Annotated in this window: 392 protein-coding genes, 3 tRNA genes, 3 pseudogenes and 2 CRISPR repeat arrays (2 of these 400 running past the window's edge); of the genes and pseudogenes, 160 read left to right on the top strand and 238 right to left on the bottom strand. The window is 49.6% G+C overall.

Annotated features, from left to right (window positions below; translation table 11 throughout):
- From H6585_02245 to H6585_02215, 7 genes are all read right to left on the bottom strand, one after another.
- Window positions 1–321 carry the 5' portion of a hypothetical protein gene (locus H6585_02245; GenBank protein MCB9447148.1) on the bottom strand. The gene continues 147 nt to the left of window position 1, outside the view, so the window shows 321 of its 468 coding nt (coding positions 1–321); the start codon lies at window positions 319–321; its stop codon lies beyond the left edge, outside the window.
- A gap of 6 nt (window positions 322–327) precedes the next feature.
- Entirely contained in the window at window positions 328–810 is a 483-nt protein-coding gene (locus H6585_02240) for a GyrI-like domain-containing protein (protein ID MCB9447147.1), read from the bottom strand.
- Between the two features lie 18 nt (window positions 811–828).
- A complete protein-coding gene (locus H6585_02235) occupies window positions 829–2,049 on the bottom strand; it encodes an ABC transporter permease (GenBank protein MCB9447146.1) in 1,221 nt (406 codons plus the stop codon).
- Window positions 2,050–2,051: 2 nt separating this feature from the next.
- Window positions 2,052–3,263 carry an ABC transporter permease gene (locus H6585_02230; GenBank protein MCB9447145.1) on the bottom strand — a complete coding sequence of 404 codons (1,212 nt, stop codon included), beginning with the start codon at window positions 3,261–3,263 and terminating at the stop codon, window positions 2,052–2,054.
- Window positions 3,264–3,569: 306 nt separating this feature from the next.
- Window positions 3,570–4,013, bottom strand: coding sequence for a hypothetical protein (locus tag H6585_02225; protein MCB9447144.1), 444 nt, complete (start codon window positions 4,011–4,013; stop codon window positions 3,570–3,572).
- Between the two features lie 100 nt (window positions 4,014–4,113).
- Complete coding sequence (locus H6585_02220; protein MCB9447143.1) at window positions 4,114–4,494, bottom strand: diacylglycerol kinase family protein; 381 nt, start codon at window positions 4,492–4,494, stop codon at window positions 4,114–4,116.
- A gap of 107 nt (window positions 4,495–4,601) precedes the next feature.
- Window positions 4,602–4,955 (bottom strand): T9SS type A sorting domain-containing protein, encoded by a 354-nt coding sequence (locus H6585_02215; GenBank protein MCB9447142.1) that lies wholly within the window; start codon window positions 4,953–4,955, stop codon window positions 4,602–4,604.
- A gap of 597 nt (window positions 4,956–5,552) precedes the next feature.
- On the opposite strand from H6585_02215, the gene H6585_02210 reads away from it, so the two are divergent.
- On the top strand, window positions 5,553–6,422 hold the full coding sequence (locus tag H6585_02210; GenBank protein MCB9447141.1) for a PD40 domain-containing protein: 870 nt from the start codon (window positions 5,553–5,555) through the stop codon (window positions 6,420–6,422).
- A gap of 83 nt (window positions 6,423–6,505) precedes the next feature.
- Here H6585_02210 and H6585_02205 read toward each other — a convergent pair whose 3' ends face one another.
- Entirely contained in the window at window positions 6,506–7,408 is a 903-nt protein-coding gene (locus H6585_02205) for a DUF4419 domain-containing protein (protein MCB9447140.1), read from the bottom strand.
- Between the two features lie 64 nt (window positions 7,409–7,472).
- On the opposite strand from H6585_02205, the pseudogene H6585_02200 reads away from it, so the two are divergent.
- Window positions 7,473–8,827: pseudogene (locus H6585_02200) on the top strand (IS3 family transposase).
- Here H6585_02200 and H6585_02195 read toward each other — a convergent pair.
- The 7 genes from H6585_02195 to H6585_02165 all read right to left on the bottom strand — a co-directional run bounded on the left by H6585_02195 (window position 8,806) and on the right by H6585_02165 (window position 15,064).
- Window positions 8,806–9,408 (bottom strand): PEGA domain-containing protein, encoded by a 603-nt coding sequence (locus H6585_02195; protein ID MCB9447139.1) that lies wholly within the window; start codon window positions 9,406–9,408, stop codon window positions 8,806–8,808. The pseudogene H6585_02200 and the gene H6585_02195 overlap by 22 nt on opposite strands.
- Before the next feature lie 310 nt (window positions 9,409–9,718).
- A complete protein-coding gene (locus H6585_02190) occupies window positions 9,719–10,282 on the bottom strand; it encodes a hypothetical protein (protein MCB9447138.1) in 564 nt (187 codons plus the stop codon).
- Between the two features lie 151 nt (window positions 10,283–10,433).
- Complete coding sequence (locus H6585_02185) at window positions 10,434–11,357, bottom strand: hypothetical protein (GenBank protein MCB9447137.1); 924 nt, start codon at window positions 11,355–11,357, stop codon at window positions 10,434–10,436.
- 3 nt (window positions 11,358–11,360) lie between these two features.
- Entirely contained in the window at window positions 11,361–13,175 is a 1,815-nt protein-coding gene (locus H6585_02180; GenBank protein ID MCB9447136.1) for a hypothetical protein, read from the bottom strand.
- 112 nt (window positions 13,176–13,287) lie between these two features.
- Window positions 13,288–13,581, bottom strand: coding sequence for a hypothetical protein (locus tag H6585_02175; GenBank protein MCB9447135.1), 294 nt, complete (start codon window positions 13,579–13,581; stop codon window positions 13,288–13,290).
- A 4-nt stretch (window positions 13,582–13,585) separates the two neighbouring features.
- A complete protein-coding gene (locus H6585_02170; GenBank protein MCB9447134.1) occupies window positions 13,586–13,930 on the bottom strand; it encodes a hypothetical protein in 345 nt (114 codons plus the stop codon).
- 165 nt (window positions 13,931–14,095) lie between these two features.
- Entirely contained in the window at window positions 14,096–15,064 is a 969-nt protein-coding gene (locus H6585_02165) for a hypothetical protein (GenBank protein ID MCB9447133.1), read from the bottom strand.
- A 774-nt stretch (window positions 15,065–15,838) separates the two neighbouring features.
- Between H6585_02165 and H6585_02160 the strand changes: the two genes are divergently transcribed.
- The 4 genes from H6585_02160 (at window position 15,839) to H6585_02145 (ending at window position 19,517) form a co-directional block, all read left to right on the top strand.
- Window positions 15,839–16,962, top strand: a protein-coding gene (locus H6585_02160; GenBank protein MCB9447132.1) for an IS3 family transposase whose coding sequence is annotated in 2 segments (ribosomal slippage) — window positions 15,839–16,091 and window positions 16,091–16,962 — 1,125 coding nt in all. Because the reading frame shifts where the segments join, the coding sequence is not laid out codon by codon here.
- Window positions 16,963–17,013: 51 nt separating this feature from the next.
- On the top strand, window positions 17,014–17,406 hold the full coding sequence (locus H6585_02155) for a VOC family protein (GenBank protein ID MCB9447131.1): 393 nt from the start codon (window positions 17,014–17,016) through the stop codon (window positions 17,404–17,406).
- Window positions 17,407–17,571: 165 nt separating this feature from the next.
- Window positions 17,572–18,222: a methyltransferase domain-containing protein gene (locus H6585_02150; GenBank protein ID MCB9447130.1), complete on the top strand. Its 651-nt coding sequence runs from the start codon at window positions 17,572–17,574 to the stop codon at window positions 18,220–18,222.
- A 179-nt stretch (window positions 18,223–18,401) separates the two neighbouring features.
- Window positions 18,402–19,517 (top strand): RNA methyltransferase, encoded by a 1,116-nt coding sequence (locus H6585_02145; GenBank protein ID MCB9447129.1) that lies wholly within the window; start codon window positions 18,402–18,404, stop codon window positions 19,515–19,517.
- Here H6585_02145 and H6585_02140 read toward each other — a convergent pair.
- The 37 genes and pseudogenes from H6585_02140 to carA form a co-directional block, all read right to left on the bottom strand.
- Window positions 19,509–20,632, bottom strand: a protein-coding gene (locus H6585_02140) for an IS3 family transposase (GenBank protein MCB9447128.1) whose coding sequence is annotated in 2 segments (ribosomal slippage) — window positions 19,509–20,380 and window positions 20,380–20,632 — 1,125 coding nt in all. Because the reading frame shifts where the segments join, the coding sequence is not laid out codon by codon here. The genes H6585_02145 and H6585_02140 overlap by 9 nt on opposite strands.
- Window positions 20,633–20,859: 227 nt before the next feature.
- Window positions 20,860–21,732, bottom strand: a complete 873-nt coding sequence (locus H6585_02135; GenBank protein MCB9447127.1) for an SDR family oxidoreductase — start codon at window positions 21,730–21,732, stop codon at window positions 20,860–20,862.
- A gap of 21 nt (window positions 21,733–21,753) precedes the next feature.
- On the bottom strand, window positions 21,754–22,443 hold the full coding sequence (locus H6585_02130) for an NAD(P)-binding domain-containing protein (GenBank protein ID MCB9447126.1): 690 nt from the start codon (window positions 22,441–22,443) through the stop codon (window positions 21,754–21,756).
- A gap of 63 nt (window positions 22,444–22,506) precedes the next feature.
- Entirely contained in the window at window positions 22,507–22,866 is a 360-nt protein-coding gene (locus H6585_02125) for a MarR family transcriptional regulator (GenBank protein MCB9447125.1), read from the bottom strand.
- 243 nt (window positions 22,867–23,109) lie between these two features.
- Entirely contained in the window at window positions 23,110–23,949 is an 840-nt protein-coding gene (locus tag H6585_02120; GenBank protein ID MCB9447124.1) for an agmatine deiminase family protein, read from the bottom strand.
- Window positions 23,949–24,437 carry a hypothetical protein gene (locus H6585_02115; protein MCB9447123.1) on the bottom strand — a complete coding sequence of 163 codons (489 nt, stop codon included), beginning with the start codon at window positions 24,435–24,437 and terminating at the stop codon, window positions 23,949–23,951. The genes H6585_02120 and H6585_02115 overlap by 1 nt, the downstream gene beginning before the upstream one ends.
- Window positions 24,438–24,702: 265 nt before the next feature.
- Window positions 24,703–25,830, bottom strand: coding sequence for a site-specific DNA-methyltransferase (locus H6585_02110; protein ID MCB9447122.1), 1,128 nt, complete (start codon window positions 25,828–25,830; stop codon window positions 24,703–24,705).
- Window positions 25,827–27,194, bottom strand: coding sequence for a DNA double-strand break repair nuclease NurA (locus H6585_02105; protein ID MCB9447121.1), 1,368 nt, complete (start codon window positions 27,192–27,194; stop codon window positions 25,827–25,829). Before H6585_02105 ends, H6585_02110 begins: the two co-directional genes overlap by 4 nt.
- An 11-nt stretch (window positions 27,195–27,205) precedes the next feature.
- Window positions 27,206–29,311, bottom strand: a complete 2,106-nt coding sequence (locus H6585_02100; GenBank protein ID MCB9447120.1) for an ATP-binding protein — start codon at window positions 29,309–29,311, stop codon at window positions 27,206–27,208.
- Between the two features lie 642 nt (window positions 29,312–29,953).
- Window positions 29,954–31,308 (bottom strand): annotated as a pseudogene (locus H6585_02095) (IS3 family transposase).
- 983 nt (window positions 31,309–32,291) lie between these two features.
- Entirely contained in the window at window positions 32,292–33,011 is a 720-nt protein-coding gene (locus tag H6585_02090) for a hypothetical protein (GenBank protein MCB9447119.1), read from the bottom strand.
- Window positions 33,012–33,156: 145 nt separating this feature from the next.
- Window positions 33,157–33,795 (bottom strand): hypothetical protein, encoded by a 639-nt coding sequence (locus H6585_02085; GenBank protein MCB9447118.1) that lies wholly within the window; start codon window positions 33,793–33,795, stop codon window positions 33,157–33,159.
- A 150-nt stretch (window positions 33,796–33,945) separates the two neighbouring features.
- Window positions 33,946–35,736 (bottom strand): DUF262 domain-containing protein, encoded by a 1,791-nt coding sequence (locus tag H6585_02080; protein ID MCB9447117.1) that lies wholly within the window; start codon window positions 35,734–35,736, stop codon window positions 33,946–33,948.
- Between the two features lie 401 nt (window positions 35,737–36,137).
- Window positions 36,138–39,224, bottom strand: a complete 3,087-nt coding sequence (locus tag H6585_02075) for an efflux RND transporter permease subunit (protein MCB9447116.1) — start codon at window positions 39,222–39,224, stop codon at window positions 36,138–36,140.
- A gap of 12 nt (window positions 39,225–39,236) precedes the next feature.
- The gene (locus tag H6585_02070; protein MCB9447115.1) at window positions 39,237–40,292 is read right to left on the bottom strand and encodes an efflux RND transporter periplasmic adaptor subunit; all 1,056 of its coding nucleotides are present in this window, start codon (window positions 40,290–40,292) and stop codon (window positions 39,237–39,239) included.
- An 11-nt stretch (window positions 40,293–40,303) separates the two neighbouring features.
- Window positions 40,304–41,638 carry a TolC family protein gene (locus H6585_02065; protein ID MCB9447114.1) on the bottom strand — a complete coding sequence of 445 codons (1,335 nt, stop codon included), beginning with the start codon at window positions 41,636–41,638 and terminating at the stop codon, window positions 40,304–40,306.
- Between the two features lie 13 nt (window positions 41,639–41,651).
- Window positions 41,652–41,942, bottom strand: a complete 291-nt coding sequence (locus H6585_02060) for a hypothetical protein (protein MCB9447113.1) — start codon at window positions 41,940–41,942, stop codon at window positions 41,652–41,654.
- A complete protein-coding gene (locus tag H6585_02055) occupies window positions 41,939–42,400 on the bottom strand; it encodes a hypothetical protein (GenBank protein ID MCB9447112.1) in 462 nt (153 codons plus the stop codon). Before H6585_02055 ends, H6585_02060 begins: the two co-directional genes overlap by 4 nt.
- A gap of 1 nt (window position 42,401) precedes the next feature.
- Window positions 42,402–42,995, bottom strand: a complete 594-nt coding sequence (locus H6585_02050) for a TetR/AcrR family transcriptional regulator (GenBank protein MCB9447111.1) — start codon at window positions 42,993–42,995, stop codon at window positions 42,402–42,404.
- A gap of 11 nt (window positions 42,996–43,006) precedes the next feature.
- On the bottom strand, window positions 43,007–43,738 hold the full coding sequence (locus tag H6585_02045; GenBank protein MCB9447110.1) for a hypothetical protein: 732 nt from the start codon (window positions 43,736–43,738) through the stop codon (window positions 43,007–43,009).
- 7 nt (window positions 43,739–43,745) lie between these two features.
- Window positions 43,746–44,228, bottom strand: a complete 483-nt coding sequence (locus H6585_02040) for a DNA starvation/stationary phase protection protein (protein MCB9447109.1) — start codon at window positions 44,226–44,228, stop codon at window positions 43,746–43,748.
- A gap of 23 nt (window positions 44,229–44,251) precedes the next feature.
- Complete coding sequence (locus H6585_02035) at window positions 44,252–44,662, bottom strand: hypothetical protein (protein ID MCB9447108.1); 411 nt, start codon at window positions 44,660–44,662, stop codon at window positions 44,252–44,254.
- 490 nt (window positions 44,663–45,152) lie between these two features.
- Window positions 45,153–47,399 (bottom strand): nitric-oxide reductase large subunit, encoded by a 2,247-nt coding sequence (locus H6585_02030; protein ID MCB9447107.1) that lies wholly within the window; start codon window positions 47,397–47,399, stop codon window positions 45,153–45,155.
- A gap of 156 nt (window positions 47,400–47,555) precedes the next feature.
- Window positions 47,556–48,194 carry a hypothetical protein gene (locus H6585_02025; GenBank protein ID MCB9447106.1) on the bottom strand — a complete coding sequence of 213 codons (639 nt, stop codon included), beginning with the start codon at window positions 48,192–48,194 and terminating at the stop codon, window positions 47,556–47,558.
- Between the two features lie 372 nt (window positions 48,195–48,566).
- The gene (locus tag H6585_02020; GenBank protein MCB9447105.1) at window positions 48,567–49,424 is read right to left on the bottom strand and encodes a class I SAM-dependent methyltransferase; all 858 of its coding nucleotides are present in this window, start codon (window positions 49,422–49,424) and stop codon (window positions 48,567–48,569) included.
- Between the two features lie 11 nt (window positions 49,425–49,435).
- Window positions 49,436–52,489: a T9SS type A sorting domain-containing protein gene (locus H6585_02015; protein ID MCB9447104.1), complete on the bottom strand. Its 3,054-nt coding sequence runs from the start codon at window positions 52,487–52,489 to the stop codon at window positions 49,436–49,438.
- Window positions 52,490–52,923: 434 nt separating this feature from the next.
- Window positions 52,924–53,796, bottom strand: coding sequence for a hypothetical protein (locus H6585_02010; protein ID MCB9447103.1), 873 nt, complete (start codon window positions 53,794–53,796; stop codon window positions 52,924–52,926).
- Between the two features lie 45 nt (window positions 53,797–53,841).
- A complete protein-coding gene (locus tag H6585_02005) occupies window positions 53,842–55,002 on the bottom strand; it encodes a tyrosine-type recombinase/integrase (GenBank protein MCB9447102.1) in 1,161 nt (386 codons plus the stop codon).
- A 50-nt stretch (window positions 55,003–55,052) separates the two neighbouring features.
- Window positions 55,053–55,586: an ORF6N domain-containing protein gene (locus H6585_02000; protein ID MCB9447101.1), complete on the bottom strand. Its 534-nt coding sequence runs from the start codon at window positions 55,584–55,586 to the stop codon at window positions 55,053–55,055.
- A gap of 9 nt (window positions 55,587–55,595) precedes the next feature.
- Window positions 55,596–56,126, bottom strand: a complete 531-nt coding sequence (locus H6585_01995) for an ORF6N domain-containing protein (protein MCB9447100.1) — start codon at window positions 56,124–56,126, stop codon at window positions 55,596–55,598.
- 460 nt (window positions 56,127–56,586) lie between these two features.
- Complete coding sequence (locus H6585_01990) at window positions 56,587–57,120, bottom strand: cytochrome P460 family protein (GenBank protein ID MCB9447099.1); 534 nt, start codon at window positions 57,118–57,120, stop codon at window positions 56,587–56,589.
- Between the two features lie 545 nt (window positions 57,121–57,665).
- Entirely contained in the window at window positions 57,666–58,163 is a 498-nt protein-coding gene (locus tag H6585_01985) for a hypothetical protein (protein MCB9447098.1), read from the bottom strand.
- A gap of 398 nt (window positions 58,164–58,561) precedes the next feature.
- The gene (locus tag H6585_01980) at window positions 58,562–58,954 is read right to left on the bottom strand and encodes a DUF4345 domain-containing protein (GenBank protein ID MCB9447097.1); all 393 of its coding nucleotides are present in this window, start codon (window positions 58,952–58,954) and stop codon (window positions 58,562–58,564) included.
- Between the two features lie 157 nt (window positions 58,955–59,111).
- Complete coding sequence (locus H6585_01975; protein MCB9447096.1) at window positions 59,112–60,944, bottom strand: UbiD family decarboxylase; 1,833 nt, start codon at window positions 60,942–60,944, stop codon at window positions 59,112–59,114.
- A gap of 80 nt (window positions 60,945–61,024) precedes the next feature.
- The gene (locus H6585_01970) at window positions 61,025–61,675 is read right to left on the bottom strand and encodes a hypothetical protein (GenBank protein MCB9447095.1); all 651 of its coding nucleotides are present in this window, start codon (window positions 61,673–61,675) and stop codon (window positions 61,025–61,027) included.
- A 124-nt stretch (window positions 61,676–61,799) separates the two neighbouring features.
- Window positions 61,800–63,092 (bottom strand): phosphopyruvate hydratase, encoded by a 1,293-nt coding sequence (gene eno / locus H6585_01965; GenBank protein MCB9447094.1) that lies wholly within the window; start codon window positions 63,090–63,092, stop codon window positions 61,800–61,802.
- Between the two features lie 5 nt (window positions 63,093–63,097).
- Entirely contained in the window at window positions 63,098–64,216 is a 1,119-nt protein-coding gene (carA, locus tag H6585_01960) for a glutamine-hydrolyzing carbamoyl-phosphate synthase small subunit (GenBank protein MCB9447093.1), read from the bottom strand.
- 167 nt (window positions 64,217–64,383) lie between these two features.
- On the opposite strand from carA, the gene H6585_01955 reads away from it, so the two are divergent.
- Window positions 64,384–64,956: a DinB family protein gene (locus H6585_01955; GenBank protein ID MCB9447092.1), complete on the top strand. Its 573-nt coding sequence runs from the start codon at window positions 64,384–64,386 to the stop codon at window positions 64,954–64,956.
- Window positions 64,957–65,003: 47 nt separating this feature from the next.
- Here the strand turns inward: H6585_01955 and rplQ are convergent, their stop codons facing one another.
- From rplQ to H6585_01790, 33 genes are read right to left on the bottom strand one after another with little or no spacing between them, the layout of a single operon-like run.
- On the bottom strand, window positions 65,004–65,579 hold the full coding sequence (rplQ, locus tag H6585_01950) for a 50S ribosomal protein L17 (protein ID MCB9447091.1): 576 nt from the start codon (window positions 65,577–65,579) through the stop codon (window positions 65,004–65,006).
- A 35-nt stretch (window positions 65,580–65,614) separates the two neighbouring features.
- Window positions 65,615–66,607, bottom strand: coding sequence for a DNA-directed RNA polymerase subunit alpha (locus H6585_01945; GenBank protein ID MCB9447090.1), 993 nt, complete (start codon window positions 66,605–66,607; stop codon window positions 65,615–65,617).
- Between the two features lie 40 nt (window positions 66,608–66,647).
- Window positions 66,648–67,253 carry a 30S ribosomal protein S4 gene (gene rpsD, locus H6585_01940; GenBank protein MCB9447089.1) on the bottom strand — a complete coding sequence of 202 codons (606 nt, stop codon included), beginning with the start codon at window positions 67,251–67,253 and terminating at the stop codon, window positions 66,648–66,650.
- A gap of 43 nt (window positions 67,254–67,296) precedes the next feature.
- Entirely contained in the window at window positions 67,297–67,689 is a 393-nt protein-coding gene (gene rpsK / locus H6585_01935) for a 30S ribosomal protein S11 (protein ID MCB9447088.1), read from the bottom strand.
- Window positions 67,690–67,708: 19 nt separating this feature from the next.
- A complete protein-coding gene (gene rpsM, locus H6585_01930) occupies window positions 67,709–68,086 on the bottom strand; it encodes a 30S ribosomal protein S13 (GenBank protein ID MCB9447087.1) in 378 nt (125 codons plus the stop codon).
- Between the two features lie 40 nt (window positions 68,087–68,126).
- Window positions 68,127–68,243, bottom strand: a complete 117-nt coding sequence (gene rpmJ / locus H6585_01925) for a 50S ribosomal protein L36 (GenBank protein ID MCB9447086.1) — start codon at window positions 68,241–68,243, stop codon at window positions 68,127–68,129.
- A 13-nt stretch (window positions 68,244–68,256) separates the two neighbouring features.
- Window positions 68,257–68,472, bottom strand: coding sequence for a translation initiation factor IF-1 (gene infA, locus H6585_01920; protein MCB9447085.1), 216 nt, complete (start codon window positions 68,470–68,472; stop codon window positions 68,257–68,259).
- A complete protein-coding gene (gene map, locus H6585_01915; GenBank protein ID MCB9447084.1) occupies window positions 68,465–69,262 on the bottom strand; it encodes a type I methionyl aminopeptidase in 798 nt (265 codons plus the stop codon). Before map ends, infA begins: the two co-directional genes overlap by 8 nt.
- A gap of 9 nt (window positions 69,263–69,271) precedes the next feature.
- Window positions 69,272–70,612, bottom strand: a complete 1,341-nt coding sequence (gene secY, locus H6585_01910; protein MCB9447083.1) for a preprotein translocase subunit SecY — start codon at window positions 70,610–70,612, stop codon at window positions 69,272–69,274.
- Window positions 70,613–70,617: 5 nt separating this feature from the next.
- Entirely contained in the window at window positions 70,618–71,205 is a 588-nt protein-coding gene (gene rplO / locus H6585_01905; GenBank protein MCB9447082.1) for a 50S ribosomal protein L15, read from the bottom strand.
- An 11-nt stretch (window positions 71,206–71,216) separates the two neighbouring features.
- Window positions 71,217–71,399, bottom strand: a complete 183-nt coding sequence (gene rpmD / locus H6585_01900; GenBank protein ID MCB9447081.1) for a 50S ribosomal protein L30 — start codon at window positions 71,397–71,399, stop codon at window positions 71,217–71,219.
- Window positions 71,400–71,404: 5 nt separating this feature from the next.
- Window positions 71,405–71,923 carry a 30S ribosomal protein S5 gene (gene rpsE / locus H6585_01895; protein ID MCB9447080.1) on the bottom strand — a complete coding sequence of 173 codons (519 nt, stop codon included), beginning with the start codon at window positions 71,921–71,923 and terminating at the stop codon, window positions 71,405–71,407.
- Window positions 71,924–71,932: 9 nt separating this feature from the next.
- Complete coding sequence (locus H6585_01890; protein ID MCB9447079.1) at window positions 71,933–72,295, bottom strand: 50S ribosomal protein L18; 363 nt, start codon at window positions 72,293–72,295, stop codon at window positions 71,933–71,935.
- Window positions 72,296–72,302: 7 nt separating this feature from the next.
- On the bottom strand, window positions 72,303–72,857 hold the full coding sequence (gene rplF / locus H6585_01885; protein MCB9447078.1) for a 50S ribosomal protein L6: 555 nt from the start codon (window positions 72,855–72,857) through the stop codon (window positions 72,303–72,305).
- A gap of 21 nt (window positions 72,858–72,878) precedes the next feature.
- Window positions 72,879–73,277, bottom strand: a complete 399-nt coding sequence (gene rpsH / locus H6585_01880) for a 30S ribosomal protein S8 (protein ID MCB9447077.1) — start codon at window positions 73,275–73,277, stop codon at window positions 72,879–72,881.
- Window positions 73,278–73,300: 23 nt separating this feature from the next.
- A complete protein-coding gene (gene rpsN / locus H6585_01875) occupies window positions 73,301–73,570 on the bottom strand; it encodes a 30S ribosomal protein S14 (GenBank protein ID MCB9447076.1) in 270 nt (89 codons plus the stop codon).
- Between the two features lie 2 nt (window positions 73,571–73,572).
- Window positions 73,573–74,124: a 50S ribosomal protein L5 gene (gene rplE / locus H6585_01870; GenBank protein MCB9447075.1), complete on the bottom strand. Its 552-nt coding sequence runs from the start codon at window positions 74,122–74,124 to the stop codon at window positions 73,573–73,575.
- Window positions 74,121–74,441, bottom strand: coding sequence for a 50S ribosomal protein L24 (gene rplX / locus H6585_01865; protein ID MCB9447074.1), 321 nt, complete (start codon window positions 74,439–74,441; stop codon window positions 74,121–74,123). Before rplX ends, rplE begins: the two co-directional genes overlap by 4 nt.
- Window positions 74,442–74,453: 12 nt before the next feature.
- Window positions 74,454–74,822, bottom strand: coding sequence for a 50S ribosomal protein L14 (gene rplN, locus H6585_01860; GenBank protein ID MCB9447073.1), 369 nt, complete (start codon window positions 74,820–74,822; stop codon window positions 74,454–74,456).
- Window positions 74,823–74,851: 29 nt separating this feature from the next.
- Window positions 74,852–75,124 carry a 30S ribosomal protein S17 gene (gene rpsQ, locus H6585_01855; protein MCB9447072.1) on the bottom strand — a complete coding sequence of 91 codons (273 nt, stop codon included), beginning with the start codon at window positions 75,122–75,124 and terminating at the stop codon, window positions 74,852–74,854.
- Window positions 75,125–75,129: 5 nt separating this feature from the next.
- Window positions 75,130–75,345: a 50S ribosomal protein L29 gene (rpmC, locus tag H6585_01850; GenBank protein ID MCB9447071.1), complete on the bottom strand. Its 216-nt coding sequence runs from the start codon at window positions 75,343–75,345 to the stop codon at window positions 75,130–75,132.
- A gap of 8 nt (window positions 75,346–75,353) precedes the next feature.
- Complete coding sequence (rplP, locus tag H6585_01845) at window positions 75,354–75,779, bottom strand: 50S ribosomal protein L16 (protein ID MCB9447070.1); 426 nt, start codon at window positions 75,777–75,779, stop codon at window positions 75,354–75,356.
- Between the two features lie 29 nt (window positions 75,780–75,808).
- Window positions 75,809–76,519, bottom strand: coding sequence for a 30S ribosomal protein S3 (gene rpsC, locus H6585_01840; GenBank protein MCB9447069.1), 711 nt, complete (start codon window positions 76,517–76,519; stop codon window positions 75,809–75,811).
- Window positions 76,520–76,954, bottom strand: a complete 435-nt coding sequence (gene rplV, locus H6585_01835; GenBank protein ID MCB9447068.1) for a 50S ribosomal protein L22 — start codon at window positions 76,952–76,954, stop codon at window positions 76,520–76,522.
- A gap of 14 nt (window positions 76,955–76,968) precedes the next feature.
- On the bottom strand, window positions 76,969–77,244 hold the full coding sequence (gene rpsS / locus H6585_01830) for a 30S ribosomal protein S19 (GenBank protein MCB9447067.1): 276 nt from the start codon (window positions 77,242–77,244) through the stop codon (window positions 76,969–76,971).
- Window positions 77,245–77,247: 3 nt separating this feature from the next.
- On the bottom strand, window positions 77,248–78,072 hold the full coding sequence (gene rplB / locus H6585_01825; protein MCB9447066.1) for a 50S ribosomal protein L2: 825 nt from the start codon (window positions 78,070–78,072) through the stop codon (window positions 77,248–77,250).
- Between the two features lie 21 nt (window positions 78,073–78,093).
- Entirely contained in the window at window positions 78,094–78,384 is a 291-nt protein-coding gene (gene rplW, locus H6585_01820) for a 50S ribosomal protein L23 (GenBank protein ID MCB9447065.1), read from the bottom strand.
- 2 nt (window positions 78,385–78,386) lie between these two features.
- A complete protein-coding gene (gene rplD, locus H6585_01815) occupies window positions 78,387–79,016 on the bottom strand; it encodes a 50S ribosomal protein L4 (protein ID MCB9447064.1) in 630 nt (209 codons plus the stop codon).
- A gap of 17 nt (window positions 79,017–79,033) precedes the next feature.
- Window positions 79,034–79,651 (bottom strand): 50S ribosomal protein L3, encoded by a 618-nt coding sequence (gene rplC / locus H6585_01810; GenBank protein MCB9447063.1) that lies wholly within the window; start codon window positions 79,649–79,651, stop codon window positions 79,034–79,036.
- Window positions 79,652–79,675: 24 nt separating this feature from the next.
- The gene (rpsJ, locus tag H6585_01805) at window positions 79,676–79,981 is read right to left on the bottom strand and encodes a 30S ribosomal protein S10 (protein ID MCB9447062.1); all 306 of its coding nucleotides are present in this window, start codon (window positions 79,979–79,981) and stop codon (window positions 79,676–79,678) included.
- Window positions 79,982–79,985: 4 nt separating this feature from the next.
- Window positions 79,986–82,100: an elongation factor G gene (gene fusA, locus H6585_01800; protein MCB9447061.1), complete on the bottom strand. Its 2,115-nt coding sequence runs from the start codon at window positions 82,098–82,100 to the stop codon at window positions 79,986–79,988.
- Window positions 82,101–82,115: 15 nt separating this feature from the next.
- Window positions 82,116–82,583 carry a 30S ribosomal protein S7 gene (gene rpsG, locus H6585_01795; protein ID MCB9447060.1) on the bottom strand — a complete coding sequence of 156 codons (468 nt, stop codon included), beginning with the start codon at window positions 82,581–82,583 and terminating at the stop codon, window positions 82,116–82,118.
- 14 nt (window positions 82,584–82,597) lie between these two features.
- Window positions 82,598–82,981 (bottom strand): 30S ribosomal protein S12, encoded by a 384-nt coding sequence (locus H6585_01790; GenBank protein ID MCB9447059.1) that lies wholly within the window; start codon window positions 82,979–82,981, stop codon window positions 82,598–82,600.
- 254 nt (window positions 82,982–83,235) lie between these two features.
- Here H6585_01790 and H6585_01785 point away from each other — a divergent pair, with 254 nt between their 5' ends.
- The 11 genes from H6585_01785 to H6585_01735 all read left to right on the top strand — a co-directional run bounded on the left by H6585_01785 (window position 83,236) and on the right by H6585_01735 (window position 95,116).
- Window positions 83,236–85,524, top strand: a complete 2,289-nt coding sequence (locus H6585_01785; protein ID MCB9447058.1) for a UvrD-helicase domain-containing protein — start codon at window positions 83,236–83,238, stop codon at window positions 85,522–85,524.
- A gap of 134 nt (window positions 85,525–85,658) precedes the next feature.
- Window positions 85,659–86,348: a DUF4290 domain-containing protein gene (locus H6585_01780; protein ID MCB9447057.1), complete on the top strand. Its 690-nt coding sequence runs from the start codon at window positions 85,659–85,661 to the stop codon at window positions 86,346–86,348.
- Window positions 86,349–86,356: 8 nt separating this feature from the next.
- Window positions 86,357–87,664, top strand: a complete 1,308-nt coding sequence (gene murA / locus H6585_01775; GenBank protein MCB9447056.1) for a UDP-N-acetylglucosamine 1-carboxyvinyltransferase — start codon at window positions 86,357–86,359, stop codon at window positions 87,662–87,664.
- 39 nt (window positions 87,665–87,703) lie between these two features.
- A complete protein-coding gene (locus tag H6585_01770) occupies window positions 87,704–88,279 on the top strand; it encodes a redoxin domain-containing protein (protein MCB9447055.1) in 576 nt (191 codons plus the stop codon).
- Window positions 88,280–88,431: 152 nt separating this feature from the next.
- A complete protein-coding gene (locus tag H6585_01765; GenBank protein MCB9447054.1) occupies window positions 88,432–88,986 on the top strand; it encodes a nucleotide exchange factor GrpE in 555 nt (184 codons plus the stop codon).
- Between the two features lie 9 nt (window positions 88,987–88,995).
- Window positions 88,996–90,147 carry a molecular chaperone DnaJ gene (gene dnaJ, locus H6585_01760; protein MCB9447053.1) on the top strand — a complete coding sequence of 384 codons (1,152 nt, stop codon included), beginning with the start codon at window positions 88,996–88,998 and terminating at the stop codon, window positions 90,145–90,147.
- 34 nt (window positions 90,148–90,181) lie between these two features.
- Window positions 90,182–91,156: an ABC transporter ATP-binding protein gene (locus tag H6585_01755; protein MCB9447052.1), complete on the top strand. Its 975-nt coding sequence runs from the start codon at window positions 90,182–90,184 to the stop codon at window positions 91,154–91,156.
- Entirely contained in the window at window positions 91,153–92,487 is a 1,335-nt protein-coding gene (locus H6585_01750; GenBank protein MCB9447051.1) for an ABC transporter permease, read from the top strand. Before H6585_01755 ends, H6585_01750 begins: the two co-directional genes overlap by 4 nt.
- 63 nt (window positions 92,488–92,550) lie before the next feature.
- Entirely contained in the window at window positions 92,551–93,723 is a 1,173-nt protein-coding gene (locus H6585_01745; protein ID MCB9447050.1) for a sigma-54-dependent Fis family transcriptional regulator, read from the top strand.
- A 186-nt stretch (window positions 93,724–93,909) separates the two neighbouring features.
- Window positions 93,910–94,434, top strand: coding sequence for a hypothetical protein (locus tag H6585_01740; protein ID MCB9447049.1), 525 nt, complete (start codon window positions 93,910–93,912; stop codon window positions 94,432–94,434).
- Window positions 94,421–95,116, top strand: coding sequence for a nucleotidyl transferase AbiEii/AbiGii toxin family protein (locus H6585_01735; GenBank protein ID MCB9447048.1), 696 nt, complete (start codon window positions 94,421–94,423; stop codon window positions 95,114–95,116). The genes H6585_01740 and H6585_01735 overlap by 14 nt, the downstream gene beginning before the upstream one ends.
- A 51-nt stretch (window positions 95,117–95,167) precedes the next feature.
- Here the strand turns inward: H6585_01735 and alaS are convergent, their stop codons facing one another.
- Complete coding sequence (gene alaS / locus H6585_01730) at window positions 95,168–97,927, bottom strand: alanine--tRNA ligase (GenBank protein ID MCB9447047.1); 2,760 nt, start codon at window positions 97,925–97,927, stop codon at window positions 95,168–95,170.
- A 151-nt stretch (window positions 97,928–98,078) separates the two neighbouring features.
- Here alaS and H6585_01725 point away from each other — a divergent pair, with 151 nt between their 5' ends.
- Both H6585_01725 and H6585_01720 read left to right on the top strand, forming a co-directional pair.
- Window positions 98,079–99,047: a M23 family metallopeptidase gene (locus H6585_01725; protein MCB9447046.1), complete on the top strand. Its 969-nt coding sequence runs from the start codon at window positions 98,079–98,081 to the stop codon at window positions 99,045–99,047.
- Between the two features lie 23 nt (window positions 99,048–99,070).
- The gene (locus H6585_01720) at window positions 99,071–99,409 is read left to right on the top strand and encodes a MerR family transcriptional regulator (GenBank protein MCB9447045.1); all 339 of its coding nucleotides are present in this window, start codon (window positions 99,071–99,073) and stop codon (window positions 99,407–99,409) included.
- 262 nt (window positions 99,410–99,671) lie between these two features.
- Here H6585_01720 and rfaD read toward each other — a convergent pair whose 3' ends face one another.
- From rfaD to mqnB, 3 genes are read right to left on the bottom strand one after another with little or no spacing between them, the layout of a single operon-like run.
- The gene (gene rfaD / locus H6585_01715) at window positions 99,672–100,637 is read right to left on the bottom strand and encodes an ADP-glyceromanno-heptose 6-epimerase (protein ID MCB9447044.1); all 966 of its coding nucleotides are present in this window, start codon (window positions 100,635–100,637) and stop codon (window positions 99,672–99,674) included.
- Window positions 100,634–101,482, bottom strand: coding sequence for a 1,4-dihydroxy-6-naphthoate synthase (locus H6585_01710; GenBank protein MCB9447043.1), 849 nt, complete (start codon window positions 101,480–101,482; stop codon window positions 100,634–100,636). The genes rfaD and H6585_01710 overlap by 4 nt, the downstream gene beginning before the upstream one ends.
- The gene (mqnB, locus tag H6585_01705; GenBank protein ID MCB9447042.1) at window positions 101,479–102,117 is read right to left on the bottom strand and encodes a futalosine hydrolase; all 639 of its coding nucleotides are present in this window, start codon (window positions 102,115–102,117) and stop codon (window positions 101,479–101,481) included. Before mqnB ends, H6585_01710 begins: the two co-directional genes overlap by 4 nt.
- 95 nt (window positions 102,118–102,212) lie before the next feature.
- On the opposite strand from mqnB, the gene H6585_01700 reads away from it, so the two are divergent.
- The 4 genes from H6585_01700 to fabD are packed head-to-tail and all read left to right on the top strand — an operon-like array spanning window position 102,213 to window position 105,537.
- Window positions 102,213–103,517: an amino acid permease gene (locus tag H6585_01700; protein ID MCB9447041.1), complete on the top strand. Its 1,305-nt coding sequence runs from the start codon at window positions 102,213–102,215 to the stop codon at window positions 103,515–103,517.
- 40 nt (window positions 103,518–103,557) lie between these two features.
- On the top strand, window positions 103,558–103,971 hold the full coding sequence (locus tag H6585_01695) for a 6-carboxytetrahydropterin synthase (GenBank protein ID MCB9447040.1): 414 nt from the start codon (window positions 103,558–103,560) through the stop codon (window positions 103,969–103,971).
- A gap of 4 nt (window positions 103,972–103,975) precedes the next feature.
- The gene (gene folE / locus H6585_01690) at window positions 103,976–104,617 is read left to right on the top strand and encodes a GTP cyclohydrolase I FolE (protein ID MCB9447039.1); all 642 of its coding nucleotides are present in this window, start codon (window positions 103,976–103,978) and stop codon (window positions 104,615–104,617) included.
- A gap of 20 nt (window positions 104,618–104,637) precedes the next feature.
- Window positions 104,638–105,537 carry an ACP S-malonyltransferase gene (gene fabD, locus H6585_01685; protein MCB9447038.1) on the top strand — a complete coding sequence of 300 codons (900 nt, stop codon included), beginning with the start codon at window positions 104,638–104,640 and terminating at the stop codon, window positions 105,535–105,537.
- Here fabD and H6585_01680 read toward each other — a convergent pair.
- From H6585_01680 to H6585_01635, 10 genes are all read right to left on the bottom strand, one after another.
- Window positions 105,502–106,260, bottom strand: coding sequence for a capsular biosynthesis protein (locus tag H6585_01680; GenBank protein MCB9447037.1), 759 nt, complete (start codon window positions 106,258–106,260; stop codon window positions 105,502–105,504). The two genes, fabD and H6585_01680, sit on opposite strands and share 36 nt — an antisense overlap.
- Before the next feature lie 112 nt (window positions 106,261–106,372).
- Window positions 106,373–107,386, bottom strand: a complete 1,014-nt coding sequence (locus tag H6585_01675) for an SDR family oxidoreductase (protein ID MCB9447036.1) — start codon at window positions 107,384–107,386, stop codon at window positions 106,373–106,375.
- On the bottom strand, window positions 107,376–108,434 hold the full coding sequence (rfbB, locus tag H6585_01670) for a dTDP-glucose 4,6-dehydratase (GenBank protein MCB9447035.1): 1,059 nt from the start codon (window positions 108,432–108,434) through the stop codon (window positions 107,376–107,378). The genes H6585_01675 and rfbB overlap by 11 nt, the downstream gene beginning before the upstream one ends.
- Window positions 108,424–109,470, bottom strand: coding sequence for a UDP-glucose 4-epimerase GalE (galE, locus tag H6585_01665; GenBank protein ID MCB9447034.1), 1,047 nt, complete (start codon window positions 109,468–109,470; stop codon window positions 108,424–108,426). Before galE ends, rfbB begins: the two co-directional genes overlap by 11 nt.
- Before the next feature lie 2 nt (window positions 109,471–109,472).
- Window positions 109,473–110,762: a nucleotide sugar dehydrogenase gene (locus H6585_01660; protein ID MCB9447033.1), complete on the bottom strand. Its 1,290-nt coding sequence runs from the start codon at window positions 110,760–110,762 to the stop codon at window positions 109,473–109,475.
- Entirely contained in the window at window positions 110,752–111,825 is a 1,074-nt protein-coding gene (locus H6585_01655; GenBank protein MCB9447032.1) for a Gfo/Idh/MocA family oxidoreductase, read from the bottom strand. The genes H6585_01660 and H6585_01655 overlap by 11 nt, the downstream gene beginning before the upstream one ends.
- Window positions 111,822–112,403, bottom strand: a complete 582-nt coding sequence (locus H6585_01650) for an N-acetyltransferase (protein MCB9447031.1) — start codon at window positions 112,401–112,403, stop codon at window positions 111,822–111,824. Before H6585_01650 ends, H6585_01655 begins: the two co-directional genes overlap by 4 nt.
- Window positions 112,396–113,364, bottom strand: a complete 969-nt coding sequence (locus H6585_01645) for an SDR family oxidoreductase (GenBank protein MCB9447030.1) — start codon at window positions 113,362–113,364, stop codon at window positions 112,396–112,398. The genes H6585_01650 and H6585_01645 overlap by 8 nt, the downstream gene beginning before the upstream one ends.
- Window positions 113,357–114,676, bottom strand: a complete 1,320-nt coding sequence (locus H6585_01640) for a UDP-glucose/GDP-mannose dehydrogenase family protein (GenBank protein MCB9447029.1) — start codon at window positions 114,674–114,676, stop codon at window positions 113,357–113,359. Before H6585_01640 ends, H6585_01645 begins: the two co-directional genes overlap by 8 nt.
- 16 nt (window positions 114,677–114,692) lie before the next feature.
- Window positions 114,693–115,826 (bottom strand): DegT/DnrJ/EryC1/StrS family aminotransferase, encoded by a 1,134-nt coding sequence (locus H6585_01635; protein MCB9447028.1) that lies wholly within the window; start codon window positions 115,824–115,826, stop codon window positions 114,693–114,695.
- A 202-nt stretch (window positions 115,827–116,028) separates the two neighbouring features.
- Here H6585_01635 and H6585_01630 point away from each other — a divergent pair, with 202 nt between their 5' ends.
- Both H6585_01630 and H6585_01625 read left to right on the top strand, forming a co-directional pair.
- The gene (locus H6585_01630; GenBank protein ID MCB9447027.1) at window positions 116,029–116,814 is read left to right on the top strand and encodes a hypothetical protein; all 786 of its coding nucleotides are present in this window, start codon (window positions 116,029–116,031) and stop codon (window positions 116,812–116,814) included.
- A gap of 10 nt (window positions 116,815–116,824) precedes the next feature.
- Entirely contained in the window at window positions 116,825–118,060 is a 1,236-nt protein-coding gene (locus H6585_01625) for a 3-deoxy-D-manno-octulosonic acid transferase (protein ID MCB9447026.1), read from the top strand.
- A 47-nt stretch (window positions 118,061–118,107) separates the two neighbouring features.
- Here H6585_01625 and H6585_01620 read toward each other — a convergent pair whose 3' ends face one another.
- On the bottom strand, window positions 118,108–118,782 hold the full coding sequence (locus H6585_01620; GenBank protein ID MCB9447025.1) for a hypothetical protein: 675 nt from the start codon (window positions 118,780–118,782) through the stop codon (window positions 118,108–118,110).
- A gap of 129 nt (window positions 118,783–118,911) precedes the next feature.
- On the opposite strand from H6585_01620, the gene H6585_01615 reads away from it, so the two are divergent.
- The 4 genes from H6585_01615 (at window position 118,912) to H6585_01600 (ending at window position 122,144) form a co-directional block, all read left to right on the top strand.
- Window positions 118,912–120,711 (top strand): ATPase, encoded by a 1,800-nt coding sequence (locus tag H6585_01615; GenBank protein ID MCB9447024.1) that lies wholly within the window; start codon window positions 118,912–118,914, stop codon window positions 120,709–120,711.
- Window positions 120,712–120,850: 139 nt separating this feature from the next.
- Window positions 120,851–120,923, top strand: a tRNA-Gly gene (locus H6585_01610).
- A 184-nt stretch (window positions 120,924–121,107) separates the two neighbouring features.
- Window positions 121,108–121,191 (top strand) — tRNA-Leu (locus H6585_01605).
- 191 nt (window positions 121,192–121,382) lie between these two features.
- Window positions 121,383–122,144: an FRG domain-containing protein gene (locus tag H6585_01600; GenBank protein MCB9447023.1), complete on the top strand. Its 762-nt coding sequence runs from the start codon at window positions 121,383–121,385 to the stop codon at window positions 122,142–122,144.
- Window positions 122,145–122,166: 22 nt separating this feature from the next.
- Here the strand turns inward: H6585_01600 and H6585_01595 are convergent, their stop codons facing one another.
- Together H6585_01595 and H6585_01590 are read right to left on the bottom strand one after the other, a co-directional pair.
- Window positions 122,167–122,559, bottom strand: coding sequence for a DUF1311 domain-containing protein (locus tag H6585_01595; GenBank protein MCB9447022.1), 393 nt, complete (start codon window positions 122,557–122,559; stop codon window positions 122,167–122,169).
- A gap of 110 nt (window positions 122,560–122,669) precedes the next feature.
- Window positions 122,670–123,791: a Fic family protein gene (locus tag H6585_01590; GenBank protein MCB9447021.1), complete on the bottom strand. Its 1,122-nt coding sequence runs from the start codon at window positions 123,789–123,791 to the stop codon at window positions 122,670–122,672.
- Window positions 123,792–124,043: 252 nt separating this feature from the next.
- On the opposite strand from H6585_01590, the gene H6585_01585 reads away from it, so the two are divergent.
- The 5 genes from H6585_01585 to H6585_01565 all read left to right on the top strand — a co-directional run bounded on the left by H6585_01585 (window position 124,044) and on the right by H6585_01565 (window position 127,488).
- Entirely contained in the window at window positions 124,044–124,409 is a 366-nt protein-coding gene (locus H6585_01585; protein ID MCB9447020.1) for a DUF1801 domain-containing protein, read from the top strand.
- A 283-nt stretch (window positions 124,410–124,692) separates the two neighbouring features.
- Window positions 124,693–125,190 carry a hypothetical protein gene (locus tag H6585_01580; protein ID MCB9447019.1) on the top strand — a complete coding sequence of 166 codons (498 nt, stop codon included), beginning with the start codon at window positions 124,693–124,695 and terminating at the stop codon, window positions 125,188–125,190.
- Window positions 125,190–126,002, top strand: a complete 813-nt coding sequence (locus H6585_01575; protein MCB9447018.1) for a hypothetical protein — start codon at window positions 125,190–125,192, stop codon at window positions 126,000–126,002. The genes H6585_01580 and H6585_01575 overlap by 1 nt, the downstream gene beginning before the upstream one ends.
- Window positions 125,902–126,882 carry a hypothetical protein gene (locus H6585_01570; GenBank protein MCB9447017.1) on the top strand — a complete coding sequence of 327 codons (981 nt, stop codon included), beginning with the start codon at window positions 125,902–125,904 and terminating at the stop codon, window positions 126,880–126,882. Before H6585_01575 ends, H6585_01570 begins: the two co-directional genes overlap by 101 nt.
- Before the next feature lie 18 nt (window positions 126,883–126,900).
- Window positions 126,901–127,488 (top strand): hypothetical protein, encoded by a 588-nt coding sequence (locus H6585_01565; protein ID MCB9447016.1) that lies wholly within the window; start codon window positions 126,901–126,903, stop codon window positions 127,486–127,488.
- Between the two features lie 14 nt (window positions 127,489–127,502).
- Here the strand turns inward: H6585_01565 and H6585_01560 are convergent, their stop codons facing one another.
- Window positions 127,503–128,174 (bottom strand): hypothetical protein, encoded by a 672-nt coding sequence (locus H6585_01560; protein MCB9447015.1) that lies wholly within the window; start codon window positions 128,172–128,174, stop codon window positions 127,503–127,505.
- A 188-nt stretch (window positions 128,175–128,362) separates the two neighbouring features.
- On the opposite strand from H6585_01560, the gene H6585_01555 reads away from it, so the two are divergent.
- A complete protein-coding gene (locus tag H6585_01555) occupies window positions 128,363–129,058 on the top strand; it encodes a Crp/Fnr family transcriptional regulator (GenBank protein MCB9447014.1) in 696 nt (231 codons plus the stop codon).
- 389 nt (window positions 129,059–129,447) lie between these two features.
- Window positions 129,448–130,416: direct repeats of the CRISPR family, unit length 47 nt; unit sequence GTTGTGAATTGCTTTCAATCATTGATCTTTGACATACCTGATCCAAC.
- A gap of 29 nt (window positions 130,417–130,445) precedes the next feature.
- Window positions 130,446–131,106: a CRISPR direct-repeat array (repeat unit 47 nt; unit sequence GTTGTGAATTGCTTTCAATCATTGATCTTTGACATACCTGATCCAAC).
- A gap of 207 nt (window positions 131,107–131,313) precedes the next feature.
- Here H6585_01555 and cas2 read toward each other — a convergent pair.
- From cas2 to H6585_01525, 6 genes and pseudogenes are all read right to left on the bottom strand, one after another.
- Entirely contained in the window at window positions 131,314–131,649 is a 336-nt protein-coding gene (gene cas2, locus H6585_01550; protein MCB9447013.1) for a CRISPR-associated endonuclease Cas2, read from the bottom strand.
- Between the two features lies 1 nt (window position 131,650).
- Window positions 131,651–132,559, bottom strand: coding sequence for a type II CRISPR-associated endonuclease Cas1 (cas1, locus tag H6585_01545; protein ID MCB9447012.1), 909 nt, complete (start codon window positions 132,557–132,559; stop codon window positions 131,651–131,653).
- A gap of 6 nt (window positions 132,560–132,565) precedes the next feature.
- A complete protein-coding gene (locus H6585_01540) occupies window positions 132,566–137,200 on the bottom strand; it encodes a CRISPR-associated protein Csn1 (GenBank protein ID MCB9447011.1) in 4,635 nt (1,544 codons plus the stop codon).
- A gap of 509 nt (window positions 137,201–137,709) precedes the next feature.
- On the bottom strand, window positions 137,710–138,108 hold the full coding sequence (locus H6585_01535) for a hypothetical protein (GenBank protein MCB9447010.1): 399 nt from the start codon (window positions 138,106–138,108) through the stop codon (window positions 137,710–137,712).
- 78 nt (window positions 138,109–138,186) lie between these two features.
- On the bottom strand, window positions 138,187–139,701 hold the full coding sequence (locus H6585_01530) for an FMN-binding glutamate synthase family protein (GenBank protein ID MCB9447009.1): 1,515 nt from the start codon (window positions 139,699–139,701) through the stop codon (window positions 138,187–138,189).
- 290 nt (window positions 139,702–139,991) lie between these two features.
- Window positions 139,992–141,346 (bottom strand): annotated as a pseudogene (locus H6585_01525) (IS3 family transposase).
- A gap of 185 nt (window positions 141,347–141,531) precedes the next feature.
- Between H6585_01525 and H6585_01520 the strand changes: the two are divergent.
- Window positions 141,532–142,434 (top strand): TonB family protein, encoded by a 903-nt coding sequence (locus H6585_01520; protein ID MCB9447008.1) that lies wholly within the window; start codon window positions 141,532–141,534, stop codon window positions 142,432–142,434.
- A 113-nt stretch (window positions 142,435–142,547) separates the two neighbouring features.
- Here the strand turns inward: H6585_01520 and mutS are convergent, their stop codons facing one another.
- Entirely contained in the window at window positions 142,548–145,187 is a 2,640-nt protein-coding gene (mutS, locus tag H6585_01515) for a DNA mismatch repair protein MutS (protein MCB9447007.1), read from the bottom strand.
- A 100-nt stretch (window positions 145,188–145,287) separates the two neighbouring features.
- Between mutS and H6585_01510 the strand changes: the two genes are divergently transcribed.
- Genes H6585_01510 through H6585_01500 form a run of 3 tightly spaced genes read left to right on the top strand, consistent with a single transcriptional unit; the run spans window position 145,288 to window position 149,616 of the window.
- Complete coding sequence (locus H6585_01510) at window positions 145,288–145,833, top strand: RNA methyltransferase (protein ID MCB9447006.1); 546 nt, start codon at window positions 145,288–145,290, stop codon at window positions 145,831–145,833.
- A 38-nt stretch (window positions 145,834–145,871) separates the two neighbouring features.
- Entirely contained in the window at window positions 145,872–148,844 is a 2,973-nt protein-coding gene (locus tag H6585_01505; GenBank protein MCB9447005.1) for a histidine kinase, read from the top strand.
- A 19-nt stretch (window positions 148,845–148,863) separates the two neighbouring features.
- Window positions 148,864–149,616 carry a response regulator transcription factor gene (locus H6585_01500; protein ID MCB9447004.1) on the top strand — a complete coding sequence of 251 codons (753 nt, stop codon included), beginning with the start codon at window positions 148,864–148,866 and terminating at the stop codon, window positions 149,614–149,616.
- 685 nt (window positions 149,617–150,301) lie between these two features.
- Here H6585_01500 and H6585_01495 read toward each other — a convergent pair.
- The 3 genes from H6585_01495 to tgt form a co-directional block, all read right to left on the bottom strand.
- The gene (locus H6585_01495) at window positions 150,302–152,020 is read right to left on the bottom strand and encodes a hypothetical protein (GenBank protein ID MCB9447003.1); all 1,719 of its coding nucleotides are present in this window, start codon (window positions 152,018–152,020) and stop codon (window positions 150,302–150,304) included.
- 101 nt (window positions 152,021–152,121) lie between these two features.
- Window positions 152,122–152,616 (bottom strand): 2-amino-4-hydroxy-6-hydroxymethyldihydropteridine diphosphokinase, encoded by a 495-nt coding sequence (gene folK, locus H6585_01490; protein MCB9447002.1) that lies wholly within the window; start codon window positions 152,614–152,616, stop codon window positions 152,122–152,124.
- Window positions 152,613–153,743, bottom strand: coding sequence for a tRNA guanosine(34) transglycosylase Tgt (tgt, locus tag H6585_01485; protein MCB9447001.1), 1,131 nt, complete (start codon window positions 153,741–153,743; stop codon window positions 152,613–152,615). Before tgt ends, folK begins: the two co-directional genes overlap by 4 nt.
- A 59-nt stretch (window positions 153,744–153,802) precedes the next feature.
- Between tgt and H6585_01480 the strand changes: the two genes are divergently transcribed.
- Genes H6585_01480 through rsmG form a run of 3 tightly spaced genes read left to right on the top strand, consistent with a single transcriptional unit; the run spans window position 153,803 to window position 156,154 of the window.
- Window positions 153,803–154,918, top strand: coding sequence for a glycosyltransferase (locus tag H6585_01480; protein MCB9447000.1), 1,116 nt, complete (start codon window positions 153,803–153,805; stop codon window positions 154,916–154,918).
- Window positions 154,903–155,514 (top strand): sigma-70 family RNA polymerase sigma factor, encoded by a 612-nt coding sequence (locus H6585_01475; GenBank protein ID MCB9446999.1) that lies wholly within the window; start codon window positions 154,903–154,905, stop codon window positions 155,512–155,514. Before H6585_01480 ends, H6585_01475 begins: the two co-directional genes overlap by 16 nt.
- Window positions 155,515–155,533: 19 nt before the next feature.
- Window positions 155,534–156,154: a 16S rRNA (guanine(527)-N(7))-methyltransferase RsmG gene (rsmG, locus tag H6585_01470; protein MCB9446998.1), complete on the top strand. Its 621-nt coding sequence runs from the start codon at window positions 155,534–155,536 to the stop codon at window positions 156,152–156,154.
- Window positions 156,155–156,238: 84 nt separating this feature from the next.
- On the opposite strand, the gene H6585_01465 is transcribed toward rsmG, so the two are convergent.
- Entirely contained in the window at window positions 156,239–158,017 is a 1,779-nt protein-coding gene (locus H6585_01465) for an ATP-binding cassette domain-containing protein (protein ID MCB9446997.1), read from the bottom strand.
- Window positions 158,018–158,133: 116 nt separating this feature from the next.
- On the opposite strand from H6585_01465, the gene rpmH reads away from it, so the two are divergent.
- Window positions 158,134–158,283: a 50S ribosomal protein L34 gene (rpmH, locus tag H6585_01460; protein ID MCB9446996.1), complete on the top strand. Its 150-nt coding sequence runs from the start codon at window positions 158,134–158,136 to the stop codon at window positions 158,281–158,283.
- A gap of 49 nt (window positions 158,284–158,332) precedes the next feature.
- On the opposite strand, the gene H6585_01455 is transcribed toward rpmH, so the two are convergent.
- The gene (locus H6585_01455) at window positions 158,333–159,139 is read right to left on the bottom strand and encodes an alpha/beta hydrolase (protein ID MCB9446995.1); all 807 of its coding nucleotides are present in this window, start codon (window positions 159,137–159,139) and stop codon (window positions 158,333–158,335) included.
- 122 nt (window positions 159,140–159,261) lie between these two features.
- Here H6585_01455 and carB point away from each other — a divergent pair, with 122 nt between their 5' ends.
- Together carB and H6585_01445 are read left to right on the top strand one after the other, a co-directional pair.
- Window positions 159,262–162,096, top strand: a complete 2,835-nt coding sequence (carB, locus tag H6585_01450) for a carbamoyl-phosphate synthase large subunit (protein ID MCB9446994.1) — start codon at window positions 159,262–159,264, stop codon at window positions 162,094–162,096.
- A gap of 16 nt (window positions 162,097–162,112) precedes the next feature.
- Window positions 162,113–162,301 (top strand): hypothetical protein, encoded by a 189-nt coding sequence (locus tag H6585_01445; GenBank protein ID MCB9446993.1) that lies wholly within the window; start codon window positions 162,113–162,115, stop codon window positions 162,299–162,301.
- A gap of 11 nt (window positions 162,302–162,312) precedes the next feature.
- Here the strand turns inward: H6585_01445 and H6585_01440 are convergent, their stop codons facing one another.
- From H6585_01440 to H6585_01430, 3 genes are read right to left on the bottom strand one after another with little or no spacing between them, the layout of a single operon-like run.
- A complete protein-coding gene (locus H6585_01440) occupies window positions 162,313–162,867 on the bottom strand; it encodes a T9SS type A sorting domain-containing protein (protein ID MCB9446992.1) in 555 nt (184 codons plus the stop codon).
- A 7-nt stretch (window positions 162,868–162,874) separates the two neighbouring features.
- Window positions 162,875–163,702 (bottom strand): hypothetical protein, encoded by an 828-nt coding sequence (locus tag H6585_01435; GenBank protein ID MCB9446991.1) that lies wholly within the window; start codon window positions 163,700–163,702, stop codon window positions 162,875–162,877.
- A gap of 4 nt (window positions 163,703–163,706) precedes the next feature.
- On the bottom strand, window positions 163,707–164,945 hold the full coding sequence (locus H6585_01430; GenBank protein MCB9446990.1) for a hypothetical protein: 1,239 nt from the start codon (window positions 164,943–164,945) through the stop codon (window positions 163,707–163,709).
- A gap of 258 nt (window positions 164,946–165,203) precedes the next feature.
- Here H6585_01430 and H6585_01425 point away from each other — a divergent pair, with 258 nt between their 5' ends.
- Genes H6585_01425 through H6585_01405 form a run of 5 tightly spaced genes read left to right on the top strand, consistent with a single transcriptional unit; the run spans window position 165,204 to window position 171,564 of the window.
- The gene (locus tag H6585_01425) at window positions 165,204–167,657 is read left to right on the top strand and encodes a YfhO family protein (protein ID MCB9446989.1); all 2,454 of its coding nucleotides are present in this window, start codon (window positions 165,204–165,206) and stop codon (window positions 167,655–167,657) included.
- Window positions 167,654–168,976, top strand: coding sequence for a glycosyl transferase family 1 (locus H6585_01420; GenBank protein MCB9446988.1), 1,323 nt, complete (start codon window positions 167,654–167,656; stop codon window positions 168,974–168,976). The genes H6585_01425 and H6585_01420 overlap by 4 nt, the downstream gene beginning before the upstream one ends.
- A gap of 58 nt (window positions 168,977–169,034) precedes the next feature.
- Window positions 169,035–169,709: a class I SAM-dependent methyltransferase gene (locus H6585_01415; GenBank protein ID MCB9446987.1), complete on the top strand. Its 675-nt coding sequence runs from the start codon at window positions 169,035–169,037 to the stop codon at window positions 169,707–169,709.
- Window positions 169,710–169,732: 23 nt separating this feature from the next.
- Window positions 169,733–170,869 carry a glycosyltransferase family 4 protein gene (locus H6585_01410; protein ID MCB9446986.1) on the top strand — a complete coding sequence of 379 codons (1,137 nt, stop codon included), beginning with the start codon at window positions 169,733–169,735 and terminating at the stop codon, window positions 170,867–170,869.
- On the top strand, window positions 170,866–171,564 hold the full coding sequence (locus H6585_01405) for a hypothetical protein (GenBank protein MCB9446985.1): 699 nt from the start codon (window positions 170,866–170,868) through the stop codon (window positions 171,562–171,564). Before H6585_01410 ends, H6585_01405 begins: the two co-directional genes overlap by 4 nt.
- Here H6585_01405 and H6585_01400 read toward each other — a convergent pair.
- On the bottom strand, window positions 171,561–172,307 hold the full coding sequence (locus H6585_01400; protein MCB9446984.1) for a class I SAM-dependent methyltransferase: 747 nt from the start codon (window positions 172,305–172,307) through the stop codon (window positions 171,561–171,563). The genes H6585_01405 and H6585_01400 overlap by 4 nt on opposite strands.
- A 278-nt stretch (window positions 172,308–172,585) precedes the next feature.
- Between H6585_01400 and H6585_01395 the strand changes: the two genes are divergently transcribed.
- Window positions 172,586–174,064 carry an oligosaccharide flippase family protein gene (locus tag H6585_01395; GenBank protein MCB9446983.1) on the top strand — a complete coding sequence of 493 codons (1,479 nt, stop codon included), beginning with the start codon at window positions 172,586–172,588 and terminating at the stop codon, window positions 174,062–174,064.
- A gap of 46 nt (window positions 174,065–174,110) precedes the next feature.
- Here H6585_01395 and H6585_01390 read toward each other — a convergent pair whose 3' ends face one another.
- From H6585_01390 to H6585_01365, 6 genes are all read right to left on the bottom strand, one after another.
- Complete coding sequence (locus H6585_01390) at window positions 174,111–177,374, bottom strand: M1 family metallopeptidase (protein ID MCB9446982.1); 3,264 nt, start codon at window positions 177,372–177,374, stop codon at window positions 174,111–174,113.
- Between the two features lie 174 nt (window positions 177,375–177,548).
- Window positions 177,549–179,081: a PKD domain-containing protein gene (locus H6585_01385; protein ID MCB9446981.1), complete on the bottom strand. Its 1,533-nt coding sequence runs from the start codon at window positions 179,079–179,081 to the stop codon at window positions 177,549–177,551.
- 31 nt (window positions 179,082–179,112) lie between these two features.
- Window positions 179,113–179,697, bottom strand: coding sequence for a hypothetical protein (locus H6585_01380; protein MCB9446980.1), 585 nt, complete (start codon window positions 179,695–179,697; stop codon window positions 179,113–179,115).
- A 397-nt stretch (window positions 179,698–180,094) separates the two neighbouring features.
- Window positions 180,095–181,033 (bottom strand): YihY/virulence factor BrkB family protein, encoded by a 939-nt coding sequence (locus H6585_01375; protein MCB9446979.1) that lies wholly within the window; start codon window positions 181,031–181,033, stop codon window positions 180,095–180,097.
- Window positions 181,033–181,893 (bottom strand): carboxylating nicotinate-nucleotide diphosphorylase, encoded by an 861-nt coding sequence (gene nadC, locus H6585_01370; protein MCB9446978.1) that lies wholly within the window; start codon window positions 181,891–181,893, stop codon window positions 181,033–181,035. Before nadC ends, H6585_01375 begins: the two co-directional genes overlap by 1 nt.
- Window positions 181,894–181,909: 16 nt before the next feature.
- Window positions 181,910–182,314: a DUF4783 domain-containing protein gene (locus H6585_01365; GenBank protein ID MCB9446977.1), complete on the bottom strand. Its 405-nt coding sequence runs from the start codon at window positions 182,312–182,314 to the stop codon at window positions 181,910–181,912.
- A 239-nt stretch (window positions 182,315–182,553) separates the two neighbouring features.
- Here H6585_01365 and H6585_01360 point away from each other — a divergent pair, with 239 nt between their 5' ends.
- On the top strand, window positions 182,554–183,021 hold the full coding sequence (locus H6585_01360) for a 23S rRNA (pseudouridine(1915)-N(3))-methyltransferase RlmH (GenBank protein MCB9446976.1): 468 nt from the start codon (window positions 182,554–182,556) through the stop codon (window positions 183,019–183,021).
- 1 nt (window position 183,022) lies between these two features.
- Here the strand turns inward: H6585_01360 and H6585_01355 are convergent, their stop codons facing one another.
- Both H6585_01355 and H6585_01350 read right to left on the bottom strand, forming a co-directional pair.
- Complete coding sequence (locus tag H6585_01355; protein MCB9446975.1) at window positions 183,023–184,123, bottom strand: glycosyltransferase family 4 protein; 1,101 nt, start codon at window positions 184,121–184,123, stop codon at window positions 183,023–183,025.
- Entirely contained in the window at window positions 184,120–185,349 is a 1,230-nt protein-coding gene (locus H6585_01350) for a glycosyltransferase (GenBank protein ID MCB9446974.1), read from the bottom strand. Before H6585_01350 ends, H6585_01355 begins: the two co-directional genes overlap by 4 nt.
- A gap of 29 nt (window positions 185,350–185,378) precedes the next feature.
- Here H6585_01350 and H6585_01345 point away from each other — a divergent pair, with 29 nt between their 5' ends.
- Entirely contained in the window at window positions 185,379–186,785 is a 1,407-nt protein-coding gene (locus H6585_01345) for a hypothetical protein (GenBank protein ID MCB9446973.1), read from the top strand.
- Here the strand turns inward: H6585_01345 and H6585_01340 are convergent.
- Genes H6585_01340 through H6585_01325 form a run of 4 tightly spaced genes read right to left on the bottom strand, consistent with a single transcriptional unit; the run spans window position 186,721 to window position 191,936 of the window.
- Window positions 186,721–187,596, bottom strand: coding sequence for a class I SAM-dependent methyltransferase (locus H6585_01340; protein MCB9446972.1), 876 nt, complete (start codon window positions 187,594–187,596; stop codon window positions 186,721–186,723). The two genes, H6585_01345 and H6585_01340, sit on opposite strands and share 65 nt — an antisense overlap.
- Window positions 187,593–189,440 carry an asparagine synthase (glutamine-hydrolyzing) gene (gene asnB, locus H6585_01335; GenBank protein MCB9446971.1) on the bottom strand — a complete coding sequence of 616 codons (1,848 nt, stop codon included), beginning with the start codon at window positions 189,438–189,440 and terminating at the stop codon, window positions 187,593–187,595. The genes H6585_01340 and asnB overlap by 4 nt, the downstream gene beginning before the upstream one ends.
- A 2-nt stretch (window positions 189,441–189,442) precedes the next feature.
- Window positions 189,443–190,735, bottom strand: coding sequence for a hypothetical protein (locus H6585_01330; GenBank protein ID MCB9446970.1), 1,293 nt, complete (start codon window positions 190,733–190,735; stop codon window positions 189,443–189,445).
- Between the two features lies 1 nt (window position 190,736).
- A complete protein-coding gene (locus H6585_01325; protein MCB9446969.1) occupies window positions 190,737–191,936 on the bottom strand; it encodes a hypothetical protein in 1,200 nt (399 codons plus the stop codon).
- A gap of 228 nt (window positions 191,937–192,164) precedes the next feature.
- Here H6585_01325 and H6585_01320 point away from each other — a divergent pair, with 228 nt between their 5' ends.
- A complete protein-coding gene (locus H6585_01320) occupies window positions 192,165–192,902 on the top strand; it encodes a class I SAM-dependent methyltransferase (GenBank protein ID MCB9446968.1) in 738 nt (245 codons plus the stop codon).
- Window positions 192,903–192,914: 12 nt separating this feature from the next.
- Here the strand turns inward: H6585_01320 and H6585_01315 are convergent, their stop codons facing one another.
- From H6585_01315 to H6585_01295, 5 genes are all read right to left on the bottom strand, one after another.
- Window positions 192,915–194,072: a glycosyltransferase gene (locus H6585_01315; protein MCB9446967.1), complete on the bottom strand. Its 1,158-nt coding sequence runs from the start codon at window positions 194,070–194,072 to the stop codon at window positions 192,915–192,917.
- Between the two features lie 17 nt (window positions 194,073–194,089).
- Window positions 194,090–195,007, bottom strand: a complete 918-nt coding sequence (locus tag H6585_01310) for a glycosyltransferase family 2 protein (GenBank protein MCB9446966.1) — start codon at window positions 195,005–195,007, stop codon at window positions 194,090–194,092.
- A gap of 62 nt (window positions 195,008–195,069) precedes the next feature.
- Entirely contained in the window at window positions 195,070–195,786 is a 717-nt protein-coding gene (locus H6585_01305) for a class I SAM-dependent methyltransferase (GenBank protein ID MCB9446965.1), read from the bottom strand.
- Between the two features lie 248 nt (window positions 195,787–196,034).
- A complete protein-coding gene (locus tag H6585_01300; GenBank protein ID MCB9446964.1) occupies window positions 196,035–196,991 on the bottom strand; it encodes a GNAT family N-acetyltransferase in 957 nt (318 codons plus the stop codon).
- A 2-nt stretch (window positions 196,992–196,993) separates the two neighbouring features.
- Window positions 196,994–197,944, bottom strand: coding sequence for a polysaccharide deacetylase family protein (locus H6585_01295; GenBank protein MCB9446963.1), 951 nt, complete (start codon window positions 197,942–197,944; stop codon window positions 196,994–196,996).
- Between the two features lie 499 nt (window positions 197,945–198,443).
- Between H6585_01295 and H6585_01290 the strand changes: the two genes are divergently transcribed.
- Both H6585_01290 and H6585_01285 read left to right on the top strand, forming a co-directional pair.
- Window positions 198,444–199,901, top strand: a complete 1,458-nt coding sequence (locus tag H6585_01290) for a hypothetical protein (GenBank protein MCB9446962.1) — start codon at window positions 198,444–198,446, stop codon at window positions 199,899–199,901.
- A 4-nt stretch (window positions 199,902–199,905) separates the two neighbouring features.
- Complete coding sequence (locus H6585_01285) at window positions 199,906–201,000, top strand: acyltransferase (GenBank protein ID MCB9446961.1); 1,095 nt, start codon at window positions 199,906–199,908, stop codon at window positions 200,998–201,000.
- On the opposite strand, the gene H6585_01280 is transcribed toward H6585_01285, so the two are convergent.
- The 11 genes from H6585_01280 to H6585_01230 all read right to left on the bottom strand — a co-directional run bounded on the left by H6585_01280 (window position 200,997) and on the right by H6585_01230 (window position 211,779).
- Window positions 200,997–201,941 carry an FkbM family methyltransferase gene (locus H6585_01280; protein ID MCB9446960.1) on the bottom strand — a complete coding sequence of 315 codons (945 nt, stop codon included), beginning with the start codon at window positions 201,939–201,941 and terminating at the stop codon, window positions 200,997–200,999. The genes H6585_01285 and H6585_01280 overlap by 4 nt on opposite strands.
- 12 nt (window positions 201,942–201,953) lie before the next feature.
- Window positions 201,954–202,589, bottom strand: coding sequence for a hypothetical protein (locus H6585_01275; protein ID MCB9446959.1), 636 nt, complete (start codon window positions 202,587–202,589; stop codon window positions 201,954–201,956).
- Window positions 202,590–202,833: 244 nt separating this feature from the next.
- On the bottom strand, window positions 202,834–203,772 hold the full coding sequence (locus H6585_01270) for a glycosyltransferase (GenBank protein ID MCB9446958.1): 939 nt from the start codon (window positions 203,770–203,772) through the stop codon (window positions 202,834–202,836).
- Entirely contained in the window at window positions 203,765–204,598 is an 834-nt protein-coding gene (locus tag H6585_01265) for a hypothetical protein (GenBank protein ID MCB9446957.1), read from the bottom strand. Before H6585_01265 ends, H6585_01270 begins: the two co-directional genes overlap by 8 nt.
- Entirely contained in the window at window positions 204,598–205,473 is an 876-nt protein-coding gene (locus tag H6585_01260) for a glycosyltransferase family 2 protein (protein ID MCB9446956.1), read from the bottom strand. The genes H6585_01265 and H6585_01260 overlap by 1 nt, the downstream gene beginning before the upstream one ends.
- Window positions 205,455–206,417 carry a glycosyltransferase gene (locus tag H6585_01255; GenBank protein MCB9446955.1) on the bottom strand — a complete coding sequence of 321 codons (963 nt, stop codon included), beginning with the start codon at window positions 206,415–206,417 and terminating at the stop codon, window positions 205,455–205,457. Before H6585_01255 ends, H6585_01260 begins: the two co-directional genes overlap by 19 nt.
- 253 nt (window positions 206,418–206,670) lie before the next feature.
- Complete coding sequence (locus H6585_01250) at window positions 206,671–207,894, bottom strand: glycosyltransferase family 4 protein (GenBank protein MCB9446954.1); 1,224 nt, start codon at window positions 207,892–207,894, stop codon at window positions 206,671–206,673.
- The gene (locus H6585_01245) at window positions 207,891–208,787 is read right to left on the bottom strand and encodes a class I SAM-dependent methyltransferase (protein ID MCB9446953.1); all 897 of its coding nucleotides are present in this window, start codon (window positions 208,785–208,787) and stop codon (window positions 207,891–207,893) included. The genes H6585_01250 and H6585_01245 overlap by 4 nt, the downstream gene beginning before the upstream one ends.
- A gap of 17 nt (window positions 208,788–208,804) precedes the next feature.
- Window positions 208,805–209,548: a sulfotransferase domain-containing protein gene (locus H6585_01240; protein MCB9446952.1), complete on the bottom strand. Its 744-nt coding sequence runs from the start codon at window positions 209,546–209,548 to the stop codon at window positions 208,805–208,807.
- Between the two features lie 48 nt (window positions 209,549–209,596).
- Window positions 209,597–210,859, bottom strand: coding sequence for an ABC transporter ATP-binding protein (locus tag H6585_01235; protein ID MCB9446951.1), 1,263 nt, complete (start codon window positions 210,857–210,859; stop codon window positions 209,597–209,599).
- A gap of 83 nt (window positions 210,860–210,942) precedes the next feature.
- Window positions 210,943–211,779, bottom strand: coding sequence for an ABC transporter permease (locus tag H6585_01230; GenBank protein ID MCB9446950.1), 837 nt, complete (start codon window positions 211,777–211,779; stop codon window positions 210,943–210,945).
- A 217-nt stretch (window positions 211,780–211,996) separates the two neighbouring features.
- On the opposite strand from H6585_01230, the gene H6585_01225 reads away from it, so the two are divergent.
- The 6 genes from H6585_01225 (at window position 211,997) to H6585_01200 (ending at window position 230,804) form a co-directional block, all read left to right on the top strand.
- Window positions 211,997–223,633, top strand: coding sequence for a PKD domain-containing protein (locus H6585_01225; protein MCB9446949.1), 11,637 nt, complete (start codon window positions 211,997–211,999; stop codon window positions 223,631–223,633).
- A gap of 41 nt (window positions 223,634–223,674) precedes the next feature.
- Complete coding sequence (locus tag H6585_01220; GenBank protein MCB9446948.1) at window positions 223,675–224,268, top strand: non-canonical purine NTP diphosphatase; 594 nt, start codon at window positions 223,675–223,677, stop codon at window positions 224,266–224,268.
- A gap of 139 nt (window positions 224,269–224,407) precedes the next feature.
- Complete coding sequence (locus tag H6585_01215; GenBank protein MCB9446947.1) at window positions 224,408–227,080, top strand: D-alanine--D-alanine ligase; 2,673 nt, start codon at window positions 224,408–224,410, stop codon at window positions 227,078–227,080.
- Window positions 227,081–227,089: 9 nt separating this feature from the next.
- Window positions 227,090–227,929 (top strand): PASTA domain-containing protein, encoded by an 840-nt coding sequence (locus H6585_01210; protein ID MCB9446946.1) that lies wholly within the window; start codon window positions 227,090–227,092, stop codon window positions 227,927–227,929.
- A complete protein-coding gene (locus H6585_01205; protein MCB9446945.1) occupies window positions 227,926–229,740 on the top strand; it encodes a T9SS type A sorting domain-containing protein in 1,815 nt (604 codons plus the stop codon). The genes H6585_01210 and H6585_01205 overlap by 4 nt, the downstream gene beginning before the upstream one ends.
- Entirely contained in the window at window positions 229,737–230,804 is a 1,068-nt protein-coding gene (locus H6585_01200; GenBank protein ID MCB9446944.1) for an RluA family pseudouridine synthase, read from the top strand. Before H6585_01205 ends, H6585_01200 begins: the two co-directional genes overlap by 4 nt.
- Before the next feature lie 45 nt (window positions 230,805–230,849).
- On the opposite strand, the gene H6585_01195 is transcribed toward H6585_01200, so the two are convergent.
- Complete coding sequence (locus H6585_01195) at window positions 230,850–231,197, bottom strand: single-stranded DNA-binding protein (GenBank protein ID MCB9446943.1); 348 nt, start codon at window positions 231,195–231,197, stop codon at window positions 230,850–230,852.
- A gap of 204 nt (window positions 231,198–231,401) precedes the next feature.
- On the opposite strand from H6585_01195, the gene H6585_01190 reads away from it, so the two are divergent.
- A complete protein-coding gene (locus H6585_01190; GenBank protein ID MCB9446942.1) occupies window positions 231,402–231,806 on the top strand; it encodes a hypothetical protein in 405 nt (134 codons plus the stop codon).
- On the opposite strand, the gene mqnE is transcribed toward H6585_01190, so the two are convergent.
- The 3 genes from mqnE to H6585_01175 form a co-directional block, all read right to left on the bottom strand.
- Window positions 231,782–232,927 (bottom strand): aminofutalosine synthase MqnE, encoded by a 1,146-nt coding sequence (gene mqnE, locus H6585_01185; GenBank protein ID MCB9446941.1) that lies wholly within the window; start codon window positions 232,925–232,927, stop codon window positions 231,782–231,784. The two genes, H6585_01190 and mqnE, sit on opposite strands and share 25 nt — an antisense overlap.
- Window positions 232,928–233,039: 112 nt before the next feature.
- Complete coding sequence (locus tag H6585_01180; GenBank protein ID MCB9446940.1) at window positions 233,040–233,432, bottom strand: T9SS type A sorting domain-containing protein; 393 nt, start codon at window positions 233,430–233,432, stop codon at window positions 233,040–233,042.
- 49 nt (window positions 233,433–233,481) lie between these two features.
- On the bottom strand, window positions 233,482–235,077 hold the full coding sequence (locus H6585_01175; protein ID MCB9446939.1) for a hypothetical protein: 1,596 nt from the start codon (window positions 235,075–235,077) through the stop codon (window positions 233,482–233,484).
- Window positions 235,078–235,127: 50 nt separating this feature from the next.
- Between H6585_01175 and H6585_01170 the strand changes: the two genes are divergently transcribed.
- The 15 genes from H6585_01170 to H6585_01100 all read left to right on the top strand — a co-directional run bounded on the left by H6585_01170 (window position 235,128) and on the right by H6585_01100 (window position 248,709).
- A complete protein-coding gene (locus H6585_01170) occupies window positions 235,128–235,832 on the top strand; it encodes a response regulator transcription factor (protein MCB9446938.1) in 705 nt (234 codons plus the stop codon).
- Between the two features lie 254 nt (window positions 235,833–236,086).
- Complete coding sequence (locus tag H6585_01165) at window positions 236,087–238,207, top strand: HEPN domain-containing protein (GenBank protein ID MCB9446937.1); 2,121 nt, start codon at window positions 236,087–236,089, stop codon at window positions 238,205–238,207.
- A complete protein-coding gene (gene cobA, locus H6585_01160; GenBank protein ID MCB9446936.1) occupies window positions 238,185–238,964 on the top strand; it encodes a uroporphyrinogen-III C-methyltransferase in 780 nt (259 codons plus the stop codon). The genes H6585_01165 and cobA overlap by 23 nt, the downstream gene beginning before the upstream one ends.
- 1 nt (window position 238,965) lies before the next feature.
- Entirely contained in the window at window positions 238,966–239,559 is a 594-nt protein-coding gene (locus H6585_01155) for a bifunctional precorrin-2 dehydrogenase/sirohydrochlorin ferrochelatase (GenBank protein ID MCB9446935.1), read from the top strand.
- Window positions 239,556–240,491 carry a cysteine synthase family protein gene (locus H6585_01150; GenBank protein MCB9446934.1) on the top strand — a complete coding sequence of 312 codons (936 nt, stop codon included), beginning with the start codon at window positions 239,556–239,558 and terminating at the stop codon, window positions 240,489–240,491. The genes H6585_01155 and H6585_01150 overlap by 4 nt, the downstream gene beginning before the upstream one ends.
- The gene (locus tag H6585_01145; protein ID MCB9446933.1) at window positions 240,491–240,910 is read left to right on the top strand and encodes a M67 family metallopeptidase; all 420 of its coding nucleotides are present in this window, start codon (window positions 240,491–240,493) and stop codon (window positions 240,908–240,910) included. The genes H6585_01150 and H6585_01145 overlap by 1 nt, the downstream gene beginning before the upstream one ends.
- A 20-nt stretch (window positions 240,911–240,930) precedes the next feature.
- Complete coding sequence (locus H6585_01140; protein MCB9446932.1) at window positions 240,931–241,209, top strand: MoaD/ThiS family protein; 279 nt, start codon at window positions 240,931–240,933, stop codon at window positions 241,207–241,209.
- A 26-nt stretch (window positions 241,210–241,235) separates the two neighbouring features.
- Complete coding sequence (gene moeB, locus H6585_01135; protein ID MCB9446931.1) at window positions 241,236–242,393, top strand: molybdopterin-synthase adenylyltransferase MoeB; 1,158 nt, start codon at window positions 241,236–241,238, stop codon at window positions 242,391–242,393.
- Window positions 242,393–243,046 carry a phosphoadenylyl-sulfate reductase gene (locus tag H6585_01130; protein MCB9446930.1) on the top strand — a complete coding sequence of 218 codons (654 nt, stop codon included), beginning with the start codon at window positions 242,393–242,395 and terminating at the stop codon, window positions 243,044–243,046. The genes moeB and H6585_01130 overlap by 1 nt, the downstream gene beginning before the upstream one ends.
- Window positions 243,047–243,080: 34 nt before the next feature.
- Window positions 243,081–244,289 (top strand): homoserine dehydrogenase, encoded by a 1,209-nt coding sequence (locus tag H6585_01125; GenBank protein MCB9446929.1) that lies wholly within the window; start codon window positions 243,081–243,083, stop codon window positions 244,287–244,289.
- Between the two features lie 11 nt (window positions 244,290–244,300).
- Window positions 244,301–244,993: a hypothetical protein gene (locus H6585_01120; GenBank protein ID MCB9446928.1), complete on the top strand. Its 693-nt coding sequence runs from the start codon at window positions 244,301–244,303 to the stop codon at window positions 244,991–244,993.
- Between the two features lie 1,248 nt (window positions 244,994–246,241).
- Complete coding sequence (tnpA, locus tag H6585_01115; protein MCB9446927.1) at window positions 246,242–246,700, top strand: IS200/IS605 family transposase; 459 nt, start codon at window positions 246,242–246,244, stop codon at window positions 246,698–246,700.
- A 230-nt stretch (window positions 246,701–246,930) separates the two neighbouring features.
- Complete coding sequence (locus H6585_01110) at window positions 246,931–247,152, top strand: hypothetical protein (protein ID MCB9446926.1); 222 nt, start codon at window positions 246,931–246,933, stop codon at window positions 247,150–247,152.
- A gap of 384 nt (window positions 247,153–247,536) precedes the next feature.
- Complete coding sequence (locus H6585_01105; GenBank protein ID MCB9446925.1) at window positions 247,537–248,271, top strand: response regulator transcription factor; 735 nt, start codon at window positions 247,537–247,539, stop codon at window positions 248,269–248,271.
- A 246-nt stretch (window positions 248,272–248,517) separates the two neighbouring features.
- On the top strand, window positions 248,518–248,709 hold the full coding sequence (locus H6585_01100) for a DUF4177 domain-containing protein (GenBank protein ID MCB9446924.1): 192 nt from the start codon (window positions 248,518–248,520) through the stop codon (window positions 248,707–248,709).
- A 66-nt stretch (window positions 248,710–248,775) separates the two neighbouring features.
- Here H6585_01100 and crcB read toward each other — a convergent pair whose 3' ends face one another.
- The 5 genes from crcB to hpt all read right to left on the bottom strand — a co-directional run bounded on the left by crcB (window position 248,776) and on the right by hpt (window position 253,164).
- Window positions 248,776–249,198 carry a fluoride efflux transporter CrcB gene (crcB, locus tag H6585_01095; protein MCB9446923.1) on the bottom strand — a complete coding sequence of 141 codons (423 nt, stop codon included), beginning with the start codon at window positions 249,196–249,198 and terminating at the stop codon, window positions 248,776–248,778.
- Window positions 249,144–249,710, bottom strand: coding sequence for a phosphatase PAP2 family protein (locus H6585_01090; GenBank protein ID MCB9446922.1), 567 nt, complete (start codon window positions 249,708–249,710; stop codon window positions 249,144–249,146). The genes crcB and H6585_01090 overlap by 55 nt, the downstream gene beginning before the upstream one ends.
- Entirely contained in the window at window positions 249,707–250,714 is a 1,008-nt protein-coding gene (obgE, locus tag H6585_01085; GenBank protein ID MCB9446921.1) for a GTPase ObgE, read from the bottom strand. The genes H6585_01090 and obgE overlap by 4 nt, the downstream gene beginning before the upstream one ends.
- A gap of 15 nt (window positions 250,715–250,729) precedes the next feature.
- Window positions 250,730–251,314, bottom strand: a complete 585-nt coding sequence (locus tag H6585_01080; protein ID MCB9446920.1) for an adenylate kinase — start codon at window positions 251,312–251,314, stop codon at window positions 250,730–250,732.
- 1,280 nt (window positions 251,315–252,594) lie between these two features.
- Window positions 252,595–253,164 carry a hypoxanthine phosphoribosyltransferase gene (gene hpt / locus H6585_01075; protein MCB9446919.1) on the bottom strand — a complete coding sequence of 190 codons (570 nt, stop codon included), beginning with the start codon at window positions 253,162–253,164 and terminating at the stop codon, window positions 252,595–252,597.
- Between the two features lie 74 nt (window positions 253,165–253,238).
- On the opposite strand from hpt, the gene purE reads away from it, so the two are divergent.
- The 5 genes from purE (at window position 253,239) to H6585_01050 (ending at window position 261,776) form a co-directional block, all read left to right on the top strand.
- Entirely contained in the window at window positions 253,239–253,751 is a 513-nt protein-coding gene (gene purE, locus H6585_01070) for a 5-(carboxyamino)imidazole ribonucleotide mutase (GenBank protein MCB9446918.1), read from the top strand.
- Between the two features lie 88 nt (window positions 253,752–253,839).
- On the top strand, window positions 253,840–254,619 hold the full coding sequence (locus H6585_01065) for a hypothetical protein (protein ID MCB9446917.1): 780 nt from the start codon (window positions 253,840–253,842) through the stop codon (window positions 254,617–254,619).
- Entirely contained in the window at window positions 254,612–256,495 is a 1,884-nt protein-coding gene (locus H6585_01060) for a helix-hairpin-helix domain-containing protein (protein ID MCB9446916.1), read from the top strand. The genes H6585_01065 and H6585_01060 overlap by 8 nt, the downstream gene beginning before the upstream one ends.
- A 231-nt stretch (window positions 256,496–256,726) precedes the next feature.
- Entirely contained in the window at window positions 256,727–258,493 is a 1,767-nt protein-coding gene (locus tag H6585_01055) for a hypothetical protein (GenBank protein ID MCB9446915.1), read from the top strand.
- A gap of 10 nt (window positions 258,494–258,503) precedes the next feature.
- A complete protein-coding gene (locus H6585_01050; GenBank protein MCB9446914.1) occupies window positions 258,504–261,776 on the top strand; it encodes a SpoIIE family protein phosphatase in 3,273 nt (1,090 codons plus the stop codon).
- Window positions 261,777–261,782: 6 nt separating this feature from the next.
- Here H6585_01050 and H6585_01045 read toward each other — a convergent pair whose 3' ends face one another.
- Both H6585_01045 and aroB read right to left on the bottom strand, forming a co-directional pair.
- Window positions 261,783–263,045 carry a 3-phosphoshikimate 1-carboxyvinyltransferase gene (locus H6585_01045; protein MCB9446913.1) on the bottom strand — a complete coding sequence of 421 codons (1,263 nt, stop codon included), beginning with the start codon at window positions 263,043–263,045 and terminating at the stop codon, window positions 261,783–261,785.
- Window positions 263,042–264,136: a 3-dehydroquinate synthase gene (gene aroB, locus H6585_01040; protein MCB9446912.1), complete on the bottom strand. Its 1,095-nt coding sequence runs from the start codon at window positions 264,134–264,136 to the stop codon at window positions 263,042–263,044. The genes H6585_01045 and aroB overlap by 4 nt, the downstream gene beginning before the upstream one ends.
- Window positions 264,137–264,267: 131 nt before the next feature.
- On the opposite strand from aroB, the gene H6585_01035 reads away from it, so the two are divergent.
- Window positions 264,268–265,440 (top strand): proline dehydrogenase family protein, encoded by a 1,173-nt coding sequence (locus tag H6585_01035; protein ID MCB9446911.1) that lies wholly within the window; start codon window positions 264,268–264,270, stop codon window positions 265,438–265,440.
- Window positions 265,441–265,443: 3 nt separating this feature from the next.
- On the opposite strand, the gene H6585_01030 is transcribed toward H6585_01035, so the two are convergent.
- Genes H6585_01030 through H6585_01015 form a run of 4 tightly spaced genes read right to left on the bottom strand, consistent with a single transcriptional unit; the run spans window position 265,444 to window position 269,057 of the window.
- Window positions 265,444–265,836, bottom strand: coding sequence for a hypothetical protein (locus H6585_01030; protein MCB9446910.1), 393 nt, complete (start codon window positions 265,834–265,836; stop codon window positions 265,444–265,446).
- 20 nt (window positions 265,837–265,856) lie between these two features.
- A complete protein-coding gene (locus H6585_01025) occupies window positions 265,857–267,077 on the bottom strand; it encodes an alanine dehydrogenase (protein MCB9446909.1) in 1,221 nt (406 codons plus the stop codon).
- Complete coding sequence (gene tsaE / locus H6585_01020) at window positions 267,064–267,498, bottom strand: tRNA (adenosine(37)-N6)-threonylcarbamoyltransferase complex ATPase subunit type 1 TsaE (GenBank protein ID MCB9446908.1); 435 nt, start codon at window positions 267,496–267,498, stop codon at window positions 267,064–267,066. Before tsaE ends, H6585_01025 begins: the two co-directional genes overlap by 14 nt.
- Window positions 267,495–269,057, bottom strand: a complete 1,563-nt coding sequence (locus H6585_01015) for a PglZ domain-containing protein (GenBank protein ID MCB9446907.1) — start codon at window positions 269,055–269,057, stop codon at window positions 267,495–267,497. Before H6585_01015 ends, tsaE begins: the two co-directional genes overlap by 4 nt.
- Window positions 269,058–269,230: 173 nt before the next feature.
- Here H6585_01015 and H6585_01010 point away from each other — a divergent pair, with 173 nt between their 5' ends.
- Genes H6585_01010 through H6585_00975 form a run of 8 tightly spaced genes read left to right on the top strand, consistent with a single transcriptional unit; the run spans window position 269,231 to window position 277,143 of the window.
- A complete protein-coding gene (locus H6585_01010) occupies window positions 269,231–270,469 on the top strand; it encodes an HD domain-containing protein (GenBank protein ID MCB9446906.1) in 1,239 nt (412 codons plus the stop codon).
- A gap of 7 nt (window positions 270,470–270,476) precedes the next feature.
- A complete protein-coding gene (gene lpxD, locus H6585_01005; protein MCB9446905.1) occupies window positions 270,477–271,508 on the top strand; it encodes a UDP-3-O-(3-hydroxymyristoyl)glucosamine N-acyltransferase in 1,032 nt (343 codons plus the stop codon).
- 13 nt (window positions 271,509–271,521) lie between these two features.
- Window positions 271,522–272,913: a bifunctional UDP-3-O-[3-hydroxymyristoyl] N-acetylglucosamine deacetylase/3-hydroxyacyl-ACP dehydratase gene (locus H6585_01000; GenBank protein ID MCB9446904.1), complete on the top strand. Its 1,392-nt coding sequence runs from the start codon at window positions 271,522–271,524 to the stop codon at window positions 272,911–272,913.
- A gap of 1 nt (window position 272,914) precedes the next feature.
- Window positions 272,915–273,727 carry an acyl-ACP--UDP-N-acetylglucosamine O-acyltransferase gene (lpxA, locus tag H6585_00995; protein MCB9446903.1) on the top strand — a complete coding sequence of 271 codons (813 nt, stop codon included), beginning with the start codon at window positions 272,915–272,917 and terminating at the stop codon, window positions 273,725–273,727.
- A complete protein-coding gene (locus H6585_00990) occupies window positions 273,699–274,319 on the top strand; it encodes an ABC transporter ATP-binding protein (protein MCB9446902.1) in 621 nt (206 codons plus the stop codon). The genes lpxA and H6585_00990 overlap by 29 nt, the downstream gene beginning before the upstream one ends.
- Window positions 274,320–274,362: 43 nt before the next feature.
- Window positions 274,363–274,929, top strand: coding sequence for an elongation factor P (gene efp, locus H6585_00985; GenBank protein ID MCB9446901.1), 567 nt, complete (start codon window positions 274,363–274,365; stop codon window positions 274,927–274,929).
- A gap of 10 nt (window positions 274,930–274,939) precedes the next feature.
- Complete coding sequence (locus H6585_00980; GenBank protein ID MCB9446900.1) at window positions 274,940–275,875, top strand: UDP-3-O-(3-hydroxymyristoyl)glucosamine N-acyltransferase; 936 nt, start codon at window positions 274,940–274,942, stop codon at window positions 275,873–275,875.
- Window positions 275,872–277,143, top strand: coding sequence for a SpoIIE family protein phosphatase (locus tag H6585_00975; protein ID MCB9446899.1), 1,272 nt, complete (start codon window positions 275,872–275,874; stop codon window positions 277,141–277,143). Before H6585_00980 ends, H6585_00975 begins: the two co-directional genes overlap by 4 nt.
- Here H6585_00975 and H6585_00970 read toward each other — a convergent pair.
- The 4 genes from H6585_00970 to H6585_00955 all read right to left on the bottom strand — a co-directional run bounded on the left by H6585_00970 (window position 277,124) and on the right by H6585_00955 (window position 282,100).
- Window positions 277,124–278,590: an O-antigen ligase family protein gene (locus tag H6585_00970; protein MCB9446898.1), complete on the bottom strand. Its 1,467-nt coding sequence runs from the start codon at window positions 278,588–278,590 to the stop codon at window positions 277,124–277,126. The two genes, H6585_00975 and H6585_00970, sit on opposite strands and share 20 nt — an antisense overlap.
- A 5-nt stretch (window positions 278,591–278,595) precedes the next feature.
- Window positions 278,596–279,573: a hypothetical protein gene (locus H6585_00965; GenBank protein MCB9446897.1), complete on the bottom strand. Its 978-nt coding sequence runs from the start codon at window positions 279,571–279,573 to the stop codon at window positions 278,596–278,598.
- A complete protein-coding gene (locus H6585_00960; protein ID MCB9446896.1) occupies window positions 279,563–280,588 on the bottom strand; it encodes a hypothetical protein in 1,026 nt (341 codons plus the stop codon). The genes H6585_00965 and H6585_00960 overlap by 11 nt, the downstream gene beginning before the upstream one ends.
- Window positions 280,589–280,660: 72 nt before the next feature.
- Window positions 280,661–282,100, bottom strand: coding sequence for an oligosaccharide flippase family protein (locus H6585_00955; protein MCB9446895.1), 1,440 nt, complete (start codon window positions 282,098–282,100; stop codon window positions 280,661–280,663).
- 236 nt (window positions 282,101–282,336) lie between these two features.
- On the opposite strand from H6585_00955, the gene H6585_00950 reads away from it, so the two are divergent.
- The 5 genes from H6585_00950 to H6585_00930 all read left to right on the top strand — a co-directional run bounded on the left by H6585_00950 (window position 282,337) and on the right by H6585_00930 (window position 289,882).
- On the top strand, window positions 282,337–283,491 hold the full coding sequence (locus H6585_00950; GenBank protein ID MCB9446894.1) for a glycosyltransferase family 4 protein: 1,155 nt from the start codon (window positions 282,337–282,339) through the stop codon (window positions 283,489–283,491).
- Complete coding sequence (locus tag H6585_00945; GenBank protein ID MCB9446893.1) at window positions 283,469–284,068, top strand: ribonuclease HII; 600 nt, start codon at window positions 283,469–283,471, stop codon at window positions 284,066–284,068. The genes H6585_00950 and H6585_00945 overlap by 23 nt, the downstream gene beginning before the upstream one ends.
- 78 nt (window positions 284,069–284,146) lie before the next feature.
- Entirely contained in the window at window positions 284,147–286,768 is a 2,622-nt protein-coding gene (locus H6585_00940) for a hypothetical protein (protein MCB9446892.1), read from the top strand.
- Between the two features lie 103 nt (window positions 286,769–286,871).
- Entirely contained in the window at window positions 286,872–288,497 is a 1,626-nt protein-coding gene (locus H6585_00935; GenBank protein ID MCB9446891.1) for a hypothetical protein, read from the top strand.
- Window positions 288,494–289,882: a hypothetical protein gene (locus H6585_00930; protein MCB9446890.1), complete on the top strand. Its 1,389-nt coding sequence runs from the start codon at window positions 288,494–288,496 to the stop codon at window positions 289,880–289,882. The genes H6585_00935 and H6585_00930 overlap by 4 nt, the downstream gene beginning before the upstream one ends.
- Before the next feature lie 7 nt (window positions 289,883–289,889).
- Here H6585_00930 and H6585_00925 read toward each other — a convergent pair whose 3' ends face one another.
- Together H6585_00925 and H6585_00920 are read right to left on the bottom strand one after the other, a co-directional pair.
- Window positions 289,890–290,903: a glucosaminidase domain-containing protein gene (locus H6585_00925; GenBank protein MCB9446889.1), complete on the bottom strand. Its 1,014-nt coding sequence runs from the start codon at window positions 290,901–290,903 to the stop codon at window positions 289,890–289,892.
- An 83-nt stretch (window positions 290,904–290,986) separates the two neighbouring features.
- Window positions 290,987–291,907, bottom strand: coding sequence for a 1-aminocyclopropane-1-carboxylate deaminase/D-cysteine desulfhydrase (locus H6585_00920; protein MCB9446888.1), 921 nt, complete (start codon window positions 291,905–291,907; stop codon window positions 290,987–290,989).
- 44 nt (window positions 291,908–291,951) lie between these two features.
- Between H6585_00920 and H6585_00915 the strand changes: the two genes are divergently transcribed.
- The 6 genes from H6585_00915 (at window position 291,952) to H6585_00890 (ending at window position 299,726) form a co-directional block, all read left to right on the top strand.
- On the top strand, window positions 291,952–292,146 hold the full coding sequence (locus tag H6585_00915; protein MCB9446887.1) for a hypothetical protein: 195 nt from the start codon (window positions 291,952–291,954) through the stop codon (window positions 292,144–292,146).
- Window positions 292,147–292,165: 19 nt separating this feature from the next.
- Window positions 292,166–292,612, top strand: coding sequence for a hypothetical protein (locus tag H6585_00910; protein ID MCB9446886.1), 447 nt, complete (start codon window positions 292,166–292,168; stop codon window positions 292,610–292,612).
- A 144-nt stretch (window positions 292,613–292,756) separates the two neighbouring features.
- Window positions 292,757–293,773 (top strand): pyruvate dehydrogenase (acetyl-transferring) E1 component subunit alpha, encoded by a 1,017-nt coding sequence (pdhA, locus tag H6585_00905; GenBank protein ID MCB9446885.1) that lies wholly within the window; start codon window positions 292,757–292,759, stop codon window positions 293,771–293,773.
- Between the two features lie 27 nt (window positions 293,774–293,800).
- Window positions 293,801–295,087: a pyruvate dehydrogenase complex dihydrolipoamide acetyltransferase gene (locus H6585_00900; GenBank protein MCB9446884.1), complete on the top strand. Its 1,287-nt coding sequence runs from the start codon at window positions 293,801–293,803 to the stop codon at window positions 295,085–295,087.
- A gap of 7 nt (window positions 295,088–295,094) precedes the next feature.
- Window positions 295,095–297,221, top strand: coding sequence for an ATP-dependent DNA helicase RecG (gene recG / locus H6585_00895; GenBank protein ID MCB9446883.1), 2,127 nt, complete (start codon window positions 295,095–295,097; stop codon window positions 297,219–297,221).
- A 54-nt stretch (window positions 297,222–297,275) separates the two neighbouring features.
- Window positions 297,276–299,726 (top strand): phenylalanine--tRNA ligase subunit beta, encoded by a 2,451-nt coding sequence (locus H6585_00890; protein MCB9446882.1) that lies wholly within the window; start codon window positions 297,276–297,278, stop codon window positions 299,724–299,726.
- 23 nt (window positions 299,727–299,749) lie between these two features.
- Here H6585_00890 and proC read toward each other — a convergent pair whose 3' ends face one another.
- Genes proC through porU form a run of 4 tightly spaced genes read right to left on the bottom strand, consistent with a single transcriptional unit; the run spans window position 299,750 to window position 306,149 of the window.
- Complete coding sequence (proC, locus tag H6585_00885) at window positions 299,750–300,571, bottom strand: pyrroline-5-carboxylate reductase (protein MCB9446881.1); 822 nt, start codon at window positions 300,569–300,571, stop codon at window positions 299,750–299,752.
- A 44-nt stretch (window positions 300,572–300,615) separates the two neighbouring features.
- Window positions 300,616–301,092 (bottom strand): 2-C-methyl-D-erythritol 2,4-cyclodiphosphate synthase, encoded by a 477-nt coding sequence (locus H6585_00880; GenBank protein MCB9446880.1) that lies wholly within the window; start codon window positions 301,090–301,092, stop codon window positions 300,616–300,618.
- 1 nt (window position 301,093) lies between these two features.
- Entirely contained in the window at window positions 301,094–302,341 is a 1,248-nt protein-coding gene (gene porV / locus H6585_00875) for a type IX secretion system outer membrane channel protein PorV (GenBank protein MCB9446879.1), read from the bottom strand.
- A gap of 40 nt (window positions 302,342–302,381) precedes the next feature.
- On the bottom strand, window positions 302,382–306,149 hold the full coding sequence (porU, locus tag H6585_00870; protein MCB9446878.1) for a type IX secretion system sortase PorU: 3,768 nt from the start codon (window positions 306,147–306,149) through the stop codon (window positions 302,382–302,384).
- A 352-nt stretch (window positions 306,150–306,501) separates the two neighbouring features.
- Between porU and H6585_00865 the strand changes: the two genes are divergently transcribed.
- From H6585_00865 to H6585_00855, 3 genes are all read left to right on the top strand, one after another.
- A complete protein-coding gene (locus tag H6585_00865) occupies window positions 306,502–307,470 on the top strand; it encodes a type IX secretion system membrane protein PorP/SprF (protein MCB9446877.1) in 969 nt (322 codons plus the stop codon).
- 53 nt (window positions 307,471–307,523) lie between these two features.
- Window positions 307,524–308,969: an SUMF1/EgtB/PvdO family nonheme iron enzyme gene (locus tag H6585_00860; protein MCB9446876.1), complete on the top strand. Its 1,446-nt coding sequence runs from the start codon at window positions 307,524–307,526 to the stop codon at window positions 308,967–308,969.
- Window positions 308,970–309,137: 168 nt separating this feature from the next.
- Entirely contained in the window at window positions 309,138–310,385 is a 1,248-nt protein-coding gene (locus H6585_00855; GenBank protein MCB9446875.1) for a UDP-N-acetylmuramoyl-tripeptide--D-alanyl-D-alanine ligase, read from the top strand.
- Here the strand turns inward: H6585_00855 and H6585_00850 are convergent.
- The 3 genes from H6585_00850 to H6585_00840 are packed head-to-tail and all read right to left on the bottom strand — an operon-like array spanning window position 310,382 to window position 314,994.
- Window positions 310,382–311,476 (bottom strand): hypothetical protein, encoded by a 1,095-nt coding sequence (locus H6585_00850; GenBank protein MCB9446874.1) that lies wholly within the window; start codon window positions 311,474–311,476, stop codon window positions 310,382–310,384. The genes H6585_00855 and H6585_00850 overlap by 4 nt on opposite strands.
- A 4-nt stretch (window positions 311,477–311,480) precedes the next feature.
- On the bottom strand, window positions 311,481–313,814 hold the full coding sequence (locus tag H6585_00845) for an SLBB domain-containing protein (protein ID MCB9446873.1): 2,334 nt from the start codon (window positions 313,812–313,814) through the stop codon (window positions 311,481–311,483).
- 37 nt (window positions 313,815–313,851) lie between these two features.
- On the bottom strand, window positions 313,852–314,994 hold the full coding sequence (locus H6585_00840; GenBank protein MCB9446872.1) for an acyl-CoA dehydrogenase: 1,143 nt from the start codon (window positions 314,992–314,994) through the stop codon (window positions 313,852–313,854).
- A 154-nt stretch (window positions 314,995–315,148) separates the two neighbouring features.
- On the opposite strand from H6585_00840, the gene H6585_00835 reads away from it, so the two are divergent.
- Window positions 315,149–316,222 carry an anhydro-N-acetylmuramic acid kinase gene (locus H6585_00835; protein ID MCB9446871.1) on the top strand — a complete coding sequence of 358 codons (1,074 nt, stop codon included), beginning with the start codon at window positions 315,149–315,151 and terminating at the stop codon, window positions 316,220–316,222.
- Window positions 316,223–316,266: 44 nt separating this feature from the next.
- On the opposite strand, the gene H6585_00830 is transcribed toward H6585_00835, so the two are convergent.
- Window positions 316,267–316,548, bottom strand: coding sequence for a hypothetical protein (locus tag H6585_00830; GenBank protein ID MCB9446870.1), 282 nt, complete (start codon window positions 316,546–316,548; stop codon window positions 316,267–316,269).
- A gap of 283 nt (window positions 316,549–316,831) precedes the next feature.
- On the opposite strand from H6585_00830, the gene nhaD reads away from it, so the two are divergent.
- The 14 genes from nhaD to H6585_00760 all read left to right on the top strand — a co-directional run bounded on the left by nhaD (window position 316,832) and on the right by H6585_00760 (window position 333,331).
- Window positions 316,832–318,217, top strand: a complete 1,386-nt coding sequence (gene nhaD / locus H6585_00825; GenBank protein ID MCB9446869.1) for a sodium:proton antiporter NhaD — start codon at window positions 316,832–316,834, stop codon at window positions 318,215–318,217.
- A 235-nt stretch (window positions 318,218–318,452) separates the two neighbouring features.
- Complete coding sequence (locus H6585_00820) at window positions 318,453–319,112, top strand: MotA/TolQ/ExbB proton channel family protein (GenBank protein ID MCB9446868.1); 660 nt, start codon at window positions 318,453–318,455, stop codon at window positions 319,110–319,112.
- A gap of 6 nt (window positions 319,113–319,118) precedes the next feature.
- Window positions 319,119–319,517: a biopolymer transporter ExbD gene (locus H6585_00815; protein MCB9446867.1), complete on the top strand. Its 399-nt coding sequence runs from the start codon at window positions 319,119–319,121 to the stop codon at window positions 319,515–319,517.
- Between the two features lie 2 nt (window positions 319,518–319,519).
- The gene (locus H6585_00810; protein ID MCB9446866.1) at window positions 319,520–320,299 is read left to right on the top strand and encodes a hypothetical protein; all 780 of its coding nucleotides are present in this window, start codon (window positions 319,520–319,522) and stop codon (window positions 320,297–320,299) included.
- Window positions 320,300–320,491: 192 nt separating this feature from the next.
- Window positions 320,492–321,766 carry a bifunctional folylpolyglutamate synthase/dihydrofolate synthase gene (locus tag H6585_00805; GenBank protein ID MCB9446865.1) on the top strand — a complete coding sequence of 425 codons (1,275 nt, stop codon included), beginning with the start codon at window positions 320,492–320,494 and terminating at the stop codon, window positions 321,764–321,766.
- An 11-nt stretch (window positions 321,767–321,777) separates the two neighbouring features.
- Window positions 321,778–322,095 carry an antibiotic biosynthesis monooxygenase gene (locus tag H6585_00800; GenBank protein ID MCB9446864.1) on the top strand — a complete coding sequence of 106 codons (318 nt, stop codon included), beginning with the start codon at window positions 321,778–321,780 and terminating at the stop codon, window positions 322,093–322,095.
- A gap of 151 nt (window positions 322,096–322,246) precedes the next feature.
- Window positions 322,247–322,321 (top strand) — tRNA-Val (locus H6585_00795).
- A 297-nt stretch (window positions 322,322–322,618) separates the two neighbouring features.
- Window positions 322,619–323,056, top strand: a complete 438-nt coding sequence (tnpA, locus tag H6585_00790) for an IS200/IS605 family transposase (protein ID MCB9446863.1) — start codon at window positions 322,619–322,621, stop codon at window positions 323,054–323,056.
- Window positions 323,057–323,608: 552 nt separating this feature from the next.
- Window positions 323,609–324,052, top strand: a complete 444-nt coding sequence (locus H6585_00785) for a hypothetical protein (GenBank protein ID MCB9446862.1) — start codon at window positions 323,609–323,611, stop codon at window positions 324,050–324,052.
- Window positions 324,053–324,421: 369 nt separating this feature from the next.
- Window positions 324,422–324,838 (top strand): hypothetical protein, encoded by a 417-nt coding sequence (locus H6585_00780; GenBank protein MCB9446861.1) that lies wholly within the window; start codon window positions 324,422–324,424, stop codon window positions 324,836–324,838.
- Window positions 324,839–324,914: 76 nt separating this feature from the next.
- Window positions 324,915–327,248, top strand: coding sequence for a TonB-dependent receptor (locus H6585_00775; GenBank protein MCB9446860.1), 2,334 nt, complete (start codon window positions 324,915–324,917; stop codon window positions 327,246–327,248).
- 39 nt (window positions 327,249–327,287) lie between these two features.
- Window positions 327,288–328,520 carry an exo-alpha-sialidase gene (locus H6585_00770; GenBank protein MCB9446859.1) on the top strand — a complete coding sequence of 411 codons (1,233 nt, stop codon included), beginning with the start codon at window positions 327,288–327,290 and terminating at the stop codon, window positions 328,518–328,520.
- A gap of 332 nt (window positions 328,521–328,852) precedes the next feature.
- A complete protein-coding gene (locus H6585_00765; GenBank protein ID MCB9446858.1) occupies window positions 328,853–330,361 on the top strand; it encodes a hypothetical protein in 1,509 nt (502 codons plus the stop codon).
- Window positions 330,362–330,514: 153 nt separating this feature from the next.
- Window positions 330,515–333,331: an outer membrane beta-barrel protein gene (locus H6585_00760; protein MCB9446857.1), complete on the top strand. Its 2,817-nt coding sequence runs from the start codon at window positions 330,515–330,517 to the stop codon at window positions 333,329–333,331.
- A 99-nt stretch (window positions 333,332–333,430) separates the two neighbouring features.
- Here H6585_00760 and H6585_00755 read toward each other — a convergent pair whose 3' ends face one another.
- A complete protein-coding gene (locus H6585_00755) occupies window positions 333,431–333,670 on the bottom strand; it encodes a hypothetical protein (GenBank protein ID MCB9446856.1) in 240 nt (79 codons plus the stop codon).
- 161 nt (window positions 333,671–333,831) lie between these two features.
- Here H6585_00755 and H6585_00750 point away from each other — a divergent pair, with 161 nt between their 5' ends.
- From H6585_00750 to H6585_00735, 4 genes are all read left to right on the top strand, one after another.
- Complete coding sequence (locus H6585_00750) at window positions 333,832–334,524, top strand: response regulator transcription factor (protein MCB9446855.1); 693 nt, start codon at window positions 333,832–333,834, stop codon at window positions 334,522–334,524.
- Between the two features lie 27 nt (window positions 334,525–334,551).
- Window positions 334,552–334,995, top strand: coding sequence for an aminoacyl-tRNA hydrolase (arfB, locus tag H6585_00745; protein ID MCB9446854.1), 444 nt, complete (start codon window positions 334,552–334,554; stop codon window positions 334,993–334,995).
- Between the two features lie 76 nt (window positions 334,996–335,071).
- Window positions 335,072–337,159 (top strand): polyphosphate kinase 1, encoded by a 2,088-nt coding sequence (ppk1, locus tag H6585_00740; GenBank protein MCB9446853.1) that lies wholly within the window; start codon window positions 335,072–335,074, stop codon window positions 337,157–337,159.
- Between the two features lie 6 nt (window positions 337,160–337,165).
- Complete coding sequence (locus H6585_00735; GenBank protein ID MCB9446852.1) at window positions 337,166–338,065, top strand: exopolyphosphatase; 900 nt, start codon at window positions 337,166–337,168, stop codon at window positions 338,063–338,065.
- On the opposite strand, the gene H6585_00730 is transcribed toward H6585_00735, so the two are convergent.
- Window positions 338,066–339,073 carry an acyl transferase gene (locus H6585_00730; GenBank protein MCB9446851.1) on the bottom strand — a complete coding sequence of 336 codons (1,008 nt, stop codon included), beginning with the start codon at window positions 339,071–339,073 and terminating at the stop codon, window positions 338,066–338,068.
- An 89-nt stretch (window positions 339,074–339,162) separates the two neighbouring features.
- Between H6585_00730 and H6585_00725 the strand changes: the two genes are divergently transcribed.
- Window positions 339,163–339,639, top strand: a complete 477-nt coding sequence (locus H6585_00725; GenBank protein ID MCB9446850.1) for a hypothetical protein — start codon at window positions 339,163–339,165, stop codon at window positions 339,637–339,639.
- Here H6585_00725 and H6585_00720 read toward each other — a convergent pair whose 3' ends face one another.
- From H6585_00720 to H6585_00695, 6 genes are all read right to left on the bottom strand, one after another.
- The gene (locus tag H6585_00720; GenBank protein ID MCB9446849.1) at window positions 339,640–341,328 is read right to left on the bottom strand and encodes a Na/Pi cotransporter family protein; all 1,689 of its coding nucleotides are present in this window, start codon (window positions 341,326–341,328) and stop codon (window positions 339,640–339,642) included.
- A 118-nt stretch (window positions 341,329–341,446) separates the two neighbouring features.
- Window positions 341,447–342,115, bottom strand: a complete 669-nt coding sequence (phoU, locus tag H6585_00715) for a phosphate signaling complex protein PhoU (GenBank protein MCB9446848.1) — start codon at window positions 342,113–342,115, stop codon at window positions 341,447–341,449.
- Between the two features lie 17 nt (window positions 342,116–342,132).
- Complete coding sequence (locus tag H6585_00710) at window positions 342,133–342,978, bottom strand: phosphate ABC transporter ATP-binding protein (GenBank protein ID MCB9446847.1); 846 nt, start codon at window positions 342,976–342,978, stop codon at window positions 342,133–342,135.
- Window positions 342,972–343,829 carry a phosphate ABC transporter permease PstA gene (gene pstA, locus H6585_00705; protein MCB9446846.1) on the bottom strand — a complete coding sequence of 286 codons (858 nt, stop codon included), beginning with the start codon at window positions 343,827–343,829 and terminating at the stop codon, window positions 342,972–342,974. The genes H6585_00710 and pstA overlap by 7 nt, the downstream gene beginning before the upstream one ends.
- Complete coding sequence (pstC, locus tag H6585_00700) at window positions 343,822–344,697, bottom strand: phosphate ABC transporter permease subunit PstC (GenBank protein ID MCB9446845.1); 876 nt, start codon at window positions 344,695–344,697, stop codon at window positions 343,822–343,824. The genes pstA and pstC overlap by 8 nt, the downstream gene beginning before the upstream one ends.
- Window positions 344,698–344,745: 48 nt before the next feature.
- A complete protein-coding gene (locus tag H6585_00695; protein MCB9446844.1) occupies window positions 344,746–345,690 on the bottom strand; it encodes a PstS family phosphate ABC transporter substrate-binding protein in 945 nt (314 codons plus the stop codon).
- Window positions 345,691–345,930: 240 nt separating this feature from the next.
- Between H6585_00695 and H6585_00690 the strand changes: the two genes are divergently transcribed.
- From H6585_00690 to H6585_00680, 3 genes are all read left to right on the top strand, one after another.
- The gene (locus tag H6585_00690; protein MCB9446843.1) at window positions 345,931–347,142 is read left to right on the top strand and encodes an FmdC precursor; all 1,212 of its coding nucleotides are present in this window, start codon (window positions 345,931–345,933) and stop codon (window positions 347,140–347,142) included.
- A gap of 113 nt (window positions 347,143–347,255) precedes the next feature.
- Window positions 347,256–347,939 (top strand): response regulator transcription factor, encoded by a 684-nt coding sequence (locus H6585_00685; GenBank protein ID MCB9446842.1) that lies wholly within the window; start codon window positions 347,256–347,258, stop codon window positions 347,937–347,939.
- Between the two features lie 108 nt (window positions 347,940–348,047).
- Window positions 348,048–349,103 carry a sensor histidine kinase gene (locus H6585_00680; protein MCB9446841.1) on the top strand — a complete coding sequence of 352 codons (1,056 nt, stop codon included), beginning with the start codon at window positions 348,048–348,050 and terminating at the stop codon, window positions 349,101–349,103.
- 345 nt (window positions 349,104–349,448) lie between these two features.
- On the opposite strand, the gene H6585_00675 is transcribed toward H6585_00680, so the two are convergent.
- Window positions 349,449–349,892 (bottom strand): hypothetical protein, encoded by a 444-nt coding sequence (locus H6585_00675; protein ID MCB9446840.1) that lies wholly within the window; start codon window positions 349,890–349,892, stop codon window positions 349,449–349,451.
- Window positions 349,893–349,982: 90 nt separating this feature from the next.
- Window positions 349,983–351,056: a glycosyltransferase gene (locus tag H6585_00670; protein ID MCB9446839.1), complete on the bottom strand. Its 1,074-nt coding sequence runs from the start codon at window positions 351,054–351,056 to the stop codon at window positions 349,983–349,985.
- Window positions 351,057–351,110: 54 nt separating this feature from the next.
- On the opposite strand from H6585_00670, the gene trmB reads away from it, so the two are divergent.
- From trmB to H6585_00640, 6 genes are all read left to right on the top strand, one after another.
- Window positions 351,111–351,851 (top strand): tRNA (guanosine(46)-N7)-methyltransferase TrmB, encoded by a 741-nt coding sequence (gene trmB / locus H6585_00665; protein MCB9446838.1) that lies wholly within the window; start codon window positions 351,111–351,113, stop codon window positions 351,849–351,851.
- 135 nt (window positions 351,852–351,986) lie between these two features.
- Window positions 351,987–352,355, top strand: coding sequence for a helix-turn-helix domain-containing protein (locus H6585_00660; GenBank protein ID MCB9446837.1), 369 nt, complete (start codon window positions 351,987–351,989; stop codon window positions 352,353–352,355).
- Complete coding sequence (locus H6585_00655; GenBank protein MCB9446836.1) at window positions 352,352–352,720, top strand: MGMT family protein; 369 nt, start codon at window positions 352,352–352,354, stop codon at window positions 352,718–352,720. The genes H6585_00660 and H6585_00655 overlap by 4 nt, the downstream gene beginning before the upstream one ends.
- Window positions 352,721–352,879: 159 nt before the next feature.
- A complete protein-coding gene (locus H6585_00650) occupies window positions 352,880–353,986 on the top strand; it encodes an Mrp/NBP35 family ATP-binding protein (protein ID MCB9446835.1) in 1,107 nt (368 codons plus the stop codon).
- 20 nt (window positions 353,987–354,006) lie between these two features.
- Window positions 354,007–354,249, top strand: a complete 243-nt coding sequence (locus tag H6585_00645; GenBank protein ID MCB9446834.1) for a NifU family protein — start codon at window positions 354,007–354,009, stop codon at window positions 354,247–354,249.
- A 1-nt stretch (window position 354,250) separates the two neighbouring features.
- Entirely contained in the window at window positions 354,251–355,126 is an 876-nt protein-coding gene (locus H6585_00640; protein ID MCB9446833.1) for an SDR family oxidoreductase, read from the top strand.
- Window positions 355,127–355,136: 10 nt separating this feature from the next.
- Here H6585_00640 and H6585_00635 read toward each other — a convergent pair whose 3' ends face one another.
- Window positions 355,137–355,304 carry a hypothetical protein gene (locus tag H6585_00635; protein ID MCB9446832.1) on the bottom strand — a complete coding sequence of 56 codons (168 nt, stop codon included), beginning with the start codon at window positions 355,302–355,304 and terminating at the stop codon, window positions 355,137–355,139.
- A 78-nt stretch (window positions 355,305–355,382) separates the two neighbouring features.
- On the opposite strand from H6585_00635, the gene H6585_00630 reads away from it, so the two are divergent.
- Together H6585_00630 and H6585_00625 are read left to right on the top strand one after the other, a co-directional pair.
- Window positions 355,383–356,288, top strand: coding sequence for a TIGR01777 family protein (locus H6585_00630; GenBank protein ID MCB9446831.1), 906 nt, complete (start codon window positions 355,383–355,385; stop codon window positions 356,286–356,288).
- Between the two features lie 147 nt (window positions 356,289–356,435).
- The gene (locus H6585_00625) at window positions 356,436–359,750 is read left to right on the top strand and encodes a M4 family metallopeptidase (protein MCB9446830.1); all 3,315 of its coding nucleotides are present in this window, start codon (window positions 356,436–356,438) and stop codon (window positions 359,748–359,750) included.
- 54 nt (window positions 359,751–359,804) lie between these two features.
- Here the strand turns inward: H6585_00625 and H6585_00620 are convergent, their stop codons facing one another.
- The 4 genes from H6585_00620 to H6585_00605 all read right to left on the bottom strand — a co-directional run bounded on the left by H6585_00620 (window position 359,805) and on the right by H6585_00605 (window position 373,524).
- A complete protein-coding gene (locus H6585_00620) occupies window positions 359,805–360,785 on the bottom strand; it encodes a polyprenyl synthetase family protein (GenBank protein ID MCB9446829.1) in 981 nt (326 codons plus the stop codon).
- Window positions 360,778–361,641 carry a glucose-1-phosphate thymidylyltransferase RfbA gene (gene rfbA / locus H6585_00615; protein MCB9446828.1) on the bottom strand — a complete coding sequence of 288 codons (864 nt, stop codon included), beginning with the start codon at window positions 361,639–361,641 and terminating at the stop codon, window positions 360,778–360,780. Before rfbA ends, H6585_00620 begins: the two co-directional genes overlap by 8 nt.
- A gap of 47 nt (window positions 361,642–361,688) precedes the next feature.
- Window positions 361,689–364,118: an MMPL family transporter gene (locus H6585_00610; protein ID MCB9446827.1), complete on the bottom strand. Its 2,430-nt coding sequence runs from the start codon at window positions 364,116–364,118 to the stop codon at window positions 361,689–361,691.
- 112 nt (window positions 364,119–364,230) lie between these two features.
- Window positions 364,231–373,524 carry a gliding motility-associated C-terminal domain-containing protein gene (locus H6585_00605; GenBank protein ID MCB9446826.1) on the bottom strand — a complete coding sequence of 3,098 codons (9,294 nt, stop codon included), beginning with the start codon at window positions 373,522–373,524 and terminating at the stop codon, window positions 364,231–364,233.
- A gap of 254 nt (window positions 373,525–373,778) precedes the next feature.
- Between H6585_00605 and H6585_00600 the strand changes: the two genes are divergently transcribed.
- Both H6585_00600 and H6585_00595 read left to right on the top strand, forming a co-directional pair.
- Window positions 373,779–374,945 (top strand): hypothetical protein, encoded by a 1,167-nt coding sequence (locus tag H6585_00600; protein ID MCB9446825.1) that lies wholly within the window; start codon window positions 373,779–373,781, stop codon window positions 374,943–374,945.
- Window positions 374,946–374,951: 6 nt separating this feature from the next.
- Complete coding sequence (locus H6585_00595; protein ID MCB9446824.1) at window positions 374,952–375,980, top strand: SPASM domain-containing protein; 1,029 nt, start codon at window positions 374,952–374,954, stop codon at window positions 375,978–375,980.
- A gap of 2 nt (window positions 375,981–375,982) precedes the next feature.
- Here H6585_00595 and frr read toward each other — a convergent pair whose 3' ends face one another.
- The 11 genes from frr to pdxH form a co-directional block, all read right to left on the bottom strand.
- Window positions 375,983–376,546 (bottom strand): ribosome recycling factor, encoded by a 564-nt coding sequence (gene frr, locus H6585_00590; protein MCB9446823.1) that lies wholly within the window; start codon window positions 376,544–376,546, stop codon window positions 375,983–375,985.
- 60 nt (window positions 376,547–376,606) lie between these two features.
- Window positions 376,607–377,314 (bottom strand): UMP kinase, encoded by a 708-nt coding sequence (locus H6585_00585; GenBank protein MCB9446822.1) that lies wholly within the window; start codon window positions 377,312–377,314, stop codon window positions 376,607–376,609.
- 65 nt (window positions 377,315–377,379) lie between these two features.
- Window positions 377,380–378,216, bottom strand: a complete 837-nt coding sequence (locus H6585_00580; protein ID MCB9446821.1) for an elongation factor Ts — start codon at window positions 378,214–378,216, stop codon at window positions 377,380–377,382.
- 19 nt (window positions 378,217–378,235) lie between these two features.
- Complete coding sequence (gene rpsB, locus H6585_00575) at window positions 378,236–379,084, bottom strand: 30S ribosomal protein S2 (protein ID MCB9446820.1); 849 nt, start codon at window positions 379,082–379,084, stop codon at window positions 378,236–378,238.
- Between the two features lie 19 nt (window positions 379,085–379,103).
- Window positions 379,104–379,490, bottom strand: coding sequence for a 30S ribosomal protein S9 (rpsI, locus tag H6585_00570; protein MCB9446819.1), 387 nt, complete (start codon window positions 379,488–379,490; stop codon window positions 379,104–379,106).
- 2 nt (window positions 379,491–379,492) lie between these two features.
- Window positions 379,493–379,948, bottom strand: coding sequence for a 50S ribosomal protein L13 (gene rplM, locus H6585_00565; protein ID MCB9446818.1), 456 nt, complete (start codon window positions 379,946–379,948; stop codon window positions 379,493–379,495).
- Between the two features lie 112 nt (window positions 379,949–380,060).
- Window positions 380,061–381,254, bottom strand: a complete 1,194-nt coding sequence (kbl, locus tag H6585_00560; GenBank protein ID MCB9446817.1) for a glycine C-acetyltransferase — start codon at window positions 381,252–381,254, stop codon at window positions 380,061–380,063.
- 101 nt (window positions 381,255–381,355) lie between these two features.
- Entirely contained in the window at window positions 381,356–382,726 is a 1,371-nt protein-coding gene (gdhA, locus tag H6585_00555) for an NADP-specific glutamate dehydrogenase (protein ID MCB9446816.1), read from the bottom strand.
- Between the two features lie 110 nt (window positions 382,727–382,836).
- Window positions 382,837–383,595, bottom strand: coding sequence for a pirin family protein (locus H6585_00550; GenBank protein MCB9446815.1), 759 nt, complete (start codon window positions 383,593–383,595; stop codon window positions 382,837–382,839).
- Window positions 383,596–383,686: 91 nt separating this feature from the next.
- Complete coding sequence (locus tag H6585_00545; protein ID MCB9446814.1) at window positions 383,687–384,508, bottom strand: hypothetical protein; 822 nt, start codon at window positions 384,506–384,508, stop codon at window positions 383,687–383,689.
- 62 nt (window positions 384,509–384,570) lie between these two features.
- Entirely contained in the window at window positions 384,571–385,155 is a 585-nt protein-coding gene (pdxH, locus tag H6585_00540; GenBank protein ID MCB9446813.1) for a pyridoxamine 5'-phosphate oxidase, read from the bottom strand.
- 125 nt (window positions 385,156–385,280) lie between these two features.
- Here pdxH and H6585_00535 point away from each other — a divergent pair, with 125 nt between their 5' ends.
- A complete protein-coding gene (locus H6585_00535; protein MCB9446812.1) occupies window positions 385,281–386,015 on the top strand; it encodes a hemerythrin domain-containing protein in 735 nt (244 codons plus the stop codon).
- Here the strand turns inward: H6585_00535 and H6585_00530 are convergent.
- Window positions 386,009–387,742 (bottom strand): DEAD/DEAH box helicase, encoded by a 1,734-nt coding sequence (locus tag H6585_00530; GenBank protein ID MCB9446811.1) that lies wholly within the window; start codon window positions 387,740–387,742, stop codon window positions 386,009–386,011. The genes H6585_00535 and H6585_00530 overlap by 7 nt on opposite strands.
- Before the next feature lie 180 nt (window positions 387,743–387,922).
- Between H6585_00530 and H6585_00525 the strand changes: the two genes are divergently transcribed.
- On the top strand, window positions 387,923–390,895 hold the full coding sequence (locus H6585_00525; GenBank protein MCB9446810.1) for a sulfatase-like hydrolase/transferase: 2,973 nt from the start codon (window positions 387,923–387,925) through the stop codon (window positions 390,893–390,895).
- Window positions 390,896–390,897: 2 nt separating this feature from the next.
- Here the strand turns inward: H6585_00525 and H6585_00520 are convergent, their stop codons facing one another.
- The gene (locus H6585_00520; GenBank protein MCB9446809.1) at window positions 390,898–391,461 is read right to left on the bottom strand and encodes a GNAT family N-acetyltransferase; all 564 of its coding nucleotides are present in this window, start codon (window positions 391,459–391,461) and stop codon (window positions 390,898–390,900) included.
- 455 nt (window positions 391,462–391,916) lie between these two features.
- Here H6585_00520 and H6585_00515 point away from each other — a divergent pair, with 455 nt between their 5' ends.
- From H6585_00515 to H6585_00505, 3 genes are all read left to right on the top strand, one after another.
- Entirely contained in the window at window positions 391,917–394,586 is a 2,670-nt protein-coding gene (locus H6585_00515) for an adenosylcobalamin-dependent ribonucleoside-diphosphate reductase (protein ID MCB9446808.1), read from the top strand.
- A 152-nt stretch (window positions 394,587–394,738) separates the two neighbouring features.
- Window positions 394,739–396,496 carry a S8 family serine peptidase gene (locus H6585_00510; GenBank protein ID MCB9446807.1) on the top strand — a complete coding sequence of 586 codons (1,758 nt, stop codon included), beginning with the start codon at window positions 394,739–394,741 and terminating at the stop codon, window positions 396,494–396,496.
- A 49-nt stretch (window positions 396,497–396,545) separates the two neighbouring features.
- Window positions 396,546–397,106 (top strand): UbiX family flavin prenyltransferase, encoded by a 561-nt coding sequence (locus H6585_00505; GenBank protein ID MCB9446806.1) that lies wholly within the window; start codon window positions 396,546–396,548, stop codon window positions 397,104–397,106.
- On the opposite strand, the gene queG is transcribed toward H6585_00505, so the two are convergent.
- The 10 genes from queG to H6585_00455 form a co-directional block, all read right to left on the bottom strand.
- Window positions 397,103–398,050, bottom strand: coding sequence for a tRNA epoxyqueuosine(34) reductase QueG (gene queG / locus H6585_00500; GenBank protein ID MCB9446805.1), 948 nt, complete (start codon window positions 398,048–398,050; stop codon window positions 397,103–397,105). The two genes, H6585_00505 and queG, sit on opposite strands and share 4 nt — an antisense overlap.
- An 8-nt stretch (window positions 398,051–398,058) precedes the next feature.
- The gene (gene ruvB, locus H6585_00495) at window positions 398,059–399,090 is read right to left on the bottom strand and encodes a Holliday junction branch migration DNA helicase RuvB (GenBank protein MCB9446804.1); all 1,032 of its coding nucleotides are present in this window, start codon (window positions 399,088–399,090) and stop codon (window positions 398,059–398,061) included.
- A gap of 82 nt (window positions 399,091–399,172) precedes the next feature.
- Complete coding sequence (locus H6585_00490; protein MCB9446803.1) at window positions 399,173–400,960, bottom strand: cbb3-type cytochrome c oxidase subunit I; 1,788 nt, start codon at window positions 400,958–400,960, stop codon at window positions 399,173–399,175.
- 52 nt (window positions 400,961–401,012) lie between these two features.
- The gene (locus H6585_00485) at window positions 401,013–402,062 is read right to left on the bottom strand and encodes a cytochrome c oxidase subunit II (GenBank protein MCB9446802.1); all 1,050 of its coding nucleotides are present in this window, start codon (window positions 402,060–402,062) and stop codon (window positions 401,013–401,015) included.
- 77 nt (window positions 402,063–402,139) lie between these two features.
- Complete coding sequence (locus H6585_00480) at window positions 402,140–403,249, bottom strand: quinol:cytochrome C oxidoreductase (GenBank protein ID MCB9446801.1); 1,110 nt, start codon at window positions 403,247–403,249, stop codon at window positions 402,140–402,142.
- Window positions 403,250–403,314: 65 nt separating this feature from the next.
- Window positions 403,315–403,875 (bottom strand): cytochrome c, encoded by a 561-nt coding sequence (locus H6585_00475; GenBank protein ID MCB9446800.1) that lies wholly within the window; start codon window positions 403,873–403,875, stop codon window positions 403,315–403,317.
- 193 nt (window positions 403,876–404,068) lie between these two features.
- Window positions 404,069–404,593, bottom strand: coding sequence for a DUF3341 domain-containing protein (locus tag H6585_00470; GenBank protein ID MCB9446799.1), 525 nt, complete (start codon window positions 404,591–404,593; stop codon window positions 404,069–404,071).
- An 8-nt stretch (window positions 404,594–404,601) separates the two neighbouring features.
- Entirely contained in the window at window positions 404,602–405,984 is a 1,383-nt protein-coding gene (nrfD, locus tag H6585_00465; GenBank protein ID MCB9446798.1) for a polysulfide reductase NrfD, read from the bottom strand.
- A gap of 26 nt (window positions 405,985–406,010) precedes the next feature.
- The gene (locus H6585_00460; protein MCB9446797.1) at window positions 406,011–409,172 is read right to left on the bottom strand and encodes a TAT-variant-translocated molybdopterin oxidoreductase; all 3,162 of its coding nucleotides are present in this window, start codon (window positions 409,170–409,172) and stop codon (window positions 406,011–406,013) included.
- A gap of 26 nt (window positions 409,173–409,198) precedes the next feature.
- The gene (locus H6585_00455; GenBank protein MCB9446796.1) at window positions 409,199–410,452 is read right to left on the bottom strand and encodes a c-type cytochrome; all 1,254 of its coding nucleotides are present in this window, start codon (window positions 410,450–410,452) and stop codon (window positions 409,199–409,201) included.
- A gap of 306 nt (window positions 410,453–410,758) precedes the next feature.
- Here H6585_00455 and H6585_00450 point away from each other — a divergent pair, with 306 nt between their 5' ends.
- The gene (locus tag H6585_00450) at window positions 410,759–411,181 is read left to right on the top strand and encodes an SPOR domain-containing protein (protein MCB9446795.1); all 423 of its coding nucleotides are present in this window, start codon (window positions 410,759–410,761) and stop codon (window positions 411,179–411,181) included.
- 186 nt (window positions 411,182–411,367) lie between these two features.
- Here the strand turns inward: H6585_00450 and infB are convergent, their stop codons facing one another.
- The 4 genes from infB to H6585_00430 all read right to left on the bottom strand — a co-directional run bounded on the left by infB (window position 411,368) and on the right by H6585_00430 (window position 417,800).
- Entirely contained in the window at window positions 411,368–414,178 is a 2,811-nt protein-coding gene (gene infB, locus H6585_00445) for a translation initiation factor IF-2 (GenBank protein ID MCB9446794.1), read from the bottom strand.
- A 42-nt stretch (window positions 414,179–414,220) separates the two neighbouring features.
- Window positions 414,221–415,459, bottom strand: a complete 1,239-nt coding sequence (gene nusA / locus H6585_00440; protein MCB9446793.1) for a transcription termination/antitermination protein NusA — start codon at window positions 415,457–415,459, stop codon at window positions 414,221–414,223.
- Between the two features lie 31 nt (window positions 415,460–415,490).
- A complete protein-coding gene (gene rimP, locus H6585_00435) occupies window positions 415,491–415,949 on the bottom strand; it encodes a ribosome assembly cofactor RimP (GenBank protein ID MCB9446792.1) in 459 nt (152 codons plus the stop codon).
- Between the two features lie 120 nt (window positions 415,950–416,069).
- Window positions 416,070–417,800, bottom strand: coding sequence for a toxin-antitoxin system YwqK family antitoxin (locus tag H6585_00430; GenBank protein MCB9446791.1), 1,731 nt, complete (start codon window positions 417,798–417,800; stop codon window positions 416,070–416,072).
- A gap of 145 nt (window positions 417,801–417,945) precedes the next feature.
- Between H6585_00430 and H6585_00425 the strand changes: the two genes are divergently transcribed.
- Together H6585_00425 and H6585_00420 are read left to right on the top strand one after the other, a co-directional pair.
- On the top strand, window positions 417,946–418,563 hold the full coding sequence (locus H6585_00425) for a DUF502 domain-containing protein (GenBank protein ID MCB9446790.1): 618 nt from the start codon (window positions 417,946–417,948) through the stop codon (window positions 418,561–418,563).
- A gap of 45 nt (window positions 418,564–418,608) precedes the next feature.
- Window positions 418,609–419,289: a hypothetical protein gene (locus H6585_00420; GenBank protein MCB9446789.1), complete on the top strand. Its 681-nt coding sequence runs from the start codon at window positions 418,609–418,611 to the stop codon at window positions 419,287–419,289.
- Window positions 419,290–419,294: 5 nt separating this feature from the next.
- On the opposite strand, the gene H6585_00415 is transcribed toward H6585_00420, so the two are convergent.
- The 10 genes from H6585_00415 to H6585_00370 form a co-directional block, all read right to left on the bottom strand.
- Complete coding sequence (locus H6585_00415) at window positions 419,295–420,110, bottom strand: 4-(cytidine 5'-diphospho)-2-C-methyl-D-erythritol kinase (protein ID MCB9446788.1); 816 nt, start codon at window positions 420,108–420,110, stop codon at window positions 419,295–419,297.
- Window positions 420,111–420,782: 672 nt separating this feature from the next.
- Complete coding sequence (locus tag H6585_00410) at window positions 420,783–421,187, bottom strand: DUF3997 domain-containing protein (protein ID MCB9446787.1); 405 nt, start codon at window positions 421,185–421,187, stop codon at window positions 420,783–420,785.
- Between the two features lie 4 nt (window positions 421,188–421,191).
- Window positions 421,192–421,701 carry a hypothetical protein gene (locus tag H6585_00405; GenBank protein MCB9446786.1) on the bottom strand — a complete coding sequence of 170 codons (510 nt, stop codon included), beginning with the start codon at window positions 421,699–421,701 and terminating at the stop codon, window positions 421,192–421,194.
- Between the two features lie 36 nt (window positions 421,702–421,737).
- On the bottom strand, window positions 421,738–422,487 hold the full coding sequence (locus tag H6585_00400; GenBank protein ID MCB9446785.1) for a hypothetical protein: 750 nt from the start codon (window positions 422,485–422,487) through the stop codon (window positions 421,738–421,740).
- Window positions 422,488–422,557: 70 nt separating this feature from the next.
- Window positions 422,558–422,929, bottom strand: a complete 372-nt coding sequence (locus H6585_00395) for a hypothetical protein (GenBank protein MCB9446784.1) — start codon at window positions 422,927–422,929, stop codon at window positions 422,558–422,560.
- Between the two features lie 30 nt (window positions 422,930–422,959).
- On the bottom strand, window positions 422,960–423,169 hold the full coding sequence (locus tag H6585_00390; GenBank protein ID MCB9446783.1) for a hypothetical protein: 210 nt from the start codon (window positions 423,167–423,169) through the stop codon (window positions 422,960–422,962).
- Window positions 423,170–423,244: 75 nt separating this feature from the next.
- A complete protein-coding gene (locus H6585_00385; protein ID MCB9446782.1) occupies window positions 423,245–424,351 on the bottom strand; it encodes a Fic family protein in 1,107 nt (368 codons plus the stop codon).
- A 164-nt stretch (window positions 424,352–424,515) separates the two neighbouring features.
- Window positions 424,516–425,337, bottom strand: coding sequence for a hypothetical protein (locus H6585_00380; GenBank protein ID MCB9446781.1), 822 nt, complete (start codon window positions 425,335–425,337; stop codon window positions 424,516–424,518).
- 167 nt (window positions 425,338–425,504) lie between these two features.
- On the bottom strand, window positions 425,505–426,248 hold the full coding sequence (locus H6585_00375; GenBank protein MCB9446780.1) for a hypothetical protein: 744 nt from the start codon (window positions 426,246–426,248) through the stop codon (window positions 425,505–425,507).
- A gap of 175 nt (window positions 426,249–426,423) precedes the next feature.
- Complete coding sequence (locus H6585_00370) at window positions 426,424–426,990, bottom strand: hypothetical protein (protein MCB9446779.1); 567 nt, start codon at window positions 426,988–426,990, stop codon at window positions 426,424–426,426.
- A 201-nt stretch (window positions 426,991–427,191) separates the two neighbouring features.
- Between H6585_00370 and H6585_00365 the strand changes: the two genes are divergently transcribed.
- Window positions 427,192–428,196, top strand: a complete 1,005-nt coding sequence (locus H6585_00365; protein ID MCB9446778.1) for an acetyl-CoA carboxylase carboxyltransferase subunit alpha — start codon at window positions 427,192–427,194, stop codon at window positions 428,194–428,196.
- A gap of 91 nt (window positions 428,197–428,287) precedes the next feature.
- Here H6585_00365 and H6585_00360 read toward each other — a convergent pair whose 3' ends face one another.
- Window positions 428,288–429,580, bottom strand: a complete 1,293-nt coding sequence (locus H6585_00360) for a hypothetical protein (protein ID MCB9446777.1) — start codon at window positions 429,578–429,580, stop codon at window positions 428,288–428,290.
- A gap of 351 nt (window positions 429,581–429,931) precedes the next feature.
- Here H6585_00360 and dnaB point away from each other — a divergent pair, with 351 nt between their 5' ends.
- The 3 genes from dnaB to H6585_00345 all read left to right on the top strand — a co-directional run bounded on the left by dnaB (window position 429,932) and on the right by H6585_00345 (window position 433,037).
- Window positions 429,932–431,446, top strand: coding sequence for a replicative DNA helicase (dnaB, locus tag H6585_00355; protein ID MCB9446776.1), 1,515 nt, complete (start codon window positions 429,932–429,934; stop codon window positions 431,444–431,446).
- Between the two features lie 16 nt (window positions 431,447–431,462).
- On the top strand, window positions 431,463–432,722 hold the full coding sequence (locus H6585_00350) for an asparagine synthetase B (GenBank protein ID MCB9446775.1): 1,260 nt from the start codon (window positions 431,463–431,465) through the stop codon (window positions 432,720–432,722).
- Window positions 432,723–432,797: 75 nt separating this feature from the next.
- On the top strand, window positions 432,798–433,037 hold the full coding sequence (locus tag H6585_00345; protein MCB9446774.1) for a hypothetical protein: 240 nt from the start codon (window positions 432,798–432,800) through the stop codon (window positions 433,035–433,037).
- A gap of 400 nt (window positions 433,038–433,437) precedes the next feature.
- Here the strand turns inward: H6585_00345 and H6585_00340 are convergent, their stop codons facing one another.
- From H6585_00340 to H6585_00325, 4 genes are all read right to left on the bottom strand, one after another.
- Window positions 433,438–434,085, bottom strand: coding sequence for an alpha/beta hydrolase (locus H6585_00340; protein MCB9446773.1), 648 nt, complete (start codon window positions 434,083–434,085; stop codon window positions 433,438–433,440).
- Between the two features lie 10 nt (window positions 434,086–434,095).
- Window positions 434,096–435,937: a hypothetical protein gene (locus tag H6585_00335; protein ID MCB9446772.1), complete on the bottom strand. Its 1,842-nt coding sequence runs from the start codon at window positions 435,935–435,937 to the stop codon at window positions 434,096–434,098.
- Between the two features lie 45 nt (window positions 435,938–435,982).
- Entirely contained in the window at window positions 435,983–437,968 is a 1,986-nt protein-coding gene (locus H6585_00330; protein ID MCB9446771.1) for a DNA primase, read from the bottom strand.
- A 135-nt stretch (window positions 437,969–438,103) separates the two neighbouring features.
- A complete protein-coding gene (locus H6585_00325) occupies window positions 438,104–438,937 on the bottom strand; it encodes an alpha/beta hydrolase (GenBank protein ID MCB9446770.1) in 834 nt (277 codons plus the stop codon).
- A 315-nt stretch (window positions 438,938–439,252) separates the two neighbouring features.
- Here H6585_00325 and H6585_00320 point away from each other — a divergent pair, with 315 nt between their 5' ends.
- From H6585_00320 to H6585_00310, 3 genes are all read left to right on the top strand, one after another.
- Complete coding sequence (locus tag H6585_00320) at window positions 439,253–441,775, top strand: hypothetical protein (GenBank protein MCB9446769.1); 2,523 nt, start codon at window positions 439,253–439,255, stop codon at window positions 441,773–441,775.
- Between the two features lie 107 nt (window positions 441,776–441,882).
- Complete coding sequence (locus tag H6585_00315) at window positions 441,883–443,028, top strand: HAMP domain-containing histidine kinase (GenBank protein ID MCB9446768.1); 1,146 nt, start codon at window positions 441,883–441,885, stop codon at window positions 443,026–443,028.
- A gap of 340 nt (window positions 443,029–443,368) precedes the next feature.
- Window positions 443,369–445,558 carry a gliding motility-associated C-terminal domain-containing protein gene (locus H6585_00310; protein ID MCB9446767.1) on the top strand — a complete coding sequence of 730 codons (2,190 nt, stop codon included), beginning with the start codon at window positions 443,369–443,371 and terminating at the stop codon, window positions 445,556–445,558.
- Window positions 445,559–445,841: 283 nt separating this feature from the next.
- Here the strand turns inward: H6585_00310 and H6585_00305 are convergent, their stop codons facing one another.
- Both H6585_00305 and H6585_00300 read right to left on the bottom strand, forming a co-directional pair.
- Window positions 445,842–446,633, bottom strand: a complete 792-nt coding sequence (locus tag H6585_00305) for a hypothetical protein (protein ID MCB9446766.1) — start codon at window positions 446,631–446,633, stop codon at window positions 445,842–445,844.
- A gap of 13 nt (window positions 446,634–446,646) precedes the next feature.
- The gene (locus H6585_00300) at window positions 446,647–450,951 is read right to left on the bottom strand and encodes a PKD domain-containing protein (GenBank protein MCB9446765.1); all 4,305 of its coding nucleotides are present in this window, start codon (window positions 450,949–450,951) and stop codon (window positions 446,647–446,649) included.
- Between the two features lie 55 nt (window positions 450,952–451,006).
- Between H6585_00300 and H6585_00295 the strand changes: the two genes are divergently transcribed.
- The 3 genes from H6585_00295 (at window position 451,007) to H6585_00285 (ending at window position 456,697) form a co-directional block, all read left to right on the top strand.
- The gene (locus H6585_00295; protein ID MCB9446764.1) at window positions 451,007–452,044 is read left to right on the top strand and encodes a PorP/SprF family type IX secretion system membrane protein; all 1,038 of its coding nucleotides are present in this window, start codon (window positions 451,007–451,009) and stop codon (window positions 452,042–452,044) included.
- Between the two features lie 1,060 nt (window positions 452,045–453,104).
- Entirely contained in the window at window positions 453,105–454,139 is a 1,035-nt protein-coding gene (locus tag H6585_00290; GenBank protein MCB9446763.1) for an OmpA family protein, read from the top strand.
- A gap of 80 nt (window positions 454,140–454,219) precedes the next feature.
- Window positions 454,220–456,697, top strand: coding sequence for a bifunctional UDP-N-acetylmuramoyl-tripeptide:D-alanyl-D-alanine ligase/alanine racemase (locus H6585_00285; GenBank protein ID MCB9446762.1), 2,478 nt, complete (start codon window positions 454,220–454,222; stop codon window positions 456,695–456,697).
- Window positions 456,698–456,704: 7 nt separating this feature from the next.
- Here the strand turns inward: H6585_00285 and meaB are convergent, their stop codons facing one another.
- Window positions 456,705–457,607, bottom strand: a complete 903-nt coding sequence (meaB, locus tag H6585_00280; protein ID MCB9446761.1) for a methylmalonyl Co-A mutase-associated GTPase MeaB — start codon at window positions 457,605–457,607, stop codon at window positions 456,705–456,707.
- Window positions 457,608–457,696: 89 nt separating this feature from the next.
- Between meaB and H6585_00275 the strand changes: the two genes are divergently transcribed.
- Window positions 457,697–458,449, top strand: a complete 753-nt coding sequence (locus H6585_00275) for a glycosyltransferase family 2 protein (GenBank protein MCB9446760.1) — start codon at window positions 457,697–457,699, stop codon at window positions 458,447–458,449.
- Window positions 458,436–459,575, top strand: a complete 1,140-nt coding sequence (locus H6585_00270) for a glycosyltransferase (protein MCB9446759.1) — start codon at window positions 458,436–458,438, stop codon at window positions 459,573–459,575. Before H6585_00275 ends, H6585_00270 begins: the two co-directional genes overlap by 14 nt.
- Here the strand turns inward: H6585_00270 and H6585_00265 are convergent.
- Both H6585_00265 and H6585_00260 read right to left on the bottom strand, forming a co-directional pair.
- Complete coding sequence (locus tag H6585_00265; GenBank protein MCB9446758.1) at window positions 459,548–461,143, bottom strand: O-antigen ligase family protein; 1,596 nt, start codon at window positions 461,141–461,143, stop codon at window positions 459,548–459,550. The genes H6585_00270 and H6585_00265 overlap by 28 nt on opposite strands.
- 21 nt (window positions 461,144–461,164) lie before the next feature.
- Window positions 461,165–461,373: the 3' portion of a S41 family peptidase gene (locus H6585_00260; protein ID MCB9446757.1), read on the bottom strand. It continues 1,468 nt past the right edge of the window; the window shows 209 of its 1,677 coding nt (coding positions 1,469–1,677); its start codon lies off the right edge, out of view — the gene reads right to left on this strand; its stop codon occupies window positions 461,165–461,167.

Here is a 461,373-nt window from a genome sequence, read left to right as displayed (position 1 = left end):
CACCCGCACCACGTACAGTGTCCATGCCATGAAGTTTCCAAGCGGGCAACCCCACCATGTGATGGTATTCAGGAGCCCGTTGTTGCGTACCCTTTCATTTTTATTCAACCACATGGGCAGGGCCAGCAGGCACATCCATACGCCGTAGACAAGGGCAAAGAGAAACATCATCCGAACAACAGCCATTGAAGTCAGCCATTCGCTTTGGTAGTCGCGGTTGTTCCAGACCGAATAAATCGTACACACAACCACCATGGCGATCGACGGATACACCGCGGCATGCACATACCACCCCTTCAGACGCGAACGATAATCACCCATGTTGTTTCATTCCAAAGACCGGATCGGAATCCACACTTCCTCTTCCGAATCGGGTTCGTTGTTTTTGTATTTGGCGCCGAGGAGTTCGAAATGCGGACGGTTGTCCAGCATATACCCCGACGACGGCAACCAGGTGTGAAAGATATAACGGAAAGTCCGCTCACCTTCGCTGGCCGGTCCTTTGTGGATGAACACGGCATACAGGCCCTCCGGCAAAACAAGGGTATCCATGCCCTCCGGCACATCATCAAACGATGCCACCTCCGCAGCCGCCCACTTTTCAAAAGAAGCCTGGGGATCAAACCGGTGGAAGTCGTAGCTGAGGGGGAACACCTGCAAGGAAAAAAGGTCGGTATTCAATGCTTTCACTTCTCTTCTCCTGGGGCCGAATCCGCTCCACAGCGCAAACGTTTGGTTATCTGCCAATGACATGCGGATGTGCATGCCCACGAGTTTCTTTTCCTTCAGGGTTTCGATCCTGGGTTCCATGATTGGATGCTTGGGGGTTTAGATTTTGCGGATGGCTTCCACGGGTTTGAGGCGGAGTGCTTTCAGGGCCGGGTAGATGGCGGCAAGCACGGCCACCACGAATACCTGTACGACAATGTCCACGTAAAAGTGGGAGGCGATGGACGGGTACACCATGCTTCCGTAACCGAAGCTCTCAAGTCCTTGTCCGACCACAGCCAGATCAATGCCATGTGTTCCGAACCAGTAAATCGACAACCAGGCAACGAAGATGCCCACCGGGGCTCCGCACAAGGAGAGCAGGATGGTCTCGAGCATGATCATCCGGAAGACCCTGCCCTTGTTCATGCCCACCGCCATGAGGATGCCCAGTTCGCGGATGCGTTCCAGCACGGCCATCAGCATGGTATTCACAATACCGAAGGCGAGGGCCATCATGATGATGAAAACAAAAATCTGCATGCCCTGGTCGAACGCGCTGTTGAGCACCTTCAGATCGGGTGCCAGATCGGCCCACGATTCAGCCTGTACATCGGGATGTACTTTACGGAAATCACTGAGGACACCATTGACAGAATCGAGGCTGTTCAGTTTGACTGCCACCTCATCCACCATCTGATCATCGTTCACCAGCGCCTGCAAATCGCTTCTTCGCACGAACACATGCAGCTTGTCGTAACCGCTGTTGGCCGATCGATATACACCCACCACACGGAAGGCAGCAGCCACGATGTTCTTTTCCGGTCCCTGGAAACTGAGCACGATCTTCGAACGCAGCTTCACGTCGAGCATATCGGCCAGCTTGCTACTGATGATGACAGGATTCCGTCGGATGTCTTCGAAATACGTGCCTTCCTTCAGCTTCTGATCCAGGTGTGTGAGCAGTTGTTCTTCTTCCGGCACGATGCCATCGAGTTCCACGCCAGAGCTAGTGACCGACGACGCAGCCAGTGCCGGCACCACCAGGCGCGCCGTGGCGACTTTCACCCGGGGATCACGCTGCAGGTCGGCGGCGAGCTGCATGCCGTTTTCCAACCGGTATTTCAGGTCCTGATCTTCATCCCTGAATTGGGGATGATGCACCTGGAAATGGCCCAGCTGGTTTTCGATGGCATCGGAGATCCGTTGGGCGCTCATGCCCCATGAAAATGCGATCAGGAAGAGAGCCGCCCAGATACCCACCGACACGGCGCCCACGATCACCAGGCTCCGGGTGCGGTTGCGCCAGATGTTGCGCCAGGCTATTTTGAGCATCATCATGGTTAGCTTCGGGTGGCTTTAAGTGCGTTTAATTTGAGGATGCGTGCCAGCGGATAAAGCGCCAGCAGCAGGGTGATGCACAGCACGAGTTCGGCCTGTGCGGTGAAGATGGAAGGATCAAGCGAAGCGCGCATCACAGGTTCGAAGCCGTACGCAGCGAAGCTCTGGGCCGCATCTCCGGTAAAGCGGATCGGGTTTTCGTGGAGCCAGTATACCACGGGCACGCTCAAGGCAAAACCGGCGGCGGTACCGATCACCCCGATCAACAGGATTTCCAGCAGCACCATACGCACGATGCTGATGTGCCGCATGCCGATGGAAATCAGGATCCCGAATTCATGCTGGCGTTCGGCAAGCATCATCAGGAAGGTACCGAACAACCCGAAGGCGATGATCAGGTAAAGTACGCCGGCCATGATGAGACCGCCGGAATTATCGGCACGGATGGCCTGTACGAGGTCGGGCATCATCTCTTTCCAATCCATCACCGTGAGGCCTTCGGGCAAACCGGTCTCAAGGGCATGGCGTGCTCCGTTGATGTCGTTGCGGTTGTCGAGCATCATCACCACCGACGTCACCACGTCTCCGCCGAAGAGCCATTGGGCTTCTTTCAGGGGCAGGTAAATCATGCCCTTGTTGAGTTCGGGAGCCCCGAAATGAACAATGCCGGATATGGGGTATTTGCCGGCCGCGTTGGCGCCGTGGTATCCTTGTCCGAGCACGACCACGGTATCGCCGGTGTGAAGTTTCAGCACATCGGCCAGGCCTTCCGCGATGATCACGGAGCGGTCATCTGCGGAAAAGTAGCGGCCGTTGATAAGTTTACCGCCGAGTTGTGTTACGCTGTCTTCCATGGCCGGGTCGGTACCCACCACCATGGCGCTTTTGGTTTTGGTATCGCTGCTGGCCAGCACGTATGCTTCCAGGCGCGGGGTAAAACTCCGGATGTGACGGATGGAGCGGAGGTGTTGTTGCAGGGGGGCATCGAAGGTAAATCCTTTATCAATGGAGTGGGTGTCCCAGTAGTCGTTTCCCTGCAGCTGGAGGTAGCCGGTATAGTATCCGACCACGTTGTTGATCATGGTATCGTAGGTACCCAGCTGGAGGCACCGCATGGTGGTGGCCAGCACCACCGCGAGCATCACCGAAGTAAGGGTGATGATGGTACGCCGGTGATTGCGCCAAAGGTTACGCCATGCCAGTTTCCAGTACATCCGGTTGTTTGGGGATCACATTCCGTCCGGTAAAGTTAACCGAGTAAAGAATCCTTTTTCTATTAAGGCAGCTTTTTTTGCCAGAGGCAACGCCTTCTGAAAGAGTATGCCACGAAGACACGAAGACGCAAAGATTTACAAAGAAATGATCGATGAAGCACACCATACACCTTAGTGGCTTTGTGGCAAAAAATAACAGCCACGTAGGTAAAACCAGCTTTCTCCGCCAACCGGTGAATTCAGACAGACAAAAATAATCTCTGTTTAAGGCGGTGGGGTCCCAGGTAAACCCAAATTGAATGTACATCAATCCAGGATATCGGGCACGTTGGCGGGAAGCACAAAATACTCCACCACGTTGCGATCTGCCTTTTGTACATGTTCGGAAAAAGTGTTGAGGCTTTTTCTGAGGTGTACGGCAAACTCACGGTCGATGTGGTCGAGCAGTTGGTTGACTTCCGCAATCTGCATTTTAAGGGCATTCCTGCTGAAATTATTCAGGGGAATGTGTTGCTTCTGCAGCTCCTTCAATTGTACGGGAAACACCTTCTCCACCTCGGCATAATAAGGTTGAAGGATGGGGTCCGACGTAAAGGTGCGCAGGTGGGTCAGTTGTACGGCGTCGTTTTCCTGTGCCTTCTCCAACTTCTGTCCGGCTCCAATGGCAAGGATCGAAACCAGTGCGGGTGCTTTGAGGAGTATCTCCTTCTCCGCCTGACCCAATTCGAGAAATGCATTGGGTTGTTCCATGATCACTTTGGGTTTGGTATATGGTTCAAAGGTAACGGAACCTGTGATTAAATATCAACCCAATGGGTGTCGAATTGAAGGCAACCCTTGTTAAAAACAGTTAACGGAACCACGCCACCACCTTCGGTCCGAACACAATCAGGCCGATGACGGCAGCAGTGATGGCGGACAGGAGCACCGCGGCGGCGGCGATATCTTTGATGCGACCGATCCTGTCGTTCTTACCGGGCGAAACCACATCGGCCAGTTGTTCGATGGCGGTGTTGATGGCTTCTGTGATGAATACAAGTCCGACTGCAATCGCCACGGCCATCCATTCAAAAGAGGAAATGCGGAAGTAAAAACCGGCGGCCACAGCACACAGGGTTGCCACCAGGTGAATGCGGGCGTTGTGTTCATCCCGGATCAGCGCTTTGATACCGGCGAAGGCATAGCGGAAACTTGCCAGTCGTTTGCGGAGGGAGAACTTACCGTGTTTCATTTGTTTATTCCGGAAAACGGAATCAATCTACGCAAAAAAACGAAGGGGAAGCCCTGGCAGTGTGTGTCTGGCTTCCCCTTCTCAGGATACAGTGAACGGGCTGGTGGTTATTGAGCGGCGGTCATCATCTTGCAATCCCTGAAAATTCCGTTGGCGTTGTGAATTTCCACTTGATACACATAGTTTGCAGTTGAGAGTCCAAGTGAGGGTAGATTCAAGATGATTTGGTGTTGACCGGCCGCAAGCCTGCCGGAGTTCACTGTGGCCACCTTTCTTCCCTGCAGGTCATACAGGTCCACCCTTACATCTGATGCTTGCGTCAGCTGCAGCGGGATGGTTGTGTCGGTGTGATCATTCTTCCCCTCTTGCTGGTTCCCTGCCAGCATATTTCCCAACGGCACGAAAGAGGCTGCTCCAGCCCATCCTGAGCGTTTCAGGAATTCGCATCCGTTGTTTTTCATTGTAGGGGTTTTTGTTTGTAAGCGTCGGGACTTTGACGGCGGGGAATACGGGAGGTTTAATGGAGGGGGAAAAATTAGTCGTAAGTCTTTAGTCATAAGTCATTAGCTGTACACCACATCTATTATCTGCGGCTATCTGCGGCCTAAGAACATTCAACGTTGTGGCGTTCCGATGGAACGCTATGATTTCCAACTATACCATTTATCCACCAATGGAATGTTCCTAACGGAACATGACACCGGCCGATGTTTTTAGATCCTGGCCGACGGTTTCTGCTCCATCGGAGCAGCACATTGGTAGCAAGAAAGGTGGGTGGAAAATCAAGCGTGCCGTAGGTACGCCACAAAGAGTCGTAAGTCTTTAGTCGTTAGTCGTTAGTTGTTTCCGGCATCTGGATTCTAAAGTCTATTATCTATCAAACGCTCCAAAAATAAACCCTCTTTCGCCAAGGCTACGGGGGCGAAGCGAAAAACGAACTTCGAATTCGCAACCCGTCAAAATATCCCGTATCTTTGTAATTGAAGGATTACCTCTGTGCCTAAAAGCTTCCTCCGTAAAGGGTTGCTGAGGGAATGTCGAATTCGCAAGTGCAGATCATGAAGTGGGTAGCCTGTCTTTTCGTAGTGTTGCTAAACGGTTGTTCCAACGTTTACGAACTGGCCTTTGTGTCGGACCGCAACGGGCAATCGGATATCTACCTCACCGACATCAACGGCAAAGAGGTTCGCCAGCTTACCCAAACCAAGGATGTGGAATACGGACTTACCTGGACTTCAGACGGTACAGAGATTTACTATACCCTGTTTCTGCCGGAGGGAAGACAGGTCGGCCGCCTGGTGGTAGCCGACGGAAAAACATCCACCGTCCTCAATGACTCCACCCTGGTATCGCTGTGTGACGTATCCCGGAACAAGAAAAAACTTTTGGTAGCATCCAGAATACACCATGCAAAGGGCGAGTTGTATGTGTATGACATCCCCACCCAAACCTACACCCGACTAACCGACAACGATTTCTTCGAAGCCGGCGCAAAATTTTCTCCGGACGAGACGAGCGTCGTTGCGGCCATCCAAACCCAGAAACCGGGTCCCAACCACCCAGCCGGCATGGCGGAGATCTTCCGCATTGAGCTGTCTTCATTGACACCTGTTCAGCTCACCCACATGCATGCATTCAACGGTTTGCCCGACTGGTCGCCGGACGGAAGTCAGATCGCCTTTCACAGCTGTAACCAGGGCAAGTGCGACGTTTATGTAATGGAAGTCGATGGCTCCGGCCTGACCAACATCACCGCGGGAAAGGAAGACAACCGCTGGCCGCGGTGGACGCCGGACGGAAAATGGATCGCTTTCACCAAAAGTACCGATGGCAACTCCGATATCTGGTTCGCCTCACCGGACGGAGCCACGCTCAAACCGATCATCACCTCACCGGGCAGGGATGAGATAGCGGAGTGTAAACCTTAGTCGTTAGTCGTAAGTCTTTAGTCGTTAGTAAAAAGGATGATAGATGTGAGACTTGAGATTGTAGACACATTTCGTCCTTTTAATTACGGCAACACCACGTTCACCCGGCTGTTCGCCTTGATAAGCTTCTCGTGAAGCGGTTCTCCATCCGACGATACTTCATCATCCATCACATCCAGCACATTGACAAGCTTGTCCAGCGCCGGGAACCAGGCGTTTGGCAGGTGTCGGATCACCCGGGTGATGAATGCTTCCAGTTCCGGATGACCGGTATGTTGTTTGAGATGTGCTTCCGCCACCTTGCCATTGGAGAGGACCAGCACCTGAAGCGTATCTCCTGTGTAGAGCGCCGACGGAAATTCCGGGTGGCGGACGAGGGAGTCGCGGATAATTTTGCTTACAAATATCAATGACGGTGCGGAAGTCTTGAAACGCTTGATGTCGTATACGGCAGGTTTTTCGGGCACTTCAACAACCCTAGGCACCCAGTCGCCCGGGTCATGCTCCATTGCCTGCCATCCGCTGCTGAACCCTTCCTCCTTCACGGGCGGGGCATCCGCGTCACATACAGCCCAGGTGATGTCGGGCTGAAGGCTTTTGTCGGGGTATTGGCGGATGGTCATGAATCCGGCGAACACTTCCATTTTCCGGGTGGTGTTGTTGAAATAATCTTCCCATGTCACGGGTATGCTGGCAATGCCCGAGGGAAAGTTATCGGTGGAGAGGGTGGACAGCAGGTAGCGATCTCCTTGTAGAAATTCATTTGGCTTCAGCTCTTCCGATACACGCGAGCCCCCCATTTCCTCGTCGTATTCCATTTCTTCGAAGTTGCGCTCCTTGATATAAGGGAAGAATTTGATGATCCATCCGGAGATATAGTATGCGGCGTATTCGGTGGCAGATTTATAGATTCCCTGCCAGAAGTTGGTGTTCACTTGTCCAGCGTAAGCAAAATTCGGACTGTTAAGGTACAATAGTTTAGTCACAGTTTTTTACCTTGAAAGCTAGCTTTCAAGGTAAAAAACTGGAACCTTGAAAAACAGTCCAAACATGAAAAAGAAAGATCAAAGTCCCGAAGGGGTAGTCCGTGAGATCAAACGCAGGACCCGCCGCAAGTTCTCCGCAGAGGAGAAGATCCGAATCGTACTGGAAGGCCTCAAGGGCGAGCTATCCATTTCAGAGATATGTCGCCGTGAAGGTATTGCCGCCAACCTCTACTATCGCTGGAGCAAAGACTTCCTGGAAGCCGGTAAGAAACGGCTTTTAGGAGATACCCTCCGAGAGGCCAACACCACCGAAGTGGATCATTTCCGCAAGGAGAACAGCCAGCTGAAAGAAGTGGTCGCCGAGCTCACCCTGCAGAATAGGGTCCTAAAAAAAAGTTTGAGTGGGGACGCTTAAAAAGGCAGCGGTATATGCGATACAGTCAATCAGAGAAAATGGAGATCATTTCCATAGTGGAAAACAGTGATCTGAGCGTACGGGCCACCCTGAAAGAGCTGGACATTCCCAAGGCGACTTTCTATGACTGGTACGACCGGTATCTGCGGGAAGGGTTTGAAGGACTGGCTCCCAAGAAGCGGGCGGCAAGAAGCCAGTGGAACCGGATCCCCGATGAGAAACGCCAGGAGGTGGTAGAGCTGGCCCTGGACATGGAAGACCTCTCATCCAGAGAACTGGCCTGGCACATCGTAGATCACCGGGGCTGGTATATCAGCGAGTCCAGCGTGCATGCCATTCTCAAAGAAAGAGGGCTGATCACTGCACCGGCCTTTGTGGTGGATCATGCTGCCAACCAGTACAAAGACAAGACCTCCCGGGTCAACCAGATGTGGCAGACCGATTTCACTTACCTGAAAGTAGTGGGACACTGGGGATGGTATTACCTCTGCACGGTACTGGATGATTACTCCCGCTACGTGATCCATGCCGAACTATGCACCAACATGGCAGCCGATGACGTACAGCGCAATATCGATAAGGCCATTGAGATCACCGGTGTGGTTCCTGACAAAACCACACAGTCTCTCAAAGTACTCAGCGACAATGGCCCGTGTTACATCGCCAAAGACCTGGCTGACTTCTTCCAGGACAGAGAGATCAAGCATGTGCGCGGAAGAGTCCGTCATCCACAGACCCAGGGAAAGATCGAGCGCTGGCATCAGTCCATGAAGAATGTGATCAAGCTGGACAACTACTATTCACCCGATGAGTTGCGCCAGGCACTGGCTGAGTTCATTGAATATTACAACAACCGTAGATACCATGAATCACTGGAAAATCTCACCCCTGCCGACGTATTCTTCGGCAGGGATAAACAGATCCTGGCCAGACGAAAACAAATCAAAGAAAGAACCATGAAACAAAGAAGAAAATACCACCGTCAGCAAATGTTAAATCTATGACTTAAATTAGATCGCCTTTTGTCCGGATTTGTTTTAAGACGCACAATAGTGGGCTTTCTCTTGAATTTAATCAACGCCCTGTCTGGATAAATGGCAACTATTTCTCCTTCAACATTTTCATATTTGTCCTTCGTGAAAATCACTTTGTCACCATTTTTAAAGTCATAAGTTTTTGCAGGGTTGTAACCCGAAATTGGTGTAAGGTTGTAAACAATTTTATTTGGTCTTGGCTTGTAAATATTTCCAGTCGCAAAGTCAATTCCGAGCCAGATAACACCTGTACAAATGTCTAAAATAGTGTAGCCAACACTAACTTTTCTGGTCATGTTTATAGTTGCAGTTTCATAACCATCTGCTTTAATTTCAATTTTACTGTTTCCTTGTTTAGCATTTTTAGGAACTTTTACATTTGTCGGTGCGTCACCCACATAGTTGCCATTATAATATACTTTGGCATTGGGCGGTGTTCCGTTATGAACTCTTGAGGCATCCTTTGAACCACCAAGAATGGTAGCACAACTGGGTAATAATAAACTTACAGCAACCACTGTCGCTAAAAAAAATGTAACTCGATTTTTCATATTTCTCTGTTTAAAGATTAGTAAATTCTTTCTTACTCGTAAGGCTTTTCGGTTCCGCCCAGCATTTAAGGTTGCTGTCACCATTTTTTTGTCAGTCAGGTAGAGTCCAAATAATAATTCGGTGGTTCTCTTGTCTGCCCGCTATGTTTTTTTAAATGCACCCTAACGTTTGGCGGCTACCCGAAGGGCGGGACTTTTACCACAAAACTTGATTTGAAAAACTAATGTTTGATTAACCACTAAACTGTCCTTGGAACACGAAACCCCGTCTTTTGGGTAGGTGCTGTTATGCGGTCGTTTTTCTCCTTTGTCAATTGTCATATGCAAAGTCGTTTAATTCTAATAACTCTTTTTGAATTTGCGCCTCCCATTCCTTTTGTTTTGTCATGTCTGTTCCAAATTTTGTTTCACGGTCATAGTCAATACGTCTTTTTGAAAAATCAGTCATGATTTTATCGTTTAATTCCTTTGCTATTGCTGTTCCGTTGGCTATTTTTTTTCTATTCTCTCGTAAAGCTTTACGGAATTGACGAGTGTAAATTTCACAGATGTCGAATAGTGTCTGCTGATAAAGAAGAGATTGATTAACATTTACCGTTGTATCAATCCAAGATGCGGTTTTGATGATATAATTATGAACTTTTTTGTTGAAATTTTTTGTCAAAAAGTCGAAACCGCTTACTTGGTAGTCAACAGAAAATTGTGCGAAAGAAGATGTCGTTTCAAGTGATTTGGTTTTGATTGAAAAATCGTCCAATGTAAGTTTATGTGTTGCACTCCATTGTAAATTGTCTGGGTTGTTTTGCCCAAAAACAAAATTTGTCAATAGGAAAATTAATAAAAACAAAACTGTCTGTCTGCTAATTACTTTCATTGATATTTCCCTGTTTTGATGTGTCTTAAAATGCCGCATAACGGCTCTGGCTAAGAAACGTGCGGGTTTTGGAACGCAAATTTGTCAGCCGAGTACCGAGTTTTGTTATGTGTTTTAAGTTTCATTATACCTTGTCAGTCCGCATGTTTTCTTAGCCTTTGTTGGGCACTGGCCGTGTTCTATTTTTTAGTTCAGTTAATATCTCTGTCCAGTTACGGATTTTGTCCGGTAATATGTCAATGTTCGCAAAAACAAACTCCTCCATTTCTGTCGGGTTAACGAAATGAATGTTGTCTTGTTGGTCACCTAAATACTGTCCTTTTGTTGTTAGCAGGAAAACAGTCGAGTTGATGTTAGAATAGTCGTCCGTATGCAAGTCAACCCAACCGTTCTTTACTTGAACTACTGCCTTGTCGCCCGTGTCCTTTTGCCGTAATTCATATTCATAATTCATTGTGTCCGATTTGCACGAACTCGGAACCAACAGGTAGCCCTTTTCTTTTTGAAGATACAGTCCTAAAATGTCCTCACAGTCGTCTGATGAGAGAAGCGAAAAAATGTCTGGATTTTCAAGTTCTTTTATCTTGTATGTATCTGTACTTGTTAGCTTGTTGAAAATGAACATTGAGTAAATTCTCACTTGTTCGTCTGCTACTTTTTGAACTGTCCTTGCTGGAATAAAGCTGTTGACCACCTTGCCAGGGATTGCTTCCACCGTTCCTACTTTAATCCAGTTGCAGGAACGAACATTAACCATATCAGCTTTTTTGAAATGGCTTTCGTACTCGTAACGCCAATCACTTGTGATATGTCCGATATAGTAAACGCCTTGAATATCCCGAGTCCAAACCAAATCATCAATTTGCATTCTATTCTTTAGGGCGTTGACTGCTGGCCACCAACTTCTGTCGCCTTGGTTGTAATAGTGCTCCATTGCCAAGTCATAATATCTCTCCCAAGTCAATGGGGCACTATTATCATCTACTGGCCAACCAACGGCAACGATGCCATTTTCAAGGCAAAACTTTCTTGGAGTTTCACCGCCTGTTTTAAGATTTATTCGCCAAACATTCATCGGTTAACTCCATTGCTTTTTATGGTTTTCAATCGCTTCTTTTATTTGTGATTTTATTTCTGCAAAGTCCAACCCTGAAACACCTTCAACTTGTTCAGTCAAGTCCAGAAAGGTTTTGAGTTCTCCCTCTCTTGAGCCGAATTTCAAATAGTCTTTGAGGATGAAATCGTTGTAGCCGTTTACGGATGTTTTAACAAGGTCAACGAACTGGTCTTTATTCAGCCCTCCAACAAGCTCCTTGTTATGAAATTCCGAATTGAGGCGTTTCAATGTTCCGATTTCCAGTTTTAATACATTTTCCCAGTTCTTAACGTCTTGATAGTCATTGTCCGATGGTTCTTTTGCTAAATCATAGGCGGTTGAAACAAGTTGGTATTGTTGGGAAATGTCCGCAACGATTACCAAGTCCTCAATGGTTTCTTTGGTGGATTCAGGCAAGAAAGCGAGATTGTAAAATTTGTCATGAACGAATTGGACTTGCCCGAATTCATTGTTTTCTACCGACTTGGACAAGAAAGTGATTACCGCTTGGTTAATGTTGTCCTTTGTCGATTGTTCCAAGTCGGTTGAGTTGATTTCTATTTTGTCCAGACATTTTTTCGCTTCTGCTATGTTGTTGCTATTCGCTTGCTCGGTGGCGCATTGGGCAGATTCAATACTGTTTTGGTTGGCTTCAAGGGCTTTTTCGGTTTTGTGGTTTTGGTACCAGTTGTAGCCGAAAATGCCAAGTACAATCAGGGCTACAGCAATTACTCCAATGAGTATTGCCGTCTTTTTCTTGTCAAGAAGGTATGCGGTCTCTACGGCTTTTACTTCATTGTCAACGATGAATACTTCCCGTTCTTTTCCCTTGAATTTAAACGAAACACGGGCGATTGGCAAAACTTTCACATTGTAGCGTTCAAGCAAGTATTTTCCTTCGTCAGTAGGGTTAAGCGGTTTTAATTTTTCCTCATTCTGTCCGTTGATTGGGTCTTGATAAGTAATTTGAAAGTCAGCTTTTGATTTAGTTATCCATTTGTCCTTCGCTTTTTCAAATGGTGATAGAATGATGTTGTTGCTCAAAACCGATGAAGCAGTTTCAATCAATTCATATTTGAAAACCTCTCCCTTACCTGCACATTGATTACAGGTTACTTCACCTTTCCCATTACAGGTATCGCATCTTAGTTTGATGTAACCACTTGCTTGGCATTTAAGGCATTGTTCGGTTCGCTTTGTGACTGCACCACCGACTTTCCCTGCTTTACCGACTGTAACGCTTGGTAAATCAATAATACCTTTGCCTTTGCAATTAGGGCATTTATGGGCAACCTCTCCATGTCCTTGACATTTTCCGCAAGTTGTTTTGCCTGTCGTGTTGCAGGTATCGCAGTCTGATACTTTTCCGCTACCACTTCTTTTCCAACTTGTCGTTGTTTCCTGAAATTCGTTTTGTGCGGGTTTGTCCCATAGGTTTTCTAATGTGTCTCCAAGATTTTGATTGCTTGACGGCTCTTGTTTGGCGACTGTTTTCCTGCTCTCGTAATGATACTGGCTCTCAATGTAAAGGGCTTGTTTATTGTCAATGGAAAGGTGTAAGTTTTTAACGTCTAAGTCCTTACTGAAAAGTGGGTTCTTTTTTCTCCATTGTTCGATTAAGTCCTTTGCTTGTGTGTCGGTAATGCTTTTGTCCGATTTTACCTTTTCTGTCTCGGTGGCAATTTTGTCATTGAGAGCTTGGTCAAGGTCAACAAAGTCATTTCGTTTGATAACGTCTGCAAGAAATTTGGTGTCGACCGTACTGGTATTCTCCCTTACTGTGTTTGTTTTTGCCATGTGTCAATTTTCTTTTTTCGGCTTGTGCCCAACGGTCGCGTGTATGTGGCGTAGCCTGCCGATAGGTGGCTATGACATATACACAGTGTTAGGTAGCGTTTTTTTTACTTTTTTAGGTTAATAATCCGCAAATCAGCCCACCAATTAACCCCAATGCCATTATTGGTTTAAATGCCTTCGTTATCAAAGCATCTGGAAAACTCATTACTCCGCCAATTATTAATCCCTTCAACCAACCCTGTATTGGCAAGTCAATGTTGAAAATAATAAACCCAATAGAAAACCTATTTACAAATGAAGCAATAATTGCTTTTTGCTTATCTTCAAATTCCATAAAGAACATTGGTATTATTGAGGTAATTCCAAAAATTGTCCCAGCAATCAAACCTTTGATAATATTATTCATATTTTCAACTTTTTAATTCGTAGGCAGATTTTAGCCAACTTATCAATTCTTTGTCAACATCATTAAGTTTTTCCAATTTAACTATATGCTTAAATCTGTTAGCAGATATTTTTTCAATTTTTTGTATTCTTTCACTCTCAATTTCAAAGTTTGTGTGAATTTTCAACAAGAGGTAGTTTTTCCGTGAGTAAACTCCAGCAAATCCCGATTTACTGTCCAAATGAATGCTTGACTTTTTAGGTAATTGAGTTACTGTTCCAAATTTTTCGCATTCGGTTATTAGTTTCTCGTAGATTTTGGAAACTATTGGTTCTTTATTTATCAAGTGGTCATTAACCGTATATTCCATTTGTTTGTTTTTTCGTAATGCTACCTAACGTGCTGCAGCTAAGAAACGTGGGGCTTTCGGAGCGATTACCTGTCCACCGAAACGAGAAGTTGCTACGGAGAACAAACCTTGATTAAAGCACTATCCGCCCCATGTTTTCTTAGGTGCTGTTATAGCCTGTGGTTTTTATTCTCCATTCGGAATGTTCTTTTGTTTGCAATATTCTTCTATTTCAGTGTCATTTTCAAAGTAGCTGTCGCAAAATTCGTCAAGTTCCTTTTCTGTCGATTTATAATAGCGTTCTTGAGCAGTCATTAACTTGTCCGCTTGTTCAATGAAAGTTTCAAATTCTTTATTGATTTTACATAGTTTGTCAATCGTCTTAAAGTCCAAGTCTCTGTACTTTGGCGGAAACAAGACTTTGCTTTGATACGGATTTGAGTTTAGTTCGATAATTCCGATACCAAATGATTGGCTTAGTCTTTCCATTTCATCCGAAAGGCTGTCGCTAAACTCAAAAGCAACCAAGTATCCGTAATTTGCCCAACTTGAATTTGAAACGGCTTGAAAGAATGCCTTTTTGAGTTCTGAGTCGCTATTAATTTCCTTCTTTATTTCGTATGAACTGAGTTTGAAAGTGTCAACCCGATTTATTGATTTTAAAAAGTTTTGGCTGACTTTAGTCTGAAGGTTTAAAAACTTAATTCCAACCATATCTGGGTGTGTCCATATTTGGTTGTTGTCCTTGCCATATTTCGATTGTTCGTGAAAAATTGTCTTGGAGTAGATTTTTGTGTTTTTCAAATAGCTACTCAAAAGTTTATGTAGGTCTCGTTCTTCATACGATTTTACTTTAACTTTTGGGGTCTTGACGATATTCGTTTCTGTCGAGCCTGATAAGATTTCAATTCCAATGTCCTGTTCGTTTTTTGTCAAGTAGTAGGAATATGTTCCGCCTTCTTGTTTTATTCTCTTTACTCTTGTGTCTCCATTACGAATAAAGTCACCAAGTAAAGCCGAAACAGTCGAAGCAGGTGTTTTTGCTGTCCCAAAGTCATAGTAATTTTTAGCAACGATATGGTTGTAAACTTCCAAGTAGTTCGTCAGTCCGTTTATGTCGTCCAAGCTTTTTAAAATCGCTTCTTTTATTGTCATCTTATCAGTTTTTCATTTGTACTACGGTCTTTTTTACCATAGGCTATAACGTTTCGCGGCTAGGCATTGGGCGCTATCAAGGCAAAGACCTTTTCTTAGCTCAGCCGCTGATGAAATGTACGAAACTTTCCTTTTCCTTCGGGCTGCGCCTGATGCTTAACCGCTGTTAGGGCCGGTTGCCGTACCTGGAGCTTTAGCTCATTTGTACGATACAGGACGTTGCGATAAACCAAGACAATGAAATACTTAAACCCACCCATCAGTTAAACCCAGACGGGCGTGAGTGTAAGGGTGTTTTATTTGCGAACGACCTGAGCCCAATCGCAACCCCGGCAATATCTACAACGACCTTTCCGCACATGCTTGATGTGCTTATGACTTCTTGCAAGGACACAGCCCGGGGGACCAGGTTTTGCGCGGGCAGATTAAAACACGAAGGTAGGGGGGAAGCTTATTCAGGCAATGAGCGCTAACGGACAAGTATATGCAAAGTGGGCGATTGCGGGCTTCAAACTTATCAAACCGGGACGATTTTGAAGCGGGCTACAACCGTTGAATTTAATACAATCCCGCCCATTTTGTATATACAGTGTTAGGGCACGTTTTTTATTATTTGATTACACTTTCCTTTTATCTTTCCAAGCAGTCTGTTAAATTCTTGTTTTTCCTTATCTGTAAAATCTTCCAATATTTTATTTTCAGTATTTTCGATTGTCTGTAAGCTCCCCTAAAAACAGGACAGTTTAGAAATGTAGTAAATTTAAACTGTCAAGTATGAAAAAGAGCAAGTTTACCGCCCATCAAATTGTCAAGATCCTTCAGGAATATGAAGGAGGCAAAACGGCCGTTGAGGTATGTCGTGATCACGGCATCAGCCAGGCCACATTGTATAGCTGGAAGAAGAAATACGGAGGCATGGAAGCCAGTGACCTGAAGCGCTTGAAGGAGTTGGAAGAAGAGAATGCGAAGCTCAAGCGCATGTATGCAGAGTTGGCGCTGGATCACCAGATGGCCAAGGAGATCATCTCAAAAAAGCTTTAAAGCCCTGCCAGAAGCGATCGATTGCCAATGAACTATCCTGTTACGGTATCAGCAGGGCGTGCCGTGTATTGCAGGTATCACGATCGGTGATTTACTATGAATCGATCAAAGACGATAAGGTCATTGAAGACGCATTGCTAAGCAAAGCCGAAGCCCACCCCCGCGAGGGCTTTTGGAAGGCTTACGGGCGACTTCGCCTGGAAGGTGAATCGTGGAATCACAAAAGGGTTTACAGGGTATACAAAAAGCTTGGACTGTCCATGCGCAGAAAAACAAAGAAGCGATTGCCGGCCAGAGTAAAACGTCGATTGGAAGTTCCCCGGGAGTTGAATCACACTTGGTCCATCGACTTCATGCAAGACCGTTTGGAGAACGGCCGTAAGGTGCGTTGCTTTAATGTCATTGATGATGCCAACCGGGAGATTCTGGATGTAGAGATTGATTACTCACTGAAGAGCAAAAGGGTTATATGGGTATTGAATCACCTGATCAGGCGCAGAGAAAAGCCCAAGCGTATCAGAATGGATAACGGCCCGGAATTGGTTGCGCAGATTACTCAGCAATGGAGCGAGGCTCATCAGATTGAGTTCATCTATATCCAGCCCGGCAAGCCCACGCAGAACGCTTATGTAGAACGGTTCAATGGCTCCTATCGCAGAGGAGTACTGGATGCGCACATCTTCGAGAACCTGGATCAACTCCGGGTCGCTTCCCAGATATGGCAAGAAGATTATAACCATCACCGGCCACACGATGGTCTCAAAGGTCTGCCACCGGTGATGTACGCAGAAAAATTCCTTCAAGGGGCTAGCCCCTTGAAGGAATCATCAGAAGAAGATGAAAGTTTGTTAGTTTAGCGATGTCCTGAAAATGGGGAGCTTACAAACTGAAATTAAAGATTCTGCAATATGACAAAAATTGACCCAATAGTCGCTGTTAATGATGTTGATAAAAGTGCAAAATGGTATGAAAGAATATTTGGCTTCAAAAACTCATCACCAGAAGGACACGGTTTTGCCGTCCTTAAATCCAAAGCAAATGAAATCGTTCTTTGCCTTCATCAATGGGAAATGGATGACCATCCTACGATGACAGACCCAAGTATTACCCCAGGAAATGGCTTGATACTTTATTTTAGGACAAAGAATTTTGACACAATATATCAAATGGCTATAAATGAAGGTTGTAAATTAGAAGAAGATGTTCATTTAAATTCAAGACCAATGAAAAGAGAATTTTCTCTTCGTGACCCTGACGGATATTTCTTGACAATAAGCGAATTTCACGAATTTGAAAAATGAAATAAATTAAGCCAGTTGCCAACAAAAAATATAGTGCATTTGGCAGATGGTGCTAAAAATGAAAATGGTAGCAATAAATAAACATTGAAGTAAATTGAAAATTTGGAGTGTTGAAATGCCAAACGCACCATATTCAAACCGTTACCTGCAAGCTGAATAAACGAAATGGAAACCATTCAAGAAAAGCAAGACAAAGCAACAAAATATTATGACAGATTTTCAAAAGTCTATGATTGGATTTCTTCTAAATCTTATTACAGAAAACCAAGAGAATTTGCCATAGAACAACTGAATTTAGGACTGAACCAAACCGTTTTGAACATTCCGTGCGGAACTGGACAAAATTTTGAATATTACCAAAATATCCTTTCCAATTCTGGAACAGTAATCGGAATTGACATATCGAAAGGTATGCTCGAAAAGGCACAGGAAAAAATTGATGAAAATGAGTGGAAAAACATTCAGCTTTTCAAAGCGGACGCAACGAAAATTGATACTGAATGGGTAAAAATAAAATTGGGCCCTGAATTGAAATTTGACTCAATTTTTTGTGATTTGGGACTTTCAGGATTTCCAAATTGGGAAAGAGTAATTGACAACCTGATTACACTGTTAAAACCAAACGGAAAAATTGTGATAATGGACTGGTATATCAATAAACCAAGTTTTAGAGGTGCTTTTATAAAGTGGATTGGGAAAGGAGAAGTTAATCGACCATTGTATCAATATTTGGAAAATAAAGTAACTGATTTTAAGTTGGATAATTCTTTCAAAAGCGGACAAATGTTTGTAGCAAGTGGGATTAAAAAAGAATAAAGCCAGCAGGTAACAATGTATATAAAAAATAGGCGAATTAGTAATAAAATCAAAGGTTTTGGCTCGTATCAAAATTTGTGTTTAATCGAAAGTTTCGTGAATCGTAATCGCCTACTTTTCATATACTAACCGTTAGGGCACATTTTAAGACAGACACAAACAGCTTAGAAAGAACGAGGATGATAGAAGAAATAACTTCATTAAAAGACGAAAGAATACAGCTTGCAAAATCGGTCAATTCACAAAAAGGACGGATTGAAAAACAAAAATTCTTAATCGAAGGATTAGAAGCCATTGATTGGGCAATTGATTCGGGAATAGAGCTTGATTTTATTTTAATCTCCAATAAGCTAAAAGACTTTGAGGAAAAATATATAAAACATACAATTTTCAAGACTTCAGAAGGATTGCTAAAGAAAGTAACAGAAACAAATTATGTTGTTCCAGTTATTGCCATCGGAAATGTTAGAAAAGAAATTGGGAACACGGACTTTTGTGTTGTTTTGGACAATCTGAATGACTTTGGAAATATTGGGACCATAGTTCGTACTTGCCACGCTTTTGGAATTAACAATATTGTAAGTACAAAATCAGATTTTGATTTATTTCAAAAGAAAACGGTAGATGCTTCAAGAGGTCGTGTTTTCAGTACAAATTTAAAGACCTATAAAACCCCTGATGAGACTATAAAATTTCTAAAAGAAAATGATTATCAGATTGTAACCACTTCTCCACGAGGAACGCAGTTACAATCATTAGTTAAACTTAAAGATAAACCTGTTGCTTTGGTTGTTGGAAACGAAACACTCGGGGCATCTGATGAATTTATGAATAATGCGGATATTACGGTTCAGATTCCGATGTACAGCGAAGTTGAGAGCCTTAATGTTGGAGTTGCAACAGGAATAAGTATTTACGAATTGAAACTAAAACGAGTATTAGGAATGATTGAAAAACAGATAAAATCAACGCTTGGTAGAGAAATCAATGTAACTGCTATGCTGATAAGAGAAGCGTTGGATAAGGAATTGAAAAAAATTTCAAATCTTTCAAGCAATCAACTTGTCTTTATGATGGTGTTGAAATGTGACAGAACAATGAGTGTTTTAGATGCGCAGAAACAGTTTGGTATTCCTGACAGTGAGATTAAAAATCACTTTCAGCCGCTTTTAGAAAATGGATTTATAATCACTGATTCGTCTGAGAATTTAGTGATAACTGAAGCTGGTGTTGAAACTATTGGCAAACTCTGGACGACATGTAAGCTCCCCATTTTCAGGACATCGCTAAACTAACAAACTTTCATCTTCTTCTGATGATTCCTTCAAGGGGCTAGCCCCTTGAAGGAATTTTTCTGCGTACATCACCGGTGGCAGACCTTTGAGACCATCGTGTGGCCGGTGATGGTTATAATCTTCTTGCCATATCTGGGAAGCGACCCGGAGTTGATCCAGGTTCTCGAAGATGTGCGCATCCAGTACTCCTCTGCGATAGGAGCCATTGAACCGTTCTACATAAGCGTTCTGCGTGGGCTTGCCGGGCTGGATATAGATGAACTCAATCTGATGAGCCTCGCTCCATTGCTGAGTAATCTGCGCAACCAATTCCGGGCCGTTATCCATTCTGATACGCTTGGGCTTTTCTCTGCGCCTGATCAGGTGATTCAATACCCATATAACCCTTTTGCTCTTCAGTGAGTAATCAATCTCTACATCCAGAATCTCCCGGTTGGCATCATCAATGACATTAAAGCAACGCACCTTACGGCCGTTCTCCAAACGGTCTTGCATGAAGTCGATGGACCAAGTGTGATTCAACTCCCGGGGAACTTCCAATCGACGTTTTACTCTGGCCGGCAATCGCTTCTTTGTTTTTCTGCGCATGGACAGTCCAAGCTTTTTGTATACCCTGTAAACCCTTTTGTGATTCCACGATTCACCTTCCAGGCGAAGTCGCCCGTAAGCCTTCCAAAAGCCCTCGCGGGGGTGGGCTTCGGCTTTGCTTAGCAATGCGTCTTCAATGACCTTATCGTCTTTGATCGATTCATAGTAAATCACCGATCGTGATACCTGCAATACACGGCACGCCCTGCTGATACCGTAACAGGATAGTTCATTGGCAATCGATCGCTTCTGGCAGGGCTTTAAAGCTTTTTTGAGATGATCTCCTTGGCCATCTGGTGATCCAGCGCCAACTCTGCATACATGCGCTTGAGCTTCGCATTCTCTTCTTCCAACTCCTTCAAGCGCTTCAGGTCACTGGCTTCCATGCCTCCGTATTTCTTCTTCCAGCTATACAATGTGGCCTGGCTGATGCCGTGATCACGACATACCTCAACGGCCGTTTTGCCTCCTTCATATTCCTGAAGGATCTTGACAATTTGATGGGCGGTAAACTTGCTCTTTTTCATACTTGACAGTTTAAATTTACTACATTTCTAAACTGTCCTGTTTTTAGGGGAGCTTACAAGTTTACTTTTCAGCTTGTTGCCAACGGTTTCGTATAAAAGCAGTAGCGGCTTAAAAGTACATCACTTTCAAACCGCTACTAAGTTACTTAAACGCAAAGCAATTTATCAAAGGCACTTCACCCGCTATTGCTTTTATACAATGTTGTGCTTTCGTGCATTATTTCTATTTATGACTTCACAGTCAACATATTTTCCATTCCAAATGCAGAATAGATTCCTTGGGTTAATTGCTCGAATTGGTCGTTGTAATTTTGAATTCCATCTCTCCAACCCATAAAATCTACTATTGTTCTGAACGGACGCTGTTTAGCAGGTGTGTCGATTAATTGTGCTACAGCATCAGCCACTTTCTGTGGGTTTTGTTCAGGGGTATTTTTCAGTTGTTCTTCAAATCCAGCAGCTGCCATTGCTGGAACATTCATAAATTCTCCGTAACTGTCGTTTCGGCTACTGTCAGAAGGTGTCATTAAATTGGTCATGAACGTAGTTGGATATCCTCCTGGTTCAATAATGGCTGATTGTACACCAAAGCCAGATAACTCAACACGATAGTTCTCCGCCATTGCTTCAACAGCCCATTTAGCTGATTGATAGGGTCCATAAAATGGAAGTGCAATTCTTCCAAGTAAACTCGAAATGTGAATTATCAATCCACTCCCTTGCTTTCTTAAAGAAGGTAATGCAGCCCTGTTAACGCGTTGAACACCGATTACATTTACATCCAATATTTCTTTGAAATCTTCAGCAGTGAAATGCTCCTGCATCCCGGAAACACCTCTTCCGGCATTATTCACTACAACATCTAATCCTCCTAAGGCGTCAATGGCTTTTTGAACCCCATTGTTTACGCTATCGGTATCCGTTACATCCATTTCTATAATGGTCGCTCCGGCATTTTCAAGTTCTGTTGCTACCTCTTTGTTTTTTCCTTGAGGATTTCGCATAGTTGCTGCTACCTGATGTCCTTTTTTCAATAATGATAATACGGTTAGTTTTCCAAAGCCACCGCTAGCCCCTGTAATAATGATTTTCTTACTCATGTTATTTAATTTTTATAGTTATTATTTTGTTTGTTGTATATGAAAGTTAAAATTGGCATGACCGAGTGCACCCCATAGTCGCAACCAAATTGGAAGTAGCATTTCGGTTCCTCTCGCAGTAGTAATATCACCTAAATCAATGATGGTTTCTTGTTTCCACCCGATGGACTTTAACAAGCTAATTACTTTTTCCTTTGCGTTAGCATTATTGCCACTTACAAAGACATTATGATCGCCTGAAATACTTTCCGGATGCATCATTATAAAGGTGTTCATTGTATTTAAACTCTTTACCACCTTCAATTCTGGAAACTCTTTTTGAATTTGTTCCCCCAAAGAATCGGTATTGGATATAAAAAGGCTCGGAGGCATTCCGTTGGAAAAGTCAAGAGGGTTAGCAATATCCAATAGTACCTTTCCGTCTAGGTTTTTCTTTCCAACTTTTTCTAATACCTCAATGGCTGCTTTTCCACTTGTCGCATTGATTATTAATTCTGCATCTACTACCGATTCAGAAAAGCTTTTAAGCGAAACTGCTTCATGTTCTTTATACCAATCTGAAAATGACTTTCCTGTCATTTGATTTGGTTCTGTTCTTTGTTTTGTTTCTTCAGGGTTCCTTGTTCCCATTGTTACTGTATGGCCTAATTCCAATAGTCTAGATGCTATTGTTTGGCCTACCATACCTGTTCCTAAAACTGTAGTTTTCATTTTTTTTATTTATTGTTTAATTAAAAACATGTTTGTACATACAAATTATGTTTGGCAAAAAAATTATTCTAGCTTCTCATTCGATTCGTTTATCAATTCTGTTAATTTATTTGCTTTTGTTTCTCCAATTAGGTCTGCATAACGTTTGTATAAATTACGCCAAGCCTCTTTAATTTTTGGATGTAATTCCTCACTTTGTTTTGTAGGGTAAACTTCTGTAGTTCTTCCGACATGTTTTCTTTGCAAAAATCCTCTATACTCCATTTTTTCAATCAGCCGAGTAACTGTAGATGGAGTTAGTTGCATATGATGACTGATCTCTTTTGGTTGGATGCCTGGCTTTTCATTCACTGTCATCAAGAGAAAAGCATAAGAAGAAGTTAAGCCTGTAACAGCAAATTCTTCATCTGCTAGTTTAGTCATTATTCTGGCCAAGGCATTAGCCGAATAATATAAACACCCGCAATATTTTGACCTACATTTTTCCATTTGATGGAACAAATATAAAACTAATGTTTGTACATACAAATAAAATGAAAGATTTTTTACTTAAGGATTATTGGGTTAGTTTTTTCAGCATGAAGCACAACGGCCGTGTGTATGGCACGTTGCCGTCCCGAAGGGCGGCTATGTGCTATACACGATGTTGTAGCGCGTTTTTCTTTTTCATTTTTTAATGTTCCAGGAAATGCAGTTAAGGATACCTCCGTCTTTTGAAAGCTGATTGCTCTCAACGGGAACTATGGTCGTTCCTTGAAACAAGTCCTCAAATTGTTTTACAACTTGGTCGTCCTCTTTTCTCTTAAATGTCGGCACGAAGATGAAGCTGTCCATTTGCAGGTAGTTGATGTAATCACCTGTCGCATCATCGGTGTCCTGATTGTCAAAGATTGAGGTCGGTATTTCAATTATGTCAAGTCCAGTGTTGTGTAATGAAGCTTGAAGTGAACGCACAAACTCTTGGTCGGGTTCCTTCGAATAGTCATTGAGCAGTATCGTGTGCTCGTCAAGAAACCGAACCATTCCATCGCTGTGACCTGTAAAGTCGTCTGGCTGGGTAGGAATGAGAATGAGTTGGTCTATTTCAAGAAGTTCTGTGATTTTGTCGGTCAGTTGTTTGACAGAGTATTGAGGATTTTCCTCAATTACTCTTGTGGTCATTATGACCTTGTTTTTTGTCCTTGTTACATTACCGCCATCAGCAATGATGTCTGTCACCGAAGGCGAAAGGTCTATTTGTTTACAGATTAGTGAAGTATCGCTGATTGTCTTGTGATATTTCTTGGGCCTTAGATATTTCGGGTTGAATTTGAATTGTACAAATTCGCTTTCGCTAATCTGTATTGGCATAAAGTCAACGCACCAAACATCTTTGGTTTCTGGAAGGTAGTCGGGTTTGATGCCGTTTTCGTCAAGGGCTTTTTTGAAGTTCTGGAAAAACAGGGGGTAGTCCTTTTCGAGTAAAGCGGAGAGATAGAGTTTATTGGTTTCCTTGTCCGTTATCATTAGTCAGCTAACCTGTTTTTCCATATCTCGGCAATGCAATTGCCAATTTCTTCAAATTCTCTTTCAGTGAACTCGTCCGTCTTGGCGTTGTTACACCAATAGCAACAAAACACAAGATTGTCTGTCTCGTCATAAGGTTTGTTCGGTTCGCGTCTTTCAATCTCAAGTGTTCGTCCTCTTGTGGTCAGTCGTTTGGTTTGTATTTGCCCTTTGTCAATGAGAATTTTTATTTGTGACTCGTTAATATTGCAGTAGTGACATTTTCTGTCAGCGGTCATGTACCATTTTTGGAACTCCCAAAAGTCAATTTCAGAGCATTTCTTTGTCCAGAGTTGTCGGATTTTGGATAACTGTTCTCTTTCGTCCTTTAACTCGTCCCACCACTGAGATAGTTGTTTCCTGTCAACGCCCATTTCTTTCTCAATGTCAGCGTACTTTTTCTGATCGATAACTGCAAGTCGAAGAAATGTTTGTTGGTCTGTCGTCATTGTCCTTTTTTAAATGCGCTACAACGGTCAAGTATAAGAGCAGTAGCGGATTTCAAGGCGATTACCTGTCCGCCAACACAAAAGTTTATTAATTGCACAGACCTTGATTTTACCACTTCGCCCGCTATTGCTCTTATACAATGTTGGGCAATCGTGCTTTTTCTTTCCTGTCTGTGTGTTGGCTCAGACACACTCTTTGACAAGCTTTGGATCGTGCGTTGGCTTTGCGCGGCTTGGCAATGTGTGTGGCTGTTGAGCGTTGGATTCATTTCCTTGTCATTACTATATCTACTTCTCCTGGTTTCAAAGATTTGTCTCCATATAACTTGGTCTGTGTTTTCGTCTCTTTCGTCAGTGGTTTCTCAATAATTGTTACTTTATGGCTGGGGAAATGCTTCTTTAAAATTTCAAGTGTCGAGTTGAATGTAAAATCTCTCTTGTCTGTCCGCACATAAACAGTGCTTTTCCTTTTCATCATTTTGGCACAAAGTCCAAAAACATTGTCGAGCAAGTCATAATATTCTTGCTTGTTTACAAATCGTCCTTTGTGTTTATCTTTAAGTGTTTGTGGATTTTCAGAACCACCTAAAAGCCAAAGTCTCAACCACTGGTCAGCGTGATAGTCTGTTATTGAACAATACGGTGGTGAAGTGAACAGCAATGAAATTTTAATATCATTTTTTACAGCTCTTTCAGCAATGGTTACTAATTCATTCGAACTGTCTCCAAACACAACGGCACTCTCGGTAACTGTAGGCTTACCTTTCTCATAACGCCACTCGATTTTTTTGAGAATGAATTCACAAGGATTTATTTCAGGTGGTGTAGTCATTTTGTTTTTCTTCCACCATTGAACTGAGTAATTCATTCCCATTGATTTAGTCATTCTCATTTGATTGGAAAGTCCTTCGCCAAGTTTTGCGTGTAGGTAAATGAGAAGGATTGACATTAAAGTCGCATCAACATTATTGTTTCTCCAATCTAAATGAGTTCGGGCTGCTAACAGGAATTTAAGAACTTCGTCACAGTAGCAAATGCGATAAAATTCGGGCATTCGCTGTATAGAACGATTGTAATAGTTTCTCTTCCCGTAAATTTCAAGCAGTCGGTTTATGACTTCTTCCTTTTCTGCGGGATGAAGCTTTACAGTACCATACAACCAACCAACAGGATTAATTTCAACGCCTAAACTATTTCTACCTAAAACCCCACCTGCATAAATACTACTACATCTTCCCGCAAATGGGTCAATTATATAGTCACCCTTTTTTGAGTATCTTTCTACTACATCAAATGCGAATTCCAAAGGAAACATAGCATAATAAGGCCCAAACCTTGCCCAACGTGCTTCGGCAGTTCCAAAACCTTTCAATATTTTTTCCTTTGCAATCATTGTCCTGATTTCTCTCTTATCTCTTTTGCTATGTCTTCAAATATCCTTTTTCCTAAGTTCAATGGAATTGCTGCTTCTGCATGTGCCGAAACCAATGGTGAAACAGAATTCGGATACCTACTTGATACTAATTGGTCAAGTAAGTTCATCACATCAGCTAACCTTGTAAATTGGTCAGGATTTGCTGTGTCTAAGTTTCTTTGATATTCATTGAAGCAAGCCACAACAGGAACAATCTTTTGACCTGATGCTGCTTTATAGAAAAGTTTTCTGCCAAAATAGGTGTCTTGTCCGTATGGCTTGGGGCTTTCTGAAAATATGATATTTCGTTTTATATAGCCATCATTTAAGAGTAGGGCAGATTGTTTAGAAAATTTGTCTGTTACCCCGTCTTTGGTTGTATCTATTTCAATGAAATGATTAAAAAATGTTCCTGATTTTTCAATTCCAATTATCAAAAGGTCTTGACCATTTATTTTCCTTTGAAGGTCGTTCAGGCGAGTTAATTCGTAGCTAATAACCTTTGTCAACCAAGATGAAGTGCTAAAGACAGCCAAAGGGCCGTCCATTATAAATGCTACTCTCCGAAGTGTCGCTAACCACCCCTTTCGTTCAAAAGCCCTTAGAATATGAACAAGCCAAAGTTTTTCAAGGGTAGCCATAATTTGCCCGAACATTTCACCATTACTTCCACCTGGGTTCATTAGTTCATGCAATCGCAAAGCGTCCGTAGAAAAAAGTGGCTGACCTGAATGTGGACAGGTATATTCCCCGTAGTCATATGTCATTTCTTCTTCAACTCCTTCAATCGGACTTCTCGGTAAATTCTTTTCCTTAAAATGCTCCCGCTTTATCCGAAAAAGATGTTCGTAAGTGTCAAGCAAAGTTTCTCCATCTGTAAAAATGGTGTTGCTCAGAAGTTCTTCAAACAAAGCTCGTCTTAAAGAAGCCTTGGCATTCTTCTCTGTATCGAGAATTACATTACAACCGGGGAAAACACTTTCAATGGTTGATGCTTTTTCAGTTTCCCGAAATTTCTTTGGTTCTACAAATTCTTTTTTCTCTAATTCTCCTATTAGTTTTAGATCTATCAAAACCGATGCAATTGTAATGTAGCCAAATTCAGCACCGGGAAAACCGTTTTCCGCTTTTGCAGCTAAGTTACTTCCGTCAATTGCAAGAACTAAATCAGGCTGTAATGCGCTTTCAGGTAAGTCAGACTTATTGACTATTGAACCTTCAAAGTCTCCGGTTTCTTCTTCTTGTTGCCTTATTTTAAGTCGGTTTTGAAGTGATTTAACCTTTTCACTATCAAGTAACCGTCTTAAAGGCTCATAACTGGCAAATTCTCCTTCAAAACTCATATTGATAGCATTTAAACTTCAAACCTGTCCACTTGTACAGGAATGACAAATAGGTTACTTAATGTTTTTACTCTTAAAAAGCCTTTGTCTTGTGCTCGTCTTATTGATGGTTCAAAGTCTGCAAAATCATAATACTTGCATAGTTCCTTTGTTTCATCTGTATTGTTCAAGTGGCTAATAAACCAATTGGCAGTGTTTTTAAGAATGTTCTTTTGAATGCTACTCACTTCTTGAGTAGCATACACCATTCCGATGCGATATTTTGAGCCTTCCTTTGCAGTCCGAACCCATATATCTGATAAGTCCAAATCATTACCTGCGGGAAGAATATTGTGCGCTTCTTCAACGTAAACTAAGATTTCAGGAATGTTGGTCTCACCCTGAACAAATTTTCTTTGATTTTCTTTGAAAATTTTTGTCATTATGCGTGTTGCCGAAGATTTATTGAGTTCAGGTTCGCCACTTGATTGGTCAATTATTACCAATTTACCCTGAACAAGGTGGTTGTATATATCTTCTGCATAATCACTTGTTGTGTCCGCACTATGTTGTTCTGCCGCTTTACCGATTTTTCTGGTTCCGTTCGGATATTGGAAGATGCCTATAATTTTTTTCAAATCTTCATCAGCCCATCTGTCACCTGAACCATTTGGACGACTTACATAGGCGTTTTCAAAGGTTGTGTAATTGCTGCTACTATCTCGGATGAATTTATCTAATGCTTCAAATGCATTGGCAAGCTGTCCCCAAGAAGGGCTTGGGTTTGAAAATACTTGTGCTGCTGATACATATTCAGGGTTTGGTGGATTGTTATTCCGTCCTGTTTGCAGGGCAGTGAGCAAGTCTTGATTAAAAAGCCCCCTTGTGCTTGCTCTTAAACTTTGAGGAACTTGAAAGCCTGCTCTGGCTAACACTGAACGATAAGCTAATAATCGTCTATTGTAACGTGTTGTAGCACTTCGGTCATTGGGGTCAGGTTCATCAAAACTGACTTGGCAAAATTGCCTGATGTAATTAGTGCTATCTTCCGATAAGATGCTATCGATGATGCTTTTTCCAATTTGTGTATTACTTGTTTCAAAGAAATTTAGAAGCATTAAAGTTCGTTCAGGGTCATTCGGATGTCTTGTAATTCCATAGGTAACCACTTCGTCTGACTTTACTCCATTTGGCAAAAGTTGCCACACATTTTTTAGTGCGGAATTATTGTCCTGAACATTTTCATTTGCATACTCACCATTTGGGTCAAAAATAATTTGCCCTATTCTTAGAGGTTTATCGTTTGGATTTTCATTTGTCCTTAATTCAAACACGGATTTGGCAATAATTTTGGTCGTGTTTGATTTACCTGTTCGGGTCATACCGAATAATGCAGACTTTTGAGATAGCAAGTCCGCAGGATAGATATAAACAGGAACATCATCAATTTGCTGATATTTGCGATTTGTCGAAGCATATCGAACAAAACCAAGCTTTACTCTTTCGGTATTTCCATATTTTTCGATATGATCCTGAATACTTGTAGGGTCTGCGTAGTTTACGATTTGTTCAAGTGCCTGACCGTTTGGCTTATAGACTTTCAGTCCCCTGTTGGGATAGTAATTGGAAATATCGCTACCAAATTTCAGATTTAGAGGTGCTTCACCATTGTGTCCGTTTTCTTCGAGAAAGAATGTTCCAATAATTCGGCATTGAACACCTGCAAATCCAAGAATATTTTTAGTCCGCAAGTCCATTGAACCTGCGTCATCCCAATGTTTTTCAGTCTCTCCGCTAATTCTTTGAGCCGTTTCAACTCTTATTCTTTCTGCTTCTTTGTCTTGTGGCAATGCTGCTGCATCCATTACCCGCAAAAGAACAAATGAAGCATCTTCCTTTTTAAAGTCAATATCAGGTTTGCTTGGGTCTACTCGTGTTGCAATTAGGAAACTCAAACTTGGTATTCCACCAACTTTTTCTCTATAAAAGTCATGAATGATTACTCTCGCTGTTTCATAGTTAATTGAGTAGATGTCACCAACATATTGGTCAGCCTGAATTAGTTTTTGAAACCATTGTTGGCTTTCAACCTGTTTGTCGTTTTCTCGTCTTGAGTTCAGTCCTTGTTCTATGCTCATATTTACAATTTCTTCGTTGTCAAATTTAACTTTTCGTCCGTGCGTTGGCTAAAAAACAGGCTCTTTTGGTTTTTTAGCGTTGGCTTTACGTGTCGGCAAAAACCAAATGTGCCTGTTTGCGCGTTGGCTTCTTAGCATGTTGCCCAACGGCTCTGTGTATGAGCAGTAGCGGATTTCAAGGCGATTACCTGTCCGGCTACCACCAAAGTTAATTAAATACACTGACCTTGAATTTATCACTTCACCCGCTATTGCTTATACACTTTGTTGGGGCATCGTGCTTTTTTATTTTATTCTTATGTCCACATTGTCAACCGGTTAAATTGTCCGTAGCTGTTCTCTGTGCCATTGTCTTTGTCTCGTTTCAGTCGCGCGTGGGGCATTTTTGAAAATTTCTTTTTCTAGGGTGGACAGGCACACTCTTTGGCTGGCTTTGGTCTGCGGGTCGGCTCTGAGCGGCCAGCCAATGTGTGTGACTGATGCGTTGGCATTATTTAGAAAGTTGCATTATCCTGTACGCTCCCCTTGCTACTACAAGAAATACAATAGTCCCGATTATCAAATCCGGATAGCTTGAGTCTAACCAGTTCACCAGAATGTGCGTCTTAAAACAAATCCGGACAAAAGGCGATCTAATTTAAGTCATAGATTTAACATTTGCTGACGGTGGTATTTTCTTCTTTGTTTCATGGTTCTTTCTTTGATTTGTTTTCGTCTGGCCAGGATCTGTTTATCCCTGCCGAAGAATACGTCGGCAGGGGTGAGATTTTCCAGTGATTCATGGTATCTACGGTTGTTGTAATATTCAATGAACTCAGCCAGTGCCTGGCGCAACTCATCGGGTGAATAGTAGTTGTCCAGCTTGATCACATTCTTCATGGACTGATGCCAGCGCTCGATCTTTCCCTGGGTCTGTGGATGACGGACTCTTCCGCGCACATGCTTGATCTCTCTGTCCTGGAAGAAGTCAGCCAGGTCTTTGGCGATGTAACACGGGCCATTGTCGCTGAGTACTTTGAGAGACTGTGTGGTTTTGTCAGGAACCACACCGGTGATCTCAATGGCCTTATCGATATTGCGCTGTACGTCATCGGCTGCCATGTTGGTGCATAGTTCGGCATGGATCACGTAGCGGGAGTAATCATCCAGTACCGTGCAGAGGTAATACCATCCCCAGTGTCCCACTACTTTCAGGTAAGTGAAATCGGTCTGCCACATCTGGTTGACCCGGGAGGTCTTGTCTTTGTACTGGTTGGCAGCATGATCCACCACAAAGGCCGGTGCAGTGATCAGCCCTCTTTCTTTGAGAATGGCATGCACGCTGGACTCGCTGATATACCAGCCCCGGTGATCTACGATGTGCCAGGCCAGTTCTCTGGATGAGAGGTCTTCCATGTCCAGGGCCAGCTCTACCACCTCCTGGCGTTTCTCATCGGGGATCCGGTTCCACTGGCTTCTTGCCGCCCGCTTCTTGGGAGCCAGTCCTTCAAACCCTTCCCGCAGATACCGGTCGTACCAGTCATAGAAAGTCGCCTTGGGAATGTCCAGCTCTTTCAGGGTGGCCCGTACGCTCAGATCACTGTTTTCCACTATGGAAATGATCTCCATTTTCTCTGATTGACTGTATCGCATATACCGCTGCCTTTTTAAGCGTCCCCACTCAAACTTTTTTTTAGGACCCTATTCTGCAGGGTGAGCTCGGCGACCACTTCTTTCAGCTGGCTGTTCTCCTTGCGGAAATGATCCACTTCGGTGGTGTTGGCCTCTCGGAGGGTATCTCCTAAAAGCCGTTTCTTACCGGCTTCCAGGAAGTCTTTGCTCCAGCGATAGTAGAGGTTGGCGGCAATACCTTCACGGCGACATATCTCTGAAATGGATAGCTCGCCCTTGAGGCCTTCCAGTACGATTCTGATTTTCTCCTCAGCGGAGAACTTGCGGCGGGTCCTGCGTTTGATCTCACGGACTACCGCTTCGGGACTTTGATCTTTCTTTTTCATGTTTGGACTGTTTTTCAAGGTTCCGGTTTTTTACCTTGAAAGCTAGCTTTCAAGGTAAAAAACTGTGACTAAACTATTGTACCTTAACAGTCCGAATTTTGCTTACGCTGGACAATTGATAATGTTAAAAAAATAACTTGGCGGTGCGCAGCACCGCTTTCGGCATTTATGCCGAAAACACTTTAAACATTATCCAATCTTAGGCGGCTGCCAGATAGAACCGGAATATTGAAGGGAATTGAAGTTCTTGTAGAAGGTCAGTTGTGTTTCATGATTTTCGAATGGCTCCGAAAATAAAATAGCAACTGGAACTGTACATCCTAGACATGTTGTACAGGACATGAAAGGATTACATAGGTCATTGCAGCCATCTTCCTCATTCTCTATGGGTTGCTGGTTCTCTGTATCTGAATTGTGGATGGATGCTATACAGATGTCTTCGTTACCATAATCAATCACATCCATTATTGGCTGCACGTTGAGTGCAACGATGTAGATTGAAAGTATGATTGAGAGAATTTTCACAGTCGCAAAATTAACTAAAGTTGGTTAAATTCTCAGTATTAGGCGTTGGCAAAATTTGGCTCTTCCCGCTTTTTGTCGTGGTGGCTATGTGCGTTGGAAAAGCGGGATGTGCCAAATGTGCGTTGGCAGAAATTTTCAAAAATGTGAAGCGGGGGCTTTTTCTTTTTTCTTTCTTGTTAGTCATCATTGTCCTTGTCCGGTTACAAGGTTGGTCAAATCGAGTTAGTCCGGTCGTACAGTCGGTTTGTAAAACGATATGTCTTTTGTTACTCGTCATTGTCAATGTGTCCGTTGTCTTTTTTTGCATGTGCCCCAACGGTTCTCGGCTTGGCGATGTGGCGGATTTTCAGCACAAAAGTTCAATAGAATTACTGCTGTTGAACCTTGCACAAATGTTTCATAGAAGCACTTCAGCCGCCATATTGCCAAACCGATGTTATATGCCGCTTTTCTTTCTGTCATTGTGCTTTTAATATTTTGTCGGCAATGGTCAAACAGTTTTCAATTGTTCCACTCATTCCCATATTTTCCGTTTCAAGTTTGTGAAGTTTGTTTGCAATTTCTTGTCTGTCCGCTTTTGCTTTTACAAGTCCGAAGATTTCAGGAACGTAACCTTGATATTCGTCTCTTGGTGCAAGGTCATTAATGCCAATTGGGTCCCAGTCAAACCAAAGTATGTCGTCAATTTTTTTGTAAAGCAAAAAGTCTTTAGCTGATGTTAAGTTGTCTTTGAACTTCTTGTTGCGACTAAACAACAGAATTGCAGATTTAACTTCTTCTTCAAGTCTATTGTCGTCAAAATATTCTGTTGCTTTGAGAGCCAAACTTGCAATGTAGTGTCCACTGTCGCTGTCAAACGGAGCAGATTGTCCCGAAGCATTGTATGTTACTTTGGCTACAAGTTCTGCAAGTCTTAAATAATTTTCAGGTTCGTAATTTTTATTTTCAAGTCCGAATACTCTGATTTTGGTAAATTGTTTGTGAGCTTCTTTCCATCGGTCTTTGTCGTCTATGATTGGATAAAGTTCACTAATTGAAGTCGGAATGTTTTTTATGTAATGGTCAAAACGAGACAAAACAAGTCCTGCCCAACCTGGTCTAATGTCGTTAGGTATGTTCTCATAAATCTCTCGTCCGATTTTGATATTAGTTTTTATGTCGTATTGTTCTATCGTCATAAAGTGGCATATAACGGTTTGGCTAAAGCTAGTGCGGCTTTCCGTAAATTCCTAAAGAACCGAGATCGTCATCGTTAACCGCGTCTTTGTCTGCCGAAGACGAAATGGCCGCATTAGCTTTAGGTTTTGTTGGGCACAGTATTTTTTATTTCTCATTAAATACAACGTCAAATTCAGTAAAGGACAACTTCTCATTTTTAATCTTACTTATGTCTATATCCTCATCTGTCAGGAATTTTTGAAAGCTGTAAATTTTCTGTGAACTTGAGTTTTCGAATTCGTCAAATGGGATGCTCAGAATGAATTTCTGGTTGTTTTCAAAAACTCCAAACATATCATCTTCCAAATTCATCTTTTGTCGAAGTTGGTAATCATTGTATAGTACGTATGTCTTAGAATCTTCTTTACTTATTGAAAGTCCAACTGAGTTATCTGCGTAGTTATCGTCTTCAGGTGGAAATCCTAAAAACCAGTAAACCATATTGTGGTAATTGTAATGATCGGTCATTAAGTCTTTTGGTAACTTAATCACAGTCCAGTTACCTAGTTTGGCCTTTTCGAATTTGTACGTATGAACATTACCTGGTGCAGGAAGCTGTCCCCAGTCTTTCAATTTTTGTTCTACGGATTTAAGGTTTTCTCCTTTTACGAGAATATACCTTTCGAAATCTTCTGACTTGATAGTTTCATGCGTAAATTCATTGTTCCTTTTGTTTTCCTTTTTTTGATTAGAACCACATGAAAGTAAAGTCAGGAGCGTGAATAAAATTGTGATTGTCTTCATATTGTGCCCAACGGTCTCGGCTATGAACAGTTGGGGATTTTGAGCCCTAATTTTCAGTTTAGCACTGACTTTTGTTTTACGTTTATAGTTTCGTTTAATGACTTACGCCCCAATTGTTTATAGCCATTGTTGGCTGTTCGTTGTTTATTTTCAGAGTCCAAAATAATAATCTTTCATTTTGTTCGCCATTAACTTTCTTCGTTGCATTAGAAAGTCTTGGTAATCGTCAATATTCATTTCCATAATTTCTATTGGAACGCAATTTTGTTTTAGATTGTCCATAAGTTCAAGCTCGGTCGAAATTCCGCTAACTTGTTTGTTATTTTCAATCATTTGAGTTTTTATTTGCTCAAAATATTCTTTCGGTGGTTTGTTTCCGACTTTTATATTGATTTCCGACTGCATATAAACGTAATTAGCAATTTGATTGTATTTTCCTCTGTCCAATCCGTTTTTCTTCAAATAGTCTTTTGGGAACAAATGATGAATGTCGCCTCGAAGCGAAATCAAGTCGCTAATCAAAACGTCCTTTGATAAAAACCCTCTGTCGTTTGCTTTTACTTGTGAAGCGAGAAATACGTGAAAATAAGGACTACTTGCAACAGAAGTGTCTAAACTTTGTGGGAGTGAAGCGTTCCAATAAGCGTCCGAAAGTTCAGCTTCTTCACGTTCCATTAAAATTTCGTTGAACGGTTTGTTTGAAATTTGCTTGATGTCAAAGTCAAACGTGCTTTCAGGCGAACCTGAATATCGTCCTGTAAAAATTGAATATACAAACCAACGTCTAACATAGGTTTCAATATCAACCGAATTTACATTAAGGTCTTTTAGTTTCAAGTAAAGGATGTAAGCAAAGTTTATCGCATTTTGAGAACGAATGAGTTTTGGAGAAATAAATCCAGCCGATTTTATTATCATCAAAAACCGTTTAAAATTGGTTTCATTGATAAAATTCTCAACGCCATTTTTTAAAGTTTGAAATGATTTTTGTGCAATTTCGGATTCATATGTTCTTGTTTCAAAATTTCTACCTGAAAGTAAACTTACCAAGTCCGAAAGTCGTCCTCTATTAAATTGTGAAGTAAACGCAACACGGATTAAATCAGTATAATCTGGGTCGTAAAGGTCTTCGTTTTCAGTTTTTAGCCATTGCATTTTTTGAAAGTAAGTTGTTCTTGCAAATTCCTTATCGTTATCTACAATGTGCTTGTAAAAATCAGGAGCAATGGTTAAATGGCAAAAATAATCAATCGCTTTTCTCAATTCGTTTCCACCATTGTCGGTATCGGCTGCAATTTTACTCATCGCAAAATCGGCTTGGCTTAAAACAACTCCTTTTGAGTTGATTCGGATAAAGATTTCCGTAACCGTTTCAATGTCCAAATCGGAGGTTAATTCAATCATTCCTATTGGTTTTTTGACGATTCCGATGAGTTGCGAAAATGATTTTTCGATTAAATCTTCGTCAATTTCGGGATTCAATGCCGAGTAATCACGTACTAATTTCAATAAACTGATTTTTCCCGAAAATGCATCTGTAATGTCGTGAAGCCAAGTCTTATCTTTTAAAATTGCTGGATTTTGAACTTCAAAACGTTCTTCAATAGGATTGAATGCAATTTTGATTTTTACTCTTTGATAGGTTTTATTGATGACATATTGACCGAGAATTGCGGCAGTCAAAGCCGTTACTCTTTGTTGTCCGTCAATTAACACTTTTTTTCCCTCGCTTAAACTTCCGTCTTTGAGTTTTACATTTGGATTTCGCCAAGCAATGATGTAACCGACCGGATAACCTTGATAAAGGCTGTCCATTAAATCACGAACTTTTGAACTGTCCCAAACAAATGGTCTTTGAATTTCTGGAATTGCGATTTCGCCTGAATTTACCCAAGCCAAAATCGTTTCGATTAGGTGTTGGTTTACTGAATATTTTTGCATTAATTTTTTTCTATTTCTTTCGTGATTTTTCTTTTGGTGACGGTTCTTTTACAATGACAGCCAACGGTCAAGTATAAGAGCAGTAGCGGATTTAACGCACTAATTTTTCGGATAACAAGATACTTAATTAAAAGCAAAAACGGTTTAGCTGAGTACCCAAACCGCTATTGCTCTTATACAATGTTGTAAGCTGGCTTTCTTTCTTTTCAAGTCTTGGTAAGTCTCTTATAATGGTCATTTTAACTGTCTGATTTACTTTTTGTCTGGCTTTCTTGTCGGCAGGTTTTAAAAATTTTAGAAGGGAAGGGAATTTTAAAAAATAATTTTTCTTTGGGTGGTAAAGGTGTAAGCTCTTCCCGATTTTTCTTCGGGATGTGCTTACACCTGTGTGATGGCTATTTTCATCTGTTGAGCTTTTCTTTCGCGGTGTCCACTAAATAATAAACCATAGGAACTAAAAACACAGTCAAAACTAGGGATGATAGAAGCCCACCAATGATTACCCAAGCCAAACCGTTTTTCCATTCTGCTGCTGTTCCTGTTGCCATTGCAATAGGAAGCATACCAACTACCATTGAAAGCGTTGTCATTAGAATTGGTCGCATACGTCCTTTTCCTGCTATGATTAAGGCTTCTTTAAAATGTTTGCCTTCTGCTTTTAATTGATTAGTAAAATCCACAATTAGAATAGCATTTTTTACTACTAAGCCCATTAGCATAATTAACCCAAGCAAGGCAAATAAACTCAAATTGCTTAACGACAAATTCAAAGCGAAAAATGCTCCAATAGCTGCTACTGGAATAGAAAATAATACTACAAATGGATAAACAAAACTGTCGTAAAGTGCTACCATAATCAGGTATATCAGCAAAAACGAAATGAGTAAAACGGAACCTAATGCTCCAAAACTATCATTCTGTCTTTTGATGTCACTTCCCCAAGTCATTTGTATTCCGTTTGGCAATGGATTTTCTTTAAGATAAGCCACTACATCGTCTGCTACAGTTCCTGAAGGCCTTCCTAATGCGTCTGCGGTTAGTGTAACTGCTGGTTGGCGGTCTTTTCGTTCTAACAATGACGGAGAATTGTCTTGCTCTACGTTTGCAAACTGTGAAACTTCAACTGGTATCCCCATAGGGTTAATGATAGTAAGTTGTTGAACATCTTCAAAATTTCGTCTGCTAAATTCATCTAACCAAATTCTCACGGGATATTCAGTTCCGTTTTCGGTTAAAGTGGCATCATCATTTCCTGTAAAGGCAGTTCTTAGGTTTAATCCAACATAAGCGGTTGTTAAACCCAATCGTTGCATTTTATCTTGGTCGGGAATTATTTTGTATTCGGGACTACCTGCTTCAACGGATAAGCGAACATTATCCGCACCGGGAATTTTTTCTATTACTGTTTTCAATTCATCGCCTGTTTTCATCACCAAATCCAAATTGCTTCCGCTTAACGTAATTTCAATTGGTGCAGAACGTGGAATTAAACCCAATGCTGCCATTGAATAATTGATAGTCGGAAATTTTGACTTTAGTTCTTCCCGTAGATTTTTCATAAATGTTTCGGTAGGTAAATTATTCAATTCTTTTTTGGATTTTAATTGAATTGTAAATTCAGTTTTATTTGCTGAACCTACGCCTAAACTTCCAATGCCGGTGCTTGGACCGCCAATATTGCTGAATACAGTTGCTACTTCGGGTTGTTGAATAATGTATGTTTCAATTTTTTGAGCAATTAAATTGTTTTGATGTATAGATGTGGACTTATCAAATTCTAATACCATTTTAAATTTTCCTTGGTCGCCAGTTGATATTAATTCTTTACCGATAATTCCTTGTTTCATAATTCCTAAAGTCATTGCAAAAAGCACAATAACGATACCTGTAAAAGCTAATTTATGGCTCAATACCCATTCTAATCTTCGACCATACCATTCATTAAAGTTTTCTAATTGAACTTCAAACCAAAGCAAAAAACGATTAAAAAAATTGGTAGGTTGTAAGTCTTCTTTTTTACCAATACGAGAAGCCATCCAAGGCGTTAAAGTAAAACCAACCAATAAACTGGTGAGAGTGGAAGTTACTACTACAACCGAAAACTGTTTGAGCATATCAGCAACAAACACTTGTAGAAAAAGAATAGGTAAAAAAACTACAACGTCAACCAAGGTGATGGATAAAGCGGCAAAGCCAATTTCCATTCTACCATCCATTGCAGCCGTTCGTTTATCTTTTCCTCTGTCCAAATGTTTTTGAATGTTTTCTAAAACTACGGTAGCATCATCTACCAAAATACCGATGATTAAAGACATTGCAAGCAAGGTCATTAAGTTTAAGGTGTAACCCAAAAGCCACATCACGGCAAAGGCAGTAACTAAAGATGTTGGAATGGCAACCAAAACGATTAAGGAGTTTCTAAAACTTCTTAGAAATAAAAGCATTACTAACGACACCAATAATACTGCTAAGATTAAATCAAAAACAACGGAATTTACGGCTGCAATCGTGTTGTCGGTGCTATCGTCTGCAATAACAAACTTTACACCCGAAATTATATGTTGTTGTTCAATGGATTGTAATTTCTCCCGAACTGCTTTTGAAACATCTACTGCATTTGCATCGCCTTGTTTTTTCAACAGTAATCCAATCCCATCTTTTCCATTGTATCGACTGATGGAAGTCGTTTCTTTTATACCATCAATTACATCTGCTATGTCTTTTACATAAACTGGACTTCCTAAAACAGGCATAGCGACCTGGACATTTTTAATATCCTCAATAGATGTGAATTTTCCCGTTAAACGAACTGAATTACTTTCCTTATCGGTTTGCACCTTTCCTGCAGGTAAGTCTAAGCCAGAACGATTAATTGCTTCAACAACCTGAAGCATTGATATTTTATATAGTTTCAGCTTTTCCTGATCGATTTTAACTTGTATTTCTCTTTCCTCTCCTCCTAAAACAGTAATCTCTGCTACCCCTTTTATTTGCTGAATTTGTGGCAGATAATCATCTTTCATTTTCTGATAAAACTCGGTAGCAGACAAGTTACTTGTTGCACTGATAGACATTATCGGTAAATCATTGGGCGAAACTTTGCTCATTACAGGACTCAATATCTCGTCCGGTAAATCCTTCCGAATATTATCAATATAGCGTTGTGCATCTTGCATTGATTTGTCCAAGTCGGTTCCGTAGTTCAGATTCGCGATGATGATAGAAGCATTAGGCAATGATTTCGTAACCAAATAATCTACACCCTCCAAGTTGGATAAAGCATCTTCGATTTTTCGTGAAACAGATGTTTCTACTTCATTTGGTTCAGCACCCGGATAAACTGTTTTGATAACAACTACTGGCTGATTAAAATCAGGCATTAATTCGTAGCTCAAGTTTTTATACCCTATAAAACCTAATAAAGTAAGTACGCTGAAAAGCACTATGATCAGCGATGGACGTTTGATTGATATTTCTGTAATATTCATTTTTCGCTGATTTTATTTAACAGTTACATTCGCCCCATCAAAAAGATTGATTAAGCCATTTGTTACAATTACATCACCTTCATTTAATCCATTTGAAACAACTGCATTGTTCTGTATCTTTTTTGAAATAGTGATGCCTTGCAAAAGGGCTTTGCCATTTTTCACAACATAAACCTGGGGTTGGTTCTCTGTGCCTTTTATGGCAGATGACGGTATGATAATTCCATTTCCAGATGTCTCGCTTTTGAGTAAAACTTTACCAAACATCCCAGATTTTATTTTCAAATCTGATGTGTTATTTACCGTAATCTGAACAGGAAAACTACTGCCCATATTGGCTTTACTACCAATCATAGTAGTTTTTCCAGTCAATAAAATTTCAGAATAGGCATCTGCCGAAAGAGAATAGCTTTGATTTAATTTGAACTGGCTTAAATCTTTTTCGGGAACATTTACGGTGAATTTTAAAGTGGTAATGTCCGTTATTTGGAGCAATGGAACGCCTGGTGCAGCAAAAGCTCCTTCTTCACTTAATTTAGCAGTTACCACTCCGCTAAAAGGAGCTCTAATAGTGGTTTTGCTTATCTGCTCTAACAAAGTTGCTTTTTGAACTTTTGCAGATTTCAAACCTAATTCCGCCTTTTCCAATTGAACTCCTTGAATGGCATCTGCTTCAGCCAAAATGGTATAGCGGTTTACATCTGCTTCCAATCCTTCTATTTGCACTTCAATAGTTTGCAGTTGCAATTTCAGCAATGAATTATCCAATAGAATTAAAGGTTGTCCTTTGCTTACCACGCTTCCAGCATCAACTAAAATGGTATTGATTTTACCTTGTAGTTCAGCACTTATTTTGGTTTCCTTATTTGGTTGAAATGTTCCTGTATATGAAGATTCTGCATTTATAACTTCAAGTTGCAATGTATCTCCTTGAACATTTATAGCTTGTTCTTTATCGTATTGATAGACTCTTTCTTCCGCAATATTTTTGTTTGTTTTGAGCTTAAAAACAAATAATGCAACAATCACTACTGCGACTACAATACCTATTATTTTTTTCCAATTCATTTTGACTGATTTTAATTATTGAGTGAAATGTTTCCTGTAAGTTTTTTTAATTCTAGATCTGCTTTTAGGTAATCGATTACCGCAGTCAGGTAGGTTTGCTGTGCTTCGTGTAGTGCGTTGTCTGCAAGTAAAACATCCGTTAAGCTTGCCGTTCCTTGTTTCTGTTGAAGAACGGTTTGCTCATAGATTGTTTGAGCTAATTGAATTTGTTCAGTTGTGGTTTCTACGTTTTTTTTAGCGACTTCTCTTTGTAGTTTTGCATTTTCAACTTGCATATTGTTTTGCTCGGTAAGCATTCCAAATTGAAGTTCATTATTTTGGAGTTCAAGCGTTTTCTGATTGATTTTTCGTTGAGTAACTGTTCCGTTAAATAGTGAATAGGTCAATTGAATACCTGCAAAACCAATCGGATAAAAATCAAGAAAGGAAACAGGTTGTCCGTTATAGCCAAAGCCCGTTGTTCCATACATTCCAACAAGATTAAGCGAAGGCAAATACCTTGATTTATTGAGTGTGTTTATTTCACTCGACAATAATCGGTTTTGAGTTTTTATGATACGAATATCTAAAATGGATGCAGGAGTGTATTCATTTGTGTTTTGATATTGAATGTTTGCTTCAATTTGCAGATTTTGTTCGATAGAAATACCCACAGCAAATTTCAAAGCATTTAAAACTTGCTCGTATTTACTTTTGATGGTTTCTTTTTGGGTAGTTAATTGCGATACTTGCAATTTTACCTTGCTTACATCTGTTCCTTTGGCAAGCAATTGTTCATTGAGCAATTGCATATTCTTTAGAAGTCGTTCTGCATTAATCAGATTGCTGTCAATAAAAGCCAATTGATGATGCAGAATTTGGGCATTGTAATACAGATTTGAAATCTCAAAATAGATTTGTTCTTCCGTTTTTTGGTACTGCAAGTCTGTCAATTCCGAAGCGATTTTTGTGGTTTGAATGGCTCCGGAAATTTGTGGATTATACAATGGCATTGAGAGTTGCAAGTTTGCGTTGATGTTGTGAGGAACGCCAAATTTCATTGCTCTGAATTCTCCTTCGGGTAGTGCAGGATTAAAAGCATTCACAGGCAAAAGTTGGTAGGGCAGATTTGTAAAATATTTGTAATCGGCATTGACAGTTGCCTTTGGGATTAAATTAGCTTTCGCTTCTTTCGCTTTTTGCTCACCAATAGCCATTTTGTTTCGGCTCATTTGCAGGCTTTTATTATGAACCTGAGCAGTGTCAATACATTGTTGCAACGACCAAGTTTGTGCTTGTGCAGATTGCAATCCTATTATTATCAATAATAGAATAAAAGAAAGTTTGTGAACATTTACTAACTTCATTGATCAAATTTTTTTATTTCAATAATATGAGTTGAGATTTTTCGGAGGCATAAAGCCAATGTTTCAAATTGGGTGTGATGCTCAAATAATCTCCTTGTTCAAGTTGTATTTCCTGTTCGTTTTCATCTTCATAAGTCACGAAGCCACTCACGCATAGCAAAAGAGCAGGTGTTTTGGTAATGTGTTCTTTCAAAGTTCCATTTCGTACAAGTTGAATGGCGGTAGCTGTCCCAAGTTCGCCTTTGAATAAGTTTACTGCTGAAACTTCTTTTTCTTGTTGGTGTAATCCTATCAAATTTTTCATTGGAAATATTGATTGTATGTTGAAAATGATGTCTGAAGATTGGTAATAATTTTATTTGCTTCTTCTGCGGTTTCGGCATTTGACAGGGATTCTATTAATTCGATATGCGGATGCAGCCACTTATGCAATTCATCGTGGCTTTCGCCTTTCATTGTGCAACTTTTTATTAGCCCACTATTTTTTTCTTTAAGTTGGGCAGCTAAAGCTTGATAATCTTGGGATTGGCTTTCAATGTGTTGATTTAAAATACTTTCTGCTTCAAGGATAAACGGTTTCATTTCCTCATTCACAACCCATTTTACACCACTATTGAGTTTAAGGGCTTTACTTTCATCATCGTGCTGATGGTCATTGTGTTCGGCAACTTCTGTTTGATTATTCGATTTCTCGTTTGAAGCATTACCACAACCGTATAGTAATAAGCTACTAACGGCAAATGCTAAGATTAATTTATTCATTTTACTTTGTTTTTATGATTGTTAAAAGTGATAGTATCAAGTCATTTCCATTTCGAATAATGTCATATTGGAAATTAGCAACTCTCCATTTGTACATTTGAAGCCTAAAAGTACCCATCACGATATGAACTAAATCTTCAGAAGTAATGGAATTGGTGAAAATGTTTTTTTGCTGTCCTTCCAAAATAATGGGCATCAAATGTTTCATTTTTACCGCCATTATTTTTGATATGGTTTCGTTGATACGTTGGCTTTCTTCCATTAATCCGTCTGAAAAAACTGCCACTACAAAGTGAGGGTTCTTTTTAAAAAATGAAAATTGATTTTGAAATAGCGTTGTAAATTTTTCTTCGGGCGATTGTTCACTTAAAATTGCGTTTGTATAGCGTTCATCCATACTTTGAGCAAGATAATCAAGTAAGGCAATTATGATTTCTTCCTTGCTTGTAAAGTGTCTGTAAATGGCACTTTCAGAAAATTTCATTTCCTTAGCCAAATTCTTAATTGTTAGCCCACTTATCCCCGAAGCAGTCAATATTTTTCCTGCTGCTTCAATAATTTCAAGTTGTCTGTCAGAAATTGTTTCTGTTGTCATTTTTTCGCTTTTTAAAGTTCGCCTTTCTCACCATTTACCCATCGCATCATCATTACACGTTCCTGTGGAGTCTGCTTGAATGGGATATTTCCCGCTAATAAATTTAAAAAACGATCCCAAAGATTATCTTTTTTATTCGCTTCTTCTTCCATTTGAGCTAAAGCTGTCATATACTCTTGTTTGTATTGAATAGCATCTTCAATATGGTAAGATTTTGGAATGTGTTTTATAATCTCTTTTGTAAGGTCGTCAATCTCTTGTTTACTGAAATTTTCAAACATCTGTAGTTGAACAAATGCAGAATGACCGATGCCCTGAACAGTATAGATATTAGACTGAATAACAGCCCAAACTCCAAACCAATCCGCACTGTTCATCCCTGAAAAGTGGTCATCAGGATATTTGCCAATTTTTGTAAATATAGAAGAAACGGATTCCGTATTCGACAGAAAATCTTTATAAAGCTCCAAACTATCACTACTAGATTGGCTTTCAATCTTATTTTTAAAATAGGCTAATTGAGATTCAATTTTATCTTTCAAAGAAGCAATTAAATTTACATCTTCCTGAAATTTGCTTTTTCCTAAATCACTTCCAAACATTTTTACAATGTTGTTTGCCTCATCAAGCAAATGAGCTACTTTAACTCTTGCCGTGTTTAACGCTTCCCAATTGGAATTTAAACCTTCTGATAAATGTCTCAACTTAATTAAGGTTTCTAAGTTTTTGTTATTTGTTTCCATTGTCATATTATTTACTTTGTGTTAAAAAAGTTGAATACATCCATACTTGTTTTTCCTGAAAGCGAATGTAATCGCTCATTAAAGCATTTGTTCCTTCATCATTTGCATCAGAAGCTAATGCCAGAATTTCTCTTTGCATAACGATTGTTGTTTTAAATCCTTCAAGAATTTGTTCAACTGCAATCAAACCATCAGAAATTTTCTGGCTTTCTTTTATGGTTGATGTTTTAGCGTATTGAGAATAGCTATGTTCGGGCGTATGTCCCAATGTTAATATGCGTTCTGCTACTTCATCAATTTTTAGCAACAAATCATTGTAGAGTTCTTCAAATTTCAAATGCAGTTCAAAAAACTTTTCACCTTTAATGTTCCAGTGAAAGCCTCTTGTGTTTTGATAAAAAATTGAATAGTTTGCGAGTAACTCGTTTAATTTATTTGCCAATTCTTCGGCTTTGTCTTGGTGCAAACCAATTGAATTTAAATTTTTCATTTTATGTATTTTAAGTTTGTTAATTATTGAGTGATAGATTTCATTTTTAAAAACGCAACTCCTAACCAAATTACAGATGCGGTCATTGCAATTGCACCAATCAATACTAAAGCAGGAGGTAAGCCAAAATACACTTCTGTTAATATTCCTATTGGCATTAATAAACCCGTAAGTGCCAACCAAGAAATAGCTTTCACGTTTTGAAGTTTGTCTCTGAAATGTAGAAGGAAATAGCCAATTAGGATGTTTAGAAAGGCGAACAAGTTCCCGTGAACATGAGCCAGTCTGCTTTCAAAATGCTTGCCGATACTGTATGAGTTTACCCATTCTTCTTTACCCGGAGCGAAGTCACGCAGGTAGATTAATAGAAAGCCGTAAGCCATAAAAAGCCCCATTGTCAGGAAGCCAATTGCTATGTTATTTTTACCGTTCATCTTGTCGATATTTTAAAGTAAGTGAATATTCACTCTGCAAAGAAAAATGAATTGTTTTCACACTTGCAAGTTTTTTTTGAGAAAACCTTAAAATATGACGAAAATCATCTGGTGCGGTGGGTAATTGGCTCTTTTGGGGTTTGTATGTGTTTCAGGTTGTGTGAGGGGGCAAACCCCAAATGTGCCAATGTGTGGCTGGCTAAAAATATTTTTTAAAATGTGCGGTGGGAAAATTTTTAAAACAATCAGGGCGGTCTGTTTGTCGTTAAAGTCAGTCCGTAAGTTTATGTTAAAATGTCAAAGTTCGATTTTCAGATGTCTTGTTTTACGGAGTACTGTCGTTCTTTAAGCTTGCTTACAACGGTTTGTGTATGGTTAGTGGCGAATTTCGAAGTACCAAACTTTCGTTTAAGCACCATGTTGGACAAATGATTTAATCTTAATTGTACAGTACAAAACCGCCATTAACTATACACTTTGTTAGCCAACGTTAGTTTTCACTTTTCTTCAACGACCATCCGAATTTCAAACCAAAAACGAAATACGTCAAGGCAATAGAGCCAACTGCAAAAATCGTATCACCAATAAATCTTAACCATTTAAACATACGAATATAATCTTGCTGATTAAATTCTGCAGATCTTGCGTACCACATCCCTTCATCAACACTTGCAACAGTCTGTGCAAGTCCTACTGGTAGCACACTCAATAGAACCATGAGTAATAAGCCAATATTTAAAGACCAAAATGAAAACTTAATAACTAGCTCTTTCCATGGAAGTTGTTTTGAAAGACCTTTAAGTACAAATAGCATCAATCCTATTCCCAACATACCATAAACTCCAAACAATGCGGTATGTCCATGAACAGGAGTGGTGTTTAGTCCCTGCATATAGTATAGGGCAATTGGGGGATTAATCATAAATCCAAATATTCCCGCACCAAGCAAATTCCAAAATGCCACTGATATAAAAAAGTAAATGGGCCACTTGTAATTCTTAGTCCACTCAGTTGCCTTGCTAACTCTGTAATTATGATAGCCCTCATAACCCATAAAGACCAATGGGACGACTTCCAATGCACTAAAAGTAGCACCTAAAGCCAATACAGCCGTTGGGGTACCCGTAAAGTAGAGATGATGAAAAGTTCCAATTATTCCACCTGCTAAAAATATTGCGGCAGAAGCTATGGTTGCTTTTGTTGCAATTGCAATATTGATGATTTTCATTCTAACGAAAAGAAACGCAATTACTACTGTTGCAAAAACCTCAAAGAAGCCCTCCACCCAAAGATGTACAACCCACCATCGGAAATATTCAATAACAGAAAGATGAGTATGTTGTCCCCATGTTAAGCCCGCTCCATAGAAAAGGGCTATTGCGATAGAAGAAATAACAAATAGAATTAAGAGGTTTCTGTCTGCCGTTTTTCTTTTTAATGCTGGTGCAAGGGCACGTAGCATTAAGACTAACCAAAGCAATAAACCTATGAAAAGATAAATTTGCCAAAACCGCCCTAAATCAACGTATTCCAGCCCTTGATGCCCGAACCAAAAATTTGTGTTTAAATTGAAATGCTGCATCACACCCATCAACTGTCCAATTAAAGAACCAACTACAATCAGCAACAACGAGATAAAAAGGAAATTGACACCTAAGCGTTGAAACTTGGGTTCTACACCCGAAACTGCTGGTGCTATATATAAGCCTGTCGCAAGCCAAGAAGTAGCTATCCAAAAAATTGCGATTTGAACATGCCATGTACGAACTACAGTGTATGGAAGTATTTCAGATAAAGGGATGCCGTAAAACCCTTGCCCCTCTACACCATAATGGGCAGTAATGACACCCAAAATAACCTGCACAAGAATAAGAAGAGAGACTGTCCAAAAATATTTTAGAGTTGATTTCATTGAAGGGGTCGGATTCAATCCCTTCAATGGGTCTTTTGACGATAAATGTGATTCGTCAATTTCTTCTTCACGATTTTTTGCCTGATAGAACGCTAAAACACCTATACCTAACAACAACATAATTATACTGAACCCAGTCCATAGTACTAAAGAGCCCGTTGGCCTGTTTTCAATAAGTTTTTCAGGAGGCCAGTTGTTCGTGTAGGTTATACTTTCATCTGGTCTTTCTGTTGAGCATGCCCAGGAAGTCCAAAAGAAAAACGCATTTAACTGGTAGAGCTTCGTCTTATCCGAAAGCGTATTCTCTTTCATAGCATATTTTTCTCTCAAGACAGCTAATTCCTTGTCGTCAGAGAAAAGCTTTGAGTAATATTCAACATTATTCTTGATTGCATCTCGCCTAATTTCACTGATATGAAGAACTTCAATGGATTCATCAAAAGTGTTCTTTCTGATTTCCTTGGATAATCTTGCTTGTAGAGCAGCTTTCTGTTCTTCGTTTAATTGTTCGAAATCATTATTGAAATTTTGATTGCTCCATGTGTCAAGAATATAAACGGCTTCTCTATGAATCCAATCGGCATTCCAGTCTGGTGCCACATAAGCACCATGACCCCAAATTGTTCCCAACTCTTGGCCACCTATTGACTGCCAAACTCGTTGACCTTCTTGAATGTCTTGTTTTGTGAAAAGTATTGTTCCGTCAGTCGAAACAACTTTTTCGGGAATTGGGGGAGCTTGTCTATAAATTTCAATTCCATAGTATCCTAAAATGGCAAATGAAATCGTAACTACCAATATGAAGTAAATCCAAAGTTTTTTCATGATATGTTGTTTTTATGTTGGCTAACGGTTTGGCTAAAGCTAGTGCGGCTTTCCGTAAATTCCTAAAGAACCGAGATCGTCATCGTTAACCGCGTCTTTGTCTGCCGAAGACGAAATGGCCGCATTAGCTTTAGGTTTTGTTGGGCACAGTATTTTTTATTTCTCATTAAATACAACGTCAAATTCAGTAAAGGACAACTTCTCATTTTTAATCTTACTTATGTCTATATCCTCATCTGTCAGGAATTTTTGAAAGCTGTAAATTTTCTGTGAACTTGAGTTTTCGAATTCGTCAAATGGGATGCTCAGAATGAATTTCTGGTTGTTTTCAAAAACTCCAAACATATCATCTTCCAAATTCATCTTTTGTCGAAGTTGGTAATCATTGTATAGTACGTATGTCTTAGAATCTTCTTTACTTATTGAAAGTCCAACTGAGTTATCTGCGTAGTTATCGTCTTCAGGTGGAAATCCTAAAAACCAGTAAACCATATTGTGGTAATTGTAATGATCGGTCATTAAGTCTTTTGGTAACTTAATCACAGTCCAGTTACCTAGTTTGGCCTTTTCGAATTTGTACGTATGAACATTACCTGGTGCAGGAAGCTGTCCCCAGTCTTTCAATTTTTGTTCTACGGATTTAAGGTTTTCTCCTTTTACGAGAATATACCTTTCGAAATCTTCTGACTTGATAGTTTCATGCGTAAATTCATTGTTCCTTTTGTTTTCCTTTTTTTGATTAGAACCACATGAAAGTAAAGTCAGGAGCGTGAATAAAATTGTGATTGTCTTCATATTGTGCCCAACGGTTTGCGTGTATGTGCAGTAGCGGATTAGAAGCACATACTCTTCCGTTTGGCACAAAGTTTCTTAAATGCACAGACCTTCGATTTACCACTTCACCCGCTATTGCACATACACGCTGTTACCTGCTGGCCTTCTGTCCACCGTGTCGCTTTGTGCTTTGTCAAAATTGAGTTTCTGTGTCATTGTCCATTGTCTGTTGTTTGCATCGGATCGTGCGTTGGTGTATTTTTATTTTTTTTAGCGTTGGGATTTTTTTTTAACAATTTTTCTCTACATTGGCAAAGCGAGCTCTTTTGCAATTTTGGGTCTGTGCACTGGCTTGTGCGAATTGCAAAAGTGCTTGCTTTAGGAATGATATTTTTAATTTATCTGTAACCAAAATGACCCACCGTGTTTTTCTACATTAGTCAGGTTCGGATGATTCCACATAGGTGAAATAATCTTTGCCAGTTCTGCATCCTCACTTATAAAATAATTTGGCAAAATAGTTTTGAACTTCTCGGGATTTGCTAAAATAAATGCCGCAAGCATATACTGCTCGTTGTAAAATCTATCACACATAAATTGAGGATAATCAAAAGGAAGATATATGTCATGAATATGCACAATAACTCCTTTCTTTAAAAATGGAAGTAGCTCCAAAAAACAAATCATTGCATCAGAATTAGGAAAAACACGATGAGAATTATCAATGAATAAAATATCATTCTCAATTAATGATTCAATGATGAACTTATTATCAGACAAGTTTTCAAAAGGCTCTCTAATAACCCTGTCCGCTAAATGGTCTATATTGGCTCGAGGGAAAGGGTCAATGGAAATAATCTCAGTATTTAAATTGTTTTCTTTAATAGATTTTCGTGCTACTTTGGTCGAATTTCCTGAACCAATTTCAATGTATCTTGCGGGTTTATATTTTGCAATGATTCCATAAATACCAACAATATCAAGTCCCGGCAGAAAACCATTATTCCAAGTAGGGTTATTTTCATCTGTTTCATTACTTGAATCTTTAATTTCGTGCATTCTTTCAATATATTTTAAGAATGACTCTAAAAGGTCTTTGTACAAAGGTCTGTTCCTGTTTATTAAATCGAATAAAAGGGTATGGGCAGGATTACCATGCCCATACCTTGGTTTAGCAGTTACTTTGTATTCTAAATGAATGCTCTGAAATTTTGGTGATAGAAATCTATACACCGACTTGATTTTTTCCATCATTACTATTCTTATTTGTTTAAGATTATTTTACGAATTGAAACTGAATTTGAATTATTGATTATTTTCACTAAATAGATTCCTGTGGGATATTTTGAGAGGTCTATCTCTATTTTCCGTTGCGAATTGTATTTTTCGCTGTAAATGATTTGACCTCTTGGGTCAGAGATTTCAATAGATTCAATATCTTCTTTCTCTGACAAAATTTGTATTTTCCCATCAGAAGGATTGGGGAAAACGGTAATATCATTTTCAGATACAAAGGCAATAGAATCATTCTCTAAATCCATACCTGCCATTTTATAATTGGCCGGGCTATTTGTCTTATACATATTAACCAAATAATTCCCACAAAATTTGCGCATGGCTAGTAAATATTTTGGTTCGTTTGATTTTGCCTTTACAAGATAATATCTTGTATTACTACCTCCATTTGCAGCCAATGGCCAGTCATCAATAAAAGGAACACTATATTGCGGATTTGCAGACCAGTTCCAATTCCAACCGCTTTGGTCATTTTTCAAATCCATTGTGGTTGCCCATGCAGCAGTAGAATGAGTTTGTAAGAAAAATAATTCGTCTTTGTTGTCTGAATCCAAATTTCCTGCTAAAATTCTATCAGTAGTTAAGGGTGGATATGTCCATCCATTAAAATCATTTGCGCCATATGTACTCCATCCCCATTGCCAGTTGCCATTATCAAAATGGAAAAGCGTTGACCAACTATCAAATCCTAACATTTCAACTTTGCCATCCCCGTCAAAATCACCAGGTAGCATATTCGTTCTATATTGTCTTATTGCATGATTGCTTCCATAATCTGACCAGTCCCAAATAAAATTGCTGCCATTCCATTTGAATGTTGTCGTCCATCCATTTGGAAGGTCGCAACCAAATAGTTCATCTTTCCCATCCCCGTTAAAATCTCCTGCATAAAATTTGTCTTTATATGGCCTTATGGGATGTGAGGCATTTCCATTGTCAGACCAAGTCCACTGCCAATTACCGCTATTGAATTTGAATAATGTAGTCCAGCCGTTAATATCATTCCCAAGAAGTTCATCTTTTCCGTCACCGTCAAAGTCCCCAACAATAAAATTGTTACGGTACGGATATATTCCATTACCAGCAGATGATGAGCCATAATTGCTCCAATGCCATTCCCAATTATCATTTACATATTTTAAAACAGTAATCCAGTCATTTGTCCCACCAGTATATCCTACACATAATAATTCTTCTGTCCCATCTCCATCGAAATCGCCTGTGTAGAATAAATCTCCGTCCTTAACATTATGGCCATTAATATTGCCGCTTCCAAAGTTTGACCATGCAATATTCCATCCATTATTATAGTTTGGTGGAGTAGAAACAAACTTTAGAATTTTTACGTCCATTGGGCCGAAAGAAATAGGCAATTGCTTATTGGAAGCATACCCAACATAATATTGACTGCCAACAGTGCCATTTGTCGGATTTATATTTGAATTTCTGTTTACCTTATAACTGCTACTTGTTACAGGGTATTGATTATTATCAAATAGAACATTTACACCTGTCGAACTTTGGATTTGCTGATTGGAAGAATTTGAAAAATTTAGTGTTACTGAAACTGCAACATTCAAAGGATTTGTAATTATCATATAAGTTTCTGTTCCATTGCTTCTGATGGTATAGCGCAAGCCGTAATTTTCTGTTCGCTTCTCAGAAGGTAAATATGTTGGAATATAGGATATTGCAGCAGGAACGATACAATTCGGGTCAGCAAAATCGGTTTTTGTAGCAACTATTGTATTTGCATCTGTACTGATAATATTTTTGTTAGATAATAATCGCAGTTCTTGGGCAAGGTATGCAGTATAATTCCGATAGTTTGCAGGGAAATAGCTTCTGTCATATCTATTAGGTATAGATGGATTATTCCAGCTATTTGTTTCACCAGAGTTCCAAGAATAATTAATGTCCCAAAACCAAATACCTTTAGCTCCGTGAATAATTGATGTATATGCCTGAAACCAAAGCCAATTTGCATTTGGAATGCTAAGATTTGAATGGTAATGTGCTAAATAATTTGAGCCGACTGAAGTGCCTTCAATATTGATGACCTTATGAACTTCAGAAGAATAACTTTTTGCATAATCAATTGACTTAAATGCACCAAGGTAATGGAAGCCATTACTGAACATTCCAGAGTAATTTTGATTTATCCATCCTGATGATGGAAATTGTGTGTATGATCCTTCAAAAAATATATCCCTATTATCATTTTTGTTTAAGAGTTGAATATATTGCTGTGGATTAAATGATCCTTCACCATCGTTTGTATTAGCATTGATGTTTTTGTGGTGGTTGGCTTCCATCACAATCATTTTGTGATTTGTTATGCCTGCCGATGAAAGGGAATTTTTGAAATAAGAAATTGCGCTGTTGACATTTGTGGGAGGAGTTTCAACATTTTTAAAATAACTTGGATTACCCCAAACATTTCCCTGACAGTTATTTGCAAAATGTTGATAATGATAATAAGATGCTTCTTCGCATATATGATAACCCCAAATTATATCCTTATATGGAGAAACCTTGTAAATATTATTGATGAAATTATTTATGTTGGCACGAAAATAATTTTGAGAATAAGGGTTTTGACAAACTCCGATAGAATTACCGCAATTATCGTAAACATTTGTCCCATATCCTAAATAGTTACCATTTATATCAACAGTAGGTTTATAGTAATGTCCGGCACCTAATTCGACTTTGAAGTTGTTTGCTTGTGATAATTTCAAGTAACTTTTTAAGAAACTTTCAGAAATCCATTCATTTGGGGAATAAGTTTGATAAATATTAAATCCGTCATCAGATAAAATATTTAAAACACTTGTCTTATACCCATTGTCCAAAGGTGTTTCAAAAGGGAGTTCACATCCACTCACAATATGAGTTTTGCATGAGGTTGCACCGAATATTCCTACTTTGAATTCATTCGGCTTAATGGGCTGTTGCCCATAATTAGATATTGGAAATGCCAAGCTAATTCCAATAAGAATTGATAGAGGTTTTTTCATTTTATCTTGATTTTAAAGTTAAACTTATATTCATTTTTCTCCTATTTTCAAGGTTGGCAAAAAATGGCTCTTTTGGTTTTGCGAAGGGTCGGCTTGTGTATCGGGCAAAACGAAATGTGCCATTTGTGCATCTGGCTAAAATTGTTTTTAAAAAATGCGGTGGGAAAAAATAAAAATACAGAAGCGTGGGCTTTGGGGTCGGCTGTCTGTGGTTTCGTTTGTCCCGTTATGTTTTGCTGTCTTGTCATATCGTTCATTTTATGCACTGTCGTCTTTTTAGGCTTGCAGGTAACGGTTTGGCTATGAAATGTAGGGCTTTTCGAGCGCGTTTCTGTCCACCGGACGAAGTGCAGTTTGAAAAGACCGAAGCTTGCGGTTCGCACCGACTGCCCTATATTTTATAGCCTTTGTTACCCACAGGCTTTTTTTATTTATTAGTTCAACCAACTTATTCGGCTTTTAACAATTCGCTTTGTCCCTGGGGTTGTGTTCACGATTTGTAAATGTGCAGATTTCGGGTTATGGACATTTGCCATTGGAATCAACCACATACCTGCACAGCGAAAGCTCCTATCTAATGCAACAACAACTAAATACTTGCTGTCTTTGCCAACGAGATTATTAAGTCGTCTCGATTTACCCGTTCGTCTGCCACTTTCATAAACCCTTCTTGTCTTTATCTCGTATTTGATTCCTTTTTTATCATAGGCATCAACTCCTTTTTCATTTTTGTTTTCATTTAATGTGAGATTGAGTTCTTGGCTCGCGTAATATTCTCCAAGGTCTCCAACAATTCTTCTACTACGAATAATTTCTTCTGACTGTAATAAGCAATATAGCTCCCCAAATTTTTTGATTTCCTTTTGTTTGGAGGCTGGGAGTTTGACTTCTGAACCGTCAATTGAATTGTAAGTGATTGAGTTCAGGAACTTATTGCTAATACCAACTTTCCCTTTTGGAAGTTGTGTGGATTTAATTTGAATTATTCTTTTTGTCTCATAGTTTGGAGTGAAGTACACTATAACCAAGTAATCGATTGATTCAATGTCAAGATTGCCAATCCCGTAATTGACTTTATCTGATTCAATCACTTTCGCCTTTACTTGATATGTTTTCCCTTTGGTATCAATTCCGTCAACAGCTCTTGTAACTCTGTCCGTTTTTCTGAACTTAAATACTTCAGACGCTACATACTCTCCAATCTCGCCTGTGAAGCTGTCTGTCCTAATAATTCCAAGGTCAAACAGTTTGTCACTTTGATTGGCAAAGTCATTCAGGAGTTGTTTCTTTTTCTTGTTCAGCGGCATTTTTTAGCTTGTGGGTAACTGGTTATATCGCTCCAAAATTTACAACTATTCCCCCAATTCCCAGCGGATATCACTACCTTTTATCCCTTTATTCCCTTCCAGGTCACTGTGCCATGCCTGGCCTTCCATCAGCTGGTCAAACGGACTGGGAATGGTTCCCAGGTAGCGCTGACTGACATGTGTGTAAATCATTGTTGTTTCCGGTTTGCTGTGTCCCAGCAAAGCCTGCACATACCTCAAATCCGTTCCCGCCTCCAGCAAATGCGTGGCGTAACTGTGACGCAACATATGCGGTGTAACCCGCTTACGGATGCCCGCCCGCCTGGCTGCCTCCAACAGTACCTTCCGGATGCTTACCGCCGAATACATCTCCCGCCCCTGGCCATTGAACAAATATGTATTCGGTTTATATGCAACATAATAATTCCTCAGAAGAACCAATATTTTTTCCGAAAGGGTCACATACCGGTCCTTCCGCCCTTTGGCTTGCCTGACACGGATCTGCATCCTTCCCGAATCGATGTCTTCAATCCGCAATGCCAATAATTCACTTATACGCAAACCGGCCGCGTACAAAAGTCCCACAGCCGTACGGTGCTTCAGGTTTCGTATCGCCATCAGCAAGGCCAGTACTTCCTGTTTCGACAGCACCACCGGAAGCTTCCTTTCCTTCCTGGGCCTCTGAAGTGCCTCGATGTCCAGTGAGCGGTCCTGCGTCAGCGAATAAAACAATTTGATGGCTCCCACCAGTTGACGCTGGTAACTCACCGAATAGTTCTTCCCCACCACCACCTTGTGGTTGTAATCCTTCACGTGCTCCATGGTGATGTCCTTCGGCGTCAGTGTATGGTAGTGGGTGAAAAAGGATCGGATCATACCGCCGTATACCGCCACGGTACGTTCACCATACCGTTGTCCGGCCATCCATTCACAAAATCGCTCACATGCCTTTGCTGAAAGCGGGTGCATGGGTTTCGGCAACGCTTCGTCCAGCGGTTTCCGGTCCACCACCACACCCGGACCCACAGCCGCGATCAACCGTTCCAAATTCGACACGGAATAGGGCATGTGCCAGCACTTACGGGAAGCGCTCCACAAACATATCCCGGTTGACCTCACTTTACCGATCATCGGCCGGTCAAACGGAAACGAAATACGCACATGGGCCTTTCCCTTGTATCGGATCAGATCCAATGTTAACACCATAAGGCTTTTTGCTTTGGGTTTTCGGGTGATCCATCCCCAACTTATCATTTCTATTTCCCGATCCTGTATCCTACCTTCTCCACCGGCGTTTCCTTTTCCCTGATGAACTGGCGCAGGTAATCGAACAGCAGCTTTACCTTGTCGTCCTGATCGGTTATACGTTTCTCCAATTGTTCCATCTTCACCAGCAGGTCCGCGTGGGTCAGCATCATCTTGCGCATACGGGTAAAAATCCTCACGATACGGATGTTCATCTGAACCGCCCGATCGCTGTTCAAAACGCACGCCAGCATGGTTACTCCCTGTTCCGTGAAGCAAAATGGCCGATATCTCAATCCTTTCTTCTCTGAGTTGGAGGTCACAAATTGTGACCTCCAATGTTCCAGTTCTGTGGATGTCATTTCAAACATGAAATCCTCCGGAAACCTTTTTATGTTCCGGCGTACGGCTTGTTTCAATACTTTGGTCTCCACACCATACAACTCCGCCAGATCGCGGTCCAGCATCACCTTCTCACCGCGGATCAGGTAGATCTTATGCAGCAACACTTCATCGGGAACCAGTGATTCATTACGTTCAACCATGATCCATTTCTATTTTCCCATTCTATATCCCACCTTCTCCACCGGCGTTTCCTTTTCCCTGATGAACTGGCGTAGGTAGTCGAACAACAGCTTCACCTTTCCATCCTGGTCCGTCATACGTTTCTCCAGTTGTTCCATTTTCACCAACAGGTCTGCATGGGTCAGCATCATCTTGCGCATGCGGGTAAACAGGCGAATGATGTGTATGTTCGTGTGAATGGCCCGTTCACTGTGAAGTACGGTTGACAGCTGGGATATGCCTTGCTCGGTAAAAGCATAAGGAGGGTACTTGCTATGTGTACCTTGTTTTAAGGTGCCAAATTGGCACCTTAAAGTTTGATACTCCTCAGATGTCAATTGAAACATGAAATCCTCCGGGAACCGAATGATGTTTCGCCGAACCTGACGCTTCAACACCTTGGTCTCCACCCCGTACAACTCCGCCAGGTCACGATCCAGCATCACCTTCTCACCGCGGATCAGGTAGATCTTATGCAGCAACACTTCATCGGGAACAACGGAGGTATTCGGGATTGGCATGCGACAAAGATCGCTTTCTCGTTGTCCGGTTGTCGTCTCATGCAAGTTCGTACATCACTTTCTCCCGTTTAATAGAAATGAACGGTTTCGTAGCAAATGCTACAGGATAACAAGACGAAGGTGCAACCTTCGCCTAACATCAACCGGACATTGGTAAACTGTGAGGAAAAAGGGAATTGTTGGCGGGAACCCAATGCCAGCGGCATTGAATGTTTATAGAACATTGTATGGATGATGATGTACGACCCCAGCGGGGTCGCAGAATCTTTTCAACGTTCGTGTTTTCTATAAACGTTGAATCCCGTTGGGATTCTTGTATTCATCGATGGATGTTTATCCCGGTCATCACAGCTTGTCAACATAAACCGGTTAAACGGTTGTGCAGGAAACGTAGGAGGATAACAAGACGAAGGTGCAACCTTCGCCTAACAGCTGCGGACCTTTGGCAAGCTGCAATACACTAGGGAAAATATTTATTCATTAACATATAGTCAATGTTGTCGGTTTGGGAATGACAGCTTATGCAAGAGATGCCTTTTTTAGTTGCGGACTCTGCTACACTCCCGTCTGCATTTATATAGCCCCACACCCAACCCTTGTCATCTGCATCTGCACTTGACGCGTTTTTATACAGAATCGCATAGCGTTCAAGTGTTGTTGAATCGCCGAACAATTCTTTCACAATCAAGGATCCTTCCGGAAATGTCGCACCGGACATGATCTTACCGGTTGAATCCAGTTTTGTAGCGGCAATCATGTTATAGCGGGTTTTCAGAAACAGCTGCTGATGTCCGCTTCCGGCACTTCTGCTTAATACCGTACTTGAATTTTTGAACCAGGTAAAGCCACTTGTTACCTTGGCCATTTCGTATAGTTCTTTGTCCGTATCCGCAGCTGTGTCCGTGGTTTGTTCCTTCTTTTTACAAGAATGAATGATTCCTATGCCCATAACAAAAGCAGTTAGAACCATCATTGTTTGTAAGTTGTTTCTCATGCACATTCGCATTTATCTGTTGACTAGTTGCAGTGTACAATGGTCTATGCTTCTAAGGTATGCAACTATTCCCATAATTTCCACGGAACTCGTATCTGTAGCAAATGCTAAGGGATAACCAGACGAAGGTAAAACCTTCGCCTAACCTCCCACAACTTTTTGCAAACTACGATGAACTGCGGCACAAATTAACTTCCCCTTACGACTCCCGCAAAAATTCGCGCCATGCTTGGGAATATAGGCGCCAGCCTTGAAGCCGGAACCCAATGCCATCCGCATTGAAGGTCTGTTGAGAATCGTTTAGATATGATGATGTACGACCCCGTTGGGGTCGCAGAATTCTTCACTCATCGTGTTTTCTATAAACATTGAATCCCGTTGGGATTCCTTCTATTCATCGATGAATATATATCCCAATTCCTCTTCGCTTGGCAACATGAACGCGGTGAACAGGTTCGCAGCAAATGTCAAAGGATTACCCAAGACTGGTGCAACCTTTGTCTGACAGCTGCAGGCTTTTGGTAAGCTGCGATGGACTTGAGGTCTCATCCGACCAAGTTTGCAAACGGCATTGCTCCAAATTGTTTTATGTATTCGCTCAGCAATTGTTTTTCAATTTTTCTTGGGTCGTCATTTGGTGTCGGTTTCCAACAAAAAATCAAGGCTCTATGGTTCTTAAGTTGCCAAATTAATCTTCCGCCCCAGTGTCCAACGTTTTTAGTCTCTCCAAATCTTAGATATTGTCCAAGTCTTGAGCTTAATGTCGCCTGTCCCGCTGGGCTTCCTGCCTTTCCTATATAAAGAACTTGTGAATTTTCAACGTGATTAATTTTCAGTTCTTCTATTGAAACATTGGGGTCTTTCCCTTTGAAAAATCCACCCACTCCTGGGTTAATAAATTCCGTCTTCTTGAAAGTCGGATCAATTACTAAGTAAACTCCTTTCATTCTTGGAATACAGGATTTATCTGTCCAAAGTTCCGTGACAGTTACAAATCCTGTGAAACCATTTCTCCTTATGTCCTCTATATTATTGAAATTCATCGGCGGAATTTTTACTAACATCAACTGCTTTATTCAAAAATATACAACTTCCCCCATCCCACACCAAACCATCTCCCCACCATTCCCTTCCCCACCTTCTACCCACATTGGAGGTAACAATTTGTGACCTCCGACAAATCACCTTAAGGCGCCAATCTGGGAATTGTTGGCGGGAACCCAATGCCATTCGCATTGAACGTTTATAGCGCATTGTATAGAGATGAAAATGTACAACCCCGTTGGGGTCGCAGAATTCTTCACTCATCGTGTTTTCTGTAAACATTGAATCCCGTTGGGATTCTTCTATTCATCGATGAAAGTATGTCCCGGTTCTTCTTCGCTTGTTAACATGAACCGGGTTACCTATGCGATACCTACCCAACAACCCAACAGCATCCTCAATTCTCCTCCTTCGCAATCTTATGTTGCCAGTAAATAAAGAAGGGCGCCCCTACAATTTCAAGCACGGTGAATCCGACAAAAGGTATCGGAGGCACGCCTGTGAATACCATCGACAACAGCCTGCCCAGCCCACCGATGAAAATGGATATCCAGATGATTCGAAAAATCCTCTTTTCCTTTTCAATGGATCTGATGATGCTGAACATTGCCAATCCCAGCCCGATCCAAATGCCACTGAAAAATCTCAGGTTGCTGTCCAACAGCACAAAATGCGAATCAATGAGCCCCTCATAAATAGGGTCGTTGATGCCTGTGAATCCGATCAGTCCCGTAGCGATTGGGATCAATCCCAATACAGCCATGATGATTTGTAAATTTCTCTTGTTCATACACCCGATTGCCTACCTAAATGTATGGGCCAAATGTAAACCCCAGATGGCGCTTGAAACAATGTTCCAATATCTCCCCTCAACCACACACCCATACCCCTCACCGCCCCGGCACGGAGGATCAATTTCTAATTCCTAATTAATAATTCCTAATTATTTAAATCCTTCCCTCCAGCTCTCCGCCTTTTTTCCCCAGCGCATCCACCTTCGCCGCCACCGCCGGATCTTCTTCCAGCACGGGTGCATGGTGCGGCTTGATGCGGGCATCAATGACGAGGCTGCCACGGCATCCCCAGTGCTTGTTGTCGGTGAAGGCATCCACCCCGCCGATGTCATGCGACGGGTTGGAACGGGTGAAGGTCACCCAGAGGAAGTTGCCGTGGGAGGCGGCGGTGAACTCGCTGTCGTCACAGAGTACGACAAGGGGCAGGCCTTCCATGTTGCTGCCTGCCAGTGCCTGTTCGAGTTGGTGCATGTGTTGCACGCCGGCGGACCTGTCGGTATAGGGCGGACCGCTGATCGCCAGCACACCCGGGAACACCGTGCGGGGTTTTGAGAAGCCGGCAGATAGGTTCAGTCCCTCCGGAACAGCGTCCGTTAAGCTGCGTTTTTTCTCACCGGCTGCCGCCACCACCAGTTTGGATCCGCTGTTGAGGCCGTCGCCGCTGTAGTCGAGCGTATCGATGGTGGTTTGGGTATCGAAGTGCAGGTCGCGTTTCCAGTCGACCCGCTCCAGCATGTGCATGAAGAATGCCTGCACATCTTCCACGTCCAGGGAGGGGTTGTCTTCCCTGGCAGCGATCCACAGGTATTTGGAGAGCGACATCTGTCCGAACCCGAGGATGGCATGCGCCATGGTAAGGATCTCCTGCGGACGTCGTTCGTTGAGGTAAGGTGTGTAGCGTTCGCTGCCCACCGCCAGCAGCAGCGGATGTACGCCTGCTTCGTCGATGGCGTGTACGCGGTGCAGTCCGGGGATCTCTTTCGACACCACCGGCCCCACCAATTCGTGGATCATCGCACCGAAACTTGTGTCTTCCTGGGGTGGTCGCCCCACCACGGTGAACGGCCAGATGGCGCCTTTCCGGTGGTACACCTTGTGCACGCGCATGAGGGGGAACGGATGGGTAAGGCTGTAGTAACCGAGGTGGTCGCCGAACGGACCTTCCGGTTTGGTTTCGCCGGGGTGCAGTTCTCCGGTGATCACAAAGTCGGCATCTGCGGAAAGCACGTGTCCGTCTTTGCGGATGTACCTGAACCTTCTTCCGCCGAGCGCACCGGCAAAGGTGAGTTCGCTGATGCCTTCCGGAAGCGGCATCACGGCAGCGAAGGAATGCGAGGGAGGCCCGCCCACGAAGATGCTCACCTTCAGGGGCTGTCCGAGCTCATTCGCCTTCGATTGGTGCACGCCTATGCCGCGGTGGATCTGGTAGTGCAGGCCCATCTCCTTGTTGGGCACAAAGTCGTTACCGGCCATCTGCACGCGGTAGCATCCGAGGTTGGAATGCATCACGCCGGGTTGCATGGGGTCTTCGGTGAAAACCTGCGGCAGGAAAATATACGGACCGCCGTCCATCTGCCAGGCGCGGATCTGTGGCAGCTTGTCGAGCGTGGTTTCGCGGTAGAGGACGGGGCCCCTGCTTCGCTTCTTCGGCAGGGCGAATATGGCGTGCAGGGCGGACTCAAAATACCTGACCGGGTGCTTCAGTACCTTCCCCGGATCGGCTTTCATTTCAATCAGTGCCTTCACCTGGTCGAGCGTATCGCGGAAGATGAAACGGGTGCGGTTGATGTCGCCGAACAGGTTAGACACCGCAGGGAACTCGCTACCTTTTACGTTTTCGAAAAGGATGGCAGGACCTTTGGCTGCGAACACCCTTCGATGGATGGCCGCCATTTCCAGGTCGGGATCCACTTCGGTGCGGATGCGGACGAGGTGGCCATTTTTCTCAAGGTCGCGGATACAATCCTGCAGGGAGCGGTATGCCATGGGGTGTTCAGGGTTTGCTCACAAATGTAAGCAAAGCTGCCTTCCCGGTGGCATACGGTTCCGGGAAGGCAGTTCAATGGTTATTTTCCGATCCTGTACCTCAGTAACTTTCGCACAATGGTATTGGAGTTACCCATATAAAAGGCAACTTCTTCAACCACCCCTACATCTTTTACATGATGGCGGTAGGCATACCGGCTGGGGCCATACAAGGGGTTGGCCGGATTGAGGTATTCCACTTCATATTCAGCAGAGACTACGTCGGGATAACTTCCGGCAGGAACTGCAACCGGTCCGAGGTCATTGCGGATGCGCGTGGTGATAACCCACGAGCCGGGTACGGTATCTGCTTCCGCCACATCACCCCAATTTTGTTGCGCCAGCAGGATCTTACCATCCGAATTCACCATATATCCGGCAGAATCCCGGAACAGTTCAAAGGCACTTCCAAAAGGTGAGTTTGTTTTGACATGATGAAAGATGAGGCCCCGGATGACAATGGTATCATTCATCACATAATCGCTGTCGATGCGTGAATCAAGTACCACGTTATTGGTATCCAACAATTGCTGCTGGTAAATCCAATAGGTTCCCTCTTTCGTAGGACAATAGGCATCGCTGGTACCCAGGCTATCGATGACCGGCCCTGTGGGAATTTCAGGGAACTCTTTCTTTTTACAGGCAACTACCAGCAGGCAACCTGCCAGATAAATCAAAGGTTTGGCGTTCATGGCGTTTTAGCCGGAGAACGGGAGCATACCGGCGTACGTATACGTCAGATACGGGCAAATAAATATTCGGTACGCTTTTATGAGAAAGCGGTCATGCCCACCGGATGTGTAAAAAGAAGTTCGCTTACTTCCGTGCGAAGTAGAAGTTGCGGCCCTGGAAGTGTCCGCTGTCACCGAGTGATTCTTCGATGCGAAGCAGCTGGTTGTATTTGGCGATCCTGTCGGAACGGGAAGCCGAACCGGTTTTGATCTGGCCGGTTTTCAGGGCAACGGACAGGTCGGCGATGGTGGTGTCTTCCGTTTCACCGGAGCGATGGCTCATCACGGAGAAGTAGCCGTTGCGCTGGGCCATTTCCACGGCTGCCATGGTTTCCGACAGCGTACCGATCTGGTTTACCTTCACGAGAATGGAATTGGCAGCGCCGCGACCGATGCCTTCCGCCAATCTTTCGGCGTTGGTTACGAAGAGGTCGTCACCAACGAGTTGCACTTCTTCACCGAGTTCTTCGGTCAGTTCCACCCAGCCGGTCCAATCGTCCTCATCCAGTCCGTCTTCGATGGAGATGATGGGGTAACGGTTGGCCCAATCAGCCCAGAAGGTCACCATTTCGGATGACGTCAGGTATTCGCCGGACGACCATTTGAAGTGGTACTTTTTCTTTTTGGCGTCATAGAGTTCGGAAGCGGCAGCATCCATGGCGATGAAGATGTCTTCACCCGGACGATACCCGGCTTTTTCGATGGCCTGGATCACCACCTTCAGGGCTTCCTCGTTGGAAGCCAGGTTGGGTGCGAAGCCGCCTTCGTCGCCCACGTTGGTGGAATGTCCTTTATCTTTCAGTACCTTCTTGAGGCTGTGGAAGACCTCCGTTCCCATGCGCAGGGATTCGGAAAACGTTTCCGCGCCGGTGGGCATGATCATGAATTCCTGGAAATCGATTTTGTTGTCTGCGTGTGCGCCGCCGTTCAGGATGTTCATCATGGGAACCGGAAGTGTATTGGCGTTCACGCCACCCACGTAGCGGTACAGGGGTTGTCCGAGTTCTTCGGCTGCCGCACGTGCGCATGCCAGGGACACGCCCAGGATGGCATTGGCGCCGAGGTTGGCTTTGTTATCGCTTCCGTCCAGGGCCACCATGGTGCGGTCGATGGTGGTTTGGTCGAAGATGTACATGCCACGCAGTTCTTCGGCGAGCACGTTGTTCACGTTCTGCACGGCTTTGGTCACACCTTTGCCCATGTAACGGCCTTTGTCGCCGTCGCGCAGTTCAACCGCCTCATGTTTACCGGTGGATGCACCGGAAGGAACGGCTGCTCTGCCCTGCCCTCCTGCGTCTGTGAATACTTCCACCTCGATGGTGGGGTTGCCTCTTGAATCGAGAATCTGACGGGCGTGGATGGCGGCGATTTGTCCCATGGGTGCTATGCGTTGATGTTGGTGTTTTCTTTGATGTGGGTGATGAATTCCTCGAAGAGGTAACTGGCGTCATGCGGACCCGGAGATGCTTCCGGGTGGTACTGTACGGAGAATACTTTGTGTTTTTTCAGGCGGAAACCTTCGATGGTTTGATCGTTCAGGTTCACGTGGGTGACTTCGATGTCGGGGTTGCCTTTCACATCTTCGGCATCCACGCCGAACCCGTGGTTCTGTGAGGTGATCTCACATTTGCCGGAGGCCAGGTTCTTCACGGGGTGGTTGATGCCGCGGTGGCCGTGGTGCATTTTGTAGGTATGCAGTCCGTTTGCCAGTGCGATGATCTGGTGTCCCAGGCAGATGCCGAATACGGGCAATCCGCTTTCGATGATTTGTTTCATGGTATCCACCACGCCGGTTAACGGAGCGGGGTCGCCGGGGCCGTTGGAGATCATGAAGCCGTCGGGGCTCCAGGCCATGAGGTCTTCAAAAGATGTATCGTACGGAAACACCCTCAGGCTGCATCCTCGATCGGCCAGGCAGCGCAGGATGTTTTTCTTCACACCGAGGTCGAGCACGGCCACTTTGTAATCGGCGGTAGCCGGACCGAAGTCATAGGCTTCCTTGGTGGATACGCAGGAGACCAGTTCAAGTCCTTCCATGGAAGGCACGGCGGCCAGTTTCTTTTTAAGGGATTCGATATCGAGGTCGGAGGAAGAAATGATGGCGTTCATGGCGCCTTTGCTGCGGATGTGGCGAACCAACGCCCGTGTGTCCACATCGGTAATGGCGACCATGTTTTCTTCCAGGAAATAGTCCTGGATATCACCGGTGGCATCCTTACGCGAATACATGCTGGTGAAGTTGCGGCAAACGAGGCCGGCGATCTTCATGGAATCCGACTCCACTTCATCCTTATGCACGCCGTAGTTGCCGACATGCACGTTGGTGGTCACCATGATCTGTCCGAAATACGAGGGATCGGTAAAGACCTCCTGGTAGCCGGTCATGCCCGTATTAAAGCATATCTCTCCTGTCGCGATTCCAATTTTCCCAGCCGAGCGGCCATAAAAAACGGTACCGTCTTCAAGGAGCAGTACCGCCGGGGATTTTTCGAAGTATTTCATGTGCCTGGGTCGTGGTGGCTTTTATGTTTTTTGCGCCGCAAATATATGGAAAATAGCCGGTTTTCCACGAAGTCTTGCGCGCACTTTTTTCGAAACGGAAAGATAAGGATGGCGAATGGGATTCGCCACCGGATGTATTACCTTGCGGTACATTTTAATGACAAGCCATGCAGGACCCCGCATTTATTAAAGAAATTCAGCACAAAGCGCAATCATTATCGGAGCAGGTTTCGGCCGAATTCGGGTCGCTGGACGGTGAGACGCTGAACATGCAGCCCGCTCCGAAAAAATGGAGTGTGGGAGAATGCCTGGATCACCTGATCACCACCAGCCGGAGCTATCACCCGCTGTTTACCAAGCTGGTGTCCGGAACCTATAAGCCCAACTGGTGGGAACATAGCAGTCCGTTCAGCGGGTACTTCGGCAGGTTGCTGATAGAATCCACCGGACCGGTTGTAAAGAAGCCTTACAAATCGCCGCCTGCCTTCCAATCGACCCGGAGCCGGGTACCTGCAGACATTGTGGAAGCCTTTCTTCGCGAATATCGGCAGTGGCAAGATTGGGTAGGACAGTTATCGGAACTGGATGTGGACAAAACCAGGGTAACCTCGCCAGCTTCAGGTTTGGTCACATATAGCCTGAGGGATTGCCTGACCATCATACAGGGTCACACCGAGCGGCATATCAACCAGGCGAGGCGGGCATTGGAAACAGTGGCCGCACATACCAACGAGCAATAAAAAAGGCGGTCAAAATGACCGCCTTATGAAGTTTTGTGAGGAATGATTTACTCCGCAGCTTTTTCCTCTCCGCCTTCGGATTTCTCTTCTTTCTTCTCTTCGGCTTTGGGAGCTGCTTCTTTCTTGGCTTCTGCCTTGGGTGCTTCTTCCACCTTGGCTTCTGCATCACCGGCGTCGGCCTTTTTCTTGGCGCTGCCACCTCTGCGGCTTCTGCGTGTGGTTGCCTTGGCTTGCTTATCGGTGCCGGCTGCGTTCAGGCGGGTTTCGTTGAAATCCACCAGTTCGATCAGGCACATTTCCGCATTGTCTCCTTTGCGGATACCGGTGCGCAGGATGCGGGTATAACCTCCCGGACGATCGGCGACTTTCACGGCCACTTCGCGGAAGAGTTCGGATACCGCGTATTTGTCCTGCAGGTAGCTGAACACCACACGACGGGAGTGTGTATTGTCGCTTTTCGACTTGGTGATCAACGGCTCCACGTAGGTTTTCAGCGCCTTGGCTTTGGCCAGTGTGGTATTGATCCGTTTGTGCTTGATCAGCGAGATGGCCATGTTCGCCAACATAGCTCTTCTATGTTGCGCCTTGCGGCCGAGGTTGTTGATTTTATCTCCGTGTCTCATCGTTAATTCCTCTATCTACAGTTAATGCGGTAATCTTAGTCCTTATCCAGTTTATATTTCGCCAGGTTCATGCCGAAGGTCAGGCCTTTGGAATGTACGAGGTCTTCGAGTTCGGTCAGGGACTTCTTTCCGAAATTTCTGAATTTAAGCAGGTCGTTTTTGTTGAAAGACACCAGGTCACCCAGGGTTTCAACATCGGCTGCTTTCAGGCAGTTCAGTGCACGAACAGACAGGTCCATATCAACCAGTTTGGTTTTCAGCAGCTGACGCATGTGCAATGAAGACTCGTCGAACTCTTCGGTTTCTGCCTTTTCTTCGGTATCGATGGTGATCTTCTCATCGGAGAACAGCATGAAGTGGTGGATGAGGATTTTGGCCGCTTCCTTGAGTGCATTCTTCGGATGAATAGAACCGTCGGTGGTCACATCCATTACGAGCTTCTCATAGTCGGTCTTCTGTTCCACACGGAAGTTCTCGATGCTGTAATTCACGTTCTTGATGGGTGTGAAGATGGCATCCACAGCGATCACACCGACAGCTTGTCCTTCCACCTTGTTTTCTTCGGCGGGTACATAGCCGCGACCTTTGTTGACAGTCACGTCAAAGTTCAGTTTCACACCGGGGTCCATGTTGCAAATCACCAGATCCGGATTCAGTACCTGGAATGCAGAAGTGTATTTACCGATGTCGCCGGCTGTGAGTTGTTTTTTTCCACTCACGGAAACATGCACCTTTTCTGTTTCGGTGGATTCGATCTGACGTTTGAAACGCACTTGTTTCAGGTTCAGGATGATGTCGGTCATATCTTCCACCACACCCTTGATGGTTGAGAACTCGTGGTCCACACCTTCGATGTGAACGGAGGTGATGGCAAATCCTTCAAGTGAAGACAGCAGAATGCGCCTGAGGGCGTTTCCGATGGTGATTCCGTAACCGGGTTCCAGGGGGCGGAATTCGAATTGCCCTCTTTGCTCGGTGGAATTCAGCATGATGATCTTATCAGGCTTCTGGAATGCTAAAATGGCCATGTGTATCTGTTGGTTATATGGTGGACTATAGGATCAGTGATTATTTGGAGTACAATTCCACAATCAGCTGCTCATTGATGTTCTCTGGGATCTGGTCACGTTCGGGAACTGCCAGCACCGTGCCTTTCAGGGTATCCGGATTCCACTCCAGCCAGGGAAACTCTTTGTTACCGGCTGCAATCGCTTCACGGATGGGTTGCATTTGACGTGACTTCTCACGGATGCTTATCACATCACCCACTTTCAGGCTGTATGAGGGAATGCTCACGATATCGCCATTCACGGTGATGTGACCATGGTTCACGAACTGGCGTGCAGCGCGACGGCTGGCTGCGAGTCCAAGGCGGAACACGGTGTTATCCAGGCGGGCTTCACAAAGCTGCAACAGGTTTTCACCAGTGATACCTTTTTTGCGGGATGCTTTCTCGAACAGGTTTGAAAACTGTTTTTCGAGGATGCCGTAGGTATACTTGGCCTTTTGCTTTTCACGCAACTGTACGGCGTATTCCGACTGCTTCATGCGGCGCTTCATCTGGCCATGCATGCCAGGGGGATAGTTTTTCTTATCCAGCACCTTGTCGGGCCCGAAAATGGGCTCCCCGAATTTTCTGGCGATCTTGGATTTAGGTCCTCTGTAACGTGCCATTCCTTGAGTCTTTCTTTATTTCGGTTTCTATGATTGCTAATGATTATACCCTTCTTTTCTTGGGCGGACGGCAGCCGTTGTGCGGCAGCGGGGTCACATCCACGATCTCTGTCACTTCGATACCAGAATTGTGAATGGTACGGATAGCGGACTCGCGGCCTGCACCTGGACCTTTCACATACACCTTCACCTTACGCAAGCCGAGGTCGTACGCTACTTTGGCCGCGTCGGATGCTGCTTGCTGAGCGGCATACGGTGTATTTTTCTTGGATCCTTTGAAGCCCATTTTTCCGGCGGATGACCAGGAAATCACCTGACCCTGAGCATTGGACAGTGAAACGATCACGTTGTTGAAAGAGGCGTGGATCGTTGCCCTTCCGTGCGATTCTACATGCACCGACCTCTTCTTCGTGGTTTTTGATGTGGATTTTGCCATGATGTTTACCTATATCCGTTTACTTGGTTGCCATCTTCTTGTTGGCAACGGTTTTTCTCTTTCCTTTTCTGGTACGTGCATTATTCTTGGTCGTCTGGCCACGTACGGGCAGGCCCAGTCGATGGCGGATGCCGCGATAGCAACCGATGTCCATCAAACGTTTGATGTTCAGCTGAACTTCGGAGCGAAGCGCACCTTCCACCTTGTATTTGTCCTGAACAATCTTGCGAATCAGGGTCGCCTCTTCATCGGACCAATCCTGTACCCTTGCATTTCTAGCCACACCCGCTTCATCGAGAATTTTCTGGGCGGTGCGACGTCCGATACCATAGATGTAGGTGAGGCTGATCTCTCCTTGTTTGTCCTTTGGAATGTCAATACCTGCAATACGTGCCATACGTTAGCTGTTGTTTTACCACGGCGTGAGCCGGATACATTTATCCTTGTCTTTGTTTGAACTTTGGGTTCTTTTTGTTAATCACATACAGCCTGCCTTTGCGTTTTACGATCTTGCACTCGGCGCTGCGTTTCTTGATGGAAGCTCTGACTTTCATAGTTCCTCCTGGTTTAGTATCTGTAACAAATTCTTCCTTTGGTCAGGTCATAGGGAGACATTTCTATCTTCACCCTATCACCTGGTAATATCTTGATGTAATGCATCCGCATTTTGCCTGAAATATGAGCGGTGATCATATGTCCGTTCTCCAGTTCCACGCGAAAGATCGCATTGGAAAGGGATTCCCTTACTACTCCATCCTGCTCTATGCTCGGCTGTTTAGCCATTCTTTATTTCTTCAGTTTTATTTTCAATCACTTCGTCAATCCATGCAAAGGTAGACAATACCTCTGCTTTGCCTTTTCCGATTGCCACGGTATGTTCGAAATGCGCTGACGGCTTTCCGTCTGTCGTGGTAATCGTCCATCCGTCGGCATGTTCCCGGATGCTACGTTTTCCCTGGTTCACCATCGGCTCAATGGCAATCACCATTCCCTCCGATAGCTTCACACCGTTTCCCCTGCGTCCGTAATTAGGAACCTCAGGTTCTTCGTGCAGGTTTTTTCCGATGCCGTGTCCGACCAACTCGCGTACCACTGTGAAGCCATTTGCTTCTGCATGGGACTGAACGGCGTATCCGATATCACCCAACCGGTTTCCGGCCACCGCCTTTTCAATTCCCTTGTCAAGGCTTTCCCGGGTCACCCTCAGCAGGAGGGCTACATCCGCAGGAACTTCGCCAATGGCAAAAGTAAAGGCCGAATCGCCGTAAAAACCGTTCTTCAACACCCCGCAGTCCACCGAAACAATATCCCCTTCCTGAAAAGGTTCGTTGTTCGGGATTCCGTGCACCACCTGTGCATTAGGTGACACACAGAGGGTATTTGGAAATCCCCGGTAACCCTTGAAAGCCGGCTCGCCTCCATGATCGCGGATCACGGTTTCGGCCACCTTATCAAGCTCGAGGGATGTTACACCCGGCTTAATCACCCTGGCGACCTCCGCCAAGGCTTTCGAAACAAGCAAAGAACTTTCTCTGATGAACGCTATTTCTTCTTCTGTCTTGTGATAGATCATACAGTCGAACTATGCCTGCACGGCTGTCGTCATTGAAGTAGGTGTTCCTCTTCCTTTGATCCTACCACTCTTCATCAGTCCATCATAATGCCTCATCAACAGGTGACTTTCGATCTGCTGGAGTGTATCCAGCACCACACCCACCAGAATCAGCAGGGAGGTTCCACCGTAGAAGTTGGCAAATTGGTTATTCACACCCGCAATAGCGGCAAACGCCGGCAGGATTGCAATTACCGCCAGGAAAATGGAACCCGGCAGGGTAATGCGTGAAAGTACGTTATCAAGGTATTCGGAAGTTTTTCTTCCAGGCTTTACACCCGGAATAAATCCGCCGTTCTTCTTCAGGTCATCAGCCATTTGCTGGGGATTCACGATAATGGCCGTGTAGAAGTATGTGAAGATGATGATCAGCATGGCGAACAGGAAGTTGTACCAGAAGCCATGTGTATTGGACAGCACCGCTGCCATTCCTGTCAGGTTTTCTGAAAACCCTGCGAGTGTAATGGGAACGAACATGATCGCCTGGGCAAAGATGATCGGCATAACACCGGCAGCATTCACTTTCAATGGGATGTATTGGCGTGCACCACCGTATTGACGGTTGCCCACAATCTTCCGGGCCACCTGAACGGGAATCTTCCTGGTACCCTGTACAAGCAGGATGGCGAACACGATCACCAGTAGCAACACCACCATTTCCACGAGCAGCATGATAGGACCTCCTTTTTCCATGCGCGCCGCAAATTCAGCGAAGAATGCAAACGGCAGACGGGCGATGATACCGATCATGATGATCAGAGAGATACCGTTACCGATACCTTTGTCGGTGATGCGCTCACCCAGCCACATGATAAACATGGTACCCGCCACCAGAATGATGGAAGATGAGATCCAAAAGAAAGCCATTGAATCATACATGATGGCTTCTTTGGGAAGCTGGGATGCCAGATAACCGGGGGCCTGACCCAAAGTAATCAGAACGGTCAGGTAACGCGTGATCTGGTTCATCTTGCGGCGACCGCTTTCACCGTCTTTCTGCAAGCGCTGGAAATACGGGATGGCGATCGTTAGCAGCTGTATCACAATGGAAGCCGAGATATAAGGCATAATACCAAGCGCGAAGACGGAAGCATTGGAGAATGCGCCACCTGAAAACATGTCCAGGATATCGATCAGTCCGCCACCCTTGGCTTGCGCCCTGGATGCTTCGAGGGCCGCCAGGTTTACACCCGGAAGCACTACGTAGGAGCCGATACGATAAACCAGAATGAACAGCAGCGTATTCAGGATCCGGATCTTCAGATCTTCAATCTTGAAGATATTGCGAATGGTATTGATGAAATCCTTCATGCGAATTATTCTGGCTTCTCAGCTAATACTTTTTCTTCTTTCTTTTTGGTCTTGGCTGCTGCCTTAGGGGCCGCATTGCTGGTTCCGTTGGTCTTGGTATGCTTCTGGAACTTCACCAGCTTCAGTTTCTGTGTAGCCTTCGGATTCACCACCACTGCTTTACCACCGGATTTTTCGATGGCTTCAACCGCAGCCTTGGAAAAGGCTTCCGCGCTTACCTCCAGCTTGGCCGACAGTTCACCACGACCGAGGATCTTGATGATGTCGTTCTTGGATGCAAGGCCATGGTTGATCAGCACTTCCTTATTCACAACGGTTTCCTTGTGTTGTTCGGCAAGTTGCTGAAGTGTATCCAGGTTGATGCCACGGAAAACGATGCGACCGGGGTTTTTGAATCCCACTTTGGGTACACGGCGCTGGAGGGGCATCTGACCACCTTCAAATCCCACTTTGCTTTTATAGCCAGAGCGTGATTTGGCACCTTTATGTCCGCGGGAAGCTGTTCCGCCATGTCCTGAACCCTGGCCACGGCCGAGGCGTTTCTTGGTTTTGTTGGCAGATCCCTGCGCCGGTTTTAGGTTATGTAAGTTCATTTCGCTTCGTATTATTTTTCAACAACTTCAACCAAATGTTTTACCGCCTGGATCATCCCCAGTGTTTGCGGAGTAGCTTCCACTTCCACTTCCTGATTTACCTTTTTCAGACCCAATGCAACGAGGGTTCTTTTTTGTCTTTCAGGACGGTCGATGGCGCTCTTTACCTGTTTTATTTTCACTTTGTTTGCCATTGCTCTTAACCATTAAAAACTTGTTCGAGTTCGAGGCCTCTGGTCTGGGCCACGGCATAAGCATCACGCATATTCAGCAGTGCATCGATGGTGGCCTTCACCACGTTGTGCGGGTTGGAAGAACCTTTGGACTTGGCCAATACGTTTTTGATACCCACGCTTTCGAGCACAGCACGCATGGCACCACCGGCGATTACTCCCGTACCATTGGATGCGGGTTTGAGGAGAATGAGGGCGCCACCGAATTTACCCACCTGCTCATGCGGCACGGTACCTTTCACGATGGGCACCTGGATGAGGTTTTTCTTGGCGTCGTCAATTCCTTTGGCGATGGCTTCGGTTACTTCCTTCGCTTTACCCAGGCCGTATCCCACCACACCATTCTCGTTACCCACCACTACGATGGCGGAGAAAGTGAAGGTACGACCGCCCTTGGTCACCTTGGTCACGCGTTGAATGCTAACGAGTTTATCTTTCAGTTCAATCTCGCTAGACTTGACTCTTTTTACGTTTGCTTGTGCCATTTTCCAATATTAGAATTTAAGTCCGCCTTCACGTGCTGCATCAGCCAGTGCCTTCACACGGCCGTGGTACAGGTAACCGCCTCGGTCGAATACCACGCTTTCTATGCCGGCATTCTTTGCCTTGGCTGCGATGGCTTCACCCACCAGACGCGCTTGTTCGGTTTTTGTGATCTTTCCTTTTCCGGAGATCTCCTTTTCGCGTGAAGACACGTGAGAAAGGGTTTTACCTTCCAGGTCGTCGATCAACTGTGCGTAGATCTCGGAGTTGCTGCGGAAAACTGACAGGCGTGGCCTTTCGGTCGTTCCCTTCACCACTTTTCGGATCCGTTTTTTGATCCGGCTTCTACGGTCTGCTTTGGTTTTTACTGTCATGTCTCAATTATTTAGAAGCTGTTTTACCTGCTTTTCTGCGGTACTGTCTGCCGATCACCTTGATACCTTTTCCTTTGTAAGGTTCGGGTTTCCTCAGTGAAACGATCTTGGCAACCACCTGACCCAACAATTGCTTGTCGTGACATGCCAGGAGGATACGGGGAGTCTGTCCCCTTTCGGCCTTGGTTTCCACCTTGATTTCTTTCGGAAGTTCGAAAGCCACGTTGTGTGAATAGCCAAGGCTGAGTTCCAGCAACTGACCTTTGGTGTTGGCGCGGTAACCCACACCCACCAGTTCCAGTTCTTCATTGTAGCCTTCGTGCACGCCTTTGACCATATTCTGGATCAGTGAGCGATACAAACCGTGCATGGCCCTGTGTTGCTTCTGGTCGGTCTGGCGGTTCACTACCACCTTATCTTCCTGAACTTCCACTTTGATGGCGGGATCAACGGCTTGTTGCAATTCACCTTTAGGGCCTTTGGCTGTGACCAGGTTCTTATCAGAAACCTGAATCTGAACGCCGCTTGGCAAGGTGATGGGTAATTTTCCAATTCGTGACATAACGCTTCCGCTTAATTCAGCTTAATAGATATAACACAATACTTCTCCGCCCACATTTTCCTTTCTGGCTTCCTTATCCGTCATCACACCTTTTGATGTGGAGAGGATGGCGATACCCAAACCGTTCATCACGCGGGGCATGGTTGATGTACCGGAGTACTTTCTCAGACCCGGTTTGCTCACCCTTTGCAGCTTGCGGATGGCAGGCTGTTTGGAAACCGGGTGATACTTCAGGGCGATCTTGATGGTACCCTGAGCGGTCGGGCCTTCCTCGAATTTATAGTCGAGGATATATCCTTTCTCGCGAAGGATCTTTGTCATTTCCTTCTTGATATTGGAGGCAGGAATTTCCACCACCCTTTTGCGGGCTCTTGCGGCGTTCCTGATACGGGTCAGAAAATCTGAAATGGTATCCGTCATGGCTTTGTCTTACTATATGATTCTTACCAGCTTGCTTTTGTAATACCGGGGATCTTTCCTTCAGCAGCAAGTTCCCTGAAAAGGACCCTCGAAATACCGAACTGCCTCATGTAGCCTTTCGGACGACCGGAAATGTTGCAGCGGTTGTGCAGACGTACCGGGGATGAGTTGCGGGGCAAACGGCTGAGGCCTACATAATCGCCTGCAGCTTTCAGAGCCGCCCTTTTTTCGGCGTATTGTGCGACCATACGCTGACGTTTTCTTTCTCTTGCTTTGATGGATTCCTTGGCCATAGTTATGCGTTTCTAAAAGGTAAACCGAATTCTTTCAGAAGGGCGAAAGCCTCTTCGTTGGATTGGGCAGACGTTACAAAAGTGATGTCCATGCCTGTGATCTTTGCCACTTTATCAATGTCGATCTCCGGGAAGATGATCTGCTCTGTGATACCGAGCGTATAGTTTCCCTGACCGTCAAAACCTTTGCGGCTGATTCCGCGGAAGTCACGGATACGGGGCAGTGCAACGGCCACCAGGCGGTCCAGGAATTCGTACATGCGATCTCCGCGCAGGGTCACCCTTGCACCGATGGGCATGCCTTTACGCAACTTGAAGTTGGAGATGTCCTTCTTCGATTTCGTTGCAACGGCTTTTTGTCCGGTGATCATGCTCATCTCAGTCAGCGCTGATTCGATCATTTTCTTGTCTGCAACCGCTGCACCTACACCCTGGTTGAGGGTGATTTTCTTCAGGCGCGGCACTTGCATAACGGACTTGTATCCGAATTGCTTCTGGAGGTTACCGGCAATTTCGTTGCGGTACTGCTCTTTCAATCTTGGTGCGTAATTCATGACTTAACGATCTCTCCGGTTTTTTTGAAATACCTGACTAGTTTTTCCTTTTCAAGTTTCCGACCCACACGCTGCGGTTTGCCTTTACCGTCAACCAACATTACGTTGGAGATATGAACGGGGGCTTCCTTCTTCACGATTCCACCCTGTGGGTTGGCCGCATTGGGTTTGGTGTGTTTGGAAATCATGTTCACACCCTCCACCAGTACGCGGTTCTTTTCAATCAGCACCGCAAGTACCCTGCCCTGCTGGCCTTTGGCTACACCTGAAATCACCATCACGGTGTCACCTTTTTTGATTTTATGTTTGGCTACCATAACGTTTGAATCTTAAAGCACCTCAGGTGCCAACGAAACAATCTTCATGAATTTCTTTTCACGCAGTTCACGTGCAACCGGACCGAAGATACGGGTACCTCTCATTTCACCTGCGTTGTTCAGCAATACAACAGCATTGTCATCAAAACGGATGTAAGAGCCGTCTTCCCTTCTTACCTCTTTGTTGGTGCGCACAACCACCGCTTGGGAAACGCTACCTTTTTTCACGTTGCCGGATGGAATTGCATTCTTGATCGAGACGACGATCTTGTCGCCCACGGATGCGTAACGCCTGCCTGTGCCACCGAGTACCCGGATGCAAAGCACCTCTTTGGCACCGCTGTTATCAGCTACGGTCAGTCTGGATTCCTGTTGTATCATCGCAATGAATAATTTATCTTTTAAACTCGTTACTTGGCCTTCTCCATGATCTCCACCAGTCTCCAGCGCTTGCTCTTGCTGATCGGGCGGGTTTCCATGATCTTCACCGTATCACCGATGTTAGATTCCTGCTTTTCATCGTGAGCCGTGAACTTTTTCGACTTCTTAATGAACTTCCCGTAAATCGGGTGTTTCATTTTCCGCTCAACCTTCACCACGATGGTTTTGCTCATCTTGTTGCTGGTGACCACTCCGACACGTTCCTTGCGGAGGTTACGCTTATCAACGACTTGTTCTGTCATGGCTCTTATTTTTTATCAGCGGTTTCCGCTGCGGCTTGCGTCCTTTTGTTCAATTCTGTTTTCAGGCGTGCAATGGTCCTGCGCGTGTACCTGATCTTCATCGGGTTTTCAATGGTAGCCACTGCATGGTTCATCACCAGCTTGCTAAGCAGGTCTTCCTGCTCCTCGATCTTATCTTTCAGATCGGATAATGCCAATTCTTTGATTACAGCTTGTTTCATGATCTTGCTTATTCCTGGTAATCCCTTCTGACAATGAACTTGGTTTTGATCGGAAGCTTTTGAGCCGCCAGGCGCATGGCTTCCTGCGCGAGTTCCTGAGATACGCCGTCTGCTTCAAACATGATGCGACCCGGCTTTACAACCGCCACGAAATATTCGGGGGCGCCTTTACCTTTACCCATACGTACTTCCGCGGGCTTCTTGGTAATAGGTTTATCAGGGAAGATGCGGATCCACAGTTGGCCTTCACGTTTCATATGACGGGTCACCGCAATACGTGCAGCTTCCAACTGCCGGCTGGTGATCCAGCCCGGTTCGAGGGCTTTGATGGCAAATGATCCGAAAGAGATCTGGTGTCCACGGCCGGAATTGCCGTCCAACGATCCCTTCAGCTTTTGCTGCCTCCTGTACTTGGTCCTTTTTGGCTGTAACATGACGTATATTCAGATTTCGATAATCAAACTTATTTGTTCCTGGAACCGCCTCCGCGAGGAGCTTTAGGCGATCCACCCTTTTGTTGCATGGCAGCGTTGGGCGACAGGTCGCGTTTGCCATAAACTTCACCTTTGCAAATCCACACCTTGATACCGATACGGCCATAGGTGGTATGTGCTTCACACAATGCATAGTCTACATCCGCACGGAAGGTATGCAAGGGAACACGTCCTTCACGGTATTTTTCGGTCCGGGCAATTTCAGCACCACCCAAACGACCGGCTGCCGCTACACGAATTCCCTCCGCGCCCATACGCATGGTAGAGGCAACCGCCATTTTCATGGCACGGCGGAAAGAGATACGGCCTTCGATTTGCTTGGCGATGCTTTCGGCCACCAGACGGGCATCCAGTTCGGGGCGTTTTACCTCGAAAATGTTAATCTGGATTTCCTTCCGGGTGATCTTCTTCAATTCTTCCTTCAGCTTGTCAACTTCCTTTCCTCCTTTACCGATAATGATTCCGGGACGGGCGGTGTGGATGGTCACGGTTACCAGCTTCAGTGTTCTTTCGATCACGATTTTGGCAATGCTGGCCTTGGAAAGACGTGCGTTGAGGTACTGGCGGATTTTGTAATCTTCCACCAGTTTCTCGGTGTAGTTCCGGCCTCCGTACCAATTGGAATCCCAACCGCGGATGATACCCAGCCTAAGGCTGATCGGATTTGACTTCTGTCCCATTTATTTCGCGTTTTCTTCTTTTTTAACTTCTTCTTTTTGTTCAATTGCCTCACGGGTTCCGAGTACCAGCGTAACGTGATTGGAACGCTTACGAACCCTGTGTGCACGACCTTGTGGTGCCGGGCTGATACGCTTCAGGGTGCGACCCTGATCCACATGAATCTCTTTCACAAAGAGGCTCTCGTCGGCGCGCTGGTCTGACTTCTGCTCGTAGTTCGCGATCGCAGATTTCAGCAACTTTTCCACCCTGCCAGCAGCATCCTTGGAGCTGTATTCCAAAATGCTCAGGGCTTTGTATACATCCAAACCGCGCACCATGTCAGCAACCAACCGCATCTTCCTGGGGGAAGTAGGGCAATTGTTCAGCTTGGCATAGTAGAGGCTTTTCTTCTCCTCTTTGATCGCATCAGCGCGTAATTTCTTTCTTGCTCCCATGATCCGTTAATGAATTAGGATTTGTCTTTTTTATGTCCTGCGTGACCACGGTACGTGCGTGTCGGCGCAAACTCACCAAGTTTATGACCCACCATGTTTTCCGTTACATACACAGGGATGAATTTATTTCCGTTGTGTACGGCGAAGGTCAATCCTACAAACTCGGGAGCGATCATTGATCGGCGGGACCATGTCTTGATCACTTTTTTATTTCCGCTGGCTACTTGTTCCAGGGAACGTTTTTCCAGCTTATGGTCGATAAAAGGGCCTTTTTTCAGGGAACGTGCCATGGCTTACTTCTTCCTTTTTTCTACAATGAAACGATTTGATGACTTCTTCTTGGAGCGGGTCTTGTATCCCTTGGCAGGTAAACCCTTTCTGGAACGTGGATGTCCACCTGAAGACTTACCTTCACCACCACCCATCGGGTGATCGACCGGGTTCATGGCCACACCTCTTGTGCGGGGGCGGCGTCCCAACCAACGGCTGCGACCGGCCTTACCTGAAACTTCCAATGATTTATCTGAGTTGGATGAAGCACCGATGGTTGCCAGGCAGCTGGTCAGTACCATGCGGGTTTCACCCGAAGGCAATTTGATGGTGGCGTATTTTCCTTCGCGGGCCACAAGCTGAGCGGAAGTTCCGGCACTGCGTGCAAGGGCCGCACCTGCGCCCGGATTCAGTTCGATGCTGCTCACAACGGTACCCAGTGGCACTTCTGCCAGAAAGAGGGCGTTGCCTGTTCTTGGCGCTGCACCTTTACCGGATACCACTTCCTGACCTACTTCCAGTCCGGCGGGAGCAATGATGTAACGCTTTTCACCATCGGCGTAGAACAACAGGGCGATACGTGCACTGCGGTTGGGATCGTACTCGATCGTTTTCACCGTTGCAGGGATGCCATGTTTATCACGTTTGAAGTCGACCACACGGTAACGTTTCTTATGACCACCGCCGATGTTGCGGACAGTCATTTTACCGGTGCGGTTACGGCCACCTGAACTCTTCTTCTTGGCCAACAACGACTTCTCGGGGCGATCGGTAGTGATCGCTTCGAAAGAGCTGATCACTTTGAAGCGCTGACCGGGCGTTACGGGTTTTAATTTTCTTAGTGCCATGATCCTTATCTAATCTTAATCTTATAAGTTGCTGTAAAAATCAATTGCTTCACCTGGAGCCAGGGATACAACCGCTTTCTTCACAGCATTGGTCCTTCCTGAAAAGAAACCGCGTTTGGTATAGCGGGACTTTGCCTTGCCTTTGTACTTCATGGTGTTCACAGAATCCACCTTGACTTTGTACATCGCCTCCACGGCCTTTTTGATCTCAACCTTGTTGGCTTTGGTGTCAACCAGAAAGCCATACTGATTCAGCTTTTCGGTTGCTGCCGTTTGCTTTTCGGTGATCAGTGGTTTGTAAATTACACTCATCGTTATTCGCTTAAGAGGTTATCAATCGCCTTCAGTGAACTTTCGGTAACCAGCAGTCCTTTGGCATTGAGGATATCATACGTATTGATATCACTTGCCTGAACCACCTGGGCGTTCTGCAGATTGCGTGCAGAAAGCAAAATGTTCTTATCCACCTTGTCGATCACAAGCAGCGACTTTCTGCCATCCACATTCAGGCTCTTCAGCATGTCGGCATACTGCTTGGTCTTGATGTTGTCGAAAGAAAAATCTTCCAGAACGGTCAGTTGATTGTCCTTTGCCTTATGAGCCAGTGCAGAGATCCTTGCAAGACGGCTGACCTTCTTGTTCAGTTTGTTGATGTAATTGCGGGGTTCCGGACCGAACACACGACCACCTCCTCTGAACAAAGGGTTGTTGATGCTACCCACACGGGCGCCGCCGCCGCCTTTTTGCTTGCGGAGTTTCTTCGTGCTACCCTTGATCTCGTTGCGCTCTTTCGCCTTGCTGGTACCTTGTCTGCGGTTGGCAAGGATCTGCTTTACGTCCAGGTAAATGGCATGGTCATTGGGCTCGATACCGAAGATGGCTTCGTTGAGCTTAACCTTTTTGCTCGTTTTTTTACCTTGAATATTTACTACCGTCAATTCCATGTGACCGTCAAATTTTATTATTTCTCAACCAGGACATAAGATCCTTTGGGGCCCGGGATCGCGCCGCTCACGATGAGCACGTTTTCTTCCGGAACTACTTTAACTACCTGTAGGTTCTGCACTTTTACACGTGCATGACCTGTTTGTCCTGCCATGCGCATTCCCTTGAATACCCTTGAAGGGAAAGAAGAAGCGCCTACCGAACCGGGGGCTCTCTGTCTATCGTGCTGTCCGTGCGTGCGGTCACCCACACCACTGAAACCATGCCTTTTCACAACGCCCTGAAAGCCTTTTCCTTTGCTTGTTCCAATCACATCAATCCAATCTCCCTCCTGGAAAATACCCACGGTTACGGCATCCCCTTCTTTTCCCGCTTCAGGAAAATCCCGGAACTCCACCACCTTGTGCTTGGGTGTAGCTTTGGTTTTGGCGAAGTGCCCTTTCTCGGCCTTCGTCACACTCTTTTCCTTCTTATCATCGAAGGCAAGCTGAACGGCTTCATATCCATCCTTTTCAGCGGTCTTCACCTGGGTGATCACACATGGACCGGCCTGAATCACCGTACATGCGATGTTCTTACCGTTTTCCAAAAACGTGCTGGTCATCCCCAGCTTTTTTCCAATAATACCTGCCATGGCTGTATCTTAAAAATGCAATCGTCAGACTTTGATTTCAACTTCCACTCCGCTGGGCAATTCCAGTTTCATGAGTGCATCAACCGTTTTGGAAGTTGTACTGTATATATCCATCAAACGCTTGTAGGCGTTCAACTGGAACTGGTTTCTTGCCTTCTTGTTGACGTGCGGCGACTTCAACACGGTGTAAATCCTTTTATGTGTAGGCAACGGGATCGGACCGCTTACCACGGCACCGGTTGACTTCACGGTTTTCACGATCTTCTCGGCGGACTTATCCACCAGGTTGTGATCGTAGGACTTCAGCTTGATTCTGATTCTTTGACTCATGAGATTAAACTTCTTCAGCTTTTTGACCTTTGACTTTTGATATCACATCATCCGCAATGTTACGCGGAACTTCAGCGTAGTGAGAAAATTCCATGGTAGAAGTGGCACGTCCTGAGGTCAGGGTACGCAACGTGGTCACATAACCGAACATTTCCGACAGAGGCACTTTCGCTTTCACCACCTGGGCACCTGCACGGGAATCCATACCTTCCATCTGACCACGGCGTCTGTTGAGGTCACCCACAACATCACCCATGTATTCATCCGGGGTTACAACTTCCACCTTCATGATGGGCTCCAACAACACCGGTCCGGCTTTCTTGCAAGCCTCACGGAACGCTGCACGTGCACAAATTTCGAACGACAGAGAATCAGAATCCACATCGTGGTAAGATCCGTCGAACAATTCCACCGAAAGGTTTTCCAAGGGGTAACCTGCCAATACGCCGGTTCCCATTGCGTTTTTGAAGCCCTTTTCAACGGACGGAATGAATTCGTTCGGAATGTTACCGCCTTTGATCTTGTTCACAAATTCGAGTCCGGGTACATCTTCTTCCTTCAGCGTGCGGGGACCTACCTTCACATAAATGTCGGCGAACTTACCGCGACCACCCGTTTGCTTCTTGTACAGCTCACGATGCTCAACCTGTTTGGTGATGGCTTCCTTGTAGGCAACCTGGGGTGCACCCTGGTTACATTCAACTTTGAACTCACGGCGCAGACGGTCCACGATGATATCCAGGTGCAGCTCACCCATACCACTGATCACGGTCTGACCGGTTTCTTCGTCGGTTTGTACCCGGAAGGTCGGATCTTCTTCAGCCAGTTTACCCAGCGCTACGCCGAGCTTATCCACATCGGCCTGTGTTTTGGGTTCAATGGCCAGTCCGATCACCGGATCAGGGAAGCTCATGCTTTCCAGTACGATCGGTGCCTTCTCATCACACAGGGTATCACCTGTGCGGATATCTTTGAAGCCAACAGCAGCGCCGATATCACCGGCTTCGATCTTTTCGATCGGGTTTTGCTTGTTGGAGTGCATCTGGAAGATACGGGAAATACGTTCTTTATTCTCCGACCTGGTGTTCAGGACGTAAGAGCCTGCTGAGAGGCTACCTGAGTACATCCGGAAAAATGCCAGACGGCCCACATACGGGTCGGTAGCAATCTTGAAGGCCAGGGCGGCCATCTTGTCGGAAGGATCTGCTTTTCTAACTTCTTCTGCACCGGTATCAGGATTTACTCCATGTACGGGTGGTACATCCAGCGGACTGGGCAGGAAAGTGGTCACTGCATCCAGCATGGTTTGTACACCTTTGTTCTTGAATGCAGATCCGCACATCATCGGAACGATGGTCATATCGATGGTGGCTTTGCGAATCGCCGCCGTGATCTCCTCTTCGGAGATAGAATCCGGATTATCAAAGAATTTTTCCAGCAGCTGATCATCGTATTCAGCTACCGACTCGATCAAGTGGCTTCTCCACTGATCAACGGTTTCCTTCAGGTCTTCCGGGATATCGATCACGTCATATTTGGCACCAAGAGATGCCTCGTCCCATACAATGGCCTGGTTGCGGATCAGGTCCACAACACCTTTGAAAGTTTCTTCGGCACCGATGGGAACTTGCAGGGGAACCGGTTTTGCGCTCAAACGGGTTTTGACTTGGTCAACCACATTGAAGAAATCGGCACCTGAACGGTCCATCTTGTTCACGAAAGCAATCCTCGGAACGTGGTACTTATTGGCCTGACGCCATACGGTTTCTGACTGGGGTTCAACACCACCCACGGCACAAAAAAGAGCCACAGCACCGTCAAGTACACGCAGGGAGCGCTCCACTTCAACGGTAAAATCTACGTGGCCCGGAGTATCAATCAGGTTGATCTTGAACTTCTCTCCTCTGTAAGTCCAGAAACATGTGGTAGCAGCGGAGGTAATGGTGATACCGCGCTCCTGTTCCTGCACCATCCAGTCCATGGTAGCCGCACCATCGTGCACCTCACCGATCTTATAATTCACACCGGTGTAGAACAGGATGCGCTCGGAAGTGGTGGTCTTACCGGCATCAATGTGCGCCATGATACCGATGTTCCTTGTTTGTTTAAGATTACTCATTGTTGCTTCTCCTGCTTAGAACCTGAAATGTGAAAACGCCTTGTTGGCTTCTGCCATGCGGTGTGTATCTTCCTTCTTCTTGAAGGCCGCTCCTTCTTCCTTTGACGCTGCAATGATCTCTTCAGCCAGTTTGTCGCTCATGTTGCGGCCTTTTCTCTCCCTTGAATACTTAATCAGCCATTTGATGCCCAGGGAAGTCTTCCTGCTCGGACGAACTTCCTGAGGAATCTGGAAGGTGGCTCCACCCACACGACGGCTTCTCACCTCAACCTGGGGAGTGACATTCGTCAGCGCCTTTTTCCAGATTTCCAGACCGTCTTCCTTGGTACGCTCACTCACACGCTCAATAGCACCGTAAAAAATCTCGTATGCGATGCTCTTCTTACCGCTCAACATCAGGTCGTTTACAAAACGTGTTACCAGGGTGTCCTTGAATTTTGGATCCGGCAGCAGATAATTCTTTTTTGCTCTTCCTTTTCTCATGGCTGAACTAACATTTATGCTTTAGGCGCTTTGGGTTTTTTTGCACCGTATTTTGACCTTCTTTGTTTGCGGCCTTCCACACCTGAAGTATCCAAGGTGCCCCGAACAATGTGGTAACGTACACCCGGAAGGTCCTTTACCCTACCTCCACGAACCAGCACGATGCTGTGTTCCTGCAGGTTATGACCTTCACCAGGGATATAAGCATTCACCTCTTTGCTGTTGGTCAGACGCACACGTGCAACTTTACGCATGGCCGAGTTGGGCTTCTTGGGCGTTGTGGTATATACGCGCACACAAACTCCTCTCCGTTGCGGACAGGAATCCAATGCCGGTGACTTGCTTTTGGAGACGATCGATTTACGTCCTTTCCTTACCAATTGCTGAATTGTAGGCATTCTCTTGTTTCTTTAATTTTCAGTATTCGGGGGCCTTTTATTCAAGTTTTCTCCCAATTTAGGGGCTGCAAAGGTACAAGGATTTTTTAAAAAACCAACATACCGGATGAAGATTTTCAATACATTCTTTTGTCCCATTTTCAAAGCACAACCTTCAGGTGATTTTTGTGGGCACCGGAACACGGAATCAACCATCGATGAACCCGTTGAAAAGTTTACTTGCCAGACCGTGCCAATGATGCTACTTTTGGGGCATGGGATACCTGGATCACCTGAATGATGCGCAACGCCACGCCATCGAATGCCTTGAAGGACCTGTCATGGTCATCGCCGGAGCCGGCTCCGGCAAAACCCGCGTGCTGACTTACCGCATCGTTCACCTGATGCGCAACGACGTGGATGCCTTTAACATCCTGGCCCTCACCTTCACCAATAAGGCTGCCCGTGAGATGAAAAACCGCATCATGGAGATTGTCGGTGATCACGAAGCCCGGAACCTATGGATGGGCACCTTCCACTCCGTATTCGCCCGCATCCTGCGCATGGAAGGCGAAAGGCTCGGCTACCCGTCCAACTTCACCATTTATGATACCGATGATTCCAAAAGCCTGCTGCGTAGCATCATCAAAGAAAGAAACCTTGATGACAAGGTATACCAGCCCGGCTACGTGTTGCATCGCATCTCTTCAGCCAAAAACAGCCTGATCTCGGTAGCCGAATACAAACAGGATCCCAATATTCAGTCTGACGATCATGCTTCAGGAAGAACCGAACTGGCTACCATCTTCCAGATTTATTCGGAAAGATGCTTCAAGGCGGGAGCCATGGACTTCGACGACATATTGGTGAACACCTACCGCCTGCTGAAAGAATTTCCGGAAGTTCTGCACAAGTATCAACACAAGTTCCGCTACATCATGGTGGATGAGTACCAGGATACCAACCACGCCCAGTACGCGATCATCAAAAAACTGGCCAGCGCTTACCAGAACATATGCGTAGTAGGGGATGACGCCCAAAGCATCTACGGCTTCCGTGGTGCAAACATTCAGAACATCCTTAATTTCGAAAAAGATTACCCGGATTTGCAGGTGTTCCGCCTCGAGCAGAACTACCGTTCCACCCAAACCATCGTGAATGCAGCCAACAGCCTGATATCGCACAATCGGGAACGGTTGCGCAAAGAAGTCTGGACCGCCAACGAAGCCGGCCAACCCATCCGCGTCATGCGGGCCCACAGCGACCAGGAAGAAGGCAAATGGGTCGCCCAATCGGTTTTTCAACTGAAGATGGAGGGCCAGCACCCAAACAGCGACTTCGCCGTGCTGTATCGCACCAATGCGCAATCGCGTGCCATGGAAGAAGCGTTCCGAAGACTCAACATACCTTATAAAATATACGGTGGCATCTCTTTTTACCAGCGCAAAGAGATCAAAGACCTGTTGGCTTATTTCAGGATGCTGATCAACCCGCATGACGAAGAAGCCCTGAAACGCATCATCAATTACCCGGCCCGCGGCATCGGGCAAACCACGGTAGACAAACTTGGTTTCCTGGCCACATCCAGTGGCAACAGCTACTGGGAGGTGTTACAGAACCCGGGCCTCCTGAACCAGCACTTCAACCGGGGGGTGCAATCCAAACTCAACGGCTTCTCGGCGCTGATCAAACATTTTCACGGGTTGCAGTCTTTAAAAGCAGCTTACGAAGTTGCGGAAGAGATTGCATCCACATCCGGGTTGATGAAAAGCCTTTATGACGACAAAACACCCGAGGGCATCAGCCGGTATGAGAACATCCAGGAATTGCTGAACGGGGTGCGTGCCTTTTGCGACAAAGAGGAACTGGATATGGTGACGGGTGAAGTAAGGCAGAAGACGTTGTCCGATTTCATGCAAGACATCGCCCTGCTGACCGATTCGGACAGGGACGATGAGGAAAACCCGGATCGGGTGCTGATGATGACCGTGCACGCAGCCAAGGGCCTTGAATTTCCCTATGTTTTTGTGGTTGGGATGGAAGAAAACCTCTTCCCTTCGCAACTGTCCGTTAATTCACGGGCCGACCTGGAAGAAGAAAGACGGTTGTTCTACGTGGCCATCACCCGGGCCAAGTCACGTGCATTTCTGTCGTACGCCACCTCCCGTTTTCGATGGGGCAATCTGGTACATTGCGAACCGAGCAGGTTCCTGGAAGAAATCGATGAGCAATACCTCGAACTCCCGAACATGCAGCAACGCAAAGCCATCCGCTCTGCCGTTGAAAGCGTGGAGAAACAATACCAGGTGAAGAAGAAAGAAGCCATCAACACCCTCCAACGAAAGCTGGTAAAGATTTCCAAGCCAACCCAGCCGGAGGCACCTTTTGAAGCAGATGATTCTTCCGCACTCCAAGCCGGCATGGAAGTCGAACACCAACGCTTTGGTAAAGGAAAAATCCTGAAGATCGAGGGCAGCGCCGAAAACCGGAAGGCGACCGTATTCTTTCCGGCCGCAGGACAAAAGCAATTGCTGCTAAAATATGCCAAGCTGAAGATCCGTTGAAGACTTCCCATGTTAGGACTCAGATGTTGTGATTATTTACCTATATTTGTGACCCGTCTGCCGGCTGGTAAACGGGCCGCGAAGCAAACAGGCTTGATTTTCTTCGCCTGAACAAACAAAGACTTTCTTATCAAATGGATCAAAAAGAAGCCAGACAACCCGCAAGTGTACCGGAATTGGAATACAACACCGAGAGAGGATTGATGATTATTCCGGAATACGGACGGAACATTCAGAAAATGGTCAATTATGCCTGCACCGTCGAAGACAAAACGCAGCGCAACAAAGTGGCACAATCCATCATCACGGTTATGGGTCAGCTGAACCCGCACCTGAGAGACATCAACGATTTCAAACATAAACTCTGGGATCACCTGTTCATCATTTCCAATTTCAACCTGGACGTGGACAGTCCGTATGAAAAACCTTCCCCCGATATCCTCGAATCCAAACCCGAACAAATGCGCTATCCGCAACACCACATGCGGTTCCGTCATTACGGGTTCACCATTGAAGAAATGATCCGGAAAGCAACGGAAATGGAAGAGGGTGAAAAGAAAGACGCCCTGGTAACCATCGTGGCCAATATGATGAAAAAGGCTTACCTGAGCTGGAACAAAGACAGCGTGAACGACCAGGACATCCTGGATCACCTGGACATGCTTTCACATGGTAAGCTCAAAATGAAAGATCCGAGCAGATTGACCAGCACCAACGAAATCCTGGCACAAGTGGGTGCCCAGAACAACAATTCCGGCGGCGGTCACAAGAAAGGCAAAAAGAAGCCGATGCAAAAAGGCAACCGCCCGCGCAAACGTCACTGATTTCCCGCATGGCTACCTTCGAAATCACCGGCGGTAAAAAGCTCCACGGCGAGCTGCAGCCACAAGGCGCAAAAAACGAAGCACTGCAGGTAATCTGCGCCGTTCTGCTCACCCCGGAAAAAGTCACCCTTCGCAACCTTCCTGACATCATCGATATCAACATCCTGATCGACCTGCTGGCCGACATGGGTGTGAAGATCAATCGGGTGGATCGCACCACATGTGAGTTTGAGGCGAAAGACATCAACCTCGAACACCTCAGTACCGAAGCCTTCAGAAAGAAAAGCAGCCGCATTCGCGGATCGGTCATGATCCTCGGTCCGCTCCTGGCGCGCTTCGGTAAAGCATTCGTTTCAAAACCCGGTGGCGACAAGATCGGCCGCAGAAGGCTTGATACCCACTTCCTGGGATTCCAAAACCTGGGTGCCCGGTTCGACTACGACAGCAGCATCAATTGCTACACCGTGCATGCCGATCATCTGAAGGGCACTTACATGCTGCTGGATGAAGCGTCGGTAACAGGCACAGCCAACATCGTTATGGCTGCATCTCTCGCCCGCGGAACCACAACCGTTTACAATGCCGCCTGCGAACCTTATCTGCAGCAACTTTGTTCCATGCTCAACCGCATGGGCGCGAAAATCAGCGGAATCGGTTCCAACCTCCTCACCATCGAAGGCACTGACCAACTGGGAGGCACAGAACATACCCTGCTCCCAGACATGATTGAAGTGGGTAGCTTCATAGGTCTGGCTGCCATGACGCAATCCGAGATCACCATCAAAAATACCGGATACGAACACCTGGGCATCATTCCACAAGTGTTCGGAAACCTGGGCATCCAATTCGAACGCAAGGGCGATGACATATACATTCCTGCACAAGATCACTACGAGATCGATGCTTTCATGGATGGCTCCATCATGACCATCGCCGATGCCCCCTGGCCGGGTTTCACACCCGACCTGCTAAGCATCGTGCTGGTGGTCGCCACCCAGGCAAAAGGCAGCGTACTCATCCATCAGAAGATGTTTGAGAGTCGCTTGTTCTTCGTGGATAAGCTGATCGACATGCGGGCACAAATCATCCTGTGTGATCCGCACCGCGCCACGGTAATCGGACTGAACCGGCTTCACCCGCTGAGGGGCATTGAAATGACCTCCCCGGATATCCGCGCTGGCGTGGCACTTCTGATTGCGGCACTTTCTGCCGAAGGCAAGAGCGTGATCCATAACATCGAACAGATTGACCGTGGTTACCAGCAGATCGATGCGAGATTGAATGCATTGGGTGCCGACATCCGGCGGGTGTCCTGATACATCCGCCACCTCCCGAAATTATCATTATATTTGCGCATGGCCTTGTTCAAACATCCGGCAACAACCGCCCTGGGTTCCATGGCGATCGCATTCCTGATCTTCGGGTTGATGCGACCGGACAGACCGGCCCATGCAGAAACCGCCCCGGTAGCTGTTTATGCCGGACCTGTTGACGTAGGAAGCAAAGCCCCCGACCTCAGTTTTGAAAACCCCGACGGAAAAACACTGTCCCTCTCTTCACTGAAAGGAAAGATCGTTCTGGTGGATTTCTGGGCTTCCTGGTGCCTTCCCTGCCGAAGGGAAAACCCGAACGTAGTGGAAGCTTACCACAAATACCACAAAGCCAAATTCAAGAAAGCAAAGGGTTTTGAAATCTTCAGTGTTTCTCTCGACAACAACAAAGACCGCTGGGTGAAAGCCATCGCTCAAGACGGCCTGGAGTGGGATTACCATGTCAGTGACCTGAAAGGATGGCAATCCGAAGCCGCAGTTATCTATGGCGTCAACTCCATTCCCTCCCAGTTCCTGATCAATGAAGACGGAGTGGTGATCGCCAAAAACCTGCGTGGCATTGACCTTCATTACGAATTGGACAAACTCGTCAAACACTGACCGTCCTGTCCCTTCGATTATCCCTCGGAATTCTCCCAAACTTTTTGATCTTTGCAAGCCCGTGACAATTGGCACCGCTGCATGCATGCCAGAACTGTCAATTTGGCGGCCATTGCACCACTGGCAAACTATTTGAACAGCTGGCCGGAGAAATGATCAATACCAACATGGAAGACAAAGAAGCGAAGAACAACACCGAAACAAACGAACAGGAAGCGCAACTGAAAGACCAGGCACAGCCTTCTCCATCCGAAGAACAAGCTGTGGAACCACAGGGAGATCAGTTGAAAGAATTAAACGACAAGTACCTGAGGCTCTATTCCGAGTTTGAGAACTTCCGGAAACGCACCATTCGCGAACGTGCGGATCTGATCAAAACGGCCGGAGAGGATGTTTTCCTGGCCCTTCTACCCATACTTGACGACTTTGAACGGGCGCTCCAATCCATTGAAGAAACAAAAGAAACAAAGGCAATCAGGGAAGGAATCGGACTGATCCATCACAAGCTTGTAAGTGCATTGGAGGGAAAAGGATTGCGCCCCATGAAATCCAAAGGGGAATCATTTGATGTGGAAAAGCACGAAGCCATATCGCAGGTGCCCGCACCCGACGAAGCTTCCAAAGGAAAAGTCATCGAAGAACTGGAAAAAGGATACACTTTGTATGATAAGGTGATCCGTTACGCAAAAGTGGTCATCGGCCAATAACATAGGAATATGTCAAAGCGAGATTATTACGATGTGCTGGGAGTTGATAAGAATGCCGGGGAAGCCGACATCAAAAAAGCTTACCGCAAACTTGCACTGAAGTACCATCCCGACAAAAACCCGGGCGACAAGGAAGCGGAGGAAAAATTCAAGGAAGCGGCCGAAGCCTATGAAGTGTTGAGCAACCCGGAAAAGCGCCAACGCTACAATCAGTTCGGCCATGCAGGCATGGGCGGTGCAGCGGGTGGCGGCTTCGGCGGCGGCATGAGCATGGACGATATCTTCAGTCAGTTCGGCGATATTTTCGGAGGACATAACCCGTTCGAATCATTCTTCGGCGGTGGTGGCGGAGGTCGCCGCTCTGCACGGGTGAACAGGGGAAGCAACATCCGTATCAAGGTTTCGCTGACCCTTCAGGAAATCGCGGAAGGTGTTGAGAAAAAAATCAAGGTAAGCAAATATGTCACCTGCCTTTCCTGCAAAGGAACAGGCGCAGAAGGCAGCGGTGGGTTCACCACCTGCAATACCTGCCACGGTACAGGCCAGGTCACCCGCATCGCCAATACCATCCTTGGGCAGATGCAGACCACCACCACATGCCCTCATTGCGGTGGTGAAGGCAAAACCATCACCAACAAATGCAACACCTGTTTCGGAGATGGCATCGTGAAGGGTGAAGAAGTGATCACCTTAAAGATCCCCGCCGGTGTGGAAGAAGGCATGCAGCTCAGCGTAAGCGGCAAGGGAAATGCCGGTCCGCGTGGTGGCATTCCCGGTGATCTTGTGGTGCTGATCGAAGAAAAGGAAGACCCCAACCTGATCCGTGACGGGGAGAATGTCATCCACCAAACCTATGTCAGTTTCATTGATGCGGCCCTGGGCACATCCATTGAAGTTCCTACAATCAGCGGCAAAGCCAAGATCAAAATCGCAGCCGGAACACAAAGCGGAAAGATCCTGCGTCTGAAAGGAAAAGGACTCACATCCCTGAATGGTTACGGGAAGGGAGATCAGCTGGTGGAGGTGAATGTGTACGTACCCGAAAACCTCAGTTCAGAAGAAAAATCCCTCCTTGAGAAACTCCGGGATTCGAAAAACTTCAAACCCGACAAAAAAATAGACCGCAAGAGTTTCTTCGATCGCATGCGGGAAAAGTTTTGAGGCATTCGCACGTTAATGTGTAAATTCGGCGGGTATGAGCAATCTTCTCAGGGTTCGGAACATCTCAAAAAGTTTCTCAGGACATCAGGCATTAACAGATGTAAGCCTGGATGTGCCCAATGGCAGCATCTTCGGATTGCTCGGACCGAACGGTGCGGGTAAAACCACCCTGATCCGCATCATCAACCAGATCTCCACACCAGATGAAGGCAAAGTGTATTTCGGTGCCGAACTGCTGAAGCCCAAACATGTTGAACAGATCGGTTATCTCCCCGAAGAGCGTGGACTGTACCGGAAAATGGAGGTTGGCGAACAAGCCCTTTACCTCGCCCGGTTAAAAGGCCTCGACAGGAAGGAAGCCCTTAACCGGTTGCGTTACTGGTTCGAAAAATTCGAGATCGAAAGCTGGTGGAAAAAGAAGATCGAAGACCTGTCGAAAGGTATGCAGCAGAAAATCCAGTTCATTACCACAGTGGTACATGAACCCAGGCTGCTGATCTTTGATGAACCCTTCACCGGTTTCGACCCCATCAACGCCAACCTCATCAAGGAGGAGATCCGCGAGTTGCAGAAGAAAGGTGCAACCATCATTTTTTCCACCCACAGGATGGAATCCGTGGAAGAACTTTGCGACCACATCGCACTCATCAATCGCTCAAAAAAAATCCTCGATGGATCCATCGAGGAGATCCGCAAGTCGTACCACTTCAACATGTACCGGGTTGAATTCAGCGGCCACTTGCTGGCATTCACCAACAGCCTTTGGGCCGGCGCCGAGGTGGTTGAAAATGGCGAACAAAACGGCCGCAGGGTGGTAACACTGCGTCTGTTGAACCAGAATACACCCAATGACGTGTTGAATGCGGTACTGCCCAATGTACAAGTGCACTCCTTTACGGAAGTGATCCCATCCATGAATGAAATCTTCATCAGCAAAGTGCAGGAAATGGGTGATGGCAACCCGGATCATGACACATTGAAGCCATCGGAAAACGGACAAGGATCATGAAAAACAACCTGGGCAAAATACCACTGATCATCAAACGGGAATACCTCACCCGTGTCCGGAAACGATCTTTCCTGATCATGACCCTGGTGGGCCCTTTGCTGATGGCAGCCCTGGTGCTTACCCCCTATTGGTTGAACAAGGTGGAAACCTCACACCGCACCATTGTTGTGGTAGACCAATCAGTGATGTTCCCGCCGAAATCCATGGCCAACTCGGAACAAATCTCTTTCGACTGGCGCTATCTCGACAAGAAATTTGAGGATGTGCACCGCATGTTCCGCGATTCCGACAACGTATCCATATTGGATATCCAGGGAGATCCCATGAAGGCAAATGCCATTGTGCTCTGGTCATCCAAACAGCCCGGACTGAGCGCCATCACCTATGTACAAAAAGAGGTGGAACAGCAGCTGGAAGATTATAAGATGATCAAACGCGACATTGATCCGGATGTGATTCGCGGCACCAAGACCCAGATCAACATCGTCAACAATGTAAACGGAGATAACTCGCTGTTGGAACAACGCATCATTGTGGGCATGGTTGGAGCCATGATCATCTATTTCTTCATCTTCCTTTTCGGTACCCAGATCATGCGGGGGGTGATGGAAGAAAAAACCAACCGCATCGTAGAAGTGATCATTTCTTCGGTGCGTCCCTTCCACCTGATGATGGGAAAAATTCTGGGGGTTTCCCTGGTCGGACTCACCCAGTTCGCTTTGTGGATTGTACTGAGCACTGTGGTATTGACCGGTGCCAAAACGGTGTTCGCAGAAAGGTATGATGCCAAAACAGTTGTGCAGGAATTCCAACAAAACCAAGCCACCCACCTGCAGGACAATGCATCCCCGAATGACGATAAGTCGCAAAAAATGTCAGTGGTTTTCCAATCCATCAGCAACATCAACTGGCCGGTTATCCTGGGCATGTTTGTCTTCTATTTTCTGGGCGGATACCTCCTCTACGGATCTCTATTCGCCGCCATCGGTTCTGCGGTAGACAGCGAAACGGATACCCAGCAATTCATGCTGCCGATGACCATACCCCTGATCATCGGCTTCACCATTGCCATGCAGGTCGGGCTCAATGACCCGACGGGCCCCCTGGCCACTTGGTGCTCCATCTTTCCGCTGACATCTCCGGTGGTGATGATGGTACGCATCCCGTTCGGTGTGCCTTGGTATGAATTGTTGTTTTCTGCCCTCATGCTGATCGGTGCATTCCTGGGAAGCACATGGCTTTCGGGCAGGATCTACCGCATCGGTATCCTGATGTACGGACAAAAAATAAGTTGGAAGGAACTGGGCAGATGGATCCGCATCCGCAACTGATCTTTCACTTACCGTATATTTGTTGATGTACCCACACGTCTCAAAACTTTAATAATGACCACCATGGCCAAGATCCTTGTAATTGATGATGAGAAGAGCATCCGCAATTCACTAAAAGACATCCTTGAGTACGAAAAGTTCGAGGTGGGTGAAGCCGCCGACGGAAAGGAAGGGATCGAAAAAGCCAAAGGAGAAAAGTTCGACGTGATCCTCTGCGACATCAAGATGCCCAAGATGGATGGCATGGAAGTACTCGAAACCCTGATCGAGGTCACACCCGAAACACCGGTGGTGATGATCTCCGGGCACGGCAACATCGACACGGCCGTAGATGCACTGAAAAAAGGCGCATATGACTACATTTCCAAACCGCTCGACCTGAACCGTCTCCTGGTGACGGTTCGCAATGCACTTGACCGCAAATCGCTGATCCAGGAGACCCGGGTGCTAAAAAAGAAGATCGCCAAAACGCACGACATGGTGGGCGATTCGAAGATGATGCAGGCCGTGAAAGACATGATCGACAAGGTAGCGGAAACCGATGCGCGCGTGCTGGTCACCGGTGAAAACGGAACCGGAAAAGAATTGGTGGCACGATGGATCCACGCCAAAAGCCACCGTTCCGGATCACCGCTGATCGAAGTCAACTGCGCTGCCATCCCATCCGAACTCATCGAAAGCGAGCTGTTCGGTCATGAAAAAGGTTCCTTCACTTCCGCGGTGAAACAACGCATCGGGAAGTTCGAACAGGCATCGGGTGGTACGCTCTTCCTGGACGAGATCGGCGACATGAGCTTGTCAGCCCAGGCCAAGGTGCTTCGTGCCCTGCAGGAAAACAAAATCACCCGTGTGGGCGGAGAAAAAGAGATTAAGGTGGATGTGCGCGTGATCGCCGCCACCAACAAAGACCTGCTGAAAGAGATCGAAGCCGGCAACTTCCGGGAAGACCTTTACCACCGCCTGAGTGTGATTGTAATCAAGGTACCGTCTCTCAACGAACGCCTGGAAGACATCCCGAAACTGGCTGAACATTTCTGTACACTCATCTGCGAAGAAGGCGGCATGAAAGAGAAGTCGTTTACCAAAGAAGCGATCAAAGAATTGCAAAAGATCCGGTGGACGGGAAACATCCGCGAGTTCAGGAATGTGGTGGAGCGACTGATCATCCTTTGTGGCGATAAAATCACCGACCAGGATGTGAAGAATTTCGCGCAGCCGCTGAGCGGACAGAAGTAGTCTTTAGTCGTAAGTCGCCAGTCTTTAGTACAACGCAACGCACAAGAAAACCCTTGATCGAATTTCCAGCCACCCGTCTGTAGGGAATGAAGAAATCACCTGTTCTTTCACGGTACTCATGCAACCTCTTATCTCAAATTTCTCATTTCGCGATATGCGAAATGAGAAATTTATTATATTTGCCCCATGAGAAAACACAACGGAATGCGGCCCCAGGATGTGGCAATTCTACTCAAGATCATCACCCTTTCAGATACATCCTGGAGATTGATTGACCTATCCAATTCAATGCGACTCAGCATATCGGAAATTTCCGAATCCCTGAACCGAAGCTGTATTGCTGGACTCATTGATCATAACAAGAAGAATGTGAACCGCCAGAATCTATTTGACTTCCTGCAACACGGTATCAGATATGTGTTTCCACAGAAACCCGGCACAATGACCCGGGGAATACCCACCGCCCATTCTCACCCTTTTATGAAAAAGCTTATCCTCAGTGATCTCGACTTCGTGTGGCCATACTCAAAGGGAAAAGCAATGGGACTGGAAATACAACCCTTTTACCCGAAACAAGTGGAAGCATCACAAGATGATGAGGCATTTTACAAACTATTGGCCCTTACAGATGTTCTCCGGGTAGGAAAAGTCAGGGAGATCAAATATGCCATTGATGAATTAAAAAAAGGCATCGTTAATGTTTCATCGTAACATCACCCGCATTAAAGCCGTCGCCAATGCGCTGGAAGAATTGAAGGAGAAAGTTGTTTTTGTCGGAGGTGCGACAATCTCCCTCTACCCAGACCAACCTGTACTGGAAACACGCCCTACAGACGATGTTGATGTAATCATTGAAATACTCAACTACAAGGAACGCATAGAATTGGAGGAGAAACTACATGCCATCGGCTTTACAAACGATATACAATCCGGCATTGTTTGCAGATATCGAATCAATGGGATCATTGTGGACATCATGCCAACAAATGATCCCTCGATCGGATTTCATAACAAATGGTATCCGGATGGGTTCAAAAACGCCATTTGGCACACAGTCGATCCCACCTGTATCATCCAAATACTTAGCGCACCTCATTTTATCGCCACCAAATTCGAGGCGTTTAAAGGCCGGGGGAAAAGCGACGGTAGAACCAGCCACGATTTTGAAGACATCATATATGTCCTGGAAAACAGAAGCACCATCTGGGAAGAAATGAACAGCGCAGAATTGGAGTTAAAGAAATACATACATTCAGAATTTACCGATCTACTGCGGAACCCTCATCACGCTGAATGGATTGAATGCCACACCTCTCCCGGTTCTCCTCCAGCCACCAACCACATCCTGACAGAAATACTCCGCTTCGCGCAGCCGCTGAACGGACAGAAGTAGTCTTTAGTCGTAAGTCGCTAGTCTTTAGAAAGAGAAGCGACCGGAAAATTCCTAATTCCTAATTCCTAATTCCTGATTCACCTTCTCCCTCGCCTTGTCCAGCGCCTTGTCCAGTCCGTCGGGATTTTTTCCGCCGGCCGTGGCAAAGAACGGCTGACCGCCGCCGCCGCCCTGTATCTCTGTTGCCAGTTCGCGCACCCATTGACCGGCATTCCAGTCTTTCGCTTTCACGAGGTCATCACTCACCATAACTGATAAAAGTGGTTTGCCATTGAATACGCTTCCCAGCACCATCACAAGGTTGGGGTATTCCTGGCGGAACGCAAAGGCCAGGTCTTTGATGGTGGATGCATCCGCATCATGGCGGGTGATCAGCACGCGCACATCTCCCGCTTCAGTGATCTGGCTATCGAGTGACTCACGGGCAGCACCTGATCTTTCCTTTCGGGCCGACTCCAGTTTGGCATTCACTTCCTGGATCTGTTGCCGGATGTTTTCTGCGCGGGATTTTTCTTCCGCATCATCCTCTGCAATCTGCTTTTCCAGCACGGCCAATTTCTGCTGGGCGCGCGCCAGCAGGTCGGGTGCGGACGCAAATCCGTCACCAGCCAGATCAAGCGAAATAAGCTCTTTCACGGCGCCCTCCACTTCCTGCCATGCGGTTTCCTTTTTGTGTTTTTCTTCTTCGAGATGCGCCCTGGCAGCATCACCCGTCACAGCCTCTATCCGGCGGATGCCGGCAGCCACCGATGATTCTTTGATGATCTCGAAAGCACCGATGTCGTTCGTGTTCTGCACGTGGATTCCTCCACACAGTTCCACCGAATCCCCGAACCGGATCACACGCACCTTATCGCCATACTTTTCACCGAACAACGCCATGGCACCCATGGCCTTCGCCTCGTCGATGGGAACGGCGCGGCGTTCATCCAGCGGACACGCCTTGTTGATCTCGGCCTTCACGAGTTGCGTGATCTGTTGCAACTCTTCGGCGCTCACTTTTTGAAAATGGGAGAAGTCGAACCTCAAATGTTCGGGGTCCACCAATGAACCCTTCTGCTCTACGTGGGTGCCCAAAACCTGACGCAGCGCGGCATGCAGCAAGTGGGTGGCAGAGTGATTGCGTGCGGTTGAACGACGTTTTGACGTGTCCACAACCGCTGCGAATGTTGCTTTCGGATCGGCGGGAAGCCTGTCTGTAAAATGCAGGATCAGGTCGTTTTCTTTTTTGGTATCGAGGATTTGCACCGAAGAACCGTTGGCTGTCAGGGTACCGGTATCTCCCACCTGGCCTCCGCCCTCGGCATAGAACGGGGTGTGGTCCAACACGATCTGAAACCCTTCCCTCCCCTTCGCTTTGTACGGGCGATAGCGGGTGATGTGGACCAGGTTCTCGGTTTGGTCATATCCCACAAAATCTTCCTGACCGGAAGGGTTCACTTCCACCCAATCGCCGGTTTCCATTTTACCGGCCTGGCGGGAGCGGTCTTTTTGTTCCTGCAGGGAGGCATTGTAAGCCGCTTCATCCAATCCTCCGAAACCCTTTTCTCTTGCCATCAGGGTAGTAAGATCCACCGGGAAACCGTAGGTGTCAAAAAGTTCAAAGGCGATGGGACCTGGGAACAACTGGTCGGATGCAGCTTTCAGGTTGGCACATGCTTTCTCAAAACGGTCAATCCCTTTTTCCAGGGTATTCAGGAAGTTGGATTCTTCTTCGCGAATAACTTCTGCGATGAGTGCCTGCTGTGCTTTCAACTCGGGAAATGCATCACCCATTTGTTTTGTCAGCACCGGAACGAGTTGGTGGATGAACGGCTCCTGGATGTTCAGGTAGCTGTACCCGTAACGGATGGCGCGGCGAAGGATGCGCCTGATCACATACCCGGCGCCGGTATTGGAAGGCAGCTGGCCATCAGCGATGGAGAAGGCCACGGCGCGCACGTGGTCGGAGATCACACGCAGGGCGATGTCGGTAGCTGTATCCTTTCCGTACTTCACACCCGTTTTCTTTTCCAATGCCTGGATCAGCGGCTGAAACACATCCGTATCGTAGTTTGAACGTTTTCCTTGCAGCACCATGCAGAGGCGTTCCAGGCCCATGCCGGTATCCACGTGTTTGGCGGGCAGGTTTTCCAGGCTACCGTCTTTCTTGCGGTTGAACTGGATGAACACCAGGTTCCAGATCTCTATTACCTGGGGGTGACCGGTGTTCACAAGGTCTTTGCCATCCTGTTGTTTTCTTTCTTCATCGCTGCGGATGTCAACGTGAATTTCTGAGCAGGGTCCGCACGGACCGGTATCGCCCATTTCCCAGAAATTATCCTTGCGGCTGAACTCGAGGATTCGATCTGTAGAGATGTGTTGGCTCCACAACCCGATGGCCTCGTCGTCTTTCGGTAAACCGTCTGTTTCATCGCCACCGAAAACGGTCACATACATGCGGGAGGTATCTATTTTGTAAACGTCGGTGAGCAGTTCCCACGCCCAATCTATGGCTTCCTTTTTAAAGTAATCACCGAACGACCAGTTGCCAAGCATCTCGAACATGGTGTGGTGGTAGGTATCCACACCCACCTCTTCCAGGTCGTTGTGCTTGCCGGATACACGCAGGCATTTTTGGGTGTCGGCCACGCGTTTGTCCTCCGGTTGCCGGTTGCCCAGGAAGTAATCCTTGAATTGGTTCATGCCGGCGTTGGTGAACAACAGGGTCGGATCGTTCTTAATCACCATAGGGGCAGAAGGCACGATGGCATGTTGCTTACCTTTAAAGAAGTCCAGGAACTGTTGCCGAATTTGAGAAGCGCTTAACATTTGGATCCGACCGGTTTGTATTGTTAATAATTTACTGACAGTCAACTGGCTGCACCGTTGACATATCGGACATATTGTTTATATTTGCCGTTAATGTAAAAAATACGGCCCTTCAGGGGCGCCAAAGGTAGGTAAAACTTGATGATTTGGCATGAGTAAGATAAAGTTCAAGTACAATCCGAAAACACTCGATTACGATGTCGTGCAAGTCACCTGGAAGCGCCGTTTACTGCGCTTTCTTTCATTTGCCTCGATCATTGTAGCCATTGCTGTGGTGCTGGTATTTGTGGTGCACCAGTATTTTCCTTCTCCGAAGGAACGTATGCTGATGCGTGAGAATGAAAACCTGGAGTTGCAGCTGAGCATGCTCAACAAGCGGGCTGATAACCTGACCTCGGTATTGAGTGACCTGCAGCACCGGGACGACGACATCTACCGTATGATTTTCGAAGCCGAACCCATTCCGGATGCCGTCAGGCAGGCAGGATTCGGTGGAGTGAACCGCTACCAGGATCTGAAGGGTTATTCGAATTCCGAGTTGATCATTGAGACCGCAAGCAAGCTGGATAAGGTGAGCAAGCAACTTTATATCCAGTCGAAATCGTACGACGATGTATTTGAAATGGCGAAGAACAAAACCGAGATGCTTGCATCCATTCCGGCCATTCAGCCCATCGCCAACAAAGACCTTGAACGGATGGCTTCCGGTTACGGGTACCGCCTCCACCCCATCTACAAAACCATGCGCATGCATACGGGCATGGACTTCACCGCTCCGCGCGGCACCGACATCTATGCAACAGGCGACGGTGTGGTAGAGCTTGCGGAAACAGGCAGCGGCTATGGCAAGCATGTGGTGATCAACCACGGTTATGATTACAAAACGCTGTATGGTCACATGTCCAAGATCCTGGTTCGGCAGGGAGAGAAGGTGAAGCGCGGACAGATCATCGGACTGGTAGGCAACACCGGCGTATCGGCCGGGCCGCACTGTCACTATGAAGTGATCAAGGCGGGCGTGAAAGTTAATCCCGTGAACTACTACTACAACGACCTGTCACAGGAAGAGTTTGACAAGATGATCGAGATGTCATCGCGTTCAAACCAGTCGTTCGATTAACGGTTCGTTGCCATTCATATCTCATGGCACCATACAAGGAACTTGAATCCGTAAAGCTGTACTACTCCATCGGCGAAGTCGCCCGGATGTTCGATGTCAACACGTCCCTGATCCGTTTCTGGGAAAAGGAATTCGACATCATCAAACCCAAGAAGAACAAAAAGGGCAACCGTCTTTTCACCAAGGAAGACGTGGACAATTTCAAACAGATCTACCAGCTGGTCAAGGAATCGGGCTTCACGCTCAACGGCGCCAAGCTGAAACTGAAGGAAATGAAATCCGTGGATACCGATAAGGATGGCCTGCGAAGCACCTTGTTGGGCATCCGTGAATCGCTGCTGGAATTGAAAGATAAGATCTGATTGATTTGACAATGAGGGAATATGCCGATTTGAAAATGGGCATTTATTCTGAGCGCATCATTCTACTTGCGGAAGTTATTTTAACCGCATAGACATTTAGATCACAATAGAAAGGCACATAGCCTATGTGTGCTATGTGCCTATGTGGTTCAAGTCCTTTTATCCCTTTATTTCTTCAGCCCTCCAAACTTTGCTTCCCTAAACATATAGTCTTTGGGGGCCTCCTATTTTCAAATTACCTCATTCACAAATTCTCAAATGATCACCACCGTTTCCCGCTCACCAGGTACTTCTGCACATAATCCTTTACCCCTGCTTCCAGTGAAGTGAACGGAACATCGTACCCGATGCCCTTCAGTTTTTCCATGGTGGCTTCGGTGAAATACTGGTACTTGTCGCGGATGTCTTCGGGGGTATCCACGAAAGTGATGTGTTCGGGTTTGCCTAACGCCGCGAACGTAGCCTTTGCCAGATCAAGGAAAGCGCGGGCGGTGCCGGTTCCCAGGTTATAAAGACCGGGATGCTTGCGGTCTTTCATGAGGAAGATGCAAACGTTCACCACATCCTTCACATAGATAAAGTCGCGCAGTTGTTTGCCGTCTTCATAGTCGGGCCGGTGGCTCCTGAACAACTTCACCTCTCCCTTTTCGCTGATCTGGTTGAAGGCATGGAAGATCACGGATGCCATGCGTCCTTTGTGGTATTCATTCGGACCGTAAACATTGAAGAACTTCAGTCCTGCCCAGAAGTAAGGCTTCTTTTCCTGTGACAGGGCCCACAGATCAAACTCCTGCTTGGAGTCGCCGTACGGATTGAGCGGTTTCAGCAGCGGCACTTTGGCGTGATCGTCTTCATAGCCATGCTCCCCGAGGCCAAATGTAGCAGCCGACGATGCATACACCAGGGGCAGGCCGAACTCCACACAAAGTTTCCATACCTCCTTGCTGTAGCTGACATTCAACCAGTCGAAGATCGACTTGTCAAACTCGGTGGTATCGGTGCGTGCGCCGAGGTGGAAGATGAACTGTACCTGGCTGTGGTTTTCCCTCAGCCATTGGGCGAACTGGTCGCGCTCCACCCTGGCGCTCAATTTTTTTCCGGCGAGGTTGGCCTCTTTGTCGGGATACGAGAAATCATCCACGGCCACCAAGTCGCCGAAGCCGGCTTCATGCAATCCAGCCAATAAACAACTTCCTATGAACCCTGCGGCTCCTGTAACAACGATCATGGCATTGAAGATATAAAGAGTTGGTCACATGGCGGAAAGGAGAGCACACGCTTGCCCACATCAAACATGGTTTCCACCGCTAGTTTTCCTTCCGTCCCCAGGTCACGGGAATAGTCGTTCACATACAAGGCAATGTGCTGCGCCTGCACCTTTTCATCCATTTCCTGGGCATGGCAACGTACGTACTCCCTGCTGGCTTCGGGGTGATCGAATGCATACTGCACGCTCTCCCCGATCAGCCTTTCTATGCGCATCAGCACATCGGCACCCAGGCTGCGTCTGGCAGCTATGCCGCCGAGCGGAATGGGCTTTCCGGTTTCCTTTTCCCAGAATTGTCCTAGGTCGGTATAGGCATGCAAACCTTTGTCTGCATAAGTGAACCTGTTTTCATGAATGATCACGCCCGCATCCACCTCACCTTTCAGAACGGCGCCCTCAATGTCTGAGAACAACACCTCCACCTTGTCTTTCACCTGCGGATAGGCCATGCTGAAAAGGAAATGGGCCGTGGTGTATTTTCCAGGAATGGCCACACGCCACGTTTCCGGATTTTTCTTTTTCATGAGGTCCGGATCGCGGCCGATCAGCAGGGGACCGCAATTGCGACCCAATGCACTTCCGGTTGCCAACATCACATAGGTATCGGCCACGTGGGCAAAGGCATGGTAACTGAGTTTGGTCACATCCAGTTCGCCGCGGAAAGCCAGCCGGTTGAGTTCTTCCACATCCGCCAGGCGGGGATTGAAATGGAGGCCTTCGGTGGAGATGCGTTCATGCACCAGCGCATCGAAGATAAATGTATCGTTGGGGCAGGGTGAAAAACCAAGGGTGAGGGTTTGTTTCATCGGCCTGCGTTTCGGATCAATTGTGTCAAAGTCTCATTCAGGCGCTGCACGGCGAGCGGCATCTGCCATGCATCCCTGTTGCGGCGTTCCACATAGTTGGAGATGGTGCGGAGTCCGAGATACGGCACACCCGCACGGTTGCAGGCATACATAACGGCTCCGGCCTCCATCGTTTCCACCTGGGCAGGCCATCGTTCACTGGCTTCCCGGATCGCATCGTCGTTTCCATGTACCGTATTCACGGTGATGCCGCGTACGGCGGGGAACACCTGCACATGATCCAGCAAGGGAATGGTTGCAGGCACCAGCATGCCAGAAGGTGTCAGACCGTCTTCATCCAGTCCCATTTCCACAAGGGGAAGAAAAGCATCTCCGTCCTGTGCGCCCAGTTCAGGGAACCCGTCTTCAACGATCACCACCACATCTCCGAGGGAAAGGTTGCGGTCGAAACTTCCGGCCACACCGGCATGCACCACCGCATCCGGTTTATGTACCGCCAAAGCTTCAGCCACAGAAACACCTGCTGCCACCATGCCCACACCTGTGATCAGAAAACGAACGTTTTCGGAAGCACCATGGGTCTGCATGGTTGCGGCAATTTCCATACCGGTTGCACTTACCAAGAGGATTCGCATGCGGCAAAGATAGGAAACTCCGCTACGCCGGGGAGGGCCTGTGGTTTTCACAGGAATCGATACCTTCGCCTGGCAGGACGGAACAATACGTTCAGATGGACCTCACACGCAAACGAAAAAAAGACCTGGGACTGGCCGAGCTGATCGCCATTGGCTTGGGCGGCATGGTGGGTGGCGGTATCTTCTCGATCCTGGGGATTTCAGTAGCCCATATCGGGCACGCCACACCGCTGGCTATTACGGCAGGTGGTATCCTGGCTTTCTTCGCCGCTTACTCTTACGTGAAGCTGGCGCTTCTGTACAAAGATGAAGGCGCCACCTATTCATTTTTCAGAAAGAGTTTCCCCAACTCAGCATTCTCAGCTTCGGTTATCGGATGGCTTGTTGTATTTGGTTACATCAGCACACTGGCGTTGTATGCCTTTACTTTCTCCTCCTACCTGTGCAGCATACTTCCCGTGGATGGGAATGGCTGGGCGGGCAAAGCGGTGGCCGGAGGAGTGATCGGACTTTTCGCCATGATCAACCTGGTTTCCGTGAAGGGCATGGGCAAAGCAGAAGACCTGTTGGTATACAGCAAGCTGATCATCCTCATTTTTATCTCCGGTATCCTGGCCGGCCGGGGTCAGGTCAGCAACCTGCAACCGCTGATTGAGCCGGGTACGCACATCGGTTCCATCCTGGTGATGGCTTCCATCACCTTTGTAGCGTACGAAGGGTTCCAGCTGATCATCCATGCCTACAATGAAATGGACGAACCGCAGCGTAACATACCCAGGGCCATATACAGCGCCATCGCGATTGCCACCTTGTTGTATGTGGGCATCGCCCTGGGAGCGCTGGCCACGATCCCCAAAGAAGTGATCATCCGCGACCAGGAATATGCGCTGGCCTCGGGTGCATCTGCCGTATTGGGAAAATTCGGATTGTTTGCCGTGATCCTCGGCGCGTTGCTGGCTACTTCCAGTGCGATCAGCGGAACCCTTTTCGGCGCCTCCCGGCTGATGGCGGTGATTGCAAACGACGGGTACTTTCCATCGGTGCTTAAAAAACGTTCAAAGGGTACCATTCCGGCGCCGGCCATTGTAACCATGTCTGTTTTGTCGTTTGTACTGATGTTAAGCGGCGGACTGGAAACCATCCTGGAATTCGGCAGCATCACGTTCATCCTGGTATCATTTCTCATGGCGGTGGCCAACTTCAAGATGCGCAGGCAAACCCATGCACAACCCTGGATGGCGGTGGCTGCCATGGCGGGTCTGCTAGGGGCTGCCATACTGATCGTGCGCTACGAATTCGACGAACAACCCGGGCAAATGTTGAGGATCCTGATGTTATACGGCATCCTGGCGCTGCTTGCCTGGTTGTATGCACGATGGAAAAAACGTAGCGAAATCTGAGGAGGCGCCCGACCACCTACTTTTTCTATATTTGTCTGTTATGATGCACATCACCCGCAGGGAGACGTTCAATGCGGCTCACCGGCTTTTTCTTCCGGAACTGAATGATGCCGAGAACATGGAGATCTTCGGCAAGTGTTCCAATCCCAATTGGCACGGGCACAACTACGTGTTATACGTGACGGTAAAAGGTGCCATCGACCCGAAAACCGGCTTCGTGGTGAACCTGAAAACTTTGAGTCAGCTGATCCGAAAGCAGGTCATTGAACATTTGGACCACAAAAATGTTAACCTGGATGTGGCTTTCATGAAAGGCATCATGCCATCCACGGAAAATCTGGCGAAGGCCATATGGAATCAGCTGGAACATGGCATTGCGGAACTCGGGTGCCGGTTGCACTGCATCCGTCTGCATGAGACAGAAAATAACTTTGTTGAATACTTTGGAGTGTAAACATATGAGTGAAGACAAGCGTCCACCTTACAACGACCCGGAAGAAAGCATCGGCTTTGAACGGTTGTACAAATACAACGAACAGATCATCTCAAGACTTTCCGATCATTACCGCGATATCATCGAATGTGTGGGAGAAGATCCGGAACGGGAAGGCTTAAAGAAAACCCCCGAACGGGTATCCAGGGCCATGCAGTTTCTGACCCACGGATACGACCTGGATCCGGCGTCTATCCTTCGCTCGGCCATGTTCCAGGAAGACTACAAGCAAATGGTGCTTGTGAAGGATATTGAACTGTATTCCCTGTGCGAACATCACATGCTTCCGTTTTTCGGGAAAGCGCATGTGGCCTACATCCCGAATGGCCACATTGTCGGGCTCAGCAAGATCCCCCGCGTCGTGGATGCGTATGCACGCCGCCTGCAGGTGCAGGAAAGGATGACGTATGAGATCCGCGACTGCCTGCAGGATACGCTCAGTCCGCTGGGTGTTGCCGTGGTGATCGAAGCATCTCATTTGTGCATGCAAATGCGCGGCATCCAGAAACAGAATTCCGTAACGACCACCTCCGCCTTTACGGGAGAATTCCTGAACGAGACCACACGCAAGGAATTCATCAGCCTGATCTCCGCCAAACTCAGTTAACCATCATTGAATCATCATACATGAAAGCATACGTATTTCCAGGGCAAGGCGCCCAGTTTCCCGGCATGGGTAAAGACCTTTATGAAGGATCGGCAGAAGCGAAGGATTTGTTTGAAAAAGCCAATGACATCCTCGGATTCCGCATTACCGACGTGATGTTTGAAGGAACGGATGAGGAACTCCGTCAGACGAAAGTTACCCAACCGGCCATTTTCCTGCACTCTGTTGTACTGGCACAGGTATTGGGTGATCAATTCAAACCTGATATGGTGGCCGGCCATTCACTGGGTGAATTCTCAGCCTTGGTGGCCAATAAAACTTTGACATTTGAAGATGGACTGAAACTGGTTTTGCAACGTGCTTTGGCCATGCAGAAAGCCTGCGAGGCTCGCCCTTCAACCATGGCCGCCATCCTGGGACTGGAAGACGAAGTGGTGGAAAAGGTATGTGCGGATATTGATGAGGTTGTTGTTGCAGCCAACTACAACTGTCCCGGACAGCTGGTGATCTCCGGTTCAATGGAGGGAATCTCACAAGCTTGCGACAAACTGAAGGAAGCGGGTGCCAAGCGGGCGCTACCGTTACCGGTAGGCGGTGCCTTCCACAGTCCGCTCATGGAACCTGCACGCCAGGAGCTTGAAGCTGCAATTGCATCCACAACATTCAACAATCCCATTTGTCCGGTATATCAGAACGTGACTGCCAGCGCTGTGCGCAATCCGGATGATATACGTAAAAACCTGGTGGCCCAGTTAACCGCCCCGGTAAAATGGACGCAAACGGTTCGCCGGATGTTGGCCGATGGCGCAAGCAGTTTCATTGAGGTAGGTCCCGGGAAAGTTCTTCAGGGATTGGTAAAGAAAGTCGACAAGGACGTGGAGGCCTTAAGCGCCATCGCCCCCTGGGTGGTACAAGGATGAATTGAGGAAGGCCTGATTCGACAACGCCTTTTGTAGCGACGGATGATCCAAGGCCGATTTCAGCAGGTCTACATGGTTGAGGCGATGGCAATCACTGCCAAGGAAATCCACACATCCGCTGTCAAGTAAGCCGGCTGCAATCTTTTTAGCAACCGGCCCATAGTGTCCGGTAAGGGCAACGGTGTTGATCTGCAACAGCAATCCTTTTTCCTTGAGTTCACAAATGGCATCCACGGTGTGGTAGTATGCATACCGTTCGGGGTGCGCCAAAATGGGCCTCAGGCCTGCCCCCAACAACTTGAATACCGTCTGGTGAAAGTTTTCCGGAACCTGGGTAAATGGCAACTCGATCAGGATGTAGTTGTCGCCGAAGGTCAGGAGTTCGTGTACGCCGATGGATTGATCGAATTCGTAGTCGACATAATATTCAGCCGCAGCATCCACATGAACCGGTATGTTTCTTTGAGCGAGTTCCTCCCTGACCTGTGCGAGACCTTCACGAATGATCTCCGGCGTATTGCGGTAGTAATCGCTCATAACATGAGGTGTGGTAACAACGGCGTTGTATCCCAGTTCATGCAAGGCTGCAATCATATTGACGGAATCTTCCATGGTAGCGGCCCCGTCATCAATACCAGGAATGAAATGGGAATGGATATCGGTTCCAAGGATGCCAAAGTCAAAATGTTCCTTTTTGACTTTTTCTCCAAAAAATTTCTTCAACAGCGACATGGTTGTATCAGGGTCAGGCGGGTTTTGAATTCAGTATTCACATTCAAAGATAGGCAACATGTATGCACATGTGCATCTATTCTTCAAAACCCGCAGGCTGATCTCAGGAAACTTTTTCTGAATGCAGGGCCTGAACCGTCGTTTTCAATCCTTCCATGAAAGACACCTCCGGTTCATAACCCAACGCCTGTCTGGCCCTGGAAATATCTGCGAGGGAATGCCTGACATCCGCCTGACGTTTGGCCCGGTATTGGGGCGACATGTTCTTCCCAAGCAATTTACTGATGAAGTCGAACACATCACGAATGGTTACGCTTTCACCCACGGCGATATTGAACACGTGCCCCGGGCCCTCCAGGTGGCGGGCGAACAGAGCTTTGATGTTGGCCTGCACTGCATTATCCACATAAGTAAAGTCGCGGGTTTGCAGGCCATCTCCGTTGATGAAAGGCGCTTCATTTCTTGACAATGCATTCATGAACACAGGGATCACGGCGGCATAGGGTCCTTCCGGACTCTGACGCGGACCGAACACGTTGAAATACCTCAGGCCGACCAGTTCCATGCCATAGCTTACGGCAAAAGCGTCGGCATATACTTCATTGACGCGCTTCGATACGGCATAGGGAGAAAGCGGAAAGCCGATAGAGTTTTCCTGTTTGGGTAATTTTTCGCTGTTACCGTACACAGAAGATGAACTGGCATATACCATACGTTTCACACCCGACTCACGGCTTGCGATGAGCACATTCATGAATCCGTTCACATTCACATCATGGGTGGTCTGAGGATCGTTGACTGAACGGGGAACGGATCCCAATGCTGCCTGGTGCAACACGTAATCCACTCCTTTGCATGCCTCCCTGCAAATATCTATGTTACGGATATCTCCCTCCATGAAGCGGAATGCAGGATGCTGAGAAAAGTCGGACAAGTTGTTTATGTACCCGGTACATAGGTTGTCAAGCACCCTCACTTCCCTGGCACCATTGGCCAACAGATAGGCCACGATGTGGGATCCGATAAAACCTGCGCCTCCGGTTACGAGGAAGGAGAGGTTGTCAAGCGTACCCGGGTGATAGGCACTTCTGCTGGTTGTCCTGGCTTCAATTCCCATACTGTTCCTGATAATAGCTTTGATAGGCACCTGTGGTGACATCATTCAGCCATGTTTCATTGTCGAGATACCAATCCACGGTTTTCTCCAATCCCTGTTCGAATGTAACGCTTGGTGCCCAGCCCAGCTCTTTGCAAAGCTTGTCAGCATCGATAGCATAACGCTGATCGTGGCCGGCGCGGTCTTTTACAAACCCGATGAGTTGTTCGGATGTACCTTCCGTCCGGCCCAGCTTGCGATCCATGATGCTACAGAGTAAACGGATCAGGTCGATGTTACGCCATTCGTTTTGGCCGCCTATGTTATACGTTTCACCGGTTTTACCCTGGTGATAGATAAGATCGATGGCAGCCGCATGGTCTTCCACAAAAAGCCAGTCGCGTATATTCTCTCCCTTCCCGTAAACGGGGATGGGGTTGTTCTCTCTGATCCTGTGGATGGCCAGGGGGATGAGTTTTTCAGGAAATTGATGAGAACCGTAGTTGTTGGAACAGTTGGAAACAACCACCGGTATCCCATAGGTATGATGGTAGGCCCGGACAAAATGATCCGAGCTGGCTTTTGATGCTGAGTACGGACTGCGGGGATCATAGGGCGTCTCCTCGGTAAAGAACCCTTCTGCCCCAAGTGAGCCATACACCTCATCGGTGGAGATGTGGTAGAATCGCTTACCTTCATATTTTTCCGCCCAATGGGTGCGTGCTGCATTCAGCAGATTCACAGTACCCAATACATTGGTATGCAGGAATGCCAGCGGATCGGAGATGGAACGATCTACATGCGATTCGGCAGCGAGGTGGATGATCCCATCGAAGCGATATTCGGTAAACAGATCTTCCAGAAGTGCGGTATCGAGGATGTTGCCTTTGACAAAAGCATAATTGGACGCATCCTCAACATCGGTCAGGTTTTGCAGATTTCCTGCATACGTAAGTGCGTCCAGGTTCACCACTTTATAACCGGAATATCGGGTTACCAGCCGGCGCACCACATGTGATCCGATAAAACCTGCACCACCGGTTACGAGTATGTTTTTGCTATCTGCCATTGATCACACTTAATTTGGTTAGCTCCTGCTGCCATTTCCATGAGGAGGCCAGCATCTCATCCAAACCAAGTTCTGCTTTCCAGTTCAGTTTTTTGGACGCCAGTGAAGTATCAGCCCAGATGGCCGGCACATCACCCGGTCTTCTGTCTACAATTTGGTAATTTACTTTTTTTCCGGTTGCCTTTTCAAAAGCAGCCACCACTTCGAGTACGGAATACCCTCTTCCCGTTCCAATATTAATGGCTTCAAACCCCAGGGAAGCATCTCTTGACTGTAACCTATGCAGACCGGCAACATGCGCTTTGGCCAGATCTTCCACATGAATATAATCCCGTACACAGGTCCCGTCATTGGTGGGATAATCTCCGCCAAAAATACGCAGAAAGGGTCTTGTACCATCTGCTGTTTGCGTAAGATATGGCAAGAGGTTTTCCGGCTCCTCCGGCGGTAACTCACCGATGAAACCTGAAGAATGGGCACCAATCGGGTTAAAATACCTCAATGACAATACACTGGCGGAGCCGGCGGCGGCGGCATCCCGGAGCATTTCTTCGCATATCACCTTGGTACGACCGTAGGGTGACTCGGCCCTGTTGGCCGAGGAGGCCTCGGTGACCGGTAACATCTCGGGGATACCGTATACGGTGCAGGATGATGAGAACACGATATTCGGCACCTGATGCTCCTGCATCATGCGCAACACATTCAATAGGGATACCAGGTTATTGGAATAATAGAGCAGCGGATTACGAACCGATTCACCCACTGCCTTCTTAGCCGCAAAATGAATGACTGCATCTACCTGTGGGAGATGTTCCCATTCCAATTTTAAAGCCGCCACATCGCACAATTCAACCTGCCTGAATTCCGGCCTGATGCCGGTGATCTTTTCAATTCCATCCAGGGCGATAACGGAAGAAGTGGACAAATTATCCAGGATGGTAACCCGGTATCCCTTCTGCAGCAGTTCAACCGTGGTATGGGACCCAATATATCCCATGCCACCGGTAACCACGATGTGTCCGGTTTGGTGCATATTTACAGACTCCAGTAATTGAGGTTGTTGATCTTGTTACGGTACAGTCCCTTCAGATCCACAATCAATCCGTCGTCAGCAAGTAGTTTTTTGAAATCCGCTTCCTTCATGTTCACATAGTCGGTATGGCTCACCGCCACCACGATGGCATGGTATGGGCCTTTTGCTTCCGGTACGAGCGGGAAGCCGTATTCCTCTTCGAGCTCTTCCGAAGAAGCATGCGGGTCCACCACGTCCACGTGTACACCGTACGTTTTGAATTCATTGATCACGTCGGCTACCTTAGAGTTACGGATGTCGCTTACATTCTCTTTGAAGGTAGCACCCATCACCAGTACCTTCGCCTTGCCGGCGGTAATGCCCAGTGTGGTGAGTCTTTTCACGGTTTGCTTGGCCACATAAAAACCCATGGAATCATTCACATAGCGACCTGAATTGATGATGCGGGCATGATATCCGAGTTCTTCCGCTTTGTAGGTCAGGTAGTAGGGATCAACGCCGATGCAGTGTCCGCCCACCAGTCCGGGGAAAAAGCGCAGGAAGTTCCATTTGGTTCCGGCGGCTTCGAGCACGTCGAATGTATTGATGCCCATCCTTGAGAAGATAATGGACAGCTCATTCATCAGGGCGATGTTCACGTCACGCTGGGTATTCTCAATGATCTTGGCAGCTTCTGCTACTTTGATGGTAGCGGCTTTGTGTACACCGGCTTCGACAATGATCTCATAAACGGCGGCCACCAGGTCAAGGGTCTCCGCATCGCTGCCGGAAACCACTTTGGTGATCCGGGTGATGGTATGTTCCTTGTCGCCCGGATTGATACGTTCAGGGCTGTATCCGATTTTGAAATCGGTACCGAATTTGAGTCCGGATTCCTGCTCCAGCACAGGCACGCAATCTTCCTCGGTACAACCGGGGTAAACTGTGGATTCGTACACCACCACATCACCTTTCTTGAGTACCTTCCCGATGGTAGAAGATGCACCCAGCAGGGGTTTCAGATCGGGTTGATTGTGTATGTTGATGGGCGTTGGAACAGCCACGATGAAGAATTTCACATCCTTCAGGTCATCCGGGTTAGCGGTGAAAAGGATATCGGTGCCTTCGAAGTCAGATGATTCCAGTTCCTGGCTCGGGTCTTCTCCGTTCCTCATCATCTCCACGCGTTTGGCGTTGATGTCAAAGCCGACCACACGGATTTTTTTAGCGAATTCGAGGGCGATGGGAAGTCCTACATATCCCAGCCCGATGACTGCCAGCGGCGCCTTTTTTTCAATCAGATCATTTAGCATGTTGTATTTCCTTTCTTTTGGTAAACACCTGGTCACGCAGGTTATAAATACGTTCGATGATATCCACCACTTTCAGTCCTTCGAGGGCATTGGTGGTTGCTGAAGTTTTGCCACGCAGTGTATCGATGACGTTATCGATCACAAAATGGTGGTTGGCAGCGGAGCCTTTGTATGTGCCGTAGTCATTGGCCGGCAGCGGGGCATCCAGTTTGGGCATGGTGTAGTTTTCGATGTGGCAGTAGTCCACATTGCCCATGTACTGTCCGCCCAGCTTCACGGTGCCTTTGCTACCGATGATGGTGATGCTGCTTTCGAAGTTGGCGTCCCATACTGCGGTTGAGTAGTTGAGGGATCCCATGCCACCGTTGAGAAACTGGAAGCTGATGGCGCCGGAATCTTCGAAGTCGGTGGTACCGCTGTGGGTAAAGTCGGCGAAGGTTCCGCGGATATCGGTGATATCGCCGAAGAGCCAGTACATGATATCGATGAAGTGGGAGAACTGGGTGTACAGTGTTCCGCCATCGAGGTCCTTGCGGCCCTTCCAGCCCTGCTTACCGTTGGGCAGGTAGTACCTCTCGTCGCGGTTCCAGTAGCAGTTCAGCTGCACGAGGTAGATGTCTCCGAGGAGGCCCTGTTCCACCACATCCTTGATCCACACGGACGGAGGTGAGTAGCGGTTCTGCATCACACAGAACACCTGTCGTGACTTCGTAAGGGCTGTTGATAGCACCCTTTCGCATTTCGCGGCTGACAGGCCCATGGGTTTTTCACACACCACGTGCTTGTTGTATTGCAGCGCAATGAAGGCCTGGTCAGCATGCAACCCGTTGGGGGTGCAGATGTTCACCACGTCTACATCGGGAAGCGCCTTGAGCATCTCCTCGATGTCGCTGAAGAAAGGGGTTTCATCATCATTCAGGTTCAGCGTTTCTTTGGGCCGAACATCGCATAATCCTGCCAGTCTGGCGTGCGGATTTCTTCTCACCATTTCCGCGTGGCGCTTGCCAATATGGCCGCAGCCTACGATTGCGAAGGAAATGGGTTTTTCATGGTCTGTACTCATTTTTTTCTGACGTTATCATTTTCCAATATGTAAACTTCACCGCTCTCGGGACACGTAGCTTCTCCTGATTCATTGAACAAAAGGCGGTGGCCATATTCACTCATCCACCCTGCACGGCGTGCCGGGTTTCCCACCATCAGGGCATAAGCCTTCACCGGTTTGGACACGACGGCGCCTGCTCCGATGAAGCAGTATTCACCCAGTTCGTGACCGCAGATGATGGTTGCATTGGCGCCGATGCTTGCGCCTTTGCGGACGATGGTTTTGCGATATTCATTTTTGCGTACGACCGCACTGCGCGGGTTAATGACATTTGTAAAAACCATGGAAGGTCCCAGGAACACGTCATCTTCGCAGATCACGCCGGTGTATATCGACACGTTGTTCTGGATCTTCACATTGTTTCCCAGGACGACGCCCGGGGACACCACCACATTCTGGCCGATGTTGCAATTCTTTCCGATCACACAATCCTTCATGATGTGGCTGAAGTGCCAGATGCGGGTGCCTTCTCCGATAGAGCAGCCATCGTCTACATAAGACGATTCATGGCACAGGTATTCTTTTGTCTCAGACATGTTTAACAGCAAATTCAGGTAACGTAAGGAAATATTCGAGGGTCTTTTTCAATCCTTCTGCACGGCCGATCTTCGGTTCCCATCCCAGGATCTCCCTTGCCTTGGTAATATCGGGCTGACGCTGCTTGGGATCGTCTACGGGGAGGTCTTTATGAATCAGTTTGCTTTTACCGTCGGTCAGTTTCAGCACCTCTTCGGCAAACTCCCTGATGGTGATCTCCTGCGGGTTGCCGATGTTCACCGGTTTGGGATAGTCGCTCATGAGCAGGCGCACGATGCCTTCCACCAGGTCGTCTACATAGCAGAAGGAGCGCGTTTGTGATCCGTCACCGAATACGGTCAGGTCTTCTCCGCGAAGGGCCTGGGCCATGAAGGCGGGAAGGGCGCGGCCGTCGTTCAGGCGCATGCGCGGACCGTAGGTATTGAATATCCTCACGATGCGTACCTCGAGGTTGTGGAACGTATGGTAGGCCATGGTGATGGCTTCCTGAAATCGTTTGGCTTCGTCGTAAACGCCGCGCGGGCCCACGGGGTTCACGTGCCCCCAGTATTCTTCGGGCTGGGGATGAACTTCGGGATCGCCATACACTTCAGAGGTGGAGGCGATGAGCATGCGTGCCTTTTTGGCTTTTGCCAGTCCGAGCAGGTTATGTGTGCCGAGTGAACCAACCTTCAGGGTTTGGATGGGCATTTTGAGGTAATCGATCGGGCTGGCGGGGGATGCGAAATGCAGGATATAATCGAGGTCTCCCGGCACGTGCACGAACTTGCTCACATCGTGGTGATAGTACTCAAAATTCGGGTGCGGGAAGAGGTGTTCGATGTTGCGGATGTTTCCGGTGAGGAGGTTATCCATCCCGATTACGTGCATGCCATCTGCCAGAAAGCGGTCACTCAGGTGAGAACCGATAAAGCCGGCGGCACCTGTTATCAATACACGTTTTTTCCTGCCTTCACTCATTGGGCAAAATGGTTTTACGTCCGATGCTTTCGTAGTGGAAACCTGTTTCCTTCATGCGTTCCAGGTCGTACAGGTTTCTTCCGTCAAAAATATACTTCCGGCGCATCTCCTGTGCCATCCGGCTGAAGTCCGGCGTGCGGAACACCGACCATTCGGTGGCAATCAGAAGTGCATCCGCATTTGTGAGTGCACTGTAAGGATCAGATGCATACGTAATGTTGTCGCCAAAGATTCGCTTCACATTTTCGGCAGCCTCCGGGTCATAGGCTGAAATGGTAGCGCCGGCGGCAAGCAGATCGGTGATGATCTCCAGTGCCGGGGCTTCCCGGATGTCGTCGGTATCGGGCTTGAATGCAAGTCCCCACAACGCAAAATGTTTTCCTTTCAGTTCGTTTCCGAACTCCTGGTATACTTTTTCGAGGAGGCGTTTCCTTTGTTTTTTGTTCAGCTCCATAACGGCTTTCAGGATGCCGAAGTCGTAGGCATGTTCTTCCGAGGTTCTTGCCAGTGCCATCACATCTTTCGGAAAGCAGCTTCCGCCGTACCCGATACCTGCGAACAGGAACCGTTTGCCTATGCGGTCATCGGAGCCGATACCCATGCGGATCTGGTCCACGTCGGCTCCCACCTTTTCGCACAGGTTGGCCACTTCGTTCATGAAGGAGATTTTGGTGGCGAGGAAAGCATTGGCTGCGTACTTGGTCAGTTCGGAGGATCGCTCATCCATGATAATGATGGGGTTGCCCTGGCGAACGTACGGACTGTAAAGTTCCTTCATGATCTTGGCGGCTTTCTCCGAAGAGGTACCTACCACCACGCGATCGGGTTTCATGAAATCATCCACAGCGAAGCCTTCTCTCAGGAATTCCGGATTGGAGACCACATCGAATTCTGCCTTTGCCAGGCGACCGATGGCCTCTTTCACCTTGTCTGATGTGCCCACCGGAACGGTACTTTTGGTCACAACCACCTTATAATCCTGCATGATCCTGCCGAGGTCTTCTGCCACACGTAGCACATAGGAAAGGTCTGCTGAGCCATCTTCACCGGGAGGCGTGGGCAATGCCATGAACACAACCTTTGCATTCTTCACGCCTTCCTCCAGGGAGGTGGTGAACGTAAGTCTGCCCTGTTTGATGTTGCGTTCGAACATCACATCCAGATCGGGTTCATAAATGGGCACTTCCCCTGCCTGCATGCGGGCTACCTTTTCCTTGTCAATATCCACGCATACGACCTGGTTGCCTGTTTCTGCCAGGCAGGTGCCTGTTACAAGTCCGACGTATCCGCTTCCGATTACTGCTACGTTCATGTGAAAAACCGGGAGGTCAGGATTGTGCTGTAAATGCCAGCACCTGTGAGGTTATGTAAGACAATTGTTCTTCATCCAATTCGGTGTGCATGGGCAGCGAGATCACGCGGCTGCAGAGATCCACCGTGTTGGGGAAATCTTCATCCCTGAGTCCGAGGTTGGCGTATGCCTTGTGGGCATGCAGGGGAACGGGATAATACACCATGGCGGGAATGCCTTTGGATTGCAGGAAGGCCTGCATTTCCTTGCGGTCCACACCGTTCAGTTTGAGGGTATACTGGTGAAACACGTGGTCGCTTTTGCCGAAGCGGGCCGGTGTCTGGATATGCGGATTGCCCGCAAAGGCTTTGTCGTAATAGGCCGCGGCCTTATTCCTGGCCTGGGCGTACGAATCAAGGTTGCGGAGTTTGATGCGGAGGATGGCGGCCTGCAGGCTGTCGAGCCTGGAATTCACGCCCACCTCATCATAGTAGTAACGTTCACGCTGACCGTGGTTGGCCATCATGCGGATGCGTCCGGCCAGTTCATCGCTTTGGGTGAACACGGCGCCGCCGTCACCGAAACAGCCGAGGTTCTTGCTGGGAAAAAAGGACGTACATCCGATTTCGCCCATGGTGCCTGACATGTAAGTATTGCCGTCTGTTGAGCGGAACCGTGAACCGATGGCCTGGGCATTGTCTTCCACGATGGGAATTCCATGCTTTTTGCCGATGGCCAGGAAGGCATCCATGTCGGCGCACTGGCCGAAAAGATGCACAGGTACAATGGCTTTTGTTTTGGGGGTGATGGCCGCTTCCACCTGCTCGGGGATGAGGTTGAAGGTATCCGGATCCACATCCACCAACACGGGCTTGATGCCCAGGAGCGCCACCACTTCCACGGTGGCTACGAAGGTAAAGTTGGATGTGATGACCTCATCGCCGGGTTGCAGGCCCAGCGCCATCAATGCGATCTGCAGGGCATCGGTGCCGTTGGCACACGGGATGACGTGCTTCACGCCGAGGTAGGTTTCCAGTTCAGACTGGAAGGCCTTTACTTCCGGTCCGTTGATAAATGCTGCACTTTCGATCACCCTGTTGAGGGCTTCGTCCACTTCCGACCGGATCTTGTCATACTGACCAACCAGGTCAACCATTTGAATGGCTTTCATCTGCTGTACTTTCTGTTGGATACGTTGCGTTTACTGCCACCGGGGGAGTCGGTCATCCAACCTGCGTGGTTCCTCAGAAATGTACGCATGAATCCGGCCGGCAACCTCGGAGAACGATTTGAAAATCAGCGCGAAGATAAAGAATAATTCGGTCCCCACCCTTGCCGTTGCATTCAATATGAAAAGTTTACATTTGCCCGACATGAAACCAACGATCCCATTTCGTCCGGCCCTGATCCTGCTGGCGCTCGGTTTCCTTGCCGGCCGGGTCCATGCCCAGGTATCCGTAAAGGATTCAGCCATTGCCACACCCATGATCTTCGCTGCCGGAGGCTACCAGCTTCCCGGCGTGGATATGGCCGATCGTTTCGGCGCCAATGCCAATATCGGCGGCGGGTTTCTTCAAAAACTCAAATCCGGTTTGTTGGTGGGCGCCGACGGAGCGTTTATGTTCAGCGACCGTGTGCGCGAAACCAATATCCTTGACAACATATCCACCCCGCCTGACGACAACGGTATCCGCCACATAATTGACGGCAACGGCACCTACTCGGAGATCTTCATGTACGAAAGGGGGTTCATCCTGTCGGCCCGGGTCGGATACCTGTACCCATGCTTAGGACCTAACAAAAACAGCGGCCTGGTGGCGCTGGCGGGCATCGGCTTCATGCAACACAAGATCCGCATAGAAAACAAAGACAACGACACCCCGCAACTGGCCGGAGACCTGGTCAAGGGGTACGACCGCCTGTCGAACGGACGTATGTTCAACCAGTTCATCGGTTACATGAACCTCAGCAACAACCACCTGGTTAATTTCTTCGCCGGACTGGAAGTCACCGAGGGCTTCACCCGGAACCGGCGTTCGGTGAACTACGACACCGGCAAACACGACGGAACCAAGCGCCTCGACATGCTGTACGGCCTTCGCTTCGGCTGGGTCCTTCCCCTCTACAGCCGGGCCCCTGAAAAAGTCTACTATTACTAGACAGCGACGAATGGAGGCCTTGTATCGCATCTCCATTTGGTTGTACGGACTGGTCATCCGGATGGCGGCTCCTGTTCATGAAAAAGCCAGGTTATGGCTCAGCGGGAGGAAAGAAACGTGGGGGTATCTGGAAAAAAAAATCCCTGCAGACAAAGAAGTGCACTGGTTTCATTGTGCGTCCCTCGGCGAATTCGAGCAGGGCAAGCCGGTGATGGAAGCCATGATGAACGCCCACCCCGAGGTTTTCATCCTGGTGACTTTCTTTTCACCTTCCGGCTATGTACCCCGCAAGAACCATCCCGTGGCTGATGCCGTCTGCTACCTTCCCGAAGACAAACCGGGGCATGTCAATTGTTTCCTCAACCTGGTGAAACCGAAACAGGCTTACTTCATCAAATACGAATTCTGGCACGGATACCTCCGGGAACTGAAACGTCGTAGCATTCCGGTCATCAACCTGTCGGGTGTGTTTCGTCCCAACCAGCGGTTTTTCAAATGGTATGGGGGATTCTTCTTCCGCGACCTGCAAGGATTCCGACACTTCTTCGTGCAGGATCATGCCTCCGCCCGGTGCCTGGAATCTGCGGGCATCAAGCAAGTGACCATCAGCGGCGATACGCGGTTCGACCGGGTGCGGGAAATAGCTGAAGCGTCGGAAACACTGCCACTGCTTGACGTTTTCGCACAGGACAGGAAAGTGGTGGTGGCCGGAAGCTGCTGGCCGACGGAAGAACACCTGATCTACCAGGTGATGAAAAGCGGACTGGATACGAAATGGGTGTTGGCGCCGCATGATGTGGGTTCGCATCACATTGATAGGATGGCCTCACGTCTGCCCCTCCCCTTCGTGCGTTATTCCGAAGCCACGCCGGAAACGTTGGCGCAGGCCCAGGTGCTGCTGGTGGATCAGGTAGGACTGCTATCCCGCATCTACAAATACGGGCATGCAGCCATTGTGGGAGGCGGGTTCAGCGGAAAGTTGCACAACATCCTGGAACCGGCCGCATTCGGACTGCCGGTGCTCTGGGGTCCCAGGCACAGACGTTTCTGGGAAGCGGAAGCCCTCATCGAAAAGGGTGGCGGATTTGTATTCACCGATGGTGTATCCCTTCTGAAAACCCTGACCTTCGTGCTGGAGGAACCTTTCGTCGGACAAATGGCCGGGGAGGTCAGCCGTCAGTTTGTACGCACAGGCTCGGGCGCCACCCGCATCATCATGGAACACCTGTTTCCCGTTACGGCATAAAAAAAGCCCCGCAGGTTGCAGGGCTTATGATATTGGGTGTAGCCGGTTTACAGGGCATCCTTCACCACCTGGGTGAGGTCCACGGATTTCTTTTGGAGCACGAACTTTCCATGCATGAAAGAACTGATGGGCCACCCATTCCAGAGGACATAATTGCCATTGTTGTCTTTGGTGTTGTAAACGGCCTCGGTCATGTCATCAAACTCCCAGATCATGGTGTTGTAATCATTCTCGAAGGTCACCTTCACATTCTGGAACTTGTGGTAGACGACCACATCCAGGTTATCCTGGGTAACGCCGATCAGGTCCAGCAGGGTGGTGAGCGCTTTCTGACCGGGCAAACCTTCCAGCTTCATTTCAATGGTAAAGCGGTCTACAGCGCCTCCTGCGACGAAGAACTCACCGCCGTTGAAATCAAGTCCGGCATAATTGAACACCTGGTCAATGGAGGCAGCGATGGTGGTGTACTTGCTGTTGCCATAGACCACATGCATGAACATGGGTCCGGCGGTGGAAATGATGGTATGATCGCTGCTCAGGTGAAAAGCGGTCACGGGAAAGGCTATTTTGCCGGTGATGGTATCTCCCGCCTCATCATAGGCGGCGGTTACCTGCCACACGCCTTCCATGGCGGATTTGGTGGCTACTTCGTCTTTTTCGGGTTCACAACCGATGAATCCCAACACGGCACAAACGCTCAACAGGGTGATGATCTTCTTCATAACGGACGCAGTTGGTTGGACGGAATCTGGTATACGCCCCGTCCGGGCTTTTGTTTCTCTTTCCCAATCACCGTGCCAAATCCCATGTTGGCAATTTTGACCATTTAAACGACATTTGCTCCCGGTACTATGTTTCGGCTCAAGGAAAAAACCCGGCTGTTTATCTACGACCGCCAGGAAACCGTGATGAAGGTTTTCAGCGTCGTAAGCTTTGTAATGGCGCTGCTTTCGATCGGGTTGCTGCTGTATTTTGACGGGTTTGATCTGTCGCCCGGTATGCGAACACTGGTACTGGGTACCATCAAAACCATCCTCGCGTATTTCGTGCTGGTATTCTGTCTTCGCTGGTTTTTTTCCATCGACCGGCTGACTTTTCTGCGAAGAAACTGGTTCGAAGCATTCCTGATGTTGTTGCTTGTGGTGGATGGTTTCAGTGTGTACATCCTCCAGCGCCCGATGATGGAATCACTGTTCCACAGCCTGGGCATCCGCAATTTCACCCCGGTTTACCTGCTGTTCATCCAATGTTACATCGTGGTGTTCGCCGGACTGGAGATCATCCGTTCGAATGTAGACATCGGCATGGTGCGCATCAAACCCTCCCTGGGTCTGGCCCTGTCCATCGGAATCATCACCCTGGTAGGGGCGGGATTGCTGATGATGCCGCAGATGACCACCGGTCGGAACGCCACCTTCCTGGAAGCCCTCTTCACGTCCATCAGCGCGGTGAGTGGTACGGGGCTGATCGTGGTAGACACCGCCACCTTCTTCACCACCAAAGGGCACTTTGTGATCATGGTGCTGATCCAGGTAGGCTCATTGGGCCTTGTGAGTTTCAGTACCTTCTTCCTCACGTACCTGGCTCAGGGTCTCAGTCTTCGTCACCAGCACCAGGTATCGGAGTTTTTCACCACCGACAGCAAGTTCAGGACCGAAGAACTCGTTCGGCAAATCATCTTTTACACGGTATTCATTGATGTACTTGGAGCGATAGTGATCTTCTTCCTGTGGGATCCAGCGGTGCCCTTCAAAAACCTGGGCGATAAAATGTTCGTGTCGATGTTCCATTCCGTATCGGCGTTTTGCAGCGCCGGGTTCTCTACGTTCAGCAACGGGATGTACACGGAATCAATCCGGCATTCCTACCTCCTGCACGTGGCGGTGTTCCTGCTTATTTTCGTGGGAAGCCTGGGTTATCCCACGCTGCACGACATGTTCGGCATCCGCAACGTGCGCGACCGGCTGCAGTTTGCGTGGCGCAAGCTCAGGCTCGACAGCCAGGTGTCATTGTACACCACCTTGTTCCTTGTCTTCTTCGGTGCCATCATGTTTTACCTGCTGGAGGCCAAGGGCACCCTACGGGGCATGGATGGCGGCGCGGCGGTGATTACCTCCCTGTTCCAGTCGATCCAAAGAACGGCAGGTTTCAATACGGTTGATATCGGGGCTTTGAATTCGGGTACGCTCATCGTGATCTGCTTTCTGATGTTCGTGGGCGGATCATCGGGCTCGGTGTGCGGAGGCATCCGTACCTCCACGTTTGCCATCATGTGCATCTCGGCCTGGAATGCGGTGAGGGGGAAGAATGTGATGACGATCGGCCACCGTCAGATCTCCAGCGACATGTACAACCGCGTGATATCGATCTTCTTCTTTGCCATCAGCCTCTGCCTGTTCAGCACCTTCCTGCTCACCATCACCGAGCCGGGCATCACGTTCAAGGCATTGATCTTTGAAACGATATCGGCTTTCGGCACGGCGGGACTCACAACCGGCATTACCAGCAGCATCTCCGATCCGGGCCGGTGGATCCTGGTGTTCACCATGTATGCCGGACGTGTGGGTACGCTAACGCTGGTACTGGCGCTCAGCGCCCAGAATGCCAAGCACCATGTAAAGTATCCGACGGCCCATATTATGGTGGGGTGACGCAGGATGAAACCGGACCTGCCGGATCTGGGTCTCCTCTCTTCCTGAAAACTTGTTTGGATGAAAAAAACTTTTCTATATTTGCATCCCCGTCGACGTGATGTATGCGGAAACGGCGGGTTTGTTCATTGAATCATATGCGGGAATAGCTCAGTTGGTAGAGCATAACCTTGCCAAGGTTAGGGTCGCCGGTTCGAGTCCGGTTTCCCGCTCACAAAAGCGCAGTCGATGAGATTGCGCTTTTTTTTTTTGCGCAGGAGGCACAGGATAGATCTTCGATCTTCCTGACACGAATACTCCCAATTAAGCTTTCTCTTCAGTATATTTGCCGCCGCTCCGTTTTGCTGGCTCACGGCATACTGTATGCTGTATGCAGTTGCTGTATGCTGAAAACCTGCCCGGGTGGTGGAATGGTAGACACGAGGGACTTAAAATCCCTTGCGCATTGCGCGCGTGCGGGTTCAAGTCCCGCCCCGGGTACAGATGAATGGAAAAGTCAAAGCGTCAGTTTTGGCTTTTTTGCTTCGAAGAATTGTTCCAGCTCGCTTGAAAAGAATTTTTCGAAGTAAAAAAGAAAATACACGAAGTGGATTTGACTTTTCCATTTTGACGCTGTCCGGAATGGGCCTCGCTGAAGGCAAGTCCCGCCCCGGGTACAATACAGCAAGATCGTGAATAAGGAGGTGAATAGTATTCAGGATATTCCGATTAATTCCTTCGACCATTTTGTCCAGCAAATTGGGACGGATGGGGAGAATATAAGGAATCAGGAAAACCGGCTCTGGCTGTTTCGCGGACAATCTGATGCATCCTGGCATCTTTATCCAACATTGGGTAGGTCACCCTATTTAGAACCCGAACTACTTGCAAAAGAGAAATCCTCGCTAAGCGAGTTCAAGCAAAAGGCCCTATCACATATCCCCATCGGATTTGACATAAAATCGGAATGGGATTGGCTGGCATTGGCCCAACATCATGGGCTTCCGACAAGATTGTTGGATTGGACTGAGAACCCACTGGTAGCTCTTTGGTTTGCTCTTTCAGACAAAGATGTCGAAGCTGGCAAAGTTGCTGTCTGGCTATTTGCTGCAGGAAAGAAAGACATTGTAGATACCACCACCACTGGAACACCCTTTGATCAGGGTAGTACCAAGATATTCAGGCCAAATCATATTGCAAGAAGGATAACTTCCCAATCAGGTTGGTTTACAGTTCACAAATACGACAAAACCAAAGATAGATTCCTCTCGCTCGACTCTATAAGAACATACAAAAAACACATAAAGAAGTATGTATTCACTATTGATTCCAACAAACGTAATGGATACTTGAGAAGACTGGATCAGATGGGAATCAATGGATATTCCATTTTCCCAGATTTGGATGGCCTATCATCATTTCTTGATTGGAAGAACTATAAGAAAAATGGCTAAGCTGAACGTTCTGCCCCAACCCTCATCTATCCAGTGTCAGCATCTCATAATATCCTTTTAGGCCCAATGCCCTTTCCCTCATGATTTCATAGGCACGCCCTGCGGCAACAACCCGCCACATCGTCCCCATCATATCGGTGTATAGCTGGTTCTTGAAAGCTATTTCCGCATCCCGGTATTCAGTCCATTGCTGCTGTGCCTGCTTAAGTTTCTCACCTTCCTCCTCGGTCAGTGTATCCATCAGAAGTTGAAGGTACATGTTCATTTCCACCTCCCATTCCTCACGTGCAACTGCACTGCATTGACACATGCCGTAGGTTGTTTGATTGGAATCGGTATCCAGGCAATGTTGCATTTTGATATCAATGGGGTATTGATCGCCGGGGTTGTCCTGGGCAAAAGATGGGACAACCATCAATGTAATAAGTATTAAAACAATTCCCGCTCTCATTTTTCCAAGAATATCATATTATTTGAAAATAGAATCTTACCGATATATCCCGAAATGACATTAACGAGTACCGATCAGGATTGAAGAATCCGAACAAGATCATCGTTGACGTAATATACTTCTCTGCCATCCACCTGCGCGGATAACACGCCCAAGTCCGTCAACTGAAGCATGTACTTGGTAAGGGTTGTTCTACTCCGAGCGCCCAGTATTTCTCCAACCAACTTTTGTTTGATATAAGGTTGTGAAAATAGTGCCTGATTCAATTCATAAGTATACCATTTCACCTTGGCATTTGCGTACTTGTACGTTGCTGCCATTTGCTCCAAAATCTCATCAATTTTCTGATTGGTTAGCTGTGCTGTTTGATGGACAGCACCGAGCATATATAAAAGCCAGGGTTTCCATGCGCCTCTTTGAGTAACTCCAGCCAGGCAGTGATAATACTCATCCTTGTGATGAATGATATACTTACTCAAATAGAGAACAGGATGGGATAACAGGTTTTGGTCTACCAGGTATAGCAGATTTAGTATACGTCCCGCTCTTCCGTTTCCATCCGTGAATGGGTGTATTGCCTCAAACTGATAGTGTGCAATTGCCATTTTCAACAATGGATCGAATGTACTATTTGATTTGAAAAATTGAAAAAGGTTATCCAGCTTATCCTCTATAATTCCCGATCCACGTGGTGGTGTATAAACTATTTCTCCCGGTTTGAATTCACTTTGCCCTCTTTTAATTACCACTTGTGATTGAGGTGGACGAATACCTTGCCGGGTATTTTTTATCTGCCGAAATATTTTTACCGCAACTGACTTATCAAATGTTTTCTTTTTAACCCATGTGTTGTAGCCTTCCCACAATGCCTCCCTATACCTTAATACCTCTTTCGTAGCTGGGTTTGCTGTATTTTCCTTAACCGTGTCTGATACGGCTTTGTATAGTTCATCTTCCGTGGTAAAGATATTTTCAATGGCAGTGGAACTTTGTGCTTCCTGTAAAGAAATGGTGTTAACAAGCATCAATGGGTTGGGCATTCGCTTAGTGTTTCCATTTAATTCAGCCAATGCTCTTGATGCCAAACCCCATTTGCTTAGAACCTCTTTATCAACTATCTTTTCAGAGGGTGGCAAATCTGGCAAGTCGTTAAATGGAATATTGCGATCAAACTTCACTGTTTTTGACTTGTTCATTTATTGGACATTTTTGGACATATATCAAAAATATGTTCATTTTTTAAATCCTCCAAACCATTTGTCCATTTTATTACAAAAAATGAACATGAGTGCAGAAAGCGTTCATTTACGTCAAATATTTAGATGTCTTGAAAACCAACACCACACGCTTCTACGACCGGATGATATACAACACGGTTGTATACCGGACGTAAGGTGGTGATATGATTTCGATGCATTAAATTGCCACAACATTCAACCCCTACACCCATGCCTACCTACAACAAAAAAGTCGACGAGCTCATCGCAAAAAAGAACAACCCGCTGACACCTGAAATTCAACGGGTGCGGGAGATCATCCTGAACGTGAGCGATGCCATCACCGAAGATGTGAAATGGAGTTCGCCCACCTTCGTCTACAAAGGCAACATCGCTTCCTTCTTCATGAATGCCAAAAAGCACGTGAGCCTGATGTTCCATTACGGGGCCAGCATCCCCGACAAATCCGGCCTGCTGGAAGGCGACGGAGAAGTGGCACGCTCGGCAATGTTCACCGACATGAAGGACATTGAAAAGAAAAAGAAGGCACTGGAACAGGTGATCAGGGAATGGATGAAGATGAAGGATGGGGAATAAGGGCAAGAGCAAGGGCAAGGGCAAGGGCAAGGGCAAGAGCAAGAGCAAGAGCAAGGGCAAGAGCAAGAGCAAGAGCAAGAGCAAGGGCAAGGGAAAATGGAAAAAGAGCAAAGAAGTAAAGGAGTAAAAAAGTAAGGAAGTAAAGAAGTAAGGAAGTAAAGAAGTAAGGGGGTAAAGGGGTAAAGGAGGAAAGGAGCAGATGACAAAAACACAAATGATATACCAGAGGAGAACGCATATAACACATAAACAGATATCTTCACATTCCAGTTGATTACCCCTGATGACTGAAGAGCAAACCCGACTCTGGACCCGTATCCACGCGTTTGAGATCGACGACGACACATCCGAATTCACCTTCACCGACCGCCTGGCACGCGAGAACGGATGGCCACTCGAGTACGCCATCAGAACCACAGAAGAGTATAAAAAATTCATCTTCCTGCTCTGCATCACCGATCACCCGTTGACCCCCTCCGACCAGGTAGACCAGGCCTGGCATCTCCACCTGATTTATACCCGCTCCTACTGGATTGACATGTGCAAAAACCTTCTCGGTCGCGACATTCATCACGGTCCCACCAAAGGAGGCCAGGCGGAAAAGGACAAATACAACGATTGGTACGCCGAAACCAAAAAGCGCTATGCGGAAGTTTTTAAGGACGAAGCCCCTGAGGACATCTGGCCATCAAGCAAAATTCGTTTCGGGGAATTGAACTTCACCCGGGTGAACCGACACCGGAACTGGGTGCTGCCCAAACCCACATTCAAGTTGCACTGATGGAATTGCTGTCGACCCTCACCCCTGCCGAAACCTTGCTGATCCAGCGACAGGACGATGCCGGTTTGCGCGACATCCTGAAGTTTACATTTATGGACCTTCTGCTCAAGCGGGTATTGCGCATCACCTATGCCAAGAGCAAGGCCCATCCGAGGGAAAGAGAGCGGACCAACATGTACATCGTTGCGGGAAAAAACCTGGAATCATACAAGGCCATGCCGCACGAAATGGTTTTCCTGGCACCGTACATAAAAAGCAAAACCATCCGCATCCTGTTCAAGCACCTGGTGACCATCGGCGTGCAAAATGCCGGTGACCGGCTCAAATTCATTAATAAACATCTTCTGACATCACCCGGTCTGGAAGGTCACTTCAAAAGAGGTCTCCCGCATTTCTTTCTCGGTAGGCTACGCCTGACAGCTTCGGGCACAAAAGCAAAACAGCAGATCGATGGTGCCATGAATCAACTGGAAAAAGAACTCCCCAACCTCATCCACAACGACAAAAGAAAGGCGTTGGAACTGCTGTTGACAATCAAAGGCAACATTTTTCTCATACCCAACATCGACTTTGATTTGCTGAAACAGATCGACCGGCACCTGATGGAAGAATTCGAACAACAGCAAAAAGGTTTCGACAGCGGGTGCAGCGGATGCGGATACTGGTACGACTTTGACTCCGGTTCCTTCGACAGCTCATATGACTCCGGTCATGGAAGCGGATGCGGCGGAGACAGCGGGTGCAGTGGTGACAGTGGATGTAGTGGATGTAGCGGATGTGGCGGGTGCAGTGGGTGTGGCGGATGCAGCTGATGTTTTACAATTAACAGATACGATCATGACTAAAAAATCAATCTTTTTACTCTCCCTTTTGTGTGCATGTACCCTGTTGAACGCGCAGGAATTCGTGAACGAGTTGAACGGCTTCAGGCTGGGCCAATTCAGGAAAACATCGGAAAATGAATTCGGCGCCGTCCTGGAAAAAGGCAAATTTGATGACGGATATGAATACCAGGCGCACATTGTTTCTCCTGACTCCACCGCCTACATGATCTTTGAGTATGCGCCGGAAGATACCGCTGTGATCTGGTCCATCCAGTTCACCGGCACCAACAGTGAAATGGATCCGGGATTCAAAGGACTGAAACTCGGCATGCCTGCATCGGAAGTGAAACGCATCGCCGGTCGCCCCGGCAGCAAGGAAAGCGCCGGCGAATACGGAGACCGCTGGGAGTATGAACACACAAATTTCTCTTTCGAGATTGATCTTGACGGTCGGTTGTCAAGCATCAAAATCATGAATGTTTATCCGAAAGAAAACACCAAAGTACCCGATCTTCCATCTTTTGAAAACACCCTTCACGCACTCACATCTGGCGACAACGAAACCATGATGGAAGCGCTGGCGCCGGGCATTGAAATATACACAGACAACCAGACCCTGTTCTTCACCCGGTCCGCACGCCATGAACGCTCCACCGATGCATCCGGTATTTTTAAAACGGTGCGTGAACTGATGAACGGCCTCGATCAGGTAGATATCAATGATCAGGAACAGTTCTCGATGGACATGCGCGTGGCACTCGGACAGGATCCCATGTGGGTGTTCAAGATCCTGAAAGGACATCGTGTCAAAGAAATTGTGATGAAAAACATCAACGGCAAATTTCTGGTCTGGGAGATCAGTGCCTGACCCAATCGCCAAAGAACGATGGCTGCTTACCTCGTGAAAGTTTTCCTGAATTCCGACCTGGTGGTGGGCTTCGGATTGTATTCACTGCTGTATATCATAACCAGAAGTTATTTACGTCAAAAGGAATGGCAAGCTGCATTTGACAGGGACGCCTGCCGGGTGGTGTCCATAGCCGGCTTGCTATGGTTCCTTGTGGTTTGCCACTATTTGCTGGCCCCTGCATATGAAACCGAAAGACGCGTTTTTGTGAGCCGGCTCACCGGCCCGTATTGGTTCGCGTACGGAGGTTTGGGTGCCAGTTGGTTCCTGTTAACCCAGTTGCTGTGGTTCCGTTTTTTGCGGCGTTCTTCTGTCTTCCGGATCTTGATCAGCACATGGCTGATCTCCCTTTTTTACTTTGAATATTTCGTGATATGGGTAACCAGCCTCCACAGGGATTTCCTGCCAAGCAGTTGGTCAACGCTGACGTACCCGCTGGTTTCCATCCTCTATTCTTTCCTGAAATTACTGGAATTCCTGGCCATCACCCTGATCTTTCATATTGCAACACTCAGGATCCGGCGCTTGTTCGCTCCGAAGCGCCAGCAACATCCACACGCATCCTGATTAACCGGGAAGGATCAGATGCGCCGCAGTTTCCTGATCACAATCAGGTGTGCGAACAACACCAGGGGCACCACTACCGTAGGCAGCAAGTGGAAGGGAAAGTACAACACCGCCACATTGGGCTGGTTCATGGAAATCAGCTGGAACGGTGTGGGTACCGCAAACAGGGCCGTGATCACCACATTCAGCAGCAACAGCAGGCACACCACGTTCCACACCAGCAGCATTTTCCTGTTCAACTTATGTGCACGGAAAGCCAGCACGGCAACGGGCAGGGCTGTGAGTCCGGACAGGATGTCAAAGTTGGTTCCTTCGAACGTCATGTAGCGCGAGACGGCACCCTGGTGATACAGCAACGCCAGCACCACCTCCACGGCAATGCGGATGGTGTGCATGGCAGTGAGCGTTTTCAGCGAAACCCCGTCGATGAACATCCTTCCCTTGCGCGTGTTGAACGCCACCACGATCATGAGGATGGCCGGCAACACACCCAACACCATGATCCGCGGCGGGATCGTCATCGCATCTTCATACACACCCGCATACCCGAGAACAGCCTGAAGGAGGGTCCAGCACACCGCAACCAACAGGAACGTTTTGGACCGGGATGCCAGGAAAAACCAGCATACGGTTACCAGGGTGGTGATCCCGAAAATCAGGGCGATGTATGCCGGGAATGGTGTCATGTTGTGATAAAGGTAGGGAAGACTTTGGACATCAGATGTGAGACTTTAGACGATAGACGTGAGACGTTAGACTTTAGACGATAGAAAGGGCTCATGGATACAAAAATCCCGGGGAATCTTTGTTTTTTTCACTCCTAACCCGGAACATTTGCATAACTTTTAACCTGCATTTCCTTTCATACAGGATTATGAAAAAGACCAAATCAACCCAGAAAACATTGGCAGGGAACAACCAATCCTTCCTGTATCAGCATTGCGGACCCGAATGGTACCCGCTTATAGAATTGTACAAGAAAACTTTTGAATTCCAGAAAGGAGAAAAGATATTCAAGGAAGGACAACAAGTGAATGGCATGTATGTTATCGATACAGGCAAAGTTAAAGTAATAGCTTCTTACGGGAAAGGCAAAGAACAACTCCTGCGGCTGGCCACCGATGGAGAAATCCTTGGTCACCGTGGATTGGGTGGAAACCACAAATATCCTGTATCCGCAACAGCTTTGACCCACACCACGGTTACCTTCATTCCTGACGAGATATTCAACAAATTATTAAAAGCCAATAACGGGCTTTGTTTTTATCTCATGAACTTTTTTGCCGAAGAGTTGCATCATTCGGAAGCAAACTCCAGGGAAATGTACAACACCAGCGTGAAGAAACGCATCGCGCGGGCCATCTTACTTAACTATGAAAAGTTCGGCATTGAAAGGAGTTCAAAACAACTTACCTATACCCTTTCCAGAAAAGACATCGCCAATTTGAGCGGCACTACCTACGAGTCTGTGGTGCGCACCCTAAGTGAATTCAACAAGAAAGGCATCATCAACCTGGACGGAAAGTCCATTGGCATTCCTGACAAGCAGGCATTGGAGAACATAAAATGAAGCACTGGCCAGTGTGTGCCATCTCACCCTCCCTTTGCTTCACTTCTGCATGCGATAGCGTGCTCCCATAGCGGTAAAGGTAAGGAAGACATTAAATAGCATAAGTGAGATTTTAGACGATAGATGATCGCAGCAAGTGAACTCTTTTTGTTGGCTGTTGCTGTATGCTGTTGCCGGTCGTATCAATGGCATCTGGCTATCTTTGGACTTGCTACTAACGACTAAAGACTTACGACTAGTTGCCTGAGTGTTAGGCGAAGGTTGTACCTTCGTCTGTATATCTTATAGCTTGCAGTTCCGCTGAAATGAAATGTATTTTCCTTTCGATGGGTATTGATCTTTGACATACCTGATCCAACGCTCACCAAAGAACTGATCGAAGCAATAAAGTTGTGAATTGCTTTCAATCATTGATCTTTGACATACCTGATCCAACGATCAGATCAGTTCATATATCACAAGGGAGGTTGTGAATTGCTTTCAATCATTGATCTTTGACATACCTGATCCAACCTACCATTTGGGAAGGAATAAATGAATCCGTTGTGAATTGCTTTCAATCATTGATCTTTGACATACCTGATCCAACCCAGAAAGGATTTTCGGTCGTTACTCTTACGTTGTGAATTGCTTTCAATCATTGATCTTTGACATACCTGATCCAACTTTGTAAAGGAGGTAGAGGTAAATTACCTGGTTGTGAATTGCTTTCAATCATTGATCTTTGACATACCTGATCCAACCAATAAGAAAAATGCGGCCCGCAAATTCGCGTTGTGAATTGCTTTCAATCATTGATCTTTGACATACCTGATCCAACAACTTCTTAAGGATGCAACCCGGTTATTTAGTTGTGAATTGCTTTCAATCATTGATCTTTGACATACCTGATCCAACTCGTTGTTCGTCTCTTTCTTTGTGTAACCGGTTGTGAATTGCTTTCAATCATTGATCTTTGACATACCTGATCCAACAGATAGATGCCGATGGTAATACCAGCGCTAGTTGTGAATTGCTTTCAATCATTGATCTTTGACATACCTGATCCAACGGCTTGCACAAAAGATGGTTGCTGAAGATGTTGTGAATTGCTTTCAATCATTGATCTTTGACATACCTGATCCAACAGAAGCTGGCGGGAATGAAGGCGGGTGAAGGTTGTGAATTGCTTTCAATCATTGATCTTTGACATACCTGATCCAACATTGTTGCAGGACTATCATTTGATATTCCTGTTGTGAATTGCTTTCAATCATTGATCTTTGACATACCTGATCCAACCAGCATCTTTTAATGATTCCAAAGCACCTGGTTGTGAATTGCTTTCAATCATTGATCTTTGACATACCTGATCCAACCGATCTGTTTTCCCGACCGGATGTAACCAGTTGTGAATTGCTTTCAATCATTGATCTTTGACATACCTGATCCAACCGATCGGAATACCATCATCATTGACAATGAGTTGTGAATTGCTTTCAATCATTGATCTTTGACATACCTGATCCAACATGCCGTGCAAAAAAACATTGACCTGATCAGTTGTGAATTGCTTTCAATCATTGATCTTTGACATACCTGATCCAACGCGGTCCCGGCAAATATGCCATTGGAAGAAGTTGTGAATTGCTTTCAATCATTGATCTTTGACATACCTGATCCAACGTGATCATCACAAATGATGATGGACATCAGGTTGTGAATTGCTTTCAATCATTGATCTTTGACATACCTGATCCAACTGCACGACATCTTGGGGCGGGGAATTACAGTTGTGAATTGCTTTCAATCATTGATCTTTGACATACCTGATCCAACGAGTTCATGGTGTGAAGTGAACGTGGCGAGTTGTGAATTGCTTTCAATCATTGATCTTTGACATACCTGATCCAACCGGGAGGTGCGGTGGATGTCACCTCAATTGGTTGTGAATTGCTTTCAATCATTGATCTTTGACATACCTGATCCAACTAGCCAGGGTTGGTGTTGTTGTTCCGATCCGTTGTGAATTGCTTTCAATCATTGATCTTTGACATACCTGATCCAACAGCATCTTTTAATGATTCCAAAGCATCTGGTTGTGAATTGCTTTCAATCATTGATCTTTGACATACCTGATCCAACGTACTTGGCTATATGCCTTGTGCGTAAAGGATTTCAGGTAAAATGACCCAAGCAAAAAATGGATCGGTATCCAAACCGGCTCTGTAAAAGGGCCGGTTTTTTTTGTTTCTAATTTGAAGGAGAACCGGCGGTCAGAACAATTCCAATTGTTGCGGCACTTCTACTTTTTCCCTGGGTTTGGTATTGTAAAAGATTTCCATGCGCCCGAACTGGTTATCGGTTACGGTGAGTATGTTCACACTTCCCTTGGGGGGCAAGGATTTTTTCACTCGCTTTCTGTGCACCTCCATGTTCTCTGAACTGGAACAATGGCGAACATATACGCTGAACTGCATCATGGTAAAGCCATCCTGGATCAGGCGCTTGCGAAACCCGGCCGCGTTGCGCCTGTCCCGCTTGGTTTCCGTGGGCAGATCAAAAAACACCATCATCCACATGATCCGGTAGGCGTTGAACCGTTCACTCATTTCATTCCAATACAGGCAGCATCAATTTGCGTTGATCTCCATTGAAGCAGCGTAACAAAGAAGCGGATGTCTCCGAAGCTGCGATCATCAACGGACGTTGCTTCCCATTCATCACAACTGTAAGGGTAGGAACGGTCAGCAACTTTTCTTTATGTGATTTTCCCAACACGTCAGGAACCTCATTCTCTTCTTCAACCATCCCAGCCACCAACTGGTCCACAAACGGACGGTAAGGTTCCATCATATCATCTGCTAAGCAATATTGGTTGTACCGGTTGTGGTGAAAAATGCCCAGCGTAGGCAGCAAGCCACTGCTTACCAGGCTGCGAGCCGTTACCGCTCTTAAGATGGCATATCCGTAATTCAGCAGGCTGTTCGGATACCCCGCGCCACGTCCCCGCGTAAATCCGGGATACCGTTCAAATAACCGTGGCCAGTAATACATGGCGGCCATGCCTTCGCGGTTATCCACGTCCCCGCTTTTAACTCCTTTTGCAGCCTCCAAAAGCATTTGCACTTCACCGCCGGCATTTGCCAGTACGGTGGCCTGGTTTGTAATCTTGGCTTTGACCACTTGCTGCCAAAGTTGTTTTTTCAAAGGCTGGCTGGCATCGGCCTGCTGCCGGAAACTCTCTGCTTGCGTGGTGTTGCCACACAGGTTCAGCATCATGCCCGTGGGGTGGTACTTTTCATCGCACGTAACGAGGGCTACGTTATTCGCCAGCAGTGCAGCGATCAATCCGTGTGTGATGGTAACGCGTGGATCTTCCAACACCAATGTTCCGATGTCTTCAATCGGCACGGTTTTCTCGACCTTCTCTCCCTCTTCATCCTTTTTTTCAAGCACCATTTGCTTTTGGCGAAGCGAAAGGTAAGCTGGTGATGTGATGGCAAGGGTGCGCTTGATCACTGCTTTCTATTTTACAAATCCTGTAATCCTTCCAACCCTATCTACAGTTAACTTCCAACAACAATCTTTAATCATATTTCCATCAATATCTCTTTCCATTTTATTTAATGGGGTAAATTCCTGCTTGTTTACAATGGTTGTAGCAACATCAGCCCTTATATAGAAACATTGATATGACGAAGCACTAACCATCTTATATATTCTTCCAATCTGTTCATTACTAAGATTCCTAAAATCAACCTTTCCAGGATTCTCTGCTTCTTCCTCAGTTGGCACATATACCAGGTCATTGGGTGAAAGTGAAAAAAGGAATGTGCCTTTTTCAGGATTGGGAGGAATGGGCGCGCGGTCTTTCTTTGGCAAACCCGCTACCTGCTTTTGGTGCTCCACCACCAGATTAAGCGGAATGGTATCATACTCTCTCTTCTGTTTCTCTTCGTTCCAATAGATGGCAAAAAAGAGGTTAGTTCCCTTAGCCGCCTCCACATACTTATCCTTCTTATTGCCAACATGACCTACACTGAACTTACCACCCACCTCGTAAACTCGAACCTTCCGTATAGGTTGGTGCGGTTTGCCGTCATTCAGGTTCTGCATATTCCGGTTCATTTCCTCCACGCCTTCCGGATTGAATGCCAAATCAAAGCGTTCACTACCTTTTTCATCCACATAATGCTTGACATGATTTTCAAGGATCTTCTGTATGCCGGTATCCGTAATACTATTCAATTGCTTGCGGGTAAAGGCATCCGTCAACTCCACTCTCACAGCCGTAGCCTCAATGATTTCATACATCTCAACACGCTCAACAACCTTTCCATTCATACTTACAGGATTCCCTTTCAAATGTTTTTTGGCTTTCTTCAAATCACCCCGATTGGCCTCAACCACCGCCTTTACCTGTTCCTTTATGTCTTTATCAACAATCATTTCCCAAGCATCCAATGCTGTATTTAGGGAAACAGTTGAGGAACGTTTCCGCTTTAGGCTCACTTTGCCTGAGACCGTATCTTTGTGCAATGGCTTTCGAATTGCCCAACTGTCTCCACGGACCTGTTGGACCAATTCCTTTTTGGGCTTGCCATTTTTACCCAATCGCAAATCTCCGTTCTCATCTTTATAGGACCAATACTTGTTACGGGTTTTATTGATAACGCGAAGATTCTGCTTGAAACTAACCACCAAGGCAGCCAGTTGATCTGCTGCATCAGTAGCAAAAGAAGGCCAAGGTGCGTGGTAGGATTTGGCCACCTTTCTTTTGAATATTTCACCCGTATTTCTATTAACTTTTTCTATTTCCTCCATCACCCTTAGCTTAGAAACCAAGGCATAATTGTTCCTTTCTGTATTCAACGAAGTGATATAGTTGACGTGGTCTTTGGTGGTACATGCTATAACCAGTGCATCCAAGGCATGGTGCCTGTGATCAATTCGTTTTTTGCTGAACCCTTTGGATATCGAATCAGGTACCTGAATCCGGAATGCATTGATACTGTTATCCCAATACCCATAGTCCTGCGAGTTGGTCAATTCATTCAGTCTTTGAAAACGCGGAGCCACCAACGCATTCCATTTATCATTCAGCCCCCAATCATTCCTAAGCACAGCAGTGATTGCTCCCGGTACGGTAACAATATTTTTGGAAGTAGCTTCCTGCTCATTTTCTTCCCGGACAAGGCAACTGAGCAAGCCTTTGACCAATTTACTGATATACCGTGAATCATTCATTTGCCGCTCTATAAAACCATCAGGAATGTCTTCGCTCAACAGCATTTTCAGCTTATTTCGATTGTTTTTAAAATAAGAACCACAATGATTTTTATACGTTTCAATGTCCAAAACATCCACAGTTTTACCATCCCCAAGATCCACCCTTTGACCACCATGGCTCTTGATGAAATCATATGCGATATCATTATCCTTCAACTCATTCACTGCACTCTCACAGATTACCTTATTGTTCAATGAGTCATCAAAATACCGTGACTGAGGTATGATATGCTCAATCTGATAATCCGTTGTAAAAAGCCTGCTCAAGGGAATAACTTTCCCGGTATAAGGAGAGACATAGCCCTGTTCCAACCAAAGTTTATATCGAATAATCTCCGACTTTGAGGGATTGGTATTCTTTCTAATCTTCAATACTTCATCTTCGCTGACCTCATCATATTGAACCGCTGCATTCTGGGAAACACCTTCTTCATATATTTTCAGAATTTCCTGATGGCTCGGAGAATGTGGTCGGACTTCACCCATTGTACTGGCATCTTCTTTTAATTCTTGCAGCAGCTTCTTAATACGTTCATTGGTATTTTGATTTTCAGTAATTCGGTCCGTCAACTTTTTTCTTTTATCCTTAGGGTTCTTGATCTCCCGACCAAGTTCCACATGAATCTCATCAAAAAACCTCTCGGAACCATTACCGTAATGTTGCCATATATCACGTACTACCCTGAGTGTTTCGGTCACCACTTGTTCCACAATCGGGTTACGCAAACTATGTTGCTTAAACTCCGAAAGATATTTATCTATATCGGCAGGCACATTCCATCGAACCATATTACCCGTTTCCGAGTGGCGGCCATACACCGCATAACAAGCCTGAAAAGTGTTCAGACCCTTCAAAGGATTTTTATCCTTAAAACCTATAAAACTCCTTAACAGCCGGGAGGTAATATCGTCATCAGCCACATCCTGAATCCTGTCTATGTCAAACTCAATGGAGTCCAACCGCTCCATGATGGACTCAACACGGCTTTTTGCTTCATCGGGCACTTCAGATTCTTTCCAATAGCGCCCCGTACGCATTAATGGCACCAACTTTTTCAGTGCTTTCTCTGAATAGCTACCATACTCGTTTTTAAAAGACGGCACTTTCCCGAATTGCTCCACGAAGGCATCTTTGTCAATCCCATTTTTACCAGCAAACTTCTTCAATGCTTTTTCAAACTCTACACCATCTTTTACTGAGTATATAATATGCCAGATGTGCTTTTCCATATCATCGGTTAGAAACTTATCCGCATCAATATCTGGTATCTTGTTCAATCGCGATAAAATCATCGCCCTGGTTTCACCACATGGATAAGACTTATCCTGAACATAATTCCAGCGGTAGGCATCCTTATCCGCTTTGGGAATCAATTTCTTATCAATAAAATATTTGATTATATCCTTCTGTTCAGTTTCCTTCCTGATTGACAAATAACCGAACAACTCCAGCCAAGCCTCATTAGTAGGTAGCAACGTTTGGGTCACATCCACATCTTCCGGATTTCCTTTTACATACAACTTCAGGTTCTTAAGAAATTGCCATAACCTGAACTCCTGAAAAAGCGGATGAGATCGTGGTATACCTTTCCTAAAGACTACATGCTCATTTCCATTGTCATCTTTATACCTGCTCCACTCGTACTGACAATTGGCAATCGTGGATTTTTTACTTTTTAAAGGACGCTGATAGAAGATAATATCCTCAGTTATCAGGTAAATCAACCCTTTGTCTTTTATATTAGTTTTATGCCCATCGTTATGTGGATACAATTCTTCAATGCATTTGTTGTAAACATCTTGGTCACCGAATATCGCATGATGTTTTGCTTGCTCAGTTAAGATTGCCTCAAGTTCCCGTCTATAATATTTTCGCTCAATGGTTCTCACCAACTTACCCCTTATCTTCTGTGTAGGGTTTTTCAGCAATGTATCATAGATAAACTCTCCAACACTCTGGCCTGATTCATCAATATCGTGCTCGCTTTTCTTTTTGATTGCAATCCAATCTTCCTCCGAATTCACAGCCCTGAAGCTTCGTTTGACCTCCCCATCTTTATCGCGTTTAAGAGAGCCATCCTTATCCAATTCAGTTGTAACAATAAACTCTTTTACTTTTCCCACCCAACCGTCTAGTGGGTCCTTGCTCTTTCTCTTATAGATCCATCCATTTTCAAGATGCACATCATACCACATATCCTTAGCCTTCTCACTGTTTGAATCTGAGCAGTCAACGCGCTCAACCTTTAATGCAAAAAATTCTTCCCGCTTGCCTTCATCTTCAACTTCAGCGTCTTCTCCCCTGAGTTGATAATAACCACGTTTCTGATTGAAATTAAGAATCAGCCAGGCCAGCTCTTCTTTGGAAATAGGCCGATGCAATGCTTTCTTACGCAAATAATACAAGGTCCAATCGTAAGGTATTTTGCCGTGATGACCACTGGCTTCAAATTCCCTTACCATCTCTAGAAAAGATTCCATGAAAAGAAAAACATGTTTTTCAGGTCGTGGTTTGGGGACATAGTTTAGTTTGATTTCCATACCATCTTTGAATTGCCCCAAGCGTTTCTGAAAGTCGATGGCTCTAGCGTAATGATCGGGGAGAAAGCCTAAAATATTCAACACCCTGTGCAATCTTTCCCTTCGAAGATGATCCCGCTCATATAGTCTTCGAACGCTTCTATGTTGGGTTCTTTCTGCGGTTTGAGATATTGAAACACCGCTACCAAATTTCCCTAAGATGTCTTGTGACATAGGTATAATGCGTGCCCCCAAAGCTTCAATCATACCTTCCTTCTTATCAAAGTCCTGATTCACCAATGCCCATCCGATGGAATTGGTGCCCAAATCAAGTCCTAGTATCCTTTTCATGCTTGACTCTTTATTATTGAACTATTATATTTGATGCTGAAAGCAATTCACAATAAGGATTATTCCGTTGTGAAAACATTCGAAGCGGCCCTCACGGGTCGTTTCTGTTTTATAACCCTACCTAATCGGTGAGGCTTTTTTTATTCCCATAAAAAAATCTGATAGCCGAATCTTACCCACACACCTCCCGCGCCCGGCCCTCCGCTTAAGAAAAATGGATGCTTAAAATTAGGTAAGTAGAATTAAAAAGCAAGCATGGGGTGCGGTTATTTTAGTTATATAGGTGATTACGCCTATTAGTCAAGGATGTCCATCCACTTGGAATCATTGTAGGTTATCCCGGCATCCACCCATATGACCGTGCTCATTTTTCAAAGCCACCACATTCCAAATCACTGCATGCTCTTACCTCTGTAAGGTTGTACACGAGGTTGGTTCATTTCATTTAAGCTTTATATCGAACTTGTCTTGGGGCGGGGATTCGTGTGCCCCGGGGAAGTCGTGAGTCTTTAGATGGCATCGACAGAAGGGTTGACGCGAACATCGTCCATGACAAACGCATCGCGATCATGCCAATCCTCGCCGGCCTCAACTTGAGACTTGTAAGAAGCTCCCTCCGGTCGTGTAAATGGTAATATGCTCCCGCTGGTCGCGTCAATGGCATCCGGCCATATATTGACTAATGACCATTGGCAATTGACTAATAACCCGTCCGTAACAAACTCATCGTAATCATGCCAGTCCTCGCCAGCACCAACTTGAGACTTGTAAGAAGCTCCCTCCGGTCGCGTAAATAGGCTGCGCCGTAATATGCTCCCTCTGGTCGCGTCAATGGCATCCGGCCATCTATTGGCTAATGACCATTGGCAATTGACCATTAACCAATCACCACGATCAATAACAATCATAGGCAACCAGGCTCAGGTATGCCGTGACTCAACCACAAACCACAAACCAGAAACTACAAACCACAAACCCACAAACCATCAAACCGTCACCGTCGGATAGATCTCCTCATACGTCATCACCTTGTGCATGCTTACCCGGCGGTTGATGTGGGCACGGGTCAGTTCATGCGGAGCGGATAATCCTGCCGCATCGATCAATTCAATGAAAGCCCGCAGGGTTTCGCGATGAAAGCTGGCCACCCGTTTGGCTTTGTCTTCCACAACCAGGCCTTTCATCAGTGATTTGTTTTGGGTGGTAACACCGGTGGGGCAGGTATTGTCATTGCATCTCAATGCCTGTATACATCCGAGGGCCAGCATCATGCCGCGGGCGCTGTTCACCATGTCGGCACCCAGGGCAATGACACGTGCCATGTGAAAACCGGTGAACACCTTTCCGGATGCGATGACCTTGATGTCCTGTTTCAATCCTTTTGCAGAAAGCACATCACATGCAAATGCCAATCCGTCTCTCAGCGGCATTCCCAGCGAATTGGAAAACTCAACAGGTGCCGCCCCGGTGCCGCCTTCTCCCCCATCTATGGTAATGAAATCGGGGCGTATGCCTGTCTGCAGCATGGCATCGCATAAGTCCACAAACTCTTGTTTCTTCCCGATGCATAACTTAAAACCTATGGGCTTGCCTCCGGACAATTCCCGCAGTCGGGCGATAAACTCCATGCATCCTTCGGGTGTTGAGAACGCCTTGTGTCCGGGAGGTGAATGCACATCGGTATGGGGTTTCACGCCGCGGATATCTGCGATCTCTTCGGTGTTCTTGCTGGCGGGCAGGATGCCACCGTGCCCGGGTTTGGCACCTTGGGAGATTTTAATCTCAATCATTTTCACCTGGGGCAATACCGATTTCTCTTTGAACAGATCCGGATCGAAGTTGCCGTCGTGGGTGCGGCATCCGAAGTAACCGGTACCGATTTGCCAGATCAGGTCACCGCCATGCTGCAGGTGATACGGACTGAGGCCTCCCTCACCCGTATTATGTGCAAAGCCCCCCATTTTTGCACCCAGGTTCAGGGCCTGTACCGCCCGCATGCTGAGTGCGCCGAAACTCATCGCCGATACATTCAGCATGCTTGCCGAATAGGGTTGTTTGCATTGCGCACCCCCTACTTTCACACGGTGTTCTTTTTCCAGTATACCCGACGAATGCGGGTAAATGGAATGGTCCATCCATTCATACCCTTCGCTGTATACTTCCATTTGGGTACCGAACGGTGTGGTATCGTTCACCTTCTTGGCACGCTGGTACACCATGGTGCGGTAGATGCGGTTGATCGGACGGCCTTCCGTATCGGTCTCCACGAAATACTGCATGATCTCGGGCCGGATTTTCTCGAGCATGTAGCGCATCTCGCCGATCACGGGAAAGTTGCGTTTGATGGCATGTTCTTTTTGAAGCAGGTCCACATAACCGATGATGACCAGGGGTGCAACAACCACAAAGGCCCACAAGAAATTCAGGTTGATAAAAGCCAGGGCCACCAGAAGGAGAGGAATGACAATGGAGAGGAGAATAAAAAGCTTGCGTTCGGTCATAGCGATCGGGTATTAGGAAGACGAAGGAAGGTTCAAAGGTATGAAGTGGGAGTGGTGAGTCGCAAGTCTTTAGTCGTTAGATGATCCCGGGATCGGTTTATTGCTCACCAAACCGGGCTCAACTTGAGACTTGTGACTTGAAACTTGAGACTCATCTGTTGCTCCCTGCGGTCGCGGCAATGGCAACCCGCCTATTGATTATTAACCGTACCTATTGTGATATATGCACACCTTCGTCCAATGCCTGTGCGTCTTAAAACAAATCCGGACAAAAGGCGATCTAATTTAAGTCATAGATTTAACATTTGTTGACGGTGGAATTTTCTTCTTTGTTTCATGGTTCTTTCTTTGGTTTGTTTTCGTCTGGCCAGGATCTGTTTATCCCTGCCGAAAAATACGTCGGCAGGCGTGAGATTTTCCAGTGATTCATGGTACCTGCGGTTGTTGTAGTATCGGATAAATTCAGCCAGCGCCTGGCGCAATTCATCGGGTGAATAATAGTTGTCCAGCTTGATCACGTTCTTCATGGACTGATGCCAGCGTTCGATCTTTCCCTGGGTCTGCGGATGACGGACTCTTCCGCGTACGTGCTTGATCTCCCTGTCCTGGAAGAACTCAGCCAGGTCTTTGGCAATGTAGCACGGGCCATTATCGCTGAGCACTTTGAGAGACTGTGTGGTTTTGTCAGGAACCACCCCGGTGATCTCAATGGCCTTGTCGATATTGCGCTGTACGTCATCGGCTCCCATGTTGGTGCATAGTTCGGCATGGATCACGTAGCGGGAGTAATCATCCAGTACCGTGCAGAGGTAATACCATCCCCAGTGTCCCACTACTTTCAGGTAAGTGAAATCGGTCTGCCACATCTGGTTGACCCGGGAGGTCTTGTCTTTGTACTGGTTGGCAGCATGATCCACCACAAAGGCCGGTGCAGTGATCAGCCCTCTTTCTTTGAGAATGGCATGCACGCTGGACTCGCTGATATACCAGCCCCGGTGATCTACGATGTGCCAGGCCAGTTCTCTGGATGAGAGGTCTTCCATGTCCAGGGCCAGCTCTACCACCTCCTGGCGTTTCTCATCGGGGATCCGGTTCCACTGGCTTCTTGCCGCCCGCTTCTTGGGAGCCAGTCCTTCAAACCCTTCCCGCAGATACCGGTCGTACCAGTCATAGAAAGTCGCCTTGGGAATGTCCAGCTCTTTCAGGGTGGCCCGTACGCTCAGATCACTGTTTTCCACTATGGAAATGATCTCCATTTTCTCTGATTGACTGTATCGCATATACCGCTGCCTTTTTAAGCGTCCCCACTCAAACTTTTTTTTAGGACCCTATTCTGCAGGGTGAGCTCGGCGACCACTTCTTTCAGCTGGCTGTTCTCCTTGCGGAAATGATCCACTTCGGTGGTGTTGGCCTCTCGGAGGGTATCTCCTAAAAGCCGTTTCTTACCGGCTTCCAGGAAGTCTTTGCTCCAGCGATAGTAGAGGTTGGCGGCAATACCTTCACGGCGACATATCTCTGAAATGGATAGCTCGCCCTTGAGGCCTTCCAGTACGATTCGGATCTTCTCCTCTGCGGAGAACTTGCGGCGGGTCCTGCGTTTGATCTCACGGACTACCCCTTCGGGACTTTGATCTTTCTTTTTCATGTTTGGACTGTTTTTCAAGGTTCCAGTTTTTTACCTTGAAAGCTAGCTTTCAAGGTAAAAAACTGTGACTAAACTATTGTACCTTAACAGTCCGAATTTTGCTTACGCTGGACAAATAGTTGGGTTAGCTAACCGTACGTTATGTGTTGGAATCATGACGACGGTGACCCCTCGGTTAACCCACCATGACGCGAACGTGCTCGTGGTGTTTCCGGAACAGCAACACGCCGGAAACACACCCCACTCCAACCGGTTTCACACAATTCACCGAAACATCCCTGCGTTATCCTGTCGTACCCTCCTGGTCCCGCATCCACATTCAAGGACCGCATCCCATCATTTGTACCACACCTAAAAAGGAGGCCTACGCCATGCAAGAAGAGAAGAAGTATGTATCGCCCGTGTCGGGTGTACATGAGAAAAAACGCAAGACTTTCCTGATGATCGGGCTGATCACATCCATCAGCATGAGTCTGATCGCATTCCGATGGAAATTCCCGGAACGAAAACCGACGCTGCCGGAACTATCGGCGATGCACAGTGACCCGGAGTGGGACGTGCCTCCCGTTGTGCGTTACATCGAACCGGAGAAAAAGAAACAGGAGAAAGAAAAAACACCGTCTAAAAAATCAGATCAGATTGAAGTGGTGTCGGATGATGAGCCCATTGCAGATGACAAGCCTATCTTCGAAGTACCCACCGACACGTTCACTTTTCATGTGGTGATTAAAAAAGAGGAAGATGTTGCAGAAGACCTACCCCTTTGTTTCGGATGTACGGAAAAACAACCTCGTTTCCCGGGTGGGAATGAAAAGATAATTCCTTATATCAATCAACACATCCGGTTTCCTGCAAGGGATCTGGAGGAAGCAAACAGCGGTGATGTATTCATTGATTTCATCGTAGAAAAGGATGGCAGCATCAGCTCCGTTCAGGTGGTCGGGCGCAGGAAAAAGGTGTCCAAACAAATGGAAGAGGAAGCATTGCGTGTCATCCGGGAAATGCCCAGGTGGGAACCCGGGATGATGGCCGGTCACCCCGTACGGGTACGAATGACCGTTCCGATCAAATTTGTTGTACGAAGCTAAACCGAAAAGCCCCGCAGGTGCGGGGCTTTTTTATTTGATCCATTGAGGACAATGCGTGCTTTACACATCACCCACAACTTGCGACTTGAGACTTGAGACTCACGACTTGAGACTTATTTCCCCCCTACCACTTTCTTAATCTCATTCAGTTTCAGCAATGCCTCCACCGGCGTCAGGGTGTTCACATCCAGGTCCAGGATCTCATCACGTATCTGCTCCAGCACCGGATCATCCAGCTGGAAAAAGCTCAGCTGAATATCGTCTGCAGACGGTGGGGTGTGCTTCGCCTTCCGCGTGGGTGATGTTTCGACTTTGTCGTGCCGGTGGCTTTTCTCCAGCTCCTTCAGCATCTCATCGGCACGTTGCACCACTTGCCTGGGCATCCCGGCCATGCGGGCCACATGGATCCCAAAACTATGGGCGGTGCCCCCCGGTGCCAGTTTGCGCAGGAAAACCACCTTGTTGTTCACTTCCCGTACCGACACGTTGAAGTTGCGGATGCGGGGAAACTGTGCGGCCATGTCATTCAGCTCATGGTAGTGCGTAGCAAACAGGGTCTTCGGTTGCGCCGTTTTGTTCTCGTGCAGGTATTCGGTGATGGCCCATGCGATGGAGATGCCATCGTAGGTACTTGTTCCCCTACCGATCTCATCCAGCAACACCAGGCTTCGGGGCGAAAGGTTGTTGAGGATGCTGGCTGTCTCGTTCATTTCCACCATGAAAGTGGACTCTCCGGAAGAAATGTTATCCGAGGCACCCACGCGCGTGAAGATCTTATCGATGATGCCGAGCCCTGCCTGCGTGGCGGGCACATAGGATCCGATCTGGGCCATCAGCACGATCAATGCCGTTTGCCTGAGCAGGGCCGATTTACCCGCCATATTCGGACCGGTGATCACCATGATCTGCTGTTCAGCGGAATCAAGGTACACATCATTGGCAATGTAGGATTCACCCGGAGGCAGCAGGGATTCGATGACCGGGTGCCGCCCTCCTTTGATATCAATCACCTGGCTTTCGTCTACCAGGGGTTTGGTATAGTTGCGGCGTTTGGCAATGGCGGCAAATGACAACAAACAATCCAGCCGTGCAATCACAGCCGCGTTTTGTTGGATGATTTTCACATGATCGGCTAGCTGCAACACCAGCTCGTTGAACAAGCGGGCCTCGAGCGCCTGTATCTTTTCTTCCGCACCCAGGATTTTTTCTTCGTATGTTTTCAGTTCCTCGGTGATGTACCGTTCGGCGTTCACCAGGGTTTGTTTGCGGATCCAGCTGTCGGGCACCTTCGCTTTGTGCGCATTTGTGACTTCCAGGTAATACCCGAACACATTGTTGAATGCTACTTTCAGGGAAGGAATCCCGGTGCGTTCCATTTCACGTTGCTGGATGTTCAGCAAGTGTTCCTTGCCCGAACCGGAAATACTGCGCAACTCATCCAGCTCCGGCGAGATGCCTTCGCGGATAACTTTTCCTTTATGAAGCAATGCCGGCGGATCATCCACCAGGGTGGTGGCGATGCTGCCGATGACTTCGCTGCAATCGTTGATGGAGGCAGCCATCTTCTGCATATCCGGATGAGGTGCATCCATGCAGACCTGCCGGATGGGTTCCAATGCCTGTAGCGATCGGAGCAGCTGGCGCAACTCCCGCGGGCTCACCCTGGCGGCGGCTACCTTGGAGATCAGGCGTTCCAGGTCGCCCACCTTTCGGATCTCTTCCCTGAGAACGTCTGACATGTGCTCATGGGAGATGCATGCTTCTACTACGTCCAGCCGTTCCTGGATCGCTTTGATGTCTTTCAGCGGCAACGCCACCCATTTGCGCAGCGTACGCGATCCCATGGGTGTGAGGGTCCGGTCGATCACCTCCAGGAAAGACGTGGCGTCAGGATGTGGCGCATGAAAAAGTTCGAGGTTGCGGATGGTAAACCTGTCGAGCCATACATACTGTTGTTCATCAATGCGGGCGAGGGAGGTGATGTGACCTGTTTTGTCGTGCTGCGTTTCCGCCACATAATGCAAACATGCCCCGGCGGCGATGATGCCCAATTCCTGTTCTTCCACGCCGAAACCTTTGAATGAGCTGGTTTCGAACTGGCGGAGCAGGATGTCGCGTGCGAAGTCTTTGGTAAACACCCAATCGTCAAGCGGGAATGTAACGTACTGATCACCGAATGTGGATGTGAACAGTTTCCGTTGGCTCTTGAGGAACAACACTTCGCTGGGTGCGAAACCTTCGAGTACTTTCGAGACGTAATTCAACCCTCCTTCCGCCACCAGGAACTCACCCGTACTGATATCCAGGAACGCCACCCCTGCCCTGTCCTTCTCCACAAAAACACCGGCCAGAAAGTTGTTGGAAGCGTGATGCAATACCTCATCGTTCATGGTAACGCCGGGCGTAACAAGCTCGGTAACGCCTCTTTTGACGATGGTTTTGGTGGCCTTGGGATCTTCCAGCTGATCGCATATGGCCACACGCAGACCTGCGCGAACGAGTTTCGGCAAGTAGGTATCCAGTGAATGATGGGGAAATCCGGCCAGCTCCACTTCGGAAGCTGAACCGTTGGCTCGCTTGGTGAGCACAATGCCCAGGATCTGTGAGGCCCTGACTGCATCCGATCCGAATGTTTCGTAGAAATCACCCACCCGGAACAGCAACAATGCATCCGGGTGTTTGCCCTTGATCTCATTATATTGCTTCATCAAGGGGGTTTCTGTTACCTTCTTCTTATTTTTGACCTCTGCCATGGAACCGGATAAACCCTAAAGATAGCAGGATCAAAAGCATCCTCCCTGAATTCTTTTAAACAATCCTTCAACAAACCGGCCGGGCAACCTGAGCAAGCCAATGAAGAAATTGCAAAACGACGCACTGAACCGGTTGTCAGTATCCGAACACCAGGTTGCCGACAAACTTCCGGTGCGCATCATCCTTGATCGTGTGAGAAGCGCGCTGAATGTGGGCTCTGTTTTCCGCACCGCCGACGCATTCCGGTTGGAAGCTATCTACTGCTGCGGTATCACAGCCGTGCCTCCGCACAAAGAGATCCTGAAGACCGCCCTGGGCGCCACCGAAACCGTGAAGTGGGAACACCATGAAACCACCATCGATGCCATTCTTCGTGCACGTGGCGACGGATACCGCATCATCGGTATCGAGCAAACCGATCAAAGCATATCTCTGCCGGATGTAGAAACCACCGGCCAACCGCTGGCCCTGGTATTCGGACATGAAGTGGAGGGGGTACACATTGACGCACTGAAACTTTGTGATGAAGTGTGGGAAATTCCGCAGGCAGGCAGCAAACATTCCCTCAACATTTCGGTGGCTGCTGGCATTGTCGCATGGGAAGTGTTCCGGCAAAATCACCAAATACTTTCCGGCTCCAAGTGATTCCGACGCGGCAGCAACATACCCGTTACGTTTTCGCAATGGCCCTCACCTGCGCTTTCATGGTGATGTCCGTTGCCGTTCGCGCCCAGCATCCCGGCCATGTTTTCTACAATGTGAACGACGGGCTCCCCAGTTCGGACGTATACAACATCATACAAGACTCCAGGGGTTTCATCTGGTTCGCCACTTCCAACGGTGCAAGCAGATACAACGGGTACGAGTTCGAGACCTTTGACATGGACAAGGGGTTGCCGGACAACACGGTGTTCCGCATTTATGAAGACTACAAAGGTCGCATCTGGTTCATTCCGTTCAGCGGAAACCTGTCGTACCTGGATGGTGATACCGTGGTGGTATACCCGCACAACGACAAGATCCAGGAGGCATTCGAGGGCAAGTCAAAGAACAGGTACTACCTGTATGTCGACCATCATGACAACGTGTGGCTCAGCATCCTTCCCAACGGATATGCCATGATCACACCGTCGGGAAAGGTAACGCTGCAAACCAACCCCGGCGTGCTGCAAGCCTACATCCGTGAAGTGGAGCCCGGAGGGTACCTTCCCGGATACATTACGAGGTATTCATCACCTCGCCCCTACCGCATCTTCTTCAATTTTCAGAAGGGTGATCAGAACACGCAGATCTATCAGACTGAAAAATTCAAAGTCAGCAACCACCCCTTTTTCAAGATACTGAACGATACCACGTTTGCATTCAGCTTCTACAACAAACTGTACCTGACAAACCGTAGGCACATCCTGGATTCCGCGGTGATACCCCAGATGATCATCTGGATCAACAATGACCGGGATGGCCACATCTGGCTGGGTACGCACGGAGGTGGTCTGTATCGGTTGGATGCAAACAACCTGCATAACCCACCCCGGCACTACTTCGGCACGGAAATGATCACTTGCTTCATACAGGATTCCGAAGGCAATTACTGGTGCAGCGCCAGCGGCAAAGGTGTTTTCATGATCCCGTTTCTGCATATTCTGAACTATGATGCGTCCGACAGCATACCTGCCGATTACCTGCGTGCCATTGGTGTTGATCGCGGAGGTACCCTCTGGGGCGGATTTGGCAACGGTCGGCTGTTCCGGATCACACCGGAGGGCACCGAATGTTTTCCGTTGGTTTCTCATCGATCTCCTTCGCAAAAGAAAGAAGTGGTGATAGTAAAGTCGTTGAAAAACGGGCACATCGCCATCGTTACATTGTTGAACACCTATATCATAGATCCCTCAAGGATGCGGCCCGGAATTCCTATTTCTCCGGTTTCAGACTATGGCGGACTGTGTTTCATGGAACTTGGCAACGGACGCTTCCTGTGGGGCAGCAGCATAGGATTATCTACCTGGGAAAAAGACAAAAAGTTGGAACCCTATTCAGACAGCAGCGGAGCAATCATTCATGAACGCGTTCTATCGATCGCCGGCAAGGATCAATCGGATTTCTGGCTGGGTACGCTCGACAGGGTATGGCACTTTCACCAGGGGCATTTCAAAGAGATCACATCGGAATATCCAGCCTACAAAGGACGCGCGTTGGATATTGAACAGGACACAGAAGGTCGCACGTGGTTCGGTACCAAAGGCAACGGCGTCTACTTCATTGAGAACGATTCATTGCACCATCTCACCATCCATAGCGGGTTGGTCAGCAGCACTTGCCACCGCATTGTGCCCGATGGCAACAGTGTGTGGATGGCAACCAACAGGGGGCTCACACGCATGTCGTGGACGGGAAGAAGCCCGGAAGAAAATCCCCTGTTCGAACATATCAACTCATCCCGGGGGCTGGCAAGCGATGAAGTATTCTCCATTGCAGTCAGGGATGATGATGTATGGGTAGCTACGTCAAAGGGGTTGAGCAAGGTGAGTAAATCCCGGATGTCACCGCCAGCTTATTCACCGCCCATATTTATCACGGGCACATCCATCATGGGCAAGCCGGAGAACATCAGGAACGAAGAAGAATTGCCCTATTTCAAAAACACCATTGACATCCGGTTCCTGGGTTTGAACTTCAGGGAACATGGAGAAACCCGATACGGTTATAAGTTGGAAGGACTGGAAACCAAATGGAATTTTTCATCCGACCGGTCTGCCCGTTACCACGGACTGGAGCCCGGGCACTACCGTTTCATGGTAAGGGCCTTCACCAAAAACGGTATTGCCAGCAATCAACCGGCAACACTTACTTTCAACATCCTGCCGCCGGTATGGCAAACATTGTGGTTCCGGATCAGCGCCGTTACAGTGATCCTTGCAGGCATCTGGTTCTCGGTATACATGCGGATCCGCACCATCAAACGGAAAAGTGCCATGGAGACCCGGATCCTTGAAACACAGAAACGCGCCCTCGAACTGGAACAGTCGGCACTGCGGGCGCAAATGAATCCGCATTTCATTTTCAACAGCCTGAACTCCATACAAAGTTTTATCTCCGGGCACGATACCGCTTCGGCAGAGCGTTACCTCTCCAAATTCGCCCGGTTGATAAGGTTGATTCTGGAGAACTCCCGATCCAACTGCATCCCGCTGGAAAATGAGATCAGGACCCTTCAGTTTTACATGGAACTCGAGCAACTGCGCTTTCAAAACAAATTCGATTTCCGGTTCGACATCGACCCCGAGCTGGAACCGGAATTCGACATGATCCCTCCGATGATCATCCAGCCTGCCATTGAAAACGCCATCATTCATGGCATCATGCCGTTGAAAAAACCAGGCCTGATCACCATCACCATGAAGAAATCCGGGAACAACCTCTTGTGCACGGTAGAAGACAACGGTGTGGGAAGAACCCGGGCAGCCGAAGCAGGTCAGGGGAATGCCAAAGCCCATCACTCGGTGGGATTGCTGGTGACGCGGGAACGTCTCCAGAACCTGCACCTGAGCGCAGGCCAGCAAATCGACTTTCGGATTGAAGATATGTACAGGAACGGACAAGCATGTGGTACGAAAGTTGTTATTTTCATGCCCATCTTTGACACGAAAGAATAACCCCGGAAACTGCGCACACATGATCAGATCAGTTATTATTGATGACGAAGCAAATGGCATCAAAACCCTCACCAACCAGCTGGCAACCCATTGCCCGGATGTGGAAATACTTGGCACAGCCGATGGCGTGGAAAACGGGAAATACATCCTGGAAAAATACAGGCCCGACCTGGTATTCCTTGACATCCGGATGCAGGACGGAACCGGCTTCGACCTGCTAACCTCGCTTCCCGCCATTCCCTTTCATGTGGTGTTCACAACGGCATATGACGAATATGCGATCAAGGCCATCCGCTTTCATGCACTGGACTACCTGCTGAAACCGATTAACCCCGACGAGCTGATCGAAGCGATGAAACGGGCGGCTGAAACTCCGGTACCGAGCGACAACTTAAAGAACAACCTGCAGGTGGCAAAACAACTGTTGCGCGAAGAGAGGGTGGAAAAGATCGCCCTTCCGAATCACAACGGTATCGAACTGGTGAGCCTGAAAGACATCATCCGGTGCCAGGCTGATAACTACTACACCATTTTCTATCTCATTCACGCACGCAAGATCATGGTGAGCCGAACACTGAAGGAGTTCGACGAACTGCTGTCACCAGAAAATTTCCTGAGGGTTCATCAATCACACCTGATCAACCTGGCGCATGCCAATCGGTACAGCCGGGAGGACGGGGGAACAATTGTAATGTCAGACGACTGTTGCGTACCCATTTCCAGAAGAAAAAAGGAAATCGTGATGGAGGTTCTGGAGCGGATGACCCGATAGTGTTTGGGTTATTCCACATCCTACTTTGGTCACCGATCCCGCACATTCCCTATCATCTCACCCCTTCATCACCTATCCTGACCACTGACAACATCCTCTTTGCACAGGTCGTCGGTACCGGTTTATCAAAAACTCAGAAGGAAAGTTTCATGCCATTAACCATGCATGTTCATTGGGCTTAAGGGCAACATGCATCACCCGGCTCCCCACACCCGGTAACCTCTGCCGAACAAATTGCGTTTGATGGGTCCGGCTATAACATTTCGCGTACCGTCTGTCCACCTGACCTGACAGCCATACCCGACAGTACCTTCCGGGATGTATGCCACCTTCCGCGATCAAAATTTATCGCGATTGGTACTAGTGAGAAGATATGAAGGGAGAACCGATTGCGACACCCCGCAGGCACTGAGACCAAAGCCTGCGGGGATTTTTTTCTGTCCGCAGAAAAAATCCGCTCCCGTTTCTTTGGGATCTCCTACCACATACTGAATCATCTCCACCACATACCTACCTGTGTTTATATGTTTATGCAGATTGCAGATCTTGTGCCCGGTCCGCCTGAAATACATTCCCGTACTTCATCGGATCAGGGCTTCCCGAAGTGCGCGGGGAAGCCCTTTTGTTTGGATAAAAAAAAGCCCCGCCATAAGGCAGGGCTTTTTTATTTGATGTTCTATAAGAATCAGAGACCCTGGAAACCGGCGTCGCTGAAATATTTGTGGAACTCCATGTCTTCTTTCGCCATGGTTTTGAATTTGGCGTCGGCTGAGATGGCACTCTTCAGGTTTGAAAGCATTTCATCTTTGTTGCCGTTGCGGGCAGCAGCAATGGCCTTCAGGTAATAACCCAGGCCTGATTTTGCATCCTCCGTGGAGCAATCTACAGCCTTGATGCAACCGGCGGTGTTGCCGCTCAGCAGCTTGGCCAAGCCTGCATTGAACTCACAAGCTTCTCCGAAATATTTGTTGGCAGCTGCATAGTCACCCATGATGATGCTGCAGATACCCAGGTTGTAGTTGGTTTCGGCACCCGGGCTGGAAACGGATTTGTACAGTTCCAGCGCTTTGGCCATGTCACCTTTTTTGCGGGCAATGATACCCAGGTTGTTTTTCACAGCGGACTCGTCGGGCGCCAGAACCTGAGCCTTTTTGAATTCATTTTCCGCTTCGTCGTTCTTTTGCGCTTTCACCAGGCAGGCACCTACGTTGTTAGGACCTCTCCAGTCATCCGGGTACTTGGCAGCGAACTTTTTATAGATCTCAAGTTTCTGGCCTTCGTCATCAATCAGGGTAGCTGCATACAACACTTCGGTGTCGTTCAGTGTATCCATTTTGTTGATCACGTAGTCCTTCAATTGATCCTGGGTGAATTCCTTTTTCTTCACGGAAACACGAACTTCAGACCTTCTCAATTGAGGGAAAATATCCTTTTCCAGCATTTGGTAGTTGGAAGACACTTCTTTGATCTTCTTATCACGTGAAGAAGGATTCTGATCGCTTTTCACGATGTTCATCACTTCGCTCTTGGCGTCTAGGTCAGAACCTTCAAGGAGTTTCTTGAAACCATCCCAGTCACCGGCTTTGCTGGCTTCCTTCCAGAAATCATCCGATGCGGCTGCTTCCACCTTCTTCTTCTTCATCTCACCCTTGATGGTGTTAACGGCATTGTCAGCGCGTTTATCGGAAAGCTTTTGGTTCAGGTCATCCGCTCCTTCAGGAGAAGCCCAACCAACGGTGTTCACACTTTGGAAAGTACCTTCTTCCTTGATGTATTTGTTCACGAAATCGCGGAAATCATCCATTTGATCGCCACTTACTTCCGAAGAACGAACATTGGATTGGTTTTTGGCGAAGTACAGTTTTGCCAGGTGCACGATAGGAGGCATGTTCTCGTAGTTGTGAGGGCCTAACATGGGTTTCTCATCACTCTTCACCAGCAGAGGCGTCACGATGGTTCCTTCTCCGATCTTGCGTTCGGGGAAAGATTGTGACTTGCTTCCCATGGCGCCATCAATCTTCAGCACCAGTTCACAGTTCTTCATGCCGGCTTCATACTTCGTCTTATCACTGTAAGAGAAGCTTCCACCTTCGGCTTTCTTGATCACCTGTCCGTTGCCCTGGGCTTTCTCACCCTGCAACGTTACGGATTTAAGCTCTTTGGAACCGCCATCCTTATATTTCAAAACCGGGGTTGCTTTAATCACCACCTTTTTTTGGAAATATTTGGCAGGAATGTTTCCGTTGATAGCCACCCTCACGGTATCTCCATGCATTTCCAACGGATCAGGTTTTACCGTGATCTGAACGGTATCTGCCTTTTTGATCATGGTGCCCAAGCCGCCACAACTGGCCATTACAAATGCCAGTGCGATCGACAATGTGTAAACCACATGCTTTTTCATCGTGCTTGAATTAATAGAATAATGGGTTGATTAGCGTTTTATCTGGTGCAAGTATAGGCAATGTTTTTGAAAAACAAAACCTTTTGCCGGAGTTAAAGCTTCTAATTTCCAGTCAAATAGCATCTAACGGAACTTGCATCTTCACAATCCTCCAATAGGCTGCTAATCGTGCGATTGTGGACCGGATGTACTTGTGAACCTGCTATTTCCGCCAGGGGCACGAGGGCAAAACGCCGTTCGCACAGGGAGGCATGGGGAATTTCAAGGCCCGTTTCACGAATCACCTTGTCTGCATACAAAAGGATATCCGCATCCAGTTCCCTGGGTCCCCACCGGGTAGCAGGGGCACTTCTGCCCAAACTGGCCTCCATGCGTTTCAGTGTTTCCAGCAGCGCCCGATGGCCTAGTTCGGTGATCACGCACACTGCCTGGTTAAGGAAGTCAGCCTGGTCGGTTTTGCCCCAGGCGGCCGTTTCATATAAAGATGACGTCTTTGATAGTTCCCCGACGTGCTTTTCCAGGTATTCCCTGGCAGCCTGCAAATGAACTTCCCTGTCGCCGATGTTGCTGCCAAGCAGCAAATACACTTCGTTCATACCCGTTGCGTCAGTTTAGGCACCGTTGCCTGCTTCCACGCAGCGAATGTACCGGCCAGGATATGCTCCCTGGCGGTTTCCACCAGCCTCAGGTAAAAGCGCAGGTTGTGAACACTTGCAATCATCGCACCCAGGATTTCCCCGGAAACGTGTAAATGACGGAGGTACGACTTTGAATACGCCTGATCCACCCACGCATCACCGGCAGGATCAATCGGAGAAAAATCATCCTTCCACTTTTCATTGCGGATGTTGATCACACCATCCATGGTATAGAGCATCCCGTTGCGAGCGTTGCGGGTGGGCATCACACAATCGAACATATCTATGCCGAGGCTGATGCATTCCAACAGGTTCGCAGGTGTACCCACACCCATCAGGTACCGGGGTTTGTCTGCGGGCAGCATGCCACAAACCTGCTCGGTCATGGCATACATATCTTCATGAGGCTCGCCTACCGACAGGCCACCGATGGCATTTCCGTCGCATTCCATCGAGGCCACCACTTCGGCCGACCGTCTGCGCAAGTCAGGGTACACACTGCCCTGCACGATGGGGAAAAGCGCCTGACCGTACCCGTATAGATTTTCGGTTTCCCTGAAACGTTGTACACACCTGTTCAGCCAGCGGTGTGTCATCTCCATCGATTTGGCCGCATCCTCATATGCGCACGGATATGGCGTACATTCATCGAAGGCCATGATGATATCGGCACCGATCTCACGTTGCACATCAATGGCCTTTTCGGGTGTGAAAAAATGGCGGGATCCATCGATATGGGAAGTGAACATGGCGCCTTCTTCGGTGATCTTTCGAATCGCCGAAAGGGAATACACCTGGTAACCTCCACTGTCGGTCAGAATGGGGCCATCCCAGTTCATGAAGCGGTGGAGTCCGCCCGCCTTTTTCAGCACATCCATGCCCGGGCGCAGATACAGATGGTAGGTATTACCGAGAATGATCTGGGCCCTGATGTCCTGCTTCAGCTCCCGCTGATGCACCGCCTTCACGGTGGCAGCCGTACCTACCGGCATAAAAATCGGGGTGCGAATCGGGCCGTGATCGGTTTCAAGGGTACCCGCTCGCGCCTGCGTGGTGGCATCCGATTTTTCGAGGGTGAATTTCATGGGCTGGTTCAGGGCGGCCAAAGATAGCAATTGCAGAGGATTACCTTACTTTTGCCACAATGACGACGGAATCCGCCCTGCTATATTCCTTTGCCACCCTGTGCCTGGTACAGGTCGTTTACTTCCTGTTTGTCTTCCGGAAACTGGCCGCCTACCGCCCACAAGATGAACCGGCCACACCTCACGATCAGGCGGTCTCCGTAATCATTTGCGCACACAACGAACGTGAAAATCTGAAAGTCAACCTGCCCCTGGTGCTGAATCAAGGTCACACCGTGTTTGAAGTCGTTGTAGTGGATGACCAATCCACCGACGGTACATCCGAATGGCTGGCGGATATGGCAAAGCATCATGACAAGCTCAGGGTGGTTCCACACCTGGGAGAAGGCGGGCGCGGAAAGAAATTCCCCTTAACCACGGGCATCAAAGCCGCACAACATGAAATCCTTTTGCTGACCGACGCCGATTGCAGGCCCTCAGGTGAGGATTGGGTCACACGCATGACGGCACCCCTGACCCGCAACCTGGATATGGTACTGGGGTACGGCCCCTATGAGAAAAGGAAAGGATGGGTCAACATGCTCGTGCGGTTCGACACTTTTCTAACCGCCCTTCAATATATTTCCTTCGCACTTTCAGGAAGACCCTATATGGGCGTCGGCAGGAACCTGGCTTATAAAAAGAAATTGTTCGACAACGCCGGCGGATTCTCTTCTCACCTGCATCGGCTGTCGGGAGACGACGACCTCTTTGTTAACCAGGCAGCACGCATGGGAAAGGTCGCCGTACGTATGCACCCGGATGCACGCACATTTAGCATGCCATCCCGGCATTGGTCTGAATGGATTCATCAAAAAAGACGACATTTTTCCGTTGGTCCCGATTACAAGACCCTGGATAAAATTTTACTGGGCGGATATCTTTCCAGTCAAACATTTTTTTACCTTCTCGCCGTGGGACTCCCTTTGTACGGAATCCTGCAACCAGTCTATTATATCGCACTATCGCTCAGGATGATCTGCATGCTAATGATATTTAAATTGTGCATGAACAAATTGGGAGTAAGTGATTTATTTTTAATTTCGCCTGTGCTTGACCTCTTCTTTGCGTTCTTTTATCCGGTCATCTTTTTAACAGGATTCGTACACAAAACCCATTCATGGAAGACGGATTAGAGCATCTTTCCGAAAAGGCCATGCTTGATTTCAAGCTGGTGCAAAAGGCCATTCACGAAAAAGATCAGCAGGCATATGCCAAGCTGATGGATCGCTATCGTGACTCCATTTACTTCATGTTGCTGAAAATGGTCAACAACAAGGATGACGCCGATGATTTGACCATCGAGGCATTCGGGAAAGCTTTCAAGAATTTGCACCAATACACCCCCAACTACGCGTTCAGCACCTGGTTGTTTAAGATCGCATCCAACAACTGCATCGACTTCATCCGCAAGAAAAAGAAGAACATGCTGTCGATCGATCGCCGGTATGAAAATGACGAAGGCGGTGAGATGTCCATCGATCTCAAATCGGAATTCCTGGATCCCGAAGAGAAGATGATGAAGAAGCAAAAGATCAAGGTGATGCGGGAAGTGGTGGAAAAACTGAAACCGCGCTACCGCACCCTGGTGGAACTGCGCTACTTCAAGGAATACTCATACGAAGAGATCGCCGAGCAGCTTGACATCCCCCTGGGAACCGTGAAGGCACAACTCTTCCGCGCAAGGGAATTCCTGTACAACATCATGAAGAACACAGAGGGCAGCCTCTGATCTCCTTCCCTTTTCCGAGGTGGAGCTCATCCCCACATATTTTCCCGCGTTATCAACCGCGCAGGTTGAATCGTTTGAGGCATTGATGCAATTGTTCACTTATTGGAATGAACGCGTCAACCTCATCTCACGCAAAGACATCCAACACCTGGAAGAGCACCACATCCTGCATTCCCTGGGCATCGCCAAAGCCATTTCCTTCAAAGCCGGTAGCCGCGTAGCCGACCTTGGAACAGGGGGCGGCTTACCCGCATTGCCACTGGCCATCCTATTCCCGGATACCCTGTTTGTGCCTGTGGATTCAATCGGGAAGAAGATCCGTGTGGTCAGTGAAATGGCAAAAGAACTGAAACTGGCCAATGTTGAACCGGTGAACAGCCGCTTCGAAAACGTACCGCAAACATTCGATTTTGTTGTTTCCCGGGCAGTGGCTCCTTTTCACAACCTGCTGCAGTGGACGAAGGGAAAAGTTTCGCCAGCGCAAAGGAACGACCTTCCGAACGGACTGCTATGCCTGAAAGGGTTATCGGACGAAACGCAGCTGATCGAAACCGGATACCCATATCACATGCATCCGTTGTCGGATTATTTCCGCGAAGCATTCTTCGCCACCAAGGCTGTTTTTCACGTAGCCCTCTGAGCTATGTTGACAAACACTTTTTACCATGGTACAGGCAAGGTACGCAACCGGTGAAAGTGGTCGCGGGTCATAAAACAACATCACTCAAGCCATTTCAAACTGCAGCTTGCTGAGATGGGCATACAACCCATCGGGATTCCGAATGAGTTCTTCGTGGGTTCCGCTTTCTACCACCTTGCCGGCTTCCAGCACAATGATCTTATCGGCATTGCGAACAGTAGCCAGGCGGTGAGCAATGATGATCGATGTACGACCCACCATTAACTTGTCGAGTGCGTCCTGCACCAGGCGTTCGGATTCGGAATCCAATGAACTGGTGGCCTCATCCAGGATCAGTATAGTGGGGTTCTTCAGCAATGCACGGGCAATGGCGATGCGCTGACGCTGGCCACCCGACAACTGCACCCCGCGTTCACCTACGATGGTATCAAAACCATCAGGGAATGTTTCAATGAAGTTGAGTGCATTGGCGCCGGCTGCGGCATCCCTGATCTCCTGCTCAGTGGCACCCGGCCTTCCGTAGGAGATGTTCTCGCGGATGGTGCCGCCGAACAACAGCACCTCCTGCGGCACAATGCCCATGTTGCTTCTGAGCGCGTGCAGGGTAAGTTGGGTGGTATCCTTTCCGTCGATTCGTATCTGTCCTGAATCCGGGTTGTAGAACCGCAGCAGAAGCGCTGTGATGGTAGACTTACCCGCGCCACTGGGACCGACAATAGCTACCCTTTCGCCTTTACCTACCTTGAAGGAGACATCGTCAAGTACAACCACATCGGGTCTGCTGGGATAGGAAAAATGTACGTGATCGAATTCCACTTCACCGCTCAAATGAAGCGGCTGCGGGTTCTCCTCCACGAGGTCCCACTCAGATTCCCCTTCCTGGAGTTCACGGATTCTTTCGGTGGCACCAAGCGCTTTCAATATCTGCGCATACTGATCGGCAATGCCGCCTGTGGACGCGCCCACAAAGATGGTATACAGCATGAACTGGATGAGCAGTTTCATGTCCATGGTTCCCTCACCGATCATTTGTATGCCTTTCCACAGGATGGCTACAATGGAGCCAAACATGCAAAAGATGATGAAAGACACAAAGAAACCACGCCACACGGCGCCTTTCATGGCTTTGCTAACCACCCGGTTGGTGCTGTCGCGGTAACGCAGGAACTCAAACAGCTCATTGGTATATGCTTTCACACTGGCGATGCCCTGCATGGTTTCATCGAGAATGGTATTGGATACCGCAATCTCATCCTGTACGCTTGTTGAAATTTTCTTGATGAACCGACCGAACAAAACGGCAACGATCGCAACAGGAGGAATAATGGAAACCATGATCAGTGTAAGCTTCCACGATGTGATCAACAGAAGGGCGATCCCTCCGATGATAATGATGAACTGGCGAAGAAATTCGGCAATGTTTGTGGTGAGGGTGGTTTGCAACTGGGTGATGTCTGTAGCCACCATGCTGTTCATTTCACCCACCCTTCGCTGGGAGAAGAATGACATGGGCTTTGCCAGCAGCTTTTCATAGGTGTTCTGCCTGAGATCCGCCAGCAAACGTTCGGTGACATGCACGAAAAGATAAATCCGGCAGTAAGAGAATACCGCTTGCAGGAAGAACAACACCAGCAGAAAAAGTGCCGCCCTATTAATGTCTTGCGTCAAAGCCGCTTGCGCCGTACCCATCAGGTCACCCATCATTTTGGGAAATGCCAGGGCGGTAGCGCTGGTCAGGAGCAGGAAAAAAAGACCTGCCACAAAACGGAACCTGTACGGTCGGAGGTAGCGGTACAGCCACCGGGCCTCTTTCCAGGATGCTTTCTTCTTCTGAGCATCCGTATCTTTGTCCTTACGGGCCATGGGGGCAAAGGTATGGGGAATTGCCCTTTCACCAAACCTTCATCGCAATATTTGCAAATGTTTTTTTTGCACTTAACCAAAAAGGGTGTATTTTTGCCCTCCTAATTAGAATAGCGATGAAACGTACATTTCAACCCTCGGTAAGGAAACGCAAGAACAAACACGGCTTCCGTGAAAGAATGTCCACTGCGAATGGACGCAAGGTATTGGCATCCCGCAGGGCCAAGGGTCGCAAGAAACTGACCGTTAGTGACGAAAAGCGATAAGCGTTTTCGCAACTATATATCATCCGAAAGGGCAGCAACCGCTGCCCTTTTATTTTTTCCGGAATTCCGGAAGCTGACCGAACACGCCCGATTTAATCAGGTCATGACCTTCCTCCAGGAGGATCACCTTCGCTTCCGGCAGGTAACGGGCCAGTCGTGCAGGTATGATCCTGTCGCGGGTACCGAACACCAGGTAACAGGCAAGACCCTCCCTGACCAATTCCCTCACCTGTTGCAGGTCGGGCTCGAAGGGCATCAGCGTGCACCAAACATCGTCCAGCATTTTGCGCTTCTTCATGCTGTTGAGCTGAAGATCAAGGAATTTTTTCACCGACGGGCGGATCAGTCCGAGCCATGCAGCCAGTCGGACCATCATAAAAAACCATGCGGGTCTGCGCAGGGTGGCCTTGAAAAGCATACGGGCCGGACCCGGATGCGTGGCCAGGCGGTTCCAGAACATCGAACGCAAACCGTCGGGAGCGATCAGCACCAGGCCTTTGATACTGGGTATACAGCCGGCCAGGGTCAATGCCACCCGGCCTCCGATGCTGTATCCGATCAGCCCTACATGTTGTACCTGCATCCGTTCCCGGATCTTGTCGATCCAGGCGCAAACCTCATCCACGGGAAGCTGCCGGGGCTCGGCCAAAAGGGTATCTCCCTGGTAAGGAAGATCCACACAAACCAACCGGATACCCAACGCAACGGCGTCTGCCGACCATACCCTGAAGTCAGACGCCGGCCGGCCGTATCCGGGGAATGCGATCCACACATCTCCGCCATCTCCCAGCACCTCACAACTTACGGTGTTCCCGTTATGATCAAATTGCAACTGCATACCACCTGCATCACTCATTCGATGCATGTTGATCAAATCGTTGAAAAATAAGGGTAAAACCCCATCGTCATTCCGCCAAAAACCGTAAATTCGCACCCGGCTTTTTGCAGGCCCAAAGATACGTTGAATCTTTCTCATCTATGCCCAAAGACACATCCATCAAATCAGTCCTGATCATCGGAAGCGGTCCCATCATCATCGGACAAGCATGTGAATTCGATTATTCCGGATCTCAGGCATCACGCTCCCTGAAAGAAGAAGGGATCGAAGTTTCCCTCATTAACTCCAACCCGGCCACCATCATGACCGACAAGGTCACGGCGGACCACATCTACCTCCTTCCCCTCGAACTGGCATCCATCGAACAGATCCTGCAGGAGCGGCACATCGATGCGGTGCTTCCCACCATGGGTGGCCAAACGGCGCTGAACCTTTGTAAGGAAGCAGCCGAGGCCGGTGTGTGGGAGAAATACAACGTACGCATCATCGGGGTGGACATCGATGCCATCGAAACCACAGAGAACCGGGAAGCCTTCCGCAAACTCATGGTTGACATCGGCGTGGGTGTGGCACCTTCTCAAATCGCAACTTCCTTCCTGGAAGGAAAAGAAATCGCACAAAGACTGGGCTTCCCGCTGGTGATCCGCCCATCCTATACGCTCGGAGGTACAGGTGGCGCTTTCGTACACGACAAGTCGGAATTCGAAACACTGCTGAACCGCGGACTGCACGCTTCACCCATTCACGAAGTACTGATCGAAAGAGCGGTGTTCGGATGGAAGGAGTACGAGCTTGAATTGCTGCGTGACAGCAACGACAACGTAACCATCATTTGTTCCATCGAGAACATGGACCCAATGGGTGTGCATACCGGCGACTCCATCACGGTGGCTCCGGCAATGACCCTTTCCGACCGCACGTATCAAAGGATGCGCGACATGGCCATTCAAATGATGCGCGCCATCGGTGATTTCGCAGGTGGCTGCAACGTGCAGTTCGCCGTGAATCCGGAAAACGACGACATCATCGCCATCGAGATCAACCCGCGCGTATCCCGTTCTTCCGCACTGGCATCCAAGGCCACCGGATATCCCATCGCCAAGATCGCCGCCAAACTGGCGATCGGCTACAACCTCGACGAGCTTCAGAACCAGATCACCAAAAACACCTCCGCCTATTTCGAACCGACGCTCGACTATGTGATCGTGAAGATCCCCCGCTGGAACTTTGACAAGTTCCATGGCAGCAACCGGGAACTCGGACTCCAGATGAAATCCGTCGGAGAAGTCATGGGCATCGGCCGCAGCTTTATTGAAGCGCTGCAAAAGGCTTGTCAGTCCCTGGAGATCAACCGCAACGGACTGGGTGCCGACGGCAAAAACTGGGTGAAGGTGCAGGATGTGATCGACAGCCTGGAACACCCGTCATGGGATCGCCTGTTCCACCTGCGCGATGCACTTGATTTCGGACTGCCCATCAAAACCATCGTGAAACACACTGGCATGGACCGCTGGTTCCTGCTTCAGATCCAGCAATTGGTGAAAACCGAACAGGAGATCCGCCGCTATTCACTGGAAAGCATTTCACGCGACTTCATGCTCGATATCAAACAAAAGGGATACTCAGACGCCCAGATCGCATACCTGCTCGGCAATGTAACGGAAGACGAGGTGTACGCACGACGTCGGGAACTGGGTGTTCGCAGGGTGTACAAAATGGTGGATACATGCGCTGCAGAATTCGAAGCGCAAACGCCTTACTACTACTCCACCTTCGAAAACAACATCAACCAGCAGGCCGAGAACGAATCCATCGTGAGCGACCGCAAGAAGATCCTGGTGCTGGGCAGCGGCCCGAACCGCATCGGTCAGGGCATCGAATTCGACTACAGCTGTGTACACGGCATCCTCGCCGCCAAGGAATCGGGCTACGAAGCGATCATGGTGAACTGCAACCCCGAAACGGTATCCACCGACTTCGACATCGCCGATAAACTCTACTTCGAACCGATCTTTTGGGAACACATCCGCGAGATCATCGACCATGAACAACCCGAAGGCGTGATTGTGCAGCTGGGCGGACAAACCGCACTCAAACTGGCGGAACTGCTGGACAAGAACGGCATCAAGATCATCGGCACCAGTTACAACGACATGGACCTGGCCGAAGACCGCGGCCGCTTCTCCGACCTGCTGAAAGAACTCGACATCCCCTACCCGAAATACGGTGTGGCCCTTACCGCCGAAGAAGCGATCCAGGTGGCCAACCAGGTGGGATACCCGGTGTTGGTCAGACCTTCCTACGTACTGGGAGGCCAGGGCATGAGCATCGTCATCAACGACGACGAACTCGAAGGCAAGGTGATCAAACTGCTGAAGAGCATCCCAGGTAACCGCATCCTGATCGACCATTTCCTCGACCGCGCGGAAGAAGCCGAAGTGGATGTGATCTGCGACGGTGAAGACATCTGCATCATCGGTATGATGGAACACATCGAACCCGCAGGTATTCACTCGGGAGATTCCTACGCTGTACTCCCGCCATTCAGCCTGAGCGAAAATGTGATCCAGCAAATGGAGGCATACAGCCGCAAACTGGCCATTGCATTGAAGGTTCGCGGCCTGCTGAACATCCAGTTCGCGGTGAAAGACGAAAAGGTATATGTGATCGAGGCCAACCCGCGTGCATCACGCACCGTGCCGTTCATTGCCAAGGCATACGGCGTTCCGTTTGTGAACATTGCTGCGAAGGTGATGCTGGGTGAAAAGAAACTGAAGGACTTTGACATCAAACCGGTCCGGAACGGCTACGCGATTAAAGAACCCGTGTTCAGCTTCGACAAGTTCCCGAATGTAAACAAGGAACTGGGGCCGGAAATGAAAGCCACTGGCGAAGCCATCCGCTTCATCAAAGACCTGAAAGATCCTTACTTCCGTCATCTGTACAACGAAAAGTCCATGTACCTGAGCCAGTAGTGCCAGGCCGAAACCCTTGAAAACAATACTTATCATCCTGGGCATTTACCTGGTTTACCGGCTGATCACACAGACGGGAAGCAGGAATGCGTCCGGTTCTTCCGAACAAGAAAAGAAGGAAGGTGATGTAACGGTACACGGTACCACCAAGGGCAGCAGGTTCAACAAAAAAGGCGAATACGTGGATTACGAGGAAGTGGAATAGGGGCTCCGCCGCTACCTTTTAACCACCCTTTGCCTGTACACCCCGAAAGCATCCCGGAGTTCCACCAGGTAAATACCAGGCACCAGGCTTTGGGTATCCAGGATGAAGCGATCTCCGCTCACGCCGGCTTTCTCCGCCACCACCTGGCCCTGCATGTCGCAAACTCTGTATCTACCATTCTCTACCTTTTTTTCGCTGGTAATGACAACTGTTTCATGGAAGGGTGACGGGTACACATGAAGGGAGGATGCATCGGACAACACAGGTGCGTAAGTGTTCACTTCGGTGCCCACCCACACGGTCAGCACTGCCACACCGCAATACTGGTCGGTAACGGTTACGGTATACGAACCGCTGTCGAGACCACTGATGTCTTCCGTGGTTGCGGTGAATCCGCCGGGCCCCGACCAGTTGAACTGGTAAGGCGCCACGCCTCCGGTTACGGTAATATCAACCTGCCCGTTGGAAAGACCTGGTGAGGTTTCCGTTACAACCGCGGTTACATCATCGGCAAAGGCCGGCAGAAAGACTGTCAGCAAAACGAGAAAAGACATGTACTTTTTCATGGCGTCATCAGAATAAGGGAACGGACTTCCGGCGCATGATAAAATCCAGGGTTTGTGACTGGTTCCATGCGTCGTTGGTCAGGTACCGAACGGTTTGGTCGTCTCTGTTAAGGATCAGAAGGCCATCAGCCAGACTGCGCCCACTGAGCGTACCGGCTGGATGTACGGCGAATTCATTCAGCTGAAACGCTTCTCCCGAAGCAAGCATCAGGTATATATTTTCTTTGTTGTTAAAAACGGAAAAGAAAGACGGGTAAGGAAACGCCTGCCAATCTCCATGCTCCCACACATGCCCGTTGTACTTCCATATGATCAGTTCACCCCGATTGGCAAGGGCGAACAGATAGGTGGAGTCGTTGAGGGTGATCCCGTCATAGTGAAAATTCTCCCGTTGGTTGGAGCGGGCCACCATATTGCGGTATGGTTCGTTATCCGCGAAGGGAGGAAAATCGGCACCGATCAGCAACCGGTCACCGGCGGGAGGCGCCTGTGATGTCGCTGGCAATTGTTCGAGATCGAATCGCTTCAGGGCCTCATTCCTGTCGTTCAGCGGATGATCGATGTCGCTGTATACGTAACATTGTTGTTTCCGCACATCCCAGGCCAGCGGCGTGGCCGGATCCGACAAGTGCCTTCCGGCCGGGATCGCAAATGCATCGCCATTCTTCAGTGTATCAGCCGTGCGTCCGGTATGCAACGTGGCCAGTTGGGTCTCATCATCCACTGTGATGAAATAGTAGTGACCGTCGTGAATGATCACCTTGCGTTCCGCAGGCTGCGCGTGAACGGCGTGTACGCCAATCAAACAAAAACCTATGAGTGCATACCTCATCATACGGTCAGTAAGTTTCAATCTCTGTTCTGAATTCCATCTGGCCGAGGTCATCGGTCATCAGCATGATGTAGGTACCACTTTGCTGGTAACGCATGCCCCACCCGCTCACGGCCTTGTTCACGATGTCTTGCAGTGAATCAAACATCACACCGTAAGAAGGATCGTAGTACTTCCCGTCGATCCATGTAATCTGGTGGTTGTTGAACCAGCTTGGCGGATCGGGTTGACAGGAGCCCGGGATGCCCAGGGAGTCATGCACATCCTCGGTGTCGAAATTGTAGGATGTCTTTGTGCCGTTGAACAGGCTGGTGTACGTATTCTTAAACGGGAACAAAGGGCAGGTAGACGAAGCGCTGGGTGTTCCGAAGTTCCAGTCGTGCACCAGGAAACGGTTCACCAGGTGCCCGCATGCATTTTGTTCATTGGGCGTGATGTACACATAGTTGTTGTTGCGGGAGATACCCTGAATTTTCAGGGAAGCCAGGAACAGTTGTGCGAATGTGTAGCACTCACCATTGTGGTATTTCAACAGCGTGGAGAGTGTGACGTTGGGGCTGTCCCAGGTTTTGTAATAGTGCAGGCTGTCGCCCTGGAAGTCGAGCACGTTCTGGTCGGTGAATTCATTCCACACCTGGGCGATGATGGACGTTTCATCGGAGGCATCCTTGGCATTCCGGCAACTGAGATCATACACGGTATGATACCACTGAAACCGGTTGGTGGATGACATGGGGGTGGTGAAGGTCACGTAGAGCGTATTCTCGCTTGTGCCTGCATCCCGCCAGTTCACGCCATCGAACGAGAGCTCCCATCGGATGGTGAACGGGTGGAAGTAATCAACCTTACCGCTTGCGAACGCAGATGCAGATTGGGTGGATGGATAGGTCATGGCAAAACGGTTGCCTGACGGACCCGAAACATTCACTTCTTTGGCAGGGAACAACATTGAATCAGGCGTGGCACCCCTGAGCCATAGGGTTGCCGGCGCCTTGTCACATTCCATGTAAAATGATGCACCTACGGAAGGCGTGTTGCCACTCACATACGCCACGGGATACTGTACGGTTCGTAACTCGCTCCATTGGGGCGTGGTGTAGGATCCGCTGCCGTCATCGCGGTATATGGTGAGGTTGTTTCCTCCGAAGGTAACGCTCTCGAGGTGCACATCGGGGTAGGAAAAATTCTGCCCGAATGAAGCGGAGGAAGCACAAAGCAAGAGCCCTAACACGCGAAGTGTTTTCATAATGATGGTTTTTCAGCTGGGAGAAGGCGGCGTCAACACACCCTCAAAATCTCTACGTGCATACAATGTAATAAAATATTCGCATCAATTTCACATTGCATATCACCTGTATGGGTCCAAACGCGGGTTAGACGCCATGCCATCCGAACCGTTTAATTTCATCCGGAATCGGGCATGTGGCGGTCACATAAAAACCATCAGGGGTGCCGGCAGGCTTCTTATTTCTTTCTTATCTTCACCCGCAAATCTGCTGGGCTTATGCGCAATTTCGATTTCAAAAAATTGCTGCCACATCTGGTAGCGATTGTGGTGTTCCTGCTAGTGGTTCTGATTCAATGCAAACCGGTGTTTGAGGGAAAGGAACTCATGCAAAGCGACATCATCCACTACAGGGGCATGTCGAAAGAACTGGTTGACTTTAAAAAGGAGACCGGGGAACGTACCTTCTGGGTGAACAACATGTTTTCCGGTATGCCCTCCTACCTGATCAGTGCCGATTTCCAGGGCAACATGATCGGATCCTTGCACAAGATACTCACACTGGGTCTGCCCCGGCCAGCCTCATTCATCCTGCTTTATTTCATGGGTTTCTACCTGCTGCTGATCGTGCTGCGTGTTAAACCCTCCATTGCCATAGCAGGCGCGCTTGCGTTCGGACTTGCATCTTACAACTTCATCATCCTGGAAGCGGGCCACACCAGCAAGGCCAATGCAATCGGGTACATGGCGCCCGTTGCCGCCGGCGTGATCCTGATGTTCCAGCGAAGACTGCTCGCCGGTTTCCTGATGACCGCCATCTTCCTTTCACTGGAAATCAAAATGAACCACCCGCAGATCACCTATTACCTGGTATTGACATTGGGTATTTTCTGGCTGATCGAAGCGGTACAATCCTGGAAGAAAAAAGTACTGCCCCTGTTCGCCAGGCAAACCGGGCTGCTGGCGCTCGCGGGTATGCTGGCACTGGGAACCAATGCAGCCGGCCTGTGGGCTACCTATTCTTATTCGAAGCACTCCATTCGCGGGCCATCGGAACTGACCCTGAACGGGGAGCACGACAAAACATCCGGGCTTGACAAATCATACGCCACCCAATGGAGTTATGGCGTGGCCGAAAGTTTCACCCTGCTGGTTCCGAATTTCATGGGTGGCGCGTCGGGCGCACCACTTGACAAATCATCCGCCACCTACAAGGCCCTGCACAATGCGGGGGTACCCAATGCGGATAAGATCATCGAGCACCTTCCCCTGTATTGGGGAAGCCAGCCCTTCACATCGGGACCGGTGTATGTGGGCGCCATCATATGCTTCCTCTTCGTATTATCAATCATGATATTGAAAGGCCCCGTTCGTATCTGGCTGGTATCAGCAACCGTTCTTTCACTGATGCTGGCCTGGGGTAAAAACTTCAGCTTCTTAACCGATCTGTTCCTGAACCATTTTCCCGCCTACAACAAGTTCAGGGCAGTTTCCATGACGTTGGTGATCGCCAGCCTGACCATGCCGCTGGCGGGGATGCTGGCGCTGCGAAAAATCCAGAACGGTGAAGTGGATAAGGATGAATTGTGGAAAAAGATCAAGCTGGCATTTTATATCACGGGCGGACTGGCCCTTTTCATTGCCTTGCTCGGTCCGAGCTTTTTCTCGTTCACTTCGGATGGAGATGCACAACTCAGAAGTGCCGGATGGCCCGGTTACCTGATGGATGCCTTTGTTCAAGACAGGCAAAACCTCATGCGCATGGATGCGTTTCGCTCGTTTGTATTCATCCTGCTTACCGCCGGTGTTTTGTACTTCGCATTTGTCAAAACCACCCTCAAACGGAATACGGCAGGGTGGTTGCTTGCATTGCTTGTGATCGTTGACATGTGGCCGATCGATTGGCGTTACCTTACCTATGACGACTTCGTGCCCGCCAACCAAATGGAGCAGCCCTACCAACCCAGCCAGGCCGACCTGCAGATCAGCCAGGACCACAACGGTTACTACCGTGTATTCAACACCACACGGGCACTGGATCAGGACAGCGAGACCTCCTATTGGCACAAATCCCTTGGCGGTTACCACGGCGCCAAACTGCGGCGTTACCAAGAACTCATCTCCTACCAGATTTCCAAAGGGAACATGCAGGTATTGAACATGCTGAACACAAGGTACCTGATTGTGCCGGGCCAGGACAAACAACCAATGGCCCAACGAAATCCGGGTGCACTGGGCAACGCATGGTTTGTGAACGATGTGAAACTTGTGGCGAATGCCGACTCCGAAATGACTGCCCTCAGCAACTTTCAACCGGCAAATACCGCCATCGTAGACAAGCGTTTTTCCGATAACGTGCAGGGCTGGCAGCCGGGAAAAGACGAAAGTGCTACGATCAACCTGACCAAATACGCACCGAACCAACTCACTTTCGAATCATCCTGTTCAAAGGAACAACTAGCCGTGTTCAGTGACATCTACTATGCGGATGGATGGAATGCATATGTGGATGGAAAGCCCGCACCTCACTTCAGGGCCGACTATGTTCTGCGCGCCATGCGCATTCCTTCCGGGACCCATCAGATCGAGTTCAAATTCGAACCGGTTCAGGTGCCGGTTGGCGAGAAGATATCCTGGGCAAGTTCGGGTATATTGATCCTGCTGGCCATCGGACTGTTGTTCAAAATGAACAAACAAAACCCGGCGGAGTCAGACGAGGAAAAGCAGGAATGAAACGGGTCCTGATCATTACCTACTATTGGCCGCCCAGCGGTAGTTCAGGCGTACAACGCTGGCTGAAATTCGCCAAATACCTTCCTGAGTTCGGGTGGCAGCCCGTAATTTACACCCCGGAAAACCCCGATGCACCCGAAACCGATGCGACATTGATGAAGGATGTCGCAAAAGACCTGGAAGTGATCAAAACCCCGATCTGGGAACCCTACCAGCTCTTCAAGAAACTCACCGGAAGAAAAAAAGAAGAGAAGGTGAATGCTGGCACCTATTTCGATGATGGAAAACAGGGGCTGGTTGACAAGTGCATGCTGTGGATCCGGGGGAACCTGATGATACCCGATCCTAGGGTGTTCTGGGTCAGACCTTCCGTGAAGTACCTCCGCAACTACCTGAACACACACCCGGTGGATGCCATCGTTACAACCGGTCCACCCCAAAGCATGCACCTGATCGGCCTGGGATTGAAGAAAGCATTTCCCGCTTTACCATGGCTCGCTGATTTCCGTGACCCCTGGTCGGGTGTGGATATCCTCGATAAGTTTTTCATCACCAAACGCGCTTTACGCAAGCATACCCGGTTGGAGCAACAGGTCTTCCGGCATGCAAACGCCTTCACCTCCGTGTCACCCACCTGGGCGGCGGAAATGACCGCTAACGGCGCAAAGAACACGCAGTGCATCACCAATGGGTACGACGAAAACGACTTCATCAACTACCGGCCCAAGTCATCGGGCAGGTTCGTCATCAGCCACATTGGCGTACTGAATTCTTTCCGGAGTCCGCAGGTGATTTGGGATGCCCTCGCTAGCACCTGCAAAACCCGCCCGACTTTCGGAGATCAGCTGGAGATCCGCCTGGCAGGCACCATCGATCCGGGCATCCGGGCTTACCTTGAAAATCATCCGGTACTGAAAGACAAGGTGAAATTTCTCGGATACCTTCCGCATCAGGAAGCCATCAGGCAATATGAAGAATCGGACGTACTGATGTTGTTGCTCAATAAATCGGCAACGGTTAAAGGTAACATCCCGGGCAAGCTGTTCGAATTGCTGGCAACCGGGCGCATCATCCTGACCCTGGGAGACACAACCGGCGACCTGGCAGGTATCCTCAAAACATCACAATCAGGCTATATGTTTGAATATGATGATACCAAAGGCGTGCAGCAAGCGGTGGAAGAACTCGCATCACGGACACAAGAGACCGGATGGTCCGTGAATGCATCCGGCGACTTCACGCAATACGCCCGACGCCACCTGACAGGCCGTGTGGCGGAGCTATTGAATGATCTTTGTATATCCTCCGGAAACAGGTAAAGAACCCCTCAAAATTATTTGGGTTATTTTTGACTGATATTCGGTAAATGCCCAGCTGATGCAAACCTTATTGAAACTCATACCCGATCCTGTAAAACGGAAAATGGCAAAAGCCTTCCGCAAACAAATGCAGGCATACTGGAATGGCCAGGATAAGAAGATGTACCGCGAAAACCTGAAGCAGGAAAACATCGCACACCTTCAAACCCTTGCAGACAGGGAAACACTTCTGGCCATATTGCCCAAACACGGAATAGTAGCGGAATTAGGCGTGAACAGGGGCGACTTCAGCGAAAAGATTCTTCAGATATGCCAACCTGAAAAACTGCATTTGGTTGACGTATGGGCCACCGAGCGATACCATCAGGGACTACGCACGGAAGTGGAACAGCGGTTTGAAAAGGAACGGGCAGAAGGCCGGGTGGAACTCAACCTGGGATTGTCTACGGACGTGGTGGAACAATTCCGGGATGAATATTTCGACTGGATCTATATTGATACCGATCATACCTACGATACCACCAAGGCGGAGTTGGAAAAATACCGGAGCAAAATCAAGCCCGACGGCATCATCGCAGGCCACGATTTCTGCGTGGGACATTGGAACAGCATGGCGCGCTATGGCGTGCAGGAAGCCGTGTATGAGTTTTGTAACAAATACAACTGGGAACTGGTGTACCTCACGATGGAGCTCACGGACCACCCCAGCTTTGCCGTACGCAAACGCAGGTAACAGCATCACAACCTTGGATCAAGGTGAACAAAACAACCGAACATACAACAGCCTCTGACCGGAAAAAGATCATTCACTTCCATGTGGTACTGGCATCTTTTTCGAGGAACGACATCCACCTGTTGTCACAATATCATGACGTGGAATCGTTCGTGTTCGATGGTGTGAAGAAATGGAAAGTTCCGTACCTATTCGTCAAACAATTCTTCTTCCTGTTGTTCAGGTTTAAAAAGCCAGACCTGTACATCAGTCAATTCGCCGGATATCATTCGTTTCTCCCGGCCATCTTTGGCAAGCTGTTCGGGATTCCGAGTCTGGTGATTCTGGGCGGATCCGATAGTGTTTCTTTCCCTTCCATTCAATATGGGAATTTCAATCGTGTGGTTTTCGGAAAATTCACGAAATGGTCGCTCATGTATTCCGATCATCTTTCGCCGGTGCATGAAAGCCTTGTAAACGGTGCATATACTTATGACGATGCTGATTACCCCAGGCAGGGATACCAATATTTCCATCCTAAAATCCACACACCTTATACGGTGCTCCGATACGGGTATGATCCTGAAAAATTCAAACCTGTTGGCGAACGACAACCCAACACATTTCTGACGGTAGGGTTCCTGAACAAACAAAACTATTACCGCAAGGGCATCGACCTGATCGTACAGGTGGCCCCTCATTTCCCCGAATGCAAGTTCCGCATCATCGGGTCTGCCAATGACGAGTACGCCCGTAACCTGCCTCCCAATGTGGAAATACTGGCGAAAGTGGCATATGACGAACTGCCCCGGTACTACTCCCAGGCAACCTACTACTTTCAGGTTTCCATCTGCGAAGGATTTCCCAGTGCCATCTGTGAAGCAATGTTGTGCGGCTGCATCCCGATCGGTTCAAACGTTGCAGCCATTCCCGAGATCATCGGAGATACGGGTTTCATCCTTAACAAGCGTGACGTGGAGGCATTCCGGAAACTGATCGAAACGGCGATGCATAGTGACACACAATCGTTATCCGCAAAAGCAAGGTCACAGATCATGCAACTTTGCCCCAAAGATGAACGCATGAAACTGGTGGAACTGGTGAACCAACTGATGCATGTACAGGCGGGTGCTGGCGAGCAGCATACGAAAGCGCCCTTACATCAAAAAGCAACCACATGATCGTAGGAAGGGGGTTGATCGCAGGGGCTTTTTCCCGGTATGAGCATGATACGAACGTAGTTATTTTTGCTTCGGGTGTATCCAATTCCCGGGAATCCGATCCCACCGCGTTTCAGCGTGAGAAGGATCTTCTCATGCCTTACCTCGGCAGAAAAGAATTGCTGGTCTACTTCAGTTCATGCAGCTTGTTCGATCCTTCGCTGAAGAACAGTCCGTACATCACCCACAAAAAAGAATTGGAATTGCTGATCTCTGAACGTGCGGCTTCATACCTGATCGTGCGGCTTCCGATCGTTGTAGGAAGATCAGATAACCCGAACACCCTGATCAATTTCCTGTACCACCAGATCCTTGAAAAGAAACGCTTCCAACTATACAGCCGGGCATGTCGCTACCTGATGGACATCGATGACGCCGCCAGATGGGTTTCACACATCATAGACAACAACCTGCTACGGAACCAGGTGATTAACATGTGCATCGGGGAAACAGTCCCGATCAGGGATGTGGTTATGTCCCTGGAAAAGATCACCGGCAAGCCGGCTGAATATGATGAAGTGAACAAAGGTGAATGTTACAGGGTGGATTGTGATGTATTCAACCGGCTGACACAGACAGAAGGTGCTGTTTATCCTGAAGATTATTTCGATAGGGTTTTGCGAAAATACCTGGCCACGGAACGGGTCAGGACTTAACGTTTCACAAACATACGACCGGTGGCATCGATGCGATGCAACAGCGGTTTCAATCCTTCTTCAGCCAAAAACTGATCGGTGGCTTCCCGCGCACCTTTCCAATAGCCGTAGTCATCCAGTATTACCACCCCGTTTTTCACCACTTTCGGGTACAAATGTTTGAGGATATGATATGTGGATTCGTACCAGTCGGTATCAACCCTGAGCAGTGCAATGTCTCCGGGCATATTTTGCGGAATGGTATCCTCCACCTTTCCTTTGATGAAATGAAGTTTGTCTGCAGGATACCCGGTTGAGGTCATGTTCTTTTTCACCAGATCGATGGGGGCATAGCACCATTCGTTGTGATCCTGCTTCTGGCTCCGCTGCCACTCCCCTTCAGCGCTTTCATCGAAGTAACTGATGTCTTTATCCGTTGGGGCGCTCATGCCTTCAAAGGTATCGTACAGGTGCATGTTACGCGTTGTATCGCCGCATTTCTGAAGCGTGATAGCAGCGTTCATAGAACTCCCCCCCCGCCATACACCACATTCAACCACATCTCCAGCAACTCCGTTATCCACAAGGTATCGGATGGAATTATACAGGGCATACATGCGCTCCGCAGATGTCATGGTTTGTTGCCGGCATGCAGACAACACCTCGAAAAATTCCGGCTCCATGTCAGCAGGAAAATCCAGGCGTTGTTTCATAATGATTTTGACGCCCATGTTTTCGAAAACGCGTTTCACAAGTTTCTTCATAGCCCCTTGTTCCTAAATTTTGCGCAAAATAGAGATAAAAATTCTTAACGGCGTTAAATTAGATGCGCCAAAGGAGCGAATATGAACAAATCCGGAAGCGGACCATACCTGCAAAAAAGAATCTGTATTTTTTGTTGTGGGATTAACAAAATGTGGAACAAACAAATGGCAGGATCTGGCAAAAGGAATGTGAAGCAGTCAGCCCGGCCATGGCACATCTGGCGGGTTCAAAGCCTGCCATATGGAACCACCCCAACTCGTCCGTTAGATTCTGACACATGGGCATTGTAAGAAAGCAAGCCACCAAAAACCTCATCATCCATTACATCGGGATGATTGTGGGATATGTAAATACGGTTCTGCTGTTTCCACATATCCTTAACCCTGATCAGTTCGGACTGACACGCGTTCTATTAGCGCTGGGGGTGCTGTTTGCACAGTTCTCGCAACTCGGATCCAACCAGATCCTGTTGCGTTTTTTCCCAGGTTTAAAGGAAGATCCCAAACGGATGAAAGGTCTGGTGATGATGTGCCTGGTGATCCCTCTGGTGGGATTTCTGGTGATCTCCGGTATCTCTTTGATTTGGAAAGATGCCTTGATCGGATACTATTCGAGTCGCTCCTCTATGCTGGCCGAACACCTGGGCTTTCTGTTCCCTCTGGTTTTGTTCTCTCTCCTGATCACATCCCTGGACGCATATTTGCAAAGTCTATTTAAGACCGCACTCGTTACATTTCTCAACCAGTTTTTAATCCGCGTGGTATGGATGGTGCTGATCATCATGTACAAGTATGCCTGGTTGGATTTCGACACATTTCTGTACCTGTTCGTGTTTGCGTATGCCCTGATGTTGCTGATTGTGTTGATTTATCTGCTTGCCATCTCCGCATTCCCCATCTCCGCACATGTCAAATTTCCATCCAAGCATGAATTCAGGGCCATGATGGCCTATGGAAGTTTCTCGTTCATCAGCGGAATGTCAGGCTTGTTCATGTCCCAGATCGATACCATCCTGGTTGGGCTGATGCTGGGGTTGCGTGAAGCGGGCATTTATGCAGTGGGGATTTACATCGGCAACCTGATCTCGATCCCCTTCCAGGCATTGAACCGTATTTCATGGCCGTTGTTCGCAGAAAAATGGAAGCTTGGATTGATACGGGATATCGAGGATAACTACAGCAAGAGCTCCATCAATCTCACCATCATTTCGGGTTTTCTGTTCAGCTGTATCTGGTTGAACATTGATTTTATCGAATCTTTTCTGCCCGCAGGATTTGAAGCAAGCTACTGGGTTATTCTGCTGACCGGATTGTCAAAATTCAGCAACAGCGCGTGGGGAACCAATGGTCTGATACTGGTGTCGTCAGCAAGATACAGGGTGGATACCTTCATTACCGTGGGTGCAGCATTAACGGGCCTTCTATTAAACCTGCTTTTCATCCCTCTCTGGGGCACAAGCGGCGCTGCCTTTGCCATGCTGGTATCTGTTTTCCTCTGCGATCTCAGCAGATACATTGCCATATGGAAATACTTTCGGATACAACCCTTCGGAAAGGGTACTGCATTGACACTGCTTTTCTGGGTGGCCATGTATTTCCTGATCACCGGTATTCCATGGCCTGCTGGTTTCGGGATAGGAAACGTGATCCTCAAGGTACTGATACTCGGAGCGTGCTTGCTTGTTTTCTTATTCAAATCCGGTGTCTCATCGGATTTGGAAGAGGGGATCAGAAAATATATCCCCGGATTTAAATAAACCACCGGGAATATCCGGAGCGCGCTTGCGCATTAACGGTAACACGCTAGAACGCCCGGTTCACCCCTACCACGTAACGCATTTGCACATACTCGGGTGATACAGCCGGAGTCCGGTTCAGGAAAAACGGCATATCGAACCGGAACGTCAACGGTTCAACCATTTCCAGGGGCGTCCACTTCTTCACGGTCAACGCAAAGCCGAGACCACCATCGGCACGAACGTCAGCCATTTGTAAGGTAGCGCCCGCGGCGGATGCATTGATCCAGCCGGCATCACCGAACAGGTACGGTGTAAGTGAAAGATATTCCTTCAGGAACTTGGGTTTGAAACGAATGTATTTATCAAACTCCAGTTCTCCGTTGAATGCCACTCCGGTTTGTCCTTTATATACCGCCTTCACATCAGCTGAATTGTTGCCTTGCGCCACAAGGTAACCGGCATACCCCCTCAGGTTGAGGCCTCCTCCGTACTGAATATGGCCCAGGTCATCCGTGAAGCCCATGATCCGGTCATCATAATAGGGCAATGACCGCATGAACTTGTTCTCCATCATCTCCTCGGGATTGGCGCCTGCCAGGAACAAAGATGACTCGGAGGCCCAATTGGCCCCCATGCCCCACTGAAAGAAAGTACGGGTGCGGAGATTGAATTTGGCGATGTGGTTGTTATTCACCGACGAGAGGCGCAGGTAGGAATAGTCGTAATCGCTGCCGAACGTACTTGAACGCAGCAACAATTCCACATCACCGTCTCCATGCTTGTATTTGTAAGTATGCTCGATGCCTATCTGCAAGGTATTGTTAAAGTACACGTCCTTATGCGTGGGTGACATTGACCATTCGTTGGGATACAACAGGTAATGGAGATCGGTACTGTCCATACGCGACATGCTCTTTGCTTCTGCAAAAAGCGTGGTGCGATTGCGGTTGAGTTTTTTCGACAACCTGGTTTTCAGCAGGTGCAGTCCGTCAAGGTGACGTGCCGTCAGTTCAATCTCCGAATCCTTGAACGACTTCCCCAGTGGCGTGGAATAGATCACATTCCACGATAGGTCATCGAAACTGTTGATATCCGCTTCCCTGGGAAACTGGCTCTGGAACAACCCGGTGTTGATCCATGCGCTCACATGCAATTTGTGATAATGGTTCAGGTACTGACCGTTCAGGTGGAAGCCGGCTTTCACGCCATCAAAACCGTTGTACCAGAAATCAGGACGTCCGTACAACTCATAACGACCCCACTCCGGCAGGTTGCGGATGCGTGCATCGTAGTTCAATTCCACCGGGAAGCGCTTGGAGTTGTCCAACTTATATTTATCCGCCAGTATGCCCGACGGGTCAATGATCACATCGTCGATGCCTCCCGGAATGGTGACCCGGGCCTCATACACCGGGTTCAGGTTTCCCCTGCCGTACCATTTGGGTAACACGGTGGCCTCCGTTTGTTTGATGAACCAGGTATTGGGAATGTGGTAATCATATTGTTTGCCATCAAGTGCGATCACACGGAAATCGACGGGCATTTCCATCTCGCCTTTGCGCCTGAAGCGAATGATGTATTCATCGGGTTTGTTCCCCTTGCGAATACCGCGCACGGCGTAATCGATGGTTTTGGATGTTTCGATCCATTCGTCAAAAAACCAGTTCAGATCTACGTGGGTAAAGCGAATAATGGATTCACGGAAGTCCTCTACATACGGATGGCAAATCTTCCACTGTTCAAAATAGTGTGCCATGGCAGATCGGAACAGGTCTTTCCCCAGTACATATTCCAGGTTCATGAGCATGGATCCGGTCTTGTAGTACACATTCCGGTATCCTTGTCCGCTTTCAGGGAATGCGGAAAAATCATCGGAGTGGGTGTTCAGCGTAGAGAGGTCTTCCTGGGTGGTGGAGATGATATATGGATACAGTCCCCGTCTCCATGTCACCAGATCAGGTTTCCTGTACTTGTTCACATATTCGTACTTGCTCTTTCCGGCGGGGATGGTATCACCCTCCAGCTGCAACAGGGAAAATACGGTCAACCAGGTGGTGAAACCTTCATCAAGCATGGCACGGTAGGTTTCATTGTTGCCCACCTGACCGAAAAACCAATTGTGCCCTATCTCATGGCAGAGAAGGGTACGATACCCGGGATCTCCGCCATTGTCAAGTGTAAGCATGGGATACTCCATTCCATCCCTGGCATCCGCCACCACCATTTTATGGTACGTGTACATGCCGATGTTTTGCGAATAGACGCGAATGATCTCCGCAGCATACGCCGCGGCATTCTGCCACCTCGATGCGTGTGGTTCCTGGGCAACGGCCACACAACGGATTCCATTCCATTCAGCCTCGCCAATTCGGTAAGTGGGGTCTGCGGTAAAGGCGAAGTCGTGCACATTTTCGGCATGGTACTTCCACGTTTTCCGTTGGGTACTGTCGTAAGGCGTGATCACGGAAGCTGCTTCACCCCATGGCTTATCCTTGAAGTTCTCGATCTTGAGTTTCTCTGCCAGGTCATCGGGCAACACTTCTTTCCGGTTCAGCAGGTTGCCGGTTGCTTCAACAACCATGTTGGAGGCGAAATCCAGCTCCACATCATAAGTTCCGAAATCACCGTAGAATTCCCTTCCCAGGTGTTGATCTGTGGTCCAGCCGAATTTCCTGTCGTACACTGAAATCCTGGGATACCAATGTACTCCGTCGTAATGTTTGTTCCCATCGGTGATCCACATTTTCATGCGACGGCGCATGGCTGAAGAAAGCGCACCGCCCCTTCCGTCGTACAAGCCGTAATAGGTTCTGAATGCAATATCAAATGTAACGGAAGCACCGGGCTTCAGGGGTTTGGTAAGATATACCTTAACCACCGTGTTGTCGTATTCCACGCGCAGGTCTTGCCCATTCGACTTCATCATCATCAGCTTGGTGCCCAAGCCGTTTTTCTCGTAGCCGTTAAACTCCGGGGTTTCTCCGTTGGCCCTGATCAACTGATCATAGTACGAACCGGGCTGAAAAGCATTCTGGTATAGATGGAAGTACACAAAGGTGAGCTCATCCGGTGAGTTGTTGGTGTACACCAGTTGCTCCGAACCCTCTATCACATCCTGTTGTTCATCAATCTTCGCCTTGATGGTGTAATGTACATCCTGCTGCCAGTAGTCCTGGAAAGGTTTCCGGTTCTTCCAGTAATTCGGGTTGGAGCGGGTGGCGTAGGTATCCGGTGGATGCAGCGGATCATAGGTCTGTGCATTCGCTTCGTGGGTGGTCAGAAGGGCCGGTATCAGGCCTGCAAACAACAAGGAAATGAATCGTAACATGTCATCGGATTTGATAAACGAATGTACGATAAATTCACTTGGTTGCACGACGAAGATCCATTACCTCACACACAACAAAGGAAGCCAACGGGCGACATCCGTGCACTGCGGATCCAAACAAAAAAAGGGCCATCCGAAGACAGCCCTTCTCACGATAAACACGGGTAATGACGCTTACCGATGCATCTTACTGATCATGCGGTTGTATGAATGACCATCTACGCGCAGCGACAGCATATAATTGCCGTTGGCCACATCGCGCATATCCACGGTTTGTTGCTGGGATCCGGCAGGGGAGGTTCCCAAATTCTTTTCAAACACCTGCCTGCCCATAAGGTCGTAGACCAAGATGGAGGTGTTGGCCTGTGAAGAAAGTGAGAAAGAAACCTGGTACACACCGTTACCGGGGTTGGAAGAAATACCGAGCAACGGATCTTCCATGTCCTGAACACCGGTGGCCAACTCGCATCCCTGTTCGCGCACTTTCCAGTCGTAGAAGAAATAGTAGTAGTCCAGCTCGGTGGGGGTGGCTGTGGATGACTTGATGCTGAGTACTCCTGGCAATGTATAAGGATATGAGGGACCTGCGCTGTTCCTATACAGATTGGGTGTTCCGTTGATACCGATGTGGTAATCCGTACCTACGGCGAGGTCGAAATCAAGGGTCACACGGCTTTCGCCGTCGGGGATATTCACGGTTTTGCTTTGCAGCACCTTGTCGTTCGCATCCCGCAACTCGATGGTGCGGTTACCGGAACCCTGGGCATACACTTTAACAGAAGACAGCACACAGGCTTTTGTCACATCGAAAATCAATGCCTGGTCACCGGTATAATTGGCTCCGCTACCAAAAGTATTATCGGTTGGCCCGACTGTTTTATCAGGATAGGGAACACCCTGTCCGACGGTGATGGGAATGTTTTGGTTATCGCTGCCGTTCGCATTGCTTACGGTCAGGGTCACATCATAATTACCGGGTGCGGAAAACGTATGGGTTGGATTCTGAAGGCTGGACGTGGAACCATCTTTGAAATCCCACAGCCAGGTATCAGGGTTTCCCTGGGAATTATCTGTAAACTGAACGGTAAGGCTTCCGCAACCCGAACTTTTATCTGTAGCTACATCGGCAACGGGCATGCTACCGCCGGGCATATCGGTGACTTCCAAACCTTCTTTCCAGGTACCCGAACTTCCGCTGATCACGATGGAGCTGCCACCGCTGTAGTTGTTGGTGGTTGTGCCATTCCACGGATCCATCACTGTGAGTTTACTGGTGTTTGTGTTGTAACCACAACCGACCACCACGTGACCGCCTCCGGCGTTCCACATGACCCCGATGATGAAAGGACGTTCATCACCAAGTATGCCGGTGATCTGTGAAACAGAAAGCGGACCTGAATAGAGATCGCTGTGCACGGGACCGAAATGAGACAGGATGTCTTGTATCGGCTGCATTTCATTGGTTTGGTTACAGCCACCGGGAGAATTGCAGCAGCTGCTTTTGCTCCAGTTGTAATTGTTGATCTCACACTGGCTGACCGCGGTGCTGTAGTACCGCAGGATACACTCGCTGTTGGCTGCCCAGCACCAGTTGGTTTGTTCCTGATCAACCTGGTCTACACCTGCCGTATAGGTTTGTGCGGTCGCAGACAAACCGGCGATGCACATCAGGCCGGCAATCATGAAAAGCGTTCTGAAGTTTTTCATAGGAATCCTTTTTGATGTTGATCTGTAGAGATTATTTGGATGGGGTTGATACTGCCTTCACCAATTCGGGCAGTGTGTAGGACGATTGGTTGGATCCCACCTGTGACAGATATGCCTTGGCGGATGGCAGCGGGAAAAAGCTGGCCCGCTCGGCAGATGCACCTTGTTGCTGGTACGCTGCAAAAGAGCACTTGTGCACATAATCATTCAACAGGATCCGGTTGGCATCTCCGGCCACATGAAGTTCTTTTTCCAGGTGATCGAGCCCTTCGGCCAGGATCGGAGCCCCCACCGACTGGATACCCATTTTACCATCTACCTCACCCACGGTTAACATGGCCCTGCAGGTTCCGTCAACCATCACCGCCACATAGTAGAACTGTGTGGGGGATATGTTGCCGTTCTCATCCACCGCCATGATCTGATAAGTGGCACCTAAGGTTGCCCTGGAAAATTCTTCCCGGTTGTTAAAGCCGTGTTGCTTTTCCAGTCCTTGGGGAATGTAATCCAGATAGGAGGTCATGCCGTTCCTGGCCACCTCCGATACCTGTGTGTTTTGTGAAAATCCGTGCAATGAAGCACAGATCATCAATAAAAGCATCCATCGTTTTTTCATGGCATAATAAATATTGGTTATGTACTGAATAGGAACACTCTGTTTCGCGGGTACAGGGCTGCAAACTGCTAAATGCATGCAATGCACACCTTGATAACATGATGAATTTTGAATCCAATCAACCGACTGATGGACGTACAACCGGCCGTTAAGCATCACTCACTTATCAATCACCTGACACACTCTTACGGGAAGGCTTTGAATGCAACCACCTTCCCTCACTTGGTGATTTCACTCAATATGTTCAATCGCGAAAAGGAAGTCAAAGAATTCTTCGGTTCCTTTTTCTACTTCCGACCGGGAATGAATTCACGTAAAATACTGACTACTTGAAATCTGTGTAAAGAAATCCTAAAATTTTCGAAAAGGATTTGGGCTATTTTCGAATGCCGTGGTTTCAGGAACGATGGCTGGCAGAACGGATACTTGCGTTCAGTTCAAATCCGATGAGCAGGATGATGGAGTTAAAATAAATGAACAGCATCAATACGATGATGGTACCCAGTGAACCGTAGAGTTTGTTGTACTGTCCGAAATTATTCACGAAGTAACCGAAGAAAAGTGAAACGACGATGGAGAACAGGCTGGCGGCCGTGCCACCTGCAGAGATGAAGCGCCATTGGGATTTGGCTGAAGGCCCCAGGTAGTAGATGAATGATATGGCGAAGAAATAGAGGGCCAGTACGGTGATCCACTTGCCGGTCTCGAACAGGTAGATGCTCCACTCTGCCTGAATCCAACCCTCTCCTATCAGCCAATTCAACAAAAAGCGACCGAAGATGATCAATGAGATGGAGGTCAGCAGCAGGGTAGACAAAATCAGCAACAGAAAGATGGAGACAAGACGTTGCTTGACAAAATTCCGCGACTCAAGCGTATGAAAGGTTTGGTTGAAATTATGGATCATCGCATTGATGCCATTGGTAGAGAAATACAGCATGGAGAGAAAACCGATGGACAGCAACCCACCCCTTTTATCGCTTAGGATATCCTGGATTGTTTCCCTGGAAGCATCATATACGTTGGCTGGTAATACGCTGCCCAGGAGTTCCATGAGCTGATCCTGGAAATTCTCTATCGGGATATATGGAATCAGTGTGAAGAAAAAGATGATGGCAGGAAACAATGCCAGGAAAAAATGGAAGGCCATGGAAGAGGCCCGCGTGGTAATTGAGCTTTTTTGCAATCCCTGAATAAAGAATCCCGCCACGTCGTAAAGGGGCAGCTTATCAAAACCGGGAAGTACAATCTTTTTGGAAAGTTCAAGAACAGCCGCAACAAGCTTCAGCTCGAGGATAAACTTCAGCAGCTTTCGCTCCTTGGGTTTTTCTTGCATCAAACCAGGGTTTTCAGGCTCAGATCCAGGCAAACGACAGAATGTGTAAGACTGCCCGAAGATACGAAATCCACACCTGTATCCCGATATTCCCTCACGTTGTGAAGACCGATATTCCCGGACGCCTCACTGGGCATACGCCCGGCGATCAGCGACACAGCTTCCTTCAGGATGGGAATCGGAAAGTTATCCAACAGAATGCGATCCACATACCCGTATCCGGCAATGGCTGAGACTTCTTCCAGGGTCCTGGCCTCAACCACAATTTTCAGGTTCAACCGTTTTGCATCCCTGTATGCCAGCACCCGGTCGATGGCCTGAATTACCCCCCCACAGAAATCAATGTGGTTGTCTTTGATGAGGAACATATCATCCAATCCGAAGCGGTGATTCACGCCACCTCCGATGTGAACGGCCCACTTCTCAAGCGCCCGCAGTCCAGGCGTGGTTTTGCGTGTATCCAGTACCTGCACGGGGGTACCGGCCAGAACATCCACCATGGCACGGGTGGTCGTTGCAATGCCACTCAATCGCTGCATGAAATTGAGTACAAGACGCTCGGCTGAAAGAAGGGATGCGGCAGGACCCGAGACTGTCAGGATGCGATCGCCTGATTGAACGGCAGCACCATCAACTACATTTGCCTGCCATTTGATGCCGGTATCAACCGTGTGAAATATTTGCCGGGAGAGTTCCACCCCGGCAATAACACCAGGTGCCTTGGCTATCAGTTCGGCCTTACCTTGGGTGCCAGACGGCAAGCATGCCAGGGAAGTATGATCTCCTTCACCGATATCTTCTCTGAGGGTCCGTTCGATCAGGGCCTGAACTTCATCTGCGGACAGATGTGGAAACTGCATGTTCACTTGGGAAGTATCACTCTTTGCTGCCATCGAGCTCAAAACTAAGGGCGTCGATGAGGAAACGGTCGCCCGCTTTCTTCAGCAGGAAATAAGTACGGTAAGCCTTGTTTCCCGAAATATAACGCCCGATGGCGTATTGGGATCCATCTCTGGAAGCACCCTTGTGCATGATACTGAAACTCTCCGGGGGGTTCTTGATGAAGAAGTCTTTGAGGATCAGTGAAGCTTGTTCTTTGCTGTATGCATCTTCTTCGTCACCGATGGTTAAGGTAACGGTATAGTTCAAATACCTGGATAGTTCTTTCGAACTTCCGGCCTTGATGGCGGAGGAGATGTCATCGGTCACATCCGTGATACCTGAAGACATAGCCATGCCTGAGACAAACAACCACCCGATTACACAAAGCAACGATTTCATTCGATACGGTTTCTATACATCCTCAGGATTACAGGGTTTGCGCGTCAACGGCAAATGCCCGACGGGACCAAGATACCCATTTCCTGATTTTCATACTTTCAGCAAAAACCAAGCCAACAATATGGGTTCCAATCCATGCGCATTCGAAAATAGGTATTTTCTGTCAGCAATGCCTATGAACAGCTTATTTCTGAACTTGCTTCCTTATTTTCGTTCCGGCATTCCCATACCGGCTTTCTATGAAAATCACGCTTATTCTGATCGGTGAAACGGATGACCCGCATCTGGCGGCGTTGATGCAAGACTATGAAAAACGTCTTCGCCGGGTGGCGCAAGTGCAGGTTGTAATCCGTTCCAACAAAAAGATTAAAAGTAGCTTACCCGCTGACATGTGCAGGCTTGAAGGCGAACTGGTCTTACAGGCCGTGGAAGCACAGGATCAGGTGATCCTGCTTGACAATAACGGGCAAATGTATTCCTCCGAAGGATTTGCCGAATTCCTCCAGGCAAAAATGAACCGATCCGTGAAAAACCTGGTTTTCGTGGTGGGAGGCGCTTATGGTTTTTCGGATGAAGTGAAACGGCGGGCGCAGGGCACTTTCTCCTTGTCCAGGATGACCTTCACACACCAGATGGTACGAGTGATTTTTCTGGAACAGCTCTACCGGGCGTTCACGATCTTGCGCAACGAACCTTACCATCATTGAATCAGGTTCTGTTGATCAGGCGGTCGATCAGTTCCAGGTAATGGGGCCCGATGGCCTGCAGGGAAAATCGGTCTTCAACGGTTTTTCTGCCGGCAGTTCCCAGCTGTTTCCGCAACGTTTCCGACTCGATCAGACGAGACAGCTTTTCCAACCAATCCTGTTGGGAGGATGCCAGAAAACCGTTCACGCCATCAGTGATGATATCCGCATTCACACCCACCGGCGACATCACTGCGGGTATACCCATTGACATGTATTGAAGTCCTTTGAAACCGCATTTACCGCGGGCCCAGTCATTATCCGGCAACGGCATCAGGCCGATATCAAATGTGGCAAGATCCTGTATTTCGGAGTGTTTGTTCCATTTTACGAATTCAACATCAAACCCTTCCATACATGGAGGCACATCGGCAATGACCCTGAACCTCACCCGATCACCCCACCTGGTTTTGAGTTCTTTCAGGGCAGGCACCGCTTCATCGTAATGCTTCAGGGTGGTGGAAGTACCCGTCCAGCCAACCCGAACTGTTCCTTCAGACGGCCTGGTGGCGGCCGGAAGGTGGTAGTTCACATCGATGGTGGTTGGGATTAAATGCACATTCGGGTTGAATCGTTTCGCGTAATTGGCAAGGTAGGTATTGCCTGCAAAAACGGCATTGGACATGGCGATGATCTCATCCGTTTTGGAGGGTCGTTTCAGCCAGGCCAAACGTTCGTTGCCCTCGGAAACATCCTGCAACCAGATGGCATCATCGAAGTCCATTACCACGGGTGTATCCGACTTTCTGAGCATGCGCTCGAACACGGTTGATCCGAGCATAATCGCTTCCCTGTAGACGATAATCAAATCGAAATGATTCGCCTTGAGTACATCGTCCAGGCGGCGCAAAAAGCTTTTGAAGATGATGGCGGTTTTGCGCAGGTAGTTGCCCCGGCTGTAAAACACCTTGTCATCTTTCTCATCGATGATGTGTGAGTGTGTGATCTCGTAGCCATTGGCCTCCAGCAACGGCATGTATTGTTCAAACCTGAAGCGCTGCCCCGGCGACCGTCCCGGGCGATGTGCTGCAATATACAGGATCCTCCGTTTCTCTCCGTTCATCTGCGATTCGCTATGGCCTGATATATTTCCCTGTACTTTTTCACTCCGGTTTCTAACGAAAAATGGCGGACAGCGGTTTCCCGTAGTCGTTCCCCGGGAAAAGCGCAGACGGTGTCAATGGTCTTCATCCACTTTGCGAATCCATGCTTGCTGAGATCTGTAATGGCCGGAGATTCGAACAATTCACGGTACACCAGGTCCACGTCACCCACTCCGGCGTTGCAAACGATGGGTATACCGGACGCCAGCAATTCACCCATTTTGGTTGGGGAGGATGCCTTTTTTGAATAGCACGGACGAATGAAGAAAATACCGAGATCAAACACATGAATGGCTGAAGCCACTTCCTGCCGTGGCAAAAATGCAACATGTATGCGGCTGGCATCCACACCACGCTGTTGCGCCATGTCCTTGATCATTTCCGGAGGGTCAGGTGTAATAAAAAGGAACCGGGCGTGGGGTTTGGTTGTTAAGAGCTCACGAAAAAAATCCAGCATCTCAGGCAGCATGTACCATGTTCCGACAGAACCGAGGTAACCCAGAACGAATGCATCATCGGGCAACCCGAACCGGTTTCGCCAGGCCCGCGAAGCCTCCCGGTCATGATGGTTGTTAAAAAGATCCATATCCGCACAACAAGGGATCACCTGAATGGGCGGGAACGCAGCTCCCGCAAGGCTCCATTGCAGCATTTCCTGCCGGCCGTTCTCGGTCAGTGATACCACGGCGTCTGCTGTTGTAATGAATTCCTTTTCCTTCTTTTTGAAATACTTGTAAACCCGTTTGATTGCAGGATTCTTGAGGTTCCAGATACCACCTTCCACCCTTTCATCGGCCCAGAAACCGCGCATATCAAACAAGAAAGGAACACCGAACCTGCGTTTCATTTCTACACCTGCGAGTGCAGCAATATAGCTCCGGCAGTGAACAAGATCAAACAGTTGTCTTTTGTGGATTTCATAGGCCGTTTGTTTCATCCTGTGCAAGTCCCACAGGGTGGACAAAACGGGCGGCCATTTGGTATATGTAAGGGGTGTCCATCCTATACCGTGTTCGTTCATCAGCTTATCCACATCGGCTTTCCGTCGCCGGTATGCATCTTCCTTTTCGAAGCTTATGATATGGAAATGATTCCCTGCCGCAGCAAGTCCGATCACATATGGCAACACCTGCGAACCACCGAGGGGATCGGTTAAACCGTCATAAGTGATGTAGAGAATTTTCATACCTTTAACTGAAAGTTGCCAGCTGCCAGATGTATCACGTTTCCTTCCTCGATTTCATCTTTTCAATTCCCTATCTGGTAACACTTCTATTGCTGGGCAATTTTATAAAAACCAGCAATAAGATTGATGCACATTTGAAAAAATACTTCTTTACGGGATTTACACTCAAATTAATCGGCGTATTGGGATTTTGCTTTGTTTACCTCTATGTATACGGTGGAGGAGATACAGTGAATTACTTCCGAGGAGCCGATGTCATAATCAACCTGGCCAAGCAAAACACATCTGTGGCCCTCTCGATCCTGTCTGGCAATCTTTCCTACCACAACTATACATATTTCAATCATACCACCGGTTGGCCGGCCTGGTATATGTGGATTGATGCGAACACCTTTTCGGTATCCCGCCTTACCTCTCTGTTTGCCCTACTTGGTGTTCAGAATTTTTTTGCCACAAGCCTGCTCGTTGCGTCCGCAACCTACATTGGCATATGGAAGTTTTATCGGCTGGCGTGTGAACATTTTCCTCATTTGCACAAACAATTCGCATATGCCGTTTTGTATTTCCCCTCTCTTATATTCTGGGGTTCCGGCATCATGAAAGACTCATTCACACTCAGCTGTGCTTGTTGGCTGACATACAATTTCTACCAGATTGCCATTAAGAGACAACGGGTTCTGCCCAACATCCTGATGCTTCTGTGTAATCTCTATATTATTCTCAACATGAAGGCGTACGTGTTAATCACCTTGATGCCGGGACTGGCCCTGTGGTATTATTCACATACGATTTCGAACATCAAACTTCAGATCATCAAATGGTCGGTACTCCCTGTCCTGTTGTTCATCATTTTCATATCGTTGTCGTATATGATTCGCAACTTACAACATGCAATGGGTGACTATGGCAGCGTGGATACAATGCTGCAAAAAGCGAAGGTAATCCAGGGCGACCTGTTGCGCGCTGAGCAATACGGCAGCAACAGTTATTACATCGGTCAATTGGACGGAACATTGGGAAATGCCCTTTCCCGCATTCCCATTTCTGTTTTTACCGCTTTATACCGACCGTTGCCGAACGAGATCGGCAGCATCATGATGGTATTGTCAGTAGTCGAAAACATTTTCCTGCTGATGGTAACCGCAGGTATTTTATGGCGCACAAAAATTATCGGAATCATCGCGATCATCAGGCAAAATACATTCATACAGTTTACCCTGGCATACACCTTGGTATTTGCATTTGGCGTAGGACTTGCCAGCACCAACTTTGGAGCACTTGTGAGGTATAAGATTCCTATGGTGCCACACTTCCTCGTTACCATTGTGGTGTTGCACCACTTTTCAAAAAGAGCAGCTGGAGAACGTCTGATTAACGCCGAACAAAGTATCCCTTCAATGAGTCACCCAGACCCAGGCCATTCAACAAACCGTTGATTGCATTTTTTAGATTTCCCATCACCAAAGAACCACCGAAGGCTTTTCTTATTTTTTCATCCGTGCTCACAGGAGAAACCGCATTGGCGTTGGTATCATTTTGCATGCTGGTGCGACATCTGCTCACGCTTAAACCTGTAGTCAATACTTTTGTGGTGGTGAATCCTTCGCTCTCCGCAAGACGAATAAGCGTTGACCTGGTGAAATAGCTCAAATGTTCAGGATAGCCCAGCACGTTGTATTTTTCTCCCAATGCGTAACGAAGAAGGGAATTGAAATTCGGTGTTGTGATGTACAGCAAGCCTTTCGACCGTAAAAACAAACTGGCGGCGGAAACAAAATCGTGCACATTATGGAGATGCTCAATCACTTCAAAACTGGTTACCACATCAAACATACCCGGTGCAAACATGTCTTTGGAGACAGCACCCGATTTCATGTGAATTCCTTTTGAAGCGCAAATATTTACAGCCTGGGTTGAATACTCTGTTCCGTACACCTCCCAGCCTCTCTTTTTGGCTTCCTCCAGAAAATACCCGATGCCGCAACCCATATCCAGTAGCTTGCCTGTATTGCGAAAGGGCTCAAATGTATCCAGCAACCGATGATAGCTTTGAACCGTTAACGGCGACAGATAGTCATCACGGCCATATCCATCATAGTGGGAAATTAATGTGGCCTGATCGGGAATTTTTCTTGCAAAGACATGGCCGCAGTTGCTGCACTTGCAAAGATAATGGCGCTTGAATGCAGGTAAATCCTTCAACGCCTGTGCACCGCAAAGCGTACAATATTGATGGTACAGGTTCACAGTGAAAGTTCAGGTTTTACCTTATTTAAAAACTGTTGCATAACAATCATTAACCAGACGCGGTGGAAAAGGTAATCATTTCCTCTCCGGAAGGCATCTACATAACGTTTCACCTGTTGTATATCGAACAAACCAACTTCTTGTAACAGCCGATCAGACAGGTACTCATCAATCAGAAAAGACAAGTCTCCCTTCAGCCATCCGGCCAGGGGAATAGAGAACCCCCACTTCGGGCGATGCACCAATTCGGGCGGGAGGTAATCGGCCAACAATTCTTTCAACAGATATTTCTTAATCCGCCCGTGAACCTTAAGTGACGGATCGAGATTCATCGCATAGGTCACCACATTGTGGTCCAGCAAAGGAACCCTAACTTCCAGGGAGGCACGCATCGATGTCATGTCCACTTTTTCAAGCAAATCATCCTTGAGATAACCGTTCATATCAAACAGTGCCTGTTGCTCACAATCCGTCAACCTTCTTTTCAGCGGATGACCGGCAGGGAGAGTCGCATCAGGAACCGCATGCTTCAACAGGGGATGAATTTCTTTACGTGCAAAAAATCCTTGTTCCTGTGAAAAAAGATGATCGGACAATTCCTTGCGACTTGCACAATTCAGCAGGTGCGCCGCTTTCTGATACCGTTGATGTGACAAATTCCGCAGCATACCACTCAACGGTTTTCTACATCCCCACACCAACGGGTTTGCCAGTCGCCTTCTCCAATCGTACAGGCCATATCCCAAAAATAATTCATCTCCTCCGTCACCGGAAAGTGCAACGGTCACATGGTTCCCGGCATACCTGGACACCAGGTAAAACGGCAAAGCAGAGGTATCTGCAAAAGGCTGATCGAAATGTGCCATCACATCCGGCAGCAGGTCCCGGGCCTCTCGTTGGGTCACGTACAGTTCATGGTGATCGGTCTTCAGGGCATCAGCCACTTTTCTTGCAAAACCCGATTCGTCAAACGGTGCATTTTCGAATGCCACGGAAAACGTATTCAAGCTTCCTGGCATCAGCTCCGATGCAATAGCGGTTACCAGGCTGGAATCTGTTCCCCCGCTCAGGAATGCGCCTACCTTCACATCGCTGATCAACCGATACCCTACCGAATCGTAAAGTTTCTTTTTAAGTTCGGCTTTCGCCTGTTGTTCATCTTTCACCAGGTCCCGGGTCACAACGGCAGCGAGGTCCCAGTATGAATGTATGTTCCATTCACCGTTTTTCCAGGTACCCACGGAACCGGCCGGGAGTTTATGTATCTTTTCGAATACCGTATCCGGTTCGGGCACAAATCCCATATGCAGGAAAGACTGTATGTGCCGCATGGATACGGTTGCGGGTACTTCTGCTTGCATCAATGCCTTGAGTTCTGAAGCAAACGCAAGTGTTCCCGCTCCCTGGTAGTAATACAAAGGTTTGATACCCATCCTGTCACGACACAGGGTCAACACGCGATCCTGTTTGTCATAGATGGCAAAGGCGAACATGCCGTTCAGCCTAGGAACTACATCTATACCCCAAACACAGAATGCTTCCAGGATTACTTCCGTATCGCACGACGTACGCCAACTTATATCCAATTCGGAAGCAAGCTCCCGATAGTTATAGACTTCGCCGTTGTATACGATCACATACCGGCCGCATGCACTGGTCATGGGCTGCGCCGCCTGGTCCGAAAGATCAAGTATTTTCAGCCTTCTGTGTCCCAGATACACACCGGCCTCCGAATCCGTAAAATACCCGAATCCGTCCGGTCCCCGATGCATCAGCTGACTTGTCATCCGCTCCAGCTGGGCTTCCGCTCTTTTTACTGACAGAATACCTGCGATACCGCACATGATCAGATGCTGTTTAGGATACCTGCCAAAACTTCTGTTTGTTTCTTCCTGGAAAACCGTTCGACAATTTCCGGACGAATGGTAACCGGTTGCGACGTGTTGTTCAAAAAACCTTCAACATGGGTTACCAACACCGCATGTATCTCTTCAGGCGTTTCGGCCACACATCCGGGATCATAACGTTCCATTAGTTCTTCCAGGACGTCGTGGTCGTTCGGATAAACCAGTATGGGTTTCATCAAACCTATGTATTCAAAAACCTTGCTCGAAGGTATGCCTTTCTTGCCGAGATGAGCGATCATGACCAGCAACTGGGAGTTTTGCTGAATCGTTAGTGCCTCTTCTCTGCTCATCCGCTCTGTGATGATAACATTGGCTTCGTAGCCTTTCAATGCATACATAACCCTTGAAGCCTGCACCGTGTCGTACGCCAGTCCCGGGAAACATAGTTGGATGTGCACCTTATCCCTGTACATGTCGATCAAACCGGTCACTTCTTTCAAAAAGGTTTCAATGGGTTGTGATGGATACAGGGTGCCATTATAGGTAATCCTGAACGTTTCCGGATCCACCTCTGTTTGTTGCCTGTGCTTTTCAACCACCTCATCATAGCCATTCAACAGAAGCTCACCTCTCACACCGATATACCCGGCAATCTTTTGCACATAATGAGGGGAGACAGAAGTAATACAACTGGCGCTACCTACCCATTTGCGTTCCTGTCTCCTCATTCTTGGAAAGAGGAAGAGACGCTCAAAAGGAGTGTATTCGCTGATTTCGCTGGTGGTCCAGTCGTCCCTGTAATCGGCCACCCACTTCACCTTGTGTTTTCTGTACAGCATGTAACCGAAAAGAAACTGTTCAAAGGGCCGTGCGGAGACAACAACTTTGGAAACATCCGGATGAGCGGTCAGATAACGATCCGCCTCGATGTACATCGCATAAAAGGGCAACCTTGACGGCACAACCTGCTCTCCCAACCATTGCCACAGGGTAAAGAACTTGGAGATAAACCTCCATCGGGTACCGGACAACCGTGCATAAATCCGGTCCCTGAAGGTGATTTTAACGGGAACACTGATCACCTCGTAGCCCTGGGATGTCAGATGCTGAAGGTTACTGTCAGTAGGCACAGACATATCCCTGGCGGATCGGATGTCATGATCCCATCTTCGGGTGATCACAACGGGTTCATAACCGAACGCTTGGAGATGGTCTGCCCATCCGGCCGGGCGAAGGGAAGCCGGCATGTTGCAGGGTGGAAAAAAATAGGATATGATGAGTACCTTCTCCACGCTATTTGCCGAATATATGATGGTAGACAGACCTAAACAGCCGTGGATGATAGTTACCCGGTATACCGTCGGAAACCATGCTGCGATTGTGCCATAGCAAAACAATGGTATGACCGTACATCATGGCCCTGCTGATTTTTTCGAGTGCCAGTTCCTTTGCCTGTTTGCCATTGACCCGCAAATAGTCGCTGAAGGTACCGTCCATCAATGTAAGCGGATAGCTTTTCACTTGCATCACGGCCTGTTCCCTGAAACACCACATACGCGCCGGAAAACTTCTTCCTCCCCTGAACATAAGATCATCGGCGAAACCGAAACTATAATCTTCCTGTATGCCCAGCGGGTCCAAGGCAGATAGGTCATCTTGTCGGAAAAATTTCAGGTAATGCAACCTGGCCATCTGCGCGCGCCGGCCGAAAGTATTTTCAAAGGCCCCCATTTGACGCTTTAATCGCGCTGGTTGATATAAGGCATCGTATCCCGGATGCAAACCGAAAGCCACACCGGATTCATCCAACTGCCGGATAAAATGCCGCACCGCAGGCTGGGAAAAATCATTGCAAACATCATACTGTTCATCATCACGGGTCATCAGCCAAAAAGCGATGTTACGCACCGTCACATCACCACCGGCCAGGCCGTAGTTTTTTGCAAACATATCATCATTCAAATACGGATTGAACACCGGGTTACTGCGTCCCTTTCTTATAGACACCAGGTTGCGGATCATCCGACGCCAGTTCCCTTTGACCAATTGTTTGAACAATATCTTGAATGTACCGGTTGTTCCGACCGCATCCCAAATATTCAGTATATCAAAATCGCATGTGAACACCACCTCTTTCGGATGTATACCGGGGTTGGTTCCCAGCTGTATCCTCAGCAGGTCCCCAAGAACATCGGTCACGGGGTAGGTCAGGTATTTCCTGTGGTGCACATGTACCCCTTGCCCACTGACCCGTCCATGCCGATCAGGCTCAATATCCGCCGAAAGGTAGAATTCCGCCGAAAAGAAATGAATCAGCTTCAGCAGCGCCGCACGGGGGTGCCTGACATGAACCATTGCATGAATTTCTGTTATCGGCCTGGCCTGTTTCAGCATTTCCATCAGATCGTCCAGAAATTGCAGGTCGGCCTCATCACAGGCGGGCTGATTGAAGTCGAACCCGGCTTCCTCATAGAAGTTCGCACCGGATCTCACTCGAATGACCGCTTGTGATACATCGAGATCCAGGGGCGTTGTTATGCCCGCTAGTTCGGTAAGCAGATATGTAATGTGGTTTGTTGTTACCATAACCCTGCAACCCACCGGTAATTTCCATTCCTTTGCAAAAGGCGGGAGGCTTGAAAGGGCTAAAGTTGCGGAAAAAATGTGTGACTTATATTCATTTTCAGCATACCTTTGATTCACATCAAACCAACGCCGTCAGTGAGTACCAGGGTAAAACAGGATTTCGAAAGCTATTGGGCCCAAACGGATAATACATTTCACGCCAACCAGGACCAGGCGAGCCTGAATAAATATGCTGCCGAGATTTGTTACCTTGTTGGTTTCGGCCATCGGTTGTTGGACTGCGGATGCGGCAACGGTGATTTTCTTCCCGAGCTGAGCCGACACTTTAAAAAGATCACCGCTATTGACTTTTCAGAAAAAATGTTGGAAAAGGCATCCGAGCAATTGCAAAAAGAAGGAATCGGTCACGTCGAACTCATGCGCGGAGATATCAGGGATCTTAAAGAATTGTGCAAGAAGGAAACATTCGATGTCATTTTGTGCAATGCGGCATTGCAATATCTTACCGTAACCGAAGCGGAGCAATTTGTCCGCACATGCAAGGGTTTGCTGAATGAAAACGGCAAACTGGTGTTAATGAACATTCCCGACCGGAAGCTCAAATCACTCTACCTGACGAATCTCTATAAGGATGATGGATCGCGCAGTGATATGGCCATGTTCTTTCAATCCTTGCGCGCCCGCTTTTACCTGTTCCGGAAAAAACTTTTTTCGAACCGAAAAGGCGATTCGGCTCAGATCGGTACTTGGTTCACTTACCACGATTTCAAGAACATTGCCTCAAAATCCGGCATGAGCTGCTACTTCTCATACTCCATGTACCCGCCATACGGATATCGCTTTCATGTGGAAATGTATCCGCAACGATCCTGAACGGAGCATACATCAACCTTTCAACGCCGACATATAAACTTCCGCCAGTTGGGTTGAGACCCGGGATTCACTGAACCGTTCCATCATGTGCTTCCTCACAGATCTACCGTCAAATGCCGATACATTGTCGATGGCCTTCTGCAAGGCAGCAGCATAATCATTCTCATCCTTCACAAGTACCAGGTTGCTGTCGCCGCTGAAATCCCCTGGCCCGCCCGAATCCATCGCAACAACTTGCCGCTCCATTGCCAGTCCTTCCAGAACATTAAGGCCAAAGGTTTCAAAGCTGCTGGTGGAAACCACGATGTGTGATTGCTCCAGATGTACACGAACATCTTCGTGACTCATTTCCGCAAAGATCTCCACATGATCCTGTAGCTGCACATCCCGGATATATCTTAAGATGCGTTCCCGTTCGGGTCCTTTGCCGATGAGGGTAAGATGGAGGGGTGTGCGCTGCAAGAGTTCCCGGAATGTACGCAACAGCAGCAGGTGGTTCTTGTTCGGGGAGAATTCGGCCACATAAATCAGGCGTACCGGAGGAACGGAAGGAACCGGATCCGGTGGTAACTCAAACATTGGGGCAAGTACGTTGGGCACCACTTTGACCCGCTCAGGGTTGAGTTTGTACAGGTTCTTCAATTGGGCTCCCAGAAAGGTGCTGACCGGAATAACGGTGGCTGCATCATGGTACACCTTTTCAATCAGAAACCGTTCATAGGAATGTTGCCGGGGATATTGCAGCACCATCGACGAAGCATGTTCCGTGATCACATAGGAAAGTTGCCGCTTCGCAAGCAACACCGAAGCTCCGAAGCCTCCCATGAACACACAATGTGCGTGTGCCAGGTCCGGTGAACCGAATTGTTGGCAATACCGGTCATATGCCCGAACGATGGACCGCGCCATGCCGTTGAAATTCATTTGCGTGTACCCGGGTGCTTTGGAGCGAAGAGTCAACTCCAGTACCGGAAAATCATTCGTATGGTAAGCATGTACCTTATTCCCTTCAAAATAGTTAAGAATAGAAAACCTGCCGTTCCACATGGGAAACAAAACACCCACCTGAAAGCCCTTTTTTTGCATCATGCGGGCCTGCTCATCAATGAAGGTGGCATAAAAAGGGTTCTGTCGGGTTTTAAACCAGGATGGGATAAAGAGTATGTGCATACTTGCAGATCTTCCGTTCATGTTCGACTTCGAATGCCGAACAGCATCCATGGGATTTTCATCAACTCAAGTACCAGATATACGGAGGGTTTGTTCATCATACCCATGTACCACACAGAAAGCGATACCCGGAATTGACGATTGCATCTGGCCTGATAAAGAAACATTCTGTACTTGCTGTCTTTATACATCAGGATATCTGCCTGCGAGAGAAAAGGGCGGATGATTTCTTGGTGGTTTTGGTACAGATCATCTATGGCCTGGACGTACATACGAACATCTTTCAGCTTAACCACATTCAGCGACTGTTGTACCGAGCTGCCACTGTGTACGAACTGCAAGCTTGTATACCCGGGTAGCTGGTACACCGGATGAGCAGCAGCTATCCGTAACCATAAATGTGTATCCTCCCAAATCCTGAATCGCTCATCAAAAGGATTTCCGATGAGTATATCGCGGGAGATACAAACCTGGTCGGGTACAACAAATGTTGTCCATATTTCTTTCAGCAGGTTGGGTGCCGACATGTTCAGCAGGGGGTATTGCTGCAACCCGCCACCTTCGTGCCTGACTTCAAGTCCGGACACACACATCCCTGTCTTAAGTTGATGATCACCGATGTATTTCTGAAAGGATGCCAGGTGATCCGGATGGAAAACATCATCACTGTCCAGAAAGCAAATCCAAGAACCTTTCGATTCCCGAACGCCCCGGTTCCTGCTGGCGCTGCGTTCCTGGTTTTGCTGGTGCAGATAACGGATACGTGCATCATCAAATCGCTCAACAACGGTACGGGTCTCATCGGTGGAACCGTCATCTATGACAATGAGTTCCCAGTTGTTCTCCGTTTGTCCGAGCACACTCTCAATGGCCCTTCCAAGGGTACGTGCACGGTTATAGGTAGGAATAACAATGGAAAACAAGAGGGCGTTCATACGAGAAATGCAAACGGCACATATTGCCGGCGTTTGACCACATCACGCAACCGCGGTCAGGTTTACTTCTTTTTTTTAAACAGGTAGTGAGGGTTTTTGGCTACACATTCGAAATCCGGATGTACCAGAATTTCTTTCATCAAATCGGAGGAACCGAATCCGGCCTCATCCGAACTATCATCAAAAAACACATACCCGCCCGGGTCCAGAAACGTGGCAATATTTTCAAAATCCCGCTTTGCATATTCGTAGGTATGGTTTCCATCCACAAAAGCAAAGCTGATAGGCCCGCCGAGGTGTACATCCCTTCCAAAAAGATCTTTTGCCTGTTGTTTTTTGGACCACATATCAAAAAAATCATCGGAGAAAACCTCGATAGGATGCGGCAGGTTGTCTTTGGAAAAGAAAGACACGTTACGTTTGAAGGTATCCATGACAAATGATCTGTACTCGGTATGATCAATGCCGGAATGCCCTATCCTTCTTCCGGCTTCCGCACCTTCAAATATCCACCTGTCCGATGTAAACACTTTGTTGTGTTTGTTGTGTCTGGCCAGACAATAGGTGATCATGTTGGTGGACAAGCCGCAAAAAGAGCCGATCTCAATGATGGGGTTGTCTGTAGGAAGGTTGCGGATTGCCAGATCAAAGCAATACAGATTTCCTCTATCCATCATACCGGCATTGGCAAACGAAAGCCATTGAACATATTCGTCTTCCAATATTTTTCGCGAAGGTGTCTGATGCCCCCTCACTTTATGAAGAATCTTTCGAAGCAATATTCGGAGTGTATGGTTACTCCCGGTTATTCGCCTGTATGCACGAACCACACGGGAAAACCAAAGGTATTGTTTTTTTCGGATTCACGGAGAATGCCATTGGGTCGGAATTCGGAAGGCTGATTGCTTGGTTTTTTTTGAAAATATCGCCGGTAATGGCATGAATTCATAGCCAACATTTACCCGCTATGTTTCATCTTCCAAAACAAAAACATTTCAAAGGAATAAAGAACAGGCTTTGATAAAACTTAGAGTGCGTCGTGATCAAAAGAATGAATGGCCCAGAATGTACTTTTGTCAAATTGCTCCATTTCATTCTCCGAAGCATAAAAGATAAACGGAACCCTCTCATGAAGCGGACCTCTGTTAAAGGGATTCCGAATAAACCCGTACTTTTTCAAAAGCCTTGATTGCAAGGAATTTTCCTGTAAAAAAGCAACAATTCCTTTTGTATCCTTCCCCATGGCCGCCTTCAGGTAATTGAACAACTGTCTGCCCTTTCCTGATGGATCTGCATAAAAGTCAAACAGGATTAACTTGTCTTTCTGTTTGTAGTAGGTCAAGTAAGAGCAATATTCACTGCCATCCTTAACGGCAATGGTCTTATATACATGCAGTGGATTGGAAGTACGCCAGCAAAATATTTCCTTGTTCTTGAATGAATGAATCTGCGCATGCTCGTTGCTTTTTAAGGTCAGGTGCTCGATAACACCAAGATCTGAAACTTCTTCCACCATGGAAAAATCCCGGCCCGACAAACCGGTCAATAGCTTGGGGTAGAAATAATACCTGACCTTGAATATTTCCTTCCACCCAAACTTCAAAAAGCCCGGTGTGGATTCGCCTCCTCCGAAGCCTATGATGAACAATTTGTTTTGTTCCCTCAAAAGATCATAGCAATGCATAGCCAGCATCCTGAACAATCCTTTTCGCCTGTGGTTCGAGTGGGTCATGGTATCACATGACTGGTATATGACTCTCTTCTCACCGTTGATCACATACGTCTCAGGTATTACGCCGTAGTAAGCAGCTACTTCTCCTTTCTCATCCTTGGCGTAAAATCCTTCGGCAAAACCAGAGGGATTGTCTTTAAACTTCCACTCGAAATATGTAATATCCACCTCCATTCCGAAGCAATCCTGCATCAGCGGGATTAGGAGCGGGAAGTTCTCTCTTTCAAGCTTATGAATGGTATATCCGCTCATTGCTATTTCCTCATTCTGGCGTGAAAACGTTCCGCTCTCAGGATGGTCTCATGGATGGGGTCATCCATGAGATAAATCCTGCTGATCAGGTTGAATTCTCTGTTCACCTGAGAAATATCATTCACCTGATTGTCCACCAGAAGCATATACTTTACCCCTGATTTTTCAACAAATGCTTTTACCTGTTCGTTGTACTGTCCGTTGGGCAACGACAAGATATCAACTTCCCTGTTCAGCTTAATTCTTAATTCATCCAACGAAGCCCTGACCTCCGTTTCCATGGCAGTCATTCCTTCCACGGTGGTTAGTATATTATGGTTGTAGGTATGACTTCCCACATCAACATCATTGTTTGCCAGATAGATAATTTCCTCCCAGTTCATCATGCGATGATGCGATCGGATGTTGTATTGCGCTGCAAGCTGTGTGATGACATTTTTTCTTTTCTGTTCTCCTGTATTGAGCAGGTGATGGAAGAACTTGAGGTAGTACATCATCCAATTGCCCCCGAACTCTGACACTTTCTTTATTTCGGGATCGGTGGTGATGTTGTTTTCCTTAAGATGGTTGAATATATCATTCAACTTTTGGGTCCAGATGGTTTCGTTGCTATTCGCACATGCATTCACAATGTTATGGTTGGCCGGCAGTCCCATTCGCTGGAGAATAGGCATGGCATGTTGGATGAAATCGTAATACCCATCATCAAAACTTAAAATGAGTTTTGGTTTCGATGCGGGAACATGAATGTCTTTGAAAGATACCACGGTGTAGTACTTGCACACATACTCCAGCAGCAGCCGGAACGTCTCCGTTTGGATGGGATTGAAGAAATAATCCCTTTCATCTGAAATCCGGTGAAGGCAAAGCACCGATAGGGTATTTTTCTTGCCCAAACGCAACATGCCGGGCAGTCCCGCATGATACAAAGTCCGCAAAAGCAATTCCTTCATACAGTGGTATTATGTGTACCTGCGGAATGACCCTGAGTGCACAAATTGCAACGGATTTTAAAGTCACAAACAAAGATACGTTTCTGGCTGAAACGATGTCCGGCGTGAGTCTCAAATATACGGATGAAGCTTGCTGCTAAACCCAGCCGCAATTTCCTGAACCAAATACGTCAACACGGTTAAGGTTTGCTTTTATCTGTACTGATGCGCGGGCTGCCCTTGGGATAAATTCTCGATATTTACCAACTTCTATGGCAAGCACAAAAATACTTCCCGACGATGTGTCCGACGCACTTGAAAAGAAAACCATGCAGGTCGGCCACCGGCACCGTACCCGCCTGCAGTGAATACTTTGAAACAGGGTTCTGAGGCACCACCAGCAACACGTTTGATAATGATCCCCAACACAACTTCTCCATCATCTCTATGCATGCACGGATCACCAGCCATTTATGACATACACATGGGCAGGTAGATAAATTAATTACATTTAGCACATATGTCTTCAAAAACAAAATCCGCTTACCTTAAGGTGTTCGGCCCTCTTCTGGTCATCTTTTTCCTTTCATTCATAGAGTGGTGCATTGATGCTTACGTGGGCAATGGTGATGGCTATGTGGAATCCTACGGAATTGACATCTTTTTTCTCTCCGTACAAGCATTGCTGTTGGTGATGTTTTTGTTTCGGCTCACGGGAATGATTGGAAACAGAAAGCACCAATTCGTATTCCTATTAACCCTGATATTCCTGGCCCTTTGCTTTATCGCCGGAGAGACCACACTGAGGATCTTACGCTGGAAAGATTTACGTTCCTTGGATGGCTTGGCCGACTATGGCGACACATGGAAACTGCCCAGCCGCTCGCAAGTGAACGTATCGGGAGGTGGGTACCTGAAACCCGATTTCAAAACTTCCATCATCGGAGAAAACGGAGAACCGGTTGCTTATGCCACCAATGCATTCGGTTTCAGAAACAGTTACGAGGTTACCAAGAACAAGCCCTCTGGAACACAACGGATCCTCAGTTTGGGCGACAGTTTTAACGCAGGATACCGGATCGGCCAGACATCCACTTATGGTGCATTGATCGAACAATCATTGAACCGGATCCACCCTGACCGTAAACACGAAGTGCTGATCTCTTGCATTGAAGAACCTGTGACCGGGTTGTACTACCTGCAGCATGACGGCAAAGAATTTCAACCCGATGTGGTTCTCCTTGGTATCACCCTTGGAAATGACATTGCACAAAGTTACGTCAGCCTGCACCCTGATGGCATGTTTGCGGTGACCGATTCCGGGCTGCTGACCCTCGACACCAATCGCTATGAGAATTTCGGGTTCTCCTCCCTTGCAGATGAAAAGATCGGCAACGGATGTTTGCAAAACAAAGGAACCGGTGCGGGAGATGTGGCGATGAAGGTGCTGTCACATTCTCATTTCTTTCACTTTCTCCGCCATCTTTTTGATCCGGGTGTGGCCATCCTCAGCTGGTATGAGGCCAAAGGATATACATGGTACCCTCCCCAAACCCATGACCCTGCCCATGCGCTGGGTTATTTCATGAAGGAGTCCACCCCCTCGGTGGATAGTGCCTATGCCGTTCTCACTCACACATTGCTGCTTTACCGGCAATACTGCGAGCGCATCAATGCCCGCCTGGTGGTTGCGGTATTCCCTCAGCGGTTTCAGGTACAAGCAGAAGACTGGGAACAGACAATTCAACGCTACCATCTGAAAGCCGACTGCTTTGACCTCTTCAAGCCGAATACGGTCATCAAAGCTTTTTGCGAACAACACCGGATTCAGCTTGTAGACCCTACGGACGCCATGAAGAATGCACACATCAATACCCACATCCAGCTGTACATAAAAGGAGGCGACATGCACTGGAATGCCTCCGGCAACCGCGAATTCGCCGAATACTTCATACAATCCGTACCCGATCTTTATTGATTGCATGGTGAGCCAGCGCATACAAGGATTTGACACCCTCAGGGCAGTGGCCGCTTTAACGGTAGTCATAGGACACATCGCCCTGCTCAGTTATCCAGGATCGGGCACAACGGATACCACTTTTCAAACACCCTACGGACACATCGCGGTGGTACTGTTTTTTGTACTCAGCGGTTTTCTCATCACATACCTGCTTTTACAGGAAAAAGAAACCCACGGATCGATACATATTTACAAGTTCTACCTGAGACGCATTTTTCGCATATGGCCGGTGTACTACCTGGTGCTTCTCTCCTCGTACCTGCTTTTCGATGCCAACTATCCCGGAATCACCATCGGTTTGTGTCTGGGCATTTTCCCGAACATAGCCCATGCCCTGGATCAACAATGGCCTACAAGTCCGCAGATATGGTCCATCGGTGTAGAAGAACAATTTTACCTGGTATGGCCTTGGATCATCACATATTGCTCTCGCCGGAACCTGCTTCGTGTAAGCGTAGCTTTTGTCATACTTTACACGTTGTTGCCCAACATCATAACTTTTTTTCAAACATACGCAGTGCCGGATGCGGCCCGGGGTAATTTCTTCAACCGTTTTTTTTACAGCGACAAGTTCAACTGCATGAGCCTGGGTGGAATCATGGCTTACCTGCATATGTACCATATGTCATTTGTACAACGCACCCTTTCCAAAAGGTTGATCATATTGGTGATGTGCATTGCCGGGGTGCTTTGGTACGGAGGGTTTTACCTGCCTGCTTTCAACGATGAGTTTTTTGCCACCCTGTTTGGCATCGCTATACTCGGTATTGCCACCCATGGGAAATTAGGAGCAAAGCTGGAAACAAAACCGCTTGTTTTCCTTGGCAGGATCTCTTACGGCATATACATGTATCATTGGATCATCATTCTGTTGATGCTTCAATGGATGAGAAACAGCGACCTTCCCGTCTCCGTGTTTCTGCCTGTTATGTTCGGGGCGGGCGTGGGGCTGACCATCCTTGTTTCCTGGTTGTCATTTCAAACCATGGAACGTTTTTCGCTCAGGCTTGGTAAACGCTTTGGATCGGTCGAGACGACAAATAGAGAACGTCGCTAAGATACATCAGCGGAGCGGATGCCATTGAGCGTAATTTCCACCTTATCCGGACCGGGATATGCGGGCGACTTCATCACCAGTACGCCATCTACGGAGAACGACTCATCCATATTGGCAGATGCCACCACCTGGTATCCCAAACCAGACAGCGCATCCATACAAGACTGATGCAAAGCATTCGAATGTGTGGAAATGAACAGGTATCCCACCTTATGTTCCTTTAACATCTTGGAAGCACCTTCCAGCATGTCTCCTTCAAAGCCTTCGATATCGGAATGCAAAATATCCACAAAAGAAATGTGCTTCATCCTGCAGTAATCGTCAAGTGTAATCGTGTTGGTTGCAAAGTCACTTTGCGCCCCGATGCGAAACAAACTGAAATCCCCTTTGCGCTTGTTGAGCCGAAAGTTGTACTGTCCGGTATGAATTTTATCCAGCGCCGCTTCCACCATAAACGCCCTGCCATTGGTTTCGGACAGAAACCAGAGCGAATAGAAAGCCCAATAGGCACCCATCTCCACCATCACCGGCTGCTTTCCTTTCATGGCCTGCAGTATCTTTCCAAACACCAGTTCTTCCTGTGGTTCATGTACACCTTTGTTTCTCATCAATAAAGAAAGCATGCGCACATCATAGTAGCTGAGCAGATCCACTTCTACTCCGTTGTGCATCACCAAACGTCCTTTCCGGACCTTACCGGCATCGGCTGCGCGTGGAATCTTCAGGTTGTCGGCACATGACATGGTAACCGCAATCCTCTCTTCCCACGCAGCTGCATCGTATTCACCGGATAAAATCTCCAACGGGTCAATTCCCTTACCTACCCTCTCCAGTGCATGTTGGCGTACTTCATGCTGATGACGTCTTTGGAGGTATCCGTAAAAGTCGGACAGCACCAATGTCTTGTATAGTTTCCGTTTGAAAAGGGCAAGGGGATTCATTTCATTACCGTGTCAAAAGCTAACTACCTCCTGGAATTCCTCCAGTGCAGGCATGGAGGTAGCATAATGCATGTGATACAACAAAGCGTGTCCGACAAATGCCGCACAAATGGAAAAGGTGGAAGGCGGACCGGCAATATAATGGCACATTGACATCCTTACAAGGTCTTCCATTGCATTGCCACCGGATCGCTGAATGTACAGGCCCGGGATAGAAATATCCACGCTTTCATTACTAAAAACAACGAATGATGCGTTGGGCAGTATGCTTCGGATGTGGCTCACCAGTTTTTCATACACTTTCACCTCGTAGTAGTACCTGCCACCTTCAAAATCCTTAAAATCACCCAGGCGCATGTGTATCCCAACCAGCACCGTTTGATGTTTCTGGTCCATCACACTGTCGCGCCAGCGCTTCGCACTATCCATATAATACTGTTTAGGCATCATGTAGGCGATGATTTCCTTTCGGTGTTTTTCAACCAGCTGCGGATTACGGAATGACCACCCCTGGACCAGAACGGTGCGGTAAGGTTTATCCAAACCCAGATGGGGTTGGTTCAGCATGAATTCCTTTTTGGTGTGATCATACTTCCTCACATCCACAATGGCCACCTTTGCATTGGGCAACCTGGAAAGCTTATACATGAATTTGATCCTTACCGGGAAGAACAATTTTATAACCAGTTTATGGATCCAGGGTATTGTTGAAAAGTACACCCGCAACCTGCCCTTGATCGGCCATGCGAAATATGGGGCATATACATCAAAATGCGGATATACGAATTGATAGCCATACTCCTCGCAATAGGCAAAAAAACTTGCACTCAACAATAATCTGTTAGCCAATTGCCCTTTCTGATCAATGATTACTATTCGCACCGTTGTATCATCAAATTACCGGAACCAATGAGCGGAGGTCCGATTTCCACTTCACCCATTGTTCACGCAATGAAAGTTTACTTTTTTTCAGAAGTTCTGCCATATACCGGACCGATTCGTCTTCACCCCTTCGTTTGAATTCCCCGTACCAGTATAGGAGAAAATCATGACAACCTTTAATAATATCGGTTCTTCGCCGGTCATCCACCTGTGCCAGGAAGGATCGGTAACGTCCGTCAGCGGCCACCTGCTGCAGGTCATGTAACAAATCCGAAAGCAGGAGCGCTCTTTCCAATACCATTTGATTTCTGTGCTGTACGGTTTTTGAATCAGGATGTTCGATGAAATTCACAACAACCTGATCCACCACGCGTATGTTCGCGGTTGAATGCAGCAAAACAAACCGTATCCACATATCCAGGTCCATACACAGATGAAGGGTTTCATCCAATTGCCCCAGGCGTTGGATACATGTTTTGGAGAAAAATGTGGCCGGTTGATCGATCCTTGCATGTGAAAAAATCTGAAAATCATTTCCAAGGGGGGTTTGAGAAATCCAGGTTTGCTCCATACCAATAATCCTGGATTTGGCAGCAACGGCATGGGTTGTTCCCTGCTCATAGGCATCAGCGATGGCAGCGAACGCATCGTGCTCGTAGTAGTCGTCGCTGTTCAACCAATGTACGATGTCACCCTTTGCCTTGCCAAGCCCTTTGTTGATCGCATGTGTCTGACCGCGATCCGGCTCCGATACCCAATAGGCCAGATGGGGTTCGTACTTGCGCAGCATATCCGTCGTGCGATCGCTGCTCCCCCCGTCAATCACAATGAGTTCTTTTTCGGGGTAACCCTGATCCAGCACACTGCAAATGGCCTTTTCCAGGAACTCCGCTCTGTTCAATGTGGGTATGATGATGCTGAATCGCGGTTTGGTCATAACTTCAGGCAATGGCAGGGTGTTTCCAGCATATGTCAGGGATATATGCTTTCCAGGTATCGGGGTGAGTTTGGTAGGCATGGCATCCGAACGGAAGCTGACCGGCGGTAAGCGCCAATGTTCTTTCCGGTTTGTTGTCGGCAGCAAAGAAGGCAGAATCCACAGGAAGGGGTGCATGGAACCAGGTGAATTTTTCCGGCACTTTTATCGCCCAGAAAATATCTTCGTTGCGGTCGTACCGGTTAAACAAATGGAAGGTATTGTTCCCGAAAAAGTAAAAGTAAAGGGCCGGCAAAATACCTTTCCAGCCTTTTTCCATAAGGTTGGCGCGGAAAATATCCCTGAAGGAATAGATGGTGCGGAAAGACGAAAGCACTTTCAAGGATGCACCCACCTTACGTAACGAGAATCCCCCGTTGAGTGTAACCACAGGTATCCGCTCAGAAAATTTATCGGGCAAAATATCGTGCACCGGGGCACCCACATAATCATACCCACGATCGCACCAGCTCATCAGCTCATCACTGAACACAAATGCATCCGTTTGGCAAATGAGGATATGAGAATATGTTGAAAATGCACGGTAAAACCCAATGGATACCATCAACCTGTTATAACCGGTTAAGTCTTTGAAATACATTTCTGCAAAAGTGCATACCCGGATCTCAGGCCAGCGTGCGGTGTAATTGCTGTAGTCCATTCCCTTCGGCCCAACCAGGTAGCAATCGTACGCTGCCAGTTTATCCAAGTTATTGGTAAGGGCTGCCCATTCTTCAACAGGCAAATCCTCCCGGTAAACCGGAACCACCACCGCGGGATATGTTTCAGCGGGATTCATCAAATAAGTTTCATGATCATGGGTGCCGAAAACCCTACCCGTTCTCCCGATACCTGTTCCAGTTTCCGACCTTGTCTGTATATCCGTATGTTCATTCCGATTCCTCTGCCCTTTCGTGCGATCCATTCTCTGAAAAGCATTCGGGTTCCGGCTTTAAGTTCTTCCGCACTGCACAATCCGTCCTTCCACATTTGCCACAACATGTGGCCGTATTCGAGCAAATTGGTACCGGATTGCGAATGTTGTGAGCGTGCGCTTTGCGCATGATGCCTGAAATAGTTGCATTGTTCAGCACATTCTGCCACCTGCGTATTCCGCGCAATCCAACACCAGAAGAGCCAATCTCCATTGAGGCGGTAGGGCAGCACATGTTCACGGTACCGGAGCCAAAGATCTTTCCGAAACACAACGGCACTTGCATTGGGCACCGGATTGCTCAATGCCCAGTTCTGTTCGCGAACCGGCGATGCAGGTGTTTCATGACCGGGTTCCGGGATACCGGCCTCGTCCACAGATGCCGATCCCAGTATCACCATACCTACACCGTTATGAAAATGTTCACTGGCGATTTGCAAAAAGTCAGGGGTCGAAAAATCGTCACTTTCGGCAATCCAGATCCAGTCACCGGTGGCTGCATGAATACCTTTGTCCCACTGGAGAAAGGTGGAGCCGCTGTTTCGGGTATTGTAGAGCACCGCGGCGGTTTGAGGTTCTTTCCTGTATTTTTCCAACCATCCCCTGCTGTTGTCAGTGGAATTGTCATCCAGCAATATCACTTCAAAATCCCGGAACGACTGGAGATAAACAGATTTCAAACGTTGTTCCAGAAACCTGCCGTGGTTGTAGTTGGGGACGACTATGCTGACCTTCGGCATACGGTTATGTTTTGCTTCCAGGCACTGGCAAATGCTGCCATATCAAATGCATCGCGCGCCTGTTGACGCGCCTGTTCGGAAATTTGCAGGAACAAAGATGGATCGGTTAACATACGCAGGGCATCCAATGCCTGCTCTACAACCTGATCAGGTTCCGGAGAGATAAGGAATCCTGTACGGCGGTTCTCCACGTAGTCACGCACGAATCCGACGTCGGTTGCAACCGGTACCAGACCGAAAGTCATCGCCTCGGCCACCGCCTTCGGAAAACCTTCCGAAGAAGAAGTCAGCAGAAGTATGTGCGATTCATTCAGGATATCCTGCAACCTGCGTACATCATCAATGGTACCATAAAGATGAACATCTCTTTCCACCCCTGGATGATCTTGCGGCCTCGGGCCGATGGCGGCAAACGTGAACGGCAGATTTTCCGCCCGGGACGCCCTGGCAATCCGACAAAACAACCCGAAGCGTTTTTCCATGGAATCACGCCCCAGGAAAACCACCCGGGTACCATATGTCTTTTGAACAGGTTGCACCGCCAACGGCACACAGTGGGGTGTGACGGTAACTCTTTCCAGAAGATCCGGATTCAATCCGTTTGCGGCATAGCGCTCAGCCAGGAGTTGACGCAAGCCCTCGGTAACCGCTACACGCAGGTTGATCCGGGGCGTCATATCAATATTCAGGTATGCATCCTGTTTTTGAGAATCCGCAATGCTGTTGTGCACCACATCCATCACCGGTACGCGGGGAGAGATATGGGGCCAGACATCCTCAATCGATTCCCTGTGCCAGAAAATCACCACCGGAGATTTGGAATGATTGATGCGGGCGGAGATAAAACCCACAAAGAACGGCTTGACCCAATAGGCAAGACGGCTCGCTTCATAATAGTCACTCAGGAAGCGTACCCGCGCGTATTGTCTGAAACTTGGTAACATTGCCGTATCCACCTTTTTTGCCGCCTTATCCTTTAACCTTTCGTACCCCAACCACCTGTTGACCCGATATCGGACAAACAACTCCGAACTTTTGCGGGGAAGGGTTCGCAGAATATCCAGATGTACATGCTCGGTTCCTCCAACCGATGCCAACGGGATAAAAAAAAAGCGTGCTCACCTGTGCGCGGCGCCAACAACCAGCCGGCCAAACGGCCGCACGCGAAAAACAATTCTGATATGCGCGACTTCAGGTTCATGGATGGAGGATACGTTCAAAAACCTGTACATATTTCTCAGCGCACAGGTTCATGTCGAACTTGCGACCGGCCGCCAGGGCATAGTCCCGATGTTTGCTCAACAACCCTTTATCACAAAGATATTCTTCTATCGCATTGGCAAAAGCTTCCGGATCCGGAGGCTGGTGAGTCAGCGGAATGATCTTTCCCGCACGTTCACCGGAGCCGATATCGAGCATGTCGGCAATATCGCCTGCATCGGTTGATATGACCGGTTTGCCATTCATCAATGACTCAATAACAGTATTGGGAAGACTTTCAGCGGCATAATAGGTAGGAAACACCACCAGGTCCCATGTTCGCAACACGGGCTCAACATCTGCCAGGAAACCCAGGAATCTGATACGAGGTTCCGACACATATTTTTCTTTCAACGATGCGATATACGGGTGATCGGTATACCCGAGTTGAAGCTCGATATGATCATATCCTTTCTTCAACAACATTTCAAAAGCGTCAATAAGTACCTGCCATCCCTTGGCTTCAATCCCCCTGGCAAACAAGCCTATGATGAATGTGTGTTTTTCCACAGCCGCTTCTGTTCTGTCAGGTGGTGTATATCCATAATATATCTTCGTTATCGGTCCGGAAAACCCATGTCTGTCGGGCAGCAAGCGGTTTCGTTCAGACGCGAGCACAACCGCGCTCGTTTTTTTGAAAATGGTATGCGTTGCAAGGTCAAAGTGTTTTCTGTCATATACCACATTATCAACAACGATGTTCCCCTGCTGGTCTACCAAACGATTGTACTTTTCAAACGACCCGTGCATGGAGATCACAAATGGCATGGATCGAAGCTGTTTGGCAACGAATAAATCCGCCTCCCAGAGATGGGCATTCACAACCTGGATACCGTGTTTGCTGATTTGCTTCCTAAGGAACCTGCCTTCCAGGAATTGACGCATGCGCACCCTGGTATTCCGGATCCCGAAGCGGTTCAGAAGGCCGTTCACCCGCCACAGCAGATTGTCGGTTGCAGCACCCAACTGAAGGGTGTGCAAAAATGTAGGTGTAAAATCTTTGGCCACGTGATGTGCGATGAACGTACTCAGATCTTTCCGGGTAGGATAAACTTCATACAGAAAAACCTCATGCTGACGTGAAAGCATCCATGCCAGCCGCAGCATGAAGATCTCAGCACCACCGGTACCTATCTGATTTGTAACAAACAATATTCTCATCGTCGGGTGAATACGGCCATGATCACATCGGCTTTGTATCTTTTGGGAACAAACGGGTAGCATGTTCCCGCGAACCTACTCATGCTTCTCAGCACCGGAGGAAGCCGCGCCAGTTTCCTGCTCAGTTCGTTCACCAGAATAGGCCTTGCTTCCGGCTTGGGATGAGAATAGTGTACGTGGGTAAGGCGAATCGGAAACGCTTTTTCAATTCCTTTAAAAGCCTTCCGGCCCCAAAGCCCCATGTGATGAGGGGGTTTATCCAACGGATTGTATGGTTGTCCCATGAAATCGTGATTAGGGACAGTAAACAACAGATGACCACCTGGTTTCAAACATGCGATACAGGCATCTATAAAATCCTTCACATTCCAGATGTGTTCCAACAGATGAAAAGCACATACAACGTCAAACTTTTCTTGTGTGTGTTGGGCAAAATGCTCAACAACCTCCTGCTCAATCACAAGCTGTTTACGTCGGGCTTCATCAATGGCTTTCCGGTTCAACTCCAAGCCTATTCCCTTCGCCCCCGCAATAACCAGTTTTTCCAGAAAATTACCGTTTCCGCAACCTACCTCGAGTACCGAATCTCCAGGCTTCACATACGACAAGGCTTGACCGAAATCCCACTTCTGCTGCACATAGTACCAGGAGAATTCCTGCAACTGATCGTACACTTTTTCATCGGCGGAAAGCGAAAAAGGATAATAGAACCTGTAGTGCGTATCGGTACATTCATACACACTGATTTCTTTTATCTCATGAAAAAACCGTGAGATATCTATTCCGTAATCCCGGCTATAGTGATCCACAATGGAGACCGCCTCAAACGATTGAATTTTCCTGGCTGCCTTTCCGGTCAGCGGACTGTTTACGGTATTTGCGGTTGTATTCATAGATATGCGACAGGCCGTTACAGGCCGATCGAAGAGAAATCGATATTCGGAAAATAGCGGGTGAATGTTCGGATCCGTTCCATTTGTGCTTCCGACAAGTCGTGTTGCCCACGTCCTACAACCCCACGGTTAAACCGCATGTCATCACGGCCTGAAGAAGTCGCCAAGCTCTCATGTAACTTATGGTCGGGAATGCCTGAGCCCAGAAAATCGTGTATCTCACGGTAAACCTTTTCCGGATCAGCCACCAGTGATTCATATGTAAGCCACAATTGTTTATCGGTATTCTTATTTCTCTCCCAGGTGACCACAAAATTAACAACCCATGGCGTCAGAAAATCAATCACCATATCCAGTTGAGCCTCTTTATCCAGCTGAAAATAGTTCTGATCCGGAAAAATCATGAACCAATACTGATAACTTTCCCTATGCAGATGGTCATGAAAACTGATGATGATATCGTAGATATTCCGTGTGAGCACCAGGGGTCGTACCTTATATTTCTCCACAAGTTCCAGGTTATGGCTTGCGGCTTTCAGGTGCTGATGGATCACGTACCCGGATCCGTAATGATCAATCAGTTCGGGTTCATAAAAGTCCTGCTCCACCTGTCCGGGAGAACTGCGCAAGGTACCATAGCCATAGTTCAATTGCGCTGCCAGCATTTTGCTCAACCAGGTAGAACCCGACTTGGGCAGGCATGCAACCAAAACATATTTACTTGGCCCGGCAGGAAGATCCTCCGACCTGGCGGAGATCATATCGAGTATCGTTTGCTTTTTTTGTTTGTGCCAGAACATCTTGTTGACTTAGAAGTCGTTTCCGGATTTTTTAATGCCCCATTTCTGCGGAACATACACACCTTGCCTGCTCCCGTCATTCGGATAGCCGGAACCATAAAAATCTCCCCGTAAAACTGTAAACCTGAATGCATGTTCAACCGAATCGGCTATCTCCTTGTTGACCTTCAACGTTGCCAACACCGAGAACTCACCATACATGAAAGGTAAGGGTTCCAATTCACAAACCAGCGTACCGGTGGAGGTGTCGTGTTTGAACGGTGCGCCTGCCATCCGGTTATTGAGGGCGGTTACAAATTGATTATCGCCATTGTATATCGCAAGTCCCGCTTCCACCTCATATGAAGACGGTTTACCAGAAGCCTGATGTTTATAGGTAATTTCAAATCTCACCGGACTTCCGGATGTAACAGTGGTGGTTTCAAGACCATCCGACATGGAAATCATCCGGATCCGAACAATCAGGAACTGTCCGTTCCCTTCTCGGTTGGTCCTTTCCTCCAAGCCGATCACAGCATCCTTTTCCGCAAGACCTGCGAGATAAGAACCCACTACCTTGTCACGGTCATCAAACATTTCCAATCTCCCCGAACGCAACAACATGGCTTTGGTGCAAAATGCTTTCACGGCACCCAGATTATGGCTCACAAACAGCACAGTTCTTCCGTGTTTAACAATTTCATCCATTTTGCCCAGGCATTTTTTCTGGAAATCGGCATCACCTACAGCCAAAACTTCATCGATGATCAGGATATCCGGATTCAGGTGCGCCCCCACAGCAAAGGCCAAACGCACGTACATTCCACTGCTGTAACGCTTAACAGGCGTATCAATGAACTTACCCAAACCGCTGAACTCAACGATCTGATCAAACTTGGCTTTGACCTCTGCGCGGGTCATTCCCATGATGGTTCCGTTCAGAAAGATGTTTTCACGGCCAGTTAACTCGGGATGAAAGCCTGTGCCCACTTCCAGCAAAGACGACACCCTGCCAACCACTTCAATACGTCCGGTGGTAGGCTCCATGATACGTGACAAGATCTTGAGCAAGGTTGACTTTCCGGCGCCATTGTTACCAATAATTCCAACCGCCTGACCTTTCTCGATATTGAAAGACACATCCCTTAGCGCCCAAAATGCGTTCTCCTCCCGGCTATCAGCGGCAAACAGGTTGCGCATATACCGACCCATTCCGGGTGCCCTGGCCTGACCCAATTGAAATTCTTTGGAAACTTCCTTTGCAACAATGGCATCGTATGCAGACACTGTCATCGGTATTTCTTTATTTCTCGGTCGTAATTCATTTCCAATCCAAACATGTTTCATCCATGGGCATGATGCATGCATTCACAGACCTAAATAAGGTCAGCCATTAACCTTTCTGTCTTTTTGAAAAAATAAAGTCCACTCACAAAAATAAATGCTGTAATCCCAAATGATATATAGGTAAACACATGAAGCGCACCCGTTCCAAGGATGGCCCACCTGAACCCTTCCACAATACCTGCAACCGGGTTCAGAAAATAAATCGCCGTGGCCCATTCGGGTAAAGACTGGGTCACAACTTCCGCGGGATAGGCAACCGGGGAAATATACAACCCAAGTTGCACCAAAAAAGGAACCACATGCTGAAAATCCCTGTACCGAACGGTAATCGCACTCAGCCACAATCCCATACCAAGTGCTGAAACGACAGTAAGCACTACAAACACGGGCAAAAACACAAGGTGATGGGAGGGTTTGATGGCGTATATGAACAACAGCACAGCGATGAAGACAAGCGTTACCAGAAAATCGATCATTCCCACTGCAACTTTCGAAAAAGGTATAATCAGCCTTGGAAAATATATTTTCTGAATAATGTGCTGCGCGCCAATGATCGCATTGCCCGATTGGTTCAGGATAAAGGCAAAATAGGTCCAGGCCGACATTCCACACATAGCAAACAAAGGGTACGGTACGTTGCCCGTATCAATATGGAAGGCATGGCCGAATACCAGCGCAAAAATCAACAATGTGAACAAGGGTTGTACAACAACCCAAGCAAGCCCAAGGAATGTTTGCGCATACCGTACACGATAGTCCCGGTATGCTAGAAGGAGAAAAAGATCTTTGTATTGAAGCAATTCCCGGAGGTGAAGTTTGGGGATTCCTTTTGATGCTTCAATAATGACTCTTTTTTTGGCCTCCATCTACCAATGATTAGCGGGTAAAGATACAATTCTAGGAATTCCAACCGGAAATGGTACGGGACTCCTGCAACGAATAAAACCCTGGCACCCTTTGTTCGTATAAAGATCAGGCTGAAAATCAATGTCATGCCGATGGTGCATCCCGGGTTCATCAAATGACCTTGTCCTTAAAACAAATGTATTTATCTACTTTTACATCAAATCAATCACTTGTATCTTGTTGAGCCATATTAAAATATGCCTACTCACGGCGCTGTTTTGCGTTCTTCAAGGACATATTTGTAAAGGACAGGCGCCTCCCGAGCCGTCTTCGCTTTCCAACCTGCAATTGTGGTTGCGTTCCGATTCGGTCGCACGATCCAACGATACCGTCTCCACCATCTTTGACAGGTCTGGAAACGGACGCAATGCATCACAAGCAACCGATGCAAGCAAACCTCTATACATACCCGCCGAGCCAGGGGTCAATAACCATCCTTCCATCAAGTTCGACGGTTCCAATGATTTCATGACCGGTACTGGTGCCCTGGGTGGCATCACCAAGTATACCTTCTTCATGGTGTCGCGCATCAGGGCACACAAAAACTACAACTGGATCTTCCAGAATGCACCTGCTGGAACTTCCGCCAACTTCAGCATTTCAGGAAACTCCGCCGGTAAGTATTCCCATTGGGCCGTTGGGGGCGGTGGACAAGGCATGTTCAACAACGCCGTGGCAACTACCGATTACGATATCATCACCGTGGTCAGCAGCAACGATTCTACCCCCAAGGCCCGATTCTTCAAAGACGGTTTTGCCGAAGGAACAAACACTAACAGCACTTCTACTCATGCCGCCGACGGGTATACACTCGGACGGTGGAACGGAGGCGGGTCCAACTTCAACGGAGAGATCATCGAGATCATCCTCTACGACAGAAGGCTCTCTTCCGATGAAAGACAACAAGTTGAAAATTACCTCAGGTACCGTTACTTCCCAGCTCAGTACGTCGCTGATGTCGACCTGGGTACTGACATCAACCTCTCTTACGGTTTCTGTGACACCACGCTGGATGCCGGAAGCAACTATGTCTCTTACCTCTGGAACACGGGCGAAACAACCCAATCCATTCAGGTCAATGCTTCCGGTTCATACTCGGTCATGGTCACAGATACTTTCGGGCATGCTTCTTCCGATTCCATCAACGTTACATTCCCTTCTCTGAATTACCCCGCAACTTCTTCCATTTGTTTGAACGACAGTGTCCTGTTCAACCCGAACCTATCCGGTGACTATACCTACCTCTGGAGCGATGCACGAACCTCCGAACAGGTGTTCTTCTCGGTGCCGGGGGATGCATGGGTGGATATCTCCGATTCAAACGGGTGCACTGTCACTTCCGATACCATCGCTTTTACCGTGGATTCTTTCCCCAACTTCATCTCCCTGGGACCTGATACCGCCATCTGTAACGGCAACTTCATCGCACTCAAAATGGGCGATGAGTTGGTGGCATCTTATCTCTGGAGTTCCGCAAGTACAAACGACACAATCGTGCCCACAGCTTCGGGTACTTTCTGGGTCCAGGTGACCGATACCGCCGGTTGCATCGCATCAGACACCATCGACATCACCATCAACGGATCTGCCCCGGCTGCCGCTTTCTCCGCTGATACCGTCTGCCTGGGACTACCAACTACCTTCGCAGACCTGTCCTACTCTACCGATGCCAGCAACATCGATTCATGGCAATGGGATTTCGGTGATGGTAACACGGATACCATTGGTTCGCCGATTCATGCGTATGGTACATCGGGCACCTTCCTGGTGACGCTCACCGTAACCACCGACTCAGGGTGTGCAGCTCCGTTCACCAAACAGGTGTATGTGGCAAAAACTCCCGGCATCGATTCCATTTCCGTTGGGTTCACATGCATGAATGCGCCGCTGCCTTGTTCGGCTTTCGCTCAAACCGACTCCCTGGACAACATCATCCTATGGAGCTGGGACTTCGGCGATGGCAACCAGGCTACCGGTAAAGACACCGTTCATTCTTTCTCTTCACAAGGAAACTTCAACATCCATCATGTGATCTCTACACATTTCGGATGTAAAGACTCCACCGATTACAACATCGACATTACGGACCTTGCTACTCAAACACCGCTGCTGTATACACCCCCTTACGGCTTTGAAGATCCTGAAAGTGTCTCTCTTTCCTGGCAAACAAGTCCCTGCGGTTCAAGTTATGATCTGTTCATCGCTGATGATCCTGCTTTTACTTCAACGGTCCTGCGAGACAGTTCCCTGAACAACCCTGATTATACGGCTGTTCTACCCGGTGGATCTTACTATTGGAAAGTACGGTTCTTCGACGGCACCAATCACTCAAACTGGTCGGCTTCTTCATCTTTCTCTATTGTTTCTCCTGATCTCATTCCTGGAATAGCCCTCTGGTTGAGGTCCGATTCGGTCGCACGATCCAACGATACCGTCTCCACCATCTTCGACAGGTCTGGAAACGGACGCAATGCATCACAAGCAACCGATGCAAGCAAACCTCTATACATACCCGCCGAACCAGGGGTCAATAACCATCCTTCCATTCGGTTCGATGGAACAAATGATTTCATGACCGGTACTGGTGCCCTGGGTGGCATCACCAAGTATACCTTCTTCATGGTGTCGCGCATCAGGGCGCACAAAAGCTACAACTGGATCTTCCAGAATGCACCGGCCGGAACTTCCGCCAACTTCAGCATTTCAGGCAATGCTTCCGGTAAGTACTCTCATTGGGCCGTTGGGGGCGGTGGACAAGGCATGTTCAACAACGCCGTGGCAACTACCGATTACGATATCATCACCGTGGTCAGCAGCAACGATTCTACCCCCAAGGCCCGATTCTTCAAAGACGGTTTTGCCGAAGGAACAAACACTAACAGCACTTCTACTCATGCCGCCGACGGGTATACACTCGGACGGTGGAACGGAGGCGGGTCCAACTTCAACGGAGAGATCATCGAGATCATCCTCTACGACAGAAGGCTCTCTTCCGATGAAAGACAACAAGTTGAAAATTACCTCAGGTACCGTTACTTCCCAGCTCAGTACGTCGCTGATGTCGACCTGGGTACTGACATCAACCTCTCTTACGGTTTCTGTGACACCACGCTGGATGCCGGAAGCAACTATGTCTCTTACCTCTGGAACACGGGCGAAACAACCCAATCCATTCAGGTCAATGCTTCCGGTTCATACTCGGTCATGGTCACAGATACTTTCGGGCATGCTTCTTCCGATTCCATCAACGTTACATTCCCTTCTCTGAATTACCCCGCAACTTCTTCCATTTGTTTGAACGACAGTGTCCTGTTCAACCCGAACCTATCCGGTGACTATACCTACCTCTGGAGCGATGCACGAACCTCCGAACAGGTGTTCTTCTCGGTGCCGGGGGATGCATGGGTGGATATCTCCGATTCAAACGGGTGCACTGTCACTTCCGATACCATCGCTTTTACCGTGGATTCTTTCCCCAACTTCATCTCCCTGGGACCTGATACCGCCATCTGTAACGGCAACTTCATCGCACTCAAAATGGGCGATGAGTTGGTGGCATCTTATCTCTGGAGTTCCGCAAGTACAAACGACACAATCGTGCCCACAGCTTCGGGTACTTTCTGGGTCCAGGTGACCGATACCGCCGGTTGCATCGCATCAGACACCATCGACATCACCATCAACGGATCTGCCCCGGCTGCCGCTTTCTCCGCTGATACCGTCTGCCTGGGACTACCAACTACCTTCGCAGACCTGTCCTACTCTACCGATGCCAGCAACATCGATTCATGGCAATGGGATTTCGGTGATGGTAACACGGATACCATTGGTTCGCCGATTCATGCGTATGGTACATCGGGCACCTTCCTGGTGACGCTCACCGTAACCACCGACTCAGGGTGTGCAGCTCCGTTCACCAAACAGGTGTATGTGGCAAAAACTCCCGGCATCGATTCCATTTCCGTTGGGTTCACATGCATGAATGCGCCGCTGCCTTGTTCGGCTTTCGCTCAAACCGACTCCCTGGACAACATCATCCTATGGAGCTGGGACTTCGGCGATGGCAACCAGGCTACCGGTAAAGACACCGTTCATTCTTTCTCTTCACAAGGAAACTTCAACATCCATCATGTGATCTCTACACATTTCGGATGTAAAGACTCCACCGATTACAACATCGACATTACGGACCTTGCTACTCAAACACCGCTGCTGTATACACCCCCTTACGGCTTTGAAGATCCTGAAAGTGTCTCTCTTTCCTGGCAAACAAGTCCCTGCGGTTCAAGTTATGATCTGTTCATCGCTGATGATCCTGCTTTTACTTCAACGGTCCTGCGAGACAGTTCCCTGAACAACCCTGATTATACGGCTGTTCTACCCGGTGGATCTTACTATTGGAAAGTACGGTTCTTCGACGGCACCAATCACTCAAACTGGTCGGCTTCTTCATCTTTCTCTATTGTTTCTCCTGATCTCATTCCTGGAATAGCCCTCTGGTTGAGGTCCGATTCGGTCGCACGATCCAACGATACCGTCTCCACCATCTTCGACAGGTCTGGAAACGGACGCAATGCATCACAAGCAACCGATGCAAGCAAACCTCTATACATACCCGCCGAACCAGGGGTCAATAACCATCCTTCCATTCGGTTCGATGGAACAAATGATTTCATGACCGGTACTGGTGCCCTGGGTGGCATCACCAAGTATACCTTCTTCATGGTGTCGCGCATCAGGGCGCACAAAAGCTACAACTGGATCTTCCAGAATGCACCGGCCGGAACTTCCGCCAACTTCAGCATTTCAGGCAATGCTTCCGGTAAGTACTCTCATTGGGCCGTTGGGGGCGGTGGACAAGGCATGTTCAACAACGCCGTGGCAACTACCGATTACGATATCATCACCGTGGTCAGCAGCAACGATTCTACCCCCAAGGCCCGATTCTTCAAAGACGGTTTTGCCGAAGGAACAAACACTAACAGCACTTCTACTCATGCCGCCGACGGGTATACACTCGGACGGTGGAACGGAGGCGGGTCCAACTTCAACGGAGAGATCATCGAGATCATCCTCTACGACAGAAGGCTCTCTTCCGATGAAAGACAACAAGTTGAAAATTACCTCAGGTACCGTTACTTCCCAGCTCAGTACGTCGCTGATGTCGACCTGGGTACTGACATCAACCTCTCTTACGGTTTCTGTGACACCACGCTGGATGCCGGAAGCAACTATGTCTCTTACCTCTGGAACACGGGCGAAACAACCCAATCCATTCAGGTCAATGCTTCCGGTTCATACTCGGTCATGGTCACAGATACTTTCGGGCATGCTTCTTCCGATTCCATCAACGTTACATTCCCTTCTCTGAATTACCCCGCAACTTCTTCCATTTGTTTGAACGACAGTGTCCTGTTCAACCCGAACCTATCCGGTGACTATACCTACCTCTGGAGCGATGCACGAACCTCCGAACAGGTGTTCTTCTCGGTGCCGGGGGATGCATGGGTGGATATCTCCGATTCAAACGGGTGCACTGTCACTTCCGATACCATCGCTTTTACCGTGGATTCTTTCCCCAACTTCATCTCCCTGGGACCTGATACCGCCATCTGTAACGGCAACTTCATCGCACTCAAAATGGGCGATGAGTTGGTGGCATCTTATCTCTGGAGTTCCGCAAGTACAAACGACACAATCGTGCCCACAGCTTCGGGTACTTTCTGGGTCCAGGTGACCGATACCGCCGGTTGCATCGCATCAGACACCATCGACATCACCATCAACGGATCTGCCCCGGCTGCCGCTTTCTCCGCTGATACCGTCTGCCTGGGACTACCAACTACCTTCGCAGACCTGTCCTACTCTACCGATGCCAGCAACATCGATTCATGGCAATGGGATTTCGGTGATGCATCTACCGATTCGGTGCAGAATCCGCAACACACCTTCGCTTCAAAAGGAACTTTCAATGTGACACTCACCGTAACCACCGACTCGGGATGTGCCGGGTTGACTTCGAAAACCGTTTATGTTGCGCAACCTGCATATATTGATTCACTGGCCATAATGAATCTTTGCAGCGGTACGCAAACCACCTTTAACGGCTGGGCCTCAAAAGACTCCGTAGATGCCATCAACACATGGTTGTGGACATTCGGAGACGGATTTGTATCATCACAACAAGACACCGTACACACATATGCCACCAGCGGGTCATTCACACCACAATTGCAGGTAGCAACCGTGTTTGGATGTTCAGACTCGATGTCGCGGGCCATTGAAATCACGGATATCACCGCCACCGTACCCGGTTTAGTTCAGCCGCCTTACAACTACAATGCATTCAGCCCGGTTAACCTTCAATGGGAACAAAACCCATGTCTGGACATATACCAGGTGTGGGTCTCAACAGATGTAACATTTGCAGACAGTGCGTACTTCAATGACTCACTAACAAGCACGTTCGTTTCGGTGCCGCTTGCACCGGGCACATACTACTGGAAAGTACGTTACTCGGACGGCACATCCCTGTCGCCATGGTCAGCCGCGTCAGTATTTCATATTACCGATCCGCTTACCATTCCCGGACTTACCCTGTGGCTCAGGTCAGACTCCCTCTCCCTATCATCAGATACGGTGAATGCGGTCTTCGACCGGAGCGGGAACAGCTATGATGCCATGCAGACTTTACTGGGCAATCGTCCGTTGGTAAATCCCTCGGTTGCCAGCATCAACAACCACCCGTCGGTTGTATTCAACGGTAGCAATCAATACATGACCGGTACTGCATCGTTGGGTTACATGAAAAATTACTCCTTTTTCATCGTTTCAAAGATCACGACCCACAAGGATTATAACTGGATATACCAAAATGCACCCGCAGGTGTGTCCACCAGTTTCAGCCTGGCAGGCAGAGGAACTCAACGCTACAGCCACTGGGCGACAGGCGGAGGCGGCGGTGCGAATTTCAGCACCACCGTCGACAATCAGTTCCACATCGTTTCGATGGTATCATCCAACGATTCAATACCCAAAACCAGGTTTTACACCGACGGTATTGCCACCGGTTCGAATACCAACGCCACAACCACGCACAGTGCAGCGGGATACACCATTGGGCAGTGGAACGGCGGAGGTTCCAACTTCAATGGTGAAATTGCAGAGATCATTATTTATGATACTTTGCTTTCCGACGAGCAACGCTATCAGGTAGAAAATTACCTCAGAAACCGATACTTCCCTTCTACACTTGAACCGGATGTAAACCTGGGTCAGGATGTAAACGTAGCATATGGATATTGCGATACTACATTGGATGCCGGATCAGGGTTTATCACTTACCTCTGGAGCACGGGAGAAACATCACAATCCATACAGGCATACCAAACCGGCACCTACTGGGTAAGTGCGACAAACGATTACGGACATACTTCGAGGGACTCCATCACAGTTACATTCCCGGCCATTCAGATGCCAGCCCAGCTCCAATTCTGCCAGGGAGACAGCATCACCTGGAATCCGAACCTGACCGGTAACTATACCTTCAACTGGAGCAACGGAAGCACAAGTCAGGTTCTCACCACATCGGTACCGGGTAGCTACTTTACCGAGATCACCGATTCCAACGGATGTGTTACCTATTCAGACACACTCACATTTGTAATGGATAGCTTTCCCAGTCATACACGCCTGGGAAATGACACAACCCTCTGCAGCGGTAACAGCATTGGTTTGATTTCCGGCTACGATCAGGCCGTTGTTTACTTATGGAGTACGGGTGGCACCCATGATACGCTGGTGCTAACAACAAGTGGAAATTTCTGGGTGGAAGTTCATGACTCGCTCGGATGCATAGCCAGAGACACCATTGCGGTAACGGTAAACGGAACAGCACCCACCTCTTCCTTTTCAACGGATACGGTTTGTCTGGGTATGCCAACCCCATTCACAGACCAATCTCATCCGAACGATCCCAGCAACATCGTGAACTGGAACTGGGATTTCGGTGATGGTAACACAGATACCATTGGTTCGCCGATTCATGCGTATGGTACATCGGGCACCTTCCTGGTGACACTCACTGTAACCACCGACTCGGGGTGTGCAGCTCCGTTCACCAAACAGGTGTATGTCGCAAAACCTCCTGTCATCGATTCCATTTCCGTTGGGTTCACATGCATGAATGCGCCGCTGCCTTGTTCGGCTTTCGCTCAAACCGACTCCCTGGACAACATCATCCTATGGAGCTGGGACTTCGGCGATGGCAACATGGCTACCGGTAAAGACACCGTTCATTCTTTCTCTTCACAAGGAAACTTCAACATCCATCATGTGATCTCTACACATTTCGGATGTAAAGACTCCACCGATTACAACATCGACATTACGGACCTTGCTACTCAAACACCACTGCTGTATACACCCCCTTACGGCTTTGAAGATCCTGAAAGTGTCTCTCTTTCCTGGCAAACAAGTCCCTGCGGTTCAAGTTATGATCTGTTCATCGCTGATGATCCTGCTTTTACTTCAACGGTCCTGCGAGACAGTTCCCTGAACAACCCTGATTATACGGCTGTTCTACCCGGTGGATCTTACTATTGGAAAGTACGGTTCTTCGACGGCACCAATCACTCAAACTGGTCGGCTTCTTCATCTTTCTCTATTGTTTCTCCTGATCTCATTCCTGGAATAGCCCTCTGGTTGAGGTCCGATTCGGTGGCTCAAACAAACGATACCGTCTCCACCATCTTCGACAGGTCTGGAAACGGACGCAATGCATCACAAGCAACCGATGCAAGCAAACCTCTATACATACCCGCCGAACCAGGGGTCAATAACCATCCTTCCATTCGGTTCGATGGAACAAATGATTTCATGACCGGTACTGGTGCCCTGGGTGGCATCACCAAGTATACCTTCTTCATGGTGTCGCGCATCAGGGCGCACAAAAGCTACAACTGGATCTTCCAGAATGCACCGGCCGGAACTTCCGCCAACTTCAGCATTTCAGGCAATGCTTCCGGTAAGTATTCCCATTGGGCCGTTGGGGGCGGTGGACAAGGCATGTTCAACAACGCCGTGGCAACTACCGATTACGATATCATCACCGTGGTCAGCAGCAACGATTCTACCCCCAAGGCCCGATTCTTCAAAGACGGTTTTGCCGAAGGAACAAACACTAACAGCACTTCTACTCATGCCGCCGACGGGTATACACTCGGACGGTGGAACGGAGGCGGGTCCAACTTCAACGGAGAGATCATCGAGATCATCCTCTACGACAGAAGGCTCTCTTCCGATGAAAGATACCAGGTGGAAAATTACCTCCGGAAACGATACTTTCCTGCCAATGTCATACCTGACGTTACACTTGGATCCGACATCAACATCGTCTATGGTTTCTGTGACACCACACTGGACGCCGGAGCCGGATATGCTTCTTACCTATGGAGCACAGGAGACACCACGCAATCCATCAAAATAAATGCTTCCGGCACGTACTGGGTAGAAGTACAAAATCCTTACGCACACACATCCCGTGATACCGTAGAGGTGCAATTTACGCATCACATCAAGCCAAACGTATCCGCATTCTGTTTTGGAGACACCATTACCTGGGACCTGGAACTGGATCCCATTTACGACTATACCTGGAATACCGGCGACACCACCAGAAACCTGCAGATCACAGGACCGGGAACATACGTGGCAGACATGTACGATACACTGGGATGCCACTACCTGGATACCCTTACTTTACAAATGGATTCATTCCCGGCCATCATGTCACTCGGCCCCGACACCAACTTCTGCTCCGGCAATGAACTCTTTATCCAGATCGGCGGAGACAACGTTACCCAATACATGTGGTCAGACGGTTCCACCACCAAAGGCATGACGGTTCAAACCACAGGATCTTACTGGCTGGAAGCTGTTAACATCAACGGATGCGTGGCAAGAGACACCGTGGTGGTAGACAGCATCATCGGAAAAGCTCCGTTCACCCTGTTCTCATCCACCCAAACCTGCGAGAATCAGAGCACATCATTCTCAGACCTTTCGAGTGTCTCACCCCCGGATGCAATTAACATATGGCAATGGGATTTCGGTGACGGAAGCACCAGTACAAATATCAACCCGAATCACATGTATGCGGATACAGGATGGCATCACATCTCCCTGCATGTGGTAACCAATACCGGATGTACCGGAGATTACCTGGACTCGGTGCTAGTATACCCCAACCCGCTGGCACATTTTCAATCGCTGTTTGCATGCGAAAATGGTCCTACTCAATTCCACGACCAGAGCCAGAATTACCGGGGAGACGACCCTGTTACCGGTTGGGAATGGAGCTTTGGCGACGGCAACACGGGAACAGGTTCCGACCCGGTGCATGTGTACGGATTGGACTCAATATTCTCCGTGCAATTGATTGCGACCACAAATGCCAACTGCAAAGACACCACATATGGTAAAGTAACGGTCAGACCCTCACCGGAAGCCGCCTTTGAACACAGCGAGGTATGTGACGGTGAGATCATCCAGTTTGCCGACATTTCAATCATCCCTTTCCCATGGACATCCACAGGACGTACATGGACATTCGGAGACGGAAAACCGGGCAGCACCAATGCGAGCCCAGTGTACCTGTATGACCAGGCCGGTGAATACGAGGTAACATTGATTGTAACCGCCAACAGCGGATGCACCGACACCCTCCGGGAAAATGTGGTGATCCATGAATTACCCACTGCCTATTTCAGTGGAACCGATTTTTGTATGGGGGAAACATTCACCCTGCAAGATTCCAGCTATGTGGCATATGACAGCCTGGTTGATTTCAACTGGGTCTTTGAAGGACATGGCACAGCCACCGGAGACCAGGCCACATTTACGGTAGCGGATTCCGGCCGGTATGATGTGATGCTGGAAGTAACTTCCTCCGCCGGTTGTGTGGGCAGTACAACCCAACAGGTGGAAATCCATGGACCCCCATCACCCGACTTCACATTCGATCCCACCTACGGCGCACCACCGCTGAAGGTGAACTTCACCAATACAAGTGCTGGCGCAGTTAACTACCTGTGGAACTTTGGCGACAGCGGCACCAGCAAACAAAGCGACCCAAGCCACACATTCTCCGACATCCGGATCTACAACATCCAACTGATTGCAATTGACACCTATGGTTGCCTCGATTCCATTTCAAAATCGATCAAGGTGATGCAGCCCATCCTCGACCTGGCCGTTGTGAAGGTTTATACCACCACATCCGGCGGATACGTCAGCGTATCGGTAGATATGGTGAACTTCGGTACGAGGGACATCACCAGCGCCGACTTGCTGTTGCGCACAGACAATGGTCACTCCATCCGGGAACAATGGACCGGTCTGATACAAACAGGCGAACTGGTTCACTATACATTCGTAAGCGCACTGGAATTGCCTCCATCAGGTACCTTCTCGTATATATGTGCAGAGGCGCAAAACCCGAACGGAGAAACGGATGACGTTCCGTCCAACAACATTCAATGCCCGGCAGATGAACAGCAACCCCTGCTGCTGAATCCGTATCCGAACCCGGCAGATGATGAGGTACATCTCGACTTCATCCTGCCTACCGAGGGAGACGTGACACTGACCATCTACTACGCCGACGGCAAGCAAATGATCCAGGTGTTTGCCGGTGAAGCGCCTGCCGGTTTGAACCGGTTGACGTTCAGCGCACGTACTTTTGCCAAAGGATTCTACACCTGCCAGCTTACCTACGGCAGCCAGGTACTCCACAAACATTTCCTTAGAAAATAACCGCGGTCAGGTGTTTTCACACGATGCGTACCTTTGGTACCATGGAAATTGTATTTGCCACCAACAACCTCAACAAGCTGGAAGAGATCCGGCGGAAACTGGGAGATGATGTCACCGTCAGAAGCCTGTCAGATATCGGTTGCCGGGAAGAACTACCGGAAACCCACGAAACACTGGAAGAAAATGCACTTGAAAAAGCCCGTTACGTGGCCGACAAGTATGGGGTCAACTGCTTTGCAGACGATACCGGCCTGGAGATTGAAAGCCTGAATGGCAGACCCGGCGTATACTCAGCCAGGTATGCCGGACCTGAATGCCGCGCCGAAGACAACATGGCGCGGGTGCTGGAGGAAATGAAAGATCATACCAACCGCTCGGCATGCTTCCGTACGATTATTGCCCTGATCATGAACAGCAACCATCATCTCTTTGAAGGCAAAGTGAATGGAACCATCCTGGAACACAAACAAGGAGAAAAGGGTTTCGGATATGACCCGATCTTTCAGCCGGAAGGCCATGCCTTTTCTTTTGCGGAAATGACGATGGACGCTAAGAATCAGATCAGCCATCGTGCCAGGGCGGTGGAAAAACTGACCGCATTCCTGAAAGAATTACGGGTTACGAATGACGCATGATGAATGGCCATCCTTCACCAAAGCCATGGCACACGGGCAAACGACAAACCACAAACGACAAACCACAAACTCGGTAGGTTGTTAATCTCCGTCTGAGTACATTTGCACAAAGCCAAATCAGGTGTATACCGGCATGAAAATCAGGGTTGGAATTATTTTCGGTGGTGCGTCCAGGGAAAGGGAAGTTTCTTTCGCAGGCGGACGAACGGTGTATGACAATTTGAACAAATCCCTGTTCGAACCGGTACCGGTATTTGTTGACAGCTTCGGAAGATTCATCCTGCTCGAATGGCCTTACATATACAAAGGCAGCATCCGCGATTTCTACCCACCCTCTGACATGGTACCGGAGTCCGCCCATGGATTCCAGGTATACGCCGAAAGCATTACGGAACACAGCCATGGTGCGCTCACAGACAAATTGGGTAAACATATCGCCCCCGAACAACTGGCGGATCACATGGACATCGCCTTCCTGTGTTTGCACGGCACATATGGCGAAGACGGCAGGATTCAGGGCATGCTCGAATACCTGGGCATTCCCTATACCGGTTCGGGCATCCTTCCATCTTCCATCGCAATCGACAAGGTGGCTCAACGCAAATGGATGGACACCGCCGGTTTTCCATCACCCCGATACATGCAGGTAAGCAGGGAATCCTGGCGCGGGCAAAAAACAGATTTGTTCAGGGAAGCGGAAGAAAAAGTGGGCTTCCCCCTGGTGGTGAAATCAGCCCGGCAGGGATCTTCCATCGGGGTGAGCATCCTGATGGAAAATGATCCGGTTGCCTTTCAAAAAGCACTCGACAAAAGTTTTTTCTATCTGCAGCTCGAAAAGAAAGAGTGGGAAGATATTCAGGATAAGGTGCACTATATCAAACGCCTTTGTGATTTCAGGGAAAACCTGGGTTTGCCCTTGTTCTGCAACCGACAAATCATTCACCATCCCGATGCATTGCTGAAAACACTCACAAGCTGGTTTGATGAAAATAACACCCCCGCAACCCTGGAAAGTGTGGATGGTGAAGAAGACGTACTGATCGAAGCTTTCATTGAGGGCCGCGAGTTTTCCTGCATCGTGATACAAGACGAGAATGGCGCACCCATGGCATTACCGCCAACGGAAATACGCAAGCGCGGCAACCTGTTCGACTACCGTTCGAAATACCTGCCCGGGCTTTCGCGCAAGATCACACCCATTGATCTGCCAACAAACCAGATCAACGCCATCCGGCAGGCATGCGAACAACTGTTCGATGCATTGTTTTTTGATGTGTATGCCCGCATTGACGGATTTATCACACAAGAGGGAACCGTATTTCTGAACGATCCCAACACCACCTCCGGCATGATGCCGTCATCGTTCTTCTTTCACCAGGCAGCGGAAATCGGACTTAACCCCTCCCAATTCCTTAGCTACATCATCCAAACATCCCTCGTACAAAGGAAGCGGACATTCCGCCAAACCGGCGTATTGGATGGCTTGCTGAACAGAATGGACGAACTGCTGGCCGCCGAAAGAGCAGCGGAGGATGGAAAAACAAAAATCGCGGTCATCCTGGGAGGATACTCTTCTGAAAGGCACATTTCCGTGGAAAGCGGACGCAACGTATATGAAAAACTGGCGTCTTCCAGTACCTATCTCCCGGTTCCCATTTTCCTCACGGGGGATGAAAATGCCCACGCCCTTTACGAAATCCCGATCAACATTTTGTTGAAGGACAATGCCGATGACATCTGCGAAAAAGCCACGCATTTCCATATCCATGAAGTGATCAGGGATATCATCCAACGGGCTTCCGGCGTCACCCGTAAGTTCAGTCACCACGCATTCGATTTTGAGCCGAAGCAGATCAACTATGAAACGCTGAAGTCAAAAGTGGATGCCGTCTTCATCGCGCTTCATGGTCGCCCGGGAGAAGATGGTGCAGTACAAGCGGAACTGGAAAAACTGGGGCTTCCCTACAACGGTTCGGGCCCGGAAAGTTCCTCGGTTACGATAGACAAGTACAAAACCAACCAAATCCTCAGGGAACATGGCTTCCTCGTAGCCAACCACAGGCTGGTGGAAAAAGAAGAATGGGCAGCCGACCCGGCAGCCATGATGATGGACATCGAAAAGGGATTCAACTATCCCCTCATCGCCAAACCGGTGGACGACGGCTGCAGTTCGGCCGTGATCAAAATCAAAAACCGGGAGCAACTGGAAGCATACGCACGCACGTTCTTCCGCAGCGAGGATGAAATCTCGCCTTCCGATGCAAAAATGCTCGGTGTAACCAACCACGCGGAGTTCACACATAAGAAAACCTTCCTTGTGGAAAGCTTGATTTCCAAGGAAGGTGCGGACCACTTCCTGGAAATTACCGGTGGATTGCTTACGCACCTGGATCGCGACGGCCATATCCGTTACGAAGTGTTCGAGGCTTCTGAAGCACTTACCGAGGGAGATGTGCTTTCCCTGGAAGAAAAATTCCTCGCAGGTGAAGGTCAGAACATCACACCGGCGCGGTACAACTCCGATCCGAAGAAACGACAAGCCATATCCGATCAGGTGAGGGAGATTTTTGAAAAAGCGGCTTCCCTGCTGAACATACAAGGTTATGCAAGAATCGATGCCTTTGTAAGAACCTGGAAAGATGGAAAGGTGGAGGTAATATTTGTTGAAGTGAACTCGTTGCCAGGCATGACACCGGCAACATGTATCTTTCACCAAACAGCCATCAACGGGTACAAGCCATTTGAATTCATTGATAAAATTATGGAATTTGGGGCACTCAGAACCCAAATGAACAACCCAGTAAAAGCATAAAACCAAACCGTGCAATTGTTCCGATTCCTCACAAGCAAAGCGTTTTTTATCAACCTGTTGATCCTGGCCGGGATTGCGGCAGTATCGCTTTGGTTAACCATGAAATGGCTGGACAGCTATACGTTTCACGGCACATCGGTGGCCGTACCCGACTTCAAAGGGGTAAACATCGACAACCTGGATGAATTCGTTGCCGATAAAGAAGTGGGGTATGAGATCATCGACTCGGTATTTGACCTGTCTGCCAAAAAAGGAGCCGTACTCGATCAGAACCCCAAGGCGGATAGCCGGGTAAAGAAAGGCCGGAAGATTTACCTCACCGTAAATGCACAGCTCTCGGAAAGAATCCGTATGCCCGAATTGGCCGGTTTGAGCCTGCGACAAGCAAAGTCAATCCTGGCATCATACGACTTGCGCATTGATTCCGTGCAGATCGTTCCCAGCATTGAAAAAAATGCGGTGCTGAAGCAAATATACCGGGGTAAACCGATAAAGGCCGGCACTTCTGTGCCACGCGGTGCTTCCATCGTGCTGGTTGCCGGTGGCGGAATCGCCAGTGAAAAAACATTTGTTCCGCTGCTGTACGGTTTGACCCTCGAACAAGCCCGTGAAAAACTGGAAGCCAATTTCCTCAACCTGGGTGCCACCGTACCCGATCCGGACGGTGAGATCACAGATACTTCCCTGGCGGTGATCTACAACCAAACCCCAAAACCCACATGGGACCTAAATGTTTACCAGGGGTCATCGGTGGACGTTTACTATACCAACAATGCCAGCAAAGTACCTTCCGTAAAAATGCCGGCACCCTCCGATTCCACCCTAACCGATACAGAAAACCCGGAATGAAACAACTGATTTTCATATGCCTGGCATTGTGGTTACCGGCGGAACTATTCGGCCAGGAAGTGCTGATGAATCTGGATGTGAATCCCGCCTTGCAACAGGAACCGCCTGCGAATTCCATGCGGCTGCATGTCAACGACACATTGCCGCTGCCTTTTGTTGATGATTTCTCTCAGCAAAGTTCCCGCCCGTCATCCCTTCGTTGGAGTGATGCCTCGGTGTTCATCAACCCCGAATATGGCTACGATCCCATCACATTCGGAATGGCCACTTTCGACGGACTGGATGCCAAAGGGAAGCCTTACGACTTCACAAACCCCACCTCACACGGCTCCGCCGACACACTCACCTCGCTGCCCATCGCCATGGATACACTGGTGCCCGGCGACTCTGCATTCTTCAGCTTCTACTACCAGCCTACCGGGCGAGGCAATGCCCCGGAAAACAATGATTCGCTGCTGCTGCAGTTCTCCACGCCCGGGGTCGACTGGCACACGGTGTGGATGAAAGCAGGTAATGATACGAGCATCCACAGTTTCCATAAAGTGATTCTCACCATCAAAGACGCCAAATACTTTGAAAAGGGATTCCGCTTCCGGTTCCGCAACTATGCAACGCTATCAGGCAACATCGACCATTGGCACATTGATTATGTATATCTGTACATCCCGCAAGGACCGGGTGATACCCTGGCCAACGACATCGGGTGGACCGCCAGACCCACATCCTTTCTAAAAGATTACAGCTCCGTTCCGTGGAAACATTACCGCGACAACCCGATTGCCATGATGGCCGATACCGCTTATATACCGGTTCGCAACCTGAAAGATACGCTGGCCCTCATTGACATCGGGGCCAATATTCGTGACGCAGGCGGAAACGCCGTCAAAACCTACCCGGTAGGTGGTAACCTCATCACATCAAAAGGAATGCTGACCTACAAAATGCCGGTCAACTTCACATTCCCCGATAACGGCAAAGACAGCGCCGATTTCACCGTCACCTGTTTCAAAGGGAATTACAATGACCTCATCATTGACAATGATACCGTACGGGAAAACATCCACCTCTATAACTATTATGCCTATGATGACGGAACCGCCGAAAACGGGTACGGTCTGAATGCCGTCGGAGGTCGCATTGCCTATAAATTCACCACCCAGATCCCGGATACCCTGCGCGGGGTGCAGATGTATTGGAACCAGATGATCAACAACGTGAGCGGCATCTCATTCAAGCTTACGGTGTGGGATGGCGAAAACGAACCTGGTAACATCATTTATCAGGAAACAGGAAACCGACCAACGTATACAGACAGCCTGAACAAATTCCATACATACGTCCTCGACTCAGCCATCCAGATAACAGGCACTTTCTTCGTGGGATGGGTGCAGGTAACAACAGATCTCCTGAACCTCGGCCTGGATCGCAATAACCTGTCGAACGATCGCATGTTCTTCAATACAACCGGTAACTGGAGCAAATCACAGATTGCCGGTAGCTGGATGATACGGCCCGTCTTCGGAGATTCGCTGCCCCATACGGGTATCAAACCCAACGAAGCCACAACCCTGAACGGACTGCTGGTTTTTCCCAATCCCGCTAGTACACAACTGAATATCTCCTCCGACTGGCCGAACCAGACAAATGCCAGCTATGAAATCACGGATGTGGCAGGCCGGAGTATCCTGGCAAACACGTACAACCACCAACCCATTGACATTGCGGAACTGCCGGATGGCATTTTCTTCATCCGCCTGAAGCGTGATGACACCGGTGAGGTGAAACAAAGCCGGTTCATCAAAATAAACTGAAGCGATTGGAAGATTTTCTGACAGGAGACGACACCGAAGAACGGGAGTTTTATGAACACCACCGGTTCGAGGTGGACAAGGGCCAGGAACTGCTGCGGATTGACAAGTACCTGATGAACCGGCTGGAAAACACCAGTCGAAGCAAGATCCAATCTGCAGCTTCAGCGGGCAACATCCTGGTTAATCAGCAATCCATCAAATCCAACTATAAGGTCAAACCGGGGGATGTGGTCTCCATCGTACTGGCCCACCCGCCGCGTGACCGGGAACTGAAACCCGAGAACCTGCCCCTCAACATTGTGTATGAAGATGCGGATGTGGTAGTGATCAACAAAGCCGCCGGAATGGTGGTGCACCCCGGACACGGCAACTATACCGGAACCCTCGTCAATGCATTGGTCCATCACTTTCAAAACCTGCCAAGCATGGATGCCGATGAAGCAAGGCCCGGCCTGGTGCACAGACTTGACAAGAATACCACCGGCCTGATGGTGATCGCCAAGAATGAAATGGCCATGACCAAGCTGGCCAAGCAATTCTTTGACCGTACAATCGATAGAACCTACACCGCCCTGGTATGGGGCGATTTTGAAGAAGATGCAGGTACCATCACCGGTAACCTGGGCAGAAGCCTGAAGGACCGCAAGATCGTAACCGTATTTCCCGAAGGCGACCAGGGCAAACACGCCGTCACCCACTGGAAGGTGCTGGAACGTTTTCGCTATGTGACCCTGGTGGAATGCAAACTCGAAACCGGCCGAACCCACCAGATCCGTGTACATATGCAATACACCGGGCATCCGCTTTTCAATGACGACACATACGGAGGAAACCGCATCCTCAAGGGAACCACTTTCAACAAATACAGGCAATTCATTGAGAACTGCTTCACCCTGCTGCCACGCCACGCCCTCCATGCCCGTTCACTGGGCTTCACACATCCCACCACCGGCAAGAAACTTTTTTTCGACAGCGAACTACCGGACGATATGACACAGGTATTGGGAAAATGGCAACGCTACACAGGTGCCTCCACGGGCGACCAGGACGAGGTTGACGGATAAGAAGCGGCCGGAATCACGGCGAACCGATCCTCCGGCCACACCCATTTACCCCTGCTTTGTGTTGCTTCTCAGCGCCATCAGTTCATTCACGTGTACTTCCGTGAAATAGCGGGTTTGTCCTTCTTTATCCTCATATGTCCTGTATTTGAGCTTCCCCTCAATGGCCACTTCATTGCCCTTTTTCATGTACTTCTCAACGAATTCTGCGGTTTTCCCGAATGCCACTACATGGTGCCATTGGGTATCGGTTACCTTGTTTCCGCTTTCGTCTTTGAAAACCTCTGATGTGGCAACGGAGAATTTCGCCATTTTCCGTCCCTTGTCCAGGACCTTGATCTCAGGATCGTGACCGAGATTCCCGATCAGCTGCACCCTGTTTTTCAAATGATTCATATCCATAAGTTTTGGTTTGAGAATGCTGTGCCTCTTCCGGACACAGGGTACAAAGAAACCAGACTCAACCCGCCCAGTCGGTTGAGAAACAATTATAAACGGATATAAGCGACACCACCGATAAACCGGAACTTACGCATGTAACAACATCCAACACTTTCGCCCAACCAGTCGAAAGGTTTTTGCGACATTAAAAGAAAATCCATGGAACATGAATGCCTTGAATGCGGCGAACCTTTCAGCGGCAGGAGCGATAAAAAATATTGCTGCGATGCCTGCCGCAACCTGTACAACAACCGAGTGAACCTGCAAGAAAATCGCTATGTGAGGAAAATCAATGGCATTCTCGCCCGCAACCGGAGAATACTTGCCGCACTCCACGACCTGCCAAATGCCCGCCTGTACCGATCGGACCTGCTGCGATGCGGACTAGAACCCGCCTACTTCACCGGGTACAGTCAGAATGAAGACGGAACATTTCTGTACCGCTGTTATGAGTATACATATGTGATCGATAAAGACCGGGAAGTGCATATCGGCAAATCAACCGATCACACCAACGGGTTACAACAGGTGGCCGGATTTTACACCGCAATTGCAGCGCCGTAGTCCTTCACCACCCCATACAGCGTATCCCGCTCAATGGGGTGTTTGCCCGCCTGGCGGATCAGGGTCACCAGTTCTTCGGTGGTCAGCGTGGGAGATTGTTCCTCAGCACCTGCCATGGTGTAGATCTTTGTCGAATCGTCAATTGTACCGTCGATATCATCCACACCGAATGACAAGGAAATCTGTGCCGTATTGCGGCCGATCATGGGCCAGTAGGCCTTGATGTGGGAGAAATTGTCCATATAAATACGGGCGATCGCATAATTCCGCAGATCTTCCACAACCGACACTTCACCAAGGTCTGACATGGCGTTGCCCTGACTGCGGTACTTGAGTGGAATGAAGGTATTGAAGCCCCTGGTTTCATCCTGCATCCTGCGCAATTCATCCATGTGGTGGATGCGGTGTTCGAATTTTTCCAGATGCCCGTAAAGCATGGTGGCATTCGAGGGGATACCCAGCTGGTGCGCGGTGCGGTGGATCAGCAACCAGTTCTCAGCGCTGGCTTTGTCATCACAGATCTCCTTCCTCACGTCGGAGTGAAAAATCTCGGCGCCCCCACCCGGCAAGGAATCAAGCCCGGCTTCTTTGAGTTTCAGCAAACCTTCCTCCAGGGTGAGTTTGGCCTTACGAATCATGTATTCAAGTTCCACGGCAGTAAACGCCTTGATATGCAGGTCAGGTCGATAGCTGCGGATCTCACGCAGAAGGTCGCAAAAGAAATCCAGGTTAAGCTTGGGATGTACACCTCCCACAATGTGCACTTCGGTAATGGGCTTGCCGTCGTAGACCTTCACCATATCCATCATCTGCTGTTTGGTGAGCACCCATCCGTCTTCTTCCTGCTTGAGCAGGCGTGAATACGAACAGAATTTGCAGGTGAACACGCACAAGTTGGTGGGTTCGATGTGGAAATTGCGGTTGAAGAATGTGCGGTCGCCATGCAAACGATGACGCACGTGATCTGCGAGTACGCCCAGGTATCCCACCTCCGCCTGCTCATACAGCAGCAGGCCTTCTTCAGGTGTGATCCGTTCTTCAGCCTGCACCTTTGCAGCAATTTTCCTCAGATCTTCCGGAAGTTCACCGGAAGTCGCAAGCCATACAATATCTGCCGTCATGTGGATTTTGTTTGAAACAAAGGTACACGCTTCACGAAAATTACCCGGTCCGAAAGCGCAAAAAAAATCCGCACCACCCTTGAGGATGATGCGGAATAGCTATTCCATGACCTTAGCGTGCCAGGCGTATGCGTTCCAATTTTCTTTCCGTGGCTGTGCGGATCTCCGCAAAGTAGATCCCGTTGGGCTGTTCAGACAGGTCGATCCTGTATTTTCCACCCGTGCTGTTATATTCTTCAAAACGGGCCACCACAGTACCCAGTAGGTTGTATACCCTCACTTCCATGTTCACCTGTTGCGGAAAGGTAACTTCAAGGAAAATCACGTCGGTGGTTGGGTTGGGATACGTCTTAACCGACACTTCATTGTCCGGGGAAGAAGATACCGATACCCCCGCAAGCGTCTTTTCCGCACCCATGACCTGCAACACGGGCATGCTTAGCAACACCCACATGCAGCACGGCACGATCCACCGTAGCCTTATGTTTTGTACCATCCATCTCATAACCGATCCTTTTTACGCTTTCTATTAAAACGCTCCAACCCCGAAATGGTTACAGGTGAAGTGATGGATCCGGATGCCGGGCTTTGGTAAGTAGGTAGGGGCCCACCAGAACGATGCGTTCTCCCAGGCTGTCGAGGTATTGGCATTGGTCCACCCTGTCGATGCGGTAATCATAGGAAATGGGATCGGGTGGGTAATACAGGGCACGGTATGATATCACGGCTTCTTCCAGGGCATTTGATCTAAGGGCTTGCTCCGTATCCACCCCATAGATCAGCTTGAACTTTTCATACCATGGCAAAAGGAATGACGGTTCATGGATAATGGCCTTGAACCCGATCACTGAAGGCCGTTGCGCTTCACAAGCAAAGGATGTGTTATCCGGGCTGTACAGGAACAGGGCATCCTTGGGCGTATGTTCCCGGATCCATTCATGCATCTTAGCCAGGTCGCCATGGGGGTAGTTACCTATCTGGTAACGATCTTCCAACACCTTTCCGCTTACGGGTATGTCACCGGAATTGGTAAGCACCAGGAGGGCCAGCAGCGCACCCACCACCACCACATTCCTCAGGTAAGCCAGCACCGTGTACATGGATATCCAAAGCTGGATTGTTTTACTGATTACGATGGACAACAGGATGGCCGATATGGCTGCCAGCCAAATGGTGGTTTTGAACCACTGCAGCTTGCCGATGAACCGGAACCCGGGTACGGCTATGGCCAATGAATACAGTACCAATCCCAGCAAGATGATACCGATCATCAGGGACACACGGGGTTTTTCCACCTTCAGGCGGAACAGGTACATACATACCAGCGCCGCCAGCAGCAGTATTCCGAGCTTGACATATTCACGGGTGGGAAAGAGCGACGGCAAATAGTGGAGATAATTGCGAAAGCGGTACAGCAACTCATAATACAGATCGTGATCATAGGACACATGCATCCAGAACTGTCGGTACAGAATGGGCACCAGCATGGGGGCGGCACTCAGGATAAAGTACAAGGCTGTTTTCCCGGCAAGCTTCCATCGTTCATGTTTTTCAAAGATCAGGTTTACGCACATCAGCACCAGGAAGAGTTGCAACCCCACCAATACCTGAAACACAGATGCGAAACCCAACAACAACGACATCCATACCCACTTTTTCTCGAAGAATGCTGCCAGGCCACCAAGTGCAAATGCCTTCGCCAGGGTGGTACAGATCAGCGTGGGATCTTCAATGTGGTTCCCTCCCACCGTAAAATTGAAGAAGATGAACAGCACAAAGACGGGGCTCAGGTATGGGGCCAGCCGGTCCAGGCTGAAATAAGCCGTGATACGCATGATGGAGTAGGATGCGGCGCTGATACATAACAAGGTCAGTACGAAACACCATGCATCCAACGGCATCACCGCTGTCCCATACACGAGCAGATATACATATATGTCGCGGATGGTGAACTGCCGGGTGGCCATCTCCACAAAATAATCCCCATGGTAAAGAGAAGGATCCAATGCCTTATACACCAGCGGCAGATGTTCGGCCTGATCCCCGGAGTTGAACGCATACCCTTTCACAAGCAGGAAAAGACACGCGATGAACACGGAATACAGTCCGTAAGTAAGAAAGCTCTGAATGTATGGGTTTTTGACTTGCATACCTCCCAAACAAAAGTAACGTATTTTTACATCGCAAAACCGCTGGTAAAATGGCCCGGATATTATTGGCAGAAGACGAGGAAAACCTGAGGAAAACCCTGAAACTCAACCTGGAGCTGGAAGGCAATGAAGTGCTGACAGCCGGCAACGGGCACGAGGCTTTGCAGATCTTTCCTACAGCCCGTTTCGACCTGGTGATCCTGGATGTGATGATGCCGGAACTGGATGGCTTTGCCGTATGCCAGGCCATCCGTTTGCGAGACCGTGACACGCCCATCCTTTTTCTCACCGCCAGGAATGCGGGAACAGACAGGGTGCAGGGACTGAAACTTGGAGGTGACGATTATCTGGCCAAACCCTTCAACCTGGAAGAGTTATTGCTGAGGGTCCGGATCCTCACCCGCCGAAGAAACCGCTACCCATCGGATGTTTATGAGCGAAGCATTGGAGATGCATGTAACATCGGTCCGTTCCGGGTTAACTTCAAAACCTTTGAAATCATAGGCCCCGATGAGCAAACCCGCAAGATCACCCAGAAGGAAGTACTGCTGCTGAAACTCCTTACCGAACAAGAAAACGAAGTGGTATCGCGGGAACAAATCCTGGAAAAGGTTTGGGGTTATGATGTATTCCCATCTACCCGAACAATCGACAACTACATTGTGAACTTCAGGAAGTATTTCGGCGACGACCCGCGTGAACCAAGGTATTTCCATTCGGTAAGAGGCGTGGGGTACAAATTCACGGGAAAATAATGTGGGAATGGACTATTGTTTCGAATTATCAATTGCGTATATTTGCAACGAAAATTGTCTGAAATGAACTTTCAACCCGCGTATATCGTTCAACCTGCCTCAGCAACCAACATGTGTTGTTGTGCTTGTTGCTGCCTTGAAAAGCAGTCGGGAAACGGTATACCCAGGGCATAACAAAATATAAGAAAACCCTTAAAAGCCTTTCCTGACACACCTGGAAAGGCTTTTTTTTTGAATCCAACAAACCCATACATATGCAAAGTTTCAGGACAGAATTGGAAAACCCCATCGTTGAGAAAGACATCCTCGACCTGGAAAAGAAAATCCGCCTTTTCCGCGACGGCAAAATCGACGATGAAAAGTTCCGCAGCCTGCGTCTGGCACGCGGTATCTACGGCCAACGTCAGCCGGGGGTACAAATGATCCGCATCAAATTTCCCTTTGGGCGCATCACTACTGAACAGATCTACCGCCTGTCCGAAGTAAGCGATACCTTCTCCACCGGCAAGCTCCACCTCACCACCCGCCAGGATGTACAGATCCACTACGTAAGCCTGGATCGCACACCGGAGCTCTGGGCCGAACTCGAAAAAGATGCCATCACCATCCGGGAAGCCTGCGGAAACACCGTTCGCAACGTAACCGCTTCCCACCTGGCAGGCGTCGATCCCCAAGAACCTTTTGACGTATCCCCCTACGCCCAGGGAATCTTCGAATATTTCCTCCGCAAACCCTTCGGTCAGGAACTGGGAAGAAAGTTCAAGATCGCTCTCTCTTCTTCCGATGAAGACACGGCCTATACCTTCATGCACGACCTGGGTCTCATCCCCAAGATCAAAACCATCGATGGAAAAGAAGTGCGCGGATTCAAGGTGATGATCGGAGGCGGACTGGGCGCCCAGCCGTTCCCGGCGCTTGTGGCCTACGACTTCCTCCCCGAAGACGAGGTGATCCCCTTCATTGAAGCAACCATCCGCGTGTTCGACCGGCATGGTGAAAGAGCACGCCGCAACAAGGCGCGCATCAAATACCTGATCCATGAGATCGGCCTGGATGCCTTCATGCAACTTGTGGAAGCAGAACGCCCCGCCGTTCCAAACCAAAAAGTGGCTTTCAACCACAACGCCGTTCCGGAACCCACACCGCCGCCGGTATTCGCAGGTAACGGAACAGCCCCCAAAAACACCGACCTGTTCCAGGCGTGGAAGAAATCCAACGTGATCCCGCAAAAACAGGAAGGTTTTGTTGCCGTACAGATCAAGATCAAACTGGGTAACCTGACCACCGACCAGGCCAGGAAGTTCGCCGATATCGTAAAGCAATATGCCGCCAACGATATCCGCATCACCATCAACCAGGGGTTCCTGCTGCGCTATGTGCGTGAAGAAAGCCTGATCGCCCTGTACAATGCCCTTGACGAAATCGGGTTCACCGAATCAGGATTCGACAGCGTAGCCGACATCACCGCATGCCCAGGCACCGATACCTGCAACCTGGGTATCTCCAACAGCACAGCAACTGCGCTGGAACTGGAACGTGTGATCAGGGATGAATACCCCGACCTCATCTACAACCAGGACATCAAGATCAAGATCAGCGGCTGCATGAACTCATGCGGACAACACGGACTGGCCCAGATCGGTTTCCACGGAAGCTCCATCAAGAATGGCGACCATACCTTGCCGGCCCTCCAGTTGCTGCTCGGAGGTGGTATCGTGGGCGATGGCATCGGTCGCTTCGGCGACAAGATCATCAAGGTACCCAGCAAACGGGCACCCCAAGCGTTGCGCACCCTGCTGGATGACTATCATGGTAAGGCACAGGAAAACGAAAACTACAACACCTATTACGACCGCCAGGGGAAAGATTACTTCTACCAGCTTCTGAAGGAACTGGGCAACAAAGAGACTGTGACTGACGACGAATATATCGACTGGGGTAACTCAGCCCGCTATGTACAGGAAGTGGGTGTGGGCGAATGTGCCGGTGTGATGATCGACCTGGTACAAACCCTGCTTTTCGAAGCGGAAGAAAAAGCCGAATGGGCCGCTGAAGCACTGGCTGAAAAGCTCTATGCAGACAGCATGTACCATAGCTACAGCGCCATGGTGAGCGGTGCCAAAGCGTTGCTGACCTCCAAAGGTGCCAAGTGCAACACCCAGGCCGGTATCATCCGCGACTTCGATACGGAGTTCGTAGACAAAGGCCTGATCAAACTGGATCAGAGCTTCCAGAACGTGGCCCTTCGCATTCAACAACAAAAAGCAGACGCCGCCTTTGCACAGGATTACCTGAACATTGCAAAAGATTTCCTGCAACAACTACGTGCCGTAAGTACACAACCATCCAACAATGCCGTCAACACGCCATCCTGAGCAAGGTAAACTCACCCTCGTGGGTGCGGGTCCGGGTGACCCCGAGCTGATCACGCTGAAAGGTGTGAAGGCGCTCAGGGAAGCCGATGCCGTGCTGTACGATGCACTGGTGAACGAGTCGCTGCTGGACCATGCACGGCCCAATGCCCAACGCATCTTTGTGGGCAAGAAAGCAGGTAACCACGCCTATGCCCAGGAAGAGATCCACGCGCTGATCGCCCATTTATGCAAACAAGGATTGCATGTGGTTCGCCTGAAAGGTGGAGATCCGTTTGTGTTCGGGCGCGGATGGGAAGAATGGTCGTTCGCAGAAACACTCGGCTTTCCCGTGGAGATCGTGCCCGGCGTGACCAGCGCCATTGCGGTTCCGGAAAGCCTGGGCATCCCCATCACCAAACGACTCGAATCCGAAAGTTTCTGGGTGGTCACCGGTACCACATCCGGCAACCGCCTCTCCAAAGACATTAGGCTGGCTGCCCAATCATCGGCTACCGTGATCGTACTCATGGGACTCGGCAAGATCCGGCAAATCCTGCAACTTTTCAGCGAACAGGGTAAAGACAACGTTCCCGCCGCCGTGATCATGGAAGGCACCACCGATCATCAACAATGGGTAACCGGCCATGTGCACAACCTGGCTGAGCGCACCGAAGCCGCAGGCATCCAGTCACCCGCCATCATCGTGATCGGCGAAGTGGTGGCCGATATCCGAAAAGTGCATCCCGAACACATCAACCGCTCCGCAACAGAAAAATGATATGACCCTGCAGCACCCCAATACCCTCATGCCCATCTTCCTGAAACTGGAAGGTCGCCGCATACTTGTGGTGGGTGGCGGTGCGATCGGACTGGAAAAGATCGGTGCGTTGCTGCGGAATGATCCGAATGCACGCATCCATGTAGTGGCACCCGAGATCCGCGAAGAGATCCGGGAACTGGCTGCAACACGTACCATCACCCTCGAACAACAAGCCTACAACCGTTCACACATTGAACAGGCTGACCTGGTCTTCGCCGCCACCAGCCTCCGGGAAGTGAACGAACAGGTGGCAAAAGATGCCCGTGAGGTCAAGGTGCTGATCAACGTGGCGGATACGCCGGACCTATGCGATTTCTACATGTCGTCCATCGTACTGAAAGGTGACCTGAAGATCGCCATCTCCACCAACGGCAAATCACCCACGGTGGCCAAACGCCTGCGCGAATATTTTGAGAAATGGATCCCGGACGAAATCAACGAGGTGATGCAGAACCTGCATGTGCTGCGCGAAAAACTCCGGGGTGATTTCAGCCACAAGGTGAAAACCCTGAACGAAGCCACCAAAGTTTTTGAAGAGGAGGAAAACGCATGAGTACCCTCACCGCATCACAAACCGACCTCCTACGCCACAGCGAGGCACTGGCAACATTCGTGGGAAACACACCGCTGTTCCCCATCACACGCGTGTTCAGCAAACCCGGCGTACGCATCTTCGCCAAACTGGAATGGCAACAGATGGGACAAAGCGTGAAAGCCCGACCCGCCTTCCGCATCCTGCAGGAAGCCCTGCGTGCCGGACTCGTGTCTCCTGAAAAAGGATTGCTGGATGCCACCAGCGGCAACACCGGCATTGCTTATGCCACGTTCGGCGCCGCACTTGGCATCCCCGTAACCCTGTGCCTGCCCGAGAATGCCAGCGAGGAACGCAAGACCATCTTGAAATCACTCGGCGTGAACATCGTGTATACATCCCGTTTCGAAGGCACCGACGGCGCCCAGGAGAAGGCAAGGGAACTGATGAAGGAGCATCCCGACCGGTATTACTATGCCGACCAGTATGGAAACAACAACAACTGGCTCGCACACTACGAAACCACCGCACAGGAAGTGCTTGAACAAACATCTGGAACAATCACGCACTTCGTTGCCGGGTTAGGCACCACCGGAACATTCACCGGCACCGGCCGGAAACTGAAAGAAACGAATGCCGCCATTCAGCTGGTCGGACTGCAACCCGATACGGCCATGCACGGACTGGAAGGATGGAAACACCTGGAAACCGCTGTAGTACCCGCCATTTACGACAGTACACTTGCAGACGCCGTGCTGGACGTGGATACACTCGGTGCCTATGAACTGATCAAGGAAACCGCCCGCAAGGAAGGCCTGCTCATCAGTCCGTCGGCCGCAGCCAACCTCCAGGGTGCCATCAAGGTGGCCAACAGCATAGATAAAGGAACAATCGTGACGGTATTCGCAGACAATGGCGACAAGTACCACGATGTATACAAACAGATTTTCTGATGAATGTAAAGATCGATACCCACGCATTGAACACCATGCACCAGCATGCAACGGAAGCATTCCCCAACGAATGCTGCGGATTCATGTACGGCAGCGACGGCAATGAAAGGATCATCTCCCTCGCCCGCCCGGTAATCAATAGCAAGGACGGCGACCAACGCAGGCGCTTTGAGATCTCGGCGTTCGATTACATGAAAGCCGAACAGTATGCGATGGAAAACAACACCACCCTGCTGGGCGTGTACCATTCGCATCCGCAGCATCCGGCCATCCCGTCAGAACACGACCGCAAACAGGCCATGCCCTGGTTTTCTTATGTGATCGTTTCGGTGATGAACGGAACGGTGGATCACACACGCTCATGGCGCCTGAACGAAGAAAAACAGTTTGACGAAGAAGCTTTGGAAATCCCAGTATAATCAAGATAAAACAAAGAGAAATGGCAAAGTTGATCATCCCGACCCCGTTGAGAAAATTCACCGACAACCAATCATCTTATGTGGCGGAAGGACAAACCGTGAAGGAAGCCGTTGCCGCATTGACCCGGCAATACCCGGAAGTGGCCAACCACCTGCTGGATGAAAACGGCAACATCCGTTCCTTCATCAACATTTTTGTGGGCGACGAAAACATCCTCGCACTCCAGAAAGAACAGACCCCGGTGAGTGCCGACAGCGTGGTGAGCATTGTGCCCGCCATTGCAGGAGGAAGCCGTTGATAGGAATTTGAAAAAACAGACAGATCATGTCACACGAATCGATCACATTCAGTAAGGAAGAACTGGCCCGCTACGACCGGCACATCATCATTCCGGAATTTAACCTGGAAGGCCAGAAGAAGTTGAAAGCCGCCAAAGTGCTTGTCATCGGATCAGGCGGACTCGGAAGTCCGCTGCTCCAGTACCTCGCCGCTGCCGGCGTAGGCACCATCGGCATTGTGGATTATGATGTGGTGGACGACAGCAACCTGCAACGCCAGGTGCTTTTCACCGTTGATGACATTGGCAAACCCAAGGTGGAGGCGGCCAAACAACGCATCCTGGGCATCAACCCGTACATCACCGTACATACCTACAACACCCAGTTTCATTCATCGAATGCACTCGACATCATCAAGGATTACGACATCGTAGCCGACGGAACCGACAACTTCCCCACACGCTACCTGGTGAACGACGCCTGCGTGCTGGCCGGCAAAGTGAACGTGTATGGCTCCATCTTCCGGTTCGACGGACAGGTATCCGTGTTCAACTACACCGATGCCAATGGCCATACAGGTCCGAACTACCGCGACCTCTTCCCCACCCCACCTCCTCCGGGACTCGTACCCAGCTGTGCGGAAGGTGGCGTACTGGGCGTGCTGCCCGGCATCATCGGCAGCCTGCAGGCCAATGAAGTGATCAAGGTCATCACCGGACTCGGAGATGTGTTGGCAGGCAAACTCTACCTGTTCGATGCACTCAGCTTCGAAAGCCGTACGCTGAAAGTGGCGAAGAACCCTGAAACAAAGATCACCGGATTGATCGATTATGAACAATTTTGCGGACTCAAGGAAACCGCCAAAGAAACATCCAACGGCATGAAAGAGATCACGGTACAGGAACTCAAGGCATGGATGGATGCCAACGAAGACTTCCAGCTCATCGACGTGCGCGAACCACACGAATATGACATTGTGAACCTGGGCGGAGAGCTCGTTCCCCTGTCGCAACTGCCCAACATCAACCTGGACGAAAAGGTATCCAAGGACAAGAAGGTGGTGGTGCATTGCAAAATGGGCGGAAGAAGCGCAAAAGCGATCCAGTATATCATTGACAAGAACGGACAAAACAACCTGTATAACCTCGTGGGTGGCATCCTGGCCTATGCCAAGGAAATCGACCCGAGTCTACCAACCTATTGATGAACCTCGACGAACTCAATAAAAAGTACAAGGACCTCTCTTACGAAGAGCGCATCCTTACCCTCTACGACGATTTCCCGCCGGAGAAGGTGTTGCTGACCTCCTCGTTCGGAACTACTTCAGCTTTCCTGCTACACCTTTTCAGTCGCCTGCGGAAAGATCAGCCCGTACATTTCATCAACACCACCTACCTGTTCCAGGAAACACTGGATTACAAAGACGAACTCGTAACGATGTTCGGACTGAACGTGGTGGAGGTGAAACCCGAAGACTGGAAAAACGAATTCACCAAGAACGACGAAACCTGGACCAAGGACCCCGATCTGTGCTGCTCCATCAACAAAGTGGAGCCGCTCGAAAAGATCAAGGCCGAATACGACATCTGGGTTTCGGGTCTCATGGGTTACCAAAGCAAATTCCGAAAACGCCTCCCCATTTTCGAGAACAAACGCGGCATCATCAAGTTCTATCCGCTGATTGATGTGACGGAAGAACAACGTGATGCCTATATCGCCGAACACAAATTGCCGTTCCACCCGCTGAAGGAGGAAGGCTATGCGTCGGTGGGTTGTGCGCAGTGCACCGTCAAGGGAAAGAACCGCGAGGGACGCTGGGAAGGCTCATCCAAAACAGAGTGTGGATTACATTTATAAATCAATTACAACAGAGCTCAAGTAATCATTCATCATGGAGAACAAAGAAATTCAAATCGGCCTGTTCGGTTTCGGTTGTGTCGGACAAGGACTGTATGACGTGCTGAACATGTCACAAGGATTGGAAGCACGCATCGTGAAGTTTTGTGTGAAAGACAAGAACAAAAAACGATCAATCGATGCATCCAACTTCACCTACGACAAGGAAGACATCCTCGGAAGAAAAGACCTGGATGTGGTGGTGGAACTCATCGACAATGCAAACGATGCATTCGAGATCGTAAGCCGGGCAATGAAGAACGGCGTGAACGTGGTGACCGCCAACAAGAAGATGCTGGCAGAGAACTTTTCCGAACTGTACAAACTCCAGCAGGAAAACAACGTGGCCCTCATCTACGAAGGCTCGGCAGGGGGCAGCATTCCCATCATCCGCAACCTGGAAGAATATTACGACAATGAGTTGCTGTCCAGCCTCAGCGGTATCGTAAACGGTTCCACCAACTACATCCTCTCCAAGATGCAGTTCGATAACCTTACCTACGAGGACGCATTGAGGGAAGCCCAGGAAAACGGTTTTGCGGAAGCAGATCCCTGGCTGGACGTAGCAGGCTACGACGCGCTGTACAAACTCATCCTGTTGATCGTACATGCCTTCGGGGTAATCCTGAAACCCGAAGATGTGCTGAACGTAGGCATCCAGAACATCCGCATCCACGACATCTACTTCGCACGCGAAAAACAACTGCGCATCAAACTGCTGGCGTATGCACGCAAAGAAAACGACAAGATCCGTGCCTATGTGCTGCCCCACTTCGTGAGCCGTGAAAGCGAACTGTTCAACGTGAACTATGAATACAACGCCATTGAGGTGGAAGGCGCCTTCTCTGACAAACAGATGCTGGCAGGCAAGGGAGCCGGAAGTCACCCCACCGGCAGCGCGGTGCTTTCCGATATTTCTGCACTCACCTATAACTATCGCTATGGCTATAAGAAGCTGAAGAAAAACGGAGCCAACGGAACCGCGGAAGGCGCCAATGGCATCGTGGAAGATGATTTCCCGCTGAAGTGCTACATCCGTTTCTCCAACCCGGAATCGCTCAAAGAACTCGACATCCTCTCCATCGAAGAAGAATACCGCTCGGCGAAAACCAACTATGTGATCGCCAACGTTTCGTTCAAATCGCTGTTCAATCTGAAGGGCAACAAAGACACGGAACTGTTCGTGTGCGTGGTGGAAGACTAGGCTGCTGAACAATGACAGAATTGCGGCACCGGGCACAGGTACATGCTCTTAAAAGGGAAGGATACCTGGCCTACCTGACCCTGGAGGTTGAAAATAATTTCCGCTTCCGGGCCGGCCAGCATACCGTGTTGTACCTGAAGACCGAAGAGAGGGATATTCCGTTTTACTATTCCATCGCATCTTCACCGGGCATACTGCCCCATATTGAATTCCTGATCGGATGTCGCGACGGGGACCTCCGCACACACGGTCTCATCGAACACCTGTCACTGAACAAAGAAATAGAAATTACACCCGCCATGGGCAGCTTCATCCTGCCGGATCTCCTGCCCGAACGCCTGCTGTTCATTTCCGCCGGTACGGGTATCAGTCCGTTACGCGCCATGATGATTACCCTCCTTCACAATCACACCGGCCACCACATCAACCTGGTGCAAGGAGCAGGACTTGTATGCGACCTTCCCTACCATGAGGCATTCTCTGCGTTGGAAAAAAAACATCCTTATTTTCATTACCATCCGATCGTTTCCAAAGAAACATGGCAGGGGCCTCAGGGCAGGGTGCATGAACTCTACCCAGGATTGATATCGCCCGCCAACACAGCCGCATTTATTTGCGGGCCAAAGGAAATGGTGGAGGAAACAAGGGAGAAATTGGTTGGGTTAGGATTGGACGTTCAACAAATTTTCAAGGAGAAACACTAGTATGTTGTGCGACCCCTTCGGGGTCGTAGACTTTCCTTTCGCACGCGTTTGCTATAAACCTTGAATCCCGTTGGGATTCCTTCGTTCATCGCTGGATATATTCCGGGCACAGATCTACATCTAACCATTTTTTTTGGATTGTGATTTTCATGGCCGAGAAGCCAATGCTGAAGGCATTGAAGGTTTATTGAAAATTGCAATCAGGATGAAGATGTGCGACCCCGATGGGGTCGTAGAATCTTCGCATATCCGTCATTGCTATAAACATTGAATCCCGCTGGGATTCTTTCGTTCATCGCTGGATATTGTTCCCGGCACAGATCTACATCCAAACCATTTTTTTTTTGGATTGTGATTTTCATGGCCGAGAAGCCAATGCCGAAGGCATTGAAGGTTTATTGACGATTGCAATCAGGATGAAGATGTGCGACCCCGATGGGGTCGTAGAATCTTTACATATCCGTCATTGCTATAAACCTTGAATCCCGTTGGGATTCCTTCGTTCATCGCTGGATATGTTCCCGACACAGATCTACATCCAAACCATTTTTTGGATGGTGATTGGCATTAACGAAAGCCAATACCGAAGGCATTGAAGGTTTATTGACGATTGCAATCAGGATGAAGATGTGCGACCCCGATGGGGGCGTAGAATCTTTACATATCCGTCATTGCTATAAACATTGAATCCCGCTGGGATTCTTTCGTTCATCGCTGGATATGTTCCCGACACAGATCTACATCTAACCATTTTTGTGGATGGTGATTGGCATTGACAGAAGCCAATGCCGAAGGCATTGAAGGTTTATTGACGATTGCTATCAGGATGAAAAAGGTGCGACCCCGATGGGGGCGTAGAATCTTTACATATCCGTCATTGCTATAAACATTGAATCCCGCTGGGATTCTTTCGTTCATCGCTGGATATGTTCCCGACACAGATCTACATCTAACCATTTTTGTGGATGGTGATTGGCATTGACAGAAGCCAATGCCGAAGGCATTGAAGGTTTATAGCACAAATGAACACGGATGATAACCTGCGACCCCGAAGGGGTCGTACATCCCTCCGGTAAATTTGTTTTCCATAAACCATGTAAGCAAATAAGCCAATGTCACCGGCATCGAACATTTGCCGCACAATACGTCCGTAAGATCACCCGATATTCAAATGGGTTGTGGACTTTTCATTTCAGCATGCTTTTGATATGCCTTACATTCATTCTGAATTCTTTCATACATCAACCCATGTCCACCTACTCACAGATTTATATCCAAATTGTTTTTGCCGTCAAACACCGGGATGCCTTGATCCGGCCCGAATGGGAAGAACGCCTCTACCAATATATGACAGCCGTTATTCAAAACAAAGGACAAAAAATGATCGCCATCAACGGCATCCCGGATCACATCCATTTGTTCATCGGCATGAAACCCACTTGTTGCCTGTCCGATCTCATCCGCGAAGTAAAAAAGGTGAGTACACTTTTCATCAACGAACGCGGATTCACAAAATCAAAATTTCAATGGCAGGAAGGGTTTGGAGCATTTTCATACGGTCATTCTCAAATTGATCAGGTAACACGGTATGTGATGCGACAAAAAGAACATCATCGCAAAATCACATTTTACCAGGAGTATATGGATTTCCTTGAAAAATTTCAAGTGACTTATGATGAGAAATACCTCTTTGATCCGACGGAATAGCACCGCCATCGGGGATCGGTTCCGCCCGTGCCAACCAACCCTTTCACATCCGCCATCCAACATCTTCGGTATACCCGCCAACACTGTCCCTCCATATGTAAACATTATCATAATACACGGTCCAACATTTCGAAATGTGACCATCGTAGGTTTGTGCATCCTTCGGCTTGCTGATGAAAAACACCTCCATCTTTCATCAGCCTTTGTTCACATGATAAAGTTCCAAAGCCATGACCACACAATCGTTTACACAAGACATCCTGCGGGTAGAAGAAAAATTGCATTCTACAGCCCACATGGATCCTTACAAAGAATCAAACACTTACTTCAGTGAATCCCTGGTTGAAGAGCTGCTCAAAAAAATAGAAGACGAGCGAAAAATGAACAAGCTCTTCTGGAAGAAATTAACTACCCACTCATCCATAGGTACAGACGCACAATTGGCACTTTGAACGTTTCCTGAAGCAAACGAACGCCGTATTTCCGTCCCAATGTCGTTGCGCATGCGGCATCTTTTCCTTTTCGCAAGGCATTGATTTTTCATACAGTCAAACCATGCTTTCATAAAACCGGGACGCACCTTCATACATCCGGACACAGAAATATGCGCGAATCTCCGTAACATTCACTTTGATCATCCTCCAAGATCGACATGTTAACATACCAGTGGCCGTCACGCATAGGAACCTCCTTCAAGGGCTGTAATGAAGGTTGTAAAAAACGATCCGGCGGCTTTCCATACATCCCCGATCTCCTGAAAATAATTCTCCCGCTTCACGCCATCCCATTGGCATATTTTCCATGGGGATCAACTATCCATACGTACATAAGCAGTCATGATCAGAACCCTAATCGTAGATGACGAGGAAACCACCCGAAATGAAATCCGCAAAGAACTATCCACCCATTACCCGGAAGTAAGTATTGTCGGTGAAGCAACCTCCGCAACGGAAGCCCATCAGCTGATCGTTGAGTTCAAACCTGACTTGGTTTTTCTGGATGTTATGCTGGATAAAGGAAGCGGATTCGATCTGTTGTCTCGTTTTCCGGAACCCGCTTTTCATATAGTGCTGATCACGGCAAATAACGAGTACGCCCTGCATGCTTTCAATTACTGCAAGCTGCGCTACATTGTGAAACCTATCCGCCCGCATGCCCTGAAGTCTGTATTGGATGACCTCATACCGCAGGTGGCACTGCAACGGGGGCAATCTGAACAGGTTCATCCCCTTCCCGGTGAGCAAAGAACAAGAAAGACCATCACCGTAAATGTATCTGATGCGATACACGTGGTATCCATCGGAGATATCATCCGATGTGAAGCCGAAAAGAATTATACTTTCTTCAACATTTCCGATGGAAGAAAAATCCTGGTGGCAAAAACACTAAAGGAATATGACCAGGCACTTTCCGCCCAAGGCTTCATACGCATCCATCAATCACATCTGATCAACCTGGTATATGTGAAAACATATATCAAGAAAACCGGAATCATCGAACTTTCCAACGGAACATTGCTTCCTGTATCTATCCGTAAACGCGAACATTTGATCGCCGTACTTAGTCAATAGCTGTCTCAACGCTGACATTTAACAGATGAAGTGTTTGTTAGCCGTTCCGGATAATCAACAACAGAATACATCTGTTCCCGAGTGGTCAACAAATAATAAGTATCCTTTCCTGCACTTGCAGGATGTGCCGCATCGACCTAAAATTGTGTATCAAATCGGATGTGCAGTTGCGTCAACCACCAACGTTCTAGCACCGTTGGAATGGATTCTCCGTGCATTCGCAATTCATCACTTAAACACATCAACATGGCGAAAATTTACAAAGTGGATCCGCTGAAAACAGGATTTTTCAGCGGCTCACTCAATCCCAAGAAACTGGAGGAAAGACTGAACCAGGCATCAAAGGAAGGTTGGACATTCGACAAATCCATCCACGAAACAAAGGGAAAAATCCTGAAAAGGGAAGCACATTTCCTGGTCTTCACCAAGGAAGCATAGTCGATAGAACCACCCCTTGTGGTTGATCAACGCGCCGCGTGCAGGCACCATGCACCGGCGCGTTTTTTATGACACGGGATTCCTTGAAAGGATATACAGCAAACCCACACACGCCGATACACTGAGCAACACATTCATGACGGCCCAGCCCAGCTGGCCCTCGCGCATCAGCAGCACGGTTTCATGACTGAAGGTGGAGAAAGTGCTGAACCCGCCGCAGAATCCTACCAGCACCAACAGCTTCCAGGCCGTGTCCAGTTCCGGACGGGCGGAAAAGAATTTCACCATCACACCCAACACGAGGCAGCTGGCCATGTTGGCAATGAAGGTTGCATACGGATATCCGCTCCAGCCCATGGCCGATACCCACCGCGCCACGCCGTAACGCGCCAGGCTACCCATGCCGCCACCGAAGAATACCGCCAGCCAGCCGATCATCTGAAAGCGTATTTGTTCATGAACGCAAGGTACAATTTGCCGAAGACCCATGCCAGCATCCACCCCAGCAAGGCACCCCCCAACACATCAAACGGGTAGTGCTTGCCCACGTAGATGCGACTGTAGGATACCAGGCATGCCCATGCGATCAGCAAAGGATATACCCAACGTCGGTGTGATTTTAATATGTTTCCGAGAAAGAAAGCAGCAGTAAAACTGTTGGCTGCATGCGAGCTAACAAAACCGTACTTACCGCCACATCCCACCAGCATATGTATAAAAGGAAGCAAACGCGTTTCCTTGCAAGGCCTCAAACGTTGAAACACCTCCTTGAATCCATACCAACAGATCTGGTCCGACACAACAACAGCTACAACTGCAAACAACCACAACCACAGGGCGTTTTTTCCCAGCTTGTTGATGGACACATACATCAGGATGGCAGCAACAGGTATCCAGGCATAAGCGGATGTGACCGCCACCATCAGCTGGTCAAATCCCCGGGCATGGAACCCGTTCAGCAGCAGGAACAACCACTCGTCGAACCGCTGCAGGGCATTCATAAGGTCGGGTTTTCCACCGGGTCACTGTTCAGCGCCTTCCACAGCATGTCCTTCAGCTGATCCAGTCCTTGTCCGGTATGAGATGAAATGAAAATGTACGGCACATCCGGCAACTCGGCTTTCATCTCCTCCAACAATTCCTCATCCAGCATGTCGGACTTGGAGATGGCCAGGATGCGGGTTTTGTCCATCAGGTCGGGGTTGTGCATGTGGAGCTCGTTCAGCAGGATCTTGTACTCCTTGCGAATGTCCTTTGCATCGGCAGGTATCATGAACAGCAGGATGGAATTCCGTTCGATATGCCGGAGAAAACGCAAACCCAATCCTTTCCCTTCATGTGCACCTTCAATGATGCCAGGGATGTCGGCCATGATGAAGCTCTTGTGTTCATAGTACGGCACAATGCCCAGGTTGGGCACCAGCGTGGTAAAAGGATAGTCGCCGATTTCGGGTTTGGCCGCGGTGATTTTGGAAAGCAGGGTGGATTTACCGGCGTTGGGAAAACCCACCAGTCCGACATCCGCCAGCACTTTCAGCTCAAGTATTTTCCACTCTTCACGCCCCGGTTCACCGGGTTGGGCATGCCTGGGTGTTTGGTTGGTCGGCGTCTTGAAATGCGCATTTCCGAGCCCGCCCCTGCCGCCTGCCACCAAAATTTTTTCTTCGCCTTCTTCGGTGATCTCAAAATGCACCTCGCCGGATTCCGCATCACGGGCCACCGTACCCAGCGGCACTTCCAGGATCACGTCCCTGCCCATGGCGCCGGTTCTCAGCACACGGGATCCGTTCACGCCGGCCCCCGCGATTACATGCTTGCGGTATTTGAGCGGCAGGAGGGTCCAGAGCTGGCGGTTGCCACGCAGGATGATGTGCCCGCCACGTCCGCCGTCGCCACCGTCAGGGCCGCCTTTGGATGTGAACTTATCGCGATGAAAATGCGCCGATCCCGCCCCGCCCTTCCCGGAGCGACAGCAGATTTTTACATAGTCGACAAAGTTTGACAAGGGAGTGCGGTCGTATCAGGAAACCGTCTGGTAGCGGTCAATCGCTTTGCACAACGAACCGAAGATATCATCAATCGAGCCGATGCCGTGGATCACAATGCACTTTTGCTGGGCACTGTAGTAATCCTTGAGTACGGCTGTTTTCGAGTTGTATTCCTCGATGCGTTTTTCGATGATGGCCGGATCCTGGTCATCCGCCCGACCCGAATCTTTACCGCGGTTCAGCAACCTGCGCACCAATTCGTCTTTGTCCACCTCCAGCGCGAGCATGGTGGTGATGGGCGCATTCTTTTCATCCAGCAAACGATCGAGGGCCTCGGCCTGTGGGGCCGTGCGCGGAAAGCCGTCGAAAATAAACCCTTTGGCAGCGCGGTTGTTTTCGATTTTAGAACGGATCATACCGATCACCACTTCATCCGGAACAAGCTTACCTTCATCCATCAGGCCTTTTGCCTTCAGGCCAAGCTCCGTGCCGGCCGCGATCTCACTGCGGAGAATGTCGCCGGTCGACAGGTGAACAAGTTGATACTTTTCAATGAGTTTTGCAGCCTGGGTACCTTTGCCGGCACCCGGAGGTCCAAACAGCACAATATTTAACATGGCATTCTTTTTTGAGAAATCTAAGATACGACTTTCGGCTTTAGGGCCGCATCCCACCGGGAAAGGATGTTGTTTTTTCTGTAGCGGACGGTTCATCACCTGCCCGAACTACCGTCGGGTGTTCCGCTTTTAGCCCACCTTCGCTAAAGCTGCGGTGGGGCTAGCCGCTGCACCCTCGGCTATTTTGCAAATGTTCCGGCGTTGTCGCGGAATGTTCGACCCCGCTGGGGTCGCATGTCCCACCCTCGGGCATGCTTGCTATAAACCTTCAATGCCTTCGGCATTGGTTCCCGGCAATTGCAATCACTTTCCACTAAAATGGCCGGGACTTACGCCTGCGTCCAAACGTTTTCCAGCGATGCTCGATAGAATCCCAACGGGATTCAAGGTTTATAGAAATGATCAACGTTCGAAGATTCCACGACCCCAACGGGGTCGAACATCCCCGCATCCACCCAATCGTTCATAACCTTCAATGACTCCGGCATCGGCTCCCGGCAATTGCAATCATATTCCACTAAAATGGCCGGGATCCACACCTGCGCCCGAACGACATACAGCGATGTATGATAGAATCCCAACGGGATTCAAGGTTTATAGAAACAACGGGAATGGTGAAATTCCACGACCCCAACAGGGTCGAACATCCCCGCATCCACCCAATCATCTATAAACATTCATTGCCTCCGGCATCGGCTCCCGACAATTGCAATCACATTCCAAAGAATGGTCAGGAATTACGCCTGCGTCCAAACGTTATCCAGCGATGTACGATAGAATCCCAACGGGATTCAAGGTTTATAGAAACAATGGGCATGGTGAAATTCCACGACCCCAACGGGGTCGAACATCCCCGCATCCACCCAATCGTTCATAACCTTCAATGACTCCGGCATTGGCTCCCGACAATTGCAATCACTTTCCACTAAAATGGCCGGGATTTACGCCTGCGTCTAAACGTTTTCCAGCGATGCTCGATAGAATCCCAACGGGATTCAAGGTTTATAGAAATGATCAACGTTCGAAGATTCCACGACCCCAACGGGGTCGAACATCCCTGCACCAACCCAATCATCTATAAACATTCATTGCCTCCGGCATTGGTTCCCGGCAATTGCAATCACTTTCCACAAATATGGCCGGGACTTACGCCTGCGTCCAAACGTTATCCAGCGATGCACGATAGAATCCCAACGGGATTCAAGGTTTATAGAAACAATGGGCATGGTGAAATTCCACGACCCCAACGGGGTCGAACATCCCCGCATCTACGCAATCATCTATAAACGTTCCATGTCTCCGGCATCCGCTACCTTGTATACATGCGCCAGATGCCGTCCCATCTCATCATAATCCAATCCATATCCCACCACAAATTCCGGCGGAATATCAAAACCGACCATATCCACCCGCATCCTGTCCTTCAACACGTCCGGTTTGCATAGAAACGACGCCACACGCACCTGCACTGCACCATCGGACATCAGATCTTCCATCAGCCTGCTCAACGTCAATCCCGTGTCCACGATATCCTCGATAATGAGAAATGATTGTCCGGCCACCTCCCCGCCGTATGGCAATGGAACTTTCACCCGACCCGACGACCGGTCACCTTTGTATGACGACAATTGCACAAAATGCACCTCCAGCGAATAGGGCAGTTGGCGCAACAGATCGGCGGCAAACACGAAGGCGCCTTTCAACACCACCAACACCACGGGGCGTTCATCCCCCAGCAACTGCACAAGCTCGTGCCCCATTGCCGCCACCCGCTCCCGGATCTTTTCAGCGGTGATCATCAACTCAAATTGTTTGTCGCCCAGTCGGATGTAATTTGGTGTGGTTATCATGGCGTACCTGTGTTGAAAATTTTGGTGTGCCTAAAAACAGGATTCTGTTACCTTTGCCGCAAACCCAAAAATCTATGGAACCAAAAGTAAGCATAATCATGGGCAGCACTTCCGACATGCCCGTGATGCAGGAAGCAGCCAAGTTTCTGGATCAGATGGAAATTCCGTTTGAGATCAACGCCCTGAGCGCACACCGCACACCCGACCAGGTAGCGGAATACGCCAAAGGTTTATATGACCGCGGCGTGCGCGTGGTCATTGCCGGTGCCGGTGGCGCCGCCCACCTGCCAGGTGTGATGGCTGCCTTCACCACCCTCCCGGTGATAGGTGTTCCCTGCCGTTCACCCATTTCACTGGACGGATGGGATTCATTGCTGAGCATCGCACAAATGCCTCCGGGTATCCCCGTGGCCACCGTTGGCGTTGACGGAGCACAGAACGCAGGCATCCTCGCAGCACAAATCATCGCCACCGGTGATGCCGGCGTGCACGACAAGCTCAAAGGCTTCAAATCGAAACTGAAAGAGAAGATCGTGAAGGCGAACGAAGAACTCAAACAACACACCTTCAAGTTCCGGACGAACTAAATCCGTGTACAGACTTACGCATGTAAGTCCGCACATCACTTTCAACCACCGGCCAGAACGGTGAACCTAATTTAGCCGCATGCATCCCATGCGGCTTTTTTTATGTGCCTTCCTGGCAGGCTTCTGTATCACAGCTCCGGCACAGAACGAATATTCATGGCTATCCATGGATACCCGCCTGCCCCTCCATCAACCCGAACACCCCGCCATCTGGGGAATTCAGAAAGGCCATTACCTGCTCTGCCAACAGTCACTTCCCTACACACTCCCTTCCCTTTCAATCTCCCGCCTCGGCTGGACACATCAATCCACCTCCCAGGGCATCACCCTATTGTTGGAAAGGGAAGGTCCGGTCACCTACCGCCGCCTGTCCGTCACCTCTGCATACCGCAAACAACTGTCGCCAACGGTTGCCCTGGGCAGCGCATGGACAATCAACCGCATCACCCAATTTGAAGACAACCGGGCATTGCACAGCCTCCTTACCCGCTGGGAAATCGCCTGGAAGCCCAACGAACAATTCATGCTCACTTCCACTTGGTGCAACCCTCAATCCCTCTTCCAAAGTCAATCCACAGGAACCGCCCTTGGCATCAGTATTTGCTACAATGCCAACCGCAACGTACGCATCCTGGCCGATCTCAACGCCGGCCCAAACTCTACACCCACCGCAGGCTTCGCATGCGCCATTAGCCCGGCAGACCAGATTACCCTTTACCTGGGCAAACCGGGTGGTCCCTCTCTGCTTGCACTGGGGTCGGCATTTGACATCCACCCTTGCTCCTGCCAAATCACATGGACCATCCACCCCATCCTCGGCTCCAGTTTCACCTGTTCATTAATCCGCTATGTGGAAAAGCGTGTGTAAATATCTGCTGGGCTTACTTGTCACCGGCGCCGCATCCGGTCAGGTGCTCCCGGATGACGAAACCGTTCTACCGGACAAGAACAACACCTACGCCTGGGAAAACCAGGAGCCGATACAAGGCCGGAACACACCGCTTGACCTGAACACCGCCGATGAACAAGACCTGGAACAATTGCCCGGCATCAACGCCAACATGGCCGACGCCATCTTATGGTACAGGCGCACGTATGGCGACTTCTGCACGCTGTACGAACTGGCCTATATCCCCGAATTACCGGCTGACGTACTCCACCGCATCCTCCCCTTCGTTACTGTTGATCATCACCGTGACCCCGGCTGGCCAACACTTGCCCACCGCGGCCGGTGGAGCATCACTTCCAGGTACCAGCAGAAGTTCGTGCGACCTCAGGTGTCGGAACCATATGAGGGAAATGACCTGCGTATGTGGAGCCGCATCGAATACACATCCATGGACCGGTTAAGGGTGGCTTTAACAATGGACAAGGACCCGGGTGAATCCTTGCTCAGAACACATCGGCCAACTGTCGACTACACATCCGCATTCGTATACAAAACCTCCACCGGGGGCGTCGTGCGCCAATGGATCGTCGGCGATTACCAGTTGTCGTTCGGCCAGGGGCTCACCCTATGGACTGCCTTCTCCGCACCCTCCGAAGCACGTCTTCCCAAAACCGCCCGCCACATTCAGGCACATACCGGTAGTGACGAGAACCGCTTTCTCAGGGGCGCCGCCGCCACAGTCTCCTTCGGACCATGGCAGGTCACACCCTTCTTCTCCCTGAAGATGAACGACGCCCACCTCACATCCGACCATACCTTCTCCCGCTTTGTAGACGGCGGATACCATCGCACTGCTTCCGAACTGGCCGACCGGAAAACGGTACGCGTGACCCTGGCAGGTGCGAATGTCGCACACGTGTTTCGCTGGGGTGAATGGGGCATCGTGTCGATGCGGGAAGGGTACGACCGGTGGTGGATTCCTCCTGTTGATAAAGGCGTACCCACGTCACCTTCTGTAAAGTATACCCAAGCCACTGGCACGTACTGCACCGTGCGTTTCCGGCATGGCGACCTGTACGGGGAACAAAGCTTTACCCCGCACAGAGGTTCAGCCCTGCTGGCAGGCTTCGCCCTGCGGTCCGAAGCCTTCACCCTCGACGGTGTATTCCGGCAGATAAACAGCACCTACCGGAACCGCTACAGCGACATCATCCGCACATCCGATTCCGACGGTGCATGTCGCGCCGCTTTGTTCCGTCTACGCTTCATGGATGCCCACCGGGTTTCCACTTCTTTCCTGTCGGAATGGATGCAGCACACCGGGCTCACCGGCAACAGCACCGCACCCTACGGCGAATACAACTGGGGCATCCGGGAAGAACTCGGGTTCTGGTCCGGTAACCTCTACACATCCGCCTATGGCACCATGAACACGGAAAGCGGAGAACACCGCATCCGCATCAGACTACACGCCACCACACAGGTCACACCGCGTTGGCGCTACCAGGCGCGACTGGAAGTTACTGACCCGGGGCAACAGGCCGGCTACCTGGTATACCACGACTGGCGCTACCAGGCGGGCAACCTGACGGTTTATGGCCGCATCACCTGGTTTCATACACACGACTATGCACACCGGATCTATGCCTTCGAAAATGATGTAGGCAACACCTGGAGCGTACCATTCTTTTATGGTGAAGGTGCGAAAGTGTACATCGGCATCCAGCGAAAATGGCGTTGTTTCCAGCTCTGGTTCAAGTACGGACACATGCTTCAAACCACTGAATCGGTTGCCCTGAACCGGGTGACAGACGAAGGCAAAATACAACTGCGTCTTCTGTGGCCGAGACGATGAAACCATTTAAGGGGTTTTGAGTATAAGTACTCGCATTAAAAAAACTGAATTACAGCACTTTCGCTTGCCCGCATGGTTTCAATGTCTTCCAGATCCCTTGTGTTGACTGCCTTTCGCCCGAAATGGCTGCGTATGTTGTGCTGCGCTGTAGTGGCAGCATGGATGTTGTGTTCACCACATCAGGTGTATGCCCAACAGCTGGAAGCCGCATTATTGACTGTCAAAGTCAGCATGAACAAAAAAAGCCTGGATGGGGCTACTGTGACCATTAAGGGCGATAAAAAAACCGAAGCACCTAAGACAAAAAAGGGGAAAGTTGAATCCACACTGTTCCACAATGTCACTTATACCATAGAGGTCAGCCATCCCAGCGCATATACCATTTCATACACCATCGATACCAAGAGCATGCCGAAAAGCATTGCCGAGAACTACGATGAAATGGGCAATGCTCCGGCACTTGTCATCGACGCCGAGTTAATTGAAAAGATACCGGGCTTCGAGGCATCTTTGTTCAAACAACCCCTGCAGAAATGGTCCTTTGATAAGAAGAAAAAAGAATTTGCCATCGATCAGCAATATGACAACAGCGTCCGTTCTAGGTTGAATGAATACCTGGCAGCCGCCTCCGCCCAGGGCGAAGAAAAGACCAAGCTGATCGAAGCGATCAAGCAAAAAGAAGCGCCCAAGGAAGAACCGAAACCCGAAGCACCCAAGGAAGAGGAAAAGAAAGAAGAAGTTAAAAAGGAAGCCACAGAAGATGACAACGCCACAGAAGCCATCACACAGGGATCCTTTTTTCTGAACCTCACAGGTAAAGTCACCGAACTGGGGCGTCCCGTTATCGGGGCCAGCATCAACATCGAAACCAGCGGAAGCGGTGTTTCCGTGCGGCCCAAACGTACCGAGGACTCCAAGACCACGGATAAACGCGGCGCATTCTCCATCCCACTGCTGATGGGACAGGCGTATACCATCATCATTTTCAAGGATGGGTATTATTCCATGATCTATTATGTGGATTGCGGAAATAAGCGCACCGAATTCACCAAGTCGTATTCCCAGAACCTGGATGTGGAAATGCTCCGGTTAAACCGGTTCAAGAAACTGCAACCTCCCAAGAAGCTTGAACAGGCGTATGACAAACTGAATTACAAGAAAAGAAAGGATGAATTCCAGTTCGACGCTTTCTACGCCAAAACAGACCCGGATGCCAAAGCCTTCCACGAATTCTTTGACGATCTTAAAAAACAATGGGAAGAATATTACAAAACGCATGAACGCGATGCACCCGTTCAGGACGAACCGGAAACAGCCACCGTCAAACCCAAACAAACCGCTCCCGCCAAAGAAGAACCCAAGCAGGTAGAAGAAACGCCCATCCAGGCAGCCGTAAGCCCGGAAGATCAAAAGATCCGCAAAGACGTCAAGAACGAGGAAAAAGCGCGTGAGAACAAAGTAGTGAAGGAAGAAGAAGAGAGCAGACTTCGATCGGAAATGGAAGAACAGGCACGCCTGGCACGCGAGGAAGAAGAAAGACGCCTGAAAGCACGGCGCGAGGCCGAAGCCAAAGCGATGGTGAAGAAAATGGAAGAGGATGCCGAAGCCCGCGCGGTGGTAGAAGAACAGGCCCACCACGAAGCCGTAAGGCAAACCGAAGCGAAGAAAATCCAGGTGGTAAAAACCGCCTCCAACGTGGTGATCACCCAGGAACTGGCCAAAATCGAAAGGGAAGAGAAAATTCGTGAAGCCGAAGCAAAGGCCAAAGCCAACCCGGGACAAAAACCGGTGAAGCCCACCATCAAACCCAAAATCACCGTCAAAAATGAAGACGGCTACCTGTACGATACCAAAACCATTGCCATACGCTTCCCGGGAAAAGAGATCGTGCTGAAGGAAGTGACCAGCCTGTGGGGAAGCAAAACCTTTTATCTGAACGACGAAGAAATTCCTGAGGACGAGTTCAAAAAGTACTTGTCCCAATACCATATTCAATAACATGAGTCCTATGATGCGTAAACATTCAACAAAGAGAGCAAGATGCCTGGTGCCCCTGGCCTTGCTTTGCTTTGCCTGGATCGGAACACGGGCTCAGACCTCCAACTTCACCCACTACGGGGTAGAGAACGGTTTGAGTCAGACCCAGGTGCAGACCCTTGTCCAGGATGACCTGGGCAACCTTTGGATCGGCACAATGGCCGGACTGGCCAAATACGACGGCCGGAAGTTCACCGCCTACCGCAAAGACGACGGACTCTCCGAAGACTGGATCACGGCCGCTTATAAAGACCGTGAAGGAAACATCTGGCTGGGGCATTGGCTGGGTGGCGTAACCAAAATCGATCCCAAACCCATAAAACCCGAGATCACAGCCATCACCTCCGACTACTTCGGGCAGTTCAAAACCATCACCAGCATCCTGGAAGACAAAGACGGCAAAATGTGGTTCGGCACCGAAGGCTTCGGTATACTGGTCTACGACGGCACCGACCGGATCCACAACCTCAGTACCAAAACCACCGGACTGAGCAGCGATTTCATCTACAGCATGTGCACCGATCCGAAAGGCAACATCTGGATCGGAACCGACAACGGCATCTCCATCTACAACCAGGAAATGAAAGTGATGAATGCCGGAAGCTTCCAAACCCTGACCACGGAAAACGGACTGGTAAGCAAGAAAATCACCACAATCAACCTGCTGGGAGAAGATGAGATGTGGATCGGGACCGAAGACAAGGGCGCCCAGGTGATCAACATCGCCAAAGACCTTCAGGTTACACCCGGCGAAGTGTTGCCACCCAACATACTCGGCAGCTTCAATGTGCAGAGCGGCATGGCTTCCAACAACGTCACCTCCTTTGCCAAGGATCGCGAAAACCGCATTTGGATGGGAAGCCGCGACAAAGGTGTATCGGTTTTCACACCGGAGAAAAAAGACGGTAAAAAGGTTTCCCTGACCGCCGGTACGTTCAAGAATTATTCAGTGAAACAAGGACTGAACTACTACCGCATCAATACACTGCTGCACGACCGTGAAGACAACATGTGGATCGGAACACATATCGGCCTGAACCAATACCGGGGCGAGATGTTCCAGATCTTCGATGAAGACTATGGAATGGTCAACAACATCGTGTGGTCCATCATGCAGGATACCCGCGGCAACGTTTGGGTGGGTACCAACGGCGGTCTGTCGATGATCCCGAAAGACTCCATTCAGGGACACGTGAAAGACGACAGGCTGTTCACGAACTACACCACTGAAAACGGCCTCTCATCCAACGTGGTGCTTTGCCTGCATGAAGACAACTTCGGCAACATCTGGGCCGGAACCCGCAGCGGCGGTGCATGCAAGATCTACAAAGATGCCAAGGGCAAGGAACACATCGACGTGTACGACAAAAGCAACGGCCTCGCGGATACCGTCTATGCCATCAACTCAGACCACGAAGGAAACATCTGGTTCGGTACCAAGGAAGGTGCCAAGAAACTTGATAACGAAACCGGCAAGTTCACATCTTTCACAGCCCGTGACGGACTGGGAGGTAACACGGTCTATACCATTTTCAAAGACAGTCAGGGCGCCCTTTGGTTCGGCATCCTCGGGGGGTACCTCACCCATTACGACGGATACGAATTCAAGATCTATAAGGAAAGCGACGGACTGGAAAGCAAGTTCATCGTATGTATCACCGAAGACGAAAAGAGCAACATCTGGTTCGGCACCTATGGCAACGGCCTCTACAAATTCGACGGCCACTCGTTCTCCAACTATTCAGTGCGCGACGGACTCACATCCGATTCACCCTACCTGCTCGTCTGCGACGACATGAACAACCTCTGGATCGGTACCAGCCAGGGAATTGACAAATACGACCAGAAAAACCAACGCTTCACCCACTACGGTAAACAGGAAGGATTCCTCGGCATCGAAACCAATCGGAACGCCGTGTACAAAGACAGCCGCGGCGGTATCTGGTTCGGTACCATCATGGGGGCGGTGAAATACAACCCCAACAAGAACAAGGAAAACAAACAGGAACCCATTACCCGCATCACGGGCCTCAAGATCTTCCATAACGAAGTGGAATTCCCGCCCAAGAAGAATGCGTTCCACCCGGATAACAACCACCTGACGTTTACTTTCCTGGGCATCAGCCTCACCAACCCTGAAAAGGTACGTTACCGCTACCTCCTGGAAGGCAGCGACAACCATGCCTCACCGGAACAGGCCGACAACTACGCCATGTTCTCCAACCTGGGACCCGGTCATTACACATTGAAGGTATGGGCGTGCAACGGAGACAAGGAATGGAACAAAGAACCCGCCACCTACGCTTTCACCATCCTTACCCCATTCTACCAAACCTGGTGGTTCTTTACCCTATGTGTGATTGCCATGATCCTGCTGATCTATATCATCGTGGCCACACGCACCCGCAACCTGCAACGCATCCGCGTGGTGCTTGAAGAACAGGTAAACATCCGTACCCGCCAGCTGCAACAGCGCAACAAAGACATCATGGACAGCATCCGGTATGCAAAACGCATCCAGGAAGCCATCCTGCCGGACATGGAAATCGTACGCCGGTCCGTACCCGATTCGGTCATCTATTACAAACCCAAAGACATTGTCAGCGGCGACTTCTACTGGCTGGAAGACAAGCAGGACAAGGTGCTGTTTGCCGCAGTGGACTGCACGGGCCACGGGGTACCCGGTGCCTTCATGTCCATCGTGGGTCACAACATCCTGCAGAACGCCGTGGATGAACACCTCAAAACCAAGCCGGCAGCCATCCTGGATGAAATGAACAAAGGTGTGAGTGCCACCCTGCGTCAAACCTATGAGGAATCCAGCGTGAAAGACGGCATGGACATCGCCCTTTGTACATACGACCGGAAAACCCGTATCCTCGAATATGCCGGCGCTTACAACTCACTGTACCACGTTCGCAACGGAAAGTTGAATGTGATCAAAGGTGATAAGTTCCCAGTGGGCATCTTCATCGGTGAAGAGATGAAAAAGTTCACCAACCATAGCATCGAACTCCTGCCCGGTGACGTGATCTACATCGCTTCGGACGGTTATGCCGACCAGTTCGGAGGCCCGAAAGGCAAGAAGTTCAAGTACCAACGATTCCAGAAACTGCTGGTGGACATGCACCAGCTACCGATGCAGGAACAATACGAATTGCTGGACCAAACGATCGTCGATTGGATGGGTGACACCTACGAGCAGATCGATGACATCCTGGTGATGGGCGTGAAGTTTCCCTGATGAGGGTCAGTCCTGAACAGCGGCTTCGGAAATACTGAATCCCGCCGTAGTCAGATCCTGCCAGAAGTCGGGATAGGATTTGACCACCACGTCGGGTTCCTCTATCGCGACGGATCCTGTCTTGCACGCCAGCGGTGCAAATGCCATGGCCATGCGGTGATCTTCATACGTAGCGATCGAAATGCCGGGTTTGGCTTCGAATTGTTCGGGATGAATAATGATGCGCTGGTCTCCTTCCACTTCCACCCTCACATTGAACTTTCCCAACTCAACACGCAGCGCTTCGATGCGGTCGGTCTCCTTGATGCGCAAACTTTCAAGTCCGTCAAGTGTGGCCGGCACCTTTAACGCTGCAACAACCACGGCAACCGTTTGTGCCAGATCAGGGCAATCTATAAAATGATAATGGAAAGATGCCGGCAGATGTCCGCTCTGCTTCAACCGCACTCCTTTGGGAGTAAAGGTGGTGACCACACCCAGGGTGGAAAAAATCTCCACACACCGCGCATCTCCCTGCAGGCTATCGTCTCTGAGGCCCTCCAGTTCAACCTCGCCACCCGGAGTAAGGGCCACCAGCGCATACCAATAGGATGCCGAAGACCAATCCCCTTCCACCGTAAAATCACGGGGAACGTACTTGCCGGTACCCACACGGATGGTACCATCGCCCAACCAACCGGCATCCGCGCCGAAATACTTCAACATGTTCAGGGTCATCTGCAGGTACGGGCGTGAAATCACCTTGCCGCGAAAACTCAGTTCAAGTCCGTTGGTCAGGCACGGAGCGATCAACAGCAAAGCGCTGATGAACTGGCTGCTCACGCTGCCGTCCACTTCCAGTGCACCGCCCGGTAAATTTTTTGAAGTGATGCGAAGAGGCGGATAACCTTCCTTCCCGGCATATTGAATATCGGCGCCAAGTGTACGCAATGCATCCACCAGGATACCAATGGGCCGGCTTTGCATGCGTTCGGATCCTGTGATGATGCGTGTACTCCCTTCCTTACCATTCGCCTGTGCGCAGGCCAGGTATGCCGTCATGAAGCGCATGGTGGTGCCGGCAGGGCCCACGTCCAGTTCATTCGCATCGTGTTCCAGCAGGGAAACCAGGGTTTCGGTGTCTTTTGCTTTGGCAAGGTTGAGTACATCAAAAGCGTTGCGGCAGATGGCACGGATGATGAGTGCCCGGTTGCTTTCACTTTTTGAAGCGGTAAGGCGGATCCGGGTTGACAAGGAACCGGACGGTTGTTGAACGACGGCGGTTTTCATGGTTGCATGTGCTCGGTGTAATAGGCAAGCGCTGCTTCTACGTCTGCCCTTTCACAAAAGTCATCGTATCCGCATTGTCCGATCTTCCTGAGTAAACTGAAAGAGATCTTTCCGGATGTATTTTTCTTATCGTGGGCCATGATCGCCACCACATCTTCAACCGGTATTTTTTGTAAAGGATAAGCAGGATACACACCTTTGATATAGGAGGTGATGTTTTCAAGCTCTTCGATGGACAAACCGGTTTTCAGCGACAGGTGCGCTTCGCAGATCATACCGATCGCGATGGCTTCACCGTGCAACAGGTGTTCAACATCATTCACCAACGACCAGCTCTCAACGGCATGACCGATGGTATGCCCGAAATTAAGGATCTTCCGTAGGCCTTTTTCCAACGGATCTTCCAACACCACTTTGTTCTTGATGGCAACGGACCGGGCGATATGGACATGCGCATCGCCCAGTGAAAGTGGCGATGTACGGGTCAGTTCATCATAATAGTCATGGTCTGCAATCAGCCCATGCTTGATCATTTCCGCAAAACCTGAAATCTTCTGGCGGTCATCCAGGGTATCCAGGAAATGTGCATCGGCAAACACCCCTTCCGGCTGTCCGAACACACCGATCAGATTTTTCAAATGATGCAGATCGATACCCAACTTGCCCCCCACAGATGCATCCACCTGTGAAAGGAGGGTGGTCGGTACCTGGATAAAACTGATGCCGCGCTTGAATGTACAGGCAGCAAAGCCACCCATATCACCCACAACACCACCTCCGAGGTTGATCAACACCGAACGGCGGTCACATCCCATGTCATTCAGTTCATTCCAGATCGCTTCACATGTACCGATGTTTTTGAACTCTTCCCCGGCTGGGATCTCTATAATACGGTCTTTGAATGAAACGCCCACCGTCTTCTCCATATAAGGAAGACAATGTTTGCGGCTGTTCGAGTCTGCCAGCACAGCCACCTTCCGGCCGGCTTTTTCGTATGTTCGGATCAAATCTCCCAACACAACCAATGCCTCCGAACCGATACAAACTTTGTATCCTTCTGCCAGAACTTCCCTGAGTGGCGTTTCTTCCATAGCTGCAAAGATGGAAAAACCTTTTGAATAGGCGGATGGCACGGATGCGCAGTTTAATACCAAAGTATGCTAAAAAATACCCAACTGCAGCACGAATCCCTCCTATCTTTGCACCATTAACTTTGTGTGTGATGGTTCATTTGGATAATTCTGCAATAGCATTCCGGTACAAAGATGACCGGCAATTGAACACGGCCTATCGTTTGTTCAAAGCCATGAGCGTACCTTTCATGGCATCCGTTGGTAAAGGATTGATGCGCCTGGCGCTGTCTCTGCGTCTTCCCGTGACGGGACTGTTCAGGGCCACCATTTTCAGGCAATTCTGTGGGGGTGAATCCCTTCAGGAATGTTTGGGCAGCGTATCCACGTTGCACAAGTTCAATGTGATGTCGTACATCACCTATGCAGCCGAAGGAAAGGAAAATCAGACCGAATTCGAGCGTTCCGTAAAGGAGCTTGTACGCGTGATCTCTTCCATCAAAGATCAACCGGCCATTCCATTTGCCGTATTCAAGATCACGAGCATGGCTTCATATGATTTCCTGGAAAAGGTGAGCAGCGGTGTGCAACTGACCGAAGCGGAGCAGAAGGAATGGGAAGCTGTACGCCGTCGTGTGAATGCTGTCTGCAAAGCTGCCTCCGATGCCGGAAAGCCCATCAACGTTGACGCGGAAGAAACCTGGATACAGCCTGCGCTGGACCAGCTGACCGAAGAGATGATGGCAAAATACAACAGGGAACGCACGCTGGTATTCAATACATTTCAGATGTACAGGAAGGACCGCCTTGCATTTCTCCGCACCTCCTGGGAGAAAGCCAACCGGGAAGGCTATCATTTCGGCGCCAAACTGGTACGTGGTGCATACATGGAAAAGGAAAGGGTGCGCGCTGAACAGATGGGACACCCGTCTCCCATCCACGACACCAAGGAAGATACCGACAAGGCTTATGACGAAGCGGTTCGTTTCTGCCTGGACCACCTCGAAGGCAACCTGTTGCTGATGGGCACCCACAATGCCAACAGCATCACAAAACTCACCGAGGAGATGGAGAAAAGGAACATCTCCAAGGAAGATCCGCGCATCTTTACGGCGCAACTGCTGGGCATGAGTGACAACATCACTTTCAACATGGCCAACGAAGGATACCATTCAGTAAAATATGTGCCTTTCGGCCCGATCAGGGAAGTAATTCCTTACCTGCTGAGAAGGGCAGATGAAAACTCATCGGTACAGGACCAAACCGGTCGGGAACTGCACCTGCTCGAAAAAGAAATTCAAAGGAGAAAAACTGAACATAAATAAAGTTCAGCAACCACAACCGGGGTCTTTTGTGGGCATCGCCTCCAGTACAAAGCACTGGTCTTCGCACAGCCGGATCATCATGTAATCAAATTCCGCCGGCTGCTTCACATTCAGGCGGTAAACCGGGCATGGATCGGCTTGTGGCTGACTTTGACTGAAATCTATCTCCGAGGTTGCCGCAGCATGGCGGAAGGCTGCAGAATCAAGTGCGATGCACTTCAACAAGCATTCCACCTTCGGATCCATACCAAACGGAATGGTATCCAGTTGCGACCGGATGATATCCGAGGGCATCCATGCCGGCGCCTTGCGATCCCGCAACACCAACACGTACACCAGTCCGCATCCGAGGAAAACCCCGATCAGGTAAAACTGCAGCCGTCGTAAGAATTTCATGTGGGGGGGAAACGCTGTGGCTAGAAAGCCGCCACCAACAAGTCCAGGTTTTTATAGGGTAAATGAAATGTTTCTCCGAGGTACTTGCTGGTAAGGATGCCGTTGTACAGGTATACCCCGTTGCGCACGCCCTTGTTCCGGCGCAGGATCTGATCAATGCCACCGTTGTTGCCTACCTGTAGCAGGATGGGCGCAAAAATATTGCTGAGCGCCTGGGACGCCGTCTTGGAAACGCGGGAAGCGATGTTGGGAACGCAGTAGTGTACCACACCGTACTCACGATAAACGGGGTCTGCATGGGTGGTCACCTTGGATGTTTCCGAGCATCCGCCATGGTCAATGCTCACATCAATGATCACCGATCCCACCTTCATCTCGCTCACCATTTCTTCGGTAATCACGCACGGGGCTCGACCCTCGGTTGCGCGAATGGCACCCACCACCACATCGGCTTTACGCAGCACCTGCGCCAGAATATTCGGACGAAGGATGGACGTATAAATGCGAATGCCTAGGTCGTTCTGCAAACGCCGCAGTTTATAAATTGAATTGTCGAACACCTTGACCGAAGCACCGAGACCGAGTGCCGAACGTGCTGCGAACTCACCCACGGTTCCTGCTCCGAGAATGACCACTTCTGTAGGCGGGATGCCGGATATACCACCCATCATCATGCCCTGACCCTTGTTCACGTTGCTCAGATACTCAGCTGCGATGGAGATGGATGTATTGCCTGCGATCTCACTCATGGAGCGGATGACAGGGAAAATGCCGTCCTCGTCCATGATGCTTTCGTAGGCCAGGGCCGTCACCTTCCGCTCGATCAGCTTGCTCAGGAAGTCTTTGGGTTGAACGGCCAGTTGGAGGGTGGAGATCAGACACTGTTTGGGTTGAAGGTAGCCGATCTCAACCTCCGACGGAGGAGCTACCTTCATGATGATGTTTGATTTCTCGTAAACCTCCTTGGTGTCGTATACGATCTGGGCGCCCGCCTCGCTGTAATCGCGATCGTGGTAGTTGGCAAACTTACCGGCTTCCGATTCTATGATGACCGAGTGGCCGTTGTTCACCAGCAGTGAAACTGCCTCAGGCACCAGGGCAATGCGGTTTTCATCCGCTGATATTTCTTTGGGAATGCCTATGTTGAGCTGGCTGTTCCGGGTTGCCACTTCCAGCATTTCCTCCTGTGGCAGGAGTCCGAACTGGGCAATGGCTCGCATCGTATCACTAGATCTGCTCATCGCATTCCATGGTTATGTTTCGTCCGCACGTTGCTACTGAAATTTTCACTCTAACGGAATCAACCGGCAAAAGGTTATCAGCCACTTCCGGCCATTCAATAAAGCAAAAATAGCCGCTTAGGAGGTAATCTTCAAAACCGAGGTCAATCAGTTCGTTCTGCGACTTGATCCGGTAGAGATCCATATGGTACACCACCCCGTCTCCGGAAGGGCGGTATTCGTGGACAATGGGGTACGTTGGACTTTGAACTGCCTCCTGCACACCGAGGACCGAACAAATCTCTTTGATCAATTGGGTCTTACCCGCCCCAAGATCGCCGGCGAAAGTAAAAACACGCTTGCCCGGGTATGCCTCCATAAGGGCTTTCGCCACTTCCGGCATCCGTTCCAGGGCAACACAGGAGTATTCCTTTATCGTCATTTGGATGAAAGCACCACAAACGGCACGAGCATTTCTTCCAATGAAATGCCGCCATGCTGGAATGTGTTGCGGTAAAAATTCACATAGTAATTGTAGTTGTTGGGATAGGCAAAAAACTTATCTCCTTTTGCAAAGATAAAACGACTGCTCACATTGGTCTTCGGGAGGAAAGCTTTTTCGGGGTCCTCGATATCCAGCACGTCGGCAGCCTCGAATTTCAGGTTCTTACCGAGTTTATAGCGCAGGTTGGTGGATGTATTCTTGTCACCCACCACCTTGCTGGGTTCCTTGACGCGGATGGTACCATGGTCGGTGGTGATCACAAGCTTGTGGTCACGCCAATCGCCCTCGGCAAGCTGCCTGAACATATCCCGCAACGGTGAATGCTCGAGCCACGACAGGGTGAGTGAGCGATAAGCAGGTTCGTCATCGGCCAGTTCTCGGATCACTTCCATGTCAGTTCGGGCATGAGAGAGCATGTCCACGAAATTGTAAACCACCACATTGAAAACATTGTCCCTCAGGTTCTGCATGTTTTCAGCCAGTTTCTTCCCCGCGTTCAGGTTGAGGATCTTATGGTAGGAGAATTTTCCGCTGATGCCATTGCGTTTCAGGTTTTCACCCAGCAGTTCCTCTTCGAACCGGTTTTTGCTGCCCTCGTCCTGTTCTTCCACCCAGTATTGTGGGTACTTCTTGCGTATCTCGGATGGCATCAGGCCTGCAAAGAGCGCATTCCTTGCATAGTGTGTAGCGGTTGGGAGGATGCTACAATACAGCTCGTCGGCATCCGTACGGAAATGTTTGCCGAGCACATTGCTGATCACCCGCCATTGGTCATATCTCAGGTTGTCAATCAGCACAAGGAAAACCTTCTCGCCCTTTTTCAGCATCGGAAAAACCTTTTTCTGCAAAAGGTTGTGAGAAAGTACGGGGGTCGACTCATCGGGTTGCTTCAGCCAATCCACATAGTTCCGGTCCACAAAACGGCTGAACAGGTTATTGGCCTCGGCCTTCTGCTGCTTGATGATCTCCTGCATGTCGGGTTGATCTGACTGTTGCAATTCCAGGTCCCAGAAAGTCAGCTTGCGGTAAAGATCCATCCATTGATTCATGTCAAGCCGGTCACCAAGGGCCATCCCGATGGAACGGAATTCCTGTTGGTAGGACAAGGTGGTTTTTTCACTCACAAGCCTGCTTTCGTCGAGGGATTTTTTGAGGAGCAGGAGGATCTGTTTCGGATTAACGGGTTTCAGAAGGTATCCGGTGATGCGCGATCCGATGGCTTCTTCCATCAGGGACTCATCTTCGTTCTTGGTGATCATGATCACCGGCAGGTTCGGATCCAGGGCCTTGATCTTTTCCAGGGTTTCAATCCCGGAGAGGCCTGGCATGTTTTCATCGAGGAAAACAATGTCCATCGGTTGTTTCTCGAGGAGCTCCACGGCCTCTACCCCGTTGGTTGTGGTATGTACCTTGTATCCTTTTTCTTCGAGAAAGATCACATGGGGTTTCAGCAGGTCGATCTCATCATCGGCCCAAAGTATTTGGAATTGTTTCATGATTGGCTGTCAGATGTTAATAATTACAGGGATAAAATGCCTGACGCAACCATCACCCCCACTCAAATAATGCTTAATATCGTATTCTGTTTTGTGTGAATGTACAACTCGGGAATGTACAATTTATTGAATGATCGAAGTTACCGAATTAAAAATAAGCGCCAGGGTTTGTGATGAATCTGAAAGTATTCAATGACCCCATTTACGGCTTTGTCAGTTTACCGTTTCCCCTGATCGCAAAACTGATCGACCACCCGTATTTCCAGAGATTGCGCAGGATCCAGCAACTGGGCATGACCAACCTGGTTTACCCGGGTGCCTTACATACCCGCTTTCATCATGCGTTGGGAGCCATGCACCTGATGGGAGAAGCACTTGAGGTGTTAAGATCGAAAGGTGTTTCCATTTCTGACGAAGAAGCCCGGGCTGTGCAAATCGCGATCCTTCTGCATGACATCGGCCATGGCCCGTTTTCACACAGCCTTGAGTTCACCCTCATCGAGGGCGTTAACCATGAACACCTGACCGGAGTTTTCATGCGCGAGCTGGACCGCGAATTCAGCGGTGAACTGAAGCTGGCGATCCAAATCTTCCAGAACAAGTACAAGAAAAAGTTCCTGCATCAACTGGTATCCGGACAGCTCGACATGGATCGTTTGGACTACCTGAGCCGCGACAGCTTCTATACGGGTGTGGCAGAAGGCGTGGTTAGTACCCACAGGATCATCAAAATGCTCAACGTACATGGAGATCAGCTGGTGATCGACTCCAAGGGCATTTACTCCGTGGAAAAATTCATCATCGCCAGGCGATTGATGTATTGGCAGGTATACATGCATAAAACCGCTGTTGCCGGGGAAAAAATGTTGATAAACACCCTGAAAAGAGCCAAGGACCTTTCACTCAGCGGATCGGATGTTTTCGCTTCACCCGCCCTGAAATATTTCCTGTCACAGAAACTCACCACCCGATCATTCACCGGCAATTCAGATGCCCTGGAATGGTTTGCCAGACTGGACGACTATGATGTACTCTCTGCAGTGAAAGTATGGGAAAGTCATCCGGATTCCATCTTGAGTAATTTATCTAAAGGGTTGATAAACAGGAAACTATTCAAAATAAGGATCCAAAAGCAGCCTATCGGCAAAAAAATTATTGCCCAGATTGAAAAAAAGGCACAAAAATTGTACGGATTACGCGATTCGGAAGTCGCCTATTTCGTGGTTTCCGGCGAATTGGAGAACAATGCGTATCGCCCGATGGAAGAGAACATCTACATCCTTGCCAAGAACAAACAGGTTGCAGACATCGCAAAAGTCAGCGACAACCTGAATCTAACCGCCTTATCAGCCCCTGTCAGAAAGTACTTCGTTTGTTGCCCGGAAGCATGTCTGAAAGGAGTCAATATCTGAGCATAGCATGAAATTTACCGCCCAGGAAATCGCACAAGTGTTGAACGGTACGGTGGATGGAAATCCGGAAGAAACGGTTTCATCATTCAGCAAGATCGAAGAAGGCCAACCCGGCTCCCTGAGTTTCCTGGCCAATCCCAAATACACCCACTTTATTTACAGCACCCGGGCATCGGTGGTGTTGGTTAACAAAGATTTTCAACCGGAGCAATCCATCCAGGCCACATTGGTTCGGGTGGACAATGCGTATCAGTCTCTTGCCAAATTGCTGGAAATGTATGCCGCCTCCAAAGGCAGAAAATCCGGCATCCACCCCACAGCCGCCATCGCCGAAAGTGCATCGGTAGGCAACAATGTATACATCGGCGCCCATGCCTGTATCGGAGAAAATTGCCGGATCGGTGACAACGTGCAGCTTTACCCGGGAGTAATCCTGGGCGATCATGTATCTGTCGGAAATGACACCGTGCTGTATGCCGGGGTGAAGGTTTATGACGATTGCATCATAGGAAACGCGTGCACGCTGCACGGAGGTGTGGTGATAGGAGCAGACGGCTTCGGCTTCGCACCCAATACTGAAAACCAATACAACAAAGTGGCCCAGATCGGGAATGTGGTCATTGAAGATCATGTGGAGATCGGCGCCAACACCACCATCGACAGGGCCACCATGGGATCTACCCTGATCCGCAAAGGTGTAAAACTCGACAACCTCATCCAGATCGCACACAATGTGGAAATCGGCGAGAACACGGTGATCGCGGCTCAAACCGGCATCGCAGGTTCCACGCGCATCGGCTCCACATGCATGATCGGAGGACAGGTAGGTATCGTAGGACATATATCCATCGCCAACGGCGTGAAGATCGCCGCCCAATCTGGTGTAGGACAAGACATCACCGAAGAGGGCACCGTGGTTCAGGGCTCCCCAGCCTTCGCCATCGGAGATTACAAGAAATCATACGTATTGTTCCGCAAGCTGCCATCCATCAAACGAGAGCTGGAAGCGCTGGAAAATGAATTGAAAAATAAGGAATAGCTTCAAGTACAACATGGCAACACTTCAACACACCATTGCAAAACCGGTAACGGTATCCGGAAAGGGTTTACATACCGGAAAAACCGTTACGATGGTATTCAACCCGGCTCCGGAGAACCACGGTTTCCGATTTCGCAGAACCGACCTGGAAGGACAGCCGATCGTTCATGTGGATGTGAGCAACGTAGTGGATGTGTCCCGCGGAACCACACTGGAGGAAAATGGTGTGCGGATCTTCACCGTAGAACATACCCTGGCGGCATTGGCCGGCCTTGAGATTGACAACGTACTGATCGACCTTGACAACAGTGAGCCTCCCATCATGGACGGAAGCTCAGGTGCCTTCATGGATGCCCTGCTTACAGCCGGTGTCAAGGAACAAAAAGAAGAAAGAAAATTCTTCGAAATCTCCGAAAGCATTTCATTCGAAGACAAGGAAAAAGATGCCACCTTCATGGCCGTACCCGCAGATGAATTCAAGGTAACGGTGATGATCGACTACAACTCCCCGGTGCTTGGCACCCAACACGCCACCCTGAACCAGATCTCCGATTTCAAGGATGAGATCTCCACCAGCCGTACCTTCTGTTTCCTGCACGAACTCGAACACCTGCTGAAACAAAACCTGATCAAAGGTGGCGACCTGGACAACGCCATCGTGGTTGTAGACCGCGTGATGAATGACGAAGAGATCGACCACCTGGCGAAACTGTTTAACAAACCCAAGGTAAAGATCGAAAGAGAAGGAATTCTCAACAATGTTTCCCTGCGTCATAGCAATGAGCCCGCCAGGCACAAACTACTGGACGTGGTGGGAGACCTTGCGCTGCTTGGCATGCCCATCAAAGGGCACATCGTTGCCACCAAACCAGGACACGCCTCCAACGTCGCGTTTGCCAAAATGATCAAGAAACAGATGAAGGAAAAAAAATCAGGGCCTATGTTCAAATACGACCCCAACGCAACTCCCCTTTACGACACAAAGAAGATTGCTTCCATCCTTCCTCACAAACCTCCATTCCTGTTGGTTGACAAAATCCTGTCCATGGACCAGGAACACGTTGTAGGTTTGAAAAACGTGACCATGAATGAACCGTTTTTTCAGGGGCATTTTCCAGAAAATCCCGTGATGCCGGGTGTGCTTCAGATCGAAGCCATGGCCCAGACCGGAGGCATCTTTGCCCTGAATACGGTACCGGACCCCGAGAATTACTGGACGTATTTCATCAAAATCGATAATGTGAAATTTAAAAAGATGGTGGTTCCCGGAGACACCCTCATCTTTGAATTGCAGCTTCTCATGCCGATCCGGCGTGGCATCTGCCATATGAAGGGAATTGCATATGTGGGTGACCAAGTGGTTACTGAAGGAGAACTGATGGCACAATTAGTAAAAAAGAGCTGAAATGAACCAACCAACAGCCAACATCCATCCCAATGCCAAGATCGGCAAAGGGGTAACGATTGAACCCTTTGCTACCATTGACGATAATGTGGAGATTGGAGAGGGCACCTGGATCGGACCGAATGTGGTGATCATGAACGGATCCAGGATCGGAAAGAATTGCCGGATTTACCCGGGAGCAGTGATCGGATCCATTCCCCAGGATCTGAAGTTTGACGGGGAGAACACCCTCGCGGTGATAGGTGACAACACCACCGTGCGCGAATACGTGACCGTGAACCGCGGTACAAAAGCAAACAACCAGACAACGGTTGGCAGCAACTGCCTGCTGATGGCATATGTACACGTAGCACACGATTGCATCATCCACAACAATTGCATCCTGGCAAACGGTGTAACCCTGGCCGGACACATCGAAATATTTGACTACGCCATCATCGGCGGGCTCAGCGCCGTGCATCAGTTCGTAAAAATCGGTGCACACGTGATCATTTCAGGAGGAAGCCTGGTGAACAAGGATGTACCTCCCTTCACAAAAGCAGCCAGGGACCCCCTGTCTTATGCGGGCATCAATTCCATCGGACTGAGACGCCGCGGCTTCGAACCCGAAACCGTGAACCGCATCCAGGAATATTACAGGGTCATTTACCAAAGCGGAATGAACAACACCCAGGCCATAGAAAATGTGACCCAGCAGTTTCCCGCCTCACCGGAACGCGACGAGATCATTGCTTTCATCACCCAATCGGAACGCGGCATCATGAGGGGTTATACAAACACCAAAAATGAAAATCGCCTTAGAGAATATCTCTAAATCCTATTACAGGGATCCTGTTCTCAGCAACTTTTCATTCACACTCACTCAGCCGCATGCCTATGCGGTGCTGGGTCCGAACGGCTCGGGCAAATCCACCCTGTTGCAAATCATGACCGGGTATGTGACACCCTCTTCCGGGAAACTGAGCCATTTTCTGCATGACCGTCCTTTGCCGAAAACCGAGGTATTCAGACACCTATCCGCCGCCACACCCCTGCTTGAACTTCCCCAGGAACTTACGCTCACTGAATTCCTGGATTTCCACTTCAACATGAAGAAGATCCGCCCCGGATTCAATGTGGATGAGGTACTGAAACAGGCAAACCTCTCGCAAGCCAGGCACAAGGTCCTCCGCCATTTTTCATCCGGCATGCGTCAGAAAGTCAAGCTGCTCTCTGCCCTGCTGGCGGATACACCGGCTGTTTTCCTGGATGAACCGGCCACCAACCTTGATCGTCAGGGTACCGACTGGTACCGCGATCTGGTGACGCAGACACGGGCAAACCGTTTGGTGGTGATCGCCTCCAACACCAATGAATCCGAGTATGATTTTTGCGATCATGTCCTCAGAATGGAGGACTTTACGTAAATTGTACCCATCCAATCTTTCAATACCATTTGCAATTTCATTTATGGCAACAACAGCAGATTTCAGGAACGGCCTGTGCATTGAGTTCAACCACGGACTTTACCAGATCGTGGAGTTCCAGCATGTGAAACCCGGGAAAGGCCCCGCATTCGTGCGCACCAAGTTGAGAAACATCAGTACCGGCAAGGTGCTGGACAACACCTTCACCGCCGGTGTCAAGATCCAGACCGTACGCATTGAGAACCGGCCGCACCAGTTCCTCTACAAAGACGACGATGGCTATCACTTCATGCACAAAGACACGTTCGAACAGATCTTTCTGAAGGAAGAACTGATCAATGCACCCGACCTGCTCAAGGAAGGACAGGATGTGGAAATCCTCTTCCATGCAGACAATGAAACACCCCTTTCATGCGAACTCCCTCCATTTGTTGAGCTGGAGGTTACCTATACCGAACCCGGCATCAAAGGCGACACCGCCACCAATACGCTGAAACCAGCTACCGTGGAAACAGGTGCCTCCATCCAGGTACCGTTGTTCATTGACACCGGTGAAAGGATCAAGGTGGATACCCGTGATTACAAATACAGCGAACGTGTAAAGGCCTGATCCGGCTGGTATGAAATTCAAGCAGGCCCTCTCCCTTACCGAACTCGTCGAGATTACGGGCGCCAGGTTGGTAACCAAAACCGATACCCAGGCCACCGGAATCAACGAAATTCACATGGTGAACGAAGGAGACATCACTTACGTTGACCATCCGAAATACTATGCTTCCTGCTTGGCCTCTGCAGCCACCTTCATTCTGATCGACAAGGAAACGGAATGCCCGGAAGGAAAAGCGTTGCTCATCTGCAAAGATCCCTTTGAGGCTTATAACAGCCTGGTCAGAAAATTCAGTTCATCGCATCTCCAGGATGCGATGATCCATCCAGACACAGTGATCGGCGAAGGAACCTTCATCGCACCCGGTGTATACATCGGAGAGCATGTCACCATTGGCAAACATTGTCACATTCATCCGCACGTTTGCATTTATCCCCACACCACCATCGGTGATTATGTGGTCATTCATGCGAATACGGTGATCGGATCGGATCCGTTTTACTACAAAAAGAGACCCACCGGCTATGACAAGATGCTCCCGTGCGGATCCACCAGGATTGACGACCATGTGGAGATCGGTGCAGGATGTACCGTGGACCGCGGCGTATCCGGGGAGACATCCATCGGGGCGGGAACCAAAATCGATAACCTGGTACAGATCGGACACGATACCCGGATCGGGAAAAATTGCTTGTTTGCCGCACAGGTTGGCATCTCGGGTGTCGTCACCATCGGTGACCACGTGACCTTGTGGGGACAGGTAGGCATCCCCAGCAAACTCACCATCGGCGACCACGCGGTGGTGTTGGGGCAGTCGGGACTGACCAAATCCGTGAAAGGGCATGCCACCTATTTTGGAAGTCCGGCCGAAGAAGCCACGCAAAAGATGAGGGAAATTGCTAGCTTACGTCAACTACCCGACATTGTCAAAAAATTCGGGAAGAAATGAGTTTCTCTTTCAAAGACATCGAAAAGAGCAGGAACGAATACAAGTTCCTTGATTCCCTGCAATCGCTGCAAAAAGGCGATACCAAGGACATCATGCTGCTTTCGCTGTTGGAGGTAACCAAAGGCATCAACAACAACTTTTCCGAAAAACAGCTGCTCAGGATCTTCGAATATGTGCTGAACCAGCACATGAAAGTGGGCAAGCTCGTTCTGTTCAGATATGAAAGTCACTGGAAGTGCATCCTGCACTACGGTACCACTGATGAACACAAACAAATTGAAATTGAAAACGATTTGCTGTACCTCAAGTCACTCACGCATACAAGCAAATCACTCAAGGCATACCTGAACGTCTTTTCCACCATCATACCGGTATTCCACAAATCCAAACCCTTGGCTTACCTGTTGATCGGGGATATCCATTACGATGAAAAGCCGGAGGCTTTCCGTGAGAAACAAATCCCGTTTATCGAAGTCCTGACCAACATCATCGCGGTTGCGCTCGAAAACAAAGTACTGGCCCGGGAGCGCCTGAAACAGGAAAGGATCCGGAAAGAACTGGAACTGGCCGGAGAAATGCAGGCATTGCTGATCCCGAGTACACTGCCCTCCAACGAATACTATGAGATGGCAGCCATCTACCGCCCCAACCAGGAAGTGGGTGGTGATTACTACGACTTCAGTGAGAGAAGGGAAAACGAACTCAGCATGTGCATCGCCGATGTATCCGGAAAAGGGGTCTCAGCTGCGCTGCTGATGTCGAACTTCCAGGCCAACCTACGTGCCATCTACCGGCATACCGACAACCTGATTGACATGGTGACGGAGTTAAACACAGCCGTTATGGAAAGTGCAAGAGGCGAAAGGTTCATCACCTTTTTCATCGGCCTTTACAACAAAATCACCCGCACCTTCCGCTACATCAATGCCGGTCACAACCCACCCGTACTGCATCATGCCGACGGGGCCATGCTCCTGAAAACCGGATGCCCGGGCCTGGGCATGTTCGAATCCATCCCACACATCAAGGAAGGCGTTATTCAAATCCCGGAAGGCTCCACACTGGTATGTTATACCGATGGCATCATTGAACTGGAAGACGAACTGGGAAAAGATTTCGGGGTGGATGGTCTCACATCGGTCATCGACCGTTATGCCTACAAATCAGTGGATGAACTCAACAAACTGATTTTCGATCACCTCGACCTGCACAAAGGAGAGGGGTATTTTCTGGACGACGTAGCCCTGTTCAGCTGTCGCTTCTTTTAACCTCAGGTAATTGTTCCTTCACGCCCTGTTTATCATACAGGTCGATGGCCACGAGGATGGCCAGGAAACCCCAGAACGGGATAGAGGCCTTGTCTGTGTCCAGGAAGTTGTTCAGGAAACCATGAATCAGGTAAGATATCCACCCCAGGAAAATCACCGTGGCGAAGTTTCGTGAAACGGAAGAAGACCTCCTGAAATAGATCCTGGTGAACGTATGGATACCAGCCAGGATAATCAATATAAACGAGATCACCCCGAACACACCGCTTTCCGCCAATGGCCCGATGTACTCACTGTGGGCATTTCCTTTGTCTCCGGCATTGGTACTGATGATGGTTAACTCGGCAGACCGCTGAAACGGGGCATACTGGAAAGCATATGTGCCGGGACCCCATCCCACGAATGGACGTTCGGAGAACATCCTGAAAGCGGATTTCCACCGGTTGATGCGTTCCAGGTTGGAAGCATCGGTGGAAATATTATACATGGACTGCACGTGTTCAGAAAGCTTCTCAGACGAGTCTTGCCGGTTGGCTTCCATGCGAATCATGATCTGATCCTGGAAAACAAAAAACATGGTAATTACAATACCCACCAGGCCCAGCAGGTATTGAAAACGTACGCGCAACAACAATAGCACATACAACATAAGGATCACCCCCAGGCTTACCCAGGTGGCACGCGTATAAGACAACACAATGGCCGCCGTATACACCAGCAACAAACCCACCATCAGCATACGCCGGTCAAACGGCAGGTGCTTTCTGAAAGCGTTTGCCACGAGAAACGGAAAGAACATGGCCAACGCAGCACCATACGCCGTATGGTCATTGTAGAAAGGATTCATCACCCAGTGCGCCGCCTGCTCATTGAACTGAAACTTGATGTGCTGTGACCATGCAAACGCAATCACGAAGAGGGTAGCCAGGATGTACAACCAGAGAAAAATGCGGGCCCGATGACCGTTTCTGAAAATCATCACACCCAGGAAATAAAAACCCACCACGAACCACAACCTGGAGACCAGGAATTTCAGCGAAACCACAGGCATTTCACTGGTAAGGGTGGTGATAAAGATCCAAAGCAAATTGGCGCAGATGGCAATGGTCACGGGGTGCCGCATGATTTCCCGCGGCATCCGTTGGTTGCTGACAAGCCGCACCAGGAACAGGATAAGTACACCGAACATGATCGGCTCAGTGGGAAGGTTCATCCCAACCCCAAAAGAAATATCCGGAACGTTGACCGACAGGGGCGCCATGAATGTGACCAACAGCAGAAGGTAGTCCATATGGAACAACCCCAGCCAGATGATAAGCAATGCGATCGGAACCAGCAGAAACCAGTAGATGCCCGCCGAGATCAGCAAGCCATTCACCACGAGAAACAAAATGCTTACGCCATACACCAGGGCGCTCCGAACGGATTTTATGCCGGTTGCAGGCATGGGACTCAGGAAGCTTTTTCTTGCTGATAACTTTCCAGCCAAGCGATCACCAGGATGGCCAGGAAAAGAGACGCCAGCGTGGAGACCATTACGATCAGCCAGCGAACCGGATATGCCTTTTTATCCGGCAGTACGGGCCGCGTGACCACATTGGCATATGTTTGCTTGCGGTATGCTTCTTTCTCAGCATTCTCCAACTGGTTCTTCAGGTCGAGGTATTCTGTTCTGGCCCTCCAGGCGCGTTCGGAAAGTTCAACAAATTCTCCCCCCTTCTCCTTGAGGTTATCGATCATCTTTCGCATTTCCGTCGTTTCCGCTGAAGCTCCGCGTTGACTGAGCGCCCGATAATACCCCCGGAGTACTTCCTGGGTCTGCACCCCGTAATCCAGCAAACCGTATTGCATCCGAAGTTCCCTCATCCTATGTTCCAGGGTATCCTTCTCCGCGGATTTTTTGTTCATTTCCTCCCGGATGGTGTTCACCACTTCCTCCATCTTCTCCCTGCGCAACGATGCAATCTTCTTGTTGTAAAGGTCGATGATCTTGTTGCACATCTCCAGTGATTTCTCCGGCTCCCTGTCGTATACCTCAATGTTGATGGATTCAAACTCCGTTTTGCTGATGCTCACATTCGAACCATACTCCTTGCGCACCATGGATTTCACCGCCGGGTTATCGGGATCTATTTTGTAACGCTTGACCAGTTCGAAAGCCTTGATCATTTGTTCGGCAATGTCATCCGAACGCAACACCTGGATGGATTGCTCCACCTCCGATTCGCTTCCGAAGGTGGAAATGTTGGCAGGATAAATAACGGCGAACGACTTGTACTTGGGCTCGATGAAGAGAGAAGATGAGAACAGGGTCGACAGGGCGATGGCCAAGGCAGCTACAACCAGCAATTGCACTTTCCATCGGAGCAACAACCCCAGTATATCTTTGTTTCCTAAGCTGTCAACTTCCGGATTATCTTTATTTCGCATGGCGGATTCTCAGCTTTCTCCACTTTTCGATGATGGAGATGGTTAGCACACTCAGCAGGAATGTGGAAAATGTTGATACCAGCACAATCAACCATCGAATGGGGTACTTCTTGTGTTCCGCAGGAACCGCCTTGTTTACAACGAACTTGTAAGGCAAACTCTCTTCCATGTCTACCTTTACCTGTTCGTATTTTTCCTTCAACGCCCCCAAACGTTGGTATTCTTTATACAACTTATCACTCACCGCCACCTGCTGTGCGCCATATTTGGCCAATAGCTTAAACGTCTCATCGATCTCTTTCGCCACCTCCTTCTTCCCCTCGATGAGGGCCTGGGCACGCTGTTCCGTAAGCACTTCTGTTTGTGTCTGGAAATCGTATACACCAAGTGAGCGAAGCCAGGTAATCGTATCTTCCAACGATTTTACCTCGCGCTGCTTTGCAAGATACTCCTTTTCAATGATTGCGAAGGCATCCTTCACACGATCGCTATGGATGCGATGCCTGACCGAGTCGGACAAAGCGGCAATATCATTTGCTATGTCGGCGGCCATACCCGGCTTCTCATCCAGTACCTCAATCCGAACCGACATGAATTCGGTGCGTTCGAACAGGATATTTCCCTCGAACTCCTCGTACAAGCGGGTGTACGGGAAGCGACCGCTTTTATCAATCCCGTAGTGATCCATCAGTTGGTACTTGTCGATGATACGGTTTCGGATCTCATCCGACTGAAGGATCTGCAGCAACTGTTCTACCTGTTCTTCCTCACCGAACTCAAGGATATCACTCTTGGCATCATCACGACCCGAGAGCAATGCCTTGGAGATGGAGTTGGTCTTAACCGGAAATAAGATCACGGAGGAACTGTACTTGTCGTGCACCAGGTAAGAGGCGATGGCGGAAACGATCGCTGCAGCTATGGAAATAAACAGCAACGGGCGAAACCACCTGCCCAGAAACAGCAGCAGGTCACTGGATTCAAAGGCTTCTGAGCCAGTTTCTTTGCCTGTCATTGGTTGATCATTCGGTTAACGGTGGCCAAAGGTATGGATTTATTTGATTGAAGGAACCGGTTGAAACCCGTGTCAACCATACTTCAAAATCCTGTAAAGCATACGAATACTCAGCAGGCCCGTGAGGTAGGAAAGCAACACGCAGGCAACCAGCATACCAACCATGCTGTACAACCAATTGTAGGGCAACTGTGTGCTGAAGTAGCCGAGCACGGCAACCCCTGCAGCAAACAACAACAGCCTGAAAAGAAAAGACCATTTGATCTTGAACCGGAAAACCGATTGCGCAATGATCACCTGTGCCAGGGCCGTGAATACCTGCGTGATGAGGCTGGCATAGGCGGAACCAAGCGCCGCCATTCGGGGAATCAGATAAAGGTTAAGCCCTACATTGATGACAATGCCCAGCAAAGCCATCCCGTTGAGCTGTCTCAGGTTCCCGTTAGCGGTAAGGAGGGTACCGAATATATAGGTAGCGGACACCGCCACAAAGCAGAACATCAATACACCGAAAACACGGGCCGATTCATCCACCCGGTTATGGTACAACATACCCATCAGCTCCTGTCGGTAGAAATAACACGACAGGCCCAGCATGATGGCCGGTACGATCAGCAACCTGACCGAAAGGGTCACGATCTCATCCACCGGTTCATGCATGCGGATCATGCGGGAAAACATCGGCAGCAGGATGACCGCAAACAACATGGCGATCATGTTCGCCGCATCCAGCAAACGAAACCCGGCTGCATAGATACCCGACTGCTCCGCGCCATCAGGCAACAGGCGTTCCAGCATCACCGTATCAAGCCGGTTGTAAAATGACATCAGCAAAACCAGGATGGCGTAGGGCATGCTTTTCTTCACCACAGTCAGCACAAAGGGCCAGTCCCATTTCAGTACCAGTCCGTTCGCCCGTCGCCACACCACCCCCAAGGCTGCCAACGCCGTAAGTCCGTACGCCACGGTCTGCAAGTATACAAAGGTGTGAATGGTAAGCCGGACCCCGGGCACCCATTTGAGCAGAAGCAACCCGCAGAACAGAATCATCAGCGACCGGTCCAGCACACTGATCATGCTGTCGCTTTTAAAAAGATGAAGCCCTGCAATGTTGGAGCGCAGATACAAGGTAAGCGAGATGAGAAACTGGTTAAAGATGAGAAAGATCAACAGTTTCAGCTGGTCGGCGCTGTAGTCGATCGACAACCCGATGACCAGGCTCACGAGCAGGAACAACACCCCCAGCATCAACTTGAACACAAAGAGTCGGGCAACGTATTTGGTCAGAAGCAGGTTGTTCTGCGCAATGCTTCTGTTGTTGTAATTGGTCAGCCCGAAATCCAGCAGGATATTGAAAAGGAAGGAGAAGTTGAACAGGGCGAAATATTCACCGTAAATCTCCGGACCCACTTCATTCTGAACCGCACGGTCGATACCCAGCACCCAGAACGGCTTAATCAGCAGGTTCAGGAACAAGAGTAAAAGCAGGTTGGAAAAAAACTTCTTTTGCATAACAGCCTGTCAACTCGAATAGGTCTCGCAGAAACCCACGTTTGCCGCCCGGATTTTCCCCAAATCAGGGTCCGACAGATTGTCGCACAACTGCGTCTCCGGCCACGACCTCCGTTTCCTTGCGGCCTGCAAACTTACAAAGCGAATCCAATATATCCCATGATATCGTGACGGGATGGCACCTGCAGGTATCTCGGTATTGCAAATTCCCTACCTTTGGCCCTCATCACTCGAAGTTGAAAATCGCCGTCAATACAAGGTTGCTGCTCAAAAATCGCCTGGAAGGCATTGGGTGGTTTACAAAGGAAACCCTGGAACGCATCACGCGTCAGCATCCGGAGCATACCTTTTATTTCCTGTTCGACCGACCGTTTTCCGAAGAATTCATTTTCGCCGACAATGTTCACCCCCTGGTCTTGTCGCCGCAAGCCCGCCATCCGGTGCTGTTTTACATGTGGTTCGAATACTCGGTGACCAGGGCATTGCAGAAAACCGGCGCCGACCTGTTTCTCTCGCCCGACGGCTACCTATCGCTCAGAACAGATACGCCTTCGGTGGCGGTAATCCATGACCTGAACTTTGAACACCGGCCCATGGACCTGCCGTTTGTAGACAGGAAATACTACCATCATTTCTTTCCCCGGTTCGCACATAAGGCACGTCGCATTGCCACCGTGTCGCAATACTCCAAGCAAGACATCATCAATTGCTATGGTGTGGATGAAAACAAAATCGACGTGGTCTATAACGGTGCGAACGAATCGTATGCACCCGTAACCGAAACGGAACGGGAACACATTCGCCAGAAGTACACCGGCGGGAAACCCTACTTCCTGTTCATTGGGGCCCTGCTTCCCAGAAAAAACATCGCCCGGTTGTTCCAGGCATTCGACCTGTTCAAACAGGAAACCGGACTTCCGCATCAGTTGATGATCGTGGGGCAGAAGAAATGGTGGACGGATGAAATGGACAAATGCTATGAGGGAATGACCCATAAATCCGAAGTGGTATTCATGGGAAGGCGCCATCCGGATGAATTGAAATCCTTGCTGGCGGCAGCAGAAGCAATGACGTATGTGCCCCTGTTCGAGGGCTTCGGCATCCCCATCATCGAAGGCATGAGAAGCGGCGTACCGGTCATCTGCTCCGATACCACTTCCATGCCGGAAGTAGCCGGTGATGCCGCATTGCTGATTGACCCCTACTCGATCGAACAAATTAAAGATGCCATGAAAACAATCGCTTCCGACCGGCAGTTGTGGGAACAGATGAGCACAAAAGGTCAGGAACGCGCCCGGATGTTCTCCTGGCAGAAAACCAGCGAAAGGCTGTGGCAATGCCTTGAAAAAACCCTCAACCCGGCGTCGATTGTTACAGAAAAGATTCGGTGACACGAAACTGGAAGCCGGCTGTGACGAAGCCGGACGCGGATGCCTGGCCGGTCCAGTTTTCGCAGCTGCCGTGATCCTTCCGGAAGATTTTGAACATCCCGACCTGGACGACTCCAAAAAGCTGAGTGAAGCAGCCCGCGACAAGCTGCGGCCCTTCATTGAAAAACATGCCCTGAGTTATGCCGTTGGCATGGTGATGCCTGTAGAGATTGACCGGATCAACATCCTCAACGCCTCCTTTCTGGCCATGCACCGGGCGATTGAACAATTGCAAACCCTACCCACATTCCTCCTGATTGACGGAAACAGGTTCAAGCCTTACCCGAACATTCCCCATGAATGCATCATCAAAGGAGACGGGCGCTTTCAAAGCATCGCCGCTGCGTCTGTACTTGCAAAGACTTACCGGGACGCGTACATGAAGCAACTTTCAGAACAATACCCGGCTTATAACTGGCACCGCAACAAAGGATATCCAACAGGCGACCACCGCAACGCCATTGCACGTCACGGACCCACCCGCCATCACCGGAAGTCGTTCACCCTGTTGCCCGCGCAGGGGAAGTTGGCGCTGTAATGCAGGATACTTGTCAAAATAAGTTATAATTTTGAGGGCAAACCGCGACCAAACCTCTTGTTGGATCCGGTCCTTTGCATGCAGAAAACCATCCTCATCATCACCATGTCCGTCCTGCTCGTCGGGATCACCCTGGGTGGTTATCTTTTCTTCAAACAGGAAAGCCAGACCGGACCGGACCCTGTGGAAGCCATTCCGGCTACCGCCTCTTCCGTGATCCTTATTAAGGATGCCGGAGGACTTTACCAGACACTGACGCGTGAAACCACGTTTTGGGACAGCCTGGCCATACACACCGATCTATCATCTGCCGCCACCATGCTCCAAGAGTTGAACAGCATGCTGGAAAACCTGAAAGCAGAAGGATGGGACCACAGCACACCACCTTTGTACTTTTCATTTCACCGGCAGGGAGACACCCAGGCCAAGTGGCTTTTGAGTTGCTCATTCGGCAAATCGAAAACGCTGCTTGAAGCCCTCGACCTGCTTAGACAGAAGGCGGGAAACACATACACATGGAACAAAATTCCAACCGAAGGTGAAACCATCTTTGAAATCCAACACACGAAGAAGAGTGAAAAATTATACGCATGTGCAGCCGGTCCGCTCCTGCTGGTCAGCCGTCATGCGCATTTGATCGAAGCGGGTTTGCGCGCCCTTACTCAAAAGAACGGCCTGTCAAAACAATCGTCCTTCATGACCCTTCGTTCCACCGCGCTGGACAAGGCAGACGCCAGCTTCTTCATGTCTTTGAACGAAGGCAGGTATTGGATGAACCGTTGGTTGAACGATTCAACCGGTGAACTGGGAAGTTTTGTTCCAACGACACAAGGCTGGCTGGAAGCCGACCTCGACCTGCACACCGAAACGTTTCGCCTCTTCGGATTCATGCTACCGGACTCCGGACAAACGACACCCTACCCGAACATCCAGGGACTGGACAACGGCTATCCAAGGTTTGCCGAAGTACTGCCTTCTCAAACCCTTTGTTACGTTACCTTGCAGGGGGAAACCCCCTCCGGATCTTCCGAATGGGAGGGGGGCATGCTGGGCCGGGCCTCCGTGTTAACCGGCGACCATCCGGCATGGATCTCATTCTGGCAAACCGATGATACCGAAGCTGCCTTGCAATCATTGTCCGACGCCAGCGCCCCGTACCTGTACAAGGGCATCTATCCCATCCATCGCTTACGGTCCGACAGCCTCCCGGAAATACTGAAAACATATGCAATGGGACAAAGCAAATGGAAATTCGCTTCCGCCATGAACGACTATGTGCTGCTGGCTGAAGACTCTTCTTCCCTTGCGTTTGTTTTCGACCAGTACGAGGCTGATAATACCCTTCACCGCAACCTACCCTACAATCATTTCCTGGAAAACCTTTCTCCCAGCCAGGCCCTTACTTTGTTTATTCACCTGCCCGGACTGACACAGTGGCTACCCGCTTACACCCGGAAGGATTTCACCGATGACATCCGCGAGAACGAGGGTCTGCTGCAAAGCTTCGATGCCGTTGCCCTGCAAATAAACCCGGAAAAGGAGAAGGTCTACTTCAACCTCACAGGAAAATACCATCCGTACCGTGAGGAGGAAAGATCACGCCCGGTTGCGCACGTGGATGCCAGGCAGGTGGAGCTGGATGCGCCGGTTGCTGCAGGACCTTTCATCTGTAAGAACCATTATGACGGGTCAAGGGAAGTCATCGTTCAGGATGTGCAGAATCAGTTGTACCTGATCAATGCCCGGGGCGAAATCTTGTGGAAGAAATCGCTGCCCGAAAGGATCCTGGGTGAAGTAGAACAGGTAGACCGGTTCAGGAATGGAAAGCTGCAGATGATGTTCAACACACGCACGCAGATATTCCAAATCGATCGCAACGGGAAAGATGTGAAACCCTTCCCGATGACGTTGAACGTTCCGGCCTCCACCGGTATATCGGTATTCGATTATGACAACAAACGGGATTATCGCATCCTGATCCCCGGAGAAACCGGCACGCTGTCGAACATTGATATCGAAGGCAAGCTTACAAAAGGATGGGATTTCCAGAACGCCGGCAATACCTTCAATCACCCGGCAGACCATTTTACACTGGGACGCAAAGACTTCATCACCATCATTGACGCAGAAGGCAAAGTGTTTTTCCTGAACCGGAAAGGAGAACCCAGGTTCACGCTGCCGAACGAAACCCGGGTATCGGTGCGCAACCCACTGTTCTATGATGCAGGGCAGAAATGCATGATCTCCACAGATTCCACGGGGAACGTTATCCGTATCAGGGATGATGGCAGCACCGAAATCACAAGCCTGCCACCTGCCACCTCGCAACATCGTACATCCATCACGGATATCACGGGAGACGGCCTTTGCGAATTCCTGATCATGGACAAACAAAAGTTGCTCACATACAGCCACACGGGTGATCTTCTTTTTGAGTTCACCTTCGATCACCCGATCGATGAAGCACCGTCTGTGTTCTCCTTTTCCAATACCATCAAGAAAATCGGATTGGCAGATAACAAGGGTTCCAAGATATACCTCTTCAACCCCAACGGAAGCGTGGTACCCGGCTTCCCGCTCACAGGCCAGGGTGCATTCCGCATTCAGGACCTGGATCGCGACGGCAGTTTTGAGCTCATTACAAAAGGCACCGACAACAAACTTTTCATCTACACGCTCCCCCAGAACGCGGTGAACTGAACACATTTCGAACGCTTCCGATACCACCCGAAAAGCAAATTCCTGCATTTTGCGAACCTAAGACCACCGGTTACGTAGAATCGCCCATGTTCGAACGAATGCAATGAGAAAATCACCATCAAATCATCTGGCAACACTTGCCATATCCACTGTTCTTCTGGCGGGATGTACACAGGGATACCTGAATGTGGGAGAGCTTCAAAGTCCGGAATGGAACCCACAGTTGGCAGTACCCCTGATCAAAAGTGAACTCACCCTATCGGATGTACTGAGTTCGCTTGACACCACAGGCCTGATCCGCACAGACAGCAGCGGTTTCATCTCCCTCGTATTCGAAGGCAACCTGTCGTCTAACACCGCCCTGGACGTAATTCCCATCGCTGACCAGAGCACAACAAAATCGTTCGTGATGACCGGGCCGGACATCGTGAACCTGCAAACATTCGGCTCCTTCACATTCAATCAGAACATTGATCAATCCTTCCAGGTACAAGGCGATGAAGAACTGGACAGCATCGTATTCAAAACCGCCAAGCTCGAATTCGACATCACGTCCACTTTCCAGCACAGTGCCTCCCTGGTGCTTTCCATACCCGGACTGAAAAAGCAGGGGGTGCCTTTCAACAAAACCGTCTCCCTTGTATACAGCGGCGGAATTCCGGTAACCGTCACCCGCAGTTTCGACCTGGCCGGATACACTTTTGACCTGACCAAAGGCGGCACCACCGTGAACGCATTTGCCATGGGCATGCAACTGACCCTGGTGAACTCCGGGAATCCGGTACTGAACGGAGACCAGGCGGATATAGGAATCAGTTTCAAAGACCTGTCGTTCTCGGGTATATACGGCTATGTCGGGCAACACAACCTTTCATTGGACCAGGATACGGTGACCATCGACATTTTCAAAAACGTACTGGACGGCGAAGTATGGTTCGAAGATCCGCAGATCAACCTGACCGTACACAATTCCTATGGCGCGGAGATATCAGGAACATTCAATGTACTTGAAGCCTATAACAGCACCAAGGGTACCCTGCCCCTGACCGGCAGCGGCATTCCGAATCCACTTGTGTTCAATTATCCTACCCTTGCAGAAGCAGGCCAATCCAAATCCACCGAACTCAAACTCAACAAGAATACCTCCAACATACGTGAGATCATTGCACTGCTTCCCCAATACCTGATCCACCAGATTGATGCATCCGTGAACCCGGGAGGCAAACAGAACTACAACTTCGTATTGGATACAAGTTCGGTTGACATCGACTTCCAGGTGATCCTGCCGCTCTATGGCAGCGCCAACGGATTCGTTCTGAGGGATACCATCGGATTCAGCCTGGATCTGTTCTCGAACGACGAAAGCATGGAGGTTGAAAACCTGCTGTTCAAACTCATTGCAAGCAACGGTTTCCCCATCGATGTGGGCATGCAGGTTTATTTCACGGACAGCCTGTACCACACGCTTGACTCGTTGATTACACCCTACAAGGAAATTCTTCCATCGGCTGCGATCAACAGCGAAGGCAAAGTAGTGTCCCGCACATCCACCACCAGTTACATCGGGTTTGATACCACGCGGATAGCGCATATCACGGAAGCCAAATACATTCTATTGAATGCGGCCATGAATACAGGCAACGGAGGAAACCAATCGGTCAAGTTCTATTCGGATTACGGCCTGGGTATTCAGATGGGCGCACAAGCAAAACTCAAGGTGAAACCATGATCGCCAACAAAAAAATATTTTACCCGGCATTACTGGCTGTGATGCTGATAGGAACCGGCGCCAGGGCCCAAAGAAGCTTGTTGTTGAACTTCTGCGATTATATGCCGGCATCCATCCAAACCAACCCGTCGTTCTTCCCAAAGAACAAGATGTTCATCGGTCTGCCTGTTTTGTCTTCTATCTATATGAAAACAGGAACCAACAAGTTTGTGTACAGTGATCTCATCCGCTACAATGACATGGCCGAACTGGCCCTGGACCCGGATAACTTCATTTCCCGCCTCAAGCCACTGAACCTGCTGTCGGTCAACTTCGAAACCGATTTACTCTCGGGAGGAATGCGCCTCGGCAACTATTACATCAGTGGGTTCATCACCGAACGGATCGATTTTCATTTTGCTTTCCCCAAGGAAATGATGGAACTGGCCTACTATGGAAACGGTCATTTTCTCAACGAGACGGTGAACATGGACAACATCGGGCTTAACGTGAGTCATTTCAGGGATTATTCACTTGGGATTGCCCGGAAGTTCGACAAACTGGATGTAGGCGCCCGGTTCAGAATCCTCTATGGCATGGCCAATGTGACCACCCAAAAGAGCCACCTGAGCCTTTTCACCGACAGCACCGGCATTTACGATGTAACGGCAGCCACCGATTTCCAAATCAACACCTCCCTGCCTGATTTCGATGACGACCTGGATCCGCTTGATTACCTGGCCAACACCCGCAACAAAGGATACGCTTTCGATTTCGGGGGCACATACAGGCTCAACGACAAATTCACGTTCGCCCTCAGCGCAGTGGACCTGGGGTATATTTATTGGAAAGACAACATCAAGGACTATATCAGCAACGGATCGTTCACCTTCAGCGGATTTGATATCAGCAACTTTGTTACCGAAGACAATTCCGACGAGGATCCGTTCCAGTCGATCCTTGACTCTGCGAGCGATGCTTTCGAAGTCACCGACACCGTGATCAACTATCAAACGCATATGGCGCCGCGGCTTTACGCCAGTACCACATACAACCTGAGTGAGGGCAACCGGGTGGGCTTTTTGTACTCCGCTGAATTTTACAACCGCCGGATGTATCCGTCGTTCACATTGTACTTCTGTCAGGAAAATGACAACATTCTGAATTCAATGCTGAGCTATTCGGTCATCAATGGTGATTTCAAAAATCTGGGCGCCGGTTCAACGGTGCGTCTCGGACCGCTGCAAACCTATCTGCTGGTGGATAACCTCATAGGATTGTTGTATCCGCAACATACCCGGATGTTGCATGTCAAACTCGGCATGCACCTCACTTTCGGCACGAAAAAATACCGTGGTGAAAAATCAAACAGGGATGATGAATTTGCTCCCTCCGAAGGAGAATAGACGTCAGCTACTTCCTGGGTTTTTTCAAATGAATCAGCTGGCCGGTTGTCAGGACTTCTCCGGCCCGGATATCGTTGTATTTCAGCAGATGCTTTTCCTTCACACCGAACTGTTGTGAAATGTCATGGAGGGATTCCCCTTCCTTGACGGCATACGTTTCCTGCGTGGCTTTCCGCCGTTTCGGTTTGATGTAAACCCGCTCCCCTTCAGCCAATACATGATCTTTCGGGAGATCATTGTACCGTATGAGCTGCCAGATCTCCATGTCCATATCGGAAGCGATCCGGTAAAAAGTGTCTCCCTTGCGTGCAACTATAAACGGTGTGTTGTTCACATACGAAAGTTGTCTGCGGCTACCCAGCTCCACTTCTGAAATGATCTCACTGCCTCCTTCGTTGCTGATCTTGTGTTTCCGGCTTCTATTTTCCTTGCGCGTTTTGGAAGTTTCCTTGGCCTGTTTGGTTTCCTTGGCGAGCACCGGCGGGGTTTTGAGTCCCTGCGCAATGGCAACTTCATCGTACTGCTGAAGTCCGTTCTCTTCGATGATATGAATCAGGCGGGCGGCATACTGCGGGTTGGTGGCATAGCCGGCTTGCTTCAGCCCTTTCGCCCATCCTTTGTAGTCAGTCACCGACAAATCAAAAAGGAAAGCATAACGCTGCTTCCCCCGAAGGAATGCGGCATGGTCGTGGTATGAATCCAGCACGCTGCGGTATTTCCGGAAGCATTCGTGTTTCTGGTCGTCGTCTTCATGGATGGTGGGACCATCCCAATCGCTGTGGCACTTGATCCCGAAGTGGTTGTTCCCTTCCATGGCGAGGCGACTGTTTCCGTTACCGGATTCCAGCATGCCCTGGGCCAGGGTGATACTTGCCGGCACACCCATCTCAATCATGTTGGTGATGGCCATGTCTTTGTATCGGGTGATGTAGTCGGAGGCGGTCAGGGGTTGTCCTTCCGCCATAACACGTGCACCCAGGATCCATACCAGGCACAACGATATGAACGCTTGCTTTTTCATTCCAACTTATAAAGTTAGTTCCCCTCAATTGCAGTAGCTATAAGGTGTGCGGGCATTTTTCCACATCAGGCTGTTGATTTCAATCAGGGAATCCTGATTCCGAACCGTTCCCTGAACCCATTCCATCCCTGCAATCCTCCGGTGTGAATCGCCAACACACGACTCCCCGGAGGAACCACATCTTTCCGGATCAGGTCGAACAAACCGTACATCATCTTGGAGGTATACACCGGATCCAGGAGGATACCGGTATGTTGCCTGAAGGATCGGATGAAGTCGATTAACTCCGGGGTCCACCTGGCAAATCCCCCGAAATGATAGGCGTCCCACACCTGCCATCGGGGAATGACAGCCTTTTCCGGAGAGCGCTCAATGAACGACTGCACGCGACTCCCAAGGTTCTTGTCACCTTTTAACGCAGAAAAACCCCAGACCTGCACATCAGGAAGTACTGCACATAAGAGTCCGGCCAGGGTTGTGCCGGTTCCGCAGGGTGTTGCCAGTATATCAAATTCCTGACCCAACTCTTCAACAATCCCGGCCACGCCTGTCAGAGCCAATGGGTCTGAACCACCTTCAGGTATAACAAATGCATGGGGATGGGCCGATTGCAACTCAGCGAGCCAGTCCGCCTCATTCCGTTGTCTGTAAACACTCCGTTCCACGAACTTCAGTTTCATGCCGTTCGCACGCGCAGCCGTCAGGGTGGCATTCTCTGCAGAAACCGCATCCCCACGAATGATCCCCACGGTAGGTACTTGCAACATCCTCCCGGCGGCGGCCAATGCAGCAATGTGGTTGGAATAAGCGCCCCCGAGCGACAACAGTTCCGACTTACCGCTTTCCTGGAAAGCCTCAAGGAACGGAAGCAACTTCCGCCATTTGTTTCCCGACACTTCCGGATGGATCAGGTCATCGCGTTTCATGAAAAGCCGGATGCCTTTCATGGATACGTCGGGATGAAATATCTGCGTTAACGGACTGGGGAGCAAGGGTTCCTCCATGGACCGGAAAGGTACGATTTTGCAAATCTTCGTACCTTCATACCATGAATTCCGATGATCGTTTTACGAGGCTTGACCCGGAAGATTATTACCATTCCCCGGAGGGCTACCTGGTTTTTACCGAAGCCTATCACCTGAAAAGGGGATACTGTTGTCAGAATGGTTGTAAACATTGTCCGTACGGTTTCAACAAACCGTCGCACACAACCCGGAATAACAACGCGTCACCTCAGGAATGAAAACGGCATAAACCTTGTGATGAACAGACAAATGATCAGAAAGAACCTATCCTTCAGACCCGCCCTTTGGCTGATCTTGATTCTGGCCGCAGCCCTGCAGTCGTGTCAGCCCGAAGACAACAACCCCGATAACGGCAGCACCGACAACCGCGACAAATTCACCGGAACCTGGCATGTTTCCGAAAACAGCCAGGTTTATGGCACATCCGCCTACGACATCAACCTGCTCAAGAAAGGCAGTGATACCCTGATGACCATCGAAAACTTCTACAACCTGAATTTCTCTAACAAAGTAACCGTATCGCTCAATGGTTCGGGTACGGCCTTCAACATACCGGTACAGGTGGTATCGGGCCACACCATCAGCGGGAGCGGCCAGGTAACCGGCTCCTCTTCCATCCACTGGAACTACACGGTGAACGACGGCGGAGGCGATGACATCGTTACCGCCAACTATTCCAAATAACGTTTCCCGGTCAGGGCGATATAAAACGGGTTCCTAAAGCACCGGGGGATCTGATAGTCATTTATCCGAAAAGGGGCTTTAAAAGGCGCAATTTTATTTTACATTTGTAGGCCAAAATAAAACGGGCCAATATATTTTTGTTTTATGGGAAAAGTTGCCGAAAAGAAGAAGAGCCAGGTCTTTGATAAGAAGACTTATGTTGAGTGGTATGAGATCATGCTGCTCATGCGCAGGTTTGAAGAGAAGTCGAACCAACTCTACATCCAGCAAAAATTCGGAGGTTTCTGTCACCTGTATATAGGACAGGAAGCGGTTGCAGCCGGCACCATGTCGGCGATCGAAAAGGATGACAACATCATTACAGCCTACCGTGATCATGCCTTGCCCATGATCAAAGGCCTGGAAAGCAAATACATCATGGCCGAACTGTATGCCAGGGCCACCGGCTGTTCCAAAGGAAAAGGCGGTTCCATGCATATGTTCTCCAAACAACATCGCTTTTTCGGCGGCCACGGAATCGTAGGTGGTCAGATTCCCCTGGGAGCAGGCATCGCGTTTGCGGAAAAATACCAGGGCACAAAAAATATCACCCTGTGTTTCATGGGAGATGGTGCCATCCGCCAGGGTGCATACCACGAAACCCTGAACATGGCCATGACCTGGAAACTCCCGGTCATCTTCATCATCGAAAACAACAACTACGCCATGGGCACATCGGTTGCCCGCCAGTCCAACGTGGTTGACCTGTACAAGACCGGGCATGCCTATGAAATGCCTTCCAAGCCGGTGGATGGAATGACCTGTGAAGCGGTGCACGAAGCCATCGCCGAGGCAGCGGACCGGGCTCGCAAGGGAGAAGGTCCTACCCTCCTGGAAATGAAAACATACCGGTACAAAGGCCACTCGATGTCTGACCCTCAGAAGTACCGGACCAAGGAAGAAGTGGAAAAGTACAAATCCATTGACCCCGTGGAAATGGTACTGAACACCATCAAGGAAAAGAAGTACGCCACCGACAAGGAAATCGAAGCGATTGTGAAACGCGTGAACGAAGAAGTGGACGCAGCGGTTAAGTTTGCCGAAGAGTCTCCCTTCCCGGATCCTTCGGAACTGTACCAGGACGTGTACGTGCAAAAAGATTATCCCTTCATCATTGAATAACGCCCGATAGAGTAAATACTGCGCAAAATGGCTGAGATCGTTAGAATGCCCAAACTGAGTGACACCATGACCGAAGGTGTGGTGGCCGAGTGGCATAAAAAAGTGGGTGATGTAGTCAAATCCGGTGACCTGCTCGCCGAAATTGAAACTGACAAAGCCACCATGGAGTTTGAATCTTTCCAGGACGGCGTGCTGCTGCACATCGGCGTGGAAAAAGGAAAAGCAGCACCGGTAGACAGTGTGCTGGCCATCCTGGGCGAAAAAGGCGAGAACATTGACGCCATCCTCGAAGAAGAAAAGAAAAACGCACAAAAAGCTGCGGAAGCAGCCCCCCCTGCCGAAGAAAAACCGGCACCCAAATCAGAACCGGCACCGGCCAAACCTGCAACACCTGCGCCGGCGTCCACACCCGCACCAGCTGCAAAACCCGCCACCACCACCGTGGTGAGCATGCCAGCTGCCAGCAACGGCAAGATCAAAGTATCTCCCCTGGCCCGCACCATGGCCAAGGAAAAAGGCATCAATCTGGCGCTCGTGAAAGGTTCCGGCGATTACGGCCGCATCATCAAACGTGACATTGAGAACTTCACACCAGGCGGTGCCATGGCATTCACCGGTCGTGAAAGTTACCGCGAGGAAGCCGTGTCACAAATGAGAAAGACCATTGCAAGGCGACTGGCGGAAAGCAAATTCTCGGCCCCGCACTTCTACCTCACCATGGAAATTGACATGGATGCCGTGATGCAGGCGCGTAAATCCGTGAATGAGATAAGCCCCGTGAAGATCTCCTTCAATGATTTCGTGATCAAAGCGGTTTCCGCCGCGCTGAAAAAACACCCGAAAGTGAACTCATCCTGGCAGGGCGATACCATCCGCTACAACGACCACGTGCACATCGGCGTGGCGGTGGCCGTGGATGAAGGCCTGCTGGTACCTGTGGTGCGCTTCGCCGACGGCAAAACCCTGTCGCAAATCTCCACCGAAGTAAAGGAATACGCCGAAAAGGCCCGCAACAAAAAACTGCAGCCCGAAGACTGGGAAGGCAACACTTTCACCATCTCCAACCTGGGCATGTATGGCATCGAGGAATTCACCGCCATCATCAATCCGCCGGATGCATGCATCCTGGCCATTGGCGGAATCAAATCAGTTCCCGTTGTGAAGAACGGTCAAGTGGTACCCGGCAACACCATGAAAGTTACCCTATCCTGTGACCACAGGGTGGTAGACGGTGTAACCGGTTCCGAATTCCTTCTAACCGTGAAGAATTTGTTGGAAAACCCCGTCGTACTGCTGGGCGCATACTCCATCTGAACCCCGCATGGAAAACGGGAAAGATACCTCAACGAGTTCTTTCCTGTCCACACCCATTGAGTACCTGAAAGGTGTCGGACCTCAGCGGGCCGATACCCTCAAGAAGCAGATGCAGATCTTCATATTTGAAGACCTGTTGTACCTCTTCCCTTTCCGGTATATCGACCGTACCCGCTTTTATCCGGTCAAACAATTGCATGCCGACCTGCCCTACGTGCAGATGAAAGGCCAGATCCTTTCCTTCCAGTCGGTCGGACAGGGCCGCACAAAACGCCTGACCGCCAAGTTCGGTGATGATACCGGACAAGTGGACCTGGTGTGGTTCCAGGGCGTGAAATGGATCCAGGAAAAACTTCGCAAGAACGAAACCTACATCCTGTTCGGAAAGCCCTCACTCTATAAGAACACCCTGAACATTGCACACCCCGAACTGGAAACACTTGACGAATTCAAGAACTCACCTGCCGGCACCTTACAAGCCGTATATCCCAGCACCGAACTAATGAAACGCAAGGGTCTTGACAGCAAAGGCATCTGGAAATTACAACGCAACCTGTTCGAGCAGATCCGCGGCCACATCCCCGAAAACCTTCCCGCCGCAGTAAGGAGCGCCTATCATTTCCCATCGAGGGAAGAAGCCTTCCGTTCAATTCACTTCCCCGAAAATGCAGAGGAATGCAGCAAAGCCCAAAAGCGGTTGAAGTTCGAGGAACTGTTTTTCATCCAACTGCGCCTACTCAAAATCAAAACCCAACGAAGCCTGGAGAACAAAGGAATTGTCTTCGGTCATGTGGGCGAACTCTTCCACACCTTCTACAAAGAACACCTGCCCTTCTCTTTAACGGAAGCCCAGAAAAGGGTGATCCGTGAAATCCGGCAGGACATGGGAAGCGGCCACCAGATGAACCGGCTGTTACAGGGAGATGTGGGAAGTGGAAAAACCATGGTGGCCCTGCTTTCTATGCTGATCGCGCTGGACAACGGATACCAGGCCGCACTGATGGCACCCACCGAAATTCTGGCCATTCAACATGCCAACACCCTCCACCGGCAGTTGGAATCGATGGGCATTCAAACCGCACTGCTCACCGGGTCCACACGTAAAAAGGCACGCACCGAGATCCTGGCTGGCATCGCCGACGGATCCATTCGCATCCTGATCGGAACACATGCACTCCTCGAAGACCCTGTGGTGTTCCAAAAACTTGGCCTGGTGGTCATCGACGAACAACATCGCTTCGGGGTGGCACAACGTGCGAAACTTTGGCAGAAGGGAAATCATCCGCCACACATCCTTGTAATGACCGCCACGCCCATCCCAAGAACGCTTGCCATGACCCTGTACGGCGACCTTGATACGTCGGTGATCGATGAGTTGCCCCCGGGACGGAAACCCATCAAAACTACACACAGGTACGACTCCAGCCGGCTGGCAGTATTTGGTTTCATCCGGGATGAGATTGCAAAAGGCAGGCAGGTGTACATCGTATACCCCCTTATCCAGGAATCTGAAACGCAAGACTACAAAGACCTGGAAGACGGATTTGAAAGCATCCAGAAAGCATTCCCCCTTCCAACCTACCGGGTAAGCATTGTACATGGAAAAATGAAACCGGCAGACAAAGACATGGAAATGCAACGGTTCGCAAAGGGAGAAACACAAATCATGGTGGCCACCACGGTGATTGAAGTGGGAGTGGATGTGCCCAACGCATCCGTCATGGTGATCGAAAGCGCCGAACGCTTCGGCCTGTCACAGCTGCACCAGCTGCGCGGACGTGTGGGGCGGGGTGCCGAACATTCCTACTGCATCCTGATGACAGGAAACAAATTATCGGAAGATGCACGCACCCGTATCAAAACCATGGTGGGCACACAAGACGGCTTCAAAGTAGCCCAGGTAGACCTGGAACTCCGGGGCCCCGGTGACCTCAGCGGCACCCAGCAAAGCGGCATGCCAACACTGAAGATTGCTGACCTGGTGAAAGATCAGAACATCCTGGAACATGCCAGGCAATGGGCCGGCAAGATACTCGCCGACGATCCGAACCTGGCAACACCCGCACATCAATCTACCGCCGAAGCATTGCGACACCACGAAAAACGCAATCCGAACTGGAGCATGATCAGCTGAGGACCGCCATTCTTCGTGTTTTCTTACCTTTGACATTCATTTTTTCTCAAGCTTATGAAGATCTCACTGGATTGGCTGAAAACATTCATCTCGTTCGACCTGGACCCGGAAACGGTGGCAGCGTACCTGACGGATTGCGGACTGGAAGTGGAAAGCATGCATACGTTTCAGTCGGTCCCGGGCGGACTGGAAGGACTGATCACAGGACATGTGGTGGAAAAGTCCAAACACCCCAATGCCGATAAGCTGAGCCTGACCAAAGTAGATGCCGGAGGATCAGAGTTGTTGCAAATCGTATGCGGAGCGCCCAATGTGGCTGCAGGTCAGAAAGTGATCGTTGCACCTGTCAACTGCACCATCCACCCTGTCACCGGCGAGCCATTCACCATCAAGAAATCCAAAATACGCGGAGAAGTATCCGAAGGAATGCTATGTGCCGCTGATGAAGTAGGACTGGGAGAAGATCACTCGGGTATCCTGGTATTACCGGAAGATACGGCGGTAGGTGTGAAGGTGAAAGACCTGTTTGATGTAACCAGCGACGTGGTGTTCGAGATCGGACTAACCCCCAACCGCGGCGACGCTGCTTCCCATCTGGGCGTGGCACGCGACCTGCTCGCTGTACTGAAACACAAAGGTGTGCCTGTGGAATGGATCCACAAACCGGCATCTATACCAGAAAAAGAAAGGGGCAGCAAACACATTACCGTTGAACTGAAACGGCCGGATGCATGTCCGCGCTACAGTGGGGTAACCATTGAGAACATCCGTATCGCACCTTCACCGGCGTGGTTACAGAACCGGTTGAAAGCCATCGGCCTGAAACCCATCAGCAACGTGGTGGACATCACCAACTATGTGTTGCACGAATTGGGACAACCGCTTCATGCATTTGACGCCGATCAGATCAGAGGCGAAAAAGTGGTGGTGGAGTGTTTACCCGAAGGCACCCCGTTTGTTACCCTGGATGACAAAGAACGGAAGCTCCGCGCAGATGACCTCATGATCTGCGATGCGGAAGGCGGCATGTGCATCGGGGGTGTATTCGGAGGTATCGTTTCCGGCGTGTCCGATACCACCCGTTCGGTATTCCTTGAAAGCGCCTGTTTTCACCCTGGCTTCATCCGTCGTACCTCGTCACATCACGACCTGAAAACCGATGCGAGTTTCCGTTTTGAACGCGGCACCGATCCGGAAAACACCCTACAGGCACTGCGAAGGGCTGCCTCTTTGATTTGCGAACTGGCGGGTGGTACCATCACATCTGATACGGTTGACTTATACCCCGAGCGCATTGCACCTCGTCAAATCAACATCCGTTATGCCCGTGTACACCGGTTGTTGGGCAAACAGATACCACCGGAGGAAATCAGGCAGATCCTGGAAGCATTGCAGTTCGAATGGCTGGAAGATCGCCTGGACGGAGCATTGATTGCCGCACCTACTTTCAAAGTGGAAGTAACCCGGGAAGCAGATGTGATCGAGGAGGTACTGCGTATCTATGGTTGCAATTCCATTGAGGCTTCCACACATACACAAATCGGCTATGTGCATGAAAACCGGAGAACACCGGATCGCATCCGCAATGCAATGGCCGACCTGCTGGTGGCCAACGGATTCTCCGAGATCATGTGCAATTCCCTTACTTCGGAAAAACACCTGACGCTGTTTCCTCCGCCCGACCAGATGGAACCGGCACGCATCATCAACCCGTTGAGTTCCGACCTTAGTGTGATGCGCACCAGCATGCTCATCGGCGGATTGGAAACGTTGGTGTACAACATCAACCGAAAAAATCTTCAATTAAACCTCTTTGAGTTCGGCCGCACATATGCACGGACAAAAGATACCGTTGATGCGGATGCCTACCGGGAACAATCGTGGTTGGCACTTTACACCTCCGGCAATCGCCCGCTGCACCGTTGGTCAGGCAAAGAAGAGGAAGCGGGACTCATCTTCCTTAAAAGTTGTGTGGATCAGATTTTCCGGAAAGCCGGACTAGCAGGCGTCACCGGGACAGAGGCTGCATCTGTCGGATTTTCCGCCTGCCTGTCATATGCCGATCAAAAGGGTGAACTGGCAGTTGTTGGAGAGATTGCCCCTGCTGTTCGCAAGCACATGGACCTGAACCAACCCGCTTTCGGTGCTTTGATTCACTGGGAAGGATTGCTGGATCGCATGCGTGCTCTGGGCCCGATCACTTACAAAGAAGTTGGCAAATTCCCAGCCGTCCGCCGCGACCTGGCACTGCTGCTGAACAAATCCGCCTCATACGCAAGCCTGGAGGCCATTGCATGGAAGTACGGCAGCAAGTTGCTTCGGGAAGTAAGGTTGTTTGATGTGTTCGAAGGAGAGAAAATCGGGAAAGACAAAAAATCCTACGCCATCTCCTTCACCTTTCGGGATGATGAAAAAACCCTCACCGACGGATGGGTAGACCAAACCATGAAAAAACTTGCTGACGGATTCCGGAAAGAGGCTTCGGCCGAAGTGCGCGAATCCTGATCGGTTCGTTTTTGAAGAATTTCCTAATCCTTGCTGTAAAGAACACCCGCTTTGTTGGCGGAGGTGATGATGCCTTTGATCATGGCCGAACTGAAGCCCTGATGTTCCATTTCATTCAGACCGGCAATGGTGCACCCTTTTGGGGAAGTTACTTTGTCGATCTCCATTTCCGGGTGATGGCTTCTGCTAAGGATCAATGAAGCAGCCCCTTTGGCAGTCTGAGCCGCCATCTTGAGCGCTTCTTCCGCATGGAATCCGATCTCCGTTCCTCCCTGTGAAGCTGCGCGTACGGCACGAAGGAAGAATGCAATTCCACAAGCCACCAGTGCGGTTGCCGCGGTCATATACTCTTCTCCGATGATCACAGTCTCACCCACGGTATCAAACATGGATTTTGCAAGCGCTACATCTTGTTCGGGTGCATTCAAGGTTGACAAACAAGTCATGGATTCACCAATGGCAATGGCGGTATTTGGCATGGCGCGAACCACGCGGTTTTTACCGCCCAACAAATGCAGGATATCTTTCGATGACACACCTGTTACCAGAGAAATGATCAGTTGTTTACCTGCCTTAATCACCGGTTTGATTTCGGTCAATGCCGAATTGAATTGTTGTGGCAACACAGCCACTACAATGATATCAGCACCGACCACCGCCTTGGCATTTTCGGTAGATACATTGAAGCCTTCCTTCTTCAGGGCTTCCAGGTGGCTGGCACGGCGGCGGGTCAATGTGATTTTGGCAGCGTCGTATTTTTTTGACTTGGCCAGGCCCCGGGCAAGGGCTACACCCAAATTTCCCGCACCGATGATGGTGATCTTAAGTTGTTTGGTATCCTTCATGTGGAATGAATCTTTTCGATATGCGACGTGCAATGATACGGAATTCAGCCGGCAATGAGGGCGATGGCCTGCACGGACACCCCTTCTTCCCTGCCTTCAAACCCCAGCTTCTCAGTGGTTGTTGCCTTAACTGAAACACAACCTGTATCTATGCCAAGGATGCCGGCAAGTACTTGTCTCATTTCATCCAGGTAAGGTGCGATTTTCGGACGTTGAAGAGCTACGGTAGCATCAACATTCACCACACGGTAACCTTCATTCGCCAGGAGTCGCACAACATGTTCAAGAAGGATTTTGCTGTCTATGCCCTTGTATTGGTCCGAAGTATCGGGAAAGTGCTTGCCAATATCACCGAGTGCGGCGGCACCAAGAAGTGCATCACAAATGGCATGGATGAGCGTATCGGCATCGGAATGGCCCACGGCCCCTTTTTCATGGTCGATACGTATACCTCCCAACCAAAATGGGTGGTTGGTTTCCAGGCGATGGACATCGTAACCCAGACCTACTCGAAGATTCATGTTATTCTGTACCGCTGTTTTCAGCACCCAGTCCGCCAAAATCAAACACAAGCGTAAATCGCAATGTGTTCTCCAGGGGATGTTTTTGTTGGGTAGGAATGAGGTATGCAAAATCCAACCCGAACACGTGGTACTTCAGTCCGGCTCCGATGGTGAAGTATTTCCTGTTTCCCTTGGTGGCATCTTCATGAAAATATCCGGCACGAATGGCGAATTGGTTATCATACCAGTATTCGGAACCGAGGGAGAAATTGTATTCCTTCAATTCTTCGCTGAAACCACCCGGTGCATCATAGAACGATGCCATGATACCGCTGGCGATGGAACGATCCGGGTCATATCCTTTTTTAATTGTGCCATCTGAATTATAGATGGGGGGTGTAGGCACCAGCAATTTATTCACATCAACCAGGAACATTACTTTGTTAAAGTCATCCATTTTGATGAGCAGAGAGGTACCCATGCGACCGTTGATTGGGATAAAATCCCTGTCTGCATTCTGGGTGTAGGATATTTTAGCACCGACGTTGGTGATGGCAATACCGTATGCAAACATCACGTCACGGTTGAACATTTCTGTTTCCTTGCGGTAGTACCCTGAGACATCCGCTGCTACGGAGCGGCCTGCATGGCTTGGATTTCCATCGACAACAAACCCACCGGTCAGGTTGGAATAAATGTACCTGAGACTCAATCCTCCCGACCAGTTTTCGGAAAGCATGCGTGCGTAAGAAAAATCCACCGCAAATTCATTGGGGTTGAAGTTGCCTGTAACGTTACCCACGATATCGGTGAAGGTGATGTCTCCGAGTGAAAAATACCGGAGGGAACCTGCAACGGTTTGTGTAACTCGTCCGCCTTTCAGCACCTTGTAACCTGAAATATATGCGAGATTAATATCCGGAACGAGGGATCTCAGCCAGGGAATGTAAGACATTGAAAATCCCACATCACGACTGCTGCCTTTGCCTTTTTCCAGGGGCGTATCTTTGATAAATGCGAATTTGGCAGCATTCCAGTGACCTGAGTTGGGATCGGGTGTAGACGCGACGCCTGCATCACCCATTCCTCCTGCCCTTGCATCCGGGCCGATCATGAGAAAAGGAACCGCCGTTGTAATGGTATTGATGCCACCGGTAAGCGTATCAACGGTGAGCTGTGCCTTTGCAGAACCTGATACCAGAAGTCCGGAAAGAACGATGCAAGCAGCGGCAGCTTTTTCGAGTGATGTATTTGATTTATTTCTCATGAGGGAGGGCAAATATACGAAGCTTTATTATTTCTTATAATTATTTAAGAATCACCAGTTTTTCGAGTTTTTCCACATTGTTTCCGTCGGGTGAAGCAACCCGAAGTCGGTAAAGGTATACCCCTTTCCCGATGCGATCTCCAAAATCGTCAAGTCCGTTCCAGGCAATGGGTTCAGAACGAAATCCATCTGTGTTCATTTGCTGGTGGATGGTTTTGATCAAACGACCTCCCACTGTATATATCCGGATCTCCACATCCATGTCCGTTCCTGGCTGGTTGTGCTCGAAGTAAAAATCGGTATGCGTGGTAAACGGGTTGGGATAATTCAACACATGATCCAATGCCAGTTCGGCAGACTCGGATACCACGAATTCTGTATATACCTCCGATGATCGGTTGTACACATCCCACACCTTTAATTTGACTGAATGCGCGCCTGTCTCCAGGTTCTTGAAAGGATATTGGATACGCCCGCTTTGATACTGATCAAGGTCCGCTTCATAGTAGTCATTCAAAACAAGTGTCTTATCGGTTTGCCCATCCAACACGGCGGTGATATCATGCCCTACCCCATTGCCCACGGTATTCACACCACTGCTGTCAAATACCGTTGCCAGCAGAACCGGATTTTCATCTGTAATGCCGCCAAACACAAACTGCTCATTGTTCATATACAATTTGATTTCAGGACCGATTGTATCCACTGCCGAGCTATCCAATGACCCTCCAATCCAAAAATCCTGGTTGGAACCATGCGCATCCACTTTGGTATTTTCGGAATAATAGCTCAGGCGTCCCAGGCCATACTGATAGGCGATGTCTTTCGGAACAATGAAACTGAACGTGAATTCACCGTTGTTTACGCTTGCTTTACCCTTGTAGATAATGCGCTTTTGCACATTGAACTTGAACGGGCTTCCTCCGTCATTGGCAAGTGTTTTCACATTCTCACTTTTATCGTAAAGGGTGGGATAAATGATGCCATTGAATTTGGACATTTTATTTCCCAACGGATCCGCTACATACCCGGTAATGGTGACTTTTTCAAGTGCCCTCAAGGTGTCCGTATAGCTGACCCAAGGATGGCCGTTCAAACTCGTTGTAACGACCCTGTTTTCAGGATAAGACATACGCAAAGCCGGATCACCCAACAAAGTGAAATTTCTATTGTTGACAAGGGAGCCGCTTAGCACCTTGGTGATCCGATAGAGGTCGCCCATGCGAGGCATCTCACCATTCACTTCTTCAAAGAGGTTGCTCAGAAAATTCTTATTCAGCGCAAAATTAGGACCTGCATTTACCAGCCGTACTGTTGTGAAAAGTGCTACTCCTCCGCCATTCGGGTTCAGCAGCATGTACTCGCCTGCGGATGTCCGCTCGGGATCGTCAAAACGACTGAACTCACAGGTGGCCGTCATGAAAACAGGCAGACGACTGAGGTTCTGGTAAGATTTGATATCCGAAACGTTCAGTACCCGCTCATGTGCCCAGCCCAACTCTCCGCCATGCCCCGTGTAATTAACGAGCAGGGCACCTGATTCTATCCTTCTGTTAATGGCGTCGGTAACATCGGGATATCGATCACCTGCTGACGTTGAGAGTTGTTGGTACGAGTCAAAGAATATTTTGTCTATGTCATAATCATCGTAGGTGGTATCAATCATTGTAGCCAACTGATCCGATTGAGACATATGGAGATTGCCATCCTCATCATCAGCAACAAAACAAAGTACGTTGCGCCAATCTCCCAGAGATGCGGGGTCATGATAATGAATGATCTTATTGACAACCGCCTGGGCTTCGGTGACATTTTGCACCGGCAACCGTCCTACGCCAATGTCCACGAGATCCGGATCCTTCTCAAGCCATCTTCCTTCGTTGTCATCCAGCAAACCGAAATAATCATCCGACACATAAGACTGGGTGGGTGAAACGCTATTTGGGGACTGGTATGCGGTGATGAAGTTGGTATTCACCGGAAGGCGGCTCTTGGGATCATAGGACCCGTCTCCAAAAAGCATCAAATAACGCGGCGCCTGGTCAGGGGTGGAAGCCTGATCGTAAAACATCTTGACAAAATCGCGGATGGCACTCACATCCTGACTGCCGGAAGAAAATTCATTGAAAATCTGCGCAGGCGTAACGATAACGGAAGTCACCCCGTCATCCTGGAGATGAAAGTCAGCCAATTGCTGGGCCTGGTTCATAAAATCAGGTGCGGCAACGATCAGCATATCATAAGTACCTGTAGATGCCAGGCCGTGTAAATCCTGGTTGGCAACCGCTCCAAGCAGCACCGGAGTTGTAAATGACGACCCATTGAATGCAACAAATTTGCACAACGAATTGGCTGCCTGCCTGTACACCCATTCTCCTGACATGATGGTTCCTTGCAAATTAACCGGCTCAACAGGATTTGTCACATCCCATACCTGGATATTGGAAGATACATTGCCCAAGTGATATTCCGCTACTTCGCCCGTACCTATTGATTGCGCATCCTGAAACAACATCTGGTCTCCATACATGGATAGTTGGCGTCTCGCGTTCACGGCAATGTAGTTCAACCAACCGATTGAGGAAGCATTGTATTTATTGAAACTGACGTTCACCTGAAAATCAGAACTACTTGGCACAAATGTTTTGACCGTTTCCGACACCGACGCGTAATCATTGTAGTAAATGCCGCTCACAGCTGATACGGCCATAGGGAAAGACAATCCTACAGAAGGCACCGAAACGGTAAATGAACTGGGATTAACGATGGAACGTGCCGCTACGTTTGTGGTGATCGTCATATTGGCGCCTGGAACAAGGTTTGGAAAGGAAAAATCAAAATCGTAGTTGGTCAGGATGTCGAATACTTCTCCAAACCACATCCTACCTGATTTAAGCAGGTTTACCTGATCTGACTCATGGTATCCAAAATCATCAAATGAACTGACTGTCTTGGTCGGACTTAACGACGATGAGATTCGGTTGATCATGCGTTTACCCACTCCCCCTGACGCAGTGATGAAATAATAGGTATAATCGTCATAGAGGTGAACCTGATGAAGATACCGTTGCTTGGTGCTATCATAGTACCACTGATTGGGGTTTTCTCCATAAAAAAGGATGTAGTCTCCTGCATCAAACTTTCCGTCTGATTCTCCGGAAACAAAAATGGCCTTTTCAGGCAAATCGTCATACCGAGAGTCGGCATTGGCCTGTGGCAGCATCCCTCCCTCTTTTCCATAGATTTTAATATTTCGTGGATCGATGGTTTTAGGATCGATGCCTAAGGAGACCAGATCGGAGTACCCCAAATAAACGATGCCATTCCGGTTCACCGCTAGTTTGTACCAATCGCCGGAAGCAAGCACCGAATGAGGAGCATATGTTCGGGCCTGAACCTTTGAGACTGGCTTGGGAACCTTTCGGTATTCCAGGGAAAAATGCGCCAGTTTTTCCCACCCACCGGTAGCAGGGTTTTTACGAAACGGATTGATTTTCAGAATAATATAATCCTGCTTCCTCGAAATCGCTGTTTTCAATTCCGGCAAGGCATTCGTCGCTTCCGGGGTGAAGTTGGCAGCCGCAAGTTTACTCTCTTCCGGCCCCATTGGAATGTAGGTCGGAGACCAGCTTTCGGTCAACCAATTTGAACGGTTGTCACCTTCAATCACCTCCATATACAGCGGCATAACCTGATTATCCTCGTAATCAGCATGCTCACATGAGAAACGCGTAAGCTTCACCTCATCCGCAAGCTGTACGGTTTCCAATGGGGCCCATTTCACATCCCGCGTCAGCGTTTGCGCCATGATGTTCTTTAAGGGTGCCCCTAGCAATAAGCAACACAAAAACAATAACCTCCAATCGGACTTCATACCTCTATGATTCATTGAATGCGCAGAAAAACAGTGCATCCAAAACGGGCTAAATCAGCGAATATTGTAACTTTTGATATCACGACTGTTATATCATGTACCAGCGGTTTAAAAAGCGCATATTATGGATTGCACTCCGCCAATTTAATACAAATACCCAAAAAAATACAGAACATTGACTATTAGGAAAATTAGGTCTACATTTGTATATTGTGTTGGGAGTGCATAACTCTGAAACTTATTTTTGTTTAGTCCGTTGGAAGTACTTCTTGAGAACAAAGCTGTTATGAAAAAACTTTCTGTGTTGCTGTGTCTCATTGGCTTTCTTGGCGCCTTACCTACCAGTAAGGTATTCGCCCAGGATCCCGAGTTTACCCAGTTCTACGCCAACCCCCTCTATCTCAATCCTGCTTTTGCAGGTACAGGCAGATGTCCGCGTATCATTATGAACTATCGCAATCAATGGCCTGCCATTTCAGGAACCTACGTCACTTACAGTGCCTCTTATGACCAACACATCGACGTGTTGCAGGGAGGATTAGGGTTACTGGTACTGAATGACAAAGCCGGTCAGGCGACGTATAATGTGACCCATTTTGCGGGGATGTATTCATACCAACTCAATATCAGCCGGCAGTTTTCCGTCAAGGTGGGCTTCCAGGGTATGTACATCCAACGCAAGATTGATTGGGACAAGCTGAACTTCGGAGATCAGATTGATCCGAAATATGGTTTTGTTTTATCAACGAACGAAACGCGGCCTCCGGATAGCCGTGGTTACATAGACTTCTCTGCTGGAATTCTGGGATATTCCAAGAAATATTTCTTTGGCTTCGCGGCCCATCACCTGACAGAACCCGATGAGGCCTTCATTACCTCCGGATCCAGTAAACTTCCAATGAAATACACGGCCCACGCCGGAGCCTTGCTTCCGATGGACCGTGGCGAAGAGTCTTCCATTTCACCAAACATCCTATTTCAGAAACAAGGAGACTTCAAACAATTGAACCTTGGCCTGTACCTGAGTAAGGGTCCTTTGGTGGCCGGCCTCTGGTCGCGCATCATAGAAAGAGACGCATTGATCCTGGTGCTCGGATTCCAGGAGGGTATTGTTAAGTTCGGATATAGCTACGATGTGACCATTTCGAAATTAAGCAACGCCACGGCGGGAGCGCACGAGTTTAGTTTCCAGCTTCAATTCGAATGCAGGCCTAAAAAACGGAAATTCAGGACAATAAGCTGTCCTTCATTCTAGTTAATTTACTTACCACTCACTTTAAAAGGAAGGTTAATCAAATCAAGTAAGCCATGAACAGGAGACAAGTGTTTTCGGGATTCGCATGCGCATTGGGGGCGCTGATGCTGGCTTCCTGCGGAAAGGAGAAGTCTTCAGCTACAGGCTGGAACTACAACGATCCCAAAAATGGCGGTTTTGAAGTTGTTTATTACGAAGAACAAGAAACCGGACCAGGGCTCGTGCTGATTGAAGGCGGAACATTTGTTTTCGGCCGTGTTGAACAAGATTTCGTCTACGATTGGGATAACATACCACGAAGAACTACAGTATCGTCCTTTTATATGGACGAAACGGAAGTGGCAAACATACACTGGCTCGAGTATCTGTGGTGGTCAAACCGCGTCTTCGGTATGGACTACCCTGAAGTGATAAAAAGCCGTTTGCCGGATACCCTCGTTTGGCGTGAAAGACTCGCTTACAACGAACCCTACGTAGAACTTTACCTGCGCCATCCGGCCTATCATTTTTATCCTGTGGTAGGTGTAAGTTGGGTTCAGGCAAGCGACTTTTGCGCATGGCGTACTGACCGCGTAAATGAAATGATCATGATACGTGAAGGTATCCTGAAAACCAATCCTGACCAGATTAACGAAGACAACTTTAACACGGATGCGTACCTGGCTGGTCAATATGAAGGTCTTGTGAATGATCTGCTGACCGACTTGGATCCAAACAAGGATTTGCGCAAAGTACGCATGGAAGATGGAATCCTGCTCCCGAGGTATCGCTTGCCAACAGAAGCCGAATGGGAATACGCAGCTTTGGGCCTGATCGGAAACACTGTATGGGAGCGTGTTACAGAACGGCGACTCTATCCGTGGAATGGCCACATGGCTCGTAATCCGGATGAACGATACAAAGGATTGTTCCTTGCCAACTTCGTTCGCGGCCGTGGTGATATGATGGGTGTAGCAGGATACCTGAATGACAATGCGGACGTTACCTCACCTGTTCACTCTTATTGGCCCAACGATTATGGCCTGTACAACATGCCAGGTAACGTAAGTGAATGGGTGATGGATGTCTATCGTCCCCTTTCTCTTGAAGACCAGGATGAATTCCGTGCTTTCCGTGGAAACGTATTCAAAACACAGCTTCGCGACGAAGACGGATTCATTGCTGAAAAGGATAGTCTTGGTCGCGTCATCCAACGTGAAGTGAATGAAAAGGATGATAATCTTAGCAACCGTCGGAACTACCGCGTCGCTGATAATATCAACTACCTTGACGGGGACGAGGAAAGCGAAGTTACCTACAACTACGGTGTGGCTTCCATGCTAAATGACAAGGCCCGCGTATTTAAAGGTGGTTCGTGGAGAGACCGTCAGTATTGGCTGGTACCCGGAACCAGGAGATATCTGGATGAAAACCAATCAGCAGCAACGCTTGGTTTCCGCTGCGCCATGCACAGGGTAGGAAGTCCTACCGGATTTGGTGGTACACCCTACGGCAGATAATATTTTCTATTGTGAAGAAAACGGCATCCCTGAAAAGAGATGCCGTTTTTTTGTATCTGCTCGCATCAACCAAAACGGGTGGGAAATATGTATATTCCCCATTCATTTGCATAAACCATGACCCACCCAGATCTGCTCCGGCTGTACAATCAGTTCCTTGAACATCCTATGATCTGCACTGACACACGCCAGATTATCCCTGGATCCATATTCTTTGCTCTAAAAGGTGACCGCTTTGATGGCAATCAATACGCCGCCAAAGCGATATCAGGTGGATGTTCACTGGCAGTAGTCGACGACCCCAAAGTGGCTTCAGGGAATTCCTACCTGGTTGTTACCAACGTGCTTACTACGCTACAAGATCTGGCAAGGCACCATCGGAGGCAGTTTAACATTCCTGTTCTCGCCATCACCGGCTCCAATGGCAAAACTACCAGCAAAGAACTGATTTACGAAGTGATATCACGCAAATGGAATACCCTGGCCACAGTCGGAAATCTTAACAATCACATTGGTGTACCGCTGACATTGCTAAGACTGAAACAAGAAACTGAGTTTGCAATCATTGAGATGGGAGCAAACCACATCGGTGAGATCAAAACACTATGTGAAATAGCCGAACCAGGGTATGGTCTCATTACCAATATAGGCTTTGCACATCTTGAAGGGTTCGGCAGTCCGGAGGGTGTACTGAAAGCAAAAAGCGAGATGTATGACTACCTGCGCTCGCATCAGGGGACGTGTTTTGTAAATGCACAGGATGATACCCTTATGCATGCGAGTGAAACTTTATCGCGCATCACGTTTGGAGGAAACCAGTCCGTAATACAGGGCAGCATTCAGCCATCCGACGATTTAAAATTACATGTGGAATGGGTCTTAAACGGAGAGCATCATCACACCGGTACTCATCTAACCGGTGCATACAACCTATCCAACATTCTTGCGGCCATCGCCATCGGGCATCACTTTCAGGTTGATGTCAGCGAGATACACACCGCATTATCTAGCTACATCCCAACCAACAATCGGTCACAAATCATCAAAACAGAGACCAATACTGTTATCCTGGACGCTTATAATGCCAACCCCAGTAGCATGCAGGCTGCTTTGGAGTCTCTTAACATGCAGCGTCATCCGAATACCTGGGTATTTCTTGGCGATATGCTGGAACTCGGTGACCGGGCATTACAGGAACACACCCATATCCTTCACCTGCTTCAGGAAAAGAGAATGAAAAACGTGGTTTTAGTGGGCCCCCTTTTCCGGTCAGTAGCAAACCACCTGCCGTTTCATGTATTTGAAACGACCCAGGCTGCCAAGGAATGGATCCTGACCCATCCAATAAACAAGGCGCTGATCCTCATCAAAGGTTCAAGAAAAATGGGATTGGAAGCAATGGTTGAGGTGGTTTAAGAGGCCTTCGGTTCACTACCATGTATGGCATCCAGGTAGATCTTTCGAATGATGATCCAGCAGGATGCCAATAAACCACCAAAGATCAAACCCAGCAAAACGCCAGCCCACTCGGATAATTCAGAGGAATCAAGTGGCGGCACCGGAACGTCTATCACCTGAATAACGGGCGTTTGGTCCAAAAGAACCATTTTGGTCATTTCTAGATTCTTGACAATTTCGGCGTACATCACGTTCAGAATACTTACTTCCCTTCTTAAACGTATTTCAGCCAGAAACCCTTCAGCCTTTTGAATCAATTTATTTGAGTCCTCCCATTTGGCCAGTTGAGCTTCAGCAGAGGCTAGTGCATTTCTGACCGAATCTGCACGGTCCTCAATATACTTTAAAGTCTTCCTGGTCTTCTGGGTTTTATTGCCGATGTAGTATTCCGATACAGCTTCAATCAAGGACTCTGCAAAATTTTTCGCAAAATCAGGACTCTTAGAAACACAAGTTATGAGCAGAATATTGGCTTGTGCATTGGGCTTTTCAACGGTAAGTATTTTATGCCTGATCCTTTCGTACATCAATGTCATAACACTATCTGCCAACCTTGAATTAGGTTGATCTATAAAATTCGCAAACACCAACTCCTGCAACCCAGGGTCTGCGTTCTTATCTTCCGCCCACTTCTGTTTCCAATTGAATGATTGCAGCAAGCCATCCGCCAACGTCATTTGCTCTCCATTGATCCACGCATGTTTCATAAGGGCATTCTGCACTATGTGCCTGGATTTGATCAATTCCGAGATGTTATCCTCACTGATTGCAGACTCCCCACCCAAACCCATGTTCAAACCGAACTGATTCATCAGAGAAGAATATTTGGCCAGTACTCCGTTTGCCTGGGAATCATCAATGATAAAGGAAAGAGTAGCCGTATAATTGGGCGGATTGATCAACGCATAGACAAACCCCAACGCACCAAACCCCAACGCACAGACGACAACAATCAGCCACTTTCGCAGCAATTCCTTCCAGAACCCTGATATCTTATGAGCAATCTCCTTCAAGGAGATTTCATCGTTCACACGTTGTTCTTGCGACATAGCATTAATTAGCGACGCGATCGATCAGGATCCATAGGGTAAGCACACCCGTGGCCTTGATCGTGAAATTTTCGATCACCTTGTTCCAATCGGTTGGTTTGCGTTCCTCTTCAATAATTTGTGGCTTCCTTTTCACCACAATCCTTGACCCACGAACAACCCGGGGATATATCTTAAAGAGCCCGAAGTTCACCGGTTTTCTTTCAATTCCATTGGGATACTGAACAAATGTCGCACGTTTGAGACTGTTCTCATTGAAACCGCCCGCAAACTTCCGGATATAATAATTGGCCCTTCTCCCCATAAACGGTGCACTGATGGACTTGTCCAACGTGTTGCCAATTGCGCCGGAGATATGGATCAGATCAAGGGTTTTTGGAATGTGGATGGAATCTCCGTCATGCAATATCAGGTTGTAACGGGAGTTGGGGCGCTTCAACGCCGTAACCAGGTCAAGAAAAACAGTACCCAGGCTATCTGTGCTGCGGTACATCCTTACCCCTTTGGTAAATGCATAATCACGCAAACCACCGGCACGCTTAATCACTTCCGCAACCGATTCATCCTTTCTCAAAAGCGCATAGGTTCCCGGATACATCACCTCACCAGCCAGCACCACATTCTGCGGTGGCACAAAGTCGGGATTCGTACGCACAAAAATCTCATCAAACGGTTGAAGCCTGTAATCTTCATCATGTTGCCCAAGGCTCAGGTTACCGGCTACCGCCACTGTGTTAACCACCGCCTTCACAGGAACCACCCTATTGTTCTCGGTTTTGTAATCCACCACCCTGAAGATTTCAATCCGTTGATTAACCGCTTCGTTTTTCAGTCCCCCTGACATCAGAATGACATCCTTGAGGGACAAACCGGCACCGAATATATATTTACCGGGATTACGAACCGCCCCGAACACTTCCACCTGAAGATCGTCTTCAAAATCGAGGTTGCTCAGCACAATCACCTCATCCCTGCCCCGCAATGGAATGTCATCGGCCCCACCAGGGTTTTTCAGAATAGCATCCAGATTCAATGATATGTATTTACGAACATAATCCGAATCCAGGCGGATCAGGTACGAGCGGTCCGAATAGGCATCTGCATGCAATCCACCGGTTTTTCTCAGAAGGTCAGAAACCCGGTCACCTTCTTTTACTTCGTAATCTCCGGGGACTTTGAAGCCACCTATGGCCTTTACATTGTTCACGTAACCATCCTTAATCGGGTTCACAATCAATTGGTCTCCGTCATGCAGCTGAAAAGCCTCCGGATTTGCTTTGATTGAATCAAGGGGTATGCTGATAAGCACCTGCTCATTGTTCTGCACCCGGCTCAAGGAAATGTATGTACGATAAGCCTTTGCCTTAAAATCCCCGGCGAAGCGGATCGCATCCAGAATATTTTCGTTGCCCTTGATCTCATAGGTTTGGGGCCGATGTACCTCTCCCTGCACAGTGATGGATCTGCCCACCACGGGTACGAAAAGGAAATCGTTCTCTTGCAGGTAAATGGCTTTTTGTTTACCCGGATCCATCAGAAACTGATAGATATCCAAAGAATCAACATTGATTCCGTTCCTTCGCACCATGATATTCCGAAGACTTCCGCTAACCGTTGGTCCGCCCGCAGCATTCAACGCAAGGATACTTGAATTCAATGCACTGATGCTATACGTTCCCGGGTTTTCAACCTCACCCACAATGTGAACGCTGATGGTGCGGGCTGTTGCCAATGAAATCGCCATTTCCGAATTCTTAAGATCCAGTCTGCGGTTCAGTTGACTGGCCAACACCTTGCGTGCCTGGGCATAGGTCAGGTCTTTCAGATAGACCCTGCCCAACAGTTTATGGTTCACGTATCCGTCCTTCTCAATCCGAAGCACGGCGCTGAAGTCACTAAAACCCCACACAGAAATTCCAATCTCATCACCTGCATTCAGCACATAGTCATCCGGGGCATTGATCTCACGGTTTTTATTGTAGTATCCCAGGTTACCATTGCGGAAGAGGTTAAAACCATAAGGCAGACTGTCTTTCTGTTCCCGTATATCCAGCGAGTCCATATCCCCCAGGGCACTGGTGGCCTTTTGCAGCATGGTATCGGGTGACTCAATCCGGAAGTAATCGTTGGCAGATTTCGATGAATCGCCTGAACCGGGAGACTGTCGGTTCCGATAGTATTCCAGGATCTGCTCGTCGCTCATCCCGGCTTCTTTCAACTTGGCATACACTTCCGCTTTGTTTATGCCACCTGATGGAATGTTGTCCACCTGTGCATGTACGGTTCCCATCGCCAGCATGACGCCGACAGACAGCAGGGTTGCTATTTTTCCTTTCATAGTGCGTATTACCGGCACCTTACCGGAATCGTTCAAATTAACCTTTCAATACTGAACGAGAAATCACAATTTTCTGGATTTCCGAAGTACCCTCGTAGATTTGGGTGATCTTGGCATCACGCATCAGTCGTTCCACGTGATACTCCTTCACAAATCCATATCCGCCATGAACTTGGACCGCTTCAACGGTGGTTTCCATGGCTACGCGCGATGCGAATAATTTGGCCATTGACCCGGCCAGTGAATAATCGTTACCGGTGTCTTTCATCCACGCTGCTTTCAGGCAGAGCAATCTGGCTGCCTCTATTTCTGTAGCCATATCTGCCAACTTAAACTGGATGGCCTGGTGCTTGCTGATTTCTGTACCGAATGCTTTTCTTTCCTTGGAATAAGTGAGGGCCAGTTCATATGCACCCGATGCAATTCCCAAAGCCTGTGCTGCAATTCCTATGCGCCCACCTTCCAGGGTTTTCATCGCAAATTTAAAACCGAACCCATCTTCTCCGATCCGGTTCTCCTTGGGAACCTTCACATCGGTAAACATCAACGAATGTGTATCAGAGCCACGGATGCCCAGTTTGTTTTCCTTCGGACCGATCTCAAAACCAGGCATTCCTTTTTCAACAATCAAAGCGTTGATGCCACGATGACCGTCTTCAGGGCGTGTCTGTGCAATGACCAGATAGGTAGATGCGGTACCGCCGTTGGTGATCCAGTTCTTGGTACCGTTCAGCAGGTAATGATCTCCCTTATCTTCTGCAGTGGTTCGCTGGCTGGTGGCATCCGAGCCTGCTTCCGGTTCCGACAGACAAAAGGCTCCGATTTTTTCCCCCTTGGCCAGGGGCACGAGGTACTTCTGTTTTTGTTCTTCAGAACCATATTCTTCAAGGCCCCAGCAAACCAACGAGTTGTTTACTGACATCACCACCGAAGCCGAGGCATCCACCTTGGAAATCTCTTCCATAGCCAATACATAAGAAATGGCATCCAGTCCGCTTCCACCGTACTTCGGATCCACCATCATTCCAAGAAATCCAAGTTCTCCCAATTTCTTCACCTGTTCTGCAGGAAACTTCTGGTGCTCATCCCTTTCTATGACGCCGGGTTTCAGCTCTTCCTGCGCAAAATCCCTGGCAGCCTGACGTATCATCAATTGCTCTTCGGTGAGATTGAATTCCATAAATCCTTATAATTGTATTGATTATTAGCGAATTAAGGGAAGCAAAAGTAGCTTTTTATCCCATGCAATACTACACATTTCTGCGCAGATCACAGCAATCGCCCTGCATCCCGGTATTTTCGGGCATGTAGCCGGTTCACGCACACCCTCAAAAATGGAAAAAAATCAAACGGTTCTTGGTCTGGGACTGATGTCCGGAACGTCACTCGATGGCGTAGACCTGGCACTATGCCGGTTCGAACGAAACCCTACCGGTTGGCAATATGATCTCCTAGCTGCCGAAACTGAACGGTACCCTGATGAATGGGCAAACCGGTTGTCAACCGCACATGCGCTCGGAGGCAGGGACTTGATGCTATTAGACAGGTCTTACGGGAAGTGGCTCGGTCAATTGTGCCTTTCGTTCATACAACGCCAGGGCACGTCCATAGACATCATCGCATCTCACGGTCACACCCTATTCCACGAGCCCGGTATGGGGATGAATTGGCAGGTAGGGAATGGAAATGAAATCGCGGCGGTAACCGGTTGCACCGTAGCCTGTGATTTCCGGTCATTAGACGTTGCTTTGGGTGGACAGGGAGCTCCGCTTGTTCCCATTGGCGACCGGCTGTTGTTCGGATCATATGCAGCCTGCCTGAACCTGGGCGGCTTCGCCAATATTTCCTATGAAAAGAAGGGTAACAGGATGGCATTCGACATTACGGCTTGCAACGTCGTGTTCAATGCACTTGCCGGGGAGCATGGACAGCCATATGATGAGAACGGACAACTCGCACGATCCGGCCGAATCAATCATTCATTGCTGGATGCATTGAACAACCTCTCCCAGACACAAGGCAAATCCCTCGGACGGGAATGGTATCAGCAATCTATAGGGCCATTGATAGACCGGAAAGAGATCACTGCTGCAGATCGGGCGGCTACCTACATGAGGTACCTGGTTGCACAACTGGCCGGTAGCAGTTCTGAAGTACCCGCGGGTAAAATCCTGGTGACCGGCGGCGGTGCATACAATTCATTCCTGATGGAAGAACTCAACCGCATGCTGCCGAACAGGGTGGAGAAAGGAACCGATGAGCTGATCAACTTCAAGGAAGCCATTGTATTCGCTTTCCTGGGGGTACTCAGGATGCACGGAGAGGTCAACGTATTGCAATCTGTCACAGGTGGCAGGCGCGACAGTTCTTCCGGCATATTGATATCCGGAGATAAGAAAGGCAGGTGACCTTGCGGAACCTGCCTCTCGGGTAAAACCAGATTGTAGTCGGATCAATAATCGTCGAAATCCATCTCTTCCGAGTAGTTTTCGTCAAATCCTAACAGCTCGTCGTCGGAGAGATACTGAATGCGATCTTCCTCCTCATTCTCCTCTTCGTCTTCCTCTTCTTCCTCATAGCTTGCTTCGAAGTCATCGTCATCGTCATCCATGAAATTTTCGTCATCCTCATCATCGTCTTCCATCCGGGCTTTCTTGGGCAGGTCGAGTTCTTCGTCGCCCTTTACCTTTTTTGCGGCTTTACCGCTTGGCTTGTTGTTGCTTCCTTTTTTCATTGTGTTTACAGTTCCATACAATGGGCACTGCCCATGTCTTACAAATTTTTGCAAAAAAACGCTCTTTTCAAAAAAAACCCAAGCAATTCTACCATCCCCTTTTTCATGGCGATCAATAACCCTTATATACCTCCCAACAATGAATTCTCAGGATTCAACGCCCCCGGAGAAACCCGATCCGGCAACCAACCGGCACGGAAACACAACCCGTTCCGATGTTCCGGGGTGAACTTATCACCAGCTTTGTTACATTTGCGGGCATAAACTATCTAACAACTACGCTATGTATATTCTAATGGTGTTGGTATTTGTTCTGGGTTATGCAGCCATTGCCCTGGAGCATCCGTTGAAGATTGACAAAGCCGCATCTGCCCTGATCACGGGCGTACTGTGCTGGACGATTTACATCCTCGGAGCGGAAGGCATCGTGCATTATGACCAGATCCCCGCCACCTTGCTCGAACTGTTCAGCGAAGGCGGGAAGTCAATGGATCACCATGAAACCATCATCCATTACATCGCCGAATACCAGTTGTTGGAACACGTGGCGGAGATCGCCAGCATCCTGTTCTTCCTGCTGGGTGCCATGACCATTGTTGAAGTGGTGGATGCCCACGAAGGTTTCCGCCTGATCACCGACCGGGTACGCACCACCAACAAGGTGAAACTGCTTTGGATCATCAGCATACTCACTTTCTTTTTCTCCGCCCTGCTCGATAACCTGACCACAGCCATTGTGATGTCAGCATTGCTGAGAAAATTGATGAAAGACAAAGAAGACCTCTGGATTTTTGCCGGCATGGTAGTGCTTGCAGCCAATGCGGGTGGCGCCTGGTCGCCCATCGGTGACGTTACCACCATCATGCTGTGGATCGGCGGACAGGTAACTGCCATGAACATCATCCTGATGCTGCTGGCTCCGTCACTCGTATGCCTGCTGGTGCCCATGCTGATCGTATCCCTGTATATGAAAGGCAATGTCACCCGACCCATCGGTGGCGACGATGACCACGGCAACGACCCTACCAGCCAGTCCGAAAGAAAAATCGTATTCATCATGGGTGTGTGCGGACTCCTGTTCGTGCCGGTATTCAAAACCTTCACCCACCTGCCCCCGTTCATGGGCATGCTGCTGAGCCTGGGTGTGATGTGGATCACCACCGAGATCCTGCACCGTGGCAAACTGGCCGAAGAAAAAGCCGGGCAAACCGTTATCAGTGTGTTGAAAAAAGTAGACATCCCCACCATCTTCTTCTTTCTCGGAATCCTGAGTGCAGTGGCTGCGCTTCAATCTGCAGGTCACCTAACGGCACTTGCCGGTTTCCTGGAAAAATCGGTCGGCGACATCTATGCAATCAACATGATCATCGGACTTCTTTCCTCTGTGGTTGACAACGTACCATTGGTGGCCGGTGCCATGGGAATGTATGACCTGGGTCCCTATGTGCAGGGACAAGCCTATCCGGTAGACCATGCCTTTTGGGAATTCCTGGCATACTGCGCAGGTACGGGTGGCAGCTGCCTCATCATCGGATCCGCAGCAGGTGTGGCCATCATGGGCATCATGAAGATTGATTTCATCTGGTACCTGAAGAAGATTTCATGGCTGGCTTTCATCGGTTATATTTCCGGTGCGGTCACTTACATCGTGATGCAGTCCATGCACTGAAAAACCTGATTTTAATTGTTACCAAAGCCCCGGAAGAATCCGGGGCTTTTTGTTTTGCGATCACCGCGTATCACACTAAAATCAACAATTCAGTGTTTAAAAATACCAGGCGACCGGGACCACCGGGCATAGGTCCCGCCGTATTTTAGCATATTCCAATTTCTGCAAACTCAATCCAAAATCTTTGTTGCGTATGGCAATCTGGTTGCTTCAAATCACGGAAACTGCAAACACCATGGCCGAGGGGATGGGCGATGTGGTACAGGAAGAAAAGACCCTGAGCATCTTCTCCCTGCTTCTGAAAGGCGGATGGGTGATGATCCCGCTGGCGATCCTCTCCCTACTGGCCGTTTACATTTTCGTGGAACGCATGCTGGCCATCCGCAAGGCGTCGGATGAAGACACCCACTTCATGAACAACATCCGCGACTTCATCCACGACGGCCGGGTGGATTCCGCCAAGGAACTCTGCAAACGCACCGACAACCCCATCGCCCGTATGATTGAAAAGGGGATTTCCCGCCTGGGTCGCCCCTTGTCCGACATCAGCACCGCCATCGAAAACGTGGCGCGCCTCGAAGTCTTCAAACTTGAAAAAACACTGGCCACCATGGCCACCATCGCCGGTGCCGCCCCCATGCTGGGCTTCCTGGGTACGGTAATCGGGATGATACGCGCTTTCCATAACATGGCTACCGGGGGTGCCAATATCGAGGTGAATGCACTCGCAGGCGGTATTTATGAAGCCATGGTTACCACGGCAGCCGGCCTCACCATCGGAATTGTTGCGTATGTAGGATACAACATCCTTGTATCGCGCGTGGAAAAAATGGTGAACAAGATGGAAGCCCGTTCCATCGAATTCCTGGATGTGTTGCACGAACCTGCGAAATAATATACCATGGCGATCAAGTCGAGAAATAAGGTAGAAGTAGGATTCAGCATGTCGTCAATGACGGACATCGTGTTCCTGCTGCTCATTTTCTTCATGCTCACGTCCACCCTGGTCACAACCAATGCACTGAGGGTGGACCTACCATCCAACGACACCAAAATCACCAAAAGGGTGGAGAATGTGGCCATCACCATTACGTCTGACCTGAAGTATTATGTGGATAAAAAACCGGTGGCAGAAGGCCAACTAGAAACCGCGCTGCTGGCTGCCATGGCAAAAAACCCGGAAGCATCGGTAGTGTTGCACGCCGACCGGTCGATACCTCTTGACAATGCCGTGAAGGTGATGACCATCGCCAACAAGCACAAGTATAAATTCGTGCTGGCCACAACCCCGAACAAATAAACATGGCTGTAAGCTCAACAAATAGCGAAAGAACAGGCCTGCTCGTTACCCTTGGCATACACGGTCTGCTCCTGCTTTTGTTTTTGTTGTGGGGATTGCACTACATGGTGCCACCGCCGCCAGAGATCGTGCTTGAAGTTGACTTCGGTACAACCGAAGATGGTTTCGGCAATGTGGAAGAAACACCCGCCACACAGGAAAAGACCCAGCCGAAGGAAGTAACCGAAGCGGCCACAACATCCCCGCAACCGGAAGCACAACCGGAAGAGGTGCAAACCCAAACCACACCGTCACCAGTCACCCAAACCAAAACCACCCCCAAGCCCACCCCAAAACCGGTGGAGAAAGAACCCGATCCTCAGCCGAGCACCGCCCTGCAGAAAGCCCTGGAAAAAGCCAGGAATCAGCAGAAAAACGGCGGCAGTGAAGGGGAAACCACCGGAACGGGCAACCAGGGAGATCCGGAAGGAACAGATTCTAATGAAAAAGATGGTCCCCCAGGAGATTTTGTAAATGGTCATTATAGAAAAGTGGTCTCTAAGATCCTTCCAGAAACTGATTGCCCCATTGGCGCCTCGATAGAATTGATTGTGATGGAGATCATCGTGAACCAGGACGGAACCGTCATCCGGGCCAACCCGGTGTTGTCCAAATCCACCACTACAGACCCCTGCCTGGTCAAACGTGCCAGGGAAGCGGCTTTAAAGTCGAAATGGAACGCTGACTATAGTGCTCCCCCCCAACAAAAAGGTCAGTTCAAATATCGATTCGAGCCTAGCTGATCAGGTTCATGATTCCTGCGAAAGTGACCTTGCCACATGGAAGACATTTATGTTCGACCGGATGGAAGCCACCAAGGCACTAAGACGTCAAGAAAAAGAATGCATTCTTCTTACCTCGGTTTGTGCCTTTGTGCCTTCGTGGCATAAACCGATTGATGTAAATTCGGTGTAAAACACCAACTTTGCGGCGTGATGACCTACGCACAAACATTGGATTACCTGTTCAGCCACCTGCCTTCTTTCCAACGCATCGGTGCAGCCGCCTACAAAGCCGACATGGGCAACATCATGGTGTTGTGCGAACACCTCGGACATCCCGACAAAAAATTCCGCAGCATTCACATCGCCGGTACCAACGGCAAAGGGTCCGTGTCGCACATGCTGGCATCGGTATTCCAGGAAGCCGGTTACAAAACAGGATTGTATACATCGCCCCATCTGAAAGACTTCCGCGAGCGCATCCGCGTGAACGGCGCCTACATCCCCGAAGATGCTGTGGTGAGCTTCACCGAGAACATCCGCGAAACCATGGAGGAACTCCAACCTTCCTTCTTTGAAATCACCGTGGCCATGGCCTTTTCATATTTCGCCGATGAACAGGTAGACATCGCCATCGTGGAAACCGGCATGGGCGGACGGCTCGATTCAACCAACATCCTCTACCCCGACGTATCGGTCATCACCAACATCGGGTGGGACCACACCGCATTCCTGGGAAACACCCTGGAAGCCATCGCCGGCGAAAAGGCAGGCATCATCAAAGCCGGAGTGCCGGTGGTAGTCGGACAAACGCAAGAGGATATCCGGCATGTATTTGAGAAGGTGGCCGCCGAACGTGCAGCCCCACTGATCTTTGCGGATGCATCCGTGGAAGGACCAGCCGAAGCATCACAGCCGTGGACGTACGTCACTCAAGACAACGAAACCTACACCATCACACCCGGACTCGGAGGCGGATACCAGCGCGACAACGTACGAACGGTGCTGGCCACGATTCCCCTGCTTCGGGAGAAGGATTGGCAACTGAGTCAAGATCAGGTGGAGGCCGGCATCCGCAACGTGATGCACCATGCCCCGCTGCTGGGACGGTGGCAGGTGTTGCAGAAAGAGAACCCGACAGTGATCGCCGATGCCATGCACAACGTAGACGGCATCCGGGCTTCGCTAAAAGAGTTGGAACATCTTCCGCACAAACACCTGCACTTTGTATTCGGCACGGTGAAAGACAAAGCCGTTGCGGATGTGCTGCCCGTGCTGCCCCCGCATGCCACTTACTACCTCTGCCAGGCACAAATTCCCCGGGCCATGGATGCACAGGAATTGCTGAAGGCATTCACAGAAGCAGGACTTCATGCCTCAGCCTACCCAACGGTGAAAGACGCCCTGCAAGTTGCCAGGAAAAATGCCGGACCGGGAGATGTGGTTCTGGTCGGAGGCAGTATCTTCGTGGTGGCCGAAGTGCTGTAATCTCCACCGACATGATCGTCAACACACCTGCCCCACCCTACTACGCTGTGATCTTCACATCCCTTCGCACGGATGTAGACACCGACTACGCCGCCACCAACGATCACCTGCTGGAACTTGCGGGAGAGATTGACGGCTTCCTCGGCATGGAAGCGGCACGGGATGGCCTGGGCATCGCGGTGAGCTACTGGCGCGACCTGGAAGCGATTGACAAGTGGCGGAAGCACATGGACCACGGTGTGGCCAAACAACGAGGCCGCACGGAGTGGTACACGCACTACAAAATCCGCATCTGCAAGGTGGAATACGACCGTGAATTTTCAAAATGACAAAACTTGCGGAATTTGAATTTATATCTATATTTGCATCCCCTTATGGGAGCTTAGCTTTAGAAGCACAGAGCATCCCGCTTCAGGCGGGAGAGTCGCGGGTTCGAAGTCTGCTTCCAAAAAAATTAAAGTATCGTTCTATAACATATTTGGGAGCTTAGCTCAGCTGGTTCAGAGCATCTGCCTTACAAGCAGAGGGTCGGGGGTTCGAATCCCTCAGCTCCCACGGACAAATCAAAAAGCCACGCCCAAAGCGTGGTTTTTTTGTTGATACCTGTATCAAGCCAAGCTCTGCTTGAGCGCAGATATGGGTACCAACAAAAACCGGACTGGAAGGACGGACTTTTGATTTGCAGTTCTGAGACGCGAGGGATCACAAAGTAATCCCTCAGCTCCCACATTGATAACAAGAGGGCTGATTCATTTTTTGAATCAGCCTTTTTTATTGTCCCAATCGCTAGTTAAAACTATGCACTTTTAGTGCAAGACTTTCAGTTGCTACCCAGCTTCGTACATTTGGTGAATGGGTAATGAACAAAGACGAGGTAGCCATACGGTGTCTTGGCTGACGGCGCATGTGGTTTGGGTTACCAAATATAGATATGAGGTTTTGAAAGGCGATGTTCAAAAGCGTTGCCGTGACCTGATAAAGCAAATCTGTGATGCGGAGGATGTGAAAATCCTGAAAGGTGTTGTCAGCAAAGATCATGTTCATATGCACATAGAATACCCTCCATCTAAGAGCATCAGCAATATTGTAAAACGGTTGAAAGGAAGAACATCTCGCCGTCTACAGGAAGAATTTCCGGAGGTTGGGAAACGGTATTGGGGCCAACATTTCTGGGCGATAGGGTATGGAGTGTGGAGTACCGGAAACATCACAGATGACCTGGTTCAGGAATATCTTGAACATCACAGGGGCCCATCAAACAGTGACAACAATACCATTATCCTTGAATAAGAATTTCATTCGTCCCATGTTTCAACCTATGCACTTTTAGTGCATACGTGGTTTAGTACCCATGACCTACTACTTCTACATCCTCTACTCCAAAAAAGGAAGAAACGTATCGCTGAGAGCCGGAACCCAATGCCAACGGCATTGAATGTTTGTAGAAGATTGCACCGATAAGATGACGTGCGACCCCAACGGGGTCGTGCAATTTTCCTACGTTCCTGTTTGCTATAAACATTGAATCCCATTGGGATTCTTTCATTCATCATTGCGCCCAGCCCATCTTCTCAAGTTTGCCGTAGCTTGTAGGCGATGCAGTTAGGCGAAGGTTGCACCTTCGTCTTGCTATTCTGTAGCATCCGCTGCAGGAACCTGGCGGTTAGCGATTAGTTGTTCCGGTGTATGCCAATAACCAACAGCCAAGGGCTACCTTTCACAATATACATATACAAGAAACACGTATCTTGTATGTCTTATGTGGCAAAGGGCGTTTACAGTAACTGCAAGCTACGCGATAGACAGACGAAGGTGCAACCTTCGCCCAACCCACTGCCTGTCATGGCAGCAAGTTACAGGGAACGGGGGAATTTGCTGCCAAATTTTTTCCCTATACCTTCCCTCGAAACAAGTTCATTCTTCACACCTCGTCTTCCTATGAAAACGCCTATAACAACTGTTCTTTTGGCAATATTGGCATTGTTTTGTAGCACTTCCAAAGCACAGGTCAAAACCGGCGCTGATCATTTGATTGCCTCCCGTCGTTGTTTCAATGAATCCCTCGTGTTTGGCGCAAGTGGCTTTCTGCTTTCCCTAGCCTCTGCCTCCAGAGATGAAACAATGCTCATGAAGAAACCACTTCTCTATGCAGGAATTGGACTTGAAGTACTTTCCGCCGGATATTTATATACAACATTTTGGCACATCGGAGAGGCAGGTAAAGAAATGAAACGAGTGTCAGCGGCCATTTCTCCATACGGTTGTGTCTTACGACTAAGAATCTAGCTCAACATACTTTAATTACTTTACCAAGTCTTGTTTACATGCCTATAGGCATCCGCATATACCCAGATTGAATTAGGCAGTTATTTTTCCACCATATACTGCCGTCTTTACCGAAAGCTTAGCTCCTCCCTTCTTGCCTTATTCTTTCAGAATGGATAATCCCATACGGGAACCCAATGCCAACGGCATTGAATATTTATAGAAGATTGCACCGATAAGATGACGTGCGACCCCAACGGGGTCGTACAATTTTCCTATGTTCCTGTTTGCTATAAACATTGAATTCCGCTGGGATTCTTTCATTTATCGTTGCGCCCAGCCCATCTTCCCAAAAACCCATCCGACGAAACGCCCTCATCCATTTGCTGTATGCTCTTGCTGTTGCTCTTGCTGTACCCTACCTTTGCCCCCATGCTCATCAAGCGGATATGTGGCGTTGCACTGCTGTCGGTCTTCCTCTTCCAGACCTTCAGCCGCCTGGTGATCATGGTCGACTTCTACCTCAACCAGGATTATTTAGAGCAGGCCTTCTGTGTGAACAAAGACAAACCCCAGATGCACTGCCACGGAAAGTGCCACATGAAAAACATGCTGAAAAAGGAAGAAAAGAAGGAAACCTCACCCGCAAGTCCGTTCAAGGAAAAACGCGAAATCCAGCTCTTCTCCCAACGGAATGAACCAAACCATTTCGCAGACATCAACCGGGTCGGTAAAACCTTCACGCCTTACCGCCCCACCCACTCTCACCCGCATACCCGTGCGGTCTTCCACCCGCCCGCAGCCTGATCACATACACATTGTTTGTTCCGCCATCACGTGTGACGGAACCTGTTTATGTCATCAACATTTAGCTTGATTTACCATGAAATACATGACCATGGTAGGCGTGTTGCTGCTGTTCACCACACATGCATCCGCACAACATACCTACAGCGGGAAAGTATTTGATACCGAAACCCGCGAACCCCTGGCCGGTGTGAACATCACCGTACCCGGAACCACAACCGGTACCGTGACCGACCTCACCGGAACCTTTCAGCTGAACACCGAAAAATCAGCCGACAGCCTTCGGGCATCTTTTGTAGGCTATGCCACCCAAACCGTGAAAACAAACATCGGAAGCGGGATCCGCATAGGCCTCGATCCGTTCGTGCAGAACCTGCAGGCCGTAACCGTAACCGCCAGCCGCGACCAACAGCAGCGTAAAGACATCCCCGCCACCGTGAACCAACTGCCTGCGCAGGTGATCAACGAAACCAATGCCACCCAGTTTGCGCAATTGCTGAACAAGGTACCAGGATTGGTCATGCAGGACCTCAACAATGAACAGCATGCCATGAGCATCCGCCAGCCGATGAGCAAACGCCCGTACTTCCTTTACCTGGAAGACGGACTGCCCATCGCGCCCGTCGGCAACTTCAACCACAACCAGCTGATCGAAGTGAACATGCTCGGCATCCGCAACGTGGAGGTGATCAAGGGACCGGCCTCATCCATCTATGGCAGCAACGCCGTGGGTGGCGCCGTGAACTTCATCACCCAGTCGCCCACCGCTGTGCCCACGGCCACCATCGGAAGCCAGATGAACAACAGCGGCTACCGCCGGGTGGAGTTCTATGCCGGCAACTACATCACCCCGAAGTTCGGCCTCAGCATCGGTGGGTACATGGCCAACCAACGCGACAGCTGGCAGGCATACAGCGACCTCGACAAGCGTTCGATATCCGCCAAAGCCATCTACCACTTCAACCAGCACAACCACCTCACCGGGTATGTGACCTCCAACAACCTGGATACACAAACAGGCGGCAGCATCGACAGCGTTGGATTTTATTCAAGGCAATACCTCAGCAACAACGCTTTCTCCTACCGCAAGGTGAACGCCACCCGCGGGCGCATCACCCTGAACCATGAATGGGCCGGCAAAGCCACCACCGACGTATCCGCTTACTACGGTCAGAATGCGATCGGTCAGTTGCCCAGGTACCGCATCCGCAACGTGAACAAGTATGCCGCAAAAGGTGAGGAAAATGAAAACAGCTACCACAACTACGGATTGGTGGCGCAACACACGCAGCCGGTGAGCTGGCTTGCATCCAAACTGATCACAGGTGTGGCGGCAAACATCGCACCCAACGACTATTGGGCTACCTACCTGGATATCGGTCGGGATACCACAACCGGCTACTACACGGGCTTCACCCCACACCCAGATTCGCTGCTGGCCGATTACCGCACCAATCTGCTCGGCATCGGCGCCTATGCCCAGTTTGAAGCGAACCCCACGGAGAAACTCAAGGTGGTGGTCGGACTGCGTTACGACCAGCTCAGCTACGGCTATAACAACCACCTCTCCGCACAGGCGTATTCCGGTGTGCCGGACACGTCCATCACCAACGCCACGGTGTCGCCCAGGCTCGGACTTACCTACAGCCTCGGTGATCAGTCGGGCGTATATGCCAATTACAGCCACGGATTCGCGCCGCCCCAGGCATCCGACCTGTTCAACGGAACCAAGGTACCCACCCTGAAACCGGCTTCCTTCAACAGCTATGAAGCCGGCGGGTGGACGGCCCTCATGAAGGATAAACTCTACCTGGATGTTTGCATCTACCGGATGGAAGGCACCAATGAAATCATCTCTTTCCGCCTGCCCGACAACTCCACCGAAAACCGCAACTCCGGCAAAACCCTGCACCAGGGCATGGAATACAGCGTAACATGGAAACCGGCAACCGACGTGTTCCTGCGCATCGGAGGCAGCCAGGCCGTTCACAAATATGTGCGGTATGTTGTACAGGAAACCGCCGGCGGTGAGGTGGTCTCCTATGATGGAAAATACATGCCCGAAGCACCGGGTTTCATCGCCAATGCGGAAATCACCTGCAAGCCGAAAGCGGTGAAAGGCCTCCGTCTTTCACTGGAATGGCAAGGCATCGGTCCGTGGTACAAAAACGATGACAACACCAGCAGGTATGAAGACAAAACCCTGCTGATCCGCGGTGTGAGCCTGCTGAACCTGCGGGCCGGTTATGCCTTCAAAGGATTGGAGGTTTATGGAAACATCCTGAACCTGACCGACGAGTTGTTCGCCACCAGCGTCACACGCAGCAACAACAAAGACAGCTTTGCCGCCGGTGCGCCCAGGCTGGTCGTGCTCGGCTTCAAGTACACGATCACCGATGAAAAAGAATAAATGACACATACGGCCGGAAAGGCACACACAACTCCCACCATGAAATACGCCCTCACATTTTTATCCTGCACACTTCTCTTTGCATCCTGTCAGAACACCCAGGTGAACCCGGAGGATGTTCCGACAAACCCTGAATCGGTCGCCGTGGATTCATACCCATCCTCATGCCCATTCCTGACCAGGGATCCAAAAGGCAGGCCCGTACTCAGCTGGGTACGTCACCTCACCGACACAACCGCGGTGATGTGCTTCGCTATATCGGATGATGAAGACGATGCTTTCGGAAGCCCCGTGGTGGTGACACCCAGCACGGATGTACATCCGCACGGAGAGAACCTGCCCAAAATCATCTTCCGCCCCGACGGAAGCATCATTGCGATGTGGGGAAAGGCCAATCCGAGTCCGGCGAACAAGTACTGGGGACTGGTATCCTACGCCCAGTCGTGGGATAAGGGCAAGACATGGACCGAGGCCAAACCGTTGGTGCAAGACACCACCAGCCAGGACCAGCGCTATTTCGACATGGCCCTGCTGCCCAACGGTGAGGTGGCGACAATTTGGCTCGACAACCGCGAGGAAGTCAAAGCGGAAGGTTCCAGCTTATACTATGCGGTAACGGATGGACGAAAGGGATTTGCCAACGAAAAACCCATCGGCGCTTCGGTGTGTCCCTGCTGCCGGACCGACCTATATATAGATCCGCAGCACAACATCCATGTGGCGTACCGCGACATCATACAGGATTCGATCCGTGACATGGTGCATGCCGTGTCAACAGATAACGGTGCCACTTTCTCTGAAGCAAAGCGCATCAGCCCTGACAACTGGATCCTGAATGGTTGTCCGCACACCGGCCCTTCCATGGTTGCAACCGGAGACGTCCTTCATTTTGCCTGGTACACCGGTGGCGACCCGGCGGGTGTGTTCTATGCCCACTCCGAAGACGGGGGTGAAACATTCTCGGTACGCGACAGCGTGAGCGGTGTGGCATCATCCAAGCATCCACAGATCGCTGCCTTCGACAACGGCAACCTGATCATTGTTTGGGATGAGGTGGCGAAACAGGGCGAACACTTTGTGCCAAGGATCGGTTTGCAATTCAGAAACCCGCACGGAAACGTTCTGTACACCGAACACATCACCGAAGACGGGCCGGTGGCATTTCCAGTACTCCTGCCAAGGACCAATCAAACATTTGTACTTGCTTACACATACGGCACACCCGGATCAGAAAAGGTGAAGTACACTGTAAGGATGTATCCGAAGTGGTAAGCCCTTGTTTTTCTTTCTGAGAAGGTGACTTGCATGTAGCAACACCATCTGACAAATGCCACAAAGGGGCACTGCGCACATTCACAAATCAGTTCCAGCCGAACCTTTGTGTCTTTGTGCCTTAGTGGCAAAAAATCTCACCAACCGGCACATTCTTACTGCTTGAGGTGGCGCAATAGCGTTCATATTCAGGGCATACACGCGGTTGTGTTAACCCAACATAACCGCAAGGCGGAGATATCCTAAACCATCCGTAATGTCGATTTCACAATCAGGTAACATAGTGGCTATTCCTTTGCCCTCGTAACCTAAAACAAAATACCTCTAACAAGATGACAACACAAAAAGACAACACGAAGATGGTTTGGAAGGGACTGTCTTTGCTGTTTTTGGCAGCTGTACTGGTTACCTCCCAGGGCTGCTCAAAGAAAGAGGGTTGTACAGACCCCACTGCAAAAAACTACGATGCGGATGCTGAGAAAGATGATGGTTCCTGCGAAAAGGATGAGACCAGCACAGAAACTACCTTCACAGAAACCGTTGTTGGCAGCGATACGCTGGTAACCATTAAAGACAACGGAGAAGGTATCGGCACCATGACCCTTACCAAAAGCAAGACATGGATCCTGAACGGACTGGTGTTTGTGAACGAAGGACAAACACTGACCATTCAGGCCGGTACCGTGATCAAAGGTAAATCAGGTCAGGGTGAAAACGCCTCTGCACTGATCGTTGCACGCGGCGCCAAAATCAATGCCGTAGGTACAGCAGCCGATCCCATTATTTTCACAGCAGAATCGGACCAACTGAACGGCAACATCCCCACCTACACCCGTGGTTTGTGGGGCGGTGTGATCGTACTGGGTAAAGCCAAGCTGAATTCATCTCCCGGAGAAACAGCGGTAGAAGGTATTCCCACTACAGAGGCGCGCGGCCTTTACGGCGGTAGCGATGACACCGACAACTCAGGTACCATCAAATATGTATCCATCCGTCATGGTGGAACAGACATTGGCGAAGGCAACGAGATCAACGGTCTTACCCTTGGCGGTGTAGGCTCCGGAACCACCATCGATTACCTGGAAGTAATTGCCAACAATGACGATGGCATCGAATTCTTCGGGGGCACCGTGGGCGTGAAACACGCGGTACTCGCTTTCTGCGGTGACGACGGTTTTGATTACGACGAAGGTTTTCGTGGTAAAGGACAGTTCTGGGTAGTGATCCAGGAAACCAATGCCGGTGACCGCGGTGGTGAGCACGACGGCGGTACCGATCCTGAAGACGGCAGTCCTTATGCCCACCCGAAAATCTACAATGCTACTTATGTCGGAAAAGGCATCGCCGGTGGTAACCACTGTGTGACATTCCGTGACAATGCCGGTGGCGAATACCACAACAGCATTTTCGTAGGCTGGGGCAAAGGCATCGACGTTGAAAAACTGGCCAGCGGTGAAGATTCCTATGCACGCTTCGGTGCAGGTGAGTTGAAAATGGTTGGCAACGTATTCTATGATGTAGCCGTAGCCGGTACAGGCGCCACAGCTTCAGACCTCTTCAAAGTAACCCTGGGATCTGGTGCAACCGATGGCGGTGCACAGGCAGCCTGGGAAGCCAGCTTCGCCAGCAATAACAACAGCGTGGCCGATCCCGGTATCGTAACCACACTGACCGCCGGCAGCATGCTACTGGACCTGGTTCCTTCAAACACACTGCCTACCGGAACAGCTCCGAGTGACAGCTGGTTCACGGCAGTACAATACAAAGGCGCCTTCAAGAAAGGAACAACCGCCTGGATCAAAGGCTGGACCCTGATCGACGAAGACGGCTTCGTGAAATAGTGCTTCTTCATCATTACCAATTGCAGAACACCGCAGGGCACACCACCCTGCGGTGTTGCTGTTTGGGGGTACTTAACGTTTTGTTAACATTGGCCTAACCTACCGGCAACGGCATTGACCGAATTTTGTAACAAACAAAAAAGAAACATTGTGATGAAAGCAAAGCTGATCTTGCACGTTCTGGGAATCCTGATGGTATCACAGGTGGTTTATGCCCAGGAAGGAACCATCAGAGGTCGGGTCATCGACAGTTCTTCAAAGGAGTCGTTGTACGGTGCAGCCGTGTTTGTTGCCGGCACCACACAAGGCACATCAACCGATTTTGACGGAAAGTACACCCTTACCAACGTGCCTGCGGGAAAAGTCAAGCTGGTTTGCCAGTATATCTCTTACCAGGCCGATACCCAGGTTGTAGAAATCAAAGCCAACCAAACCAAGGAACTGAACTTCGGTCTTGGTCAGATGTCTTTCATGATCAATAATGTGAACATCACCGCCAAAGTCAACACCAAAACCGAAGGGTATGCCCGGGCACTTGAAAAGAAAGCCCCCACGGTAATGAACGTGCTGGGTGCCGAACAGATCGCCAAAGGCAGCGATGGCGACGCGGCTTCTGCATTGAAAAGGCTACCCGGTGCATCCGTAGAAGGCGGAAAATATGTATACGTCCGCGGCCTGAGTGATCGCTACAGCAAAACCACCCTGAACGGAGCCGAAATTCCTGGACTGGATCCCAACCGCAACTCGGTACAGGTAGATCTCTTCCCCACCAACCTCATTGAAAACATGAGTGTGGTGAAATCTTTCAGCCCGGATCTTCCCGGCAGCTTCACCGGCGGACTGGTGAACATCACCACCAAGGATTACCCGAGCCATTTCACCCTGCAGTACGGCGTGTCGCTCGGTTACAACCGCAACAGCAACCTCCGCAAGGACTTCCTCTCAGCCAACAAAGGCAAGACCGACTGGATGGGGTTTGACGACGGTACCCGCGCCATCCCCACAGCCATCGGCACCAAACCCGTTCCTGACCTTTACACAGACAACGACCTGCTGCAAACCATGACCCGGTCATTCAACAAAGAACTGACTCCCGTGCGCACACGCTCATTCCTGGACCAGGGTTATTCCTTCTCTATCGGCAACAAGGATTCCCTCTTCGGCAAAGAAATGGGCTACATCGCCGGCATTACTTATGGTCATGGCTACCAGATGTACCAGCACGGCGAAACCGGAAGGTACACACAAACAGGATCGGCCAACACCGTGGAAACCCTCAACAAGGAACTGTTGTTTGATGACACCAAAGGACAGGAAGAAGTAACCTGGGGTGCATTGGCCAGCATGTCGCTCCGGATGTCCGATAACGACAACATCGGCCTCATGGTGATGCGCAATCAGGACGGCATCAACTCCGCCCGTTACCTGGAAGGAGAAATCGCCAAAGATGCCAAAGGCCTTTACCAGCAAACCCGCACCCTCGGCTACAAAGAACGCAGCATCACCTCCGCCCAGCTCAAGGGCCAACACCTGTTGCAACACAATGCCGACGGTTTCAAAATGGACTGGCTTGCATCCTATACCCACTCCACCCAAATTGAACCCGATCTGCGCTTTGTGACCAACGATTACAGGATGACACAAACCGGACAGGACGCACCGGACACGTTGTTCTCATTGAATCCGTCCATTTACGGACCTCCCAGCCGATATTTCCGTGACCTCGAAGAAAACAACATCGACACGAAAGTGAATTTCGAATTGCCGGTCACCATCGCAGGACATGATGTGAAGTTCAAATCAGGATTATCGAATGTGCAGAAGCACCGCAACTTTGGCGAAAGACGCTTTGACTTCCGCTTTCAGGGCCTGAACTACCAGGGCGATATGGAGGCCTTCTTCGCGGATGAAAACATGGACCTGTCTACCACTTCCTTCGTATACATGCTGGATGCAAGCGAACGCCGCAACAGCTACATCGGTAACGAACGCGTAAGTGCAGCTTACGTGATGGGAGACGTGGAACTGAACAAATTCCGCATCATCACCGGACTCCGGTTCGAACAAACCAACATCGATGTAAAGAGCCTTAACCTGGACCTGCCCGCCGGCTACCTGAAAGGCAACGATCTGCTGCCCGCACTGAATGTGACCTACTTCCTGAAGAAAGACACCTCCAACCTTCGTTTTGCCTGCAGCCGCACATTGGCCCGACCCACTTTCCGTGAGCTGGCACCTTTCGCCTCGTTCGACTTCGTTGGCGACTATGTGATGGTGGGTAACCTGAACCTGGAAAGAACACTGGTCGACAACCTTGACCTGAGATGGGAACTTTATCCGAGCTCAGGTGAAGTGATCTCCTTCGGCGTTTTCGGAAAGCGTTTCCAGAACCCCATCGAACGCGCATTCAACCCTGTTTCCGCCAATCCCGAGCTGAACTACCGGAACGTGAAAGAAGCCATTGCCTACGGAGCTGAGGTGGAAGTCCGAAGGAACCTCTCCATGATCACACCTGCACTGAGCAACTTCAACATCGGCGGTAACCTCACCCTGGTGAAGTCTTCCGTGAGCATCGACAAACAGGAACTGGCCAACATTCGCGCCACCAACCCCAACCACCCGGATACCCGCGAGATGTTCGGACAAGCACCTTATGTAGTAAATGCAACCTTGGGTTATACCAATGATTCCACTGGCATCAGCGCCAACTTGAACTACAACGTATCGGGTCCGCGACTGGCAGTGATCGTTGTGGGCGGAACGCCGAACGTATATGAACAACCGGCCGGACAACTCGACTTCAACCTCTCCAAGAAAATCGGTAAGAAGATTTCCGTGAAGCTGGACGTCAAGAACATCCTGAATCCAGTGTTTCAGCAAACACAAACCTTCAAGGGAACCGACTACGTGTTCCAATCCTATAGGAAAGGCCTTGCATTCAAAGTCGGATTCAAATGCCTGATCCAGTAAGGCAGGTTCATTCCGAATGATCGTTGATTGAAATAAAAAGCCCCGTGTAATGCGGGGCTTATGTTTTGGGGAAAAGGTTCAAGTAAAAGGATCCGGAATTCACTTGTTTCCGTATTCCGAATCCCGGATGGCGGTGCCGTTGTCAATAATGGCATAGTCTTCAATCCCTTCATCCTGAAAGGATACATGGGACAGACCATTGTCCATCTGGTACTGGGAAAATCCCGCACCGGACAAACCGTCATCATCTTCATCACCGGCATCCAATCCAGACGCGACCGGGGCCGGTTCACCCGGGGAGAAAAACCGGGCTAAGTCGTCATTTTCTAAAAAAAGCATAATTCACTCTTATTGGTTTATGCAAAATTAAAGGGTTCGGGAGCCCCGGATGTTAAGCGGCTATTATGCTTTTGGCAATTCATCAACTTAACATCTCTGTAACAAAGGCTTTACATTGAGTTGATGCCCCGATTTTACATTCGCATCACAAACAAAATACGATGGGAACAGGCATACGCAACAAAATTCTACTGGTGGATGACGACCCCGATATCCGGACATTTCTCGGATACAACCTCCGAAAGGAAGGTTTCGTTGTGGCCGAAGCTGCATCAGGTGTGGAAGCACTCAAAGCCGCCCGATCCACCAAACCCGACCTCGTTATTCTGGACATCATGATGCCGGAAATGGATGGCGTGGAAACGTGTGTTCAACTCCGTGCCATCGATGAACTGGAACAACCCATTATCATCTTCCTGACGGCAAGGAATGAAGACTACTCACAAATAGCTGCCCTTGATGCCGGCGGTGACGACTATGTGACCAAACCGATCAAACCCCGGGTACTAATCAGCCGCATCCAGGCGCTTCTCCGAAGGGTTCATCAACCCGTGCATACCAACGGGCACACGATCCATGAAGGTGAAGAACCCGTTCTGAATGCAGATCGGTATACCGTGCAACATGCGGGCGAAGAATACAACCTGCCCAAAAAGGAATTTGAACTGCTTTCCCTCCTGATGTCGAAACCGGGCAAGGTGTTCACGCGCGGGTTCATCATGTCGCAGATCTGGGGAGAAGAAGTCTTCATCAGTGACCGCACCATTGATGTACATATCCGGAAACTGAGGAAGAAAGTAGGTAAGGATAAGATCCGGACGATCAAGGGCATCGGCTACACCTTCGGCAAATAAGGCCGGGAATAAGTAATTTGCAGGGTTATGACCCCGCAAACCCAAATAGACCCGAACGTTTTTTCGGTATTGAAGGAGATCCGGTACCGGACGAGCCGGAGCAGAGGCCCGGGCGGTCAGCATGTGAACAAAACGGAAAGCCGCGTGGAGCTTTGCTGGGATACTGCCACATCCGCCTGCTTCACCGCCGATCAGCTCAACCGGATCAAAAGAAAGCTGAAAACCCACATCCATGAGAACGGCATGTTTGTGATGGCATGTGAAGCACACCGTTCGCAACGGAAGAACAAAGAAACGGTCACCGCAAAGTTTCTGGAAATGATCCGGAAAGCGCTGATCAAACCAAAGAAAAGAATTCCGACACACACACCGATGAATGTGATCCGAAAACGAAAAGAAGAAAAGCAAAAAGCCTCTTTACGGAAACAATCCCGAAAGGCTGACAAAACGAACAAAACAGACACGCCATAAAATATCCGCTATCTGCCTCCGTAAAACTTGCCTACCTTTGACACACCTCCAAGCATCCCACTGACCCGGCATTTTCATGAAGTCCGCATCCAAAGCAAAATCCGTTAGCCACGCAGGCAAACTCCCTCCGTTGGTGAACAGGGAAATCAGCTGGCTGTCTTTCAACCGAAGGGTATTACAGGAAGCCGAGGACACCAGTGTGCCGGTGATCGAGCGCATGCGCTTTCTTGGGATTTTCTCCAACAACCTCGACGAGTTCTTCCGGGTGCGGGTAGCCACCGTCAGGCGCATGGTAACCCTGGGCAAAACCGACAAAGATTACGTGGGTCCAAAACCCAAGAAACTGCTGTCGGAAATTCAAACCGTGGTATTGTCCCTTCAGGAACGTTTCGGTCAGATATACAACCAACTTCTGGACGAACTGAAGAACGATCACATTTTCATGCTCACGGAAAAAGACCTGACTCCATCGCAGGGGCAATGGGTCAAAAGTTATTTCCAGGAAACAATCCGCCCGGCATTGACCCCCCTGATGCTGGACCACAAGCAACCGTTCCCGTACCTGCGTGACCGTACCATCTACCTCGCTGTATGCATGACCACCGCAGCAGGCAAGCACAAACTGGCTTTGATCGACCTGCCAACGCGGGTACTCCCCAGGTTCATCCAGCTGCCCAGAAGCGAGAACAACCAGTACATCATGCTCCTCGACGATGTGATCCGGTACTGCCTCGATGAAATGTTCTCCATCTTCCGCTACCAGGCCATCGAGGCATTCACCATCAAAATCACACGCGACGCAGAACTCGATATCGACCATGACATCTCCAAAAGCTTCCTGGAGAAAATGTCGAAAAGCCTGAAGCAACGCACCCGGGGAGATGCCGTTCGCTTTGTGTACGACCGAACATTGCCCGAACACTTCCTGGAGCATTTCAAGAAGAAAATGAAGCTGACCGATAACGACACCGTTATCCCGGGAGGCCGTTACCACAACTTCCGCGACTTCATGAAATTCCCCAACCCGGGAAAGAAGCTCATGGAATACAAAGCACTGAGACCTTTGCTTCATCGTGACCTGGAAGGACAGAACAGTGTGTTGAATGTGATCTCCAAGAAAGACGTACTGCTGCACTTCCCGTTCCAGTCATTCGGCCACATGATTGACCTGCTGCGGGAAGCAGCCATCGACCCGAAAGTGGTATCCATCCAGATTGCCACGTACCGGCTGGCCAAGAACAGCCACATCATCAACGCCCTGGCCAACGCCGCCCGGAACGGAAAGAAAGTAACCGTGATCATGGAACTCCAGGCACGTTTCGACGAAGAGGCCAACATCCGCTGGTCAAACATGCTGCAGGAAGAAGGCGTGAATGTGATGTTCAGCAGTCCGGGTCTGAAGGTACACTCCAAAATTTGCCTCATTACCCGCAAACAAGGACATGAGCATAAGTTGTATGCAACCGTCGGCACCGGAAACTTCAACGAAGTTACCGCCAGGGTATACTCCGACCACACCCTCATGACCAGTGACCCGAGGATCACCGAAGAGGTGCGCCAGGTATTCTACTTCCTGGAAAACAACTATAAGACCTTTCATCCGGAGCACCTGCTCGTATCGCCGTTTTCCACCCGGAAATCCATCATCCACCTGATCAGCCAGGAGATCAAACACGCAAAGGCAAAGAAGCCTGCATACATCATTCTCAAACTGAACAACCTTGTGGATACGGACATCATCCGGAAGCTGTATGCCGCCAGCCAGGCAGGCGTCAAGATCCAGCTGATCATACGCGGCGTATGTGCCCTTCAGGCCGGTGTGAAAGGATACAGCGAAAACATCAAAGCGATCAGCATTGTGGACCAATTCCTGGAACACTCCCGGGTATACATTTTCGGGAATGGTGGCCAGGAAAAAATTTTCATTTCTTCGGCAGACATGATGAAACGCAACCTCGACCACCGGGTGGAAGTCACCTGTCCGGTTTACGATCCCGCGCTGCAACAGGAATTGAAGGACATGATCCGCATCCAGCTTGAAGACAATGTCAAAGCCCGTATCCTGGATCCGCAGCAACGAAACAGATACGTTCAACACAGCGAAACCGCCTCCGTTCGGTCCCAGTTACATTTTTATCATTATCTTAAAGGGTCCAAATCGTAGTAAAGAATGTTGAAGATTCATCCGATCGCAGCCATTGACATAGGCTCGAACGCGATCCGCTTGCTGATTTCCCATGTCATCGAAGATTCCGATACCGTTCATTTTCGCAAAGCTTCACTCATAAGGGTTCCCGTTCGCCTCGGGCACGATGTATTCATCCACGGATCCATCCGTGAAGAAAAGATCAACAAACTGATCACCAGCTGCAAGGCCTTTTACAACCTAATGCAGGCATATGACGTGGAACAGTTCCGTGCGTGCGCCACATCAGCCATGCGGGAAGCTGCCAATTCAAGGGAGATCCTGGATCGCATCAAGCGGGAAGCAGGCATTGACGTGGAGGTAATCACCGGCGAAGAAGAAGCCCAGATCATCTATTCCACCCACATCGAACGCCTGCTTGAAAAAGACAAACCATCCATGTACGTGGATATCGGCGGCGGCAGCACCGAGATCACTTTTTTCAAAGGGCTGGATGTAAAAGCCTCCCGTTCATTCAATTTAGGCACGGTGCGCATGCTGGATGAAAAGGTGGATCCGGGTTTGATGGATGACCTCAAGTCATGGCTTCAGAAAAATTCCGCAGGCATCAAAGGCTTGCAAACCATCGGATCGGGTGGCACCATCAACAAAATTTCCAAAATGATTCCCACCCGGAAAAAGGACGGACAGATATTCAGTTACCATCAGTTCCGTGAAGTATATAACCTACTGAAAGACCTTTCTGTTGATGAGCGGATCACACGCACGGGCTTGGGTCCGGACCGCGCCGATGTGGTTATACCCGCAGCACAGATCATGTTATCGGTCATGAAATGGTCGGGCAGCAAATCGGTGATGGTTCCTAAGTTCGGACTGGCAGACGGCATGGTGCGTCTGTTGTTCGAACAGCGTGTCAACGCCTGATCAACCCGTATACATCAGGCTGCATCCCCGCACCTCGCTGGCATCCATCCGGCCCAGCACTTCAAAGCCCCCGTCAGGCAACAAACGTCCCACATCATCCGTCGCGATGAATGCACAGGTATCCAGGTTAGCCAGGTCAATCACATTGATGGCACCAGCTTTGCCGGTACGACACCACGCAAACGGGTCATCCTGTTCACGCACCATCACGTGCATCCAGGGCGGCGTGCGAAACACCCCTTGCCCGGTGGCATAGGCCTGGGAGAATAATTCCGTCATTCCGTACTCAGCGTGCACCGACTGCACCCCAAAAGCTTCTTTCAGTCGATGATGCAAGTCTTCCCGCACCAGTTCCACCTGGCGACCTTTCATACCGCCGGTCTCCACCAGCGTTGTATGTGCCAGTTGCATCGGATGCTGTTCAGCCAGATCAAGCAGGGCGAATGCCACACCGATCAGCCATACGGGCTGGCCTTCTTTTTCAAGAACAGCAAGCGCTTGTGCCAGTCCGGCGAGATCGTTTCCGAAGAACTTGCTTTGCGGGTGTCCACCCTGCTGCATCAGTCCGTTCACCATATACACCAGCGAAGAGTTACCACGCTCCAGGTAGGAAGGCAGCAGGGCCAGGATACAGTACCGGCCGGGGTCGCCGTAGAACTGCTCAAAGGTTTTGAGGAAACTGGTTTCGTACAACAACGGATCGGCCACGGCATGCCGGGAAGGCACCTGTCCGGTGGTGGAGCTGCTTTCAAAATAAAGTTGCGGTTCGAAGCTGCCGCACTGCACCTGGTGGGTTTTGAAGAATGAGATAGGCAAAAACGGAATCTGCTCGATGCGGTTCACGCGTGTGGTGTCTATGCCCAGGAGGCGGATGTACTGGGCGTAGAGCGCATTGGCCGATGCCTGGTATCGGAATACCGCCAGGGCAATGGCTTCAAATCCGTCCGGTGGGAGGTTGAAGACCAGGTGGCGAAGTTCTTCCGGGGAATATGAGGATCTCAGGGGCATGGTAGCTCAGGCTGCAAATGTACGAACCGCTGCGGGTGCGGTCCGCACGTCATCATAATATTTCGTAGCTTTAGGGGTTAAATGTAATCATGACGAAGGGGTTCCAAATAGCCGTTGTGGCCGGCGTGTTCGGGTTTGCCTCCTGCATCAAACCGAAGCAGTGCGATCCGACACCCAGCATCCAGTTCTCCGATTTCACCATCCTGGGAGACTCCGCCATCCTGGAATTCACCTTTGAAGACGGCGACGGCGACATTGGCCTGAAGGAGGGAGATACCGCCAAACCGTTCGACTTCAACCTGTACATGTCGTATTTTGAGAAGGTGAACGGCAAGTTTGTGAACATGGATTCCACACTGGCCATTCCTTTCCGCTTCCGGATCCCCTACCTTGAATCCGAGAATTCCGACCGTTGCCTGAGCGGAAACGTAAGTGTGGACATCACACCGATCTACAGGAACTCTTCTTCCCCGTACAGCGATACGATCAAATATTCGTTTTATCTGCTGGACCGTGCGCTGCGGAAAAGCAATGTGGCGGAGACCACGGAAATCATATCTCCCTGATTACTTCATCCCCATCAATGCCTCGGTGACATTGAACACGTGGTCTCCCATTTTCTCGAGGGACGCGTAAAGGTCGTTGTAGATGATGCCGCTGCGGAAATTGTATTCCCCTTTCTCCAGATCCTCCAGGTGCAGTTTGCGTAGCTGATCACGCAGGCGGTTGACGGCTATTTCGGCCTCATCGGCCTTGGTGAGTTTGATTTGCTCAAAGGGTTTTTCCAGGTTTTCGTTCATCACCACAAGGGCGTGGCGAACAAGTGCCAGCATTTCATCCAGGTGATCCCGTTGAGCAGGAGTAAACCATACCTTGTCCTGATGTTTTCGCTCTACCCACAAGGCCATTTGATAAACGATATCACCCACCCTTTCAAGGTCATTCACAACGCTCAGCATCCCACGTATACGGATGGAACTCTCCCGGCTGAGTTCACCCTGGGAAATGTTGCTCAGGTAGTCGGCCACCTCCACTTCGATGCGGTCGGTGATGTTCTCGTATTTCTGGATGCGTGTGAGTTGCCGGTTGAATTCCTTGTCGTTGGTTTCCCGCATCAGAGGCGGCAGCATGTCCAACATGCGCATCGTGAGCTGCCCGAACTTGGCAATTTCCTTTTTGGCTTCGAGGATGGATAATTCCGGTGTGGTCATGAGTCCGGACTCCAGGTACTCGAGTTTGTATTTCTCGTCCACATCTCCGCGGGAAGGCACCATTTTCACCACCAACTTCACCAGTTGCGGCACGAACCACACCAGCAACAGCACGTTGGACATATTGAATGCGGAGTGGAAGACCGCCAGTCCGGTGGGAATGGCATGGCTATCCGTGAATGGGGATCCCCATCCCATGTCAATCATAAAGTCATTGATTTTCGCCAGGTAAAACTTGTGTGCGAAGATCATCCAGCTCACCCCGATGATGTTGAACATGGAGTGGATGCGTGCAGAGCGTTTGGCATGCACGTTTCCTACAAAAGCAGCGATCTCGGCGGTGATGGTGGTGCCGATGTTTTCACCCAGGATCATGGGCGCCGCGATCTGGAACGGAATCCAACCCTGGAAACACATGGTTTGGGTCAGTGTCATGGCGGCGCTGGACGACTGCACCACGATGGTCAGAACCGTGCCCACACCAATGAACAGGAGGGTGGATAGGATGCCCATGTTGGAGTAATCGGCCAGGAACTGCAGCACTTCCGGGTTGTTCTTGATATCGGGTACAGAATCCTTCAACGCTTCCAGGCCCATGAACAACAAAGCAAACCCGATCAGGAATTCGCCCCAGAAACGCCAATTGCCCCGCTTGCTGAAAATCATGGGAAAGCCTACGGCGATGATGGGCAGTGCCAGTGCAACTACCTCGAATTTGAAACCGAGCTGGGCCACGATCCATCCGGTGATGGTGGTACCCACATTGGCACCCATCATGATACCGGCCGACTCCACCAAAGAAAGAAGTCCGGCATTTACAAAACTCACGGTCATCACCGTGGTAGCGGAAGATGACTGCACAAGACAGGTGATGATAAAACCTGTGAACACGCCCAGGAAGCGGTTCTTCGTCATTGTACCCAGGATCTGCCGCATTTTTGTGCCTGCGGCATGCTGCAGCCCTTCACTCATCACCTTCATGCCATAGATGAAGAATCCGAGCGCACCAATCAATCGCAACAACTCAACAATACCGAAGTTCATAAGCCTATTGAATAATAATAATAAGGCGGGGAAAATAGGCAGAAGTTCTCTATAAGCGGTGAGGTTCCTGGTGGATTTATTAACATTACGTTAACATTAGGAACGCCTTCAATCCTGTTTACTTCTCAAGCTTGGCGTGATGTTTCAGCACTTTGGCCTCCAGGTAGAAGATGATCTCCTCGGCAATGTTCTTGATCAGGTCGCCGGAACGTTCCAGCTTTCTGACAGAAGACAACAAGGGAATGATGACAGGCATATCTCCGGGATCTTTTGTTCCGAGCTGAATCGCTGTTTGTGTGGCCTCATGGTTGGCTTCGTTCAGGTGAAAGTCCTTGCTGAACACCTGACGTGCAAGGTGTGTATCTTCTTCCACGAAACCTTTCTTGACATCGTTGATCATGGAGATCACCATCAGAAACATTTCATCAATCCGGAAAGCATTCAAAAAATCGGCCGGTATTTTCGGGTTGCCGTGACTGATGTAGTGTGCGATCGATTCCGCATTGTCTCCAATTCTTTCCAGGTTTGAATTGATCTTCATCGAAGCCATTACAAAACGTAGATCTATGGCCACGGGGTTATACAGGGCAAGGATGTTCTCACAATCCTTGTCGATCTTCAGCTCCATTCCGTTCACCTTTTTCTCCAGCGCCAGTACTTCCTGCGCCAGGTCATACCGGTGTTCCATAACGGCCAACCGTGCCCGTTCGAGCTGACGACTGACCATATCCATCATTTCAACGATGGATTCATTCAGGAGGACCAATTCGGGTTGAAGATGTGACATATTAAAAGCATCAATGTTTAGCCGAAACGGCCGGTGATGTAGTTTTCCGTTTGTTCCGCTTCAGGGTTGGTAAATATTTTCTTGGTATCGCCATACTCCACCAGTTCGCCCATGTAAAAGAATGCGGTATAATCGCTGATACGTGCAGCCTGCTGCATATTATGTGTGACGATAACAATGGTGTATTGTTTCTTCAATTCGTAGATCAGCTCTTCTATTTTGGAAGTTGAAATGGGGTCCAGTGCAGAAGCGGGTTCGTCCATCAGGATCACCGACGGTTCTACCGCCAGGGTTCGGGCGATGCACAACCTTTGTTGCTGACCTCCGGATAAGGCCAATGCAGATCTTTTCAGGTCGTCTTTCACCTCATCCCACAGAGCAGCCTGACGAAGAGATAGCTCCACCTTTTCTTCGATGTAACGTTTGTCCTTCACGCCGTGAACCCGCAGGCCATAGGCTACATTGTCAAAAATGGTTTTGGGAAACGGGTTGGGTTTCTGGAACACCATGCCCACCTTCATCCGAAGCTCTTCCACCCGGGTATCCTTCCAGTAAATTTTTTTGCCATCCACGATGATCTCGCCTTTCAACTGAAAGCCATCTATGTAATCATTCATCCGGTTGAAGAGACGCAGGAAGGTGGATTTGCCGCAACCCGACGGCCCGATGAATGCGGTTACCGTATTCTGGTACATTCCAAGGTTGATATTTTTCAACGCGTGGAAATGACCATAGTATACATCTACGCTCTGCGCTTCCAACTTATATTTTTCCGAAGAACGGGCCTCGGAGGGTTGAACTTTCTTTTGTTCTTCCTTCACAACCTCAACATCCTCAACAATTTTTCTGCTATCTCTTACCATTTCACTTTCCTTTGCCAGCGGTTACGTAAATATATGGCTATTCCATTCATCAACAATGTAATCGCCAACAGCACAATGATGGCTGCCGCGGCATTGACAAGAAATTCCTTTTGCGGCCTGGACACCCAATTGAACACCTGGATGGGCAATACGGTGAATTCATCCATCGGGCCTTTAGGAACAAAAGGCACATATGCCAGCGCCCCGATCACAATCAGCGGTGCAGTTTCTCCCACAGCCCTTGACAAGGCGAGGATGGATCCGGTGATGATGCCACCCATGGATGCCGGAAGCATTTGGTGATAAATGGTCTGCCACTTGGTTGCTCCCATCGCCAGGGAAGCTTCCTTTACGGTTTTTGGAACCGCGCGTAGCGCTTCCCGTGTGGCCACAATCACGATCGGAAGGATCAACAGGCTCAATGTAAGGGCACCCGACAACAAGCTGTTTCCCAATCCCAGGACACGTCCGAATATCTGCAAACCCAACAAACCGTAAATCACCGAAGGCACACCGGCCAGGTTGGCGATGTTCACTTCAAGAAAGGAAGCCCACCTGCTTTTTTTTCCATACTCTTCGAGGTATATACCTGCCATTACACCAAGTGGAAATGCGATCATCGTTGTTAACCCGAGGATCCATGCGGTACCAGCCCATGCTGTTTTTATACCGGCTTTTGAGGCCCTGCGTGATGGCAAGCTGGTAAGGAAGTCAATATCCAGTCGGGGCAACCCATCCATCAGGATGTCTATGATAAAAACGGCGAGTACAACCAGGCCCAGCATGGTGCAACAAATGCCAAACACTTTGAAGGCTTTATCCTTGATCCGGTTGACCCTGGTGCTATTCATACTTCTGATGGAATCTCCTTTTGATCCAGAAACTGATGTTGTTCAGGATGAAGGTGAACACAAAAAGCGCCAGACCGGCGGCAAAAATGGTTTTGTATTCCAGCGACCCGTGCACCACATCCCCCAGGCACACCTGAACGATATAGGCCGTGATGGTTTCCACGGGCACGGTTGGGTCTGCTGTCAACCGCGGTTGTTGTCCGGCAGCGATCGCCACGATCATGGTTTCGCCGATGGCCCTGGATATGGCAAGAATCACAGAAACCACGATACCGGAAGAAGCGGCGGGTAACATCACCCGGAAAGAGGTTTGCAGGCGCGTGGACCCCATGCCGTAGGAAGCTTCACGGAGCGACTTGGGCACGGCATACAGCGCATCTTCACTCAGGGAAGAAACGAACGGAATGATCATGATACCCATGACAATACCGGCAGACATGGCATTGAAACCGGAGATATCAGGATCGATCTTTTGGAGGAAGGGCGTAACCACCATCAGCGCGAAAAAACCATACACCACCGTAGGCACGGCAGCCAGGATTTCCAGCATGGGTTTGACCGTGGTGCGAAAACTTTTCGGGGCATATTCACTCAGATAGATCGCAATGGTAAGACCAACGGGCAACGCGACAGCGATCGCAATCACAGTGGTAAGCAACGTACCGGAAATCAATGGAAGAATGCCATAGTGCTTGTTGGTGAACAATGGGGTCCATTCGGTATCCGTCAGGAAATCCCAAAGCGAAACCTCAGTGAAAAACCCCATCGACTCAACCAGCAGGATGGCAATAATTCCAAGGGTTGTAAGCACCGTGATGGCTGCAGCCAGGAACAATGCCCGCTCGATCAGGAATTCCTTCAGTTTCATGATGCTGTCACTTCTTCCGGGCAGATCACTGCGGTACCGGGGGATTGTTTATTGCGGATTAGCAGTTGCCGGTTTGAAGTTAGCAAAATCTGTTCTGGCTTTTTCATAATCCGCTTGAGGAAGGGGAATATAACCGACTTCCTTGGATATCTCAGGTGCTTGTTCAAGATAGAAATCCACAAAAGCCCTGACTTCCGGGCGCTGCGCCGCCGCACTGCTTACATAAATAAAGATAGGCCGGGACAACGGTGCATAGGTGCCACTTGAAACGGTTTCCATGTTGGGCTTTACCGCGGGGGCTCCGTTGTCACTCACACCTGCCAGCTTAAGTTTGTCCTGATTTTCCTCGTAATAGGCAAGTCCGAAAAAGCCAATCGCAAATTTATCACTGGCGATGCCTTGTACCAGCACATTGTCATCTTCACTTGCGGTAAAATCCCCGCGGCTGCTTCCGCTTTCGCCCACGATGGCCTCGGTGAAATAATCGTAAGTACCGGATGCCACACCCGGACCGAACAGATGAATCTCTTCATCCGGCCACCCTGCCCGTACCTGACTCCATTTGGTGATCACACCCTGTGCTGCGGGTTCCCATAACTTCTTCAGTTCTTCAACCGTGATATCATTCATCCAATCATTGGCCGGATTCACAACAACGGCCAATCCGTCATAGGCAATAGCCAGCGATACATACTCGATGTTATTCTCTTTGCACAATTCAACCTCTTTGTCTTTGATAGGACGTGATGCATCGTTGATATCTGTTTCACCCCTGCAAAATTTCTTAAAGCCCCCACCGGTTCCTGAAACACCCACGGTCACCCTTACCTCCGGTTGTTCATTCCTGAAGTCTTCCGCCACCGCTTCAGTGATAGGGTATACTGTGCTGGAACCATCTATCTTGACCGAACCGGCCAACTGGGAGTCACCCGCTTGGCTGTTCTCCTGTTTCTCACCCGAACATGATGCAACCAGCATACAAACCGAAGTCATCAATATACCCAGATTGATGGTGAAAAATGTGTGTCTTGTGCTCATCTCAACTTGCTTGATTAGATTGTTATGCGTTAGTTTTTTTGCAAATGTAGGGCATGTGTTCCGGTGGCAAAGCAGCACCGTGTTAAGCTTATGTTACCATTGCATTAATAAATCACGAATTCTTATCGGTGAGTCAACTTACAGAACACATTTTAGTCACATTTGCATAACAAAACCAATAGCAGAACAACGGGTATGACACACAACTTTACGCGCATGAATCAACTGCTGGCTGCCACATCCATCTTCCTATGTATGGCAGGAACCAGCACGGCACAAATCAAAACAAATGAAAAATTCGGGAAGGGCATACACATTGCCGCGGAAGACACTTCATTTTCTCTGAAATTCGCAACCCGCATTCAAACGCTTTATGAAGGACATTATATCGTCACCGACGATACCAGCATTACCGATCATTACAGCGACAAACTGCTGACACGCCGGGCACGATTGAAATTCGAAGGCTTTGCATTCAGTCCGAAGGTCACCTACAAAATGGAACTCGGACTCACCAACAGGGACCACGGAGGCGGGAACATCAGTCAAAGCAACAACACCGCCAACATCATCCTCGATGCCGTGGTGAAATGGGAGGTATGCAAAAACACACAGCTGTGGTTCGGACAAACCAAACTACCCGGCAACAGGGAACGGGTCGTGTCATCTCAATCTTTGCAATTCGTGGACCGCTCGCAGGTGAATTCAAACTTCAACATTGATCGCGACATGGGCATTCAATTGCATCATACATCAACTACAGGTAACGTAGTCATACGTGAAATCGCTTCCATTTCCATGGGCGAAGGACGTGACATTACAGCATCAAACAGCGGTGGTTACGACTATACGGGCCGGGTTGAAGTCCTTCCATTCGGTGAATTCACCGGCAAAGGAGATTACTTCCTGTCTGATCTGAAAAGAGAAGAAAAACCAAAGCTTGCACTGGGTATTACTTACGATTTCGACGACGATGCTACGCGTGAAGAAGGTCACCTGGGCAAATTCCTCTCCGCCTCAACCGACCTCAGCACCTTGTTGGCAGATGCCATTTTCAAATACAACGGGATTTGTGTTCTGGGCGAATTTGCGAACCGGACAAGCAGCACCAGCCCAGCAATTACAGACAGCACCGGCAACATTCTTCAAAGCTTCGTAACCGGAACAGGCGTGAATATGCAAGCCGGATATCTTTTCAAAAACAATGTAGAAGTCGCAGCCAGAACAACCATGATTAGTCCGGAAGTTGCCACTGGTCGCAACGGGATCCAGGAAACAACCCTGTGTGTCTCCAAATACATCGCCGGACATCATCTGAAAATCCAGAGTGACTTATCTTACAGAAAAGAAGACCATGTATCGGATGATTTGCTGATCTTCCGGTTCCAGGTTGAGTTGGGGCTCTAGCGATTTAATATCGGGTTCATATATCATTCATACATTGCAGGTGTTTTTCAAATGCTTTCAAAACACCTGCAATGTATACCGAAGCCAAAGAGCTGAATGGAAAATCAACGGTTATGGATGAAAATCGACAAAAAATACTGTTGGTGGATGATGAACCGGACATCCTGGAGTTCATCCGCTACAACCTGGAAAAGGAAGAATACGAGGTAAAGACCGCCTCCAACGGCAGGGATGCACTTCAGATCGCCAAATCCTTCCACCCCGACCTCATCATCCTGGATGTGATGATGCCAGAAATGGATGGCATCGAAACCTGTCATGAACTAAGAAAGATGGAAGACATCGGTAATACCCTGATCACCTTTCTTACTGCACGCAACGAAGATTATACCCTGATCGCCGGCCTGGAATCCGGCGCAGACGACTACATCACCAAGCCCATCAAACCCAGGGTGCTGGTGAGCCGGGTGAAAGCCCTGCTGCGTCGTCGTTCCCTGATCGCCGCCCATCCGAACGAAATCAAGGCCGGTCCCATTACCATCGATCTCCAGAAATACCTGGTCAGCCTCGACGGCCAGCCGATGGAATTGCCGAAGAAAGAGTTCGACCTGCTGTTCCTCCTCGCATCCGCACCCGGAAAGGTCTTCAAACGTGAAGAGATCCTTTCCTCCGTATGGGGCAACGACGTGATCGTCGGCGAACGCACCATCGACGTGCACATCCGCAAACTCCGCGAAAAATTGGGAGAACACCTGATCCGCACGGTAAAAGGCGTTGGGTACAAATTTGAATTTTAATGTAATTTAGAAATCAGGTTGAATCCGTGCCTATAACCGAAAATCCGGGAACACGGATGTGGTCGTGACAATGGAATTCAGGACAAGAACAGACTGACTCACCCGGTGATGCGAAACCAAAGCCCCCAACAAATATCCATCCGGTCGGCAGCTTTACTGGCAGCCATTGCCACTTTCATTTTTGTGATCGTTTGCCGGATCGATGATCATCTGGTTTCCCCTCTGGTCGTCATTATCTTCTTTCTACTCACATTCGCTACCGGCTTCTTCGTACTTCGCTACGTGATCGGGCAGTTCATTTACCGGAAGATCAAACTGATCTACAAAACCATCCAGAAAGAGAAATCCACCAAGTCGGGAAGAAAGGAAGAAGAGATCATCCACATGAATGAGGACTTCGTGGCCAGGATCAACCGCGACGTAGAGGCATGGGCGGATGACCGGAGAAAGGAAATCGACAAACTCGTGGCCGAGGAACAATACAGGAAAGAATTTCTCGGCAACGTTTCCCACGAACTGAAAACCCCCATCTTCAACATCCAGGGCTATGTGCTTACCCTGCTGGAAGGCGGACTCGAAGATCCCACCATCAACCGGGATTACCTGGAAAGAGCCGCCAAGAGCGTCGACCGCATGATCCACATCATCGAAGACCTCGAGTCCATTTCCCAGCTGGAAGTAGGGGAATTACAATTGTACTTCGAGAAATTCGACCTGGTGCAGATGGCCAAAGACATCCTGCACGCACAGGAAATGAGGGCGCAGGAATACAACATCACCCTGGGGTTAAAAGAGAATTACGACAAACCCATGGAGGCCTGGGCCGACAAAGACCGCATCCGGCAGGTATTCACCAACCTGGTGGTGAACAGCATCCGGTACGGAAGGGAAAACGGCCATACCGAAGTGCGCATCTACGACATGGATGAGAACTGGCTCGTGGAAGTGGCCGACAATGGCATCGGCATCCCCCCCGGTCACCTGTCGCGCATTTTCGAAAGATTCTACCGGGTGGATAAAAGCCGTTCACGCGAACGCGGCGGCACCGGCCTCGGGCTCTCCATCGTAAAACACATCATCGAGGCGCACGGACAAACCGTGAACGTACGCAGCACCGAAGGCGTGGGCTCCACGTTCTCATTTACGGTGAAGAAGGGACGTTAGAAAGACGTTAGATAATAGACGATAGACTGTCCAAAGTAAGATCAATGGACGGGATGCCATTTACGCGACCGAAGGGAGCATTTTGACAAGTCGCAAGTTTCAAGTCGCGAGTCTCAAGTTGGCCCTCATGAGGTGGTTAGCGACCTTCTTCATAGGTACTTTGCAATACGGATGGAAATCATCCGTGGAAATAATTGAAACGAAGCTGTGATTGTCGCGACCGAAGGGAGCTTTTGGCCATTTACGCGACCAACGGGAGCCATTTACGGCGCAGCCTATTGACACGACCGTAAGGGAGTACTTGACCGCGAAGCAACTTACGCGACCACCGGGAGCATTTCCCCGTCAATTCCGCTTGAAGGTGAATTGTCGGAGTTTATCCGGGGATACCTTAACGATCCTGGCATCCGGCTCCACAGGAAGTCCTTTGAATTCATTGTCCTTCTCGTATTGCAACACGAAATAACGTTTGATGGAGATGCCGGCGAGTTCAGCCTGAATGGCTGCACCGCCCATGGCTTGTGTTGGATCCAATTCCCCTTCCACCACCAGGGTATCCCCCATGAGGTGCCACTGGCGAATGGAAAAAGACAGGAACGGCAGGTACTTCTCTTCGTTGTTTTCGCGAATGCCTTCCCCGAAAAAACCTGTTCCATCCGGGCGAAGTTCCATGTCGATGTACTCTTGCTGTCCGAGGGCATTGGTACCCTTGTCGGCACGCCAGTTTCCCTGGATGCTTGCTCCACCCTGCTCACCTGAACCCGCATGGCCGACTGCAGACAGTGCCATGAAAATTCCCAGAAATAGAATGCGGTGCACCTTCATAGAAGTGAAGGTAGGAAATTCCGGGTGAAGGTCAAGGGAATGCCCACCCGTTTATCAACATGATTTCAACGAATCCACGAAACCTTTCACCACAGGTGTTAGGAGGTCCTCTCTTTTGAAATTCGCATCGGGGAGCTGTTTCAGAGAAGCCAAGGCCGCATCCAGTTGTAAGGAGTGCTGGCTGCACGCGACACCCCTGCCAAGCGTCATCCACCTTTCAGCCAGGTACTCCTGCTCGGTTTGTCCGGGTGTGGGAATTACGATGGCAGTACGCCCCAACCGGTCCAGGTCCATCAGCGTGGAATACCCCGAGCGGCAAATGATATGATCCGCCTCCAGCAGGGCCTTCTGCAACGCATCCGGTGGCAGGTGATCCATCCATTTCACATGTACGCCCACATCAGGTGGTGGTGATTTCGCCCACCCCCGAACCACCATATAAGGAGACGGTTGATCCTTCAACCAACGGGCAAGCACATGTTCCAGGATCGTACGTTGGGGTTCAGGGCCAGACAACACCACCAGTCCGCCCCCTTTCCGCGGCGGCTTCACATCGGGTGCGTTGAACCTTGACAGCGGCCCGACATAGCGGAGATTCGCCGGCAGGGGTTGCCCGTGTGACAAATCACCCGAGAGGTTGTTCTCACCCGGATCGTCCGGTACCCATATTTCCCGGAAATGCCGGATCATGCGCAGCTGCCAGCGATACAACGAACCGGCAAATGCCGGCGCCTGGATGTGGATCTGATGCGAGATGAAGACAGATGGGATGCGGTCACTCCACAAACCGTAGCGGTTATCGGAAACAACCGCATCCAGGTTGAAACGGGATACCTGTTCATCCAGCCAATGGTGTTCTTCCTTGATGGTACGCATCACCCGCGGCATTTGCCAGGCCATGGCCAGCGCCATCGGCGTACGTTGTGCATAGCGCACATCATAACCGGGAATTTCAAGGGCAGTCAGGTGCGGAAACACTTCCCGGAGAATGGCAAGTCCGGCGCCTGTGCCCGCCAGCACCACATCGGCACCCGCTTGCAGGAAACCATGAACCACCGGAATGCACCGGGTGGCATGACCGAGTCCCCAATCCAGCGGGGCGACCAATATGCGGGGTTGCTGCGACATATGCGGCGGTGCCAAAGGTAGGCGATCCGGGCGAAAGCCCCTATATTTGCGGCCATGGGAAGAAGCAAATTGTACCGGTATGCAGAGAACGACGCGTTGCCGAATGTGATCCAGCCGGGACGCCCGGAAGAAGCGGCAACATTCCTCCTGAAAGGCAAATGGAGCCGGGATCATTTCCACAACGAACAACCCCTCACCCTTGAACTCGGTTGCGGAAAAGGGGAATACACCCTGGGGATGGGCCGTGCCTTTCCCGACTGCAACTTCATCGGAGTAGACATCAAAGGGGCCCGTATCTGGCGTGGCGCCAAAACGGCCCTGAACGAAAACCTCGGGAACGTGGCTTTCCTGCGCACACCCATCGAACGCATCGAACAATGCTTCGGCAAAGATGAGGTAAGCGACATCTGGATCACCTTCCCCGACCCGCAACCCACCAGCCGCAGGGAAAAGAAACGGCTCACCGGACACGCCTTCCTTCACAGGTACCATAAGATCCTTCGGCCCGGCGGTCGCATCCACCTGAAAACCGACAGCGCCGAATTGTTCGCATACACCATGGAAGTACTGGAACACCTCCGCATCCGGCCTGAAATCGTATGCGAGGATGTACACGGTTCACTGGACGAGATCCCCGACATGGTGCGTTCCATCCGTACACATTATGAGCAGCTTTTTTTAGCAAAAGGAAAAAACATCCACTACCTGCGCTTCTCGTTGCCGGATGATTTGCCGCCTCCTCCGAAAAAGAAAAAGAAGCAAACCCAACACATTCAAGACACCATCAAGCCATGATTGATGGACCCGGATGTATAAAACAATCACACTCGACTAGGTTTTCTTACTTAGGTAAGTATTAATTACATTTGTGTAAATTAATTGTGATTCTCAACGGAAGGTGATGAAACAATTTTTTGTGACCATTGCCGCATGGGAATTCACATCGGACAGATCATCAGGAAACAGTTGGATACCGCAGGCATGAGCAAAACGGAATTTGCCCGCCGCATCAACACCACTTCCCAGAACGTGTATGGCATCTTCAAACGCAAGAGCATTGACACCGCGTTGCTGCAAAAGATCTCCGAAGTGTTGCGCTATGACTTCTTTCAGTACTACAGCAAACCCGGCGCAGCCATCGTGGAAGACGGCAAGAAAGATTATAAGCCATCGCAAACCGCTCCCGGAGACATTCCCGAACTGTTGAAGGAAGTGGAAAGCCTGCGCAAGGAAAATGCCTACCTGAAAGAGATCAACCAGCTGTTGCGCGAGAAGGTGAAGGCGCCGAAATCCAAATGAAGAAGTCACCTTCATCCCGCTCCACCTCCTCAGATTCCGACGATTTTTTTGAACGCGTATACGCCGTGGTTCGCCTGATCCCCGAAGGACGCGTGACCTCCTATGGCGCCATCGCCCGCTACCTGGGCAGTGGCCGCTCCGCTCGCATCGTGGGATGGGCCATGAACAATTGCCACCACCTCGAAGAACCCGTTCCCGCCCACCGCGTGGTGAACCGACAGGGCCTGCTTACCGGGAAGATGCACTTCGGCGGCACCGTGATGCAACAACTTCTGGAGAACGAGGGCATCACCGTGGAAGACGACCAGATCCTGGATTTTAAAAAGGTGTTCTGGGACCCTGTGACGGAGCTGGGGATAGAATAAGTCGCGAGTCGCAAGTCTCAAGTTGCATGGATCATTCACACCATGTCTCATTTTCAAATGGGCACATCAACACATTTTCAAATCATCCCGCCCTTTCTTATTTAGAACAATTCTTAATAAATAGTACCTTTACTCCTGAGAAAGCATCACACATTTACCATGGCCATTGACAAAGATGCAGTGCTGGATGCGCTGCGAAACGTAGACGATCCCGACCTCAAGAAAGACCTGGTGACCCTGGGCATGATCCGCGACCTGGAGATCTCCGGAAAGAAAGTGAAGTTCAGCGTGGTACTCACCACACCCGCATGCCCCATGAAAGAGATGATCCAACGGGCCTGCGAGAATGCCATCATTCATTTCGTAGATGCGGAAGCCGAGGTGGAAGTGAACATGACCTCGAACGTCACCTCCGGCCAGTCACAAGGCAAACCCGCGCTGGAAGGCATACGCAACATCATCGCCGTTGCATCAGGCAAAGGCGGCGTGGGCAAATCAACGGTTGCAGCCAACCTGGCAGCGGCCCTGGCCCGGCAAGGCGCCAAGGTAGGATTGATCGATGCCGATGTATACGGCCCGTCCATCCCCCTCATGTTCGACGTGCAATTCGAACGCCCGGGCATGGCCGAAGAAAACGGTAAAAAGAAAATGGCACCTGTCCAGAACTATGGTGTCAAACTCATGTCGATCGGCTTCTTCGCGGAAGCTTCCCAGGCAGTAGCCTGGCGCGGACCGATGGCCACAAAAGCCCTGCAGCAAATGATCAGCGACGTGGCATGGGGTGAACTCGACTACCTCCTGATCGACCTTCCTCCGGGAACCGGCGACATCCACCTCACCCTTGTGCAAACCCTTCCGCTGACCGGCGCCGTGGTGGTTACCACCCCCCAGAAACTGGCCGTGGCCGATGCACGAAAAGGCATCGCGATGTTCCGCATGCCACAGATCAACGTACCGGTACTCGGTCTTGTAGAAAACATGGCCTGGTTCTCCCCGGCCGATTTCCCAGACCATATCTATCACATTTTCGGAAAAGGCGGCGCAGAAACGCTTGCCGGTGAGTTCGACCTTCCCATCCTCGGACAGATCCCGCTTGTGCAATCCATCGGCGAAGCGTCGGAAGCCGGGAGGCCGGCTGCATTGCAGGAAGATACTTTCCAATCCCAGGCATTCCTCGAACTGGCCGGACGCGTAGCACAGGAAGTGGCCATCCGTAACGCCAACATGGCACCCACCGAACAGGTGCAGATGAAAACAGGTGTATGAGCACACCCAAACATACCGAGCTGATCGAGATCATCAGGAAGGAACTGGAGCTGATCCGGCCCTACCTGCAGGCGGATGACGGTGATGTTACACTCGAGGAAGTCACCGAAGATTTTGTGGTCAAGGTGAAACTGTGGGGCGCCTGCTGCGGTTGTTCGATGAGCCCGATGACCATGCGCGCCGGTATCGAAGAAGCCATGAAAAAAGCCGTTCCGCAAGTGAAGGAAGTCGTAGCTGTGAATGACTCCCGCAAGCATGAATAACATGGATGTTTCCCAACTGATGCTGCGCGAGGGCAGTCTCAACGGTCAGAAGATCGTAATTACCGGAGGAGGTACCGGACTGGGAAAATCAATGGCAGAAGCCTTCCTGCACCTGGGTGCGCATGTGGTGATCACCAGCAGGAAAATGGACGTGTTGGAAGCTACGGCCGAAGCACTTGATCAGATCTACCCATCGAAAATACAACCCGTCGTTTGTGATGTCAGGGACTACAGCCAGGTGGAAGCCATGCTGGAACAGGCAAACACAAACGGACCCGCTGTATCCGGACTGGTGAACAATGCCGCCGGCAACTTTATAAGTCCGACCGAAAAACTTTCCAACCGCGCCTTCGACGCCGTGGTGGACATCGTACTCAAAGGTTCTTACAACACCACCCTTGCATTCGGCAAGAAATGGATCGCCGACAAACAGCATGCGGTTGTACTGAATATTGTTACCACATATGCGTGGACAGGCTCGGCCTACGTGGTGCCTTCCGCCTGCGCAAAAGCCGGCGTGCTGGCGCTTACACGTTCACTGGCTGTGGAGTGGGCACCCTACCACATCCGGTTGAATGCCATCGCTCCGGGACCGTTTCCTACCAAAGGTGCATGGGAGCGGTTGTTCCCGGAAAGCGTGAAACAGATCATCAATCCCGAAGGACGTGTGCCGCTCGGACGCGCGGGAGAACACCATGAACTTGCCAACCTTGCTTCTTACCTGGTATCTGATTTCTCAGCATACATGACGGGGGAAGTGGTGACCATCGACGGAGGTGAATGGCTGAAAGGCGCCGGCCAGTTCAACGTGATGTCGGAGGTTCCCAAAGAACAATGGGACCTGATCTCCCAACAGATCCGGCAAAAGAAGTCGTAACCGGAACGCCTTACGTACGACGGTTTCCAAATACGTACGCGAACAGCGACAGCACCACCAGGAAGAAACAGATGGCGAGCACCAGGTTGTCTTCGCGGTGCATGTTGGTTTCTGCAAACAACAACACACTCCCCAGCAGCAATACAACAAGGCCGGTGTATTTTAAAATGGCTTTCATGAATACACGTATTTTTAACTTTATACATTCAAAGGTATCGATTGAAGAACGGGCCATCAAGTCCAATATGATATCCACATGAACATCCTGATCGCAGGCGGAACCGGACTGATCGGCAGGCACCTTGCCGTGCAATTGCATGCATCGGAGCATCAGGTGTTCGGGCTTAGCAGGCAACCCAAAGCCATACCGCCGTTCACGCGCATGTTCGCCTGGGATCCGGATCGGCACATCATTGACCAGGATGCTACAACAAACATCGATGTGGTCATTAACCTTGCGGGTAAAAGCTTATCTGACAACCGGTGGACCAACGCCAACCAACAGGAGATGATCAACAGCCGCGTGAATGCCACACTTACCTTATATGAAGCGTTGAAGGCAAATGATTCCAAACCTTCGCTGTATATCGGTGCATCAGCGGTTGGTTATTATCCTACCGAAAACCCGCAAGCCAACCACGTGGAGACCGATCCGCCTTCCGATAAGTTTCTCGGACAATGCTGTGTTCAATGGGAAGAAGCGCACGCCACGGTTTCCTCCCTCGGCATCCGGAGCGCCATCTTCCGGATCGGTGTTGTGCTGAGCAAAGAAGGTGGTGCTTTCCCGTTGTTGTACAAGCCTGTAAAACTGGGCCTGGGTGCCGCACTGGGCACAGGCCGCCAGGTACTCCCGTGGATTCACATAGACGACCTATGCCGGATGCTATCCTGGCCCATCAACAACACCCGCGTCCATGGAACCTACAATGCGGCAAGTCCGAACCCGACCACCCAGCTCGAATTCTCCCGTGCACTGGCAAAAGTTGCCGGCAAGCCTCACTTCCTGCCGGCCGTTCCGGCATTCCTGCTGAAGATAGTACTCGGACGAAAAGCCGTGATCGTACTTGAAGGAAGCAGCGTTTCCTGCGCCAAATGTTTGACCGACGGTTTCACCTTCGTACACACCGACCTGGAAGAATCTTGTCAGAACCTTGTAGAATAAGGGTAAAGTTTATATCGATCTGGCAAAATTTTATTGGGCCTATGTAGGATTTCCGGGAAAAAATTTTTTTCTTGCATTCTCCCCCAACAATTGCAGTTGAGTCTTTTCATTTCTCAAGTGAGTGATTTTTAACTAACCTGTTTTGCTATGAAAACAAGCATACCCACGGGATGTATTGCATCCCTGTGCATTCTTGCCATGAGCTCCGGCCTTCTTCACGCCCAGGAGATCACAGGGCAAGCTGCCGCAACCCTTGTCCCTGATGCGACCGTGGTCCGCGTGGATCCCAGTCGATCCAGCAGACCTTTGTTCGTCAGCTTCGACGACGCATCAGCGCGACACGCAAACAAATCCGGAATGGAACTCATCCTTTCCACCGTGCAAGCCAAACCCAGCGATGCCTATCAGTTGGTGAAAACCGAACCGGATGCAATGGGATACCAGCACGAAAAGTACCAACAGTTGTACAAAGGCATTCCTGTGCAGGGTGGAGAATTCCGGGCGCACGTCCTTAATGGAACCGTGCGGTCTATCAACGGATTGTACTATGACCTGGGTAACATCAACGTGACCCCTTCGGTGCCTGAAGCTTCGGCCCTCCAATCTGCCCTGGGCTTCGCCGGTGCCACCAAGTACATCTGGCAAGACCAGACGGAAATCGAAAACCTGAGAAAGGTTTTTGAAGATCCCACACTCGACTTCTCCCCGAAAGCCGAACTGTGGATCGTGGCGCCGAACTTCGACGCTTCTTCCGGTGATTTCCGGCTGGCCTACAAATACAACATCTGGGCCATGGAACCCGACGGCCGGTGGGAACTGTATGTGGATGCACAAACCGGAGAGATCATTGCCCGCAACGACCTCATCCATACAGCGGATGCGACCGGAACAGCCAAGACACGTTATGACGGCACACAAACCATCATCACCGACAGCTACAACGGCTCTTACCGCCTGCGCGAAGCCGGGCGTGGCAACGGTATCCAAACCTACAACGCCCAGCATGGCACTTCAACCGGAGGCGCTGTGGATTTCACCGATTCCGATAACAACTGGACCTCCACCGCCAATGCGGATGATGCAGGCACCAGCGCGCACTTCGCCGCTGAAATGATGTACGATTACCTGAAGAAACGCCACAACCGCAACAGCATTGATGGCAACGGCTTCAAACTGCTCGGTTATGTACACTGGGACAACGGATGGGTCAATGCCTCCTGGAACGGCCAGTACATGCGGTACGGTGATGGCAACGGTGATCCACTTACCACCATCGATATCGGTTGTCATGAAGTGGCACACGGGCTCACAAGCGAAAGCGCCAATCTCGTGTACCAGAATGAATCCGGTGCGTTGAACGAATCCTTCAGCGACATCTTCGGAACTGCGGTGGAATGGTACGCTACGCCCAGCCGCGGCGATTACCTGATTGCTGAAGACATCGGTGCCTTCCGCTCCATGAGCAATCCGAACACCTATTCAAACCCCGATACCTATAAAGGAACCTATTGGGAAACCAGCTCGAACGACAACGGCGGTGTACACACCAACAGCGGTGTACAAAACCATTGGTACTACCTGCTGTCGGAAGGAAAATCAGGAACCAACGACAACGGCAATGCATACCAGGTAACGGGCATCGGCCGTGAGAAAGCGGAAAACATCGCCTTCCGCAACCTGACGGTGTACCTGAGTTCCAACTCCAACTACGCTGATTCACGCTACTATTCATTGCAGGCAGCCAAAGATCTTTATGGTGATTGCTCCAATGAATATGCGCAAACCGCCAATGCATGGTATGCAGTGGGTGTGGGTGATCCCGTTCAGTGCAACGTGGCCCCCGAACCCGATTTCGTGGCCGACGTAACCGCCAGCTGCGACGGCAAGGTGCAGTTCACCGACAAGAGTACCTTCGCCCCTACTTCATGGGCATGGGATTTCGGTGACGGCGCTTCCTCCACACAACAAAACCCGTCTCACACATATACCGCCAGCGGTACCTTCACCGTGAAGCTGACCGCTACCAATGCCTATGGACAAAACACCGACACCAAGACGTCTTATGTGACCATCAGCCTGCTCAGTCCGCCCACCACTCAGGGCGACCAGGTCTGCGGCTCAGGTACGGTGAACCTTTCGGCTTCCGGTTCCGGTAACAAGTACAATTGGTACGACGCTGCCAACGGGGGCAACCTGCTGTACACCGGCAGCCCATACTCGCCTTCGGTGTCTTCCACAACCAGTTACTGGGTGGAGGCCGTGGATGAGAAGGCAAAGGTGAAAGGCGGGCCGGCCGATAACACCATCGGTACGGGTGGCTATTTCACCGCCAATGACCTGCGCGGTTTGTTCTTCGATGTAACTTCATCGGTATACCTGCGCACCGTGAAGGTGTATGCCAACACCGCAGGCGACCGCCTGATCGAGGTGCTGCAAGGCAGTGATACCGGTCCGGTATATGCTTCCAAAACCGTTACCATCCCTGCGGGTGAGAGCCGTGTGACCCTCGACTTCTACCTGCAACCCGGTACCAATTATTTCATCAAGTGTACCGGTGATCCGACCACCACGCCTTCAGACGTGGACCTCTACCGGAATGATGCCGGCAGTACCTTCCCCCTCAACGTAGGCGGTGTGGTGTCCATCACAGGTACCAATGCCGGTTCGGATGGATACTACTACTATTTCTACGACTGGGAGATCCAGGAGAAGGAATGCGTGAGCGAGCGCGTGGAAGTGGTGGCCACCGTGGATCCCAACGGTGTGAACCCGACCATCTCCGCAGACAATTCAACGGTGTGTGCAGGCGATGCGGTGAACATGGATGCCGGTAGCGGATATACCGCTTACCAATGGTCTACAGGTGCAACCACCCAGACTGTTACTGTGAACCCGACTGCCAATACCACTTACAGTGTAACGGTAACCGCCAGCGGCGGATGCACGGGCAACACCAGCACATCCATCAGCGTGAACCCGCTGCCGACCCCTACCATCACACAGGATGTCAACGGTACCCTGTTCATTTCGGGCATCACCGGAACACATACCTATCAGTGGTTCCGTGACGGCGCACTCATCAGCGGTGCTACCAACGATACTTACGTTCCGAATGTGAACGGCGTGTACACCGTGAAGGTGACCGACGCCAACGGTTGTACCGGCGAGTCTTCTCCGCTGACCGTGCTGAATGTAGGCATCGCACAGGTGGGACAGGATGTGGCCCTCAGGCTCTTCCCCAACCCTGCCGGTGACCAGGTGAACCTGAGCATCGAAGGAAAGGGTACACTTCAGATGGAAGTGATCAACCTGATCGGCGAGACAGTGATCGTGAAACGCAACCTGCCATCCGGCACACACAGGATCAGTCTGGCTGGTCTGCCCGACGGCGTGTACATGGTACGCTTGATCGCTACAGACACACAGGCGCAGAAAGTCATTCGTCTTGTGAAAGGGTTGTAAGAAGAATCCGAATGAAAACAGAAAAGCCTTCCGTCGCATGACGGGGGGCTTTTTTTATTTGGTTCTGCTGAGCAGGGCAGAAAAGTAACTCCGCATGGGTTCTTTCCGCTCATCGGGAACGGACACGGAGTCGAGTGACTGGAAAGCCTTCTGATGGTAACGTTTCATTTCTGAGAGCCCCATCTGATCCAGGGACAGGCTGAGAAAAAGATCACGGATCACGGCCACCTTCTCATCGGGTTGGTCATGGATGGCAGACCATTTTTTCAACAAAGCTTTTTGTTCCTCAGTGCCGTGTTTCAACACAGACAACCAGAACCATGTTTTTTTGTTGGCCAGGATATCTCCACCCACTTGTTTCCCCACTTCACCGCTATCACCAAAAACATCCAGCCAGTCGTCCATCAGCTGAAAAGCCAGTCCGTTGTACAAGCCGAATTCGTACAGCGCATCTGCATCCCTTTCAGACGCATCCGCCACGTACGCACCGATCTTCAAGCTGGCAGCGAGTAACACTGCCGTTTTCATGAGGATCATGTGCATGTATTCGTCCAGCGCCACGTCTTCCCTGGCTTCAAAGTCCATATCCAGCTGTTGTCCTTCGCATACTTCCAACGCAGTTTTGGAAAACAGTTTCATGACATTGCCATAGACCTCCGGGGCACATGCTTCAAATTGCTGGTATGCTTTCACCAGCATGGCGTCACCGGAAAGAATGGCTGTATTGATATTCCACCTCGCGTGCACGGTGGCCTTGTTACGCCTGAGCGGTGCCTGATCCATGATATCGTCATGCATCAGGGTGAAATTGTGAAAGAGTTCGATTCCGAGTGCGGGCGCAATGGCATCATACGGGTTGCCACCCATCAGGTCACATGCAGCCAGCACGAGCACGGGTCTGAGCCGCTTGCCACCCAGTCCGAGAATGTAACGAATGGGTTCGTACAAGCCTGCGGGTTCTACCCCGGGTTGGTATTGTTCACAGGCAATGGCGATCTCCTTTTGCCAATCCGAAATGGGGCTTGTATCAGGCATTGAGCAACTTCATGAGATAGGTTCCGTAACCGCTTTTTGTGAGCGGTTCTGCCAGTTGTACCAACGCATCATCGTTGATGTATTTCATGCGCCATGCCACTTCCTCCACACATCCGATTTTCAGCCCCTGGCGTTTCTCTATCACCTGCACATACTGACCTGCCTGCATCAGGGAATCAAAGGTGCCGGTATCCAGCCATGCCGTTCCGCGATCAAGCACCGCCACCTGGAGTTTGCCATCGGCCAGGTATTGCTTGTTCACATCTGTGATCTCGTATTCGCCGCGGGCACTGGGTTTCAGGTTCTTGGCAATGTCAACCACCCGGTTGTCGTAGAAGTAGAGTCCGGGCACCGCATAGCTCGACTTGGGTTTGGCAGGTTTCTCTTCGATGGACACTGCCACGCCGTTCGCGTCGAATTCCACTACCCCATACCTTTCGGGGTCTGACACATGGTAGGCGAATACGATCCCTCCGTCGGGATGCTGCATGGCCTGTAGTTTTTTGGACATGCCGGCGCCGTAAAAAATATTGTCGCCAAGGATCAGCGCCGCAGGATCGTTACCCACGAAATCAGCACCAATCACGAAGGCCTGTGCCAGTCCGTTCGGAACTTCCTGCACACGGTACTCAAAATTGCAACCCCATTGTGAGCCATCTCCCAGAAGTTGCTGGAAAAAGGGCATGTCATGTGGGGTGGAAATAATAAGCACATCACGGATACCTGCCAGCATCAGTGTGCTCAACGGGTAATACACCATGGGTTTATCGTATACCGGCATCAGTTGTTTGCTGATGACCTTGGTCAGCGGATGAAGGCGGGTACCGGAACCTCCGGCAAGTATAATTCCTTTCATTTTGTGGGCTTATGTAGCTGTATGCCGGCTATTGGCATGCAGAAATGTTACGATTCACCAGCCCTGGCTTCCCTGCTTGTTTCCTGCTCTCCAGAAAAGCGATGGATGGTCAATTCATTCAGATCAATGTCTTCCTCTTCGTCGTAGATCTCGATAAACGGTTCTTCCCTGAAAGCTTTGGATGTGATGGCTTTATCGAGTGAAAGCAACAAGGATGGTAGAAGAATCAGGTTAGAGAACATGGCGATCAGCAGGGTGATGGCGATCAACACACCCAGTGCCATGGTACCGCCAAACTTTGAAGCAGCAAAGATACCGAAGCCGAAGAACAGGATAATGGACGTATACATCATGCTAACGCCTACATCGCGTAACGCGGCGAGTACCGATTGTTTGATGTTGCCGTCATAGATCTTCAGCTCCTGCCGGTATTTTGCCAGGAAGTGAATGGTATCATCCACCGAAATTCCGAAAGCAATGCTGAATACAAGTACAGTAGAAGGTTTGATGGCGATGTCGAGATAACCCATGAGGGCGGCTGTCAGCAACAACGGGATCATGTTGGGCACAAGGGAAATGAGTACCATCCTGAAGGAACGGAACAACAAAGCCATGAAGAAGGAGATCAGCAATACGGCCAGAGTCACACTTACGAAGAGGCTGTTGACCAGGTAATCGGTGCCTTTGAGAAAAACGATGCTGGTACCGGTAAGCACCACTTTATACTTGCTGGGATCGAAGATGGAATCGATCTTCGGGCGGATGTCGTCGCGGATACGCTTGATCTGAGTGGTTCCGATATCGGCCATTTGTGCACTTACGCGGGTGATCTGCCGTGTGCTGTCAATGAAGGATTTCAGCGGATTCGAACCCGCAGAGTCCTTGGGAGCATATTTGGCGATGAAGCTCATCTCGCTGTCGCCCGTGGGCAGAGCGAACATTTTCGGGTTGCCGTTGTAATACGCCTGTTTCGAAAACTTCACCACATCCACCACCGAAAGAGGTCTTGAGAATTCCGGATACGAAGCGATCAGTTTCTGCAGTTGCTCGATTTTCTTCATCTTGTTCAACTGCATCACACCCTTCTTTTTGCCGGTATCAATGTAAACTTCAAAGGGCATCACACCGCTGAAATGTTCTTCGAAGAATTTCAGATCCACATATACCGGATCGTCCTTGGGAAGGTCATCCACAATGTTCCCGGTCGTATGCATTTTGGTGATTCCGATCACCACAACCACCAGCAGCGAAAATGTAAAACCGTAAACAAAAGCACGGCGCTTGCTGATAAGCAGGATCAGTCTCTCCACGAATGTCTTCACCCTTCGGTTGTCAAGGTGTTTGGTGTGCTTCTCCTCCGGCGGTTTCAGGTAACTGAAGATCGTGGGGATCATCAGCAGGGAGAGAAGGAAAATCATCATGATGTTGGTAGACGCCACAATTCCGAATTCCTTCAACACAGAACTTTCGGTGATGGAGAAGGTAGCGAATCCGCAGGCGGTGGTCACATTGGTCATCAGGATGGCGGATCCTATCTTGCGGATAACGCGGCTGAGACCTGTGATCTGGTTTCCGTGTTTCTTGTATTCCCTGTGGTAGGTATTGAGCAGGAAAATGCAGTTGGGTATGCCGATCACAATGATCAAGGGCGGAATCAGACCTGTAAGAATGGTAATCTTGTATCCCAGCAGTCCGATGGTTCCGAAAGACCATACTACACCGATGATCACCACCAGCATGGAAAAGACCACGGGCATGATGGAACGGAAAAACAGGAACAGGATGGTAGCGGTTACACCGATGGCCAGGAAAAGGAACAGGTTAAGCTCTTTCTTCACCTTGGCCGTGATGGCGGTTCGGATGAAAGGCAGACCGGAGTAGTGAACCTTGATGTTCCGATTGTTCTCAAAGGCCTGAGCATGCTTCACGATGTTATCCACGAGGGTGATGCGGGACTTGCTGTTCAGTTGGTTGCGATCCAGGGTGATGGCCATCAATGTGGCACCATTCTTCCGGTACAGGATGTCTTCGTAAAAAGGCAGGTTGTGAATGGCTTCCTTGATGCTGTCCACTTCAGCCTGGGTCTCGGGCCTGTGAGCAACCAATGGCTTGAACTCGAACTTCTTTTTCTCCTCATTCTTGGTAATGGTATACAAACGGGAGATGGATACCACTTCCTCAATGCCGTCTGTTTCCCGCAGTGTCTCACCCAGATCATACCATGCCTGGTAATTGGCCAGGTCATACATGTGGTCATTCTGAACACCGATCACGAGTACATTGCCGTCTTCCCCGAACAGGTCCTTGAACCGTTGGTATTCAATGCTGGTGGTATCGTCTTTGGGAAGCAGACTGGCAAACTCGTACGACAGCTGAACGGATGTCGCTTTGTATCCCATGAACACGGTGATCACACCGATGCTCAGCAAAACAGCCAGTCTGTTACGTAGTATAAAGGTGGAAAGGTATGCCCACATGGGGAAGGCAGATTTTTTCGTATCCGGGCAAAAGTAGGTAAAAATGGCTTGGGTAAAAAATAAAGGCCCGCACCATTGAGGTCCGGGCCTTTAGCTTTTGATCAGGGAATGATTACCGGTAATCCTTTTTGATCACCTGAACATACCCTTTCCAGTATTTATCTCCCCACGTAAGGATATAGTAATAGGTATCACCCTTCACGCCCTCCGCATCCCAGTCGTTCCTGTAATAGTCACTCTGGAACACCTTGATACCCCATCGGTTGAATACCTCCAGGCTCGCACCCTGTGGCAGGCCCCGGATAAAGAACACGTCATTGTATCCGGGCGATTCGGGATAAGGCGTGAACACGTTCGGGATTGTCACTTCAATGAACTTGATCACCACCGAATCCGACGCCATGGCACAACCGTTGGCACCTGAGCTGGTGAGTGTCAGCACCAGTGAATCCAGGTCATAATCCTTGGTACTTGGATAGTAGGTCGGGTTGAGGAATTGATCGCTAGGGCTGAATATTCCGGTACCGTTGCTGGTCCACACACCCGATGTGGCATTCACAATGGTTCCGGAAACCGTCACATACTTGGTTCCGATCGGAACCTCCTGGTCAATACTTACCGTTACGATGGCCTTGATTCCAACCGATACTTTCATGGTATCGGTGATGTTCTGGCAGGCACCCACCGCAGAAAGATAAATCTCGATGTTACTATCGGTGCTATCCGGCAAATAGATGACATTGGGTGACACGGAATCCGGCAAGAAGACACCATTGCCCGTGGTGGTCCACAAATAGCTTCCCGGCCCGTCGATTTGTCCGATCAGCAACAACGAATCTCCGCGACAAATACCTGTATCCGCCGGCAACGTCGGTTGCCCCGGTGAAATCACGGCTACGCTGTCGCCATCACCGATCTGACAGCCGTTGGCATCGGTCACGGTTACCTGATAGAAGAAAGTATCCAGTGGGGATACCACGATGCTGGGAGCTGTTGATGACAGGGCATCATTCCAGATATAAGTAAATCCGCCGGCTCCTCCGGATGCAACAGCAGTGAGAACAGCAGAATCTCCGAGACATACCACATTCGGAATGGCAGTCACACTCAGGGTAATTGCTCCCGGTTCGGTGATGGTCACGGAATCAACACCCATGCATGTTTTGGAATCCGTCACGGTAATTTTATAAGTTCCGGCACAGAGGCCTGTAGCCACCGAATCGGTTTGTCCGTTTGACCAGCTGAATGTGTATGGAGGCGAACCGCCCGTCATCGCGTAACGGACCGATCCATCGCAATCCTGGTAGCAGCTTACATGGCTGGTATCCAGGAATACACCTGTAAGAACCGTGGTTTCACTTACATCAGCCTGCGGAATCACTTTACAACCATTGGCATCCGTTACGATGACGAAATAGGTACCCTTACAAAGCCCTGTGGCGGTTGCAGTGGTTTGTGAAGATGCATCATCCCACAGGTATGTGTACGGGGGCAATCCTCCGCTCACCACCACGGTAGCGCCGCCTGAGCAAGCGCCATTGCATCCTACATTCTGCACCTGTACGGTATCCACTGAAGGGCCACCGGCATCACTCAGGGGAACCTTCTCTACCAGGGTACATCCGAGTGCATCAGTAATTGTAACGGTATAAATTCCCGAACAAAGGGCTTTGGCAGAATCCGTGGTCTGGCTCAGCGCATCACTCCAGAGATAGGTATACCCAGGTGTACCGCCTGTAGGTGAAACGATCACCACACCGTCGCAAACACCACAAGTTGCATCGATGCTGGATGAATTGGCAAGGATGACAGCGGGTTCAAAGATCAACAGGGAATCTTCCGATGTACAACCCATCGCGTCTGTGACAGTGACTTTGTATACACCCGCACACAAACCGGTGGCGATTGAATCGGTCTGACCATCGTTCCAGAGGTAGGTATAGGGAGATGTTCCACCGCTGGGTGTCACGGTTCCGGAACCGATGCATACACCGTTGCACGAGATCATTATCGAATCGGTGATATCAGCGATCAGTTGGTTGGGCTGTAACAAGGAGATGCTATCCACAAATGTACAACCACCGGCATCGGTAACGGTTACACTGTGCACCATGGCGCACAGTCCGGTTGCAGCACTATCGGTCTGCCCGTCCGTCCACAAGTAGCTATAAGGTGCAGTACCGCCGGCCGGCGTGATCGTGGCCATACCGGTACAGTTCCCGAAGCAGTTGATGTAGGTGGAATCTGTAAACGACGCGGTCAGCAACGAAGGCTGAATTACATTGATCGATACCGGCAACACACAACCCAGGGCATCGGTGATGGATACGATGTAATTCCCTGAACACAAACCGGTAATGCCTATGGTGGTTTCTCCGCTGTTCCACAAGTAAGTATACGGTGCGTTGCCGCCTGTCGGACTCAACAGGATCTCTCCATCACAGTTGCCGGAGCAGGTGATGTTGGTAACAGTCTCGCCTGCATCCGTCGGACCGCCGTTATCAATAAGTAAAATCGTATCCTGTGCGGTACATCCTGCTGCATCGGTAACGGTTACCTTATAAGTACCGGCACACAAACCGGTGGCGGTTGAATTGGTTTGCGCCGATATATCATCCCACAAATAGGCATAGGGAGCAGTACCTCCTGCGGGTGTTACCGTTGCGCTTCCATCGCACGCACCACAACTGGATCCGATGGTTGACGAGGTTGTGCTCAGGTCAAGGGGCTGAACAATGGTAACATTTGCCATTGTTGTACAACCGTTGACATCTGTAACCGTAACCGTGTACCCTTGTGCACACAAGCCGGTGGCAGTTGAATCGGTTTGTGCATCGCTCCATACATAGGTAAAGGGTGCCGTGCCGCCCGAAGGTGTAACTGTTGCCGTGCCGATGCAACCACCGTTACAACTCAGGTGGGTGGTATCGGTGATGGTTGCTGCCAGAACCACCGGTTCGGTGATGGTGATGCTATCAACGGATGTACATGTATTGGCATCCGTAACTGTAACGGTGTGTTTACCGGCACAGAGACCCGTGGCGATCGAATCGGTTTGACCATTGTTCCAAAGGAAGGTAAACGGAGGTGTTCCTCCGCTTCCGGCTGCGATTGCTGTGCCGTTACAGTTGCCGTTACAATCAACCTGGGTTGAACCGCTGAAGTTGATTGCCAGCAGGCTGGCTTCCGATACGGTTACCTGAACGGGCAGGATACAGCCCAATGCATCCGATACGGTTACGTTATAGGTACCAGCGCAAAGACCGGTGATGGAAGATGTGGTATGACTGGCAGCATCGTTCCACAGGTAGAGATAGGGTGGGTTTCCGCCTGCAGGCGTCAGCGCCACCTGACCGTCACAATTTCCGTTACAGGTTGCATCCGTTACCGTTTCACCGGCACCTGTCGGGCCACCGTTGTTGTTCAGTACCACAGATTTTGTAGATGTACATCCGTTGATATCTGTGATGGTCACGTTATAAATCGCTGCGCACAAACCGGTGGCAGTCGCCGATGTTTGTGATGACGCATCGTCCCATTGATATGTATAACCGGGGGTTCCGCCGCTGGGCGCGAGTGTAATCGAACCATCGCATACCCCGCATGTAGCCGCGCTCGTACTTGGGTTTCCTGTAATCACTGAAGGCTCGGAAATGGTCACACTATCGATTCCCGCACACCCGTTGGCATCGGTGATGGTTACCGTAAATACGCCGGCGCAGAGCCCGGTAGCAACTGAATCGGTTGTACCGTTGCTCCAGGAGAAACCATAGGGAGGTGTTCCGCCGAATGCACCTGGTGAAGCCGTACCGACACAAACGCCATTGCACTGCAGGTTGCTGGAGGCACTGATAGACGGAATCAGTGACGGTGGCTCGGTGATATCAATGGATCCTGTGGTCTGACAGCCCTTGGCATCTGTTACGGTTACACCAAATGTGCCGGCACACAGTCCGGTCGCAATAGAATCGGTTTGAGCAGAAGGATCATCCCATAGATAAGTGTAGGGGGCCGTTCCGCCGGAGGGTGTGATGGTAGCCGAACCAGTGCAGTTCCCGTTACAATCCACCTCGGTTGAGTCGGTGAAGGAAGCAGCCAGCACCGTGGGCTGGGTAACGGTCAGAATCACCGGCAGTGTACATCCTTTATTATCGGTAATGGAAACGCTCACCGTTCCCGCACACAGGCCTGTAGCGGTAGCACCGGTCTGGCTACCCGGATCATCCCACACATAGGTATAGGGTGGTTGTCCGCCAGACGGGCTCAATGCGATCTGTCCATTGCAAAGCCCGTTACAGGATACGTTGGTGATCGCGGCGCCGCTGTTGTTGGGTCCGTTTGTATTGGATACAAGCACCAACGTAGTGGCTGTACAGCCATTGTTATCAGTAACAGTAACATTAAACGAGCCTACACAAAGGCCGGTGCAGGTGCCCGAAGTACAGCCATTGGACCAGGCATAGCTATACGGTGAAACACCTCCCGTAGGAAGTGCAATCCCTATCCCGTTACAGGATCCGCAAGCTGCATTCACCACACCGGAATCTACTGCAAACACGGTTGGCTCGGTAATGGTCGTGCTATCAATCACATTACATCCGTTGGCATCAGTGATGGTCAACGTATAAGACCCTGCACACAATCCGGTCGCAATCGAATCGGTTTGACTACCGGACCAGAGGTAAGTGTAAGGCGGTGTTCCGCCGGAGGGTGCGAAGCTGGCGATTCCGCTGCATTCTCCATAGCAGGCATTTTGTGAGGCACCGGACAGGGCCATGGTGAGAAGTGTAGGTTCACTGATCACATCTCCTGCCGTGGCGGTACAGCCGTTGGCATCGGTAATGGTCACATCCATGGCACCTGCACACAGACCGGTGGCAGTTCTGGTGGTTTGGCCGTTCGTCCATAGATAGCTATACGGTGTTAATCCACCGGAGCCGGTCGCCTGCATCCTTCCGTCGCAATCCCCATTGCAAGTAGCATCGACTATTACTACCACTGCTGCAGTTAACACCAAGGGTTCGGTGATGGTTACGCTCTCCACATTCTGGCAACCATTGGCATCAGTAACTGTTACCGATATGGCTCCGGCGCAAAGACCGGTGGCGGTGCCATTGGTTTGGGCATTGCCCCAGAGATACGTATATGGCGGCATACCACCTGAAGGCGTAACCGTTGCATCACCATCACAATTGCCGTTGCATGATATGTGGGTGGTATCCGTGATGGATGTGGTAAGCAGGGTCGGTTCAGTGATGGTCAATGCAGCCACCGTCTGGCAGCTTTTCGCATCGGTTACGGTGACATTCACAAGCCCGGCACAAAGACCTGTGGCGGTGGAATCTGTTTGACCATTGCTCCACACATAGGTATAGGGTGTGGTACCGCCACCCGGCGTAACAATGGCTACACCATCGCACAAACCGTTACAGGACACATGGGTGGTATCGGTAATGGAAGCTGAGATCGGTGGAGGATCACTCAGCAATGATGATGCAATGCGGCTGCAACCGTTGTTATCGGTCATCGTCACAAAATAATTCCCCGCGCAAAGTCCGGTGATGGCATTGGCGGTTTTACCATTGCTCCACACGTAGGTATAGGGTGCCGTTCCACCGATGGGGGTTACGGTGAGTTGTCCGTTGCAGGAGCCGTTACAACTTGGCGCCACGGAAATGAACGCCTCTCCGGTAGGTCCACCGTTATCGTTCACCACAACGTTGGCTGTTGTATTACAACCTGCGGCATCGGTCACCGTCAGGTCATAAGATCCTGCCGAGACGCCTGTACATGTTGCCTGGGTACAACCGTTGCTCCAATTGTATGTGTAAGGAGAAGTTCCCCCGGTGGGTGCGGAAGAAACGGTACCATCTGCACTTGCGCATGAGGAATTCACTGAACCTTCATTGGCAAGCAGGTTGGCAGGTGAATCAATCACAACCGTATCCAGCACTTCACAAGCATTGACATCGGTTACGGTGAGATAATAGGTATTGGCGCACAACCCCGTAAGTGTTGCGGTGGTTGCTCCGCTGGACCAGGTATAGGTATACGGCGATTTACCACCGGAACCGCCTGCGGTAATGCCTCCATCGCATTGGCCAAAACAGGTAACATCGGTATGGCCGGAAAATGAATTGGTCAGAAGTGTAGGTTCGGTTACCGTTATTGTTTGGGTGCTGTTACAACCCACGGCACCGGTCACCGTCACCGTGTAGGTGCCCGCGCATACACCCGTGCAGGTGGCGGTAGTGCATCCTGAACTCCATGAATAGTTATAGGGAGGTGTACCACCGGAAGGCGTTGCGGTTACGGATCCATTGCATGCACTGTTACAGCTGGCTTCCGTGGAAGAAGCAACCACGGTAACAGGGTTAGTTACTCCGATGGTGAAATTGTTGTTGGATGTACATCCGTTTTTGTCGGTTACCGTTACCCCGTACGAACCCGGACAAAGGCCTGTGCAATTTGTGCCGGTACAGGCATTGCTCCAGACATATGAGTAAGGGGCAGCCCCGCCGGATGGAGCAAGTATGATGCTACCGTCACAGATTGCATTACACTGGGCGTTGGTAACCGTTTCATTCGGATCAACAATGTTGAGCCCCGGCACAGTAAGTGTTGCTGAAACCGTACAACCTGTGGCATCAGTAACGGTCACAGTATATCCGCCTGAACACAATCCGGTGCATGTTCCTGTTGTGCATCCGGTGCTCCATAAATAGTCATACGGTGCAGTTCCGGCGGAAGCGGTGAAGGTTCCCGAACCGTCGCAAACACCATTACAACTGACCGACACCACACTTGAATCCATTGCCGGGATGGGCGTAACTGGTACCTGGATGCTGTCTACAATCGTACAGGAATTGTTATCGGTCACGGTCACGTGATACCATCCTGAGCATAAACCGGTACACGTACCTGTTGTGCATCCTGAACTCCAGTTATAGGTATATCCGGGTGTACCACCGGACGGGGTGGTGGTGGCTGTTCCGTCGCAAGCACCTCCGCAACCCGGATCTGTTTTGGACATCACGGTGGAATAGACGGCTGGTTCGGTCAGGTTTACAGACGTACTTGCCGTACATCCTTTGGAATCTGTAACTGTAACTGCATTGTTGCCACTGCAGAGGTTGTTCGCATTGGCGGTGGTTTGGCCATTGGTCCACAGGTAGGTATAGGGCAGGGTACCACCGCCGCCCAGCACCGTGGCGGTTCCGGTGCATACATTGTAGCAAGCAAGGTTTGTACTGGCGGTGATGTTGGCGGTAAGTACACTCGGTTCGTTGATGGTGATGTTGCCCGTAACGGTACATCCATTGTTATCGGTAGCAGTTACCGTATACCCGGCAGCACAAAGGCCGGTGGCTGTGGCAGTCGTCTGACCATCCGACCAGAGATAAGTATATGGCATGGTGCCTCCGGCCACTGTCATGGTGGCGGTACCATTGCAACTTCCACCGCAAGTGGCGTCCGTAGATGCGGTTACACCACCCGTAAGTGCGGTAGGCTGAGCGATACCCGCGGTGGCAGTTGTGGTACAACCGTTGTTGTCTGTCACCGTCACGGTGAAGTTGCCTGCACATAACCCTGTAACGGTTGCGGTTGTTTTACCGTTGCTCCACAGGTAGGTATAGGGAGACGTGCCTCCGGACGGATTCGCAATTGCCTGTCCGTTACATGTACCGTTACACGATGCATTGGTTGGTGTGGTGCTGGCTGTCAGGTTGCTGGGTTGTGTAATGGTAACCGACGCGGTGGTTTGGCAACCATTGTTATCGGTAATGGTAACGTCATAGTTTCCCACGCAGAGGCTGGAAGCCGTGGAGTCGGTGGCCGCATTGCTCCATAAGTAGGTAAAGGGTGGCGTTCCTCCGGCCGGGGTGACGATAGCTATACCGGAGCAGTTGCTGAAGCATGCCACATGGGTGGTATCGGTAATGCTGGCGGTCAGAACCGGAGGTTCCGAGATGTTGTAGTTTTCAACGGAAGTACATCCGTTGTTGTCTGTCACCGTTACGCTGTAAGCACCCAGGCAAAGGGAGGAGATGGTATCGGTTGTTTCACCGCCGGGCGCCCAGACGTATGTATATGGTGCTGTTCCATCTTGAACATCAACACCTGCACCACCGTCACACAAACCACCGCAGGAAACATTGGTGGAATGTGGCGTGGTTGTAAGGGGCAATGGTTCGGAAATGTTCAGGCTGGCAATATCCTGGCAACCGTTCTTGTCTGTCACCGTCACGTTATAGGCGCCGGGACAAAGGTTAAACAATGTGTCGTTGGTGGTTGCATCACTCCACACAAAAGTGTAAGGGGTGGTGCCTCCGGAGGGGATTACATAGGCATATCCATCACATGCTCCGGAACAACTGATGTTGCTTTTGCCACCGTTGGCAGCCATAAGTCCCGGTTGTGAAATGGTAATGCCAATCTGGTCATTACATCCATTCGCATCAGTTACGGTAATTGTATAATCAGCCGCGCAAAGCCCGGTGCATGTTGACATGGTACAACCACTGCTCCACAAATAGGAATAAGGAGACGTGCCATCGATAGCAGTCACAGAACCTTCACCGTCACAAACACCGAAACAAGTGGCATCTTCCGGTGGGGGGGTGGCGAAGATCACCAGTTCAGCCGGATCAATAAATCCTTTTGATGCAAAAGTCTGACAATTGGGAGTGACGCCCAGGTCTGTCACCTTTACCGTATAGGTTCCGGGTCCGAGTCCGGTCAGGGAGTCGGCTGTTGAACCATCGTACAACCATTGATAAGTCAAAGGACCTGTCTCCCCGATCACCGAATCCACCCGCACAACACCATTTTTATATCCATTACAACTGGGTGCGGTATAAGACATCACCACAGTAAGCGGACAAACCGAATCCGGTGAATTTCCACCCGGGCCTGCGGAAAAAGCAGCCGGGATATAATCTGTTTTTCCTTTGAATGAAGACCCGGCCGGTTTGGAATCAAGCTTTGCGTAGTTCGCATTGTAGAAGCTGACACCTCCGTTGTATTGATTGACCAGGGATTCGGAGAGTTGAAGCCCGCCGTATATCTTCAATGTTGATTTGGAATCGCCGCTCAGAATGGCCTTGTGCTTGCGATCGCGCCATACGAATGACGCACAACTTGCCACACCTTCGACCACCACTTGCTCACCATCCTGAGTAAAGGATTTATCATCAAACACCACATCGTCGAATCGGCTAGGAAGCGACGCTCCTCCCCTGCCACCTGAAACCATCGACCAATGCTGCTGATCCTGCCAGTTCCCGGTACCTCCCACCCAGAATCGTACTTGACCGGTTGCCTCAACCGGAATCAGATAAAGACCAAGTAAAAGAATGGGCAGAAATGCCCGGAAACGTTTAAACAAGAGGATTTTGTTTTGCACGGACAGGTTGATTTTCAAAAATTCCCCTATTTTACTGAATTGAAGCAAAATAGTTTCAATGAGTTACTTTTCACCTAATTGCGTACAAAGTAGCAACTATTTCCAGGCCTGACAATTCAATCTGGTGAGCCTGTTCATTATTCCTTCCAAATGTTGATTACTTTAGACTCCGATATTGAGTCAAACCAATCCGAGGCCGGTCTTCTCCAGGGTTTTAACTTTGGTGTAAAATTTGCCCTGATTGATATAAAAACATGATGAACCGAACACTTTACATCTTCATTGGTGCACTGTTTCTGGTCACCGCGTGCACCACATCCAAAAAATACCTGACCCACGGCAACTACGAAATGGCTGTGCGGAAATCGGTACAGAAACTAAGGAAGCATCCGGAAAAACAGAAGGAAATTGATGTATTGCGGGAAGCTTACCGGAATGCCAACCAGATCGACCTGGATCGCATTTCCTACCTGCAAACCGAGGGAAGCCCGGAACGGTGGAATGAGATGTTCGACCGCTACAACCGTTTAAAGTCGCGCCAAAGCCAGGTGGCCACGTTACAGAACTATCCCAAAGATGCCATCGGGTTCAAGTCGGTGAACTACGACGACGAACTGGCGGAAACCAAGCGAAAAGCTGCCGAATACCTTTACACGCACGGCAAGAAGCTATTGGATTCCGGCACCAAGGAAGAAGCCCGTCAGGCATGGAATGAGTTCAACCAGATCAAAGGATTCTACGCCGATTATAAAGACGTGAACGCACTGCTGCAGCAATCCAAGAATGCGGGCATGTCATATGTGTTGTTATCCATCGACAACAAAAGCCAGGTGATTCTTCCCCAGAGTTATGACCAGGAACTGCGCAGGATCAGTCTTTCAGAACTGAACGGCCCCTGGATCAACTACCACGTAAAGCCTACGGGAGATCTGAAATACGACTACAAGATCCAGTTACTGATCAACAACATTGATGTTTCTCCGGAAAAGGAAAAGGAAATTCAACGGGAAGAAAAAGCCCGGATCAAGGACGGTTGGAAGTACAAACTGGACGCCAACGGGAATGTAATGAAAGACAGCCTGGGCAATGACATCAAGGAAGACAAGTACGTGAATGTGCATTGCATGGTGCTTGAATTGTTGCAATCCAAGGCTGCCATCATTACCGGCCACCTGAACTTTGTTGAAACCGCAACCGGGCAATTGATCAAAACAGAGCCCTTCTCCGTTGAATCGGTATTCGAAAATGCATCTGCGAAATTTGTGGGCGATAAAAGGGCATTGTCAAAAGAAAGTCAGGAGAAAGTCCAGCATCATCCTGTGCCGTTTCCGAACGACGGAGACATGGTGCTGATGACAGCCGATGCGATGAAGAACAAGATGAAGGAGATCATCTGGAACAGCAAGGGAATCTTCCGGTAACGGCTTATGGCAAGTATTGCAGCAACTCGTGATTCATTGAACATCCTGACCCGTTTCAACGGGCCACGCCTTCGCAATGCCGTGAAGGTATACCGTAGTTTTAAACAGGCACGGACAACCAAGAACCCGATCCATCCGGCGCTTCCTGTCAGCCTTTCATTCGAGCCAACCACAGCATGCAACCTGCGATGCCCTGAATGCCCGTCAGGGCTCAGATCCTTCTCCCGTCCAACCGGCAGACTTCAGACAGATCTGTTCCGGAAGGTGCTCGACGATGTATCTTCTCACGTTGCATACATGACCTTGTATTTCCAGGGGGAGCCTTACCTGAACCCGGATTTCCTGGAATTGGTGCAAATGGCATCCCAACGAAACATATACACAGCTACCTCCACCAATGCCCATTTCCTTGATGATGAACATGCACGTCGTACCGTGGAATCCGGATTAGACAGGCTGATCATCTCCATTGACGGCACCACACAGACATCGTATGAATCTTACAGGCGAGAGGGTTCGCTGGAAAAAGTACTGGAAGGAAGCCGCAACATCATCAAGTGGAAGAAAAAGCTTCGCTCCCAAACTCCCTATACCTTTTTCCAATTCCTGGTGGTGAAACCGAACGAGCACGAGATCCCGGTCATTCGTCAACTGGCCAAAGAAATCGGAGTGGATGATTTGCGATTGAAAACCGCCCAGGTGTATGATTTTGAAAACGGCAATCCGCTGATTCCGGATCAGGACAAATATTCAAGATACCGCAAGCTTGCCGATGGTAAGTATGCTGTCAAGAACAGCCTTGACGATCAGTGCTGGCGTATGTGGCACAGTTGTGTGATCACCTGGGACGGGCGTGTGGTACCATGCTGCTTCGACAAGGACGCCACCCACAACATGGGTAGTCTTCAGGAAAACTCATTCAGTGAGATCTGGAACGGAGCTGCCTACCAGAACTTCCGCAGAAGCCTGTTCTCTTCACGCTCGGAAATTGATATCTGTAAAAACTGCTCGGAGGGCACAAAAGTTTGGGGGTGACCTCAGACGGTCATGATCTCCTTTTCCTTCTGTTCGAGGTGGCCATCGATCTTGCGTGAGAACTGATCGGTCAGCTGCTGAATTTCATGCTCGGCATCTTTGGCCAGGTCTTCCGCTAGTCCGTTCTTCACCATGCCTTTGATGGCATCATTGGCTTCTCTGCGGATGTTTCTCAGGCTCACTTTTCCGTTTTCGCCTTCCGATTTGGTCTTCTTCACCAATTCCACCCGACGCTCTTCCGTGAGTGGCGGGATGCTGATGCGCACCAGGGCTCCATCATTCTGCGGATTGAAGCCCAGGTTGGATTCGCGGATGGCCTTTTCAATGGGTTCGATCATGGATTTTTCCCAGGGCTGAATGGTCAGTGTTTTGGGATCCGGTGCGGATACATTGGCCACCTGACTCAACGGGGTGCTGGTGCCGTAATAATCCACATGCACACTATCGAGCATGGTGGCATTGGCCCTTCCTGCACGTATTTTCAGAAGTTCGGCTTCCAGATGGTCGATGGATCTCGCCATTTGTTTTTTCGCATTTTCGATGCAGGCTTTTAATTCCGGAGTCATGGTGATGTGCAAATGATTTGCTCAAAAATAATAAAATCTGGGGATCGGCCGGTGGGGCGATCAAAACTCAACCAGTGTACCCACCGATTCGCCCTGAACAATCCTTGAGAGGTTTCCGGGGGCATTGATATCGAACACGATGATGGGCAGTTTGTTCTCATTGCACAGCGTAAAAGCCGTCATGTCCATCACGTTGAGTTCCTTTTCATACACCTCTGCAAAGGTTACCTTATCATACCGTGTAGCGGTTGCATCCTTCTCCGGATCGGCGGTATACACACCGTCAACGCGTGTGCCTTTCAGGATGATGTCTGCTTCGATCTCGATGGCACGCAGGGTAGCCGCCGTATCCGTGGTGAAATAGGGATTACCTGTGCCGGCTCCGAAGATAACCACCCGACCTTTTTCAAGGTGACGTACGGCGCGGCGACGGATAAAGGGCTCGCAGATCTGTTCCATTTTAATGGCAGAAAGCAGCCGGGTTTGTAAACCGATTGATTCCAGGGCTGATTGAAGTGCCATTCCATTGATGACTGTGGCCAGCATGCCCATGTAATCGGCATGTACGCGGTCAATGCCGCCTTTGGAAGCTTCGATACCGCGGAAAATATTTCCTCCCCCCACTACAACGGCCAGTTCAACACCCAGTTCAACCACCGATCTGATCTCGGATGCATACTGGTTCAGCCTGGTGTTATCAATGCCGAAACTCTTCTGGCCCATGAGGGCTTCTCCACTCAATTTTAACAGTACCCTTTTGTATTTCATGTATGTGTGCGAATAAGTTGGTGCAAAAAAAAAGAGAGAACTGAATCTCTCTTTTCAAATATTTCTTAGATGCCGAGGCCGACACGCCTGAAGGCGCTGACGGATAGGTCTTTGTTCACCTCTCCGAGGTATTGCCGTACGGTTTTCTTGGTGTCGCGAACGAAGTCCTGGTTCAGCAGCGTGCTCTCCTTGTAGAACTTGTTGAGTTTGCCCTGTGCGATCTTATCCAGCATGTCTTCCGGCTTACCTTCCTTACGTGCCAGTTCTCTGGCGATCTCCAGTTCCTGTTCAATCGTTTCAGCGCTTACATCTTCTTTATCCAGGGCGACGGGGTTCATGGCAGCTACCTGCATGGCCACTTCACGTGCCACTTTGCTCACGGCATCTCCGTCAGCGATGTTTACGCCCACGAGGGTAGCTAGCTTGTTACCGGGGTGGTTGTAGGCCACAACCCTTTCGGAATTGATCTGTTCGAAAGCGGTGATTTCGAGTTTCTCACCGATCTTGCCCATTTCGTCGGTAATGTTCGCTTCAATGGTTTTGCCGTTCGATTCCAGTTGCTTCAGTTCATCAATGCTTTTCACATTGTGGGCCAGTGCGGTTTCAGCGATGGAATTGGCGAGGTCGATGAAGTCCTGGTTCTTGGCCACAAAATCGGTCTCACAGTTCAATGCGATCAGGATACCTTTCTTTTCGTTGGCATCGGTCTTGGCAACCACATAACCTTCATTGGCTTCACGATCGGAACGCTTGTCAGCAATTTTCTGTCCTTTTTTGCGAAGGATTTCAATGGCTTTTTGAAAATCCCCACCGGCTTCGGTGAGTGCATTCTTGCAATCCATCATACCTGCACCGGTTTGCTGGCGCAGTTTGTTTACATCTGAAGCGGTAATTTGTGACATAACTTGTGGGGTACTGAAATTATTCTTCGCCTTCTACCTTAGCCACATCACCAGCGGCTTTCGGCTCTGCGTCTTTTTCTTCTTTTTCGGCTTTGGGAGCTGCTTTCTTAGCGATCTTGCCTTTTCCCTTATCGGCACCGGTTTCTTTCTCTGCAACCACAGCTTCCTTTTCCTTGTCTTTCTTACGCTCTGCAAGACCTTCCTTGATCGACTCAACCACGGATTCGACAATCAGGGTGATGGATTTGGCGGCGTCATCGTTTGCGGGGATCGGGAAATCCACTTCGGTCGGATCCGAGTTGGTATCCACGATAGCGAACGTAGGGATGTTCAGCTTTTTGGCTTCCTGCACTGCAATGTGCTCGCGCATGATATCCACCACGAACAAGGCGGCGGGCAGGCGGGTCAGGTCGGAAATGCTACCGAGTTCCTTCGTCAGCTTTTCTTTCTGGCGCTCCAGTTGAAGGCGCTCTCTCTTGGAAATGTTATCGTATGTTCCGTCGGTCTTCATCCGCTCGATGGAAGTAAGCTTGCGGATGGACTTGCGGATGGTGGCGAAGTTGGTAAGCATACCACCGGGCCAGCGTTCGGTCACGTAAGGCATGTTCACTTCTTTCACCAGGTCTGCAACGGCGGATTTGGCTTGCTTCTTGGTTGCAACGAACAGGATTTTCTTGCCGGATTTGGCCATTTGTTTCAGGGCCGACTTGGCAACTTCCGTCTTTGCGATGGTCTTGTTCAGGTCGATAATGTGGATGCCGTTCTTTTCCATAAAGATGAACGGTGCCATCTTTGGGTTCCACTTGCGTTTCAGGTGACCGAAGTGTGCGCCTGCATCCAGAAGTTCCTGTTGGGTCAGTTTTGACATAGGAATGGTGGGGGTTTTCTTAACGTTTGCTGAACTGGAATCTCTTTCTTGCCTTCCTTCTTCCGAATTTCTTTCTCTCAACCATGCGAGAATCGCGGGTCAACAAACCCTCGGGCTTCAATTTGGCTCTGAATTCGGGATTCACTTCACAAAGGGCCTTGCTGATGGCCAGACGGATCGCTTCCGCCTGTCCTTTGATACCACCGCCCTTTACATTCACAACCACATCGTACTTTCCTTTGCTTTCGGTCAGTTCGAAGGGTTGATTGATTTTTTGCACAAGCTCGGGAACGGTGAAGTATTCGTTTCCGTCCCTTTTATTGATGTAAAACACGCCTTCGCCTTCGCTCAGATAGAGCCTGGCGACGGAGGTTTTTCTTCTTCCAATGGTGTTGATGGTATCCATATTTATTTGATTGAGCTCAGGGCCAGTGGTTGTGGGTTTTGTCCAGCATGCTGATGTTCGGAACCGGCATATACGTGCAGGTTGCCGATGATGTGGTTACCCAGTTTGTTCTTAGGAAGCATTCCCCTTACGGCTTTTTCAATGACCATGGTAGGTTTATGATCCAGCATGTCTGCCACCTTGGTGATTTTCTGACCGCCGGGATAGCCGGAGTGACGGATGTACTCCTTGTCCTCCATTTTCTTACCGGTCAGTTTTACTTTTTCTGCATTGATCACAATCACATGATCACCGCAGTCCACGTGAGGGGTGAATCCGGTTTTGTGTTTCCCGCGCAAAACGAAAGCTACTTTGGAAGAAAGTCTTCCCAGCACCTCGTTTTCGGCATCAATCACAAACCACTCTTTCTTGACCGTTGCTTTGTTCAGCGAAACGGTTTTGTTGCTTATAGTATTCACTATTGCTAGGTTTCAGGTACTCTTTGTCTGTACTATGTCCACAAAATGGGCTGCGAAGATAATTCCTTTTTTTTAATGCTACAAGAGAACGCGCAACAAAATCCTTTAGATTTCACCTTGCGAGAACCCCGATTTCCTCTCCCACCTTCCTAAAGGCCTGAATCGCCTGATCCAGATGATGCGTTTCGTGTGCCGCCGATATCTGCACCCGGATGCGGGCCTGTTCTTTGGGTACCACCGGGTAAAAGAAACCGATCACATAGATTCCTTCGGCCAGCAGCCTTTCTGCAAACAGCTGGGCCACCTTGGCGTCATACAGCATAATGGGAACGATGGGATGAATGCCTTCCTTGATATCAAAACCGGCGTCTTTCATTCCTGCGCGGAAATAAGCGGTATTATCCATCAGTTTGTCTCTTAATGCCGTGGTTTCGCTGAGCAGGTCCATCACCCTGGACGCGGCACCCGCAATGGAAGGGGCCAGGGAGTTTGAGAAAAGGTAAGGGCGGGAACGTTGACGCAGCAGTTCCACAATTTCCTTCCGGCCGGACGTGAATCCGCCCATCGCACCGCCGAGGGCTTTACCCAAAGTGCTTGTGATGATATCTACCCGCCCCATCACACCGCAATGTTCATGGGTTCCCCGTCCGGTTTTTCCCACAAATCCGGTGGCATGGCTGTCATCCACCATCACCAACGCATCATACTTTTCTGCCAGATCGCAAACCTGATCCAGTTTGGCAATGTACCCATCCATCGAGAACACCCCGTCGGTCACGATCATCCGGAAGCGCTGTTCCTGGGCTGCTTTCAGTTTCTCCTCCAGATCGGCCATGTCATTGTTCTTGTACCGGTACCGTTGTGCTTTGCACAGTCTTACGCCATCAATGATGGATGCGTGGTTGAGTTCATCTGAAATCAGTGCGTCCTCAGGCCCCAGCAAGGGTTCGAACACACCGCCGTTGGCATCGAAACACGCAGCATACAGAATGGTATCCTCGGTACCCAGGAATTTGGATACCTTTTCTTCCAGTTCCTTATGTACGTCTTGTGTACCGCATATGAACCGAACCGAAGACATACCATATCCGCGTTTATCCAGTGTATGATGCGACGCCTGAATCACATCCGGGTGTGACGAGAGGCCCAGGTAGTTGTTTGCACAGAAGTTGATCACCGAGCGTCCGTCGGAGGTTTTGATTTCCGCCCCCTGGGGTGTGGCGATGATTCTTTCCTTTTTATACAGGCCTGCCTTTTCAATGGAAGCCAGTTCATCTTTCAGAAACTGCTGAAACTTACCGTACATAAGCAATGGGTTATTCGATGAGACAATACGGGGTAAAAAAAGAGCGGTGGCTACACAACCACCGCTCAAAAGTAAGCAATTTATCAGGCGATAAAACCTCTCTATACCAGGCCCTGATCGATCATGGAGTCGGCCACCTTTACGAAACCGGCGATGTTGGCGCCCTTGACGTAGTTGATGTATCCGCCGTCCTTTCCGTACTTCACGCACATTTCATGGATGCTCACCATGATGGCTTTCAGCCGGCTGTCCACTTCTTCACGTGTCCAGGAAAGACGCAGTGAGTTCTGGCTCATTTCGAGTCCGGATGTGGCCACACCACCGGCATTGGCCGCCTTACCCGGACCGAACATGATCTTGTTCTTCAGGAAAACATTCACCGCTTCAGGTGTGGAGGGCATGTTGGCGCCTTCGGCCACCGCTTTGCATCCCTGGTCTACCAGCTTCTGCGCTTCTTCACCGTTGAGTTCGTTCTGGGTGGCACAAGGCAGGGCAATGTCGCACTTCACTTCCCACGGGCGTTTGCCGGCTATGAAGTCGGCGCCGAACTTGTCGGCGTATTCGCGGATACGGCCCCTGCGCACATTTTTCAGGTCCATGATCCACGCCAGTTTTTCGCGATCGATGCCTTTTTTGTCGTAGATATATCCTTCGGAGTCGGACATGGTCAGCACCTTTCCTCCCAGATCCAGTACTTTCTCAACAGCGAACTGGGCCACGTTGCCCGAACCGGAAACCACCACGTTTTTTTCCTTGATGAGCTCACCGTGCACCTGCAGCATCTGCTCGGCAAAATACACACATCCGTAGCCGGTTGCTTCAGGGCGGATGAGACTTCCACCCCAGTTGGGCGACTTACCGGTGAGTACACCTGTAAACTCATTGCGAATGCGCTTGTACTGACCGAACAGGTAACCGATCTCGCGACCACCCACCCCGATATCACCGGCTGGAACGTCTGTATTGGCACCTATATGACGGGACAACTCGGTCATAAAGCTCTGGCAGAAGGCCATCACTTCATTGTCGCTTTTTCCCTTGGGATCGAAATCCGAACCACCTTTACCTCCGCCCATGGGGAGGGTGGTCAGGCTGTTCTTGAATACTTGTTCGAATGCGAGGAACTTCAGGATGCTGAGGTTCACGGAAGGATGGAAACGCAATCCGCCTTTATAAGGTCCGATGGCGCTGTTCATTTCAATGCGGAAGCCACGGTTGACATGGAACTGTCCTTTGTCGTCTTTCCAGGGCACGCGGAACATGATCACGCGCTCGGGTTCACAGATCCTTTCCAGGATCTTGGCATCCTTATACCTGGGATTTTCTTCCATATAAGGAATAACGGCCTCGGCCACTTCATGTACGGCTTGCAGAAATTCAGGCTCGTGACCGTTGCGGGCACGCACCTTTTCCATGAATTCCTCGACCAGGGCTTCATGGCCTTTTTTTACATCTTTGGTTGCGGTTTCCATACCTGTGATGTTGATTTTGATGGATGTTAAGGTTTGATTACGGATCAAATATAGAACTAATACAATCCGGTGTGGTAAAAATTCACACACGGAAATAGGGAATCTCTCACCTATTGCGCACTAGCCACCAATTCCTTATAGAGCTTGTATTCTACCTGTGGAGGAAACCGTAACACGAATATCCGGCACGGAGCATCGGTTTCCACTGATACGGAAGGCTGGTCACCGGCCAAGATAAAGTCACCTTCATTGCAAACCTGGCCATCGGCTTTCATGGTACCGGCCAACAAGAAAATACCGGCCGCCTGGCCGTTCAGTTCCAACCGGGTTTGCCATCCGGCGGGCGCGAGTATCTCTTCCATGGAAACACCTGGTGTCTTCATATCCATGGGCGCATCAGGTCCGCATACCCTCGTGTGGGTAGCACCGTCCTGGTTGGTTACCGGGAATGATGTTTTGGGATAATCGTTATAGGATGCCGGCCTTGAGATGGAAGCTTCGAGCCCGGGATCAAACCAGATCTGGAAGATTGCGGATCCGGGCAACAATTTCTCGGCATGGGTGATTCCATTCCCTGCACGGATGATCTGCGCGTCACCGGCATACAATGATTTCCATCCTTTCAGCTGGCTGTCGTAATGCTGGATCTCTCCTTCCAGCACATACGATACAATTTCAAAACCCCGATGGGGATGTTCACCGATCAAACCACCTTCAGGACTCCAGGCATGCGCCCAGTAGAATAGCACTGAAACGGGCTTCATTCGACCACCATCCTGCGGGAATCCGATAGGTTTGTTCTCCAGGATACGGCCTCCGTCAAAGGCACCTTTGGCCTGATCCTCTTTTGAATATATGGTTACCGCCATGATTTTTTTTCAATGTTAGTCATTTCCCGGCAAAGAGAAACAAAAAGCCCCGCCAATGGCGGGGCGATGAACCGGGGAGAAGAAATCCTGTTTATCTCAATACGATGTTGTAGACTTTGCCGCGATACTCAACAGTGGCCTGGTTGTCACAATTGCCATTGCCATAATCTGCCGTGATGGGATCGTTTCCTTCGGGTGTGAGTTCGAAGCTTCCGCTGGTGATCCAACGGCAATCGAGTTCCACGTGGAGCGGCTTGAGGATGCTTGCGCTGTAATTCTTGCCATTTGCACCCGTACCGCTGGCTGTGCCCGAGATCATATACTCATCATCCAACCAGTTAATGAGTGTGCTTTCACCGGCCACCCATTCGCGCTCGCGATCAGACTTCCATGTGGCGGTTTTTCCGTCGGGCGATGTCACGGTTCCATCAACACTGATGGCATAATAAAGGTTGTTGGATGCATTGCGGCCCATGTTGGTGACCGACTTGGTACCATCCACTTTGTAATCGTCTACATAATATCCGTCGGTGGTGATGGTATGCACCGAACCCTGTTCGCGGTACCTGCCGGAATAGCTCACAAGTATTTTACCGCGGCGTTTGCGACCGTCGTTGCAGGTGCAATTGGTGGTACCGAAATCAATGGTCAGCACATGCGGGGTAACTGTGGTATCATGGGTGATGGTGGCACAGGTGCCCATGATGGTTTGATCAATGCCGTTTTTGAAACTGATCAGGTTGCCGTCGGCTGCCTGGTCGGAAATGCTTTCCATGTCGCTGTACATGCGCTCGGCCAGGGCATTGTCATTGGCGGAAGAATAATCGTTGTCCTTTTCCTTTTGGCACGAGACCATGGTCAAACTCACCAAAGCAAAGGGAAGGAGGTTACGGAGGAGATGCGTTTTTTTCATTGGTTTGCTTTTTGGGATTTATTCCTGCACCTCCCCCAAACGCAAACTCTGTGCCAAAGGTTTTAGGGAGAGAGCCGCTCCATTTTCCAAACCCCTTGATCCATGCGGTATTCAAAGCGGTCGTGTAACCGAAAGGGGCGGTCGTGCCAGAACTCCATCCGGTCGGGGTGCAACCTGAAACCACCCCAATGAGGCGGACGCTCCACCGGTTTGTTGGCAAAACGGGCGGCAACCGAGGCCACTTTGCGCAACAGGGTGAACCTGGATTTGATCGGCCGGCTTTGTGCGGAGGCCCATGCACCCAGCTGGCTCTGGCGTGGCCGGGTAGCGAAGTAGTCGTCCGATTCTTCGGAACTCACCCTTTCAACCGGACCTTCTATGCGTACCTGCCTGCCCAATTCCTTCCAGTAAAACAACAGGAAAGCCTGGGGATTGGTGATCATCTCCATTGCCTTTCTGCTTTCGTAATTGGTGAAGAAAACGAACCCATCCGCATCGAATCCCTTCATCAGCACCATCCTTGCCGACGGCCGACCGGAGGGATCGGCCGTACAAAGACAAACGGCCTCCGGCATTGATTTCACACTGGCTTCAGCATCGCGGTACCACGACGCGAACTGTTTGATCGGATCAGCATCCATACGCATTCGGTTTGTACAAAAGTATAAACGTCCATGGGATATGGAAAGCCATCCGGCCACCTTTTCCATCATGCCCGGATTTTTGTAACTTTCACCCAACGTAGAAAGGCCAACCTCTTATAACCAAACAGATGCAAGCCATAGCACGAGACGAGCGAATCAAGGACCTGGTGCAAAAACACGAGTTCCTGCGCGACGTACTGAGCCGGTTCAATATCGACCAGGGTTTGTATGGCCTTTCCATTGTGGATGCGTGCAACGTGGTGGGTTTGAACGCCGACTTCCTGCTTACCGTACTCAGTGCCTATGGCAACCTCAATGCATTTCCGGAGAAAGAACTGCGGACCTTCCCGGTGACCACCATGCTCGACTTCCTCCAGAAAACACACCAGTACTACCGGTACAGGCGCATACCTGAAGGTGAGAAATACATCTTCGACATGATTCGTGAATCCATGAATCCCGACTCAAGACTGGACGAAGTCAACCGCAGGTTCACAGAAGTAAAAGACGAGATACTCGAGCACATCGAAGAAGAGGAAGCATCCCTGTTCCCCTACATCCTCTACCTATATAATATAGGGTACAACGAATACAACCTGGTGGAGCTTTACGAACTGATGGAAAAGAACACCATCTCCACGTTCGCCGCCGAACACGATGACATAGAAAGGCAACTGGGAGATGTGTTACAGATCCTCAAGAACTGTGACGACAAGGTTCACTCACTCCCATCCTACGCCAAAACCGTCCGTCACCTGGAAGGATTGATCAAGGATCTCACCATTCACAAATGGGTGGAGGAAAGGGTGCTGACACCTGCCGCCATGGAAATCGAAGCGAACATCCGGAAAGAGATTTACTGACCTTTCCTGTGCACTTTCTTTTTCATGTCTTTGCGCTTGCCCGCTTTTTTGCCTCCCCCTTTTGACGAACGCTTACCGGAAGATTCATGCAAATCAGGTGGAACAAAATCTGCCGCCAGTTCTTCCAGCCGGAGAGGCACTCCCTGGAACCGCACCTTTCTGAATGCTGCTTCCGCTTCATCCTTATGGGTCTTGTCCAGTTCAAAGAAAACATGGCTTTTCTTGATGGAGATGCGACCGATCTCCACGTTCTTGGTGGGCATGTGTTGATTCAGAAGTGCAAACAACCGTGCCGGGTTCAACTTGTTTTTGCTACCCAGGTTGAGATAGAACCAAGAAAAATCGAAACGCCCCTGCTTCTTCTTGCGGTCTTCGCGTGACACTTCTCTTTCATTCCCCACTTCGTGCAGCTTATCGGGCACATCCTTGTAATAGGAAAGGAAACGACTGAACTCCACCCAAACAAATCGCTTGATGAGTTCTTCCCTGCTCATCCATTCCCACTTGGATGCAATGGCGGGAAGGAAGTCGGCAATCTGTTCTTCGTTCACTTCCACCTTCTCCATCTTGTCGAGCACATTGTAGAGTTGCTTTTCACATATCTCTCTTGCACTCGGCACCTGCAATTGCTGCATGGGTTTACCGATCAGTTTTGTAAGATGTTTGATCCGGCCTTTCTCACGCACATGGATGATGGACAGGGCCCATCCGCGTTTTCCTCCCCTGCCGGTACGGCCGCTCCGGTGAATGTACACGGCATCGTCGTCGGGCAAGTTGTAGTTGATCACATGCGTGAGGTCGGTCACATCCAATCCGCGCGCAGCCACATCCGTGGCAACGAGCAACTGAAGCTGACGTTGACGGAACCGGTCCATCACATGGTCACGCTGCGCCTGACTGAGGTCACCGTGCAATGCATCCGCGTTGTAGCCTTCCTGGCTGAGTTTGGATGCGATGTCTTTGGTTTCGCTTCGGGTACGGCAAAAGATGATGGCGTAAATCTTCGGGTGCATATCTGCGATCCGCTTCAAAGCCAGGTAGCGGTCGCGGCCACCCACGAGGTAATAACCGTGACTCACATTTTCGGTGCTGATGTGTTCCTTGCTCACGTTCAGCTCAACGGCACCTTCCATGTACTTGCCGGCCAGCATGCGAATGTCTTTGGGCATGGTGGCCGAGAACAGCAGCGATTGGCGTTGCGGTGGCGCGGTTGCAAGGATGGCATCCAGGTCATCCTTGAATCCCATGGACAACATTTCATCGGCTTCATCCAATACCAGCCACTTGAGATTGGAAAGCTTCAGCACTTTCCGTTTGATGAGATCAAGTGTACGACCGGGTGTTCCCACCACCACCTGCGGACTTTTTTTCAGGGACCTGATCTGCACTTCCATGCTGGCACCACCGTACACGGCAGTCACATGAAACCCTTTCAGATGTTTCCCGAACGATTCCAGGTCACGGGTGATCTGCAGGCAAAGTTCACGGGTGGGACACAGCACGAGGGCCTGTACATCGCGGTCACCGGTGTTGATGTTTTGCAATACGGGCAAGCCGAAGCCAGCTGTTTTCCCTGTACCGGTTTGCGCAATGGCAATCAAGTCTTCTTCGCGGGTAAGCAGATGCGGAATGGTTTTTTGCTGGATGGGCGTGGGTTCAACAAAACCCAGGTCGGTAATGGCGGCAAGGATTTCCTCGCGCAGACCCATTTCGTCAAATCGGATCATCTTCTAAGCGGACTTTTGCTTTGTATGGCCGGGTGATCAACCGTGACCAACCCTGGCCGACCGCGTAGAAAACCCTCTCCCTTCAAAAGTTTTGCAAAGGAACGGCTTTTTTGTCGATTTATAAGTATGCTGCAACGATCCGGTCAAAAAGCTACTTTTGGACGGACAAGGAATCGGGACATGAAAACCTTCCATATCGTCTTCCAAATGATGATTGCCACCGGTTGCATGGCACTCATCGCCTCCTTTCTGCCGAAACGCTGGAAATGGTGCATCGCCGCGCCAGGTGCGGTTTTCCTTACGGCACAATGGGCGGCCCTTTACATGGAAGGTTCCTTTATCAACGAATGTTTCTGGGTACACCTTGATCTTTCGAACATCCGCATGACAGCGTCCTTCTTTTTTATGGAATGGATCGTTGCACTTCTTCTGGTGGCATTGCAAAGCATCTTATTATACAACCTGGCCAACAGGATCAGGCTGGGAACACCCATCCGGCTCACATGCATCGCCAGCCTGGTCGGCCTCAGCCTGAGTCACAATGGCATGGCCATGCAACTGACCGAACTCCCGGGAACACCGCCGGACCACGACATCCCTTTTGATGAAGCGCTTCGGAATGCAGGCCTGAATCCCGCCACTTTTGTGATGCCGAAAGACGTCAAAGCGGAAGCCGGGCAGAATGTAATCGTGATCTCACTGGAATCTTTCGAAGCCGGATTTCTCTCCGAAAAACTCGCGCACCTCACACCGAACCTGAGAAAGCTGGCAACCGACATGACCTATTATCACATGACGGAGAACGACGGCAGCAACTGGACGGCAGGCGCCATCTATACCATGGTGTACGGGCTCCCCTCCTTCTTCTACCATGGGGGCAACGAACTCTTTCAAAAAACCAGCGACATCCGGCTGACCGGATTGGGGCACGTGTTGCACAAAGCGGGATACGATGTAAAGTACATGATGGGACATAAAGAATTCGCCGGGATGGATGACCTGCTGACCGCGTCCGGATTCAAGGTGCTTTCGGAAAAAGACAGTCCGCATGCTTACCCGGCATGTGACTGGGGACTGCACGACAAAGACCTGTTCGACTGGGCCGGGGCGGAGATCAAATCACACCGCGGAAACAAGCAACCCTTTGCACTGTTCCTGTCGACCATCTCCACCCACCCTCCGGACGGCGTATATGATTCCCGCATCGAAAGCAGAATTGCACCCCAGCGGAGCCGGCTTGAAACCATGGCAGCCGCCACCGACGCATGGATCGGAGACCTGGTGGACACCCTCGCCAGGTACCACATGCTGGACAACACCACCCTATTCATCCTGCCCGATCACATCATGATGGGGTATACCGCCCGTGTGGTGCAGGATTTCCCGGAACCCAGGGAACTGTTCCTGATCACCAACGCAGACACAAACCTGTTACCCGTTAAACCTTCCGGGGTGCTGAGCAAACTGGACCTGCCGCGCATGATCCTGGCCGGTGCAGGCATTCACCACAATGCACGGTTCCTGAAAGATGATACTCAACAGGCAGATATCAACGCATGGATCGCCGGACACAAAGAAGCGATCCGTGACCTGAACGAAACCTCACTTACGGTATCGGGGTTTGCCAAGGGCATTGACATTGAACCGGGAAGCAACGGAGGCCTGCACATATGGTCGGAAAATGCGGATGCGGTCATCCTGAATCCAGGCAACAAAGACACCACCTTCAGCATCCGGCTCGACAACTGTTTCCGTCTTGTCTCAGCCACTCCCATGCATGCCCGGGATGCGTGGAAGCAATCCACCGACAACTGGCAGATCATCGTACAGAACAAACAGGGCATGTTGCATGCAACCCTTCGCAGGGGCACCCATGTTTGCCTGAATCAACTCAACCATAAGATCCGTTTCAGCGAAGACCAACTGCTTACCCTGCAAAAGTATTTCTATGCGGCAGGGCCCTTTCAGGGCGACACACTACAACAACCCCAACCTTGGGAAGACGTCATCTTTCTTGCTGCCGCAAAAAAGCCCTACCGACCATCCACCCTCCCGTCACAAATCTGTCTTGGCAACACCTCTTACCGGTTGAATAACGGCATCAACATGTTGGTGCAAAAACCGGATGGGTTCACCGTTCGGCATTTCCAGGCGAACGATGCGGAAGCTTTAATAAGGTTGACCGAACAGGAACTTGCAGCAGGGCGGTTCTTCGCGCTCGCGGGCGACAGCACATGGGCACATACGGAAACAGGCGATTCTCTGCTAAGAAAGAACGGGTTGCCCAAACTGGCCGGATGGAAAAGCAACACATGTTATCTTGCCTTCGGGTACGGAGGCCTGATCAGCGAGTACACGGATACGGCGCAGCTGGCATTTGTATTTCCGCGTTACATTCACATGCAACAAACGAAACAGGAGATCATGAACAAGGCTTCTGACAAAGAAAGGTTCATCGCTCATGCCGGCGGCATGATTGACGGTCACAGGTATACCAATTCGCTGGAAGCGCTTGACAAAAGTTATGGGGCGGGTTTCCGCCTTTTCGAGCTCGACATCCGGCAAACCTCAGACGGTGTGTTTGTGGCGGCGCACGATTGGGGTGGTTGGAGAAAGATCACGGGATACAAAGGCGACCTTCCTCCGGACCATGCCACTTTCATGTCCTTTCCCATCTACGGCCAATACCATCCCCTGGACATGCAGGCCATCAACGCATGGTTCCGGCAGCACCCGGATGCCGTGCTGGTGACCGACAAGGTCAATGACCCCGTTGCATTCGCCGCACAATTCACAGACCGCAAAAGGCTGATGATGGAACTCTTCTCCGTAGACGCGGTGAAGCAAGGCATACATACGGGCATACGTGCGGTACTTGTAACGGAGGAGGTACTGTACGCCCTGCCCGGAGATCACATCACCGCGTTGAAAAACCTGCACGCCACCCATGTGGCGGTATCAAGGATAACGGCTGCCGCGGATCCGGATTTGTTCCGTGCCCTGCAACAGGCAGGCATCAAAACCTATGTATACCACCTGAACCAGATCCCGGGCAAAGACGAAGGATATGTGGTGCGGCACGAACTCGATAACGTATATGGGATGTATGCAGACGAATGGACATTCCCGGATGCAGACACAAACATTCCGTAATCCTATGCTTTCCGTTTCAGGTACTCATCCCTGAGCATGCCATAATAGATGGTATCCCTCCGGCGGCCATGTGTCATCAGCATGTGGCTTCTCAGAATCCCTTCTTCAACCGCACCGATCCTCAACAGGGCATTCCGTGAATGCGGATTCAGCACGTCGGTTTTCCACTCCACCCGCTGCATGTTCCAGGTGTTGAACGCATGGTCGAGCATGAGGATTTTCATGCGGTCGTTCACCCCTTTCCCCTGGGCGGGTTTTCCGAGCCACGTCCAGCCGATCTCCACCCTTTGATCACGTGTGGAGATGTTACCGAAAGAGGTTGAGCCGAGCACCTGGCCGGTGGTAGCATCCACAACGGTGAACGGAATCCGGGTGCCTGCCTGTTGTGCCGACATGGCGTCCTGCACCCACCGATCAAGCACATCGCGTATGGACAGGTCGGCGGTGAACCAGGTCCACATACCGGCTACCTGCGTGAGTGGCCAGAACAGGTCGGCATCGCCGGATTGCATGGGGCGAAGTACGATCCTGTCGTCTTGTAAAGTTATATAGGTATCCTGCTGCATGCGGCAACAAAGATACGGGAGATCGGGGCAGGAAATGGACGTTGTATTTTCAGTAAGGAATTTTTCGTAAACCGACAATAGAAAACTGCTATGTTGAAAAATCATCAACGCAAAATCAAGCTTTCTTGAATTTTTCCGATTCCGTTTTTGAGGCTGGACGTGCCCTGAGACGACCATAATTTTTTTCACACCCAGTTTGTTTATAAAAATCAAAAGGCATCGTCGGAGCTTGTCGAGTATTTTTGATTTTTGTAAAGCTGAGATTATCCAAGGAAAATTCCTGTACATGTGTTGATGTGATGTCAGGAATTGCCGTTACCGTATCTAACCGGTCTTTGTTACACTGAATTGAAACTTGATTTTGACAAAAATTGAGGATGGAATACTCCCCTCTTTTTGTTCCGAAATCCCGAAATTGCATATAAGCCTATACACCCGAAAAACCGTTCCGAATTATGCCCGAAATCAAAGATCCCAGCCAGACCCTGACCCTCGATTTGCACCTGGAATCTGCAACCGCCGAGAGCCCGGTTGCGAAACAGCCAGAACAAGAAGTGAAAAAAGAAAACAAACCCACCCGGACATTGGCAGGTCCTTACTCTTACGAGGAGGCGCTTGCCAAAACCATCGCCTATTTCAGGGGCGATGAACTGGCAGCCAATGTATGGATCAACAAGTATGCCCTGAAAGATTCGGCGGGCAATATCTTCGAAGCCACCCCGGACGACATGCACCGCAGGATGGCCTCCGAGATCGCCAGGGTGGAAGCCAAATATCCCAAGCCGTTTAAGGAAGAAGAGATCTTCGAAGTATTACAGAACTTCAAATACATCATTCCCCAGGGTGGGCCGATGACAGGTATCGGGAATGATTTCCAGATCGCTTCTCTGTCCAATTGTTTCGTGATCGGGCACGGCAACAATGCGGATTCGTATGGCGGCATTCTCATGATCGACCAGGAGCAGGTTCAGCTGATGAAGCGACGCGGAGGTGTGGGTCACGACCTTTCTCATATTCGTCCGAAGGGAAGTCCAGTAATGAACAGCGCCCTTTCTTCCACCGGTATCGTTCCTTTCATGGAGCGTTATTCCAACTCCACCCGTGAGGTGGCCCAGGATGGCCGTCGTGGTGCGCTCATGCTGAGCATTTCCATCAAACACCCGGACGCCGAGAACTTCATCGACGCCAAGATGGACGGCACCAAAGTAACCGGCGCGAACGTATCTGTACGCATCGACGATGACTTCATGAAAGCCGCCGTATCCGGTGAGCCTTACACACAACAATATCCCATCAACGCCGACAAACCGGAGTACAAAAAAGAGATCGACGCTTCCGCGCTGTGGAAAAAGATCATCCACAATGCATGGAAATCGGCTGAGCCCGGTATTCTTTTCTGGGACACAATCGCCCGTGAATCCGTGCCCGATTGCTATGCCGACCTCGGTTTCCGTACCGTGTCCACCAACCCCTGCGGTGAAATTCCGCTTTGTCCGTACGACAGTTGCCGCCTCCTGGCCGTGAACCTTTACAGCTATGTAAAGAACCCGTTCACACAGGAAGCCGCCTTCGACTTTCCGCTGTTCCGCAAACATGTACGCATGGCGCAAAGGATGATGGATGACATCATCGACCTGGAACTTGAAAAGATCGATGCCATCATTGAGAAAATCCATAAAGATCCTGAAGAGGAAGAAATCAAACGGGTTGAATCCAACCTGTGGCAGAACATCCGCAAGAAGTGCATTGAAGGCCGTCGCACCGGCGTGGGCATCACCGCCGAAGGTGACATGCTGGCCGCCCTTAACATCACTTACGGTTCCGATGATTCCATCAAATTCGCCGAAAGGATCCACAAGACCATCGCGCTCGAAGCCTACCGTTCTTCCGTTGACATGGCCAAGGAAAGAGGCGCCTTCCCGATCTACGATCCGGTGCGTGAGGAAAAGAACCCGTTCATCAACCGCATCAAGCAAGCCGACCCGGCCCTGTATGACGACATGATCAAATACGGCCGTCGGAACATTTCCCTGCTTACCATCGCACCCACCGGCACCACCAGCCTCATGTCGCAAACCACCTCCGGTATCGAGCCGGTGTTCATGGTGGCTTACAAGCGTCGTCGCAAAGTAAACCCGAACGACAAGAACGTACGTGTGGATTTCGTGGACGAAGTGGGAGACACCTGGGAAGAGTACCACGTATTCCATCACCACTTCATCACCTGGTTCAAAGCCAACGGCTACAACGAAGAGCAGGTGAAAGCCATGAGCGATGAAGAACTGAATGCGCTTGTACAGAAGTCGCCCTATTACAAAGCCACAGCCAACGATGTCGACTGGCTGGCCAAAGTGAAACTGCAAGGCACCGTTCAGAAGTGGGTGGACCACTCGATCAGTGTGACCGTGAACGTACCCAACGAGGTGACCGAAGAGCTGGTGGCCAAGATCTACCAGACAGGATGGGAAAGCGGTTGCAAGGGCATCACCGTATACCGCGACGGTTCACGTTCAGGCGTACTGGTAACCGATGACAAAAAGAAAAAGAAGAAGGAAGGCGAAGAGGTGATCATCGCCGAGTCCAAAGCCCCCAAGCGCCCCAAGACCCTCGAAGCATCCGTTGTCCGTTTCCAGAACAACAACGAGAAATGGATGGCCGTGGTGGGATTGCTGAACGACCGCCCCTATGAGATATTCACCGGTCGCATCGAGGATGTGTTCTCCCTTCCTTCCTGGGTTGAAAAAGGATGGGTGATCAAAAGCCGCACGGAAGACGGCAACTCCCGTTACGATTTCCAGTTCCAGGACAAGGAAGGCTACAAGGTAACCATCGAAGGTCTGTCCCGATCCTTCAACCAGGAATACTGGAACTATGCAAAACTGATCTCCGGTGTGATCCGCCACGGCATGCCATTGCCGTTCGTGGTGCACATGGTATCCGGCCTCAACCTGAACGAAGAACACCTGAACACCTGGAAAAATGGTGTGGTAAGGGCATTGAAACGTTTCATCCCCGATGGTACGGCTCCCGTTGACAATGAATGTCCGGAGTGCGGTCAGGCCACCCTCGTTTACGAGGAAGGTTGCCTGAACTGTAAAAGCTGCGGGCATACCAAATGCGGATAGTCGCACCTTTTGTTCATGATCAGAAGGGGAATGTGCAACTCACATTCCCCTTTTGTTTTCAGGTACCGGTTTGCGATTCTTGGCGCCTTTTCCTATCTTGCACCATCCCCAGCCTTTGGTCATCAAACAATTTCAAACTTTAACTGTGTAAGATGAAACGTCATCTGTCTATCTGCCTGTCCATCGGTTTGTTCTTCACGCAACCGCAGGCCTTCGCAACGAATGATAACTGGACCGACAAAGTGGACCCGGTCCTGATGTCCAAAGCAGCCAACGGTGGCGCTGTTGAAATGATGGTGATCATGGCGGAACAAGCCGACTTGTCTGCTGCCCGCTACATGAACACCAAAGAAGAAAAAGGCAACTTCGTTTTCCATACCCTGCAGGATCTTTCTACCCACACCCAACCCGTTGTGTGGGAAAAACTGGAGTCACTGCACGCCCCCTATCATTCCTATTTCATCGTGAATGCCGTATGGACCAAAGGTGACATCGACGTGATCCGGGCCATGGCCGAAATGCCACAGGTGAGCCAGGTGATTGAGAATGCCCGCTACACCGTGCAGCAGCCGGTGCAGGTTGGCGTTCCTTCCTATGACGATCCGAACACCAAAACCAACGCCGTGGAATGGGCCATTTCCCTTGTGAAAGCCGACCAGGTATGGGGCATGGGCTACAAGGGCCAGGGTGCGGTTGTCGGCGGACAAGACAGCGGGTACGAATGGGACCATCCCGCCATCAAAGGCAAATACCGCGGCTGGAATGGGTCCAGCGCCGATCACAACCACAACTGGCATGATGCCATCCAAACCGGTAACGGCGGCAGCTGCGGAACCGCTTCCACCGAACCCTGTGACGACCACGGTCACGGAACCCATACCATGGGCACCATGGTGGGCGACGACGGCGCAGGTAACCAGGTAGGCATGGCACCCGATGCAGAATGGATCGGATGCAGGAACATGGACCAGGGCGCCGGTACATTCGCCACCTATGCCGAATGCTTCGAATGGTTCATCGCCCCTACCGACCTCAACGATCAGAACCCTATGCCTTCCAAGTCACCGGATGTGATCAACAACTCCTGGGGATGCCCCACGGATGAAGGCTGCAACACCAGCAACTTCGAAGCCATGCGTGTCATTGTCAGCAATGTGAAAGACGCAGGTATCGTGGTGGTGGCTTCCGCAGGCAACAGCGGGCCCAGCTGCAACACGGTTGAAGATCCTCCCGCCATGTATGACGAAAGCTTTTCGGTGGGCTCCACCACCAGCAGCGACAACATGTCGTCTTTCAGCAGCCGCGGCAACGTGACCGTTGATGGAAGCAACCGCATGAAACCCGACATCAGTGCACCCGGATCCGACATCCGCTCAAGCTATCCCGGAGGTGGCTATACTTCGATGAGCGGCACCAGCATGGCCGGTCCGCACGTAGCCGGCCTTGTGGCCCTCATGATCTCTGCCAACCCCGACCTGGCAGGTAAGGTGGACATCATCGAAGACATCATCGAAAAAACAGCTGTGAAACTTTCCGTGAATGAAACCTGCGGAGGTGTTTCCTCCAGCACAGTTCCGAACAACACGTTCGGATACGGCCGCATCAATGCACTGGACGCCATCAATGAGGTCGTCCTGACCGTCGGACAGCTCAACCCGGAATCACAGGGAAAAGCAAAGGTATTCCCCAACCCCATGCACAACAACAGCGTGGTGTATGTGCCGGTGAACGGCAGCTCCATCGCCTATGTACGCATCACAGACCTCAACGGCCAGCTGGTGCGCACAATTCCGGGCAATGGCGGGTTCAGCGTAAACCTCGGTTCATCCGGCCTTGCCGCCGGTGCATACCTGCTGGAAGCCGTCACCGAAAACAATTCCGTGTTCCGCGAAAAACTGATCGTGCAATAGCCGCTTTCGGGTTGCCTCTTTCGCGGCTCCCCATTACCTTTGACGGGCCATGAAGAAAAAACTCGTGATCGGTATCACCGGTGCCAGCGGCGCCCCGTACGCCAAGGCCCTGATTGAAAAGGTGGCCACCCTGCAAAACCAGGTGGAGGCCTGCGGACTGGTCATGTCCGAGAGCGCCAAAGTGGTATGGGAAACGGAACTGGGCAAGAACATTCCGATGAATTTCCCATTCCCCATCTATGCCCGCGACAACTTCATGGCGCCCTTTGCCTCCGGATCAGCCGGATATGAAGCCATGATCATTTGTCCTTGCTCAACAGGAACCATGGGCCGCATCGCCGGCGGAATCTCCAATGACCTGATGACCCGTGCAGCCGACGTGATGCTGAAGGAGCGTCGCAAACTGGTACTCGTGCTTCGTGAAACACCCCTGAACCTGGTTCATATCCGCAACATGGAAACCATTACGCTGGCAGGCGGCATCATTTGCCCCGCCAGTCCTTCGTTTTACAGTCAACCCGAAACCGTCGATGCATTGGTGAACACCGTGGTAGACCGGGCGCTGCAACTCGCAGGATTCGATGCAAAGGGGTTCCGATGGGGCAGCTAGTCGCCCGGGCTTTGCAGGAATTTCAGGTTTTGCCTGATTCCCTCGTATTTTCTTCTTTTCAGTGCGGAAGTTCCGAATACGCGGTTGAATACATCCTCCGTCATTTCATACCAATCATCAGCCGACCACTGCATCACTTCGGGCACCGGTTCCAGACCGGGGTTCCGATGGGGTGTTGAGAAACGGTTCCAGGGGCATACATCCTGGCACACATCGCATCCGAACATCCAATCGGACCAGGCGCCTTGCATGGATGCCGGAATGGCCTCCTTCAGTTCGATGGTATAATGGGAGATGCATCGGCTCCCATCCACCACGAAGGGCGCTACAATCGCCTGGGTTGGGCACGCATCGATGCAACGTGTGCAACTGCCGCAATGATCGGTTGCCGGGTGATCGGGTTCCAGTTCCAGGTCGCAGATGATTTCCGCTATGAAAAAGAACGACCCTTCTCCTTTGCGGATGAGGTTGCTGTTCTTCCCGATCCAGCCCAGGCCTGAACGCGCCGCCCAGGCTTTGTCGAGTACAGGTGCCGAATCCACGAACACACGTCCGTCGAAATGCCCCAGTTCTTCCTGCATGCGCTGCACGAGGTTAAACAACATGTCTTTGATCACGCGGTGGTAATCTTTCCGGCTGTACGCGTATGTGGAAATTCGTGGCACATCGGGCGGTTGCGTTTCCCGGGAATGGTAGTTCACCAGCAGCGAAATCACCGAGCGGGCGCCGGGAACCAGTTGGCGGGGATCCAGGCGCTTATCGAAATGTTGCTCCATGTACGCCATGGTGCCATGCATGCCCTGTTTCAGCCAGCGTTCGAGGCGGGGTGCTTCTGCTTCGAGGAATGTAGCAGTGGCGATGCCGCAATGATCGAAGCCGGCATCACGGGCCAGGGACCTGACGCGTTCGCTGTGGGTGCCGGCACGGAGTTGGCGCTCGGTCATCGGAACGACTAACTGTTAAAGAGATCTCCTTGTCCGCGGTTGACCGGGGTGACGCCCAGGTGGCGATAAGCGCGGTCGGTCACTATGCGTCCCCGCGGCGTACGGGCGAGGTATCCTTCCTGGATCAGGAAGGGCTCATACACTTCTTCCAGGGTATCGGGTTCTTCGCTGACGGCCGTGGCGATGGTTGACAAGCCCACGGGGCCTCCCTTGAACTTTTCGATGATGGTGGAAAGGATCTTGTTGTCCATCTCGTCCAGGCCATGTGCATCCACCTTAAGCGCCTTCAACGAGAACGTGGTGATGTCCATATCGATCACACCCTCCCCTTTCACCTGGGCGAAGTCCCGTACCCTTCTAAGCAGGGCATTGGCGATACGCGGGGTGCCACGGCTTCTTCCGGCGATCTCCAGGGCGGCATCTTCATAGATCTTGATCTGGAGGATACCGGCCGAGCGTTTCACGATGTGTGACAATTGTTTGGCATCGTAATATGCCAGGCGGCTGTTGATACCGAACCTGGCTCTCAGGGGCGAGGTCAGCAAACCGGAGCGGGTAGTGGCCCCGATGAGTGTGAACGGGTTCAGGCTGATCTGTACCGAGCGGGCATTCGGACCGGTATCGATCATGATATCGATCACAAAGTCTTCCATGGCCGAATAGAGGTACTCTTCCACCACCGGACTCAGGCGATGAATCTCGTCGATGAACAGCACATCGTTCACCTCCAGGTTGGTGAGGAGGCCTGCCAGGTCACCGGGCTTTTCGAGTACGGGGCCTGATGACATCTTAAGGTTCACACCCAGTTCATTGGCCACGATGTGTGCCAGCGTTGTTTTTCCCAATCCCGGAGGACCGTGCAGCAACACATGATCCAGCGACTCGTCGCGCAACCGGGCGGCCTCCACGAACACCATCAGGTTGTCCACCACCTCCTGCTGACCTGTGAAATCGTCGAAGCTTTTGGGGCGCAATACCTTTTCAAGGTCGTTGTCGACCGGCTGAAGGCGTTCTTTGTTGGGATCTAGGTTGTCGTTCATACACCGTGCCGCTGGTCCTTAAAAGTAAAAAAAATCCCCCGTAGGTACGGGGGATGGGATGTTTTGTAGCAGAACCAGGCGTTTAGTGGCCTTCATCCGACTCACCTGCAGCGAGAGGAACCGTTTGCGGTATGAAGTCCTGATCGTGGCCGGGTTTGCTGTAATCATACGGCCAGCGGTGAATTTCCGGGATGGGGCCGGGCCAGTTTCCGTGAATGTGCTCAACGGGAGCGGTCCACTCCAGGGTATTGGAATTCCATGGGTTCTGGCTTGCCTTGCGACCGAGGTACTGGCTGTAAAAGAAATTGAAGATGAAAATGCCCTGGGAAATGGCCCCCATGATGGCAAAGAAGGTGATGATCTGGCTCAGGTCCCTGAAACCGTCGAACATCGGGAATGCATCATAGTTAAAATACCGTCGAGGATATCCTGCCATACCTGCGTAGTGCATGGGGAAGAACACACCGTACACCGAAATAATCGTCAGCCAGAAGTGCAGGTAACCTAGTTTCTTGTTCATCATGCGGCCGAACATGCGGGGGAACCAGTGGTACACGCCTGCAAACATACCGAAGATAGCAGACATCCCCATTACGATGTGGAAGTGGGCCACCACGAAGTAGGTATCATGCACGTTGATATCAAGCGCCGAATCGGCGAGGATGATACCTGTCACGCCACCGGTGATGAAAGTGGATACCAATCCCGTGGCAAACAGCATGGCCGGCGAGAACTGGATGTTTCCTTTCCACAGGGTGGTGAGGTAGTTAAACACCTTCACGGCGGAAGGGATGGCGATCAACAGGGTGGTGAATACGAATACGGAACCCAGGAAGGGGCTCATACCGGTCACGTACATGTGGTGTCCCCATACGATGAACGACAGGAAGCCGATCACAAGCATGGAACCGATCATGGCGCGGTAACCGAAGATAGGTTTGCGTGCCTGCGTGGAGATCACTTCGGAAGCGATACCCAGTGCGGGCAGCAGTACGATGTATACCTCGGGGTGTCCCAGGAACCAGAACAAGTGCTGGTACAGGATGGGGTTACCTCCTTCATGTGCGAGCGGGCCGCTGCCGATGAAAATGTCGGACAGGTAGAAGCTGGTGCCGAAGCTGCGGTCGAAGATCAGCAGCAGGGCGGCTGAGAGCAGCACCGGGAAAGACAGTACACCAAGGATGGCGGTGATCAGGAATGCCCAGATGGTCAGGGGCAGCCGGGTCATTTTCATGCCTTTGGTACGCAGGTTCACAATGGTTACGATGTAGTTCAGACCTCCCAGCAGGGCAGATACAATGAAGAGGGCCATGCTGATCAGCCAGAGGGTCATACCCAAGCCTGAACCGGGAATGGCTTGTTCAAGTGCACTGAGGGGCGGATAAACGGTCCATCCACCTGATGCGGGACCTGTTTGCACGAAGCAGGAGATCACCATGATCATGCTGGACAGGAAGAAGAACCAGTAAGATAGCATATTCAGGAAGCCGGAAGCCATGTCACGCGCTCCCACCTGAAAAGGGATGAGCAGGTTACTGAAAGTTCCTGACAGACCACCTGTGAGTACCATGAACACCATGATGGTTCCGTGGATGGTTACCAGGCCCAGATACATCTGCGGATCCAGTTTACCATCCGGCGCCCAGCGGTCACCGAGGAAAAAGTTCAGGATGGCAAACTTTTCTCCGGGATAGGCCAGTTGCAGGCGGAAAAAGGTAGACATCAGCATACCGATCACAGCCATCACAATTGCAGTTAACAGGAACTGCTTGGAGATCATTTTATGATCCATACTGAACACGTACTTGGAAATCCAGTGCTCCTTGTGATGGTGATGATGGTGGGCGTTTGCGTGGCTATCAGCAGACATATCTATCAATTAAGGTAACGTGGTTCTTTATAAATGGGCAAATGTGCCGTGATTACTTCGTTGTATTATCAATGAAGGTGGATTGCTGGGCAAGCCATGCATTGAACTCTTCCTCGGTTTCCACCACAACCTTCAGTTGCATATTGTTGTGCGCTGTTCCGCAGATCTTGTTGCAGAGCAGGAGGTAATCGAACTGCACATCTTCTTCTCCCGGCAGGCGCTCGTGGCGCAGCTCATTGATCTTCGCATATTTATTAATCACGAAAGGGTCCTGGCGCATTTCCGCCGTGGTTTTCGTGGGTGTGAACGCAAACTGGGTGGTCATACCCGGAACACAGTTCATCTGCACACGGAAGTGCGGCAGGTAGGCGCTGTGAATCACGTCACGTGAGCGGAAGGTCAGCAACACCGGTTTGTTCACCGGCAGGTGCAGTTCCTTGGTAATCTTGTCATCCGCATTGTGTGCATCGGTTGAATCGAGGCCCAGAACATTTGCGGGGGTGATCAGGCGATAGCTGGCTTTACCGAATGCTTTATCGGCGCCGGCATAGTGTGCGGTCCAGTCGAACTGTTTGGCATACAACTCAATCTTCAGGTACTCATCCGGTGCATACTTGGTGGTACTCATGGTGCTGTTCCAGATGGTCAGACCATAGGTGATAAGTCCGGCCAGGGCGATCATCGGGGTGATGGTCCAGGCAACTTCCAGTTTGTTGTTATGCGGGTAGAAAGTGGCTTTGCCGTTCTTGCGTCCGTAGTAGCGGAAAGCAAAAAAGAACAGCAGGATGTTGGTGATGAAAAACACGATGGCAATGATCACCAGGTTAAGGTGCATCATATCATCGATGCCTTGTCCGTGTTCTGAGGCGGGAGCAGGAAGCAGGAAATCCTTGTACCTGGCGGTCAGCCAGATCACGAATCCGAAGAAGGCGATCATGAAGAGGAAATAGAGTGTACCATTGGTTCGGTTTTCTCCTTCCGTTGACACTTCATTCTCATTGCCCTTACCCTGCAATTCTGCGGAGAGGTCAAGGACCTTCACTAGCTGAACCCCTGCAATGATCAGCAAGATGATACCGAGAGAGATCAAGAATCCAATCATGGTCAATTTTTTTTAGATCGCGTGCTTTATAAATCCGGGCAAGCCCTTATGCGTGTATGAATGTTTTTCCTAATTAATCAATAGTGGTGATGCAGGCTTTCTTCCAGGAAAGCATGGTTTTTCACCACAATGGGATGTTTGGCAAGGGCTTTCTGTACAACAAAGATGAACAGTCCCAGGAAGCCGAGGAACATTCCATATTCTATAAATCCGATATGCCCGTGTTCGTGACCCATGACACCCGGCATCACCAACAATTGCAAATCCATCCAGTGCCCAACGAAAACGATCGAGCCAACTCCTACCAGCAATCCGGGTTGCCTTTTCGCATCCCTGGACATCAGCACATAGAAGGGCACGAAGAAGTTCACCAGCAGCATGCCGAAGAACGGCAACGGGTAGTTCTCAACCCTTTCAATGAAGTAGGTCATTTCTTCAGGCAAACCGGCATACCAGTAGAGCAGCCACTGAGATACCCAGAGGTATGTCCACGCCATGCTGGTTGCGAACATCCATTTACCCATATCGTGCAGGTGGCTTTCATTGACCTGCGGGAGGTATCCGCGGCTTTTCAGATAGATGATGAACAGCAACATGAACGTGGTACCGCTCACCCACATACCCATCATCACATACCAGCCGTACAGGGTGCTGAACCAGTGTGCATCCACTGACATCAGCCAGTCCCAGGCAGAGGTACTGGAAGTCACAGCGAAAAACACCATGAAGATGGCCGACGCCTTGATACATTTTTTATGAAAAGACTCACCGGTCAGATCTTGTTGCAGGGAATAGTTTCTCAGCACCCGGGCCGCCAGGATCCATCCGGCCACATAGGCCACGGAACGGATGTAGAAAAAGGGCGCATTCAGGTATGCCGATTTCATTTGCAACACCGGATCATGCTCAACCGCCTCGTGATCCATCCAGTGGTAAAGATGGTGGTTGGCCAGTGCAATCACGATGAGCAACAGGGGACCACCGATATAAAGGTACTGAGACATGGCTTCAGGGATACGCTTGATCACAGCCGACCATCCGGATTCGGTGAGGTACTGGAGGGCGATGAAGAAAACCCCGAAAAGGCCCAGCGCCATGAAGAAAAAATTATCCACGAGCAGGTTGGACCATGCGCGCTTCGGATCGGCTACGAATGCAGCTACAACTGCAATTGCACCCACGGCCATCAAACCGAAGCTGACTTTATTCTTTTGTATGTATTGGTTCTCCATAATACTTTCCCAATTATGCTTTATTTACCGGTTGCAGGTGCTGCTGCAGGCGCTGCGGAAGCAGGTGCTGCATCAGCCGGTGCGACATCAGAACCTGCGGCAGCCGTACCGGTGGATTCAGCACTTGCCTTCGGTCCTTGCAGGGTTTGGATAAAATGAATGATTTTCCAGCGTTGTTCAGGTTCCAGTTGTGACGCGTGGCTTCCCATCAGGTTCTTGCCATATGTGATTGTATGGAACATTTTCCCTTCCGGCAGATCCTTCAAAGCAGGAGAATCGTATGCCGGGGGTGCGGGAAATTTGTCATTCTTGATGATGGTACCATCGCCCTTGCCGTTTTTACCATGGCAATGCGAACAGAATTTCAGGAAAAGTTCTTTTCCTTCCGCCAGGTTTTCTTCGGTCAGTGGAACGGGGTTTTTCAACTGCTGACCCGCCATCTCATATCCTTCCGGCGTGTTCGGATAGGCATAAGGCATGTGTCCTCTTGCAATTGAACCGTGTGCCGGCACCTGGGCGGTCATCCCTTCAGGAAGGATGGGGTTTTCGGAATATGTCTCGTACGACGGAGACCGGTACATGTCCATGTCTGCCGTATACTCAATGCGAGGTGTCTCGTGCTTCAGGGAAGGATCGTACTCCCTCGTGGGGTTCTGCCCACACGACATCAGGCCTAGAACCGGCACAGCATACAGGCATGCTGCCACAAATCCTTTGCTCAGGTCGTTCGGGATCAATATGCTTTTCATAGGTTTCATTCTTGGCTTCGTCACCTTATGATTTTGTATTCACTTCAAATGCGCCCGAACGGGTCAGTACATCCTTGATGGTGGCCTCTTCTTCATCAGTCCAGGCATCCATTTCCAGGCAGAATTTATCGTCGGTCGTACGCTTGTCGGGGTTCTTGGGGCTCACTCCCGGCAACAACCAGCTTCTCAGCAAAAAGGTAATCGCCATTCCATGTGCGGCGAGCAGTACACCTGACTCGAATGTCACCGGAATGAAGGACGTGAAGTTTTCACGGAACGAATAGCTGGGCTTGCCACCGATGTCCATGGGCCAGTCCACGATGCTCATGAAATACGTCATCAGCAGGGCCAGGCTCACGCCGGTCATGCCATAGATGAATGAGCAGATGGCGAGGCGCGTGCGGGGAATTCCCATAGCGGTATCCAGGCCGTGAACAGGGTAAGGTGTGTATGCCTCTGCAATATCAAAGCCCTTTTCACGCAAGGCTTTCACACCGTCAATCAATTTGTGGTCATCGTCGAACAGACCGTATATTTTCTTGTTCGTCATGGCAGAAATTATTCGGGAATCACGTTCAAATATTGGTTACCGGTTCCTTTCAGGATCGACTTGGTTTCACTCTGTGCAATCACCGGGAATACGCGGGCGAACAGCAGGAACAACACAAAGAATATTCCGATGGTTCCGATGTAGATTCCAATTTCAGTAAATGTCGGGTGGAACATCGTCCAGCTGCTGGGCAGGAAATCGCGGTGCAGCGAGGTTACGATGATCACGAAACGTTCGAACCACATACCGATGTTCACGATGATGGACAGTACGAAAGTAAAGGTGAGGCTTCTTCTCCACTTGGTTACCCAGAACAGCTGCGGGCTCACCACGTTGCAGGTCATCATGCAGGCATAGGCCCACCAGTAAGGACCGGTGGCGCGGTTGATGAAGGCATAGTTTTCATAAGGCACACCTGAATACCACGACACGAACAGTTCGGTGATATAGGCCACACCCACCATGGAACCGGTAAGCATGATGATCTTGTTCATGTACTCCACATGCGAGATGGTGATGTAATCTTCCAGGTGCATCACTTTCCGCATGATCAGCGACAAGGTCAACACCATGGCAAATCCCGAGAACAACGCACCGAGTACGAAGTAAGGCGGGAAGATGGTGGTATGCCACCCGGGGATCACCGCCGTGGCGAAGTCCATACTTACAATGGAGTGAACCGAGAACACCAGCGGAGTGGCCAGTCCGGCCAACACCAATGATACTTCCTCAAAGCGCTGCCAATCCTTGGCGCGTCCGCTCCATCCGAAGCTGAGGATGCTGTAAATCTTTTGGGTCACCGGTTTCACGGCCCTGTCGCGGATCATGGCAAAGTCGGGCAGGAGGCCGATGTACCAGAACACGAGTGAAACCGAGAAATACGTTGAGATCGCGAATACGTCCCACAGCAGTGGCGAGTTAAAGTTCACCCACAGTGAGCCCAACTGGTTCGGCAGCGGAAGCGCATAAAAGGCCAACCAAGGACGCCCCATGTGCAGGATCGGAAACTGGGCCGCCATGATCACAGCGAAGATCGTCATGGCTTCTGCAGACCGGTTGATGGCCATGCGCCAGCGGGAACGGAAAAGCAACAGTACGGCGGAGATCAGCGTACCAGCGTGACCGATACCGATCCACCAAACGAAGTTGGTGATGTCCCAGGCCCAACCGATGGTGCGGTTCACACCCCAGGTACCGATACCGCGTCCTACGGTATACACAATGCAACCGATTCCCCAAAGGGCGGCCACAACAGCCACGGTGAATACGATGTACCAGAGGCGGCTGGCTTTGCCTTCCACAGACCTGGCCACATCTTCCGTGATCTGGTGCAGATCCTTGTTCCCTTTGATAAGGGGCTTACGAATGGTGGTTTGTACTGCTTCGCTCATAGCGTAGTAATCTTTATCTATTTTAATTATGCGTCACCGGTGTTCCTGACCTTGGTCATGTACTGCACGGACGGTTTCACGTTCAATTCTTCAAGCAGGTAATAGGTCCTCGGATCGTCGGCGAGTTTGGCCACTTCCGAATCCGGATCCGCCACGTTACCGAAACGGATGGCGTGTGTCGGGCACACGGCGCTGCAGGCGGTCTGGATCTCACCGTCTTTCACGGTACGGCCTTCCTTCTTCGCGTTCAGCTTGCCTTCCTGGATGCGCTGGATGCACATGGAGCATTTTTCCATCACACCACGGGAACGTACCACCACATCCGGGTTGAGCACCATGCGGCCCAGTTCGTTCTGTGAAGGGTTCACATCACGGAACTCTGTATCGCGCGGGTAGCTGAACCAGTTGAAGCGACGTACCTTGAAAGGACAGTTGTTCTGACAGTATTTCGTACCCACGCAACGGTTGTAGGTCATCTGGTTGAGACCTTCGGAACTGTGTGTGGTGGCAGCCACCGGACACACGTTCTCGCAGGGAGCGTGGTTGCAGTGCTGACACATCACGGGTTGGAAGGTCACTTTCGGGTATTCCGACGGACGTTCCATCCGGTGGTACATCTGGATGTTATTGAGACCTTCTTCCTTGGCCCTTGCTTTGGTATAATCACTGCTGTAATAGCGGTCGATGCGGATCCAGTGCATTTCACGCGATCTGCGGATCTCATCCTTACCCACAACAGCCACGTTGTTCTCGGAAATACAGCTGACCACACAGGCACCGCATCCGATGCATGAATTCAGGTCAACAGACAGGTTCCAATGGAAGATATTCTTCGGGTGCTCTTTCCACATATCCACTTCCGACGGCAGCTTGTGTTCGTGCTCCACCGTGGCGACGGTCACCTGTTCATTGCCTGAAGAAGGGTCGGACACATAAGCGGCAAGTGACGTTTCACGGATGATACCCGTCTCAGCCGAATCCCTGCCCATGATGGTGTGATGGGTTTGGGTGGTGGCCAGGTGCATCTTATCTACCGAACCGCTTACACTGCAATCAGTGGCATGATATGAGAAGCCATTCGCACCCAGGCTGGTCAGCGGGTATGCATCTACGCCTACGTTTTCACCGGCGCGACCCACAACCGTACGGCCGTATCCGAGCGCAAGCCCTACGGTACCTACGGTCTGACCTGGCTGTGGATATACGGGTGCTTTTATTTTTTTATTTCCAACGGTCACTTCCACCACATCGGCCATTTCTTCCTGGCCCAGGATGGTGTTCAGACCGAGTTCATCCATCTGCACGGGGTTCATGGTAACATAGTTATCCCAGCAAACCTTCGATACCGGATCGGGCAGTTCCTGCAACCAGGGGTTGTTGGCGTACATACCATTTCCTACACCGGTCTTTTCGTAAATCACCAGCTCGAACGAACCTGATTTGCCCATGGCCGTAGCGGCTGTAGCTGCGGCAGACATGTTGCCTGCAAAGGCCATTGCTTCGGTTGCGGCTGGAGCTGAAGTGGAGAATACACCGTCGTGCACAGACTGGTTCCAGAATGCATCGAACAGGATCTCTTTGGTTTGTGCGGCGAACTGGTTGGCTTGCCAGTTGCTGCGGATGAAATCGTAATAGGTGCTGTTGCTGCCCGACCATTTCAACAGGCTTTCCTGCCACTGGCGGGTTTTGAACAGCGGGTTGATGGTGGGTTGGCACAGGCTGTATTCACCTGCGTAAGGATTGTAGTCATTCCATGACTCCAGGAAATTGTGGTCCGGACAAACATAGCCGGCCACGCTGGATGTTTCATCGAGTGTCGGGCTGAAGGAAACGGTCAGTTCCACCTTTTTGAGGGCGGCTTTGAACGCTTCGGTATCGGGCAATGTGTAAGCGGGGTTCACACCCTGCATGATGAGCGCACCCACCTTACCTGCGTTCATGTCGCTGATCAGGGAGGCTACGCCTGCATCGTCGCTTTGGAATTGCAGGCTCGGGCTGTTGATGTCTACGGTTGTGCCGTAGTTACCCAGCATCTGGTTGATGCCGCATACGAGGCTTTGTACGGATGGGTCGTTGCTGCCGCATACCACGAGGGAAGCACCTTTGTTTTTCAACAGGTGTGCTGCTGCGGATTTGATATCGGCGTCAAACGGAAGTCCGGAACCACCGCTCACCTGCTGGCCGCCGGTTGCGGAGGCCACGGCATTGTAAAGGGCAACGATCAGGGCGCCTACCTGTGAAGGCTTCACGGGAACGCGTTCATCGGCATTGGAACCGGTAACGGAAAGATGGCTTTCAAACTGGATGTGTTTGGAAATGGTCTTTCCTTTTTTCAGGTTACGGCCCTGGCCGTACTGGTACATGAATTCGATCGGCGACACCCACGTGGCGAGGAAGTCGGCCGCTACGCTCACGATGGTTTTTGCCATGTTGAAACGGTAGGCGGGAACGGCTGCTTTGCCGAAGCAATCCTGGTGGGCTTTGATAATGCCATACCTGGACACCGCGTCATAGGTTACCACACCTGCACCTGAAGGCTGTGTGCTTCCGTCTTCCGCGGGGGCACCGGCGTAGGCGGCCACGAACTGGTCGATGGCTTTGCGGCTGCTCGGGCTGGCCAGGGAGGAAGTGAGGACGCGAACGGATTTGCCGCTGGCAACCACGCTTTTCAGTTTGTCGGAGATCTCCTTGTCTACTGTGGTCCAGTCGCTGTCTTTTCCACCTGTCAAAGGATTGCGCAGGCGCGACTCATCATATAAAGAAAGGATGGCTGCCTGCACACGGGCGTTGATGACACCGTTGGAAACGGATGACATCTTGTTGCCTTCGATCTTGATGGGACGGCCTTCGCGTGTTTTCACGAGCACGCTGCAATAGTCGTTGCCATCGAAATAGGAAGACGCATACCAGTTGGCCACGCCGGGGGTCACTTCTTCCGGTTTGATCACATAAGGTATGGCTTTGGTTACGGGCGCTTCACAGGCGGCCAGGGAGGCGGCTGTGATCCCGAAACCGAGATACTTTAAAAAGTCACGGCGGCTGGTGGGTGCGATTTGCACCTGCTCACTGCTGAGAAACTCATCGACCGGCAGATGTTCTGCAAATTCATTGTCCCTCGCTTTTACGAAGCTGGGATCTTCGGTCAATTCTTCGATGCCTTTCCAGTATGTCTTATTCATGTTTGTCATTACCCGACAAGGTTTTTCGATTCGGATTAATAGTGGCAGCGGGCGCACTCGGTACCACCCAATTCCTCAACGGTGATCTTACCGTCCTTCATGAACTTGCTCAGTTGCTCTTCGGTCAGCTGGTCATGTACATGGTCGTAATAAGGATTGCCTTCCATCTTCACGGGTTCGTTGCGGTGGCAATCGATACACCATCCCATCACGAGCGTGGATTCCTGGTGCAGCACCTGCATCTCTTCCACTTTACCGTGGCAGCGTTGACAGGGCAGCTTGCCCACCACCACGTGTTGGGAGTGGTTGAAGTAGGCCAGGTCCGGCAGGTTATGCACTTTCACCCATTGCACAGGCTGCGGGTTGTCGCCGTACTCACCTGTTTCCGGATCGTAGTCGAGGTACTTATAGATCTTAGCGATTTCGGTTGTGCCGGTACGTGAACCTTCCTTGATGAACTTGTGGCAGTTCATGCACACGTTCAAAGAAGGAATACCTGCGGTCTTGCTCTTTTCCGCACCTGAGTGGCAGTATACACAGTTGATGCCGTTCTTACCTGCGTGCAGGTCGTGCGGGAACGCGATGGGCTGGATGGGTTCATAGCCCTGGTGTACGCCGATCCAGATGGCGGAGTACCACAGCTGACGCATGCCCAGTGCCACCAGCAGCAAAACGATGAGGGCGAACGAACGTTTGTTATGAGTGATCCAGTGACCGATGGACTTGAAGACGCCCATGCCATGACGGGCGGGCAATGGAATTTTGTCGGCGGCGGCTTCCTGGAGTGCGCTCTTGGTGGAACGCAGGAACCAGATCACCAGCAGCAATACGGCACATGCGATGGCCAGGGAAATCAGCAGGGTGTTGTCCGCCGGTGCTTCAGTCGGTTTTTCATCAACTACTTTCTGCTCAACCGGTGGCTTGTAATCCTTAATATAATCCAGGATGGCATTGATCTCTTCTTTGTTCACAGCCTGGGGCGGCATGATCGTCCCTTTGTTGGCATTAAAGACTTCAACGGCATAACCGTCTCCGGCCTTCACCAGCTCCTGGGAGTTGGTGATCCATTTAACGAGCCAATCACGATCCGGGGCGCGTGTTTCCACATCCTTCAGATCCGGTCCGATCAGTGGCCCTTTGCCAATGGTGTGGCACGATTTACAATTCGCTTTGAAAATCTCCTCACCATTCGGTTGTGCCTGGCTCACAGACACGCCGGTGATCATCAGGAAAAGCAGGAGATGCAGCGCCAATCTGAGCTTGGATACCCACTTAAACAGGTTGCGCATATTGGATATTTTGCGTAGAAAATAGGACTTTATAACAGGTGGCAAATTTAGAACAATCGGGATTTTTTAATGTAGGGGAACACAAAAATTACCTAATTTATATTCATTCTAAATAAGCGTCGATGCGGCATCAGATCAGTCGTCTAAGGTTTCGACTCATTGGTGGATCGTGAAGCATTTTTCAACCTGTTAATAAGACCACTTGAATTTCGGTTCCCATGACATTCAGCACACACTTTTTCATTACGGCGCGGAAATTGCCTGAACCATGAATATATGTACCTTGCAGCCTGATTGAAAACAGCCATGCGCATCATTTGTACCATACTCTTTATCTGTATCGCCGGTGCTTCCTCTGCGCAGGTGAACATGACCGGCCGGGATTCTTCGAATGCGCCCACCGACCGGGCGAACCGTTTGCTGGAGAAATACGTGGAAGACTGTAAGCGGAAAGGTACCGTGGAAGGCTTCCGGGTGCAGGTGTTTTTCGGATCGGGGGTTCAGGCGAAGAACCAGGCGAACGAAGCCAAATCCAAGGTGCTGGTGAAATACCCCGACCTTCCGGTGTATGTGAAATGGGAATCTCCGAATTACCTGGTACGTGTTGGAAATTGCCGCAACCGGCTGGAAGCGGAAAAACTCAAGCATGAAGTTTCCGTGGATTTTCCGGGATGCTTCATTGTGAAAGACCAGATTGAGCCAGCGCCGGAAGCCGAACCCCAGCGCTGATATTCCTTTACGTCTTTAAAGCCAGCTCTGAAACGTATACCCCACCGGCCAGACAAAGAATCTTCCTTCAAAGACGAAGAATGCCACAAAGGTACAAAGACACTAAGATGCACTTTGTGCATGTTTCGGTCAGATTCAGAATTGGTGAACCTTTGTGCCTTCGGGTCTTTGTGGCAAACCACAAACTTATTTAACAGGTACGATTTCGTATCCTTCGATGATATCGCCTTCTTTGATATCATTGAAGTTCTCGATCCCGAGTCCGCACTCATAACCGGTGGCCACTTCCTTCACGTCTTCCTTGAAGCGTTTGAGTGATGCCAGCTTGCCGGTATACACCACGATGCCGTCGCGGATGATCCGGACCTGGGTGTTGCGGTTGATCTTTCCATCGAGCACCATACATCCGGCGATGGTACCTACGCGGGAGATCTTGAACACATCGCGAACTTCCACGTTGCATACCACTTCTTCCTTCATTTCCGGTGCAAGCATACCTTCCATGGCCGACTTCACCTCGTTGATGGCGTCGTAGATCACGGAATACAGGCGGATATCGATCTCTTCCTTTTCGGCCAGCTTGCGGGCGTTGAGGCTCGGGCGGATCTGGAAACCGACGATGACGGCGTTGGACGCGCTGGCGAGCAGTACATCCGACTCGGTGATCTGACCCACGGATTTGTGGATCACATTCACCTGGATCTTATCGGTGGAAAGTTTCAGCAATGAATCTGAGAGGGCTTCCACGGAGCCATCCACATCCCCTTTCACGATCACGTTCAATTCCTGGAAGTCGCCGATGGCCAGGCGTCGGCCGATCTCATCCAGTGTGATGTGTTTCTGGGCGCGAATGCCCTGTTCGCGTTGCAACTGCAAACGCTTGTTGGCGATCTCACGTGCTTTTCTTTCCTCGTCCATCGCGTTGAACTTGTCGCCGGCTTGCGGAGCGCCGGTAAGACCGAGGATTTGGACGGGGGTTGAGGGTCCGGCCACATCAATGGTCTGACCTCTTTCATTGAACAATGCTTTTACACGACCGTAGTGACATCCTGCCAGGAGGATATCACCCACCCGGAGGCTTCCGGTTTGCACCAGCAGTGTACATACGTAACCGCGACCACGGTCGAGTGTGGCTTCAATTACCGTACCTGCAGCACGGCGATCGGGGTTGGCTTTCAGGTCGAGCATTTCTGCTTCCAGCAGCACCTTGTCAAGCAGTTCTTCCACACCCTTTCCGGTTTTGGCGGAAATGTCGTGGCTTTGGTATTTACCACCCCACTCTTCCACCAGGAAGTTGCGTGCCGCCAGTGCTTCCTTGATCCTGTCGGGGTTGGCGTTGGGTTTATCCACCTTGTTGATGGCAAACACAAGTGGCACGCCGGCTGCCTGTGCGTGGTTGATCGCTTCCACGGTTTGGGGCATGATGCTGTCGTCTGCGGCGATCACGATGATGGCCACGTCGGTTACCTGGGCACCGCGGGCACGCATGGCGGTGAAAGCTTCGTGACCCGGCGTATCCAGGAAGGTGATCTTGCGGTTGTCTTTCAGTTCAACGGCGTATGCACCGATGTGCTGGGTGATACCACCGGCCTCACCGGCGATCACGTTGGCTTTGCGCACGTAGTCGAGCAACGACGTTTTACCGTGATCCACGTGACCCATTACGGTAACGATGGGCGGGCGTGGTTTCAATTTGGTTTCGTCCTCTTCTTCCTGTTCTTCGCGGATGGCTTCCTGCAGGTCGGCGCTGATGAACTCGATCTTGTATCCGAACTCATCTGCGATGATCGACAGGGTTTCGGCGTCGAGGCGTTGGTTGATGGAGAGGAAGAGTCCGAGCGACATACCTGCGGAGATGATCTCGTTCACCTGAACATTCATCATCTTCGCCAGTTCGCTGGCTGACACGAACTCGGTCACCTTGAGGATGCGGCTTTCTTCTTCGGCGCGCTCCATGTCCTGCTGCATCTGTTCACTGATGGCCTGGCGTTTCTGCCTGCGGTACTTGGAGCTTTTCGATTTGCCGCCGCTGCTGAGGCGTGCGAGTGTGTCTTTGATCTGGGCTTTGATTTCCTCTTCATTCGGCTCGGATTTGACCACTTTTCCGGGGCCTTTCTTTCCGCGCTGGCCGCCACCACCGGGGCCACGCTGTCCACCACCGCCGCTACCCGGAGGTACGGGTGCATTCTCGGAGGCGATGCGTTTGCGTTTCCGCTTCTTGTTCTTCTTATCGATATCCGAATCGGACGAAGAGGCGACCGGTTTCTTGACCGGTTCCGGCAAGTCGATCTTACCCACGATGGTGGGACCTTCGAGTTTGTTGGCCCTGGCCTTGATCACATGATCTTCCGGGTCAGCTTGCTTGGGCTCTTCTTTCTTTTCTTCCTCCGGTTTGGCTTCCGCGGCGGGTGTTTCTCCTACGGGTGCCTCCACCACGGGCTCTTCTGCCGGGGGGGCCACTTCGGGTTGTGCCGGTTCTTTCTTTTCTTCTTCGGCTACCGGTTCTTCCTTCTTTTCCTCGGCGACTTCCTTTGCGGGGGCTTCTTCTACGGGTTCGGATTCTTTCTTCGGTTCCGCTTTGGTGGTTTTAGCCGCAGGTTTTTGCTCTTCGGGTTCCGGTTCTTTTTTGGGTTCCGGTTCCTCCTTCTCTACTTCTAACTCTTCCTCTTCAGGCACACCCGCCACCTGAACGTTGGCGATCATGATCTCATCCTGATCGCCAGATTTCGCATCCCGTTCCTTGCCCGACTTTTCGTCGAGGCTGATGGTTTCCCGTTTGGGTTTTTTCAGGTCCACCAACTGGGACGCTTCCTTGAGGGTTCTTTCTGACTGGAATTCGCGCAGCAGCATTTCATAAGCCTCGGTGTTCAGCTTACTGTTGGGGTTCGCCTCCACCTTCAGGCCTTTCTTGTCAAGAAACTCAACAATGGTTGCGATACCGATGTTCAGTTCCCTGGCTACTTTGCTTAATCTCTTTGCTGCGGTTTCTTCTGACATATTCAAATGCGGGTTTTGTATGGAATTGATGGAACTCAGGGTTTACTCATCAAATTCCGATTGCAGGATGCTGATCACTTCCTTGATGGTTTCTTCTTCAAGGTCGGTGCGTTGCAGCAGGTCGTTCACGCCCAGTTCGAGTACGCTCTTGGCGGTGTCACAACCGATGTTCTTCAACTCATCGATGATCCATCCTTCAATTTCATCTGTGAATTCTTCGAGATCCACATCTTCGCTATCCGAGTCGGTATCGCGGTATACATCGATCTCATAACCGGTGAGTTTACCGGCCAGTTTGATATTGTGTCCGCCTTTTCCGATGGCCAGGCTCACCTGGTCGGGTTTCAGGAACACTTCGGCCCGTTTGGTTTCTTCCTTGATGTTGATGGAAGAGATTTTGGCGGGGCTGAGTGAGCGGGTGATGAACAGCGGGATGTTGTTGGTGAAGTTGATCACGTCGATGTTCTCGTTGCGCAGTTCGCGTACGATGCCATGGATGCGTGATCCTTTCATACCCACGCAGGCGCCTACGGGGTCGATGCGGTCGTCATAGGATTCCACGGCCACCTTGGCGCGTTCGCCCGGTTCCCTGACGATCTTCTTGATGGTGATGAGGCCGTCGAAGATTTCGGGTACTTCGAGTTCGAACAGGCGTTCGAGGAATACGGGTGAAGTACGGGACAGGATGATAACGGGGCTGTTGTTCTTCATGTCCACACGCAGCACGATGGCGCGGATGGAATCTCCTTTCTTGAAATAATCCGAGGGGATCTGTTCGGATTTGGGGAGGATGAGTTCATTGCCTTCGTCGTCGAGCACGAGGATCTCACGTTTCCAGATCTGGTATACTTCACCGGTTACGATTTCACCTACGCGGTCTTTGTACTTTTTGTAGATGCCGTCTTTTTCCAGTTCCAGGATGCGGGAAACAAGGTTCTGGCGGGCGGCGAGGATGGCGCGGCGGCCGAAGTCGCTGAAGCGGACTTCTTCCGACACATCTTCACCGATCTCAAAGTCGGGCTCGATCCTGAGGGCTTCTTTGAGGGGGATCTGGGTACTGTGATCTTCCACTTCATCGTCCGGAACAATGGTTCTGTTCCTCCAGGCCTCGAGGTCACCCTTGTCAATATTGATTACGATATCGAAGTTTTCGTCGGTACCATACCTTCTCTTCAGCATGTTCCGGAAAACTTCCTCCAGGATGCTCATCATGGTTTCCCTGTCAATGTTCTTCAGGTCCTTAAACTCCCCGAAGGACTCGATCAGATTCACGTTTTGCATAACCGTTACTGCATTGGTTTTTAAAACACTGTTAAAAAGCGAGCGCCACTTTGGCTGCGCTGATATCCGCCATCGCCAGGTTCAGCGAAACCGCTTCCTCCGATGATTGTGCCCCGGCCTTTTTCTTTTTGCTTTTCGGCTTCAGCACGATATGTTCGTCGGTGACCGATTCCAGCGTACCTGTGGTCACTGTTCCGTCTTTCAATTGTACTTCCAGGTTCCGCCCGATGTTCTTTTGATATTGTCTCAGCAGGCGGAGGGGCTGACCCAGACCGGGGGATGACACTTCAAGTGCGTAATCTTCCTGGTCGCGATCAAACCTTTGCAGGATGAACCGGTTGATCTCCGCGCACTGGTCGATGGTTACGCCTTCGTCTCCATCGATCAGCACCTTCACGCGGTTGGTGGGTTGCACATCGACTTCCACGATAAACAGCGGACTTCCGGTCAACTTCTCTTCCAACGCCTGTACAAGATCGGTGCGGTTCATGCCTTTATTTTCGGGAAATAAAAGAGGGGACGTCGGTCCCCTCTTTTTGATTTTCTCCATATTTCCGCTGCAAATATAGCGAATTTGGTCACACACGCAAATACCCGCGCGACTTTTTCATCATTCCTGTTTCACCTTGATTCCGTTCTTGAACCACACTTTCTTCACCACATTTCCTTTCTCGTCGTAGTAGGTGTGGAGGCCGTCCTGCACACCATTTTTATAAGGTCCTTTGTCGCGCACCACGTTGCCGTATTCGTACCATGTGGTTCGGGTACCTTCCAGCCTGCCGTTCACGTAATGATCTTCCTGGAACTTGTTTCCGTTGCCATACCAATAGGTGCAGGTACCGTCTTTCGTTCCGTTCCTGAAGGTTTCTGTGCTTTTGGTTTTGCCGTCTTCGAACCAGTACGTCCATGTGCCGTCCTGGATACCCTCCTTATAAGTACCTTCCTTTTCCTTGTTGCCCTTTTCGTACCAGTAGCTCCACAGGCCGGTCTTCACCTTGTTCGCATAGTCTCCGGCATAGTTGGGTTTTCCGTTTTCGTACCAGCCTTCCCAGTGACCGTCCATGATGCCTGCCTTGAAGGAGCCTTTGTCTTTCACCTTTCCGGATTCGTACCAGGAGATCCAGTCGCCTTCTTCCCTGTCGTTCATAAAAGGACCTTCCTGCATTTTCTGTCCGCCTTCGAACCACCAGGTCCACATGCCTGATTTCAGGTTCTCGTGGTAGGAACCCTTTTTCCACATTTGTCCGTTGCGGTACCAGAAGGTCCAGTCGCCTTCCTGCATGTCTTTCTGAAAACTGCCTTCTGACTTTTTTGATCCGTCGTCGTAGTTGTACTTCCACAGACCGGTGCGCAGGTCGGCTTCAAAATCACCTTCCATGTCCACCTTCCCGTTTTCGAACCACCAGGTCCAGGTGCCTTTCTTTTTATCGGCGTGGTAATTTCCTTCGGCCTGTTGGGTACCGTCGGGGTATTTGGCATAGAAGGGGCCTTCAAGTTTGCCATCCTTGTATTGGGCCGATTCGATGACCGATCCTTCCTCGTTGTAGCGTTGGGCTTCGCCGTTCAGCTTGCCGTTCCCGTAAGGCTTCTTCCGGCTGGGCTTTCCGTTCGGGTAAAGCTCGACCATTGTTCCGTTGCCGTCTTTCACCCATTGCTTGCCGTTCTGATCCCAAAAAGCCAGCAGGCCATCTTCCTTGTTATCCACATACCGGACCTCGTCTTTTTGCTGACCCGAGGTATACCAGGTAAGCCATACGCCCGACTTTTTGCCCATGTCAAATGCGCCTTCCTGTTCCTTATTCCCGTCACGGTACCACAGGGTGAAATGCCCGTCCAGTGTGTCGTTTTTAAATGCCCCTTCGTTTTCTTTCTGACCATTGTCGTACCAGTTGATGTAGGTGCCGTTGCGTTTGCCCAGGTGGTATTGTTCTTCGCTTTTCTGTTTGCCGTTTTCGTGCCAGGTTTGCCAGGTGCTGTCGGCAAAGCCGTTGAGGAAGTACTGCAGCTCGGATACCTGTCCGCCTGTATAGTAATACGTCCACACGCTGTCGGCCCTTCCGTGTTGATAGTGTTCCAGGCTGCGAAGCTGACCGGTCTTGTACCAGGATTTCCATATCCCCTCTTCCCTGCCTTCCTTGAAACGACCCTGCTTCATCATGTTGCCGTTTTCATACCAGGTGGTGTAACTGCCGTGTTGCACGCCGTCTTTGAATTCGATTTCACTTTTCGGTTTTCCGTTTTCCCATTGTGTGCTCACCTTCTGTGCAAATCCCGGTGTCACGCAGATCAACAGAAGTAAAAACAGGAAAGTGGTGGTGTGTGTGTGATGCGATGGCTTCATGGTACTGGTATGACGGGCGCTGTTGTTTGAAAATTGCTTCGTGGTAAGATTCCGCCCTGAGTCAAAATTAAAAATGATTCTCAAATGCCCTAAGAATCGGCAGGGACGTTTCAACTTCATAACTGCTATCTTTGAAAAAAATCTCATGAAAAAGTTCGTCACCTACTTTTTCCAGGGACTGCTCTACACCGCACCGCTTGCCATCACGGTATATGTGGTGATCATAGGTGTGCAATTCATGGACCACCTGATTCCGTTCGACATTCCCGGGCTGGGCATTGCCGTGTTGCTGGCCGGTGTTACACTGATCGGGTACCTGACCTCGTCATACATCGTGGAATCGTTGTTTGATGCCCTGGAGCGCCTGCTGAACCGTACGCCGCTGATCAAGCTTATCTACAGTTCCATCCGCGACCTGTTATCGGCCTTCGTGGGCAAGGAAAAGCGATTCGACCAACCGGTGCTGGTGCGCATCAGCGCCGATGCGGAGTTGATGAAACTGGGCTTCATCACCCAGAAAGACCTTTCCCGGCTGGGCATCGACGAGAACCTGGTAGCGGTGTACCTGCCCCACTCGTATGCCTTTTCCGGAAACCTTTTCATCGTTTCAGCCGACCGGGTGAAACCGTTGGACGCCAACCCGGCCGAAGTGATGAAATTCATTGTATCGGGAGGGGTTTCGCTGGGTTCGGAGAACGCGCATCCGGGAAATGAAAAAAATGCGGAGCTGCCATCGGATACATCCAAGCCGAAAAATGCTTAGATTTAGGTCAGGCATTCATCCATAACCATCCAATTTCCTACGCTTATGAAACGCACATTGACCCTGGCCATATCCCTGTTTACAATGGCAACCTACGCCCAGAAGATCAAAGTATCGGAAGGCAGCGCCAAATACGCCGACGGCAGCCACAACTCCTTTCTCGTGACCATTTACGAAGCGACCCAGGACGACGTGGAAAAAGAATGGAAAAGCATTATGAAAGGCTACAAGGCCAAAGTCGCTGCCAAAGACGAGATCTTCGCCGACAACGCCCTTATCAAATCGATCTCCGAGAACACCCTCGACGTGTATGCGAAGGCGACCAAGCAAAAAGACAACTCCATCCTGTTCACCGTGGCGGTTGACATGGGCGGCGCCTATATGAGTTCATCCGCACATCCGACCGAGTACAAGATCATGGAAAAGATCGTGAATGACTTCGCGGTGAAGACCACCAAAGATGCCATCGCCGACATCGTCAAAAAAGAAGAGAAGACCTATTCGGTTCTCGAAAAGGAACAGGAAGAACTGGTGAGCAAGAATGAGCGTTCCCACAAAGACATCGAGAACTACAAGTCTGAAATCGAGAAGCTCAAGAAAAGCATCGAGCAGGCCGAGAAAGACATTGAGCAGAACGTGAAGGACCAGGAGAAGAAGAAGGAAGAAGTGGCCAAGCAAAAGAAGGTGGTGGAAGACGTGACGGCCAGGCAGAAGGCGGTGAACTAACCTTCTTACAACACCATCCGTTTGGATATGCCGGGGAATTCCGTTTCCCGGTCCGCAGGCATTTCCCGGAACAGTCCGTACACCGCAGAACCGCTTCCGCTCATGGATGCGTACACCGCGCCGGCATCATACAATCCGCGTTTGATCTCCGCCAATACCGGATGCGCCGGAAACACCGATGCCTCGAAATCATTCACCACCGTATCCTTCCAGGTGTCCACGGGTTGTTTCAGGCACGACATGAGGTCCTGTCCATCCGTATGTTCCCGCGGCTTCACCCCGGCGAAAGCCTCCGCCGTGGAGATATGCACATCCGGGTACACGATGCACACATGCCATCCGCCCAGGTTCACCTCCGCCTCTTCCAGGAACTCACCCCGGCCGGTTACCCGGCACGGTTGGTTGCGGATGAAAAACGGACAATCCGATCCCAGCTTTTCCGCGTAAGCCTCCAGTTGCCGGCGGTCCAGTCCGAGCTTGCACACCTCATTGATCGTGCGCAGGGCGAAGGCCGCATCGGCGGATCCGCCTCCGAGTCCGGCGCCTGATGGAATGCACTTGTGAAGGTGAATGCCCAGCGGTGGGATGTCAAAATCCTTCGCCAGCAGGTCCCTGGCTTTTTCCACCAGGTTGGTGCCCGGTTGCAGCGGCAGACCGGTTTGCACGAAGCCCTGCTGTACCGCGTGTCCGGCGGGAAGCACTTCCAGTGCATCTTCCCAGGGCACGGGGCAGAACAGGCTTTCCAGGTCGTGGTAGCCGTCGGGCCGGCGCCGGATAATGCGCAGGCCGATGTTGATCTTGGCGTTTGGGAAAACGAGCATAGGTGGGTAAAGGTAAGGGTTATGGGTGTTTGTTGAAGCGGATGGGAGCAACCAATGGCTTTGCCATGTTTGAACCACATAGGCACAGAGTACATTTTCTATTGTGACCTCTGTGCCTATGTGGTTCAAAACATCATTGCGGTAGCCTTAGGACATGGATGGAGCAGGATAGGTAGCGGATGGCTGATCGTTCTACCGGACTGCCGTCCCGCTATCCGCTGTACCCTTTTCGGTTTCGGTCAGTTGAATGCTGACCCAACTACAAACAACAAACCAGAAACAACCCGCCTACGCTGCGCTGCGGACGGGCAAGCAAACTTCTTCAAAGGGTGCCCTGCCTGCCGTTGCACAGGCCTTCGTGTCGGCAGGCAAGGAATCAAGAACGATAGATGCCCTTCGCCGGATGTTGGCACGCGGGGCTTACCCTGCACAGTCCCATCCGGCACAGCACCATCGCGCTATGCTGCGCACCCTATCGTTCCCATCCGCACGCCATCGTCAGGCTTGGGCTTTGTCGCGTGGGGTGGTGGTTTGGAAAAGTAATTCGGACACCGGAAGTATTGTGTGGTGTGATGGAGCAGGATGGGTAGCGGATGCTACAGGATAGAAAGACGAAGATGCAACCTACGCCTAACGTGCCTTACCATTTGGCATACCAGGGAGAACTGGATTTCATTCCAATCTTTCCAACTCCAGATGAATCCGGTTGTCTTTTAAGTAGGCTATAAACAAATCATAACTGTCGAATTCAATTGTATTTTCTTCGACGGTTTTTGCATCCGGTATTGAATCGTAGTTGTTTTTTATCACCCAATATTTGTAATCATTCTGTTGTCGTTTGTTTCCGGATTTAGCTATGATCCAGTGGGCGTCATGGGCAATTTCCAGCACCGTCATTGGAACAATTTGTGTACCCGTTGTTGCACAACTTTCTTTTTGGTAAAGTATTCTTCTGTCCACGTTGTTATACTCGGACAGATACATGTTGTTGCCCAGGAAATCTTCTTTCGCACTTATGCAGCAGGCCATGAGCGCACATGCGAAAACCATGAACAGAAGCACACCATTTGCTTTCATTTTTTTAACGTTTCAATCCAGAAACACGGGCTTTTCTCCTTTTCAATGCGTTCACCAATGCCTCATTCGTATCGACGATGAATTGCTCTTTTGTTGTTTTGGACTTATCATAAAAGCAAAGTCCGTTTGTATGCGTTTCCCAAAGGACGATGTAGTCACGGTAAGCTTCCCCTAAATCGTACCTGTCCTTATCATCATCAAATCCAATGGCCCTTTGCAGCGTCTCATATCCATCATAAGGGTCCAATCTTCCGGCGATGATTTCATCTGCATAGTAGTCAACGATGGTCATCTTCGCCTCGGAGGTATCAGGTAACTGCAATTGCATATCCTCAAGGGCTTTTGTAAAATAGCCGCGAAGCACAAAGCGGTTTTCGTTTTCACTAAGCCCGGCCATGATGGTCAGGTTTTCACTTTCCAATCCCTCCGAGAGTGCACTTATACCGATGTCAGGAATGTCTTTATCGGTCAAATACCCGATGACGTAGGCTGCCAGTTTTTGTTTGAAGGTCATTTTGCAAAAGTGATGCGACGCTCCTTGCTCACATTTTTATAATGAATATCTGATCATGAGCAATTCATCCTTGGGTCTGTCCAAATCGAAATCAGCACTGAATTCATGGTTTTGCACTTCTCTGAGTATCCCACCTGAAATGTGCAAATACCTTTTGCCATTTTCCTTTTCCGTTATCCTGAATCCGTAAGGCAAGAACTCCTTCACCTCCCCAAGTTGGGGGTTCAACTTTTCCATATTTGCAACGAGTTCGTTCTTGTCATATTTGGCTGCCGAGGTATCGTTCAGGAATGGTTTGATTTCCTGAAACTGATTTGTTTTTATCAGTTCCACGATTTTGTTCACCGTTGACATTCTGCCTGCGACCAGATCGAGTTGTTCCATGGGATACGTATACGTCATTTCTCCACCGTCTTTGAATGTGAGGACGGTATGTATCTCATGATAATGATCCTTTTCTTCCTTCAGGTTTTTATAAAATATATATGCCACATTGGAAGCCGGCAATTGAGCCATGTTTGCATATTTTTCGACTATCTCGCTTTGGCTCATTTCAAGCTCAAAATACTTTTCCTTTCCCTGGTCGGTTGAAGCTGAAACACCAACGGCATATTTGCATTGCCCACCATAGAATGCAAGAATCTCCTTAATTCCTTTGTCTTCGTTATCCGTAATGCTCACAAAATTTGAAAGCATAGTAGTCTTCTGTTCACCTTCTTTTTTCTCCGCGCAACCGAAGAAGAATGCCGTTAGTCCAAATAGAAGAATGATTGATTTTGATTTCATTTGGGTTTATTGATATGTAACAACAGGAAGCGTATATCGCATACTGCAAGATAAAGAAACGAACCACAACCTACGCCCAACAAAACAGGAAACAACCATCAAACGATATATTTTTCAGGTCTGTCCTTTGCAAGTCGCCATCCTCAACTTCAATATCCCTGAACTGCCTTTGTCCACCGTTGTATCTGGCGAGCAGGTCTGTGTCGGTTAGCGTCATCATATCGGAACCAATCCTTCTTAGGTCAATCCGTAAAATCCACAAGATGTTCTTAACGGGGTTATGATTCTCCAGTCCGAATAGGTCCACCTCGCAGTCGAATAAAACCAAAACACGATCGTCTCTTTTATCTATGATGGTGCCGGCCTGACCGATTAATTTCCGGTAATTTTCTTTCGGGTCAACCTTACGAACGGGTGAACCGGTACCGGAAAATGTGTTCAATATAACGCGGTCGTTGATTTCCACTTACCATTATTTTTTTAACCTGCTTCCGCACCAGGGACAATATTCATTTCGAATGCCGGATGTGCCTCCGTCATGAATGATGAGTCTGTAATCGCCGGTTTTATCGCTATAGTCAATCAGGGTATCCGGACAATCATATTTCCTTGCATGCTGCGTGCAGTGGTGAGTGGAGTGGTACGCCATCATGTCACAGCATTTGGTGTTGGCATCGGTCATGATTTATATAATAAGTATGGAGTGCAATCTTCGTCGAAGATACCCCCCCGCATCATTCGTTGCTGCGTCACATGACTATTCCCATTCGAAGTCTGCCAGTTCATAATTCGCATTTCGCCCACCTTCTTTTGTCGGCTGAAGGATACCTTTTGCCACCAGGTCTTTTATGTCACGCAAAGCGGTATCTGTTGATGTTTTGGTGATTTTTGCCCACTTGGATGTTTGCAATTTTCCATCGAATCCGTCAAACAGTTTGTTGAGCATTCGTCGTTGACGTTCATTGATGGGCGTGTGTTCGTGCAGTTTCCAGAACTCCGCTTTACGGATTACTTTCCGGGTGGTGTTTTCGGTAGCGAGCATCGCCTTTTTGAGGCAATGCAAAAACCAATCGAGCCATTCGGTAATGTCGCCCGTGCTGTGTTGCACATCCTGCAATACTTTGTAATACTGTTTTCGCTCGGTCAATATCTGACTTGACATGCTGTAAAAGCGTTCTCCGCTGCCTTCTGCCCGGGCCAGCAACATATCGGTGATGGCCCTTCCGATTCTTCCGTTTCCGTCATCAAAGGGATGAATGATGATGAACCAAAAGTGAGCGATGGCTGCTTTCAGCACAGGGTCCAAACTGTTGTCTTTGTTGAACCAGTCCAGAAACGTTTTCATTTCCGTTTTTACGCGCTCCGGCTTTACTGCCTGGTAATGCACTTTCTCTTTTCCCATTGCCCCCGACACCACCTGCATTTCTCCGGTGCGGTATTTTCCCACTTCTATTTTGTACGGACCGCTGTATCCCGTGGGGAAGAGTGCTGCGTGCCAGCCAAACAAACGTTTCTGGGTCAAAGGCTGGTTGAAACGCTGGGTGGCATCCAACATCATTTCCACGGTGCCTTCTACGTGGCGACTGCTTGGTACAAGTCCGGCGGTGTTGATGCCCAAGCGTCTGGCAATGGACGAACGCACCTGGTCATAGTTGAGCATTTCACCTTCTATTTCCGATGATTTAACCACGTCCAATGTCAATGCGGTCAGCGTGGCTTCTTCCTTGGCAGAAAAACCGAGGGCGTTCATCTGCCCGATGATTTTGCCTTGCATCAGGCGAACCTCTCCGAACACGGCATTGATGGCTTTGTCTTGCCAGGTAAAGGCCGTCCAGTTCTTTTGTTCATAGATATATTTCGCCATTGCTCAAACGCTATGCGACAAATATACATTTTTTTACCGCATATTTGCGGTGATTAATTGGACTTTTTACCGCATAAGAAAGGGGGGTGTTGGGATGGAGCAGGATGGCAAATTCCAAAAAATAAGGAGACAAACGTGCGGGCTTTGGCTTACGTCTGTCTTGGTCAATATGAGTTAACCACTGCCAATATTGATTGATTAATGTCGTCATAAAGTTGTGCTGAAAGTTCATCATATCTATTCTCATCCTCTTTGTTGTCAAAGCCGATGTCGTTCCAAGAACCCATACCACCAAAAACCCAAGCACAGCCCGCGGCAAATAAAACTTGTTGTGCCTTCAATGAGTAATTGCCGACAACAATTAAATCCTTGTGATAATAATTTTCTTTGGGGCTAGCACTTGACAGCACTTCCTTAGCTTTATTAAACTGCTCCATCCAATACTGATTTTCTAATTGAGAAGCGAAGGAAGCAATCTCCGTCAATGTTTGGCTAATTTTTTTCTTGACACCATCCAGATTCACTTTTATATCAGTCGTCCTGTTGTGTGGTGCTATCAAATCATAACTTACTTTCCAAATGTTATGGTCAGGTGCATTTGGATCCTTCACCTCCCATCTCCCGACCCAATAATCAGAATAGCTGTCAAAAATTGTCTCAATTAACCACGTCCCACCACCACCAACCAAGCCAGCCAATTTGTGGTCTTTAGCAAAACTTTGATCCTTGGAATATTGAAAGTAAAGTCTAATTTTTTTGCAGCTGTCTTTTTTCAGCATCTTAAACCAATCTATTGGCGTGACTGCAACAATGGTTTCCTTCGGTTTAGAAAAGAAGAAAGTTTTCCTGAGCGCCAAAAAATCCACTGATCTGCAAAACTGAAAAGTCGTGTTTGCCGGGTAAAAGTCGTCAGGTAAACTTCCTGTCGTCAAATAAGCATTGCCGTATGTTGCCAATGCAATAAGTTGTGCCAAATTTCCTGTCATCTCTTGCTGTCAACTAAAGCATCCGGACAATCATATTTGCTTGTATGCTGCGTGCAGTGGTGGGTGGAGTGGTACGCCATTGTGTCGCAGCATTTGGGGGTTATATCAGTCATAATTTAAAGATAAAACAGATGTGCAACCTGCTCCTAATATGCGAACCTTACCCGTTACCGCTGCCATCCTTCAATCTTATAATTTTCCATGAATAGTTTTCGCTCCTGTCCACCTTTATCGGGCTTAAACCAAACCTCAAATCTTGCGGCATACGGTTTACCCCAATCGCCCTCGTAAATGGTGAAATGTGTTGTCGTACCAAATTTAAGTATACTGTCCGTTGGATTGTAAATTTTGACTGCACTTCGTTCAGGGAGCCAATCTGTGGAAAGAGCATACTCCTGGGTAATCTCAAAGGCTTTAAGATAAATTGTCCCGGCTTCAATTTTGCCTGTCCAGAAGTCGTACTCATATAATCCTGGCTGAAACGAATTGTAAAGCTGAAAATCTCCTGTGTACTTGGTCCATGCCGGAACACTATCCTGCCTTTGATTTCTTAACGCCAGGTCAACTGGTATGTCAAGTTGTATGTCCGTTGGAATCTTCAAATTGTCAGCCCATTTGTCACCGTCCACTGTTTCCAAGAAAAACGAGAATAAGACGTATACCACAAATGCAGCAATGGTTCCACCAAAGAACAGTCCGGTCAGGATCGCTTTTAACCATCGCTTTTTTATCAATTGATATACGATGGAGATAACAAGTCCGAGCATACCCGACCCGAAAAGCATGAAGCTAAACCACCCGAAAATGTTGTTCTGGATGAATTCACTTGCTACAACAAGCCCGAGGGTGAAACCAGAAAACAGAATGGGTTTCCACCATTTGTCGAAGCAATATGTGAAGAACTTCGTCATGGTGGTTTAGCGGGTGTCAGCCATACAGTCGAGTGTAATGTATGAATTGTTCTCTTACACGGGCAGCTTATGTAGCGAATGCTACAGGATAAAAAGACGAAGGTACAACCTTCGCCTAACGCCTAACTAATAGTTGCAAATCTATGGTGACTCAAAGTGTAATGTGTTTATCTTACTATTTAATTTTCATTGTTGTTATGCTGTCTTGCCCATCCATATACTGAGTCATTTGAAACAGTCCGTTCTTTATTTTTTTGATTGTGTTTTGCGGAATACAGCGATTGATTTGCCCGCTTGCTACCGTATCCCATTTGTTGATCCTGTAAGTATAGACCCATTGCGTTCCGAGACAGCTGTTAAACCAGCCTGGAATTACAAGTAACTCATCCGTCTTGTTACCGTCTAAGTCACCCGCATTAAAAATGATTGCACCATTTGCTTCATAAGGAATTGTCAAGGTGTCTATGCTGTCGGAGAAGGCGATTTTAGTGATGCATTTTTCGCAGTGACCCAAATTATCCATCGATGGAGGAACAACGGTTGCCAAATCCTGATGACTGTCCCCATTAAAGTCACCAGCAGTCGAGATTAGACTGTCAGGCTGCAAATACCGTCTATTGGTTGATTCAGGTATGTTGTCATTGGCCAAAGTGTCATCCCGTGGGTTATTGGTCTGAACGGCAGAAGGCCCACAACCGTTCAATAGTAAAATTGTCAGTGAAAAGATGAATGGTCGCATCATTTGAAAGTACTTGCCAATCGGTTATCCCGTCTCAAAATCTACAACAATTCCTTCACTCCCCCATCATACACCCTTTACTTCCTTACTTCCTTACTTCCTTACTTCATTACCTCCTTACCCCCTTACCCCCTATCCCTCACCCCTCTGGCACTTCCCCACCGGATTTTGTACCTTGCGGGGCTTTAGCCATCATCCATCATCATGATATACCTGGAATTCGAAAAGCCGATTGAAGAACTGATGACCCAACTGGACAAGATCCGGGAGGTCAAGTCCGAAGGAAGCGTGGATACCTCCGAAACGGAGAATCAGCTGCTCAAGAAGATCGACGAGACACGCAAGAAGGTATACGGCAACCTCACCGCCTGGCAGCGCGTGCAGCTGTCCAGACACCCCGAACGCCCCTACACCCTCAAGTATATTCAGGGCATGACCGACGAAGGCAGCTTCCTGGAGCTGCACGGCGACCGCACCGTGAAAGACGACAAAGCCATCGTGGGCGGGTTCGCTTCCATTGAAGGGCGCTCCATCATGTTCATCGGTCACCAGAAAGGGATCAACACCAAGATGCGCCAGTACCGTAACTTTGGTATGGCCAACCCCGAAGGGTACCGCAAGGCCCTCCGCCTGATGAAAATGGCGGAGAAGTTCAACAAACCCATCGTGACCTTAATAGATACCCCGGGCGCCTATCCCGGACTGGAAGCCGAGGAACGCGGACAAGGCGAAGCCATCGCACGCAACCTGCTTGAGATGACGCAGCTGCGCGTGCCCGTGATCTGCATCGTGATCGGTGAAGGCGCCTCCGGAGGTGCACTCGGCATCGGCATCGGCGACAAGGTGCTGATGATGGAAAACACCTGGTACAGCGTGATCTCCCCGGAGTCATGCTCCAGCATCCTGTGGCGCAGCTGGGACTTCAAGGAAAAAGCCGCCGAAGCCCTCAAGCTCACCGCCGAAGACATGCTGTCCAACAAACTCATCGACGGCATCATCAAAGAACCCCTGGGCGGTGCACACACCCACCCCGACGAAGCCATCGCCATCGTGAAAAAGGAAATCATGAAACACCTGGCCGTATTGGATGCCATGGCACCGGAAGACCGCATTCACGACCGCATCATGAAGTTCTCTGCGATGGGCCCCGTGATCGAAGGCGAGGAAGACCTGGAAAAAGAGCAGAAAGCAAAGGACAAGGCTTCCTGATTTGAACCACATAGACACATAGGTCACAATAGAAAAAACACATAGCCTATGTGTGTTATGTGCCTATGTGGTTCAAAAAACTTCCTGATCGCTATTTGTTCCAAAGCACCATCAGCTTCACAATGGAGTCGGACAGTATGACCTGGTTCACCGGCACGGCGCCCGCATAGGCATACCTGCCCAGCACCTGTCCCGAACCGGTGATCACTTCATCCGACGCACTGTCGTACGCCATGCATTGAACCGACACACCCGGGATGTAATCCACCAGACCCAAAGGGTTGTATGTGAACTTGCGAATGCCGTCGGCCATGGATACCAGGTAGGTGTTGGCATCCACCTGCACCGCGTCCGACAACACACCCGCCGGCAACGTATGCGGCTCCCAGAACCCGTTTTGTGACAAGGTATATTCCATGATCACACCCTGACCCGACCGGTTTCCAAACACCATCAGGTGATCGCTGTCGCGTGTGAACACCCGCACCACCGCAAAGTCGAGCAATGCCTCCTGCAACCCCACGCCGCCCACGGTGTTGATGAGCACGAACTTTTCCTTTCCGCCTACATTTTCCTTTTCCACACACACGAGCTTGTCGGCATGCTGGAAAAGAAAAACGGGCCGGTAACCTTCCGTAACCGTTGCATTGAACACGGCATTGCCGAAGAGGTCGAACCCGATGATGCGGCCATCGCGGTACAGGGCATAGCAGGTGCGGTCGTTCACATACACGCCTTCAAATGTATTCCAGGGTAGATTGGTTTGTCCGGACTTCAACCAGGCAAGCTGATGATCGCTAAGCCGGTACGCTTCAAGGTCGCCGGTAGCCCTGCCGCACAGGTACAGCTGGTGGTCCCAGGAGTTGATGGCCGCCGTGCTGTAGTCCCCGGTGCCGGTGATGACTTCCGTGGCAATACTGTCATACCGCACCACCACGGGTTTGCCATTGCGGTCGGTCAATGCATAAATGGCTTCTCTTTCCGGTGGAAATGCATGGATGTAAATCTCGCGGAAGCTGCGGGTTTCGTTGACACCATCCGATGCGTAGATCAATACAAAGTGTTTTCCCGAAAGCAGGTGCACATCATCCAGGGGGATGGACATGCGGATGCCCCTGCGTTTGTATTCCTCCACGGGTGTCACGGCCACCGGCAGCACGGCCACCAGCGATGGGTTCACAATGGATACACGAACGGATGTTAACTGCACGTCATCTTCCACCCAGGCATCCACTTCCACGCTATCGCCCACATCATAGGAAGAAGCCACGGCGGGTTGCGTCCATGTGACCACCGGATCGTTCACATCCTTGTCTTTGGCACACCCGAATAACAGCACGGCACACAGTGCGCACAGCAGGCGGTTCCGAATGACTTTCTTCATGGAAATCGTTGTCATAACTACCATCTCAGCGTTCAATTTAATAAAGAATCTAATCTCTGTGAAGGTGGAGTTAAAAAGAGGGCAAAGCCCTTAGGAATAAAATGCCACAAAGACGAATTTGTCTGTGAGATACTTTGTGTCTTCGTGCCTTTGTGGCAAAATACCCGGTTACCATTCAAATATCATCCTGGTTTGCAACATGGATTGCTGGTTATAAACTATATTTATAGTCGGTGCAATTGACATTCGATTTTATGCGTCTACTTATGAACAATTGTTTACAAAGCAGGTTAACCGAATGTTAAAATCTCACCCGATGGAGGGGTCATTCTTTTTCTACCTTTGGGGGCCATGGAAAATTTGAAGATCACAGACAGAGCCGCGAAACGGCGTAACGGACTTGCCGCCATCTCCACGATTGCGTCGGAGCACGGGAAGGTTCCGCCGCAGGCGGTTGAGTTGGAGGAAGCCCTGCTGGGCGCCCTGATGCTGGAGAAGGATGCGTTGAGTGCGGTGATCGACATCCTGCAGCCGGAGTGTTTCTACAAGGATGCGAACAGGATGATCTTCGAAGCCATCCAGCAACTGTTCAGCAAAGCGGAAGCCATCGACATCCTCACGGTAACCAACGAACTGAAAAAATCCGGCAACCTCGACGTGGCCGGCGGACCTTATTACATTTCCCAGCTGACCAACCGCGTGGCCTCCGCAGCCAACGTGGAATTCCACGCCCGTATCATCCTGCAGAAATACATCCAGCGTCAATTAATCTCGCTGGGTTCGGAAATGATCCGCGACGGTTTCGAGGAAACCAACGATGCCTTCGACCTGCTCGACAAAGCCGGCGAGAACCTGTTCAATATCACCGAACAAAACGTGCGCAAGAACTACGACCGCATGTCTACCCTGCTGAGCCAGGCCATCCGCGAGATCGAAGCCGCACGCAACCACACCGACGGACTCACGGGCGTACCCACCGGGTTCTCCAAACTCGACAGCGTGACTTCCGGCTGGCAACGCTCAGACCTCGATATCATCGCTGCCCGCCCCGGTATGGGTAAAACGGCATTCGTGTTGTCCATCGCCCGCAATGCCGCGGTTCAGTTCAATAAGCCTGTCGCCATCTTCTCCCTGGAAATGTCGTCGCTTCAATTGGTCAATCGTCTCATCGCGGCGGAAGCCCAACTCTCAGCTGAAAAGCTGAAGAAAGGCAACCTGGAAGACCACGAGTGGCAACAGCTGAATGCCAAGATCACCCGCCTGGCAGAAGCCCCGCTCTTCATCGACGATACACCCGCTCTTTCCGTTTTCGAATTGCGCGCAAAGGCACGTCGACTGAAACAACAGAACAACATCGAACTGATCATCGTGGATTACCTGCAGCTGATGACCGCCGGCGGCGACAGCAAAGGCAACCGCGAACAGGAGATCAGCACCATATCCCGCTCACTCAAGAGCATCGCCAAGGAACTGAATGTGCCGGTGATCGCACTGTCACAGCTCAGTCGCGCCGTTGAAAACCGCGGCGGTAGCAAACGTCCGCAACTGTCCGACCTTCGTGAATCGGGTGCCATCGAACAAGACGCCGACATGGTGATGTTCATCTACCGCCCCGAGTACTATGGACTGGACGTGGATGAAAACAACAACCCCACACGCGGACTGGCGGAGATCATCATCGCAAAACACCGTAACGGCGCACTTGTTGACGTTCCCCTGCGTTTTATTGATAAGTTGGCTAAATTTGAAGATTGGGAGACGAATGATTTCGATGCTCCCTTCCATTCGCATGAGGAAGGACCCAATACCATCACACGGTCATCACGCATGGATGACATTGAAGACGACGAGAACCAGCCGTTCTAAACGTTCGCTTCCATTCATCCTGCTCACGGCCTGCCTGTTCATTTCATTTGGACTGCAGGCAGCGTCCATCCTGATCCCGATGGACAAAGACGGCCAGAAGAACCACCTCAAAGCTTACGGCATCGCTTACTGGGTACTGCAGCACAACATCGAAGTCAAGTGGCTGCTGAACTACCGCGGCGGAAGTTTCCTGTGCGAGCGCAACAGCGCCATCGAGAACGAATGCGTCATCCGCGGTGTTTCCTATGAAATCCTTGCCGACGTACAGGTGACCCAGATCCTCAACGAAATCGCCGACCCGGAAGTGAACATGGATGTGATGAAGCTGGAGAAGGCCCCGAAGATCGCCGTGTACTCACCCAAGAACAAACAACCTTGGGATGATGCCGTGACCCTGGTGCTGACCTACGCCGAGATCCCCTATGATGTGGTGTACGATGAAGAGATCATTGAAGGAAAACTTCCACTGTACGACTGGCTGCACCTCCACCACGAAGACTTCACCGGACAGTACGGAAGGTTTTACCGCGCCTATGCCCAATACGCCTGGTACCAGGAACAGGTACGGGAAACCGAAGCGATGGCCCACCAGCTGGGATTCTCCAAAGTGTCGGAACTGAAGCTGGCGGTGGCCAAACACATCCGCGACTTCACCGCCGGTGGTGGCTTCCTGTTTGCCATGTGCTCCGCCACCGATTCGTATGACATCGCCCTGGCAGCGGAAGGGGTTGACATCTGCGAAAGCATGTTCGACGGAGATGCCGCCGACCCGCAGATGAACAGCAAACTGGATTACAGCAAATGTTTTGCATTCACCAATTTCCAGCTCTCCACCGATCCTTATCAGTACGAGTTCTCCAATATCGATAACAGTCCGAACTACCCCCCGCCCCGCGTGATCAACGAAAACCTCGACTACTTCACCCTGTTCGAGTTCTCTGCGAAGTGGGACCCTGTACCCACCATGTTGTGCCAGAACCACGAAATGGTGATCAAGGGCTTCATGGGGCAAACCACTGCATTCCGCAAACAATATGTAAAACCCACGGTGCTGGTGATGGGTGAAACCAAAGCGGCCAATGAAGTGAGATACATCCACGGGGAATACGGCAAAGGCACATGGACCTTCTATGGCGGACACGACCCGGAAGACTACCGCCACCTGGTGGGCGACCCGCCGACCGACCTCAGCCTGCATCCGAACTCACCCGGATACCGGCTGATCCTGAACAACATTTTGTTTCCGGCAGCAAAGAAGAAGAAGCAGAAGACGTGAGAAGGACCTTTTGCAACAATTACCTGGAAAATGCCGTAATTTGGGTGGTAAAGCAAGCATGAGCAACCTGAAGAGATGAACCTTCAAGCGGAAATCAAGTGGATCAAAACGGAATTGGACAAGGTGAAAGACCCTGCCCTTATCGAAGTATTCAAAAGCCTTTTGAACTACCGCAAAAAAGTAACCGAATCAGATTGGTGGGACAGACTCAGTGATGAAGAACGATCTGATATTGAAGCAGGAATAAGGGAAGCCAACCAGAACAAACTGATTACACACGAGGAAGTGATGGGCAACCCGCGCAAATGGCGTTAGAAATTGTTTGGACCCCTCAGGCTGCCAAAGGTTACAACCGCATATTGGAATACCTTGAATCCAACTGGACCGGGAAAGAGTTGGATGCCTTCCATAAGGATATTCATGGCTTCTTCAAAACACTCAGGACATACCCTGAACTACTCCCGGTTTCAAAGAAAAAGAAAATAAGAAGAGGCCCCTCAACCGATACACCATCATCACCTATCGAATCAAACCCCTCAAAGGTCAGATACAGATCCTTGATATGCGTGCATCAAAAGAATCACTTGATTAGCATCCGTTGACCGTTTTTCGATGTTCGTTTTTTGCAAGGCATTCCGGTTAATAACCTAAACTTGCCTGCCCGCCGTAGCCTTGGCGGAGGTGGGAAACTTGCCACGAAATTTTCCCCCCATTCCTAATCCCTAATTAATAATTCCAACGCTTCCTCCACTTCCCTGCTTTTGTTCAGCACCATGAAATGACCACCGCCGGGGATCAACGTCGCGTCTTTCACATACTGCACCGGGAAGATGCGGTCTTCCGTGCCGTGGATGTGTGATACACGCACCGACAGCTTCGGCGGTGTCCATTGCAGCACCTGTTCCACCGACCATCGCAGGAGGTATTTGTCGGCATGCCCGATCATGTCGCGCAGCAGGTCGGAGTCTTCCCGCGTTTCCAGTCCGAAGTAATAGTCCATCCCCTTTCTTGGGAAATGTTGCAATCCCGCCATTGGAAAAACCTTGTCCAACCTCACCTTGCTCACCCATTTCACAAACTTATGATACGCCTCCGGCGACCGCACACTGGATATAAGCACGATCTGCCGGCAAGTGATCATGCTTGCGATGGTTTGTGCCATGATACCGCCGAAAGACACGCCCACGATCCGCACGGGTTCGGATGTATCAATACCACGGATCATGCGTGATGCATAGTCGTGCAGGCTTTCATCTTTTTCCGGGATCAGCCACGGAAGGAATTTCATTTCAATGCCTGGAAGTTCCAGGTTTTTGAACACCCTGTGATCGGCACCCAATCCGCTGATGAAGTATACAAGCATGGGCCGGATATCAATCGAAGAAACGCCAGTTGAGTCCGAGCTTGAAGGCCCGGTCTGCCATCGGATGATGAGGTGTCAGGTAATACGTGTAAGGCAGCATGCCTTCATTGATGTGTTGCATCATCACAAACGCCCTCACCCGTTTGATGCGGAGGTCGATGAACACATCGGCGTAGGGATAGTCGCCCACTTCGCGTTCCCATTGCAGGTAAAACTGCCCGGTTGCCGGCATCCAGGCACGACCATAAAATCCGCTGTGGTAGGTTACATCCACGCCGATACGGGCAAGCAGCGCTTTTGAGAACAACCAGTTTTCATAATAGATGGATGACCGCAGCAGAAACTGTGGGAGGTGCAGCACATCGGTACCCACCTCCTTCTGGAAAACACCTTGCGCTTCCAGATTGATGTTGCGCCAGTTCACTTTCTTCTGCAAAGCTGCTTCCCACACCGTCACACCCGACGTCAATTGCGAAGGCATGGCAAACGCATCATAATACAGGTAACCGTTCACCTGCCGTATGCGCATACCCAACGTATCGCCCGGTGCACCGATGAATTGCATGCCTGCTCCCTGTTGTTGTTCCATGTTGTAATCAACCCGCACATGCCTCCATTGTTGGTGGTTGCCTGCATACTGTATCATCATCCAGGAAGGTCGGTGTTGGCCGGCGTCGGCCCACACCCGGAGGCTGTATTTTCCTTTCAGGGGTGTCAGGAAGGAAGCGGCGAACTGCAGGGCATCGGAATTGTATCCGTCAAGGCCGTAAGAGAGCGATGCTTCCGCGCGGCTTTTCCCGGGCTGCCATGCCGCATGTGCGTGAAGGGCGAGGTCTGTCAGGGTAGTATCCCCGCAGGGTCCGCGGAGTGTATGCTGATCATGACTGAATGTGGCACGGAATGCCATGGCCTGGCCCACCTCCCATCCCAATTCATTGCGCATGTGTTCCACGTGTACCGAATCCATGGTTCGGGTGGAATCAAGGAAGACCTGGTTGTAATATCCGGACGCGGGTGCATCATCATAATACCAGAAAGAAGACTTGTCAAAGGAAAACGCATGAAAGACATCCGACCTGCAACAGGTGTTCTCCGCACGAACCGAGTCCGGGGTTCCCTTGAAGTGCACCACCTGTTTGATCCGAAATCCGTTGTGCCGTTCACCGCTGCCTGCGCTGGCGAGGTTCACAGGGTAGGCATTGCGACTGGCATTCAGGTTTTGTTCGAAGATGGTATCGGATGTGAGTCCACCATTCTCAAGATGCACCACCTTGTTGATCACCGCTGCTCCGAAAGCGGAGTATTTGCCCGACCGGGCGCGGTACCATGTGCTGAAAGCGAAGGATGAATGGCCGGCCTGCTGGCGGCTGTAGAAGCCGGGCACATTGATCCGCCGGAACCGCACCGCCATGTTAAGGGTGGGCATGACCTGCTGGCTGTGAACCACCTCCAATACCTGTTCCTGCTTGGAACCCTGCACATAAAACAGATCGGTATAGGGAGACACCAACCGGTGGTACCGCACACGATCGGCGGTAAAGAGATAAGGAGCATACGGATCTTCCCTCAAAAGGAACGTCACTCCATTGTAAGGCCGGAACATCAAATTGTACACCGGACTGCCCACCTGGCCGAGGTGACCGTAGAAAGAACCACTGTGATACAAGGGATCATACCTTTGAAAAGAACCGAGGGTTGTATCGGGCCTGACCATGCTATCGGGATAGGCTGCGTAGAGCGCTTCCGTGGTATACCCTACGTTTTGTTCGATGCGGGTGGAATCGGTCTGTGCATGTACCGCTGAGGCCAGACACAAAGCCATCACAGCAACCAGCAACCGGGTGCGGGTCATAAACTTTGAGGGATGTAAAGACAAGTGGAAGCGCATGACATCACGTTACTTCAGGATCACCCTTTCCAGTTGGGAGGCGATCTGCACCTTCGCCAGGTTGAGCAGGTTTTGCATGGACATTACTTCGGCCAGTTCGGCATCGGACAAATCCTGTTTCAGTTTCTCCTGGTTCTGGTGGATCATGTCCATCACATGGTTTTGTTTCAGGCTGTATATGACCTTGTACACCGATTTCTTCAACACCATTTCTTCGGTTTCCACATTGATGCCCCGTTTCTCCCAGTTTTCGCTCAGTACATACCGGGAGCTCAGCAGGTCTATGGCGGTGGCAGAAACAGTCGGATCCGCGTGGCGGAAAAACTGCTTCTCATCCGGGACCTCACCATCGGATACAAGGCGACAGATCTCGTCAAATATCCTGCCATACCCTTCATGGCGCAGGCTGATGCCATCGGCCTGCAACTCACCGATCATGAAATTGGCTACCGTCATCGGCACCATTTCCGGCTTGTTGTCGGCCGGTTGTTCTTCCTCGGTTGACTTCTCTATCAGGATCTCGTTACCACCGTATTGAAGCAGCAAACGGATCAGTTCACGCTCCTGGTACATGCCGGTATCCTGCACCGGCGGCTCAAGGGAATGCACCCTGTTGTCGGGGGTACGTTCGGTATATTCGTCTTCTTCCGGCCACGGTGCCTCTTCCGATCGTTTGTATTTCTGGCGGCCCTTGTCGCGGCGGAGTTTGTTCAACTCACTCACCAGGGCTTGTTCCTCCACGTCGAGGATGCCAGCACACTCTTTCACGTAGACCGACCTCACGATGGCATCGGGGATAAGGGCGATGGTGCGTACGATGTCTTTGATGAGTCCGGCCTTTTTGATCGGGTCGCCTTTGGCTTCTTCCCAGAGGAGGCCTGTTTTGAAGGAGATGAAATCTTTGCTGTTGTCGCGGATGAAGGTTCGCACCTCATCACCGGGATGTTTTTTGGAAAACGAGTCGGGGTCTTCTCCATCGGGGAAAAGCACCACCTTCACATTCATGCCTTCCTGTAGGATGAGGTCGAGCCCGCGGAACGACGCTTTGATACCGGCGGCATCACCATCGTACAGGATCACGATGTTGGGGGTATAGCGACGGATCAACCGGATCTGTCCTTCGGTGAGGGAGGTTCCGGAAGAGGCCACCACGTTTTCCACGCCGGCCTGGTGCAGGGAAATCACATCGGTGTACCCTTCCACCAGGTAGCAGCTGTCTTCATCAACAATGGCTTTCCTGGCTTCGAACAAACCGTAGAGTACATTGCTTTTGTGGTAGATCTCACTCTCCGGAGAGTTGATGTATTTGGCTGTTTTCTTATCGGTACGAAGGGTACGTCCGCCGAACCCGATCACGCGGCCGGAGAGGTTGCGGATGGGAAACATCACACGCCCCCGGAAGCGATCGTGTCGCCGGCCGTCTTCACCGGAAAGCGTAAGTCCGGTCTGGTCCAGAAACTCGGGGTTGTAGCCCTGATCAGTGGCGGCCTTCAGCAATCCGTCCCACTTGTCGGGGGCGAAACCGATCAGGAAGCGCTCCATCATGTCAGGGCTAACACCTCTTTGACGGAGGTAGGTCAGCCCGATGGCTTTTCCTTCATCGGTCTCATGCAGGGTTTCGGTGAAGAAGCGTTGTGCGAATCCGGACACGATGTACAGGCTCTCGCGGGTGCGATCGGCCTCTTTCTGCTCATCGGTTTGTTCCTCCTCCGCCACTTCGATGCCGTATTTCTTTCCAAGGAAACGAACAGCTTCGGGGAACGACAGGTGCTCATGGTCCATCAGGAAGTTCACGGAGGTACCCGCTTTCCCGCATCCGAAACACTTGTAAATGCCTTTGGTAGGCGACACATTGAATGAGGGTGTTTTCTCGTCGTGGAACGGGCAAAGGCCGATGAGGTTGGTTCCGCGTTTCTTCAGGGAAACATAATCACCCACCACCTCTTCAATGCGGGCGGCTTCCAGGATCTGGTCGATGGTGGATTGCGGGATCATACAAGAAGGTAAAAATAGCAAAAGATAAGGGGTTGGCGGGCCTTTGTTACAAAAAACCTTCGTGGGTGAACAAGGCCTGTCAACAAAAAAAGGAGGTCGAACAGGACCTCCTTTTCTTATGCACGCAGCATGGATCTATTTCGTGTACTTTTCCAGGAAATCCTTCACCTGGTCGAAGTATCCGCTTTTGTTCGAGGTGAACGTTTGCTGATTGGTGACACCCGGCACCACGTACAGCACCGATTCTTTCTTCTTCGCTTTCACGAGGTCTTTAAGTTCATCCGGCCCGTCGATCGGGTCATTCTCACCCACGATGTAAAGGATGCCACGCAGGTGGATGCCTTTTTCGGCCACTGCATATTCGGGTTCCATCACATACTTGTTGTAACCGATGGGCAGCTTCAGGTCTTTGCCTTCCACCTGTTTCACCTTGTCCTTTTGCTTCTGGAAAGACACGTAGGTTCCGTCAGCGATGATGCGTTTGATCTTGGTGTTGTTAGCGCCCACGCCGATGGAAAGTCCGGCGCCGATGCCGATGCCATACAGGTCAACCGTGTACAGGGTGGCGTGGTACTTCTTCACCCAGCCGATGGCGGCGTCGAGGTCTTTGGAAAACTGGTGGTAGGTAAAGAAATCATTCTTGATGGCGAACTCATCGCTTTCTCCGTAGCCGCGGTAATCATAGGCCAGTACGTGGTATCCCAGGGTCAGGAATTGTGAAATGATCTCGAGGTTATCCGCCATGTTGCCGTCGCCGTCGTCGCTGACGATGACACATTTGGTGGATTCCTCAGCCGGTTTGAACCACCATCCGTTCAATGTCAGCTTATCGTCGGTTGGGATTTTCACCGTTTCATATTCGATGCCATATTCATCAGGGGTCACGCTATAGGTGCGCGACGGGTTCAGGGCAAAGCCGGCAGTATATGCCAGGCAACATCCGATCAGCAACAGGCCCGATTTTTTCATAACAATAGGGGTTTGTAGTTTCTAGTTTCTGGTTTGTAGTTTCTGGTCGCTTGCCCACCATGCATTGACAATCCGCCTTTCGCCAACATGACGAAAAACGAAAACCAATAACGATCAACGATCAACGAACAACCATGCCTTCCAAATATAGCAAAACACGGAAACAATCCATCACCTCATCCCAACCGGTTCACCAATAAGCCGTTCTTCCCCGGCGTTGTTCAGGTGGGCATGTTCAAAACTCATCCGGGATACCCAGCTTGAGCGTAGATATTCTTAGGAAATTTGAAAAAAGGAGGACGAAGAGTTGATCCTATGAAGGTATTGAAGCGCATAACCGCCATTACCGGCATTGTTGTTCTGCTGCTCATCCTTGTGGCATGGATCCTGGCGGTGGTATATGAAGATGACGTGAAGAAGTTGGTGTTGAACGAACTCAACCAGCACCTGACCACGGAGATCGAAGTAAAAGACATCGACCTCACCCTCCTCGAAAAATTCCCATACGCTTCTTTGCGCTTCACCGATATACTGGCAAAAGATGCCACCTCCGGCCAAAAGAAAGATTCGCTGCTTTACGCCCACAAACTGTTTCTGCAATTCAACCTGTTCGACCTGTTCAGCGAACATTACACCCTGAAAAAGGTAAGTGCGGAAACCGGCGTGGTGAAACTCCGCGTGCGATCCGATGGAACCGTCAACTATCATTTCTGGAAAGACGACACCACCTCTTCCGACAATGCTTTCACGATTGATCTGAAACAGGTGAACCTATCGGGCCTGCGATTTGAATATACCCATGCTCCAAGCGCCTTCGGCATGATGTTCCACGTGGACGAAAGTACCGTGAGCGGACAAGTCTCCAACAACGGGTACACCGCCCACTTGAAATGTGATCTGTTTCTCAACGACATGTATTCGGATACCACGCATATTCTCAGGGACAGAGACATCTCCATCAACACCGGCCTGGACGTCAGGAACCAGGAAGTGTATACATTCAAACGTGGCAAGTTGAAAGTAGATGAGTTGGAATGGCAGGACATACAGGTGACGTACACCGACAAGGAAGGGCATACACCCAAACTGGAAGCCACCGGGAAAGGCACCGACCTCCCCTGGAATGCGTTGCTGAAGAGCCTGCCGGTACAAGTACAGAACGTATTCAACGGCTATGAGACAGATGGCTTGGTTGATGTTCATTTCAATCTTGCCGGCAGGTTGGGCAAAGGCCAGAACCTGAGGTTGGATGCGGAATATATGATGAAGGAAGGCACCCTGGCGCTGACAGGGTCACCGGTGCGACTCAGCAACCTGCAGGTGGAGGGCACCCTGGCTTACATGGCTGAAGGAGGTCCGGCAAACAACGTGTTCTTCAAATCGGTAAGAGCCTCCCTCGAAGGCGATGCACTAACAGGCAGGGGTGTGATCGAGAACTTCGAACAACCACACCTTCAATGCACGGTGGAAGGCGCCCTTGACCTGAGCCACCTCCCGGTGCTCATCCGGATGGACACGGTGGAATCACTCCACGGACATGCCGGCATTCACCTCAATTACAACGGCCCCATCAATTCTCCCCACAACATGTCTCCCGATGAATGGAAACAAGTGGTTTTACTGGGCACCGCATCCCTACAAAATGTGGCGTTGAGCCTCAAGGGAAGCAAACATACGTTGAGCGATGTAAACGGCAAACTCATACTCCGCAACCCCGACCTGTCGGTTGACAGCCTGCATGCCATGCTCAACAACACACGGATTGACATGAACGGCGTACTGCGGAATTTCATGGGTTACGTGCTGTATCCCGACCAGGATCTGAACATTGAAGGCCGGGTGACCAGTCCGCTTGCCGACCTGAACGACCTGCTGAAATCGGATGTGTCCAAAGCCGCCACACCTTACCTCTTCGCCCTACCCGATCACGTGAACATGAACGTGGACATGAACATCGGAGAAGTGGTATTCAGAAGGTTCAAAGCTGCAAATGTAAACGGCAAGTTGCGCATGGAAAACCGTGTGCTTTATGCAGACCTGCTATCGATGCAGACGATGGGAGGAACCATAGAACTCAGCGGTTCGGCCGACAACCGTTCGCGCGACCATGTGGATGCCGATGTGCAGTCCAGCATCAGGAACATCCAGGTAAAGTACCTTTTCTACCAGGCTGAAAATTTCGGACAGGACCTGCTGCGTGACGAACACCTCCAGGGCAAAATGTCGGCCCGCGTGTCCATGCAGTCCACCTGGTCGGATCACCTGGATCTGGATCCGGCCAAACTGCGGGCGCACGGTTCGGTAAAAGTGGAAAACGGGGAACTGATCGACTTCAAACCGATGCTGTCACTGTCGCGCTTCATCAAGGTATCCGAACTGGAACACATCCGCTTTTCAACCCTTGAGAACGAAGTGGACATCCACGACCAAACCGTTTTCATTCCCTTGATGGACATCAAATCATCGGCCTTGAATGTAAGTGCATCCGGTAGCCATACATTTGATAACAAAATCGATTATCACTTCCGGGTACGGTTGAGTGACCTGCTGTCACGCAAAGCCAGAAAAGCGAAAAAGGAAAATGACGAATACGGGGTGGTGGAGGATGACGGTCTCGGCAGAACCAGTTTATACATCAGCATGACCGGTACGGCTGACAATCCGGAGATCAAATACGATCAGCAAGGTGTGAGGGAAAAGATCCGGGAGGATCTGAAAAAGGAAAAACAAAACCTGAAGAGCATCTTGCACGATGAGTTCCGTTTTCTTCACAAGGATACCATTCCGAAAACCCCGCCCAAGAAGGAAAAGAAGGAATTCGAGATCGAATGGGAATAGGTCAGGAATGCCTTCCTCAAATACCAATCCGCACATCCGTAAAAATCATATGCCCTGCCAGTCGCGGATTTGATTAAATTTACCGGCCTACGACTAGAGCCATCACCTTGAACATTTACACGCGCAAACAACAATGGAAGCTGCTACTGCTTATCACGGCGGTTTGCATCGGTTTGTCATCCCTGTGGTACACCAACAGCCTGATCGGCAAACTGGCTGACCAGGAGAGAAAGAAGGTGGAATTGTGGGCACAGGGCACGCGAAAAATTGCTGATACCAGCGACGATGCCGGAGATATCAGCATCCTGTTCGATGTAATCCAGAACAACGAAACCGTTCCGGTTATCCTCACCGATGAAGAAGGCAATGTGAACTCATGGCGGAACCTCGACTCGGTGCGGGCACAGGACCCGGCGTACCTGAAACACATGATCGAGGTGATGAAGGAAGAACACCCGCCGATTGAGGTGGACCTCATCAAAGGCAAGAACTACGTGTACTACCGGAACTCCACCATCCTCATGCAATTGAAGTATTACCCCCTGGTACAGCTGGCGGTTATTTCACTCTTCATCGTGGTGTCTTATTTTGCGTTCAGTTCTTCACGCAAAGCGGAGCAGAACCAGGTGTGGATCGGCATGGCGAAAGAAACGGCACATCAACTGGGCACGCCGTTATCTTCCCTGGTTGCATGGCTTGAACTGTTGAAACTGAAAGGGGTGGATGACAGCACCACGGCCGAACTTCAGAAAGATGTCAGCCGCCTGGAAACCATCACCGAAAGATTTTCAAAGATCGGTGCCATCCCCAAACTGGACCGCACCAACCTGATGGAAGTACTGCGGAATACGATGACCTATATGCAAAGCCGGTCGCCCAGGAAGGTATCCTTTGATATCCACAGCAAAGAAGAGGCGGTTCATGCACCGATCAATGCACCCCTTTTCGAATGGGTGGTGGAAAACCTGATCCGCAATGCCGTAGATGCCATGAGTGGCGAAGGGAAACTGAACATCACCGTCACCGACCAGCTGCAATATGTATACATCGACGTGTCGGATACGGGCAAAGGCATCCCAAAATCACAATACAAGTCGGTCTTTCAGCCAGGATTCACCACCAAGAAAACCGGGTGGGGACTCGGGCTTTCCCTCTCCAAGCGAATCATTGAGAATTACCACAAAGGAAAAATCTTTGTGAAACAATCCGACAGCGGCAAAGGAAGCACCTTCCGCATCGTATTGAAAAAGTAAGCATCCTTTAATTTTTAATCGAACAAGGGCTTTTTTCACGCATAAAGGCGCTTTCATCTTGCATCCTTGTGAAAAAAAACTTGCCTTAATCACAGACATGACCTACATTTGGACCCGTGTAGTGTATTAACCCCCTGTTGTCTGTGTTTGGAAGGTTGTGGTAAGTTCGGGGATTAATTCTTTGGTTTTAGTAAATGATTTTTTGGTGCGGATCAGCGACTGACCCGCACCAGGTATGTGTGTTATCCGGTGACTGTCGTCCGTCACCGGGGTGTGCAATTCGTACCGTGCCGTATCCGCGTCCTCCGCGGATATGAGCATGGCCCTAAAGCTTGGTGTCATGAAACAATTCACGTTCTTCATGGCGGTATTGACCGTCATTTCCGGATCGCCCTGTATGGGTCAGGTCTATATCAGCAACCCGTCGTTCGACGGAGGCAATGCAATACCTCCGGATTGGGAAGCCTGCGGCAACATTGATGTATACAACACAGGAGGTTCCACCGGAGGCAAGCATGTTGAAATCGGCACGTATGACACCTTCGGCAACGGCAACTTCACAGACCTCAATATCGGGCAGCAGCTCATTTGTCCGATGACAGCCGGCGACAACATCAGTTTTACCATTGATCTGAGGTCAGCAGATACCGCTGCTTCCGCCTATTACACCAACTCAGGTTACCTGGAGGTGTATTGCGGAAGCGATGCGTGCAATCCTTCCACCCTGCTGTGGACGTCTCCCCTCATCAACCATTACAACTGGCAAACCTACACGGTGAATTTCACCGCACCGTCGTCCTGCGACTACCTGGTCTTCAAGGTGCTTTGCACCGGATGCAACAGCAACTTTTTCGGCGGCGGCGGCGCAGGTATCCGGCTTGACAACATTGTTTCTACAGGTACCATCTGTGCACCCACCGTTACACTCGACAGCAACCTGGTTTGCGCAGGTGAATGCTTCGACCTGAAACCCGTTGTGAAAGGCGGCGAACCCCCGTTGACTTATGCATGGAGTGACGGACTGGGTTCGGGAACATCCACCAATGTTTGTCCGCCCGGCGACAGCTACTACAGCATCACCGTTACCGACAACCAGGGGCGTTCATCTTCCGCGACCAGCGTGGTGACCATTGACCCCGATCCGTTCTGCGGACAATCCCTGGAATGTCACAAAGAGGACTGCGCAGGGCCGTTCGGCACCTACTTCATCAACCCGACCAATACCCCCGTAACATACGCAGATGCCCAGGCGAACGGATGGTGCTATGAAATTGATCAAAGTGCTTTGCCTGCCGTGCTGTGCTTCGCGTTCAAGGCAGGTGATCCGAACGCCACCTTTGAACAGTTCAGCCTGCTCATCTCATATGAAAATTGTTCGGGAGGAAGCAGCATTAACGGAGGCTTCTACGCAGGTTTTCAAAACACAACGGTGATATCCAATTCCATCAACCAAAATGCCACAGGCGGTTCAACCGGTACATCGGGTGGTTGTTTTCAGGTGACCAACTACTTTGACATCGGGGGAGACGGCATACGGGAATGCGAGGAAGAGGGCACGTGGCATTATCCGGATTGCGACAAGGTAGCTAACGCCCTGGTAGGCGGTGTCAACTGCAACCTGCTTACGCCGGGAGATATTTACACCCACTGTTTTGACCTGAAGCCGAGCGCCTGCGGAAAGGTGTACATCTGCCCGATCTACAATTGCGGAAACGGATGTGTACCCGATCCGCCTTGTCTTGACATCGAGAACGTGGTCCGTACCACGGATGCCAGCTGCTTCGGCTCTGACGACGGCAGCGCCACGGCGCTGGTATGTGCCGATTCCCTATTCTCCTACGTGTGGTCTACAGGCGCCACCACCAAAAGCATTTTCAACCTGTCGCCTGCCAGTTACACAGTTACCATCACCGAAACCGAAACGGGATGTGACACCACCCGCACCCTGTCTATCAGCGAACCGCCGCAGATCATGGTGGATGCCGGGCTGACCAAAGACCTTTGCACAAACGAATCCTACAAGCTGGGCGGAACCCCTGTTGCCACCGGCGGCATGGGCAACTTCTCCTACCTGTGGTATCCGGCGCCGAACCTGGATGACCCCACCTTGTCGAATCCGACGGTATCGGGATTAACAGAACCGGTCACCTACACCGTAATCGCCACCGACTCCACGGGCTGTGCCGACAGTGCACAGGTACTCATTAACGGAAGGCTTTGCGACATCACCATTCCGAACGTATTCACACCGAACCACGAAGGACCAAACGACAACTTCGTGATCGATGGGATCGAGTACTTTCCCGGAAGCCGGTTGCTGGTGTTCAACAGGTGGGGAGAGAAAGTGTGGGAAAGCCAGAACTATCATAACGACTGGGACGGGCGGCACTGGAAGTCCCTCAACCGGCTGAATGAAGGCGTTTACTATTGGATCCTATACCTGAATGATCCGCTGACGCCGGGACCCGATGAAAACAACACCCGCCACGGTTGGGTGCACCTGATCCGCAACAACAACGACATCAATTAAAAAAATCGGCCTTCGGTGAAAGATCACCTTTGTTTATGAAGGCAAAGCCCTTTAAAAAGAATGCCACAAGGACACGAAGACACGAAGATATATGAAGCAATTCATCTACCTTTTTTATCAGACATAGTGTCTTTGTGCCTTGTGGCAAATACTACAACGGCATAGCTAAAAAAATGTGGACAGACGATGGACTTCCACGTATAGAAGAGTTGCAGTTGCCAGGTTGAAATAAAAAAAGCGTCCCGCATGTGCAGGACGCTTTTCTGTATGGATACAGGTTGGGTTACCCCTTGAACCTGCGGTCTACAAGATCAAAAAACTCTTCGGCACTTTCCTTGCCACCCCACTGGTATTTCTCCTTGAAAGGCTTCAGGTATGAATGTGCCGCTTCCAGGCTTTCGATGGCCGTGAGCGATTCCACCGCACCTTCATACTCATCCATGTTTCCACCGAACAGGTCATTGATGAAACGGAATCGATCGTGAATGCCGATGGCCGACTTCAGGTCCCTGATGGTTTTGCGACCCAGGTTGGATGCCAGCACTTCTTTTTCATTGCCCATCATATTATCAAGGATGGTCTTGCCGCCCTTTTTCTCTTTGGTCGGTTTTTCTGTTTTTTCCGTGCCGGTAAACAGATCACCCTGGGTCTTGGGAGCTTCCTCCGCTTCTTGCTCAACGGGTTCGGCGGGTTGTGTATCCGTTTTGGGTGTGTTCCGCACAGGTGGTATGGCCGTCGCTTCTTCGGAGTTTGCTTTATTGTTGGATGAAGATGGCGTGGTAGGTTCCATGATTCCGTAGCCGTGCGGCTTGTCCGGCACGGCAACTTCCGGTTTCTTTTCAGTCACCGCCACTTTTTCTTCCTCTTCCACATCATCGGATACGGAGGAAACCGCATCGTAACCACCCCGTAGAAATTTCAGGATGGCCATCTTTTCATACAATTCTCCGGAAATACTTAACAGCGTGTCCAGGTCTTGCGGTCCCAGGCTATCCACTTCCTGGATATGCCTGGTTTGTTTTTTCAAGTGATCCGCGAGTTCGCGGATCTCTTCGATCAGCTGTTTGGAATCCATAGCATCTGTCTCACTAACGCAGCAGGGTGATGTACCCTTTGAGGGACTTCACATCTCCACTGTAATACCTTCCTGTCACCAGGAATACATAGGTATCGGGGTTCTGTGGTTTCCCTTTGTAGGTTCCATCCCAACCGTCGTTGACATCGTGACTTTCAAAAACCAACTCGCCCCAGCGGTTGAATATTTTAAACGTCAGCAGTTCTTCAATGCCCCATCCTTTCACGTACACCACATCGTTGTTGCCGTCACCGTTGGGCGTGAAAGCTTTGGGTACATCCAGGCTGTATTCATCGATCACATCGATACACATGGAATCTGTCACCATGAAACAGGAACTGGAATCGGTTACCAGCACCGTATAGCAAATCGACTTCAGCGGTTTGGCTTCAGGATTCGGACAAGTACTGCATGTCAACCAGGTGGTAGGTGTCCATTGGTATGTGAATCCGTTTCCTCCGAACGCATCAATGTTGTCAATGAGTTCACCGATAATGATCGCCGTATCATTGGGAAGGGTAACAACGGGCTTGTGCTGTACGCGGACATCAATGCTGGTGGAATCGATACAGTTATGGTCATCGATGACAACCACCTGATAGGTGATGTCGTCCGGCAGGCTGAGTACCCACGGATTGGCAATGGATGTATCGCTCAGGTAATCGGAAGGCGTCCATATGTATGTAATACCACCGGTTGCCGTCATCTGGAAATTGCTTCCTTCACAAGCCACCGAATCATAATCAATGGTAATGATGGGTTTGAGATAGGCATGAACAACCTGCACCATGGTGTCCGTGCAACCGGTAGCCGAATTGCTGATGATCAGGCTCACATCGTAGTCGCCTTCCTGGTTATAGGTATGGGTGGGGTTGTTCTGGGAGGATGTGCTGCCGTCACCAAAATCCCACATCCATACGTCATGTCCGATCGAGGAATTGGTGAAAGTGGTGATAAGCGGTAGACAGGATGCCGTATCGCTGACACTGAACCCGGACATCACCTGGTGTATGAATATGGTGTCTTCGGCATATTGAACGCAACCGGAAACAGACTGGTAGATCATTTTCGGGTAAATGAGTCCGGTTTTCTGGTCATAAATGTGCGTGATGGTATCCCCGGTTCCCGGCAACACCAGACCATCCCCGAAATCCCAGCTCCATGAATCCACATCCAGTGTACTATCGATCACGAACGTGGCGGCCTCACCCAGGCAAATGGTATCGGGTGACAGGTGGAACAGGGCAAACGGACCGGTAACCGTGATGTATTGTGGGATCACCAACGTATCGGTACACCCATAGGTGGTGGTCACAATGAGGCTGACATCGTACGTGCCTGGCTGTGTATAATTATGTACAGGGTCCTGAAGCACTGAAATACTGCCGTCACCGAAATCCCATTGCCACTGGTTGATGTAGTTGGAAATGGAAGAATCACGGAAGTCGATTTGTTCAGGGTAGCAATCGGTAACCGTCTTGTTGCTTGAGATCAATGAGATCGGAATGCCTTGTACATGGATGTAATCGGTTTTGGTGATGGTGGAATCGCATCCGTCCGCATCCGTGATGGTCAGTTCCACGTGGAAATAACCCGTATCGGCGAAGACATGCCCCGGGTTCGGCTGAGAGGAGGTGGAACCATCACCGAAATCCCAGTAATAGGTAAAGGGTTGGGTTCCCGTAGTAGCATCCTGGAACGTCACACTATCACCACTACACAATTGGCGGTCGGTCACATTGAAAATGGGAATCGGCTGTTTGGAATTGATATAGTTGCTGCGCACCACGGTATCCTTACATCCTATTTTATCCGTCACGATCAGCGTCACGGTTTTCTTTCCGTTGGTGGTGAACACGTGTGTCGGATCTTGCTGACTTGAAGTACCACCGTCACCAAAATTCCACAACCAGGACACGACGGTGCTGTCGGAATAGGAACCATCGGTGAAATTCACGGGTAACGGAACACAACCCTGTATAGAATCCACTGCGAAGTCGGCATCCGGCCGGACCACATGCACTTGTCCGTACGCGGTATCAGGGCAGTTATGAATATCCTTCACGATCAGGCGGACCGGATACACTCCGGGGGTGGTGTATTTGTACGTGGGATTGGCTGCAGACGAACTGGAACCGTTTCCAAATGACCAGTTATACGTGCTGGCATCCTGGCTACCTGAACTGTTGAAATTCTGATTCAGTGGCCAACATCCAGCCACCGTATCATTGGTGATCACCGCATCAGGAACGGTTACATTGATGACCCCCGGTTCCACCCACATACATCCGGTGGAATCGTTGTACGCTGTCACCGATACATTGTAGGTGCCCCGGGCCGGAAAAACATGCAAGGGGTTCTTATTCACCGAATCAATGGCGCTGCCGTCACCGAAATCCCAATACCAGCGTTGTGCATCTTTTTCATCGGCTGTGAACTGATAGGTAAACGGATTGTCGCAATCGGCCGGTGCGCTGAAATGCCAGATAGGGCCGTTTACATACAACATGCTATCGATCTCCAATGTATCTTTACAGCCATTGTATGTGAGCACCAGGGTCACATCCATCCAGCCGGTATCCTGATACATGTGTGTAGGGTTCTGCTGGTTGTCTGACCCTCCATCTCCGAAGTCGATATATTCCCATTTATCAATCCTGGGATCACCGGTCAGGTCGGTGAAAACGGCGCCGGGCTGGGCACATACGGTATCTTCATCCACGGTGAAATTGGGTGGGATTTTGGTACCTACTTCGATCACGTGTGTAATGCTATCGGTACATCCGAGCTCGTTCACTACCACCAGTTTCACGGTATAATCGGTATCGTTCACGTAGATATTGGTCGGATTTTGCTGGGTGGAAGTATTCCCATCACCGAAATCCCAATACCAGTTTGTGATGGTGGAGTCGGACAATGTCAGGTCGGTGAAATCAACCTTGAGCGGTGCACAACCTTCGATGGTATCAGCAACAAAATTTACCGTCATCGGATTGATGACCACTGCAGCAGGTATGGTAACCACGTCTTTGCAACCGGATGCGGTGGTTACCGTCAGCGTAACCGTATAACTTCCTTTATTGGCGTAGGTATGTGAAGGATTTTGCTGGGTGGAAGTTCCTCCGTCGCCGAAATTCCATGACCACTTCACACCGCCGATGGTCAGGTCGGTGAAATCAACCGTATGCGGCACCTGGCAACCGTATGCCGGATCCACACTGAACGCAGCAGCCAGATCAATGATCTCAATCACTTTGGTAACTGTATCCTGACAGGTTCCTGTCGGATCCTTGGCGATCAGCGTTACGGTATAGGTGCCCGTGCCGGTATAGGTATGATTGGGATTTACTGCTGCGGTAGTTCCGCCATCTCCGAAGTTCCACAGGTAGTTGGTTGCCCCTGAAGATCCGTTGGTGAATGCAACGTTCTGGTTCACGCAGGCGGTATCGATGAATGTAAAATCCGCAATGGGGTCGTTGATCGTAATATAATTGGTTCTGATCAGGCTGTCCGTACATCCCTTGTTGTTGGTGACGTATAGCTTCACCGTATAGGTACCCGTATTGGTATAGGTATGATTGGGATTGGTTGCCGTGGATGTACCTCCATCTCCGAAGTTCCAGACGTAGGTCAGGCCCGTCCCGGTTGAATTGTTGGTGAACTTGACCACCAACGGCGGGCTGCATCCGATGGTCTTATCGGCCGTGAAGGTTGCGGTGGGGCCTTCTGTTACGGTCACATAATTATTCAAAAGGATGGTTTTGCTGCAACCGTTGGCATCCACCACCTGAAGGGAAACCGGGAATGTACCGGTGCTGTTGTATGTATGGATGGGGTTGGGGTTGGTACCATTGTCAACATTGCCATCACCATAATCCCATATCCAGGTGGTGATGGGTGCATCGCCAAGAATAACGGAATCATTGAAATGTGCGTTGAAAGGTGAACATCCGTTCGGGCCGCCATCAATGCTGAGATACGGATCCGGGTTTTTGAAAATGGTGATATAATTCACTTTAATAATCGTATCCTTATTTGTTCCATCAGACACGATCAGGGTTACCGTATACTTCCCGGGGGTTCCGTATGATGCTACCGGTGATTTGAGGGTGGATGTATTTCCGTTTCCGAAATCCCACTTCCAGGATGTAACAGGACCTGTGGACTGATCGGTGAAAACGACGGTTTGCGGACTGCAACCGGATTGGATGTTGGACGTAAACTTCGCGGTTACCTGTGCTTTGGTTTCACCTACGGAAAGTGCCATCACAAGGATCAATGCAAAAAAACGCGTTGTGTAACGAAAGATATTTTTCAATGTTTGAAGAGGTTTCTTAACTTTACTCACCCTTTGAATGTCAAATATAGGTAATTTGATCGCAAGGATATATAAGTTTTTCGTTGTTTTTCTGCTACTCGCGGTTTCAAACCGCGGATACGCGCAGGATGTCCATTTCTCTCAGTTTAACATGTCGCCGCTTACCCTGAATCCGGGGGAAACGGGGAATTTCGTCGGCGACTGCCGGGTGGTGAATAACCTCCGCCAGCAGTGGAAAGCCATCGGCATTCCTTACCAGACATTGGATCTGTCCTATGAGAAACAACTGTACCTCGGGGAACATCACCTGACCGCAGGCCTCATCCTCGTTCACGACAGGTCGGGCGACGCAGAACTCACCCTGAACAAGTTTTACCTCACGGCGAGCTATCACCGGAACATATTGGGTCAGGGACTGCACGCTGGAATGCAGATCGGATATGTGAAGAAAAGTTTCTCCATGGATGCGCTCACTTTTCCGAACCAATTCGACATTACACAGGGCATGTTTGTCAATGACAATCCTTCCCTTCCGAACAATGAACAATCTTATGGATTAGGAGAATCGCTGTCCTATCTGGATGCCAATGCCGGTATCGTATGGACCGGTCATTTCAACAAATTCCGTCCGGAAGCGGGCATTGCACTCTTTCATTTTATCTTTCCGAAAGAAACCTTCTTCGACAATGGAGATAACCACCTCAAACCAAGAACGGTGATTCACGGACAAGGTATCTATGACATCAATGAAACCTGGTATGGCAGACCGAAGTTGTTGTACATGCTTACCCGGAAGGCATCCGATGTGGTGGTTGGTGCCGACCTGGGATACAAACTGGGCACGAACAAATACAAAATCAAATCCATCTATGCAGGCGCAAACTACAGGGATGGTTTCTGGCGCAACAAGGACGCGATGATTGCCGTCGGTGGAATTGAATTCAACAGGGTTGACATCGGTCTCAGCTATGACGTGAACATCTCCGGACTTAAGATTGCTACCCAAAAACATGGCGCATTGGAATTTTCCTTCATTTATCGTTGCAAAAGTTCGCAGCCTCCAAAAATCACCATTCCCTGTGATCGCCTGTAAACACCTTCGTTTTCTTCCGCTTTTTCTGATTTGCTGGACAGCTTCCCTGGCACAACCGGTAGACAACATGCAAAAGCTGAAACCTGCAGCGCTCAAGAAGTATGGTCTCGGTGCAGCCCGCATCGGCGATACCTATTCCGCCATCGATCTGTTCTCACGGTACCTGGAACTCAAGCCGGAAGACATGAAGATCGCATATGAAAGGGCTCTGCAATACCGCAAAGCACGTGATTATGAAACCGCCCAGTCGGAATTCAAGAAAGTATACGAAGCCGATCCTGAGAAATACACAAAAGCCCTCTTCTACCAGGCGCAGATGATGAAAATGAACGGAGAGTATGAGGAATCCAAAAAACTCTTTGAAAAGTTCCAGAAAGAATACCGCGGCGCCAAAGATGAAAAGTTGTACCGCAACCTGACAAAAAATGAGATTCAGGGCTGCAAAGACGCACCCGACCTGATCAACAAACCATTGGACATCCTGATCTATCACCTGGACACGTCCATCAATAAGGCCCACGTGGAATTCAGTCCCGTATCGCTGACTGAATCACGCATGTTGTACGCCTCCCTTAAGTCCGATCAGGTAAACTTTTACCCGGGTGATTCAACCCACCAGATGCCGGTGCGTAAATTTTATACAGCTGAAAAAGAGGGAGACGACTGGAAAAGCAAGGGTGAATACGAAGGCCCTTTCAACCTTGAGAATGTGCAAACGGGCAATGGAGCCTTCTCCCCGGATGGTCAGGCATTCTTTTTTACCCGGTGTGAGAAAAATGAATATGATCGCGTTACCTGTTCCATTTACAGAAGTGAACTGAAAGACGGCAGCTGGTCTGAACCTGAGAAATTACCCAAACCCATCAACCATCCCAAATACACCAGCACGCAACCCACCGTCGGGAGCGACTCGAAAAGCGGTAGTGATATCCTGTATTTTGTTTCGGACAGGCCCGGTGGAAAAGGAGGCCTTGATATCTGGTATGCCGTGTACAATGCCAAACGAAAAGAATGGCAGTCCCCGAAACGGGCAGGCAGGCTCAACACCGAGGGTGATGAAATGACCCCTTCATACGATATTGAAACGCGCACCATGTACTTCAGTTCCGACGGGTACCCCAGCCTGGGCGGCCTTGACATTTTCAAAGTGCCGGGTGAAAAAAGCCGCTGGAAGAAAGCTGAGAACATGGGATATCCGCTGAACTCCAGCGCCGACGATTTGTATTATACCATCAGCAAAGACCGGTCGGAAGGATTCTTCGTATCAAACCGTCCCGGCGGCGTGGCATTGAAAAACCCCACCTGCTGTGATGACATCTACAGCCTGAAATGGACCAAGTACATCCGGGTTGCACTTGCCGGTAAGGTGTTTCAGGTGGATGATTCCTCCAAAGTGGAAAGCATAGAGCAAATACTGCAGAAGGGATCAAACGCCGACCAGGAAAAATTCAAACCCGTGGAACGTGCCGTTGTCTCTCTGTTTCTTCTGGATCCCTCGGGTGAAGAGGAGCCCATGTTCATCAAATCGGATACAACCGATGCAAACGGTGACTATTCCATTACCATGGAACAGGGCCAGGACTACCGGGTAACCATATCGAAGGATGAATACCTGTCACGTAGCAATAACTTTTCTACAAAATCCTTCACCAAGTCCGACACGCTCAAATGGAACGCCCCCATCGTGGCCATTCCGCCCGAACCGATTATCATCCGCAACATCTATTACCACTTCGATAAATCCAATCTGACTGATTCGGCTATGATGACGATTGATACCACGATCTACCGCATTATGACTGAGAACCCGGAGATTGTTGCAGAGATCAGTTCCCATACCGACAGCCGCGGTACGGATACATACAATGAAAAACTTTCCCAGAAGCGTGCCGAAAGCGTGGTAAAATACCTCATCTCCAAAGGCATTGCTTCCGAACGACTGAAAGCAAAAGGCTACGGTGAAAGTAAACCCCTCGCTCCTAACGAGAACCCCGACGGAAGTGACAACCCGGAAGGAAGAGCCAAAAACCGTCGTACTGAATTCAAGGTGATCGGTCGCATCAAAAATGTGTCCGACGTCAACTACAAGGAATAGTCTGCCCTTACCATTCCGTACTTCATTCGTTCCGCTTATCTTTACGATCAAGTGCCAACCCACCCATGAGCCATGCAGCGATAGGATATGACATCAGTGAGGTAGCCCGGATCATCGGCGCAGAAGCCACCATCCACAAACCGGCATTGATCCGTTACCTGGTCACCGATAGCAGGAAAGCCGGTGACCCGGACGCATCCCTGTTTTTTGCACTCAAAGGCACGGCCCACGATGGTCACGATTACGTGGAAGACCTGTTCCGCCAAGGATATCGGAATTTTGTAGTAAACACCCCTCCACCCAATCAGGAGATCATGGCCGCTGCCAACGTATTGGTGGTGAAAGAACCTTTACGTGCCCTCCAGGACCTGGCAGCGCATCACAGAAGCCAGTTCTCCATTCCTGTGATCGGCATCACCGGCAGCAATGGAAAAACCATCGTAAAAGAATGGTTGTTCCAGCTGATGCGGGAAGACAAGAACATCGTGCGAAGTCCCAAAAGTTATAACTCACAACTGGGTGCAGCATTATCTGTATGGAAATTGCATCCGGACAATGAACTGGCCATCTTCGAGGCCGGTATCTCCCAACCGGGTGAAATGAATTACCTGCGGAAGATCATCCGCCCCACCATCGGTCTCATCACAAACATCGGTCATGCCCATGATGAGAATTTTCGTGACCACAGTGAAAAGGCAAAGGAGAAAATCCGCTTGTTCGATGGATGTGAAACACTGGTGTACTGCAAAGATCACGAGATCATTCACAAGGAAGTAACACATGCCGAATTTCTGAAGAACACCCAGATGTTCACCTGGTCGAGGAAAACCAATGCCAACCTCGTTATTGCAAAAACCGAACAAACAGGCAACACCACATATATCAAAGGCATTTGCCAGAACAAATTTCTCAACATCACCATTCCTTTCACAGACCATGCCTCCGTTGAGAATGCCATTCACTGCTGGGCCATCCTGTTGCACCTGGGTTATGATCCGGAAGTGATCCGCAACCGGATGAAGTTCCTGCCTCCCGTTGCCATGCGTCTCGAACTGAAGGAAGGCATCAACGGGTGTTCCATCATCAATGACTTCTACAACTCCGACCTCGAATCACTCAACATCGCACTGGATTTTCTGAAACAACAGCAGCAACATGCAAAACGAACTGTAATCCTTTCCGACCTCCTGCAAAGCGGACAGCACAAGGAAAACCTCTATGGCGAAATTGCAGGTATGCTGGAAAAAAAGGGCATCCAGCGCCTGATCGGAATCGGTCCCGACATATCCAGCCAGGCGCCCCACTTCCCCATGGAAAAAAGTTTTTTCAGGGATACCCAGGATTTTCTCACTTCATTTCAGGAGTTGCAGTTTCATGATGAAACCATTCTGTTGAAAGGCGCCCGCCATTTCGGTTTTGAGCAGATCAGCCGTTTGTTGCAACAGAAAGCGCACGAGACCATCCTGGAGATCAACCTCACGGCACTGGTGCACAACCTGCAATATTTCCGCTCGCGACTCAACCCTGAAACCGGAATCATGGTGATGGTGAAAGCTTTCTCCTATGGAAGCGGTTCCTTTGAAGTGGCAAACATGCTCCAGTTTCATCGTGCCAATTACCTGGCGGTGGCTTATGCAGATGAGGGTGTAGCGTTGCGCAAGGCGGGCATCACCCTGCCGATCATGGTAATGAGCCCACAGCCCAGTACGTTCGATGCCATCTTCCTGCACAACCTGGAAGCCGAGATCTACAGCATGCAACTGCTTGACGCATTCATCCATGCCGCCACCCGCTTCTCGAAAGATCTGAACACCAAGGTACCCGTTCACATCAAACTCGACACCGGCATGCACCGCCTGGGCTTCCAGGAAGAAGACATCAACCAGATGATTGTGAAGATTCGCAACAGCAGGGCATTGCATATCAAATCGCTTTTCACCCACCTCGCCGCCAGCGAATCGTCTCATCATGACGAGTTCACACGCCTGCAGCTCGAACGGTTCGATCGCATGTGCGATACCATCTTGCCTCATTTTGCCTACCCCATACTGAAACATGCACTGAACACGGCCGGTATCCAACGGTTTCCGGATGCGCAATACGACATGGTACGCCTGGGCATCGGATTGTACGGCATGGACGTCAGCGGAAACGCAGGCAAAAACCTGCAACAGGTAGGCACACTCCGAACCACCATCAGTCAGATCAAACAGATCCGTTCAGGGGAAACCATCGGTTACGGACGCAGTGGGAAAGCCCTGCGTGATATGATCACCGCCACCATTCCCATCGGCTACGCAGACGGATATGACCGGCGCCTCGGAAACGGAAACGGTTACATGCTCATCGGTGGAAAGAAAGCTCCGACAGTCGGACACATTTGCATGGACATGTGCATGGTGGATGTGACAGGATTCAATGTATCGGAAGGCGATGAAGTGATCGTATTCGGTGAGCAATTGCCACTACCGGTTCTTTCCGATGCGGCTGACACCATCCCGTACGAATTGTTGACCGGCATTTCCGAACGGGTGAAACGGGTGTACGTGCAGGAATAACAATCCCTTAATATCCCCACGCCTCCACCAGCGCATAAATATTCACAGGACCTTTCGACACGGCATCGCGTACCTTTTGTCTGAGTTCCTCCGCATTCACATCCTTCATCCGGTTTTCCTGGATGATGCGCCATGCCTTCTCCGCATACAACGCAACCGTGTGATCATCCCGCTTCATGCGACGATGTGAACCGATCGCTTCCAAAATTTCCTGACACCCTACCCCCTTGATGGCGGTGGATTGAATAACCGGTGGTGCCCATGCTCCGTGAAACCGTTCATGCACCAACTCAACCAGATGTTTGGCAAACACACCCGCTCCTTCACGATCCGACTTGTTCACCACAAACACATCCGCAATCTCCATGATTCCGGATTTGATCGCCTGGATGTCATCTCCCGCCTCAGGAACAAGCACCAGCACGGTGGTATCAGCCAGACCGGCAATCTCCACCTCCGACTGTCCCACCCCTACGGTTTCCACAAAAATGTAGTCGAACGGAAAGGCACGCATCACATCGACCACCTCCAGGGTTTTGGCCGACAAACCACCCAGGGACCTGCGGCTGGCCAGGGAACGGATGAACACAAGATCACTCTCGAAGTGATCCGACATCCGGATGCGGTCTCCGAGCAGGGCACCCGAATGGAATGGCGAGGTGGGGTCCACCGCCACGACACCCACACTTTTGCCGGATGCGGTGAGCAGTGAGATCAGGGCATTGATCAATGTGCTTTTTCCTGCTCCGGGAGGGCCCGTAAAGCCCACCACGGGAATGTCCGGGGAAAAGGCCAGGTTGCGCAGCAGCTCTTCATATCCCGGCGTGGCGTTTTCAACCATTGAGATTGCACGGGCCAGCAAACGCTTATCGCCCTTGCGAATTCCTTCCGAATATTCCCTGATGTCCATGACGGCACAAAATAAGGAGAAATCGGGAATGCCTACCGGATACCCGAAAGATGCTCAGACTGATGGCTATTTGCTAACTTTACCCGAATATGGCAAGCATTTCAGCGGTCATCATCACATTCAACGAAGAGCGGAACATCGGTCGCTGCCTTGAATCCATACAGGGTCTTGCAGATGAGATCATCGTGGTTGATTCCCGCTCTACGGACAACACCAAACAACTGTGTGAATCAGCAGGTGCAAGGTTCATTGAACACGAATTCCGGGGCTACATCGAACAGAAGAACCTGGCCCTCACCTACGCAACCTGCGAATATGTGCTTTCGCTGGATGCGGATGAAGCCTTATCCGACCGGCTGAAACAAAACCTGGCAGGCATGAAGCCGAATCTCGATGCCGACGGATATACTTTCAACCGGCTGACCAACTACTGCGGGAAATGGATCCGGCATTGCGGATGGTACCCGGATACAAAAATGCGGCTCTTCCGGAGGGGCTCCGGACACTGGGCGGGCGTAAATCCCCATGACCGGTATGCACTGAACCCGGGTTTGCGCCAGGCATTCATTGCGGGCGATCTGTTGCATTACTCTTTTTACACCGTTGCCCAACACAAGGCGCAGGCGCGGAATTTCTCAGCCATCGGCGCACAAGCGCTGTACGACAAGGGTATTCGTTCGAACTGGCTGAAGATCCTGATTCATCCCATAGCCAAATTCGCGCGCAACTACCTGATCAAACTCGGATTCCTTGACGGATACAAAGGGCTGTTGATTTGCCTGATCTCGGCCCAGGCGACATACCGAAAATATCTGCAACTTAGAAAACTTGGCCGTACGTAAGCCCCATATCCGTCCGCAACCGGAAAGCCACATGGTTTTGCACATCGCTACCGCCCGCACCTGGCGGGGTGGTGAACAGCAAATGGCATATCTGGTGGAGGAGTTGGAGAAACAAGGCGTAGAGCAAACCGTGTTGTGTACAAAAAACAGTGCCGTTGAAACGTACTGCAGAGATCATGGAATTCCATTTGAAGCAATCGCCAGGCGAACATCCGTAAGTCTCCGGTTTGCACGACACATACGATCATTATGCCGGCACTTCGACGTGGAAGTGATTCATTGCCACGATGCGCATGCACACACATTTGCCGTGATGGCTGCAACGTTGTTCGGGAACCCTACTCCGGTTGTTATCAGCCGTCGGGTGGATTTCCCGGTTTCCAAAAGCCGGTTCTCCAGGTTCAAATACAACCATCATTGCATCCGGGCCATCCTCTGCGTATCTGATAAGATCCGCGAGATAACCGCACCCTCGCTCCGGAATCCATCGGTATTGCATACGGTGTACTCGGGCATTGACCTGGATCGTTTTGCGAACCCGCCCTCCGTTCCGGTTCTGCGCAAGGAGTTCGGCATTCCGGATGATCAACGGGTGGTGGCCAACGTTGCAGCGCTTGCACCCCACAAGGATTACTTTACATTCGTTGACACGGTGTCGGAACTTGTAAAGTCACATTTCCCCGCGCATTACTTCATCATTGGTGACGGGCCGCTCCGGAATGAGGTTGAAGCGTATATCCGTCAGAAAGAACTGGGGTCACACATCACCATGACCGGATTCAGGAAAGACATTCCCGCACTCTTACCCGGCATTGATGTATTCCTGATCACTTCCAAAACAGAAGGTTTGGGAACATCCATCCTGGATGCCTTTGCATGCGGGGTTCCGGTGGTGGCCACCGATGCCGGAGGTATACCGGAAATCGTAAGAGACGGTGAGACCGGCCTGCTTGCACCGGTTGGCAACCCCCTTGAACTTGCACGGCATGTACGCCAAATGGTTGAAAATGATGCATTGAGAAAGCGGTTGGTGGAAGGCGCCACACATCACCTGGCCGCATTCACCCGATCAGCCACAGCCGATGCCACCCTGAAGATCTACCGTTCGGCAGGTTTGGGTGTGTGATTTGCCTTGTGCCGGAACAGCAACAACGTATTGAAAAATGCAAAGAAGGTAACCCCTGCCTGCGTTTCCAGCGTGTCTTCATTGATCATGGACAACAGGGCGATGACCAGGAATGCCACGTACAGGTAATCCGGTCTGACGATTCGTATGGATAACGGGTATAGCAAACCAAAGACAAACACCAGCAAACCGAATACACCAAGGGTAACGGTAATAGAAATGTACTGGTTGTGCGGGCGACGAAGTTGCCAGCGGGGCGAGAGCGTTGTTTTCATGCGTGTGAATTCCGCCCTGAACTCCTGGTCGATATCTCCCGTGCCGATTCCGAACAACGGCGACATCCTTATCAGATGTGAGGAAGTCTTCCACAGTTCCAATCTGAGGCTGACCGAGTGTCCGTCTGCTTCACCGGTGGTTCTGTAACGATCCCATTCCCAACATATCCTTTCAATCCTCGATCCTACGTTTGCATGCCCCAGGTAGTGTGCATTCGCCACCCCGTTTTCAATGGCTTTGATTTCGGTTGAGGTAAGGGAAGCCACACCATCGGAATCTTTCCGCAACCCCTTGGATGACAAAAACCGGATCAGGGTCATCTGAAGGTCGTGGCCCTTCCGGTCCTGTCCGGGAATGCGAAGCAACGCCCTTTCATTCCATGCCTGCTCCAGTTCATTGTAACAGATATACATGTAAATGGGATGTCCGTTTTCGCGGGCAGGGTTCGCCGCATCATGGAAGTATGGATTGCCCCTTGGAGTTTGCGATTCGGCATGCTCCATGTCCGGCGCATCAACCGGCATGCTGTAATAAGTGCGAACCACACCAACCACATACCATGCAGGCAAAACCAGGCACATCACCGCCAGGGCTGCATACAACCACCTGAACCTTCCCCTGTATCTGTAGATAACCCAGCGTAGCATCATGAAGAAAGAAGCCAGCACCAGCACTGTAAGGCCGGTCATGGATTCGAGCAGGAAAAGGGTAGCGATGAGCACCCCGGCCATGGTCAGGTAAAGCATCTTTGCCACCATCGTCCGGGGGCGGGAAAGGAAATACACGATCACGAACACAGACAAACACATCATCAGTGCAAACCGGATGTGTGATATGTAGAGCGACAAATCCCGAACATCTACAACACGATCGGGCCCCCACCAGAAAAATGCTGCGAAACTCGACAGGCAGGAAACCAGCACTGCACATATGAATACATGCAGGATGCGTTCAAACCAATTGTTTTCTATGGCAGGAGAGGTAGTCAGTATCAGGGGAAGTAACAGCAACGGTAGCTTAATTCGTAAATCATCCGCCGCATAGTGAAAGTCGGTTGTGTAGATGAGCCCCACCACATGCAAAAAGTAAATGGCCGTGATGGAAAGTGCCAGTGGATTTCTGAAAAAACCGGTCACTGCATGGCGCCACTGTTTGCCCACCAGCCAGCTGATGAGCAGCAGGATCTGGCCCAGGCTCATCAGGAAGTTGGAAAGAGGAAGACCTGCTGCAACTAGCAGCAGGCCTGTATGAAATAAGTGACGATGTAAGGTCGGGAACTTGGGTTTTCCCACGGCCGTGCAGTTAATGAATGGCTATTCCTTTGGCGTGGTCGGCGCATCGTGAATGGCCAATACATCCTTGTATTCCTGTGTATTTTTCAGGACTTCCAATGCTTTCTGAACCTCAAGGTCTTTCTTGAGGCTTTCCTCAATACGACCCTTCTGATACCGGAACCTGGTGGCCAGTTCAACCTCCAGCAGGTCTTTGATCTCATCCTTATAGGTATGCAGATCGGAGGTTT

It is taken from the genome of Flavobacteriales bacterium, assembly GCA_020635855.1.
In the GTDB taxonomy this organism is placed as follows: Bacteria; Bacteroidota; Bacteroidia; order JACJYZ01; family JACJYZ01; genus JACJYZ01.
Note: the sequence above shows the minus strand (reverse complement) of the source record. Positions and strands in the feature narration are given on the sequence as shown.

What these genes read in the sequence shown, in the direction of transcription:
- H6585_02240 (MCB9447147.1), bottom strand. Translation starts at nt 810, where the DNA reads ATGGAACCCAGGATCGAAACCCTGAAGGAAAAGAAACTCGTGGGCATG.
- H6585_02235 (MCB9447146.1), bottom strand. Translation starts at nt 2,049, where the DNA reads ATGATGATGCTCAAAATAGCCTGGCGCAACATCTGGCGCAACCGCACC.
- H6585_02230 (MCB9447145.1), bottom strand. Translation starts at nt 3,263, where the DNA reads ATGTACTGGAAACTGGCATGGCGTAACCTTTGGCGCAATCACCGGCGT.
- H6585_02225 (MCB9447144.1), bottom strand. Translation starts at nt 4,013, where the DNA reads ATGGAACAACCCAATGCATTTCTCGAATTGGGTCAGGCGGAGAAGGAG.
- H6585_02220 (MCB9447143.1), bottom strand. Translation starts at nt 4,494, where the DNA reads ATGAAACACGGTAAGTTCTCCCTCCGCAAACGACTGGCAAGTTTCCGC.
- H6585_02215 (MCB9447142.1), bottom strand. Translation starts at nt 4,955, where the DNA reads ATGAAAAACAACGGATGCGAATTCCTGAAACGCTCAGGATGGGCTGGA.
- H6585_02210 (MCB9447141.1), top strand. Translation starts at nt 5,553, where the DNA reads ATGAAGTGGGTAGCCTGTCTTTTCGTAGTGTTGCTAAACGGTTGTTCC.
- H6585_02195 (MCB9447139.1), bottom strand. Translation starts at nt 9,408, where the DNA reads ATGAAAAATCGAGTTACATTTTTTTTAGCGACAGTGGTTGCTGTAAGT.
- H6585_02190 (MCB9447138.1), bottom strand. Translation starts at nt 10,282, where the DNA reads ATGAAAGTAATTAGCAGACAGACAGTTTTGTTTTTATTAATTTTCCTA.
- H6585_02185 (MCB9447137.1), bottom strand. Translation starts at nt 11,357, where the DNA reads ATGAATGTTTGGCGAATAAATCTTAAAACAGGCGGTGAAACTCCAAGA.
- H6585_02180 (MCB9447136.1), bottom strand. Translation starts at nt 13,175, where the DNA reads ATGGCAAAAACAAACACAGTAAGGGAGAATACCAGTACGGTCGACACC.
- H6585_02175 (MCB9447135.1), bottom strand. Translation starts at nt 13,581, where the DNA reads ATGAATAATATTATCAAAGGTTTGATTGCTGGGACAATTTTTGGAATT.
- H6585_02170 (MCB9447134.1), bottom strand. Translation starts at nt 13,930, where the DNA reads ATGGAATATACGGTTAATGACCACTTGATAAATAAAGAACCAATAGTT.
- H6585_02165 (MCB9447133.1), bottom strand. Translation starts at nt 15,064, where the DNA reads ATGACAATAAAAGAAGCGATTTTAAAAAGCTTGGACGACATAAACGGA.
- H6585_02155 (MCB9447131.1), top strand. Translation starts at nt 17,014, where the DNA reads ATGACAAAAATTGACCCAATAGTCGCTGTTAATGATGTTGATAAAAGT.
- H6585_02150 (MCB9447130.1), top strand. Translation starts at nt 17,572, where the DNA reads ATGGAAACCATTCAAGAAAAGCAAGACAAAGCAACAAAATATTATGAC.
- H6585_02145 (MCB9447129.1), top strand. Translation starts at nt 18,402, where the DNA reads ATGATAGAAGAAATAACTTCATTAAAAGACGAAAGAATACAGCTTGCA.
- H6585_02135 (MCB9447127.1), bottom strand. Translation starts at nt 21,732, where the DNA reads ATGAGTAAGAAAATCATTATTACAGGGGCTAGCGGTGGCTTTGGAAAA.
- H6585_02130 (MCB9447126.1), bottom strand. Translation starts at nt 22,443, where the DNA reads ATGAAAACTACAGTTTTAGGAACAGGTATGGTAGGCCAAACAATAGCA.
- H6585_02125 (MCB9447125.1), bottom strand. Translation starts at nt 22,866, where the DNA reads ATGACTAAACTAGCAGATGAAGAATTTGCTGTTACAGGCTTAACTTCT.
- H6585_02120 (MCB9447124.1), bottom strand. Translation starts at nt 23,949, where the DNA reads ATGATAACGGACAAGGAAACCAATAAACTCTATCTCTCCGCTTTACTC.
- H6585_02115 (MCB9447123.1), bottom strand. Translation starts at nt 24,437, where the DNA reads ATGACGACAGACCAACAAACATTTCTTCGACTTGCAGTTATCGATCAG.
- H6585_02110 (MCB9447122.1), bottom strand. Translation starts at nt 25,830, where the DNA reads ATGATTGCAAAGGAAAAAATATTGAAAGGTTTTGGAACTGCCGAAGCA.
- H6585_02105 (MCB9447121.1), bottom strand. Translation starts at nt 27,194, where the DNA reads ATGAGTTTTGAAGGAGAATTTGCCAGTTATGAGCCTTTAAGACGGTTA.
- H6585_02100 (MCB9447120.1), bottom strand. Translation starts at nt 29,311, where the DNA reads ATGAGCATAGAACAAGGACTGAACTCAAGACGAGAAAACGACAAACAG.
- H6585_02090 (MCB9447119.1), bottom strand. Translation starts at nt 33,011, where the DNA reads ATGACGATAGAACAATACGACATAAAAACTAATATCAAAATCGGACGA.
- H6585_02085 (MCB9447118.1), bottom strand. Translation starts at nt 33,795, where the DNA reads ATGAAGACAATCACAATTTTATTCACGCTCCTGACTTTACTTTCATGT.
- H6585_02080 (MCB9447117.1), bottom strand. Translation starts at nt 35,736, where the DNA reads ATGCAAAAATATTCAGTAAACCAACACCTAATCGAAACGATTTTGGCT.
- H6585_02075 (MCB9447116.1), bottom strand. Translation starts at nt 39,224, where the DNA reads ATGAATATTACAGAAATATCAATCAAACGTCCATCGCTGATCATAGTG.
- H6585_02070 (MCB9447115.1), bottom strand. Translation starts at nt 40,292, where the DNA reads ATGAATTGGAAAAAAATAATAGGTATTGTAGTCGCAGTAGTGATTGTT.
- H6585_02065 (MCB9447114.1), bottom strand. Translation starts at nt 41,638, where the DNA reads ATGAAGTTAGTAAATGTTCACAAACTTTCTTTTATTCTATTATTGATA.
- H6585_02060 (MCB9447113.1), bottom strand. Translation starts at nt 41,942, where the DNA reads ATGAAAAATTTGATAGGATTACACCAACAAGAAAAAGAAGTTTCAGCA.
- H6585_02055 (MCB9447112.1), bottom strand. Translation starts at nt 42,400, where the DNA reads ATGAATAAATTAATCTTAGCATTTGCCGTTAGTAGCTTATTACTATAC.
- H6585_02050 (MCB9447111.1), bottom strand. Translation starts at nt 42,995, where the DNA reads ATGACAACAGAAACAATTTCTGACAGACAACTTGAAATTATTGAAGCA.
- H6585_02045 (MCB9447110.1), bottom strand. Translation starts at nt 43,738, where the DNA reads ATGGAAACAAATAACAAAAACTTAGAAACCTTAATTAAGTTGAGACAT.
- H6585_02040 (MCB9447109.1), bottom strand. Translation starts at nt 44,228, where the DNA reads ATGAAAAATTTAAATTCAATTGGTTTGCACCAAGACAAAGCCGAAGAA.
- H6585_02035 (MCB9447108.1), bottom strand. Translation starts at nt 44,662, where the DNA reads ATGAACGGTAAAAATAACATAGCAATTGGCTTCCTGACAATGGGGCTT.
- H6585_02030 (MCB9447107.1), bottom strand. Translation starts at nt 47,399, where the DNA reads ATGAAAAAACTTTGGATTTACTTCATATTGGTAGTTACGATTTCATTT.
- H6585_02025 (MCB9447106.1), bottom strand. Translation starts at nt 48,194, where the DNA reads ATGAAGACAATCACAATTTTATTCACGCTCCTGACTTTACTTTCATGT.
- H6585_02020 (MCB9447105.1), bottom strand. Translation starts at nt 49,424, where the DNA reads ATGGAAAAAATCAAGTCGGTGTATAGATTTCTATCACCAAAATTTCAG.
- H6585_02015 (MCB9447104.1), bottom strand. Translation starts at nt 52,489, where the DNA reads ATGAAAAAACCTCTATCAATTCTTATTGGAATTAGCTTGGCATTTCCA.
- H6585_02010 (MCB9447103.1), bottom strand. Translation starts at nt 53,796, where the DNA reads ATGCCGCTGAACAAGAAAAAGAAACAACTCCTGAATGACTTTGCCAAT.
- H6585_02005 (MCB9447102.1), bottom strand. Translation starts at nt 55,002, where the DNA reads ATGGTGTTAACATTGGATCTGATCCGATACAAGGGAAAGGCCCATGTG.
- H6585_02000 (MCB9447101.1), bottom strand. Translation starts at nt 55,586, where the DNA reads ATGGTTGAACGTAATGAATCACTGGTTCCCGATGAAGTGTTGCTGCAT.
- H6585_01995 (MCB9447100.1), bottom strand. Translation starts at nt 56,126, where the DNA reads ATGCCAATCCCGAATACCTCCGTTGTTCCCGATGAAGTGTTGCTGCAT.
- H6585_01990 (MCB9447099.1), bottom strand. Translation starts at nt 57,120, where the DNA reads ATGAGAAACAACTTACAAACAATGATGGTTCTAACTGCTTTTGTTATG.
- H6585_01985 (MCB9447098.1), bottom strand. Translation starts at nt 58,163, where the DNA reads ATGAATTTCAATAATATAGAGGACATAAGGAGAAATGGTTTCACAGGA.
- H6585_01980 (MCB9447097.1), bottom strand. Translation starts at nt 58,954, where the DNA reads ATGAACAAGAGAAATTTACAAATCATCATGGCTGTATTGGGATTGATC.
- H6585_01975 (MCB9447096.1), bottom strand. Translation starts at nt 60,944, where the DNA reads ATGGCATACCGCTCCCTGCAGGATTGTATCCGCGACCTTGAGAAAAAT.
- H6585_01970 (MCB9447095.1), bottom strand. Translation starts at nt 61,675, where the DNA reads ATGAACGCCAAACCTTTGATTTATCTGGCAGGTTGCCTGCTGGTAGTT.
- eno (MCB9447094.1), bottom strand. Translation starts at nt 63,092, where the DNA reads ATGGGACAAATCGCCGCCATCCACGCCCGTCAGATTCTCGATTCAAGA.
- carA (MCB9447093.1), bottom strand. Translation starts at nt 64,216, where the DNA reads ATGAAATACTTCGAAAAATCCCCGGCGGTACTGCTCCTTGAAGACGGT.
- H6585_01955 (MCB9447092.1), top strand. Translation starts at nt 64,384, where the DNA reads ATGCAGGACCCCGCATTTATTAAAGAAATTCAGCACAAAGCGCAATCA.
- rplQ (MCB9447091.1), bottom strand. Translation starts at nt 65,579, where the DNA reads ATGAGACACGGAGATAAAATCAACAACCTCGGCCGCAAGGCGCAACAT.
- H6585_01945 (MCB9447090.1), bottom strand. Translation starts at nt 66,607, where the DNA reads ATGGCCATTTTAGCATTCCAGAAGCCTGATAAGATCATCATGCTGAAT.
- rpsD (MCB9447089.1), bottom strand. Translation starts at nt 67,253, where the DNA reads ATGGCACGTTACAGAGGACCTAAATCCAAGATCGCCAGAAAATTCGGG.
- rpsK (MCB9447088.1), bottom strand. Translation starts at nt 67,689, where the DNA reads ATGGCAAAATCCACATCAAAAACCACGAAGAAGAGGTCGGTGCATGTA.
- rpsM (MCB9447087.1), bottom strand. Translation starts at nt 68,086, where the DNA reads ATGGCACGTATTGCAGGTATTGACATTCCAAAGGACAAACAAGGAGAG.
- rpmJ (MCB9447086.1), bottom strand. Translation starts at nt 68,243, where the DNA reads ATGAAAGTCAGAGCTTCCATCAAGAAACGCAGCGCCGAGTGCAAGATC.
- infA (MCB9447085.1), bottom strand. Translation starts at nt 68,472, where the DNA reads ATGGCTAAACAGCCGAGCATAGAGCAGGATGGAGTAGTAAGGGAATCC.
- map (MCB9447084.1), bottom strand. Translation starts at nt 69,262, where the DNA reads ATGATCTATCACAAGACAGAAGAAGAAATAGCGTTCATCAGAGAAAGT.
- secY (MCB9447083.1), bottom strand. Translation starts at nt 70,612, where the DNA reads ATGAAGGATTTCATCAATACCATTCGCAATATCTTCAAGATTGAAGAT.
- rplO (MCB9447082.1), bottom strand. Translation starts at nt 71,205, where the DNA reads ATGAACTTACATAACCTAAAACCGGCGCAGGGATCTGCCAACAAAACC.
- rpmD (MCB9447081.1), bottom strand. Translation starts at nt 71,399, where the DNA reads ATGGCAAACAAAGTGAAAATAAAACAGGTAAAGAGCGCCATCGACCGT.
- rpsE (MCB9447080.1), bottom strand. Translation starts at nt 71,923, where the DNA reads ATGGCACAAGCAAACGTAAAAAGAGTCAAGTCTAGCGAGATTGAACTG.
- H6585_01890 (MCB9447079.1), bottom strand. Translation starts at nt 72,295, where the DNA reads ATGACAGTAAAAACCAAAGCAGACCGTAGAAGCCGGATCAAAAAACGG.
- rplF (MCB9447078.1), bottom strand. Translation starts at nt 72,857, where the DNA reads ATGTCACGAATTGGAAAATTACCCATCACCTTGCCAAGCGGCGTTCAG.
- rpsH (MCB9447077.1), bottom strand. Translation starts at nt 73,277, where the DNA reads ATGACGGATACCATTTCAGATTTTCTGACCCGTATCAGGAACGCCGCA.
- rpsN (MCB9447076.1), bottom strand. Translation starts at nt 73,570, where the DNA reads ATGGCCAAGGAATCCATCAAAGCAAGAGAAAGAAAACGTCAGCGTATG.
- rplE (MCB9447075.1), bottom strand. Translation starts at nt 74,124, where the DNA reads ATGAATTACGCACCAAGATTGAAAGAGCAGTACCGCAACGAAATTGCC.
- rplX (MCB9447074.1), bottom strand. Translation starts at nt 74,441, where the DNA reads ATGGTAGCCAAACATAAAATCAAAAAAGGTGACACCGTGATGGTGATT.
- rplN (MCB9447073.1), bottom strand. Translation starts at nt 74,822, where the DNA reads ATGATACAACAGGAATCCAGACTGACCGTAGCTGATAACAGCGGTGCC.
- rpsQ (MCB9447072.1), bottom strand. Translation starts at nt 75,124, where the DNA reads ATGACAGAACAAGTCGTTGATAAGCGTAACCTCCGCAAGGAACGTGTC.
- rpmC (MCB9447071.1), bottom strand. Translation starts at nt 75,345, where the DNA reads ATGAAACAAGCTGTAATCAAAGAATTGGCATTATCCGATCTGAAAGAT.
- rplP (MCB9447070.1), bottom strand. Translation starts at nt 75,779, where the DNA reads ATGTTACAGCCAAAAAGGACCAAGTACAGGAGGCAGCAAAAGCTGAAG.
- rpsC (MCB9447069.1), bottom strand. Translation starts at nt 76,519, where the DNA reads ATGGGACAGAAGTCAAATCCGATCAGCCTTAGGCTGGGTATCATCCGC.
- rplV (MCB9447068.1), bottom strand. Translation starts at nt 76,954, where the DNA reads ATGGGAGCAAGAAAGAAATTACGCGCTGATGCGATCAAAGAGGAGAAG.
- rpsS (MCB9447067.1), bottom strand. Translation starts at nt 77,244, where the DNA reads ATGGCACGTTCCCTGAAAAAAGGCCCTTTTATCGACCATAAGCTGGAA.
- rplB (MCB9447066.1), bottom strand. Translation starts at nt 78,072, where the DNA reads ATGGCACTAAGAAAATTAAAACCCGTAACGCCCGGTCAGCGCTTCAAA.
- rplW (MCB9447065.1), bottom strand. Translation starts at nt 78,384, where the DNA reads ATGAGTGTAATTTACAAACCACTGATCACCGAAAAGCAAACGGCAGCA.
- rplD (MCB9447064.1), bottom strand. Translation starts at nt 79,016, where the DNA reads ATGGAATTGACGGTAGTAAATATTCAAGGTAAAAAAACGAGCAAAAAG.
- rplC (MCB9447063.1), bottom strand. Translation starts at nt 79,651, where the DNA reads ATGGCAGGTATTATTGGAAAAAAGCTGGGGATGACCAGCACGTTTTTG.
- rpsJ (MCB9447062.1), bottom strand. Translation starts at nt 79,981, where the DNA reads ATGAGTCAAAGAATCAGAATCAAGCTGAAGTCCTACGATCACAACCTG.
- fusA (MCB9447061.1), bottom strand. Translation starts at nt 82,100, where the DNA reads ATGAGTAATCTTAAACAAACAAGGAACATCGGTATCATGGCGCACATT.
- rpsG (MCB9447060.1), bottom strand. Translation starts at nt 82,583, where the DNA reads ATGAGAAAAGGAAGAGCAAAAAAGAATTATCTGCTGCCGGATCCAAAA.
- H6585_01790 (MCB9447059.1), bottom strand. Translation starts at nt 82,981, where the DNA reads ATGCCTACAATTCAGCAATTGGTAAGGAAAGGACGTAAATCGATCGTC.
- H6585_01785 (MCB9447058.1), top strand. Translation starts at nt 83,236, where the DNA reads ATGGGATACCTGGATCACCTGAATGATGCGCAACGCCACGCCATCGAA.
- H6585_01780 (MCB9447057.1), top strand. Translation starts at nt 85,659, where the DNA reads ATGGATCAAAAAGAAGCCAGACAACCCGCAAGTGTACCGGAATTGGAA.
- murA (MCB9447056.1), top strand. Translation starts at nt 86,357, where the DNA reads ATGGCTACCTTCGAAATCACCGGCGGTAAAAAGCTCCACGGCGAGCTG.
- H6585_01770 (MCB9447055.1), top strand. Translation starts at nt 87,704, where the DNA reads ATGGCCTTGTTCAAACATCCGGCAACAACCGCCCTGGGTTCCATGGCG.
- H6585_01765 (MCB9447054.1), top strand. Translation starts at nt 88,432, where the DNA reads ATGATCAATACCAACATGGAAGACAAAGAAGCGAAGAACAACACCGAA.
- dnaJ (MCB9447053.1), top strand. Translation starts at nt 88,996, where the DNA reads ATGTCAAAGCGAGATTATTACGATGTGCTGGGAGTTGATAAGAATGCC.
- H6585_01755 (MCB9447052.1), top strand. Translation starts at nt 90,182, where the DNA reads ATGAGCAATCTTCTCAGGGTTCGGAACATCTCAAAAAGTTTCTCAGGA.
- H6585_01750 (MCB9447051.1), top strand. Translation starts at nt 91,153, where the DNA reads ATGAAAAACAACCTGGGCAAAATACCACTGATCATCAAACGGGAATAC.
- H6585_01745 (MCB9447050.1), top strand. Translation starts at nt 92,551, where the DNA reads ATGGCCAAGATCCTTGTAATTGATGATGAGAAGAGCATCCGCAATTCA.
- H6585_01740 (MCB9447049.1), top strand. Translation starts at nt 93,910, where the DNA reads ATGAGAAAACACAACGGAATGCGGCCCCAGGATGTGGCAATTCTACTC.
- H6585_01735 (MCB9447048.1), top strand. Translation starts at nt 94,421, where the DNA reads ATGTTTCATCGTAACATCACCCGCATTAAAGCCGTCGCCAATGCGCTG.
- alaS (MCB9447047.1), bottom strand. Translation starts at nt 97,927, where the DNA reads ATGTTAAGCGCTTCTCAAATTCGGCAACAGTTCCTGGACTTCTTTAAA.
- H6585_01725 (MCB9447046.1), top strand. Translation starts at nt 98,079, where the DNA reads ATGAGTAAGATAAAGTTCAAGTACAATCCGAAAACACTCGATTACGAT.
- H6585_01720 (MCB9447045.1), top strand. Translation starts at nt 99,071, where the DNA reads ATGGCACCATACAAGGAACTTGAATCCGTAAAGCTGTACTACTCCATC.
- rfaD (MCB9447044.1), bottom strand. Translation starts at nt 100,637, where the DNA reads ATGATCGTTGTTACAGGAGCCGCAGGGTTCATAGGAAGTTGTTTATTG.
- H6585_01710 (MCB9447043.1), bottom strand. Translation starts at nt 101,482, where the DNA reads ATGAAACAAACCCTCACCCTTGGTTTTTCACCCTGCCCCAACGATACA.
- mqnB (MCB9447042.1), bottom strand. Translation starts at nt 102,117, where the DNA reads ATGCGAATCCTCTTGGTAAGTGCAACCGGTATGGAAATTGCCGCAACC.
- H6585_01700 (MCB9447041.1), top strand. Translation starts at nt 102,213, where the DNA reads ATGGACCTCACACGCAAACGAAAAAAAGACCTGGGACTGGCCGAGCTG.
- H6585_01695 (MCB9447040.1), top strand. Translation starts at nt 103,558, where the DNA reads ATGATGCACATCACCCGCAGGGAGACGTTCAATGCGGCTCACCGGCTT.
- folE (MCB9447039.1), top strand. Translation starts at nt 103,976, where the DNA reads ATGAGTGAAGACAAGCGTCCACCTTACAACGACCCGGAAGAAAGCATC.
- fabD (MCB9447038.1), top strand. Translation starts at nt 104,638, where the DNA reads ATGAAAGCATACGTATTTCCAGGGCAAGGCGCCCAGTTTCCCGGCATG.
- H6585_01675 (MCB9447036.1), bottom strand. Translation starts at nt 107,386, where the DNA reads ATGGGAATTGAAGCCAGGACAACCAGCAGAAGTGCCTATCACCCGGGT.
- rfbB (MCB9447035.1), bottom strand. Translation starts at nt 108,434, where the DNA reads ATGGCAGATAGCAAAAACATACTCGTAACCGGTGGTGCAGGTTTTATC.
- galE (MCB9447034.1), bottom strand. Translation starts at nt 109,470, where the DNA reads ATGCACCAAACCGGACACATCGTGGTTACCGGTGGCATGGGATATATT.
- H6585_01660 (MCB9447033.1), bottom strand. Translation starts at nt 110,762, where the DNA reads ATGCTAAATGATCTGATTGAAAAAAAGGCGCCGCTGGCAGTCATCGGG.
- H6585_01655 (MCB9447032.1), bottom strand. Translation starts at nt 111,825, where the DNA reads ATGAGTACAGACCATGAAAAACCCATTTCCTTCGCAATCGTAGGCTGC.
- H6585_01650 (MCB9447031.1), bottom strand. Translation starts at nt 112,403, where the DNA reads ATGTCTGAGACAAAAGAATACCTGTGCCATGAATCGTCTTATGTAGAC.
- H6585_01645 (MCB9447030.1), bottom strand. Translation starts at nt 113,364, where the DNA reads ATGAGTGAAGGCAGGAAAAAACGTGTATTGATAACAGGTGCCGCCGGC.
- H6585_01640 (MCB9447029.1), bottom strand. Translation starts at nt 114,676, where the DNA reads ATGAACGTAGCAGTAATCGGAAGCGGATACGTCGGACTTGTAACAGGC.
- H6585_01635 (MCB9447028.1), bottom strand. Translation starts at nt 115,826, where the DNA reads ATGAAAGCCATTCAAATGGTTGACCTGGTTGGTCAGTATGACAAGATC.
- H6585_01630 (MCB9447027.1), top strand. Translation starts at nt 116,029, where the DNA reads ATGAAACCAACGATCCCATTTCGTCCGGCCCTGATCCTGCTGGCGCTC.
- H6585_01625 (MCB9447026.1), top strand. Translation starts at nt 116,825, where the DNA reads ATGGAGGCCTTGTATCGCATCTCCATTTGGTTGTACGGACTGGTCATC.
- H6585_01620 (MCB9447025.1), bottom strand. Translation starts at nt 118,782, where the DNA reads ATGAAGAAGATCATCACCCTGTTGAGCGTTTGTGCCGTGTTGGGATTC.
- H6585_01615 (MCB9447024.1), top strand. Translation starts at nt 118,912, where the DNA reads ATGTTTCGGCTCAAGGAAAAAACCCGGCTGTTTATCTACGACCGCCAG.
- H6585_01595 (MCB9447022.1), bottom strand. Translation starts at nt 122,559, where the DNA reads ATGGTTGTCCCATCTTTTGCCCAGGACAACCCCGGCGATCAATACCCC.
- H6585_01590 (MCB9447021.1), bottom strand. Translation starts at nt 123,791, where the DNA reads ATGAACAAGTCAAAAACAGTGAAGTTTGATCGCAATATTCCATTTAAC.
- H6585_01585 (MCB9447020.1), top strand. Translation starts at nt 124,044, where the DNA reads ATGCCTACCTACAACAAAAAAGTCGACGAGCTCATCGCAAAAAAGAAC.
- H6585_01580 (MCB9447019.1), top strand. Translation starts at nt 124,693, where the DNA reads ATGACTGAAGAGCAAACCCGACTCTGGACCCGTATCCACGCGTTTGAG.
- H6585_01575 (MCB9447018.1), top strand. Translation starts at nt 125,190, where the DNA reads ATGGAATTGCTGTCGACCCTCACCCCTGCCGAAACCTTGCTGATCCAG.
- H6585_01570 (MCB9447017.1), top strand. Translation starts at nt 125,902, where the DNA reads ATGGAAGCGGATGCGGCGGAGACAGCGGGTGCAGTGGTGACAGTGGAT.
- H6585_01565 (MCB9447016.1), top strand. Translation starts at nt 126,901, where the DNA reads ATGGCTGCTTACCTCGTGAAAGTTTTCCTGAATTCCGACCTGGTGGTG.
- H6585_01560 (MCB9447015.1), bottom strand. Translation starts at nt 128,174, where the DNA reads ATGACACCATTCCCGGCATACATCGCCCTGATTTTCGGGATCACCACC.
- H6585_01555 (MCB9447014.1), top strand. Translation starts at nt 128,363, where the DNA reads ATGAAAAAGACCAAATCAACCCAGAAAACATTGGCAGGGAACAACCAA.
- cas2 (MCB9447013.1), bottom strand. Translation starts at nt 131,649, where the DNA reads ATGAGTGAACGGTTCAACGCCTACCGGATCATGTGGATGATGGTGTTT.
- H6585_01540 (MCB9447011.1), bottom strand. Translation starts at nt 137,200, where the DNA reads ATGAAAAGGATACTAGGACTTGATTTGGGCACCAATTCCATCGGATGG.
- H6585_01535 (MCB9447010.1), bottom strand. Translation starts at nt 138,108, where the DNA reads ATGATTGTTATTGATCGTGGTGATTGGTTAATGGTCAATTGCCAATGG.
- H6585_01530 (MCB9447009.1), bottom strand. Translation starts at nt 139,701, where the DNA reads ATGACCGAACGCAAGCTTTTTATTCTCCTCTCCATTGTCATTCCTCTC.
- H6585_01520 (MCB9447008.1), top strand. Translation starts at nt 141,532, where the DNA reads ATGACGCGAACGTGCTCGTGGTGTTTCCGGAACAGCAACACGCCGGAA.
- mutS (MCB9447007.1), bottom strand. Translation starts at nt 145,187, where the DNA reads ATGGCAGAGGTCAAAAATAAGAAGAAGGTAACAGAAACCCCCTTGATG.
- H6585_01510 (MCB9447006.1), top strand. Translation starts at nt 145,288, where the DNA reads ATGAAGAAATTGCAAAACGACGCACTGAACCGGTTGTCAGTATCCGAA.
- H6585_01505 (MCB9447005.1), top strand. Translation starts at nt 145,872, where the DNA reads ATGGCCCTCACCTGCGCTTTCATGGTGATGTCCGTTGCCGTTCGCGCC.
- H6585_01500 (MCB9447004.1), top strand. Translation starts at nt 148,864, where the DNA reads ATGATCAGATCAGTTATTATTGATGACGAAGCAAATGGCATCAAAACC.
- H6585_01495 (MCB9447003.1), bottom strand. Translation starts at nt 152,020, where the DNA reads ATGAAAAAGCATGTGGTTTACACATTGTCGATCGCACTGGCATTTGTA.
- folK (MCB9447002.1), bottom strand. Translation starts at nt 152,616, where the DNA reads ATGAACGAAGTGTATTTGCTGCTTGGCAGCAACATCGGCGACAGGGAA.
- tgt (MCB9447001.1), bottom strand. Translation starts at nt 153,743, where the DNA reads ATGAAATTCACCCTCGAAAAATCGGATGCCACCACGCAGGCGCGAGCG.
- H6585_01480 (MCB9447000.1), top strand. Translation starts at nt 153,803, where the DNA reads ATGACGACGGAATCCGCCCTGCTATATTCCTTTGCCACCCTGTGCCTG.
- H6585_01475 (MCB9446999.1), top strand. Translation starts at nt 154,903, where the DNA reads ATGGAAGACGGATTAGAGCATCTTTCCGAAAAGGCCATGCTTGATTTC.
- H6585_01465 (MCB9446997.1), bottom strand. Translation starts at nt 158,017, where the DNA reads ATGGCCCGTAAGGACAAAGATACGGATGCTCAGAAGAAGAAAGCATCC.
- rpmH (MCB9446996.1), top strand. Translation starts at nt 158,134, where the DNA reads ATGAAACGTACATTTCAACCCTCGGTAAGGAAACGCAAGAACAAACAC.
- H6585_01455 (MCB9446995.1), bottom strand. Translation starts at nt 159,139, where the DNA reads ATGAGTGATGCAGGTGGTATGCAGTTGCAATTTGATCATAACGGGAAC.
- carB (MCB9446994.1), top strand. Translation starts at nt 159,262, where the DNA reads ATGCCCAAAGACACATCCATCAAATCAGTCCTGATCATCGGAAGCGGT.
- H6585_01440 (MCB9446992.1), bottom strand. Translation starts at nt 162,867, where the DNA reads ATGAAAAAGTACATGTCTTTTCTCGTTTTGCTGACAGTCTTTCTGCCG.
- H6585_01435 (MCB9446991.1), bottom strand. Translation starts at nt 163,702, where the DNA reads ATGATGAGGTATGCACTCATAGGTTTTTGTTTGATTGGCGTACACGCC.
- H6585_01430 (MCB9446990.1), bottom strand. Translation starts at nt 164,945, where the DNA reads ATGAAAACACTTCGCGTGTTAGGGCTCTTGCTTTGTGCTTCCTCCGCT.
- H6585_01425 (MCB9446989.1), top strand. Translation starts at nt 165,204, where the DNA reads ATGCGCAATTTCGATTTCAAAAAATTGCTGCCACATCTGGTAGCGATT.
- H6585_01420 (MCB9446988.1), top strand. Translation starts at nt 167,654, where the DNA reads ATGAAACGGGTCCTGATCATTACCTACTATTGGCCGCCCAGCGGTAGT.
- H6585_01415 (MCB9446987.1), top strand. Translation starts at nt 169,035, where the DNA reads ATGCAAACCTTATTGAAACTCATACCCGATCCTGTAAAACGGAAAATG.
- H6585_01405 (MCB9446985.1), top strand. Translation starts at nt 170,866, where the DNA reads ATGATCGTAGGAAGGGGGTTGATCGCAGGGGCTTTTTCCCGGTATGAG.
- H6585_01400 (MCB9446984.1), bottom strand. Translation starts at nt 172,307, where the DNA reads ATGAAGAAACTTGTGAAACGCGTTTTCGAAAACATGGGCGTCAAAATC.
- H6585_01395 (MCB9446983.1), top strand. Translation starts at nt 172,586, where the DNA reads ATGGGCATTGTAAGAAAGCAAGCCACCAAAAACCTCATCATCCATTAC.
- H6585_01390 (MCB9446982.1), bottom strand. Translation starts at nt 177,374, where the DNA reads ATGTTACGATTCATTTCCTTGTTGTTTGCAGGCCTGATACCGGCCCTT.
- H6585_01385 (MCB9446981.1), bottom strand. Translation starts at nt 179,081, where the DNA reads ATGAAAAACTTCAGAACGCTTTTCATGATTGCCGGCCTGATGTGCATC.
- H6585_01380 (MCB9446980.1), bottom strand. Translation starts at nt 179,697, where the DNA reads ATGAAAAAACGATGGATGCTTTTATTGATGATCTGTGCTTCATTGCAC.
- H6585_01375 (MCB9446979.1), bottom strand. Translation starts at nt 181,033, where the DNA reads ATGCAAGAAAAACCCAAGGAGCGAAAGCTGCTGAAGTTTATCCTCGAG.
- nadC (MCB9446978.1), bottom strand. Translation starts at nt 181,893, where the DNA reads ATGCAGTTTCCACATCTGTCCGCAGATGAAGTTCAGGCCCTGATCGAA.
- H6585_01365 (MCB9446977.1), bottom strand. Translation starts at nt 182,314, where the DNA reads ATGAAATCGTTGCTTTGTGTAATCGGGTGGTTGTTTGTCTCAGGCATG.
- H6585_01360 (MCB9446976.1), top strand. Translation starts at nt 182,554, where the DNA reads ATGAAAATCACGCTTATTCTGATCGGTGAAACGGATGACCCGCATCTG.
- H6585_01355 (MCB9446975.1), bottom strand. Translation starts at nt 184,123, where the DNA reads ATGAACGGAGAGAAACGGAGGATCCTGTATATTGCAGCACATCGCCCG.
- H6585_01350 (MCB9446974.1), bottom strand. Translation starts at nt 185,349, where the DNA reads ATGAAAATTCTCTACATCACTTATGACGGTTTAACCGATCCCCTCGGT.
- H6585_01345 (MCB9446973.1), top strand. Translation starts at nt 185,379, where the DNA reads ATGTATCACGTTTCCTTCCTCGATTTCATCTTTTCAATTCCCTATCTG.
- asnB (MCB9446971.1), bottom strand. Translation starts at nt 189,440, where the DNA reads ATGTGCGGTATCGCAGGTATTCTGTCAGTAAAAAGAGCGGAAGCCCAG.
- H6585_01315 (MCB9446967.1), bottom strand. Translation starts at nt 194,072, where the DNA reads ATGCACATACTCTTTATCCCATCCTGGTTTAAAACCCGACAGAACCCT.
- H6585_01310 (MCB9446966.1), bottom strand. Translation starts at nt 195,007, where the DNA reads ATGAACGCCCTCTTGTTTTCCATTGTTATTCCTACCTATAACCGTGCA.
- H6585_01300 (MCB9446964.1), bottom strand. Translation starts at nt 196,991, where the DNA reads ATGAGCGGATATACCATTCATAAGCTTGAAAGAGAGAACTTCCCGCTC.
- H6585_01295 (MCB9446963.1), bottom strand. Translation starts at nt 197,944, where the DNA reads ATGAAGGAATTGCTTTTGCGGACTTTGTATCATGCGGGACTGCCCGGC.
- H6585_01290 (MCB9446962.1), top strand. Translation starts at nt 198,444, where the DNA reads ATGTCTTCAAAAACAAAATCCGCTTACCTTAAGGTGTTCGGCCCTCTT.
- H6585_01285 (MCB9446961.1), top strand. Translation starts at nt 199,906, where the DNA reads ATGGTGAGCCAGCGCATACAAGGATTTGACACCCTCAGGGCAGTGGCC.
- H6585_01280 (MCB9446960.1), bottom strand. Translation starts at nt 201,941, where the DNA reads ATGAATCCCCTTGCCCTTTTCAAACGGAAACTATACAAGACATTGGTG.
- H6585_01275 (MCB9446959.1), bottom strand. Translation starts at nt 202,589, where the DNA reads ATGTATAAGCTTTCCAGGTTGCCCAATGCAAAGGTGGCCATTGTGGAT.
- H6585_01265 (MCB9446957.1), bottom strand. Translation starts at nt 204,598, where the DNA reads ATGAATCCCGCTGAAACATATCCCGCGGTGGTGGTTCCGGTTTACCGG.
- H6585_01260 (MCB9446956.1), bottom strand. Translation starts at nt 205,473, where the DNA reads ATGCCGAAGGTCAGCATAGTCGTCCCCAACTACAACCACGGCAGGTTT.
- H6585_01255 (MCB9446955.1), bottom strand. Translation starts at nt 206,417, where the DNA reads ATGTTACCAAGTTTCAGACAATACGCGCGGGTACGCTTCCTGAGTGAC.
- H6585_01250 (MCB9446954.1), bottom strand. Translation starts at nt 207,894, where the DNA reads ATGAGAATATTGTTTGTTACAAATCAGATAGGTACCGGTGGTGCTGAG.
- H6585_01245 (MCB9446953.1), bottom strand. Translation starts at nt 208,787, where the DNA reads ATGAATACAACCGCAAATACCGTAAACAGTCCGCTGACCGGAAAGGCA.
- H6585_01240 (MCB9446952.1), bottom strand. Translation starts at nt 209,548, where the DNA reads ATGATCTCCGCCAGGTCGGAGGATCTTCCTGCCGGGCCAAGTAAATAT.
- H6585_01235 (MCB9446951.1), bottom strand. Translation starts at nt 210,859, where the DNA reads ATGACAGTGTCTGCATACGATGCCATTGTTGCAAAGGAAGTTTCCAAA.
- H6585_01230 (MCB9446950.1), bottom strand. Translation starts at nt 211,779, where the DNA reads ATGGAGGCCAAAAAAAGAGTCATTATTGAAGCATCAAAAGGAATCCCC.
- H6585_01220 (MCB9446948.1), top strand. Translation starts at nt 223,675, where the DNA reads ATGGAAATTGTATTTGCCACCAACAACCTCAACAAGCTGGAAGAGATC.
- H6585_01205 (MCB9446945.1), top strand. Translation starts at nt 227,926, where the DNA reads ATGAAACAACTGATTTTCATATGCCTGGCATTGTGGTTACCGGCGGAA.
- H6585_01195 (MCB9446943.1), bottom strand. Translation starts at nt 231,197, where the DNA reads ATGAATCATTTGAAAAACAGGGTGCAGCTGATCGGGAATCTCGGTCAC.
- H6585_01190 (MCB9446942.1), top strand. Translation starts at nt 231,402, where the DNA reads ATGGAACATGAATGCCTTGAATGCGGCGAACCTTTCAGCGGCAGGAGC.
- mqnE (MCB9446941.1), bottom strand. Translation starts at nt 232,927, where the DNA reads ATGACGGCAGATATTGTATGGCTTGCGACTTCCGGTGAACTTCCGGAA.
- H6585_01180 (MCB9446940.1), bottom strand. Translation starts at nt 233,432, where the DNA reads ATGAGATGGATGGTACAAAACATAAGGCTACGGTGGATCGTGCCGTGC.
- H6585_01175 (MCB9446939.1), bottom strand. Translation starts at nt 235,077, where the DNA reads ATGCAAGTCAAAAACCCATACATTCAGAGCTTTCTTACTTACGGACTG.
- H6585_01170 (MCB9446938.1), top strand. Translation starts at nt 235,128, where the DNA reads ATGGCCCGGATATTATTGGCAGAAGACGAGGAAAACCTGAGGAAAACC.
- H6585_01165 (MCB9446937.1), top strand. Translation starts at nt 236,087, where the DNA reads ATGCAAAGTTTCAGGACAGAATTGGAAAACCCCATCGTTGAGAAAGAC.
- cobA (MCB9446936.1), top strand. Translation starts at nt 238,185, where the DNA reads ATGCCGTCAACACGCCATCCTGAGCAAGGTAAACTCACCCTCGTGGGT.
- H6585_01155 (MCB9446935.1), top strand. Translation starts at nt 238,966, where the DNA reads ATGACCCTGCAGCACCCCAATACCCTCATGCCCATCTTCCTGAAACTG.
- H6585_01150 (MCB9446934.1), top strand. Translation starts at nt 239,556, where the DNA reads ATGAGTACCCTCACCGCATCACAAACCGACCTCCTACGCCACAGCGAG.
- H6585_01145 (MCB9446933.1), top strand. Translation starts at nt 240,491, where the DNA reads ATGAATGTAAAGATCGATACCCACGCATTGAACACCATGCACCAGCAT.
- H6585_01140 (MCB9446932.1), top strand. Translation starts at nt 240,931, where the DNA reads ATGGCAAAGTTGATCATCCCGACCCCGTTGAGAAAATTCACCGACAAC.
- moeB (MCB9446931.1), top strand. Translation starts at nt 241,236, where the DNA reads ATGTCACACGAATCGATCACATTCAGTAAGGAAGAACTGGCCCGCTAC.
- H6585_01130 (MCB9446930.1), top strand. Translation starts at nt 242,393, where the DNA reads ATGAACCTCGACGAACTCAATAAAAAGTACAAGGACCTCTCTTACGAA.
- H6585_01125 (MCB9446929.1), top strand. Translation starts at nt 243,081, where the DNA reads ATGGAGAACAAAGAAATTCAAATCGGCCTGTTCGGTTTCGGTTGTGTC.
- H6585_01120 (MCB9446928.1), top strand. Translation starts at nt 244,301, where the DNA reads ATGACAGAATTGCGGCACCGGGCACAGGTACATGCTCTTAAAAGGGAA.
- tnpA (MCB9446927.1), top strand. Translation starts at nt 246,242, where the DNA reads ATGTCCACCTACTCACAGATTTATATCCAAATTGTTTTTGCCGTCAAA.
- H6585_01110 (MCB9446926.1), top strand. Translation starts at nt 246,931, where the DNA reads ATGACCACACAATCGTTTACACAAGACATCCTGCGGGTAGAAGAAAAA.
- H6585_01105 (MCB9446925.1), top strand. Translation starts at nt 247,537, where the DNA reads ATGATCAGAACCCTAATCGTAGATGACGAGGAAACCACCCGAAATGAA.
- H6585_01100 (MCB9446924.1), top strand. Translation starts at nt 248,518, where the DNA reads ATGGCGAAAATTTACAAAGTGGATCCGCTGAAAACAGGATTTTTCAGC.
- crcB (MCB9446923.1), bottom strand. Translation starts at nt 249,198, where the DNA reads ATGGGTCTTCGGCAAATTGTACCTTGCGTTCATGAACAAATACGCTTT.
- H6585_01090 (MCB9446922.1), bottom strand. Translation starts at nt 249,710, where the DNA reads ATGAATGCCCTGCAGCGGTTCGACGAGTGGTTGTTCCTGCTGCTGAAC.
- H6585_01080 (MCB9446920.1), bottom strand. Translation starts at nt 251,314, where the DNA reads ATGTTAAATATTGTGCTGTTTGGACCTCCGGGTGCCGGCAAAGGTACC.
- hpt (MCB9446919.1), bottom strand. Translation starts at nt 253,164, where the DNA reads ATGATAACCACACCAAATTACATCCGACTGGGCGACAAACAATTTGAG.
- purE (MCB9446918.1), top strand. Translation starts at nt 253,239, where the DNA reads ATGGAACCAAAAGTAAGCATAATCATGGGCAGCACTTCCGACATGCCC.
- H6585_01065 (MCB9446917.1), top strand. Translation starts at nt 253,840, where the DNA reads ATGCGGCTTTTTTTATGTGCCTTCCTGGCAGGCTTCTGTATCACAGCT.
- H6585_01055 (MCB9446915.1), top strand. Translation starts at nt 256,727, where the DNA reads ATGAACAAAAAAAGCCTGGATGGGGCTACTGTGACCATTAAGGGCGAT.
- H6585_01050 (MCB9446914.1), top strand. Translation starts at nt 258,504, where the DNA reads ATGATGCGTAAACATTCAACAAAGAGAGCAAGATGCCTGGTGCCCCTG.
- H6585_01045 (MCB9446913.1), bottom strand. Translation starts at nt 263,045, where the DNA reads ATGAAAACCGCCGTCGTTCAACAACCGTCCGGTTCCTTGTCAACCCGG.
- aroB (MCB9446912.1), bottom strand. Translation starts at nt 264,136, where the DNA reads ATGGAAGAAACGCCACTCAGGGAAGTTCTGGCAGAAGGATACAAAGTT.
- H6585_01035 (MCB9446911.1), top strand. Translation starts at nt 264,268, where the DNA reads ATGGTTCATTTGGATAATTCTGCAATAGCATTCCGGTACAAAGATGAC.
- H6585_01030 (MCB9446910.1), bottom strand. Translation starts at nt 265,836, where the DNA reads ATGAAATTCTTACGACGGCTGCAGTTTTACCTGATCGGGGTTTTCCTC.
- H6585_01025 (MCB9446909.1), bottom strand. Translation starts at nt 267,077, where the DNA reads ATGAGCAGATCTAGTGATACGATGCGAGCCATTGCCCAGTTCGGACTC.
- tsaE (MCB9446908.1), bottom strand. Translation starts at nt 267,498, where the DNA reads ATGACGATAAAGGAATACTCCTGTGTTGCCCTGGAACGGATGCCGGAA.
- H6585_01015 (MCB9446907.1), bottom strand. Translation starts at nt 269,057, where the DNA reads ATGAAACAATTCCAAATACTTTGGGCCGATGATGAGATCGACCTGCTG.
- H6585_01010 (MCB9446906.1), top strand. Translation starts at nt 269,231, where the DNA reads ATGAATCTGAAAGTATTCAATGACCCCATTTACGGCTTTGTCAGTTTA.
- lpxD (MCB9446905.1), top strand. Translation starts at nt 270,477, where the DNA reads ATGAAATTTACCGCCCAGGAAATCGCACAAGTGTTGAACGGTACGGTG.
- H6585_01000 (MCB9446904.1), top strand. Translation starts at nt 271,522, where the DNA reads ATGGCAACACTTCAACACACCATTGCAAAACCGGTAACGGTATCCGGA.
- lpxA (MCB9446903.1), top strand. Translation starts at nt 272,915, where the DNA reads ATGAACCAACCAACAGCCAACATCCATCCCAATGCCAAGATCGGCAAA.
- H6585_00990 (MCB9446902.1), top strand. Translation starts at nt 273,699, where the DNA reads ATGAAAATCGCCTTAGAGAATATCTCTAAATCCTATTACAGGGATCCT.
- efp (MCB9446901.1), top strand. Translation starts at nt 274,363, where the DNA reads ATGGCAACAACAGCAGATTTCAGGAACGGCCTGTGCATTGAGTTCAAC.
- H6585_00980 (MCB9446900.1), top strand. Translation starts at nt 274,940, where the DNA reads ATGAAATTCAAGCAGGCCCTCTCCCTTACCGAACTCGTCGAGATTACG.
- H6585_00975 (MCB9446899.1), top strand. Translation starts at nt 275,872, where the DNA reads ATGAGTTTCTCTTTCAAAGACATCGAAAAGAGCAGGAACGAATACAAG.
- H6585_00970 (MCB9446898.1), bottom strand. Translation starts at nt 278,590, where the DNA reads ATGCCTGCAACCGGCATAAAATCCGTTCGGAGCGCCCTGGTGTATGGC.
- H6585_00965 (MCB9446897.1), bottom strand. Translation starts at nt 279,573, where the DNA reads ATGCGAAATAAAGATAATCCGGAAGTTGACAGCTTAGGAAACAAAGAT.
- H6585_00960 (MCB9446896.1), bottom strand. Translation starts at nt 280,588, where the DNA reads ATGACAGGCAAAGAAACTGGCTCAGAAGCCTTTGAATCCAGTGACCTG.
- H6585_00955 (MCB9446895.1), bottom strand. Translation starts at nt 282,100, where the DNA reads ATGCAAAAGAAGTTTTTTTCCAACCTGCTTTTACTCTTGTTCCTGAAC.
- H6585_00940 (MCB9446892.1), top strand. Translation starts at nt 284,147, where the DNA reads ATGCAGAAAACCATCCTCATCATCACCATGTCCGTCCTGCTCGTCGGG.
- H6585_00935 (MCB9446891.1), top strand. Translation starts at nt 286,872, where the DNA reads ATGAGAAAATCACCATCAAATCATCTGGCAACACTTGCCATATCCACT.
- H6585_00930 (MCB9446890.1), top strand. Translation starts at nt 288,494, where the DNA reads ATGATCGCCAACAAAAAAATATTTTACCCGGCATTACTGGCTGTGATG.
- H6585_00925 (MCB9446889.1), bottom strand. Translation starts at nt 290,903, where the DNA reads ATGAAAAAGCAAGCGTTCATATCGTTGTGCCTGGTATGGATCCTGGGT.
- H6585_00920 (MCB9446888.1), bottom strand. Translation starts at nt 291,907, where the DNA reads ATGGAGGAACCCTTGCTCCCCAGTCCGTTAACGCAGATATTTCATCCC.
- H6585_00915 (MCB9446887.1), top strand. Translation starts at nt 291,952, where the DNA reads ATGAATTCCGATGATCGTTTTACGAGGCTTGACCCGGAAGATTATTAC.
- H6585_00910 (MCB9446886.1), top strand. Translation starts at nt 292,166, where the DNA reads ATGAACAGACAAATGATCAGAAAGAACCTATCCTTCAGACCCGCCCTT.
- pdhA (MCB9446885.1), top strand. Translation starts at nt 292,757, where the DNA reads ATGGGAAAAGTTGCCGAAAAGAAGAAGAGCCAGGTCTTTGATAAGAAG.
- H6585_00900 (MCB9446884.1), top strand. Translation starts at nt 293,801, where the DNA reads ATGGCTGAGATCGTTAGAATGCCCAAACTGAGTGACACCATGACCGAA.
- recG (MCB9446883.1), top strand. Translation starts at nt 295,095, where the DNA reads ATGGAAAACGGGAAAGATACCTCAACGAGTTCTTTCCTGTCCACACCC.
- H6585_00890 (MCB9446882.1), top strand. Translation starts at nt 297,276, where the DNA reads ATGAAGATCTCACTGGATTGGCTGAAAACATTCATCTCGTTCGACCTG.
- proC (MCB9446881.1), bottom strand. Translation starts at nt 300,571, where the DNA reads ATGAAGGATACCAAACAACTTAAGATCACCATCATCGGTGCGGGAAAT.
- H6585_00880 (MCB9446880.1), bottom strand. Translation starts at nt 301,092, where the DNA reads ATGAATCTTCGAGTAGGTCTGGGTTACGATGTCCATCGCCTGGAAACC.
- porV (MCB9446879.1), bottom strand. Translation starts at nt 302,341, where the DNA reads ATGAGAAATAAATCAAATACATCACTCGAAAAAGCTGCCGCTGCTTGC.
- porU (MCB9446878.1), bottom strand. Translation starts at nt 306,149, where the DNA reads ATGGCGCAAACGCTGACGCGGGATGTGAAATGGGCCCCATTGGAAACC.
- H6585_00865 (MCB9446877.1), top strand. Translation starts at nt 306,502, where the DNA reads ATGAAAAAACTTTCTGTGTTGCTGTGTCTCATTGGCTTTCTTGGCGCC.
- H6585_00860 (MCB9446876.1), top strand. Translation starts at nt 307,524, where the DNA reads ATGAACAGGAGACAAGTGTTTTCGGGATTCGCATGCGCATTGGGGGCG.
- H6585_00855 (MCB9446875.1), top strand. Translation starts at nt 309,138, where the DNA reads ATGATCTGCACTGACACACGCCAGATTATCCCTGGATCCATATTCTTT.
- H6585_00850 (MCB9446874.1), bottom strand. Translation starts at nt 311,476, where the DNA reads ATGTCGCAAGAACAACGTGTGAACGATGAAATCTCCTTGAAGGAGATT.
- H6585_00845 (MCB9446873.1), bottom strand. Translation starts at nt 313,814, where the DNA reads ATGAAAGGAAAAATAGCAACCCTGCTGTCTGTCGGCGTCATGCTGGCG.
- H6585_00840 (MCB9446872.1), bottom strand. Translation starts at nt 314,994, where the DNA reads ATGGAATTCAATCTCACCGAAGAGCAATTGATGATACGTCAGGCTGCC.
- H6585_00835 (MCB9446871.1), top strand. Translation starts at nt 315,149, where the DNA reads ATGGAAAAAAATCAAACGGTTCTTGGTCTGGGACTGATGTCCGGAACG.
- H6585_00830 (MCB9446870.1), bottom strand. Translation starts at nt 316,548, where the DNA reads ATGAAAAAAGGAAGCAACAACAAGCCAAGCGGTAAAGCCGCAAAAAAG.
- nhaD (MCB9446869.1), top strand. Translation starts at nt 316,832, where the DNA reads ATGTATATTCTAATGGTGTTGGTATTTGTTCTGGGTTATGCAGCCATT.
- H6585_00820 (MCB9446868.1), top strand. Translation starts at nt 318,453, where the DNA reads ATGGCCGAGGGGATGGGCGATGTGGTACAGGAAGAAAAGACCCTGAGC.
- H6585_00815 (MCB9446867.1), top strand. Translation starts at nt 319,119, where the DNA reads ATGGCGATCAAGTCGAGAAATAAGGTAGAAGTAGGATTCAGCATGTCG.
- H6585_00810 (MCB9446866.1), top strand. Translation starts at nt 319,520, where the DNA reads ATGGCTGTAAGCTCAACAAATAGCGAAAGAACAGGCCTGCTCGTTACC.
- H6585_00805 (MCB9446865.1), top strand. Translation starts at nt 320,492, where the DNA reads ATGACCTACGCACAAACATTGGATTACCTGTTCAGCCACCTGCCTTCT.
- H6585_00800 (MCB9446864.1), top strand. Translation starts at nt 321,778, where the DNA reads ATGATCGTCAACACACCTGCCCCACCCTACTACGCTGTGATCTTCACA.
- tnpA (MCB9446863.1), top strand. Translation starts at nt 322,619, where the DNA reads ATGGGTAATGAACAAAGACGAGGTAGCCATACGGTGTCTTGGCTGACG.
- H6585_00785 (MCB9446862.1), top strand. Translation starts at nt 323,609, where the DNA reads ATGGCAGCAAGTTACAGGGAACGGGGGAATTTGCTGCCAAATTTTTTC.
- H6585_00780 (MCB9446861.1), top strand. Translation starts at nt 324,422, where the DNA reads ATGCTCTTGCTGTTGCTCTTGCTGTACCCTACCTTTGCCCCCATGCTC.
- H6585_00775 (MCB9446860.1), top strand. Translation starts at nt 324,915, where the DNA reads ATGAAATACATGACCATGGTAGGCGTGTTGCTGCTGTTCACCACACAT.
- H6585_00770 (MCB9446859.1), top strand. Translation starts at nt 327,288, where the DNA reads ATGAAATACGCCCTCACATTTTTATCCTGCACACTTCTCTTTGCATCC.
- H6585_00765 (MCB9446858.1), top strand. Translation starts at nt 328,853, where the DNA reads ATGACAACACAAAAAGACAACACGAAGATGGTTTGGAAGGGACTGTCT.
- H6585_00760 (MCB9446857.1), top strand. Translation starts at nt 330,515, where the DNA reads ATGAAAGCAAAGCTGATCTTGCACGTTCTGGGAATCCTGATGGTATCA.
- H6585_00755 (MCB9446856.1), bottom strand. Translation starts at nt 333,670, where the DNA reads ATGCTTTTTTTAGAAAATGACGACTTAGCCCGGTTTTTCTCCCCGGGT.
- H6585_00750 (MCB9446855.1), top strand. Translation starts at nt 333,832, where the DNA reads ATGGGAACAGGCATACGCAACAAAATTCTACTGGTGGATGACGACCCC.
- arfB (MCB9446854.1), top strand. Translation starts at nt 334,552, where the DNA reads ATGACCCCGCAAACCCAAATAGACCCGAACGTTTTTTCGGTATTGAAG.
- ppk1 (MCB9446853.1), top strand. Translation starts at nt 335,072, where the DNA reads ATGAAGTCCGCATCCAAAGCAAAATCCGTTAGCCACGCAGGCAAACTC.
- H6585_00735 (MCB9446852.1), top strand. Translation starts at nt 337,166, where the DNA reads ATGTTGAAGATTCATCCGATCGCAGCCATTGACATAGGCTCGAACGCG.
- H6585_00730 (MCB9446851.1), bottom strand. Translation starts at nt 339,073, where the DNA reads ATGCCCCTGAGATCCTCATATTCCCCGGAAGAACTTCGCCACCTGGTC.
- H6585_00725 (MCB9446850.1), top strand. Translation starts at nt 339,163, where the DNA reads ATGACGAAGGGGTTCCAAATAGCCGTTGTGGCCGGCGTGTTCGGGTTT.
- H6585_00720 (MCB9446849.1), bottom strand. Translation starts at nt 341,328, where the DNA reads ATGAACTTCGGTATTGTTGAGTTGTTGCGATTGATTGGTGCGCTCGGA.
- phoU (MCB9446848.1), bottom strand. Translation starts at nt 342,115, where the DNA reads ATGTCACATCTTCAACCCGAATTGGTCCTCCTGAATGAATCCATCGTT.
- H6585_00710 (MCB9446847.1), bottom strand. Translation starts at nt 342,978, where the DNA reads ATGGTAAGAGATAGCAGAAAAATTGTTGAGGATGTTGAGGTTGTGAAG.
- pstA (MCB9446846.1), bottom strand. Translation starts at nt 343,829, where the DNA reads ATGAATAGCACCAGGGTCAACCGGATCAAGGATAAAGCCTTCAAAGTG.
- pstC (MCB9446845.1), bottom strand. Translation starts at nt 344,697, where the DNA reads ATGAAACTGAAGGAATTCCTGATCGAGCGGGCATTGTTCCTGGCTGCA.
- H6585_00695 (MCB9446844.1), bottom strand. Translation starts at nt 345,690, where the DNA reads ATGACTTCGGTTTGTATGCTGGTTGCATCATGTTCGGGTGAGAAACAG.
- H6585_00690 (MCB9446843.1), top strand. Translation starts at nt 345,931, where the DNA reads ATGACACACAACTTTACGCGCATGAATCAACTGCTGGCTGCCACATCC.
- H6585_00685 (MCB9446842.1), top strand. Translation starts at nt 347,256, where the DNA reads ATGGATGAAAATCGACAAAAAATACTGTTGGTGGATGATGAACCGGAC.
- H6585_00680 (MCB9446841.1), top strand. Translation starts at nt 348,048, where the DNA reads ATGCGAAACCAAAGCCCCCAACAAATATCCATCCGGTCGGCAGCTTTA.
- H6585_00675 (MCB9446840.1), bottom strand. Translation starts at nt 349,892, where the DNA reads ATGGCACTGTCTGCAGTCGGCCATGCGGGTTCAGGTGAGCAGGGTGGA.
- H6585_00670 (MCB9446839.1), bottom strand. Translation starts at nt 351,056, where the DNA reads ATGTCGCAGCAACCCCGCATATTGGTCGCCCCGCTGGATTGGGGACTC.
- trmB (MCB9446838.1), top strand. Translation starts at nt 351,111, where the DNA reads ATGGGAAGAAGCAAATTGTACCGGTATGCAGAGAACGACGCGTTGCCG.
- H6585_00660 (MCB9446837.1), top strand. Translation starts at nt 351,987, where the DNA reads ATGGGAATTCACATCGGACAGATCATCAGGAAACAGTTGGATACCGCA.
- H6585_00655 (MCB9446836.1), top strand. Translation starts at nt 352,352, where the DNA reads ATGAAGAAGTCACCTTCATCCCGCTCCACCTCCTCAGATTCCGACGAT.
- H6585_00650 (MCB9446835.1), top strand. Translation starts at nt 352,880, where the DNA reads ATGGCCATTGACAAAGATGCAGTGCTGGATGCGCTGCGAAACGTAGAC.
- H6585_00640 (MCB9446833.1), top strand. Translation starts at nt 354,251, where the DNA reads ATGGATGTTTCCCAACTGATGCTGCGCGAGGGCAGTCTCAACGGTCAG.
- H6585_00635 (MCB9446832.1), bottom strand. Translation starts at nt 355,304, where the DNA reads ATGAAAGCCATTTTAAAATACACCGGCCTTGTTGTATTGCTGCTGGGG.
- H6585_00630 (MCB9446831.1), top strand. Translation starts at nt 355,383, where the DNA reads ATGAACATCCTGATCGCAGGCGGAACCGGACTGATCGGCAGGCACCTT.
- H6585_00625 (MCB9446830.1), top strand. Translation starts at nt 356,436, where the DNA reads ATGAAAACAAGCATACCCACGGGATGTATTGCATCCCTGTGCATTCTT.
- H6585_00620 (MCB9446829.1), bottom strand. Translation starts at nt 360,785, where the DNA reads ATGCCTGATACAAGCCCCATTTCGGATTGGCAAAAGGAGATCGCCATT.
- rfbA (MCB9446828.1), bottom strand. Translation starts at nt 361,641, where the DNA reads ATGAAAGGAATTATACTTGCCGGAGGTTCCGGTACCCGCCTTCATCCG.
- H6585_00610 (MCB9446827.1), bottom strand. Translation starts at nt 364,118, where the DNA reads ATGTGGGCATACCTTTCCACCTTTATACTACGTAACAGACTGGCTGTT.
- H6585_00600 (MCB9446825.1), top strand. Translation starts at nt 373,779, where the DNA reads ATGATGAACCGAACACTTTACATCTTCATTGGTGCACTGTTTCTGGTC.
- H6585_00595 (MCB9446824.1), top strand. Translation starts at nt 374,952, where the DNA reads ATGGCAAGTATTGCAGCAACTCGTGATTCATTGAACATCCTGACCCGT.
- frr (MCB9446823.1), bottom strand. Translation starts at nt 376,546, where the DNA reads ATGACTCCGGAATTAAAAGCCTGCATCGAAAATGCGAAAAAACAAATG.
- H6585_00585 (MCB9446822.1), bottom strand. Translation starts at nt 377,314, where the DNA reads ATGAAATACAAAAGGGTACTGTTAAAATTGAGTGGAGAAGCCCTCATG.
- H6585_00580 (MCB9446821.1), bottom strand. Translation starts at nt 378,216, where the DNA reads ATGTCACAAATTACCGCTTCAGATGTAAACAAACTGCGCCAGCAAACC.
- rpsB (MCB9446820.1), bottom strand. Translation starts at nt 379,084, where the DNA reads ATGTCAAAACTGACCCAACAGGAACTTCTGGATGCAGGCGCACACTTC.
- rpsI (MCB9446819.1), bottom strand. Translation starts at nt 379,490, where the DNA reads ATGGATACCATCAACACCATTGGAAGAAGAAAAACCTCCGTCGCCAGG.
- kbl (MCB9446817.1), bottom strand. Translation starts at nt 381,254, where the DNA reads ATGTACGGTAAGTTTCAGCAGTTTCTGAAAGATGAACTGGCTTCCATT.
- gdhA (MCB9446816.1), bottom strand. Translation starts at nt 382,726, where the DNA reads ATGGAAACCGCAACCAAAGATGTAAAAAAAGGCCATGAAGCCCTGGTC.
- H6585_00550 (MCB9446815.1), bottom strand. Translation starts at nt 383,595, where the DNA reads ATGGCGGTAACCATATATTCAAAAGAGGATCAGGCCAAAGGTGCCTTT.
- H6585_00545 (MCB9446814.1), bottom strand. Translation starts at nt 384,508, where the DNA reads ATGAAAAAAACGCATCTCCTCCGTAACCTCCTTCCCTTTGCTTTGGTG.
- pdxH (MCB9446813.1), bottom strand. Translation starts at nt 385,155, where the DNA reads ATGCGTATGGATGCTGATCCGATCAAACAGTTCGCGTCGTGGTACCGC.
- H6585_00535 (MCB9446812.1), top strand. Translation starts at nt 385,281, where the DNA reads ATGCAAGCCATAGCACGAGACGAGCGAATCAAGGACCTGGTGCAAAAA.
- H6585_00530 (MCB9446811.1), bottom strand. Translation starts at nt 387,742, where the DNA reads ATGATCCGATTTGACGAAATGGGTCTGCGCGAGGAAATCCTTGCCGCC.
- H6585_00525 (MCB9446810.1), top strand. Translation starts at nt 387,923, where the DNA reads ATGAAAACCTTCCATATCGTCTTCCAAATGATGATTGCCACCGGTTGC.
- H6585_00520 (MCB9446809.1), bottom strand. Translation starts at nt 391,461, where the DNA reads ATGCAGCAGGATACCTATATAACTTTACAAGACGACAGGATCGTACTT.
- H6585_00515 (MCB9446808.1), top strand. Translation starts at nt 391,917, where the DNA reads ATGCCCGAAATCAAAGATCCCAGCCAGACCCTGACCCTCGATTTGCAC.
- H6585_00510 (MCB9446807.1), top strand. Translation starts at nt 394,739, where the DNA reads ATGAAACGTCATCTGTCTATCTGCCTGTCCATCGGTTTGTTCTTCACG.
- H6585_00505 (MCB9446806.1), top strand. Translation starts at nt 396,546, where the DNA reads ATGAAGAAAAAACTCGTGATCGGTATCACCGGTGCCAGCGGCGCCCCG.
- queG (MCB9446805.1), bottom strand. Translation starts at nt 398,050, where the DNA reads ATGACCGAGCGCCAACTCCGTGCCGGCACCCACAGCGAACGCGTCAGG.
- ruvB (MCB9446804.1), bottom strand. Translation starts at nt 399,090, where the DNA reads ATGAACGACAACCTAGATCCCAACAAAGAACGCCTTCAGCCGGTCGAC.
- H6585_00490 (MCB9446803.1), bottom strand. Translation starts at nt 400,960, where the DNA reads ATGTCTGCTGATAGCCACGCAAACGCCCACCATCATCACCATCACAAG.
- H6585_00485 (MCB9446802.1), bottom strand. Translation starts at nt 402,062, where the DNA reads ATGATTGGATTCTTGATCTCTCTCGGTATCATCTTGCTGATCATTGCA.
- H6585_00480 (MCB9446801.1), bottom strand. Translation starts at nt 403,249, where the DNA reads ATGGCCGTGGGTGCAATTGCAGTTGTAGCTGCATTCGTAGCCGATCCG.
- H6585_00475 (MCB9446800.1), bottom strand. Translation starts at nt 403,875, where the DNA reads ATGTACCGGTCTCCGTCGTACGAGACATATTCCGAAAACCCCATCCTT.
- H6585_00470 (MCB9446799.1), bottom strand. Translation starts at nt 404,593, where the DNA reads ATGACGAACAAGAAAATATACGGTCTGTTCGACGATGACCACAAATTG.
- nrfD (MCB9446798.1), bottom strand. Translation starts at nt 405,984, where the DNA reads ATGAGCGAAGCAGTACAAACCACCATTCGTAAGCCCCTTATCAAAGGG.
- H6585_00460 (MCB9446797.1), bottom strand. Translation starts at nt 409,172, where the DNA reads ATGACAAACATGAATAAGACATACTGGAAAGGCATCGAAGAATTGACC.
- H6585_00455 (MCB9446796.1), bottom strand. Translation starts at nt 410,452, where the DNA reads ATGCGCAACCTGTTTAAGTGGGTATCCAAGCTCAGATTGGCGCTGCAT.
- H6585_00450 (MCB9446795.1), top strand. Translation starts at nt 410,759, where the DNA reads ATGCGCATCATTTGTACCATACTCTTTATCTGTATCGCCGGTGCTTCC.
- infB (MCB9446794.1), bottom strand. Translation starts at nt 414,178, where the DNA reads ATGTCAGAAGAAACCGCAGCAAAGAGATTAAGCAAAGTAGCCAGGGAA.
- nusA (MCB9446793.1), bottom strand. Translation starts at nt 415,459, where the DNA reads ATGCAAAACGTGAATCTGATCGAGTCCTTCGGGGAGTTTAAGGACCTG.
- rimP (MCB9446792.1), bottom strand. Translation starts at nt 415,949, where the DNA reads ATGAACCGCACCGATCTTGTACAGGCGTTGGAAGAGAAGTTGACCGGA.
- H6585_00430 (MCB9446791.1), bottom strand. Translation starts at nt 417,800, where the DNA reads ATGAAGCCATCGCATCACACACACACCACCACTTTCCTGTTTTTACTT.
- H6585_00425 (MCB9446790.1), top strand. Translation starts at nt 417,946, where the DNA reads ATGAAAAAGTTCGTCACCTACTTTTTCCAGGGACTGCTCTACACCGCA.
- H6585_00420 (MCB9446789.1), top strand. Translation starts at nt 418,609, where the DNA reads ATGAAACGCACATTGACCCTGGCCATATCCCTGTTTACAATGGCAACC.
- H6585_00415 (MCB9446788.1), bottom strand. Translation starts at nt 420,110, where the DNA reads ATGCTCGTTTTCCCAAACGCCAAGATCAACATCGGCCTGCGCATTATC.
- H6585_00410 (MCB9446787.1), bottom strand. Translation starts at nt 421,187, where the DNA reads ATGAAAGCAAATGGTGTGCTTCTGTTCATGGTTTTCGCATGTGCGCTC.
- H6585_00405 (MCB9446786.1), bottom strand. Translation starts at nt 421,701, where the DNA reads ATGACCTTCAAACAAAAACTGGCAGCCTACGTCATCGGGTATTTGACC.
- H6585_00400 (MCB9446785.1), bottom strand. Translation starts at nt 422,487, where the DNA reads ATGAAATCAAAATCAATCATTCTTCTATTTGGACTAACGGCATTCTTC.
- H6585_00390 (MCB9446783.1), bottom strand. Translation starts at nt 423,169, where the DNA reads ATGACCGATGCCAACACCAAATGCTGTGACATGATGGCGTACCACTCC.
- H6585_00385 (MCB9446782.1), bottom strand. Translation starts at nt 424,351, where the DNA reads ATGGCGAAATATATCTATGAACAAAAGAACTGGACGGCCTTTACCTGG.
- H6585_00380 (MCB9446781.1), bottom strand. Translation starts at nt 425,337, where the DNA reads ATGACAGGAAATTTGGCACAACTTATTGCATTGGCAACATACGGCAAT.
- H6585_00375 (MCB9446780.1), bottom strand. Translation starts at nt 426,248, where the DNA reads ATGACGAAGTTCTTCACATATTGCTTCGACAAATGGTGGAAACCCATT.
- H6585_00370 (MCB9446779.1), bottom strand. Translation starts at nt 426,990, where the DNA reads ATGATGCGACCATTCATCTTTTCACTGACAATTTTACTATTGAACGGT.
- H6585_00365 (MCB9446778.1), top strand. Translation starts at nt 427,192, where the DNA reads ATGATATACCTGGAATTCGAAAAGCCGATTGAAGAACTGATGACCCAA.
- H6585_00360 (MCB9446777.1), bottom strand. Translation starts at nt 429,580, where the DNA reads ATGAAGAAAGTCATTCGGAACCGCCTGCTGTGCGCACTGTGTGCCGTG.
- dnaB (MCB9446776.1), top strand. Translation starts at nt 429,932, where the DNA reads ATGGAAAATTTGAAGATCACAGACAGAGCCGCGAAACGGCGTAACGGA.
- H6585_00345 (MCB9446774.1), top strand. Translation starts at nt 432,798, where the DNA reads ATGAACCTTCAAGCGGAAATCAAGTGGATCAAAACGGAATTGGACAAG.
- H6585_00340 (MCB9446773.1), bottom strand. Translation starts at nt 434,085, where the DNA reads ATGCTTGTATACTTCATCAGCGGATTGGGTGCCGATCACAGGGTGTTC.
- H6585_00335 (MCB9446772.1), bottom strand. Translation starts at nt 435,937, where the DNA reads ATGACCCGCACCCGGTTGCTGGTTGCTGTGATGGCTTTGTGTCTGGCC.
- H6585_00330 (MCB9446771.1), bottom strand. Translation starts at nt 437,968, where the DNA reads ATGATCCCGCAATCCACCATCGACCAGATCCTGGAAGCCGCCCGCATT.
- H6585_00325 (MCB9446770.1), bottom strand. Translation starts at nt 438,937, where the DNA reads ATGAAAAAATCGGGCCTGTTGCTGATCGGATGTTGCCTGGCATATACT.
- H6585_00320 (MCB9446769.1), top strand. Translation starts at nt 439,253, where the DNA reads ATGAAGGTATTGAAGCGCATAACCGCCATTACCGGCATTGTTGTTCTG.
- H6585_00310 (MCB9446767.1), top strand. Translation starts at nt 443,369, where the DNA reads ATGAAACAATTCACGTTCTTCATGGCGGTATTGACCGTCATTTCCGGA.
- H6585_00305 (MCB9446766.1), bottom strand. Translation starts at nt 446,633, where the DNA reads ATGGATTCCAAACAGCTGATCGAAGAGATCCGCGAACTCGCGGATCAC.
- H6585_00290 (MCB9446763.1), top strand. Translation starts at nt 453,105, where the DNA reads ATGACCCCTTCATACGATATTGAAACGCGCACCATGTACTTCAGTTCC.
- meaB (MCB9446761.1), bottom strand. Translation starts at nt 457,607, where the DNA reads ATGGACATCAGGGAATATTCGGAAGGAATTCGCAAGGGCGATAAGCGT.
- H6585_00275 (MCB9446760.1), top strand. Translation starts at nt 457,697, where the DNA reads ATGGCAAGCATTTCAGCGGTCATCATCACATTCAACGAAGAGCGGAAC.